Raw genomic sequence first — 461,373 nt, 5'->3', positions numbered from 1 at the left:
GGTATTGGTAGAGATGATGATTCCGGACTTTCTCAGAAGCAGTCTCAATCATCAAACAGCGGAATACAACCCATTATTGGAAATGTAAATATCACCGCTACCAATCTTTCAAACCCTAACAGCTTAAACATAGACAAGAGCTTTATGATGTGGGGATCAGATACGGGCAACACCAGCTTTACAACGGCTTTTGCTTTTGGCGGATTGAATAACCGTATGGCAAGGATATGGAGAGTACAGGAAACCGGTACGGTGGGAACAGTAAAAGTTGCCCTGAAAGTAAGTGATCTGCCAGGCAGTGTTACCAATCCAACCTTACTGATAAGTTCAGATGCCGTATTTGATGGCACTGATACCAGACAAACCATGGTTCTGGAAACGATTGGCGGGGTACAGTATTACACTACTACGTTAGATCTTACTTCCGGGCAGTTTTTCAGCTTTGCTGGATTTGTTACAGCTCCGGGTGGGGTATTGGGATCGTCCTTATGGCTTAAGGCAGATTCCGGGACAAGTACTGTTACCAATGGTAGCTCTGTTTCACAATGGAATGATCAAAGCCCTAACTTGAATAACTTTGTTCAGAGTACAGTGAGTAGCCAGCCTCTTTTTGCAACAAACAATACGGATAATTTAAACTATAATCCGGTAGTTAAAATTGGGGGGGCTTACAGGCTCAACTCTTCACTCAATTTATCCGCGAGGGATATTATATCAGTCAGTTATCCTGTAGGAGGTGATGGTATTGGTGGGGTAACAACCACTATTACATGTAATTCAGGCTATATAAATAGACTGGAGCTTGCAGGAACTACCAGTTATTCCGGAGGGAATACGGCTAATTCTTATATACAAGCCACATCTCCATCATTTGTTGTATCTGGTAAGCCAGTTATTTCTCATACCGCTTTAACCGGCACTGCCGGTACTGGGAAATGGTTCATGAATGGTCTTTCTCTAGCTACTTCAGATTTAAATAATACTCCTGTGCCATTTAACAGGCTCATTAGTATAGGAGGATATGTTTGTAACAATAGTGCAAGTCAAAATCTTCCTGAGGTTATCGCATATAATACAAACCTTACAATCAGTGAGCGTTTAAGGATAAATTCATATTTGGCGATTAAATATGGGATCACATTAGATCAAAGTACTGCTCAGAATTATCTTGCATCGGATGGATCCACTATTTTTTGGGATGCAACGGCTAATAGTACTTATAAAAATAATATTGCCGGTATCGGTAGAGATGACGCTTCTGCGTTGTCACAAAAACAGTCTCAATCCATAAACAGCGGTATTGAGCCGGTAATTGGTAACGGAAATATTTTCGATACTAATGCTAATAATACCAACAGCTTCAGCACGGATAAAAGCTTCCTGGTTTGGGGTTCAGATACAGGCAGTACCAATTTTGCAACGGCTTTTGCTTTTGGCGGGTTGAATAACCGTATGGCAAGGATATGGAGAGTACAGGAAACCGGAACGGTGGGAACAGTAAAAGTTGCCCTGAAAGCAAGTGATTTACTAAGGAATATAACTAATCCTACCTTACTCGTAAGTTCAGATGCCGTATTTGATGGCACTGATATCAGACAGGCCATGGCTTTGGAAACGATTGGCGGCGTACAGTATTACACCACTACGGTAGATCTTACTTCCGGGCAGTTTTTCAGCTTTGCGGCTTTTGTTACAGCGCCGGGTGGGGTCGTAGGAGCATCATTATGGCTAAAAGCCGATGTAAATACTGACACAACAGTTAATAATGCTACAATCGCGAGCTGGGCAAATGTTATAAATAATGATACTTACGATGCTTCTGTTTCTCCAAAATATTTGGCGTCAGGAGTAAATTTTAATCCATCTATTTCATTTGATGGTTCTAACTGGATAAGATATGATGGTGTATCAGAGTGGGGACTTGCTGGAACTAATAATTTCAATGTTTATACAATGTTTAAACCTAGTGTATCATCAATTAATCATACACTTATTGCAAGCAATACTTTAAATAACACTTTTCAATATGTTTTAACCGATACCAATAATCTTCAAAGAATAGCAAGACAGAATACGTCATTTGTATATTCTGGAAGTCAAGGACCGGGAACGTTACCAGGAGTATTTCAGATTAAACGTAATGGATCCACTTTTTCAGCATCTTTTAACGGTATTGCTGACTTGTCATCTACATCAAGTTACAGCTTTCCAACAGATACGAATACATTAATAGGTACAAGACCTGGTGGTAGTCAGTACCTGAATGGGTATTTATCTGAAATTATTGTATATGCGCCAAACTCACATACTGCTCTTGAAGAACAGCGCATTCAATCATATTTAGGAATTAAATATGGAGTAACACTTGGTTCTAATTCCAGCCCTGTAAATTACTTAGCTTCAGATGGTACTACAATTGCTTGGAATGCAACAACGAATACAGGTTACAATAACAACATCGCTGGTATCGGTAGAGATGACGCTTCTGCATTATCACAAAAGCAGTCCCAATCTGTAAACAGCGGCATTCAGCCGGTGATCGGTAATAACAATATTTTCGATACCAATGCCAATAATCCAAACAGTTTTGGGACAGATAAAACGTTTATGATGTGGGGGTCCGATACAGGAACGGAATCATTTGCAACATCTTTTGCATTTGGCAACTCCAACTTTAGAATGACACGCATATGGAAAGTACAGGAAACCGGAACAGTAGGAACTGTTAAAGTAGCTATCCCGGCATCTCAGCTGCCTGTATCTATTGCACAACCGACATTATTGAGAAGTACGGATGCTGTATTTGATGGAACAGATACAAGTATTTCAATGAACCTGGAAACCATTAGCGGTGTGCAGTACTATACAGCGACTATAGATTTTGCTTCAGGACAGTATTTTACCTTTGCTGCATTTTTAACAGCTCCGGGTGGTGTGTCAGGAGCTAGTGTATGGCTAAAAGCTGACATGGGCGTAACTGCTGCCATTAATACTGATAGTGGAGTTTGGGATGATAGTAGTGGAAATAATAATGATGCATTATCATCTTCAGTGTCAGGAAGAAATCCAAGCTTGAATTCAACATCTAATTTATTGAACTTTAATCCTAACCTTTCCTTTAGTGGTAATGCGGAATTAAGAATCAATAAAAATATTAATCCACCAGCGGTAGGAACTATTGATTTTTTCACTGTTACTAAAGGTTCGGGAGGAATTCTTGGTAATGATAATGGTTTTACAGACAGATTTATAGATGCATTTACGGTATCTTCTGGCCAAAATGATGGTGGAGGTAATCCTATAAATTCAAGCTCTTTTGTAGGTGTTAATACCTCATTGCCTGAAATAAGATTTGTAGGATGGAGAGCTACTTCAAATAGTGCGACAACTTCTTTTCAAAGTTTAAACTCAGGAAGTGTCGTATCTTTTACAGAAGCCAATTCTGATGGAGGATATGGTTTCTTCGATATCGGAGATACCGGTGACTTTAGCCCTCTTAATGGAAATATTGGAGAGGTTATTGCGTATGATGATCCTATATCTACTCAGGATCGCCTTCGGGTACACTCTTATTTAGCAATAAAGTATGGAATAACATTAAATCAATCTACTGCCACAAATTATGTAAGCTCTTCTAACAATATAATTTGGGACGCATCTGCAAACAGTACTTATAATAAAAACATAGCAGGTATAGGAAGGGATGGCGCTTCCGCATTGATGCAAAAACAATCCCAGTCAGCAAATACAGGAAATCAGATTATTATGGGGCTAGCATCAATTGCAGCTACCAATACGGCAAATACGGGAAGCTTTGCAGTAGATAACCAGTTCCTGGTTTGGGGGGATAATGATCAGAGCAGCAGTTCTGCATTTACGGGTATTCCTGGTTATAACAGCCGTTTGAACAGGGTATGGAAAGTTCAGAATACCAATAGCCTTAACCAAAATGTGCAGGTATTGGTACCTCTTACTTTGGTACCGGCTACAAGCAGCCTTCTTGCGGGTACGGATGCTACTTTTGCAGGAAGCTACCAGGTGTATAATCCTACAGGTACGGTTACGGTTAATTCCGTAAGCTACAGGGCTTTCACTTTGCCTGCTGTAATGGTAAACCAGCCTTCATTCTATATGACATTTGCTTTCTATGAGCAGTCTCCGGGTGGGGTAAGAAGCGAAGCATTATGGCTTCGTGGTGATGCAGGCCTTGCCGGTGTTACCAGCTGGCTGGATCAGAGTGGAAACAACAGAAACCTGCGTTGGGATATTACCAATTGCCAGGGCCATACCTCAAGGGGACAAATGGTTCTTGGAAAAACACTCAATTTCAACAGTGTGGCAAGTTTTAGCGACGCAGATTGGACGTGGGGCTTTACCCAAACGGATATTTCACGTACAACGACACCAAATGCAGATGTTGCTATAGTATATAAAGCTGTTTCACCTTCTGTACAGGATGTATGGAGTACAGATTGGGGTGGTGCTTTGGACGAACGTGCGCTGACAACCACACAGGTTTCCAATGATAATACCGCTATTGCTTATAGCGGAGGAAACTCAGGTTTCGCGACCATTAATGTGGCCTCATTTAAAAATACAACAGCCAACGGATCCAATGTACTGATCAACGGAAACAATATCCTTAACTTCACAGGAAATACAAAATACGTTGGATGTTCTCAGATTACTATCGGAGACGTATGGGGAGCTCAGAATCCGTTCAAGGGACTTATCGGAGAATTCGTGGTATACAGAAGTAATATCACGGCAATAGAGCGTATTCAGCTGAACAGTTACCTTGCATTAAAATACGGTATCACATTAGGCCGAAATAATAATGGTAATGCTACTTCAGGAGAAGTTGTATCAGGTGTGGTCCTTGAAGGGGACTATCTTGCAAGTGACGGGATCACCCGTACCTGGAATTCTGATGCGGTGTACCAGAACAACATAGTAGGTCTTGGAAGAGATGATATTTCCGCTTTCCATCAGCGTATTACCACGAGCCAGTCGGCTTCGGCGGATATTATCACGCTGAGTACGGACGCCAACTTTACGAATAATAACCAAAGCGGCGGAAGTGGCCACACGGATATTGCTAATGACAAATCTTTCTTTATCACGGGCAATAATAATGCGGCAACATCATATACATTGAAATCAGGATTAAGCAATGGAATGAATGCTCTTATGAAACGCGTGTGGAAGACACAAAATACCGGTACTTCATTTGATGTATACATAAAATCTTCAAATGCCAAAGCTTCTTATTTAGTGTATAGCGCAGATGCTACGTTTTCTTCAGGAGTTACGTATGTGCTGCTTACGGCAGGTGCTACACCGGGAATTCAGATCCCGAATGGAAATTATTTTACATTCGCAGCATTCCTGGAAGCTCCAGGAGGAGTTTTTGATGAATCGTTATGGTTGAAAGCTGATGCAGGAACTTCCAGTACCACAAATGGAACGGGTCTTTCTCAATGGGATGACCAGAGTGATGTGGGTAATAATGCAACACAGTCGAATGCAGGTAATCGTCCGGTATACAGTAACTTGGCTTCATCGATGATGAATTATAATCCGGTTGTAAGCTTTAACGGTTCAAATTATTTGGCATTGAAAAGACAGCTGCTTCCTATAGGGACAACTGGCAGAACTGAATTTGCAGTCTATGCTGCTAATTCGGGCTATCTTCTATCTTATGGTGCTAACGCGAATAGTGCATCGTATTATGGACTTGTTGGAAGACCATTAGGGTTAGACTCTGGTCAGTCTAATTTTCAAAGCGGTGGAGGGACTAGTGATTCTAATCCTTTAATGATAAGTCATTTATTTGCAGGATCGGGTGGAGCAAGCGCTTTTTACCGATTTGGACGTGCCTTTAATAGTGCTAACAGAAACTTAAATACATCATCTTCTGGTATAGCTGCAGTTGGAGCAAACGTTTGGAATGGTGGTTACAATACATTATTTAATGGTCGTATGCCTGAACTTATTGTTTATCCTAAAGCATTAAATGGTACGCAACGTTCTCAGGTAGATTCCTATCTGGCGATCAAATATGGTTTAACACTGGATCAGACAACACCTCAGAACTATCTTGCTTCAGATGGAGTTACAGTTGTCTGGACAGCTGCTTCGGGATACAACAATAATATCATAGGTCTGGCTAAAGACAGAACGGCTACCTTGCATCAGCGTATCAGTACCTCACAGATGCCGGTAAAAGATATTATTACCTTAAGCACGGATAATAACTTTACCAATCCTAACCAGAGTGGTGCAGGTGGTCATACGGATATTGTCAATGACAGATATTTCTTTATGACCGGAAACAACGGACAGGCAGCTGTTTTCACCCAAAAGACAGGGCTTGCCAATAATTTACGTGTTGTGATGAGCCGTGTATGGAGAGTTCAGCAGACGGGAACGGCACAGAACATTTATATTAACGTGAATAATAGCAGGGCTACGTACCTTATCTACAGTACGGATCCTTCTTTCTCATCGGGTATTACTTATGTGCCGCTTACATCAGGAACAACATCTGCATTGCAGATTCCTACTGGAAATTACTTTACTTTTGCAGCTCCTGCAACGGGTCCTGGCGGAGTTACGGATAATCTGGTGAGATGGTACCGTGCAGACCGCGATGTAACTACGGGAAGCACATTGAGATGGGCAGACCAGATGCAAAATTCAGATGCTGTACAGAGTGTTGCCGGCAATCAGCCGACATACAATACTACAGGTTCAGCACTGCTGAATTTTAACTCCTCATTCACATTTAATTCTGCTAATGCGAATTATCTTTCATTTAGTGATACAGGAATGGCGTCCGGTAGTACATCAAGATCTGTTTTTGGTGTAGGAAGGACTTCTGTAACAGGTGGTACTTTCGAATGGATCAGTAGCTATGGAACAAGTGGTAGTGGTCAGAACTTTGGATTGATGAGATCCGGAAACAATGTATTGGTAACTACGTTTGGAAGTGATCTTTTAGCTTCAACCTCTAATCCATATGCATCAAATACACCTGTTCTTTCTTATGGTGCCGCTTCTGGAGGTACTTTATTTGGTACATTTAATGCGCGACCGCTTACTAGCATCGGCGGTTCAGTGAGTACTTCATTGAATGTCGGAAGAATAGGAACCAGACAATCTCTCGGAGAATACTGGAACGGTATTATTAGTGAAGTAGTGTATTACAATAAAATTCCTACTACCAATGAGAAACAAAGGGTTGATTCCTACATGGGACTGAAATATGGAGTAAGTTTAGGAACTTCTTCCAACCTGTTTACTTATTTGGCATCAGACAGTACACCATTCTGGACAGGAGATGCTACATACCAGAACAATATAGCAGCGATCGGAAGGGATGATTTCAGTGATCTGCAACAGAAGCAGAGTCAGAGCGTGAACAGTGGTAATCAGGTAATTCTTGGTCTTGATACGATCACAGGAAGCAATGATACCAATACAGGAAGCTTTGATAATGATCTTCAGTTCCTGGCATGGGGAGATAATAATACCGCAGGTACTACGCCATTTACAGCTGTTTATCCGAACAGGAATAGGCTGAGCCGTGTATGGAAAGCACAGAATACGGGAAGCTTCGGCAAAGATGTACAGGTACTGATCCCGGCATCTTTGATCGGAAATCTTGATGTTCCATCGCTTCTGTACAGTACGAGTGCTACGTTTGCATCAGGTAATCTTACTTATGCAAGCACAGGTACGGTAAATGTGAATTCTGTAAACTATTACAGCTTTACACTTCCTGCTTCACAGGTCAATACACCGGTATTTTACTTTACCATAGCGTATTATACAAAAGCTCCTGGAGGGGTGGAAGGTGAAAATCTATGGCTTCGTGCGGATGATGGTGTTTCGGCAACAACAGACAACACACCGGTATCACAATGGAATGACCAGAGTGGCAGCCATGGAACGCAGGCTACAGGCAGCAAGCAACCTGTTTACCGTAATGATATTTCTGTGAATATGAACTTCAACCCAGTGATGAACTTCAGCAGCGCATCATCTCAGAACTTCGATATCACAGGAGATTTGGCAATCGGTGGACAGCAGTCGGTAGCAACTTTTGCCGTGGCGGATGCATCCGCAGGGGCTCGCTACTTCTTGGAACCGAAAGCAACGGGCAATAACCTTCTTCAGTTCCGTTCTACAACTCAGGGTAACTCTACATTAACACTAAGCAACGGAACTTCTGTAACCAATACATTAGCAGGAACCGGAGCTTCAGTATTGTACTCAGGATGGCGTGCTACAGGAACCCTCTTTGCAGGAGTAAACGGCAATGCAGGAACTTCAGTGGCTAGTGCTACCAACTGGGTTAATGGCCCTCTTTCATTAGGAGCGGCTTACAACCAGACAGCATTCACCAATGGTAAAATACCTGAAGTGGTAGAATACTCAAAAAGCCTTACTGCTATTGAGAGACAGCGCGTAAACAGTTATCTTTCATTAAAGTATGGTATCACGATGGATCAGTCCACCATCCAGGATTACCTGGCATCTGATGGTACAATAAGCTGGGCGAAAGATGCTGTGTATAAGTTCAACATCGCAGGTATCGGAAGAGATGATATCACAGCACTGAATCAGAAACAGAGCCAAAGTGTAAATACGGGAAGCCAGGTTGCAGTTTCCTTAGGAGAGGCTGCAGCAACTAATAGTGCTAATATTAATACGTTTAATACAGATATGCAGTATCTGGTATGGGGTGATGACAATGGTTCATTAAGTACAACCACAACAACGGGTAATGTATTAGCATCTAATGGAAATACCTATACCAAGCGTATGACCAGAGTATGGAGGATGCAGAACAAAGGCAGTTTTGCTCAGGATGTCACCGTATATTTCCCTGCTTCTGCATTCCCATCGGCTAGTGCAGCAGGACTGATTTATGCTACGACAGCAGCTAAGCTGAGTGATGGTACTGCAACAGTAATTCCGGCTATAGGTACAGCTACCGTAAACGGAACGGATTACTATGCCTTCCCGGTGTCTGCTGCTAGTTTAGCAGGTTTAAGCTATATGTCATTTACTACCGCTACAGCGGTATGTTATAAACCGGCAGTTACAGCAGGTACGGCACTTAACACCAAAGCAGGTATCACCTCACTTGCGAGAGCCGGTTCTGCTGGTGATAACTGGCCGATGGTAAGGAATGGCGGCTGGCTGGCACTGGAAGCCAAGACGAAAGGAATGGTAATCAACAGGGTAAGGTTTAATGCTTCTAATCAACCTGTTGCAGACGATGGAACGACCCTTATCCTTACCTCTCCGATAGAAGGAATGCTGGTAATGGATGTTACGAACAGGATCTTTAAGATCTATACAAGTAAAGATGGCGGGGCTACCTATGCATGGTATGCATTCGGTGAACAATCCTGTCCTGATTAATAAATGATTTGTCAGCTCTTCTTCATAATTTGCATTATGGAAAGGGCTGGCTTTTAATTCAAAAAAAATAATAATGAAAATATTATTAATTTTATGTATAACGGTTTCCACAGCATGTTTCTCGCAAGTTGCTGTAGGTAAATCTTCAGTAACCAATTCTAATGTATCATTGGAGTTTGGGAATTCAGAAAACAGGGGTTTGATATTACCATGGGTAACTTCGGAAAACGATATCATTAATCCGGTAGACGGAACAGTGATATTTGACACAAGCGATACTAAAGTAAAGTATCTGGCAGCAGGAGCCTGGATAGGTCTAAATGCCGATCCTAATTTAGTTACTCCTGTAACAATAGATACATCCTTGCAGGATACCAAGACTGAAAACACAAATGCCATGGTAAGAATAGGAACAAATGTAGATCCTGATGTTGATGGTATCCTTGTGCTTTCGGATACTAACAAAGCGATGGTGCTTCCTAAAGTAGCAAGCCCTCATCTTAATGTTGTAAACCCTGCGCCGGGAATGATAGTCTATGATACGACGTCTCGTTTGGTAGCGGTTTTCACTGGGGATGCTTGGAGTTTTTGGGGACCTCGATAGTGCATTGTTGATTTATTATATTTGGCTGGATAAGAGATTATCCGGCCTTTTTTGATAATATGCTTCTGTTCAGCTAATTAAATTACAGCCCTACAAATAATGTATCATGTTTAAAGTATTAATTACTCTTCTATTTCAGTTGCTAAAAGTTAAGCCAAATTATTCTTTCCAACCTTTTCTCGATTTTATGCATCTGTATAAATAGAAACAGTTGTAATCAATAAATTATGAAAAGGTTATATACACAATTACTATTATTTTTTCCGCTTTTATTTCTGGCTCAGATACCGGTTGTTGAAAGTCCGGACGGGAAAGGGAAATATAAAAAAGACAATCAGGTAATTCTTCAGAAACTGGAGATTGAAACAAAAATTGCCGGGAAAATTTCTACCAATATCATTACAATGGTTCTTAGGAATAATTCGGGACGTTTGAGAGAAGGCAGAATTACCTTTCCTCTTCCTGAAGGTGTTAATGCGAGCGGCTATGCTTTAGACATCAATGGAAAACTTCGAAACGCTGTTCCCGTTGAAAAAGAAAAAGCAAAAGAAGTATATCAAACCATCAGGAAAAGAAATATAGATCCCGGGCTCCTGGAAAAAGTGAGTGGGAATAATTTCCGGACAACAGTATATCCTATCGCCCCAAACGGAGGGGAAAGGACTGTTCGCATTACCTATCAGTATGAATTAAAAAAGTCGGGGGATTTTCTCCAATATTTTTTACCCCTGAATCAAACCGCTGAGATTCCCGAATTTGACATAAAAACAACCGTTTTTCAGAATTTGGATGCTCCTATGCTTGAAGAAAAGCCAGATGGTAGCTATAATTTTGTTAGTACGGGAAACGTCTGGACTGCCGAAATGCACAAGAAAAATTACAGACCAGGCAATAATCTAAAAATCAATTTTCCTGTACAGGATAAGAGCCAGCGGATTGTCGTTCAAAAAGAAGCGGATAACTTTTCCTATTTTCTGGCTGATATCTCCGTATATTCAAATGAAAGAATGAAAAAACTTCCGAATAATCTGGCCGTGGTCTGGGATAATTCGTTGAGCGGAAAGAATCGGGATCATGTAAAGGAAATGGCCTTGCTGGAGGAATATTTTAAATCGAATAAAAATCTTACGGTAAACATTTATTTCATTAACAATACCTTCGAACAAGGACAAAGTTTCAAAATTAACAATGGAAACTGGAGTGAGTTAAAAGCTTATCTTTTAAAAACAACTTATGACGGCGGAACAGATTTCGGAAAGCTAAAGCTGCTGAGCGAAGACGAAGTATTGTTTTTTACGGACGGTTTGTCATCTTTCGGGGAACTGAACATGCCTTGGAAACAGCCTGTCTACATTATTGCTGCATCCAATAATATAGATTTTAACCAGCTGAAATTCATAAGCAGTACCACAGGAGGAGAATTTTTAAATCTAAATGAAAATAATCCTGAAAAAGAAGTACGGAAATTAGTTTTTCAACCTTTGAGATTTTTAGGTATTGAAAATAATATTCAGCTTTCAGAAGTCTATCCTTCATTGCCTCAGACTATAGCAGAAGATTTTGTATTAACAGGAATTGTTAAAGGTGATCACACAACAGCTACTCTTAAATTTGGGTACGGTAATGAAGTGACAGAAACCAAAACCATTGATGTCAATATCAATGAACAGACCGTAGAGAATTGGGAAATTTCAAAGTTCTGGGCTCAGAAAAAACTTAACGAATTGGAAATTTTTGAAAAGAAGAATAAAAACGAAATTAAAAATGTCAGCAGGCAATTTGGCTTGGTAAGCAATAATATGAGTTTAATGGTGCTGGAAAATGTGGAGGATTATGTCCGTTATGATATTGCTCCACCTGCAGAATTAAAAAAGCAGTTTGATGAGATTGTTAAAAATGACAAGGCAAAAAAAGATGAACGAGTAAAAGATCTCATGGAAAATGCCGAAAAAATGACTGAAAATCTTAAGACCTGGTGGGAAAAAGAGTACGATCAAAAGAAAAAATTAAGACAATATCCTAAACCTGAATCCCGGCGTGCTGCAAGTGATAGTACATCAAGACAAGCTGAAATTGAAGAAGTTGTATTAATTGGATATAATAACAGCAGAACTGATGATGAATCAAAAGTTTCAGAACCAAGACGGGAACAACTTCAGATGAGTGTCAGGGGAATGTCATCCATTGCATCGAATACAGTGCCTAATGCGCTGTCAGGATCTGTCCGTGGGGTTGAGGTGAGAACTGTAACTCCTGCAGAAAGGCCGTCAGATATCATTAATTCCGGAAGAATTCTTACCGTTGATATTGTTTCTAAAGCAAAATACATGAAGCTTTTCAGAGACATGAATAACCCGGAAAATATATATAAAACTTACCTTCAGAACCGTAAAGAATATGAGGAAATACCACAGTATTACTTTGACGTTGCACAGCTTTTGTTAAAAAATAATGATAAAAAGCGTGGCTTAAAAGTGTTGAGCGCAATTGCCGATCTTGAGTTTGAAAATGAAGAATTGTACAAATTACTGGCTTATAAATTGAAGCAGGCTGAAGCCTATGATAAAGAGCTTTTTGCTGCAGAAAAAGTGTTGGAATGGCGGCCTTTTGATCCGCAAAGTTATAGAGATCTCGCTCTTGCACTGGAAGATAACGGCCAGTATCAGGCTGCCTTGGACAATTTGTACAAAATTCTCACACAGTCTTACACAAAGGAACTTGCTGACCGGGATGATGGTATTGAAGAAACGGTTATTATGGAGATCAATCAGCTGATTGCAAATCACGGATCCCAATTAAACCTTAGCAATATCAATCCTAAAATCATAGCAGATCTTCCGGTAAATATCCGCGTAGTCATTAGCTGGAATAAGGATGATACGGATATTGATCTCTGGGTGACCGATCCTAATAATGAACGATGTTATTATTCGCATAAGGAAACAGAAATAGGAGGAAGACTGAGCGACGATTTTACAGGAGGCTTTGGCCCTGAACAGTTCTTACTCAAAAAAGCGATGAAAGGAAAGTATAAGATTCAGACCAATTTTTTTGGAGAGCAGCAGACAGGAATTGCAGGTCCTACAGCCATTATGGCGGAAATTTATATCAATTATGCTACCGGCAAGCAGGAAAGAAAGATCGTGGTATTCCAGAATCAGAAAGAAAATGGAAACAAAGAAGATGGTATTCTTATTGGAGAGTTTGAATTTTAGAACTGATGATCTGTGATAAAGCATCCATGTTAAAAAATAAAATAAACACAATAAATTTAATATGATAATGTTAATATAATGATCAATGTGTAGTGAAGAAGTTTGAGTTTGAGTGCCTGCAGTAATGCAGGTACTTTTGTTTTAAATCAATATCTGAATTAAAAATTATGAAAAAAGAAAATGGTAAATTGAATAAAAATTTAAGCAGTTTTAATTGTTTTATTTTTATTACTTTTGAAAACTGACTCAACTGATATAATTATGACTACAGTTAAAAATTCTTTTGTCGGATTGACGTGTGCAATCGGTTGCATAAATTCAAGTAGCATACATGCTCAAAAAATTATTGAGTTAAATAATACACTTGATTTTCCCAGAAAAGAAGTTGTCGCTGTCCCTGTTTCTCAATTAAAATCATTTTTGGATAAAAGTAAAGCAACTGATCTAAGGATTAGAGATGCAAAAGGCCAACTTGTTCTGATCCAATGGATTGATAATAACGGAGACGGAAATAATGATGAATTGCTTTTTCAGGCAACTGTTGAAGGACATCAAAAAGCAGTGTATACGATCTCAGCTGAACCGGCAATACCCATCCTCAAAACTGAAATTTCAACGTACTCCCGGCTGGTTCAGGAACGGGTAGATGATTATGCATGGGAAAATGACAAAATAGCATTCAGAATGTATGGCCCGAAAGGTCAGCAGGAAGCATTGCAGGGGGTAAAAAGCAGTACGCTCTCAAGCGGTGTGGACATCTGGCTGAAAAGAACGGAGTTTCCGGTCATTAATAAATGGTACAAAGGCTATCTTACGGATCCTATGTATTATCATAAAGATACAAGAGGGGAGGGCTATGATCCTTACCATGTCGGAAACAGCCGCGGAACAGGTGGAATCGGAATATGGATAAATGACAAGCTTCAGGTTTCGCAAAATTTTGTTGCCTCCAGAACCATTGCAGAAGGTCCTTTGCGTACGGTTTTTGAATTGACTTATGATCCGTGGAGTGAATTTGCAGTTAAAGAAATTAAAAGAGTTTCATTGGATCTTGGATCAAATTTTTCAAAATTTGAATCGTATTTTAGAGCAGAAAAACCGGCTCTCAACTATACCATTGGAATAACTTTACATAAAAACGAAGGTGAAGCAAAACTAAATGACCAAAAAGGATACTATCTTCACTGGGAAAAAATTGATGACGCTTTTGTAGGTGAAGGTATTGTTGTGGATCCGAGTATTGTTGAAAAATCAATTGTTTTCCGATCTGATGCTCCGGATGAAAGTAATCTGTATGTCGTTACAAAACCTCATGATAAACTGGTTTATTATGCAGGATTTGCGTGGCAGAAAAGCGGTGATATCCAGACTCGGCAGGACTGGGAAAATAGGCTTCAAAAACAATCTGAAATCATCAGAAATCCTTTAATCATTACAATTAAATAAATCATGAAATTCAACATCTGTACTCTTGCTCTGGGATTAGTTAGCTTAAATATATCCGCTCAGGTAAAAAAAGATACGCTGGCAGAAAAAATGATGCTGTATCAGCTTCCTGTGGGAGGCTGGGGAAAGCAGCTGGAAGATAAATCAGTAGTTGATTACAGTCTTCCGGTTGACAAAAATCTTTTAAGAAAAATAAAATCCACGGGTGATGATCACGCGACCATTGATAACAACGCTACCTCAAGGGAAATTAACGCTTTAATGAAAGCATATTCCGAAACGAAAAATCCGGATTATCTGAAGGCAGCGGAAAAAGGAATCCGTTATCTGCTTACCATGCAGTACGAAAATGGTGGTTTTCCTCAATATTATCCTAACAAAGGATTATACCGAAAGCAGATTACCTTTAATGACAATGCCATGATTAATGCGTTAACGGTTCTCTACAATACCGCAGAAGGGAAAAACGATTTTATCGCGGTAGATCAAAAACTGAAAGAACAATCTAAAAAGGCTGTAAAAAATGGAATTGAATGCATCTTAAAAGCACAGGTTCTTCAAAACGGAAAGCCAACGATTTGGGCAGATCAGTACAATGAAATTACCCTGCAGCCGGATAAGGCAAGGGCTTTTGAACCTGTTTCCCTGGCAACCGCAGAATCCGTAGGAATTGTACGGTTTCTCATGTGGCAGCCCGTAACGCCTGATATTGAAAAATCCGTAAAATCTGCCGTAAAATGGTTTACAGAAAATGATATTGAAGGATACAGCTATAATGTCGTAAAACAAAACGGAAAGACAGTAAGAGTTCTTGCAGAGGATAAAAATTCCGTTGTCTGGGCAAGATTTTATGATATTCATGATAACCGTCCTCTGTTTGGTGACCGCGACGGAAGTGTAAAATACAATTACAACGAAGTTTCCGAGGAGAGAAGAAACGGCTACAGCTGGTTTGGCGATTTTGCAAAAAAGCTGATTGATAAAGAATATCCTAAATGGCTGAACAGCAATAAACTTTCTCAATAAGAAATTTACTTAAAAACAACTGCGCGGGCTGAGAATCAGCCCGCGCAGTTTATAATCAGCGTTTAAATTCCTAAAAAGTATCGCAGATATTTCCGCTTAATGTGGCTCCTGCTTTTGCCGTTACATCAGATTTTACATCAGAAGCATTAAGTTTATTGACGGAATAGGGTGGGGTAAATGCAGTCCCGCTTCCGGATGTATTTCCGGTTACGTTCACAAAACTGTTTCCTGTTTGTGTTACGGCGGTATAACCCGTCATGAGATTGATCGGTTCTTTTACGTTTTCAAATACGTTTCTTTCCACCAGGATATTCGCCTGAACACCCGCAGCAATACATTTATTGCTTACCGAACTGTTGAAGTAGCTGTTAAGGATATGGATCTTTCCGTATCTTACCCTCGGCATACGTTCTCTGCATCCGGGTCCCCACCAGCATCTTACAAAGGTTACGTTCAGTTTGCCCGCATCTGCAGTAGCACCGTCACTTGAGCCGATCAGATTGGAAAAACGGTGATCGTCTGTCCCTCCGGATCCTCCGGGTTTAGGGGCTTTCAGATAATGAAATTTGGTGTAGGATACAGTGACGAAATCCGATTTGTTTTTAATATCGAAGTTTCCGTCTACGCCGTCCCGGAATTCACAGTGGTCGATCCATACATTTCGGCAGTCATCGAGAATCGCATTGTCCCAACCGTCGGTATCATAAGCTCCCGGACCTTCAAAAATAAGGTTTCGGATGATGATATTGTTACATCTTTTAATGTTGATGATCCCTGACCCGTCTTTGGTCTGGTTGGTGGAAACCAGTTTTGCGCCGCTGGCTCCATAGATGGTTTTGCCGCTCTGATCCTGAAAAGATAATCTGGCAGTAATCGTTATGGTTCCGGTAACTTTAATGACTTTTACAGCCGTATTTTCAATTGCCGATTTTAACTGAGCATAAGTTGACACCGTTGTTTCCGCAGCGGTTCCACCACCGGTTGTTCCGCCGTTTTGGGAAGCCCATCCCGGAGCAACACAGTTTGCCAATGGGACAATGGCGTTTACGGACATTTCATTTTTTATTTCATTCGGATTATTCGCCAGGTCGGATTTTGGATCTTCCTGTCCGCAGCCTGTTAAAGCAAAAATTGAGCTCAGGGCTGCCGTGAGAATGGCAGCTTTTGTTTTTGTTTTCATAGTAATAATTATTTGTTGTTGATTCAAATCAAAATTATTAATTTAATATTTAATTGTTTTATATTTTAAACTATCAATATTTATATAATTATAATGTTGATTATTTATATTGTTCAATCGGTTGCATATTATGTATTTAAAAATAATATTTGTTGCGGTTTGAAACGATATAAAAATAGTGTTGAATTAACAGATGAACTACTCTGTAAACGATAGCAGTGCCCGGTAATTTTTATTTAATAAAATCTTCTCTGAAAGGCGCGAAAGCATCAATCAATTGTCCTTTTTCAAGACATCTTACCCCATGAAAAATATTGGGTTGGGCAAAGAATCCGTCACCAGCTTTCAGTATTTTTGTTTCACCGTCTACTTCAACTTCAAATATTCCCGAAGCAACATAGGTGATTTGCGAGTGAAAATGCTGATGTAAAGCGCCTACTGCCTCTTTTTCAAATTTTACAATCACCATCATGATCTGTGAATTGTAGCCCACAAATTGTCTTGAAACGCCGGCTCCCAGGTTTTCCCATTCGGAATTGCCATCGAAAAAAGGCTCTTTTTTAAAATTCATTTCAGATATTTTTATTGATATTATTTGATAAATTTTTCCAGTCCGGTTTTCAATTTTTTCAAAGAGTCAGCGGCAAGTTTCGCTTCAAGATCTGCGCCCAGCTTAGACAAATGGGTATCGTCGTCTTTTCCTTTGGGATAATACGGCTCTTCACCTTCCTTAAAATGGAGATGTAGTTTTTTTGAATTTTCGGGACCATAGGTAATTTCAAGCTGTTCTGTAAGCAGCTGCATATCTACGAAAGGAACATTCAGATCATTGGCAACCATTCTTACCACCAAAGGATATTCTTTGTGGGTATCTATCAATACGCCGTTTTCGTTAAAATTTCTTCGTACAATAGAAGTCATTAAAATAGGAATGGCTCCTTTTGCTCTTGTTTCCTTTACGTATCTCTCCAGGTTGGCCCTGTATTGCGTGTACGGATTGGTAAATTTTGTAGAGTCTTTCACCTTCTGATCATTATGCCCGAACTGGATAATGACAAAATCTCCCTTTTTCAGCTGTTTTTCAATGGCAGCCCATCGTCCTTCCGTCCAGAAACTTTTAGAACTTCTTCCGTTCATCGCATGGTTCTGGATTTCGATACCTGTTGTAAAAAATTGGTTTAAAACCTGTCCCCATCCATGTTCGGGATTTTTATCCGGATTTTCTTTATTAGCCATGGTAGAATCACCGATAAGGAATAAAGTCGGCTTTTTCTGAGCCAGGATGAATGTTGAAATTACTATGCTAAACAGTAAAAATATTTTTTTCATTTTAAGATAAATTTAATTGGTTAAGGCAATTAAGAATTATATTTTATTACTCATTACTCATGATGGGGTTCCAACCACTAAAAATCTTTTCCAGGGTATAATTTTTCATATCTTTTTTAGTCAGCTGATGCGACCAGTTTACCCGATTTGAGGTATTACCGCCTGCGCCTTTGCTTCCGAACTCTGCGTAATAAGCCGTTTTTTCTTTATCGGGAAACATCTGGTCTCCTTTCCACGGGTTCCAGCCTTCAGAAACAATATGACCTCCCATTTCGGTATTGATGAAAACCGTTTTGGCGTAAGGTCTCCAGGGTCTTCCAAGAAAAACTTTTGTAACACCTTCTTTTGCGATAAGCCTGCAATCAAAGAAAACAAAACCATATTTCCTGTCTTTTTCCGTTGCAGCAGCTGTGATATAAGAGTCAGCTAAACTTTTAATGGTACAGTTTTTAAAAACCGCTGTTGCCTGCCCGAAAATAAAATCGGTAGTACCTTCTATAAAACAGTTTTCAAAATACTGCCTGCTGTGATTTGTTGCACAATATACCGTATCCTGACACCCTAGAATATTTGAATTTTTGATGATAAAACGGTCGCCTTCCACATGGAGTGCAACTGCCTGTCCTTCATTGCATGAAGAATTCTGAATCGTTAGATTGCTTATTTGTATGTCATCACCCATCACCAGCAACGTATAAGAATTGAATGTCGTCATTTTTTCATTGAACGAATCCTGTTTTCCTGAGAAATCATTGTTGGTGATCATTGTATTGTCTTTATTTTCACCTTCTAACGTGATTTTATGTTTTGAAGATGAAATGACCACTTTTTCATTATATGTTCCTGATTTTATATAAATCAGTGCTTCTGCCGGACCAAGATCTCTTACGGAATTGATGGCTTTCTGAATGGATGTAAAATCGCCGCTTCCGTCTTTGGCAACGATGATTTTTATATAAGGACCATTTCCGGCAAAAAGAAAATTTGCCATTGAGACAAGGAGAATTAAAAATAATTTTTTCATAAACTGATTTATTATTTTCTGACGCAAGATTTGTTTTATATTACCTGATTTTTAGATAGCAAGGACAAATAAATTTGCTGCGCGAAGCGATGACGATAGCTTCATAAAATCAACTTATTGATTCGTTTTTGCTCACTAAAATATTTTTTTAATTAAATTAACTCCTTTGTGTTAAAATTATAATTTCAAAACTTTATCTAAAAAAGCAGCGGTAAGATTCAGGGTTTCCGTAAACCAGGGTTCTGCTGACCAGAAAGAGTGCGGCGAATCCTTAATCTCATGGAATTCTGTCTGAATATTATAATTTCTTAATTTATTCATCATATCGTCTCTGCCAGCATGAAACCGGGGTTGCGAACTGTTAATAAAAAGGGTAGGAGGTGTATTTTTATCAACATACTTTAGAGGTGAAGCGGTTGTCCAGTTTTTCAAATTAACATCTCGGTCGCCATCCAGCCAGTACGCTGCGTAGGTACTTTCTTCAGCTTCAGGATGAATAAATGAAACAATTCCGTCAACATTCACGATGGCCTGGATTTTATTCTTTGATTTTACACCTACCAAGGTGGCCATTTGTGCTCCCGCAGACTCTCCGTACACTGCTATTTTCTTTTTATCTAAAGCATATTTTTTATGATTTTTCTTCAGCCATTGAATTCCGGTTTCGATATCTTCCACACCGGCAGGAAATTTTGCGACATCTGCCAAACGGTAGCCAATCGCAATCACAACATATCCTTTTGAAGCGAGCTCCATGGCCATGTATTTTTCATTTTCCTTGCTTCCAGAAATCCATCCGCCGCCGTGAACCATTGCAATTCCGGGATATTTTTTAGATAGATCTTTGGGATAATAAATATCTGCTTTTAAAGAAATTCCGTTGATATTCTTGTATTCTACGTCTTTATCAATAATGACATTTTGAGGAACCGGTCTTTCAATCGGGGTTAAAAAAGAATATTTCTTTTTAAGTTTTTCAAACGTAATTTCGTTGGTATAAGGAGTGGCATTCGGCCGTTTTACCTGTCCGAATGCCATGGTCCCCATTAAAAAAATAGAAATATAAGTATGTTTTATGCTAAAAATCATCCGCTTGTGGAGTTTTTATACTATTTAATTAATTATTTAACTGCATTTTTCGCTACATCTGCACCCACAGAAAGTAAACTCCTGTCAGACCCAATTTCTTTCGGCAGCAGGACTGCTCCGGTTTTATTTCCTAAAACTTTTACGTAAGGTTTGTTTGCTGATTCAAATTTCACCGTTGAAAGGTTGATGTTTTTACTGTTGTAAATTGTTGCACCTGTTCCTTCGGTATATTTCAGCTTTACATTTTTAAGTTGAATTCCGTCTGCGTCTGCAATGGTTAATGCTTTCCGGGTATCAAACTGCGAATCTTCAATTACAATATTTTTAAGGTTCATTTCCGCAAGCCCGAATAAAGTTATGGCTTCATCAGAATTCACGGCATTGATATTTTTAAAGAAAATATTTCTGAATACCGGTGTTTTTTCCGTTACCGGAAAAACTTTTTCAGGGGTCTTGTTTTCTTCCTTTGTCTGCCCGTCTTCCAGCACAGGAGATGCGCCTTCGTAGAACATATTGAAGCCGATCGTCTGTGTCGGGATGTTGATCATATCGATATTTTTAATGTAAATATTCTCCACAATTCCGCCTCTTCCTCGGGTTGTTTTGAAACGCAGGCCGATATCGGTACCGATAAAAGTACAATCGGAAACATGAATATTTCTTGCGCCGCCGGACATCTCGCTTCCTATCACAAACCCTCCGTGACCATGATACACCACATTATTTTTAATAATGACATTTTCAGTAGGCATTCCTCTTTTTCTTCCGTCTTCATCTTTTCCGGATTTGATGCAGATCGCATCATCACCAACATCAAACGTATTATCGTAAATTAAAACATTTTTACATGATTCTAAATCTACACCGTCTCCGTTCTGGGAAAACCACGGATTCCTGACCGTAAGATTTCTTAGAATAACATTGGAGCACATCAGAGGATGGAGATTCCATGCCGGAGAATTCTGGAAAGTCGGCCCGTCCAGCAGGACTTTGTCGCAGCCAACTAAGCTTACCATTACCGGTCTGAGAAAATCTTTTACGGTAATTAATTCATCTTTGGAAATTTTATCCGGAACATTAAAATTAGAGCTGCTTTCCAGTCCTTTTTTATAGCTTTCCGAAGGATACCAGTTTTTGCCGTCCGCAGACAGAACGCCGCCGGATTTTACGATGTCTTTCCATTGAGATTCGGAAACTTTACTTTTTTTAATGGCTCTCCATGCGTCACCGCTTCCGTCGATCACGCCTTTTCCTGTAATGGCGATGTTCGTCGCATTGTTTGCTGAAATAGGAGACTGGCAGCGAATGGTGTTTAGCCCTTCAAAGCTTACGTCCACCAAAGGATAATCGTTTTTATCTTTACTGAAAATAATGAATGCGCCTTCTTCCACATGAAGGTTAATATTGCTTTTAAGCACAATCGGTCCTGTAAGCCACATTCCTCTCGGCACAACTAATTTACCGCCGCCTTTTTTGCTTAATTCATCAATAGCTTTTCTGAAAGCCTCCGTATTTTTTACAGTGCCTCCGGAAATTCCTCCGAACTGGGTAATAGAAACCGTATTGGCAGGAAATGAGGTTTCCTTTACCTGAGGCATTTTAAACTCAATATTTTTATAAATATCCAGGTTTTGGGCAGATATCTGGCCTGAAAATAGTAAGGCTGCCGCCAAACCGATCATTTTTAAAGACTTCTTCATTTTATTTTTTTTGAGTTGTAATTATTTTTTTAAATTCCTGATAAACGAGCGAAGCAACCGCTTTTGCACCTTCCGGCTGAAAATGGGTATTGTCTTTCTGCCCTTTCGGATAAGCTTCATAGGTATTTTCAGGTAAATTCATAAAGTAATGATTCGTGGTGAAATCCTCTCCCTTACGGGTAAAGTATTCCATAGATAATTTATTTAAATCGATGTACGGAACGTTCATTTCCATCGCTACATCAATCGGAGCCTGCCAGTATTCACCATGAACATTTTGGAGTTTTCCATCCTTCCACGGATAATTTCTGGCAACCGGTGTCAAAATAATGGGATTGGCCCCTTTTTGTTTTGTCTGAGTAACAAATAATCTTAAAAATTCTTTATATCCTTCAATATTTACATATCGCTCCGTATGCTTTTCCGAACTGTCGTTGTGACCAAACTGCATTAGGACATAATCTCCGGGTTTCAGGTGTTCATAGACATATCTCCATCTTCCTTCCTGAAAAAAAGTTCTTGTGCTTCTTCCGCCATGCGCCCTGTCGATCACTGCCACAGAATCTGCTGTAATACCGGGCTTCAAACTCACCAAGTTGTCTTTTACGAAGAAGGGCTGAAAAACCTGCCCCCAACCGGTAATCGGATAGCGTACTTTCATATAATCTTTTCCCGGTTCATAATCTCCCGTATAATCTGCCATGGTAGAATCGCCGATGAGGTAAATATGGGTAACTTTTTTATCGCGTTTTGCCGTTGTTTTCTGAACGCTGCTCTGTGAACTGCATCCTGACAACAGCAAAACGACTAATAAAAATGAAACTATATAAAAAATTTTGTTATTCATTTATTATAAAATATTTATATTGTAAATCCAAAGGCGCAAAATCAAAGATTTTTCGACAAATTTCCAGTGCGATTTAACAATTTTAATTTTTAGTTATTCTGAACCAGTCGAAATCGGCATAGCCGCCGCGTGGTGCCTTAGCGCTACTTAAGCTGTACAAACCGACTTTTGCACCGATCCATTTTCCGGGTTTTGCCTGAAAAACTTCTCCTATTTTTGTAAAGCTTTTTCCGTTTTCACTATAGCTGAACTGGCATAAACCATTCGGTTCGCTCACATGTACTTTTAAATAGGCTTCGTTTCCGTTTAACTTTGTTTCATCTAAAATTTTTTCCTCGCCGCCTTTCTCTGCTTTTTCAGCTTTTCTCAGTTGGATGTAAAATCCGTCCGGTTTATTGGTGATAACAAGGGAAGCATGATCGGTTCCCATAATCAATAATCCTGCAGTTTTTCCTTCTTTAGCTTCTTCAGGAATTAGTTTTACTTTCGTTGATGCTGTAAAATTTGGAGCCGGGAATTTCTGGGTTAATAAATTCGGGACATTCCAGAGATTTTTTTCTCCTTCGGGAACTTTTATGGAAAATAATCTTAAAAATTTCTGTCCCGGCAGTTTTGAAGACCACACAATGTTTTCATTGGCGCTCCATTGCCATTGCAGACCTAATTTTTCACCATCAAATTCATCTGTTTCCGAAGGAGTAACAATAGGATAAGATTGCCCTACATTTGGTTTTTTATAGGTTAAAACAGGTTCTCCGATTCCATTTTTATTGGTGTCTTTTCCGATTGCAGGCCAGTCTTTTTCCCATTTCATCGGCTGGAGATGAATAATTCTTCCATAGGTGTCCACATCCTGAAAATGATAAAACCAATCTTCTCCGGAAGGCGTATCTACCCAGGCTCCCTGATGAGGCCCGTTGATTTTTGAAGATCCCTGTTCAAGAACAATTTTTTCTTCGTAAGGACCATAAATATTTTTCGACCGTAGTACCAGCTGCCAACCTGTAGCCACCCCGCCGGCCGGAGCAAAAACATAGTAATAACCGTTTCTTTTGTACATTTTCGGACCTTCTACGGTTGGGTGCTTGTCGTGGCCGTCAAAGATATGAATGCCTTTGTCCAAAACTTTTGTTCCTTCCGGATTCATAGTATTTAAGGTTAATATGCTTTTCACTCCGGCACGGCTTCCCGCCCATCCGTGAACCAGATAAGCATTGCCATCTTCGTCCCAGAACGGACAGGCGTCAATCAGGCCTTTTCCTTCCATAACTAAAACAGGTTTTTCCCATTTTTTCAGCGGATCTTTGGTTTTAACCATGTAAATCCCGAAATCCGGGTCACCCCAGTAAATATAAAATTCACCTTTATGAAAACGCATGCTTGGTGCCCAGATTCCGTCGCCTCTTTTCGGAACGGAGAAATGTTTGGCGGGCAAAACATCTTCAACGGCATAATTGACCAGATTCCAGTTGACCATATCCTTGGAATGAAGAATGGGTAATCCTGGGGCTTCGTTAAAGCTTGAAGCGGTCATATAGTAATCGTTACCGACACGAATTACATCCGGATCTGAGTAATCTGCGTGGAGAATAGGGTTTTTATAGTTTTTTCCCAGATCAGCCGTCCACACTTCGGAAACATATTTTTTTTCCTGTGCATTCAGATAATTCGATGCTATCGAAAAAACAGTGACTGAAAGTATATTTAAAATTTTTTTTGTCTTCATAATCAGATTTAATCTGTCTTTATTTAACACAGGGAGCGCAAACTGTTTAACAAATTACTTTTCAAATTCCAGACTTGCCAGAATGAATGGTCCGGTTCCTTTCGGATCGTTGGACCGGATTTCTTCGTTAATATAATATTCGTAGGAACCGCTTCGGTATGGATTTCCTCCAAGACCGGCAACGGCGCAGCATCTGTTTAGATTTACCATTCCGTTTTCATCGACAGTAATTAAATTTTTAAGAATGCCTTCGTACCCTTTTTTAGCAAATTTTTTATAGGATTTCGGAAGATAATTTTTGTTAACGGATTTCATCATGGTGTAAACAAACATGGATGAACCGGTAGCTTCCAGATAATTTCCTTTTTCGCCGCCTTTATCCAAAACCTGATACCACAATCCTGTTTCGCGATCCTGAACTTTAATGACAGCGTCACAATATGATTTTAAATAAGAAAGCAATCTTACTCTTCCGGGATGATTTTGTGGAAGGTAATCTAATACATCAACGATTGCCATACCGTACCAACCCATTGCTCTGGACCAGAAGTTCGGGGAAAGTCCGGTTTTCTTATCGGCCCACTGTTGTTCTCTGCTTTCATCCCATGCATGATAGAGTAGCCCTGTTTTTTTGTCGAGCAGATGTTTCTGGATAAGATCAAACTGATTCACGATGTCGTTATACGCTTTTTCTGCATCCGCACCTTTGCTGAATATGTTGGTATAATGAGCATAGAATGGCTCACCCATGTACAATCCATCCAGCCACATCTGATTAGGGTAAATTTTTTTGTGCCAGAAGCCTCCTTCTGAAGTTCTCGGCTGTCCGTCAATCTGAGAACGGAGGGTCTGTAATGCTGTCAGATATTTCTCTTTCTTTTCTTTCTGGTATAAATACAAAAGAACGTTGCCGCAGTTCAGCATGTCGATATTGTATTTTGAAAGATCGTATGAAAGAATACTTCCGTCTTCTTTTATCATGGTTTCTCCAAACGTAGAAATGTATTGATAATATTCTTGATTGCCGGTTTTTTCAAATATTCTTTCGGCACCTTCCAGGACGATAGCGGTAGGATAGCTCCATTTCGGAGTTTTGTTATAATCAAGCATCCAGGCTTCGGGAAATCTTTTCATTTCGGAAAGAAGCATTCGCTGTGACCACGGAAGATCAACCGGGATTTTTTCTGTTGTGGTTACTGTTTTTGCTTCACCGGAATTGTGTAAGGCTTTTTGAGCGCATGAGAAGAAAATTCCTGAACATAAAGCGGTAATGGCGTAAATTTTAATATGATTCTGAATAAAATTCATTCTTTTTTAATATTTTAAATTGATTACACTTTAGTTTTTATGGACATTAATTTTGTGCTTCGGTTATGCTTTGTACAATATCATTAAAATACATTTCAATGTTATCGTAGTTTTTATCTAAATCTCTTCCGTTGGCATTGTATGTTTTGGGATCCAGTTTGTTTCTGATTTCCCATTCATCGGGCATTCCGTCCATATCTGAATCAATAATCGGCTGTCCGGTTTTCAGATCCGGAAATCCGCCTGCATCTTTCTGGGAATCTATAATTCCGTTTGTACTTCCTTTTGAACCCTGATGTGTAAAACTTCCGTTTTTAATATCTTTTAAAATCTGAAGATCAATGATATCTCTTACAAGACTCGATCCTCCAATTTTCAAGATCCTGTCATAAGCTTCTTTTGAAGAGTGGGTTTTTACATTATTCGATATATTATGTGGACGGATTATTCTGATTGTATTTTTGTCTTCGTCTGTTAAGTTGTAACGGTTCATCTGGCTGAATACGCCTTCTGTCCAGTTGTCTTCGGTGACTTCCGGAATGCCTTCCATCACATTTCCATTTATATAGTATTTTCCCCAGATATTATACACTTCTGCTTCCGGCTTTTCATTTTTATCGATGGCAGCAATTCTTTTTCTCGTCATTGTGGCCGGACCTGGCTTATAATAATTATTGACGATATTCACATTCATTCCTTCGCCGCCATACAGGCTGTTGTGTCCCCAGTTGTAAATGACATTATTTCTGAAGTCGGTAAGGTCTGTTAAAGCAAATTTGCTTCCTGCGTATTCTCCCAGTCTGGGATTTCTGCTGTCATGATGGGCATAAACATTATGATGAAAAGACGCAAATTTCCCGCCTGCAATACCACCATATCCGTGAGCACCTTTCTGATGTACTGAATTTCTGAGGCTTTCCGCAACGATACACCATTGAAGCGTTGTGTTTTCATTGGCATAGATCGAAACTGTTTCGTCGGTAGACCAGCTCATGGAACAGTGGTCAACGATTAAGTTTTTAATAAACCTTGCTCCTAAAGCATCACCTTCATAGTTTTTCAGATCGCCCATTCTGAAACGAATATACCGGATAATGACGTTGTCTGCTGCTACAAAAGTTTCGTAGTTGGCTACTGTGATGCCGTCTCCCGGAGCGGTTTGTCCGGCAATGGTTACATTTCCTTCCCGTATTTTTAACGGAGATTCCAGGTAAATGGTTCCTCCGGTTTTGAAAATAATATATCTCGGACCTTTTTGATTCAGGGCATATCTTAAAGTTCCTTCGGAGCCGTCGTCGGTTAATTTTGTTACGAAATAAACTTTACCGCTGCGTCCTCCGGTGGTGTATCTTCCGAAACCTTCAGCGCCCGGAAAGCTAATGACATTCTGGGCTTCAGCAACATTTGAAATGCCACAAAAAATAGCTGTTAGTAAAAGTATGCAGAAGTTTTTTGTCATAACTGAGCATATTTGCTGATGAGCGGCTGGATTATTTTAAATTTTTTTTGAAATTCCAGTTATCTTTTCCTTTTAGGATATTGCCTGGGGTATATTCTTTTGCTTCGGTCTGGGTGAGCTGATGTGACCAGCTGACTCTTGAGACATGATTAGCTCCTGGACCTTTTGAATCATATTCTGCGTAAAAAGCCGTTTTTTCGGCATCCGGTTTATTCCAGTTGTGCCATCCTTCAGGTTTTATCGTTGAATTGAGCATACAGTTGATATAAACCGTTTTGGCGAAAGGTCTCCATGGTCTTCCGAGGTATACGGAATGTTCTTTTGCATTGCCTGCAATGTTACAATTAATAAATACGAACCCGAAGCTGTTTTCCTTTGGGGTAGACGCTGCAGTTATATAGCTTGCGGTTTCTTTGGAATAGATCATGCAGGTTTCAAAAACAGCGGTCCCTGCTCCGAAGATATAGTCAGTTGTTCCTTCGATATAGCAATTTTTAAAATAATTTCTTGAAGGTTGGGTTTTATCTTCAAGATCCTGTGCTCCTTTTAAATATAAGGTGTCCTGATTTCCGAGGAACCTGCAGTTTTCAAAAGCAATTCTGTCACCTGCTGTTAAAACTGCTACAGCTTGTCCCACTTTTCCGGAACTGTTTTCAAACGAGATATTTTTGGCTGTGAAATCGTCGGCATATATAAAAAGGGTAGCAGAACCTGTGGTTCCGATATCTTTTCCTTCCTGATTTTTTTTAGAGGCAAAATCATTAAAGGTTATTAAAGTATTTTTAGGATTTTCTCCTTCTAAAATAATTTCTCCTTTCGTTTCAGGAATGATGATTTTTTCTTCATAAATTCCTTTTTTAATAATGATTTTTGTTCTCCGGGAAGAATTGTTTTCAATGGCATCCACAGCTTTTTGAATGGTAGTAAAATTACCTTTTCCGTCTTTTGAAACCACGATCAGTCGGTCGGCAGTTTTAAAAGAAAGAAAATTAAATATTGCTGTGAGAATCATTAAAAATACTTTCAGATTTTTAAAAAATGGGGAGTTTTTCATTAAATCATTTTTAGTTAAAATACAGACTTCCGCTTTTGGCAGAAGCCTGTATTTCTGATATGAATGTGAAACTTTTTCTAATATCCGTAATCCTGTGTAAGATTATAATTGGAGTTGATTACATCTGCTGCAATGGGCAGAAGTTCCTTCCTGTTCGGCTGGAAATAATAAGCATAACTTTTCACGGGATCTCCGCTGATGTAGGATTGTGTCATGGCCAGCCTCCAGTTTACTTTTGTATATCCTGATGGTGTTGCAACACTTTGGTTAGGACTGTAGAATACATCGGCTTTTGCAATTCCGTTGAGATAGAAATCAATATCCAGAACATTCTGCTGTGCTGTTTTTGCAGGTGCATAATTGGCAACGCCGCTAGCAGGTTTTTTATAGAAAATATATTCCGGTACGTTGGTGTAAGCTCCCGTTCCGTTCATAAACTGGGTAAGTTTCTGTCTGGTTTCATTGATTTTTGTTTCCAGAAGATTCCAACGGATGAGATCGTATTTTCTTAATCCTTCACCTCCGAATTCCAGCATTCTTTCTTTTACGATATAATTAAAAAATCCGGGCTTGTCTGTAGGAATGGTTCCAACCTGGCCTAAATTTCCTGCATAAGCTCTTTGTCTTACGGCCATCACAGCATTGATAGCTTCCTGGGACGGACCGTTATGCAGCTCATTATCGGCTTCCGCAAACATGAGAAGAATATCGGAATATCGTAACAGAGGCCAGTCGATTCCCAGGTTTTGGGAAGTTCCCGTGATGGAAGTCCACGATTTTCTGAATTTACCGTCGTTCCAGTTGATTGATGTCTGGAGTTCTTCCTGTTTTGAAGTACTTACCCTGAAAATAGCAATATTAACATCTCTTCTTACATCATATTTGGTAAACTCATAAAAATAAACCGGAATGGCATTGATCCCTCCTGAAGATTTCCAGTCTGTGTCATCATGTCTTAAACCATTATAATATCCGATTTTACTGTCTGTTCTTGAGTTCCCTCCGAAAGCTCCGATTGCATAAATGATTTCATTGGTGGTATCCGGACTGTTGGTATGCAGTGATCTGAATAATCCTTCATAGCTTGGATTAAGCTGGTGCTGCCCGGAATTGATGATGTCTTTACATTCGTCATAAGCAATCTGATAATATTTTTGAGGATTAGATCCCTGCATCATCATCTGTGGATTTCTTCTCAACGAATATCCCGCTCTTGCTAATGCGATTCTCGCTCTTAAACCTTTTACGGCAGCCTTCGAAATTCTTTGTGGAGTAGTACCTCCTTCTGATCTCCATGGCACGAGGCTTTCCGCTTTTAATAAGTCATCCAGAATTTTATCATAAATGATATCTCTGTCTGTTTTAGCCAGATAAAGATCGGGAAGATCTGCAGAAGGAACATCCTGAAAAGGAACGTCACCCCAGTTTTTAATAAGATCATGATAAAAGTGTGCTCTTAAAGTAAGGGCTTCCCCCAGATACCTGTTCATCATTTTTTTATCCGCTTCAGAACCTGTCTGGAAAACCGGAGAAAGCGGAATATTTTTGATGACGAGATTCGCTCTTTCAATACCGGCATAGGTATCCAGAAAAGGTCTAAGAAGTTCAGTATTGGTAGGAATGGCACCGAAGCAGCTAACGCCTCTCCTGTCATTGGCATTGTAATCTCCTGAAGTTCTCATATCATCTCCCGATTGCGAAAGGATAAGATTCATTCTCTGTCCGTATGTATTGTCACCCATTGTGCTGTTATACACTCCTACCAATGCAGAGAAGGTGTCAGAAACTGAATCAAACTGTTGTTTTTCAGCAGTATTGGATAAGCTTTCTACGTCCAGATATTCTTCGCAGGAATTAAAAGATAAAAGTCCTGCAATGGAAAAAACGATTATTAAAAATGTATTTTTTTTCATAATAGTAAGATTAAAAAGTGATATCAACTCCCGATAAAATGAATCTGCTTCGCGGATAAGCGGCATAATCTACACCAGGTGTTAAAGGATTTCTTCTTGTATTGGCTTCCGGATCATATCCTGAATATCCTGTAATGGTAAATACATTATTCATGGTGAAATATAATCTGAAATTGGAAAGTCCGAGTTGTTTGGTAAAGTCTTTTCCAAGAGAATACCCTATGGTCAGGTTATTCAGACGAAGGAAAGAGCCGTCTTCGATAGCATACGAATGAAGGAAATAAGCACCTGCCGGCGGAGTCCACATAGTCGTATTGGCGTTCAGTGCAGCTAAAGCATTAGGATCATTTACTTTTACCCCGTTATCATCAAACCATCTCCAGCGGTCAGCAACTTCAGCAAGCATATTGTTGTCCCTGTAAAGGTATTGGGTAGAATATTCGATTTTGTTGGCATTGTAAACTTTGTTTCCAACTGAGAAATTGAACATTACACTCATATCCCAGTTTTTGTAACGGAACGTCTGGTTAAATCCGCCATAGAATTTTGGCTGTGCACTTCCGAGGTCGGTCATGTCATTGTTATCAATTACACCATCTCCGTTGAGGTCTTCCAGTTTCAGGTCTCCTGGCTGTACAGGTCTTGCTCCGTTGGCGGCTGCTGCAGAACTTGCGATTCCTGCTTTCAGGGTATAAGCCTGGGTTGTCGGGTTATAATCAAAATCATTTATTTCATACCTTCCGGCGGTTACATATCCCCAGTAAGTACCAACGGGCTTGCCCACCTGTACTAAGAAATCGTTGAGGTTATTCTGCCATCCGGAAGGAAACAGGTAATAGTTGGAACTTGCAGAAGCACTGTTTCCTAAGCTTTTGATGGTATTTCTGTTGGATGAAATGTTAGCATCAATTTTCCAGGTAAAGTTATCATTGCTGATGATGGTACTTCCTACTGAAACTTCAATTCCTTTGTTGGTTGTGCTGCCGGAATTCTGGTATTGGTATTCGTAACCTGTTGTCTGCGGAATTTTCGCCAGTAAAAGAAGATCTTTCGTATCGGTTTGGTAAACATCAACGGAACCATAAACTTTTCCTTTAAACAAGCCAAAATCCAATCCTGCATTTTTTGAAGTCGCGGATTCCCATTTAACATTTTTATTAGCCATGATATTACCTGTGGTTGCTCCAGGGGTTACATTTGTTCCGAAAGCATAACCGTAATCAGATGACGTGGTAAAAAAAGTATCATACAGGAAAGCTTTAATTCTGTTGTTTCCGGAAAGACCATATCCCGCTCTCAGCTTCAGTTCGCTGATAACACGGCTTTCTTTCAGGAAATTTTCTTCATTGATCTTCCATGCAACGGAAGCTGCGGGGAAATATCCCCATCTGTTTCCGGGACCGAATACACTTGATCCGTCTGCTCTCATAGAAGCTGTTACAATATATTTGTTCTTGAAGATATAATTGGCTCTTCCGAAAAACGATACGATTCTGTCCGGCAGCAATTCTGTTCGTGGATTATCCTGAACCAACCCTGAAGGCGGACTGGCCGACTGGATGTTGGCAAATGCTTCCTGAGGACTGATTGATTTCGGAAGCCATTTGATATTCATTGATAACGATTCAGCATCGGTTTTTACAGTTTCCTGTCCTAAAAGGAAATCTACTTTATGACTGCCGTATGTTTTCCTGAAATTTAAAGTATTGGTATTGGTAATTCTTCTTGATTGAGCTTTGCTTAAAAATACGACAGGCTGATCATTATTCTGTCTTGCGAGACTGGTAACCACACCCGAAAACTGATTTACAGATTCATCTCGCTGCACGTATCCTATAACACTCCGGAAGGTGAAATTTTTATTGATCCTGTATTCAATGACACCATTCAATAAGAGATCATTTCTGCCGTTTTCTTTCACTTCATTATCAGCAAGAATGAGAGGGTTTACAAGGTTGGTTTCATTCGCAAATAAAGGATCAAACTCATCAATGTTTTGAGCGGGCCCTCCCTCAAAAGGTTGATATCTTACTGCATTTCTCAATCGGTTGGTACTTTGTGATCCTGTTGCGGAAGTTCCGGCACCGTAGATGGTCTGTCTGCTGTATCTTGCATTGAGCGTCATGCTCAGCTTTTTGGAGAGATCATAATCATATTTGAAATTGGCCATATTTCTCTTAAATCCCGATCCAATCATGATTCCGTCTTCCTGAACATTATTTAATGACAATGAAAAAGAAGAATTTTCAGACCCTCCCGTAACAGCAATATTATGCGTGAAGTTGAAAGCTTCTCTTCCAAAAACCTCATCCTGCCAGTCTATTTTCTTAATATTTCCATAGTTTTTTCCGATGTCCTGAAAATTTCCGTATCTCGTATTAAAGGCATCAATGTCCGTTTGTACACCCCCTTTATTGTAGATTTCATACTGATACAATACATACTGATACGGATCCAGCACATTAATTGTATTCTGGATCGATCGTACTCCTAAAAATCCGTTGTAATTGATAGATGTTTTTGCCCTTTTACGACCGCCTTTTGTGGTGATCAGGACAACCCCATTTGCTCCTCTGGCTCCATAAATACTGGTAGAAGAAGCATCTTTCAGAACTTCAATAGACTCAATTTCTTTCGGAGATAATATTGTCAAAGCATTGTCCATCTGAACTCCGTCAACAATATACAGGGGAGCATTGCTGCCGGTAATGGAGTTTCCTCCTCTGATCACGATATCAACGTCTGCTCCCGGAGATCCTTCGCTCAGGGAAACCTGCACACCGGCAAGTCTTCCCTGGATGGCTTCTGCAGCATTGTTGGATGGCATATCCTTTATAGCTTCCGCTTTTACTGAAGAAACGGCATTGGTAACATCCTTTTTAGAAACCTTGGTGTATCCTACCAGGACTACTTCATCAATATTGGTTTCTTTATCCTTTTTGGTTTCTTTTTCTTGAGCCATAGCAAGGACAGGAAGTAGAAAGGCAGTTAGGTATAACCACTTTACTGATTGTACTTTTTTATCCATTTTGTATCCTTATAGTTTTAATTTTGGTTGAAAGTTTTTTTCAATTTTTGTTTTGTGGTGGATTTTTAAGTATTCTATTTTTTAGTGGAAAATATTTTTCAAAAAATTAACGCTTATCATTGTGCAATCGATTGCGTAATTTTTCATGACAAATATCTTGGCTTCTAAACTAATATTATTTTCCAATATGCAAAGAAAAAAATATTATTTTTTCCTTAATTCAGGTTTGAAGGTTATTCATTTTAAAGTAACAGTAATTAAAATAAGTTATTTAAAATGCTGTAATATAGTGTTTTATATAATGTGTTTCAAAAAATGACGTTGATAAAAAAATAATAAAAAAAATTATTGCTGATTAATTTTTAGCTTAAAATTTAATTAAAATCGCTGAGTTTTTGAACTAAAATATTTACCAAAATTGAATGTAAGAAATGAGATTTAAGATTTTTTACTGATTTTTATCATCTTTCATGTGCTGTAATTCAATAAGATTATTTACAATTTAATCAAACTTAAATATTGAATTGTATGAATTTTGTTTTTTTAATATTAATTCATAAAAACTCATTACATATGTTCAGTTTTTTTAAATTATAAATGTTACTGTTTAATATTTTGGGTGATTATCTCAATTCTAAAAAAGTGTTTTTATTCTAGAATTGCTTACTTTAATTATACTTTATTGACTTATAATCAACTTTTTATAAATTTAAATTAAATTTTTGTTAAGGATTTAAAGAATAGTTATATATTTATCCCCATAAGTATTTCTAAAGATTTTTAGTGTAATTTATGCAATCGATTACGCAATGTTTAACTGGTTTTGATAAAACCGCAAAAAATAAGAAGTATGCAAAAATCAGAATTTCGCTACGCCCATCACCCTGAAGATGTAAAAAAATATACAACAGAAGATCTCAGGAGGGAGTTTCTGATCGATGATCTATTTAATGAAGACGAGATAAAATTAGTCTATTCTATGTATGACAGACTGATTGTAGGAGGCGTGATGCCCTCAACAAAAGCTTTAAAACTGGAGCCTACTGACGATCTGAAAGCGCAGCATTTTCTTGACAGAAGAGAATTGGGGATTATCAACGTTGGCGGAGCCGGAAGAATAACAGTAGATGGTGAAGTATATGAACTTAACAACAAAGAAGCTTTATACATAGGAAAAGGCGCGAAAGAAGTGATTTTTGAAAAAGCGGGTGATGCACAATCCTACTTTTACATCAATTCCGCTCCGGCACATCACAGTTACCCGAATAAAAAGATCACGAAAAATGAAGCTGAAATCGTAGAATTAGGTGAAGAAAAGTATGCTAACAAGCGCACCATAAATAAACTCATTGTAAATTCTGTGTTGGAAACCTGTCAGCTGCAAATGGGAATGACGGAACTTCATCCGGGAAGCGTTTGGAACACAATGCCTGCACATACTCATGCTAGAAGAATGGAAGCTTATTTCTACTTTGATCTTGAAGAAGGGCAGACGGTAAGCCACTTTATGGGGCAGCCCCACGAAACCCGTCATATCTTTATGACCAACAGACAGGCTGTTTTGTCCCCGGAATGGTCTATCCATTCAGGAGTGGGAACCTCCAATTATACTTTTATATGGGGAATGGCCGGAGAAAATATGGATTACGGTGATATGGATGGTATCAAAACAAACGAACTAAAGTAATTTTTCAAATGAATTTATTTGATTTATCCGGAAAAGTAGCAGTTGTTACCGGCGGAACTCACGGATTAGGAATGGCAATGGCAGAAGGTCTTGCAGCCGCAGGTGCCGAACTGGCAATTACAAGTACAACTCCGTCCAAATTAGAAGAAGCTTTAGACTATTATCATTCAAAAGGATACAAAGCAACCGGTTATATTTTTGATGTAACGGACGAACTGGAAGCTGCACAGAAAGTAGCTCTGATGGAAGCCACCCATGGAAAAATAGACATCCTTGTCAATAATGCAGGAATCATCAAACGTATTCCGGCAATTGATATGGAAGTAGAAGACTTTAGAAAAGTAATCGACGTAGATCTTACAGGTCCTTTTATCATGTCCAAACTGGTTGGGAGATACATGATCAAAAGAAGATCAGGAAAGATCATCAATATCTGCTCAATGATGAGTGAGCTGGGCCGGGACAATGTAGTAGCATACGCTTCTGCAAAAGGAGGCCTGAAAATGCTGACCAAAAATTTAGCAACAGAATGGGCAAAACATAATATTCAGGTGAACGGTATTGGTCCCGGATATTTTGCCACTTCACAAACTGAACCTATCAGGGTGGATGGAAATCCGTTCAACGATTTTATCATCAGCAGAACTCCGGAAGGAAGATGGGGAAATCCTGAAGATCTTGCAGGGACAGCTATTTTCCTGGCATCCGAAGCAAGCAGATTCATCAACGGACAGATCATTTATGTTGATGGAGGAATTCTCGCCACTATCGGGAAACCTGCTAATGAATAACAAAAGAATTACACGAGAATGAAACCTTTTATAACAGATCAATTTTTATTACAAAGTAAATACGCTGAAGAATTATATTTCAGATTTGCAGAAAAACAACCGATCATTGATTATCACAATCACCTGATCCCTAAAGATATTGCAGAAGATACTGTTTTCGAAAATATTTCTAAAGTATGGATTGCCGGCGATCATTACAAGTGGAGAGCCATGCGTACTTTAGGCGTAAACGAAAAATTTATTACAGGGGATTCTTCAGACAAAGAAAAATTTCAGGCATGGGCAAATACGGTTCCTTACACCCTGAGAAATCCTTTATATCACTGGACGCACCTGGAATTAAAAAGATATTTCGGAATTGATGAATTGCTGAATGAAAACAATGCTTCGGAAATTTACGATAACATCACCGCACAGCTTCAGACTCCTGAAAAATCCACCAGAGGATTATTAAAAATGATGAATGTGGAATCTCTGTGTACAACAGAAGATCCTACCGATACTCTCAATTATCATCAGGATCTGGCGAAAAGTGATTTCTCCATCAAAGTCAGTACTGCCTTCCGCCCGGATAAAGCCATTTTAATAGAAAATCACAACTTTGCAGATTACATTTCAAAATTGGGCGAAGCTGCCGGAATTGAAATCAATTCATACCAGACATTATGTGACGCTTTATTAAAAAGAATTGAATACTTCCACGAAAACGGATGCCGGCTTTGCGACCACGGGTTAAATAATATCTCTTACGAGGAAGCTACAGAAGCGGAAGTGAACGCAATCTTTAATGATAAACTGAATGGAAAAGTTATCGCTGAAAAACAGGTGAACCAATTCAAGACAGCGATTTTATTATTCTTAGGTGAAACCTATCATCAATTCGGCTGGGTTCAGCAGTTTCACTTGGGAGCATTAAGAAACAATAATGAAAGAATGCACAGAATCCTTGGTCCGGATACAGGATGGGATTCTATTGGAGATTTCGTGCAGGCGGAAAATCTATCTAAATTTTTAAATGCGTTAGACGGAAAAGATAAATTAACGAAAACCATTTTATATAATTTAAATCCTGCCGACAACGAGATTTTCGCAACCATGATCGGAAACTTTAATGACGGTAGCATTAAAGGAAAAGTACAGTTCGGGTCTGGATGGTGGTTTCTGGATCAGAAGGACGGAATGATCAAACAGATGAATGCGCTTTCCAACATGGGATTAATCAGCTGCTTCGTGGGAATGCTTACGGATTCCAGAAGTTTCCTTTCTTACCCGAGACACGAATATTTTAGAAGAGTATTGTGTAATCTTTTCGGGGAAGAAATGAAAAATGGAGAATTGCCGGACGATATAGAACATGTCGGTAAAATAATTTCCGATATTTGTTACCATAATGCCAAAAATTATTTCGATTTTTAAATTTAAATAAGAATTCTCGCAGATTAAGCAAATCTAACAGATGATTGTATTAGAAAAATCTACGTAATGTGCTCAATCCGCGAGAAACAAAAAAATAGTAAAACTTTGAGATCTTAGTTAAGTGAAATTGAAGATTCGACGTAGTCAAACGTCTTTGCCTCAATTTATAATAATTTATAATAATCGGCGAAACTTTGTTTTGTGAACTTAAAAATATGCATTAAGTTTTAAAAGAAAATCTTTGAGCACTTTGCATTTAAACCAAAAACAGATATTCAAAAATCAAGGTTAGTAAAACTTATGGGTAAAATACTTACTTTCGGTGAAATCATCATGCGGCTTTCGCCACCCGGAAACAGAACCATGAAGCAAAGTCACGAAATGGAATTCTTTTTTGGCGGAACGGAGCTTAATGTAGCGTCATCACTGGCGATAATGGGTTGTGAGGTTAAACATGTCAGCAGTGTTTCCGATGATTTTGTAGGGGAGTCAGCACTTTCTTTTGTAAAAAGCGTTGGAATTGATACCAATTTTATTTCTAAAAACGAACATCCTTTAGGTTTATATTTTTTAGAAGTAGGATCGGCGGTTCGAGCAAGCAGAATTGCATACAACAGGTTAAACGGTTCTTTTGCGAATATTGAAGCCGGGAATATCAACTGGAAGAAAGCTTTGGAAGGTTGTGATTATTTTCACTGGACAGGAATCAGCCCCGGAATTTCAGAAGCAGCGTATGAGGCACTGAAAGAAGGTCTTGAAACTGCCCGTGAAATGGGAATCGAGATTACAACGGATCCTGCTTATCGTTCCAATCTTTGGAAATATGGTAAAAAAGGAAATGAAGTGTTGAAAGAACTGGTTTCCCTGTCAACAATTTTCATCGGAGGAACCAATGAAATCAACGAAATTCTGGGAACTCAGTTTTCATCAGATCAAAACGGATTTCTGGAAGCATGTGAAGAATTAAAAAAACAGTGTCCTTCCATTCATAAAATTTTCGATAAAATAAGAATTGGTGTTACAGCGAGTTCTCAGCAAACGCAGGGAAGAGCTCTGGTTAACGGAAATTATTTTGAAACAGAATTACTGGAAGTAAATCCTGTAGTCGACAGGATTGGAACAGGTGACGCTTTTGCAGCAGGCTTAATTTATGGCTTACAAAATTTCGATGACGAAAAAGCACTGAATTTTGCCAACGCCGCGTGTGCCATCAAACACACCATTTTAGGAGATATCAATTACAGCAGTGCAGAAGATATCCTTGAAGTAATGGGCGGAAATTCAGGAGGAAGAATAAAAAGGTAAGAACCTCAGCCGTGTTAGAGCTTTAAGCTCTAACACGGCTCCCAACTTTGCACTTTTGCATTAAAAATAAAAAATAGAATGACAAAAATACAAACCGTTACCAACGCCATCATTAATCAGGGAATTTTACCGCTGTATTATAATGCTGATGAAACGGTGACTTTAGATATACTGAGATCACTTTATAAAGCGGGAATCCGTGCAGTAGAATATACAAGCCGTGGTGAAGATGCATTGAGAAATTTCACTAAAATGATTGAAATCCGTAATGCAGAAATGCCGGAGATGCTTTTAGGAATCGGAACCATAAAAAATTTGCAACAAGCCGAAGAATACTATAAGGCAGGTGCAGATTTTTTCATTAGTCCAGGATTTGTAGCGGAAGTTGCAGAATTTCTAATTCCAAAAGATATCTTGTATAGTCCAGGCTGTATGACGCCAACTGAGATTATTGAAGCTGAAAATTCGGGGGTAACTTTCATTAAATTATTTCCAGGAAACGCTTTAGGAGCAGGGTTTATGAGTGCCATTAGAGATGTTTTTCCAAATCTGAAATTTATGCCGACCGGTGGAGTTGATACTACGAAGGAAAACATTGAAAGCTGGTTCAAAGCCGGTGTTTCTGCAGTGGGAATGGGAAGCAAGCTGGTAAGCAAAGAACTTATGGCTGCTAAAGATTACGCAACCATTGAAAATGAAACAAAGAAAGTTCTGGATATTATTCAGGCTTTAAAATAATGATAATGATTAATAAGCTAAACACTTTGCGATCTTAGCTGAGCAGAGCGCCTTTGCGAACTTAAAATAGTTAGTAGTCAAAAAAAACTTCGCGGACTTTGCGTTAAAACAAATACCATCATTAATAAAAAACAAAAAATAACTAATTCAAAAAACTAATATGAGTTCAGTTAAATTACTTAAACCAACGAATTTCAGGTGGACAATTTGTGTCCTGCTGTTTATTGCCACAACAATCAACTATCTGGATCGTCAGGTTTTATCTTTAACGTGGAAAGATTTTATTGCTCCGGAATTTCACTGGAATAATAATGATTATGGAAATATAACCGCCTTATTTTCCATTTTTTACGCAGTGGGAATGTTATTCGCAGGTAAATTTGTTGATTGGATGGATACGAAAAAAGGATTCCTCTGGGCAATTGGTATTTGGTCTGTAGGAGCCGTATTACATGCATTCTGTGGTGTTGCCACATCAGGAATCCTCACAGGAAACTGGACGGCAGGTTTTCATGGATCAAAAGAACTGATCGCAACGGTTTCCAATACATCTGCGATTATCAGTACCAGCGTTTCGCTGTTTATCTTTGCCCGTTTTGTCTTGGCTATCGGTGAAGCTGGTAATTTCCCGGCAGCTATTAAAACTACGGCAGAATATTTTCCCAAAAAAGACAGAGCTTTATCCACAAGTATCTGGAATGCAGGTGCAACGGTGGGTGCCTTGGCTGCGCCAATTACTATTCCGTTTATTGCAAAATCAATGGGATGGGAATGGGCATTCATCATTATTGGTGCGTTAGGATTTGTATGGATGGGGCTTTGGGTGTTTCATTATAAAAAACCTCACGAGCATCATAAAGTAAACGAACATGAGCTTACCTATATCAATCAGGATCATCAGGAAATAAGTGTTGAAGAAAATCAGCTTGCAGAAGAAAGAAAATTCACCTTCAAAGAATGCTTCAGCTACAGACAGACCTGGGCATTTGCTTTCGGAAAATTCATGACAGATGGAGTTTGGTGGTTCTTTTTATTCTGGACTCCTGCCTATTTAAGTTCGGTATACCAAATGGATTCCACGCAAAGTGCATTCCCTTTATTTATACTGTACATGATTACGTTATTCTCTATTATAGGAGGATGGCTTCCCAAGTATTTTGTAGAAAAAAAAGGGATGAATGCCTACAATGGAAGAATGAAAGCTATGCTGATCTTTGCATTTTTCCCATTGCTGGCTTTACTGGCTCAGCCATTAGGTTCTATAACGTATTGGATTCCGGTTTTAATTATCGGCGTAGCAGGCGCAGCACATCAGGCGTGGTCGGCCAATATATTTTCTACTGTTGGAGATATGTTCCCGAAAAAAGCCATCGCAACCATCACCGGCATTGGCGGAATGGCAGGCGGAATCGGTTCATTTTTAATCAATAAATCTTCAGGAGTTTTGTTTGATCACGCGCATAAAGCATGGACAACCGTTGACGGAGTTCCTTTATTAGATAAATACCCGCAGTATATCAACGAAAGGCTGCCGGACGGCTTCTTCGAGCAACTGGAAAAATCAGGAGCAGTTGTAGTCGACGGAATTGATAAAGGCTACATGATCATTTTCTCAGTCTGTGCGGTTGCTTACTTAATCGCCTGGGCAGTAATGAAAACACTAGTCCCAAAATATAAAGTGATTAGTAATAAAAACTAAATCTATAAGATTTTAAAACCTTATAGGTTTGGCAAAAGTAGTATTTAAACAAATTCTTAATTCAAAATAAAAACTTTGAGTTCTTTGCTAAGTAACGCCTTTGCCTCAATTTATAATTGATTCAGTAGAATCGGCGAAACTTTGTTTTGTGAACTTAAAATATATATCAAGCATTAAAAAAAATCTTTGCGGTAAAAAACATCCTGCATCAAGATTTAACAGAATTAAAAACACAATTTAATTCAAATTGGAAAAATGGAAAATCAGATAAAACAAATATTAAACCGTCAGAATAGCGGATTAGATACAAAACTTCCCATTAAAATCGTTCAGTTCGGTGGTGGGAATTTCATGAGAGGATTCACGGATTATATCATTGATAAATTAAATAAGGAAACCGAATGGAAAGGTGGAATTGTCAATTTGCAGGCAACGCCCAACGGCTCCATTCAGAAAATGGAAGAGCAGGATAATGTATATACGCTTTTCACAAGAGGAATTAAAAAAGGAGAAATTCATGATGAAAAGCAAGTGATTTCTGCCATTCAAAAATCGGTTAATCCTTATTCAGACTATGATGAATTCTTAGCGCTGGCAAAAGAAGAAGAGCTGGAATTTGTATTTTCAAACACAACAGAAACAGGAATCGCTTACGACGAAACGGAAACCTCTTACGAAGGTCCGCACAGAAATTTTCCTGCAAAATTAACGGTTTTACTACACGAAAGATTTAAGCATTTCAACGGAGCGGCAGATAAAGGATTGAGAATTATCCCTTGCGAATTAATTGAAGACAATGCATTTGCTTTAAGAGAGATCATCCTGAAATATGCACAGCTTTGGAATTTGGAAGATCGTTTTGTGCAATGGATTAACCAATATAATTATTTTCATAATACGTTGGTTGACAGGATTGTTCCTGGCTACCCTAAGAATGATGCAGGATCTTATGAAGACCAGCTGGATTATGAAGACCAGATGATGGTCGTTTCTGAATGTTTCCTGCTTTTTGTAATTCAGGAAGCCGGAAATTTAAATGAAAGAATTCCATTCAACAAAATCAACGAGCAGATTTTGGTGGTTGATGATATTCAGCCGTACCGTTTAAGAAAAGTAAGAATCCTGAATGGTGGACATACTTTGATGCTGGCTCCTGCGATTTTATCGGGACAGGAAACGGTAAAAGAATCCATCGACAATCCGTTTATCGGGAAGTTTTTAAGCAATGCCATTTTTAATGAAGTTAACCCGACTTTAGGTTTGGATGAAGCAGAATTGAAAAATTTCGCGGAAGAAGTTTTTGACCGTTTCAGAAATCCGTTTATCAAACATTATCTGGCGAGTATTGCGCTGTATTTTGTTTCCAAATTTAAAGTAAGAGTATTGCCCAGCTTATTAGCTTACGTTGAAACCAAAGGAAAATTACCGGTCAATCTTACCTTTTCTTTAGCTAGCTTAATACGGTTCTACCAGGGAAGTTTTGGTGAAAAGGCCCTTCCCCTGAATGATGAAGCCGGAATTATCGCTAAATTCAAAGAAATCTGGACAAATGAAGATTACGAAAAAGTAGCTGAACTGGCACTTTCCGAAGCGTTGTTTTGGGACACAGACCTTACTCAGGTTGAAGGATTGAACACAGCGGTTGCCAAAGCATTATACGAAATCGATCACCATGATATGGAAACGGCGTATAACAATTTTGTAGAATTTAATTCTTAAAATCATGCAAAAGAAAGTACTGAAAGTAAATCCCAAAGACAACGTTATTGTGGCGCTGCTGGATTTGCCTGCCGGAGAATCGGTACATCTTGACGGAGCAGATTATACCGTAGTAAAAGATATTAAGGCTAAACATAAATTTGCGGCCACCGATTTTGAAGACGGAGATCACATCATCATGTACGGAGTTATCGTTGGAAAGGCAAATCAATCCATCAAAAAAGGAGAAGTTATTACGACGGAAAACGTAAAACACCAAAGTGCAAAAGTACAAGGTAAAACCGAAACTTTAGGCTGGATTCCGCCGAATATAGATAAATGGAAAAACCGCACCTTCATGGGCTATCACCGCGAAGACGGACAGGTGGGAACGGAAAATGTATGGCTGTTCTTTCCTTTGGTTTTTTGCGAGAATAAGAATATCGAAACACTAAAAGATATTTTTGAAAAAGAACTGCTGCATGAAAAAGCAAGTAAGCATCAGCTGTTATTAAGGTCTTTGTTAAATGACGGCGAAACTTCTGATATTGCGGTAGAGGACGAAGAAGATACGAGAGTATTTAAAAATATAGACGTACGGTTCATCACGCACCAGGGTGGTTGTGGCGGAATCCGTCAGGATGCCGAAGCATTGGGAAGATTATTTGCAGGATATGTTAACAATCCTAATGTTGCAGGAGCAACAGTCTTGAGTTTGGGATGTCAGAATCTCCAGGTGCAGATTTTTATGGATGCCCTTCACACATTGGCTCCAAATAATAAAAAACCGATTGTCGTGTACGAACAGCAAAAATCAGGAACCATCGACGAAATGCTGACCGGCGTGATTAAAGATTCTTACGAAGGAATAAAAAAAGCCAATGATATTGAAAGAAAACCGGCACCCATTACCAAACTGAATATCGGTTTGGAATGTGGCGGATCAGATGGTTTCTCAGGAATTTCCGCAAACCCTGTTTTGGGAGAAGTTTCCGATATTATGGCAGCTGTTGGCGGAACCACCATGCTTGCAGAATTCCCTGAACTGTGTGGAGTAGAGCAGGAGCTAGTGAACCGTTGTATCAACGATGAAGACGGTGTGAAGTTCCTTCAGCTGATGAAAGATTTTGAAAAATCCGTTGTCGCTGCAGGATCAGGTTTTGATATGAACCCGTCACCCGGAAATATCAAAGACGGATTGATTACCGATGCCATGAAATCGGCAGGTGCAGCCAAAAAAGGCGGTGCCGCACCCATCGTAGAAGTGTTGGATTTTACGGAATACGCCACAAAGCCAGGTCTTAATCTCCTTTGTACGCCCGGAAATGATGCCGAATGTACAACTGCGTTAGTAGGATCAGGAGCAACAGTGGTTCTTTTTACCACAGGTCTCGGAACACCGATGGGAAATCCGATTGCCCCGGTGGTAAAGATTTCTTCCAACACGGCGTTGGCAGAAAAAATGCCGGATATTATCGATTTTAATGCCGGAACTGTCATCAGCGGGGACAAAACAATCCCGGAGGCGGCAGACGAGCTGTTAGAATACATCATCACAGTAGCCAGCGGCGAGGTCAAAACCAAAGCCGATCTTTTAAATCAGAATGATTTCATTCCATGGAGACGAGGGGTCTCTTTGTAATGGGTTAGTTATATTAAATATTAGGGTTGAAAATGCTTCCTGCTTCGGTGGGGAGCATTTTCTTTTTTTTGATAATAGCATGTGAACTTTGTCATTTTGTAAGAATCTCGACATGCCGAAATATTGGGTTGAGATTCCTGTGGAATAACAAAAAGATGCTAAAGTTTAAAAGAGCACTTTATTTCTCTGTCCAGTATTTCTTTTTTAAATGTTCCGTTTTCAGGATGTCACAGCCTAAAACAAATACTCTGTACACCGGCCTTTCGAGTCCGTAATACGGAATTTTATCTTCAAAGTATTCGATGTTCATGGAGGCTAATTTATTTTTCAGATCGGTAATTTTACCAATGTCCGCTGAAAAACCGATACAATGCGTCTTCGCCCATTTGTCGGATTTAATTTGGTTAAAAGCATACGCTGTGATTTCTGCTTCTGTGTTGAAGGTTTCCAGAACCTGCTTTTGTCCACGTTCCGTATAATACCAGGTAAAATGATTACCGGATTGTTCGATTCCCAACCCTTCATAAATAGGGTTTCCGTTGATCGAATAACTGTTGAAATTAAAACAGTGTTCTTTCATCCAATGTTCAAGTTCAGGTATTGTCTTTGGTGTATCGTTATCCATTTCTATATTTTTTAGTATCTGACATTAGCAAGATAATCATGCTTATGACAATAATAGCAGTTAGGCTATACCATCATCTCCCTCGGAGGGGTGGATTAATTTTCACGGAAAATTAAGAAGGGTGGTTAAATTGAATCATAAAAAGATTTCAGGCTAAAACAGATAGCGCGGATTTGAAGATTTCGGAATTGAAGCACTTACTTTCAATTAGAACTAAACTTCATTTGAAGACCAAATGTTCAATTTAGCACTTCAACTACCATATTACCAAACCGATTTGGCAGTAGTGCTTTTTCTGTTAGTCGCTATAGGGGTCCATAATTCCATTTGGTTTATATCCTTCTTTATTTTTTAATTGTCCTTTATTAATGCTTGTCAATATCTCGTTTGAATAAAGATATTTGTCTTTGTCCAATATGAGTTTGTACCGCAACATTGTCTTTATATTCCCTGTAAATTTAGGAATGTCAAACTCCCAATATTCGTCTTGTTTTAAGTAAACATTGTGATAGCTATTTCCACACGTACTACTCGGTAAATACTCAATTGGTTTCCATTTGCCTTTGTAAAATACTTCTGCTACAACATTAAGTCGGCTATCAGCGGCATCAAGTCGTACAATTGTGTCGGTTTTATTGGCAATGTAAAGTTTGTATCCATTGTACTTACCGTTGATTTTTGTAGTTTGAGCTGTATCAATTTTTAATATTAGTCCGTTCGTAGCAAGTGCTAAATTTCCCGTTATCTTTTTAGGTAAATTGTCTGAATCACCAAAACCTCCTAATGCTGTTGTGTCTTTTACGCTTGATTTCGCATAAATGTGTCCACGAAGCATAAAATCAATGTTTAAATCTTTTTTCTTTTGTCCAAATGCCTTTGAACAGAGTAGTAAAAAAATTGTTGTCGTCAATGTTATTTGTTTCATATCATGTCGTTATAGCATTACTGCCAACATTCGGCTTTACGCATTGCGTCAATCCAAACTTTAACTCCAATAAAATTAACAAAATAAAAAACATCACCCAATTTAATTCATCCAAAACAAAAAATCTCCCGCTAGCGCGAGCGTCTCGCTCGTGCTAATATTGGACACCAGCGAGACGCTCGCGCCAACAAAAAGAAGATCTGCACGCTACCATTCATAAATTCCACATCAAAAACCTTTCCCGACACATCCCACAATCCATCCAACACGTCCCACCACCTATCCCGACACGTCCATTAGAAGTCCGGCGCGGTTGTTCATGCCTCTGATGACGTCGTGAATGCCTCCGGATAGGTTATACAACCTGTCCGGAGACGTAAAAGACCTATCCGGACAGGTTGAAAGACCACTCCGAACCCGTCCGGAACCTATTGCGACTGCTTCCACCACCTCGCCCGACCATTAAACAACGTCTCCGGATGGGTAAAAGACACCACCGAACCTGTGATCAACGTATCGGGAACAGTAAACAACGTCTCCGGATGATGGCACAGCCTCTCTAGTGAAGTAAGAATTTAGGTGAAATCATAAAAATACCCCTCCGTGACTAGAAGGGGTGATTTTTGGTTGCTGTTTTATTTTTTTTCAGGTGGATCCGCAGGACCTGTACTTTTTACAAAGAACTGTTTCAGGTCTTTATACTTGTTCTCAAATCCCGCCGTTGAAGTTCCCGCTTTATACGTGGTGTATGAATAATCCATTAATGCCGACTGGTAATTGTCGAAATCATGCAGCGTTTTCGCATTGTTGAGTCTCGTGATAATGCTTTCGAGCCTGCTGATCATGGTTTCCATACTGTTGCGGGAACTGTGGTCTTTGTTGAACTCGTTCCAGTCGACTTCGGGAGAACTCAGACCTGGCTGGCTCTGGTTGTAATCGTGGACTTTGTTTACAAAAAGCTTGTTTTGCTCATTGATGCTGCCGTACCGTTTGCGGTCTTCCGGGGAAAGGTTGATTGTGATTTCAGCAAGCGCTGATTCCAATGCCGCGATGGCATCCTGGGCCGCAGTGATCTTGGCACTGCTCAAATGGGTGGAGTTTAAATTTGTTAATCCCATCATTTTGATTTTAAAGGTTAATATATTAAGAGTATTAAAATCGTGTGTTTTTTTATAGAAACGAAGGTAACAAAAAAATTTTAAAAGAGAAAACTAGCATGTGCCTATTAAAAGCGGGGCCACTGTAAAGAAAAAGTCGATGACGCGGATTTTCAATCCGTGCTGAAAGTAAATGTGTATATATAAGAGGTCACGGATTGAAAATCCGCGACATCTGGATGTTTCTTGTTATTCAATTGTTGGTAAAACTTTGTCAGACAAATATTGCTTCCACTGTGTTCCCGTAAATTCACAATTTCCGCAATGTATTTTGGCATTTGGAAAATTCGCTAGAATCAATGTTAAATTATTCCAAACGTTTTTCAATTCGTCATCCTTATTTTCAAAACTCAAATTTAATTTTCCATTAACTATTTGTAGATGCTTTAGAAAAATACCTTCTTGTGTGTGCTTAATTTTGTCTGTAAGTTGTATAAAGTATCCTTGATAGTCAGGGTAAGGGACTTGGTTCGGTAGTCTTTCATCACCTGCATAATAGCGAAACGATATGTGGTGCCCATATTTATTTAATTTCTGCTTCCAAAATTCAGGTTTAGGGATTTCATAAAGATCACTTGTCAAAAATATTTCTTTGTCACTAACCCAGGGTTTAAAAGTTGTTTTTATTAATTCCTGCTCTTCAATAACAAGATTTTCTGCGGTAAGTCGGATAATTGCAGGTGTAAAAAACTCCAGACAGATTCCATGTTCAACTTCAATAGATTCTATGGATTCAATGTAGTTGTCTTCTCCTAATAATGCAGATTTTTTATCAAAATTCCATTCTATAATATTAGAAGAAGTTATTTTAAAAGATAAAATATGTCTTTCAGAATTTGCCTTATAATTTGCTTTTGTGTTATAACCAACTATAATTTCTAAAGGATTTTCCTTTATTGATAATATGTGACCATCTTCAAAATAAAAGTTGTCAGACAACCACTTGTTAAGTTCATTGAAGGAAGTTATCGTAGTATTTAGCATAAAATACAGTATTTATCAATCTAGATTAGATTGTCATTAAAAGTAGTTAAAAAATCAATAGCGCGTATTTGCAATCCGCGCTACAAGTAAAGTCACGGATTGAAAATCCACAACATCTACTATATCAATAGTTACGGGCTTTAGCCTAAATCTACATTCGCTGACATCAATCATTCAAAATCACTTATTGTATAAATCATCCCCAAAATATTTTCTTGCTATCTTTGCCTCATTGAAAATAAAAGTATGAGTATTCACATCAGTGCAGAAAAAGGACAAATAGCCAAAGTCGTGTTACAGCCGGGAGATCCGCTTCGTGCGCAGTTTATCGCCGAAAAATATCTTGAAAATGCAGAATTGGTAAGCAAAACACGGGGCATATTTTATTATACGGGTTTATATAAAGGAAAGGAAATCACAGTAGGAGCCAGCGGAATGGGCTTTCCGAGCATCGGGATCTATTCTTTCGAGCTATTCACAGAATATGAAGTGGATACCATCATCCGGATCGGAACCTGCGGGGCATACAGCACCGATCTTCAGCTTTTCGATATTTTAAATGTAGATAATGCGGCCAGTGAAAGTACCTATGCGAAATATGCCTGGGAAATAGAAGACGAGATCCTTCCGCATCAAGGTAGCATTTACAATACCATTAACCAGACTGCAGAAGCACTTTCCCTGAAAACAAAATCCATCAACGTTCACAGCAGTGATATTTTCTACAGGAAAGATCCTGCAGTACCTGCGATTGCCACAAAATATAATTGTCCGGCAGTGGAAATGGAAGCTTTCGGATTATTTGCCAATGCAAAGCATCTAGGGAAAAACGCTGCAACCATCCTTACGGTAACAGATATTATCCCGACCCACGAAAAGATCTCTGCGGATGAAAGAGAGCGCGCTTTGAAACCGATGATGGAGCTTGCCCTGGAATCTGCGTTGAAAAGCCTTTGATGCTGCAAAAGATAATTATCCTTAAAAAATATTTCATCAAAAAAAGAGCTTTATTCAAGTCGGTAAAGCTCTTTTTTATGGGTTGAAGGATCCAACTTAAATTACTGAGAGTAAGTTCGGAGGAGTACTAGATCTAAATTTTTACAACAGTTTATATTATCAATGCTTAAAATCTGAGATAAATGCTTATATTTCCTTTCCAATAGTGAGAATTTGATTAAATTTACCTCAATAATATACATTCGTTTAGAGACATAACTAAAAACCTGTATGAATAAAAAAAGTGCCACCATCTATGATATTTCGAAGAAGCTTAACGTAAGTGTGGCAACTGTTTCGAGAGCGCTGAACAATCATCCCAGAATAAGCCAGGCCACAAAAGATCTGGTGACCAAAACGGCGAAGGAGATGAACTACAAACAGAACAATCTTGCCAAAGCTTTAAAGAGCGGGGAAACCAAAAATGTAGGGATCATCGTTCCGTTTGTCAATACCAATTTCTTTTCATCCGTGATCCGTGGAATTGAAGAAGAACTTTCTCCTTTCGGGTACCACGTCATCATCTGTCAGAGCCATGAGGATGTAAATATTGAAAAAAGACATCTCAATACCTTGCTGAATGCACAGGTAGACGGGATTTTTATGTCGGTTTCAAGAACAACCGTCGATACGTCCCATATTCAGAATATACTGGACACCAGCAATACGCCGATCATTTTTTTCGACCGTAAAAAAGATATTTCGGGAATCAGCACCGTAACCATCGATGATTACCGCGGAGGATATATGGCCACCGAACACCTAATCAAAGAAGGGTATAAAAATATCTGCCATTTTTCAGGAGATCTGAATCTTGAAATTTACCAGAACCGTTTAAACGGATATAAGCAGGCTTTAACGGATCATCATTTTCAGGTAAAAGAAGAAAATATCATCACAACAGGCAGCTCTATAGAAGCTGGCATTGAAGCAATTAAAACACTTTGGGACAGGAAGTCTGTTCCGGATGCGATTTTTTCCGCCAGTGATTTTGCAGCATTAGGTGCCTGTCAGGAACTGAAAAAGAAGAAAATAAAAATCCCGCATGAAGTGGCGGTTATCGGGTTTTCCAATGAACCTTTTACCCAGTTTATGGAGCTGCCGATAAGTTCTGTGGACCAGACACCGCTGATTATGGGTAAAATGGCGGGTCAGGTTTTTCTGGAAAGCGTAAAAGAAAGCGGATCCGGTATTTCCACGGAAAAGAAGGTTGTCCTGGCTCCTCAGTTGTACATCAGAAAATCTTCTAAAAGAAAATAATTCTCCTGCTGTTTATTTCTGCAAATTGTTATTGATATGATGCCATCCGGATTTTCTTTTTTAGATACTTTATTTCTTCTTCGGAAAGAAGAATGCATCACGATTTTCACAGATTTTTATGAAATATCAGGAAAAGAAATTCAGGATACGACAGAGTATTTAGAAGCAGAATTTGAAAAAGAAAGACTCGAATTTTTATCCCTGGAAATAAACTTTGATAAAGAAGCCGCGGTATGGGCCGCAAAAGTACTGTATCACAGTGCACAATTATATCTTATCAGGCAAGATACTGCCAAAGATATCCATAAGCTCATTCCTGCATATAAAGGAAAAAGAGATATTTCTTCCATATTATCAGCAGATTTATCCTTACGATTTTTACCACAGGTCATTTCTGTGTTACAAAATGCAGATCCCGAAGATCCATTGATTAAGATACTGGAAAATATCCTTCAGCAATTTCATTATTCAGGAATTGGTTATGATATAGAGTCGGGAAATATCAATTGGGAAGAAGAATTGAAAGACAGCACCTACCGAAAATTATATCTTGAAAGAATTGTAGAAAAAAGATCCTATCAGCTTGCTGAAATTCCTTATATCAACAACTTGCTGATTACTGAATTTGGCTTATATAAAGATATTTATTGGAAAGAATTAAAAATAACAGAAAATTAACTTCTGTATTTCTCTGTTAAAGGAAAAGGTTTATGCTGAGCCTGCCGAAGTAACTTTCTATTAAAAAACATTAAAAATATAGAATATCAATACAAATGTTTGTTATCATAAGAAAAAAAGCTTTGTTTTCTTTGCTAAGTAGAACGCCTTTGCGAACTTAAAAACAGTAGTAGTTCAAAGAAACTTTCTAATCTTTGCGTTTAAAAAAGAAGCCAAAAATTATAACACAAAAACAAATGACTCAAAATATAGAAAAATTAAACCGGGTTCTCACATACGTCAAAGATACTTTTGTCGGAAAAGATAACGTCATCGATTTATTGGGAATCTGCCTGCTCGCAAGGGAAAACGCCTTTTTATACGGTCCACCGGGAACAGCTAAATCGGCGATGGTAAGGACATTAGCAAAAACCGTAAAAGATGGAAAAAACTTCGAATATCTTTTGACCCGCTTTACCGAACCGAACGAGATCTTCGGTCCTTTCGATATCAGAAAACTAAAAGAAGGAGAGTTGCTTACCAATACCGAAGGTATGATGCCCGAAGCTTCCCTGGTTTTTCTTGACGAAATTTTCAACGCAAATTCTGCCATTCTGAATTCTTTATTAATGGCTTTAAATGAAAAGATCTTTAAAAGAGGAAAAGAAACAAGGCATCTTCCGGCGCTTATGTTCGTTGGTGCCAGCAATGTCCTTCCCGAAGACGAAGCATTGAACGCCTTGTTCGACCGTTTTCTCATCAGAATCAATGTCGATTATGTAAACCCGGAGCTTCTTCATCAGGTGCTTCTGGCCGGAAGAAAACTCGAAAACAATACCGAAACGGAACTGCCGGAAATCCTTTCGCAAGAGATCAGAGAACTGCAAAATCTTTGTAAAACGGTAGATCTGAAGCCGATTTATGAAGTGTACCTCAACACGATCATCAGCCTCCGCAATACAGGAATTGCCATATCTGACCGAAGAGCCGTAAAAATGCAGAATCTTATCGCCGCAAGCGCCCTGATCTGTGGAAGAAATGAGGCTGTTGTTTCAGACCTTTGGGTGCTGAAACACATCTGGGATACGGAAGAACAGATCGAAATCCTGGAAGGCATCATCAACAGGACCATCGAGAAAGATGAACATCCGAAAGCTCATCCACAGGCACTCCAGAATAAAACCCCCGATCCCGAAGAGGTCATGAAAGATGTACAAATTCTTGTAGAGAAGTGGAATAGCGCAGCACTGAGCTTTGAAGAACAGAATGTGATCAAAGATAAACTGAGGTATCTTCAGACCCGTTGTGACTGGATCAGAAACCCTGAACAGAAACAATATATTCAACAGGAAATTGAAAGTCTATGGCAAAAGATCCTTCAGAGCATATAAAAGAATTCTGGGCTGAAATTCCCCGCCCGCATGAAGAATATTTAGGTTCGATCCGCGATTGGAGAAATATCCAGGTCGCATTGGACGGTGAAATGATCTGGCTGAAAGGCTTTACGGCTGAGCAGGCCGTTTCACCAGATATCCAGCAGTTGCCCAGCTTTATATTGTACGAATTGCGGGACGGATTGCTGTTTCGCAAAAATGCTTTGGTTCCCAGTAAGAAAATAAGGTCAGCATTGCTTTGGACGCCTATCGATAAAGCCTTACGGCTTACATTCCCGGTTTCCAATAATAATTTTTTCGGAATTGATGAAAAAGTTGAGGTAAAACTAAAACCTAGCGAGGATGAGAAACCTGCTGTTGCTTTATTAAGTTCAATTAATGAAATAAAAGACAGTATGGTTGCTTTACCCAAATTTAAACTCGAAAAACTGGATTGGATTATCATTGATGATAAAGCGCTTTTTCTGGGAATGCCATTACTTAGCTTTCCGGGAAAAACATACTGGACAAAGGATGATCATCTTATTCCTGCAGGCTTTGATTTTGAATTTAAAAATCTGAGTTCTTTACTGCAAAGAAAATATAATGCGAACCGCGACCATTGGATTTTATGGAGTGAAAATGGCAGTTTTCTTCCTATCCTTAAAAGTGATTTCCGGAAGTTATCTGTAAGTTCGTTCCGTCTCACCGAAAAAGCAAAAGAATGGATGTAAGAGAATATTTCCGGTCTTACGAGAATTATTTCTGGGAGTGGACGACCGATGAAGATGTTCCCGATGATACAGGCTACCATGAAAACAACCTTATTTCTATTCCGAATGTAGGACCTCTTGCCTACAGAGCCTATGTCATGGGTATTCTCAAAGAATTAAAAGGACAGGGACTGCCGCCGTTCGGTTCATTATTGCTCGTGCTCTACGCGATTCAGGACGGGCATCTAAACATGGATGGGATATTTTTCTATATCAGAAAATACAAAAACGCATTTCCGGGAACAGATACGGAGAATGACGTCTATGATGCGCAAAGCTTTTTAAAAAATCTGATGCATCTCGGGAATTCGTTAAAAAGATCTTCCAACAAAATTATTCTGTTAAGGACTATTTTCAGTTATGCCCTCATCCGCATGTCCCCGGAATATTCCGAAGGAGTTATCCGGAAATTTGAACGGAAACCTCATGCTATTGCTGAATTTGCCAGAAAAGAAGAGCTGAATGTAACGGTCTTCAGGAACGATATCGAAACGCTCGCTTATCTTTATAACGAGTTTCCCACTACAGAGTCTATCATCAATGCCATGAAAGGCGTAGTTGATATTCCTGACGTAAAAGAAGAAGTACTAGAAGAGGAAACGACTATCGAAAGTGGAGCAGAATTCATTGAAGAACTGATTGAAGAACCGAAAACCTTCCAGGTCGGAAGCCTTATCAAAAGAATATGGAGCGGACTGAAAATCCCGATGCGTCACCTTTCGCCGGGAGATCAGCCCATCGGTGGGATTTCTGATATGACCAATAAAGGCGAACTTCACAGAATGCTGTTGTCGGAATTTGCCCATGATGATGAAATCTTTATGAACCGCGTTGCCAACAATGAAGCATTGTATATCCAGAGGGAAATTCCGCCGGAAGAAAATATCTTTGAAAGGATCATTCTGATCGATACTTCCCTGAAAAACTGGGGAACTCCGAAAGTCTTGGCCTTTGCTTCTGCCATTGCCGTCATCAAACATCCAAAAGCGCATTCTGAATGTAAAGTTTATGCACTAGGAGAGCACACTGTTCCCTTATCACTGAATAAAGTGGAGGGCGTCATTGACAACCTGAATTTCGTGAGCCCTGTTCTGGAAGTTTCAAAAGCACTTGAAAAGTTTTTTAATGAAGAACATACGGGTAAGGATCTGGAAGTCTTTTTCATTACCCATGAAGATAATATAAAAAATCAGAACCTCCAGAAAGTTATTAATGAGAATCGCGACCGGCTCAAGTTTCTGGTAACGACTTCGGCTAATGGTGAACTGAATTTTTTTAAGCATCAGAAAGGAATCAGGAAACATATTCAGAAAATCGTGCTTCCCCTGAAGGAATTATGGGCAAATCCCCCTTCAAAAAAGAGAAGAAGATCCAATAATGTTACAGAACAGGGAGCTAAAACGGATGTACCTAAGAATTATCCGTTACTCTTTCCTGCTCCCAAGCAACAGATTGCAACCTTTCTTTATGAGGGGGAATTCTTTATTTTGAGCAGTAAAAAGCAATTGTTGAGGACGCATCTCACCGATAATTATTACAATAAAGGATATTATGGAAGCTACTGGACACATCGGGGTTGCGAGGTGTTGTATGAAAATATTTCCGTTAAAGATCAGGGACAATTTGCCCTGGCAAAAAATAAGCAGCAACAATTTATCCTGTGCCAGTATCAGCCTGCTAAGAATTTGCTCTCAAAACTCAACATTGAAACGAAAGAATATTCGGAGCTGAATGTCTCCGGATTTGATATTCCTGCCAATGTGCAGCTGGTCTACTTCGATAAACATTTTTATCTGCATGAAGAAAAGCTGGATGAGATTTTTAGTATTACTGTAGAAGGAGAAGTTTCCATGCAAATGGTTCGAAATGATGCTGAAATTGCTAAAAACATCGGGAAAGTCTATATTGAACTGGACAAGCTGAAGTTTAATAAATTTAAAATATTAAGCAATTTTACTCTAGTCGGAATCAACAGTGAGCATAATCTCGTTTTCTCTAAAAGTGAGCTGAAAAATTATGGAAGTACGCTTTATCTCATGAAAAATAAATTGCCGATTATCATTAAGGCAAATCAGATTAAAAATAAATTTACTTTTTCTGAAGGAAGTGAGATTATTACAGATTCACGAGGGATCATTACATTCAGAAGTATTAATGCCAATATTCCGGTATTTTATATGCCTGCTTTGGAACATCGTGCTGCTGCGTTGGCTTCGGATACCGAATTTACCGGTGCAGAATATTATCTGCCACAGCATACGTTGCTTAAAGTAAAAGAAATGCAGGAAATGTATGAAGCTTACCTGAAAAGATTTATCGACCAAATACTGGAATATGGAACTGAAGATTAAGCCTTTTCCGAAAAATAATTACCCAAAAACTGGAGTGCTGATCAGAAGCTCCTCACCACAGGTATGGCTACAGGAAATGGAATTGCTGGGTATTGATCTTAATGCAGTTCAGTCATTTGCGATCCCTTCGCAGGAACCGAATGTTTTGTACGGATGTTTTTTTGTCTTTACTCATAATGCTCCCGCTGATATCGGGCAGCACAGTTATTTTCAATGTTTCGACAATCGATTATTTATTCCTGAAAATACCGATTTCTATCCTAAGCTTATTGCTGAAGACTGGAAATATCAGGACGCCCGATATATCATTATGCACCCGGACTTTGGGCTTGTCCGACTGAAAGAAGAGATTGACTGGCTAACCGTTTTGCAGGACTCCGTGAGGACAGAATCGGGCATTAGAAAGCCACTAAACGGAATATATGTTCCACAAAAGATCCGGAGCTTTCAGGTACATATGAATGATGACGATCTGCTGGAACAGCTGATGAATCCTCAAACGGACGAAGAATGGATGAAAAATCTTCCTTTTGATCTGAAAAAGGTAATGGAAGGAAATCTGGAAGAAATAGAAAAATATATCGCTTACATTATTAAGTATCCGGAACGGGCAGTTTATTTTGGCGTTCCGTTGGATATTCACGGGACTTCAAGAGGGGGGTGGGGAGATTTTAATTTTGATTTCGGAATGTTCGGGATGGGCGGCGACCCTATTGGTGCGGATAAGCAGTCTCAAAATTCATCTGAAAAATCGAAAGATTCGTGGAAAGTATTAATCGGATTTATAGTGCTTGTTGTTATTATCATTTTTGTGATAGATTCTAAGAAAAACAATCAGGAAGAAATCCCGGTTTCTCAGGTCTCAACAGATCTTTACAATGATCACAATGTTGAGACGGCACCTGAAAACAAGCTTGCTTTTGAATCCGGAGTTACCAAAATTGATATGGTTATCGATTCTCTGTACGGAAAAGAAAGAAGACAGCTGATACAGGAATATGAACAGGTGAATGGAACCGGAGACGTGATTTTGTGGAAGATTGAAGAGTACAGACTGAAAGAGAAAAAATCCAGAGATTCATTAAAGAATGTTTATCTTAAAAAGACAGAAGATCTGGTAAAACTTAAAACAGAAGGCTATCACACAAAAATCCTTGATTCCATCAGAAAAGATCCTTCCAATACGATGACAAAAATTTCTCAGAAACTTCTTGCTGATGATCTGTTGGAAATGAGAAAAAGAGTTGTATCTGATTCGTTGTCAAGAATCTATGGGACTTTGCATACTACAGATCCAACGGTGGTCTTCCATAAAGAAACAGGAAAGAAGATTTTTAATACATCTGGAGATGTCGAAAAAGGGAAAACTTCCGTTTCAGAAATTACCTGGATGATCCTGGCAATGATGGGTTTGGTGGCCGGGTATTCCTATTTTGTAAGGAAAAAGCCATTATATATGGGCGGTGAATATGTTTCTGAAGGAATCAAAATGATTCTCATTATGATACTTGCGGCCTCTTTGTTATATATTTTCTATCCGCTCATCAAAACATTCGGCTATAATTGGCTGGTATGGCTGCTGATTATCGGCGTTATTGTGCTTCTGTACAGATTATTCAGTAAGGATATGGACATTTTAAAATCAGGAAAGAATGAGAAATAGAAAATTTTTAGATAAATTCCTGGTTGCTTTTTTTGTACTGGTGCTTTTTAAAATAATTGCGATTATTGCACAGTGGTCACAGCAAGCGATACAGGATGCATTAGCAGGCGTATTTAAGTTTATATTTTTTGTCTGTATCGTTGTGGTATTGATTGTTTTGCTTCAAAGTAAAGAGAAAGATCCTCTGCCGCCCGTGCAGAAAAAATATGGTGGTAACGGAGTTCCTTTAGATTCATCGATATTCGATCGATTAAAAAGTATGTATGAAGATATTGCCGAAAAGCATATTCAGAATAATGAATACAAAAATGCAGCGGTCGTTTATATGAATTTGCTTAAAGATTATTACCGAGCTGCTAAAACACTGGAGAACGGCGAATTTTATAACGAAGCAGCAGCTGTCTATCTCAAAAAGCTTAATAATAAAGCGGATGCTGCAAACTGCTATGTGAACGCTAAACAGTACGACAAAGCAATTATTCTCTATAAAGAACTTCAGCAGAAAGAAAAAGTGGGCGACCTGTATAAAATGATTGATGATTTTGAAAATGCTTTTCTCTTTTATCAAATGGTTGTAGACGATTATCTAATGAGTTATCAGATGGTAAAAGCTTCCCTGATATATCGGAATAAAATGGATATGCATCAGGAAGCACAGAAAGTACTTCTCAGAGGTTGGGAAGAAAATCACGATCCGCTTAATTGCCTGCAACAGTATTTTGATAATATTGGTGATGTTAAAAAGCTTGAGCACGAAATTCTGCAAATCTTCGGACAGACGCCTTCTGATAAAAAGATCATTTACTTGGAAGCCATGAAGCAGGAATTTAAAAAATCTCCGGAGCTTCGGGTTCCTACAAGAAATATTGCGTACGAAATCATCGCTGAAAAAGTAACGACACGTTCGGAAATCGTGAATGAATTAAAACATTTCAATCCCGATGATGAGGTCATTTTAAAAGACATTTCAAGGTATAAAACAAGCAGGAATAAAATGTTCAGAAATTAAACTTTTCAAAAAAACATTTATCTTTGCGGCAACAAAATTATGACAATACAAAGAGCACATATCAGTTTAAATCTATGCGATCGCCCTGTAGTAAAGGGATCGTTTGGATATGAATGGATGTTGTTGAGTGGGGCAAAATGTGCTTTCTTTGAAAATTGTTTACTGTAAACCCGTAAAAATTTTATCAAATAGTACAGGAACGCCTCGATTTTCGAGGCGTTTTTTTGTGTTTTAGGAGAGAAATTATTTAGAATGAAAAAAAATAACCATAAAATTGAAAATTTTTTAATCAACAATGAACAATTAATAATAAAATAAGAAGTGATCAATAAACCGATGAGAGACAGTCATTTAGGTAGTAAAAGTATCTGCGAAGTATTGCGGACAGATATTTTCTATATTAAAAATATCGTTTAATGTGTTGATTTTCAGGTGATTGAATGAAAAATAAATTTGTGAATTAAAAAAAAACATATTTACTTTGCAACCGAAAATTGAAAGCAACAGGTTTTCAGCATTTCAAAAACTTTTTAAAATAATAAAATGAAACAATTTAGAAACATATTTCATCAACATTCAGAATTACACGGACAAAAACCAATGGATTTGGTGTGTGCATGTGTTCTTGATAATGGATTATTAAATAAAAGGTGCTTATATAAATGGGTCAGTTAGTACACTGACACGTCTGAAAATATAAAGCGCCTCCCCTAAAGAGGCGTTTTTTTATGCTTTATGGTTTCTCTAGCTTATTGGTAAAGCGTCGGTTTGTGGCACCGGAGAATAGGGTTCGATCCCCGGAGATACCCAAAAATGTGAATAGTGAATTTGTTTCACAAGTGAATTTAAAAAATTGACAAGCAAGTGAATTACAATTTACTATTCACAACATCAACAATCTCATAGCTCAATAGGTAAGAGCACCGGTCTTTTAAACCGGGGGTTGAAGGTTCGAATCCTTCTGGGATTACAAAAAGTGAATGGTCAATGGTGAATTTAAAAATTGACAAGCAAAGCGCATTGACATTGACTATTTACAAATCAAAGGTCTATTGAGGTAATGGTAACCTTCCCGACTGTCTCTCGGGCACTGCGAGTTCGATTCTCGCATAGACCGCAAGAATGATGGATGTAATTGTTTCAAAAAGAGAAGAGGAAAAGTCTGTCAGTGCAGACGATCTTTAGCAAAAAATCACAGGAATGTAGACAGGCTTCTTAACTCAGATTGATGCTTTAATAAAAATGGATGGTTTAACATAATATAAATTTTAGATAAATAAAGTCTGTCAAAGCGCAGAAGTTCTTATATCAAACAAAAAATTAAGACAGGCTTTATTTTTAAAGAAAATTTAAATAAAAGAGCAATCACAAATGTGGAATTATTATCCCATTACTCATCAAAACGATGGTTCGCCGAAGTGGAAGAGTCGGGGCGGTCTGCAAAACCGTTGCGTAAGCTGAGTGGGTTTGACTCCCACAACCATCTCAAATAACTAAAATGAGATTAGTTCCGAAGAAAAGAAAAGTCTGTCAAAGCGCAGACGTTCTTATATCAAACAAAAATTAAGACAGGCTTTGTTTCTTCAAAAATAATTGGAACAGTTGTGTAGATGGTCTGCACGTTAGTCTGAAAAACTAAAGGTACAGGTTCAATTCCTGTCTGTTCCGCAGAATAAGAACAAGCAATATATTAAAGTACTTATTAAATATGATTTAATTACTCATTACCTATTGCTTATAAAATTGATTCATAATTGGCAGCACACAAGACTTTGACTCTTGTTGTTCAGGTTCGAAATGCAAAGCATTCGTGAATACATAAAATGAATAAGAAAGGAAATGAACAATCCTCATGAATCAGCAAAAAACTACTCCGATGATGTAATGGCAGCATCTCAGTCTCCAAAACTGATGGTATTGGTTCAAGTCCGGTTCGGAGTGCAAGAATGTTAATGGTCAATGGTGAATTTGCTCCGCAAATGAATTTTAAATTGAGAGTACAATGGATTTACGATTGACATAATTATTAAAATTTAAACAAAACAAAAACATGTAGAAAAATGGAAACGCAACAACAAGTATGGCAAAATATGAACGGAAAAATTTTCCAAAACTCTATCACACAGCTGGTAGAAGAAGCCATCATCCGCGAACAAGGCAGTGGATACCGACTGAAAGTATGTGTGGGATCAGATTCCCATGTTTACGGAGACGTTATTAATTATGCTACGGCAGTAGTTTTTATTCGCGAGGGAAAAGGAGCGTTTACCTTTATCAGAAAAGAAAAAGAATTCCAGCGCATCAGTATCAAAGAACGTATGTTGAATGAGGTGAACAAATCCGTAGAAATTGCTTATGCAATCTGCGCAGTACTGGATGCTTACGGAGTAGAAATGGAGGTGCACGCAGACATTAACACCGATCCGGATTTCAAGTCCAATGTAGCGTTAAAAGATGCCATGGGATACATTCTCGGAATGGGTTACGTATTTAAAGCAAAACCTTACGCATTCGCGAGTTCTAACTGTGCGGATATGATGGTATAATAGCTAAAAGCAGCGCAAATAATTACAAATTTAAACTTGCGTTTTAGTACGGAAATCTCACAGGTTTTCAAAACCTGTGAGGTTTAAAAAAAAATAATTAAAATTTAAAACAATGAAACAAAATATATTTTTTACAGCAGACCATCATTTCGGTCATGCCAATATTATAAAATTCTCCGAAAGGCCTTTTGAGTCGTTGGAGCATATGAATGAAGAACTTATTAAACGATGGAATGAGAAAATAGGTAAAGATGATACCGTCTACCATTTAGGAGATTTTAGCTTAGGCAAACCGGATTTTACCAAAGAAATTCTGGATCGTTTGAATGGAAATATTCATTTGATAAAAGGAAATCATGAAGGAGCAGCATTAACGTATCCAAAACGATTTGCGTCCATCAGGGATTACCACGAATTAAGAATTGATGAAGCCGACAACAGCAACGGCAAACAAAAAATTATTCTTTTTCATTACTCCCTCAGAACATGGAACGGCTCACACCGTGGTGTCTGGCAATTATACGGCCATTCGCACGGAACATTGCCGGATGATGAAATGGCATTAAGTTTCGATGTAGGGGTAGACTGTCATAATTTTTATCCTGTTTCCTACGAAGAAGTAAAGGAAATCATGAATAAGAAAAAATGGACTCCGCCTTTTGCACCGAGAAATTAAAGCGATGGGGAAAGGATGATGGAAGCAGGAAGTAAATGCGTATGTTAAAACTTCTCTCCCTTAAGGTTAAAAAATAATTTTACTACGCAAAAACACTGCGTAATAGGAATTTTATTTTGCATCATCAAAAAGAACAATACTAAAATTTTGAAAGACAAATTTTAGTCAAAATATCAGGCAGGTCTTGTTGAGTGTTTCGGTATATCACCATTGCAGAATGATTTGTTGAGGAACATGATTTCGTTCTGTTCAGCTTGACCTGAAGGTTTGGAAGTCGCCAAAAACTTCTACCATACGCTATGGGTCGGAGGTTCGAATCCTCCTATTTCCTAAAAGGAAATATAACTCAGTCCGGTTAGAGTAATAGCATTATGATTTGTGGGTTCGAGTCCCACTGCCAATGATGATTGGTATGGCGGAAATGGTATACGCCTACATTTAGTTTGTAGATCAATTTTTAAATAGACTCAAAATCTATTTTTTCGCGAGTTTTGGGTATTCTCATCAAAAATATCCGCACTGGAAAATCCGGGATGTTTTCGGTTGTTAAATCAGCGTTCTGAAAAAGCCTGTAAGAAAAGAGGTTTTCTAAAATTGAAACGGTATGGAAGAGCTTATCATTTCAGACAAATGCTAAAAGGACGGTCTTTAGCGTGAGCGATGGTAACGGATATCCTTTTTTGTCAGCAAAAAAGATAGAAGTGAACGTAGCGACCCGGGTTGCAGGAAATGCTGTGGCGAGGGACACGCCCAAGATCTGATTTCAGTATAAATCTGAAAATTGAGTTTGAAGTCAGTGGATTTTTGTTAAACGCTTTGCTTCCGCATTTTTTGGAAGAAGAGATCACGGATTTCCTTTTATTAAATAATAACTGTTAAAAAATAAAAATCATGATAAAAAATGTACACATTAAAGCATACGAGAGAGGTCTTGTTTTCAGAAACGGAAACCTGATCGACATCCTGAAAGAAGGGAATTTCTGGATTTTTGGGAATAAAACGGTAGAAATCTACGATATGAAATATTCTTTTAAAAGCAATACTGATCTTACTCTTTTGCTGAAAAACGAAGGGCTGAAAGACATGCTTGATGTTGTTGAGGTAAAAGACGGTGAAATTGTGCTTGTTTACGAAAACGGGATTTTCAAAGAAGTACTGAACGTAGGACAATATGCTTTCTGGAAAGGTATTTTCAACAGAACATTTCAAAGAATCGATTTAGCGAAAGTGGAAATTACCGAAAATATTTCTAAGACAATTCTGGAAAATACAAAGCTCAAGGGTTTTGTTAGAAAATTTGTCATCACCAACCAGTATAAAGGTCTTTTGCTGATCGACGGAAAGCTGGACCGCGTTTTAGAAGCCGGAACATATTATTTCTGGAACAATGAAATTTCTGTAGAGGCAAAAGCCATCGATACCAGAATGCAGCAAATGGAAATTGCAGGCCAGGAGCTTCTGACGAAAGACAAAGCGATGCTCAGAATTAACTTTTATGTCCGTTTCCAGGTGGAAAATATTGTAAAAGCCTTAATGGAAAATAAAGAATATGATAAGCAATTGTATATTCTGATGCAGCTGGCTTTACGGGAATTTGTCGGAGCTTTAACTCTTGATGAGCTGCTTCTGAAGAAAGATTTCGTGGGAAAAGAAATTCTTCAGAACCTTGGAAATAAAGCCGAAGATCTCGGTCTGAAAGCTGCTGATGCCGGAATCCGGGATGTGATTTTAACGGGAGAAATGAAAGAGATCATGAACCAGGTTTTAATTGCTGAAAAGAAAGCTCAGGCCAACACCATTATGAGACGTGAGGAAACAGCTTCTACAAGAAGCCTGCTGAACACCGCCAAACTTATGGAAGAAAATGAAGTGCTCTGGAAGCTGAAAGAAATGGAATATATGGAGAAGATTGCTGATAAAATCGGAGATATTACCGTATCCGGAAATAATAATATTGTTTCTCAGCTTAAAGAGATTTTTGCAAGATAAACTAATACCTGTCTTTATAGATTCCGGCTTTGCGAATGCAAAGCCGGAATCGTTTTGTCACGAAGTCTTCTCCAGCCATTCTTCGTAAGAAAGAATTCCCAGTTCCGGTTTTTCCTTACCTTCAAGGATAGAGATGAATTCCAGCTGATTTCCGTCGGGATCATTAAAGTAAATCGCCAATGCCGGCATCCAGGCAAAAACCATAGGTTTTTCAGATCCGTTTTTCAGGAAGTTGTAGGGGATTAAATTTTTATTTTTGAGAAACTCAACAGATGTATTCAAAAGATCTTCCTTATCTACTCTGAAAGCAAAATGCCGCGTTTGCAGGTTTTCTTTCTGTTCCCAGAGACCCAGCATGAAATCTCGATCTTTTCCCACCCATAAAAAAGCAATCCGGCGGTTTTCATCCTGATGAGCTAATTTCAATCCTAAAACTTCTGTATAAAAATTGATGGCATTTTCAAGGTTACTCACCTGGATATGGGTTTCATATAATCCTTTGATCATAATTTTAGTTTTAACAGAACAAAGCTATAAAACAGATGTATCAAATATTAATATTATCCATTTCTTAAACTAAAACAGCTGATAGATAAATTTAATTTTTACTAAAGCCAATAATAGCATACTATTGGATGGTGGTTGTATAGTGACTACCTTTGCTGCAAAATGAAAAATACCACCGCTTTATTCGATTTCTCACAGAAAATAAATTTTAAAAATGAACTGCTAGCCGGCTTCACGGTTGCTATGACCATGATTCCTGAGTCACTTTCTTTTGCGATTCTGGCCGGGCTTTCACCACTTACGGGTCTCTATGCAGCATTTATGATGGGATTGGTGACCGCAGTTTTCGGCGGCCGTCCCGGAATGGTTTCCGGCGGAGCTGGCGCTACCATTGTTGTTCTTATTGCCTTAATTAAAAGCCACGGCATAGAATATCTTTTTGCCACCGTAGTTTTGGCCGGGATATTTCAGTTGATGGTAGGTATTTTTAAATGGGGTAAATTTGTAAGACTAATTCCGCAGCCTGTAATGTATGGTTTTCTGAACGGTTTGGCTGTTATTATTTTTATGGCACAGGTTGAGCAGTTTAAAACTGTAAATGAAAACGGAATCACCGGCTGGCTTCAGGGAACAGCACTGTACGTAATGCTGGGCCTCACTTTGCTTACTGTTACCATCGTTTACTTTTTTCCGAAAATCACGAAGGTGGTGCCGGCTTCTCTTGTGGCTATTCTCATTGTGTTTGGAATTGTTAACGGTTTTGGAATTCACACGAAGACTGTTGCCGATATTGCAAGCATCAGCGGAACGTTGCCACATTTTCATATTCCGGATCTTCCTTTTTCACTTGAAACATTGCAAATTATTTTTCCTTATGCACTCGTTATGGCAGGAGTCGGACTGATAGAATCACTTCTTACTTTATCAATGGTGGATGAAATTACCAATACAAAAGGAAATGCGAATAAAGAATCGGTCGCACAGGGACTTGCCAATATGACCAATGGATTTTTCGGTGGAATGGGAGGCTGTGCCATGGTTGCACAAACCCTGGTAAATCTTAATGCTGGTTCCCGGGCAAGGCTTTCCGGGATTATTGCATCCGTCACAATCTTAATTATCATCTTAGTTGGGGCTCCTTTCATAGAAAAGATTCCGATGGCGGCACTCGTTGGTGTTATGATGATGGTGGCCATCAGTACTTTTCAGTGGGTTTCTATCCGAATTGTCAATAAAATGCCGAAATCTGATATTTTTGTTGGGATTACAGTCGCTTTAATTACAATCATATTACATAATCTTGCACTTGCCGTATTGGTAGGTGTTGTTATTTCAGCATTGGTTTTTGCATGGGACAATGCCAGAAGAATCCGCGCAAGAAAATATACGGATGATAACGGAATTAAATATTATCAGATTTTCGGACCCCTGTTTTTCGGATCTGTTACTACTTTTATTGACAAATTTGATCCTGTAAACGATCCCGATCAGGTGGTAATTGATTTTAGAGAAAGCAGAATTGTGGACATGAGTGCCATTGATGCTTTAGACAAATTATCTAAAAAATACGCGGAACAACAAAAAACTTTACATTTAAAACATCTCAGCGAGGATTGTCGCAAAATGCTGAAAAACGCTGAAGCGGTAATTGAAGTCAATATTCAGGATGATCCTACGTACAAGGTAATGCCGGAGAAGTAGAGTAGTTGTGTTTGAGGGGTTTAGGTTTTGATAATGTTTGTGTGTTATCATCGCGTTAAATAAAATTCTCTTTCACTAATATTAAATTCAATTGCGGAAAATCATAAAAATTTCTTAAAACACCGCACAACATTTACCCATTAATTTAAAAATTTTATCTTTGGATTAAATTGACATCAGAAGAAAAATCGATGATAAGAATAAATGTAACTTATTGACATCTTTTTTCAGGAATTAAGCTAAATAAACTTTTAACTAAACCGTTTTGAAAACAGATATTGACATCCATAATCATTCACATTTTTCCTTTGATTTATGGCTTACCTTAATAAAATCTCACCCCGAATTTAAAACAAAAAGAGTTGAGCTCTTTTCTTCATTTTTTGAAGTGAAAAAGCCGATAAATGAAGTGGCAAAAATTGTAAAATATTACGATGATCTTTGCAATTCCATTAATGAGGTTATCGGAGGAAATGTAGATACTTTTGAAATTTATCTTCTTATTCTGAGTGCTTTACAAGTTGATATAAAACAGATTAATAAAGGTGAATTAAACGAATTCTATCAAAAAAGTGAAGAATTGTTTCTGGAATATAAACCTGTGGTGATTTTCGAAAACCTGCATGATTTTTTTGATGAAATTAAAAATCAGGGAAAAACAATTAATATACTAAGCAATACAGGTTTTATTAAAGGAAAAACAATGAGGAAATTTCTGATTAATGAAGATCTTGATCAGTACATTGATTTTCACATTTATTCTGACGAAGCCAACTGCTCCAAACCGGATCCGAAAATATTTCAGGGAGTAAAAAATCAGCTTAAAAATCAGGATTTAGATTCCGCACAGATATTACACATCGGAGACAATCCTATTGCAGACTACAAGGGGGCAAAAGATTTTGGTTTCAATGCACACTTACTTAGACCCAAAATATAAATTATGAACAAACGATACAGCTTACATCACATCCATTCTGCAGATGAATTTACTTTCTCACCCGCAGAATACAGCTATTTCAAGTATGGAGACAAATCGTATGCTGCAAAATTTGCCAAAGAATTATTCGAAGGATTTATTTCAGCACATGAGTACATCCTCGATACAGATAAAGATATTGTTGTTTTGCCAAGTCCGTACATGGCAATTCCTACTGCCTCCAATTTTTTATGCTTTTACTTTAAAAAGCATCTGGATTTTTATCTGTTTCAGAAAGGAAAGAAATCAAGCATTCTCTCAAAAATCAACAGAAATCATACATACACGACGGATTATGGAAATTTGAGCTTCGAAGATCGCAAAAATCTGATTGCCAATGATACTTATTATCTTGATAAAGATTTTCTTAGAGGAAAACTTTGTATTTTTATAGACGATATCAAAATAACCGGAAGTCATGAGTTTACCGTGAATAAAATTCTTGATGAATATGAGGTAGAGGCAGATTTTTTGTTCATGTATTACGCGGAACTGATGAATTTTGACCTTGATCCGAAAATTGAAAATTATTTTAATTATTATGCGGTAAAAAGTGTAGAGCACGTCGCAGAAGTAATGCTGAAACCAGGTTTTCAGTTCAATACAAGGATTGTAAAATATATTTTAGGCCTGGATTCAGGTAATTTTGATTATCTTTCGTCTAAAGTAAAGAAAGAACAGATGGATCAGCTGTTGGAACTGGCGATCAGCAACAATTATCATTTAATAAAAGAATACGAAAACAATATTAATACATTAACACAAACTGAACTATATTATGGCTATTAACTTACAGAAAGGACAAAGAGAAAACATAAACGCCCCAAAATTTACCGTAGGTTTAGGATGGGATATCAATAATACTTCTACGGGAACAGCTTTTGACCTCGATGCCTCTTTATTTTTATTGGGAGAAAATAAAAAATTGGTTTCCGATAATCACTTTATTTTTTACAATAACCTGGAATCTCCTGATAAAGCAGTGATTCATACGGGAGATAATTTAACAGGAGAAGGCGCAGGCGATGATGAGCAGATTAAAATCGACCTTACAAAAATTGATCCGGCTGTGAAAGAAATCACCGTTGTGGTAACGATTCACGAAGCAGATTCCAGAAGACAAAACTTCGGACAGGTAAGAAATTCTTTCATCAGAATTTTTAATACAGATACCAACGAAGAAATTTTAAAATACGAACTTGACGAAGATTTCTCCATTGAAACAGCAGTAGAATTCGGAAGAATCTATAACAGAAACGGCGAATGGAAATTTGAAGCCGTAGGAAGCGGTCAGAGAGAAGGTCTCGAAAAATTTGTAGAAATCTATCAATAATCTTATCATGGATAACCAACCTAATCAACCCATAGATCCGCTTGGATCAATTGAACCCTTAAAAACATTTGAACCGACTCCGATGGATCCTCCACCGGGACAGGTGCCAAATACACCTCCGGCCCCGGTGGTGGACAGGGAAGGAAATGTAAACCTTACCCAGTTACCATCTGAAGAACGCCAGAAATACGAAGTTCTTGCAGACTCTATTGATGAAACGAATCCGGGATCCATTGTGAATTTCGGGGCAGATCTTCAGAGAACATTATCAAACCAGAGTGACAGCTTCCTTGGGAATGTAAGACGGTCCAACTCGGGAGAAGTCGGAGAACTGATCAATAATTTATTGGTGGAGCTGAATTACGTTGATGTAGAAGAGCTTAATCAGAATAAATTCAAGAGCTTCTTAAGCAAATTGCCTTTCATGAAAAGCGTAATGACCCAGATTGAAAATCTATTTGCAAAATATGATAAGATCATCAACAATATCGATCAGATCTCATATAAAGTAAATGCAGGAATTATTACTTCTACAAAAGATAATGCTGTTTTACAGACCATATTTGAAAGTAATATCACTGCAATCAAGCAAATCGAAGAGCTGGTGATCGCCGGAAACCTAAGAATGGAAAAGGCGGGAACGGAACTTGCTGCAATGGAAGCTGCGCCGCAAAACTATCAGGATTACCAGATTGCTGACAAAAGAGATTTTATTGCGAGATTAGACAGAAGATTAGCCGATCTTAAAGTCGTTCGTCTGATCATGATGCAGTCGCTTCCGCAGATCAGACTGGTTCAGAACAATAACGTATCTATTGCTGAAAAAGCGCAGACTATTCTTACGACAACGCTTCCGCTTTGGAAAAATCAGCTTTCTTTGGCAGTGGCCATGTACAGACAGCAGCAGAATATTGAAATTCAGCAGAAAGTTTCTTCGACAACCGAAGAGATTTTAAGAAAAAATGCAGAACGTCTCGGCCAGAATTCAATCAATGTTGCAAGAGCCAACGAGCAAACTGTTGTATCAATTGAAACGCTGAGAGAAACAACGTCAAAACTTATCAATACATTGAACGAGGTAAAACAGATCCAGAAGCAGGGTGCGGAAGGAAGAAGAAAGCTGGATCAGGATCTGATGACTCTGGAACACGAACTTAAAGCAAACGTTAGAGGATAATAGCATTATACAAAGGTGAATGATGAAGCCGTAAACATACTGTCTCAAAGTAAAAGAAGATTAACAAAACTTAAACTTTTTGCCAATTTTTTTGAAAATGTGGATATCATTTCCATCTACATTAAGACGGATATCATCCATAATCTTTTTCAGGAAAATAAGGGACTTGATTACAGTAAACTGGAATTGTTTCACCTGCAGTACACCGACAGTCTTATTGAACTTCTTACGAAAATAAAAAAACAGAAGGAAAATGACATGCTGGCCGTGATCAATGAAATAGAAATTAACAGGAAATATATTTCCGGATTCGAGGAAAAGCAGGCAGACGGTTTTGAGACCGATCGGAAAATATACAGCGGAAATTTCTCGCGTCACATGAAGAATTTATATCATGACCTCACGGAAAACAAATTCACGGTCAATTGGGAAGAGGTTTTATATTTCTATAAAAAATATGCTGCTGAGTTTTACAGATCAGAAGTTGATGAAGAACTGCTGAAACCAGGTAATTTTCCGGCTTACCGGTATCAGGACTATCAAATTGAAAGAAAGCTTTTGGGGAGACTTAATATTCAGAGCTTTAAGGTTCGTTTTGTGTGCGGTTTTGCGGTTTCGGGAAATGAATATGAACTGTTTAAAATTTTCCAGTCAGAAGATTTTTTCATCTTTGATATTGAAGGGCATAAGATGTATTTAGCGGATCCTAAAAAAATGGAAAAGCTGAATACGGCTCCCAACGAATCAAATCGCGGGATCATCATCAATCAGCTCAAAAAAAAGAACGAGGATCTTGAAGAAACAATGACTGAAAGGAAAAGAACATTACCCGATCAGGTGACAGCAGTCCTGAAAGATTATATTAAAAACCTCGAAAATATGGATGTGATGAGCAAAATGTTCGATATTAATGAAGAAACAAATATTCTGCGCGCAATGCTGAATTTAAATTTAAATAATAATTAACGACTTTTACAACTCGTAAAATATAAACAAACTAAACATAAAAAGATGGCTATTAACTTACAAAAAGGTCAACGGATAAACCTTACCAAGGAAAACGGAACTACTCTGACACAGGCGTGTGTAGGAATAAACTGGGGTGCAATTGAGAAAAAAGGTTTCTTCGGAGGGATAACTCGCGAGGCAGTAGACCTGGACGGAAGCTGTATTTTGTACGATTCTAATAAAAATGCAACGGAAGTTATTTATTTCGGGAATCTTAAATCTAAAAACGGTGCGGTTAAACACAGCGGTGACGATCTTACAGGTGATGTGAACGGTGACGACGGGCTGGACAATGAGGTGATTACCATAGATTTCAGCAGTCTTGATGCAAATGTAGAGCATGTTGCCCTGGTTCTGAACAGTTACAAAGGGCAGGACTTCGGAACAATTCCTTTTGCTTCAATCAGAATTTATGAAGGAACGCCTACCAATGTACGAGAAGTTTTTGCAAAATACGATATTGCCAATGATGCCTCTTTCAAAGGTCACGTTTCGATGGTAATGGGCGTTTTCTACCGAAGAAACAACGAATGGAAATTCAACGCAATCGGAGATCCTACAAAAGACAGAAAATTGCAGGAAACCATTGAAACCGTAAAACAAAATTATTTATAAAGATTAAGGTTCAATAGGAGCGGGCTTTAGCCTGCTTATAAAACAGGATTTCGATTCGGCTTTAGCCAAGGCCTATTGAATTTAATCTGAAAATATAATAAACTAACAGCAATATTTGTATTCGTACAGCTATTGCTTTTATCATTTTAACAACAACACATTAAAAGTGGGACAAAATACTAGCATTTTAGATCTTCATCCCGGTCTGGTTTGGGGATTTGCGGTAACCGTAGTTATCATGTTGCTCCTGGATTTAGGAGTTTTCAACAAAAAAAGTCATGAAGTTTCTTCCAAAGAAGCCACCATCTGGTCAATTGTCTGGATCTCGCTGTCAATGGTGTTTTCGGGAGTGGTGTACTGGGTGTACAATTCAGACCTGGGTCCCGGAAGCCATGCGCTTGCTGTAGAAAAATTTACACAGTATCAGGCTGCTTACTGGATTGAGAAGGCACTTTCGGTAGATAATTTATTTGTATTCATTCTTGTTTTCGGATTCTTCAAAGTTCCGAAATACCTTCATCACAAAGTGCTGTTCTGGGGAATTATTGGTGCGCTTATCTTCAGGGCAATCTTCATTTTTGCCGGAGTAGGATTGATCAATCTTACCTATCTTCCTGAAATGAATATTTTCGGGCACCCTGTGAAAATTAATGTTGTAATGACTTTATTCGGGCTGTTCCTCGTATATGCGGGAATCAAGTCCTGGGGTGATGGAGATGACGACGATGAGGAAGATTACAGCAATACGGCTGGAGCAAGGCTAATCAAAAGATTCTGGAAAGTTTCTGACAATTATGTGGGCGATAAATTTTTTACCGTTCAGAACGGAATGAAAATGGCGACTCCGCTTTTGGTAGTGGTGGCGGTAATCGAATTTACGGATGTGCTTTTCGCTGTGGATTCCATTCCTGCAATATTTGCTATCTCCAATGATCCGTTTATCCTTTATACATCAAATATTTTTGCGATTTTAGGATTAAGATCACTGTATTTCCTGTTGGCAAATTTTATTCACATGTTCAGCAAATTACCTTATGGACTGGCAGTTATTCTGTCTTTCATTGGAGTCAAGATGCTGATTGCACCATGGATTCATATTCCTTCTCCGGTTTCTTTAGGAATTGTAGGAGGTGTATTGATAATCTCCGTTATTTTATCCCTCATTTTCCCGGATAAAAAAGAAGAGAAGGAAAAGATAGAAGAATAATCTGTTATTCTAATAATATAGAAAGGCTTTACATTATTATGTAGAGCCTTTTTTATTTGAACGATGCCTCAATAAAAATTTCCACAAACAATTTCACACTTTCACACGCTCCAACCTACCTCTTATTTTAGGAGCTTAATCCGGCTCTCGCTACTCGCTTTTCCTGTTGTATTGGTAGCGGCGGCAAAGCCGCCGCTACCAATACAACAGGAAAGAGCTCAGACATGCCGCTCGATCCGGGCTAGGGTGGGATGGGAGTTAGAAGTTAGAAGTAAGAAGTAAGAGGTGAAAGTTTAGAAATGGAATATTCATCTTTAAGTTTTGGTTTAGGATTTATGATTTACGTTCATCCTTTCAAATTTCCAAACCTTCATAATTCAAAACTGCGGTAGATAACTTAGAGAACATCCCCTTATATCCTGCCTATCCTTCATCCATCACTCCCACCTCTCACTTTTCACTTTTTACTTTTTCCAGTTTATAAGTTAGCTTATCTTCTCTTTGACCAACCCCTGCTCCTTTCACGGGCACCCAACATCCCACCCCCATATACATATATATAGACCCACCCACTCTCTCTCCTTCGCAGTCTCCCATCTCCCTTCTCCCTTCTCACTTTTCACTTCTTACTTCTTACTTCTTACTTTCTCCCCTTATAGGCTTAAAATTATTCATGCATACAACCAGAGAGTTAAGGACAAAAATTGCGTAAACTTAAATTTTATGTTAAATAGATTTGGAATATAGGATAAAGAGTTGTTATCTTTGCCCCACTGAAAACGGAAGGAAGTAGGTAGCGCAGGAGAGGCCTTTCGGGGTTTAAAAAATAGAAGCTCTGAAAAGGGATACGAAAAAAAACTTTTACAAAATTTAATTAAAAAAATCTTGTAGGAATAAAAAAGATTTGTATCTTTGCAGTCCGGTAAAACGGGGAGCAGGAGTTGAGTTGAGGGATTGTTTAAGAGGGCTTAAGGTTACTAAAAAAACTTTAAAATTTTCTTCAAAAACATTTGGTCAATTCAGAAATATTTTTTACTTTTGCACTCGCAAATACGAAACGAAAACTGACAGAAGAAGTAGTTTGTAGGAAGCGAAAGAAATGAAGATCATTGACATACAATATAACAACCAAGTAAGGAAAAACTAAAGCGTTAAAAAACTTTGAGTGAGTCAAGACAAACATACAATGGAGAGTTTGATCCTGGCTCAGGATGAACGCTAGCGGGAGGCCTAACACATGCAAGCTGAGCGGTAGAGTATCTTCGGAGACTTGAGAGCGGCGTACGGGTGCGGAACACGTGTGCAACCTGCCTTTATCAGGGGGATAGCCTTTCGAAAGGAAGATTAATACCCCATAATATATAGAGTGGCATCACTTTATATTGAAAACTGAGGTGGATAAAGATGGGCACGCGCAAGATTAGATAGTTGGTGAGGTAACGGCTCACCAAGTCGATGATCTTTAGGGGGCCTGAGAGGGTGATCCCCCACACTGGTACTGAGACACGGACCAGACTCCTACGGGAGGCAGCAGTGAGGAATATTGGACAATGGGTTAGCGCCTGATCCAGCCATCCCGCGTGAAGGACGACGGCCCTATGGGTTGTAAACTTCTTTTGTACAGGGATAAACCTATTTACGTGTAAATAGCTGAAGGTACTGTACGAATAAGCACCGGCTAACTCCGTGCCAGCAGCCGCGGTAATACGGAGGGTGCAAGCGTTATCCGGATTTATTGGGTTTAAAGGGTCCGTAGGCGGATCTGTAAGTCAGTGGTGAAATCTCACAGCTTAACTGTGAAACTGCCATTGATACTGCAGGTCTTGAGTAAGGTAGAAGTGGCTGGAATAAGTAGTGTAGCGGTGAAATGCATAGATATTACTTAGAACACCAATTGCGAAGGCAGGTCACTATGTCTTAACTGACGCTGATGGACGAAAGCGTGGGGAGCGAACAGGATTAGATACCCTGGTAGTCCACGCTGTAAACGATGCTAACTCGTTTTTGGGTTTTCGGATTCAGAGACTAAGCGAAAGTGATAAGTTAGCCACCTGGGGAGTACGAACGCAAGTTTGAAACTCAAAGGAATTGACGGGGGCCCGCACAAGCGGTGGATTATGTGGTTTAATTCGATGATACGCGAGGAACCTTACCAAGGCTTAAATGGGAATTGATCGGTTTAGAAATAGACCTTCCTTCGGGCAATTTTCAAGGTGCTGCATGGTTGTCGTCAGCTCGTGCCGTGAGGTGTTAGGTTAAGTCCTGCAACGAGCGCAACCCCTGTTACTAGTTGCTACCATTAAGTTGAGGACTCTAGTAAGACTGCCTACGCAAGTAGAGAGGAAGGTGGGGATGACGTCAAATCATCACGGCCCTTACGCCTTGGGCCACACACGTAATACAATGGCCGGTACAGAGGGCAGCTACACAGCGATGTGATGCAAATCTCGAAAGCCGGTCTCAGTTCGGATTGGAGTCTGCAACTCGACTCTATGAAGCTGGAATCGCTAGTAATCGCGCATCAGCCATGGCGCGGTGAATACGTTCCCGGGCCTTGTACACACCGCCCGTCAAGCCATGGAAGTCTGGGGTACCTGAAGTCGGTGACCGTAAAAGGAGCTGCCTAGGGTAAAACAGGTAACTAGGGCTAAGTCGTAACAAGGTAGCCGTACCGGAAGGTGCGGCTGGAACATCTCATTTTAGAGCGTCTTAAAGACGATAAACAAAATTAGTACCGTAAGGTACATGTACTTACTTCAAAGTAAAGCTTTAGTTTTTTTATTGGTTGATTTATAAGGAAGGTAAAAAGTTAAAAGTAAAAAGATCCAAGTGTAAAATCAAGGAAGATAAAAATTACTCATTACCGATTACTTATTACTTATAAATATATTAAAAATAAAACCCACTAGAAATTAGTAACGGGAAAGAGATTGAGAAATGAATGAAGGTAATGCAGTATGAAAATATTACTTATTACTGATCACTTATTACTCATAACAGAGTCTCGTAGCTCAGCTGGTTAGAGCGCTACACTGATAATGTAGAGGTCGGCAGTTCGAGCCTGCCCGAGACTACTAATTAAAGTTTAAGGTTTAGAGTTTAGTTTTAGAGTTAAAACTCGGAACAAAAAACATAAAACCCGGAACACCTAGAGGGGGAATTAGCTCAGCTGGCTAGAGCGCCTGCCTTGCACGCAGGAGGTCAAGGGTTCGACTCCCTTATTCTCCACAGTTTTGGAAGATTGATTTAAAAGTTACGGATGGAGCCAAAAACAACATCTGTTCATCAGTCGGAAAAGAAGACATTAAGATCATTGACATTAACGGTAAAGACATCACAAAGAGAAAACCGAGCACTTATAAGTGCTTGAGTAACCTAAAAATAGGAAAGAAATCGTTAAGGGCGTATGGCGGATGCCTAGGCTTTCAGAGGCGAAGAAGGACGTGGTAAGCTGCGAAAAGCTCGGGGGATTGGCACACACGAATTGATCCCGAGATGTCCGAATGGGGCAACCCAATACATTGAAGATGTATTACTCTAATTTATTAGAGAGCAAACCCGGAGAACTGAAACATCTAAGTACCCGGAGGAAAAGAAATCGAAGAGATTCCGTAAGTAGTGGCGAGCGAAAGCGGATTAGCCCAAAAGTCTTTATATATTTAGAAGAACGTACTGGAAAGTGCGGCCATAGACGGTGATAGCCCGGTATTCGAAAGGTATATTAAGATGATAAATGAGTAGGGCGGGACACGTGAAATCCTGTCTGAATATGGGGGGACCATCCTCCAAGGCTAAATACTCCTGAAAGACCGATAGTGAACAAGTACTGTGAAGGAAAGGTGAAAAGCACTTCGAATAGAAGGGTGAAATAGAACCTGAAACCGTACGCCTACAAGCGGTCGGAGCAGATTAATTCTGTGACGGCGTGCCTTTTGCATAATGAGCCTACGAGTTAATTTTACTAGCGAGGTTAAGGACTTAAGGTCCGGAGCCGGAGCGAAAGCGAGTCTGAATAGGGCGCATAGTTAGTAGGATTAGACGCGAAACCTTGTGATCTACCCATGGGCAGGTTGAAGCTTTGGTAACACAAAGTGGAGGACCGAACCGGTTGACGTTGAAAAGTCTTCGGATGACCTGTGGGTAGGGGTGAAAGGCCAATCAAACTGGGAGATAGCTCGTACTCTCCGAAATGCATTTAGGTGCAGCGTCGTATATAAGTTTATTAGAGGTAGAGCTACTGATTGGATGCGGGGGTTTCATCGCCTACCAATTCCTGACAAACTCCGAATGCTAATAAATGTTCTACGGCAGTGAGGGCATGGGTGCTAAGGTCCATGTCCGAGAGGGAAAGAACCCAGACCAACAGCTAAGGTCCCCAAATATATGTTAAGTTGAAGCAACGCGGTTGGACTGCATTGACAGCTAGGATGTTGGCTTGGAAGCAGCCATTCATTTAAAGAGTGCGTAACAGCTCACTAGTCGAGCGGTCCGGCATGGATAATAATCGGGCATAAACATATTACCGAAGCTATGGATTTATAATTTATTATATCTGGTAGGAGAGCATTCTGTTTGCGCCGAAGCAGTATCGTGAGGTATTGTGGAGCGGACAGAAAAGAAAATGTAGGCATAAGTAACGATAAAGGGGCGAGAAACCCCTCACCGAAAGACTAAGGTTTCCTCAGCCATGCTAATCAGCTGAGGGTTAGTCGGGACCTAACGCGAACCCGAAAGGGGTAGTGGATGGACAATGGGTTAATATTCCCATACTTGCTCACACTAAAAAGGGGACGGTTCGATGTAGCTACTAAAGACGGACGGAAGTGTCAAGGCCTAGCCTTCGGGCGAAGCTGCTGTAGTGTAATCGGATCCAAGAAAAGCCGAAGTGAAGCAACCCGTACCAAAACCGACACAGGTGGTCGAGGAGAGAATCCTAAGGTGCTCGAGTGAGTCGTGGCTAAGGAACTAGGCAAAATAGTCTCGTAACTTCGGAAGAAGAGACGCCATCAGCAATGGTGGCCGCAGTGAAGAGGCCCAGGCGACTGTTTATCAAAAACACAGGACTCTGCTAAATCGAAAGATGCTGTATAGGGTCTGACACCTGCCCGGTGCTGGAAGGTTAAGGAAGGGCGTTAGCGTAAGCGAAGCGTTTGACTGAAGCCCCAGTAAACGGCGGCCGTAACTATAACGGTCCTAAGGTAGCGAAATTCCTTGTCGGGTAAGTTCCGACCTGCACGAATGGTGTAACGATCTGGGCACTGTCTCAGCCACGAGCTCGGTGAAATTGTAGTATCGGTGAAGATGCCGATTACCCGCAATGGGACGAAAAGACCCTGTGAACCTTTACTATAACTTCGTATTGACTTTGAGTAAGTAATGTGTAGGATAGGTGGGAGGCTTTGAAGCAGGCACGCTAGTGTTTGTGGAGCCAACGTTGAAATACCACCCTTTACTTACTTGGAGCCTAACTTCTTTAAAGAAGGACATTGCGTGGTGGGTAGTTTGACTGGGGTGGTCGCCTCCAAAAGAGTAACGGAGGCTTTCAAAGGTACCCTCAGCACGCTTGGTAACCGTGCGTAGAGTGTAATGGCATAAGGGTGCTTGACTGTGAGACCAACAAGTCGATCAGGTGCGAAAGCAGGACATAGTGATCCGGTGGTTCCGTATGGAAGGGCCATCGCTCATAGGATAAAAGGTACTCCGGGGATAACAGGCTAGTCTCCCCAAGAGCTCACATCGACGGGGAGGTTCGGCACCTCGATGTCGGCTCGTCACATCCTGGGGCTGGAGAAGGTCCCAAGGGTTGGGCTGTTCGCCCATTAAAGTGGCACGCGAGCTGGGTTCAGAACGTCGTGAGACAGTTCGGTCTCTATCTATTGCGGGCGTTAGATGTTTGAGAGGGCTTGATTCTAGTACGAGAGGACCGAATTGAACAAACCTCTGGTGTATCAGTTGTACCGCCAGGTGCACCGCTGAGTAGCTATGTTTGGAAGAGATAAACACTGAAAGCATATAAGTGTGAAACTCGCCTCAAGATGAGACATCTTTTAAGGGTCGTGGGAGATGACCACGTTGATAGGCTACAGGTGTAAAGTTGGTAACAGCATAGCCGAGTAGTACTAATTACCCGTAGATTTATAGCCTATTCATAAGTAATGAGTAATAGGTAATGAGCAATCATGCTTATCATAACTTAGCTTAAGTATTTATAAGTGCAATACTGGTTTTGCCTTTGTGATGAAATTTACCGATAAAAACGGTTCAAGGTTCAATGTTTAAGATTCAAGGTTAAAAACTTTGAACATTAAAGAAAAAAAACCTTACACCTATATACAACCTTTAGGGTGGTTTTAGCGGTGGGGCTCACCTGTTCCCATTCCGAACACAGAAGTTAAGCCCACCAGCGCCGATGGTACTGCGAAAGCGGGAGAGTAGGTCGCCGCCAGTTTTTTTACAAACCTCATACAGCAATGTGTGAGGTTTTTTTGTTTTTATAGCCTAGGTTGATAGCTATAAACTCTCTTTTGAATAATAATTATTATCATTCAAAAAACTTGTTCATTATCCTTATCTATACTCCTTATTGTATTACTTAAATAAGCGTTTGAAGCTATATAGTAAAATAAGGCTAATATATAGTGGTCCTATCATATTTTAAGGCCTTAATTCATTTTCTACACAGCGATAATAGAAGATGTTTTAATAAAATTTTCTTTATCTTTTTCAAAATAAGCTCTATATAATCTACTTAAAAATTTATATCAATTGAGTTCCTCGACTTATTTTATTCTTTTTGTCTGATAATCTGCTCATATCCTTCCGGAACAATAAACTTTCTAAAAAGTCTGGAATAAGGAATTTGAAATTAATGATTGAAGATCCTATTGTTCTCATTAGTACTGCAGAGATTGATTAATGGTCTGGAAGCCTACTCGATTGTCTGTTTACTTCCGGGGCTCATTTATCTATCTGTTCTTGTATGTTTGACATCCTGAAAGGATTTAAATGGTAATGATAGAGTAATGATAGAGTAATAATTATGACATACTATTTTCCAATCAATATAGATATTACCATTATTTTACTTCTTATAACCATTAATTTAGAATAATAGAATAAGATAATTTTAATCTTTTTTTTAGCAGTAAATGTATCCTTATGTTTGCTAAATGCTAAATGCTAAATGCTAAATGCTAAATGCTAAATGCTAAATGCTTCCAGTTATTTTTCATGTAAAAAAATGCATCAAAAAATTAATTCCAGAATAATTGATCAATGTGGATAAATGCAAGTTCGGTTCTAAGTTAAATAATATCAATGTCTTAAATACCGAAATTTCCCACAATCAGTATTCAATATGAATTTTATGTTAAATAGATTTGGAATATAGGATAAAGAGTTGTTATCTTTGCCCCACTGAAAACGGAAGGAAGTAGGTAGCGCAGGAGAGGCCTTTCGGGGTTTAAAAAATAGAAGCTCTGAAAAGGGATACGAAAAAAAACTTTTACAAAATTTAATTAAAAAATCTTGTAGGAATAAAAAAGATTTGTATCTTTGCAGTCCGGTAAAACGGGGAGCAGGAGTTGAGTTGAGGGATTGTTTAAGAGGGCTTAAGGTTACTAAAAAAACTTTAAAATTTTCTTCAAAAACATTTGGTCAATTCAGAAATATTTTTTACTTTTGCACTCGCAAATACGAAACGAAAACTGACAGAAGAAGTAGTTTGTAGGAAGCGAAAGAAATGAAGATCATTGACATACAATATAACAACCAAGTAAGGAAAAACTAAAGCGTTAAAAAACTTTGAGTGAGTCAAGACAAACATACAATGGAGAGTTTGATCCTGGCTCAGGATGAACGCTAGCGGGAGGCCTAACACATGCAAGCTGAGCGGTAGAGTATCTTCGGAGACTTGAGAGCGGCGTACGGGTGCGGAACACGTGTGCAACCTGCCTTTATCAGGGGGATAGCCTTTCGAAAGGAAGATTAATACCCCATAATATATAGAGTGGCATCACTTTATATTGAAAACTGAGGTGGATAAAGATGGGCACGCGCAAGATTAGATAGTTGGTGAGGTAACGGCTCACCAAGTCGATGATCTTTAGGGGGCCTGAGAGGGTGATCCCCCACACTGGTACTGAGACACGGACCAGACTCCTACGGGAGGCAGCAGTGAGGAATATTGGACAATGGGTTAGCGCCTGATCCAGCCATCCCGCGTGAAGGACGACGGCCCTATGGGTTGTAAACTTCTTTTGTACAGGGATAAACCTATTTACGTGTAAATAGCTGAAGGTACTGTACGAATAAGCACCGGCTAACTCCGTGCCAGCAGCCGCGGTAATACGGAGGGTGCAAGCGTTATCCGGATTTATTGGGTTTAAAGGGTCCGTAGGCGGATCTGTAAGTCAGTGGTGAAATCTCACAGCTTAACTGTGAAACTGCCATTGATACTGCAGGTCTTGAGTAAGGTAGAAGTGGCTGGAATAAGTAGTGTAGCGGTGAAATGCATAGATATTACTTAGAACACCAATTGCGAAGGCAGGTCACTATGTCTTAACTGACGCTGATGGACGAAAGCGTGGGGAGCGAACAGGATTAGATACCCTGGTAGTCCACGCTGTAAACGATGCTAACTCGTTTTTGGGTTTTCGGATTCAGAGACTAAGCGAAAGTGATAAGTTAGCCACCTGGGGAGTACGAACGCAAGTTTGAAACTCAAAGGAATTGACGGGGGCCCGCACAAGCGGTGGATTATGTGGTTTAATTCGATGATACGCGAGGAACCTTACCAAGGCTTAAATGGGAATTGATCGGTTTAGAAATAGACCTTCCTTCGGGCAATTTTCAAGGTGCTGCATGGTTGTCGTCAGCTCGTGCCGTGAGGTGTTAGGTTAAGTCCTGCAACGAGCGCAACCCCTGTTACTAGTTGCTACCATTAAGTTGAGGACTCTAGTAAGACTGCCTACGCAAGTAGAGAGGAAGGTGGGGATGACGTCAAATCATCACGGCCCTTACGCCTTGGGCCACACACGTAATACAATGGCCGGTACAGAGGGCAGCTACACAGCGATGTGATGCAAATCTCGAAAGCCGGTCTCAGTTCGGATTGGAGTCTGCAACTCGACTCTATGAAGCTGGAATCGCTAGTAATCGCGCATCAGCCATGGCGCGGTGAATACGTTCCCGGGCCTTGTACACACCGCCCGTCAAGCCATGGAAGTCTGGGGTACCTGAAGTCGGTGACCGTAAAAGGAGCTGCCTAGGGTAAAACAGGTAACTAGGGCTAAGTCGTAACAAGGTAGCCGTACCGGAAGGTGCGGCTGGAACATCTCATTTTAGAGCGTCTTAAAGACGATAAACAAAATTAGTACCGTAAGGTACATGTACTTACTTCAAAGTAAAGCTTTAGTTTTTTTATTGGTTGATTTATAAGGAAGGTAAAAAGTTAAAAGTAAAAAGATCCAAGTGTAAAATCAAGGAAGATAAAAATTACTCATTACCGATTACTTATTACTTATAAATATATTAAAAATAAAACCCACTAGAAATTAGTAACGGGAAAGAGATTGAGAAATGAATGAAGGTAATGCAGTATGAAAATATTACTTATTACTGATCACTTATTACTCATAACAGAGTCTCGTAGCTCAGCTGGTTAGAGCGCTACACTGATAATGTAGAGGTCGGCAGTTCGAGCCTGCCCGAGACTACTAATTAAAGTTTAAGGTTTAGAGTTTAGTTTTAGAGTTAAAACTCGGAACAAAAAACATAAAACCCGGAACACCTAGAGGGGGAATTAGCTCAGCTGGCTAGAGCGCCTGCCTTGCACGCAGGAGGTCAAGGGTTCGACTCCCTTATTCTCCACAGTTTTGGAAGATTGATTTAAAAGTTACGGATGGAGCCAAAAACAACATCTGTTCATCAGTCGGAAAAGAAGACATTAAGATCATTGACATTAACGGTAAAGACATCACAAAGAGAAAACCGAGCACTTATAAGTGCTTGAGTAACCTAAAAATAGGAAAGAAATCGTTAAGGGCGTATGGCGGATGCCTAGGCTTTCAGAGGCGAAGAAGGACGTGGTAAGCTGCGAAAAGCTCGGGGATTGGCACACACGAATTGATCCCGAGATGTCCGAATGGGGCAACCCAATACATTGAAGATGTATTACTCTAATTTATTAGAGAGCAAACCCGGAGAACTGAAACATCTAAGTACCCGGAGGAAAAGAAATCGAAGAGATTCCGTAAGTAGTGGCGAGCGAAAGCGGATTAGCCCAAAAGTCTTTATATATTTAGAAGAACGTACTGGAAAGTGCGGCCATAGACGGTGATAGCCCGGTATTCGAAAGGTATATTAAGATGATAAATGAGTAGGGCGGGACACGTGAAATCCTGTCTGAATATGGGGGGACCATCCTCCAAGGCTAAATACTCCTGAAAGACCGATAGTGAACAAGTACTGTGAAGGAAAGGTGAAAAGCACTTCGAATAGAAGGGTGAAATAGAACCTGAAACCGTACGCCTACAAGCGGTCGGAGCAGATTAATTCTGTGACGGCGTGCCTTTTGCATAATGAGCCTACGAGTTAATTTTACTAGCGAGGTTAAGGACTTAAGGTCCGGAGCCGGAGCGAAAGCGAGTCTGAATAGGGCGCATAGTTAGTAGGATTAGACGCGAAACCTTGTGATCTACCCATGGGCAGGTTGAAGCTTTGGTAACACAAAGTGGAGGACCGAACCGGTTGACGTTGAAAAGTCTTCGGATGACCTGTGGGTAGGGGTGAAAGGCCAATCAAACTGGGAGATAGCTCGTACTCTCCGAAATGCATTTAGGTGCAGCGTCGTATATAAGTTTATTAGAGGTAGAGCTACTGATTGGATGCGGGGGTTTCATCGCCTACCAATTCCTGACAAACTCCGAATGCTAATAAATGTTCTACGGCAGTGAGGGCATGGGTGCTAAGGTCCATGTCCGAGAGGGAAAGAACCCAGACCAACAGCTAAGGTCCCCAAATATATGTTAAGTTGAAGCAACGCGGTTGGACTGCATTGACAGCTAGGATGTTGGCTTGGAAGCAGCCATTCATTTAAAGAGTGCGTAACAGCTCACTAGTCGAGCGGTCCGGCATGGATAATAATCGGGCATAAACATATTACCGAAGCTATGGATTTATAATTTATTATATCTGGTAGGAGAGCATTCTGTTTGCGCCGAAGCAGTATCGTGAGGTATTGTGGAGCGGACAGAAAAGAAAATGTAGGCATAAGTAACGATAAAGGGGCGAGAAACCCCCTCACCGAAAGACTAAGGTTTCCTCAGCCATGCTAATCAGCTGAGGGTTAGTCGGGACCTAACGCGAACCCGAAAGGGGTAGTGGATGGACAATGGGTTAATATTCCCATACTTGCTCACACTAAAAGGGGACGGTTCGATGTAGCTACTAAAGACGGACGGAAGTGTCAAGGCCTAGCCTTCGGGCGAAGCTGCTGTAGTGTAATCGGATCCAAGAAAAGCCGAAGTGAAGCAACCCGTACCAAAACCGACACAGGTGGTCGAGGAGAGAATCCTAAGGTGCTCGAGTGAGTCGTGGCTAAGGAACTAGGCAAAATAGTCTCGTAACTTCGGAAGAAGAGACGCCATCAGCAATGGTGGCCGCAGTGAAGAGGCCCAGGCGACTGTTTATCAAAAACACAGGACTCTGCTAAATCGAAAGATGCTGTATAGGGTCTGACACCTGCCCGGTGCTGGAAGGTTAAGGAAGGGCGTTAGCGTAAGCGAAGCGTTTGACTGAAGCCCCAGTAAACGGCGGCCGTAACTATAACGGTCCTAAGGTAGCGAAATTCCTTGTCGGGTAAGTTCCGACCTGCACGAATGGTGTAACGATCTGGGCACTGTCTCAGCCACGAGCTCGGTGAAATTGTAGTATCGGTGAAGATGCCGATTACCCGCAATGGGACGAAAAGACCCTGTGAACCTTTACTATAACTTCGTATTGACTTTGAGTAAGTAATGTGTAGGATAGGTGGGAGGCTTTGAAGCAGGCACGCTAGTGTTTGTGGAGCCAACGTTGAAATACCACCCTTTACTTACTTGGAGCCTAACTTCTTTAAAGAAGGACATTGCGTGGTGGGTAGTTTGACTGGGGTGGTCGCCTCCAAAAGAGTAACGGAGGCTTTCAAAGGTACCCTCAGCACGCTTGGTAACCGTGCGTAGAGTGTAATGGCATAAGGGTGCTTGACTGTGAGACCAACAAGTCGATCAGGTGCGAAAGCAGGACATAGTGATCCGGTGGTTCCGTATGGAAGGGCCATCGCTCATAGGATAAAAGGTACTCCGGGGATAACAGGCTAGTCTCCCCAAGAGCTCACATCGACGGGGAGGTTCGGCACCTCGATGTCGGCTCGTCACATCCTGGGGCTGGAGAAGGTCCCAAGGGTTGGGCTGTTCGCCCATTAAAGTGGCACGCGAGCTGGGTTCAGAACGTCGTGAGACAGTTCGGTCTCTATCTATTGCGGGCGTTAGATGTTTGAGAGGGCTTGATTCTAGTACGAGAGGACCGAATTGAACAAACCTCTGGTGTATCAGTTGTACCGCCAGGTGCACCGCTGAGTAGCTATGTTTGGAAGAGATAAACACTGAAAGCATATAAGTGTGAAACTCGCCTCAAGATGAGACATCTTTTAAGGGTCGTGGGAGATGACCACGTTGATAGGCTACAGGTGTAAAGTTGGTAACAGCATAGCCGAGTAGTACTAATTACCCGTAGATTTATAGCCTATTCATAAGTAATGAGTAATAGGTAATGAGCAATCATGCTTATCATAACTTAGCTTAAGTATTTATAAGTGCAATACTGGTTTTGCCTTTGTGATGAAATTTACCGATAAAAACGGTTCAAGGTTCAATGTTTAAGATTCAAGGTTAAAAACTTTGAACATTAAAGAAAAAAACCTTACACCTATATACAACCTTTAGGGTGGTTTTAGCGGTGGGGCTCACCTGTTCCCATTCCGAACACAGAAGTTAAGCCCACCAGCGCCGATGGTACTGCGAAAGCGGGAGAGTAGGTCGCCGCCAGTTTTTTTACAAACCTCATACAGCAATGTGTGAGGTTTTTTTGTTTTTATAGCCTAGGAGAAAGTGAGAAGTGGACAGTAAGAAGTGAGAAGTAAGAAGTGAGAAGTAAAATGTGAGAAGTGAGATTTGGATGTTCAGTGTTTAATGTTCAGCGTTCAGAATTTAAAGTTTAAAGTTTAAAGTTTAGGACTTGTTAAGGTTTAAGTTAAGATTCAGGTATCAAGTTTAAGCCGTACTTAAAGTACCAATCATGAATTTTATCCATACTTTATTACTCATTACCAATTACTCATTACTCATATAAAGATAGTACCACTGGCGGTCGTTATGGCAACTGCCCTAGCCTCGATAGCAGCGGCTACCCCACAGCAGGCATGGAAAGAAGGGCCTTACGCCCGGAAAGCTAAGGTGCGAGGAGTAATAGCGGATAGCGAGATCAAGCTCCTGAAAAAGATAGCAAAATTGTTTCTAATAAAGTTTTATATATAATAATCATACTATTATTATGTATCATATTTTAGCAACTTATTGATTTTAACCCGTGTTTTTAGAGAAACTTTATACGCTTCTTCTCTTAGTCTTTGTATTTTGCCTACAGGCTGAAATAAAGCTTTACTTTCATAAGGGTTAAATGACAAAAGCTCGTTTTCACAAGAAGCAGGATTAAGAAGGTTGTCTTTCCCGATCTTTAATTCTCCGATTTTAATAAATGGTGAATTTTTCCATTCAACATTCAGCTGGTTAATTGGTTGATCTTTTATATCATAGCAAAATTGAACATATACATTAGCTGTGAACGCTCTTGATTTCAGATATTCTTCAACTGCTTGTTTCATCTTTTTGTTTTTATTAAATTTTTTATCAACAAATTGCGGAGCCAATTTAATCTTAACCATATAGTCTCCGAGACGATAAGCACCAACCGAATGAAAGTCGAATGAAAGAATAAAGTCATTTCTTTTATGAAAAAGCTTAAAGAGATTCTTTATAAAGGAAGGTGTACATGTAGACGGGATTACTTTAGCAATTTGTGCAAGTAAAGAAAAGCTGCTCCATTTTTTAATATAAAACTGATTTATTGAAGTAAATAATTTCAGAAAAGTACAAACTGAATTGATGGGAAATAATGGGAAATTTACCAATGGATAATTGGCAATAAGATTACCTTGCTCATCTTTTATTTTTACTGCAAAACCGTAAGCCGGAATCTCTTTTTTACCTTTGATGATTTTCAGGTGTGCATTGGAAAGTCGGATGGTAAGATCGTACACTTTCTTATCAAAAATATGCTGAAGTTTTGGAGAAATATTTTCACTAATTATGAATTTTCCATTTGCAACGGCATAAGTTTTGGCATGGGCATTTCTGGTAGCGTAATTTACATCGCTTAATGAAGCGGACTGTTCCACAAAATCAGAAATACTTTTCTTATTGATTTCAAAAAGTATTTTTTCTTCGTCAGTCAGCTTATCATAGTCTCTATTATATTTCAATGGATCTGGCATCAGTTTTTAAATCCAATTATAGCGCCAACTTTCGGAAAAGCTGTTAACATAGTATTAAACATACTTGAATTTTCTGAAGAGTAACAATTCATCAATACCTCAATATTATTGACTTCTGTTTTTCAGATTTAAAAAACTTCACATATCTGATCTCCTGCTTCCGGTTCTAAAGTCTTATCTTTGTAAAAAATATCAATTATGGGCGTAGCAGATATGTTATTTAAAAGAAAGAAAGAACAGGCAGAGAAAAACCTGAAAGATGGTAAGGAATATATGGAAGAATATGGTAAGAGAGAAACAGTTGTTCAGTTACCAAGCGGCTTGCAGTATGAAATTATAAAAGATGGCGAGGGCGAAAAACCGGGTCCGAGGTCTACTGTAAAATGTCATTATCACGGAACAACTATTACAGGAAAAATCTTTGACAGTTCTGTAAAAAGAGGAACACCTGCATCCTTTCCGTTAAATAAGGTAATTGCCGGATGGACAGAAGCGCTTCAGCTGATGCCTGTAGGAAGTAAATGGAGACTGATTATCCCACCACATTTAGCGTATGGGGATCAGCAGATCAGCAAAGAAATCGGACCAAACAGTACTCTTATTTTTGAAGTGGAACTTCTTGAGATTAAATAAATATTATTTAAAATAAACTTAAAATTTACCTGTATCCCGGGTAAATTTTTTTATTTCCGTATATTAGTATTGGTATTGATTTGTATTTTTTTACTTATCTCAGTAATTGTAATGGAATGAGGAATTTATTTTATTTTTTATTTTTTTCATGCGTTTTGACATCATGTGTTTCAAAGAAGAATCAGGTAATCAGGCAAAATATCCTTACCCTTAAGGATAGTTATTGTAAAGCACCTTTTAAATACAATTATTCCAAGACAATTTCTTCCTATAATTCAGATTCTATTCTTGCAGCCAATAAAGATCTTAAAGAAAATTTTTCAGATCAGAGCATTTTAATTTTGAATGCTTTGGACAATCTTGATGAAGTTCATGAGATCATGAAACTTAAAAAGGATAATTCACTAGCTTCTCAGGTAAAAGTTTTACAACTCAAAACAAAGATCAACAGTAAAATAACCATTGCATTAACAGAGCTTGACGCGGTGGCTGCAGAATTTGATTGTGAAGGGGAAAGAGTAGCACAAATCGGCGCATACGTAGATAACCTTAATGATTCTCGAAATAATAAACTGATTCTTTATTCTATAGTTGCCGGAGCAGCAGCTTCCATTGCCGGAGGTATCGTTAAAGATAATGGTTGGAGTAATGCAATAGACATTGGTGGTGGTGCACTCGGAGCTGGTTTTGGTTTGGCAACTTTAAATCCAAAAGGTAGAAAAGTAGAATTTATCCACCAGCGAAATCTTTTACGGGATGTATGGAATGAAAAATTAGAATCACCGAACTTTCCGCCTTTTGTCTGGTATATGTATACGGAAAAGAAATTTTCTAATAAAGAAAAACATTCTATTATCAGCAGTATGAAAGAACGATGGCTGCATTATCAGTTTGACGATAATAAGCTTAAAGCAGACCAGTCGGTCATTTTTAGTGACGGCGGTTATTACAGATCCAATGATCTTCATAACCGTGCGGCAATGCTCAATCAAATGCAGTCTGCAACAAGAACGATTAATCAAAGTATCAACTACCTCCTTTTAGATTTAGATAAACTTATTCTTTAAGAAAAACTAAACTGTAATAAAATTTGTTACATTTAAAAAATTCTGTATATTTGTAATATAATTACGATGAACAACACAAGATTTGCCACGGCAATACATATTATGACTTTATTGGCGGAAAGTCCTCAGGAATGGCTCACTTCCGAATGGATGGCGGGAAGTATTAATATTAATCCTGTTATTGTTCGAAAAGAACTGAGTGTTCTGAAAGAAGCAGGACTGATTATCAGCAGACAGGGAAAGGAAGGGGGAAGCCGGATCGCAAAAAATGCCGATATCATAAAAATATCAGATATTTATCTGGCCGTGAAAAATACGGAAGTACTGGGAAAGAAAAACAACAATCCTAATCCTGCATGTTCCGTAGGGAAAGAAATTAATGAACATTTGCAGACATTGTTTTCTGAGACGGATCAGCTGGTTCTTACGTTTTTGGGTAATAAAACGCTTCAGGAATTTCTTGACCATTTCAAATAAAAAATTTTGAGCATAAATGTAACAAAATATATTACAATTAATTTAAAAATAAATATTATGAAAAAAGTAGCAGTAATTGGCGCTACAGGATTTGTAGGCACACAGGTCGTGAATGAATTGTCAAACAGAGGTTATGAAGTGGAGGCTATCGCAAGAGATGCTTCAAAAGTTCAGCAAAATGAAAAGGTAAAAGCAAAAAGTGTTGATGTAAATAATATCGACGAACTGGCAGAAGTATTGAAGGGTAATGATGCAGTAATCAATACTTTTAATGCAGGCTGGACAAATCCTAATCTGTATAATGATTTTCTTAACGGATCTATCAACATCGAAAAAGCTGTTGAACAATCAGGTGTTAAAAGATTTATTACCGTAGGTGGAGCAGGAAGTTTATATATTGATGGTAAACAATTGGTGGATGGACCGGATTTCCCTGCCGAAATTAAACCGGGCGCTACTGCCGCAAGAGATTATTTAAATAAAATTAAAGAAAATAGTACACTGGATTGGACTTTCTTCAGTCCTGCCATTGAAATGCATCAGGGAACAGCAGGTGTGAGAACCGGAAAGTACAGAACCGCCCTGGAAAATCCTGTATTTGATGAAAACGGAAGAAGTGTTCTTTCGGTAGAAGATGTAGCGGTAGTGCTTGTAGATGAACTTGAACAGAACAATCATATCAGAGAACGTTTTACGGCAGCTTATTAAATGATTTTCCATGAAAAAATTTCGGCGGCACCTTTGGTGCCGCCGAAATCCTGTCAATATAAATAATCATAAAATTATAAATTCATAAACAGCTTCGGATTCACCGGGCTGTTGTTTTTATGTACTTCATAATGAAGGTGGGGCCCTGTGGAGCGGCCGGAATTTCCGGACTTGGCAATCACCTGACCTACTTTTACCTTATCATTTACTTTCGCAACCAGTTGAGATAAATGGCCGTAAAGTGTTGCCAAACCATTGCCATGAGAAACAATAACACAGTTGCCATAACCACCTTTCTGACCTGAGAAAATGACCGTTCCTGCAGCAGTTGCTACAACATCAGAACCAAAAGCGACTGCAATATCCAGTCCTTTATGAAACTGCATCTGATCTGCTTCAGCGGGAGGATTATTTTTTTCTGCCGGTTTGGTATTTGCTGCAATAGCTGAAGATGTATTTGTGGCAGCAGCTGTAGAACTGGCTTTTGGCGTTACCATTACCTTTACCTGTCGTTTTTCGCCGTAGCTGTCGGTTACTTCAATAATCTTTTCCACAGGTTCCGCTTTCACTTCAGGAGCTGCAATGGCAACGGCCGATGTTGCGGTATTGTTTTTTACGGAAGCAAAAACGGTTTTAAAAGGAATAGGATTTTTTCTGATTCCGAAATTAGACGAAATATACCCTTCCGTAGGCATTCCTAAAGGAACCTGAAGAAGTTTTTTTTGAATGTCCATCAGATACTGGCTGTACCGGTTGGCTTGTTTCGCGAGATAAACGGAATTGGAAATACTGTCTTTTTTAAGAACCTCCAGCTTTACATTCGGCACATCCTTTGATTTCAGGAAAGAATTGAGCTGTGCTACAGTCTGATCTACCAAGGTAAGATCCGTCTTCATTTTTAAGTAATCTACACTGTCTTTTTCAGTGTTTATTTTTACAAGGTTCACCTCATAGTTTTTGTCGTCCTTTTCGGAGTACAACTTTGCAATGAAGATCCCCTGTGCAAAAACGATAAGTAAAAGAACTCCTAAAAGTACATTTACTTTCTTTTTGCTGCTCAGAAATTTTTTCATTTTTCTTCTCTTAGTATAATTACAAAACGATTTTAAGCCTGCAAATTTAATTAAAAATAAATTTTTGAACTTATGTTTAATAAAAAAATAAATATTTCTATAAATAACGGAGAATTAAACATTTCATTGTCCTGATATATTAATTTTGAAATAAAATGGGTTTTATCATACCCTGAAAAGGGCTCATCATTCTTTGTTTTAATATATTTGCAGTTCACATTTCTATTATGGCTAAAAAGAAAACGAATACAGAATCGAATCCGAAAAAAAGCAAAAATGATGTTGCCGTAGGAGTGGTAGGAAGCGGAAGTTTTGCAACGGCTATCGTAAAAATGCTGGTTGAAAACTGTAAAACAGTACATTGGTGCGTGAGAAACGAATATGTAAAAGGCGCCATTGAGCAAAGAGGGCACAATCCCACCTATCTTACTGCAGTTAATTTCAATCTGAAAAACTTAAAGCTTACTACCGATATCAACGAACTTGTCACTTCCTGTGAGACGATTGTATTGGCAACACCCTCTATCTATCTGTCTGATACACTGGATAAAATGACCTGTGACTATAAAAATAAAATTTTTGTTTCTGCGATTAAAGGGATTATTCCTAAAGTAAATGATGTGGTAGCCCATTATCTGAGAGATGAATTCAAAATAGGATTCCGAAACCAGGCAGTTATTGCAGGGCCTTGCCATGCAGAAGAAGTCGCGATGGAAAGACTTTCTTATCTCACCATAGCCACAGTGGAAGATGAAACTTCCGAAAAGCTTGTAAATATTTTCAATTCAGATTTTATCAAGGTACATTCCAGTAAAGATATTTTGGGAAATGAATACAGCGCAATCCTTAAAAATATTTTCGCTATCGGAGCAGGTATTGCAAGCGGTTTAGGTTATGGAGACAACTTCACCGCGGTTTTCGTATCAAATGCCATCCGTGAAATGGAAACTTTCCTGGAATCCATTTATGAAGCACCGAGAGATGTTAATGAAAGTGCATATTTAGGAGATTTATTGGTAACAGCGTACTCTTTATTTTCAAGAAACAGAAACTTAGGAAACCTTATCGGGAAGGGGTACACGGTAAAATCTGCAATCCAGTCGATGAATATGATCGCAGAAGGATATTATGCGGCAGATTCCATCTATAAAACATCAAAAGATAAAGGATTAAAGCTTCCTATTGTCGATACCATTTATGGTATTTTATACGAAGGTAAAAATGCCGAAAAACAGTTTAAAAAACTGACTACAAAACTGAATTAATTCTAATATATAAAAGTTAAGCATGATATTTTTGCCGATAATATTACATTATTAGCAACGATATCATGCTAATTTTTTTATTATAAAATGTGATATAATTTCTCAGCTTAAATTTAACCTGATCATCTAACCTAAAATCATGTTAAATTCCATAAACGAGTCAAGATTTTAATAACTTTTCCCGAACTTTGAGATAATAAAATTAAAATTATGTCACAAACGCTTACAGGTAGAACGCCGAAACCTAAATACGACGTTGTTCTCATAGGTGGCGGAATTATGAGTGCCACTTTAGCTACATTATTACATGAATTTGATCCTGACCTTGAAATCGCTATTTTCGAGAGGCTGGGAAGATTCGCCAAAGAAAGCACCGCTGCCTGGAATAATGCAGGAACAGGACATTCCGCGTTTTGTGAGCTCAACTATACCCCCGAAAAACCAGATGGAACTATCGATATCTCAAAAGCAGAAAGTATAGCAGAACAGTTTGAAATTTCCAAGCAATTCTGGTCTTATCTGATTACCAAAGGATATATACAGCAGCCGAAGGATTTTATCAATTCCTGTCCGCACATGAGCCTTGTTTTTGGAGAAAAAGACGCCGAATACCTCAAAAAACGTCATGAAAAAATGTCGGAATCAATTTTGTTTAAAGGAATGGAATTTACCACCGATCATGGAAAACTGAAAGAGTGGATTCCCCTTGTTATGAGTAAAAGAAACGGTTCTGAGATAATGGCTGCTACCAAAATGAATATGGGAACTGATGTTAATTTTGGTACTTTAACAAGAAAAATGGGAAGACATTTGCTGGAAGACTCCAATGTTGAAGTATTCTTATACCATGAAGTAAAGGATATTGATCCTAAAGAAGACGGAAGCTGGGACATGAAGGTGAAAGATAGAATTCACAATCATAAACAGGAAGTGGAAGCAAGTTTTGTATTCATCGGCGCTGGAGGATATGCTTTACCGCTATTGGACAGTTCAGATATTAAAGAAAGTGAAGGGTATGGAGGTTTTCCGGTTTCAGGAGAATGGCTGGTAAGTCATAATCAGGAATTGGTGGAAAAACATAATGCAAAAGTATATACACAGGCAACCGTTGATGCCCCGCCAATGTCCGTTCCACACCTGGATCTGAGAATTATAGATGGTGAGAAAGCTTTATTATTCGGTCCTTTCGCAGGATTTTCAACAAAGTTTCTGAAAGAGGGGAGTTATTTGGACCTTCCGGAAAGTGTGAACACAAAAAATATAAGGTCGCTTTTCGGAGCCTGGTGGCATAACATTCCCTTAACAAAATATCTTATTCAGCAGGTTGCCATGACGAAGGCGCAGAGAATTCAGCATTTGAGAGAATTTATCAAAGATGCCAAAGAAGAAGACTGGGAACTTAAAGTAGCCGGACAAAGAGTACAGATCATTAAAAAAGATGAAAAAGACGGTGGAAAACTGGAGTTCGGAACTGAAGTGGTTGTTAATAAAAGAGGGACTATCGCATCATTATTGGGGGCTTCACCCGGTGCGTCAACGGCAGTATACGCCATGCTGAATGTCCTTGAAAGATGCTTCCCTGAAAAGCTTAACGGAGAATGGAAAGACAAGCTGATGGAAATGATCCCGTCTTATGGACAGAAACTTGCTGCGAATCCGGAGCTCACCCAAAAAGTGAGAAATTATACAAAAGAAAAATTACAACTCAAATATTAAAAGTAGGACGTAAGAAGGAAGAAGTGAGAGGTAAGATGTTATTAGTTGATGCAATTCAATTTTTACTTTTATAAAATCAGCTTCTCACATTTTACTTTTCACGGCTTACTACATTAAAAATATGTCAGAAACTATAGCAAAACCTGTTATTGTTAAAGAATTACTGGAATCCCTGCAAACTGAAGTTCAGGAAGAACAGCAGGTGATTGTACATTGTTGTTTCCCGGCTTCCCCATTTTTGGGAAATCTGATCAGAATCTGGCATTCAACCTATCTTTTTGATAACCAGTCGGATCACAGAAGCAGACTGATTCATGCCGAAAATATCACCATTTATCCGAACTGGACACCGGTGCCGTTTATGAAAGACTTTTGGTTTACCCTGGTTTTTTCAGGACTTCCTAAAGGCTGTAAAAGTTTTGATCTGAAAGAAGTTATTCCCGAGGAAGGAGGATTTTTTGTAGAATCGATCAAAAGAAATTCCTCTGATATTTACCGGGTAAAAATTTTGGAATCTTACCTATAGTTAAACCTTTAAGAGGAAATTAAACATATGTAAAATTTAAGTCGTGCTGGAAATCTCTTTAATACAAGAAATTTATTGCTTTTAATTATAATTAACTTTTAATTGGTTCTTAGTGGTTAAAATATTTATCATGAAAAACTACATATTTCTATTCTTACTTTTGCCTGTGCTGATCTTTTCCCAAAAAGATTCACAAGAAATAGCTGTGGTGAAAAAATTTCAAAAAGAGCTGAATGCCGAATATCTCAACCCTAAAGAAACACCTTTGCGCGGAGAAAATTTCAAAAATTTCAAACAGCATCCTTTCTTCCCGATTGATGAAAAATACAGAGTGACCGCAAAATTTACCAGAACGGAAAATGCAGAACCTTTTGATCTTCCTACTTCTTCCGGGAAATCAAAGTCGTATAGAGAATATGGGAAAGCAACTTTTGAACTTGACGGAAAATCCTACACATTAAATCTTTATCAAAGCTTAGATTTACTCAAACAAAAGAAATACAAAGATTATCTTTTTCTGCCATTTCGTGATGCGACCAACGGAAAAGAAACCTATGGCGGCGGAAAATATATGGATCTAAAAACTCCTGAAGGCGACACTATTACTTTAGATTTCAATACATCATATCAACCTTATTGTGCGTACAATGCCTATGATTACAATTGTCCGATTGTTCCTGAAGAAAACAGGCTGCCCGTTGAAATCAAAGCGGGAGTAATGTACGAAGACATTTATCATCACTAATATTATGGTAAAGTTAAATTTTTTCGAACAAAAAGATTTTCCGGGAGTAAATTATGCTCTGGACGAAGATCAGATGCAATATACGGCTACTGCAGAGCAGGCATTAAAAAAAATCGAAGAACGAAAGGATACTCTTGCCTTTCCGATAACCATTTTCGAGGATGAAAATCCCTGCGGATTTCTGGTGCTGGATTTTGGGAGTGACAAATTAGAACTTACCGATAACAAACAAGCCATGCTGCTGCGTTCGTTTTCAGTGAATCCTGAACTGCAGGGGAAAGGCATCGGAAAGGCGGCGATGATTAAGGTTGATGAATTTGTCCGTGAGAATTTTAAAGACTGCGATGAAATCGTACTTGCCGTAAACCAGAACAACATTGCCGCTTATCAGCTATATCGCAATACAGGATATCACTACGAGGGAAAAACCAGAATCGGAAGAAGCGGACCGCAATATATTATGTACAAAAAACTTTAAGAATTTTTTAAGTGAAATTTTTATGTTTGGCGTGATCCTTTCAGCTAAATTTGAGTAACATCAAATAATAAAACATGGAAATTTCTCTCAAAAACCAGGTTGCCATTGTCACCGGGGCTTCCAGCGGAATAGGTTCGGGGATTGCAAAATCACTTGCTGCCGCCGGAGCTACCGTTATCGTAAATCATTCATCAGAACATTCAGCAGATGAAGCCGGTAAAATTTTAAAGGAAATAACGGACGCCGGCGGAAACGGAATGATTTATCAATGTGATGTTTCCAGTGAAGAGCAGGTCGTCAAAATGTTTCAGCAGGTCATTTTACAATTCGGAACTGTTGATATTCTTATCAACAATGCAGGGGTCCAGAAAGATGCTAAATTCACGGAAATGACCCTCGACCAATGGAATACTGTAATCAATATCAACCTTACAGGTCAGTTCTTATGTGCCCGTGAAGCGATAAAAGAATTTCTTCGCCGCGGTATCGATCCCTCACGATCCATTGCGTGCGGAAAAATTATTCATATCAGCTCGGTTCATGAAGTTATTCCCTGGGCCGGACACGCCAATTATGCAGCCAGCAAAGGAGCAATTCGCATGTTGATGCAGACGCTTGCCCAGGAATACGGGGCCGACAAAATTCGCGTCAATTCCATTTGCCCGGGTGCCATTCAGACACCGATTAATAAAAACGCATGGAGTACTCCGGAATCCATGAATGCTCTCATGAAACTTGTCCCTTACAACAGAATCGGTCAACCGGAAGATATCGGAAATCTCGCCGTATTTCTGGCCAGTGATCACGCAGACTATATTTCAGGGGCGAGTATATTTGTAGACGGGGGAATGACCACTTTTGAAAGCTTTTCTACAGGAGGATAAATTGGGGCGCACATTTCCGGCTTTCACTACTCGCTTTTTTCTGTTTTTCGGCGGCGGCTTTGCCGCCGAAAAACAGAAAAAGAGCTCAGACAGGCCGTTCAATCCGGGGCGCATCTTCGTCAAAGTAGAAGAGGCAGACTTTAAGGTGAAGCACGAACCCTTTGCGTTTGTCAAAAAAATAATAGTTAGCAAAATTGTTTTAAAAATAACCGAAACAGCTGTTATTCTGACGAAGGAAGCATCTGTCTTTATGTTCAAAAAGAACAGATATCATAAATCATCATAAATCAATCATAAACAGAAGCATGAAAGAAAAAGAACAGATATCATAAATCATCATAAATCAATCATAAACAGAAGCATGAAAGAAAAAGAAAGAGTCTCTGACATCACATGGAAAAAATGGGGGCCTTACGTCAGCAACCGGGAGTGGGGATTGGTTCGTGAAGACTATAGTCCCAACGGAGACGCCTGGAACTATACTACACACGATGCGGCAGAGGCAAAAGCATATCGTTGGGGAGAAGAAGGCATTTGTGGCATTTGCGATGACCTTCAGAAGCTCGTATTTTCTTTCGGCTTCTGGAATAAGAAAGATAAAATAGTAAAAGAGCGGTTCTTCGGGCTTACCAACGGACAGGGAAATCACGGAGAAGATGTAAAGGAATATTACTATTATCTGGATTCCACACCGACGCATTCTTATATGAAGATGCTTTACAAATATCCTCAAAGTACATTTCCTTATGAAGACCTCATCAAAACAAACGCAGAAAGGGGCAAACAGGACCCTGAATATGAGTTGATCGATACAGGAATTTTTGATAAAAATGAGTACTTTGATATTTTCATTGAATATGCAAAAGCCGATGATCAGGATATTCTGATTCGGCTTACCATTGTCAATAAATCAGAAAACACAGCTCCTCTGGTAATTCTTCCGGCTTTATGGTTCAGAAATACTTGGCGGTGGGGTTATGATGATTATATGCCCCAGCTAAATTCGGGCGAGGCAAATAATGTAAAAATTCAACATAAGGATTTAGAAATCAAAAACTTTTATGCAGAAAATGCAGAACTAAGTTTATTCTGTGATAATGAAACCAATAATGAAAAACTGTATCAGTGTCCCAACCAAAGCGATTACACCAAAGACGGAATCAATGATTTTATTATTAATGGAAATTCACAATCCGTAAACCATAAGAATATTGGTACGAAGGCGGCTTTTTTAATCAATGAGAGTTTTAATCCGAAAGAAGAAAAAATTTTTAAATTCAGGTTATCTGATAAGGATCTTAAGAAGCCTTTTTCCGGATTTGATGAAATTTTCAGTCAGCGAAAACAGGAAGCCGATGAATTTTACGAAGAAATTCAGGACGGAATTAAAACGGAAGATGAAAAACTGGTACAGCGGCAGGCTTTTGCGGGAATGCTTTGGAGTAAAATGTTTTACCATTATAATGTCGAAAAGTGGCTTAAAGGCGATCCTAACCAACCGCAACCTCCAAAATCCCGGGATAAGATCCGGAATTTCCAGTGGAAACATCTTAATAATGAACATATTATTTCAATGCCGGATAAATGGGAATATCCATGGTATGCAACGTGGGATCTGGCTTTTCATACGATCAGCTTTTCATTGATTGACCCTGATTTTGCCAAACATCAGCTGAAATTATTCCTTTTTGAATGGTATATGCACCCCAACGGGCAGCTTCCGGCTTACGAATGGGATTTTAATGATGTGAATCCGCCAGTTCACGCATGGGCCGTTTTCAGAGTTTTTAAAATTGATGAATATTTAAAAGGAAAACCGGATCTTCCGTTCCTGGAAAGTGCATTTCAAAAACTGCTGATGAATTTTACATGGTGGGTCAATAAAAAGGATAATAACGGAAACAATATTTTCGAAGGCGGCTTTTTAGGATTAGATAATATCGGGGTTTTTGATCGTAATACGCCGCTTCCCGATGGTGAACACCTGGAGCAGTCGGATGGTACGAGTTGGATGGCCATGTTTGCCCTTAATATGATGAGAATCGCTTTAGAACTCGCCTTGTACAATAAGGTTTACGAAGAAATGGCCATAAAGTTTTTTGAACATTTTCTGGCGATTGCCAATTCTCTTGCCAATATGGGGGATGAATGCTTCAGTCTTTGGGATGATGAAGATGAGTTCTTCTACGACGCGCTTTCATTCGGGGAAAAAGATCATATGTATTTAAGAATCAGAACAATTGTTGGCCTTATTCCGATGTTTGCAGTTGAAATTATTGATGATGAAATGATCGAAAATCTTCCGAATTTTAAAAAAAGAATGCAGTGGGTGCTGGAGAATAAACCGGAACTGGCTGCTTTAGTTTCTCATTGGGAGGTAAAGGGGGAAGATTCAAAACACCTGCTTTCCCTTCTCCGCGGGCATCGTTTAAAAAGATTGCTCCACAGAATGCTGAATTCTGAAGAATTTCTAAGCGATTTCGGAGTTCGTGCCCTTTCTAAAGAATATGAAAAGAATCCGTTTAGCCTGCATCTGAACGGTAAAGACTACACCGTAAAATATACACCTGCAGAAAGTGACAGCCGGCTTTTCGGGGGAAACAGCAACTGGCGTGGCCCGGTATGGTTTCCTATAAATTTCTTAATTATTGAAAGTCTGCAACGTTTTTTCTTTTATTATAGTCCGGATTTTCTGGTAGAATGCCCTACAGGAAGCGGAAATTATTTAAATCTTGATCAGATTGCAGATGAACTCAGCAAAAGGCTGTCCAATATATTTTTGAAAGATAAAGATGGAAACCGTCCTTTCAACGGGCAGTATCCAAGATTTCAGTCTGACCCGGATTTTAAGGATTATATTTTGTTTTATGAATATTTTCACGGAGATAATGGGCGTGGAGTAGGCGCTTCACACCAGACAGGCTGGACGGGGCTGGTTGCAAAAATCCTTATGCCTAGGTTTTCAAAGAAAAAAATTGCGGAATCCGAAACTGAGATGCCGACCAAAAAAAGTTGAGCACCTGAAGAATGATGTTTTATTCAAAAATTTGCTGAATGACTTCCAATGATGGCGGAATCCTGAAATCTGTAATATGATAATGATAATACACCAAAATGCTGTCAAGGAAATCTTTTCTATGAGACGAAAGGATTTTAATCCGGTATGGATCTCCCGAAGAAAGAATTGCCAGCCATATCGCAGAAATCTCCTCATTAAATATCTGATGCATCAATTCAGAAGAAAATGTACCGGTTTCAGGATCAAGAAATTTTCCATTGTTCAGTAGCGGGGCAACGCCCTGAATTTTCAGAATTTTGATCAGAAAGATCAAATGAGATTGATAGTTCTGGTTTTCAAGTTCATCAATAAATTCTTCCAGACAGAAAAATAGATGATGATTTTTATTTTCATGTTTTAAATTCTGATTCAGAAAGTCTGAAATAAAAAATACAACAGAATTGCAACGGACATCTGTATAAATATCGTTGCTTTTTATCATTTCAAACCGGGAAATAGTCTGTATTCCATTTCCTCTGAGTGGGAGCAGTGAAAAATTAAGTTTACTCAATGGCAGGAGCAGGGCTTTTTTCTTATTTTTTTTAGTATAAATACCTTTCAGAAAATAAGACTGAAACCCTTCCTCTTCCGTGAAACAATGCAGTACTGCATCATTTTCACCATATTTTATATAAGATAATAAAAAGCCGTTTTGTGAATTCATTAATTAACTACCGCAATCTTTGCCGTTGCTTTATCGGATCCGTCTTCATTTGTCATCAGTACAAAATATATTCCTGAAGCTACTCTTTTACCTCTTTGGTTATTAAGATCCCATTCATAATATCCGCCTCTTGCCACAGCAGAGTGCACCACATTTCCTGCTGCATCTGCAATCCTGATATTGGTAACTTCAGCAAGACCTTTTATGGTAACTTTTCCTTTAAAATTGGAATAAACTACAGGATTCGGATATACAAGTACGTTTCCGAAGCCGGAAGTTACATCGGCAACATCTCCCTGATACGTTACAATTCCGTCATAAGAAACAAAATATACTTTTCCTGTTTTTTTGTCAACCTTAATATCGGTAATACTGTTGGTAGGAAGAGGTGAATTTTCTTTAGTAAAATGCTTTATGGTTTGCTGTCCGTCTGAAGATAAATAATAGACACCCCCGCCATCCACGGAAACCCATTTGTGATCACCGGCATCCACTTCAATCTGCAAAATCTGAGAATCTCTGAAAAGCTCTTCGCCAAGGCCGTTCTGTTCAATAATAATTGGCTCTACGGTAGCGCTTGCAGGAGTTTTTACTTCTGAAACAGCATTCTGTAAAACCCTTAATCCCAAGTCTCCACCGATCCATGCATCTCCGGATTTATCCAAAGCTACAGAAATATTACCTCCGGAATTTGGATCGAAACCATTGGCCTGGTTCAGAATATAAGCGGTATCATCAGAAGTGTTTACTGTTTTTTTAGCATCATAAGCAACAAGTGCACTCAACCTCGGGATCGGGATCCATAGTAGTCCTTCATAGAATAATGGTTTTTGTGCAGCACCCAATGTGGTGGTATTTTTTATAAGAAAATCATCAGTCGCTCTGTCGTAAGCCCCGATTGCAGTAAGCTGCCCAACATCTGGTCCGTCACTGGAAAAAGCGATGCTTACAAAAAGATTGTTTGCATCATCGAAAGCCAATCCTACAGCCCGTCTTGCATACAGATTGGTTGTTCCTAGATTATAATTTTTGGTAAAAGTGAAATCCTTGCTGGCAGCATTATATTTCATCTTGTATACACCGCGTCCTTCCGCCGTGGTATAATTCGTGAAGAAAACATCATCCGGACTTGCAGGATCTGAAACAACGTCCAGGACATTAAATCCTGTAGTATTTCCTACGAAGTAAGAAGGATAGATCCATTCCATACCATTGAAGTAATAAAAGCCGGGATTTTTTGGGTTGTTAAGGGCAGTATTAAATCTGTTTTCTCTTCCTCCCGTAGATACAAGGAGTTGATTTTCACCATACAGACTCATTTTGTAGGCATAATTAAAATAAGGACCGTCGGGCTTAAAAGAATTGTTGCTTTCATTTTTTATTCCTGATAAAACTGTTCCGCCATACACACTGCTTCCTACGGTAGTTGCCGTATTACATTCTTCACCGAAACTTACGGTATTGTTAAAATTTCCATTGTTATTGAATGTGTAAACTCTGTTTAGATCTGTTACAACAATATTATTGCTGTTCACCACAACATCCTTCACATTGGTAAATGTTTGAGAAAGAGGAACAGAAGCGCCGTTGTTGTAAAGATATCCTGTGGTTGCTGATGAAAAACTTAAAATGCCTTCAGAATCAATATGTCTGAACGATCCTGCCATTTCAGTTATCCATGTGGTGAATACAGGAAATGTTGTATTCATTTCGTGGCTTTTCAGGCCTGTATTGGTTACCGAAAATACTTTATTACCGAAAATAGTCGCTTCATTACTCGCTTCATATACACCTCCTGATAAGAAAAAAGCAGAATCTTTAAACTCTTTCTTCCTGAGATCAAAAATAGAAACTCCGTAACCTACCGAAATAACTGCAAGGTCTCCTGTTATTGAGATATGATTGATTCTCTTGCTGCCGTTATATCCTGTAGCAATAGGAATATCCACAACATAGGTAATTCCGTCGGGAGAAATAACATCCAGCGAACCGTTCTGATATCCTATAAGCGCAATTTTATTCTGCGGATTGTAATCGAATGCTGAAATTTTAACCTCATGCAAGCCGTTTGCTTTAGACAGCTTGGTAATTTCACCTGATGAAATGGTATAATAAAAAATCCCGTTTTCTGCTGCTGCAACTATTTTTCCGTTATCTTCTTTCATGGCAATAACGTTGTTATAAGAAAACAGGTCTGCCCATTTTTTTGAAGAAATAGTCTGTGCATTTGCAACGTGCAGGGATGCTAAAATACCAAGAGAAATTAAAGAGAGTTTTTTCATGCTTATGCTATTATACTGCTGTCGATTACCTGATTGTTCCAGGCAATATGTTTTATGTTTTTATTTATATCAAAAAAGAAATCTATTCTTCCTAACAGAAGTCCTGCCCAGCCTACCTGGTTGACAAGGACGTTTTTACCGTGTCTGTTGACAAAAGTTTCGGGTTCCGGAAGGAAAGTATGTGTATGGCCACCCAAAATAAGGTCGATATTTTCAGTTTTAGCAGCCAGGATTTTATCACTTATTTTATCCGGATCTTCTTTATAATCGTAACCGATGTGCGAAAGGCAGATCACCAGATCACACTTCTCTTCATTCTTAAGGAAGTTAGAATAGTGTTGTGCTACATCTACAGGGTCGGAGTATATGGTTTCACCGTATTGCTTTTTGCCAACAAGCCCGTCCAGCTTAATTCCGACACCGAAAATCCCCACTTTGATCCCGTTTTTATTAAAGATTTTATAAGATGAAGTTTTTCCGTCCAGAACTGTATTCTTGAAGTCGTAATTAGAGCAGATAAAAGGAAATTTTGCATTTGGCAAAACCTTTAAAAATCCGTCCAGACCGTTATCAAAATCATGATTTCCCATGGTGGAAGCATCATATTTCATCATAGACATTAATCTGAATTCCAGCTCGCCTCCGAAAAAATTGAAGTAGGGAGTTCCCTGGAATATATCTCCTGAATCCAGTAATAATACATTGGATTCCTGGTTTCTGATTTGCTGTATAAGGCTTGCTCTCCTTGCAAAACCTCCCTGATTAGGGTTTTTAATATAACTTGAATCAAAAGGTTCAATTCTGCTGTGCTGATCGTTGGTATGAAGAATAGTAAGTTTATTTGTTGACTTCATATCAACAAAATTCAGTTCCTCGGCCATCATCATATTGGGAGCTAAAGCCATTGCCAGAGTCCCGCCGCCTATTGCTTTTAAAAAACTTTTTCTGTTCATTGCTTCTTACCGATAAAATTTAAACGAATATCTGAATTGGGATTTACCTCAGGGGTTTTCTTAAAATAATCAATAAAAAGATCTCTGAGTTTGATTCCGGTTGGAATCATTTCCCCCTTTGAAAAAAACTTCATGTTATCACCTCCCAGTGCCAGATAATCTGAAGTGGCAATATAATACTCCTGATCCGGATTTATTGTTTTGCCATTGATGAGGGATTTTGTAAGCTGCCCGTCATTGGTTTCAATGTACAGATGAGAAACAGGATTGTTGACCTGAGTTTTTGCATAGTAATCGAAAAGACCCTGCAAGTCTGATCCTTTCATTTTTACGATGATCACTTCATTTTCAAAAGGCATCACTTCAAATACACTTTTGAGCAGAATATCACCTTTCCCGATGCTTGTACGGATACCTCCGATATTGATCAGGGCGGCATCTACATCTTTACTAAGATTTTTTTTGGCCCATTCTTCTGCTCCGTCAAAAGTATAATCCGCTAAAAGATTTCCCAGATTGCTGTTGTCTCCCTGTTTGTTAAGATCTACTGCGGTATAAGAGATTTTTTGGTTCATCTCATTATCCAGCTTTTGTTTATAGGGCTCAATAACTTTTACAAACTCCTCATCATTTTTTAGCTCATTATTAATAGAAATATTTTTCCGGGTCTGCACTTCTGTTACCTGTAACGGAGAAGCCGTTTTGCAGGAGGAGAGTGCGGCCAGAGCAATTCCTAGTAACAAGAATTTATTTTTCATATGCAGCAATTTAATTTTATTTAAAAAGGTCTTTATGTCATCATAGCAATTATAGTGTTTTTTCTAAACAATTTTAAGCCAGCGATTTCATAATATCTTTTAGTATATGCAAATATAATTATATGTATAATAAAACATTATTATTTATGACAAATTCTTGGGGTAAATTATTAAATTTGAAAAAAATTATTCTAACAGATGAGCATTTTAAAAGGAGTAGGTGTTGCGCTGGTAACGCCCTTTAATGAAGATTTATCCGTAGATTTCGAAAGTCTTACCAGATTGGTAGATTTCAACATCGAAAACGGAACCAATTATTTAGTTGTTTTGGGAACTACAGCAGAGGCTGCAACACTTTCTGCAGAAGAGAAGAAACAGGTGATTGAGCATATCATTAAGGTTACTAATCAACGTGTTCCGCTTGTTCTTGGAATTGGTGGAAACAATACTCTTGAAGTTAAGAAACAGATTGAAGAAACGGATCTTTCCGCATTTGAAGCCGTGCTTTCCGTATCTCCTTACTATAATAAACCAAATCAGGAAGGACTTTATCAGCATTATAAAATGCTGGCTTCCACCGGAAAAAATATTATTATTTATAACGTTCCGTCACGTACAGGACAAAATATTGAAGCGGAAACGACTTTACGTCTTGCAAAGGAATTCCCGAATTTATTGATGATAAAAGAAGCGGCCCCGAATATTCTCCAGTATTTTGATATTTTAAGAAAAAAGCCTGAAGGTTTTAATCTTGTTTCCGGAGATGATGAATTTACACTGCCTGTTACACTTGCAGGAGGTAATGGTGTGATTTCTGTAATCGGCCAGGCTTATCCTAAAGAATTTTCTACAATGGTGCAGCTGGCATTTGACAGAAAAGTGGATGAAGCTTATGAAATCCACAATAAGCTCGTAGAAATTACCAGGCTGATCTTTGCTGAAGGAAATCCTTGCGGAATTAAAGTTGTTCTTGCCGAAAAAGGAATTATTAAAAATTATCTCAGACTTCCCCTTGTGGCCGCTTCAGAAGGACTTTACACAAAAATTAAGGCTGAAATGGCAAATATTTAGAGGTATAAAAGTTTGTAACAAGTGAAATGTAAGAAGAAAAAGTGAATCATACTTTTGATATACTGTCTCTTCAAAAATTTCTAATAATAAATATGGGTGAAAAGGTTATAGCTTTTCACCCTTTTTAATGAATTTAAAACAGTAATAATTTTAATTTCAATAACTTTTACATCAAATTTTATAAAAATTACAAAATGAAATTTATAGAAGCTAACGAAAAAGATATTCCGCTGATTCAGAGCCTTGCAGAAAAATCCTGGGAAGCAGCGTATAAAGACCTACTTTCGCAAGAACAGATAGATTATATGCTCGGAACAATGTATTCCCGAAATGAAATCATCCGGCAAATGCAAAATGCTGATTACCATTATTATATAATTTTTGATGAAAATAATAATTCATTTGAAGGCTTTTTGGGATATGAGCATGGCTATCAGGAATACACCACAAAACTTCATAGGATTTATCTTGTTCCTGAAAGTAAAGGTAAAGGAATTGGCAAAACTGCCATTGATTTTTTAAAGGAAAAAGCAGCCTCTGTGAACGACAGGAAAATAATCCTGAATGTTAATAAAAATAATCCAGCAAAGAAATTCTACGAATCTCAGGGATTTACCGTGTTTAATGAAGTGGTGATAGATATCGGGAACGGCTTTGTAATGGATGATTATGAAATGGAGTTTTATGTCACCCATGATTGACTTAAAATTATATAAAAATTGAATATAATTCTATAAAATGTGATGTATCTTTTTGTGTCATCTTTGTAAAAGAACCAAGTCACTTATAACAAATACATTCATTTGCCTGGTCTCAAGCATTATTTGCTTGATCAGTATATTTTTTTTCATCCTTAGTGTTTAAATTCCTGTGTTTATCAATACAGGAATTTTTTTTATAAGACATTTTTAACAGTATGTTAGTTATATCACTTATAATTGATATAAAATTATTATATTTACAAATACCATTAAATACATATAATAAGGATGAAAATGTATGTAAAATTTGATTTCAATACGCTCTGTATGAAGGTATTGGAAGAAAAACTAAAAGATCAGGGACTGAAATACAGGCTTCTTAACTTTGGAGAAGTAGAATTGTACGAAACCCTTACACAGGAACAAAGCAGAGTTTTCAGAGAAAATCTGGAAGATTACGGTATTGAAATTATTGAAAGTCAAAAAACGGCACTGGTTCAGAAAATAAAAGACACCATAGCGGAATTTGTAGGCTCGGACGAGGCCGTGCCGGTAAAAGCTTCCATTTTTATTGCGGAAAAACTGAATCATAGCTATGGATATCTGTCAAATGTATTTTCTGATGCAACAAATACTTCAATAGAGAACTTTATTATCATTCAGAAAATTGAATATGCCAAAGAACTCATCATCGGCAAAAGATATAACCTGACGGAAATCGCTCAACTCCTGAATTATTCCAGTGTTGCTCATCTGAGTACTCAGTTTAAGAATCTTACGGGAATTACCCCGTCGCATTTCCAGAAAATTATTGCGATGAGAAGAAAAGTTCAGCGCCACGATACCTATTATTCCAGAGCAATATGAAAAAAGAATATCTCAATGTGCTACTGACAGATGATGATGAAGGAAATCTCATTCTTTTCAAAAATATATTGCAGGAATTTAAAATTCAGGTTAAAGTAAAAACGTTCTGCAACGGGAAAGACCTGATGATTTATCTTAATGAAAACACTGTAGTGCCCGAAGTCGTTTTTATGAATTATTCTTTACCCTTGAAAAATTCTCTTGAATGCCTTAGTGAAATTAAATCCAATCAGAAATTTGATCCTATGACCATCATCGTATTTAATGACAACTTATCTTCTGAACAAGAAGAAGAGGCTTTTGTAACCGGTGCCAATGTTGTAATGAAAAAGCCTGATAATTACAGAGATATGAAAAAAAATATAACCGATATTATATCCATAACATGGCAATATCATACTTCAGGATTGAATAAAAATAATTTTATCATGAAGGTGTGAAAAAAACTTAAGAATTATTTTGGAATTAAAATTAAAGTTCTATATTTGTATCTCAAGATTCACACAAAGGTGATAATATCAGATGGGAAATTCTGGTTTTATTTATGGAAGCAATAACAGCCATTTAGTGAAAAATCATTTTAATAATGAACTAAATTATATAATCACAATGTAGTTAAACAAAATGAATTATAGTAATTTCCGACTATAAAGCGCAGGAGATCTTTAAACAAAACGGTACAATCATGAAAACTCGAAAGGTAAAGAAGAGTTGTTAATACTTTCTTTATCAAGCCAAGTTAGTTTTTATAAATAAGCAGGTTGGGAAGATAATTCATTTTGTTTTTACTTTATTATCAATAGAACATCACATCACACCACATATATCACACCACATCACAAAATATTATGATGATAAAGTAATTTCTTCAAATAACAGTTTTATAAGGGGAGCCGCGTAAGGATTTATTTCTTTTCGCGGTTTTTTTATGATATTTTACTCCATTTGTTTTTACCTTTATACTGCCTTAGATAATAGTTTTTCAGGATCTGATTATCAGGATTGGTTAATAAAGGATCTGTTTTCAGGATTTTTTCAATCGTATTTTTAGTAACTTTAATGATGGCCGAATCATTAATCAGGTCAAGTCTTTTAAAATCTACCACGCCGCTTTGTTGTGTACCAAGAATATCACCCGGACCCCGAAGTTGCATATCCACTTCGGAAATCTTAAATCCGTCATTTGTTTCTACCATGGTTTTAATACGTGTTCTGCTGTCACTGGATAATTTGTCTGAAGTCATCAGGATACAGTAGCTCTGTTCTGCACCACGTCCCACACGTCCACGCAACTGATGAAGCTGGGAAAGACCGAATCGCTCCGCACTTTCAATCACCATTACTGAGGCGTTCGGTACATTTACGCCCACTTCAATTACCGTAGTAGCCACCATAATTTCAGCTTTTCCGGAAGCAAAATAGCTCATTGCAGCATCTTTTTCTTCTGGTCGCATCTGTCCGTGAAGCATTGTTACGTTATATTTCGGGAAATTATCCATTACATTTTCCAGTCCGGTCATCAGGTTTTTGTAATCCAGTGTCTCCGATTCTTCAATCAGAGGATATACAAAATACACCTGTCGTCCTTTCTGAATTTCTTCGCGGCAGAAATTGTAGACATATGCCCGGTCTTTTTCACGTCTGTGAGCGGTTATGATTGGTTTTCTTCCTACAGGCATTTCATCAATTACAGAAACATCCAGATCAGAATAAAAACTCATGGCCAGTGTTCTCGGGATGGGAGTAGCGGTCATTACAAGAATATGAGGCGGAATTTTATTTTTTGCCCATAATTTTGCTCTCTGAGCAACCCCGAATCTATGCTGTTCATCAATAATAGCTAGTCCAAGATTTTTAAACTTTACTTTATCTTCCAGTACAGCGTGCGTTCCTACAAGAATGGAAAGTTCACCGTTTTCAAGTTCTTCATGGATAATTTTACGGTCAGATTTTTTTGTAGATCCCGTTAAAAGTTTAACATTCACTTCCGTGTTTTCAAGAAGTTCTTTAATACCGTTATAATGCTGTTGGGCAAGAATCTCGGTAGGAGCCATCATACAGCTTTGGAAACCATTATCTTTCGCAATCAACATCGTTAACAAAGCAACCATTGTTTTTCCTGAGCCTACATCACCCTGAAGGAGTCTGTTCATCTGGATCGGACGTTTCATATCCTGCCGGATTTCTTTCAATACTCTTTTTTGAGCACCTGTTAAATCAAACGGAAGATGATGCTGGTAAAAATTATTAAAATAATCACCTACGATCGGGAAAGGATTTCCTGCAGTATGACTTTTATGATGAATTTTTTTTAAGCCGTAACCCAGCTGAAAAAAGAAAGATTCTTCAAATCTCAGGCGGTAATCTGCCTTCTTAAAATGTTCAGCATCTTTAGGGAAATGGATGTTGAGGTACGTATGCTGTCTGGACATGAATTTGAAAGCTTTCATCAGGTAATCCGGGAAATTTTCCTGGATAAGATTCGGAATTTCCATACAGATATTCCTTAATACATTTTGAAAAAATTTTTGATTCAGTCCTCTTTTGGTTAATTTTTCAGAGCTTGGATAAATAGGCTTCAGGCGATTGTCGCCTTCTTTTTTTTCATCAGGCTCTATTTCCGGATGTGGCATTGAAAACTGGTTGTTGAATACATTGATTTTCCCGAAAATATAGATTTCCTTATTAATGGGAAGCTGTTCCTTCATCCACTTGGAGTACTGGAACCACACCAGATCCATTGTCCCCGTATCATCATTGAATTTTGCGGAAAGCCTTTTGGTTTTTCCGGTTTGTATTTCCTGAACACTTGTAATTTTTCCTTTCAGCTGAACATCTGTTGATACCTCATGAAGCTGTGCAATTTTATGGATTTTGCTTTTATCCAGATAACGCAGCGGAAAAAAGTTCAGGAAATCTTCCACGATGGAAATTCCCAGCACATTCCTGATGAGCTTGGCTTTTTCCGGACCGACGCCTTTTATGTATTCTATAGAAGTTTCTAATGTCATTAAGAATGCACGAATTTCGGGAAAAATTAGAAATTAAAAAAGACTTTCAAATCTGAAAGTCCTTTATTTATTATTCTTTTATTTTGGATTTAAATTTTGTCTGGTAATCTTCCCACTGTTGCCTGGAACGTATTTTTTTAAATAAATCCTTGGAAATAAATTCCAGATAAGGTTCCAGTTCCTTTGCAGATAATTCTCCCTGAAGAATAGTAATAGGACCTCCTTTCTCATCCAGGAATACTGTACTGGGAACAGCTCCTACGTTCATGTACTGGGTGAATTCGTGGAGGGAGTTTTTTCCTTTTTTATGTTCCGTATTTGGGTTTGAAAACTTTCTTCCGAAAATCTGGATCGTGCTTTTTTCCTCGGCATTAAATTTTACAGCGTAATAGTTTTCATTTATAATGTCAGCAATAATGGGATTTCCATACGTTTTTTTATCCATGATTTTACAGGGGCCGCACCAGTCTGCATAAAAGTCAATCAGGATTTTTTTCGGATTTTCTTTTTGCGCTTTCAGTGCTTCTTCAATGGTCATCCATTTTACCTGAGCGAAATTTAAAGTAATAACGAAAAAACAAATGATGCTTATTATTCTCTTCATGATTTGATATTTATGTAAAAATAAGCATAATATTATGCCTTATCGTACCTCCTGCATTAATTTCTTAACGAAAGGTGAAATCAAAATTAATATAACTCCGGCAATTACAGCATATAATCCCAATTGTTTATATCCATCGGTGTAAGTGATCAAAGCATCATAATTGGTAGAACCTTCTTTTGCCGTTGCCAGTCCGGCACCAATAATTCCTGCGACATACTGTCCGTATGCTGAAGCCAGAAACCACATTCCCATCATCATTCCCTGAAGATTTTTAGTTGAAAGCTTCGTCATAATCGATAATCCGATAGGAGAGAGGCATAATTCACCCAAAGTAATAACCAGCAATGCTATGGTAAAGAAATTCAGTGAAGTGATTCCCTGAAGGTTGGCGAAAAACCGTGTTGCAAATAAAACGTAATAACCTAAGCCTAAGAAAATAAAGCCTAACCCGAACTTAATAATGGTGTTCGGCTCAATTTTTCTTTTGCTCATCCAGATCCAAAGCAGTCCGATTAGAGGGGCAAGGAAAATGATGAAAAAGGCGCCTCCGGAATTATTGACGCCATTTGGATCAAGTCCCAATAAGTCGTTATTCAAATTTTTAGCGGCAAAAATACTTAGAGAACCTCCGCTTTGCTCATAAATTCCCCAGAATAAAATGGAAAATAAAATAAAGACTAGGGCAGCTAAGAGTTTATTTCGCTCAGCAGGTGTTACTTTGGTCATTTCGTAAAACAGGTAGATCAAAGTCAGCGGTCCGACAGTCCACATGAAATAATCCGTATACTCGGTTTTAGCGACCATGATCATGATAATCGGAACAAAAATCAGTGATAAAACATAGACACCGTATTCCTGCCATTTCGGGATGGGTGCGGATTTTACTTCATTCAACGGATGTCCCGGCTGAAGGCCTATTGTTCCTAAGCTTCTTTGTGTAAAAACAAAATTAATTAAACTGACGACCATTACGATGGCCGCCAACCCGAATGCAACATTCCATCTCATTTCTTCCGGAATTACTTTCGCCAGAATTTCCCCTTTTCCGAGTGTAATACAAAAATAACCTCCCAGCAAAGCTCCGAGATTAATTCCTGCATAAAAAAGTGAAAATCCGGCATCGGCTCTTGAATCATTCGGTTTGTAAAGCTGCCCGACCATTGATGAGATATTCGGTTTGAAAAAACCTGTTCCTACAACGGTAAAGGCAATACCTAAAAAGAAAAATTTATGGGGATCCGTTGCCAGGATGATACTTCCTATGATCATTAAAATTCCGCCCCAGAAGAGTGATTTTCGGAAGCCTAAAATTTTATCTGCAAATAATCCTCCGATAAAGGTAAAAGCATATACAAATGCCTGCGTTGCAGCATACTGAAGATTGGCTTCTTTTTCATGGAGATTAAGTTGGGAAATCATAAAGAAAACAAGCATTCCGCGCATTCCGTAGAAGCAGAATCGTTCCCACATTTCGGAGAAGAAGAGGCTCCAGATTTGTCTGGGATATTTTCCTTTGAAATTTTGTATTTCGTCTAAAGTTAAACTCATAATGATATGATTAAGTTTTAAATAAGGATTTTGTTTCAACTTAATTGTTGACGCATTGCGTCAACAATTGCAAGAACACACGAAAATAAAAAAAACCTCCGACTTAGCAGAGGTTTCATTTATTTTATTTGATGCAGATTAGTTTACACCATGCATCATTTTCTTTAAGATTGGTGAAATTAAGGCTAAGATTACTGCTGCAATACCACACAATACCACGAATACCATAAAGAATTCGAATAAATTGTGAATTTCAAATCCTGCAAAAGTAGGATTCTGTAAAGGCAACTGAGCTTTTTCAAACGCGGCAGCCTGCTCAGCTGTTAAGGTTACTTTTTTATCCAAAACATCCTGAAGATTTACTCCAATTTCCTGAGCTTTAGTGAATTTGTCTCCTGTAGCAGGAATTAGTGCTCCTAACGAACCCGCCAAAGCATACCCCGCAGCATTGGAAATAAAGAAAACACCGTATAGCAACGAAGCAAATCTTTTTGGGGCCAGTTTACCTACCAAAGATAACCCGATTGGAGAAAGACAAAGCTCACCACAAGTCTGGATGAAATATAAAAGCATCAGCCATTTTATCGCTAACAATCCTGAATTTCCAAGATCTTTTACGTTATGGGCAATGATGAAATAACTTAAAGCAATTAATGCAAGACCCATGGCCTGCTTCATTGGAGAAACCGGTTCTTTACCTCTTGCTCTTAATTTATCCCAGCATAAACTGAAAGGAACTGCAAGCAATACCACGAAAATCCCGTTGAAAATCTGTACCATTGAAGGCGGCATATTCCATCCGAAGATATTTCTGTCGGTCTGGTTATCTGCAATAAATGTTAATGAAGAACCTGCCTGCTCAAAAGCTGCCCAGAAGAAGATAATAAAGAAGGATACAATATAGATTACCCATATTCTCTGTCTTTCCACTTTGTTTTCTGCAGAACTCATAATTAAAAATGCCAAAGAAATCCCCGCTGCATAAATGAAAGGATAAATAATTCCTTTGATTAATTGTCCCATTTCAACTGCTTTAAAGCCGAATTCGCCGACAAGAAGATATCGGAAAACAAAGAATAAAACAATAAATAATGCTCCTGTAATTCCTAAAGCTGCACCCGAGAATTTTGCAGTCTGCGTTTCGCCTTCTTCAAAATCTGCACTGGTGTTATGTTTTGGTAATCCTCCGATTGGTCTTCCTTCCGGTGTTACCACATATTTGTTTTTAAGAATAAAGAAGGTTACCGTACCAATTACCATCGCGATGGAAGCGGCCAGGAAACCCCATTTGAATGCAAAAATATCTCTTACTCCTGTAGTAGCATCTTTTACATCCCCTAAATAAGGACAGATGAACTGACCCAAAAATGCCCCGATATTGATTCCCATATAGAAAATCGTGAAAGCAGAGTCTAGTTTTGATTTTTCCTGTTTCGGGTAAAGGCTTCCCACCATGGAGGAAATGTTCGGCTTAAAGAATCCGTTTCCGAAAATGATAATGAAAAGGGCAAGCCACATAAACATTTTTGCGCTGTCAACATTTCCTGAGAAAGTAGACGCACTGATGAACAGTAAAAACTGCCCGATGGCCATTAATGATCCACCGATTAAGATGGCATTTCTGTTACCGATATATTTATCTGCAATGAAACCACCCAAAAGAGGAGTAAGGTAACATAAAGCTAAAAATCCACCATAGATGATTGCTGCATCAGCTTCTTTTATTAATAAGGAATTTACCATGAAGAGCGTCAAAAGTGCTCTCATTCCATAAAAGTTGAAACGCTCCCACATTTCTGTTCCGAATAAAACCCACAATCCCTTCGGATGCCTGGATCCTTTATTCTCTACAAATTCATCCTGTTTCGGACTTAATGCTTCAGTATTATCCATTTTTTATTGTTAATTTTTGTTAAGACTGACAAATATAGTTTTTTTTGTGTTTTCAGCAAGGTTTTAATTTTATATTTAAATAAAAAAGCTGCAGAGGAACTCCACAGCTTTGTTTTCATTATTGTTGAATGCAATTAATGTCCTTTTTCCTTCATTATTTTGTTTAATCTTTTTAACATGGATAGTCCTAAAAGCGTGGCAAATATTAATAAAGCGAAATTGACCAGGAAATAATTCATTTTATTATCATAGCTGTACCAAGTACTTGCTAAAATCCCGGAAAGCTTGTTTCCTACAGAGTTTGCCAGGAAAAATCCACCCATCATTAAAGCCGTAATCCTTGCAGGAGATAATTTGGAAACGAAAGATAATCCCATTGGCGAAAGGCAGAGCTCACCAATAGTAATCACTCCATACCCAGCAACGAGCCACCATGGAGAAACTTTCACGGCACCGTTATCGCCCGCCCAGACTGCCAGAACCATTACAAGGCATGATAATGCTGAAATGAATAATCCCAAAACAATTTTGGTTGGAGTTAGAGGTTCTTTCCCCCGTCTTCTTAAAAAAGCCCAAAAGGCAACAATAACCGGTGTTAAGGCAATTACCCAAAATGGGTTGATGGATTGAAATAATTCCGTATTGTATAAATAAGTTTTTGTTTCAGGATTTTTTTCTAATTGTGCACGCTGATCAGGGGAAATATTTTTAAAATACACATCTTTTCCCTGTACTTTAATAGCTTTTCCGTCTTTATCTTTCTGTGACTGGAACTGATCATCATAAACAGGAACTTCCTTGTCTTCATAGCTTTTTCCCTCAACCATATAAATTTCTTCTAATGGCTTTTCCATAGCGGCAGGAACACTTCGGTCGGTGTAATAATTGGCCCATCTTGTTAGAGCTGTTCCGTTTTGCTTGAAAACTGCCCAGAAAAACATACTGATTAAGAAAACTGACAGTAAGGCTCCAATCGAAGATTTTTCTTCTGGTTTAGCTTTAAAATAGAGCGAAGCATAAAAATAAATAACCGGAACACATGCAAAGATAAAGGCGTCTGTACTGTCACTTCCGAAAATATTTCCGGGAATGACCCAACCGATTACTCCGGCAACAATTGCAGGTAAGAACACTTTAACCAAAATTTCAGAAAGTTTGGTGTCACCTTCCTGAACAGGTTTCATCTGGGCTGCATGAATATAATGTTTCCTGCCAATGGTAAAAATTACCATACCAATCAACATTCCGACTCCGGCTGTGATAAACGCTTCACCCCAACCGAATTTATTCCGCATAAATGCTGCAATGATATTACAGATAAACGCTCCGATGTTGATTCCCATGTAAAAAATATTGTAACCGGAATCCTTGTTGGCTTTGTAAGGTTCTTCAGAATATAAATTTCCAAGCAATGTTGAAATTGTTGGCTTAAAGAAGCCGTTTCCGATGATGATTAACGCTAATGAAGAATAAAAAAGAGTAAGATCTTTAAAAACACCCATCCCAATGTATCCGGCTGCCATTAAAATTCCTCCGAGATAAATCGATTTGATGTAGCCTAATACCCGGTCCGCAAGAAATCCGCCGATGAAAGGCGTTAAATAGGTAAGGGCAATATAAGTCCCGAAAATATCGTCTGCGGTTTTGTCAGGAAGTCCGAGACCGCCTTTTGCGCCGGTTGGTTCAATCACATACAATACAAAAATTCCGAGGATAAGATAATACCCGAAACGCTCCCACATTTCCGTAAAGAAGAGGAAAGGCAATCCCTTAGGATGTTTAGTCTTCATAGTTGATAAATTTCAAGTTTCACAAATATAGAATTTTAAAAATAATAATAAGATTTTATTAACTTTGGATAAAATAAGATGGAAAATGGAAATTACATTGAAAGATTTAGAAAATAATATCAGAACACTCCCTGAAAATTTTTACGAGGAAGTAAATGATTTTATTGATTTTTTAAAAACAAAATACACCAAAACTAATTCTCAGGATTGGGCAGAAAATTTATCAGAAATCCATAGAGATTCTATAAATAAAGGATTGGACGATATACAAAGTGGAAGAACGATAGGCCAAGAATCTGCCCAAAAGAATATAAAAGATTATATTAATTCAAAGAAATGATAATGGAAATTATTTGGTCTAATGAAGCTTTAAAGAATTATTTAAAGGTAATTGATTATTTGTTTGAAAACTGGACAATTAAAGAGATTAAAAGATTTGAATATAATTTTAACAGGTTAATTGCTAATTTGAAAGACCATGTTGGGATTTGTCCCAAATCTAAAATTCTGAACTTAAGAAAATGTGTTATTGATGAAAACAATTCATTAATTTATCAGGAAATCAATAATATAATTTTTCTTGTGACTATTATTGATAACAGAAGCTTTCATTCTTATTGAAAAAAACTCCGAATCTTACATTAAAGATTCGGAGTTTTTTATCATTAAATTTCAGATAAATTTTTACAAATTCTCCAAAATAAAATCAGTCATTTTCTGGTAAAGCTGAGGTCTTGTCTGCCCGCCATAAATTCCGTGGTTTTTGTCAGGATAAGCCATAAAATCGAATTGTTTTTTATTCTGAATCAGAGCTTCTGAGAATTGCATAGAGTTTTGGAAATGTACGTTATCGTCAGCCGTTCCGTGAATTAATAAGAATTTTCCTTTCAGTAAATTCGCGTATTCGGTAGGCGAGTTTTTATCATAACCGTCAGAATTTTCCTGCGGTGTTCTCAGGAACCTTTCCGTGTAAACGGAATCATAGAATCTCCAGTTGGTAACCGGTGCCACAGCAATTCCCATTTTGAAAACATCTGCACCTTTGGTCATGGCCAAGCTGGTCATATAACCTCCAAAGCTCCATCCGAACATTCCGATTCTTGATTTGTCGATATACGACTGATTACCGAACCATTTAGCTGCCGCAATCTGATCTTCAATCTCATATTTGCCCAAATTCATGTAAGTTACTTTTTTGAATTTCGCTCCTTTATAACCTGTACCCCGGCCGTCTACACAAGCAACAATATAACCTTTTTGTGCAAGCATTTCAAACCACAAAGCATTTCCATTATCCCAGGAATTGGCAACCTGCTGAGATCCCGGACCGGAATACTGGAACATAAACAACGGATATTTTTTATTTTTATCAAAATTTTTAGGCTTAATAATCCAGGCATTCATCTGATCTCCGGCTTCGTTGGGAATCGTCATGAATTCTTTTTCAACAAAGTTATCTGCTTTAAGCTTCTGAAGCTGGGCATCATTATTCTGAAGCTCTTTTACTACTTTCCCGGTTCCGTCCTTTAAGACAAAAGTGTAAGGTCTTGAAGCCGTAGAAGATGTTTCAATAAAATAATTGTAATTTTTACTGAAGCTTGCAGAATTATTACCTTCCGCATTGGAGATGAGCTGTGATTTCCCGTTTTCGATATTTACTTTGGAAACCACTTTATTAATGCTTCCCTTTTCTGTAGTCTGAACGTAAATTTCTTTTGATTTAGGATTATAGCCATAATAATCCGTTACTTCCCAGTTTCCTTTGGTCACCTGTTTTTTGAGCTTTCCGTCTTTGTCATACCAGTACAGATGGCGGTTGCCGTCTCTTTCGGAGCCCCAAAGGAAAGAATCATCCTCTAAAAATTCCAATGTCGGACTGTCGGTGTCAATCCATTTTTCATCTGTTTCAGTGAATAATTTCTGTACAGTTCCGGTTTTGGTATTTACTTTCAGAACATCAGATGCATTTTGAATTCTTTCAGAAGTAATCAAAACAATTTCATCCGGTTTTGCGGTCTGAATAACATTTGGAATATAATAATTTTTAAATGAACTTAAATTTAAAGGACTTGTTTTTCCATTGTCCATACGATACAGCTGCGCTGAAACTTTAGAATTGTTTTCTCCGGCTTTCGGATATTTATAACGCATTTCAGATGGGTAAAGCGTTTTACCGTAAATCGGGATAAAAATTTCAGGAACTTCACTTTCATCTGATTTTACAAAAACGATAGCATCTGAATTTTTCGTCCATTCATATTGTCTGGCATGCCCGAATTCCTCTTCATACACCCAGTCTGCAAGTCCGTTGATGATTGAATTTTTCTTACCGTCTGTTGTAATCTGTGTGATTTTTCCCGAATTTAAATCCTGATAGAATAAATTGTTATCAGCGATAAATGCAACTTTGGTAGCGTCCGGTGAAAATCTGGGCTCCTGAACAAATTTTCCATCATATAAAGCAACCGTTTTTCCTGATTTTAAATCTTTAACCTCAAATTTCCCGAGGAAAGAGTGTCTGTAAATGGGCTCGCTTTCTTTCAGCAAAAGAATTTTAGATTCATCTTCTGAAAATTCATAGCTTTCAAACTGGCCGTCAACAATATTTCCTTCCTTCTGAGAAGTTTTATAAGAATATTTTGCTATTCCTCCCTGTTCGATAACTAAGTAGTTTTCACCATTTTTCATGGATGTAATTCCGGCAATGCCTTTTCCACGGTAATATCCAGAATATATCTTATCTAAAGTGATTTCCTGTGCGGTTACGCTTTGAAATGCAGCAGCGATGGTAAGTGTTAATATGAATCTTTTCATTTTTTATTTTAAAGCTTTCAAATATAACAATTTTATGAATGTCAGAAAAAGCATTTGAAAATAGGCCTTTGGCAAAAAAATTGAATAGTTAAAGTATAATCAATATCATATAATAATTATGGAAACGAATGCTTTTGACCAGAAACTAAACCGGTACGAATTAGGAGACACCATTGTATATACAGGATTTTCAAGCTATAAAGACGCCGAAGAGTGCGCTCAGAAAAAAAATGGTGAGCTGGTGGAAGTGGGTTTTAAAGACGGTAACGACAACCCTGAAATAGGCAATGAGGCCAACCTGCTGGATAAAAAACTGCATTATTTCGTAGATGCCGGCGACGAATATAAATTCATTCACTCATCAGATCCGGGATTTAAAAAATATGCCGACGAACTGCAGAAAATAAAAGCAAAACTCCTGCAGTCTCCCCCTGATGAAAGATATCTGGCCAATTTCGAGATTGAAAACACAGAAGACCCGATCGTTGTGCTTAAAAATGATCATTTTGAATCGGTGACTTCACGAGAGCGTTCAAAATATCTGAAACATGCTAAAGTATATGAAATAGGTGTTTCTGTACCAAAATCTTAAAAATCATCATATTATGAGCAAGAACAAATATTCAGAAAAAGCTCAGGACAAAGTAGAGAAAGTAATGCACGAATTCAAGGAAGGAAAACTGAAGTCTTCTTCCGGAGATAAAGTGAAAAGCAGAAAGCAGGCGGTTGCCATAGGAATTTCTGAAGCAAGAGAAGAAGGCTTAAAAGTGCCTAAAGAAAAAAAGAAAAAAAATTAATTATAAAATAAACCCGGGTTGAAATTTTCAATCCGGGTTTATTTTGTAAGATGTATAATCGTTCGTCAGTTCGAGTGTTTTTCGTAATAAAATAAAGAAAAATGTATCGGAAACTGAGTACAATGAAAGCAGCCTGACAGTTGAAACTATCCTTTATAATTATAAAGAATCTGGTAGTACTCATCCGCCATTCGGTCGCTGTTAAACTGGTCTTTAACATCGTTCATCGAATTGTACTGTATCTTTCTCCATTGATTCGGATTGTCATAATATGCAGGAAGAATTTCGTTTTCCAGAAGTTCATACAGCTTGTTCATATCATAATTATCCTGTTCATAGATGCTCATATTCTCATAATCTCCTTTTGGTACAACGAAAGAATTTTCTCCATGCTTAGCAAATTCGGGAATCCAGCCGTCGTCGGTAGAAAGATTTACGGAACCGTTCATGGCAGCAGTCATTCCTGATGTTCCTGAAGCTTCTCTCGGAACTCTCGGGTTGTTTAGCCAAAGATCGGAACCCTGTTTCAGCAATTTGCTTAATGCAAGTTCATATCCCGTAAGAACGGCCATATTTTTATTGTTTTTGCTCTCTTCTACCAGTAAATTGAAAATAGAAATTGCAGAATAATCCATAGGATAAGGTTTTCCTGCAAAAATGATCTGTACCGGATGTTTCGGATTATTCAGAAGTTTATAAAATCTTTCTTTATCCTGCAAAAGAAGATCAGCTCTTTTGTAGCCGGCAAATCTTCTTGCCCATACAATGGTGAAGATATTCGGGTTAAAAAGATCGCCTGTCTGGTCTGCAACAACTTTAAAAAGTCTCTTTTTAAGATGTTTTTTACGGTAGTCAAAAACTGTTTCATCATTTTCATCCTTAGCATTATATAAAGGTTTGTCTGACCAGTACTTGAATTCCTGTGCATTGGTTATAGACTTAATTTCACAGATCCCTTCATATTTGCTCCACATGGCTCTTGAAACAACACCATGCAGCTGAGACACGCCATTGGCAATATGTGCCATTTTCAGGGCACACAAAGAATGGTTGAACCGGTCGTCGCCGGAACCTTCTATTCTCTTCACATCGTCCATGCTGAACCCGGAAAAATAAGACATTTCATAACAAAGTCTCAGACTATGTTTTTCATTACCGGCTTCTTCAGGAGTGTGGGTTGTAAACACCAGCTTTTCTTTTACCCTGTTCAGGTCTCCATTATATTTTTTTAGCAAGTGAAATGCAGCAGGAAGTCCGTGCGCTTCATTCAGGTGATAAATATCTCTTTCAAGATTCATCTCGTCAAGCAGTTTCGCACCACCTTTCCCTAGAAGAATATATTGGGCCAGTTTGGTAGACTCGTTCGCATCATAAAGCTTATGGCAAATGGTTTTTGAAATATGATCATTTTCCGGAACATCGGTAGAAAGAAAAAACATCGGTGCCGTCTGGAAAATATCCGGATCAAGATACCATACCTTTACCCAAACCGGTGCGCTGTGGATTTCAATCTGGAATTTTAAGCCTGTATCTTCAAGAAAACTGTACATTTTTTTTGTCCAGACCGGTTGTAAAGTCTGATCATGATTTCTCGCCTGGTCATAATATCCGAATTTCCACAAAATTCCGATTCCAATAAGATCCTGTTTCAGGTTATAAGCACTTCTCATATGAGACCCTGCTAAAAATCCGAGACCTCCGGAATATATTTTAAGAACCTGCTCTATGGCAAATTCCATTGAAAAATAAGCTACCTTTTTAGAGTATTTGGGATTGGTGCCAAAAGGCATTTTAAAGTTTCTAAAATCCATCACAGTTTTATATTTGAAAGCCAAAGGTATTAATTATGAAAGTAAACTAAATGTTAAATATCGAATAAATTATTTTAAAAGAAAATATAGCATTGAATTTTTACTTATCTTTAAATTGTAAATTTTTGATAATCAAAACTTCATGACATGAAACCGAAAGTTTTATGTGTTCCATAACAATAAACATAAGCACATGAAAAAGACTTTTTCTGATGAAGATTTAATTAAAAATCTAAGCCTTTATTATCTGAACCGGCATTTGAAAAAAAAGCCGATCGAAAAATATCACCGTACCATAGATCAGTCTCCTTTACATGACCGGGAAAAGTATAAGAAAAAAACAGAGATCTTACTGCTTAATTCTTTTATGCATCATTTCCCTGAAATAAAATTTGAAGATTTAACCTGCGAAAGCCCGGATTTTATCGCAAAATTCGACAATAAGAAGATTGGGATAGAACTCACCGAGGTGATCAATCATCTTGAAATGAAGAAGATTGAAAGCAGCTTAAACAAAATTTTCCGTCAGGCAGAAATATTATTGGAACAGGAAGACACTACGAGATTTCGTGGTGTTTATTTTTTAGAATTCCATTCAGATGTCCGGCCTGATACCCTGGAAAATCAACAGGAAATTATCCTCAATATCTACAAAAGCATAAAACGCGGAAAAGCATACGGTTGCGTAAAAAGCCTGAGAAAATCCTTTCACCGGAGAAATGTCTTCATCACCCATGAATACAACATGAACCTCTTTGATGAATTATGCTCTGAAAAAATTGTAGAACTTATTGAAAAAAAGAATGAAAAATTTCCATATTATGATACTTCCGTAGATGAATGCTGGCTCGTGATTGTTTCGGATATGAATTCTATCGCTTCCCGTTATACTTTTATTCAGGATAAGGAACATCTGCATCAGGTAAAAAGTCCTTTTCATAAAATTTTTCACATCGAAAATCTTTGCGGAAATATTACGAGTATAAAATGATTTATTGAGTATTCTACATTTTTTTTCAATTTATAATGAATTATGTTAAATTAAAATAGCGTAATCGATATGAAATGTTTATATTTGATATAAACAAAGAATCACTGAAATATAACCAAATTGAAAAAGCATGAAGAAATATTTACTTTTTTTTTTACTTCTATTATCCCGAACTCTTTTTTCCCAGGCCGACTGTTCCACAGCACTCACCGTCTGTGGAAATTCGAACATTACTTATTCTCCGTCGGGAATTGGCGCCGTCAATGAAAATCTTGGAGGATGTCTTACTACCGGTGAACATAATTCCATCTGGTACAAAATCACCATAGCAACGGGCGGAACGCTTACTTTCGATCTGGTGCCGAGTGATCCGGATGCCGATTACGACTGGGCGGTATACGGCCCGAATGTCAATTGCGGAAATCTGGGGGCGCCAATACGCTGTAACGCAGCAACCGTAATAGGCGTAGGAGCCTCTACCGGATTGAATATGACAAGTACGATTACTTCCGCGGCCGGCGGCTCTTTAACACCATACTGCAAATATCTGGATGTACTTCCGGGACAAACCTACTATCTTTACATTGACAATTGGGTAGATGTGTTTAATCCTACCATGGCTCCTTTCTCCCTGACATGGGGTGGAACGGCAACTCTTGCTTCACCATTTACCAATCCTAATATTCAGACGCAGCCTTTTACGCCGCCGGGAGCTCCAGCTGCAAATCCCGCAGATCCGAGGGAGATTATCATCTGCCAAAATCCGGCTGTTTTTGATTTCAGTACATTAACGGCAGGTATCCTGAACGGAAATTCAAATTTTCAGATCACGTATCATACTTCCCAAAATAATGCGCTTTCGGGAGCAAATCCTATTCTTACGCCACAAACAGTGAACATGGCGTTAACATATTATTACAGTATTCATTATCAGGATCCGGCAGATCCCAATAATCCGATCAATTCCTGCAGACAGACCGGAGCGTTTAAATTTAAACAGGGAAATATTACCGGAAATAATGTTACTCTTTACAGCTGTAATAACAATAATGCGGGGACTGCTACTTTTAACCTGACTTCTGCAGCGGTTTTCGGAGATCCTACCGCTACAAAAAAATATTACAATACCCTCAATGATCTTAATGCGGGAATTAATGAAATTGCAAACCCTGCCGCGTTTGTTTCCGCTGAAGGGGTGGTCTATGTAAAAATTACTTCTCAGTACGGTTGTGTGGCTGTAGCAGAGATTACTTTGAAATTTTACCCTGTCGTAATCGTAACAGAAGCAACACTGAGGTCATGTTTTATAAAATCAAATCCCTCTACGGCTTCATTTAATTTAACAACGGCTCCGGTAACCACTCAGACGGGAACCAAAACTTATTTTCCTTCGCTTGGAGATGCACAAAATAATACCAATGCCATCGCAAATCCTGCCAATTATATTGCATCAAACGGAGTTATCTTTATCAGGGTAACCAACGGAAACGGCTGTTATGCAATTGCAAAAGTTAATCTGGTAGTTCTTCCACCTGTATATTCTACTGTCCTTCAGGATAAAATCATCTGTATGGAAGATAAAACGACGCTTGATGCAGGATCCGGCTTTACAACATATGAATGGAATACAGGAGCGACAACACAAACAATATCCAATGTGGGAGTAGGAACATATTGGGTAAAACTGAAAACGGGAGATTGTACAACATTGCAGACTGTAAAAATCTATGCCTCAGAACAGCCGGTAATCTCTTCTGTGGATATTTCGAATACAACAGTGACGGTAAATGTTACAGGAGGAACAGGTCCGTACAGCTATTCCACAGATGGCATCAACTGGCAGGATTCTAATGTTTTAACAAATATTCCAAGAGGAGATCATCATATTTTTGTTAAAGATGCCTATGATTGTGATCCTATTGATATTAAGATTGTTGTACCGAATTTAGTAAATGTCATTACTCCAAATGGAGACGGCGTTAATGATATGATTGATTATTCTGCACTGGGAAATAAACAGAATCTTGTATTTAATATTTTCGACCGGTACGGAAATAAAATCTTCCAGGCAGATAAAATGAACGGTTACCGGTGGAACGGAACTACGGGTGGTAAAAAAGTCCCAACCGGCACTTATTGGTATTCCGTAACCTGGAATGAAAATGATAAAAAGAATACATTAATCAAATATTCAGGTTGGGTGATGGTAAAAAACAGAGATTGATCTATACAAATTAAAACTGCCTCGAGAGAGGTGGTTTTTGTTTTTCAATATTCAACATTTATGAAAAATTTTAAAATACAGAAAGATAAAGGAATCGTTTCTAGACAATTTTTAACGAAAAATGTTCATGACTTTGATTCCGCCTGTCATTATATCTCCATGTTGCCATACAAAAGAAATACTGATAAACGTGATATTCTTTGTGTTTTTAATGATTTGGGCGGGACCTGCAGCACTAAACATGCGGTATTGAGAAAGCTTGCTCTTGAAAATGATTATGCTGAAATAAAACTCATGTTGGGAATTTTTAAAATGGATGAAGAATATACGGGTAAAATTAAGAATACATTAGAAAAGTTTAATCTGAAATATATTCCTGAAGCACATAATTACCTGAAAATTGAGGGAACATATTATGATTTTACAAGGGCAAATTCCAATTATAATGATTTTAAAAATAAACTGTTACTTGAAAAGGAAATGGAATATGATCAAATTGTTGAAGAAAAAATGGTTTTTCATCAGGCCTTCCTTAAAAATTGGATTGATACTGAATGTCTTGACTATGACTTACATGAAATCTGGAAAATAAGAGAACAATGCATTAAAGATCTGCAGAAAAAAGATGATGCAGAACTTCATAATTTCTCTCCCGTATGTTATCAAAACAGTTCGGAAATAAGAGATGAATTTAAGCAATAGACTGAATCGATTTACAATTTGTATTAAATTGATTATCTTTGCAGCCACAAAATTCAGGATTAATAAATGTCTCAATTTCACAGAACTGCCGCATTTCATACCTTAGGCTGCAAATTAAATTTTGCGGAAACATCTACCATTGCCCGCCAGCTCACGGATGCGGGGTATGAAAAGGTGAGTTTCGATGATAAAGCGGATATTTATGTGATCAATACGTGTTCTGTTACGGAAAATGCTGATCGTGAGTGTAAACTCCACGTAAAAAGAGCAATGAAGGCCAATCCTGAAGGACTGGTTGTCATTGTGGGATGTTATGCACAGCTGAAACCTGAAGAAATTTCACAGATTGAAGGAGTGGATCTTGTATTGGGCGCCAAAGAAAAGTTCAATATCCTGAGCTATCTCGATGATCTTGAAAAATCTGAAAATGAGGGAATTGTGCACTCCTGTGAAATTGAAGAAACTGATTTTTTTATCGGAAGCTATTCTATCGGAGACAGAACCAGAGCTTTCCTGAAAGTGCAGGACGGCTGCGACTATAAATGTACATACTGTACAATTCCTCTGGCAAGAGGAATTTCCCGTTCCGACACCATTGAAAATGTACTGAAAAATGCCAGAGAAATTTCTCAAAGAGATATCAAAGAAATCGTTCTTACCGGGGTCAATATAGGAGATTATGGAAAAGGAGAATTCGGAAACAAAAAGCATGAGCACACATTTCTGGATTTGATTTCCGGGCTCGATAAAGTAGAAGGAATCGAAAGAATCCGCATCTCTTCCATTGAACCTAATCTTTTGAAAGATGAAAGTATAGAGCTGGTTTCAAGAAGCAGAAGTTTTGTTCCGCATTTTCACATTCCGCTGCAGTCCGGAAGTGATGATCTTCTGAAAAAAATGAAACGTCGTTATCTTACGAAATTATATAAAGACAGAGTTGCTAAAATCCGTGAAGTAATGCCTCACGCCGCGATTGGCGTTGATGTGATCGTTGGTTTTCCGGGAGAAACGGAAGAGTTGTTCATGGAAACCTATAACTTCCTGAATGAGCTGCCGATTACTTATCTGCACGTTTTCACCTATTCCGAAAGAGAAAATACCGAGGCTGCCGCAATGGATGGAATTGTACCGATTTCTGAAAGAAAGAAACGAAATAAAATGCTGAGAATTCTTTCCGAAAAGAAAAAGATGGCATTCTATCAGACCCAGCTTGGGAAGACACTTCCCGTACTTTGGGAACACGAAAATAAAGACGGAAAAATGTTCGGCTTCACGGAAAATTATGTGAGGGTACAGAAAGATTATGATGCAGCGTCCGTCAACCAGATTGAATTCCTGAAACTGGACAGAATAGAAGCTGATGGTACCGTTTCCGTACAATATTCCTTTGAGAAGTTCTTGGAGAAATTGTAAAACTTTTAGCTTTAGTATTTTTTTCGATCAATAAAATCATGTAACGGCAATAATAAAAGTGTGTTAAAAACGTATCTGACACTCTTATATTAAAGAAAAAAGGGGCAAATGCCCCCTGTTATTATTCTTGCCTTAGGCAATTATTTTGGTTTTACAGTTTTCTAGCCGGGCTTCCGATATAAACTCCTTCTTCACGGATATCTTTAACAACAATTGCACCCATCCCGATTGTTACATTATCACAAACTTTTATTCCCTGTCTTATGGATGAGCTTGTTCCGAAATAAACATTATCTCCAATTTCACAATTTCCACTGATATTCGTTGAAGGTGCTGTGGTAAAATAATCTCCGATTTTACAGTCGTGCCCGATGGTTGTAAGCAGATTTAAATGGGCATGCTTGCCGATCTTAATATCCGTGGTAACAATTGTTCCGGCTGTAATTATAGTTCCTTCGCCAATTTCAACATATTTAGAAATAGTAGCTGAAGGATGAATTAGCGTTGTATATTTTGTTTCCTTTGGAAGCCTTTCAACGACTGTCTTTCGAATTTTGGGATCTCCTATGGCAATCAGGACGTGGTAGTCAGCTGGATTAAATTGATCCTCGGTAATTACAGGAATCCCATGAACATTTTTTACATCCTTACAAAATTCATCCGTTTCCATGAAGCAGGCTATGTCTTCTAATTTTAAATCTGTATCGGCAATACAATCACTTAAACACATAAGTACTTCCTTACCAAACCCACTCGCGCCAACAATTAGAACTTTGTTGTCAAATTTTATCATATCTCTATTTTGATTTTTCTTCTGATGGTAACAAACGCTCAAATTTACGCAATTGTTTTTATGGATTAAAATTATTTTGTTTTAATTAATACAAAAAGTATTTTATTAATACATAATTATAATATTTAAAAAATTATATATTTATTAACGTATTGAATATTAAGCTTGTGTATTTGTTTGTTAGACAGGTCCAAGAAGGCTGTGGAATATCAGATTTTACTATATTCCAGCCATTAAAATCTTTTTAAATCTTTATCTTTATAGAAAAATAATAGAAATGAGAGATAAGTTTTTATCTTGGGGACTGGTATTGGTGATGGTTACCTGGGTTGTAGCATTACTCATCAGGGCGCATTACTGGATACCTATTCTTTTGACGGCCATTTATGCATTAGGGGTTTATAATGCCTATCAGACGAAACATGCAATTTTAAGAAACTTTCCTGTATTAGGCTATTTCAGGTATTTTTTCGAAAGTATTTCACCGGAGATGCAACAGTATTTTATTGAAAGGGAAACAGATGGAAAACCATTTCCGAGAAATCAGCGTTCTGCAGTGTATAGAAGAGCCAAAAACTTAGGGGATACTGTTGCTTTTGGGACGCAGCTGGAAATCAACCACCGGAAATACGAAGGAATCAAGCATTCTATTTATGCAAAGTCGCCTTCGGAAGAACTTCCGAGAGTATGGGTGGGAGGGGCACAGTGCACGCAGCCTTATCATGCTTCCTTATTGAATATTTCAGCCATGAGCTTCGGATCATTGAGTGACCGTGCTCAGCTATCATTGAACAGAGGTGCCAAAAAAGGTAATTTTTATCATAATACAGGGGAAGGAGGTATTTCACCCTATCATCTTGAAGGAGGGGATCTTTGCTGGCAGATCGGAACAGGGTATTTCGGATGCCGCGATGATGAAGGAAAGTTTAATGCTGAACTGTTTGCAAAATATTCCAATCTTCCTAATGTGAAAATGATTGAAATTAAGCTTTCGCAGGGAGCTAAACCGGGACATGGCGGTGTTTTACCAGGGGTAAAAAATACTCCGGAAATTGCCAAAATCCGTCACGTAACTCCGGGGATGACAATTATTTCTCCGCCATCACATTCCGCATTTTCTGATGCAGCAGGATTGCTGAGATTCGTACAGGAGCTGCGGGAGCTTTCCGGAGGGAAACCTGTTGGTTTTAAACTCTGTATAGGTGATACGAAGGAATTTGAAGACGTCTGTGTTCAGATGAATGTATTAAAAATTTATCCGGATTTCATTACCGTAGACGGTGCGGAAGGGGGAACCGGCGCAGCACCACCTGAATTTTCAGACGGTGTGGGAATGCCATTGGAACCTGCGTTGATTTTTGTAAACAGAACCCTTAAAAATTACAATCTGCGAAATAAACTTCGCGTCATTGCCAGCGGAAAGGTTTTAACAAGTCTGGATATTCTGAGAGCTGTTGCTATGGGAGCAGATATGTGTAACAATGCAAGAGGCTTTATGTTCTCCCTGGGCTGTATTCAGGCGTTAAGATGTAATTCTAATAATTGCCCTACAGGTGTTGCTACTCAGGATAAAATGCTGATCAAAGGACTGGATGTTACTGATAAAGCCGAAAGAGTATATCACTTTCATAAAAATACACTGCATACTTGTAATGAACTTATTGCTGCGGCAGGAAGAAGTTCTTATGAAGAAGTGGATGCAACAATGTTCATGAGAGGTGATGAATTTGATCATCTTTCCGATCATTATTTCCCTGATATTCTGGGAAATGTAAAACATAAATCAGGATTCTGATCATAAAAAAAACGCTTCATATTCTGAAGCGTTTTTAGTTTATTTTTCATTCGCTGGTCTTAAGTTGGCTTTGTAAATTTCGAAGTTAAACACAAAGCAATTGTTTTTAAGCGAAAATCCTGTATAGTTATAATGCAGATCTCTTGCAAATGCTGCTCTTGAAGGAACGATGATTACGCCCTGTAAGTTGTAAGAATCACCGTCATTTTTATTTTCGTACCCTTTAAAGTATTTCAATCCTTCCTGAAGTCCTTCGATTTCGTAATAGCTTCTCTTTTTCGCATCATCGCTGGTCGCACTCTCAAGAACATTGTTTTTTACATAATAGTAGGGCGGGTCTGTCGCTGGTGAACCTGAACCGTTAATAGTATTTAAAAGAACTCCTGCGCTTCCGAAAGATATGTTTCCATCACTTTCTGCTGCAAGATAATAATTGGCCCTCATCATTACTCTGATTTGTGTGGCGTTGTCTGCTGTAGAATTGGTTTCAAGGGTTACGCCGGGAGATGGCTGTGCCCCGTTTCTTATAATATAAACTACTCCTGAAGGAAGTTTTACCGGATTAAGCTCGGAAAGCTTTTTTTCATTGTCATCAGAAGCGTCTGTTGAACTGAAAGCTTTTATATTTCCCTGCGCATCAAGATAATTATTATCCATGAACTTTTGAATAGCCTGGTCGTCATATGAATTTCTTACCGATACATCTTCAGGTTCTATAAAAGTTTCAACCTCATCATCCTTTTTACATGCAGAAAAGCAGAGAGATCCCGCAAGGATATATAAAAATATTTTTTTCATTTCAAAAACTTTAATTACTTTACAAATAATATAACGGCAAAAGTATAAAAAATTATGAGAATAGATAAATTTTTATGGAGCATTCGTTTTTATAAGACCAGAACCATCGCTACAGAGGAAATCAAAAAGAACAGGGTTTCTATCGGCGAGTCGGTGGTAAAGTCTTCTAAAGAGGTAAAAGAAGGAGATGTGATTAAGATCCGTAAAAATCAGATTGACTATAAAATAAAGGTGATCCAGATTCCTAAAAGCAGGATAGGCGCAAAGCTGGTCCCGCTTCATATCAAAGATGTAACGGATAAAGAGCAGTATGAGCTTCTGAAAATGCGTAAAATGTCCCAGGATTATTACAGAATCAAGGGAGAGGGCAGGCCTACGAAAAAAGACAGAAGGGATATGGATGATTACGTGGAAAACGATATTGCTTCAGATTTTACCGACTGGGATGATTTTTTCGGTGAAAAGGATGGCGACAATTCAGAAGATGATTAATAAATAAAGCTCTAGAGATAGAGCTTTTCTATTATTTCAGCTACAATTTCTTCAGGTTGTCTGTTGTCTGTAACCACATGAAACTGTGCCTTACTGTAAAAAGCGTTTCTCTCAAACAAATGCTTGGCAATAAATTCGGGAAGATCTTCATCGGGTATATTGGCAATAAGCGGACGTTTTTCCTTTTGTTTGGATAGCCTTTCTGCTAAAGTTCCTACGGAAGCTCTCATAAAAACACTCTGGGAATTACTGTTGATAATTTCCATATTATTGTAATAAGCGGGCGTGCCTCCGCCCAGGCTTAGCACCAGATTTTCTTCAGTAGCCAGAATTTCTTCCAGTGCCTCCCGTTCCAGCTTCCTAAAATAGATTTCTCCTTTTTTTGCGAATATTTCCGGAATGGTTAATTTATTTCGCTTAGAAATCTCTTTATCGAGGTCAATAAGTCTAAAATTTAGTTTTTCGCTTAATATTTTGGAAATGTGAGATTTGCCACTTCCCATGTATCCGACCAGTGAAATTATCATGAATTTTTTTTAAACAAATTTGCAAAAAAGTTTTGAGAAATAAAAAAAAGCTATATCTTTGCACCACTTAAAACAAGGGACATTATTCAAATGAAAACTTGATAATAAAGTGGCCGACTCGGTAGCTCAGCTGGTAGAGCAATACACTTTTAATGTATGGGTCCTGGGTTCGAATCCCAGCCGGGTCACTAGCAAAAAATTACTAGATTTTTGTAATTTTATTTGCCTGCGTGGTGAAATTGGTAGACACGCCATCTTGAGGGGGTGGTTTCCTAAGGATGTGCTGGTTCGAGTCCAGTCGCAGGCACAATGCAGAAAATTGAAATAATTAATACTGAAAATAAAAATTTTATTTATATTTATCATTATTAATTGTGACCGACTCGGTAGCTCAGCTGGTAGAGCAATACACTTTTAATGTATGGGTCCTGGGTTCGAATCCCAGCCGGGTCACAAGTTTACTGAAAAGTAAATTTTTTTCATATTAATATTTTGTGATTTGGTGTTTCAAAGGCTTCCTCAAGAAGCCTTTGATTTTTTATATATATTCTATTTCTTTTATTTTAATCCTGATAGGAAAAGTTTTCCATCAGCCAGCTATTCTGAAGTAATTGAAAATTTTAAAGTGATCTTAATAGTATTTAAATCAAACAAAAGGCGCCGCTTAAGCAACGCCCGGATCTTTATTTTAAATGTGTAAATCTTAGTCTAAACTCAGCCTGATTTTAATCCAGATGCATATTGTCGATCAGCCGCACACCGTCTACAACAACTACGATAAAAGCCCTGAAGTTTCTGTCTTTATAGAAAAAATCTGTTTCTTTCAGAGTTTCTTCGTCGGCAATCAGAAAATATTCAAGCTGCATTCCTCTTTGATTATCAAAAATATCCTGTACCCGCTGTTTAATTTCAGGAACTGTTAACACACGGAACCATTCATTGACTTTTTTCAACGTTTCATAAATTATTTTTGAAGCTTCTCTGCGGTCTTTATCGAGTCTCTGGTTTCGGGAACTTAAGGCCAGTCCGTTTTCTGCCCTGAAAATAGGAACTCCAATTATTTTAATCGGAAGTTTTTTCTTTTCAGTCATCTTTCTGATAATGGCAAGCTGCTGAAAATCCTTTTCACCAAAATAAGCACTGTCTGGTTTCACCTGTAAAAAAAGTTCCTCTACTACCGTTCCCACACCATCGAAATGGCCCGGTCTGGATTTTCCTTCCATCTCATCTTCAAGTCTATCAAAATCATAATGCCTGCTTTCGGTCTTTTCAGGATAGATATCGGTGACTTCAGGAATGTAAACGGCGTCTACCAGTCCTGATTTTTCAAGGATCAAAATGTCGCGGTTAATATCTCTCGGATATTTTTCAAGATCTTCCGGGTTATTGAATTGGGTTGGATTAACAAAAATTGATGAAACCACCAGGTCATTTTCTTCTCTGGCCATTTTATAGAGCGAAAGATGGCCGTCATGCAGGGCTCCCATAGTGGGTGCAAAACCTATCTTTTTTCCCATTTCTTTCTGTCTTTCAATGAAATCCTGAAGGATCTTCTTGCTTTTTAAAACTTCCATAGTTTATTTTAATAGTAATTCAAAAATACTAAAAATATCATATAGTTATGATACAGTTACACGCGGTTTTAATAATTTCAGACCGCAAATTATCGTAAAAAAATGTTAATTAAATTAATGTTGAATGTTTTTTCGTAATTTTGCGCATTAAAGCATTTTTACAAAAATTAGATAGAAGTTTATGCCGAATCAAAAAATACTGTACATTACTACAGAGATGTATCCATATCAGGAAGATACAAATATGGCTGCATTGGTAAACAAAATGGCACTTAAGATGCACAATGAAGGCAATGATGTAAGAGTTTTTATGCCAAGATTTGGACAAATAAGTGAAAGGAAATTCCAGCTTCATGAAGTGATCCGCCTGTCGGGAATGAATATCATCATCAATGATCTGGATCAGCCTCTTATTATTAAAGTAGCGTCTCTTCCGGGGGAAAGACTTCAGGTATACTTTATCGATAACGAAGAATATTTCAAAAGAAAGCAATATTATTTTGATGATGAAGGAAATCCTTTTGATGATAATGATGAAAGAGCAATTTTCTTCGCCAGAGGTGTAATTGAAACTATTAAAAAGCTCAATTGGGTGCCTGATGTGATTCATCTTAACGGATGGATGTCATCTTTTGTTCCTATTTATCTTAAAACATACTACGAATCCGATACTTATTTTAAGGATGCAAAAATTGTTCTTTCGTTATACAATGAAAAAGATGCATCTTTAGCTTCCAATATTGACGAAAAGCTGAAGTTTGATAATATTTCAGGTCTTAAAGCGTTAAATAACCCAAGCGTTAAAACTTTCGTTGCCGAAAGTATGGGCTATGTGGATATGATCGTAAAGGGCGATGAGTTTCTTGATGAAGACCTTGATAAGGCATTCAACGAAACATCAACCCCGAAATCGGAATATCTGGACATAGATTCTATTAATCAACTTTATTAAGAAAACACATTTTTAATGATTCATACTGTTAAGAAGACAATCACCGCAATTTCTATGGTGGTTTTGGGAAGTATATTACTTTACAATTGTGAGCCGGATGCGGATACTTTGGGAGAACAGCTGTTTTTAGACGGCGCTGCACAAGGTAAAGAACAGGCTTTTCCTGTTGTTGCATATAATATTAATAATAACGATACCATTCGTACGGATGCATCAAAACTTACTTACGGAGTGCTGGGTGCTTTTAATGAAAGCCAGTTCGGAATGCAGAAAGCGTCTTATCTTACTCAGGTTAAACTATCCACTTATGATCCTGACTTTGGAACCAATGCCACTGTAGATTCTGTAGTTCTCGTGATAAAACCAAGATATGCCTCAGATTCTGTTACGACAAATACCGTAGACGACAATTATACTTATACTACGGCAGCGGATGGAGCGGTAAATGCTAAAAAGGTAGTTAATACATATCCTGTTTTAAAATTCGGGAGAGCAAAAAAGAGTTTAACCATAAAGGTAAATGAAGTACAGACTTTCCTTAAAGCAGCTTCAGATACGGTAAAGTCTAATGACGTTTTTGCGTTTGATTCTAATGAATTAGGTTCAAAAGTATTTAATGGAAACGCAAGCTCTATTGCCATTACAAAAGATGATGGAGGTACGGCATTATTTACTGCTTCAACACCGGGAATCAGAATTCCGCTGGATAAAAATTTCTTCCAGACTAAAATCATTGCCAAAAAAGATCAGCCTGAACTTCAGGATGCATCCAACTTTATCCGTTATTTTAAAGGATTAAGAGTTTCTGTTGCAGAGTCGGACGGATATTTGTTCCAGTTTGCGCCTAATGATATGGAAATGATCATGTATTATAAATATGATAAAACGGAAAACGGAACGACAACAAGACCGCAGACTTCTTATTCATTCGTACTAGGATCAGGAAATGCTCACATTGGTCAGTACCAGTATGCCAGAACTGGTTCTGCAGTTTCAGGTGCCGGATATAACAGCGTTACTGGTGATTCAAAACTTTATGCCCAGGCAATGGGAGGGAATTCTATCGGAATTAAAATCCCTGAGTCTACCATTAATGATCTTAAAAATCTGTATCAAAATAATAAAGCAGCTATAATAAGTGCTAAGATCAGAATTTATGTAGATCCTGCATGGAACAGTACAAAATTTAAAAAGCCTACAGAATTTACTTTATTGCGCAGATATGTTGATCCTGCAAATTCCTCTAATCCTACCAAGGTAAGAACGAGTTTTACCAATGATCTCTTAAAGCTGGCAGGAGTTACCGGATATACCATTTTTAAAGCGTACAATATGGATACAGATAAAACATATTACGACTTTATTGTTACACAGTCCATAAAAGAAATGATTGAGCCGGATAGCAAGGCGTCAACAGACAAAACCGAAACAAAATATTTTAAAATAAATTTAGGAAGTTTCGAAAAAAGTTCCGACGGAACTACTCTTGCCGGTTACAAATCTACAACTACTTCTTATAATACAAGCAGAGCAGTATTTATCGGAACAGATGCAACAAATGCTAACCGTGTACAACTTATGGTTACTTACGGGACAAAATAATATTTAAAAAACACACTTAAAACACTTAAACACTTGATATAATTATGTGCGGAATCGTTGGATACACAGGCTTTCAAGACGCTTACGATATAGTAATTAACGGTCTTAGAAGATTAGAATACAGAGGCTACGACAGTGCCGGAATCGTTTTAGAAGATGGGAATAACAAATTAGAGGTTGAAAAAACGAAAGGCAAAGTTGAGGATCTGGTGAATATTTCCGGCCAATTGAAAGGTAAAGCTAAAATCGGGATGGGACACACCCGCTGGGCAACTCACGGAGTACCAAGCGACAGAAACTCTCACCCTCATTTATCTAATAACGGGAAGCTAGCTATTATTCATAATGGAATCATTGAAAATTATGATACCATCAAAACAATGCTTACGGAAAAAGGATTCTCCTTCAAATCTGAAACAGATACCGAAGTTCTGGTTAATCTTATTCAGTATTTTATGGACCTTAACAATGAAACGGATTTTCCTACTGCTGTAAGATATGCATTAAATGAAGTTTACGGAGCATATGCTATTACCGTAATGCATGAAGATTATCCGGGAGTACTTGTTGTTGGAAGACTAGGGTCTCCGTTGGCAATAGGAATTGGCGATAAAGAATATTTTATAGCGTCTGACGCTTCTCCTTTTGTAGAATTTACAAAAGAAGCTATTTATCTTGAGGAAGGACACATGGCCACCATCTCATTGGAAAATGGTGTGGATATAAGAACAATTACTGAAAATTCTAAAATCATACCTGAAATCCAAAAACTTAAGTTAAGTCTCGAGCAGATTGAAAAAAGCGGATATGAGCATTTCATGTTAAAAGAAATCTTCGAACAGCCAAAATCCGTTCATGATACCATGAGAGGACGATTACTGGTGGATGAAGGTGTTATCAAAATGGCCGGAATCTGGGATCATATTGAGAAATTCAAAAATGCTAACAGAATTATTATCATTGCCTGCGGAACATCATGGCATGCAGGACTCATCGGAGAATATCTTATCGAAGAATATGCAAGAATTCCTGTTGAAGTAGAATACGCTTCTGAATTCAGATACAGAAACCCGATTATTACGGACAAAGACGTTGTTATCGCGATTTCCCAATCCGGAGAAACTGCAGACACCATGGCTGCCCTTAAACTCGCAAAAGAGAAAGGTGCATTTATTTACGGGATCTGTAATGTTGTAGATTCATCTATTGCAAGAATTACAGACGCAGGATCCTATACACACGCAGGCCCTGAAATCGGTGTAGCTTCTACAAAGGCATTTACGGCACAGCTTACAATTCTTAGCTTAATTGCATTAAAATTAGGTAAACACAATGGAAACTTAGGAAATGCTGATTTCATGAGCTTAACCGCTGAATTGGATGCTATCCCTAAAAAAATCGAAGATGTATTAAGTTCTACTCATGAGCTTGTGCAGAATATTGCTAAAGATTTTGTAAATGCAACAAACTTCCTTTATCTGGGAAGAGGATACAATTATCCGGCAGCCCTTGAGGGAGCTTTGAAGCTAAAAGAGATTTCCTATATTCATGCAGAAGGATACCCTGCAGCAGAAATGAAACACGGTCCTATTGCATTGATCGACGAAAATATGCCTATTGTAATTATCGCTCCTAAAAAAGGACATTATGACAAGATTGTAAGTAATGTTCAGGAAATTAAAGCAAGAAAAGGAAAGGTAATCGCTGTGGTAAATAATGGAGATACACAGGTAAGCGAAATGTCAGACTATGTTATTGAGATCCCTGAAACGTCAGAATGTTTCTCGCCAATCGTGGCATCAGTGCCTTTACAGCTGTTAGCGTACTATATTGCAGTGTATAGAGGAGCGAATGTAGACCAGCCGAGAAACCTCGCAAAATCTGTAACTGTGGAATAAAAAATACTTGTAAATAAAATAAATTTAGATTTCTTTCGTTATTTCAAAAAAAATCTTAAAAGTTTCTTAAAAAAATTATATATTTACGGCTTAATTATAAAAATTAACATGAAAAGGATATTTCTTTTATTATTGTCTGCGTCAGTAGCGTCGGTATCTTGTTCAGGTGGTGGTACTTCTTCTGTGGGGAAACCAGGAACAAAAGGAGAGTTGATACCAAGAGAAAAAACAAAATCATTTGTTGCGGAAAGACCATACGGCATGGTTGCAATTCCTGCAGGATCGTTTGTTGCGGGGCTAACTGATCAGGATTTTACAGACAGTCCTGAAAAAGCTCAGGCAAAAACAGTTACTGTTTCTTCTTTCTTCATGGATGAAGCAGAAACTACCAATGCTGAGTATAGAGTATTTATCAACTATGTAAGAGATTCTATCGCAAGAACACTACTTGCTGAAGCTGCCGGAGAAGGTGGTGAAGGTAAAGGAAGAGGAACAAGCATAGGAGATTATGCATACCTTGCTCAAAAAGAAGAAAATTTAACACCATATCAGGAATATTTAGAAGCACAGGGAGGCGGAGACGAAAGTACTTTTGATCCTACCAAAAAAATCGACTGGAAAGTTCCATTGCATTGGAATACGTCCAAATATCCGGACGTAGAATATGCAGAGGTTCTTGAATCAATGTATTTGCCTGCTTCTTCAAGAGTTGGTAATGAAAGAATCCTTGATGTTAGTAAACTTAAATATACTTACAGATGGGGGGACATGGATGTTGCTATGGCTGAAAAAGAAAGAGGTGTAAACTACCTTAGAAGTGAAAGCATCGCCATCTATCCTGATACAACCGTTTGGGTAAAAGATTTCCATTTTGCTTATAACGAACCATTGTTCGAACAGTATTTCTGGCACAAAGCTTACAAAGATTATCCTGTAGTTGGAGTTACCTGGGATCAGGCAAGAGCTTACTGTAACTTCAGATCCAAATTGAAATCCGATTATAACGAAAGTTTAAAAAGAAGAAAACAAAGACCATTGCAGTTCAGACTTCCAACGGAAATCGAATGGGAATATGCTGCAAGAGGCGGAATGCAAAATGCTACTTATCCTTGGGGTGGTCCTTACTTAATGGATGACAGAGGTTGCTACCTGGCAAACTTCAAACCTAAGAGAGGAGATTACATGGAAGACAACAAAAAAGGTACTTATACATATACTGCTCCTGTAAAGAAATTTAAGAAAAACGGTTATGGATTATATGATATGGCTGGAAACGTTTCTGAATGGACATTATCTGCTTACAACAACTCTTCATACGGGTTCTCATCTACTTTAAACCCTTCTACAAAAGATTTAACTGACACGAAAAAATCAGTAAGAGGTGGTTCTTGGAAAGATGTTGGATATATGTTGATGAACGGTACAAGAGACTGGGAGAGAAAAGATTCAGCAAGAAGCTATATCGGATTCAGAACCGTACAGGATATTCCTGAAGCTGCTGTTAAGCCAAGAAAAATTAACAGATAATTTTTCAAACCATTTTTATTTTCAATAACAATTTTTTATTTAACATTAAAAAAAACTAACTTATATGTTTAAGACTAAAGATGCTTGGATGAATTTCTTCTATTCATTCGGTGCTGCAATTGTAATTCTTGGAGCTTGGCTTAAAATTACTCACATCAACATTGGACCTATCACAGGTAACGTTGCTCTTACAGTGGGACTTATTACAGAAGCGATCATCTTCATTATCTTCGCTTTCGACCCGCCAAAAACTGAAGAATCTTATGCTTGGGAAAACGTATATCCGGAATTATTAGATAAACATGCAAATCCAAATCCTTTGCACTCTAATGTATCAGCTAAAAATACAATCGATCATTTTGCTGAACTTGAAAATTCTCTTTCAGGAAAATTAGATAAAATGCTTCAGGATGCTAAATTGGATGTTCAGCTATTCGAAAGATTAAGAACAGGAATCGATAAATTTTCAAGTTCTGTAGATCAGATCAATCAAACGGTAGATGTTTCTGCTTCTACACATAAATATAACGAACAATTAAATAAAGCTGCTCAGCACATGGAGAGCATGAATGCACTTTATGCAATGCAGTTGGAAAACGGACAAAGACAGTCTGATTTTGCTAAAAAATATGTAGAAGATATGCAGAAGTCTGCTGAGCACTCAGAAAAATTCAACCAAGAATTGCAAGGTTTAACAGCTAACTTAAATAACTTAAACAGAGTTTATGGTGGTATGCTAACTGCTATGAAGTCATAATCCTTAACCATTTCTAAATTTAACTACTTAACTAAAACAAAAAGAAAAGAATGGCACAAGGAAAACAGACACCTCGTCAGAAGATGATCAACCTGATGTATTTGGTGTTCATCGCGATGATGGCTCTAAATATTGATGCGGAAATCATTAGATCATATTATGACTCTACGGTTGCTTTAAAAGATACGCGTTTATTAACAGAAAGAAAAAACGAAGATATCTTTGAAAAGACGTTAGAAGCTAAAGCTCAGCAGGTACCGGATACCTATGCTCAGCCTTGGCAGCAATATCAGCAGCTGAAGCAGAAAATAAATGCGTTGGTACAGCATGCAGATCAGATCAAGGATAAACTTAAAAAAGAATCCGAATTTGTAGAAAAAGATCCTAAAACAGGAAAGTTGATTGATGTAAGTGAAAATTTCTCAGCACTGAACAACAATGAAGCAACTACAACCTATTTCTTTAAAGATGGAGATGAAAACTCTGCATCAAAAGGAGCTATGGAACTGAAAGCGAAAATTGATGATGTCAGAAACTATATCAATGCTACTTTCGGAGGAAATTCTCAGTTAAAAGATTTAATTGAAAGAGCTAACAAATCATTAATCGCAGAATATCCTAAAGGACAGTCACCAAACAATAAAACATGGTTACAGAATAAATTCTATCACCAGCCTCTTATTGCAGCATTGTCTAATCTTGAGATTATTCAGAATGATGCGAGAAATGTACAGTCTGATGCATTAGCATTATTATTACAGGAAAAAGTGGATGCAAGCATCAAGTTTACAAGCTATGAAGCAATCGTTTCTGCTCCTGTAGATGTTGTTGCAGGTAAGCCTGCCGAAGCAGTGGTAATGTTAGGTAATTATTCTAACAGTAACAAAATTAACATTTCCGGAGTTGGAAGACAGGAAAATGGTAAAGGATATGCTACACTAAATACCAGCGGAATCGGGCCACACACATTAAGTGGAAATATTACTTTAACGGATGCTACCGGAAAAGCACAAAGCTTCCCGTTCACGCATACATATAATGTAATTGCTGGTCCTCAGGAAGTGAAACTTCAGAAAGGTTTATTGCTTTCAGCTGATAAAATGAATGTAATGTACAGAAACCTTGATAACCCTGTTTCAGGTTCAATCTTAGGTGCCGATAATGCTAAGTTATCCTTATCTGCTCCTGGAGCTACTGTTAAGAGTACAGGTCCAGGTAAATGGGATGTTAGACCAGGTGCAGGAAATATTCTGAAAATAACATTATCTGGAACAGATCCTTACGGAAAATCAATTTCTCAGGTTTTTGAATACAGAATTAAAAATGTACCTCCTCCACAAGGACAGATCAGAGGGAAGAATATGTTGACATTACCAGCATCTTCAGTTGAAAATCAACAGCTTCAGGCAGTTATTCCTGACTTTGACTTCCCGGTATCCTTCAACGTGACTTCGTTCATGGTAAGAGTGCCTGGTAGAGCTTCAATGCAGGTTCAAGGGAATTCTCTACAAGGAGCAGCAGGAATGTTTAGAAATCTAAGACCTGGAGACGGAGTATATATCTTTGATATTAAAGCAACAGCTACTGGATTAGGAAATACTATTATTCCAAATATTTCACCTGTATTAATTAATGTTCAATAATAAAGAATTATGAAAAAATATATTAGCAGTTTTTTAGTATTAGTTTCGGGATTCGCTTTTTCCCAGACTATCCTGAACGCTTCTTCTCCTGAAGAATTCAGAAAAATGAGAGCTGAGAACAAAATGAAAGTTGGAGATACTGTTATCGACAAAAAAGTAAAACCTCTGGAATATGGGTTTGTTGATGAGAAGGATATCCTAAAAAGCATGTTTGTTTGGGAGGTAATTGATATGAATGATAAAATCAATCAGCCTTTCTATTATAACAATCCTGATGGATTACTGTCTTCAGAAACAAAATCTTTGTATAAGCTTTTACTTGATGGTGCTTTAAATGGTGACATCAAAGAAGTTTATGATGATGAAAACTTTGTACAAAGACTTACTCCTGAACAGATCAAGTCAAGACTTGTTGACGTAAGAGTAGATGATGAAGCTATTAATATCTTAAACAGTGGACGTCAGCTTACAGAACAGGAGAAAAAAGAACTTACTGATGTTTATGAAACAACAACAGAGAAAGTTAAAGTTTTAAAAGTATTCGGAATGTGGTTCATCGATAAGAGAGACGGACAATTAAAGTACAGACCTCTTGGAATTGCTGCAATGGGGCCAGATCCAAAATTGATAGGTAGAACTACGCCGGATGGACAGCCTTTGCCTGGAGCTGATGAATTAATCGATCTTTTCTGGGTATATTATCCTAATGCAAGAGAAATTTTGGCTAACAATTATGTTTATAACAGAAAAAATACTTCTGCAGATCTTTCTTTCGATGATTTGATCAATGCAAGAAGATTCTCTTCTGTGATCTTCAAATCTTCAACAGGACTTGGTGATGGAGTTATTAAAGACTATATCCCAAGAGATGCTGATGAGCAATTAGAAGAAAGTGACAGAATCAAGTCACAAATCCTGCAAATGGAAAATGATATGTGGAATTACTAAATTTCACTTGATAATTATAGAAAACCTGAGTATTTTTACTCAGGTTTTTTTATTATGGAAAATGTAGACTATATTATTGTGGGAGATGGTTATGCTTCGCTTTTCTTTGCCCATCAGCTTATAAAAAATAATAAATCATTTGTTGTATTCTCGGAAGAAAAAACGAGTGCCTCCCGTGTTTCCGCGGGTATCATCAATCCGGTAGTTTTAAAAAAGTTTACTACGTTTTGGAAAGCTCAGGAACAAATTGATTTTTTGAAGGAAACTTTAAACGAAATTGAAAAATATACCGGTCAGAATTATTTAATCGATGCACCAATTCACAGAATTTTTCATGATGAGAATGAGCAACAACTTTGGCTTAAAAAATCATCAAACGATAATCTTTTTCATTTTTTAGATAAAAATTTCACTCATTTAGAAGTGGTAAAAAATGATTTTAATTCAGGAAAGGTGAATCAGTCTGCCAGGTTGGATGTTAAAGGATTTTTCACGGGTTTATTTGATTTTTTACTAAAACGTGAGCAACTTATCAAAGAAAAGTTTATATACTCTGATCTTAACATTGCAGATCATACTTATAAAAATATCAGCTATAAACAGATCTTATTCTGCGAAGGCATGGCTGTAAAAGACAATCCTTTCTTTTCGGATATTCCTGTTGTTCCCAACAAAGGTCACCATATTAAAGTTAAACTTTCCAGGGCTTTACCTGAAAATAATACCATTAAGAAAAAGCATTTCCTTTTTCCAATTGATGATGAAAAGTATTTCTATGGCGGAACATATGACAGGGAACAGCTTCATCATGAGATAGATTCTTCTGCTGTTAAACAGCTTGAAAACGGGTTAAAGGAATTTTATCCTCACGATTTTAGTATTGAAGAAGTACATTTCGGATTCAGGCCCACCGTAAAAGACAGAAGACCGATTATCGGGAGACATCATCTACATTATGATATGTATGTTTTTAATGGTCTTGGCGCAAGAGGAATTCTTAATGGGTGCTATTTTTCCAGGAGTTTATATGATTATATTGAAAATAAAATCCCTCTTCATGAAGAAATTGCTTTTGAAAGATTTACATAACGATAGTTGTAATGATTCCATCACGGCACGAAATTTCTTATCTTAAATAAAAGATAAGTTATGAACGAAAATATTCTGGGGATTGTAGCGGGAATTTTAACATCAGTATCCATGATTCCGCAATTAGTGAAAGTATTAAAGCAGAAAAATGCTGAAGATCTGTCATGGACTATGATTTTAGTCCTGATTTCCGGACTTTCTTTATGGGTTTGGTACGGATTTATAAAAGATGAGCTCCCGATCATACTTTCCAATGCTTTCGCAGTCGTTGTCAACATTATTTTGCTAATATGCTGTATGATTTACAAGAAAAAAAAATAAAGCACTTTTGACAATCAAAAGTGCTTTTTCAGATATATTATTTATTGTAGGTGCAGTTTAATAAGATGCCATTTTGGTATTGGAATCCTGTTTATCTTTTTTATGATGAAACAAAACCATATTGTATCCTTTTCTTAAAAAAGTTATTTCTCCACGTATATCAGAGTACTGATAATCAGGGTTTGTAGCCGTATATTCAGGAAGCTCATCGCTTTTTTTCATCTCATACGTTTTTCCGTCAAAGCGAACAATTATCGTATTTTTAGTTTCATTAAGTGTTGCCTCAAGCTTATCACCATAGGAATCAGTAAAAACGTTTTTTGTAATTTTATCGTCAGTTACCGTTTCCGTATCAGTAAGATTCTGCAGATGAACTTCTTCATCTTTAGACTGATGCTTACATGCCGTTAAAGCAAAGACTAATGTTAATGTAATTATTCGTAATATATTTTTCATAGTATTTTGTTTTTATATAATGCATTATTTGGTGTTAATTACTTATAAATTTACGGCTTTATTAAAGATAATATGTTAATTTTTTATAAAATTTTATTAATAATTATACTGTTTACAATAACTCAAACTTTGTGAATTTAAATTTAGACGGATAACGATAAGCGAAGCTTCTGCAATATGCTTGTATAAAGAGATTACATTCTTAGATTAAAATATCATTATAAATAATTCACTATAGCTTATTGTTTTTATAAAAGAAAATTTAATCTGAGTTCCTGAATTTCAATCTATTTTTTTTATGATAAATTAACATTTTAACGAAATTTTTAATGACTCAACGTTAAGCAAATTGAGTGCCATGGTTCGTTATAATTCAAAATATTTTTTGCAATAAGCTGAAAATTAAAATTTTGGAATGTTTTTATGCGAGTCATAACTGATATTAAATCGCAATTCAGCTAATTTAAAGCAGTGTTAAATATTGTTAATGCAATGGATTATGTTAGGTTTTTATTTGAGAAATTGTCCATTGAACTCCTACATTTGTGCATTGAAAGTTATGAGAAATTATATCGTATATTTTTTGACTACTCTTTTTCTGCTTTTTGTAGTAGAGAGCAAAATTAATGTCAGAACATTACAGAATAATTATACTCATACTTCTCAGAATTTACCCAAAAAAGCGAACCGCTTAAATCAAACCTACGACAAACTTTCTATGCAACAGGCTGCCGATGATGTAAGCAGCGCTTATTCTCTGGAGCTTACGGAAGATAATTTTCAGTTGTCGGATACCTTCCAGGCAATAATGGTTTTTGCCAGTGTTTTTACATTGGTTTATATTTTCGGGTTAAAAAGCTTCAAAAAACTAAAGCCTTCTATTCACGGCTATTTATCAGGTTTTTCAACGGTTAAAAGATTCATTCTGATCCGTTCTATCAGAATCTAAAAAGACTTTGTCGATCTTTTTTCTGCCGATTCTTACGGCGGAAAATAAACTGCGTTGTGTTGTTGACAATCATCACATCGCTGTTATCCTTATTGCCATTTTCCTATTTAAAACATTAACGATTTATATAAACTCTAGAATTATGATCAAAAGAGTTGTCGCAAGCATTGCGCTAAGCAGTCTTTTATTGTTCAGCTGTAACAAGAAAAAAGAAGAAAAAGAAGAAGCTGCAGTTTATCCTGTAACCTCACCCATCGTAATGGATACGGTGATTGATAAAGAATATGTAGCTCAAATAAGATCTGTAAAGAACATTGAAGTTCGTGCACAGGAAAAAGGTTTCCTTGAGAGAATCTTTGTGGATGAAGGCCAATTTGTTCGTCAGGGACAGACATTATTCAGAATTATGCCGAAATTATACCAGGCAGAATTGCTGAAAGCTCAGGCAGAAGTTGCCCAGGCTACCATCGAACTGAAAAATGCAAGTACATTGGCCAGTAACAACATTGTTTCCAAAAACGAAAGAGCAATGGCTAAGGCTAAATTGGATGCAGCCAATGCAGAAGCAAAATTAGCACAGATTCACCTGTCATTTACCGACATTAAAGCGCCGTTTTCAGGGATTATCGACAGAATCCCGTTAAAATTGGGAAGTCTTGTGGATGAAGGAGATTTATTAACCTCACTTTCGGATAACAATGACATTTACACTTATTTTAATGTTTCCGAACCAGAGTACCTGAACTATCAGAGAAATATCGCATCACGCGGCAGCAACCAGGTAGATCTTGTTATGGCAAATGGCGATGTTTTCCCTCAGAAGGGTGAGATTCAGACTATTGAAGGCGAATTCGACAGTGAAACGGGAAATATTGCTTTTAGGGCAAAATTCCCCAATCCCGATAAATTATTACGGAACGGTGAAACGGGTAAAGTAAGAATGACTTTACCTTTAAAAAATGCTTTAATCATTCCGCAAAAAGCGACTTACGAAATCCAGGATCAGAAATATGTTTTTGTGGTGGATAAAAACGGGGTGGCAAAATCTAAAAATATAAAAGTTGCTTACGAACTTCCGGATGTTTATGTAGTGGCTTCGGGAATTTCTACCGGTGACAGAATCTTACTGGAAGGCGTTCAGAAAGTGAAAGACGATCAGAAGGTTCAGGTTAAAGCTCAGGATCCGAAAAAAGTTCTTCAATCATTAAAATTAAAAGCAGAGTAAGACTCTTTAATGAAGTAAGTAATTATGTTTAAGAAATTTATTCGCAGACCTGTTCTGTCTATCGTAATCTCTTTGATTATCGTATTTATGGGAGTTTTATCATTGTTAAAATTACCCATCACACAGTTTCCTTCGATTTCTCCGCCCAAAGTAAATATTACGGCAGATTATCCGGGAGCCAACAACGAATTGCTGATTAAATCGGTCGTTATTCCTTTAGAAAGAGGATTAAATGGAGTTCCGGGAATGAAATATATGACTTCCGATGCCGGAAACGACGGGGAAGCATCCATTCAGGTGGTTTTTGATCTGGGAACAGATCCGAATGTTGCTGCTGTAAACGTTCAGAACCGTGTATCTTCAGTAGTAAATAAACTTCCGCCTTTAGTAGTGCGTGAAGGGGTGAAAATTACCCGGGAGGAACCTAATATGTTGATGTACATAAACCTGTACAGTGATGACCCGAAAGCCGACCAGAAATTCCTTTTCAACTATGCAGACATCAATGTAATGTCTGAATTGAGAAGGGTAAGCGGAGTCGGTTTTGCAGATATCCTCGGAACCAGAGAATATGCAATGCGTATCTGGCTGAAACCGGACCGGTTAACGGCATACAGCATTTCAGCAGATGAAGTAATGGAATCCCTGAATCAGCAGAGTTTGGAAGCATCTCCGGGTAAAACTGGAGAAAGTTCCGGTAAAAGATCGCAGTCATTTGAATATATTTTAAAATATCCCGGCCGTTTTAATAATGAAAAGGATTACGGAAATATTATTCTTAAAGCGAAACCGGACGGAGAATTTATCCGGCTAAAAGACGTTGCCGATATAGAATTTGGTTCTTCCATGTACGATATTTATTCTACATTGAATGGTAAACCTTCTGCAGCGATTACGGTAAAGCAATCATACGGTTCCAACGCAAGCGACGTGATCAAAAACGTAAAATCTTTGATGGCGGAGTTAGAAAAAACCACTTTCCCGAAAGGAATGCATTATGACATCAGTTACGACGTATCAAAATTCCTTGATGCTTCTATTGAAAAAGTAGTTCATACATTATTTGAAGCTTTCATTTTAGTGGCAATCGTGGTATTTTTATTCCTCGGAGACTGGCGTTCTACATTAATTCCGGCGTTAGCGGTTCCGGTATCTTTGGTAGGAACTTTTGCAGTCATGTCGGCATTCGGAATTACCTTAAATATGATCTCGCTTTTTGCCCTTGTAATGGCGATCGGGGTAGTGGTAGATGACGCGATTGTGGTTATTGAAGCGGTTCACGCCAAGATGGAGGAGAAGCATTTATCTCCGCTAAAAGCAACAGAAGAAGCCATGCACGAAATCAGCGGAGCAATTATCGCGATTACTCTGGTAATGGCATCTGTATTTATTCCGATTGCATTCATGTCCGGTCCGGTTGGGGTATTTTACCGTCAGTTTTCCATCACGATGGCTTCTGCGATCATTCTTTCAGGAGTTGTTGCTTTAACATTAACTCCGGCTTTGTGTGCTTTAATCTTAAAAAATAACCACGGAAAAGCAAAAAGAAGAACTCCGATTACTATCTTCCTTGATAAATTTAACGGGCTATTCAACAAAGGAGCAGGGAAATATGAAAAGATGCTCAATAAAACGGTGAAGAAAAAAACGATCACTTTACCTTTATTATTAGCGTTCTGTGCTTGCACATTTTTCTTGAGCAACTCATTGCCTTCAGGATTTATACCGGCGGAAGATCAGGGAATGATCTATGCAATTATCCAGACGCCGCCGGGCTCTACATTGGAAAGAACCAATCAGATTGCCAAAGAATTATTAAGAGAATCTGAAGATATTGACGGGGTACAGTCTGTTTCTTCACTGGCCGGTTATGAGATCTTAACAGAAGGTACCGGTTCAAACTCAGGAACCTGTCTGATCAACCTTAAAAGCTGGGAAGACCGTAAAGAATCTGCCGCAGAAATTATAGAAAAGCTTGAAGAAAAAGCAAAAAATATTCCGGGTGCAAATATTGAATTCTTTCAGCCGCCGTCTATTCCCGGCTATGGTGCCGCAGGTGGTTTCGAGCTTCGTCTGCTGGATAAGGCGGGAAGTGGCGACTATCATAAAATGGAGCAGGTAAGTAATGATTTCGTAAGGGAATTGAAAAAACGTCCTGAATTGGGTTCCGCATTTACCTTCTACTCTGCAAGTTTCCCTCAGTATATGTTGAGAGTGGATAATGATCTTGCCGAACAAAAAGGAGTGACGATAGAAAATGCAATGGATAATTTATCAACATTAATCGGTTCCAATTATGAAACAAGTTTCATCCGTTTCGACAGGCCTTATAAAGTAATCGTTCAGGCTGGCCCTCAGTATAGGGCGTTGCCGAGTGATTTGTTAAAGCTTTATGTGAAAAACGATAAAGATCAGATGGTTCCGTATTCAGATTTTATGCATCTGGAAAAAGTATATGGTCTTTCGGAAATTACCAGACATAATATGTATAATTCTGCCGAGGTCAGTGGTACTCCTGCTCCGGGTTACAGTTCCGGACAGGCTATTGCAGCCATCAAGGAAGTAGCGGATAAAACGCTTCCGAGAGGATTTGGAATCGACTGGGCAGGGATTTCTAAAGACGAGGTAAGCCGCGGAAATGAGGCCATTTTCATTTTCTTAGTGTGTCTAGGATTCGTTTACCTGATTCTTTCTGCGCAGTATGAAAGTTTCATTCTTCCGTTACCGGTAATCCTATCGTTGCCTACAGGTATTTTCGGGGCTTTCCTATGTCTTAAATTATTAGGATTGGAAAATAACATTTATGCTCAGGTAGCAATGGTCATGCTGATTGGTCTTTTAGGTAAAAATGCCGTATTGATCGTAGAATTTGCTGTACAGAAAAAAGCCGAGGAAGGTATTCCTGTTGCCCAGGCTGCAATTGAAGGAGCTGCAATCCGTTTCCGTCCGATTTTGATGACATCATTTGCATTCATCGCAGGTTTAATTCCATTGGTTCTGGCAACAGGACCGGGAGCAATCGGAAACCGTACCATCGGTACAGCAGCAGCAGGAGGGATGCTCATCGGAACTGTTTTCGGATTGATGATTATTCCTGGATTATATTACATTTTCGGAACCATTGCCGATAAGTCGAGACTGGCAAGATATGAGGAGGAAAATCCTTTAACAGAACAAACAGAACCGTACCAACACGATGACAAACATGAAGATTTATAATAAATATATAATGGCCATAGTCTTATCGCTTGTTTTAGCAAGCTGTAAGGCGCCTTTGGCCACCGTCGTAAAAGACGAGGTGAAAGAAAATATTCCTCAGAATTTTAACCAGGAAGAGCAGGGCGATGCAAATGCCAACAGCGGAACAACTCCATGGAGACAGTTTTTTACTGATCCTAATTTAGTAGCGTTAATTGAAACTGCTTTAAAAAATAATCAGGAGCTGATGATCACTTTGCAGGAAATTGAAATTGCAAAGAGCGGCGTTTTAGCTAAAAAAGGAAGGTTAACACCAACGGTTTCTGCAGGTGTCGGAGCCGGGGTCAGTAAAGTAGGGCGTTATACCAGTGAAGGAGCAGGTGATGCTTCTACAGAAATAGAACCCGGAAAGGAAGTTCCGGACCCGCTTGGAAATTTTGAAGGTGGGTTAATGGCCAACTGGGAAGTCGATATCTGGAAGAAACTAAGAACGGAAAAGGAATCAGCGATAGCGCATTACCTTTCAACAGTAGAAGGAAAGAATTTTGTACTCTCTAATTTAATTGAAGAAATTGCCGACAATTATTATGAGCTTTTAGCATTAGACAATCAGCTTGAAATTATTCAGCAGTACACGAAGCTGCAGGAGAAAGCTCTGGAGATCTCAAAAATTCAGAAAGAAGCAGCAGCGGCTACAGAGCTGGCGGTTAAAAAGTTTGAAGCGGAACTGGCAAAATCCAAAGCTACGGAATATACAATTCGTCAGGAGATTACAGAAAAGGAAAATGAGATCAATGCTTTATGTGGTAGATATCCGCAGACTATTGTACGCTCAAAAAGTGATTTCATGTCTATGATTCCGCAGACTGTATATATGGGAATTCCATCTCAGCTTCTTGCCAACCGCCCTGATATTAAACAGGCTGAGCTGGAACTGAAAGCTGCAAAGCTGGATGTTGAAGCAGCAAGAAAGGAATTTTATCCTACTCTGGAAATTTCCGCAACATTGGGTCTGGAAGCTTTTAAACCTTCTTATCTGGTGAAATTACCGGAATCCATGGCAGCAAGTCTGGTGGGTGAGCTTGCAGGGCCGCTTATTAATAAAAGTGCGATCAAAGCAAATTTCCAGACCGCTGACGCACGACAGATCCAGTCTTTGTATGAATATGACAAAACTATTCTGAATGCATATTTAGATGTTGCCAATTTAATGTCTAAAGTAAAAAACATAGATCAGTATTATAAACTGAAGTCTGATGAAACGAAGGCTTTGGAACAATCGATAGATATTGCTAATCAGCTATTCAGAAATTCAAGGGCAGATTACCTGGAGGTTCTTCTCAATCAGAGAGATGCTCTGGATGCAAAAATGGAGCTGGTGGAAGCAAAACAAAAACAGCTGAGTACAGTTGTGGATATTTATAAGAGCTTAGGCGGAGGCTGGAAGTAATTATAAATCCTTAATGTTTTAAAAAGAAAAGAGACTGCCCGAAAGGGACCAGTCTCTTTTCGATTAAAACTGAAAACTTTAATAGAAAGGCTCATGTAATGAAGCCTTTACTAATTTATCTGCATCGTATGAACAGCTAAATTATCCGGTTAGTTTTTATAGAAAATGGTATTAGTTTTTTGAAATTAAATTTAAAAAAACCATCCTCCCTCAAAAGTAATTTCCCTGTTAAGGAAGGTGGTAAGATTATTGAATCATCATGTTTCCGGTTATTGACTTTTACCCTTAGTGGATATATTTAGTTTTATAATGTAATACGTTTAAATTTCTCTTCTTAACTCTGAGTCCAAAATTATCAGGTTAAATCCGGATATAAAAATAATTGTTGTCTTTATTCATAAATTATGACGTCTTTATTTGAAAATTTAAAATATTTAATGTGCTGATTTTCAATTTTTATATTTGTAAAATAGAAATAGTTCGATAGTAGATATTAATTCAAACTTGTTTGAGAAAAACCGTCCATTTTTTGTAATTTTGAGCGCTGTTTACATTGAATAATACTAAGGTGATCAAAAAACTACTGCTTTTATTTTGTACCATATGCTTTCATTTTTTCCTTTCGCAGGAATCAGAGACTGTGTATGATGAGTTGAGAAAGAAGTACGAAAACTTTGAAGAAAATGATTTCAGAGCATTTCAGTATATCCGTCCTTACATTGCTAAAGCAAAAAAAGAAAAGAACTATAGTAAATTGGTTCAGGGATATAAAGATGCGGTACTTTTTGCTTCCCTTGATGAAGAAAAGCTGAAATATAGCGACAGTCTGGTCCGGGCGGCAAATCTTTCGGGGGACAAAGACCTTATGATTGTTGCCCATATTGATAAAGGTGTTATTTATTACTATAACTATAAAAAATATCAGCTTGCCCTTAATGAATATCTCGAAGCCTACCAATATTCAAAAAATACAAAAAACGAATACCTGAAACATCAGAACCTCTATCATATAGGGGTAGTGAAAAGCTATTTGGGATATTATGACGAAGCTGCTGATTTATTCAGCAAATGCCTTTTGTATTACAGGGAAAAATCAAAAGCCGATATTCATCCTAATCTAATTTACAACAATAAAAAGGGTTATCTCAACAGCCTGCACCAGCTGATTATCTGTTACCGGCATCTGGGAAGGTATAAGGACATGGATGTTGCAATAAAAAAAGGACTTTCGGAGGCTGGCAATAATCGGGATTATGCCCAGGAGAAAGGGTATTTCCTTCTTTCAAAAGGAATTTCCGAATATAGGGAAAAGCAATATGAGACAGCCTTGACGGATCTTAACCTGTCTCTTCCGTCCATTCGTCACAGCCGCGATTTTGCAAGGCTTTCAGTTAATTATTTTTTTATAGGAAAAAGTTATCTCGGGATGAACGACACTCAAAAATCTGTTTTTTATTTCAGGAAAATTGATTCCATTTTTAACAAACATCAGTTTATCCTTCCTGAGCTCAGGGAAAATTATGAGATTCTTATCAATTACAGCAAGAAAAATAAAGACCAGGCGCAACAGCTTTACTATACTGGGCAATTGCTGAAAGCAGACAGTATCATGTCCAGAGATTTTAGTTATCTGTCTCCGAAGATTCACAAAGATTATGACACCAAAACATTACTGGAAGAGAAAAACAAGCTTCAGAAAATGAACTATCTGGTAACCGTAATCGTAATTCTCTTAATTATCTGGGCAATCGGTCTCATTATGCTTTTCACCAAAAGGCAAAAAAAGGCTAAAGAAATTAAGCAGAAATATATATTGCTTGAAGAAAAGTTTGTAAAAGACCAGGCTATTGGCGAGATATCCAGTACTATACTTGAAGAAAAAAAGATTCACCTGCATGAAAGTAAGGTTGAAGAACTTCTTCATAAACTCAAAAAGTTTGAAAACAAAAAAGGATTTACCCAAAAAGGGCTTACCCTCAACAGGCTGGCTCAGCAACTTGGGACAAATTCCAGCTATCTCTCCCAGGTTATCAATGAATATAAAGGCGGAAATTTTAATAAATATCTCAGTCAGCTCAGGATCAATTATATTACCAATCTTCTTTTTGAGGATAAAAAATATCTAAAATACAATATTGAAACACTCGCCAGAGAGTGCGGAATTGCTTCACGGCAAAATTTCTCCGATCTTTTTTATGAAATCAACGGAATACGGCCTACAGATTTTATTAAGAAAAGGATGCAGGAGATGGATAATGGAGGTGATTAATAATTAGATAAATCCAACGAAATCAATGAATAAAGGCTTAGGCCGAATTGTTTATGTGTAATTATATCATACAAAACAGTATTTTCCTAATCATTATTTTCCTATATATATACTTTATATTGGACTTTAGATTTAAGAAAGACAATTTTAATTTTAAAAATTATTTAAAGAAAAGGAAAAAGCAATCCACCTTATCAATGTTTATGGATATAAATGGTTGGCAAGCGGCGATCGCTTCTTTAATATTTACGATAATATATTTTTATATTAAACGTGGAGTGTTAACTGATATTTTAAGTATTTTTAAAATTAATCTATGCTAATCAGTTTATAACTTCACGAAAATAAAAACCAACCAAATCTACCATGAAAAAGCTCATCTTCATTATTATAAGCCTTCTTATTCTCCTGATCATTATTGTTTTAATTAAAACATTTACTTATTCTTTTAAAAAAGTAAGTGCCAATACTACTTCAGGCTGGAAAATGATAAAAGATGATTCCGCTATTCAAAGATTATCTGGCGGGCTAAAGATTCCGACTGTTTCATCGCGTGAGCTGGGCGATTTCAATTACTCAACATTTGATACCATCAAGGAATATATAAAAAATTCTTATCCCCTCATTTATCAGAATGCAGAGTTTGCTGAAGTCAATACCTATGGTCTGGTATTTAGGTTAAAGGGCAGCAATCCTTCTCTCGATCCCATTTTATTTCTTTCCCACACTGATGTCGTTCCTCCCGGAGATGCTGAAGTGAAAGATAAAACTGAAAATATTTTCAGACCGGATGATCAACCCTTACCTGCGGTATCGGAAGTTTCGGAAGAGTGGGATTTCGGTCCGTTTTCCGGAGCAGTAGCCAACGGAAGAATTTACGGAAGAGGTTCCATTGATATGAAGGGAATGCTGTTCTCCCTTCTGGAATCCATGAATAATGTAATTAAGACAAAATTTATTCCCCAGCGGGATATCTATCTTGCTTTTGGTTTTGATGAAGAAGTGGGCGGACAACAGGGCGCTGTAAAAATTGCAGAGCATTTCAGAAATAAAAATATGCAATTTGATGCAGTATATGATGAAGGCGGCTTAATTCTTGAAAAGGGTAGTGTTACAGGGATCAACTCAGATATTGCCGTAATCGGCTGTGCAGAAAAAGGTTTTCTCTCCGTTAAAATAAAAGTAAAAGGACTCGGCGGACATTCTTCTATGCCTCCTGCGGAAAGTGCCATTGGAAAAGCTGCTGTCATTATGCAGCGCCTTGAATCCGGCCAGATGAAGCCTGAAGTCACTCCGATTATCAATCAGTTTTTTACCAATGTCGGTGGATCCATGTCTTTTATTAGCAGAATGGCCATTGCCAATCAGTGGTTATTGAAACCCGTTCTTCTTTCACAGCTGACGAAAAATAATTCCACCAACGCCCTGGTTCGTACAACTACCGCTTTAACCATGATGAAGGGAAGTGACGCTCCCAATGTCCTTTCTCCCGAAGTGGAATTTATTGTTAATTTCAGACTTCTTCCCGGTAATACCGTAAAAGATGTGAAAGAACATATTGCAAATGCTACCAAAGGATTTGATGTGGAAATTGACGAAATCGACAGTGTAAAAGAAGCTTCTGCAGTTTCTTCATCGAATACAAGAGCATTTCAAATGATAGAAGCGGCGATTAAAGAAATTCATCCTACGGCAATCGCAACACCTTACCTCACGGTGGGCGCAACGGATGCTTATAAATACCAGGTCGTAAGTAAAAATATTTACCGCTTTATGCCGATAAAAATTAACAACGCCGAAAAGCAATCTATCCACAGCACGAATGAATATCTCAGCATAGAAAATTATATGAAAATGATTCATTACTTTGAATTCATCATGAGAAATTATGATAAATAAATAATGAGCAATAAGTAATGAATAATTAAATTTAGATTATCAGAATCACAAGAATATATAAATTGTTCATAAACTGTGATCTTGCTAAGTCAAACGTCTTTGTTTAATGAAATATGCGCAACTTTTTAATAAAAAAAACCGAAAATTTTAGCGTTAAAAAATCAATCATTCCAAAAAAATTAAAACAAAAAAATAACACGTCAAGTTTTGTCGCATCACCGGAATAGCTTTGTCATATCAAAACAACAAAGTTATGGAACTGCCATTATATTTAAGTTTTAATGAATTTGAAAACCGGTATTACGATCATCTTGAAACATGGTTCGAAGAATACCGTAACACATCAGAAACCGATTATCTGAAAATTTTAGCAGAACTGTATAGTCCTTATTTATATTACAATTTTGCCAATGACAGGCTGCAGGCTGATGCTACAATTCAGATTAAAGAATGCTCTTTTCCGTATCATGATAAAATAGGACTTTCTTTCTGTACAAGCTGCGAAAATGGAAAATCTCCCAAAAGCACCAAAAGCATGAGCCATATTTTCGAGTGGAAAACAATCAGCATGATGGAATATGCACAGCATGTTTTAGATAAGATCAACAAACATCTCCAAACCAATACCGGTAAAGTCGGTCAAAACATCCTGGATTACATTAATGATTATAATATCATCACTTCAAGAGACGGAGCGGGATATTGTGTTAACTATAATCAACATCAGACTACACTCCCTTTTTTGAAAGCCTACCTTCCTGTTTACGGACAAACGGTGAATATTGCAACTTACAGAGATTTCATTTTTTCAGTAGTTCAGATTGCGGAGTTTATTGATGAAAAATTAAAAGATGTGCATGCTTTTGAGAATACAATTTACACAAAGCTGAAATCTGATGCTAAATTCAAAGTTCAGATGAACCAGCAGTTTCTCACCATATGCAACTAAACTAATACCAAACATTCATATAGCTAAATTATAGTTTGAAATGGGTTGAGATTTTCAAACGCAACCGCCTGATCTTTTTTGTGATCAGGCGGTTTTTAATAAAGATGTATCAAAGATTTATTGTACTTCGAATAAATGCATCGTAATTATTTTTTTATTAATTTTTGTACAGATGTTTTATTGGCAGAATTGATTTTTAGCCAATAAATGCCTCCGCTGAGTGATGGAGCAGATAATAATAATCTGGGGTCTTTGCCGCAATTGAGATTTATTTTATTATAAACCAGTTTCCCGGTTGAATCAAACAAATTAATATCCAATGCCGTTTCTTTCTTACAGGTAATATTTACATAGTCTGAAAAAACAGTTGGAAAAACCTTATAATCATCTGCGATCTTTATTTCATTAATTCCTAAATTGGAATTGTAAATATACCGCGCAAGTGCAAAATTACTATCAGCCGGAAAGTTTGAATGGGATGCGAGTCCGGCAAGAGTGATGGTTGAATTTGTTATAATGGAAGCATAAGGTATATCCTGAAATCCATAAAAATCTGTAGTAACAATTCCAGAATTACCAAACTGGCTATCCAAATTACCAGCCTGATTGTACTTCATGATCGTGAAATTTTCATTTCCAGTCTGAACTGAATAGGTAAAACCAGATGCTATGATATTATTTGAGGGGTCCAGTTTAAGGGTTTTTATTTCTCCCCCGGTATTAGGGAGAAGTGTCTGCACCACACCGTTATTGCCAAATGAGTTGTCGAAAGAGCCATTGATATTTAGTTTTACAATGGTAAAATTGTCTAATACATTATTATTGTTTGAAGAATATGAATATCCTCCCATCAGCAGACTCCCGTCACTTAAAAGCATATGAGTCCGCGATAATGAATTGCCCTGATTCGTGACATTAAAATAAGTATAGCCTACACCTGCAAATGAAGTATCCAGATTTCCGTTAGGCAATAATCTTAAAGCAAACATTCTGGCTTGATTCGAGCCGGTTGATAAAATAAGATAGCCGGAACAGGTTATTTTTCCGTTTGGAGAGAGGCTTACAGAAAATAAGTAATGCCTGTGATTGATAGGAGCGATGGTAAATAATCCGGTATTATTAAACGAAGTATCAAATTGTCCGTTTGGTAATAACCGCAATACAAACCCTTCTGTTAATGATTGTAATGGAGTACCGCTTTTGTTTCCGACTAAAATTATTTTTCCGTCAGATTGAAGCTCACCGTTAAAGATATTGTCATCCGACTGATATGCAAAATTGATCTCAAGTGTACCATTATTTCCAAAAGTTGTTACGGAGTTGCCATTTTCGTCCATTTTAGAAACAATGATGTTATTATAGCCATCGGATCCAATTTTTGTTCCCAAAACAATAATCTCGTTGGTGCTTGTTTTTAAAATTTTTTCAATGGATTTGAAAGGAAACTGCTTAACTCCATTATTTTGAAAACTGGTGTCAATTGTGCCGTCGGAATTATGTTTTACGAGATAAGCATTGACATTATCGGAACCTCCTACCAATAGCTTGTCGTTGTTTAAGGCTATCATAGAGGAGATTTTTTCAATGGCTAGGTTACTGTTAATATCGTAAACTACCTTTCCATTGGTTCCAAAGGTATTATCCAGTACTTGTCCAAAAAAGCAGTGAATGGATAAAAAGAAAATAAAAACTAGTGTTCTGTATCTCATATTATAAATTTTACATGGGAATTATAGTTAATGTTTAAAATTTTTAAGAAAGACTAAAAAAATAAAGCGCTGGAATTCAGCGCTTTATTTTGCAGAGAGGAAGGGATTCGAACCCTCGATACAGTTACCCGTATACTACCTTTCCAGGGTAGCTCCTTCAACCACTCGGACACCTCTCTATTTGAGATTGCAAAAATAAGGGAATTTATTGAATATCCAAATTATTATTGCAATTGCTGCGAAATTTCTCCACAAAGGCTTTTTGAAAAATTGTCTCCGAAGCTTCCATTGTAATTCGGATTATCTATAAGGTGCATTGCTTTTGTAATAGCACTTTCTGCTGTTATATCCCTTCCGCTGATGGCTCCGATTCTGGAAAAAATATTGCTGTTCTCGTACTTTCCGAATGATATTCCTCCTGAAATACACTGGCTTACTACAACAATTTCAGTTCCGTTATTCCGGATCTGCTGTAAGGTTTCCACTGTTTTATCACTGCTGAAAATGGTTCCCGAACCAAAAACCTGAAGAATAAGAACTTTCATTTTCGGGATTTCTTTAAAATGATTAAGGTTCATGCCCGGAAAGATCCTCCAGAAAATAATATCTTCCGAAATATGATCATCCACATGGAACTCAGTTCCAGACTCACATCGGTGAAGATTTTCTTTAATAATATTGAGATGCACTCCCGATTGCCCTAAAATTGGATAATTTGGACTGGCATATGCATCAAAGTATTCTGCAGAATATTTCAGGGTACGGTTTCCTCTCAGCAATTTGTATTCAAAATAAATCGCTACTTCCTGGATTACCGCTTCATCATTCTCATATAAGCTAGCGTAATAAAGGCTGGTTAAAAGATTTTCCTTGGCATCTGTCCGCAAATCTCCGATAGGGAGCTGGGAGCCTGTAAGAATTACCGGCTTTTTGAGGCCTTTCAGCATAAAACTCAGCGCTGAAGCGGTATAAGACATCGTATCTGTTCCGTGAAGAATTAGAAAGCCGTCATAATTATGATAATTCTTATGGATATAATGAGCGATGATTTTCCACTCGTCCGGCCCCATATCGGATGAATCAAGGGGTTTTGAAAAAGGATGAACGAAAACTTCACATTCCATCAGCGTCATTTCCGGCATTTTTTCAAAAATATTTCCAAAATCAAATGCACGGAGGCTTCCGGTTTCATAATCTTTCTCCATACCGATGGTTCCGCCGGTATAGATCAAAAGGACTTTTCGTTTCATAGATGATTTTATTAGATTTTCAGGCCTCATTCGGGAGGATTCCTCAAAATTACGTTAATTTGCAAAGATTTGAAAATGAATGGAAGATTTAGCAAAAACTTTTGAATATTTAAAGCAGTTTTTAACGGAAGAAAGACTTTCCAAAATTGAGCATTTTTCCTTAGAAAGCTCGGATTTTGTTTTGCCGGTGGTGGAAGATATTTATCAGTTCCGCAATGCAGCTGCAATTGTACGTTCGGTAGAAGCCTGTGGTTTTCATAAAGTGGTGGCTTTGCAGGAAGAATATAGTTTTGAACCGAATCTTCGCGTCACCAAAGGGGCAGATACCTGGGTTGAGGTTGAGAAACTTCCCCGAAATATGGAATCTTTTCAGAAAATCAGGGATAGAGGCTATAAAATAGTCGCTGTTTCGCTGGAAAATAATGCGGTAATGCTGCCTGAATATCAGATTACAGAACCTGTTGCTTTGGTTTTCGGAACCGAAATGGAAGGTGTTTCACAGGAAATTCTTGATTTTGCAGATGAGACACTGGCTATCCCGATGTACGGTTTTACAAGAAGTTTTAATGTTTCGGTGGCAGCTTCTATCTGCCTGTATGAATTAAAGCAAAAGCTGATTAAATCGGGTATGAATTATAAACTAAATGAGGAAAAGCTGTTAAAAATGAAAATTCGATGGGCTGTCAATTCTATACGGAGCGGACAGGAGATTTTTAACAAATACTTGAAGGATCATCAGCTTCCTGAAATTTTTAAATAGCTTTTTTTATTTAAAATCTTATAAGAATCTATTTTATTATTCTAGCCATTTCTTTTCATTTTTAAAATTAACAAAACAAATGTAGAATGAGATCCCATCTTTAAATCACTTGTGAAAACTGTGAAGGGATTTGACCGGTTTCGAGGTGTTTTCTTCGGATCAGCTTCGGGTCAGCTTCGGAAAAATATACTTTTTTCCGAAGAGTTTCCGAACAACACCCGAAGGATTGTCGAAGAAATTCTGATTATTTCTTAAGAATTTTTGTATTTTTTCGTTGATCTGTTTTTTTATCGAAATAGCTTTTATTGGAGATTAAATTTTCTTAAAATTGAGTAGAATAAAATATCTGTTGATACTCACGTCGATTTGGAGGATATTTCCAGAATTGAAATAAAATGTTTCATCATTAAATAACACGACATCTTTTGTCGTATCTCCGCAATATCTTTGTACCATAATAATTATAATTAATTATTATGGTAATATTCACGTAAAATTTACACTGTATATCTTTTTAAGGAAAAATAAAAATAATATTTTTGCAGCGATTTAAATTAATAATCAACAACTCGAAATAAACATTAGGAATGAATAAAATATACTCAGGAGCACTGTTCTTGTGCTCTGTTCTGGGCATTTCTGCCCAGGAAGTGATCTGGCAGAAAGACATTAAATCCTCTACCCAGGACTTTCTTTCCCAGGTTACCACTACTATTGATCAGCAGTATTTGATAACCGGCAGTTCTATCCAGACAGGAAATAACATGTCCAAAGCTGGAGGCAAAAGCCATTTGCCAACAGCCAACAACCAGCAGCCTAATAACGGTTACGATTTTCATTTGGTTAAACTCAGCCAGCAGGGCGAAGAAGTCTGGGAAAAATATTTCTCGGGGCAAAACCATGATTTCCTTTCGACTACGGTGAACACTCAGGACGGTGGATTCGTTTTAGCAGGAACTTCATTCAGCGGGAAAGGCTTAGACAAAAAAGAAGAATCCAAAGGCGGATCTGATATGTGGCTGATCAGAATCAATGAATTCGGGGATGAATTGTGGCAGAAAACGATTGGAAGTATTTCGGATGAAGAAGCCAGAGCGGTAATTCAAACAACGGATTTGGGATTCTTTGTGGCAGGAAATGTCACCCTTCGAGAACCTCAGGGTACAATAAAAAGTTACGGATCCAAAGATGTTTTGATTGTACGACTGGATAAAAACGGAAAAGAATTATCACAATTGATTTTAGGCGGAAAAGGATTGGATGAAGTAGAGAAAATGATTCCAACGAAAGACGGAGGCGCTTTACTCGGAGTGTATTCCAGAAGCAATGCCGGAGGATCTAAGAAGACAGAAAATTTCGGGGAGGGTGATTACTGGATCATCAAGCTCAATAAAGACGGCAAAGTAGAATGGGAAAAGAATTTCGGAGGAAATGGAGATGACCATTTGAGAACTTTAGCCTTAACATCTACAGGCTACATCATTGGCGGAGAGTCAAGGTCGGAAAGATCAGGAAATAAGACGGTCGGAATTGAAGAAGGAACAGACCTCTGGTTGGTTGCTCTTGATATGAGTGGAAATGAGCAGTGGCAGAAATCTTACAACTTCAAGAACCGGGATGTATTGATGGGAATGAGCGTAATAGCCGGGAAGCAGGAAGATGGAAGCAGGAAGTCTAAAGGTGTTTTATTGGGAGGTTATACCCAGGCTGAAGGAAGAATTGAAACTGATGATGAAACGTTCTGGATGCTGTATCTGGATCAAAATGGTAATGAACAATGGAGAAAGCATGTGAAGGGAGAATCCCGGAAAAGGGAAGAAAGACTTTCGGATATTAAGCTGAACAGAGACGGTTCGATTATACTGGCCGGAACCAGCGCTGAAGAGCTTGGAAAAGAAAACTGGAAGATCGTAAAGCTGGGTGACAGGCAGATTGATCAGTTGATCGAAAAACAGGATATTAAGATCTACCCAAATCCTGTATCAGATTACGCGTATGTGGAGATTGGAATGGAAGATGGAAGCTGGAAGCTGGGTGATGGAAAGTTCGAGGCAGAAATTGTTGTATATGATATGGGCGGAAGACAGCTTCAGAGCCTGAAAACAAAAAATAAAGTCACAAAGATCAACACGCAGAATCTGATTCAGGGGGCGTATCTGGTGACCGTGAAAACGAATGATAATAAAACAGCGAGTGCTAAACTGATTAAGAAATAGATTAAGATGAAAAAGTTACAACTACTTCTATACTTTCTTTTGAGTATTGAAATTTTCTCACAAGCTCAGCAATTAAATTTTGGTGATCTTCCAAGACCGATTCCTTCCACGTCGTATAGTACTACTTATCAGGAAATGCCCACTTCGACGGCCACGGGAGTTCCAAATATTTCAATTCCAGTTGGGGGGATTTCAGCCCAAGGAGATAAAATAAGTGAAGATATTATACTGTCATATAACCCTTACAATGTGAATAATGAAGACTTTGTAAGTGAGGTAGGTCTGGGATGGACATTATTTTGCGGTGGAAATATATCAAGACAAATCATTGGAAACCTGGACGAGTTATATGATGATGTTGCTCATCCGGATTATAGTGTCAACTCTTTCAATGATGTGTATTATTATACGCTTCCAAACGGTGTATCAGGAAAATTTAAAATTATCAGGAATACTGCCGACAATACATTTAGGATTGGTGATTATGATAGAAACAATGTAAAGATTGAATTAACCAGAACAAGTAATACGGCAACCTTAATCGTAAATTCTTTTACCATAACGGATATTAACGGATATAAATTTGTATTTAGTGACTACAGTCAGTCAGTTTATTCATCTCAGAATAAAATGTACAGATCTGCTTTTTATCTATCGAGCATTAAAGATGCAAGCGGTATGGAATTACTGACCTATGAATATCAAAAAAATAATCAGTATGTACCAGGAACATCAACATTTCTTTATGAAAGCTGCAAATTAAAAAAGGTGACAAGTCCATCTTTAGGAAAGATTGATATTGAGTACAATTATGATTCATCTTTAAGTACTACTTATCATGATCCTTACAGTGTATCAAAGATAAAAGCGCAAAATTATTATGGAAAAGATTTGTTTGAGTTTACTTTTGAGTATTCGTTCAAGTATTTTTCAACATTAAATAATCAAAAACGAGTTTTAGAAAGAATTCTGAAGAAGAATTTCGAAAATCCCAATTCTCCTGAAATAACAAGGTTTGAGTATAATACCTTAGGCTTGGACGGCAGTATTAATATTCCCAATTTTACAGGTATAACATGTACCGGAACATCAGAGACTCATCCGTATCCTTCTAATAGTGTAATTGGACTATTGAAGAAAATATACTTACCAACTGGAGGGGTTACAGAGTATGAATTCGAGCCTAATGAATATTTTTTTGATAAAAATAAGGCTGAGTATATACAAAGCTTACAAGAAAATTATATTGATCCTACAATTCAGAGTATTGAGCATATAGCTGATATTACTTATTCAAATACGAATACAGCTACTTTAAAATTCTGGAATCTTCAGGGAGATCCTACCAAGCAGAAGAGAATATATTTTGTTTTTAGCGCACAGAGAAACTATGACAACCCTTTTTTACCTGAGAATCCGGGGAATTTTTTTGCAAGATTTAAAATAAACGGAACTTCTTCTAATGACCTTTTGTTATGCGGAAGTGCGTACTATGATGAAAGTAGTTTCAGTTCTACGTCAACTTTATTATTAAACCCGGGAAAACATAATATTGAATTTCCTGACATTTATGCTTCGGGTACCCTGTCAATTTATCAATTAAAAAATACAGACCCTCCTTATAAAAATATTGATTATACGCAAGGGGTAAGAATTAAAAAGATAAAGAACTTTAGTTCACCTTCAAGCACAGTGCCTGATAATACTTTTAATTACTCTTATAACCTGTTCGACAATAGCAATAGCTCTAGCGGATATAAATTTGCTAACGAAAATACATATACTTCTTCAGAATTTATACTCTATAAGAATGTAAAAATTGCTGAAGGAGAGAACATGGGATACATCAACAATTACTACAAACTGCCAAGTGATTATCCGGACACATTTATAAATATTGGTGGAACTACAGTTCCTGTGAAAGAATATTACAACCTGACTCAAAGAGGTCTACTGGATAAAAAATCTATTTTTGATAGTAGTAATAACAAGGTAAAAGAATATACCTATAATTATGATCTTCAGCAAAAAAGTGGAGGAGTAGTTGAAATTCCGGCAGGATACGGATATATGCGTTTGGGTATAATTAAAAAATTAACACAAACCGAAACCGACTTTCTTGTAAATCAGGCAACAGTTGTTAATAGAAAAGAGTATAATTATGAGAACTGGTTAAATTTATATAGTCTTTCAAGTATTAAAGAGATTAATGCCGATGGAAGTGTTGCTGAAAAAATATATTCGTATCCCGATCCTTTTACACTGATCGGACAAACCAACGAATATCAGCATCTGCTTGATAATAACATTATAGGTATACCGGTGAAAACTGTTGAGAAGGCAAATGGATCAGTAATTTCCATCATTGATGTGAAATATGCAAATAACAGTCTTTATCCCACATCAATTGTAAGCAATAATGCGTATGATGGAAGTTTAAAAACAGCGATTCGTTATGATAAGTATGACAGTAAAGGGAATTTATTACAATATACTACTAATATAGACGAAACAACAGGAGTTGGCTTTCCAACAACTTTAGTGTACGGATATAACCAATCATTGCCAATTGCTAAGATAGAGGGCGCTACAACACAGGATATAAGATTCGTGCTGCTTCCGGAGGGTTTTCAAGGAATTGTAGCTCGTTCTGATCAGGATGTTGATGAGGCCTCAGAAAAACTTTTACTGGAAGAACTCGATGCGTATCGTAATAGTACTCAGCTTAAAAATTTCATGATCACAACATATACTTATGATCCTTTGGTAGGAGTAACAAGTGTCACACCACCTGACGGTATCAGAGCGATTTACAAATACGATTCTAATGGAAAACTGAAGATGGTAGTAGATGTAAACGGAAATATTTTGAATGAGTATAAGTATAATATCAAACCACAACCATAGACCGATGAAGAAAATACTAATATTTATAAATGTTTTTATAGCAGCTTCACTTTTTGCACAGAGCTTAACGAATACGGAGAACTATCTTTACTCCCGGACCTATTTGGAGCCTGTTGCTTCAAGCCAGCCTTCTGCAAAGCAAATACAAAGTGTTCAATACTTAGACGGGCTGGGAAGAACTACTCAGGCTGTATCCATTAAAAATACTCCTTCAGGAAAGGATATAGTGTTACCTGTTTTATATGACGAGAACGGGAAAGTTTCAAAAAGCTATCTGCCATTACCGTCAAATACCTTGAATGGAGCAAAGCATTCAGGCATTACGGAAAATAGTGTGAACAGCTATTATGGGGTTACAAATGCATATTCACAAATTGATTATGAAAAATCCCCAGTAGCAAAAGTTTTTAAAAAGTCTTCCCCTGGTGAAGCCTGGAAGATCAACGGACCCAATACGCAAAATGTTACTTATTCAGCAAACACGGCATCTGAAGTTAAAAATTACAAAGCTATCTCAAGCTGGGATTCTGCATCAAAAATTAACAATGTTACATTGACTGAAGCTTCAGACAGCTTTACCACAAACGGATATTATAATGCCAATACACTTTATAAATTTGTTACCAAAGATGAAGACAACAATATAACAGAGATTTTTGTTAATAGCGCAGGTTTACAGGTGCTTGTCCGTAAAATAAACCCGGCAACCCTAAGTAAATTAGATACCTATTATGTCTACGACCAAGCGTATAATCTTACTTTTATTATCCCTCCCGCTGCATCAAAGGCGCAAAGCATTACAGAGCTTAACGGATTTTTAGACAGCTTGTGCTATCAGTATCGTTATGACAAATATAACAGATTGGCAGAAAGCCATCTTCCGGGTAGGAATTATTGGGAATATATTGTCTACGATAAACAGGGGAGAGTGGCTTTAACTCAAGATTCTAATCAGCATAATCATTCATGGTCTTTTGTGAAATATGATAAATTTGACAGACCGGTTTATACGGGAATTTATGCAAGCAGCGTTTCGAGAATACAACTTCAAAATAGCCTGGATAATGCCTCCTATACGTCTTCGAACGAGAGTCTCTCTACAACTCCTTTCGTATCGGACGGAAAAAATATCTACTATACGAAGACATCTTTCCCATCTACGGGAATAACCATACTTTCCGTTAATTATTATGATGAATATCCTACAGGAAGTCCGGCAAAGCCTGCAACAATATTAGGCTCAAATACATTAGGAGCTGCTCCTGTAGCTTTAATGAGCAATGGTTACAAATCCAGCAGGAGCACCAAAAGTTTGCCTACCGCAAGTTTGGTAAGAAATGTCGAAAATAATGAATGGACAAGTACCTATGTTTGGTATGATCAAAAAGGCCAGGCTATTGGCACTCATAATATAAATCATTTGGGAGGGTATACCAAAACAGAGATGAAATTGAACTTCGCCGGATTTCCTCTTGAAGATTATATATATCATAAAAGATTAAGCTCGGATAATGAAACGATCATTAAACAAAGATATACCTATGATGACCGGCAACGTATAAAGATACATTATCACCAAGTTAATAACAATCCTGAAGAAATTCTTTCACAGCGTGAATATGATGATATGTCCCGCGTGACACAAAAAAAGGTAGGTGGAACTTCACTTTCTGCTCCTGTAGAAACAATTGATTACAGTTATAATATACTGGGCTGGGAGACAGGAATTAATAAACAGGAATTTTTAACTCCTACAAATAAACTTTTTGCCTACGATATACGCTATGATAATCCTGTAGGAATAGCACCTGCAAAATATAACGGTAATATTTCTGAAGTCAGTTGGAAATCCTCCGATAATAGCATTCATAAGAGATATGATTATGCTTATGATGCTTTTGGAAATTTAACATCGGCAATATATTCAGAACCTTCTGCTGCGTTGCCGGTTAATAATCATTACAACGAAACGCTACAGTATGACGCCAATGGAAATATTACACGTCTTACAAGAAATGCGCCGTCCTTTTATGGAAATAACGCAGAGACAATCGATGACTTATTTTATGAATACAATGGCAACAAGCTTACTTCAGTAGAAGACAAAAGTGGTAATCCAACGGGCTACGAAGGTGGTAAAAATAAAATTTCTTACGACAGTAACGGCAATATGACCGCCATGCCGGATAAATCTATTGAGACCATATCTTACAATCACCTTAATCTTCCTAATTCAATAAAATCCAACGAAAACAGGAAAATTGTCAATTACATTTACAGCGCAGATGGAACCAAACTGCGTAAGCAATTTTCTGTCACAGGAGATACAGGTCAGATCGTTGGCGCATCAACAGATTATATTGATGGTTTTTATTATTCGTCATCCGATAAGAGTGAAGATATCTGGAATGCTTTTCAGGAGGCAGGAGGCCAGGCTTATGAATCTGAAGCCTTTATGGAATTTCTGAATGAATATAGCTATAATAACGTTTTGAAGTTTATACCGACTTCCGAAGGCTTTTACGATTTCGAAAATAATAAGTATATTTATCAGTATAAAGATCAGTTGGGTAATGTTCGGGTTAGTTTCTTTAAAGGCTCAAATGGTGTTGTCAATGTGGTAGATCGAAATGATTATTATCCTTTCGGAATGAATCACATAAGACCGGACGATCCGTCATATTTCGGATTTGGAAGATACACCAATTACAAGTACAATGGAAAGGAGCTGCAGGAAACCGGAATGTATGATTACGGCTGGAGGCAATATATGCCGGATCTGGGGAGATGGTATGGGATGGATCAGCTTTCTGAACTGTATCATGACAGCAGCCCGTATGGTTATGTAGGAAATAATCCGATAAGATTTAGAGATCCAAATGGAAAATGCAACTCAGATACAAATGGTAATTTCGCAAATAATAACTGTGCTTTTCCGATAGAAGAGGTTGTTCTTGGGAAGCCAAAAACTACTCAGACAGCGCCAGCTGTTTCCACGCCTTACAATAGCGCTACTTTCCCAGGTGAAGCCTTTTCGCATATCAGTATGGGATTAGGTGATGCTATCAGTGCAATCAGAGGCGGCGGTGGCGGCGGTGGCGGCGCAGGCACTCCTGTTGATCCTTGGGTGCAGTATAGAAAGGATTTGGCAGAATATAGACTGGATCAGTCAAGAAGTACGTTGTATGCAGCTATAGGAGACCCAATAGACGATGTTCAATTTGGTTTCGATCTTTTAGGGAATATTCCTGTTTTAGGGGAAGTGTTTGATGGTGCCAATGGCTTAATTTATCTAGGAAGAGGCCAAAACATTAATGCCATGGCTAGTTTTTCCGCGATGATTCCTCTGATAGGAACTGGTGCAAAATATGGGATCAAAGGTTTTGGAAAGATTACCGCTAAGGGTGGAAAAGAATTATATAAGTTCACAAATACAGCCGCTAAGCATATGGATGAAGCGGGTCGTATGATACCTATTCAGACTTTAGATGATATAATAAAAGCTCCGATGTCTGTAGTTAGCGACCCTCGGGGTACAAAAGCGCTAATGCATTATTCGCAAATGTGGAAGAATGACAAGCTATATAATGTAGAGGTTTTATACGATGAGGGAACTAATACAATAATGCACTTTAAATATACCCAAAAACCTTTGGGTTCTTTACCTGCAATAAAGTGATAATAAATTATGTTTGAAAAAAGTGATAAAAGAAGATTATATTGGCTTATTGACCAATATTTGTCCGGACAAATAAATGGTTGGACATTTTGTAATGAATATTACTACTCTTATAGTTTGGAGATTAAAAGTGATGATTTAACAGATATAGAACAATCTGCGTTTTCTGAATTGGATAAAATAAGCAGTAGATATACTGATGTTCAAGAGGATTTATTTAAATACCCAGATACTTATTATAATGAAGAACAATTAAAGCAGAAGCTAATCGAGACAAAAGAGAAATTACGAGAACAAAGCCCTATTTAATCGGGCTTTGCTACTTATCTAAAGATGAAAGAAGTATTTGTGAAAAAATATTGGGAGGAAGAAGATGTTTTATTTTACTTACATTTTCAAGATAATAAAGCAGTAAGACAACTAGAAATAACACCTACTTCTAAGTTGAAACTTACTTTAAATAGTCCAATAAATGGAGAATCAATTTTGTATGATCAAACACTTGATGAATTAGATTTACAAGAAAGTGATTTTATTACGGAAGAAGATTTTAATAAAATTTGGAATGAATACATACAATATTTAATAATCCTGAATTATTAAATAAAACTACTTTTTATAGAAAATCTGGTGATGGTTACGAGATATTGTCAAATTATTCTCCTTTTGGTTACTAAAATATGAAAGATTTTTATACGTCAGACAGGTGTTTTAAATTATGGGCTTATACACTAAGTCATTCTTCACTATTAATCCGTAGTGAGATGAAATATCCTGATCAAGATGACTACTCGGAAAATACTTCTTATAATATTGATCTTGAATTTTGGAGTGTACAATATATTGATATTCCGTCAAGCTTTAATGGGATAACCATTAAAGAAATTACAAGTAAGCAATTACCAAAAAGAATCAGCCTAGAATTCTTAAAATATAATATGAAAATCTTTGAATTACAGTCTAAAGGACTTCAATATTATATAATTGCCGGTGGTTTATTAGTAGGTAAAAATAGGTGGGAAAATCAAGATAGAGTTTTTAATTATAATTCTAATTTAGAGCATGAAGAGATAATTTATATAATGAAGAAATAATTTAAGCATGAAAATTGATAGAATTGGTAAGTTATTTTAAAAATGGTGGATCATTTGAACAATTTTTGTGAAACTCATTCATTAGATCAGAAATCTGAAGTTATTGAAATTTATATGGAAAAGCCAGTAAGTTTTGATCAGAATATTGCTTTTTTTGAAATCGAAAAAACAGAAGGCAATATAGAATATACATACGATGATATCGACTATTCAAATCTGTTTGATTTTTATTATTTCTTAGATGCTATAGAAGAATCCAACAGTAAGAAACTTAGTACAGAACAAACCTCCAAAATTCTTTATGATTATGCAATTCACGATGCTTAATAATTTACGCTTCCGATTTTGCTGATTTTAATCTGTAATAGATGATACAAATCCGTCTCAAAATTGAGGCGGAATTTTTATTGCCTATTTTTTAATATCTTGTATGATGGTAGAGGAATTAGATTTCAAGAAAACTGGCAGTTTAAAGGATTTTTAGATTAATTAAGATTATGTTAATAGAAGTAATATTTAGAGGTCTATTTTCAATTGTAGATTTCAGCTTTGTAAAAAAATTACTAATAGATGCACGAGAAGTTTATTTTACCTCACCTGAGGTTAATTCGCCTGTTACTTTTAGTAGCGCAATGAGAATCATTAACTCTAAGAAATATGTCGATTTAGTAATTAATACTGATTGCTTACAGATAAAAGATAAAATTGTACCTAAAGTATTTATTAATATAGGACGCACTAATGAAGAAATTGAGATTTTATTATTTTTTGATTCAAAGGATTTGAAAGAGACTAATGAAAAAATGAATATTGATTATGTGAAAATTTGGACTAAGGAATTTCAAAAGAAATATAATTTTGAATATTACATATGTCAAATGGATAATGCAAATGAAGAAGAATATTATTTCGATAGTAATGGAACTGGTCAGATATACGATAAACTACAGTTATTATGATACTTATTGTAATTCTTGTTGGTAACGTTTTAGCGATCAATTAAATAATATATATACTAGTGCTTAAAAAGAGTAACCATTTGGTTACTCTTTTTATTTTAAAAATTAATCACCGTTTAAATGCAGTCTTCTCTATATATACATATTAGCACATAGATTACATGCTTCTGAAAATAAATATTTATTATCAATACAACCTATTCCTTAAAAGCATAATCAAATAAAAACAAATTTATTTTTATATATATTTACAATTATATTAATCAGCACTAATGCCAAGAAGCAGAAGGCGTAACAACTACTATACTTTCGGGATGATTACAACAGTGAGGAGCATAGCTTTGAAAATCTTTCCTCCATAAGTGTTTTTATTCGTGACGGCTGGGTGAAAACTGCATTTCCTTTTTAATATTAAAAATATATAAATGATAACCATTACAGATTTTATAGCAGAAGAAGTCAATAACACTATCAGGAATACAATATTGACGGCTATAAAACAAGGAAAAGCGCTAAATAAATACAAAGATGAACTGGTATTTAACAGATATTCTTTAGAATTTTTTTTTCAGCATGAACTTGGTAGTAATCTATGATGATATTTTTACAGAGGATGATCCTTTAAAAATTACATTGGATGAGTTTTTAAAAGCTATAACTAATTGTTAATAATTAGTTATTTCACCGAAAAAAATTAAATTGCTCTGAAACAAAATGATATTATAGTTCCCAATTTAATTAATGTAGCATGAAATTTAATGTTTTACTTTTTTTGCCTCTTTTGGTTTTCTATTCGTGTTTTGATCCTAAAGCAGAGAAGAAGAAACTTGATTATATGTTATCAAAGGAAGAGTGTAATTTAGTGATCGAGTCCTCGCCAAAAAATAATTCGGTATGGTTTGAAGTTAAAGGCTATGATCCGATATCACATGAGAAAGAAGTTTGTAAAACAAGTAATAGATGGTGGAATTTATTTGCCGATGAAATGGATTATGGTGATACAATCGTAAAAAAGAGAGGTGAATTAATTTTTGCTATTCATAAAAAAGATACCATAATCTATCATGACTGGAATACAGTAACAACAAAATTATAGACTATATTTTGTGGATTTTAATCCGTTAAAGATAACAATGGTTATATTCCATTTGAAAACAATAAGGCATAACAAGTAGATTATAATGAATACCTAAGAAAAATTTATTCAGTTTGTCGTTTGAATATTTAAATGAAATTTAAAAGATGATGAATTACAAAAAGAATTAAAACAAATAAGGGCAAATATGAATATTGAGTATATTAAAAGTCAATTAATTATATATATTATAATAAAGATAAAAGATTCATTAACTGTTACAACATAAAAATTGATATCGAAATAGATGGAAAACGCATTGGGTATTATGATTTGTATTTAGATAATGATAGAAATTTTATTGATGAGTTTTTCATTATTCATTAAAAAATCTTGCTGCTGCAATCATTGGCTCATGCCGGTATAAACAAACCCACTACGAAAGCAGTGGGTTTGCATTATATTAGTGTAAAAGTAATGATTCTTGTAGGACAACTTGTCTAAAGATTACGGAATTGGTAGAGATGATGGTCTCAAATACCGGTTCCATATTTAGTCAGAATCTTTATTCTATATTAAGCCATTATAATTCCACGCCGCCACAAAAATTCCCGCTGTTTCAGTCCTTAGCCGCTGATTGCCTAAAGAAACAGCTTTCACATCATGATCAGCTAATAATTTGATCTCCTTTTCAGAAAAATCACCTTCAGGGCCGATGAGGAAAGTCATCTGGTCAAGTTTAGGGATCTCATTTAAGGCAATCCGGTGAAGGTTTTCGTGACAATGAGCTACAAATGTATTTTCGGAACTGACCGTTTTTAAAAAATCCTGAAGTTTAATGCTGTCATTAATAACCGGAAAATGAAATCTCAGGCTTTGCTTGGATGCGGCAATTGCCTGTTTTCTCAGTTTGTCGATATTCAGGTTTTTACGTTCCGTTTTTTCAGTTTGTAAAATAGTAATTTCAGAAATTCCCATTTCTACGGCTTTCTCTGTAAAAAACTCAATACGGTCAATGTTTTTCGTGGGAGCAATGGCAATGTGCAGTTGAGGATGAAAATCCGGCAGTCCGGTTTTAATTTCATCAATCGAGATCGCTGCCTTCTTCCCTTCAATCATCAGTCTTCCGGAAGCGAGATTCCCTTTCCCGTCGGTTATATGAATCTCTTCGCCTTCCTTCATCCGCAGCACCTTTACAATGTGCTGCTGTTCTTCATCGTTGATTGTTACTCGATTTCCTTCAATTTCTCCGTAAAATAGTTTCATAGATCTTGCGTTAAAAAAGCCACTCCTGTTTTTATGGTCGTGTAAATATCTGTATCACAATTTCGGTAAGAACAGATGTATATTTCTTCGATCCAATGGTCATTAAGGTAAATCAGATTTAAATATTCCTGTTTTCTTAAATTATTTTTAATGGACAAATAATCTCCTTCTTTGGGCTCATAGGGAAAGCTGAAAATATTTTCGGCATTTATTTTTTGTATAATTTCATCTTTTACGTCCTGGATATACCCTGTTTCGGAGCTGGATGGAAAGTAATCCATATAAAGCTCGGAGGCATCATTTTTTCCCGTAACGGTTTCTAAGATCCAATAATATTTTGAATTTTTCTTAGATTGTGTCCCCAATATTTTTTCTTCTAAAAGAATTTTCATAGATCGTATTTTGCTGTTGCACTGGTTCTTAAATCCGCAAATTCTCCTCTTTCAAATTTCAGCTGTGCTACCATCGCAATCATCGCTGCATTGTCGGTGGTATACTCGAATTTCGGGATATAAATATTCCAGCCCAGTTTTTCCTGATTATCCTGCATGGCTTTTCTCAAAGCTGAATTCGCGGAAACACCGCCGGCAATGGCAACTTCGTTAATATTTAATTCTTTCGCGGCCTTTTCAAGCTTGTTCATCAGGATTTCTATGATGGATTTCTGCACCGAAGCACAAAGGTCATTGATATTATTTTTAATAAAATCCGGATCTTTTCTCACTTCTTTCTGAATAAAATACAGTACGGAAGTCTTTATTCCGCTGAAAGAATAATCATACTGTTCCAGTTTAGGTTTGTTAAATTTAAATGCTTCAGAATTACCTTCTTTGGCAAGCTTGTCAATGATGGGTCCGGCAGGATAATCCAGGTCGAAAATTTTTCCGATTTTATCGAAAGCTTCACCTGCTGCGTCATCAGTTGTTTTCCCGATAATTTCCATATCAAAATAGTCCTTTACCAGGACGATCATGGTATGTCCGCCACTTACGGTAAGGCATAAAAAAGGGAATGTAGGCGGCATAGGATTTGCATCCTCAATGAAATGCGCTAAAATATGTGCCTGAAGATGGTTTACTTCGATCAGCGGAACGTCTAAGCTCATTGCCAAAGACTTAGCAAAGGAAGTTCCCACAAGAAGAGATCCTAAAAGGCCGGGACCCCGGGTAAATCCTATCGCGGAAATTGCATTTTGTTGTATATTTGCTTTAGTTAGAGATTTTTCAACAACCGGAATGATATTTTGCTGGTGAGCACGTGATGCAAGCTCAGGAACAACACCGCCATATTCTTTATGGATTGCCTGATTTGCAGCAATGTTCGACAGAATAGAATTTCCCTTGATGATAGCTGCTGATGTATCGTCGCAAGACGATTCAATACCTAAAATTATAGAGTCGCTCATAATAATGGCAAAGTTAGAGAATAATAACGAGAATGAGAACAAAAAATCAGTAGCTGAAAACCTCGGTAATCAGGTACAAAAAGCCGTGGAAAACGCCGGGGAAAAAGTGAAGGAGACCGTAAAAGAAGCTTCTGAGCTGGCTTCCGACGCCATCAAGCACCCGGTAGAAACGGCTGAAGAATTCGGAAAACAGGCTGTAAAAGATGTTACCAGTTACTCATGGTGGGCACGTCTGCTTTTGATTCTCTTCTGGCTCGGACTCGGACTTGTTGTTTCTATTTTTATCGCGATTAATCTTCCGGTTACCAAGCAATGGGCTGCCGATCAGGCGCTGCAGGTCGTAAACAGGGATTTCAAAGCCCAGATGTCAACGGAAAGCGTGGAGGTAAATTTCTTCGGGAATGTAAAGGTTAAAGGGCTGAAAATCAAAGATTATAAAGGCTATGATTTTATTCAGTCTAAAGAGTTTATTGCCAATTCAAACTGGCTTTCTTTATTTGGCAACATTACAAAAAACAATTCGTTAAGCTTTAACTCGCTTACGCTAAAAAATGCCGATGTAAAAGTAATTACTTATAAAGGCGACAGTATTTCAAACTTTATCCGTTTCACCCAATTGTTTGACAGCGGAAAAAAAAGAGATCCCAATAAACCTCCTTTTCAGTTGGATTCAAGACTTCAGATCCTTGATTCTAAAGTTTCTATTGTGAATTTAAATTCTCCTGGAGAAAAAGGAAAATGGTTAACTGCCACCAATTTTAACCTGAAAGCACCTAATGTAAAAATCAACGGAAGAAATATTTCGGCACTCATCAATAACATGTCCTTTACGACAAAGCGATGGGGCAAATCTCACTTTGTAGATACTTTTTCTACAGAGCTTTCAATGACGCCGGATTATCTTTCTTTAAAAGATCTGACGTTAAATACAGATCATTCGCTTTTGCAGGGAGATATAAAATTCAATCTTCATGATGACGGTTCATGGGCAGATTTTGCTGATAAAGTAAAGTGGGAAATGAATCTACGGCAGGGAAGCCAGCTGAGCGGCTATGATATCAGCTATTTTGTAACGAATTGGGACAATTTCAAGCCGTTTAATATTTCCGGTAAAATGGCTGGTCCGTTAAATAATTTCCGGCTGGATAATTTCCTGATCAGAAATCCGGATGTGAATATAGCAACCAAAACCATGAAGGTCGACAGATTATTAAAGGGTAACTTTTTAATCGAAACCCCGGATCTTTCTGCAGATTTTACCTATAAAGATCTTAAGGCCATGATGCCTTCATTCATTGCTACAAAGATGAAAAACTTTGCAGATGATTTCGGCAAACTAAAATATAATGGAACAGCAAGTGTTAATCCGAATAAGGTATATGTAGCCAACGGAAACCTCATTACCGGAATCGGACAGGCGAAAATTACCAGGTTTTCATTAACAGAGTACAGCTCATCAATGCCAAAATATGTAGGAATTGCTGAAGTTAAAGATTTAAATACTTCCGTAATTACCAAAAATAAAGCAGTAGGCTTAATTTCAGGAAGATTTGATATCAACGGTCAGAGTTTCGATGTCAACACCATGAGACTGACAACGAAATCAAGAATTACCAGTGTTGAAATCATGAATAAGGAGATCAACAACATTTATCTGGAGGGCATTCTTGATCATAAAAAATACAACGGGCTCATCACCGTAAACGATGAACAGGCAAAAGCCAATATCAAAGGATTAATCGATTTCAGCACTTCAAGAATTTCTATGAATGTAAATGCTGATGTGAATTATCTGAACATGAATTATTTTACCAATACTCCCGGAACTCAGATTGTAAGCGGAAAGGTAAATGGTAAGATGGCCATGTCTTCAATCAATGACCTTACCCTTGATGTTGAAGCAAACGGGATTAATTTCGCTACAGCCAGCCAGAAATATTATATTCCGACAGCAAAACTGAAAACGTTTATGGAAAACGGAGGCCGCGTAATTGATGTGGACGCGCCGGGAGCCGTTAATGGGAAAATATCAGGCAGATATAACCTTGGTGATCTTACAGGAATGATAGAAAACGGATTGAACAGAATTCTCGTAGGACCAGCTCCAAGAAAGATGTACAGAGGACAGAGTTTTGCCATGAATTTTGATGTTCAACAGGGCCTGGTAAGCTATTTTCTTCCGGATCTTAAATTACCGCAAGGTGCAAAGGTAGAAGGGCAGTACGATGGAAATTCCAATAATCTAATCTTGAATCTTGATGTTGCTTCTTTAAAATATATCATGACCAAAACCCGTGAAATCACGGACGCAGACCGGGCTCTTGCAGCAGCCAATCCTGCCTATACCATTAATGAAAGGGATAATGTTACCAGGGACAGCGCTATGGTGGACAGTGTAATGGTGAGGATCAATACAGCGAATCTTGATGAACAGATTTTTGCAAGAATCAGCAGGTTACAGTATAACAAAAATATTCTCAAAGATGTTACCCTAAGCGGAAGAAATGAAGATAATACACTTCTTCATTTAGCGGCAAAATTTAAACACGGAAGTCCTGAAGATGAGCTTGATGATACGATGAAGGAATATGCCATTAATGTGAATCAGTCTACCAATGCGGGAGGAGATTTTATATTCAGATTCGAGCCTACGGAGGTTAAATTTAATGAAGTAACATGGGCTGTTGATACAAGTCCTGAACTTAATCATTCTATTACCTATCGTAAAAAAGAAAAGGATTTTGACATCAGGAATCTGAGAATTTATTCCGATAACAGTTCATTACTTGTTAAAGAAGCGCAATTCAAATCAGCTAAAGATTTTTATCTGGATGCGGAAGTCAATGATTTTTCCATAGAAAAGCTCCTGGAAATGCAGCCGGGAGGAAATACAATGAATATTAAAGGACTTGCCAACGGCAGTGTACAGATTCGCATGGATAAAAGCACGCTTCAGCCTTTAGTGGATATGACCATTGATGATATCATGATGAACGGAAACGATATGGGAGACATTACAATTTCTGCAACCAACGGATTCTCCCTGAATGTTTATGATGTTGATATCAGGGTAAACTCTGCGGGAGTGATAGGAAATAACAGTCTTCATGTAACGGGAACCGTAAATAATAATACCTCTTCGCCTACGATAGATCTTACCGCTGAAATGAGGGATTTTGATATTGCTTTTGCACAGCAGTTTGTAACCACAGTTTTTGGAAATTTAAGGGGAAAAGCTACAGGAGATCTTAAGATCAGCGGAAAATTCAGTGATTTGGATTACAGTGGCGATATCGCTTTAAAAGGTTTCGGGCTTAAACTTTTATTTACCGGGGTAGATTATTCTTTTGACGATACGGTAATTCCGCTTACCAAAGGTCTGGCCATCCTGAATAATATCGGGGTTCACGACGGAAGAACAAATTCGAGCGGAAATATTTCGGGAGCAATTCAGTTTGAAACGCTCTCTTCAATGGGTGTCAACCTGGTAATGCGGGCGGACAATCTATTGGTTCTGAATACCACTCAAAAGGATTACGATTTGTTCTGGGGAAGGGTCTACGGACAGGGGGATCTTTATGTGGATGGCCCGGTTTCAGGTCTCAGTCTTTCCACTCCTAATATGAAAGCCCTGAGCGGAAGTACTTTTACATTCAATTCGGGATCTACTTCCAATGTTGAAGAGTTCAAAATGCTGAGGTTCCTTAAGGAAGGAAAAGACGGCCTGGTAACATTAGAAGATAAGAAAAAATCCGGAGCCAATATGAATATCGATTTTGCACTCGATGTGGATAAAGGAACTACAGTAAATGTTCTGATTGGTGACGAAGTAGGAAATATTACAGTGAAAGGTGCTGCTGAAAAACTGCGTTTCCAGATGAGCAGACAGGGAAATATTGCTATGAACGGAACGTATAAAGTGGAAAACGGAACTTTTGTTTCAAAAGCAATTCTGAATAAAACCTTCCAGATTGAAAAAGGCAGCAGCATCCGGTGGGATGGAGATGCCATGAAACCCGCGCTTAACATTACAGCAAATTATGTAAGAATGGTTTCCAATTCCGGAGAATATCTTAACATGGGAAGTCTTCAGCCAATCAGTATTTTACTGCAGGCTAATATTACACAGTCTCTAGTAGATCCCCAGGTTGATCTTGATGTTACTGCGTTGGATGTTTCCAGTCAGGTTAAAGAAACACTTGCTGCAAAAATGAGCCAGGAAGGGGAGAAGGTATTGCAGTTCGGATCTGTATTGCTTTTAAATAGCTTTAATGTTTCTAAAACCGGAGGAGTTGATGTGGATGTCGCAGGCGTCGCAGAATCATCAGGATACAACCTTCTTTTAAAGCAGCTGGGATCTGTACTTAATACAATGAGTAATGAATTCCAGATTGACCTTAATTATGTGAAAGGAGACCAATATTCCAATACGGGCGACCGTGCGAATGCAGGGGTGAGTTTCGCTCTTTCACCAAGAATAAAAGTGAAAACCGGTTTGGGAATTCCTCTTACCAAAACTGAAAATACGGAAGCCAATTATCTTTCCGGAGAAGGAACAATTGAATATGATATTTCTAAAAAGAATGATGGAAGTCTGGTACTGAGAGGGTATTCAAAACCTTCCAATATTGGTGTCATTAATGGTGCGGGCTCAAACGGTACTGCCAATCAGGCTTATGGAGGAGGTATCGTATGGAGCAAGAGCTTCAATTCTTTATTCAAAAAGAAGAAAAAAGTAAAAAATACACCTGAAGATCAAACAGGAATAAAAACAGATTCTATAAAATCAAATACAAAATAATTCTAAATTTATAATGATTTTTCTCATATGTGTTAATTATTGTTAATGTTTAATATAATTTTTTTAGTTAAATTATTTTTTATAAATTTGCAAAAAATACATTGTTTTTTTAAGAAAATTGTAATTTAACTAATATGAACTATCAACTGGACGAAATAGACAAGAAAATTCTTGATTTCTTAGTAGAAAACACAAGAATGCCTTTTACAGAAATTGCTAAACAGATGGATGTTTCCGCTGGTACAATTCACGTAAGAGTGAAAAAGATGGAGGATGCAGGTATTATTTTGGGATCATCTCTTAACATCGATTATGGAAAATTAGACTATCATTTTACAGCTTTCATAGGAATTCTTCTTACGAAATCTAACAGAACACAAGAGGTTTTGAAAGAGTTGTCAACCATTCCAAATGTAATCGAAGCAAGCGTTATTTCCGGAAAATACAATATTTTCTGTAAAGTAAGAGCTAAAAATACGGACGATGCAAAAAGAATTATTTATCAGATCGATGATATTCAGGATGTAATGAGAACGGAGAGTATGATTTCCATGGAAGAATATCTAAGTGACAAAAACAGACTGATCAACGCGATTTCCGTATAATCGTTTTTCAAAACAAATTATATAAAAGAACTTATGAAATCTCTCATAAGTTCTTTATTTTTGTACTTATGGAAGAATACAGCTACTTTGACGAAAATCCTAAAAAAGGATGGGGTTTTATCCTCGCATTCGCAGCCCTGATGCTATTTACCCTGATGGGGTTTGGGATTGATCTTGATGAGTATTTACAGCATGAAACCCTGAATATTCCTGCCTGGTATGCTTACACTGTTTTCGCAATTGATGCATTGATGGTGGTTAGTCTTATACTCATGTTTTTTTACAGAAAAATAGGCATTTTTGCCTTTCCTGCACTGCTTGTTTTACATTTCTTTATGCATAATTATTACCTGTCTACATTCCTGTATACGGATGTAACCAATCTTTTCCTTTTCACCGGTTTTGGAATGCTGGCCATTATTCCTAAGTGGAAGTTTTTCAGGTGATTAATAAATGCAATATAATAAATCATTAGGAGCGGGCTTTTGCCCGCTTTTATTTTTTTTTAGATACAACATTATGAATATCTGTGATAGATAAAAATGCATAACAAATATAGACAGAACGATCTGTCTGTTTTGAAAATTAATGTATACATTTGTCTTATCAAATAAAACAGTATGTCATCACCAAAAGAAAGAATTGTAAAAACAACATTTGAACTTTTTGCAAAACAAGGATATCATTCAACAGGAATTAATCAGATCATTTCAGAAGCAAATGTAGCTAAAGCGAGTTTTTATCAGTATTTTAAATCTAAAGAAGATCTCTGTGTTGAGTTTTTAAACGTAAGACATGATTATTGGTTTAATGAATTACATCAATTTACCATACAGGAAAAAGAAACGAAGTCTAAAATCCTTTCGTCTTTCGATTTCCTGATTTATATGAATGAAAAAGAAAATTTCAGAGGCTGCAGTTTCCTTAATATTTTGTCTGAAATTCCTACAGATAATGTGAAAATATTAAATGTCATTCAACATCATAAAACAGATTTGAGAAATTTTTTTTCTGAAATAATAGAAGATAAAGATCTTTCAGATCATATTTATTTATTGTTTGAAAGCAGCATAATTGAAAGTCAGCTTTTCAGAAAAAATGAGCTTATAGAAAAATCAAAAAAAATTATCAACCAACTAATTAATTAAATTATGGAACAAAAACATCCGCTTCCGCCTTTTACGCTTGAAACAGCATTGGAAAAGATTCAGTTAGCAGAAGATGCCTGGAACAGCCAGGACCCTGAAAAAGTTTCCAAAGCTTACACCACTGATAGTGAGTGGAGAAACAGGGACCAATTTGTCAATGGGAGGGAAGAAATTGTAAGGTTTCTCAGCAGCAAATGGCAAAAAGAGTTTAATTATAAGCTGAAAAAAGAATATTGGGCGCATACAGACAACCGTATTGCTGTACGTTTCGAGTATGAATATCAGAATAAAGAAGGAAACTGGTTTCGGGCGTACGGAAATGAAAACTGGGAATTTGATGAAAATGGCCTTATGAAAAAAAGATTCGCAAGCATCAACGATTTAGCTATCAAAGAAGAAGACCGAAAGTTCATCTAAATAATAAAAGCATCCAAAAGGATGCTTTTATGTATAATTCGAAAAAAAATTATTTATCTAAAATTCTTTTCACCGCTTCTTTCACGGCAGCCGAATCAATCTTATATTTTTTCATCAGTTCAGCAGGTGTCGCAGACTCTCCGAAAGTGTCATTCACCGCTACGAATTCCTGTCTTGTAGGTCTTCTTCTGGCAAGCATTCCGGCAATAGATTCTCCCATTCCTCCAAGATAATTATGTTCCTCAGCCGTTACGATTTTTCCTGTTTTTTCAACCGATTTTAAGATGATTTCTTCATCAAGAGGCTTGATCGTGTGAATATTGATCACCTCACAAGAAATGCCTTCTTTTTCAAGCTCATCTGCAGCAACAAGAGATTCCCAAACCAGGTGACCTGTTGCAACAATTGTCACATCAGTTCCTTCCTGAAGCATAATTCCTTTTCCAATTTCGAAAGGCATATCTTCAGGAATAAAAACCGGAACAGTTGGTCTTCCGAATCTTAAATAAACAGGACCTTCATGCTCAGCAATAGCAATGGTAGCCGCTTTGGTCTGGTTGTAATCACAAGGATTGATTACCGTCATTCCGGGAAGCATTTTCATCATTCCGATGTCTTCCAAAACCTGGTGCGTAGCGCCGTCTTCTCCTAAAGTAAGACCTGCGTGGGAAGCACAGATTTTTACATTTTTATTGGAATACGCGATAGACTGACGAATCTGGTCATACACTCTCGAAGTTGAAAAGTTGGCGAAAGTTCCCGTAAAAGGAATTTTTCCAGTGATGCTCAATCCTGCGGCAAGGCCCATCATATTCGCTTCCGCGATACCTACCTGGAAAAATCTTTCAGGGGCTTTTTCAATGAATTTCTCCATTTTTAAAGATCCGATAAGGTCTGCGCAAAGTGCAACAACATTTGGGTTTTTATCTGCAAGCTCAGCCAATCCGGCTCCGAATCCTGAACGTGTATCTTTTTTTTCTGTATATGTAAATTTCATTTTTTCTAATTATTAATTAAGATTACTTATTATCAATTACTTATTACTTGTAATTAATAATCAGCCGGAGCTTCTAAATATAATTGTTTGAAAGCCGTGTCCAATTGCTCGTCATTTGGTGCTTTTCCATGCCAGGCGTGAGTTCCCATCATGTAATCTACTCCATTCCCCATGATTGTATGAAGAATAATAGCAATAGGTTTACCCTTTCCGGTTTCGGTTTTTGCTTTTTCAAGAATGGCAATTACCGCTTCAAGATCGTTACCGTTTTTCTCTTCAAGAACCATCCACCCGAAAGCTTCCAGCTTGGCATGAAGATTTCCTAATGAAAGCACATTCTCTGTACTTCCATCAATTTGCTGTCCGTTATAATCAATAGTAGAAATGATATTGTCTACTTTTTTGGAAGCTGCATACATAAAAGCCTCCCAGTTTTGGCCTTCCTGCAATTCTCCGTCTCCCTGTAAAGTATATACTAAAGAGTTATCCCCATCCAATTTCTTACCCTGAGCTACACCGAGAGCAACGGAAAGTCCCTGTCCCAAAGAACCGGAAGCTACTCTGATCCCCGGAAGCCCTTCATGAGTCGTAGGGTGTCCCTGTAATCTGGAATCTAATTTTCTGAAAGTTTTTAATTCGTCCACCGGGAAAAATCCGAACCTTGCCAAAGTAGAATAGAATACCGGAGAAATATGTCCGTTCGAAAGATAGAAATGGTCTTCATTCTTACCTTTCATCGTGAAAGGAAGTTTATAGTTCATCACTTTTCCGTAAAGGGCTGTGAAAAATTCGGTACAACCTAAGCTTCCACCTGGATGACCGGAATTCACAGCGTGAACCATTCTTAAAATGTCTCTTCTGATTTGTGTAGTAAGAGATTTCAACTCTTCGATGCTTTTACTCATTGCTTAGAATTTATATGCACACAAATCTACAATTTTTAAATGGCTTACGGAAATGTAAAAACCCGGATCTGTGTCCGGATTTTAATCTTTTAGCGTATTTTTAATGATAAGTATTTTTAAGTAAAGGTAAGCCGGTTTTATAATTAATGATCTGATAAAGTATAATTTTAAATTTTTATCACGGACTTTATTTTCATTTGAAAATGATAAGTAAATACCAATTAATTTGAATAAATAATATTATTTTCTTCTGATCAGCCAAAGTCCTATGAAAGTAAGCAGGCCATTAATGATTAAAAGTTCAAGCCCGATTTTAAACTCTCCGAAGAGTTTTTCCTGATACTTGTCGATAAGAAAAGAAATCACCGGCGCGGCGATACAGACAAATGGAACCAGCTTGTCCTTCACTTTATATTTTGTGAAAATTCCGAACGCAAATAAACCTAAAAGTGGTCCGTACGTAAATCCGGCAAGCTTAAGGATTAATCCGATCATCGAATTATCATTAATGACTTTAAAAATAATAACCATTATTAAAAAAGACAAAGCAACCAAAAGGTGAATGTTTTTTCTGAATTTCTCCTTCTTGCTGTCGTCCCACTGCGTTTTTTCCCGAATTCCGAAAATATCAATGCAAAGTGATGAGGTAAGTGCCGTCATCGCACCGTCCGCACTTGGAAATAAAGCCGAAATAAGAGCAATAATAAAGATGATTGATATAAATGGTGGCATATGATTTAGGGCAATATCCGGAAACAGCTGGTCGCCTGCGCTGGAAACACTTTCCTGTGCACCGTAAAGATGAAGAAGGCCTCCCATATAAAGAAACAATGAAATAACTCCTAACAAGATGAAACCTAAAGTAACCATATTTTTCTGAGAATCTTTCAGTCTGGTTACAGAAAGGCTTTTCTGCATCATTTCCTGATCAATTCCTGTCATGGTAATTGTAATAAAAGCTCCGGCCAGAATTTGTTTAATAAAGAAACTTTTCTGATTCGGATCAAAATCAAAAATTTTCGTGTAGCCTTTTTCATTCATTGCCGTAAAACTGTCACCAATGCTTAATCCGAGATGGTTCAGCATATAAACCGTACAGATTATCAGTCCTAAAAGCATGCAGGAAGTCTGCAGGGTATCTGTCCAGACGATGGTTTTCACGCCCCCTTCATACGTGTAAAGAATAATCATTCCTAAGATAATAAGGGTAGTAACGATAAAAGGAACACCCAGACTGTCCAGAATAGAAACCTGAAGAATATTTACAACAAGGTATAACCTCGCCGTTGCACCAACCAGTCTTGAAACAATAAAGATCCAAGCACCGGATTTATAAGAAAGCTGTCCCATTCTCTGCTGAAGATAGCCATAAATGGAGGTCAGTTTCAGCCTGTAATACAAGGGTAGAAGAACATAGGCAACAACAATGTAACCAATGAGATAGCCTAATGTAATCTGTAAATAAGAAAACTTGTCATTCCCCACGGCTCCGGGAACACTCACAAAGGTAACTCCCGATAAAGAAGTTCCGATCATTCCGAAGGCAACCAGCATCCAGTTACTTTTACGGTTTCCTATAAAGAAACTCTCATTATCACTTCCTTTTCCTGTTTTGTATGCTACCCAGAGCAGCAATGCGAAGTAGATGATGATAATGGATAATAAAATAATCGGAGACATGTTCTGTTTAAATTAAAATTTTAGCAAATATAGTTTTTTTATATTCTGCTTAAAAAAATAAAAAACCTTCCGGATTTACTCTGGAAGGTAGTTTTTAAATTAAGGTTGAATAAGTCTCAGCCTTAATCATCCTATGCCTGTGCCTGATTTACCAGAACATCCTGAAGCTCCTCATGTTTCTGGAAAGTAGCTTTTGCAAAAGGACAGAGTGGAATAATGGTTTTTCCGTTTTTTCTTGCAAAGTCTACCGCAGCCAGAAGCATTTCTTTGCCAACGCCTTTTCCGTTATAGGCTTCTTCCACTTCAGTATGATCAATAATGAATCTTTCTTCTCCTGCCCAGGTATAGGTCATTAAACCTGCACGTTTACCATCTATAAACGCTTCAAAATTTCCGTTTTTTTCGTTGTTGCTTTGTTTTACTTCAATCATACTATGAAAATTTGGTTAATATTTCAATATCGTTGGTTAATATTTTATGAATAGGACATGCATCAGCAATGGCCCTGAGTCTTTTAATCTGTTCTTCATCGGGGATTATTCCTTCAAAAGTAATATCTCTTTTGAAAATTGCTCTTTTGGTTAAAGGGAAATTTTCAAGCTCCACTTCTACGTTAATGGTATCAATATTCCATTCTTTCCTGTCGATATACATTCTGAGGGTTGCTGCAGTACAGCTTGCGAGCGAAGTAGCCAGGATTTCAAAAGGATTGAAACCTTTGTTTCCGCCACCTTTATCCAACGGCTCGTCGGTAATCAGGGTGTTTTCACCGGCGATAACTTCGGTGTAGTACTTTTCTTTGCCTAAACTAGCTTTTACGGTTATAGCCATTGTCTGTTTAATTATTTATCTGTGCTTTAAAGCTACTGATTTTATCTTTTAGATCTTTTCGCATTAAAGGATCAATAACACCGCTTTCCATATCAAAATTCTCGTAAAATTTCGGCAGTGAAAAAGTTTCTTTTACATCGGCGCCGAACTGTGGAAAAAATGTTTTTGCCGTATTCATAACATTTCCGCCACCATACCCTCCGGGCGAGGTAGACATCAGAAGCATTGGCTTATTCTGGAAAACTTTTACATTAATTCTTGAAGCCCAGTCGAATACATTTTTAAATGCAGCGCTGTATGATCTGTTGTGTTCCGCCAGGGAACAGATAATGGCATCACATTCTTCAATAACCTTTAAAAAATGATGCGCTTCATCCGGAAACCCCTTTTTTTCTCGGTCTACGGAAAACACGGGCATGTCGAAGTCATTTAAATCAATTAAATTAATCTCGTCATCCTGAAAATCTTTCAACACAAACTTTACAAGCTCTCTGTTGATGGAGGTGGAAGAAGTGCTTCCTGCAAATGCTAATATTTTCATAGTTTATTTTCGTCCTATGGTTTTCTGTTTAAAATGGCTTTCGGAAGCGGTACATAATCTTCTTCGTCTCCCGGAACCAAAGGAAAAGCTTCATGGTTTTGGTCATTCCAGTTTACTTTTGCCTGCTCAATGAGTTCTCTGTCTGAATTTACAAAATTCCAGAATATAAAACGTTCCTCGTCGAAAGGTTCACCTCCGAAAAGATATACTGTTCCGTTTTCACTCATATCAAACTCGCAGAGTTTGGTATCTTTCGCAATCATGAGCTGCTTGGAACCATACGAATTTCCGTCGGTAGAAACTGTTCCGTCCAATACATACATGGCTGCTTCTCCGTAAAGATCTTTTCCGATGCTTATTTTTTTTGCATCTTTTGTTTTAATTTCAATAAAAAACAGCTTACTGTGAACGGGAACCGGAGATTTTCTTCCGAATGCTTCACCTGCGATCAGTTTATATTGTATACCATCTTCTTCCCAAGCCGGAATTTCATCTGCTTCAATATGATGGAAGGTAGGTTCTGATTGTTCAAGATGTTTCGGTAGGCCTACCCAGATCTGGAAACCGTGAAGTCTCTTGTCAGAATGTCTCAGATACTCGGGAGTTCTTTCAGAATGCACAACGCCTTTTCCGGCGGTCATCCAGTTGACGGCTCCCGGTTGTATTTCAATGGCGCTACCCACGCTGTCTCTGTGGAAAATAGAACCTTCCAGAAGATAGGTTAATGTTGAAAGCCCGATATGCGGATGTGGCGGAACATCTAAATTTTGATAATCTTTCAATTCGGCAGGTCCCATGTGGTCTATAAAAACAAAAGGCCCGACTGCTCTTTTTTCACGAAAAGGTAAAAGCCTGCCCACCAGAAAATTTCCTATGTCTGCAGATTTTTCTTCTATAATAAGTCCGATATTTGACATGATATATTAATTTTTAATAAGCTGATAGTACTGAAATCAGTAAACATTTTCCATAAAAATAGGAAAAATAATAAACGGATTTGAATTTTAAGTTAAATTAATGCCACAGACAACCGAATCTTCCTAGGTTATAATCTTCTAAAACATGCATAATTTTTCCTCTTGCATTTATTATAAAAGAGTCTTAATCATAGATCGGTTCAGCAGCCATAATATTGATATTATAAAGCAAAGGTAAGGGAAACGCAGGCTGAGTATATTGATGTGTGGTAATATTTAAGTAAGTGAATGCTATACCTTATGTATTTAAACAGCTCTTAATGCCCGCCTTGCATTATTCTTGTTATGATGTATCACTAAAATATTAAAGTATGTCGAGCAAGAATCGACCTCCGGATGTTAGCAACCGGAGTTTTTTATAACGTCTGTTTAAGCTTTTATACTGAAGAAATTTAGAAATTAATTAATGAGAATAGGAGCTCAACTACAAGCTGAAATTTCCATCTAATTATAAATTTTTTTAGTCTTCCTTCGATTTCATGTTTTTTCCATCCGAAATATGAAGTCTTCTGAAAACAAAACCGGAAATAATCGTAAGAATGCCTATGGTAAGAAATGTATACCGGAAGGCATTATGCGGCTCACCATGAATAAGATCGGTACTTTCAAAAATCTTTAAAACAATCAGTCCGAAAGCGATTCCAAATCCGATAGCCAGCTGCTGATTGACGGATAAAAGCGAATTTCCGCTGCTGGTCTGGAAGTTTCGGAGATCTGCAATGGAAATGGTATTCATTGAAGTAAACTGAATCGAGTTGAAGAATCCCAATACCGCAATAATAGGCACAAACCAGTACAGGGAAGTATTGATGTCCGGAATAGCGAGTAAGCAGATCAGTGTGCCGATAATGAAAGTGTTGATCATAAGTGTCTGCCGGTACCCGAATTTGTCTAATATTTTAATGACATATGATTTTCCGAAGATCGCGGTAAGGGCCATCGGAGCAATGATCCATCCTGAGGTGACGGCAGATTGTCCGTACGCAATCTGAATCATTAATGGTAATAATAATGGAACAGAACTGATTCCCAGTCTGGTAGCAAGATTTCCAACAATTCCTACCCTGAAAGTTCTTACTTGGAATAAATTTAACGGGAAAATAGGACTGTTATCTCTTTTCGCATGACGGTAATAGTAATACATGAAAAGAAACCCCAATATGAAAACAATAAGAACGGGCGTCGTATTCTGAAGGTCTCCGAAGAGCTCAAGAGAAATGGAAAGAAGGAGAGAAGCTGCTGCAAAAATCAGGAAGCCTTTTAAATCGAAATCCACATCTGCGGATTTATAATTGGGCATGAATTTTAATCCTAATGTTACCCCAAGAATGCCAATCGGTATGTTAATGAGAAAAATCCAGTGCCAGGAAAGGTAATCTACCATATAACCTCCAACGAGCGGGCCAAGAACCGGACCGATAAGAGCGGGGATAATAGCAAAGTTCATGGCTTTAAGCAATTCATTTTTGTCGAATGTTTTAATAAGCGCCAGTTTTCCAACCGGTGTCATGAGACTCCCGCCGATTCCTTGTATCACCCTCGAAATAACCAAATGGGTAAGGTTTTGTGAAAGGGCACAGAAAAGGGAACCGAGACTGAATAATATGATGGATGTGATGAAAATCTTTTTGGTCCCGAACCTGTCTGCCAGAAATCCGCTTGCCGGCATGAATACGGCCAGCGTTAAAACATAGCTGATAATGGCATTCTGCATATTCAGGGGGGATTCCTTCAGATCCCTTGCAATAGCCGGAAGTGAAGTGTTGAGAACAGTGGAATCCAGCATCTGCATAAAGATTGCGGTTGCTAAGATCAGCGGTAATATTTTCTTTATCGAATTAGGTTGCGAAACGGCTTCTGACATTGTTTCTGATACTGGAATTATCCAGATTTGTTTGGTTCAAAGAATTAAAATGGTAGTGTTTACAGCAATATTTATTCCTTTGGATTTATTTATTTTAAAAAATTAGTATCAGGAGACTTTTTATAATTTTTAAACCACTAAAAAAGTCCTGCAGATTTCCGCAGGACTTTGATTTTATTTTCTTGGTTTTTCAACCCCTTTCCACTCTTCGCCGGCTTTTCTGTACTGGCTCAGTTCAAAGGTTTTGAAATCTTTTGTTTTGTACTCGATGTTGTCGGTATTTTGCTCAAATGGCATAATGTAATAATATTCTGCATCCGTTCTGTCTGTTTTGGTACCTTTTTTTACGGAAGGAACATATTTCGAGAATTTGTAACTTGGAAGATACTGCTTTAATCTTGCATAGAAAGCTTTATTCTCTTTTTCATCCGGAATGATGCTCACGATGTTGAAATCGTCTTTCTTTTTATCAATCCACAGATAATACGTTGTATCTTCTCCTGTATTTCTGTTGTTGGAATTGAAAGCAAAAAGCTCTTTCGGTACCAGCTCCTTGATTTTTTCGGCATCAATCTTTGTATAATATTGTCCTTTTGAAGGATCTACATACGTTTCAAGATTGTACATCAAAACAGAGTTGTTCTCAAGGTTCTTGTTTTTGAAATATTGATTCAAAGACAGTTCTGCAGTTTCTCTTAGCTCTTTTCCTCTGTCATCAAGCTTTTTGGTAGGATTCTGAGGGTTAACTTTCTTTACAAATTCATATAAAACTTTTGGCTTTATTTCTTTCAGGTGAGGATATGTTTTCAGCTGCTCAGCTTTTACCAGCCAATAGTATTGTTGATAAAAGTCTTCTTTATCAGCATCCTTCACACTTTTATACACCATTGCAAGTTTTTTGGAGCTAAGATATTTGCCGTATTTTCCCTGTCCGAAAGCCAAAGTCATGGATAATAAAGCAAATAAGATAGTAATGTTTCTTCTCATTTTTTTATAATTGATATTTTCGTTTTCCAAATATAATTATTTATTAGATAATATTTTTCATAAACGGTTAAATTGTAACAATATTATTATCGTTACTGCAAAAGAAAATCCTGTATTGCTACAGGATTGATAAATTTATATTTATGTTGCAGGTTTTTAAGGTTAAAGGTTTAGCTTCAAAATTGATAATATGCATTGATCAATCAGGAATATTTAAAAATTGAAAGTAATTTCACAAACACAAAAAACTTTCATGCACTCTAATCCTCAACCTTATTCTCCGTAAGAAGTTTCATGGACTTTTACAGCCCTTCCGCTGGGATCATTCATGTTTTTGAAAGCTTCATCCCATTCCAAAGCAATAGGAGTGGAGCAGGCAACTGAAGGAACAGAAGGTACGGTAGCGGCAGCTGTTTCACTTGGAAAATGTTCTTCAAAAATAGATCGGTAGCGGTATTCTTCTTTATTCTGAGGCGTATTCACAGGAAATCTGAATCGTGCGTTCGTCATCATTTCATCGGTAACTTCTTTCTCGGCAACGGCTTTCAATGTATCAATCCATGAATAGCCCACACCATCCGAAAACTGTTCTTTTTGTCTCCAGACGATGGATTCCGGAAGAATGTCTTCAAATGCTTTTCTCAATACCCATTTTTCAATCTTTCCTTCAGCGGCATTTACCATTTTATCTTTAGGGTTAACGGTCATTGCAGTATCCATAAATTCTTTATCTAAAAAAGGAACGCGGCCTTCAATACCCCAACTCATTAGCGCTTTGTTGGCACGCAGACAATCGTAAAGGTGAAGTTTTCCCAACTTTCTAACGGTTTCATCGTGGAATTCTTTCGCATCAGGTGCTTTATGAAAATATAAATATCCTCCGAACAATTCATCAGAACCTTCTCCCGAAAGTACCATTTTAATTCCCATTGATTTAATTACTCTTGCCAGAAGATACATCGGGGTAGACGCTCTGATAGTGGTAACATCGTATGTTTCCAGGTGATAAATTACATCACGGATCGCATCAAGACCTTCCCGAACGGTAAAATTTACTTCATGGTGAACCGACCCGATGTGTTCCGCTGCTTTTTGCGCAGCTGCCAGATCGGGAGAGCCTACAAGACCAACTGCAAAGCTGTGTAATCGCGGGTACCATGCTTCCTGCGTGTCCCCGCTTTCTACTCTCTGTCTTGCAAATTTTGCCGTTATGGCAGAAATCACGGAAGAGTCTAAACCGCCGGAAAGAAGCACTCCGTAAGGAACATCACTCATGAGTTGTCGGTGTACGGCATCTTCCAGGCCTTTTCTTAATACATCAATATCAGTTTCATTGTCTTTAACAGCGTCATAATTTTCCCAGTCTCTTTTATACCATTGCTGGAGTTCGCTTCCATCCTTGCTGTACACAAAATGTCCGGGTAAAAAGGTTTCGATTTTTTTACAGATTCCTTCCAGTGCTTTCAGTTCGGAAGCTACATAATAATTTCCGTTCTTATCCCATCCCTGATAGAGCGGGCAGATTCCCATATGATCGCGGGCAATAAGGTAAATGTCGTTTTCGGTATCGTACAGTGAAAAAGCAAAAATACCGTTTAGTTTTTCTATAAAATCTTTACCGTATCTTCTATAAAGTGCCAGGATAACTTCACAGTCAGACTGGGTCTGAAATTCATAATCCGGAAACTCTTCTTTTAATTCTCGATGGTTGTAAATTTCCCCGTTTACGGCAAGAACTACTTTCCCGTCTTTGGAAAAAAGTGGTTGCTTTCCGGAAGTAGGATCTACAATAGCGAGCCTTTCGTGGGAGAAAACTACTTTTTCATCCTGGAAGACCCCGCTCCAGTCCGGACCGCGGTGACGGATTTTTTTAGACATTTCGAGAACCTGAGGTCTTAATATTTCAGTTTTTTGTTTAGCGTCAAAAAGACATACAATTCCACACATTGTTTTATCATTTAATTAAAACAAAAGTATTGTTGTGGTTTATAATAAACAATAAAAAAAATCATTAAGCGTATATTTTTAACTTAATGATTTATTATTTAGTAAAATTTTAATTATATGTAAAATTTTATATGATTTTAGTTAAATTTTTTAACTGCCCGTATGGTGTTAAACATATACAAAATTAAAATTGAATATTTATTAATGTATGATAATTAATTACGGAAATTTTTCCCATTACTTTGTGGCTCGAAATAATTTTTTTTCATCATTTGTGTTTTTACCTTCTTGCAGATCCAATTTGCGAGAAGGTTTTTTTTATTCATTTCCCAGCAGGACACCTGAAACATTCCAGGAGCTGAAACTGTTTCCTTCGGTTGGTCCCTGAGGGATTTTTACCTGAATGGTATGTTTTCCGGCTTTAAGATCTCCAAGAGAAATAAAATCAGGATTCGTAATAGTTCCGGGGCACCAGTTTGAGCGGCTTAGGTCTGATGAAGACAGTCCGTCGCCAAAATTTCCGGATGCCGGATTATAAAGACGGTAAGAACCGCAGTCTGATCTCCAGGGGATAAAAGAAAATACCTTATTTCCGTCTAATAAGACCGTATTGGTTTTCGGAACAAATTCATCACCATTTTCCCAGCCTCCGTGTCCGGTGGTAATATATCTCAACTGCGCATTTTTAAGATCTTTTGTTAAGGTAAATTCCACCATTAAGCCTTTGTCCTGGCTGAACATTGTAGAATAGTCCTGTCCTGCCATTTCCATAATATTAAGCGTATTGAATAAGGGAATCACCGTATTGTTTTTATGGATAGTCTGGTCGCTTTTATGGATGGTGATTTCCAGGCTGATTTTGTGGCCACCTTTATCATAATTTCCTATAAAAGTTCCGATCCACAATTCTTTGTCATTTAAAGCAGGTTTCAGTTCAGTAATGTCCTGTCGGTATGGACTGGTTGTCTGCCAGGTTTTATCTTTAATCTGAAGATTATTGAATTTATTAATCCCGAAAGCGGTAAAGAAACGCATCATTTCCACCGCCGGATTATAATTTTCTGTTGCGGTAACGCCGAAATACTGCTTTCCGTTTCCGTTGTCGTACGCCGGAAGAGTTTTTACACCGTTTTCCAATCCGTCCAGAAAAGATTCTTTTTTATCCTGCGGAATAAAAAATACGGTCCCCGTTCTGTCGTAGGCATCCCCGTTGGACTGCTGTTTTAGCTCAACGAAGATATTGTCGCCTTCCTTTATTTTCGGGAATTTAATTTTTTTAAGGATAATAGTTCCGTTGGCAAATCTTTTAACCTCACCATCGGATTTCGAATCTCCGGAAAAGTTGATCGTTTCGTTTTCAAAAACTTTTAATGTGGTAAACCTGCTTTTCCAGAGCATGTCCTTGTAGCCCAGCTGATCCGTGGAAGTAACCTGGCTGCTGAGAATTTTATCAATATCCGTTTTCTTGATTTTTTTAATCGAACTGGCGGATAAAAGTGAATTTTTATTTCTTTCAATTTCCAGCACAAAACCTAAACTTTGTCCCAGTACAGAGGGGCCACCGTTAATCTTAAGATCAGTGGTATACCAGATTTCGATGGTATTGGAATTAATTTTGGTTACTGCTTTTTTGCAATTGTAGCCTAAAATTTTCTTTGTTTCATTCGTGAATTCAAAGTTTTGTTTATTTACAGATTCTGCATCGGATGTAGAAATAATTTCGTCCGGTTTTAAAAATGCATAGGAAATTACGGTATTGGAAGGTTTTTCAATTTTGGTGATTTCAAACGGGAATTCCGCTTTTTGTTCTCTGATTTTGGTATTCAGAATAAAATTTTCCTTTTCGTTGGCCCAAACCAGCGTGGCAGACTGATTGGGAATTACTTTTCCATTATATGAATTGATGTACTGGACCTCATAGGTTTGTGAAAAAGATAGTAATGATAATACAATGAAAAAACTGAGTGAAATTTTTTGAAACATATTGGATTGATCGTTTTTACAAAGATAAATTTTATATCTGTTGCGGATGTGCTCAAATAAAAAAACTACCCTGATTTCAGAGTAGTTATATTTTGTATGTTATTAATCCTAAGAAACTCTTTCGATCAGAGCCATGTAAAAGCCGTCGTAGCCTTCGCTGGGCATTACCTTTTCATCCTTGATCATTTTGAAATTCGGATTATGTTTCAGGAACTCTTTTACCTGCTCATTATTTTCGGAAGGTAAAATAGAACATGTTGCATACACCATTTTTCCTCCTTTTTTCAGCATTTTAGAATAATCCTGAATAATCTGCTGCTGTTCTTTTTTGATGCGGTCTATAAAATCCTGATCGATTTTCCATTTGCTGTCCGGATTTCTTTTTAAAACACCAAGTCCTGAACAAGGTGCATCAATCAATAAACGGTCAGCTTTGTCGTGAAGTCTTTTAATTACTTTATTATCTGTAATCAGACGGGTTTCAATATTATGGGCTCCGGCTCTTTTTGCGCGTCGTTTCAGCTCTGCAAGCTTCCAGTCGAAGATATCTAATGCGATGATTTGCCCTTTATTGCCCATTAATGCGGCAAGATGGAGTGTTTTTCCGCCGGCTCCGGCACACGCGTCCACTACACGCTGGCCTTCTTTTACATCAAGGAAATACCCGATTTTTTGTGAAGAAGCATCCTGAACTTCAAACAAACCTTCTTTAAAGGCAGTAGTAAGAAAAACATTTTTTTTCTCCTCCAGCTGTACTGCATCGGGATAATTTCTTACCGCATAAGAGGTGATATTTTCGTCCGCAAGATCAGAAATAAGTTCTTTAGTGGTAGTTCTTAAAGAGTTAGCTCTCAAAACAGTCGGCGCCTGTTCATTTAAGGCATACATTTCTTTTTCCCATTTTTCGCCCAGTTCTTTTTCAAGAGTTTCGGCAAGCCATTCCGGAATTGAATGTTCAATCGCTTTTGTGGGAACGGTTCCTTTTTTCAGTTTTGTAAGAATGTCGGCAATTTTTATTCCGTCAAATTCTTCAAATTTTTTATAATTGGTTTTGCTCCACAGAAGGTAGGCAATCATCAATTTATAGACATTGTTGGGTTTCACGCCTTCTCCCATGTAATATTCAAGGCGCTTTTTCCAACGGATGATATTGTAGAAAATCTCAGAAACAACGGCTCTGTCCTGGCTTCCCCATTTTTTGTTTGCTTTTAAAAGTCTTTCGATTACTTTATCGGCATATTTATTTTTCTCAAAAAATGTTTCCTGTAAGGCATCGTGGATTCCGATGGCTAAGTTTCTGTGAATAAGTTCCATAATTGGTTCTGCTATTTTGAATCTGCAAAAATACGAATTAAAGTTGAGAATGTCAGGCTGAAAGTTTTAAGGTCGCGGAATAAGAATTAAACAAAATTTTATTATTAGGTATTTGCAGCCTAAATCTAATGTTCCGGATATATCTCATGTTTTTAGATTTTAATTAAAAACATTAAAAAATTACCTTTGCAAAAAAATTAATACAATGAGTGATTCTGTACTTTGTCCGAAATGCGGCTCCGAATTTACCTATCCTAGCGATAATGTAATGGTTTGTTCACAGTGTTTTTACGAATGGAATCCTGAAGAAACAACTGCAGGGGCATCAGATTCGGGAAAAATTTTAGATTCAAATGGTAACGAACTTCAGGACGGAGATTCGGTGGTTGTTATCAAAGATCTTCCGGTAAAAGGAGCACCGAAGCCGGTGAAAGCAGGGACGAAAGTAAAAAACATCCGTCTGAGACCGGACAGCGATCATAATATTGACTGTAAAATAGATGGTTTTGGTGCCATGGCCCTGAAGTCTGAATTTGTGAAAAAGGCATAAAAAAAGGAAAGAATTGGACAGTGTAATCTTTCAAAAAACTAGATTGCAGGAATGCTAATTTTCGTTTTAGGAGGCAGAAAGAGAATTAACCAAAAATTTCCTTATGCTGTGGAAGTACAAATGTAATGAAAACTTTTAAACGAGGTTCTTACATTTGTATTTTTTTTATGCACAATTCCACAATAAGTATTGGGAAATGTGTTGTTTATAGTTGTAAAGCGTAAAATTTAAAGTGTTTAATAAATGATTTTCAGAAGCTTTTAACTATATTTTTTATTATTTTTTAGGAGCTTTTGATCACATCGAAAAGTAATATTATTTTCTATTTTAAGCCTTTTGACTTCGTCGAATTGTATTTTAATTTTTTTAAGGAGCAATTTGATTACATCGAAAAGCAATATATATTTTATTGGAAGCTTTTTCCCGCTCTCCGCACTCGCTATTTTCTTGATTTTGGCTGCGGCGGCGAAGCCGCCGCAGCCAAAATCAAGAAAATGAGCTCAAACAGATGCTTCGATCGGGGCTAGGGTATCAGTCATTTTTCAGTTTTAGTCGGAAAAGGAAAAATAGATTAATCAAATGTAATATTCACTGACTTTTCGATTTGCCGATCGGTGTACATAATCAGTTCTTTATTCTTTGTCATTATTTTATTCCAGTAATGATTTCCGGCAAAACGGCTTTCCAAGACTTCCGCTTCAATGCCATTTTCAGAAACTTTTATTTCTTTGGGATAATAAGAAAATTTCGGAAGCTGAAAAACGGCCATTTCATCTGTATTGAAAATATTGACTTCACCGAAAAGCTTTGCAACATAAGAGTTGTAAGGATTTTTGAAGGTCTTTTCGGGACTTGCTTTCTGAATGACCTCTCCGTTTTGCAATACGACAATCTCATCCAGCCATGGAATGATATCCTGGAGCTCATGTGTAGAAATAATCAGTGAAATATTTTGTTGCTTAACATACCGGAATAACTTTTCACGAAGTTCGATTTTTCTCGGAAAATCAAGATTACTGAAAGGCTCATCAAGGATCAGCAGTTTCGGAAGAACGGAAAGAGCCCGTGCTATGGCCACCCGCTGCTGCTGTCCGCCACTCAGGTATTTCGGGAGAACATTAGCGAATTCTTGCAGGCCTACAACTTCCAGCAATTCTGAAACAGTTTCTTTTTTCTTTGTTAAATTGATATTAGAAATAAATTTGCCTACGTTTTCAGCTACGGTTGCATAAGGCATCAGGTCAAAATTCTGGGCAACAAACTTCATTTTAGCTTCTCCGGGAACCAGGTTTCCTTTAGGGCCGTGCAATTTTTCGCCATCAAAAACAATCGTACCGCTCTGCCAGTCGAGAAGTCCGTAAATCAGGCTTAACAAAGTCGATTTTCCGCAGCCGCTTTCCCCTGCAAGCGCGATGATTTTCCCTTCGTCAAAATGCAGGTTAAGGTTCTGAAACAAAGGTTTTTCTATAGAATATGAAAAGAATAGATTATTTATTTCTAATAGCATAATACAAATGTAATGAATTGAAATCTTTCTAGGAAAGAACAATTTTTTTTATTATTTTAGCAGGAGTAACAAAATTTAAAAAATTATGAAAAGAAAGCTATTTTCGGTAGTTTTTTCTGCTTTTCTGGCTTCATTTATCATCGTTTCCTGCAAAAAGGAAAAACCTGTAACCGGTGAAAGTAATGAGGTGGTAACTGCTAAAGATGGTGCCCAGTTTGCAGTCGATACTTTAAACAGCAAAGTAGAGTGGAAGGGATATAAAATATTTAAATCTGAAAATACAAGCCATTTCGGAATCATTAAGTTTGAAAGCGGAGATGTAACCGCAAAAGACGGTAAACTGCAAAGCGGAAAATTTGTAGCGGATATGACTTCTCTCACTTCCGAAGATCTTAAAAAAGATGCCGCACAAATGGAAAAACTTAACGGTCATCTCAAAAACGGAGACTTTTTTGAAACAGAAAAATTTCCTACAGCATCTTATGAAATTACAAAGGTTTCTCCTTTGGCAGAAGGTGATTATAATACTGTACTGGATGGAAATTTAACCATTAAAGGCATCACAAAACAAATGCAGTTCAAAGCAAACGTATCCGTTAAAGACGGTGTGGTAAGTATTGCTACGGAACCTAAAGACATCAGCAGAAAAGAGTTTGGTGTTGAGTTTCAGAGTCCTGTCGAAAACGGAGTGATTAAAGATGAGATTACACTTCAGATCAATGTAAAGGCATTGGAAAAAAAATAAGGATGATCCAGTCTTTCTTTTTAAAAGAAAAAGATATTTTTTATTTACTTGAAAATTGATTGAAATCTGCTCTTAACAGGAGCGGATTTTTTTAACAATTTAAGGAAAAATATTTCGCCGAAAAACCGTATTTTTGCAAAACATTCTGAAAGGGTAAAACAATGATAGAAAAGATAGAAGAGTTACTGGTTGAAGTAAACAGTTTCAATGCTACATCAAAAGAGGAGATTGAAAACTTCCGTATCAAATACAATGGAAAGAAAGGAATTCTGAATGATTTTTTTGAAAAATTCAAGGAAGTTCCGAATGACCAGAAGAAAGATTTCGGGCAAAAGATCAATACTCTGAAACAGGCAGTTAATGTAAAACTGGAGGATTTGAAAAATGCTTCAGCATCTTCTGTTATAGTTGAAAAGGAAGATCTTACGAGACCTGCCTTCCCTCTGGATCTGGGTTCAAGACATCCTATTAATCTGGTGAAGAACAGAATCATCGAGATTTTTAAATCTATTGGTTTTGCCGTAGCAGACGGACCCGAGATTGAAGACGACTGGCACAACTTCACCGCATTAAATCTTCCGGAATACCATCCGGCCAGAGATATGCAGGATACCTTTTTTATTGAGCAGAATCCTGATATTCTCTTGAGAACTCATACTTCATCGGTACAGATTCGTTATATGGAGGAAAATCAACCGCCTATCAGAATTCTTTCTCCGGGAAGAGTTTTCAGAAATGAGGCTGTGTCTTCACGTTCACACTGTATTTTCCACCAGATCGAAGGTTTGTATATTGACGAAAATGTGAGTTTTGCAGATCTTAAACAAACGATTCAGTTTTTCACTACAGAGCTTTTTGGAAAATCAAAAATCAGATTGCGACCTTCTTATTTCCCTTTCACGGAACCAAGTGCAGAAATCGATGTATACTGGGGATTAAATTCTGAAACCGATTACAGAATTACAAAAGGAACCGGATGGCTTGAAATTATGGGCTGCGGAATGGTAGATCCTGCTGTTCTGAAAAATGTAAATATAGACCCTGAAAAATATTCCGGTTATGCCTTCGGAATGGGAATTGAAAGAATTGTGATGCTGCTCTATCAGATGAGTGATATCAGAATGTTTTTTGAAAATGACATCAGAACACTGGAACAGTTCAAGAGTCTTTAATGAAATTAAATAAAATATATAAAATCCTGTAAATTATTTTATGGGATTTTTTATTATTTTTACATTTAAATTACGCAGATGGTTGAAAAGATAAGTTTTAGATTAAGGAAATTCATTCACTACTCTTTGATTTTATGTATATTACTTATACAGTTTCTGATTGCGGGCTTTTTCTACAATGAGTTCATTACAAAGAAAAATTTAAAGTTTATTGAAAGTCAGCTAAAAGAGATTCATTCCCTGGAAAAGCTCACAAATAATTCTAAAAAAGAATTGTTAAACGCACAGGTTGACTTTCAGAAATATGTCTCTAATAATGATAAAAAATATCTGGACTTATATTTTAAATCTTTACATAAACTTGATAAGAATCTGGACAGTATCGACAGTTATAAAAATAAATATCCTAGATTAAAAAACATACTGATTTTAGAAAATAAAAATTCTCCAAAGGTTCAAAGGCTGAAAAACCTTATTGATTCCGTGCATGAATATTCTACCAATACAAGCCTTAAAAGACCCTATGTTTTTCCCGAAATCAGAAAGTATGATCTTGATTATAATTTTGATAAGTTTAATATAGAAAGGAAAACCTATTCTGATACGATAAAGAAAAAAAAATTTTTCGGGCGTTTAAGAGATGCAATATCCGGAAAAGAAAATGTGCGCAAAGACAGTATTGTTGTAACCATGAAACAAGGAATTAATCCCAATACAGCACTCATAAAAGCTGAATTTGACAGTATTTTGGATGTAGTTAATAATCATTATAAAGTACAGGTTAAATATATGCAGACCAATGTTTTACGGAAAGAAAGCAATAGTACTGCTTTTTATAAAATATTCGGTAATCTGCTAATGTATGGAAATAGTGTCATGAATATTTATGACTATGCCATCAAGAACTCTAGGGCAGATCTGGAAAAAGAATATTATCGGCAAAACTCTGCAAATAACCGCATCAGGACGAATCTTATTTTCGCAGCAATGATTCTTATGCTTATAATCTCTGTTCTTATTATGATGCTTACAGGTGTCGCTTTTTCTTATGAAAAGAAATTAAAAGCAGCTAATCTTCAGATCAAAGCTAATCTTGAATTTAAAAACCGGGTTTTGGGAATGTTAAGCCATGAGTTAAGGGCTCCGTTGAAAATTATCGGTATTCTTATTAATAGAATCAGTGAGAAAACGGATGATAAAGAAATCAAAGAGTATCTTAAATCTATTGGTTTTACCAGTAATACATTATTGCTCCAGGCAAATCAGATTCTGGAATATACTAAAAACCAGCATGTAAAAAATAAACTCATTCCGGTTACTTTTAATCTCAATAGCCAGATCACATCTATATTAAGCTCCATTGAAAATTATATAGAAACAAGAAACAATACATTTGTGGTGAATAAAGCGATCAATCCGGACCTGATGGTGTATTCGGACAATGCTAAAATCGCCCAGATTTTTATGAATATTCTAGGCAATGCCAATAAATTTACAGAGAACGGGCAGATAACTGTTACTGTAAAAACTGAAATTACAGAAGAATCTGTAGTCACTTTAACAACAGAAATTATTGATACCGGAGTTGGAATCGCAGAGTCTGATCTTAAAAAAATATTTGAACCTTATTATCAGGGTGTTTTATCAGATGATATCGAAAATATTGGTGCAGGTCTGGGTCTGAACTTATGCAAGGAACTGATAGAACTCTACGATGGGCAGATTTCGGTTCAAAGCGAACCGGGAAAAGGTACAAAGGTTTATTTTTCTCTTAATTTAAAAGTCAGTTATGATAAATAAGGATGAAGAAAAACTATTTTTTCTGCTGGCAGATGATCATATGCTCATTCGGCAGGGAATGATATTTATACTGGATGCTGCGGGAATCAATTATGAAGCCTTTCATGCATCAAATTTCCGGCAGATCAGAGAATGTATCAATGATAATCCCATTCATATCGCGATAATCGATGCTCATTTTCCCGAAGGAAACAGCCTTCAGATAATAACAGAAATCAAAGAAAAAAAACCGGAAATTAAAATTCTCATTTTTTCCGGAATTGATGAGAATATACATGCTCTTAAATATCTGAATGCAGGAGCAGACGGATTCCTGAGTAAACTTAGTGAGGAAAAAGAGATAGAGGAGGCAATATTCTCAATAATTGAGAAAGGTGAATATATTTCCCCCGTAACGCAGGCCCTGCTGATGAATTCACTTAATAATCGCAATCTGGTTAATCCACTGCTGTCTTTAACAGAAAGAGAACTTGAAATCGCACGCATGTACGCTGCCGGTTACGGCAATCTCGAAATTGCAAACATGCTGGACGTGAAGCAAAATACCATCAGTACAATTAAAAAAAGAATGTTTAAAAAGCTTAAAATTGAAAATATCGTTAAGTTGATTGAGCTAGTTAAAAATCATTCCTAATAGAGTTGTAGAAAAATATCTACAATTGTGTCGATATATATCTAATGTTTTTTTAGTGATTCTATATCCATGGTGCAATATCTTTGTACCATAATAATCAGCTGTTATTACCCTGTAAAACAATCTTTGATTCTGAAAACACAAATGATGAAATAAAAAAAGAATCAAGGATTAAAAAAACGCAAATGATGATTTAAGTATATCTTCGGGGAAGTGGATCTGCTTATTATCAAATGCAAAAAAAGACCTCCGGAATTTTCGGAGGTTTTTCTTTTATTACTGATTTTTGTTCAGAGTTTTATTTTGTAAATTTTAACGGATATTTTACATTGCTGTATCCGTCAATACTGGCCTTTAGAGAACCTACGGCGAGCTCTGCTTTTAGAAGTATCGGGAGGTGATTTGCATCGTTGGAAACCCACATCACCACACCTTCTTTTTCTTTAAAAACCCTTCCGCTTTTTACAGATGGAATAATTTTTAAACAATTAATAGTACCAAACTTAGTCTTAAGATTTTCTGTTCCGGTTACCTTAAGCTGAAAAGGAAACATTTCATCATCAATCCAGACATTCATATTAATTACCGTTCCCACTTTCAGTTCAGAGGGGCTTTTACTTCTTAAATAATAGAAACAGGAAAGCATATCCTGTACTCCTTTCACAGATTTTATAACCTTGGAGCCGTTGGCAGGCGTTTTTTTATCTGTAAGAACCAAAGTATTATTATCATGATTAAAGGTTGTTTCAAGATGCTGACGATAGCTTCCTTCTTTTACATTTCTTACATAAAAACTCGGAAGTTCGGTATTCATATTAATATAACTTTCATAAAGGTCATCAACCTTAAAAAACGCTCGTACCGCTCCTGTTGTCTGCCCCGTTCCCTTTACGTACAAATGCGGAACTCCTCTGTAGGCACTTTTTTTTGCTGTTAAATTAGCAGTTCCCGCATTAAGAAAACCGTAATGGATTCGCAGGCTGATAGACTCACCATCTGCAATATTGGTGATCTGACTAAAACTTAATGTAAACAGAAACACCAAAATAATACTCAAAAATTTTTTCATACTCAAAATTTTACAAAAACACTGCCAAATAAAACAACTCCGGATTTCAAAATCTATTTGATAAATCTCAGTTTTTTATTTAGACTGAATTAAATATGCTTCGCATTAAAATTAGTAAATTTGCAGCCACAAGTATAATTAAATTATCTTATTATTATGATAACGACCGATATATTGATCATAGGAGCCGGACCTACCGGGCTATTTGCCGTATTTGAAGCAGGTTTACTAAAAATGAAGTGCCATATCATTGATGCACTTCCACAGCCGGGAGGACAGTTGGCCGAGCTTTATCCAAAAAAACCTATTTTCGATATTCCGGGTTATCCATCTGTAAATGCAGGAGAACTTATTGATAATCTGATGGAACAGATTAAGCAATTTCAGCCCGGCTTTACCTTAGGGGAGACCGCTGTTTCCTACACAAAAGTTGATGACGAATGGTTTGAAGTAATTACCAATAAGGGAACTGTTCACCGCGCAAAAGCAATTGCTATTGCAGGAGGTTTGGGAACTTTTGAACCCAGAAAACCAACCATCGAAAATATTGCCGATTACGAAGAAAACGGACTTGAATATTTTGTAAAAGAACCTGAACATTTCAGAAATAAAAAAGTAGTGATTGCCGGAGGTGGAGATTCTGCACTGGACTGGAGTATTTTCCTTTCCAATGTGGCAAGCGAAGTAACGCTGATTCACAGAAGAAACGAGTTCCGTGGTGCTTTGGATTCCGTGGAAAAAGTTCAGGATCTTAAAAACCAGGGGAAAATAAAATTAATTACACCTGCTGAAGTTACCGCCATTAAAGGTGATGGAAAAGTGGAGGCTATTACCGTAGCCGTTGACGGACAGGATCCTTATGATATCGAAACAGATTATTTTATTCCGCTATTCGGATTGACGCCAAAATTGGGTGAGATCGGAAACTGGGGATTGAATATTGAGAAAAATGCAATCGTGGTAAACAATGCTTTAGATTACCAGACGAATATCGACGGAATTTACGCCATCGGAGATATCAACACCTATCCTGGAAAACTTAAACTGATTCTTTGCGGCTTTCATGAAGCTACGTTAATGTGTCAGAGTGTATACAACAGGTTGAATCCGGGCAAGAAATTCGTTTTAAAGTACACAACGGTAAGCGGAGTAGACGGATTCGACGGAAGCCGAAAAGAAGCGGAGAAAGCAGTTGTGAAAAAAATTGACTAAATTTGTTGTCTGTTGACGGTTAATGTTGAAAAATGACCGCCATCAACCATTAACAAAGAATTATCAACTAAAATGAGTGATATAAATATAAAAATCACCGACCGGGAAGGTGTTACCCACGATGTGGTAGCTCCCACCGATATGTCGATGAATTTGATGGAGATTATCCGTTCTTATGAACTTGCAGAAGAAGGAACCATCGGCGTATGCGGAGGAATGGCAATGTGTGCTTCTTGCCAGGTCTATGTGATCAGCGATCCGGGACTGGAAGAAATGGGAGCAGAAGAAGACGCCATGTTAGGTGAAGCTTTTCATGTGCAGGACAACAGCAGATTGGGCTGCCAGTTGCATATTGTTCCGGAAATGGAAGGACTGGAAGTGGAAATTGCTCCTTATCCTTAGAAAATTTTATTTAAATTATAAAAGCAACACCCGAAGAAAGTCTTCGGGTGTTGCTTTATAATAGATTTATGTTTCATCCTTTGAAATCCATTTTCCCACCGTCGGAGCCTTATAATTCCTCATCATTTCCAGCAATTCATCAATATTATTACTGATCAGCAGCATATCGCGGTTAATTTGCTTTAAAAAGCCTTTCTCCACCATATTTTGAACAAGGTTTATTAGATCATCATAAAATCCGTCAATATTAAGAATGCCAATCGGTTTTTGATGAAGCCCGAGCTGTGCCCAGGTAATCATTTCGAAGAATTCTTCCAGCGTACCGTAACCTCCGGGAAGTACGATGACGCCATCACACAATTCATTCATTTTGGTCTTTCTTTCATGCATGGTTTCAACCAGAATCAGTTCGGTAAGCTGTTTGTGGGCAATTTCTTTGGATTGTAGAAAATAGGGAAGAACGCCCATCACTTTTCCTCCGGACTGTAAAGCTCCATCAGCAACAGCGCCCATCAGACCGACATTTGCGCCGCCGTAGATCAGTTGTATATTGTTTTTTGCCAGTGTTTTTCCCAGCAAAAATGCCTGTTCTTTATAAATATCTTCCGAACCAAAACTTGATCCGCAGAATACGGTGATGCTTTTCATGGTTAAATTAGAATTAAATTTTTCTTTTTTGAGGAGATTGTCTGTTTGAGAAGAAAGATAAAATTTCAACATCGCTATCATTTACACGATAATACATAGTGTTAAATTGCAGAATAATTGCCTTGTAAACATCTTTGGTTTCGGATACAGGAAATATAAAAGGATTTTGAGATATAATTTCTATCGAACTTTCAATTTTATGAGAAAGTTTTCTGATTTCTTTATCTGTAAAATTATTTTGAAGATAATCTATGGTTTGTTCTAATTCCTTTAAAGCATTTGGAGTCCAGAAAATTTTATAACCACTTTCCATATAACTTTCTGGCTTCGGAATGAGGTTTTAATTCTTCATTATCAGCTTCGGATATTCCCTTTTCAATAGATTTTTTCTCTTCTTCCGAAATCGCATTCCACCAGTCTTTAGTTTCCTCTTTTCTAAATTGGATCAATTTTTTTATAATAGAAGTATCCTCCAATGTAGACAACCATTGAATTAATTCAAGTTTTTCATTGAGAGTCTGTGTGTTCATAATTGGTATTATTTATTCAAATTTAAAAATTTAAAATAAAAATCTATAAAGATTTAGAAACAAAAATATCCAAAATCAAAATAATTTTGGATATTCAATATAGCAATTTTACAATTCTATTTTAAAGGAATATTGGCTAGAATATCTTTCGTAAAACTCCAGAATTTCTGTGCAGAAGGAATATTCGCTTTCTCATCAGGCGAATGTGCCCCTCTGATTGTAGGTCCAAAACTCACCATTTCCATTTCCGGATAATTAGCTCCGATAATTCCGCATTCAAGGCCGGCATGACAGGCAACAACATGAGGCTTTTCTCCGAACTTTTCAGCATAAATGTTTTCCATCAGCTTTACAATTTCCGAACCGGGCTTCGGTTTCCATCCTGGATAAGAACCGCTGAATACGGTTTTCATTCCTGCAAGCTCAGCAACGGATTTTAGCTGCTCTGCTACAGAATCTTTTGAAGATTCTACGGAAGATCTTGAAAGGTTTAAAATTTTCAATGCACCCTCTTTCAATTCTACTCTTGCCACATTGTTGGAAGATTCCACAAGATCTTTTACATCAGGGCTCATTCTGTAAACACCGTTGTGAAGTGACTTGAGCGTAAGGATGATTTTTCTTGAATCTTCTTCGGAAAGGGCTTTTTCTGAAGTGGTTGAACTTTCAATGTTGATATGAAGATTAGGCTCTACGGTTGCAAACTCTTCAATAATTTCTTTTTTCAGTCCGTTGGTTACCTCATCGATGAATTCCTGGGCATTTCTTACGGAAACAATGGCCACCGCTTCTCTTGGAATAGCATTTCTCAATCCGCCACCATCGATGGAAATCAGCTGAATATTTTCTTTTTCGAGTGCTTTATAAAGAACTCTGCCCAGAATTATATTGGCATTACCGAAACCTTTGTGGATATCCATTCCGGAATGACCACCCTGAAGGCCTTTTACCTCAATTCTGATGATTTGTCCTTTTGCTACTTCCGTATTATAGTCCTGTGAAATAGTAACGTCAATTCCGCCGGCACAGCCGATATCAATTTCGTCGTCTTCTTCCGTATCAAGGTTTAGGAGAATCTGCCCGGTCAGCTGTCCGGGTTTTAAACCTAAAGCTCCTGTCATTCCGGTTTCTTCATCGATCGTAAAAAGAGCTTCAAGATCAGGATGCGGAATATCCGTGCTTTCCAGGATTGACATAATAGTAGCGACTCCCAGTCCGTTATCGGCTCCCAGGGTGGTCCCTTTCGCCTTTACCCAGTCTCCATCCACTTCCATTTTGATGCCTTCCGTTTCAAAATCGAAATTAACATCGTTGTTTTTCTGGCATACCATATCCAGGTGTGATTGAAGAACTACAGATTTGCGGTTTTCCATTCCCGGTGTTGCCGGTTTTTTGATAATTACATTACCCGTTTCATCAACCGTAGTTTGCAATCCTAAGTTTTCACCGAATTCTTTAATGAATGCAATTACTTTTTCTTCTTTTTTTGAGGGTCTTGGAACAGCATTCAGCCTGGAAAAATTCTTCCAGATAATCTGCGGTTCTATATTAGATAGCTCCATTGAAATTTATTTTTCTCAAAATTACAAAATAAAAAATGCTTCCGGATATCGGAAGCAGTATTTTTACCGGCAGCAGGAAGCTTTAGCATCCGCATTCACCATAGATTGGGATGTTTACAACAGTTCCGTCCGGTTTTTCAATGGTGAGCGTTCCTTCAAAGAGCAATGCCTCTTCACCTTTTATTTTTTTACCTTTTACGGAAATTTTATAATCATCATTTTCAATTTCCTTGCTCAGTACTTCATCAGCTTCCATATCACTTGAAGCGATAAGGTTTAAAGCGATTCTTTTGCCGTCAAGTTTCATGTATGCGGTTTTCCCGGCATCATCAGCGTAAATATATTTTTCGGCCAGAAAATCTGCTTTGCTTTTGGCAAAATAACATGAACATTCCTTGATTTCAGGAGGAAAAGGAAAGGTTTCGACAGCGATTTTCTTTGATGAAAGATCGGTAGCTACACTATCTTTAACTATGTTAGAAGAATCTACTGAAGCGGAATTCTGGGATCCCTGCTGTTCTTTTTTACAGGCAACCAACAGAAAAGCTGAAAAGAAAATGATAAAATATTTCATTGTTTGCGGTATATAAGTTTATCCTCTTGCTCTTTCAAGAAGTGTCATCATTAATAAGGAAAGGATCACAAGGCTTTCTTCTTCATCATCAATATCGATGAGGCGATCAAGCTGAAATCTTCTTCCGAAAAATGACGGCATTTTTTTTAGTTTAAAATATTCTTTTCCGTCAATGCCGGTAACGGTGTAAGAAGGGTTCAGGAAGTATCCTGTAAATGCTCCGACAAGCGGAATTTCGCCTACCAGGTGGTCAAAAAAACGTACCCATGCACTATCTTCCTGGATTTTGAATTTCGGCTGATCGTTGGCATCCAGAACATCATAGCTGGCTTTCCAAAAAGAACGCATTCCTTTTCTTGCCATTCTTCCGAAGTTTCTTCCGGTGGCAATTTCCGATAAAGAATAGGAAGCATTAAAATCAATCCACTGGTTGGCTCTGATCCTGAAAAGCTCTTTGGATTTGCTTTCATCATTAAAAACAATAACATCCTCCTTCAGCTTAAACATTTTCTGACGCACATACGCCACGTAGTTACCGTTTCTGTCCGTGATGTTAAAATCACTGGCCAATGTTGTAATCTTAAATTTAAAATCCAGCGGATAATTTAAATTGTTAAGTACCATTTCGTTTATTTTTCAAGTTAATATTTAGTGGATCAAAGATAATATTAATTGCTTTAAAACAGAGGGTATCTTAACTTCATTTAATTTAAAAAGTAATGATTTTATGAACATTTAAGATTAATTTAGAATAAAACCTCGAAAGCTTCTTTCACCCCTGCACCAGGTTTTCCGGTAACCTTGAAAGTCTCCTGGACCCCTGCGGCAACCTTTCCGGAAAGAGAATTGCTTCGGAGCATTCTGAAAATATTCTGAATCTTTTTACTTATTTTTGTGTTATGGATTACCCTAGTAAAGTTTTGGCAAAAGCAGTGGACGAAATTTCCGGTCTCCCGGGAATAGGCAGAAAAACGGCATTGCGTTTAGCGCTGCATTTATTGAAGCAGCCGGCCTCCCGATCAGTAAGTCTGGGAAATTCTCTCATCAGTCTGGTGAATGATATCAAATACTGCAAAGAATGTCATAATTTTTCAGATTTTGAGGTGTGCGAGATCTGCAGCAACCCGAAAAGACATGACGAACTGATCTGTATCGTGGAAGATGTGCGGGATGTGATTGCTATTGAAAATACAGGGAAATATACAGGGAAATATCTGATTTTAGGTGGTAAAATTTCTCCTATGGAAGGTATAGGACCAGGTCAGCTGAATATTCAGAGTATCGAAAAAAAGCTCAGTGAAGGTAGGGTAAAAGAATTTATTTTTGCTCTAAGCGCAACCATGGAAGGCGATACCACAGCGTATTATATTTACAAAAAATTTAAAAATTTTGATATCAACTTTTCCAGTATTGCAAGAGGTATTTCCGTAGGCGATGAACTGGAATATGCCGATGAGATATCACTGGGAAGATCAATCATCAACAGGCTTCCGTATAATGAAGAGAAGTCATAATCTTATATAAAAGTATTTAGAATATGATCTCTGTAATAATTCCTATGTTTAATGCTGAAAAAACGATAATCAGAGCTCTTGATTCCGTGAAAAATCAGGATTACGATCTGCATCAGTTTGAAGTGATCATCATTAATGACGGATCCACGGACAGCAGTGCAAAACTGGCGGAAAACTACAGAGATAGTCATCCTGAATTGAATATGAAGATCATCAGCCAGGAAAACGCCGGGGTTTCTAAAGCCAGGAATGAAGGTTTGAAAGCCGCAACAGGCCACTATATCGCCCTTTTGGATTCGGATGATGAATGGCTTCCTGCAAAAACTCAAAAGCAGATGAAATTTCTGGAAGATGAAAATCTGAATGTGGATTTTGTTACCAGCCTCAGAAACGGCGAAAAAATATGGTTTCCCTACAAAAAAAATGCAATCAATCTTGCCCGGATTACCCTGAGAAAATTATTGTTAAGAGTAGACGGGCAGACTTCCACAGCAATATTTAAAAGGAAAGTTCTGGAAAACACCGGTTTTTTTGATGAAAATCAGCAGTACTCTGAAGATGCCAATTACTGGATGAGAGTTTCCAAAAACAATTCCATGTATATTCTCGGGGAAGAACTGGTATTTACGGGAGGGGGAAAAAGATCTTTCGGAGTGTCGGGCCTTTCTGCAAATTTACCGGAAATGGAAAAAGGCATACAAAAAAACCTTAGGGAAATGTACCTCTCCGGCAGAATTCATTATTTTGAATATATTTTATTTTTTATATTCTCAAAATTGAAATATATTGTACGGATTTTTAAAACCAGCATATGATCTATAAAATCTTCTGGGCATTGAGGGCTGTTATCTATGCTCCCTTTTTCGGAAAATTCGGCTTTCCTTCATATTTGGGGAAACCGTTATTTTTGATGGGTACCCAAAAAGTTTTTATAGGCAAAAAAGTACGTATCTTTCCGCATCTCAGATTGGAAGTGCACCGTAATGGCAATATTCATATAGAGGATGATGTGGTGATTTCCCAGAATGTGCATATTACTTCTGCGGGTGATCTTACTATCGGAAAAAGCTCACTGATACTGGCCAATGTTTTTATTACGAATATTGACCATGATTATCAGGAACTGAATAAACATATAGTGAAGCAGGAATACCTTGTAAGTGAAACGGTAATCGGGGAAAATTGCTATATTGGTATGGGAGCAGCCATCATGGCAGGTACCAGATTGGGTAAACAGTGTATTGTGGGAGCAAACTCCGTTGTGAAGGGAGCGTTTCCGGATTATTGTGTCATTGTGGGAGCGCCGGCTAAAATTGTTAAAAAATATAATTTCGAAACCCAAAAATGGGAAAAAGTAATATAAAAGTATGGAGAAGATTCTGATCACGGGAGGTGCCGGATTTATAGGAAGCAAGCTGTCTCTGGAACTTAAGAAAAAAGGATATGAGGTTACGGTTCTGGATAATCTTTCTTCTCAGATTCACGGAAAAAATCCGGAAGAAGATTCTCCCTTGTACAGGAGCATTTCAGGGAAAGTGAATTTTATCAAAGGGGATGTGGTAAATCCTGAAGACTGGGAAAAAGCAATTGACGGGCAGGAAGTAATTGTTCATCTTGCTGCAGAAACAGGAACAGGACAATCAATGTACCAGATAGAGAAATATACGGAAGTCAATGTTTCGGGAACGGCAATAATGCTTGATCTTCTGGTCAATAAACCTCACCGCGTAAAAAAAGTAGTGATTGCTTCTTCAAGAGCAGTATATGGCGAAGGGAAATATCTTCATCCGGAATTGGGATTAATTTATCCCAAACCAAGAAATATAGAAGAAATGCGCAATGGTATTTTTGAGATTATTTATCCAGATGGGCAGATGCTTCGTGCCTTGCCTACCGATGAAGAATCAAAAATACATCCTACTTCCATTTACGGAATCACAAAATATACCCAGGAGCAAATGGTGATGACAGCCTGCTCATCAATGGGTGTGGCACCGGTAGCAGTAAGATTCCAGAATGTGTATGGTGAAGGACAGTCTTTGCTGAATCCTTACACCGGTATTTTATCAATATTTTCATCACAGATCCTTAACGGTAATGATATCAACGTTTTTGAAGACGGAAACGAATCACGGGATTTCATTCATGTGGATGATGCTGTGAAGGCTACTATAAAATGTATTGAAAATGATGCAGCTAATGGTGAGATTTTCAATGTTGGTACAGGGGTTTCAACTTCCGTGACTACCGTAGCGGAAAATCTCAGGAAATTTTACAATATCGATTTTCATATCAATGTATCAGGACAGTTTCGTTTAGGAGATATAAGGCATAATTTTGCAGACATCAGCAAAATAAAATCAAAGCTTAATTTCCAACCGGAAATTTCTTTTGAAGAGGGAATGTCGAAATTTGCGAATTGGGTACTGCGGCAGAATATCCAGGATGTAAAATTCAAGGAATCTCTGGATGAAATGAAAGTAAAAGGACTTTTAAAATGATACATCTACATGGCAAAAAAATACTCTTTTTATCAGTCAGTTTTTTTAATTACGAAAAAGCCATAGTACGAAGGCTTTCTGAGTTGGGAGCTGAGGTGGATTTTTATGACGAGCGGCCTTCCAATTCAAACTTTTCAAAAGGAATTATTCGCTTTAATAAAAAGTTTTATCAGTTAAAAATAAAAGAATATTATAACCGGATTTTAAATGAAATTCAGGGAAATACCTATGATTTTTTCTTTCTGATTAAAGGAGAAGCTATTCCTTCCTTTTTTCTTGAAAAAATAAAGGAGCGTAATCCTGAAATGGAAATGATCTATTATAATTTTGACCCATTGAAGGAATATCCTGATCTCATTTCAAATCTTATTTATTTTGATAAAAAATTTACTTTTGAATATAACGATTCAGTAAAATATAACCTGAATTTCAGGCCATTGTTTTATCTGGATGAATATGAAAACCTGAATCTGAACCCTCAACCGCCACATTATGATGTAGTGTTTATCGGTAGTGCTCATACAGACCGGTATATAGTGGGGGAGAAAGTGAGGACTATTGCGGATAGTCTTAATTTAAGATCTTATTTCTATTACTATGCAATGGGCAGATTTGCTTTTCGATTGAAAAAGATTGTTGATAAACATTTAAAGGAGTTTGATATTTCAAAAGTAAGTTTTGAAAAATTAAATCATCATCAGATTATTGATTTTTATAAGAAATCAAAAGCTGTTCTTGATATTAATAAACCTTTTCAGCATGGTTTAACGATCAGGACGTTTGAAGTTCTCGCTTCGGGAAGGAAATTGATCACGACCAATTCGGATATCAGGAATTACCCTTTTTACAATTCTGATAATATTCTGGTCATCGACAGGGAGGATATTCGGCTTGACCCTGAATTTTTCAAAACAGACTTCAAAAAAATAGATCCTGATGTTTTATATAAAATGTCCCTTGATTCCTTTATTGAATGCCTTTTCGGAGATTCGCAGGATGATTATTGGAATGCTTTCAGGAATAAAGCATAAGTTTTTAAACAGATCATATCCATATTATAAAAATAAAAAGCAACCCATAAGAGTTGCTTTTATTATATGAGAAAATTATTTGCTTATTTGGTTGGCGCAGGAGTCTGAGCCGGTGTTGTTGTCGTTGTAGTGGCAGCCGGAGCAGAAGATTGCTTAGCCGGAGCTTCTTTTGATACCGGAACCTGTGCAGGCACGGCAGCGGAAGGTTTACCTGTAATCACAACGCTTAAAAGGATAAGAACGATAATCGTTGCTCCTAAAGTCCATGTTGCTTTTTCCATAAAGTCATTGGTTCTCTGTACACCAAACTGTGCAGAAGATGCTCCCCCGAAAGTACTGGAAAGACCTCCTCCTTTTGGATTTTGAGCCATAACAATGATTACCAGAAGAATACTGGCGATCATAATAAGAACCATCAATAGTATAAATATAGAATCCATTAATTTGATATCTTTTTGAATGGGCAAATTTAATCTTTTTTTACCGAATGACAAAGAAAGATAGCGCCAAATTTGATAAAAATAAAAAACGGCAACAATTGTTGCCGTTTTTCTATAAAAATAAGAAGCCTTATTTAAAATCAGAATCTTTTGCCTGATTTATTTCATAAGATTTCACTTTCATGGTCATATCCATTCCCATTTGATTTACAGAGATCGTGTAAGGCATTTTTACTCCTGCAACATCTTTGTAGTCAGAGAACGTAGTGGGAACACTTACTTCCTGTCCCTGTGCTTTAACGGTTCTTGTTTCTCCTGTTTTCAAACCTGTTTTTACACTGTAATAATAAGTTGTTTCAGGCCCTTTGATTGCATAAGAATCTTCTCCTCCTACTTTTTCAATCCCGGCTAATTTATATTCAGGAGATTTTGCGAAAGCCATTTCTTCAAAAAGCTCGGTATTTTTTTGCTTTTCGGCAATCTGTTCAGGCTTCATAGGAACTTTTTGTCCCATTTGCTCAGAATATCCTGTTTTTCCGTCAAATACCTGCTTCTGAACAACCTGTCCCATAGCGGTTACCTGTGTCATCTCTTTTCCACCCTGTGCCTTCATCATTTTCATGTCGATATTCTGACCCTGGATAGACATAGAAGCATTTACGGTATAAGAAGAAATTTTAGAAAGGTTTGCTGTTCCTCCAATTGCAGTAAGATATTTATCTGCAACAGAAGCTACCGTTACGCTGGCGTCAACTTTCTGTGCCGTTGGTTTTGCTACAGGATTTGCATCTTTATCATAATATTTTACAGGATAACCCAGTTTTTCCAGTCCTTCAGAAATATCCGATGCTTTTCCGGCAATGAAAATTCTGCTCTTGGTTGGGTAAATCGTAGAATTCACCGCACTGGAAACATCAGCAGCACTTACTTTATCGATTGATTTCAGATAATTGGTATAGAAATCGTCCGGAAGATCATAAATTTTCTGATTCAGGGCAAATCTTGCAATAGTTGCCGGCTGTTCAAGAGACATGATAAATGATCCTTTCAGTTTTGCTTTTGCGTTTTCAAGTTCTTCAGGCTTTACACTGGAAATACCGTTAAGCTCATTCATGAATTCCTTCACTGCTTTATCTGTAACCTCATTTCTTACGCTTGCGCTTGCGGAGAATTGTGGAGAATACTTACTTGCACTCATGTTGGAATAGGCTCCGTAAGTAAATCCGTTTTTCTCACGAAGGTTCATGAAAAGTCTTGCTTCACCGCCACCGCCAAGAATATAGTTGGCAATGGTAGCCGGGAAGTAATTCGGGTCCTTCATCTTTAAATTGTTGATGTTGTTTACGGAAACCACAGACTGTACAGCGGTAGGTACGTCAACAACATCAATTTCTGTAGTGGCTACGTTGGATGCAGGTTCTACTGCATTAAGTGGAGTATTTGCTTTTTTCCAGCCGCTGAATGCTTTCTCGATCATCGGTTTTACCTTCTCGAATTTTACATCACCTACAATTACAAGATAAGCATTATCCGGAGCGTAATATTTTTTGTAAATATTCTGTACGTCTGCAAGCTGTATTTTCCCGATTGTTTCAACCGTTTCAAATTCTCCTCTTGAAGTATTCTTACCGTACATTAATGCATTGGATACTTTTGAAGCAATTGCAGATGCGTTTTTTTCTGAAGATTTTAATCCTTCAATCGCTCTTTCTTTAGAATCTTCAATTTCTTTTGCGGAAAATTTAGGATTAATGATCGCATCAGCCATTAAGCTTAATACCTGCGGAAAATATTTTGAAAGTGAATTTGCTGCAGCTCCGTTTGAAGAGAAGGAAAGATTGGCTCCAAGATAATCAACTTTCTTGTTGAAATCATCTTTACTCATTGTGGTCGTTCCGTTTTCAAACTGTTCTGCCATGATTTCGCTTACTCCGGCTACACTTCCTTCATAATAAGGAGGTCTGTCCATGGTAAGACTTGCGTTTACTCTTGGCAGTTTGTTGTTTTCCACAACCATTACCGTAAGACCATTGCTCAGTTGGAAAGTTTTTGGCTTTGCAATATTGATAGCGGGAGTTGGTCCCGGTTTCGGCATTGCATTAAGATCTATTTTTTGTGCTGAAATCGTTCCTGCGAATAAAAACGCTGCAGCTATATATGTTAATTGCTTTTTCATTTGTAAAAATTTAATTTTAATAATCAATAGTAACCGGATTAGTGTTTACTTTTTTTCAGGTACGTAATTAATGATTATTCTTTGGTTTGAATTAAGATACTTTTTAGCAGCATTCTGAAGATCCTGTCTGGTGATAGATCTGTAAATGTCGATTTCTTTGTTGATAAGATTTGTATCGCCCATCAAAACATGATTTGTTGCCAATGAAGCGGCAATTCCCTGAATGCTTGAGTTAGCATTTACAAACTGATTTTCGTATTGGTTCTGAAGTTTTTGATAATCTTCTTCGGAAATCAGAGTCGTCTGAAGTTTTTTAATTTCAGCATCAATATCAGCCTGTAAAGTTGCCTTTGTTGTTTGTCCCATTGGAATTGCGAAGAAAGCGAAGATTCCGTAATCTTCAAGACCCTGATTGAAAGCAGCTACCTGTAATGCTTTTTTGTCCTGATCTACTAATTTTTTATATAGAACAGAAGATTTACCACTGCTCAGATAAGATGAAAGCATGTCTAAAATATAAGCGTCTTTCTCTTTGTTACCCGGTGTTCTGTAAGCAAATACATAAGCCGGAAGCTGGATGTTTGGATCTGTAGCCGTTACCTCTTTTTCCTGAGTAATTGGAGTGTCTTTAGGGAAGTTTTTAGGATAAACCGTTCCTTTAGGAATTCCTCCGTAATATTCCTGAATCCATTTTTTTGTCTGTTCAGGTTTGATATCTCCCGCAACAACTAAAGTAGCGTTGTTCGGAATATAGTATTTCTTATAAAATGCCTGGAACTCTTCAAGTTTTGCAGAGTTCAGGTCTTCCATAGAACCAATCGTAGGCCAGTTGTACGGGTGATTGGTAAATAAATTCTTCTGAATGGTTGTGAAAAGATTTCCATAAGGCTGGTTGTCCATTCTTAATCTTTTCTCTTCTTTTACAACTTCTCTCTGAGTATCAACACCCACCTGGTTGATTACGGCATGACGCATTCTTTCAGCCTCCATCCAAAGACCCAGTTGCTCGTTGTTGGAAGGGAAAGTTTCGTAATAATACGTTCTGTCGTTTGTTGTATTAGCGTTGTTTTGTCCTCCGTTTGAAGAAACTATCTTAAACCAGTCACCTCTTTTAATATTAGGTGTTCCTTCAAATAAAAGGTGCTCGAAGAAGTGAGCAAAACCGGTTCTTCCTTTTACTTCATCCTTTGCACCAACATGGTACATTACACCTGTAGTTACAACCGGTGCCGAATTGTCCTGGTGAAGGATTACATGAAGACCGTTTGGTAAGTCATACTCTTCAAATTTAATTTGTTGCGCATTCAGAGCCATTCCGAAAAATGCCGCTGCTGCAACAGAAAGAAGTCGCTTTTTCATAAAATAGAAATTGTTTTGTCAATTAGTGCCAAATTTACTTTAATTGTTACAATTTTTCCAAGATAATTTTTCAGACCTTAGAATCTGTTTAAATTAAAGGTTTTTATAAACTAAATTTGTGAATTTATCTTTATTATAATTCAAAAATTCGTATTTGGGATTTTAATTGTAACTGTGTGAATATAATTATTTTATAGAATTATATTTTGATGAATTTAATAATTGAGAAATATCTTTTATCAATAAAAAATATTTATATGAAATTTTAAAACATGCGTTCCAAAGTCGTATATTTATTCAAAATACCGCCACTGCGTGGTATTGTTTTATTTTATAGTGTTAGGAATATGAATTATTTTTACAACAAACAATCCTAAATAATGAAAAGCTTTTTAGAGCAAAATGTTTCACAGGAGTCGCTCATTACGCTCTTTAGCCAGGCGCCTGTAGCCATGTGTCTGCTAACCGGTGATAATTTCAGTATCAACAGTGCCAATCCGCAGATGTTGGAAATTTGGGGCAAAGAAGCTTCTGTTATTGGCAGATCTTTATTTGAGATACTTCCTGAAATAATTGAGCAGGGTTTCAAGGAAATTTTAGAAAATGTTTACCGTACAGGAGAAATTTTTAAAGGAAACAAATGGCCTGTATTCTTAGAAAAATATGGTAAATATGAAGAATATTTCTTTACTTTTATTTTTGCTCCGGTTTATAATGACGATAAAAAAATCATCGGAATAAGCATTGTTGCCACGGAAGTTACCGATCAGATCTTTTCAGAAAGAAAACTTAAGGAAAGTGAATACCGCTTTGAACATCTCATTAAAAAATCTGATTATCCCATAGCGATCTACCGTACTGAAGAATTATATATAGAGTTTGCCAATGAACAAATGCTTAAAACCTGGGGTAAAAGTGCTTCTGTAATAGGAATGAAGCTGGAAGATGCACTTCCGGAACTTGAGGGGCAGCCATTTATCGGTCTCCTGAAAAACATTTTCAAAACCGGAGAAACATATGCATCTAAAGAAGCCAGTGCGGATCTTATGGTAAACGGAAAACTTCAGACATTTTATTATGACTTTTCTTATAAACCCCTGAAAAGTCCTACCGGTGAAGTATATGCCATCCTGAACATGGCCGTAGACATTACAGATCTGGTAATGGCAAAAAAAGAAATTCAGGAAAGGGAAAAGAAATTCCGGGATCTTGCAGATTCTATGCCTCAGTTTGTCTGGACCTGCGATACGAAAGGAGAAATTACCTACATGAATAAAAGCTGGTACCGATATACCGGCTCAACGGAAAACGAAAACCAGACCAGTCTTGTGAAAAGGATGATGCGGCCGGAAACCATAGCAAAAGTTGATCAGGTATGGGAAGACTGCATAAAAACAAATACCCCTTTCGTAATGGAATATGAGCTTGAAGATCCTGTGCAGAAAGGAAATTACAGATGGTTCCTCGGAAGAGCAGTTCCTAATTTTGCCGAAAACGGGGAAGTCAATCAATGGACGGGGACTTTTACGGATATTGACGAATTCAAGCAACTCGAAACCCAGAAAGATAATTTTCTGGGAATAGCAAGCCATGAGCTTAAGACACCGCTTACCAGCCTGAAATTATATACTCAGTTCATTAAGAACAATCTTGAAAAAGCAGGTGATCCTAAAAATGCAAATGTTGCCAGAAGAATGGATTATCAGATTGATTTGTTAACGGGACTTATCAACGAATTGCTTGATGTAACCAAAATACAGAAAGGGCAGATGCAGCTTAATGAATCTCTATTTGATTTTGATAAACTGGTGGATGAAGTGGTAGAAGAGCAGCAAATGACTTCAAGACATAAACTTTTTGTAAGCAGATCCGTCGCAATCGGGGATGTTTTTGCAGACCGGCACAGAATATCTCAGGTAATAGCCAACCTTATCAGCAACGCCATCAAATATTCACCGGATGCTGATGAAGTACATATTTCCACAAGCTTACACGGAGATCGGGCGCAATTTAATGTTAAAGATTTCGGGATCGGTATTCCTAAGGATAAACAGTCAAAAGTTTTTGAACAGTATTACCGGATCAGCGGATCAAAAGATTATACATTTTCAGGGCTCGGACTGGGACTTTTTATCTCAGCTGAAATTATAAGAAGGACAGGCGGAGAAATTTTTGTTTCCTCTTCAGAAGGAGAAGGGTCTGATTTTTGCTTCAGAATCCCCAAGTATAAAAATTAATTTAAGTTTATCATGTCTAATGCTGCAAAAATTATGGTAGTGGATGACAGTCCCGCGATTGTTGATTCTATTGAAATGATGCTCGATTTTGAGGGGTTTGAAGTTGCCAAGTTTTATAAAGGTTCGGAAATGTTCAGTGCACTGGATCCTCATATGAAACCTGATGTTATTTTAATGGATATGTGGCTTTCCGGTGAAGATGGCAGAGATTTTTGCAAGCTTATCAAAGCTCATGAACATTTTCAGGACATTCCCGTACTCATCATGTCGGCAAGCCGCGGATTGGAACAGTCTGCGCTGGATGCAGGTGCAGATGAATTTATTGCCAAACCTTTCGATCTGGGAAATATGGTGGAAAGAATCAGGCATTACATAAAATTACCTTAGATAAATTATCATATTTCTTACAACTTCTCTGAAAATTTATAGTTTTAAAGAATTAATTTAACACTATTTACAGTATCATCGAATTTGAATTCTCCATATAATACACTAATTTTGTGTTCCCAAATTTTTTGCAAGCATGGAGGATTATCTGAAAGGACTGAATGAATCACAATTTGAAGCTGTTACCACGTTACAGGGACCGTTAATGGTTCTTGCGGGAGCAGGTTCAGGGAAGACGCGTGTGCTTACCATGCGTATCGCACATCTCATTACAAACGGCGTAGATCCTTTTAATATTTTAGCATTAACCTTTACCAACAAGGCAGCAAAAGAAATGAAGGAACGTATTGCCAAAGTGGTGGGGCAGAGCAATGCAAGAAGTCTCTGGATGGGAACTTTTCACTCGGTTTTTGCAAGGATTCTGAGAAATGAAGCGCACTATCTGGGATATCCTTCCAATTTTACCATTTATGATCAGCAGGATGCCCTGAATGTCATCAAAAAAGTATTGAAAGATATGAATATTGATGCCGATTTGTATAAACCTAAAAAAGTTCAGGCAAGAATTTCTACCTATAAAAATAATCTGATTACCGTAAAGGCTTATTATGCCAATCCCGAACTTATTGAGGCCGACGAAAAGGCCAATATGAAGTTTATTGGGCAGATCTATCAGCGATATGTTGAGCAGTGCTTCAAAAACGGGTCTATGGATTTTGACGACCTTTTGCTTAAAACCAATGAGCTGCTTACCCGCTTTCCGGAAGTACTGGCTAAGTATCAGGACAGATTCAGGTATATTCTCGTGGATGAGTATCAAGATACCAACCATTCCCAGTACCTTATTGTAAAAGCGTTGGCTTCAAAATTTGAAAATATCTGCGTCGTGGGAGATGATGCACAGTCTATTTACTCATTCCGTGGTGCCAATATCTATAATATTTTAAACTTTAAAAAAGACTATCCGGAAGCAGTAACAGTTTCCCTGGAGCAGAATTACCGTTCTACCCAGAACATTGTAAATGCGGCCAATGTGGTTATTGCTAAAAACCTTCAGCAGTTCAAGAAGAATGTTTTCAGTGAAAATGAAGAAGGAGACAAAATCAAGATTTACCGCTCTCTTTCAGATGCCGATGAAGCGAATTTTGTGGCCGGAAATATCTGGGAAACCAGAAACCGTGAACAGAGGAAATACAGTGATTTTGCAATCTTATACCGCACCAACTCCCAGACACGGGCTTTTGAAGATGCATTAAGGCGTAAGAATATTCCGTATAAAGTATATGGAGGTCTGTCTTTCTATCAAAGGAAAGAGGTAAAAGACCTGATTGCCTACCTTCGGCTTTTGGTGAACGAAAATGATTCTGAAGCATTGATGCGGATTATTAATTATCCTGCAAGAGGAATCGGTGAAACTACTCAGAACAAGTTGGTTGTATTTGCTGATGCACAAAATGTTTCGGTATCGAAAGTATTAGATAATCTTACGATGTATTCACCGCATTTAGGCTTTAACAATGGCGTTTTGAATAAGCTCAGTGATTTCTGGTCGATGATTAAAGCATTTCAGGTATTGCTTAAAACAGAAACGGCTTACAGTGTGGCCATGGAAGTTGCCAAAAGAAGCGGACTGATTAAATTCCTAAAAGACGATCAGACACCGGAAGGAATTTCCCGTGTAGAAAACGTTCAGGAATTAATGAACTCTATGCAGGGGTTTATCGAAGAGCAGATGCAGCTGGAAGACGGTGATCCAAGCTTACCGAATTTCCTTGAAAATATTGCCCTTTCCGCAGATACCCAAGATAAAAATAATGAAGAAGATATGGTTTCTTTAATGACCATTCACCTTTCAAAAGGGCTGGAATTCCCGGTTGTACATCTGGTGGGTCTGGAAGAAAACCTGTTCCCGAGCTTTATGAGTTCATCTACCAGGGAAGATCTCGAAGAAGAAAGACGTTTGTTCTATGTTGCTCTCACGAGAGCTGAAAAGCAGGCTTTTTTCTCATATGCCATTTCACGATTTCAGTGGGGGAAAATTACTGATGCGGAACCGTCAAGATTCCTTAGTGAAATTGATGATATCTATCTGGAATTCGTAAATCCGGCTATTGAAAAACGTTTCATCAATAATTCAGGGGTAAGATCCAATATTTTCGACGAGCATCCGTCTGAAATGAGAAGTTTCAAAAAAGTTGAAAAGAAAACCATCGAAAGAAGCGGAGATTCTAAACCTATTGCAGAACCGAGAAAGCTTAAACCGGTGAGCACTGCAAAAATCATCAATCCGAGCGGCGCATCTTCTCAGGATATAGAAGTAGGCGATAAAGTAAGACACGACCGTTTCGGAATCGGTGAAGTGACTTTCCTGGATGGTACCGATCCTCAGAATATCAAAGCAAAGGTTATTTTCCAGCATGAAGGAGAAAAAAATCTTATTCTGAAATATGCTAAACTAACTAAGATTTAAAAAACAAAAACAGAGGTTTAAAATTTCTGTATTTAATTAGTCTATAAATTTTGTGGACTAATAAATATGCTTTACATTTGCTGCTTCAAATAGTAAAAGAGCAATGTATGAAAAATAAAAAAGCTATACTTTCGGCTTCCGTATTATTTTTCCTGGGAACATTTACCTATGCACAGGAAAAGGATACACTCAAAACAAATAATGTAGAAGAAGTTGTGATCCTGGGTTCCAGAAGTGGAGCGAGGTCCAAAACAGACAGTCCTGTTCCGGTGGATGTGTTTAATATTAAAGAGTCTTCGGTTATTTTACCGCAAACTAATATAGGACAAATTCTTAACGCCATTGCGCCATCATTTACATCAACCATACAGACTAATGCAGACGGTACCGATCATTTGGACCCTGCACAGCTGAGAGGCCTTGGGCCGGATCAGGTTTTGGTTTTGGTAAACGGAAAAAGAAGGCATACTTCGGCACTTGTAAATGTAAACGGATCACCGGGAAGAGGAACGGTAGGAACAGACCTGAATGCCATTCCGTCTTTTGCCATCAACAGGATTGAAGTTTTAAGAGATGGTGCTTCTGCGCAGTATGGTTCCGATGCGATTGCCGGAGTTATTAATTTAGGCTTAAAAAAAGATACCGGAAAACTCACGGGACAGTTAAGCTATGGCGGAAATCTTACGCCTGCAGCAAATGATCATACCGGAGATTTTGACGGTCAGAATATTCAGGTTGACCTTAATTACGGGAATAAAATCGGGAAAAAAGGAGGTTTCTACAATATTACCTGGACTTCACAGTTCAGGAATCCTACTTTCAGAGCGGGAACGGAAAGCGGAAATATTTTCAATGCCTACAATGCGATTGAACAGCGTGCTTTAAATAACGGTGTCAATCTTTCTTCACTTTTCAGCAACATCAACAATACGGCAAACTCACAGCAGATTATTAATACGATTCACCAGTATGCGCAGGATGTAAACTATTTTTCCCAGGCTTATCAGAATCAGATCCAGTCGGCAACTACAATTTCTGCATTACAAGGACTTTTGGGCGCCAATGTAACCGATCAGGAGCTGGCTTACCGTGGATTGAACAGAAAAGATTTTAATATGCAGGTGGGACAGTCGAAATTGAATAATCATCAGCTTTTCGCCAATATTGAAGTGCCGTTGAATGACAACTGGAAAGTTTATACTTTTGGCGGTTACAGCTTCAGGCACGGTACTTCCGGAGGTTTTTACAGAAGACCCAACCAAAGCAGAACCTTTACGGGATTATACCCGAATGGATATTTGCCGCAGATCGGAACCGATATTCAGGATCTTTCTCTTTCTGCAGGAATTAAAGGAAACTGGAAAGGCTGGAATATTGATTTCAGCAATACATTTGGGCAGAATTCTTTTAGCTATGATATAAAAAACACAGGGAACACCTCTTTACGATTTAATTCTCCAAATGAATTTGATGCAGGAGGGCTGAGGTTTTCCCAAAACACCATTAATCTGGATTTTTCAAAAAAATATGATGTTTGGAGCGGGATCAACATCGCATTCGGTGCAGAACATCGTTATGAAAACTTTAAAATAACACCAGGAGAAGAAGCCTCCTATTCAGCGTATGATATCAATGGTAATTTACAGACGGCCGCTACTCCGAATAATTTGAAGCCTACTGACTTCTTTGGGAATCTCCTTCCGGGCGGATCGCAGGTTTTCGGAGGTTTCAGGGCTGCAAATGCGGTCAATAAAAACCGACAGGCCGTGGCAGGATATGCCGATTTTGAATTCAACTTTACCGACTGGCTTTTGGCTGATGCCGCAGTGCGCTATGAAAATTATTCAGATTTCGGATCTACATTTAATTATAAATTGGCTTCAAGAATTAAGCTTGATGATAATCTCAACTTCAGGTTTGCAGGTTCTACAGGTTTCAGGGCGCCTTCTATTCATCAGATTTATTATAATGTAACTTCCACATTATTTACCAACGGACAGCTTCTGGAAGTGGGAACTTTCAGCAATGACTCCAGAATTGCCAATTTATTGGGAATTCCAAGCCTGAAACAGGAAACCTCAAAATCAGCGAGTGTGGGATTTACTTATAAAATTCCTTCTGCGAACCTGAGTTTTACAGCAGACGGATATTTTACCAGAATTGATGACCGAATTGTTCTTACAGGACAGTTCACAAGAGCTGCTGTTTCTCCGCAGGCTCAGGCTGCTTTTGATGCTGCAGGTGTAAATGCAGCCCAGCTTTTTGCCAATGCAATAGATACCGAAACGAAAGGATTGGATGTGGTAATCAGCCATAATATTAGATTCTCAGGTTTAAAACTTGATAATAATTTTGCAGTCAACCTCAACAAAACCAAAAAAGTGGGAGATATCCATTCCTCAGGTTCTTTACAGTCCCCGAGCTTAGAAAATATCTATTTTTCCGAAGCTTCAAGAATTTACCTGGAAGAAGCCGTACCGAGAGTAAAAGCAAGTTTATCCAATCAGCTTAGTTTTGGAAAGGCCATTTTCTATCTTAGAAATACCTATTTCGGTAAAGTGACCAGCCCGGATATTATCGACGCCAATGGAGACGGGATTGTTTCTCCTAATGAACACCAGGAAATTACCGACAAAATCATTACCGATGTGTCTTTAGCATACCAGTTTACTAAGAATATCGGTCTTACAGCAGGGGTGAACAATCTGTTTGATATTTATCCCACTAAAAATCTCCCTGCGTCCAGTAATAATGACCAGTTTATCTATTCCCGGTCAACCTCACAGTTCGGGCAAAACGGAAGGTTTGTGTTTACAAGACTTAATTTTAATTTTTAAGCCTGCTTTTATACTGAATTTACAATGAATCCGGATATTCCGGGTTCATTTTTTATATAACTGGACTTCAATTTGTATCTTTAAACCATCAAATAAAGTTGACAATGAAAAGGATTCTGATATTTTTAATTTTTACACTGTTTTCAGTACCGTTTTTTTCACAGGAATACCGTACCGAAAACAATATTCATTATTATGATGAAAAAACGAATGCATCTGATGTTTACATCGACGAAAGATGCGTTCTGGATCTATATGTTCCTAAAAATACTAAAAACTTTTCCACGGTAATCTGGTTTCATGGCGGAGGAATCACAGGTGGAGAAAAAGAAATTCCCGAAGCTTTAAAAAATAAAGGTATTGCCGTGATTGGTGTTAATTACAGGCTTTCGCCAAAAGTAAATGCTCCCAAATATATTGAAGATGCAGCAGCGGCTACCGCCTGGGTTTTTAATAATATTAAAAGATACGGAGGTGATGAAAGCAAAATTTTTATTTCCGGACATTCAGCAGGAGGCTATCTTGCGATTATGGTAGGATTAAATAAAATGTACCTCAATACCTATGGAATTGATGCCAATAAGCTTGCCGCAATCGTTCCTTTCAGCGGACAAATGATATCCCATTTTACCATAAGAAAAGAGAAAGGGATTGATGAACTGGATGCCAGAATTGATGAATATGCACCGCTTCATTTCATTAGGGCAGATGCACCGCCGTTGCTTCTCATAACCGGTGACCGTGAAAAAGAACTGTTGGGAAGGTATGAAGAAAATGCGTACATGGCCCGTATGATGAAACTGAAAGGCCATAAGGAAACCACATTGTACGAACTTCAGGGATTCGATCACGGAGGAATGGCCTTGCCTGCTTTTCCTTTATTGCTTAATGAAATCAAAAAAGTTGAAAAACTGAAAAAATAAACATTTAATAAATAGTTGAACAGTAGCTTTGCAAATTATTTGCAAAGTTTTTTTGTCCTTTCAAATGGGATTAAAATTTATTTCGGTATGGGAATTTTCTACAACAATGCACTTTGTGATATTTATATTGGAAAAAATGCGGGTGCAAAGATGCTGCAGGACATCAGGAATGCTCAGAAAAATGTGAAAATTGTTTCTCCTTATCTTTCACCTTTTTTAATTAAAGAGCTTATTTACCTTCATTCTAAAGGAATTAAGATCCGGTTGATTACCAGTGATGAAATCGAGGACTTTTACGGGTATGACAAAAATATTCACAAGCTTATTATCCAGCATAGACATGTTGATGAAAAAGCACAGCAAAAAAGGAATGATCTTATAAGCCTTTCAGGAACGCTGCTTTTTGCGATGATCGGATTAGGCCTTATTTTGCTTGCATTAATGTATTTTTTAAATAATGTAACCTTTGCCTACGGTTTTATTATGATTGTTCTGATGTTTTTGGTAAGAGATTCGGTCGTTAAGAAAATAAAAAAAACCAAGATTTATCATTATACTTATAAACAGCTGTTTCCGTTTAAAGTATATGTTTCCCCCACTCATGGAAACGCTACTAATAAAACCTTTATTCATAGTAAAATTTACATTATTGATGATGAGATTGCTTATTTAGGTTCTCTTAATTTTACGGGAAGCGGCGTGAAAGACAACCACGAAACCAGAATCAGAACTACTGATCCGAACGCTGTTGCAAAAATAATAGAAGAAATGAAAGAAATCTTTTATCATTCTAATCTGCCTGAAAGAGATATCCAGTTTTGGGGAAGCCAGCTGTATGATGAACCGGATAATTAAGGCGAGCTGTGAATTTGCTGCACAGGTAATTGTGAATTAATATAAGATGAAATTATTATCGAACTTTTAAATTCACTGCAAAGCAGATTGACCATTCACCTTTAATCAACCACTGCATTAATTTTCTGCCACAGAATGTCATCAAAATCAGATAAAGCAAGATTTACATTATCCGCGGCATCGCCCATTCTTATGATGACTATTTTTTTACCGGGAACCACATAGATTTTCTGGTCATTTTTTCCTAACGCACAAAACATATCATCCGGCGCGCTGGGAATCAGTTTTCCATTAAACTGAAATTGGGTCTGCGGAAGATGGTAACTCGATTTGCCGTTGAGCCACCAAAGATATCCGTAAGCTAAATTGATATTCTGGGAAGTATTGGTTGCGTTTTGAAAATAGGCGGAGTTAATGATCTGGTTTCCGTCCCAGTTTCCGTTATTTAATGCCAATAATCCGAATCGTGCCATGCTTCTTGTATTGCTCCAGTACACACTATTTTCACCGCTTTGGATCCAGTTTCCCGTCATCCCGATTTTATCCCTCAGTTTGGTGTTGAAATATTGGGTCCAGGTTTGTCCTGTGGCAGCTGCCACCACATCCTGAAGTTTAACATATACATTATGATACGCCCAACGAGTTCCGGCGTCTGTTTTGTATTGCAAATTTGCAGGGCTTACATCATCACCCAGGCTGTCATCCAGTCCGGAAGTCATGGAGAGGAGATTTTTGCAGGTAATTAAATTCTCTTTGGCTAAAGGAGCGCTCGTCCAGCCGGTTCCGATATAAGCTGAAACTTTGTTGTTAATATTTAAAAAACCTTCCTGCTCTGCAATTCCGGTAAGGGTGGATGTTAAGGTTTTTCCGGCACTCGCCCAATACCAGGGGGTAGTAGCAGTATGTCCGGAAAAATAATTTTCCATTACAATTCTGCCGTTCTGCAGAATGATAAAGCTTTTAGAATTTTTGGTCTGAAGATAATTCAGCAGATCCTGAACTTTATCCTGATGCCAACCTAATGAAGAAAGGGATTTTGTTTCCCATACATCACTTCCGGACGGTGGGAAATACATGGCTTCTGTGGATGCAGGATTTTCAGTTTGTGTATTTTCGGTTTCCGAATTATTCGGGCTACAGGCGATTAAGGAGAAGCATGTGTAAATAAAGAGTACAGGTTTTAATTTCATCTCAAATGGTTTTACATTCAGACTTTTGATGAATGAATACCACATTAGTTAAAATTAAATCTTAAATTTACTTTTGATGCATCATGATAAAACTTACCATTTCGTCGGTAAGTTGATCCAGATAAGCTTTATCTGTTGTTCCAAAGCCATGAATTCCGTCTTCTACAACAATTAACTGGTTCTCAATATTATTTTTTTTGAGCTTTTTCACCAGTTTCTTAGAATGTTTTAAAGGAGCCACTTTGTCTTTGTTTCCGTGAAGGATAAATGTGGGGATACCATGCTCAGTATCATTTATTGGAGAAACGGTCTCTAGATAATCGATCGCCTTTCTTTTTTCCTTATTGATATTGTAACCGGAAATTCCATAAACGAGTTTTTCCCGGATTTCTACAATCGGTTTAAAAAAGAGCCCGACAATGGATACCGGAACTTTTCCTAATCTGGTGTGCAGAAGCTTATTCAAATCAGTCGGACCGAAATTATCGACCACATAATTTACTTTCGCGGAATATCCTGAAAGTTCAGGGCTTCCGGTATATTGGGTGTCATCAGTATATGCCGCAAGCAGCGACAGGTGCGCACCGGATGAAACTCCAAAATATCCTATATTTTCCGGATCAAAATCATACTTTTCTGCATTTTTTCTTACCCAGCGCACAGCATCTTTGGTATCTTCAATAGGTAAAGGAAAATGTATCTTATCGCTTACCAGTGTATATTCGATGCTGATGACAGCGAAGTTTTTTTCAACCAATTTTGCTATGAAATTTTCAATATAATTGTTAGCCCTTACGATCTTGTCGCCTTTTGCCCAGGCTCCACCATGTACATAAATTACTACTGGCAATTTTCCGGATCTTGGAGTTTTAGGTCTGTATATATCTAATGAAACCGGTGTTCCCACACTGTTTGTCTTGTATATAATATTTTGAGAGAAAAGTGTTTTTTCCGGGAGCAATGTACTGGTAGGAATTTTTGTTTCCGGCAGATCCTGGGCATAACTGATTTGATAGAAACTTAAGAAGAAAACAAAAAGCAGGTTTATCATAAACCTGCTGAATAATGTATGGTTCGTGGAAAAGTTCATAGAATATATTATTGCTTAGTTATTCATTTTCAAACCCCTCAAAAACTTTACCAAAACTTTAACCAGAGCCTAAAGAACGAGTTCTTCAAAGAGCTTTTCAAACGTCTTCTCAAGATCTTTTGATTTTCCCGGATGAGGTCTCGAAGTCTGTACAACAGAACTTCGTACTGCTGTCAGCCAGCGAAAACGTTCCGGGATATCCAGCTTTGCAATAGGTCCACCTTCCTGATCTCCGTCTGCTATTTTCTGGAAACTTTTAAGATTTTGAATAATATCATCATAATCAAGCTTGCTTCGCATTAACCTGAATTTATCCGGACACAGATAATAACCCACCCTGATATATTTTTCTTTTTTAGAGAACATGATCAGCCCGATGTTGAAAAACTCTTCTCTTTCAACTTTTGGAACCAAACGTATTACAGCGTATTCGTAAATTTTATCCTCTTGCATTTTTGGCTTCGTTTAAAAAGATTTCAGAATGTTCCAGTCTTGTTTTCAGGAAATTAAAATAAATTTCACGGATTTCTTCCGGGCTTTCATCAGCATCTTCCCAATGCAGCCAGTTTTCCGGGATAAGGTTTACAATTTCCCTGAAAATATTTTCGTTCAGATGCTCTTTTGCAAACCGGTCTGCTTCATCCAGCTGTGTAGCCTGAGGCAGAAGAACGTGATCCTTAACGTATTTAAATGGTGTTTTTGCAGCAGTATCAAAATTCTGCCAGGAATGATGGAAGTAAAAGGATGCACCATTATCAATCACCCATAATTCTTTATGCCACATCAAAAGATTGGTATTTTTGAAAGTACGGTCGATATTGGTGATGAAAGCATCCAGCCATACAATTTTTGATGCCAGCAGCGGATCGATTTTTACACTCGGATCGTAAGCAATAGATTCGGAAAGGTAATGAAGGCCAAGATTAAGACCTTCTGAGAATTTTAATAAATCCTGAATTTCTTCATCTGCTTCAGTCCTTCCGAAATCGACGTCGAGGTTTACAAAAACCAGTTCGGGAATTTTTAATCCTAAAGCTTCTGTGATTTTTCCGCCTAAAAGTTCAGAAATCAGCATTTTAACACCGTGACCCGCGCCACGGAATTTTAAAACATATTTAAAATCATCATCCGCTTCTGCAAGGGCAGGGAGAGAACCTCCTTCCCGAAGGGGCAGAATATAACGCATGACCGTAACTGTTCTTAAATCCAACATACCGCAAAAATAAGATTTTTACTTTGTGTTTATTTCTATTTATACTATTTTTAGGTAAAATAATCTCACTGTTAAATTTATCTATATATGTCTTTTTAAAAAAGTCGGGAAATTTTTCGAGTTTGAGATATTTAAAGTTTAAAAAAGTAAAAAATGGAGGTCACAAAAAAGCAGAATATTATTATTTCAAACCCTGAAACCAAAGATTTTCTTGCGGATGCATTTTATCCCGAAGAAGAAAAACAATTACCACTTGTTATTTTTGTACACGGCTATAAAGGCTATAAAGACTGGGGTGCGTGGGATTTAATGGCGGATAAATTTTCTGAAGCAGGATTTTTCTTTGTTAAATTTAATTTTTCGCATAACGGAACTACTATTGAAGATCCCCATAATTTTGCTGATCTTGAGTCATTTGGGAACAATAATTATTCAAAAGAACTTTCTGATCTTGGCGTGGTCATAGATTATTTTAGTAAACATGAGAAAGTTGATGATCATAAAATTATTCTAATAGGCCATAGCAGGGGAGGAGGAATTTCTATCATTAAAACTTATGAAGATGAGAGAATTAATGGATTGATCACGCTTGCCAGTGTCGATACACTGGATCGCTTTCCCAAAAATGAAGCCTTTGAGCAATGGAAAAATGAAGGCGTTTATTATGTTGTCAACGGAAGAACCAAACAGGAGATGCCACACTACTATCAATTTTATGAAGATTATGAAAAAGATATTCATCGTTTTGATGTTGAAAGAGCAACTGAAATGGCTAAGGCACATTTTCTGATTATTCATGGAACTAATGATGAAAGCGTAAGCGTGAAAAATGCTGAGCATCTTCATCTTCTGCATCCGAATTCCGAACTTTATTTAATAGAAAATGCTGACCATACGTTTGGCGCAAAAGAACCGTGGGAAGAAATCTCGCTGCCTGTATATTTAAATAATGCAGTTGAAAGATGTATTGACTTCATTAATGAAAAAATAGTCAATGAATAACAATAACATAAAAAGCCAGAAGTAAAGAGAAAGGTTACTATTCTTTTAAGGCTGTGAAATTTCTGGCTTTTGCTATATTTATTTTATTAAAATTTTCCAGGCTTCATCAATTTTGCTTTCCAAAAGAAGCAGCTGTGCACTCTTATGGATGGTTTCGTCGGAATGAAAATTCCCTTCTGGTAAAACTTCTATATTAGCCAACATTCCCAAATCGTTTCCTGTAAATACTTTACTGAATTTAATTTCATCAGGAAGAAGATCAAAGCCAATTCCTTTTGTTACAAGAGGTTTTGGAACTTCAAAAAGATTACTTTCGTTATTTCTTGAGTACCAGTTGCTTCCTAAGCGTGCAACCATATCGAGTTTTGCCTGATCTAGATTTCCTTCTTCATTAAGGTATTCTTCCCTGATATGAATTTTCTGCACTTCACAAATCACTAGATTTCCTGCACCGCCTTTGTCTCCTAATGGTTTTACTTCTAAAACCTTACATTCAAAATTGACAGGGCACTCTTCAACCAGTTTTGGGGTAACCAGATCAGCATCTTTCATGGTCAGCCCGGATTTAATGAATTCATTTACACCGTCCCCATATTCGGTAGAGGCTAATGAAATTTGCTGTACAATCGGAAAATTTACAGTTCCTATAACGACTTCAGGAACCTTAAGGATATTTTCCAGGGTATGTTTTGTTGTATTGTCGCGCACTCTTCTCGATGGTGAAAAGATCAAAATCGGAGGAACCGTACTGAACATATTAAAGAAACTGAACGGCGATAGATTGCTGTTACCATTTTCATCTACCGTGGAAGCCAGGGCAATCGGCCTCGGTGAGATAGCAGTCTGCATTACGGTCTGCAGCTGTACTGGAGTTATTTCGGATGGGATGAGTGTTTTCATTTTTTTATTAACCACAAAAGTCACAAAAGTTTTATGAAAATAATTTTAAATCTTTTCAAGATCACAAAAGCATATCGTAATATTTATTTACAAAAGTTTCATGTCCCTCATGATATAAATTTTTTACATTAAAATTTACCAATATGCCTTTGGGTTTTTTCATTAAGTTAATATAATTTAAAACTTGTGCACGGTGAATTTCTTTCAGTTCTGAAACTGCTTTTAATTCAAGTACAATTAAATCTTCAATTAAAAAATCACAAAAGAAGTCACATTCAAGATTTTTACCTTTATAAATAATAGGAATTTTAAACTCTGACTTAAATTCAAGCTGTCTTAATTTAAGTTCTTCTTCTAGACATTTATGATATACACTTTCCAATAATCCGGCTCCTAAAATTTTGTGAACTTCTATGCAAGCGCCATTAATCTTGTAAGTTTAAATCAGTTAAATCAGCTTGTGTGATCATTAAAGCTTTTGTGACTTTTGTGGTTAAACTATTTTGCTGGAATAATTTTACCCGAAACTTCACCGAAACCAACACGAATCCCGTCTTTTTCAGCCCATGCTTTCATGGTAACGGTATCATTGTCATTGATAAATTTTCTTTCTTCTCCATTGCTTAAAGTGATAGGATTTTGGCCTCTCCAAGTCAATTCAAGCATAGAACCGAAAGATTTAGGATCGCTTCCTGAGATAGTTCCGCTGGCATACATGTCACCAACTTCAACGTTGCATCCGTTTATGGTATGATGTGCCAGCTGCTGGGTCATATTCCAGTACATGTGTTTGTAATTGCTCTCGCAGATCAGATTTTGTTCGCCGTTTTCAGGCTGAATGTATACTTCAAGATTGATGTCGTAGTTTTTATCGCCTTCAAATTGTAAATATTCTAATACTTCAGGATCCTGTTCTGGAGAAGCAGTTCTGAACGGTTCCAGTGCTTCCAGAGTAACTACCCACGGAGAAACCGAAGACCCGAAATTTTTAGCCAAAAATGGTCCTAATGGAACATATTCCCAAGATTGAATATCTCTAGCCGACCAGTCGTTGAAAATTACCATTCCGAAAATAGCGTCCTCTGCTTCCCGGGTTGAAATACTTTCTCCCATTTCTGTATTTTTGTTGATGATGAATGCCATTTCAAGCTCAAAATCAAGCTGTTTAGAAGGTCCGAAAACAGGTTTTTCAACATCGGCAGGTTTCGTCTGCCCTTTGGGACGGTTGATCTCAGTTCCGGATACAACAATTGATGAAGCTCTTCCATGATATCCTACAGGAAGATGTTTCCAGTTGGGCAATAAAGCATTCGCAGGATCTCTGAACATTTTACCAACGTTCGTTGCATGCTCAATGCTGCTGTAAAAATCCGTGTAATTCGGGATGTGTACAGGCATCATCATTTTTACTTTATCCAAGTCGTAGAACGCTTCTTCAATCGTTTTTTCATCTTTAGATAAAATGGAATCTTCCAGCAGCAACTCCTGGATCTTCTGACGAATCGCATTGGTTATTGGTTTTCCCAGTTCAATAAATTCGTTTAAAGTATATGCTTCAAATATATTGTCAATCAGACCTTCAATTTCTTCAAAATATCCGTAATCATAAAGCGTTGCCAAGTCAACAACCTGATCTCCGATTCTTGTGCAGCATCCGATGTATTCTTTGTTGAAAACCGCTACTCCGAACGGAATATTATGTATGGAAAAATCTGAATCTGATGAATATTCTACAAATGATTTCATAATTTAGAGTTTAGGTGGATTTATATCAAAATCCGTTACGATTTTTAATTAAAATAATTTTGAATTGATTCTGAGTTTTGCTTACTCAAAAGTTTCAAAGTATTTATTTTTTTGATTTAGATTTGTTAACAGAAAGGGACGCTTCATCAATCCATCTGGCTTTTGTATTGACATCGATAAGATAGAGAATATTGTCCTGTTTTGTTAAAAGTAATGTTTTGGTAAGCGGGATAGGTACTTTCTTATTCTCGAGCATGTCGGCCCTAAGAGAAATAATGTTTTTCTTTCTAATAATATCTCCCGAGAAAACATTGGAAGTACTCTTTCCGGTTGCTTTGTCGTCAAATACTTCTACGTAAGTGGCTTTATTTCCCTTGATAATAATGAAATCCCTTTCCATATGGTCTGCCTCATCTTTGATGAAAACAAATTTTTTATCGTCAATATTTACGGATTCCAGATTCTGGTTAACGCCTGATCTTTCTTCAAGCCGGGTAAGAATCTGATCCATTGTTCCGTACTGTGCTTTTGCAGTACATATTGTTCCGGCAAATAAAATTGCTAATAATGTTTTCCTCATAATGATGTGCTTATAAAAAAGTTTTGTCAAGACTTTCGATCCTGACAAAACTTTATATTGTTATTAAAATTAAAGATTTCCTCTTCTTTCCTGTTCTCTTTCCAGCGCTTCGAACAATGCTTTGAAGTTTCCTGCTCCGAAGCTTTGTGCACCGTGTCTTTCAATGATTTCAAAGAAAAGAGTAGGGCGGTCTTCCACAGGTTTTGTAAAGATCTGTAATAAATACCCTTCTTCATCATGATCAATAAGGATGCCTAACTCCTGAAGTTTCTTAAGATCCTCATCAATATGTCCCACTCTTTCCGGAACCATATCATAATAAGCTTCTGGCGGAGCGGAAAGGAATTCCACACCACGTCTCTTCAGTTCTGTTACTGTATGGATAATATCTTTTGTTGCTACCGCAATATGCTGTACGCCTTCTCCCTCATAGAAATCAAGATATTCTTCTACCTGAGATTTTTTTTTCCCTTCTGCCGGTTCGTTGATCGGGAATTTTGCGTATCCGTTCCCGTTTGACATTACTTTAGACATCAGTGCAGAATATTCTGTGTTGATCTGCTTGTCGTCGAAAGAAAGAATATTTACAAATCCCATTACTTTTTCGTACCATTCAACGGTTGGGATCATTCTGTTCCAGTCTACATTTCCTACACAGTGATCTACATATAATAGGCCTGCTTCTTCAGGTTTGTAGTCACTTTCCCATTTTTCGTAACCTGGCATAAAAGGACCTGTATAGTTTTTTCTTTCGATGAACATGTGTACGGTTTCTCCATATGTATAGATTCCGGACATTCTTACTTCGCCGTTTTCATCGGTAATTGTCATCGGTTCCAGATACGGTTTACCTCCTCTTTTGGTTGTTTCTTCGAATGCTTTATAAGCGTCATCCACCCAAAGTGCCAAAATTTTAACTCCGTCACCATGCTTTTTTACGTGTTCGTTTATCGGGGAATCAGATTTTAATCCAGTGGTAAGCACCAATCTGATTTTTCCCTGCTGAAGAACGTATGAAGCACGATCTCTCACGCCGGTTTCAGGACCGGCATATGCTACAGACTGGAAACCGAAAGCGGTTTTATAATAATGCGCAGCCTGTTTTGCATTTCCTACATAGAACTCAATGTAATCTGTACCGTTAATCGGTAAAAAATTCTCTGCTTGAGCAATTTTTTCGGCAAATGTAAGTGTTGACATATTTCTATTTTTACTTTTATATATTGTTTGCAAATTACAAAATTTTGCGAAACTTTTAAAATTGAAAACAAACAGTTGTTAGTTAAATTTTAATAAAAACAAAATGCGAGAATTTTATTTTTAAACCGCAAAAGAAATAAAAAATTATTACGCTTAAAAAGATTGTCAAAAGTTTACAAAATCAGTAGTAAGTGTTAATGTTTAAATCTTTCGTAAGCCGCTCTTTCCAGCATTTCCCGGTCATCAGGATGCGCGATGCTGATGAGCTCCTGCGCTCTTTGCTTTAAATTTTTACCATACAAATACGCAGTTCCGTACTCTGTAACCACCCAGTGAATATGTCCTCTTGTCGTTACAACTCCCGCACCCGGCTTTAAATAAGGTACAATCCTGGAAACGCCTTTTTTTGTTCTTGAGGTGATAGCAATGATCGGTTTTCCGTCTTCACTTAATGCGGCCCCTCTCATAAAATCCATCTGTCCGCCGATCCCGCTGTATTGCATGGTTCCGATGGAATCTGCACAGACCTGCCCGGTAAGATCGATCTCAATAGCTGAGTTAATGGCTACCATTTTTTTATTTCTCATGATATTGATCGGGAAATTTACCGTACTTACATCATCAAATGAAAAAACCGTATTGTCATCTACATAATCATAAAGCTTCCTGGTCCCGAAACAAAAACTGGTAATGGTTTTATTGTCGTTATAACCTTTATATTTATTGTTGATGACATCATTTTGAATCAAATCAACCACCCCGTCGCTCAGCATTTCGGTATGTACACCAAGGTCTTTGTGATTTCCCAGACATTTTAAAACTGCATCAGGAATCGTCCCGATACCCATTTGCAAAGTAGAACGGTCTTCGATAAGTTCGGCTACATTTTTTCCGACCTCCATTTCTTCAGGGCCTACTTTTGATCCGTAATCAACGGTTGGAAGCTCTTCTTCATGCCATACGAGTTTGTTTATTCTGCTGATATGAATCATTCCGTCACCGTGGGTTCTCGGCATTAGAGGATTAACAATTGCTACAATAATTTTTGCTGTGTCTACAGCTGCTCTGGCAACATCTACGGAAGTTCCCAAAGTACAGAATCCATGCTTATCGGGTGGTGAAACGGTAATTAAAGCAACATCCAGCGGAAGAATGTTTTTTCTGAAAAGAATCGGAATTTCACTTAAAAAAACAGGAACAAAATCTCCTCTGTCTGAATTGACAGCGTCTCTTACCGGTGAAGAAACAAACAGGGAATTAACAAAAAATTTATCTTTATACTGAGGTTTGGCAATTTCAACATTTCCTTGCTGGGTTATGGAAACCATTTCAACATTTTCCAACCGGTGGGATTGTCTTGCCAGTTCATCAATAAGATGGTTGGGTGTACATGCACTTCCGTGGAAAAATACGCGGTTTCCGCTTTTAATGGTATAAATGGCTTCCTCTGCACTGATATAATTGTACATATTGATTTTTTTATAAATTTTTCTCTGACTTAAAGATAGGTTTAATTGTTTTTATTAAGACCAAATATGTAAAGATTTTTGTCATGTTTAGGCCGGATTAAATCAATAAAAAAGACCGATGAAGGTGCATCGGTCTTATATAGGTTTAAATTATGTGCTTCTTATTTTTTTAAATTACTCCTGAGAACGGTCTTCCATCGTTTTGTCATGTTCTTCCAGCCATGAGGTTTTATAAGACGGATCTTCCACTTTTAAAGCTTCTTCCGTGATTTTAAGTGGTTTGAAAGGATCGACCATCACCGCGTATTCTTCGGTGAATTTTTTCCCGATGCTTCTTTCCATCGCTCCGGGATGTGGCCCGTGAACAATTCCTCCCGGATGGAGCGTGAAATCCATCAGGTCAATATGATTCCTGCTCATGAAATCGCCTTCTGTATAGAATAAAACTTCATCAGAATCGATATTGGAATGGTTATAAGGAGCAGGAATGGCAAGCGGATGGTAATCGTACATTCTTGCACAGAATGAACACACCACAAAGTTATGGCCTTCAAAATTCTGGTGAACCGGAGGTGGCTGGTGAATTCTTCCCGTAATCGGTTCAAAATTTTTGATGTTGAATTTATAAGGATAAAAATAACCGTCCCAGCCTACAACATCGAAAGGATGCGTGGCATAAATAAAATCGGTAATCTGGTTTTCCTTTTTTACTTTAATTAAAAATTCTCCTTTTTCATCTTTCGGTTCCACGAAAGTTGGTGCAACGATATCTCTTTCACAAAACGGAGAATGCTCCAGCAGCTGGCCAAACTCATTTCTGTATCTTTTCGGAGTGTAAATCGGAGAGTGGCTTTCCAGGACGAAGAAAACAGTATCTTCAGAATTAAGTTCTACCTGGTAAATCGTTCCTCTCGGGATAATTAAATAATCACCTACAGAAAATTCAAGGTTGCCGACAAATGTTTTGAGGATGCCGCTTCCATTATGCACAAATAGAAGTTCGTCACATTCTGCATTTTTATAAAAATAATCCGTGGATTTCCTCGGTTTGGAAAGCCCCATTTTAAGGTCATTATTGACCATAAGAAATTTTCTGCTGTCTAAAAAATCATCTTCAGGCATTACATTCATCCCCTTAAACATTCTTGGTGTTACATTTTTGGCAACAGCAATTTTGGGCGTTACATCTTTGGCTTCACCAATGGATTTGATCTGAGTAGGCCGATGAATGTGATACAATAAAGAAGAAATTCCATGAAAACCTTCCGTTCCGAAAAGCTGTTCATAGTAAAATTTATCTTCCGGAGATTTGAAAATCGTATGTCTTTTTTGGGGAATATTTCCCGACTGATGATATCTCATTTTACTTTTATATGTCGTTTTTCAAATGTAATACTTTTTCATGAATTGAATTTAAACAATATTCGGAGAAGAGTTTTGTAATTGAAAAATAATTGTTAGTTTTGTCTAACAATTTTAATTTCATGAGACGAATACTGTATTTTTTGTTTTTTTTACCGATCTGGTGCTTTTCCCAAAATACTGACAGTCTGGAAATGAAATCTTCAGGTGAGCAGGATGTGATAAAAGTTTTACCTGAAACCGTAAAAACACAGAATATTGATGATGTCATTATTACAGGAACAATAAAGCCGGTAAGCAGATCAAAAAGTCCGGTAGCCGTAGAGATTTACAGCCAGAAGTTTTTCCAGAAAAACCCTACACCGAACATTTTTGAAGCTATTTCTATGGTGAACGGTGTTAAACCCCAGCTTAACTGTTCAGTCTGTAATACGGGAGATATTCATATTAACGGTCTTGAAGGTCCTTATACCATGATTTTAATTGATGGAATGCCGATCGTAAGTTCACTTTCCACCGTGTACGGACTGAGCGGAATACCAAACAGCCTGGTGGATAGGCTTGAAGTGGTAAAAGGTCCGGCTTCTTCTATTTATGGTTCTGAAGCAATGGGAGGTGTCATTAATATCATTACCAAAAATGCGCTGACTGCACCGAAATTGAGCGTTGATCTTATGACAACCACATGGAGCGAAAATAATGTAGATCTTTCCACAAAATTTAATTTCGGTAAGAATATCGCTTCTTTATTAAGTCTGAATTATTTTAATTTCGAGAAAAGATTTGACGAAAATAAAGACAACTTTACGGATGGGGCATTGCAGAACCGAGTTTCAATTTTTAATAAATGGAATTTTGTACGTAAGGAAAACCGTCAGGCCAGCTTTGCATTGCGGTATTTATATGAAGACCGCTTCGGGGGAGAAATGCAGTGGAACCGCAGCTACCGGGGAAGTGATGTAATTTACGGTGAAAGTATTTACACCAGCCGGGTAGAAGCATTTGGGATCTATCAGTGGCCTGTAAAAGAAAATATTATCACTCAATTTTCATATAATTTTCATGATCAGAATTCATTTTACGGGAATAATCCCTTTACAGCAAAACAGAAGGTACTATTTGTGCAGACTTTCTGGGATAAAAAATTCGGAAATCATGATCTTACTGCAGGATTTACCTTCAAAAGAACATTTTATGACGACAATACACCGGGAACTTTATCTTCTGACGGTTTTACGAATGTGCCCATGAAATCACCTATACTCGGAATTTTTGTGCAGGATCAATGGGAGGTTAATGATAAAAATACGATATTGATAGGATATCGGTTTGATTATGATAAAGTTCATCATGCGGTACACTCGCCCCGTTTTGCGTGGAAATTCTCTCCCAATCCTTATCATGCGCTGCGGTTTAATTTCGGGACTGGATTTCGTGTCGTGAATCTTTTTACTGAAGATCATGCCGCACTTACCGCTTCGCGAGAAGTGTTTATTCAGTCTGATTTAAAACCGGAAAAATCGGTTAACGGAAACCTGAATTACATCTGGAAAATTCCCGCAGGAAAAAGTCTGATCAATCTCGATGCTTCCGCTTTTTATACCTATTTCAGCAATAAGATTGTAGGAGATTTTGATACTGATCCTGAAAAGATTATTTATGATAATCTGAATGGCTACGGAATTTCAAGAGGTGCATCACTGAATGTAGATTACAGTTTCAATTTTCCTTTGAGTGTTGGTTTAGGAATTACATACCTTGATGTTTACCAGAAATTTGATGATGAGAAAGAGAAATCGCAGCAACTTCACGCTCCGAAATGGAGTGGCACCTATAATATAACGTATAAATTTGCAGGTAATTTTGTTATAGACTTTACAGGACAGTTTTACGGACCGATGAGGTTGCCTGTTTTACCGAATGACTATCGCCCGGAATATTCACCGTTTTATACGCTGGCAAATATTCAGGTTTCGAGGGCTTTTAAATCCGGATTTGAAGTGTATTGCGGAGTCAAGAATCTGTTTAATTTTACCCCGAAAGATCCTTTGATGAGACCGTTTGACCCTTTCGACAGGTATGTGGATGATCCCGTAACCAATCCTAATCGTTATACTTTTGATACCACATACGGATATGCTCCGATGCAGAAAATAAGAGGCTTTTTGGGAATTAAATATATTTTGAAATAACAATTATAATTGAATATTAAAAGTTTTGACGCAAAGATTATATTAAAACTGATCATTTTTTAGAAGGCAAAGGCAAATAAATTTGCTACGCGAAGCTTGGACCGGTCACTTAATTAAATTAATTCTTTGTTTCATTTAATGAGAAAGGAAATTGGATGTTTCAAGTTTAAAATAAGATTAACCGCAAAAGAAGCAAAAGAATTATTTTAAAAATCTAAAAAAAGGTTCAAATCTTTTGTCTCTTTTGCGGTAGAAAAAATAATGTAATGAAAAGTTTAACAATATTTTTATTTTTAATGCTAGTGCCTTCTTTTTGTCTTTCACAGATAAAAACAGGCACTTTTTCGGATTTGGAAGTTCCGCAGAAAGAAAATTCCAAACCCGTTATTATTCATATATATACAAGTTGGTGCCAGGTTTGTAAGATTGAATTTTTTGAATTGAATAAAGATAAAGATCTGGTAAAATTAATCAATGAAAATTTTCATTTCATCAATTTTGAGGCGGAAAAAATGAAAGAGCCCATTCGTTTTCAGGGAGAAGAATTTAATTATGTATCCAATGGAAATTCCGGAATCCATGAGTTAGTTTTGGCATTATCTAAAAATAAAAGTCAGCCTGTTTATCCGCTGTGGATTATTTTGGATGTCAATGGAAATTTGGCTGAATACCATGAGGGATTATTTACCCCTGAAAAGATGAAGAAAAAGCTTGATGAGATTTTGGATTTCTAAATTCCCGCAGATTTCGCTGATCACTCGGATTTGGTTTAATCTTATCTCATAGCTGTCATCCTGAAAGGATCTAAACAATATTTTTAAGAGTAAAAAGATGTTTGGAGACTATTATGTTAATATAATTCCGGCAGATCTCCCGGGTTTCGCAGATTTTTTCATTTAAATTATTATTTCATGGTTGTCATCCTGAAAGGATCTAACAATATATTTAAACACTGTGGTTTTGTATGGTAAAATCAAGGTCCTTGCACAACAAAAATAGCTCCCGCAGATTTTAAGATTTATCTTCCAAAATTGATTGCTAAATTTATAGTATGCTATATTTGGATCCTTTCAGGATGACAAATTTAGTGGATATTTGAAGCGGGTATGATGCAGTTAACAAACTTAGCCCCGATTGAAGCTTTGTCTGAGCTCATTTTTTTGTTTCGGCGCGGCGGCGAAGCCGCCGCCGAAAAATGAAAAAGCGAGTAGCGAAAGCAGGAAAAAGCTCCTCAATTATTTTAAAAGTACAGCAACAATCGCCAGAATCGCCGGTAATGCCTGAACAAAAAAGATCTTTTTGGTGGCTGAAACAGCTCCGTAAATTCCGGCTATCGCAACACATCCCAGGAAAAATAGAGCAATATTAGTCTGCCATTCGGGATCTTTGATAAGGAAAGTCCAGAGTAATCCTGCTGCAAGAAAACCATTGTACAGTCCCTGGTTGGCTGCTAATCCTTTGGTAGGTTTAAACATTTCCGGAGGTAAGGCGGATTTGAACACTTCTTTACCTTTGGTTTCCCAGGCGAACATTTCCATCCAGAGAATATAAAGATGTTCAAGAGCTACCGCTGCAATTAAGATTTTGGCTACAATTTCCATGATAACGTGTTTTGTGATTGTAAAACTAAAAAAATAAAGTTAAGTTTGATTATATAATTTAAAGAATGGAAACTTTTAAACAACATCTGGATAAATTTATCGGGATTGATGATGAAGAATTTTCTTCCGTGATTTCTTACTTTCAGGTTTTGGAGGTAAAGAAAAAGCAGGATCTGATGTCTGAAGGAGAAATCTGCCGGTCTATGTTTTTTGTTGTTAAAGGCTGTTTGAGAAAGTTTTTTATTAACGAAAAAGGAATTGAACAAACGACAGAATTTGCCATAGAAAACTGGTGGATCACTGATACCTTTGCATACGAGAGACAGATAAAATCCGATTTCAGTATTCAGGCAGTTGAAAAATCAGTAATCCTGAAGATCGATTTCCAATCCCAGGAAGCGCTGCTGACAAAACATCCGGTGATGGAACGTTATTTCAGGATGATTTATCAAAGGGCTTATGCCGCGGCAGAAAGGAGGATACGGTATCTTTATGAATTTTCCAGGGAAGAGTTGTATGTGCATTTCAGTACCCAGTATCCGTGGTTTATACAGAGAATTCCACAGTACTTAATTGCTTCTTTTCTTGGCTTCACTCCGGAATATTTAAGTGAAATCAGAGCCAAATTACGTTCTTAAACTGGTTTAAGATTTTTAGCATTTCTAAATCGGAACTTTGTCTCAGAGATTTAAAACAAAATATTATGAGCGTAAGATTCAACTGGACAACAGTTCACCCGGCTGCTTACAAAGCAGGAATAGGAATGGAAGAATCTCTTCAGAACAGTTTTTTAACACCTATTCAGAAAGAATTAATCAAAATCAGAGCTTCACAGATTAATGGCTGTGCATTTTGCCTGAATATGCACACCAAAGATGCCATAAAGTATGGTGAAACACCACAAAGGATTTTCCTGCTGAATGCATGGAGGGATGCAAAAGAATTATTCACAGAAGAAGAGCAGATCATTTTACAGATTACGGAAGAAGTTACGCTGATCAATAAGAAAGGGCTTTCGGAAGAAACCTATCAAAAAGCAAAAACTATTTTTGACGAAAGTCAGCTTGCTGATATCATCATGGCGGCTATTGTAATTAATATGTGGAACAGAATTGCAATTTCAACCCATATGCCGATCGGGAAATAATCCTTATTTAATAAAAAAAGAGCTTTTCAATGAAGGAAAGCTCTTTTTAATTATGGACAGTTAAGCTGCAGGACATTGGCATTCAAAGGCTGCTCGACTTTTCGTTCCAGTTTTTTATCATTAACAGTGATGTAAATTTCCATTGATCCTGTTCCTACATGAAGTGACAGAATGTGTCCTCCAAATGCATTGAATTTCTCGTCAGTAGCAATTCCATGTAGATGAATAGACGGATCTTTTTCATTCCATGCGATAGAACCAGTCAGGCTTCCCATTTCCACTTTTTTAAATGTTTTAGGGTTAAATTTTTTGGCTTTGAAATCATAGAACCCGAAAGTAACTTCAGCAGCAAATCCGATACCCGTAAAGCTGGCCGAGGGAGTATTTTCGGCTTTTGCGAGGTTTTCAATATGGGCAAGTACATCGTCGCCCTGTCTGAGTACCATCAGGTAACCGGACGGTGTTTTAATATATCTGCACGGATCTTTTTGTTGCGCAAAAATGGTGTTCATTGTTATGATTGTTACTAAAAGAATTAAATTTTTAAGTGTATTCATAATCAGATAATTTAATAATACCATGAAACTTTTACACCAAACAGAATAATATCACATTGCCATACTATTCTTTAACTAAATAATTTGTGACTTATAGATCTGCGGCTTTTCCAGAAGCTTTTCATCAACTAAATTTCCAAATGCCTTAATATAAGGTTGCTGATTATGCTTTTCCAGGCCTTCTGCACTTTTCCAGACTTCATAGAAGATAAAATGGTTTTTGTCCTCGATACTCTGATGAAGTGTGTAAAGCTCGTTGGCTTCTTCTTGCACTGTTTCTTTCACCATATTCTGAAGAACTTCCAGAACTTCTGCTCTGTATTCTTCTTTTGCTTTAATAATAGCGGTTAAATATATTTTCATTATGCTAATTGTGGTTTTAATTCTTTATTAAAAACTGAGGTAAGATGTTCCCTGTAAAGTTTCATATCGCGCGCCACATCTGCATTTTTCTCTACATCATGAAAATGGAAGCTCTCCATTTTTTCTAATGATACGAAAGCATTCATTCTATGGAAACCAAATAACGGCCCGTTATCTACACTTGTTTCGTTGAAAAATTCTCCAGGAAGGGTAAAAGCTGTTTCAGGGGCGTTCCAGCTTGTGGTTACCATGTATTTTCTTCCACCCAGCATTCCTCCGGTTCCGTAATTGATTTTCGGATTTTCAGAAGTTCTTCCGTCATTCATATAAATTCCTTTGGCGTGTCCGGCTGTGAAAACTTCATCAATATATTTTTTAAATCCGTTCGGAAGCTGAAACCACCAGATCGGGGTATGGTAAATAATGTAGTCTGCCCATACAAATTTCTCAACTTCTTCATTTTTGTCGTAACCTTTACTGATATTTGTAATCTTAACTTCCACATTATCAAAATTTTTCAGTACTTCCAGGGTATTTTCTGCAATGGTCTGATTATATTTTCCTCCGGAATGTCCGAAATTCTGTCCTCCGTTAATAATTAGTACTTTTTTCATTGTCTTATGATTGTTAAATTTTACGGTACAAAGGTATTATGAGTTTTACTATAAATAAAATAATAAAAATTATAGCTAAATATCATTTAAATAATAATTAAAATAAATAATTGAAAATGAGTGTTTTAAGTTAGGTATAGACACGATTTATCATGTTCATTGATTATTGAAATATCATAATGGTAATTATTTGAATAACTTTGCATCATAAAAGTAATACCTATGGTTAATTTAGAATGGTACAGAACTTTTAAAGCAATCTATAAAACAGGAACACTCACGGAAGCTGCGGATACTTTATTTATTTCTCAACCCGGAGTAAGTCTGCATCTCAGTTCGTTGGAAGCATATGTGGGCTATAAACTCTTTGACAGGACCGGAAGGAGAATGATTCCTACGGAAAGAGGAAAAGTATTATTTAATGCTGTTGCTGAACCGTTGTCGAAACTTGAGGAAGTAGAAAAAAACTTTCAGAAATCTACAGAAAAGCTTACGCCTACCATTAGTGTCGGCATGTGTTTTGAGACTTTCCAGACTACTTTGGAGCAGTATGTTTCCAGTTTGCCGTTCAATCTTATCATCAGTTTCGGGGAATACCGGGAAATGCTCGATCAGTTGGACAAAGGAATTTTAGATTTGATTATTACTCCGAAAAAAGGTGTTTCTCCGAATATCGAACACGAAGCATTTTCCTCAGAACAGATCATTCTTGTTGGTGGAAAGGATGTTGACATCCGGGAGTTTGAATATATTTTAAATAATGAGGGAACAGAACATGCGGAAGAATGGCTGAAAAATGAGAAATGGTATGGAACGGCCGGAGATATGGAGCATCTTTTTCAGTTCTGGATTCTTAATTTTGGTCATAAGCCAAATTTCCGTCCCAATTACATCGTTCCGAATCTTAATTCTATTGTACGCTGCCTGAAAGGCGGATCCGGATTAGCCGTAGTTCCGGATTTCCTCTGTAAAAAGGAAATTGAAGATGGCGAGATACAGTTAATCTGGGAAGGGAAAAAACCGCTGAAAAACACACTGTATTTCGGCTGTCGTAAGAAGACAAATTATCAGAATGAGATTGCTCATATTAAAGGATTGTTCAGAAAAGTGATGGAAAAGGAAAATTAGTATATAATAAATCATAAATAGATAATTAACAATTATGGAAAAGAAAACATATGCAGGGCAGCCTGTAATTACCTTAAATAACGGAGTGGATATTCCGGCTTTAGGTTTCGGAGTATGGCAGATGGAAGATCTGAAAGAGTGTGAAAATGCAGTTATCAAAGCCATCCAAACAGGATACAGAATGATTGATACTGCTGCTATTTATCAAAATGAAACGGCTGTTGGAGATGCTATTAAAAACAGTGGAGTAGATCGTGAGCAGCTATTTATTACGTCAAAACTATGGGTTCAGGATACTTCGTATGAGAAGGCTAAAAGCGCTTTCCAGAGAACGTTGGACAGGCTGCAACTGGATTATCTTGATATGTATTTGATCCACTGGCCGTACGCAGATTTCCTGGGAGCATGGAAAGCAATGGAAGAATTGTATGATGAAGGAAAGATCAAAGCTATAGGTGTGTGCAATTTTACAGTGGAGAAATTAGAAGAATTAAAAGCGAATGCCAAAATCCTTCCGGTAATCAATCAGATTGAGCTGCACCCGATTTTCCAACAGAAGGAACTTCAGGCCTATAATAAGCAGAATAATATTATTACGCAGCCTTGGAGCCCACTTGGGAACGGAAACGCAGGATTGCTCGAAAACGACAAGTTGAAAGCTATTGGTGAAAAATATAAAAAAACCGTAGCACAGGTTATTTTGAGATGGCATCTTCAGGAAGGGTTCTGTGTAATTCCGAAATCGGTTACGCCTTCAAGAATCGAAGAAAATTTTAATGTTTTTGATTTTGAATTAACAGAAGATGAAATGAATACTGTCCGTACTTTAGATACCGGAAAAAGACTATTCTTTGATCCGAAAGATCCGGATTGGGAGGAAAAAATGCTGAATGCAATTGCAGATATTTAAGCAATATATCAATTAATATAAAGAAGTAATAAATGTTTATTGCTTCTTTTTTTTGTTAAAAATATCATTTAACTTTACAATACACTAAAAAACTAAAATTATGGATACAAAAGTAAACGAACAAATTACAGATTCTGTGACACAGGCAAATGTAAAAGTTGTGGGAGAATCTCCTGCGATGGCACTGGGAAATGTTTATCAGACAGCTGCGCATTCTACCGGACTAATGTTTCAAAATGCAGTTAACGCTCAGAATCAACAGAATATATTGGCACAGGCTGCCGGTAACCAGGGGGTTATGCAGATTTATAGTCTTGATACTATTTCAGATGCAATTGCTATTGCAAAAATATTAAATAACAGTGGCACTAATCGTTAAGTTCAGAAACGATGAATAAGGCTGAGAATCTCACCGGATCGCATTAAATAAGCTTAAATTCATTGTATTTTTGCTGACTTAAAGTATAATCATGAAAAGAATAATTTTATCGTTTGTCCTGTTATCATTCATTTCCTGCAATGGGAATGATGAAGATCAGGAACCCGGCAATAAAGCTTCAATTATCGGAGAATGGTATATTGAAAAAGCTGAAATATACAGGTCTTTAAATCAGCAGATCCAAACTTCTTTCTCCACAGATTGTGAGAAAAAAAGTAATTATGAGTTTACTTCTGATCATCTTCTTTCGATTATTTATGCTCAGAACAATAATACCTGTATAAAAACGGATGCTGGAACAAAGAAGTATACGTTCGATAAAGGAAATGGTAAATTCTGGTTTGAAAATGAGGAAAATTATCCATATTTCGTGACGCAGCTTAATGAAACCGATATGGTTGTTGAAGACCGGACCCAGGATTTTGACGGCGACGGTACCAAAGATGTACTAAGACGTTTCTATAAAAGAATCAATTAAAATAAGAACTCCTTTCGGTCTGAAAGGAGTTCTTATTTTATATTCAATATATTTATTTTGTAAGATCAAGACCCCCGAAATTTCCGGAACTCATCATCAGATATACACCATGGGTCTTATCCAGAGTTTCCCAATATGCGTGAAGTTCTTCAGCATTGGTGAAAACTCTCAGGTTTTGATTTTTGAATTTTTCTTTGATCAGATCCGGGGAAATAGGTTCCATTCTTTTGATTTTCAAAGCATCTTCAGAATAGAAAACGAAAGCTTCCTCAAGACCATCCATTGCATGATCGTACTGTTCCAGGAAAACAGGATTCAAACTCGAATAGGTATGAAGCTCCAGAAAACCGTATTTTGTTTCATTTTTAAATTGCTCGCAGAATGCTTTTACCGCCGCTTTTACTTTGCTTGGCGCGTGAGCAAAATCTTTGTACAATATTCCTTGATCTTCCCTTTCTACTTTCTCAAGACGTTTTGAAGCCCCTTTGAAACTCATAATCGCCTCATAAAAATCTTCATCCATAATGCCCAATGTATGGCAGATATGTCTTGCTCCCTCAAGGTTTAATAAATTATGTGCTCCGAAAACAGAAAGCGGAACATCTCCCATTTCTGTTTTCAGATGAACTTTTCCATTGCTGATTTCGTATTCAGGTGTTTTGTAAGGGATTTTTCTGAAATAATTTTCTGCATTTTCCACCACTTTTACCACTTCAGGATCCTCTTCGTTATATACAAGAATTCCACCCGGTGTAATGCTTGCCACAAATTTCCGGAACTGATCTACATAATCATCAAAAGTTTTGAATACATTAATATGATCCCAGGCAATTCCGCTCATTAAGGCAATATTCGGCTGATAGAGAAGAAATTTAGAACGCAGATCGATGGGTGAGGAGAGGTATTCGTCGCCTTCAAATACCATGAAATCATTTTCACGGGTTAATTTCACCATACAATCGAATCCTTCCAACTGAGCTCCTACCATATAATCTACATCTTTCTGATGGAAATTCAGAACATGAAGAATCATCGAGGTGATGGTTGTTTTTCCGTGAGAGCCTGCAATGACAACTCTTGTTTTGTTTTTTGACTGCTCATAAAGAAATTCGGGATAAGAATATATTTTTAACCCTAATTCTTTGGCTTTTGCAAGTTCAGGATTATCCTGATGAGCATGCATGCCGAGAATAACTGCATCCAGGTCAGACGTTATTTTTTCAGGAAACCAGCCCAATTCTTCGGGCAGAATGCCTCTTTTTTCAAGTCTTGTACGGGAAGGTTCAAAAATAGCGTCATCAGAACCTGTAATCTGATATCCTTTATCCTTTAATGCAATAGCAAGATTGTGCATGGCACTTCCGCCGATAGCGATGAAATGAGTCTTCAAAATTTGTTACTGTTTTTTAACATTAGCATTAATAATCTCCTGGAAAACACGGGTGATGTTGGTCCAGTTGGTTGTATAATTCGGCATTATTGCACTGGCGTCTGTCTTGCTGCCGGAATTAGGACCTTTTTTTATGTTAATAGAAGTTGATATAAAATCATAAATCTTTTTATGATCTTCTTCTATTCGTCTGAAATTGTTTTGTGAAAGCGTTTTTTCCAGCCTGTATAAATCTTCGTTGGAAATTTTAAAATTCTGTTTTATTTTTTTACCCTGCCCTTCAAAAGAATAGAAGGCATTATTTCCTTTAATCAGAAGATTTTCGTAAATCGGCGCAAAGCCTCCGCTTTTGGAATAGCTGATGTCGAAATCCGAATACATTTTCTGACTGTTGCATGAAACCAATACCAAGATTGCGAATAAGATTCCCAATATCCTTTTCATAATGTTCTTACTTTAATGTTATGAATCTTTTTGTTCAGATTTTTTAGCTTTTAATTCTTCATCATAATTGTGCAGCAAATTGAAATCTTCTGTCTGCTCAATGGCGGTCATGATTTTATGTAAAATTTCATGGGCGTTTTCTTTGTCGTAATCAATATCCAATGGCGGCTTAAATTCCATGGTAGGTTTTACACCTGTTACCTTTACACGAAGTCCTTTTTTATCAAAAGCCCTGCGGAAACCGTTTATTTTGATAGGAATAACAATCGGGCGCTGATTTTTTACCAGCTTTGCCGTTCCTCTTCTTCCTTGTGCGAAAGCAGAAGTCGTTCCCTGAGGAAAAGTGGCAACCCAACCGTTATCAAGGGCTTTCATAATATTATCCACTTCGCTCATGTCAACCATTCGGTTTACATTCTTTCCTTCAGCCCTCCAGGTTCTTTTTACTGTTACCGCACCGGCGATTTTAAATATTTTCGGAAGAATCCCTTTATTCATGGTTTCTTCAGCAGCAACATAATAGAAGTCAATTTTAGGATTCAGAAGATAAATCGGATTTTTTATGGTATTCAGGTAACCGTTGTTTACAGAGCAGAATGCATGGTACATGGCTGCAACATCCGCAAAATACGTCTGATGGTTAGACACAAACAAAACATTAGAATCCGGTAAATCCACAAGATTTTCGGTCCCCGTAATTTTAAGCTTATTAAATCCGTTGAATCTTCTGTACGATATGATTCCTAATATGAAAATAATTAACCTTTTTAAAAAATAAGGAGTTCCGAACGCATCGGTGAAAATATTTTTCTTCGCCATCTTTCAATTATACACAGTGGTGCAAAGTTACATTTTTTTCAGCAACTGGCTGAATTCGCTTAATATCATCGCTGTTGCGCCCCAAATGATATACCCGTTGAAATTAATCACGGGCACTTCACTTCCTCCTGCTGTAGGAAGAGCCATGATTTCCGGTTCATCAGGGAGACCCAGAAAGCAGGTAATCGGAAATTCTATGACCTCCACTGCCTCGCTCTGCTGTAAGATAAATTCAGGATTTTTCTTCGTGTATGATATATAAGGATACACATAAAAATTACTTGGCGGAATATAGATGGGTGACATTTCGCGGATGATCCGTACATAATGTTTTTCGATGCCTATTTCCTCTGATGTTTCACGAATAGCGGTCTCGGCAAAATCCCTGTCCATTTCCTCACGTTTACCGCCAGGTAAGGAAATTTGTCCGCTGTGCCTGTCGTGCTCATTTACGGTTCTTTGAATCAGGGGAAAATGCCATTCATCATTTTTAAGATACAAAATGATATTTACGGCAGCAAACCTGGGGTTTTTCGTTAAAACTTCTTCATAGGTGAAAACCGGGCGGTAGGGTGGCGAGAAGACTCCGTGTGCATTCTCTCCAGGCAATTCTGTGATTTTGATTTTCCTTAATAAATCTTTTCCAAAACTCATATCCAAATTTAATAATATATTTTGAAGAAAGGAAGCGGTACAACATTTTTAATAATGATCGACATAAATATCATAAATAATATGGTACTTATATATAATAGTATTGTATAACAAAATACATTCATGTTTCAATTTCACTCTCAGACTCACCAACTCTCATTTTCAGGAGCTTGATCCGGCTATCCGCTGCTACTCCTCGCGCCTTTACTTCTCTTGCTTGGTCCTGAGCTTTCCGAAGCTTGCTGTGGGGTATCCGCTACTATCCGGGCTAGGATGGTTGACGTGGTAATACTGGAAATCCTTTTATTTCAAAATATTCGTTCCTTATCCTCAGCTGTTGCGTTTACCAAGACCGCAAACCTGATTTTTTCCGAGCCCTGAAGGGGCGATATATAACAGAGCCGGACTCAGCCCTTCGATAAATTCATATAATATAATAAACACAAAGCCTTAAACGGGTGCTTCAACGCCTGATACTCTCCAACGCTCATACTCTAAACCTCAGAAACCAAACATAAGTTTAAAATTATTCTGATTAAGACTCAGTGGTTTAAGGTTTACTATGAACAGAATGTTAAACTTTATGCTTTAATAATTAGGATTGTATTAAGATAAGTCTCTATCTTTGCCCCACTGAAAACGGAAGGAAGTAGGTAGCGCAGGAGATGCCTTTCGGGGTTTAAAAAATAGAAGCTCTGAAAAGGGGATATGAAAAAAAAACTTTTACAAAATTTAATTAAAAAAAATCTTGTAGGAATAAAAAAGATTTGTATCTTTGCAGTCCGGTAAAACGGGGAGCAGGAGTTGAGTTGAGGGATTGTTTAAGAGGGCTTAAGGTTACTAAAAAAACTTTAAAATTTTCTTCAAAAACATTTGGTCAATTCAGAAATATTTTTTACTTTTGCACTCGCAAATACGAAACGAAAACTGACAAAAGAAGTAGTTTTGTAGGAAGTGAAAGAAATGAAGATCATTGACATACAATATAACAACCAAGTAAGGAAAAACTAAAGCGTTAAAAAACTTTGAGTGAGTCAAGACAAACATACAATGGAGAGTTTGATCCTGGCTCAGGATGAACGCTAGCGGGAGGCCTAACACATGCAAGCTGAGCGGTAGAGTATCTTCGGAGACTTGAGAGCGGCGTACGGGTGCGGAACACGTGTGCAACCTGCCTTTATCAGGGGGATAGCCTTTCGAAAGGAAGATTAATACCCCATAATATATAGAGTGGCATCACTTTATATTGAAAACTGAGGTGGATAAAGATGGGCACGCGCAAGATTAGATAGTTGGTGAGGTAACGGCTCACCAAGTCGATGATCTTTAGGGGGCCTGAGAGGGTGATCCCCCACACTGGTACTGAGACACGGACCAGACTCCTACGGGAGGCAGCAGTGAGGAATATTGGACAATGGGTTAGCGCCTGATCCAGCCATCCCGCGTGAAGGACGACGGCCCTATGGGTTGTAAACTTCTTTTGTACAGGGATAAACCTATTTACGTGTAAATAGCTGAAGGTACTGTACGAATAAGCACCGGCTAACTCCGTGCCAGCAGCCGCGGTAATACGGAGGGTGCAAGCGTTATCCGGATTTATTGGGTTTAAAGGGTCCGTAGGCGGATCTGTAAGTCAGTGGTGAAATCTCACAGCTTAACTGTGAAACTGCCATTGATACTGCAGGTCTTGAGTAAGGTAGAAGTGGCTGGAATAAGTAGTGTAGCGGTGAAATGCATAGATATTACTTAGAACACCAATTGCGAAGGCAGGTCACTATGTCTTAACTGACGCTGATGGACGAAAGCGTGGGGAGCGAACAGGATTAGATACCCTGGTAGTCCACGCTGTAAACGATGCTAACTCGTTTTTGGGTTTTCGGATTCAGAGACTAAGCGAAAGTGATAAGTTAGCCACCTGGGGAGTACGAACGCAAGTTTGAAACTCAAAGGAATTGACGGGGGCCCGCACAAGCGGTGGATTATGTGGTTTAATTCGATGATACGCGAGGAACCTTACCAAGGCTTAAATGGGAATTGATCGGTTTAGAAATAGACCTTCCTTCGGGCAATTTTCAAGGTGCTGCATGGTTGTCGTCAGCTCGTGCCGTGAGGTGTTAGGTTAAGTCCTGCAACGAGCGCAACCCCTGTTACTAGTTGCTACCATTAAGTTGAGGACTCTAGTAAGACTGCCTACGCAAGTAGAGAGGAAGGTGGGGATGACGTCAAATCATCACGGCCCTTACGCCTTGGGCCACACACGTAATACAATGGCCGGTACAGAGGGCAGCTACACAGCGATGTGATGCAAATCTCGAAAGCCGGTCTCAGTTCGGATTGGAGTCTGCAACTCGACTCTATGAAGCTGGAATCGCTAGTAATCGCGCATCAGCCATGGCGCGGTGAATACGTTCCCGGGCCTTGTACACACCGCCCGTCAAGCCATGGAAGTCTGGGGTACCTGAAGTCGGTGACCGTAAAAGGAGCTGCCTAGGGTAAAACAGGTAACTAGGGCTAAGTCGTAACAAGGTAGCCGTACCGGAAGGTGCGGCTGGAACATCTCATTTTAGAGCGTCTTAAAGACGATAAACAAAATTAGTACCGTAAGGTACATGTACTTACTTCAAAGTAAAGCTTTAGTTTTTTTATTGGTTGATTTATAAGGAAGGTAAAAAGTTAAAAGTAAAAAGATCCAAGTGTAAAATCAAGGAAGATAAAAATTACTCATTACCGATTACTTATTACTTATAAATATATTAAAAATAAAACCCACTAGAAATTAGTAACGGGAAAGAGATTGAGAAATGAATGAAGGTAATGCAGTATGAAAATATTACTTATTACTGATCACTTATTACTCATAACAGAGTCTCGTAGCTCAGCTGGTTAGAGCGCTACACTGATAATGTAGAGGTCGGCAGTTCGAGCCTGCCCGAGACTACTAATTAAAGTTTAAGGTTTAGAGTTTAGTTTTAGAGTTAAAACTCGGAACAAAAAACATAAAACCCGGAACACCTAGAGGGGGAATTAGCTCAGCTGGCTAGAGCGCCTGCCTTGCACGCAGGAGGTCAAGGGTTCGACTCCCTTATTCTCCACAGTTTTGGAAGATTGATTTAAAAGTTACGGATGGAGCCAAAAACAACATCTGTTCATCAGTCGGAAAAGAAGACATTAAGATCATTGACATTAACGGTAAAGACATCACAAAGAGAAAACCGAGCACTTATAAGTGCTTGAGTAACCTAAAAATAGGAAAGAAATCGTTAAGGGCGTATGGCGGATGCCTAGGCTTTCAGAGGCGAAGAAGGACGTGGTAAGCTGCGAAAAGCTCGGGGATTGGCACACACGAATTGATCCCGAGATGTCCGAATGGGGCAACCCAATACATTGAAGATGTATTACTCTAATTTATTAGAGAGCAAACCCGGAGAACTGAAACATCTAAGTACCCGGAGGAAAAGAAATCGAAGAGATTCCGTAAGTAGTGGCGAGCGAAAGCGGATTAGCCCAAAAGTCTTTATATATTTAGAAGAACGTACTGGAAAGTGCGGCCATAGACGGTGATAGCCCGGTATTCGAAAGGTATATTAAGATGATAAATGAGTAGGGCGGGACACGTGAAATCCTGTCTGAATATGGGGGGACCATCCTCCAAGGCTAAATACTCCTGAAAGACCGATAGTGAACAAGTACTGTGAAGGAAAGGTGAAAAGCACTTCGAATAGAAGGGTGAAATAGAACCTGAAACCGTACGCCTACAAGCGGTCGGAGCAGATTAATTCTGTGACGGCGTGCCTTTTGCATAATGAGCCTACGAGTTAATTTTACTAGCGAGGTTAAGGACTTAAGGTCCGGAGCCGGAGCGAAAGCGAGTCTGAATAGGGCGCATAGTTAGTAGGATTAGACGCGAAACCTTGTGATCTACCCATGGGCAGGTTGAAGCTTTGGTAACACAAAGTGGAGGACCGAACCGGTTGACGTTGAAAAGTCTTCGGATGACCTGTGGGTAGGGGTGAAAGGCCAATCAAACTGGGAGATAGCTCGTACTCTCCGAAATGCATTTAGGTGCAGCGTCGTATATAAGTTTATTAGAGGTAGAGCTACTGATTGGATGCGGGGGTTTCATCGCCTACCAATTCCTGACAAACTCCGAATGCTAATAAATGTTCTACGGCAGTGAGGGCATGGGTGCTAAGGTCCATGTCCGAGAGGGAAAGAACCCAGACCAACAGCTAAGGTCCCCAAATATATGTTAAGTTGAAGCAACGCGGTTGGACTGCATTGACAGCTAGGATGTTGGCTTGGAAGCAGCCATTCATTTAAAGAGTGCGTAACAGCTCACTAGTCGAGCGGTCCGGCATGGATAATAATCGGGCATAAACATATTACCGAAGCTATGGATTTATAATTTATTATATCTGGTAGGAGAGCATTCTGTTTGCGCCGAAGCAGTATCGTGAGGTATTGTGGAGCGGACAGAAAAGAAAATGTAGGCATAAGTAACGATAAAGGGGCGAGAAACCCCCTCACCGAAAGACTAAGGTTTCCTCAGCCATGCTAATCAGCTGAGGGTTAGTCGGGACCTAACGCGAACCCGAAAGGGGTAGTGGATGGACAATGGGTTAATATTCCCATACTTGCTCACACTAAAAAGGGGACGGTTCGATGTAGCTACTAAAGACGGACGGAAGTGTCAAGGCCTAGCCTTCGGGCGAAGCTGCTGTAGTGTAATCGGATCCAAGAAAAGCCGAAGTGAAGCAACCCGTACCAAAACCGACACAGGTGGTCGAGGAGAGAATCCTAAGGTGCTCGAGTGAGTCGTGGCTAAGGAACTAGGCAAAATAGTCTCGTAACTTCGGAAGAAGAGACGCCATCAGCAATGGTGGCCGCAGTGAAGAGGCCCAGGCGACTGTTTATCAAAAACACAGGACTCTGCTAAATCGAAAGATGCTGTATAGGGTCTGACACCTGCCCGGTGCTGGAAGGTTAAGGAAGGGCGTTAGCGTAAGCGAAGCGTTTGACTGAAGCCCCAGTAAACGGCGGCCGTAACTATAACGGTCCTAAGGTAGCGAAATTCCTTGTCGGGTAAGTTCCGACCTGCACGAATGGTGTAACGATCTGGGCACTGTCTCAGCCACGAGCTCGGTGAAATTGTAGTATCGGTGAAGATGCCGATTACCCGCAATGGGACGAAAAGACCCTGTGAACCTTTACTATAACTTCGTATTGACTTTGAGTAAGTAATGTGTAGGATAGGTGGGAGGCTTTGAAGCAGGCACGCTAGTGTTTGTGGAGCCAACGTTGAAATACCACCCTTTACTTACTTGGAGCCTAACTTCTTTAAAGAAGGACATTGCGTGGTGGGTAGTTTGACTGGGGTGGTCGCCTCCAAAAGAGTAACGGAGGCTTTCAAAGGTACCCTCAGCACGCTTGGTAACCGTGCGTAGAGTGTAATGGCATAAGGGTGCTTGACTGTGAGACCAACAAGTCGATCAGGTGCGAAAGCAGGACATAGTGATCCGGTGGTTCCGTATGGAAGGGCCATCGCTCATAGGATAAAAGGTACTCCGGGGATAACAGGCTAGTCTCCCCAAGAGCTCACATCGACGGGGAGGTTCGGCACCTCGATGTCGGCTCGTCACATCCTGGGGCTGGAGAAGGTCCCAAGGGTTGGGCTGTTCGCCCATTAAAGTGGCACGCGAGCTGGGTTCAGAACGTCGTGAGACAGTTCGGTCTCTATCTATTGCGGGCGTTAGATGTTTGAGAGGGCTTGATTCTAGTACGAGAGGACCGAATTGAACAAACCTCTGGTGTATCAGTTGTACCGCCAGGTGCACCGCTGAGTAGCTATGTTTGGAAGAGATAAACACTGAAAGCATATAAGTGTGAAACTCGCCTCAAGATGAGACATCTTTTAAGGGTCGTGGGAGATGACCACGTTGATAGGCTACAGGTGTAAAGTTGGTAACAGCATAGCCGAGTAGTACTAATTACCCGTAGATTTATAGCCTATTCATAAGTAATGAGTAATAGGTAATGAGCAATCATGCTTATCATAACTTAGCTTAAGTATTTATAAGTGCAATACTGGTTTTGCCTTTGTGATGAAATTTACCGATAAAAACGGTTCAAGGTTCAATGTTTAAGATTCAAGGTTAAAAACTTTGAACATTAAAGAAAAAAAACCTTACACCTATATACAACCTTTAGGGTGGTTTTAGCGGTGGGGCTCACCTGTTCCCATTCCGAACACAGAAGTTAAGCCCACCAGCGCCGATGGTACTGCGAAAGCGGGAGAGTAGGTCGCCGCCAGTTTTTTTACAAACCTCATACAGCAATGTGTGAGGTTTTTTTGTTTTTTATCCTAAGAGACAGAGTGAGAAGTGGACAGTAAGATGTAAGAAGTGAGATGTAAGATGTGGATGTTCAGGGTTTAATGTTCAGCGTTTAGAATTTAAAGTTTAAAGTTTAGGACTTGTTAAGGTTTAAGTTAAGATTCAGGTATCAAGCTTAAGCCGTACTTAAAATACCAATCATGAATTTTATCCATACTTTTATTACTCATTACCAATTATTCATTACCAATTGCTCATTGCTCATTACTCATTACTCATTACTCATTACTCATATAAAGATAGGCAACTGCCCTAGCCTCGATAGCAGCGGCTACCCCACAGCGGGATGGAAGGAAGGGCTTTAAGCCCGGAAAGCTAAGGTGCGAGGAGTAAGAGCGGAGAGCGAGAGATAGCTCCTGAAAATATTTTGTTTTACCGTCAATGTACGCCTGATCATTAGAAAGTGTTTATTTATGTATTAGAGGCTTATATTTTGAAGTTTTTATGGACTTATAATATGATACCTTAATGCAATAAAAAACTCCGGCATAAGGCCGGAGAATGTAGTTTTGTTAATTAGAATATCCTATCAATTCTTCTTTTTTTGAATTGTAAATCCTGTATTCTAAATATTTAAAAGAGTCTCTTGGAACGACGATTACCCACTTTTTGTATTTCATAAACCATTTCATTTGAATGCTGTTAAAGCCTTTGGTAAGATATGCTTCAACGAAAGGGTGTACATGCAGATAGAGCTTGCCTTTTTCCTTTTGCATTATGGTTCTGAGGGTTTCGCCCATTCGTTCAACAATAACGATCGGAGCAACGATTTCTCCGTCTTTATTGGGGTTTTCTTCTTTGGTCTCGATCTGTTTTTCCGGACGGTTTCTTTGTCGGGTAATCTGGATCAGTCCGAATTTGCTTGGTGGAAGTATTTTGTGTCGTGCTTTATCACGCTTCATTTCTTCCTTGAGATGTTCATAAAGATCTCTTCTGTGTTCAGGGTTTGTCATGTCGATGAAATCGATTACGATGATTCCTCCCATATCACGAAGACGGAGCTGCCGTGCAATTTCGGTGGCAGCCATTTTGTTGACTTTCAGCGCATGTTCTTTGTTGACGGCTGTTCCGGTGGTAATGTTGTTTCCGGAGTTTACATCAACCACATGAAGGGCTTCTGTGTGTTCTATGACCAGATAGGCACCTTTTGAGCTTGGAATGTTAACGTGTTTTCCAAAACTTTGCTTGAGCTGTTTTTCAACGTTGTAATATTCCAGAAGAGGAATATGAGAATCATAGAAATGGACAATGTTTTTTCTTTCAGGAGCTATAACTTCGAGATAGTTTTTCATTTCACCCACCATTTGTTCGTCATCACAGGTGATGCTTACAAAATCCTGGTTAAAATTGTCTCTTAATATTGCTGAAGCTTTATCATCTTCGCTCAGGACTCTTGACGGAACTTTGTTTTTCTGGATATTTTTAAAAGCAGTTTCCCATTTCTGGATCAGCTGATTCATATCATTATGCAGATCAGCAACTTTTTTCCCTTCGGCAACGGTTCTGATGATTACCCCAAATCCTTCAGGTTTAATACTTTCGATAAGGGTTCTCAGCCTTTCTTTTTCTTCAGAGCTTTTAACTTTTTTTGAAATAGATACTTTATTATCGAAAGGAATAAGTACCAGAAAGCGGCCTGTAAGCGAAATCTGGGTGGATATTCTCGGTCCCTTTGTAGAAATGGGCTCTTTGGTAATCTGAAGCAAAACAACGTCATCTTTGGCTATGACTTTGTCTACGGTTCCGTTTTTATCTATTTCGGGTTGTATCTCGAAATTTTTTAAGCTCGATGTGCTTTGTTTTTTGGAAACGGTATCCCTTAGAAATTTTCTGTAAGTAAGATATTGCGGGCCCAAATCCTGGTAATGAAGAAAAGCATCCTTTTCATAGCCGATATTTACAAAGGCAGCGTTCAGGTTGGGAGCCAGCTTTTTTACTTTCCCGATAAACAAATCTCCAACTATAAAGTCACTTTTGTCCTCTTGCTCATGAAGTTCACATAGTCTTCCGTCTTCCAGCAGTGCAATCTTCGTTAGATCATCTTCATGCGAAACGATTAGTTCTTTCTTCATTTTATTGTAAAATAAAAATTGTTAAGAAGGTAGAAAACAGGTGTATATTTCATCATATAAATTTATCCTTAAATTAAGAATTAGTATTGAATGATCGTTATTTTTTTTAATAAAATATCTATTCCTGTTTTATCGGCATCTTAATAGTTGCAAAAACAAAATATAGTCGGTGAACCTTTAAAAATTTAAAATCACCAACTATATTATATATTTTAAATCTCAGGAAATGAGATTATTTTTTCTTATGTCTGTTTGCTCTTCTTCTCTTTTTTCTTTTGTGAGTTGCAACCTTGTGTCTTTTTCTTTTCTTTCCGCTTGGCATAATTATAATTTTTTAGTAACTAGTTAATATTCAGTTAATTCTTTATTTTACGGTAACTTTCGTTTTTACTTTCTCCACAAAAGATTTTGATGGCTTGAAAGCAGGAATGTTATGTGCAGGGATTTCAATCGCAGTATTCTTGGAGATGTTTCTTCCCGTTTTAGCTGCTCTTGTTTTAATGATAAAAGATCCAAAACCTCTCAAATAAACATTATCTCCATTATACATAGAAGTTCTGATTTCTTGCATAAAAGCTTCTACAACTTTCTGTGTTTCATTCTTTTCGGTTCCCAACTTATTTGAGATGGTGTTTACCAATTCTGCCTTTGTCATTTCCTTATTTTAATTTTAAATTTTAGGTGTGCAAATTTAGTTAAAAAAATTGAATATTAGCAAATTAGTGGCAAAATATTTTTCGGTAAGCGATTGAAAACTGACTGTTTACTTATTATGAATACACTCATAAATCACCATTACATACTGGAATTATAGTATCCGTTCTCCACACAGAAGCGGATAAGGTGAAGTTTTGTCTTCAGTCCCAGTTTTTCTGTAAGGCGGTTGATGTAAGTATCAATTGTTCTGGTACTGAGGTTCAGCTTTTCAGCAATTTCTTTATTACTGAAGCCTTCATAGCAGAATTTCATAAGCTGGATTTCCGTTGGTGAGAGTTCTTCCTGACTTTTTTTCTGTCGTTCCATATATTCCATTACGGCCAACGGCTGCTGTTCCCATTGTTGGCTATATATTTCGTAATCAAAGGTGTCGCCTGCTATTTTCCCTTTGATAATATCTTTAATGACATTGCTTTTTTTCTGACAGTAATATACATTAGGAATTTTAGAAAGAATCTCGGCCATATCTTCCTGGTACGTTCCGGAATAAGTGATGATAGGTGTTTCTGTATTGCTTTTACGGATGTATTTTATCGCTTCAAGACCGCTTAATACCGGCATAAAAAGCTCTACAATAAATACGTCTTCCTGCCTTCTGTAATTCCTGCTGATCAATTCATGGCCATTGTTGCAGTCATTAAGAAGTATATAGAACGGATTTTCGGCAAGCATTTTAATCAGGATCTTTTTAAAATAAAAATCACTGTCTGCTATGGAAAACCGCACAGTTTTGGTCAATAATTTGCTCACGTTAATATCGATTTGGTGAATGATGATATAATCAGATCACTAAATTATGAAAATTAGCTGAAAGTTAAAATTAAACTTAATTTAATTGAAATTAAATTATTATTTCATTAAAATTAGTAAATTTTGTGAATAAATTATTTTTTTATAATTTCACGAAACCAAACAAATCACAAACATATGTCTTCGAACCGGGAGCAAAAATTAAACAAAGCAGACGTCAGGATAGGCATTTGGAAATTTATTCTATCGTTTATCGTTCTATCGGGTGTATCCTTCACCTGCATATTTTTCTTTTTTAAAAGTTATGACATCCAAAGACAGGGTGTCAAAAAAGAAGCGGACGACTACCGCTATCTTCTTACCAGAAGCAATCTTCTGAAAGATCATGTAGACAGTATATTTTACCGGATGGATCAACTGGATATTAACCGGGTGCAAAATGATATTTTCCTCAGAAACGCAATCATGGAAGATGTGAGAAATGCAAGAAATGCAATGGATAAGGACAGTGCTGATAATTTTAAGCATTATTCCATTCTTATGAAGCAGATCGAACCTATGCTGGCCTTAAAGAAACAGATCATTGATGTTTCCTACAAAGAACAGGTGGCTTTAAGGAATCTCAACGAATGTAAAGGAAAAATCGGAATAATCAACAGTGAACTGAAAGTAGACCCTACCAGAAAATTTTCAGGAATGAGAAGAAGAAGATAAAAACGAAAACTATGCAAGGACAAATCACATTATCAAAAAAAGAAAGGCATTATCAGTTTTTATATTTAATCTTAATGCTTTTTGCAGCGCTTATTTTTATGGGAATCATTTTCTTACGGGCTTTTCAGTCTCCGTTTTCGGATAACGATATAGTTTCCATACAGATGCTTGAAGAAAAGGCCAAATTCGATCAGAAGCAGAAGTCATCTTTCAAAGTGATGGACAGTACCTTTTCTATGATCAATAAACTTACGGACGAAGCTCCACAGCCTTTTGTGGAAAATAATATCATGTACGGAATCAACGATGTGGCCGGATATTATCAGAACGGAGACAATATCAACGATATCAGAAAAGAAGCATATCCGCAGATCGCAAAATTTTACAAAATGTATTTCAACGATAAAAAAATAATTTCCAGTAAAACGGAAAATATCAAAAACTTTGAAAAGCAGTTTGATGAATGCTCCATCGGGTTTAAAGAAAAGAAAAGCCAGCTCTTTCAGCGTGAGACCGCTTTACAGTCGAGATCCCAGTAAACCCACACATCCAAAATTACACTAAAGCACAATACACATCACAATCATTAACTATGAATTACTTTCAGAAAAACAAGAAAAACATTATTATCGGTGTTATAGCAACATTGTTAATAGCTGCGCTGGTTGCATTATGGCTGCAGAAGAAAGTGATACACTCCTCAGACGATATTGTCGGGGTTGTATACCCATCTACCTTAAAAGTAGGAGATACACTTTCATTCGAAGACAAAACACAGTTTGCCAAAAACAAAATATGGAATTTCGGAGATGGAACCACCAGCGATAAAAATAAAGGGATCCACTTTTACAACAAACCGGGGTATTATCAGGTGACCTTGATTGTCGATAATAAATATTCCAAATCTTTTCCCATCATCGTCTCTGCAAGGACAGTACCTAAAAAAGACAGTGTAAAAACGGTAACGCTCATTGATGCACCGTCGCAGGCCATGCAGTTTGAAAATGTGCAGTTTCGTGCTATTTCAGACGGAAAACAATTTACCTGGAAATTCGGAGAAACCGGAAGAATTGATTCTAAAGATAAATTGGCGATCTATTCTTATCAAAAACCGGGCAATTATGTGGTGAGCCTGATCACGGATGAAACAGTAGAGCCCGTGCTTCACCAGATTAAAATTTTACCTGCTTACGATGCCTTAGAAGAAGAAGTAAGCGTGGAAGACAGCTATGCTAAAATTGATAACGATTTTAAATATCATCTTCAGCAGATAGCGTACGGAAACAGTTTCAACATGCATTATAATTATCTGTTGAGAACCTACCTGTGTAACAATGAAAATACAGTAGTAAAGGTAAATGACAGCAAAGTCAATAATTTCTATATGTATTGTGCAGGGCTTCAGTTTGATAAAAATAATATCATACAGACCGTTAAAGTAAATTTTGACGATGCACAGAACTGCGTTACGAAAGTAGACATTAACCAAAGCAAATAACCACGTCCTTCCGGGACATCACACCAATCGTAAAATATATAAAAGGATGAAAAATAAACTTCCTCTAGCAGCATATTATATCGGATTATCGGTATTGCTGACAGCCTGTCAGGTAAAACTACCGTCAAAAAGAACACCTGAACCTTCACAATACGGGCAGATAGATAACGCTACGGTAATTAACGGTTTTCCTAAAAAGGCCGTTCCGTGGATTGCTATTTCAGACCGCTCCAGAAACACGGCATATCTGGACAAAAATGATGAAAAATCATACAAAGAAGTTAAGTTTCTGGAACCTCTAATGGTGCTTAAACATAGGGATGGTATGGTAAAAGTAGCAGAATATATTCCTGATGCTTTAATGAAAAAAGTATCATCCAAACAAGTAAAAACCTATGGCTGGATTCCGGAATCTGATCTTCTTTTATGGAGCAGTTCGCTGAAAAGCGAAAAAACAGGTTTTCCGGTAAAGGTTGCAGTAGTACCCAATAACACTGAAGTTATCAAAAATTCTGAAAGATATTATAAAAATGACTCCATTATGGTGTTCAGTTCGCCAAGCCTTATCGAGCAGGCAAATGTGAAAATTCCAAATGGACAGATGGTATATGTCTACAAACAGGCAGAAAATAATAAACGATTTCTGGTAGGAAAAAAGCCGAGTATTGATATCGACAGTATTGGGAAAAGTCTCTACGGATGGGTAAGTTCGAACGTTATTTCCAGCTGGGGTGAGCGCTCTGCCGTTAAAATGAAAAATACAACCGGAATTACAGAGACTACCTTAGGGATTCATGAAGGATCTCCTGGAGGAAATGATTCGGAAAACAGAGTGGCTGTTCTGCTGACCGATGTTAATAAAAGAACGCCTCTTGAGAATATTTTTCCGGTAACTTTACCGCTTAATGAACCGCCGGCTCCGGATTCCAAAACTAAATATTTTACGAATATTCTGGATTATAGCAAAAATTATGTATTCAATGTATTAGGAGAACCCATTTATTTCGACCGGTATAGAGAAATCACAGAGAAAAATAAAAAAATAAATATTGTATTTACCCTTGATATCAGTGCTCCGAACGCGCCATATGCTCCAATTGTAAAATCTCTTTTACAGGATTTACAGTTGAGATTTGAAAAACCTTCTTATTTTAATCAGGTGCGTTATGGTGTGGTTTTGTATAAAAATAATTCTTGCGGAGATAATGTAGCGGTGTCTCCATTAAACACGGATTACAGTAAGATCACAACATTCATTGATCAGAAAAGCAATGAAATGAACTGTATCAGCAACAGCGGATACCAGCCGGTAAATGAAGGATTAATGGCAGCGGGAGATCTTCTTTCAAATTTCCCGGACGAAACCAATATTGTTGTTACCGTAGGAACCTCAGCCGCGCAAAGCGGAAACATGTACGGAGTGATTAATTCTCTTACGCAGGCCCAGGCAAGACTGATCATGTTCCAGACAAGCGCACGATCATCAGATACGTACAATGATTTTGTTTTAATGTCAGAGAATGTAGTCACGAATACGGCCAAAAATATTGCGGAACTGAAGAAGCAGAAAATTATTAATCAGAATGATGTTTTAACAAAAAATAATTTTAATCTGGTAGAAGGAGATGAGGGTTTCTTTTCTTTAGATTATCCTAAACAAAGTATGGCTCAGGGATTTGTGATCTTTCCTAAAAAGGGAGACATCGCAACGCCGGGATATCTGAAAAAATCCGTAGACAGCCTTATTGCTCAGGTTACTTTGGATAATGCAACGTTGGATAAATCTTTAAATGATTATTTTCATTCATCAGTTGGCGCAGGAAGAACAGATGTAGATCTGAAATATAAATATCTCTATCCGGGACTTACAAATCCGGTTCCTGCAGGTATTGCAGCACAGCTTATTAATTACGGAAACCCGTTCCTGGTAAAAGGATATATTCCGAAAGAACTTAAAGATTTTAAGCCCGGCCTTGAAAAGGGAATTCTTATTTCTGAAGCGGAATACGATAATTTAAAATCATTCTATACCGAAGTATATCAGAAAACAGGAGCAGAGAGAGCGGATTTCAGTCAGGCAAGAGCTGTAAGGGAATATATAAAACTGTTAAAAAAGTATAATCCTACATCAAAATTCCTTGATAAAGGCGATCTTTATAAACAGCCCATGTCATATTCTGTAGGGGTAAGTACAGGTTTTGATAATTCCGAGGAAGAGTTAATGACAAAATACATGCTGAAAGGCTGGAAAAAATCTAAAATTGTCACTAACGAAACGGCCCGAAACTATTTCCGCCATTATAAAGATCTGGCAGAAAGAATGCTTTCGCACAGAAACGACCCGGCTGTGAAGATCCAGCAAAACGGACAGACTTTTTATTGGCTTAATGAATATTTTATGCCGACTATGCAGCCCACCGAACAGCCTGAATATACTAAACATTAATAACTTATAATATTAAAAAACGGAATTTAATTCTGCTTTTTTATTTTTTTAATGTAAATTTTTTTATCTTTGATGCTACCCAAATCATAAATATTATGTCACAGCAATCATCTCCTCATGACGGAAAGCATTTCGTCATTCAGAAAGGTAAAGCCCAGTGCAATCAGGGTGATCAGTTTCCACAGCATAAAGTAACTTCTCATCAGAAACATTTCTGGAATGACTCTGATGGTAATAATGATTTTCTGGCCGTTACAGAAGATGATCTCCAGTTTAATCCTTCCGGTCCAAGTTTTGGAAAATGCAAGCTGAAACCCAGCTCCGGCGGAAATCTGCCTTGTTCTTATGCTCCGGCCGGAAAATGGCAGAAAACCTATGGCAAAGTAAAGATTATGGATAAAAAAATCGTTACGGAAGTATCGGAACTGCAATGTGTAGTGGGAGGAAAAATCACCATTAAAGATCATGGCCAGAGAGGGCAGATGAGCAAAAAGAATGTAAAGAATGCCGATAATAAAACGGTACAGCATATTAATCCGCTTGTAAATATGCAGGACTATAAAGAAACGGTCCTGGAAAGTGAAATTGACGCTTATTAATTCATCCTTACAAAAACATTTTCTATGTCTAAAAAAGGAGTTTCAAAAATTTCAGGAAATCCAACGCCGACCATTGGGGAAAAAACCACCTATATCGTTACAGACTGGTATCCTTCAACACCTGCCGGGGAAAGAAATCCTGCCGCAATAACCTGGGAGCTTTTTAAAAAAAGAGCTAACGGAAGTTTTACTTCAACCAATATCAAGAAAAAGGGAGACGGAAGCTTTACGTTTGGCGAAGTTGCGGCAAAAAATACCTATCGTCTGGAAGCTTATCTCCATGAACCGGAAGGCAGCGGCCCAACAACCATCGATATTACTCCACAGCCTGCAGGAACGCCGGAAATTACCAAAGTAGAGCTCCGGTACGCCGATGATACGCCGGGAACTGTTTTCAGCTATACCGATAAACTTATTGCTAAAGCGCTCTGCGTAAATCTTACGGGGAAAAAACTGGTATTTACGCTTTGGGAAGATGATGCAGCAGGAAACGGCCATAATTCCGGAAATCTCTTTGTAGACAGCCGCGAAGCTATTGTAGACAGAACCGGAACTGCCGCTGCTGAATTTGTTTTAACAAAAGCTTTAATGCAGAAAGCAGCTCAGGGTGAAACAGATCCACAGAAACTTGAATTTTATGTTACCGTAGAATATTACAGCAACAGAAAACATGCTACCAATAATGTTGCAGTTCAGAATCCGGAATATAAAGAACCGGCACAGCAGACGCAGCAATCGGGTTCGTCGCAGCAAAATTCCGGAAATCCGCAGCCTTCTCAGCAACAGCCGGTTTCAAAAACACAACAAAGTGAAGAAGCAGATCAGCCAACCCAACCTGACGCCTCCAATCAAACCAATGGAACCATAGAGCCGGAACAGCAGCCAACTCCTCAACAAACGGAAGGAAAAACGACAAGTGTTGTACAGGAACCCAAAGCTGAAAGTCTGCTCGATGCCTATTTTGCAAAGGAAGAATTTACAAAGGAAACCGATGAAACAGATGGCAATTACACTTACACATTTGCATCAAACAACAATAATATCAATAAAGATACTGTTGCGCAGATTATTAAAGGCAAAGTAGACCCTGCCATAAAAAAGGATAAAAAATACGCGAAATTTGAGACTATAAAGAACGCACTCACAAAAACTTCTTATGCGAAAGGGGAAACTATTTCTTTTGCTTTACATAAACTGGGTCCTGTATTTGTAAAAATAAATAATGCACCGCTGGAAGAAGAAGTATATGTAGTGGCAACTACCATGCTTCTTGACGGTAAGGAAGTAAGCATAAATATTAAAGAAAAAGAACCTGTATTAATCGAAAAGGACGCCAGTCTTCCCGTATTGGAAGCCAAAGAGAACGGTGCCGAAATAACAACTCTTAAAGCGGTCGCACAAAACGGAATTGCTAAAGTTAAAATAAAACTCCGTCCAAAATCCGATGATACGCTGAAAGAATGGAAGGAAAAATTAACGGGAATAAAAGATGGAACCCACACCTATACATTCGGGGGGAACGGCAATGCTACAGCAACGACACAGCAAAAGAAAAAAATTGCAGGAATTATTATTAACAAAATAAAAGCCGAACTGGCAGAACAGAAAAAATTTGCGAAGAGTGAGGCTATTGAACAGGCATTTACCAAAGAAGTTTACAATAAAGACGAGCAAATTACTTTTGATGTTTATAAAAACGTAACCGAATATTTGTGGCTAAAAGCCGAATGCACAGGAAATTTACAGAAACATGAAGGCGAATTTCTGAAAAAAGACGGAGCCTATTTCGAGATCGGGAAAAAATGCCCGAGATGTACGGAGAAAATTACCATTGAGCAAATTGAAGAGCTGTATGGCGCTTTACCGGCGCATAAAGCTTTCAGACAGGAAGTGGTAGATAATCTGAACAAATATATTTTTGATTCAGGCAAAGAAATTCATATCAATACCTGTCTCAGAAAAGCTCATTTCTTTGCGCAGGTAGGTGCTGAAACATTAGGAATCAACCCGGACTGGATGGTAGAAACAGATAAATTCCGCTATTCTAAATCAAGAAGTTTGAGTATTTTCGGGCAAAGAGCAGCCAACCTCAACGCCGCAGGCCTTCTGGAAACCTATTGCAGCGAAAATCCGCAGAAAAGACTGATGAATTATATGTATGCTGCAGAAAACGGCTTTGGAAACGGAAACGGAAACGAAGCCAGTGGCGACGGTTACCTGTTCAGAGGTAGAGGGCTAAAACAGCTTACAGGCCGCGGAAATTACAGAAGTGCAGCCAACTATATCAAGGAAATTTTTCCTGATGAATACACAGATCTCGAAGCAGATCCTGATAAGGTAAAAGAAGCCAAGTATGCAGTTTTAACGGCAATTGCTTTCTGGGAAAAACACGAAATCTGGAAAACGGCAGACACCGTAAAAGTTTCTACGCTGGATAATGTGAAGAAGGTGAGAAAACTTGTTAATCCGGGATTGGCAGGATTAGGAGATGCCAAATCATATTTCGACAAAGGAATCAATGTATTTAAAGTAAATTCATGTTCTCCTGTTGAAGGAGGTGATTCTGCATGGCATGACCCGATAGACAATCCGCAAAGGACGTATTATAATTCCAGCGGTGCCCATAAAGAGCAAAACGGAGCTTTCGGACCGGTGAGAACAAAAATAGTGAACGGACAGGCTGTTCCGAAAAATCATCAGGGGCTTGACATCTTTGCAGATATAGATACGCCGTGCAAAGCCTGTCTGGACGGAACCATTGTGAGCTACATGAATGAAGGAAGTGCAGGCTATGGAAATGTGCTCGTTCTGGAAGTCAGCGGGGAAGATTTAAGAAAAGCCAAAAGAAATTATACGCACGAATTTACCGCAGAGGTAGAAAGTGGATCAGGTTTTGATATTAATGCTGATAAATTTTATCTTCGTTATGCCCATTTAAAATCGGCAGTTAAAACAAGTGGAGAAGTAACGGCTGGTGAAACTATCTGTTATTCAGGTGATTCCGGGAATGCAAGCGGGGTTCCGAATCCGCATCTGCACTTTGAAGTTGCCATGAATGCTACCGGGAACGGAACAGGCCTTCAGAACCGGTACAACCCTGCTTATTTTGTAAGGCTTACAGCAATCGATCAGCCGGCGCAACAGACTGTAAAGGAAGCAAGATCTTAATGTAAAGAAAAAATGTATGTACAAATCGCTTTTTAAAATATCACTTTTACTGTTCGGGTTTACCCTGTTCAGCTGTAAAGAAAACAGACAAACCACAGCAGAGCAGAAACAGGTAGCAGCAACATCTGTTGTTCAGGCTGCTAATCTCAATGTTGCGGAAAGCAGCAAAAAAGTAAAGGAAAATGCAGATCGCGAAATTTCTTTCGATATTGTAGATCCCTTCAGGAAAGATGATTATGAAAACTGTTACGTTCATGGAGCTACAAGGCTTATCCATAAAACTGACAACAGCTTTATGCTTACAAAAAAAGATTTTGCGATTACGGATATAGACTTTTCAGATATTAATTACGAAGGACCGGGTTACACCATCTATTCTTATCAATCTTCAGCCAATAAAAATATGGAGGTTATTATCATTGAAGGACAGGCAGATATCGGTACAGCATGGTATTATGTAGTAGTTCTGGATGGTGAAGATCTCGTAGACAAATTTTATGTAAAAGAGCCGAGAGCCAATTCAGAAAATACGGATATGAAAGATTTTATCAACGTTGCACTGAAAGATAAAGATCTTGTGCTGAAATTTAAAAAAGATAAAATTGCAGGATATTCCAAGGCATTGCCAAATTTAAGAACAGAAGGAAGTTATTTATGTTTAGACAAAAAAATTAAATAATTTTTATATTAAAGAAAGTAAAAGAGGTCTGCATTATGTAAGGCCTTTTTTTATTTTGGAAAGCTTTGAAGAATAAATTAAGTGTTACCTATTACAAAATATCCTGATATTTTACTTAATGATTTTAAATATTATATAATCTAATGTTCGAATAATTGTAATTAAAAAGCTTTTATTCAGATTGTTAGAATGATGCTGATTAGGATTAATTAAAGAAATTTGCGTTCAAATTCAAATAAAATATTTTCATACAGAAAAATATGTATTTTTGATTTATCAATCACATAAAATAAAACTTTTATGATCAGTAAAAACTTTTCCGTTATATGTCTTGTTGCTGGGTTTTCTTTGGTTTCATGTAATAAAAATGAGAACCGGCACACAAAGAACACTAAAGATTCTTCAGTTGTTTCCGAGGTGATGAAAGAAGATCAAAAGCCGGTTCAGGATCAGAAAACGGAAAAGACAGATTCTTCTGCAGGAGAAGATGAGCATAAGGACGATGCAACAATAGCGGTGTCTAAAAAAACTGTAGATGGAACTTTCGTAGCCAGTAACTGTGACGGCGGAAGATTTTCAATAGAATTTAAAAATACAGGCGGACAATCCACATTCAAAATATTTGATAAAAAGAAAATCATTGCAGCAGGAAATGTATCGGCGGAAACCGATGAAAAAACGGGAGAAATAACCAATCTTGAAATGGGCGAAATCGGCGGTCTTTATCAGGGCGATAAGATTATTATCCAGAACTATGGCAACTCTATGAATGAATTTGATCATTTTACGCAGTGTGGTGACAAATATCTTGAATTCAACAGGATAAAATAACACTTCCATTACTCTTATTACAGCAATTATTACAGCAATCACCTCAAAAAAATATTTGTAAAATAAAAATTTTACACTAAATTGTGGTAAGTCAAAAACAGAATATATGATCGTTCATTTTATACTTTCCGGGGAAACGCTGGAAAGCATATCTGAAGAAATTCATCTTGAAAATCCGAAATACCTGAAAGAATTTCACAATACCCATTGTGCAAGGGAAGATATTATACAGGATACACTCATTCCCGGAAAAAAACTGATTATTCCCGGCATAAATAAAGTACGAGAATACAACAGCCTTAATGATGCTCCCTTTAAAAATCCCAAACTCAACCCTGAAATTCCCTTCAGTCCGGAAAATTTCAGCAGAATATATGCTGTGGTTAATAAAGAACTATATGAAAATGAGCTTGAAAAACGACATGCTGTTCTTACCTATACGGTTTCTTTAAAATGGATGCGAAACGAAAACGGCTTTCATATTTTTCATCTTTTTAAAAATAATTTTTCAGACGGACAGGGAAATATGATGACAGATCTGGCTTCAGAATCCATCCGCTCGCTTAATCCACTGGAAATTAAAACAGATCTCAAAGGAAATCTGGTGAGCATACAGCTTACCCAGCAGACGATGGATCATTTTGAAAAGATCATGAAACGTTTGTCGGATCTTTTCCCTGATAAATACGCGGAAATTTATCTCGATGAATTTGAAAGAGCTGTTCGGAAAAGGAGTATTTTTAATTCAAGAATGAAAAATGATGTCTTTATTAAAAACTATTTTGCATCATTAAGGAATCCGTTTGCAAATGGAAAATCTTTTTTTCAGCAGTCTGTGGGGGAAGAGAATACGGACATTACGCTTCAGCAGAAAATTGAAAATCCGGAATACAATAATGAAATTGTAATACTTCAGAATCCTCAATACTCCGAAAGTGATATAGAATTTTCCGGAAAATATACATTGTATACAAAAACAGGATTGATTAAAAATATAGACCTGCATTATACTGTCTTTCAATTTGGGTTTAAAAACTCCAGTTTCTTTACTGTGTCAGAATTGTCCTAAGCCTCATAAACAGGGATATGTTAAATGTATGTTAAATCATTTGTCGTAGAATTACGACATCAAATCGTAGTATTACTACAAAATATCAGATAGTGGTGAAAAAACTTTTCTAAGAAATTTTGCCCTCCTATCTTTGTTACACAATCACCGAATCACAAAATATTATTAACGATTAAAATTTACCATCATGGCAGCAAATTCAAGAGGAATTCTTAAATTCAATGGAGGAGAAGGTCAAAAACTATTAAAGCTGAACTACAGTGTGTCAAGATCAACAGATGTATCGGGCAGAGTAGCTTCAGATCCTTCCAACGCAATCATCAAAGTAACTGTAGAAGCAACTGAAAAATCAGATATTCTGGAAAGTTTACTCAACGGAAAATACAAGCCTACAACAGGTGAAATCACTTTCAACAAATCCCACGAAGAAGGCACATTGATCACATTAAACTGGGAAAACGGATATGTAATCCAGCACGAAGTAGATTTTGATGCCGTAGACGAAAACAGCATGCTGATCAGCTTTATCATCAGTGCAGAAACAATTGATTACGGAAATTCTAAGTATGAAGGACTTTGGCCTTCAAGCTAAAACCAGACGTAATTTAATATTCATAAGGGAAAGACTGTCATCACGAGGCGGTCTTTTTTTACCATTATCAGCAGCTGTTTATTATATTTAAATTATTACTGCTGCTGTTTCAAAAAAAACATATGTTTTCTACTCTCAAAAAAAACTGATATATTAGTAGAAAGGTAAAATTTTCAGGAGGTTATGGATTAATTTTTGCTGCTGTTTAGCGAAATATGACCGGTGAAAATTACCACACCACAAAAAATATTAATCTGAGAAAAAAATCGCAATGGGAGTACTAGTAACCAATGATACAGTAAAACAGCTATTTCATATCGCACAGTCTATCGCGAAAGAGAATTATAACGGAACGTTCGGCGGACCGCATATTCTTCAGGCATTAATGCATAAAGACATCGGCATTTCGGATTTTCTGAAAAGCATCGATAAAGATCCCGGATATTTCTATGAATGGGCAGATGTACGAATCGAAGATTATCCCAAGACAACTCATCTTCCTGATGAGGTAAAAGAAGATGAATCAGTAGATACGATCGTAGAAGAAGCTGATGATATTCGTTTAAAGCTTGGTTTGGATGAGATCACTCCGATTTGCATTCTGACAGCAATTGTAAAACCGCAGGTGGCTTTTTCACTGCAGCAGCTGAAATCACTGCCGCTTCGCGAACACGAAATTTTCAACCTGTACAGGAAAGATACGCCATATGAAAATTCAGGAAATCAGGAATTCTCTTCTTTGTTTTCAAACGGATCAGATTATTCCGATAATTCATTTCCTTCTATTAAAAATTATTGTGTCGACCGCACAGCGCAGGCCAGAAAAGGAGAAATTGAAAATATCATCGGAAGAGATAAGGAACTTAGAATGCTGGTGGAAATTCTCTGCAGGAGAAGCAAGCCGAATGTTATTATCATTGGTGAACCCGGAGTAGGAAAAACCGCACTTGTAGAAGGATTTGCCATCGAAATTATCAAAGGAAATGTTCCGGAAATGCTTAAAAATGGAACTTTGCTTGAACTGGATACCGGGGCTTTATTAGCAGGGACTTCATACAAAGGCGAAATTGAAGACCGCCTTAAAAAAGTAATCAATGAATGCAAAAAGATAGAGAAAGCCATTCTTTTCATCGATGAAATTCATACACTTCTTGATCCTAAAGGCAGTATCGGAAATGTAGCCAATTTACTGAAACCGGAACTCGCAAGAGGTGAAATCACCGTAATCGGAGCGACGACACAGGAAGAATACAGGAAAATTATAGAACCTGAACAGGCTTTTAACAGAAGGTTCGAAGTACTTACTGTACATGAACCGGACGAGAAAACCTGTGTTAAAATGATCGACGTTCTTCTCGAAGGTTATAAAAAACATCATGGTATAGAGGTGGAAAAAACGGCTCTGCCCGAATGTGTGCGCCTTGCTAAACGTTATGCTAAAGGTAAAAAATTACCGGATGCTGCTATTGATTTGTTAGACAGGACAATGGCCGCGATCAAAATGTTGGACGAACTTTCTGAAAAAGAACTGGAAAGCTGGAAAAACAGCTATGATGAAATTCTAAAAGAAGAATATTTCGATGAAAAAGATAAAGCTGATGAGCTGATCTGGACCTATAATTTGCTGAGGGATAAAATCAGTCCGATTTTATGGGGATCGCTCAGCGAACAGCCGCAGATAGACAACTCAATGCCGGTAGAGCAGATCCGGAAAACCATTGAAGACACCTATGCGGAACTCTTGCAGCACGCCGCCAGGAAAAGAGAAAAAGTAGATCGTCTTGAGCTTGCAGCAGTAATGGCAGCGAAAACCAATATTCCGATCGGAAAAATTCAGGCACAGGAAAAAGAAAAGCTTCTGAATATGGAATCGTTGCTGATGAACAGGGTTGTGGGACAGGATCATGCACTGAAAATCCTTTCTGATGCTATTGTGGAAAACCGAAGCGGATTGAATAAACCGGGACAACCGATTGGATCTTTCTTCCTTCTCGGACCTACAGGAACCGGAAAGACAGAGCTGGCAAAATCCATGGCCGAATTGCTTTTCAACGACGAAAAAGCGATGGTTCGTTTTGATATGTCAGAATTTAAAGAAGAACATTCTGCAGCGCTTCTTTACGGTGCGCCTCCGGGATATGTGGGCTACGAAGAAGGCGGTATGTTGGTTAATAAAATCAGACAACAGCCTTACACCGTGGTTTTGTTTGATGAAATTGAAAAAGCGCATCATTCGGTATTTGATGTGTTTTTACAAATTATGGATGAAGGAAAAGTGCATGATAAGCTTGGAAAAGAAGGGGATTTTAGCAATGCTTTGATATTATTTACATCAAATATCGGAAGTGAAGAAATTGTAAAGCAGTTTGAAGAAGGCAAAGTTCCGGAATCATCTTCTCTAATGCAGATTATGTCTAATTCGGGACGTTTCAGACCGGAGTTTCTGGCAAGAATTACAGAAATTATTCCTTTTGCACCAATTACCGAATCGATTGCTGAACGAATTTTTAATATTCAATTAAAATCACTTCATGCATCATTAACAAGATTGGGAATGACCTTGAAAATTTCAGATGAAGCCGTGAAAAATCTTGCATTAGGCGGATTCAGCAGCAAATATGGAGCAAGACAAATCTCGGGAGTTATAAGATCTCAGCTTGCAAGGCCTATTTCTAAAATGATCGTTCGGGAAGAAGTAAAAGCGGGGCAGACAATTCACTTAGACTGGAATACAGAAGAGGAAAAATTAACCTGGAAAGTAGATTAACAAAAAAATATACGTTAAATTCCTTATTTGCGTTAAATAAGTATATGAAACCAAATCTCAAAAATATTATCCTCACAGGAATACTACTGTTGTGTTCAAACATCATGAATGCACAGTTTCTTGCTGCTTCAGATACCTCTGAGAACAGCGTGAGAAAATATAAGAGTATTATCAGTTCCAATAAGGAAATCGTTGAATTTATAGAATATTCTCTTGTTCAGAAAGGTCTCCCGAAACACCTCAGGAATCTTGCTTTAATTGAATCCCATTTCAATAGGAATATTACCTCTGGAGCAGGGGCGGTAGGCGTATGGCAGTTTATGACTTCTCATGCCAACCAATATGGTCTTACCCAGCAAAACAGGAATGATCTTTACAAAAGCACGAAAACCGCAGTCGTTTCTCTTACCAATTTATATAAAAAATACAACAACTGGATAACGGTAGTTGCTGCATATAATTGTGGTGAGGGAAATATTGCAAAGGCGATGACTGCAGCCAACTCATCACAATATCATGTATTTTATAAATTTTTACCGGAAGAAACCATCAACCACGTAAAAAAATACCTCAATGCGTGCTACGCTACCGGCGAACTACAAAGTGTATTGAGTAATTATAATTCTTCCAGAATGAATACGGTATTTTTTGTGAATGGTGGAAGCAGAAAAAATAATGAGCAGATGGCAGAGACAGATATTAATGCCGGATTTAATTTAAATGTTATAGCAGATGAACTGGATCTGGACGTTAACAGGCTTCTCACCTGGAATCCCGGGATTTCCGAAGATCTTCAGAATAAAGGAGAAGGAACTCTTTATCTGCCGAAAGATATCATGCCGGATTTTTTATTAAAGAAAACTAAAATTCTCTCGAGATCAATAAAAGAAACTTATACACCCCACACCAAACAGTAAGAACACACACGATAATGTTTAACCTTACAAATCACAGGTACTATGAAAACAGAATCTGAAAATATACTTAAAAGCCCTTCGTTCCGGCCATCTCAGAATGCCGACGGAATTTCGGAGAATCATCATGCAGGGATCAACAGACTGGTGAAACTTTCTCTTGTTATCGAAGGAAAAGTTATTAAATATTACAAACATTTTAAACTTACACAAAGTACGAGAAGGCACCATGAGTTTAGTCTTACGCTTGCTCATGACGCACTCGGCGACCGACAGACACATACGCTTGAAGAAGCCAACAAATTTCTGGGTAAACGGCTTACCGTCGTTATTTCTTACAAAGACATTGATAAAAGCCCCGAAAGAACATTTGTGGGAGTTATTACCGGTGTCGGCTTTAGCCAGGAAAGAATGAGCCTTGGAAATATTGTTTTAACAGGTTACAGTCCTACGATTTTATTGGACGGTGCACCGCATGTTCAAAGTTTTGGAGGAGCGTCTCCAGTGAATATGGGAATTATTGCGAATGAGGTCATCAAACAGGGAATTGATTCCAGCCGTTTTGATGTGAGAGTTGATACCAACGACTATTCCCAGATTATTTACAGCAGCCAGTACGACGAAACGCATTACAATTATCTGGCGAGAATGGCTGAAGCCTACGGCGAACAGTTTTATTATGACGGCGAAGTACTTCATTTCGGCAAACTGCCGCCTCAGAATAAACCGATCAAATTAACGTATGGGAGCAGCGCCAATGACATTCGCGTTGAATTAAAAGCAGTTCATACAAAACCTCAGTTTTACGGCTATAACAGCAGTAAGAATGAAAAGCTGAAATCGGGGGATACGCCTGTTCAGCATGTAGGAGATTTGGCTAAAACAGCGTATGCCCATAATGAAAAAATATATAAAACTCCTGCTCTTCAGGTTGCTCCTATTAAAGCAGCAACACATCTTGATGTGGAATATTCACAGAAAAGCACATCCGGAAGTCAGGCGGTTAATGTATTTTCTTTATCAGGAAATACAACCGTTCCTTTTTTACACCCGGGCTGTGTGGTTGATGTTCAGATGCGTAAAATAGATACCAATGAATCTGCCTATTTTACAAGAATCATGGTCACGGAAGTTTCTCATGAAGTGGATACAAGAGGACATTATACCGGAAGCTTTGAAGGGATTGCTTCTGATACCGGCTTTTTACCCAAACCTGAATTTAAAACTCCAAAAGCAGAGCCACAGATTGCAACCGTAATTTCAAATGCGGATCCGGAAGGGCAAGGACGGGTGCAGGTGAGATTCGACTGGCAGGCTAATGATACTACCCATTTTATCCGGATGATGAGTCCGGATGCAGGAGGAACAGATAAAATTACCCAGAACAGAGGCTATGTGGCTATTCCGGAAGTTGGGGATCAGGTTATGGTGAACTTTGTACACAGTCATCCTGACAGACCTTTCGTGATGGGAGGAATGTTTCACGGCGGTGTCGGACTTGGTGGAGGTGCAGACAACAGGGTAAAATCCATTCAGACCAGAAGCGGGCACAGAATTGTTTTCACGGAAGATGAAAGCATTGTTATCACCGATAAATCAGGAAATGAAATTCATCTGGATACAACGGGAAGCAATATCACCATCACGGCTCCGGAAACGATGACCCTGAACTGTAAGAATATGAATATTAATGTCGGAATGAATATGACCACCAACGTCGGAATGAATAAATCTGATACGATTATGGTGAATCATACCGAAAGTGTGGGATCCATGAAATATCTTTCTACCGGTGCGGATTTCATGACGAATGTCGTTGGGAAAATGAGCCATTACGTAAAAGGAGACATGGAAGTTTACGGAGAGAAAGAACATAAGCTTACTTCGATGAAAGGTATTCAGGTTAGCAGCGAAGGGAAAGTAGAACATCATTCGGAAAAAGAAGTTCAGAATAATAGCGGAGAGAAATCTAAAAATTATTAATCATGAGCATCGAATATTTTGTAGAAGGCAAAACAGTTACCCAGACAGGCGGTAATTACAGAGCCTACGCTAAAGAAGGCATCAGCCACAGCAGCGCAGTTTCGGTGGAACAGAAAGGAAATCAGACCGGTGTAACCTACAATCCAGCCCAGAAGATTAATCCTCATGACAAGCCTGTTAATACCATTGATGTAACGTTAAATCTTTTTTTTGACGGAACACTTAACAACAAAACAAATACACAGGCCGGCGCAAAACAGAATAAGCCAAAAGGAAGCTATGCCAATGACTTCAGTAACGTGGCAAGAGGCTATGATTGCATTGATCCGAATGCACAAAATCAGGTTGCCTATTATGTTGAAGGAATCGGTACGGTAGATAATAAATCTGATAACGATACCTTATGGCTGTTCCCGGCTAAAGGTGCAGGGATGGGAATAAGTGCAAGAGGAGTACAAGCTAAGGCGACAAAAGGCTGTGTAAAAGGTGCAGAAGCAGTTCAGAAAAAATTCCAGGGGAAAAAGATTGATGTCCTCACAGTGAATGTTTACGGATTCAGCAGGGGTGCTGCCGCAGCGCGTCATTTTTTGCATATTGCCGGTACAGCCGTCAATTCACAGAAGATTTCAGATAAACAAATCCTTGTATATCCGCCCGAAGATTATGAAAAATCGGATGCCGAACCGAAACCCAATCAATATGTTATTGTTAACGAACCCGATTTTCCACTGCTTAAATATGGATATTTCGGAGCCTGTCTTATTCAACAGAAACTTAAGGTTAAGACGGTACGATTTAATTTTGTTGGGCTTTATGACACCGTTGCTTCATTTGGAGTTAATCATAAGGGTACTTCATTATTCGGATTCAGCATTATTGATGATGATTCCAAACAGCTTGGGCTAAATGCAGTGAGAAACGCATCATTTGTGTTGCAGCTAGCCTCATCAGACGAGTATCGTGACAATTTCAGCCTTACCAATATAGACAGCGCAGGAATCAGGGGATTGCAGCTTACTTTGCCGGGAGTACACTCAGATATCGGCGGTGGTTATGTAAATAATGATAAAGAAGATGTTTTGCTGCATGAGGAAATAAATTCCAGCAGAGAATGTGAAAGATTCAGGAATATACTGATTGAGGAAGGATGGTACAATCCGCAAGAGATCACTATTGAATCGAGCATAGTTCCCTCGCGAACAGCGGCCATAAAATATAAGCTTTGGGGAAGAAGAAAAAAAGTATCGAATGAATACGACAAGGTATCACTGCATAACATGTTTTACTACTCAAAACAGTTTGAGGTAAAATATAATGAAGGCCTGGTGGCGGATCATCAGATTAAAGATGGTTTTATCGCAGATGTCAGCAACAAGCTCACTGCAAAATATATCGCTTCCTGTAATAATCTGAGGAATCAGTATGTGAAAGAATATAATGCAGGAAAGCATCCTTCGGCAGGTGAATATATAAGCCGTGCAGGAAGTTATTCTTACCTTAATTCCGGAATAGATATTAAAAAACTGAGGAATGTGTATTTACATTGGTCTGCCAATAAAGATTCATTCGGTATGGGACCTAGATTTTCGGGACCGAAAACAGCAGCAGAACGCAAAAGATATATATTAAATGGATAAATGGAAAACTCTTATTATTGCTCTGGGAATGCTCCAGCTTATGAACTGTCAGGATATGAAGAAAAAAGATGATATGCCTATGCCAACATATGACGTACAGATTTCACACCCGTGGAACAACTATCTTATCACTCCTGTGGAAGACAAGATTATAACATTGGAAGGGGTTCCTGCCGGTTTGCCGTACGGAAGCTCATCGGGAACATGGGGAGATTCGGGGAAAGGTTTTACAGAGCAGTCGGGAACGCCTGTTGGAGCAGATATTGTGTACTTTTCCAGATATGAAGACACTTTTTATCATCTTAAAGCAGATTTCCCGAAAGATAAGGTAACGGAACTTCTTGATCGCGCTTATGCCAACAATGAATCAGACTCTTCAGATGAACCGATGAAAGAGTTTATCAATATTAAACAGGAATCCGATTATTACGAAAAATATAATAAAGCAGGAATGGCTTACTATAAATTCGGAACACTTGTATTTGGATTTGCTCCGAAAGGTATGGTTGTTGTCTGGCTTAAATTCGGATATGTTTCCGTGCAGCTGGGTGAATTTCAGGCTGAGGTGGTAAAAGACGATAAAAAATACGCTGATAAGCTGTTTTCAAAAATTTCGCAGACACGGGAAGAGATCAAAAAAAATATGTTTATCCCCGACGCATCACCCAAAGAATGGAAAAATTATCAGAAAAGATATTTATGGACTCCTTATATCACCTCAGAAAATAAAGGGTTTCGTTTATTTAAAATACAATCGGAATATTATAATGGAGAAAGAGAAATTATGCTCCGTCCGTGGGTAATGAAACCACCAATGAAAGAAAGGGCTGTTCCGAAAGAAATCACTTTCTTTTGGGAAACCGGGAAAGGACAGGCTTATGAAGGCCGTGTTTTTTTAAACTGGGAAAACGCAAACGAGTTGCTGGAGAAAGCAGGAAAAGATTTTAAACTTAACATTAAAGTAGCGCCGGACAACAGCAATATGGAAATCATGGTCAACGAACAGAAGATTCCTGTAGACAGCACAAGAATTTATCAAAGTGATCTTACTTTTAAAGAATCATATTGATAATTCGAAGCTCCAAAATCTCAAAATAAACTAACATATCATAAAATCCGGCAGGCTAATTCACTGCCGGATCTTTATTTTTATACGTTAAAACAATTTTAAAATCACCTTAAATAAATCTTAATATTTCCCTTTATTGTGTAATGATATTTATCAGTATTAATTTTATTTAAATTTTAAATATATGATTTGTAGATTATTATGTAATTTTTTATTTCATTTGTAGTAGAATTACGACATCAAATCGTAGAATTACGACAAAAAATAAAATTAATATTACAAAATTTTCGGAATTAAAATTTGTGATCTATCTTTGAATCAACAAATCAACGAAACCAACCAAATCACAAAATATTATTAACGATTAAAATTTACAAATCATGGCAACAAATTCAAGAGGAATTTTAAAATTCAACGGAGGAGAAGGTCAAAAATTATTAAAGCTGAATTACAGTGTGTCAAGATCAACGGACGTATCTGGGAGAGTAGCTTCAGACCCATCAAACGCATTAATTAAAGTTACAGTAGAAGCCACTGAAAAATCAGATATCCTGGAAAGTTTACTGAACGGAAAATACAAACCTACAACAGGTGAAATTACATTTAACAAATCCCACGAAGAAGGCACATTGATCACATTAAACTGGGAAAACGGATATGTAATTCAGCATGAAGTAGATTTTGACGCTGTAGACGAAAACAGCATGCTGATCAGTTTCATTGTAAGTGCCGAAACAATCGACTACGGAAATTCTAAATACGAGGGTCTTTGGCCAAGCAGCGGTAACTAATACCTACAATCATCTTAGTAAAAATAAAATTGGTTACAGAATAGCTCAGCTCGTAGGAGTAGCTATTCTGTTTTTTCTTTTCTGAAGAAGATAAAAATGGTCCCAAAAGTTAATAAATGTTATAAAATAGCATCCATGTTCAAAATTTATTATCTTTAATATCATTTAAAAATAATAAAGTATGGAAGCGTACAATTTTGAAACGGCAATCAAACCCTTTTTTTGGGTAGCCTCAGAAAAGACTTTTTCAGTATGTTTAAATGCAGGAACCTACAAACCCGAAATTTTCGAGTGGCGCAAAGATGAAGGTTTCGAAGGCAATGGATACGATTGGGCTTCACTTGCGAAAGTTTTTGTAGAAGAAAAAAGGCCCGATCTTGCAGATGAAATTAAATTTGATCCGGAAGCCGACATGTTTTGTGCCTATTCCAACAATCCGGAACGCTTAAAAGAATTTGTAACAGACTTTAAAAAAACCTGTGAAGATGAAATACAGATTCAGGATCTTTTCCTGAAAGCAGAAATAGATTAAAAAACAAAGACCTCGATGAGGTCTTTTGTATTATATATAAAAAATTAAATGATAGAGGATTTCGGGGGCGGGAGCAAAGCTCCCGCCCCCGAAATCCTTCAAGACCTTGTAAAGAAAAATAAGTATTTTAGACGAAAGTTTGAAACCATGAAACCAACCTTTTTTTCTACACCGCAGAAATTCAGAAAATGGCTTGAAGAAAACCATCAGTCAGAAAAAGAACTGCTGGTCGGATTTTACAAAGTCGGAACCGGGAAACCTTCCATAACTTGGCCGGAATCTGTAGATCAGGCTTTATGTTTCGGATGGATAGACGGCGTGCGGAGATCTGTTGATGAAGAAAGTTACAGCATCCGTTTTACACCGAGAAAACCGACAAGCATCTGGAGTGCCGTTAATATCAGGAAAATGGAAGAACTTACAAATGCAGGTCTCATGACAGAGGCCGGAGAAAAGGCTTTTCAGCTTAGAAAGGAAGAGAAATCAGCAATATACTCTCACGAAAATGAAACCGCTGCATTGAGTCCGGACTTTGAAAAACAATTTAAGGACAACAAAAAAGCCTGGGCATTTTTCAACAATCAGGCGCCTTCTTATAAAAAAGTAATGCTGCACTGGATCATGCGGGCGAAACAGGAAAAAACCAGATTGTCAAGATTGGAAAAGACGATTCAGGAAAGTGAAGCGGGAAAGAGAATTTTATAAGATGCAGGAATTTTTAATTTTTATAACAATTTTATTGGGAATATCAAATTTCCATTATTTTCTGTTTTTTAGGAGGGAAAATAAGCAATTGAAGTTAAAGATATATGTAACCATAATTTTTGCTGTTTCAATTATTTCAAGTCTGTACATCATTGCAATAACTCCCGGATTTTTCTACGATGAAGTATTACAAAACTGCTTCTTTTTGGTATTGATGAATTTTTTAATTCCAGGATATTTTTTAATGCTTTACGGAATCAATTCCATATTGGAAAATATCCCTATTATACGTGGATATTTTAGCTTTAATGTAATATTCTGTACTTTATTTCTCAGTGCTTCAATGCTGTATTATTTTTTAAGTATGTTTATTTTATCATTTAAATTGTATTAAGACTAATCATTATTTTAACATGAATAACGAGTTTCAGGAAGAATTAAATTTACATTCAGCAGGAGCAATAATAAGGCATGCTTCTGTTTTTAACCAGTTAGAAAGTCATCAGAATAATTTTCAGTTAAGTAAAGAGTTTACCGATAAATGGGTTCTTCCATTATATATGAAAATAAGAAATACCCATGACCTTTCGTGGGTAGATTATCTTCTGGAATTGAAAAATGAATTGACCGAAGATGTAACTTTAGCGCTCTTAGGAGATTTTAATTGGAGAACCAGAACAGTTGGAGCTTATCTGTCTGTATTGAAAAATTATGAAAGTCAAATACCCATCATTGGTGTTCATTTACTCAAAAGTGAAGTGTGCTATGCGGGAGATTTATATGCTCTGGTTCTTGCTTATCATAATACTCCTGAAACAATAGAATATCTTCATCAATATTTAGAATATTATTTGCAAAAACCTGAGCTTGACTTTGATCAGCAAGCTGTATTGGAAGCTGTAGCTTATCTTGACATTATCAATAAAACAAATAACCTTTCTAAATACTTGAAACTATGGAACAAGATGCTGATTGAACAAGGTGAAATTTCCAAAGTAAGAAATATTCAGATTGCTAAAATAATTGAACAGCAAGAAGGCAAAGGAAGTTCTGAAAAATATTTAAAAAGCTTGGATCAGGTCATTATAAATCCTGAATTGAGCGTTAAGCACATTACCGAACAAATCAAATTTTTACAGGAATTGAAACCTTATTTTGACTAAATATATCCTAACTTTGAAGCCATAAACAAGAAAATTAACAATGCATACAGATACATTAGATTTTTGGGTAGGAAATTTTAACAGTGAAGAAGATTTTTATGATTTTGTGGAAGAAGATGAAAACTATTATCTCCTTGAAGAATCTGATGACATCCATATTTCAAAATTTGCCGCTTCACAGAATGTGGTGTGGCTTGATCATGATTTTGTAGAGTACGGCTATGAAGATGGAAACAAAACCATCTATGAAAAATTCGCCGCGTATTCTTTTGCCGAACAGTGGCTCCCGATATTGGTGAACAGGCTTAATGAGATCAATCTGAAATTTGAAGTGAATGCCATCATCTTCCTTAATAAAGGACAGGTTCCGAAGCCCGTTTCCGTTGAGAACGATTTTTTCTCTCTGACGTATGTTGGCGGCATTGAATTTAGTGCATAAGGCATTTAAACTTATAATTTTTTATACCGAACCATGAAGATATATTCCGTTCTGCAGATCGGTGAATACCATATCAATCATTGCGAAGATTTTTTGATTACAAAGAAAATAGGAAGCAATAAAATCTTGTGTGCTGTGATGGACGGATGCTCAACAGCCATGGAAAGTCAGTTTGCATCTGCCTTATTTGGCAAAATTTTGCGGAAAATAAGTATTGAAAAAGGATATGAAGAATTATACGAAACCAGCCATGTAGATAGTCTTGAAGACGAGTTGAAAGCTGTATTAAAAGAGCTCTTTAAAGAAATCATTGTTCTCAAAAATCATCTCATGCTCGATGAAAAAGAGCTGCTTACGACGGTAATTCTTCTTCTTTATGATATGAAAACGGATAAAGGAATCATTCTAAGCATCGGTGATGGTTTGATTTGTATCGATGGAAAAATCACTGAATTTGAAAGAGATAATAAACCTGATTATCTTGCTTATCATCTGAAGGAAAATTTTGATGACTGGTACAACAATCAGACTCAGAAAATATTTTTCAATCAGATGAAAAACGTTTCCATTGCGACAGATGGAATTTCTTCTTTTACAGCTGTTAAAAAGACCAGTCACAATGAGAAAATTGATCCGATTAATTATCTCCTGATAGATACAGATAATATTGATTCCGAAGAAATGCTTTCCCAAAAATTAAAAAAACTAGAACATTATTACGGATTGAAGCCTACTGACGATCTCGCTGTTATCAGGATTAATAAGTATATCATTGGCACTATAACGGCTCGAACAGTCGGTAAATAGATAAGTGGAATTAAATTCAGAAATAGGATTTTCATGGCAGAGAATATAAAAAGTTACAAAAATTTATTAAAAGTTTTTGCCGAATTAAGAAAGTACGGTATCATTACAAATGATTTTATAACAGGTTGGTCGGATGAAATTCTGTCCTCAGAAAAAACATCCGAATATGAGTTTATTGAAATCTCCACAACAAATTCTACTCATGATTTAATTACCTTATTAGACAGGAATTCTCAAAATGCTGATATGGAAATTGTTTGCAGGGCAATACTCGGAATTCTTTATCATTTGTTAAATACAAAATCTTTGGAATTTAAAAAAGCGCTTAAGATAATCTGTGAAATTTCTTATGAAGAAAGACTTACGAAAGATGAGCAGTATCTGCTTTACGGATTTTCAGAATATTCAATGTATGATCTTGATGGTCCCTATGAAGGTTTTCGCCTGTTTAAGGAAGATTTAATTAAACTTTTAAAAATATATCAAAGCTTCACACTATCAAATTATAATGAGTGGCAGATAAAAAATGAAATTCTGCGACATGAGCTTGACAAAGAACTCGATAGGATCAAATGGAACTATCCTTATTAGTTATGAATTAAACCTACCAATGATCTGGCCATTACCAGAATGACAAAATAAACTAAACCATGAAACAATTTAAACTTACAGGCGGTGCGAGAATTGGAAGAGTAAATGCAAGTTATCCTTTTGCCAACCTTTATGCTGACGAAAATACGCTCAAAATAGATGCCTCACTTGCCGGAAATGTTATTTTCCAGCCGCAGGATATTATTTCGATTAAACCTTATATGGCTATTCCTCTTATCGGACAGGGAATTAAAATTTTACACAGAGTAGAAAATTATAATCAGAACGTGATTTTCTGGACCATGAAAGATCCTGAATTTGTGATCAGCCAGATTAAACAGACCGGATTTTTGGAGAAAGCCAATTTTCCTCTTACCGAAAAAGATCAGCAGATCATCCGTCAGCAGAGACAGGGCGGATTTCCATTGAAGCCGTTTTTTCCGGTGGTATTTATTCTCCTTTGGAATATTCTTCTTTTGTATGATATTCTGCCTTTTTTCTTACAGAAAAGATCCGGCGGACCCTTTGGATTTGGAATCTGCACCGCACTGGGTTTGCTTTTCCTTACTGCTTTAATGACGCTCATTTCCGGAGGATTCAGAAAGCTTATTCTGAAATATGGCAGAGAACTGGAAGATATTAAGAAGTTTGCCATTTTTATTTTGCTGATTAGCGGGATCATGTTTGCCGCATTTTTTACCTTAGCTTTATCATAAATTAAATCATGGTTTCCAGAAAGCTGCTCACAATTAATATTGTTGTTGTACTGTTGTTTATTGCAGTACATACTTTAGGTGGCTATCTTCTTATATATCCGGGAAAATCTGATGTTCGGACAATTATATCGGAAAGCAGGCCGCAATATCTTTTGATCGCTTTGGCTATATTTGCTTTGATTGCCTGGCTGATTAGTCATTTGAGAATTAAAAATTTAAATCCGAAAAATAAATTTCTTTTAGTATTTACCGTATTCTGTGGTATATTGTTAAGCTATGTTATATATTTTGATGCAGCTACTTACATATCAACCCGAAAAGCCATTAAAGAATCTGAAAATGAATATATTCAGCAGGCAAAAGAAGATATCAAAAAAGATAAAATTATGTACCGGTTTGCATGTGGACTTCCTATTCCGGAATATGATACCAAAACGCAGAATAAAATAGACAGTATCCGGAAAAAATTCGGGATAAGCTATTTCAATACAGGTTGTATTGTTGATATAATTGATGGTGAAGGACAACAAAAATATGAAGAAACAGTAAAGCCTTATCTTGATAAAAGAAACGGAAAAGGTTGGGAAGAAAAAATGAATAAGGAAATTGAAAATTTGAACAAATAAACCTGCCGAATTCTTACAACAGATAATGAAAAATGCTTCGACTGGCTCAATATAACATTACTAAAAATTCACCGTTTAAACAGTTAGTTAATATTAGCATTGTCATGCTGAACCTGTCGAAGCATCTATATGGTTAATCAATGCGCTTCCAGCCAATTATTCCCAACACCTACTTCCACCAGCAATGGAACCTGTGTTTCAATAGCATTTTCCATTTCCATTTTAATGATGTTGGTGGCTACATCGATTTCATCAGCCGGAGCTTCAAAAACCAATTCGTCATGTACCTGCAGCAGCATTTTGGTTTTTAATTTTTCTTTTTCAAGTTCTTTCTGAATTTTAATCATCGCCATCTTCACCACATCGGCGGCACTTCCCTGAATCGGGGCATTTACGGCATTTCTCTCGGCGTGTCCGCGAACCACAAAATTATTGGAATTGATATCTTTCAAATGACGCTTTCTTCCCAGAATGGTTTCCACATAACCGATTTCACGGGCTCTTTTCACCTGCTCTGCCATATACTCTTTCAGTTTCGGATAAGTAGCATAATACGCATCGATCATCTGTTTCGCCTCACTTCTGGACAATCCGGTCTGCTCTGCAAGAGCGAAAGCGCCCTGTCCGTACAAAATCCCGAAGTTGACGGTCTTCGCCTGGCTTCTCTGGATTTTTGAAACCTCCTCAAGCGGAATATTAAACAGCCTTGCCGCTGTGGAAGCGTGAATATCTTCTCCGTTCTGGAAAGCCTTAATCATATTATCTTCTCCGGAAATTTCAGCAATAAGACGAAGCTCGATCTGTGAATAATCGGCAGAAATAATTTTTTTACCTTCTCCCGCCACAAAAGCACCACGGATCTGCTGGCCTCTCAACGTTCTGATCGGAATGTTCTGAAGATTCGGATTGACACTCGCCAGACGGCCCGTTGCGGCAGTAGTCTGTGAGAAATTCGTATGAACGCGGTTGTCCGATTTTTCAATCTGTGACGGTAATGCATCAACGTAAGTTGATTTTAATTTCTGATACGTTCTGTATTCAAGGATATGCTGAATAATCTCATGTTTGGACGCAAGCTTCTGCAGGATATCTTCCGAAGTCGCGTATTGTCCGGTTTTCGTTTTCTTGGCTTTCGGGTCCAGCTGCAGCTTTTCGAAAAGGATATCTCCCAGCTGTTTCGGAGAGTTGACGTTGAATTCTTCTCCTGAAAGTTCAAAAATTTTGGCTTCCAGCTGCTTCAGATCGTTTTCCAGATCTACACTTTCCTGGGCAAGCCATTTTTCATCAAGGGAAATTCCGGCCAGCTCCATTTTAGCCAAAACCTCCATCAGCGGCATTTCTATCTTGAAAAAAAGATCTTCTAAATTTTCCTTTTTAAGCTGTGGGGCGAAAAGTTCGTAAAGCTGGAAAGTGACATCGGCATCTTCTGCCGCATAATCGGTCTGTGTCCTGAGATCTGCATCCCTGAAATTTCCCTGTTTTTTTCCCTTTTTACCGATAATGGTTTCAATGGAAACAGGTTTATACCCCAGGTATATTTCAGAAAGATAATCCATTCCGTGTCTTCCGTCAGGATTCAGGAGATAATGTGCGATCATCGTGTCGAACATTGCGCCCTTCACGGTGATATTATATCTTTTCAGGATTTTATAATCGAATTTTAAATTATGTGCTACTTTAATCAGATCTTCCTTTTCGAAAAACGGCCTGAAAATCTCAAGCGTCTGCAATACTTCACCCTGATCTTCAGAAAGAGGAATATAATAGGCCAAACCTTTTTTGTAGCTGAAACTCATCCCCACCAGCTCGGCTTCAAGTTCGTTAAGAGAAGTGGTTTCGGTATCAAAGCAGACTACCCGTTGTTTTAGTAAATTGTCGACAAGGATTTTCTGTGCTTTCGGATTATCGATAAACTGATACAGATGATCGTTCTGTTCGATGGTAGACTTGGTAGATGTGGCCTGATCCAGCTCTTCATACGTGGCAAACAGATCAAGCTGTCCCACTGCCTGTGCCACTTTTTGCTGCGGAGTTTCGGCAATGGTAACGTCTATTTCTGCAACCACAACAGTTCCTGTGGCGGCCGGAGAAAAGGCTCGGTAAAGATTTTCATACAGCCTTCTGAATTCTATTTCGTCAAAAACTTCTTTTACCTTTTCAAAATCCGGAGTCTCCAGATCATATTGTTCCTGATGGAATTCCACAGGGGCATCGCAGATAATGGTGGCCAGTTTTTTAGACAAAATTCCACGCTCGGCGGAAGCCTCTACTTTTTCTTTTAATTTACCTTTTAATTTGTCGGTGTTGGCTAAAAGAGTTTCAATATTTCCGAACTCTTTCAGGAATTTCATCGCAGTTTTTTCACCCACACCATCAAGTCCCGGAATATTATCGACTGAATCTCCCATCATCGCCAGGAAATCTATGACTTGTTTAGGATCTTCAATTTCATATTTGGCTTTCACTTCGTCTACGCCTAAAATTTCGATATCTCCGCCCTTTAATCCGGGTTTGTAAATTTTAATTTTATCGGTAACCAGCTGTGCAAAATCTTTGTCCGGAGTTACCATAAATGTTGTATAGCCTTCTTTTTCAGCTTTACATGCAATGGTTCCGATCACATCATCCGCTTCATAACCGGGAACACCCAGGATAGGAATATGCATGGCCTGCAGAATTCTGTGGATGTATGGAATCGCATTTTGGATGGCTTCCGGTGTTTCACTCCTGTTGGCTTTATATTCTGAAAAATCTCCCGTTCTAATGCTGGCTTCACCCACATCAAAAACCACCGCAAGATGAGTAGGCTTTTCCCTTCTGATCAATTCAATCAGGGAATTGGTAAATCCGAAAATGGCTGAAGTATCCAGGCCTTTGCTGGTGAGTCTCGGATTTCTGATCAGAGCATAATATCCTCTGAAAATCATTGCATAAGCATCGATCAGGAATAATCTTTTATCTTGTGTTGCGTCCATATTGTCCATAAAAAACAAATATAAGAAAAAGAGTTCTTTTAATAGGGAAATGTGGAAAGGATTAACCGGAGGTGTTATGGGTAATTTTTTAACATGATCGTTTTAAAACCACCCTTTTTGCTTCAATTTTGAACCTCCAAGGCTGGTTGTTGAACCTTTTAGGCTCGCCGTTGAGTGTTTTTGCCTCGTCATTGAGCCTTTTAGGCTGGTTTTTGATCCTTTTAGGCTCATCGTTGAGTCTTTTTGCTTCGTCGATGAGCCTTTTAGACTGGTTTTTCAGTCTTTTAGATTCGTGGGCGAGCTTTTTTGCTCATCATGGAGTCTTTTTAGTCTCGAAGATGAAATAAAATCTTCAGATCAGACTTAATTTATTTTTATTTTAAATCTCCTAGGCATTTAATTTAATCAAATGAACAAACAGTATTCAGGAATTTACAATTTTAGTAAGGTACGCTAATCCTGACAAAACATACACAGTTCATTTTCTATTCCTTACATTTGTATGGCATTCTGATGTAAGAATGAAAATGATTGATATGACAGATAAAAAATACAGTGAAACGATTCATAAAGATGGAAATTACGAATATATTACCGTTTCCAATGATGAAAATAACGTAAGAATTTATACTTTAAAAAACGGACTGAAGGTATTTATTGCCCAGAATTTTGACGCTCCGAGAATCCAGACTTATATTCCGGTACGCACGGGAAGCAATAATGATCCGGCCGATAATACCGGGCTTGCCCATTATCTTGAGCATATGATGTTTAAAGGGACTTCAAAACTCGGTACACAGGATTGGGAAAAAGAAAATGAGTTGCTGAGCCGGATTTCGGATTTGTTTGAAGAACATAAGGCAACGGCTGATCCGGAAAAGAAGAAAACCATTTACCGGAAGATAGATGAACTTTCTCAGGAAGCAAGCCAATATGCTATTGCAAATGAATATGACAAGGCAATTTCTTCATTAGGCGCTACGGGAACCAATGCTCACACCTGGTTTGATGAAACCGTTTATAAAAATAATATTCCCAATAATGAACTGGAAAAGTGGCTGAAAATTGAAAAAGAAAGATTTTCGGAGCTGGTGTTGAGACTTTTCCATACTGAGCTTGAATCGGTGTATGAAGAATTCAACAGGGCACAGGATAATGACTCCAGGCTGGTTCAATACGAACTGATGGACGCACTTTTTCCCAATCATCCCAACGGGCAGCAAACCACCCTGGGAAAGGCGGAACATCTGAAAAATCCTTCCATGAAAGCGATTCATAAATATTTTGATGAATATTACGTCCCGAATAATTATGCAATGGTTTTGGTAGGAGATCTTGATTTTGATGATACTATTAAACTTGTAGATCAGTATTTCGGAACAATTCCTTACCGGGAATTGCCTAAAAAAACTGCTGTTACAGAAAAGCCTATCACGGAAATTATAGAAAGAACCGTGAAAAGTCCTACCACACCAAGAGTTCAGCTCGCCTGGAGAACCGAAAGCTACGGAACAAAGGAAGCCATGCTTGCTGATATTGTAGCCAATATTTTGAGCAACAGGGGAGAGGCGGGATTGATAGACCTGAATATCAATCAGACCCAGAAACTGCTTTGGGGACAGGCATTTTCAGTAGGGTTAAAACAGTACGGATATTTCTCCATTGTTGCGGTTCCTAAAGAAACACAGACATTGGATGAAGCAAAAAATCTTGTGCTGGAACAGGTTGAACTGGTAAAAAAAGGAAACTTCCCGGACTGGACGCTAAAGGCCATCATTAATGATTTTAAAGTGCAGAGAATGAAGGGGCTGGAAACAGCAGACGGCTTGGCTACCAACCTTTACGATACCTACATCAAAGGCAGAACCTGGGAACAGGAACTGAATGAAATGGATGAATATGCAGCAATTACAAAGGATGAGGTAGTAAATTTTGCCAACCAATTTTTCAAAGACAACTACGTCATTGTTAAAAAAGAAAAAGGAACCAATGATAAGCTGATTCGTGTGGAAAATCCCGGAATCACACCGGTAAAGATCAACCGTGAAGCTCAATCTGAATTCCTCCGGGAGATTTTAGCTGAAAAAACGGAAGATATTCAGCCTGAGTTTATCGATTATCAGAAAGAGATTCTCACGGATAGTATTAAAGATAAAAAACTGAGTTTTGTAAAAAATAAAAGCAATGATATTGCCCAGGTGCATTTTATTTTTCCTTTTGGGAGCGATCATGACCGGGATCTTGGTATTTCCACTCAGGTTCTTCAATATTTAGGTACGGAAAAGTTTTCACCGGATGATCTTAAGAAGGAATTTTTTAAGATCGGAATTACCAATGATTTTAAAACGGCTAATGATCAGCTTACGATTTCACTGGCGGGACTTGAAGAAAATATTCCTAAAGGGATCGAGCTTCTCCAGCACTGGATGAAAGAAGTACAGCCGGATCAGGAAATTTATAACCAGTTTGTAGAAACAGTGCTTGAAAACCGTGCAGCAGTAAAAAAAGACAAAGCCCGTATCATGACGGCTTTAACGAATTATACCAAACTCGGCTCGTTTTCAAGGTTTACGGATATTATTTCAAAAGAAGAGCTTGAAAACACCAATGTTGAAGTTTTTACGGAAAGAATGAAGAATTTATTCAGGTTTCCATATCAGATCTTTTTTTACGGAAGAAACTTTGAAGGTTTTAAAGAATATATCGGAAAATATATCGAAACGGAAAGCCTGGCTATTCCCGAACCTAAAAAATATCCGGAGCCGGAAACTACGGGAAATGTTTATTTCACAAACTACGACATGGTACAGATGGAAATGAGCAGAATCGGAAAAGGACAAATGGTGGATACAGGAAATTTCGGAAAAATTAATGTATTCAATGAATATTTCGGAAGAGGTTTATCTTCGATTGTTTTCCAGGAAATCCGTGAAAGTAAAAGTCTTGCTTATTCTGCGTATGTTTCTTACGCTGCCAATTCGGAACTCCATCATCCTGATTATATCACAACGTATATCGGAACACAGCCGGATAAACTGCAGATTGCCGTAGATACTCTTACCGAACTGATGAATGAACTTCCTGAAGTTCCGGCACAGTTTGAAAACGCCAGAAATGCAGCCTTAAAGCAGATTGCTTCCGCGAGAGTTACCAGAACGAATATTTTCTTTAATACGTTACGACTCAAAAAACTTAATATTTATCATGATTTCAGAAAAGATATTTATCAGCAGATTGAAAAACTGACTTTTGAAGATGTTAAGGAATTTTATAATAATTACATTAAATCGGTCCATTTTAATACAGCTATTATCGGGAAAAAAGAAAACCTGAATATGAACGCTGTTTCTCAGATGGGAACTTTTAAAGAAGTAACATTAAAAGATATTTTTGGACATTAAAATTTAATAAAATAATCATAAGCTGCCGCGCGATTCCATCGCGTGGCTTTTTGTTTTTATTTATCTTTTATAAATTTTTATCTTTATCAAAACATACATTGATGAGTAGAAATTACAAATTCCATAATCCCGAAGGGCTGTATTTCGTAAGCTTTGCTGTTGTCGGCTGGCTGAATGTCTTTATAAAAGATGAATATATAGAGCTGCTGTTGAAGAGTTTAAGATTCTGTCAGAAAAATAAAGGAATGGAAATACATGCCTGGTGTATTATGCCCAATCATGTACATTTGGTTTTCCGAAGTGTGAATGGTCAAAAACCGGAGCTTTTATTAGGCGATTTCAAAAGGTTTACCAGCAAGGCCGTTGTTTCAGCAATAAAAGAAAACGCAAAAGAACCCAGAAACAAATTCTTATTAAACTTTTTCCTGAAAGAAGGTTTAAAAACATCTAACGTCAATCAGTATCAATTTTGGAGACATGATAATCATCCAATTGAGTTATGGAGCAACAGAGTAATCTGGCAAAAGATTAATTATACCCATAAAAATCCTGTAAAAGCAGGACTTGTAACAAATGCGGAAGAGTACCGATACAGTAGTGCTATAGATTATGCCGACGAGAAAGGGCTTTTGGAGGATATAGTTGTTTTCAGAATGTTTAATATTTAGGTTTATTTATTTCGCGCGATACAATCGCGCGGCAGCGGTGTGTTATTTGACTAAAGTGCAGGATTGTAATATTTTACGCTTTTTGATTTATATAAAATTCTTGATATATGTTTATAATTTATTTCAAACAAAAAATCCCGAAAAAACTTTCGGGACTTTGATTACTTTATTAAAAACTATTTTACAACTTTCATTTCATTAATCAGCCATTTGGAATCGGCAAATTTATCAATGATGAAAAGAATATATTTCGTATCCACCATGATGTTTCTGCTGAAACGCGGATCATAGTTAATATCACTCATTGTTCCTTCCCACTGTCGGTCGAAGTTTAATCCTACAAGATTTCCGTAGGCATCAAGTGCCGGGCTTCCTGAGTTTCCTCCTGTTGTGTGGTTGGTTGCAGTAAATCCTACGGGAACATCTCCTGTTTTATCTTTATATTGTCCAAAATCTTTTTTATCATAAAGATCGATTAGTTTTTTAGGCACATCAAACTCATAATCTCCCGGAACATATTTTTCCATTACGCCGGCTAAGTGGGTCTGATAATTATAAGAAACGGCATCTCTTGGCGAAGAACCTTTTACTTTTCCATAGGTTACCCGAAGGGTAGAGTTGGCATCCGGGAAGAATTTTCGGTCTTTATCCGTTGCCATCTGCTGAGCCATATAGGTTTTCTGCAGCGCATCAATCTTTGTCTGAAGTGCCATAAACTGAGGATCCGCTTTGGTCATATAAGTGTCTCTAAGTGCTAAATAAATCTGGAAAACAGGGTCTTTTTTAAGGGTTTTGATTAATTTATCCTGATTGGAAAATGCTTTATCAATATCCTTGCTTAAAGAAGCACCGTTCACATCACTTCTTCCTGTAATGATAGAATTTTTAGAGGCATCTTCAATAACCTGAATGTTTTGAGTTTCATTTTTATACTTCTCGAATCCGGCAGGTAAAAACTGAGCATCTGTTTTATTGGCATACAAAGCAAGCAGTTTTGCTGTAACTTTTGCATCAAGTTCGGCATTGTAATCCTTATAAAAAGAAGTTAATCTGTTTTTTAAAGCTGCGGTACCTTTTTCATCCATTCTTCCTGCTTCCACGGCAGAGATATAACTGTAATAAAGGTTAGCAAGCATCAGCGTTTCTGCATTTCTGATGGTTTCAGAATAATAAGCATTGTTTAGCGCAAAAGGAGCCTGATCGTTATAGAGCTTGGTGAGTTGATCCAGGGTTGTTTTAATTTCAGGATTTTTAGCAGCCAACGAAGCCTCATACTTCATTTTTTTCTCTACGGCATTCGATTTTTTCAAACCTTCTACTTCGCCGATCCATTTTTTCCAGTAATTGGCTACCGAAGCATATTTTGAAGCATACTGAATACGAGTGGCATCATCGGTACGCATTTTTTCATCTAATGTTTTCAATGCGATATCTCTCACCGCAATTCTTGCCGGGTCGATCTCCTTCATGATTTTTTCAACGGCAATGGCCGGAAGATACTCCGTGGTTCTTCCCGGGAATCCGAAAACGAAGGTGAAATCATTTTCATTTTTGTCTTTAATGGAAACCGGAAGGTAATGTTTGGGAACATAAGGAACATTATCTTTGGAATATTCCGCAGGTTTATTGTTTTTATCAGCATAAATCCTGAACATTGAAAAATCTCCCGTATGTCTCGGCCAAACCCAGTTATCAGTATCGGAACCGAATTTCCCAATGCTTTGCGGCGGTGCGCCTACCAAACGGATATCCTTATACGTTTCAATAGTATAGGCATAAAATTTATTTCCGTAATACATTGATTTTACGGAAATAGACTGGTAAGGTTCGGTTTTCTGAGAGTTTTTGTAAATCTCAATATTTTTGGCAATCTGTTTAGAGAGTTCAGGTTCTGTAAGGTGGTCTGTACCCTGTAAAATCTGACCGGTAACTTCTTTGATATCAACTATAAAATCAACGGTTACACCGGGATTCGGAAGTTCACCTTCAGTATTTTTAGCCCAGAACCCGTTTGATAATAAATCATTCTGAACCGTTGAATGTGCCTGAATCTGTCCGTAACCGCAGTGATGATTGGTAAGCAGAAGGCCTTTTGGAGAAATTATTTCTGCGGTACACCCGCCGTTGAACTGCACTACCGCATCCTTAATGCTTGCTTTCTGCGGGTTGAAGATGTCTTTTGCAGAGATTTTCATTCCCAGATCTTTCATTTCCTTTTCATTCAGCTCTGTCGGAATCCACATTCCTCCGTATTGCTGTGCAAATGTCATTACAGCCGGCAAAAGAAATACGGATAAAACTATCTTTTTCGTCATAATCAAAATTTTGCTCCAATTTACGAAGAAATTATGAGTTTGAAATTTTGCGGTATGTTGTCTGTTTTTATTTTGAAAATGAGTGATTTATAGATTTTTGCTAATAGCTATTCCGTACAATGTTGATGATGTTGAGATAAAAATTTTCACTGAAAAATTTAAAATTGAGAAAAAAATACACTACTTTTTTTAAGCAATCTAATTTAGCCACAAAAGAGTCAAAAGATATACTATTAGATTTTTCATGAAGTAATTAAAGCTTTCGAAAGAATAAAAAATCAAAGATTTTGAAGAACTAATATCTTCTAAAATAATCGTGAGGCTTTATCCTTTATCTAATGTGTCTCATGTGTCAAAATGCTATTGTTCCTTTGTGGTTAAATAAAAAAGTTTGAAACAGTTTATTGCTAAAACTGATAGGCGATAATGTGATCATCCTCCATCAGGCTTTTCATTAAAGCTTCATGATTAATATTTTTTCCGGTAATAATCCATGAGGTAGAAAGATTTCCCTGCGTATACTGCTGCTTTGAAACGGAATATTTCAGGTTATGTTTTCTGAAAAGCTCTTCACAATACGGTATGTCATGATAGTTATTGACGGCAATTTTGTATTCCCTGATCTTATGTTCTTTGTCGATCAGCTTTTCTAAACTGGTGAGCGAACTGAGTATCAGAAGTATTAAAACGGTTCCTAAAACTGCGAGATAAACGTATCCTGATCCAACGGCCATCCCGATGGAAGCAGTTGCCCATATTGTAGTGGCTGTTGTAATTCCGTCTATTTTATTATCCCCTTTGAAAATAACCCCGGCTCCAAGGAAGCCGATTCCTGTAATGATATTGGCAGCAATACGGTCAGGATCATCCACCCCGATTTTTATGGAAAGAATGGTAAAGAGACAGGACCCGAAGCAAATCAGAATGAAAGTGCGCAGTCCGGCAGATTTATTACGGTATTCGCGTTCTGCACCAATCATTATTCCAAGGACCACTGAAATAAAAATCAGCAGCAATTCATTCTGGATAGAGTGATCTTTTAGAAATTCCATGCGTAATAATTTAATAGCCAGAATAAAATTAGATAAAATATTTTTTACAGAATATGAATGAAATCATTTTATAAAAAAAAGCTGTCCGAAGACAGCCATGGTAATTTACTTTTTCTCTATAAGATCCAGAAACTGCTGTTCATCAAGAATTTCAATGGTTCCGATATCCTGGGCTTTTTTCAGCTTGCTGCCGGCTTTCTCACCTACCACCAGATAATTCAGGTTTTTAGAGACTGCTGAAATATTCTTTCCGCCGTGTTTTTCCACCATTTCTTCCGCTGCTTCTCTTGTGAATAAGGATAATTTTCCGGTGAAAAGGAAGGTTTTTCCGTCCAGGACATTCGATAAAACTTCATTGGTACTTTCTCCTTTTTCAAGCTGAACACCATACGATTTCAGTCTTTCAATCATCAGGATATTTTCCGGATTGGCAAAAAAATCGGCAATACTTACTGCGATTTTGGTTCCGATATCTTCTACCTGGCAAAGCTCTTCCACTGTGGCATTTTTGAGCTCTTCTATGGAAGGGAAATTCTTAACCAGCTTCTTGGCAACCGTTTCTCCCACGTGTTTTATCCCGATTCCATACAATACTTTTTCAAAAGGAATTTCCTTGGATTTTTCGATTCCGGAGATGATATTCTGTGCAGATTTTTCCGCCATTCTTTCCAATGGCAGCAGCTGTTCTTTTTTCAAAACATAAAAATCAGCAGGGTTTTCAATGAGTCTTTCTCTGTATAGCTGTTCAATGGTTTCGCTGCCGAGATTATCAATATTTAAAGCTTTCCTAGAAACATAATGGATCATTCTTCCTACCACCTGTGGCGGACAGTGCAGTTCATTCGGGCAGAAATGAATGGCCTGATCTTCAATTTTCACCAGCTCCGTTCCGCATTCCGGGCAATGTCTGATATATTCTATTTCTTTGCTTTCGGCAGTTCTTTTTTCTTTATTTACACCTACGATTTTAGGAATAATTTCACCTCCTTTTTCTACATACACGAAATCATGTTCATGCAGATCCAGCTTTTTAATGATATCTTCATTGTGGAGAGAAGCTCTTTTAACAATTGTCCCTGCCAACAATACGGGCTTAAGATTGGCAACGGGAGTAATGGCGCCGGTTCTTCCCACCTGATACGTAACGGTCTGGAGTTCGGTTTCCACTTTTTCGGCCTTGAATTTATAAGCCATCGCCCAACGTGGGGATTTTGCCGTATAGCCAAGCTGTCGTTGTTGTTTTAAGGAATTGACTTTTAAAACGATCCCGTCAATTTCAAAAGGAAGATTATGTCTTTCGATGTCCCAGTATGTAATAAATTCTTTTACTTCAGCAAGTGTTTTGCAAAGCTTTGCCTGTTGAGATGTTTTGAAACCCCAGGATTTTGCTTTTTCTAAAAGTTCCCAATGAGACTCTGCAGGAATTTCTTCGGAAATATATTGATATAAAACTGATGATAGTCCGCGTTTTCTTACTTCGCCGCTGTCCTGCATTTTAAGGCTTCCGCTGGCGGTATTTCTAGGGTTCATGAATGGATCCAGGCCATCTTCTTCACGCTGTTTGTTTATTTTATCGAAATTTTTTCGGGTTAAATAAATTTCGCCGCGCATAAAAAAATGAGCAGGAAAATCACCTTTCAGCTTTAGCGGAACATCGGAAATAGTGCGCACATTCGCTGTGATTTCATCTCCCTGAAAGCCGTCGCCCCGTGTTACAGCCTGAACAAGCTTTCCATTTTCATACAAAATAGAAATAGAGGCTCCATCATATTTCAGCTCGGCTACAAATTCTACAGGTTCATCTATCGCTTTAATGATCCTTTTTTCCCAGTCTTCCAAATCGTCGAAATCATAAGAATTATCAAGGGAATACATTCTGTATTTATGCTGAACGGTTGGAAATACTTTTGTAATTCCACCTCCTACTCTCATCGTAGGAGAGTTTTCATCATAGAATTCAGGATATTTTGCTTCCAGATCCCTGAGCTCTTCAAGAAGCATATCGAAATTATAATCTGTGATCGTAGGCGTGTCAAGAAGATAATAGTTTTCGTTGTGCTGGTGAAGTTCTTTTCTAAGATCTTCTATTCTTTGCTGTATGGTTTCGATATTGTCGGGCATGAGATTCTGTCTTTCCAGCAAAAATAATAAGTATTGGGGAGATTTTGATGATTAGAATTAATATTAATTTTATATTCGATGTAAAGCATTATCACAAATGTCTTTCTAAATTTGTTCATTCATTTATCCGCTTTTTCTTAGAATGATAGGATTGGCGGAATTTCAATAAAGAATAATTATTTGTATTATGAAAAAAGTTATCTTAGGGTTAGCAGTTGTAAGCACCGTTTTCATGAAGGCACAAACCCGGATTATCGCACACAGAGGATATTGGCAGACACAGCCGCCAACCACGGAAAATTCTCTGAAATCACTTGAAAATGCCCAGAACCTAAAAATTTATGGTTCCGAATTCGATGTACGCATGACGAAAGACGGTGTGCTGGTGGTAAATCATGATGAGCATCATGCAAAAATGGAAATTTCCGAAACGGATTTTAAAGAGCTCAAAAAAATAAAGCTTTCCAACGGTGAGCCTTTTCCTACATTAAAAGATTATCTGAAGCAGGGAAAAAAAGATAAAGCCTTGAAGCTTGTCGTTGAAATAAAACCGGATAAAACAAAAGAAAAGGAAGATGAGCTCACGGCAAAGACTATTAAAATGATCAAAGATATGAAGCTGGATACACAGTGTGAATTTATCTCCTTCAGCCTGAATATCTGCAAAGAAATCAAAAAGCTGGAATCGAAATTTAAAGTTCAGTATCTGAAAGGAGAGCTTTCTCCACAGCAGATCAAAGAAGAAGGACTGGACGGGCTGGACTATCATTACAGTGTTTTCCAGAAAAATCCAACATGGATCTCCGAAGCAAAAACATTGGGTTTAATAACCAATGCCTGGACGGTAAATGATATTGCCGTTTCAGACGAACTGAAAAAACAAGGTATTGGATTTATTACGACCAATATTCCGGATCAGCTGAAATAAATAGCTTAAAATTTAATGATAAGTCTGTCTCCTGAGGCAGACTTTTTTATTTTCTGCTGAGGGGACTATTTCGCAATAATTTATTATTTGTGGTACCTGTGTGGTGTGTTTTGTTTTCACCGAAAAAGCCAATAAAGGTAGGGATATGTCTTCTAAAAAAGGTATTAAAAATCCTTAATGAATTTAAACAGTTGTGAACCATACTGGTATAGATATTCGTTAAACATAAATTAATATAGAGTTTAATAATTCTTTAATAAATGTTAAAATGAAGTTAAAACCTTAACCATATTGTAGGACTAATTTTGCGCAAACAAAAAGGATATGCGTAAAGAGACACAAAAAGTACTGCTATTATCATTATTAGGTTTGGTCAGTGTAAATGTGATGGCCCAGGAAAATGCAAAAAGGGATACGATTAAAAGTATTGATGAAGTTGTCGTAACAGCATTGGGAATCAAAAGACAGGACAGATCTTTAGGATATGTTGCGGAGACTATTAAATCTGAAGAAATATTAAAAACTCAGAACAACAACTGGTCGCAGGCACTTGAAGGTAAAGTGGCAGGTCTTAAAATACAGACAGCCGGAGCCGGACCGCTGGGAAGTTCCATTATCAAATTAAGAGGAGATATTTCTATGAACCCTGATCAGAACAATGCCCTGATCGTAGTAGACGGTGTTCCTCTGAACAATAATACTACAGGAACAGGATTCTCGGCATACGGTGCGGGAGCCAAGGCAGATTTACCTATTGATTACGGAAACGGGATCAATACCATTAATCCTGATGATATCGAGTCTATTACTGTTCTCAAAGGATCTACAGCATCTGCTTTATACGGCTCAAGAGGTGCCGGTGGTGCCATCATGATCACTACAAAATCCGGGAAAAGCAAAAAAGGAAAAGTTCAGGTAAGTTTAAATTCATATTCTAGTTACGATACGGTTCTGAAATGGCCGGATTACCAGTACGAATATGGACAGGGAACGCTTCAGAAAGATACGCAGGGAAATTTTTTCTATTCTTACGGAGCATCTGCAGACGGAATCAACACCGGTTCTACCAGCAGCGCGTTCGGGCCAAAGTTTGCAGGACAGTATTACTTCCAGTATGATCCTGATCTGGAAGGACAAAGTACCGAAAGAAAACTCTGGCAGCCTTACAAAGATAATATCAAAGGGTTTTGGGAAACAGGAACTACCTTTTCAAATAACATTTCGGTAGAAGCATCCAATGAGAATACATCATTCAGATCATCTTTAACCTATTTAAAAAATGAATGGATGATGCCGAACACCGGTTTCGACAGGTTCAACGCCGCTTTTTCGGTTGACCATAAACTGAGTGAAAAATTAAAAATCGGAATCAAAGTAAATTACAATAAAACAAAAAGTGACAATCTTCCGGCTACCGGTTACAGCAATCAGTCGATTTCTTATTTCATGATTTTCCAGAATCCAAATGTTGATCTTTCCTGGTACAGACCAATATGGAAAAGTGGAAAAGAGCAGGTTGACCAGATCCATCCGTTCAGCTCATTTATTGATAATCCGTACCTCATCGCTTATGAAATGCTGAATGGGGTCGATAAAAATTTCCTTACCGGAAATGTAAATCTTAACTATAAAATCACCAAAAACTTAGACGTAATGGTGAGGTCGGGAATGGAGTTGAACAACGAGCTTCGTACCCAAAAAAGACCTTGGAGTTCTGCCAACTATCTTCAGGGAATGTATAGGGAACAGCATATAAGATTGATGGATTTGAATAATGATATTTTATTCACCTACAGAAATTCATTCGGTGAATTCGATTTTAGTGCATCTGCCGGTGGGAATATCCGTTATACGGAATACACAATGAATGATTATATCGCGGAAGGTCTTCTGAAGCCTGGAGTGTATACGCTGCCGAATGGTATTTCAAACATATCAAAATTCGCAAGACCGAATGATAAGCAGGTCAATAGTGCCTACGCTTTGGCAACACTAAGCTACAAAAACAAAATATTTTTGGATCTTACCGCGAGAAATGACTGGAGCAGTACGCTGCCGAAAGAAAACCGTTCTTATTTCTATCCGTCGGCCGCAACATCGTTTATTCTTTCAGATATTTTTAATCTGTCTTCAGATCATTTTAATTACTGGAAATTAAGAGCATCCTGGTCTAAAGTGGGTAATGATACGGATCCTTATCAGCTTATCAAATACTACAACAACAGTGATTTCGTAGGATCTGTGGAGTCTCCGTCCTTATACCCTAATCCAAACCTTAGACCGAATATGATCACCAATATTGAAGGCGGGATGGATTTTACAATTCTTAAAAACAGAATTAATTATACCATTACAGCGTATCAGAACAATTCTAAAGACCAGATTATCAGGATTCCTACTTTATGGGAAACAGGATACAGCACTAAAGTAATCAACGCCGGTGAAGTAAGAAACAGAGGTCTTGAAATGACACTGAATGCTTTTGCTGTAAAAAATAAAAAATTCTCATGGAGCATTAATGCCAACTGGTCTATGAACAGGAACAAAATTCTTTCGCTGCCTGAAGAGTTCAATGGGGAACCTTATACCATGGGAAGCGTTGGCGGAGTAGTTTACTTTAATGCTTTCGTAGGCGGCTCACTGGGAGATATGTATGGTTACGGACTCATGTATGCTCCGGACGGACAGGTTATTTATAATGCAACGGATGGTCTTACCGCGAAACCTACACAGATGAAGAAAATTGGAAATGCTTATCCGAAATGGAGGGCAGGAATCCAGAATGAATTCAGATATAAAGGAATTACCGTAAGTTTCTCATTTGACGGACAGTATAAAGGAATGGCTTATTCTCAGTCGCACCACAAAATGACAGAACAAGGGAAGTTGGAACACACTTTATTCGGAAGGGAAAATCCGGGAGGAATGATTGTGGGTGAAGGTGTAGTGCAGAACGCAGACGGATCATTCTCTCCGAATACAAAACCAATTTTATTGTCGTCTTATTACGCCGATTATTACAGAAGAGCCAATGTTGAGACGAATACTTTCGATACTTCTTTCATCAAACTTAGAGACGCAAGAATTGCTTACACCTTCTCTAAAAATGTTACCGATCAGCTCAAAATAACCGAGCTTACCCTCGCGGTTTTCGGAAGAAACCTGTGGATGTGGACGAAATTCCCACTGTTTGATCCTGAAGCCGCAACATTGAATGATAATCAGATCACTCCGGGTGTAGAAATGGGACAATTGCCGACAGCAAGAACGGTAGGTGTTCAGCTTAATGTTAAATTTTAAAATCTGAAAACATGAAAAAATTACTTGTAAATACATTATTAATTGCAGCCATCGGTTCTGTTCCGGTAGCGTGCAGCAGAAGCCTTGATGAAGTAAACACAGACAACAGCAGGATCAGCGAACCTGCAGCCTCAAAATTACTCGTTCCTGTTGAATATAATATGGCAGCTGTTAATTATATGAGAGCTAATGATTTTACATTCGATCTGATGCAGGTCTCCCTGGACTTTCCGAATGAAGGAAATACGCTCAGCAGATATAATATTACCGAAAATACGGGAGCAGGCTTCTGGAACAATAGCTATAAATGGCTTAAACAGGTAAAAGACATGAGAATGGCTGCTGAAAAAGATAATGATCCGAATTACGTTGCCATTGCAATGGTTCTTAATGCCTGGATCTATTCTAATCTTACGGATACGTATGGTGATGTTCCGTTTTCCGAAGCTTCCAACCAGGATGAAGGCAATTCACAGCCAAAGTTTGATAAGCAGAAAGATATTTATGTAAAACTGCTGGACGAGCTAAAAACGGCAAATTCACTTTTCGTTACCACAAAACCGCTTACCGGTCCTGATATTTTCTACAAGGCGGAAAGCGATGCCAACGGAATTGTAAACTGGAAGAAATTCTGTAATTCTCTTTCATTGCGTCTGTTAACAAGGATTTTAAGCAAAAATGGTGAGGTAAATGTCAATGAGAGGATTCAGGAAATTATCAGTGATCCTGTTAAATATCCCGTTTTTCAAAATAATAATGAAACGGCAAAAATAAATGTGACAGGTGTTGCGCCGGTTCTTCCTCCGATTACCAGACCGCAGGATTTTACCACCGGTAGAGCAGCTTCAGCATTTTTTGTTGAAACCCTGAAAGCAAACAATGACCCCAGAATGGCCATGTTTTTCGGACAGGCTAAAAGTATTCCCGGAAATGCAAACATCGGGTATAAAGGTGCGCCGTCAGGATATGCTTACGGGACAGCTTTCGATTATCAGCCTTCCAATATGAACCAGAACCTTGCGAAAGCACCGCTGAATATTTTGATATATCCGTATGCCGAGTTGCAGTTTACTCTTGCCGAACTGGCTTTTAAAGGAGTTATTCCCGGAAATGCACAAACCTATTACGAGAATGGAGTAAAAGCAGCGATTGAACAGTGGGGAGCAACTGTGCCTGCCAATTATTTTGCTAATACAAATGTAGCTTACAATGGGACTTTAGAAAGAATCATGCTGCAGAAATATGTTGCCCTGTTCTTTGTAGATCAGCAACAGTGGTTTGAAAAAAGAAGAACAGGCTTCCCTGTACTTCCGAACAACGGAGGGTTGCTTAATAACGGCGTTATGCCTTCAAGGTTGATGTACCCGCCAAATCCGAGAATATTAAATACTACAAATTACCAGTCGGCGGTTCAGCAGATGGGCGGTGATAATATCAATGTAAAAGTATGGTGGAATAAACCTTAACACTCATCAATAAAGATCGGGATTTAGCTTACTTACTAGAAAAATAGTCAAATTGGCTTAAGCCAAAACTTAATTAAATATTAATACAATGAATATAAAATTTTTAATGCCGTGTCTGCTTATTTCAGCAATGGCTTTTTCACAGGCTTCTGTTTCGGGGTATGTATATGAAGACAGCAACAGAAATCAGAAAAAAGAAAACAGAGAAAAAGGGATTGAAGGAGTAGCTGTTTCAAACGGAATCCAAGTAATTCTTACAGATAAAAACGGAAGATACAGTCTTCCCATCCAGGAAGGGCAGTCGGTTTTTGTAATCAAGCCTTCAGGATATATGACGCCGGTAAACGGGAATAACTTACCCCAATATTATTATCAGTACAAACCGAAAGGTTCACCTGCAGATTTTAAATACAAAGGATCTGCGCCAACAGGAGAACTTCCGAAAGAGATCAATTTTGCACTGAACAAACAAAACGAAAGCAAAAATTTTGATATCCTGGTTTTCGGAGATCCGCAGCCTTACACTGAAAAGCAATTGGATTATTTTAAAAGAGCCATTGTAAACGAAGTGAAAAATACCAAGAAGAATGCAGTTCTGGGAATCAGTCTCGGAGATTTGGTAGGAGATAACCTCAGTCTGCAGAAACCTTATGCCGATGTAATGAAGGAGGTAGGATTACCTTGGTATAATGTGATGGGGAACCATGATATGAATTATGAAGCCAAAGAAGATTTGCTTTCTGATGAAACTTTCGAATCTAATTTCGGACCGGCGAATTACTCATTTAACTACGGAAATGTTCACTTCATTATCCTGGATGATATCCTGTATCCGGATCCTAGAGATGGAAAAGGATACTGGGGTGGCTTCCGTGAAGATCAGATGAAATTCATCGAAAATGATCTTAAACTTGTGGATAAAAACAAACTTATCGTTGTTTCTTTCCATATTCCGTTAGAACACAAAAATGAAGATAACTTCAGGAATTCTGATCGTCAGAAATTGTTTGACTTTTTAGCACCATTTAAAAATGCGTTGATTTTATCGGCTCATACTCATATTCAGCAGCAGCTTTTCTATGGAAAAGAAGCAGGATGGAATGGTTCTAAAGACCTCCACGAATATAATGTAGGAACTACCTGCGGCGACTGGTGGTCCGGTACATCAGACGATCTCGGACTGCCGACTTCTACCATGAGAGACGGAACGGCGAAAGGCTATTCTTTCATCAGCTTTAACGATAATGAATACAAGGTTAAATATAAAACTGCAGGTAAGCCGGAAGATTATCAGATCAATTTATATGTTCCTAAAGTCATTCCTTTTCCTTCAAAAACATCCGCAAAAGTATTGGCCAATTTCTTTATGGGAAGCAAAAAAGATAAAGTGGAATACAGAATAGACGGAGAAAGGTGGGAAGAAATGCAGTACGACGAAACGGTGGATCCAAGTTTTGCGATGTCGGTTTTCAAATGGGATACTACGAAGAATCTTTTCCCGGGAAGAAGGCCTTCAAACCCCGAAATATCAAAACATATCTGGACGGGAGATTTTTCTAAAAAACTCTCGCTGGGAAAACATAAGGTTGAGGTAAGAGCTACGGATATGTATGGAAATCAGTTCTCAGCTTCAGAAGAATTTGAAGTTCAAAATCAGATTCTTATACCTTAATTTTCATTTATTACTATACTTTCAAAGAAACCGGCCCGCTTTGGGTCGGTTTTATTTTTTTAAATAATCTTAACCTTAATCTAATCTTCAAAGTTTATAATCTTATAAAATTTAATATGAAACATTCATTATATCAATGATCACAATAACACTTTATAGTTCTCTTTCCAAATCATCTTTCGTAAATTTGCATCAGCGAATAAAATAAATTCTAAAAAAAATGAATATCAACGGAAAAAATGCCATCATTACCGGTGGAGGAAGAGGTCTGGGTAAAGCAGTTGCACTTGCTTTGGCCGCAGAAGGAGTACATATCGGAATTACAGGAAGAAACGAAGAAAACCTGAAAATGACGGTCGATGAAATCCGTAAATTTGGAGTAAACGCGGGATATGCTGTCTTCAGCATCGACAACGAAATTCATTTAAAAGCAGGTATCGAATCATTGGCAGAACAGTTGGGAGGAATCGATATCCTGATCAACAATGCAGGAATCGGTGACTTCGGTTCCATTGAGGATATGCCTTCCGAAACCTGGGAACAGGTTATTAAAACCAATCTTTTCGGAGTGTATTATGCAGCAAAAGCAGTACATCCTTTTATGAAGTTGAAAGGAGAGGGCGATATTATTAACGTCGCATCAACTGCGGGTTTAAAAGGCGGACCGAATATGTCAGCTTATGCAGCTTCAAAAGCAGCGGTTGTTTCCCTTTCACAGTCCATGATGGCAGAATGGAGAAAACAGAATATCAGAGTAATCACCCTTACGCCAAGTACGATTGCTTCGGATATGTCGATTCAGGGAGGTCTTACGGACGGAAACCCTGAAAAAGTACTTCAGCCGGAAGATTTTGCAGAATGGGTAAGAGATATTTTAAAAATGAACAGAAGAGCATTGATTGCAAATGCCTCAATTTTCTCTACAAATCCTTAAACGGTTTAAGTTTAATGTTCAGAGTCTAATGTTTTTAGACATGAAACATAATCAACAAGAGCGGACTTAGGTTCGTTTTTTTTATGCATAATTGTCATTGTGAGGAGAGAAACAACGAAGCAATCTCAAAAAAAATGGCTTCTCCTCGCAATGACAAATGATCAATCTTTGCTGAGTGAAACGTCTTTGCGAACGAAAAATATGTTCAATAATTTTAAAGAAAACTTTGTGCTCTTTGCGTTAAAAACACTTCGAAAGGCTCAGTGTGACATTGCTAATACTAACAGCGAAGATTTTACTGTTAATTCTTTATTTTTGCAACAAATTATTCACATGCAAAATTATTTAGAATTTAATTTCAAAATTTCTCCGCTTCAGCCCTGGAATGAAATATTAATGGCAGAGCTTATTGAAATCGGTTTCGACAGCTTCACAGAAGAAATAGACGGTATTTTGGGATATATTCAAAAAGATTTATTTAAAGAAGAAGATTTAAAAACGCTTCCGCTTTTTCAGAATGAGGAGGTAAAAATCGAGTATACCTTCAAAGAAATGCCGAATATCAACTGGAATGAAGAATGGGAGAAAAACTTTGAGCCTATCAATATTGATGATAAAGTGCTGATCCGTGCAGAATTTCACAAATCAGTCGCGGGAATGCATGAAATTGTTATCCAGCCGAAAATGTCTTTCGGAACGGGGCATCATCCAACAACACATCTCATGATTCAGCAGATGATGGATATGGATTTCAAGGATAAGAAAGTTCTGGATATGGGATGCGGAACTTCGGTTCTGGCTATTTATGCAAAACAGATCGGAGCGGGAGATACAAAAGCTATTGATATCGACGAATGGTCCGTTGAAAACTCCAAAGAAAATGCATTAAGAAATAATGTGGAACTGGATATAGAACTGGGAACGGCTGAAAATTTAGGTAAAGAACATTACGATATTATTTTGGCGAATATTAACAGGAATATCCTAATTTCAGATATCCCGACGTATGTTTCGGTATTGAATGAAGGCGGAAAACTGCTGCTTTCCGGATTGTGTTTCTTTGATGTGGATGACATTCTGGAGGTTTGCAGAGAAAACGGTTTAGAGCTTAAAAAACAGCTTCAGCGCGAAGAATGGGTAAGTTTATTGCTTGAAAAATAAACACCGCAAAATATTAATATGAAAACCTTACTCCCAATTTTATTTCTATTCACTGTTCAGATTTTTTCTGCGCAGGAAGGTGATTATGATTATGCAAACGGAGTTTTTCAGTTTGAAGAAAACAAAACACAGAAAATATTTACCGATGGGACGAGAATCCGGCAATCTCCCAACGTTAATGCTCAGATTTTAGATTCTTTACAGACGAACTGGCAGGTTTTAATCCTTAAAAAAGATGAAACGATCCTGAAATTGGGCGAAAGAAGAGCCAATTGGTACAAAATATCATATCAGAAAAGTGGTAAAACTGCGGAAGGTTACGTTTGGGGCGGAAATTTAGCAGTGGGATATCGGAATAAAAACGGCTATGATTTTCTTTTTGGCTTAACGAAAACGATCAATAAAAAAGATAAGCAATATCCTGAAATTACTGTTCAACAAAATATTGCAGCCGTAAAGGTTGTAGAAGGAAATGCTTTAATTGATGAGGTTTCTTTTGAAACGGGTTCCGGTGAAAGTTTAAGTTACGGAACGTTTACGATTGAAAGTAACCACAAACTTCAAAACGTGGAATTAACCTTAAAAGCAACCGTTTCTGGCGAGGCTTGCGGAATTGCAGGTTATGATCAGTATGTTTTATTTAAAGATAAAAAACTGATTGCTCTTCCACAATTAATGAATGTAGGAGATGCTGATGTTTATTATCATTCCGAAGAATTTATTTTCCCGAACGATAAAGGTGGAATTCCCAATGCGTTTATTTTAAAAATGGAAGAAATGGAAAAGGACGACAAAGATCGCGAAAAGAAGAAAAAAGCTTTAAAAACTTATCTGTGGAATAGAAGTTCTTATAAGTTGAAATAAAAATTTTTAATAATAAATATGAAAACCACTGTATATTTACGGTGGTTTTAATTTTATAATGATGACAAAAGCAGAGCTTTATGATTTGAAATATACACTTTCAGATTTTATTTATCCAAGATTGAAAGAGTTTAAAGATAAAGTGGATGGTAAAAATGCACCATCAATACCGGATTTTTCCAATATTGAACACTTTTCTAAAGATACTCCTTTTGAGGAAAAAGAGAAATATTGGAATGAGTTACTGAGCGAGATGATCATTCCTTTTGAATATCATGTTTATCCCGAAAATTTTGAACATTTAGAGCTTAAAGAAGTTAATGAAAAAGTAGAATGGGGATTAAAAATTTTTGCTGAGTATTTTATCAATTTGTGGTTTTAAATGAAATTAGAATTATTGAAAAAGAATTTCGTGGAAAATAGTGTAAATGTTACTCCTTCTAATATTGAGGAAATCAAAATATTTCAAAAGAAATATAATGTTGAAGTTCCAAAGGATTTACAGGATTACTATTTAGATATAAACGGTAGCGGAAATGAAACCCTGAATAATCTGTACGAATTTTACAGCATTCATCGTACCAAGAAAATTCATGAGGAATTAATTAATTGGAAAGGAATTCCGGATTATAGCAAATTAAATTTTACCGGAATGGAAAATGTTTTCGTTTTTGGAGCATATGAATTTAATCTTTACGCTTTTGGAATTAAATTGCATCAAAATCTTTCGTCTGAAACCAGCGTTTTTATTCTTTGTGGAGAGAATTTTAGACTTATAGCTAATAATTTTACAGAGTTTGTGGATTTATATTTAAACAGACCGGAAGAAATTTATATTTAAACTAATATGGACTATTTTGTTTATGCTCTTGAGCATATTTATACAGACGAATCTCACCGTGATAGTAAGTTTTTAGGATATTTTGACGATCCTGACGAAGCGGAAAAGGAAAAGCAGAGATTGTTGCTTTTTAATGGGTTTTCAGATTACCCGAATGATTTCTATTTGAAAAAAGTTGGATTAAATAAAATACATTGGCAAAACGGCTTTACAGAAGTTGTAGGTGAAATAGGAAGAGATTATTTGCCGGAAGATGATTATATTCCTGATTATGGCCAAATAATTAAAAAACTGAAGTTAAAGACGGTTTTTAAGGTAAGTCATATTTATACAATTCATACATTTTTGGATGATGAAAGAGAAATAGAGGTATTTTCTGATGAAAAAATGGCAAAGAATGTTGTTGAGTTTCTTAAACAAAAAGATGGATTTAATAATTATCCAGATGATTTTATTATTAATGAAATCATGTTGAACGATTGGCAATGGAGTTCCGGGTTTGGGTGATGTCATTTTAGGTATAAACAAAAAACCTCACAACAAAGTTGTAAGGTTCTGTGAGCGCGAAAGGATTCGAACCTTTGACCGTCTGCTTAGAAGGCAGATGCTCTATCCAGCTGAGCTACGCACCCTAAAAATAAAATTTAAGTCGGGGCGGCAGGATTCGAACCTGCGACCTCCTGGTCCCAAACCAGGCGCGATGACCGGACTACGCTACGCCCCGAAGAGGTCATCTTTAACAAGAATTACCTTGTTTTTTGTGGGTGCAAATATAGATACTTTTTTTGAATTATAAAAATAAAACGCTAATAATTTTTTAACAATAATATTTAATTAAATTTACCCGATTAATAATCATTGTTTTATAAAAACTTATGATCAAAAAAATTTTACTTTTATTATTTTCATTAATAATAATTTCAGTCGCTTTTAATTATTATATCGAGAAAAAGCTTAGCACTGCATTTTCGGAAATAGAACCAGAAAACTTGCAATATTTAGAACATCATTCTAATATCAATTTTTATACACACGGACTTGAAAATATCGGCGAAAATCTGCAGCATGAATTACTTAAAATGGGTATGCATAATTGCAAATTAGAGGTAAGGAGAGATTATGTATATTTCTTTCAGAATAAAGCTGTTAACATCAGTAATGATAAAAAATGCCTGAGAATAGATGTAGATTATAATTTTGTTACATCAGTATTCAGCATTACAGGATTTCAAACTTGCAACTAATTAAATAAAGATCAAGAATTTATAACAAAAAACCTCATAACAAAAGCTATGAGGTTTCTGTGAGCGCGAAAGGATTCGAACCTTTGAACGTCTCGATAATCGGGATGCTCTATCCGGCTGAGCTTTCAATAAGTTTTTTAATTTTAAATTTGCTTTTCCATGATTTTATTTCTCGTTCTCTTTGATACGCTTGTATTTTAGAATCATAATTTTCAATGTAAACAATAATCTAGTCTTTTACTTTAGAAGTAAATCCTCTATGATTGGAAAGATGTTTTCGTAATCTTTCTTGTAAGTCTCCACAAGAATGCCCTATATAATATTTATTTAGCGATTGAAAAAAGAGTATGTAGCAATAACAAATGGAGCTAATATAACAAAAAACCTCATAACAAAAGCTATGAGGTTTCTGTGAGCGCGAAAGGATTCGAACCTTTGACCGTCTGCTTAGAAGGCAGATGCTCTATCCAGCTGAGCTACGCACCCATTAAAAGTTGATTCTTGCTTAATGATCCTTAAGCATTTAAAAAAGTCGGGGCGGCAGGATTCGAACCTGCGACCTCCTGGTCCCAAACCAGGCGCGATGACCGGACTACGCTACGCCCCGAAAAAGATATATAGAAAAGCGGAGGGTAAGGGATTCGAACCCTTGCGACACTTTCGCGTCGACAGTTTAGCAAACTGCTCCGTTAACCACTCCGGCAACCCTCCTGTTTATCTTCGTTTTTTAATGATCGTTGTTCCTTTATTGCGAGTGCAAATATAGAATAGATTTCTTTATTTACCAAATATTTTTCAAGAAATATTTGCGTATTTTTGAGGTAATAAACTGGTAAAAAAAATAAACAAATGCGTAAAACATTATATATCATCGGATTAAGCGTTGCTGTTTTTTCCTGTACTTCACAACGAAATGCAAAAAAAAGGCAGTATATCCCGAAAACCCCGTCAGTACAGCCGAAAACGACTGCTAAAACAACGGATGAGAAGCCAAAACCAAAGGTTTCCACAGAGCATGGTGTCGATTTTTTCACAACCAATATCGCCGATGCAACAAAAAATGATAATACCGCAAGTTACGGATCCATTGTTTCTGCAAAACCTGTCGGCTATAAAGTGGTAAAAGACTATTTTCCGGCCATTGCACAGAATTTCAGACAAAGATATCTTATCCTTCACTACACGGCATTGCCGGATGATAAATCTATTACTGTCCTTACACAGCAGGCCGTGAGTGCACATTATCTTGTAAACAATACAGGAGATAATGAAATTTACCAGTTGGTAGACGAAAATAAACGTGCTTATCACGCCGGAATAAGTGCATGGAGAACGGATAAAAACCTTAACGATACTTCAATCGGGATTGAAATCGTAAATACAGGATATATAACCGACGCTTCCGGAAAAAGAGTTTTTGCTCCTTTTGATGAAGCACAGATAAAAAAAGTAGCCGCTTTGGTAAAAGATATTGCAACCCGATATCAGATTCCGGCAACAAATATTCTTGCGCACTCCGATATTGCACCTACAAGAAAACAGGATCCGGGACCTTTGTTTCCGTGGAAAAGATTGTATGATGAATATCAGATCGGGATGTGGTATGATGATGCTGCTAAACAAAATTACTATGACCTTGCCGTTTCTACGGATTTCCCATCGAAATATAATGATTCAACATTTATTTTTAATGTTCAGACACAGTTACAGAAATTCGGGTACGCGCTGGATCTGAGCGGAAAATGGGATGATGCTACCAAGAAAACAATAGAAGCTTTCCAGTATCACTTCAGACCGCAGAATTATGACGGAATCATGGATCCTGAAACATATGCAATATTACAGGCTTTAGTATTAAAATATCCGTTAAAATAAATGTACAATGTAGCAATTTATCAAAATAACAATGTCTAAATTCTATTACTATATTGGTACACTGTTACATTGATAAATTGTTATATCAATTATAAATTATGGAAAATTTCAGAAAAGAAAGCGATCTATTGGGGGAATTAAACGTCCCGATCAATGCTTATTATGGAGTACAGACGCAGAGAGCCATTAATAATTTTAAAATTTCAGGACAGCTGCTGTCTTCTTATCCTCAGTTCATCAGAGGTTTGGCTTACGTAAAGAAAGCAGCTGCAAAAACGAATTATGAGCTTGGGCTTCTTGATGAAAAATTGTACTTCAGTATCGCTGAAGTTTGTGATGAAATTATCAATGGGGAGCTCCACGAACAGTTTCCTGTGGATATGATCCAGGGTGGGGCAGGCACGTCCATCAATATGAACGCCAATGAAGTTATTGCCAACCGGGTTTTAGAAAAATTAGGAAAAAATAAAGGAGAGTATCAGTTTTGTTCGCCGAATGATCATGTTAATCTTTCGCAGTCAACCAACGATGCTTATCCAACCGCTATCAAAATGGGATTGCTGCAGATGAATGCAATTCTTGTTGAAAAGCTTGGAAAAATTGTTGAGGCATTCAGGGAAAAAGGGAAAGAATTCCATGATGTTATTAAAATGGGACGTACACAGCTTCAGGATGCTGTTCCAATGACACTGGGACAGGAATTTGAAGCATTTGCCGCAACTCTGGAAGAAGATATTTCAAAATTAAATAACAATGCCGACCTTTTCGTGGAGGTGAATATGGGAGCTACTGCTATCGGAACAGGATTAAATGCTCCGGTCGGTTATGCCACATTATGTGCAAAAAACCTCGCTCAAATTACGGGTTTCCCGGTAGTTTCAGCGCCCGATTTGGTAGAAGCAACACCGGATACAGGATCGTACGTTATTTATTCGTCTGCAATGAAGCGGCTTGCCGTAAAGCTTTCAAAAATCTGTAATGATTTGAGGCTGCTTTCTTCAGGGCCAAGGGCCGGACTTTTTGAGATTAATCTTCCGCCGATGCAACCCGGATCTTCTATTATGCCCGGCAAAGTAAATCCGGTAATTCCGGAAGTTGTGAATCAGGTGTGCTTTAAAGTGTTCGGAAATGATCTTACCGTAACGTTTGCTGCGGAAGCAGGACAGCTACAGCTTAATGTAATGGAACCGGTACTTTCACACGCTATTATGGAAAATATTCATTTTCTTTGTAATGCCTTGGATACGCTTCGTGAAAAATGTGTCGTAGGAATTACGGCAAACCGTGAAGTGTGCCTCAATATGGTAAAACACAGCATCGGAATTGTAACCGCACTGAATCCATACATAGGCTACAAACATTCTACGGAAATTGCAAAAGAAGCGCTGGAAACCGGAAAAAGTGTTTATAATCTCGTATTGGAGAAAGGCATTCTTTCCCAGGAAAAGTTGGATGAAATCCTTGATCCGAGAAACATGCTGAAGCCGCATAACAAATAATAAACAACAATTGATAAGTGATAAAGCGTATTGAAGATAGTCTGTCTTATTGGTTTCCTTATCACTTATCATTCATCATTTATACATTAACGTGAGGTTTTTAATTATAATTCCTGCGCATAACGAAGAGAATAATCTTTCTTTCACACTGGATTCTTTACAGCGGCAAAGCTTTAAGGACTTTAAAACAGTAATCGTAAACGACGGTTCTACGGATAATACGGCGGAAGTAATCAGGAAATACACTGATCTGGATGTCAGGTTTGAAACCGTGGATCTGCAGAAATCTTTACATCAGCCCGGATCAAAGGTGGTTTATGCTTTTAAAAAAGGACTTGAAACTCAGGACGTAGATGCTTTTGACGTCATTTGTAAATTTGATTCTGATGTCATATTTCCTGAAAATTACCTTGAAAAAATCGGAGCAACGTTTAAGAAACATCCTGATTACGGACTTGTTGGCGGCCTTTTATATATTGAGAAAAACGGAGATTGGGTATATGAAGGAAATTCTAATAAACATCATGTACGGGGACCAGTAAAAGCCTACCGAAAAGAAAGTTTTATGCAGATGAATGGCATCAGGGAAACTTTAGGTTGGGATAATATTGATGCAATCCTTCTTCAGAATCTAGGATGGAAAGAAGTCGTTATTCCGGAGCTGCACGTTCGTTTAATTAAAGTAAAAGGAGCAGATTATACCATTAAACCAGCCGAATATTACGGTAAATATTTCTATTTTTTAGGATTAAACAGATTTCTGGCATATGTGGCATCTTGTAAAGAAGCGGTGAAAAGCAGATCAATATCTTTCTTTTTTAAAATTATCGGCTCTTATGAAAACTGTCGTAATCGTAAACTGGAATTAAAAATATCTGAGAATGAGCGGGAAATCATCAACCGGCAACGTTGGGAAATGCTTAAAAGAAAATGGCTGAAAATGTAATTTGCATTCACATAATATCTTTACCTTTAACAAATAAACAAGAAATACTCTTAGTTTAAATTTAAAACTTGAAAAGAATTGCTTACATAGAAATTGATACCCACGCTGAAATTGCCCAGTCTTTCATGGATATTATGAATGAAACGGGTTCTTTTTCAGTGGACTATTATTTTTCAAAAAGGGTTAAAGATCACGTTGCTGAAAATGGGGAAAACATATTTCTCTCAGACAGTTCCATGATCTTGGATCAGTTGACGTTAAAAAAGTATGACCTTGTTCTTATCGGAACTGTTCATCGGTATTTCAATACATTTTTCACGATTGCCGAAAAATATAATACGGCAGTTATTGTTCACAATATCAACTTTATCAGGACTTCAAATTTCAGTCTTCTTAAAAGTATATTCAAAAAAGATAGAATTTACCGGTTAAAACTTTTATGGAAAGAAGGATTACTGGGTTCTTCAAAAATTTACCGGAAAGCCAGAAAACTTTTGGTTCTGGATGAAGCATTGATTTCAGAATGCTTTAGTTTTTTACCTATTTTTTATACAAAATATTCAGAAAAAGCTCAGAATGAAATTCTTACAGTTGTTATTCCGGGCGGTGTTTCTCAAAAAAGAAGGGATTATAAAAAAGTATTTTCAGAAATAAAAAAAATTGAAGACTTATATCATCATCCCGATTTTAAGAAAGTACTGATAGAATTTGTTTTTCTAGGTAAGGCTGATCATGCTGTACTGAAGCAGCTTACTGATCTGCAACATTCTTTACAGCATGTTAACATTACTTATTTTTCGGAGAGGGTTCCGCCGGAAAATTTTGAGAATTGGATGCGGAAAGCAGATGTTTTGTGGTGTCCGATTCAGGAGGAAACAGAGTTTTTCAGCCAGAAAGAAATATATGGAAAAACAAAGATGACCGGAAATATTGGGGATTCCATAAAATTCGGGAAGCTTGCTGTATTCCCAAAGAATTATCAATCGTCGCTGGATTTTATTCTTCCGGAACAATCTGATCTCACCCAGCAGTTTGAAGAGCTTAAAGATCTGAAATTCGATTTTCAGAAGGAATACAACAAAAAAGCAGTCAGACAAAAGCTCGAAAATCTTTTGAACAGTTTAATGGCTACTTGAATTTAAAGATACTTTTAATAAAGTTTTTGTTTAAATAATCTTCAATCGGAAAAACCTTCGTGAAATAATTTCCGATGAAAATCAAAAGCAGGACCACAGCAGGTTTGTAAACCAGATTGATGAAATTGTTGCTGAAATTCGGAAGGACAATTGCCACGGTTATGGCCAGTGTGCAGATAATTGAGACGAAAATCATTTCAATAGTAAGTGGGGAAACTTTAAATACAAAATAATTAAATACGATCTTCACTACATTGTAGGTAATCAGCGAGATGGCTGTTGATAACGCAATACCGATCAGTTTCAAATCCGTATTTTTCAGGAAATATAAATTCAGGAAAATAGTGAGGCCTGCAAGCAGCAGCATTACGAGAATATTGAATTTGTAGTATTTTGAAAGTGAAATAATATTTCCGTTAAAACCTGTGGCAAGGTCAATTAACACTGCTGATCCCCAGATCCAGACTACCGGTTCGTATTCTCTCAGCAAAACCCCGTTTTTAGGCATAAAATAAGTCAGATAAGGGAATCCTACCATAATGCAGGAAAACAAAACGGCACCTAAAAAATAGAGGGTGAGCGAAGTTTTCTTATGAAACTTATCCAGTCCTTCCATATCTCCGTCTGCAAGATTTTTACTGATTATCGGGGCTGAAATATTAAATAATCCCAGCTGCGGAATCGAAATGAGGGAAATCAATGCATACAATGTAGAATAAATCCCGTTTTCCTCCATTCCCATATATTCGCCGATCATAAAACTGTTGATCGCAAGATAATTCCCGAAAGTCCCCAGAAAACCGAAAAAACTATAATTCATAAACTCCTTCCAGAACCCGTCTTTTTTAAAATAATCGGTACTGAAGTCGAAGTTGATTTTATCCAGTTTGTTCGTATAGTAAATATAACCGAACAGCATCAGCGCAAAAATTCCGAAGAAAAATGCCAATGCCGTCTTCTGCGAAAATGCAAAGTAAAAAAAAAGACAGAATGCACCGAGGTTGGCAATTTTAGGAAAAAGATTGTCAAAAATATTGGAAACAACAATTCTTTTATAGTTGGATGTGTATTTATTGAATAGGGCACACAGCGACAAAACCAAAATCAAAGGAAGAATAATTCCTTTGATGTTCCACGCCTGAGTCTTTAAAAACTGAGGATAAAAATAGGGAAGTATAAAAAATACTCCGCAGAAAATCAGGAAATTGATGAAGATGATAAGCAGTGACAGGGAAAGCATATTCTGGTTTTTTCCGTCTTGCTGCACGCTGTGAAAAAATTTCACATTCGCATATGAAATCCCGAAAACTACGAAAGGAACCAGCATCTCTGCGGTCTGCATGCTGTATCTCAGTTTTCCGTAAAATTCAAAATCATTTGGGAAAATGAAAATCGCGGAAACGGTACCCAGGAGAAAACCTACATAGCCAATAATAGAATACTTAAACCCTTGTCTCGCAACTACACTCATTTTTATTGACTTTTAGGAATAAAGATAATGTTGTTGATGTATTCTTTTTTATTTTTTTCGTCGCTTATATTTTTCAGTAGAATGTCTTCCGATAATTTTTCCAGCCCGAAAGTATTTCTGTTAAGATAATGGGCATCATAACCCCAGGATTCTACTTCAGAGATTTCTTTCCAGATCGGGAGGTCATGGTGTCTTTGCTCCATTTCCACCATCAGTACCGGCAAAAACTTACAGATTACTTCACGGGCTCCGTAAAGTGTTTTCATTTCATTCCCCTCAACATCTATTTTGATAAAATCCAGCCTGTGAATACTTTCAATGGCAGCCCAGTCATCAAGACGTATAACCTTTACCTTTTCGGTATAGCTTCTTTCCTCACCTTTTTCTTTGTAAGAGGTGTTTAGGGTTCCCCTGGAAGCAATTGTTTTACCGTTGATTATGGGTACTTTAAATTCGGCTGTCGTGTTTTCATCCGAAAGAGCCAACGGAAAAATGCGCATTTGCGGAAATAGTCTTTTAAGCCTTCTGTACAATTTTTTATTGGGTTCAAAAGCATAGATCTGTTCATGATCCAGCTTATTTTCCAGCTGGTATAAAAATGTGCCTACATTGGCACCTATATCAAAAATAACGGCTTTTTTAGGGAGAAATTCTTTAATCCATACCAATTCGGGTTCTACGTTTCTTGCAGAGAAATTATCTTTACTGAGATTGTTTAAATTTTTAAAAAATCTTTTCTTGTAAAAACCGGGACTTATATATTGCAGATTTTCAGCAATTCTTTGGTATATAGACATGCTTTTGCTTTTGACACGAGCAAATATACGCAAAAATGTTAAATTAATGTTAAAACAGTCAAATTATAAGTCTCTGGCTATCAACGAATATAATTTAAAACTATAAAAAGGGTGCATTCAGAAAATCATTCAGGGGCTTCATCACTTTAAAGATTTTTGCCAGGTTTTTTGAAGCGCTTTTATCCGAAATTTCCTTATCCGAAAGATTATATACTACGATGAAGCTTTTCAGTTTCAGGTACTCAGCCATAGGATCTTCTTTTTCAAATCCCTGCGGCACTTTTTTCAGTTTGTCATCCTGATCCAGCTCCGGAAAATATTTTTTAAATTCTTTATTGTTTAAAATGTTTAAAAATTCCTTTCCATACAGTGAAATTTCTTTTCTCAAGGTTTTCAGAACTGAAGATTCCGGCATGTAGATTCCTCCGGCAATAAAAGATTTTCCCGGCTCCAGGTGCAGATAATATCCGCCTTTCTGGCTGCCTTTCCCCATTCCAAGAGATGCGCCGATGTTGGTTTTATAAGGTGTTTTATCTTTTGAAAAACGAGTGTCCCTGTAAATTCTGAACAGGGATTTTTTAGCATCAATTTTTCCCAACTCAGAATCAAATTCAGACATCTCTGCAATCAGGTCTTCAAGAAATGCTACAATATTTTCCTGAGATTCGGTATAGAGATTTTTATTCTCTGTAAACCATTCACGGTTGTTATTTTCGGCAAGTTGTCTTAAAAAATCAAAAACTTTTGGTGAAACTGCTGCTGGCATATTTTTTTATTTTCAACCAAAATTAATCAAATTCGGGCAATACCGGAAATACATTTTTCCTGCCTACGACAGAGTCCATATCATAAATGTTATTTAAATTAAAATTAAAAATATGGCAGTTTTTCTGCGGAAATTATAAAAGCATTATCACTTTTAAATATTAAATTATTGTTTCTGTAATAATAGTTAAAATGTAATTCAAATAATAATTGTATCTTTGCAAAAATTTTAAAATATTTAATGAATTTATTTACGGAAACCAATTTAAGTCCTGATATTCTTAAGGCTATTGGCGAACTGGGTTACGAAAGCCCGACAGAAATCCAAAAACAGACTATCCCTTTTATTCTTTCAGATATTCGCGACTTGATCGCACTTGCGCAGACAGGGACAGGCAAAACAGCAGCGTTTTCGCTTCCGATTTTGGATATGATTGACGATACGAGTCGCAAAATCCAATTATTGGTCCTTTGTCCGACACGGGAATTATGTCTTCAGATTACGAAAGACATTAAAAACTACTCCAAATACATGAAAGACATCAAAACGACAGCCGTTTATGGTGGAAGCAGTATTATGGATCAGATCAGATCTCTTAAGGACAAACCGCAGATTATTGTGGGAACTCCGGGAAGAGTAATTGACCTTATTAACAGAAAAGCACTGGATTTTTCTGCGATTCACTGGCTTGTGCTGGATGAAGCAGATGAGATGCTTTCAATGGGTTTCAAAGATGAGTTGGAAACAATTTTGAGTGAAACTCCTGAGACGAAACAAACTTTCCTTTTCTCGGCAACAATGAGCAAGGAAGTGGAAAGAATTTCTAAAAGCTACCTCACAAAACCGCACAGAATTTCTGTAGGTTCTATCAATGAGGTTAAGAAAAACATCAAGCATGAATATTATGTGATCGGTTATCGCCAGAAAAAAGAAGCTTTAAAGCGTCTTATCGATTCCAATCCGAATCAGTATTCTATTATTTTCTGCAGAACGAGAATGGAAACCCAGGAGGTTGCAGATTTCCTTATGCAGAACGGATACGCCGCAGATGCGCTTCACGGTGATCTTTCGCAGGCACAGAGAGATACGGTAATGAAGAAATTCAGGCTTAAAAATATCGATATTCTTGTGGCTACAGACGTTGCCGCAAGAGGATTAGACGTAAATTCCCTGACTCACGTTATCCATTATTCTCTTCCGGATGATCCTGAAGTTTTCGTTCACCGAAGCGGAAGAACGGGTAGAGCAGGAAAAGACGGTATTTCTATTGCCCTGATCAAGCCTGAAGAAAGCAGAAAGCTGAAGCAGATTAAATCGGTGACTAAAATTGAAATGCAAGAAGGTAAAATTCCTACCGGAGAAGATATTATCAAGGCTCAGGTGGGAGGTGTTTTTGAAAGTCTTTTTGAAATTCACGAAGATTTCTTTGAATTTGATGACTCCCTGATTCCCGATTTATCGGCATTCACAAAAGAAGAACTTGCTCACAAACTCCTTCAGTTTCAGCTGAAAGATCTTGCAATGTATTATAAAGACAGACATGATCTTATTGATCAGAAACTGAGCAGCAGAGATGATGACGGAGGCTCCAGAAGGGACAGAAGAGACCGCGACAGAGACAGAGGAAGAGATCGTGACAGAGGCGAAAGAAGCGAGCGTAGCGGAAAACCAAGAAGAAAAAATGAAGATATGGTAAGATTCTTCTTTAATCTGGGTAAAAAAGATCAGCTGAAGAAATTGGATGTATTGGATATTATCAACAAAGCGACTTCCGGAAAAAGCAAGAAAAGAGCTGAAATCGGGGATATCGAAATTCTTGAGAAATTCTCATTCTTCGAAGTTGAAAAATCATTCAAAGACAATGTTTTGAGCAACATCGGATCCATGAAATTCAAAGGAAAGGAAATGAGGGCTGAAGTAGCCAACTAAACTCCTTAAAACATACTGAAAACCGGCTGCATGGCCGGTTTTTTTATTTGATAATCAATCTGTAATGCAATGTTAACAAAACTTAATGTTGTATTGTTTCAGGTAAGGGCGTTTTTTAAGAAATTTGCACACGAATTATAAATACTTAAAAATGGGAATTGGTAATATTTTCCACGCTTTTCAACCAAAAGATAAAATCTTCTTCGTACTGTTCGAAAAAGTAACTGAAAACCTTGTAGCAATGTCTGAGGAATTCAATGCAGGAATTAAAGATTTTGATCTTAATGATGATTCCATGCTGAAAAAAATGAGCGACTTCGAACATAAAAATGATGAACTTACTCATGAGATCTTTGTAGAACTGGGAAAAAACTTCATTACACCTTTCGACAGAGAAGATATTCATACCCTTGCAACAGGGCTGGATGATATTGCAGATTATATTTATGCCTCAACAAAGTACATTTTCCTGTATAAATCTCCTGAGATGAAGGCATATTCCGATTTCTCATTATTGATTCACAAAGCATGTCTTGAAATCCAGAATGCTATGAAGAATCTTAAAGGCTTCAAAAATATGGAACAGGTAAAAGAAGCTTGTATTAAAGTGAACTCTATTGAAAATATAGCAGACGACCTTCTTTCCAATTCAATGGTGGAATTATTCGAAACGAATGATGCCATTAACATCATCAAAGTTTCATCTGTACTTAATTATCTTGAAGTCGTGACCGACAAAGCAGAAGATGTTGCCAATACCATTGAGAACATCATGATTAAATACGCTTAATTAATAATTATAATTAAACAATGGAATTTCCGATTTTACTTATAGTTATTATTGCTTTGGCTCTGATTTTCGATTACATTAATGGTTTTCATGATGCAGCCAACTCAATCGCGACTATTGTTTCTACAAAAGTTTTAACACCTTTCCAGGCTGTACTTTGGGCAGCTCTTTGGAATTTCGCGGCGTTCTTTATCGCTGCTTATATTATTGGCGAATTTAAAATCGGTAACACGATTGCCAAAACTGTTAATGAAAATTTTATCACCCTCGAAGTAATATTTTCCGGGCTTGTAGCCGCCATCGCATGGAATCTCCTTACATGGTGGTTCGGGATCCCATCTTCTTCTTCTCACACACTGATCGGAGGATTTCTGGGGGCAGCCTTAATGCATGCTTTCATGATGGATTATCATAGTGTTGTCGCAGCCCATCCGGAATTGGGGATGTGGGATACGATTAAAGAAGCGGCAAGCCAGGTAACGCAGCAGAGTGTTGTGAAATTTGATAAGGTAATTCCTATTTTCCTGTTCATTTTCATGGCTCCGATTATCGGGATGATTATCTCTATCATTATTACTTTAATTATCGTTCATCTTTATAAAAAATCAAATCCGCATAAAGCAGATCAGTCGTTCAAAAGATTACAGCTGGCTTCTTCAGCACTTTTCAGCTTAGGCCATGGCCTGAATGATGCGCAGAAAGTAATGGGAATCATCGGAGCCGCATTGATTTACTATCATGTGGAGATGCTTCAGGATCCGGTCTATCTCGCTATTCCTGCTGCCGGACGTTTTGATTATTTCGCTGAACATTATATCTGGGTTCCGTTGGTGTCATTCTTGGCAATTGGTTTGGGAACCATGAGTGGAGGCTGGAAGATCATCAAAACAATGGGAACCAAAATTACAAAAGTAACTTCCCTTGAAGGGGTGAGCGCAGAAACTGCAGGTGCGATTACTCTGTTTATTACGGATCACTTCGGAATTCCTGTTTCTACAACACACACCATAACAGGGTCCATCATCGGAGTTGGTCTTACAAAAAGAGTGTCTGCCGTACGCTGGGGGATCACCGTAAGCCTTCTTTGGGCATGGGTTCTTACCATCCCGATCTCTGCAATTGTTGCGGGAATTATGTATCTTGTGGTTACATTCTTGTCATAAAAAACAATTTTATATATTACAAAAAACTTTGCTCATACAGGCAAAGTTTTTTGTGTATAATGGGCTAAACATTTGGAGTTATGGCATCGAAAAGCAATATGTATATTTTAGTGGAAGCTTTTTGACTTCGTCGAATTGTAATTAATATTTTTTAAGGAGCAATTTCCTGCTTTCCGCACTCGCTATTTTCATGTTTCGGCGGCGCGGCGAAGCCGCGCCGCCGAAACATGAAAATGAGCTCAGACAGATGCTTCAATCAGGGCTAGGCGGCAGCCTCTTATTTAAATATCAGGAATTAGGCACACAAGGTTATTATTCCGGAAAATTAAATCTTCACCAGTAAACAGTAAGGATTTTTACTTTAAAAAGCCCCGGAAAAATTGTATTTTTGTTCAAACTATTAGAATTTATGGAATTTTTAGACAAATACCAGCAGATTGTTGCAGATGCTATTGCCAAATATACTTTTAAGGACAAGCCGACGGAGTTGTACGAACCGATGAACTATATCATTTCACACGGCGGGAAAAGACTTCGCCCCATTATGGTTCTTATGGCTTGCGACCTTTTTGGCGGTAATCTGACTGAAGCAATCAAACCTGCTCTTGCCATTGAATTTTTCCATAATTTCACCTTGATTCATGATGATATCATGGACGAAGCCCCGCTAAGAAGAAATAAACCAACGATTCACACATTACACGGAATCAATGTAGGTATTCTTTCAGGAGACGGACTCATGTTAAAGGCCTACAAATTCTTTGAAGACCTGGAACCTGAAACATTCAAAGCATGTATCAGAATATTCACACATACAGGGCTGCTTTTGTGCGAAGGTCAGCAATATGATATTAATTTTGAAACCCAGGAAAATGTAACTTTTGATGACTATATCAGAATGATTACCTATAAAACCGGTGTTTTGAGTGCTTCTTCTTTTGAGATCGGAGCATTGATTGCCAAGGCCAACTTTAAAGATGCCAAAGCAATTTTCAATTTCGGAAAACATATTGGGATTGCCTTCCAGATCATGGATGATTATCTCGATGTATTCGGAGACCAGGCACAATTCGGAAAAAAACATGCCGGAGATATTTACGAAAATAAAAAGACGGTTCTTTATCTGATGGCAAGAGAGCACGCAACAGAAGAAGAAAGAAAAGAACTGGATTACTGGTATTCTAAAAAAACGGACAATATCGATAAAGTCTACGGAGTAGAGAAAATTTTCAGAAGAACAAAAGTAGACGAAAAAGCGTTACGACTGATCGAAAAGCACAACGAAATCGGGCAGAGCTATCTCCAGAAAATTGATATTCCGGATGAAAAGAAAAAGCCATTCGCAGAATTGGCCAATTACTTATTAAGAAGAGAAAGTTAATGTGCTAATTTGAAAATGAGATAATTTTAAAATTCTAAATTGTTTCATTTTCAAATTTCCAAATTTCGAATGCAATGAAGTTCAGGACAGAAGTTGATATCATAGAATCGAAGAATAAGATCACGCTTGAAGATAGAATATTTTCAATCGGTTCTTGCTTTGCTTCTGAAATGTCGGATCTGTTTTCCCAGGGGCAGCTTCAGGCACTGAATAATCCTTTCGGAACTGTTTTTAACCCCTTTTCAATCAGCAATTCGGTAAAAAGGCTTCACGATGCGGAGTTTTATCATGAGGAAGAATTAATCACGTTTAATGACGAATTTATTTCTCTTGATCACCATACCGGTTTTGATACAAGATATATCCATCAGACACTAAATAAAATTAATGCTAAACTAGAAGAAGGAAATTCTTTTCTTCAGGAAACCGATTGGGTAATCATTACCTACGGAACGTCTTTCATCTACGAATTTCTTCCCAAACAGAAACTGGTCGCCAACTGTCACAAAATTCCGCAGAAATTCTTCGAAAAAAAATTGCTGAGCCATCACGAAATTACAGATGCCATTTATAACACGATATTAAATCTCAATGATATTTGTAAGGATGACGTTCAGATCCTTTTTACAGTGTCACCCGTTCGGCATACAAAAGACGGAATGATTGAAAATCAGCTGAGTAAATCAAAACTGGTTACGGCCGTTCATGAGGCTATTCAGCAGTTTGAAAACTGCCATTACCTTCCGGTCTATGAAATCCTGATGGACGATTTGAGGGATTACCGTTTTTACAAAGAAGACATGATACATCCGAATACTCAGGCGGTAAATTATATCTTTGAGAAATTCGGGAATGCTTATTTTGCTGATGAAACCAAAGAATTTATCAAAGAAAATTTTAAGATCAATAAAGCACTGGAACACAGAACCGGCGACGAAAAAGATCCTAAATATATCGAATTTAAAGAAAAATTAAATCAAAAAATTGAAGTACAACGACAAAAAGTAAAACATAAAATCTTTTCAGATGCCTGATTTTACCACAATTGAATATCTGAAATCAGGAAATGAAAGACAGCAAAAAGCCTATCAGCTTCTTTCAAAACATTGCTTCTTTGAGAAATTAAAAGCATATTCCCCAATTTTAGCCGGAACAATTCCTATTGAAATTGATATTGAAGGTAGTGATCTTGATATAATCTGTAAAGTTGATCTTAAATTTGAAGAAAATTTTTTGAATGATGTATTGAGCTGTATTCCTCACGATGCGGAAATTAAGGTGGAATATCCTGTTCTTAATGGTGAGAAATGTATTACTGTAAATTTTGGATTGGAAGAATTTCCTATCGAAATTTTCGGACAGAATAGACCTTCAACAATGCAGAATGCTTACCGGCATATGATTTCGGAATACAAAATACTTCAGGAAAAAGGAGAAGATTTTAAACAAAAAATAATACAGTTAAAACAGCAGGGAATGAAGACGGAACCGGCTTTTGGGATGCTTCTGGGACTTGAAAATCCTTATGAGGACCTGTTAAAATTATAAAGAAAAATGATTGATACCCATACCCATTTATACGCAGAAGAATTTGATGAAGACAGAAAAGAAACAATTCAAAGAGCGGTAGATAAAGGAATAACCGAATTCTATCTTCCTGCCATCGACTCAGAATCGCACGAAAAAATGCTTCAGCTGGAAACAGAATATCCGAACCGGATTTTTTCCATGATGGGCCTCCATCCATGTTATGTGAAACCTGAAACCTGGGAAAAAGAATTGGAAATCGTTAAAAATTATCTGGATAAAAGAAATTTTCCCGCTATCGGAGAAATTGGCATTGATCTGTACTGGGATAAAACAACGCTCGATATTCAAATTAAAGCTTTTGAACAGCAGATTGACTGGGCCATCGAAAAAGATCTGCCGATCGTAATTCATACACGCGAAAGCTTTGATGAAACATTTGAAGTTCTGGAAAGAAAAAAACACCCGAAACTGAGGGGAATTTTCCATTGTTTTTCAGGAAACCTGGAGCAGGCAAAACATGCCATAGATCTGAATTTTATCTTGGGAATTGGTGGAGTAGTGACCTTTAAAAACGGAAAAATAGATCAGTTCCTGAATGAAATTCCTTTAGATAAAATCGTTCTTGAAACAGATTCTCCCTACCTCGCACCCGTTCCGCACCGTGGGAAACGAAATGAAAGTTCGTATCTTGACCTTGTCGCCGGAAAACTGGTGGATATTTATAAATCTGATTTTTCGGAGATTGACAGGATTACGACGGAGAATGCAAAGATATTATTTAAACAAGTTTAATATCAGCAAGCCATAAAAAAGCCTTCCACTTCCGGAAGGCTTTCCTATTATTTTTTCCTTGTAAAATTCTTATTTTTTGGCTTTTTAAATCCCGTAGGAGCAGCTGGAGAATCAGGTTTATTCCTGTTTTTCGACCTTGGAGCACCGCTGCCGGATCTTGCAGGTTTTGGCTTGTCGGAACCGGGGTTAAAAGGTTTGTTGTTAGAATCCCTTTTCTGAACCACTAGATCATCGGTATGAAAAGGATGGTCTTTGATGACAGGGATCTTCTTTCCGATCAGCTTTTCTGTGTTTTTCAGGTTTAATAAATCCAGGCCGTCTACAAAAGATATGGAAGTTCCTTCTGCACCGGCTCTTCCCGTTCTTCCGATTCGGTGAACATACGTTTCAGAAACATCGGAAAGCTCGAAATTAATCACAAATTTAAGCTCATCAATATCAATTCCCCTCGCCGCAATATCAGTCGCCACTAAAACCCTTGTTTTACCGGATTTAAAATTATTTAATGCGTTCTGACGTGCATTCTGCGACTTATTACCATGAATTGCTTCTGTCGTGATCTGATCTTTCTGAAGTTTTCTTGCAATTTTATCGGCCCCGTGTTTTGTTCTCGAAAAAACAAGAACAGAATCGGAAATATCATTCTTCAGAATATGCGTTAAAAGATTCAGCTTATTGTCCTTTTCCACAAAATAAACCGACTGCTTTATGGTATCTGCAGTTGATGAAACAGGCGTTACCTCCACTTTTACAGGATTGTTCAGGATAGAATCTGCCAGTTTCTGTATCTCTGCAGGCATGGTGGCAGAAAAAAATAAGGTTTGCCTTTTTTGTGGTAATAGTTTAATGATTCTTTTTACATCGTGTACAAAGCCCATGTCCAGCATTCTGTCGGCTTCGTCCAATACAAAGATTTCAAGGTTTTTTAAGCTGATGATTCCCTGGGCAATAAAGTCCAGCAATCTTCCCGGAGTAGCAACAAGAATGTCAACTCCTTTTTTCAGAGCAGTTTCCTGGTTTCCCTGTTTTACACCTCCGAAAATAACAAGATGCTTCAGCGGTAAATATTTTCCGTAAGCCTTGATGTTTTCTTCAATCTGGATAGCCAGCTCTCTTGTGGGCGTTAAAATTAAAGCCTTGATATGTTTATTTGGAAATTTATTCTGAGAAAGATTCTGAAGAATAGGAATGGCAAAAGCAGCCGTTTTTCCTGTTCCTGTCTGTGCGCATCCTAAAAAATCCCTTCCTTTCGTAATTTCCGGAATTGATTTTTCCTGGATTGGGGTAGGGTTGGTATATCCTTGTTCCTGAATTGCTTTGGCAATAGGTTCTATTAAATTTAGATCTGTAAAATTCAAATGAATTGTTTTTTTTATAATTACAATAAAAATTCCTTCATTTTGAAGGAATTATATTTTGCAAAGGTAGTTTAAATATTTTTAATGGTATTAATTCACTTTCGTCCACTGTTGGTTCTTTCTCAGATCCTCAAAAAATTTGTACAGTTCAGATAGTTTTTCACTTCCGTGTTTACCATAATCTTCCACATGTTTTGAAGTTCCGTCCGCAAATTTTATTCTCAGATGGGAAGAGGGAAGATCCGTTACATTCTTTTCACCATAATTATCATTCAGGTTTTTTACATCCAATCCGTCAAGCATAGAGATAAGCTTATTGTAATCTTCCTGCTTAATCGTTCCTTTGAATGTTCCTTCGCGCGGTTTCGAGAATTCATCTTTTGAAGGCCTGTCGCTGAAATTAAAATGTTCCGCTTCAAAAACAGCCGTTCGGTCGGCATTGATGGTCATCTTAAAAACCGGGCAAAACCCAAAGCAGGGCGTTGCTTCATATTCAATAGTAGAATATTTTGAATTCATTTTCTGGGAATTGCATGAAAATAAAACGATAAAAGCAAAAAGACCGAATATATATTTCATAATTTTAAAATTTGGATTGAATTATTCAATAATTATTCCGAAAAACAAGTATTGAAAGGCGATAACATAAATTTAACAAAGAAAAATATTCAGAATTAAATTTATTTAAATATAACCCATCGAATAAGATTTAATTGGCACTTATATTCTAAAAAGCTGAACCTCGGGTTAATTCCCAAGGTTCTTTTATTCTGAAAATACCGATGAAGTATTAAAAAATTTCTTATCCATGAAGCTGTTTCCAGATCGCATCTTTCAGCTCTGTAAGGCCTTCTCCCGTAACACCGGAGAAAAATAATGGCTGTTTGTTTTCGGGGAATTCTGCCGAGATTTCCTTTTTCAGCTCATCATCCAGAAGGTCTGACTTTGAAATAGAAACAATAAAATCTTTATCCAGCAGTTCGGGATTATATTCCTTTAATTCATTTTCCAGTATTTTAAACTCCTGAAAATGATCTTCAGAATCGGCAGGAATTAAAAATAATAAGATTGAATTTCTTTCAATATGCCTTAAAAATCGGTGTCCCAAACCTTTACCTTCCGCAGCGCCTTCAATAATTCCCGGAATATCCGCCATTACAAAAGACTTGTAATTTCTGTAATCTACAATTCCCAGATTAGGAGTCAGGGTTGTGAAGGCATAATCTGCAATTTTTGGTTTGGCTGCAGAAACAGAAGCCAAAAGAGTAGATTTTCCGGCATTCGGGAATCCTACAAGCCCTACATCGGCAAGAATTTTAAGCTCAAAAGTTACATAGCCTTCCTGGCCGTCCATTCCCGGTTGAGCAAATCTTGGCGTCTGGTTGGTGGATGATTTGAAATGCTCGTTTCCTTTTCCGCCCATTCCGCCTTCCATCAGGATGATTTCCTGTCCGTCTTCCAGAATTTCCCCGATGATTTCGCCGTCTTCATTCTTCGCAATCGTCCCGATCGGAACTTCGATGTATACATCGGCTCCGTAAGCACCTGTAAGTTGATTTTTTCCTCCGTTTTCACCGCGTTCTGCTTTTACGTGACGGGTGTATCGAAGAGGCAGTAAAGTCCATTCGTTGGCATTTCCTTTCATGATAACGTGGCCTCCGCGACCTCCGTCACCTCCGTCAGGACCACCTTTTGGAATATATTTCTCACGGCGAAGATGCGCAGAACCTGCACCTCCGTGGCCGCTTTTACAATGAATCTTTACGTAATCTACAAAATTTGACATAATTTTAATTCAAGGTTTTATGTTGAAGGTTCAAAGTTTTAACCTTGAATTTGGAACTTTGAACCTTGAATCAAAAATTTTTATTTTTGAACCTTTTCTACTTCAGCAAAAAGTTTCTCAGAAATCTCGTCGATATCTCCGACACCGTTGATCTCCACATATTTGCCCTGCTGCTTGTACAGTTCGGCAACTTCTGCTGTTTTTGCGTAGTATTCTTTTATTCTGTTTTCGATGATTTCTACATTGCTATCGTCTGATCTTCCGCTGATTTCACCTCTCTTTAAAAGTCTTTCAACCAAAATTTTATCTTCAACTACCAATGAAAGACAAACATCGATCTCATCGTTTAATTCTTCTTTTACAATTTTTTCCAGGGCTTCCGTCTGCACGGCAGTTCTCGGATATCCGTCGAAAATGAATCCTGCCGCATCGGTAGGTTTTCTGATCTCGTCAATCAGCATATCTGTTGTTACCTGATCCGGAACCAGTTCTCCTTTGTCAATATAAGATTTTGCCAGTTTCCCAAGCTCGGTATCATTTTTCATATTGAATCTGAAAAGGTCACCTGTTGAGATCTGTTTTAAATTGAATTTCTTAATCAGGTTCTGAGCCTGAGTTCCTTTTCCACTTCCCGGAGGGCCGAACAGAACAATGTTTATCATAATGTGGTTTCGCTGTTGGCAATTGGCGTTGGCTTCTTGCTCTTAGCATTTTTAAATTAATAATTACTTTTTATTTAGATATAATTTTTAAAAGCTAATAGCCAAAAGCTAGAAGCTAATAGCAATTTAGTGGTTGATTTGTCCTTCTTCCAGTTGATACAGATTTGGTAAATTTCTTCCCAATTCATCGTAATCCAGTCCGTAGCCGAGAACAAATTTGTTTGGAATCTCTTTTCCGATATAATCCAGCTTGAAATCTTTTTTATACACTTCCGGTTTCAGAAGGAATGAGGCCAGCTTTACCGATTTCGGGCGTTGTGTTTCCTTGAAGTATTTGAAAAGGCTTTCCACTGTATTTCCGGTATCCACAATATCTTCCACCAAAATGATATGACGGTCTTTCACGTCTTTCGTCAATTCCATTTTCTGGTAAACGATTCCCGTAGATTCCGTTCCTACATAAGAGCTCATCTGGATAAAAGCAATTTCGCAAGGACCCGGGTAATGCTTCAGCAGATCCGAGAAGAACATGATCACCCCGTTCAATACTCCGATGAAAACAGGAACTTCATCCTTGTGATCTTCATAAATTTTTAAAGCGGTTGCTTTTACAATTTCCTGAATTTCGGCGTCCTCCAGATAAGGAACGAAAGTTTTGTCGTGAACTTTAATACTTTCCATAAAAATTTTAGTAGGCTGCAAAGTTAATGATTTTTGATGAAAGTTTTCAATGGGTGGAAGAGTGATTGGTTTTATGATGACATTGAACCTTCGTGGTTTTTAAAACCTTGAAAGCCTGGCGACGAAATATTTTCCTTATCTTTGCCACTCACAAAACCCATAATATCAGGATGTAGGATACAGTTTCTTTCAGATTTAATCGACAATAACAGATGCGTTATTGCATTTTCAACTTTAATAAAGAAAGAAATCATGATTTTTTTACACGATATAACTTTTGGGTTTCCCGCAGGAGATCTGCTGTTTAATTCTATTACTTTAACGATACCATCTCAATCAAAATCCGCTTTGGTGGGAAGCAACGGCATGGGGAAATCCACACTTCTGAAGATTATGGCAAAAGAAATGGAACCTTTGCAGGGAAATATCAATGCAGAAGGAGAACTGTTTTATGTTCCGCAAATGTTCGGAAACTTTAATAAACTAACCATTGCGCAATGTCTTAAAATTGATAAAAAACTTAAGGCCCTTCAAAAAATTACAAATGGGGAAATAGATGAAATTTATTTTGAAACGTTGAACGACGATTGGGATATCGAAGAACGTTGTCAACAGGCTTTGCATTCTTGGAAGCTTGAAAATTTAGATCTCAATCAAAAACTGGAAAACTTGAGCGGCGGACAAAAAACAAAAGTTTTCCTGGCGGGAATTCAGATTAATCAACCCGAAATTATCTTGCTGGACGAACCGACCAATCATCTTGATCTGGAAGGCAGGAATCTGCTGTATGATTTTATTGAGAAATCAAATGCAACAATTGTTATGGTCAGTCACGACCGAACTTTGCTGAATCTCGCAGATACAATTTTTGAACTCAGCAACCAGGGGATTTCCAGCTATGGCGGCAATTATGACTTTTATGCTGAACAGAAAGCGATTGAAAATGAGGCTCTGCAGAATGATATTCATGCTAAAGAAAGAGCGTTGAAAAAGGCCAAAGAAAAGGAACGCGAAACGCTGGAACGAAAGCAGAAGCTTGATACGAGAGGAAGAGGAAAGCAGGAAAAATCAGGTGTTGCCAGGATTATGATGAATACGCTGCGAAATAATGCCGAGAAAAATTCTTCGAAGTTGAAAGCGGTTCATGCCGGGAAAATTAATGATATTTCCGGGGATTTGCGGGATTTGCGTTCGTCAGTGAGAAATTTGGATCAGATGAAGGTGAACTTTAATGATTCGGATTTGCATTCCGGGAAAATTCTGATTTCAGTTGAGGATATGAATTTTAGATATCATGATAAAAATCTTTGGAAAGAAAATCTCCATCTTGAAATCCGAAGCGGTGACCGGATCGCCATTAAAGGTTCGAACGGTTCCGGAAAAACGACTTTGATTAAATTGCTATTGGGAGATCTGCTGCCTGCTTCCGGGAGTGTTTCGAGGTCGGATTTCAATACGATTTATATTGATCAGGAATATTCTTTACTCAATAAAACGACGACCGTGTATGAATTTGCCCAACAGTTCAACGATCACGCGATGCAGGAATCGGAAGTGAAAACCTTATTGTCAAGATTTTTATTCGGAAAGGAAACCTGGGATAAAAAATGTGATGTGTTAAGCGGCGGCGAACGTCTTCGGCTTTTGCTGTGCGGACTTTCCATCAGCAATAATGCTCCCGATATGATTATTCTTGATGAACCGACGAATAATTTAGACCTCCAAAATGTGGAAATTCTGACGAATTCTATTAAGGATTATCATGGAACGTTGGTGGTGATTTCGCATGATGGGGTGTTTTTGGAGGAGATTGGGATTGTGAGTGCGGTGTTGCTGGAGTTGTAATAATATTAATGTAGTTTGTCATTCTACAGAAGTCTTTCTGACAAAGTTTTTAATATCCACTAATCAATACTGTTTTTAAGAATTAGTAGAGTTATTAACCTCACAGGTTTTCAAAACCTGTGAGGTTTGAATAAATCTGTAGTTCATATGTAGGCTAAAACCTTCAAGGTCTTTTATTTAATATCTATTAACCAATACTGTTTTTTAAGATTATATTTTTTTAAAACATTTATATTAGGAATGGTCCAGCCAAAATCTTTTTTATATTGATCAGTAAAAGTCAATGTATATGTTTTATTCTTTTCAAAAAAGTTTTCTCCGAAAAATTTGGGACATCTTACAATAATCGGAATTTGCTTATTCTCATAATTCTTCAGAGATGTATCAATGATTTCAAACTCTAAAACAAAAGCATACGCAACATAACCACAATTACCCGGTAGCTTAAAATCATTGACAATCTTTCCTGTTAATTGATATTGATTTTTTTTGAGTTTATTATTTTGTGCAATTGCCGATACATTAATGAACAGCAATAAGAAAATGAGTTTAATAGTTGTTTTCATGGATTGGAATCTAATATCGATTTCCTGATGATTATTTTAATTTGATCTCAGGTAATTGGTAGTTTCCGACAACTTCAACCATCTTTGTAGAGTTTTCCTTAAGATTTTTGAAAAAGGCATCAATATCTTCTTGATAGCCCCTTTCACTTACGCCAAAAAGTAAAATCCCACTATTATTTTTATCGGAGATTAATTTATAGCGGTAAACATTTCTTTCAGCAATTAAGATTTCTTTTCCGTTAGCTGAATTTTTGCTGATAATGAAGTCCAGAATATACTCTCCCTTGTTTTCGTACGTCGTATAGTTGATAACAGGATTTGACTGCTTCATCTTCTCAAGTTCACTGATTTTTTGATTAATAGCATCTTCCAGTTTAAAATCTCCTTTTACAAAATCGATCATGATAAGCGTATTGTATTTTTCTATATTGTCATTGGGACCTAAATATTCCTGTTTGTAATAATTGCTATTCGGGTGTGAACTCCATGCTAAATGATATGTTTTGGAATCGATGGTGATGGGGCCCGGAATGTTTAGATATTCTGTTACCTTATTTTGTGCAGTTAACGAGAAGAAGGGTAGTAAAAGGAAAATTAGTGATTTTAATTGTTTATACATGATTAATTTTATTAGTTGAAATTTAGTCATTTGATCTTGAAGGAATATCCGTCTGATGAAGAAGTCTCATGATTTTAATTTCTTTATTGTTGAGATCGATTTTGTAAAATGGAATGAGGGTTTATTCTTAAAAGAAATATTGTTTATTTGGATATTTTTGGTGTAGCTTTTCCAGAAATTCTTTAAGATTAAAATTCTTAATAAATCCTGATTTTTCACCTTTTTTTAATTCGTTGATTATATTTATTTTCATATGAATGTAAAGATATAATTATTTGGAATGATAGCTTATTAAAAATATTTGTAAATATATCCTTACTAATGAGCCTATAAAGATTCCGCTTATTTAAGTAAGCAAATATAATTAATCTAATGCAACCACATGATTTCCACCCCACCCAAAAATAAATTCCCCTCAAATTTGCCCACCCAATTTTTTAAAAGTAATTTTGCATGAATCTAAAATAAAAGTAAAATATGTCAACTTACGTAGTTGTAGGTCTTCAGTACGGAGATGAAGGGAAAGGAAAAATCACGGATGTTTTATCGGCAAAATCGGATTATGTGGTGCGCTTCCAGGGGGGAGACAACGCAGGTCATACCGTATATGTAGGCGATGAAAAATTCGTATTGCACCTTCTTCCGTCGGGAGTTCTTCAGTGCAAAGGGAAATGTATCATTGCCAACGGAGTAGTGGTAAACCCTAAATCTTTCATTAAGGAGGTGAATCAGATCGAAAGCAAAGGCTTGAGAACGGATCATATTTTCATCAGCAGAAGAGCGCATGTCATCATGCCTTATCACATTCTTTTGGATACGTACCGTGAAGAAGAGCACGGAGGAACGCAGATCGGAACCACTAAAAAAGGGATCGGACCTTGCTACGAAGACAAAATTGCCAGAGTGGGAATCAGAATGATCGATCTTCTGAACCCTGAGATTTTAAGAGACAAAATCGAGAAAAACTTAAAAATCAAAAATTCTCTTTTTGAAAAATATTTCGATAAACCTACACTGGACGTTGAAGAAATTTACAACGAATATTTAGAAATCGGAAAACAACTTCAGGACAGAATCGTAGATACGGAACTGGAACTGAATGAAGCCATCAGAGACGGTAAAAATGTTTTATTCGAAGGAGCGCAGGCTTTAATGCTTGACATTGACTTCGGAACATATCCGTATGTAACATCCTCTTCTCCATCTACAGGAGGTGTTTGTTCGGGAGCGGGAGTTCCGCCAACTTCTCTTCAAAACTTAATCGGTGTTGCTAAGGCATACTGTACAAGAGTGGGTAATGGGCCTTTTCCATCAGAATTGGACAATGAATTAGGAGAAAGCATCAGACAGATTGGGGGTGAATTCGGAGCAACAACAGGTAGACCAAGAAGAACGGGTTGGTTAGACCTTGTTTCGTTGAAACATGCTTGTATGATCAATGGAATCAATAACTTAGTAATTACCAAACTGGATGTTCTTACGGGGATTGAAAATCTGAAAGTAGTAACGCATTATAAAACGGAAGACGGCAAAATCATCGATTATTTCACTTCTTCAACAGAGAAATTATACAACTACGAACCAATTTACCAGGACCTTCCGGGTTGGAAAGAAGATATCACGAAAGCAAGAAGCTATGATGAACTTCCGCAAACGGCTCAGGAATATATAGAGTTTATAGAAAAGTATTTAGGAATCAACGTTTATTTGGTTTCTGTAGGTCCTGAAAGAAGTCAGAACATTATCAGAAAAGAATTATTCTAAAATATTTATATTATCATAATGAAAAAGACTGTCGGAAGATGGTCTTTTTTTATTTATTCTAAATAACTGAAAATCAAAAAATTGTAATTGCAATTAGTAGGTGATTGTTATTTAAAGCATAGTTAAATTTTAAAAATGGCAGTTAATTTTTAAAAATGGTGTATTTTTAACAATAAAATGGCAGAAATTTTGATATTGAAATAATAACCATGGATTAAAGGTGACAACCTGATAATCTCAATTTAACAATTTAATATCAAAAAGGATGAAACACATGCATCAGAATCAGGAATTTCGTTTCAACGAAGTTCTTTTCGAGCACCGCAACAAGCAATACGGTGCCTATGTCTTAAGAAATGAATCAGACAGAATTTTAACGAAAGCACTTTTTATAGGAGTGAGCATTTTAGCGGCGATTTCTTTGACACCTTTAATTGCAAATGCTTTTAAATCCGAACCTATTAAGGAACCTATTTACGATGGAGGGCATATTTTTAAACCGGTTATAACCCCTGAAAAAGATCCGCCTGCACCAGTAAAACCTCAACCTGTTCCTGAGAAAATAAAAACGGTTGATAAAACTGTTCCTGAACCAAAAGCAATTGTTACTAATGAGAAAAAATTAATAACTCTTAAGGATGAGCAAAATGCAGCTGCAGGTATACAGACATCAGAAGGAAAAGAAGTTCCTACTATAAAATATGTGCCAATAGCACCTCCTATTACTAGTGGAGAAAATACACAACAGGTAGTGCAACCTAAAGTGCAGCCAAAGGAAGATAATTCTCCTAAAACAGTTGTCGACGTAGAAGCAAGTTTTGTAGGCGGTCTGGATTCTTTTAGAAATAAAGTAATGAATAACTTTGACGGATCAGGATTTGATTCCGGTGAAGTAATGAAGACGATGGTTACTTTTATTGTAGAGAAAGATGGTACTATTTCGGGAATCAAAGCTGATGGAAAAGATGTGGATTTTAATAGTGAAGCGATGAGAACTATTAAAAGCATTAAAGGGAAATGGGTGCCTGCGAAAGTAAACGGACAACCTGTAAGAAGCTACTTTAAATTCCCGATTTCCATGAAGTTCGATAATTAAAAATAACAACAGATCTTGAACAGTTATCCACAAATATTTTTTTTTGTGGATAATTTTTTTTAGGGTTAAAAGGCTTATTAACAATATTTTAACTCATTTTCCGTTTTATCGGTTCATTCAGAGCACGGAAAAATGTGTATTTTTGAAACTTAAAGTTCTAAGAATGGCAAAAATCATAGGTATCGCTAATCAGAAAGGAGGTGTTGGAAAAACAACAACAGCTGTTAATTTAGCCGCGGCATTAGGGGTATTGGAAAAGAAAATATTAATCATTGATGCTGATCCTCAGGCCAATGCAACTTCCGGTTTAGGAGTGGATGATGTTCAGTATTCTACATACAACTTATTGGAGCACAGTGTTGAAACAGAAAAATGCATCAAGCAGACGGCAACACCAAATCTCGACATCGTGCCTTCACACATCGATCTTGTAGCAGCAGAAATTGAGCTGGTAGACAAGGAAGACAGAGAATACATGCTGAAAAAAGCCCTGCAGAGTGTCAGAGACAATTATGACTATATCATCATTGACTGTGCACCAAGTTTGGGTCTGATCACCGTAAATGCTCTTACGGCTGCTGACTCTGTAATTATTCCGATCCAGTGTGAATATTTCGCATTGGAGGGTTTAGGGAAGCTCCTCAACACCATTAAAAATGTACAGAAAATTCACAATAAAGACCTTGATATCGAAGGTTTACTGCTTACGATGTATGACAGCAGATTGAGATTATCCAATCAGGTGGTGGAAGAAGTGAATGCACACTTCCCGGAAATGGTTTTTGAAACCATTATCAGCAGAAACGTACGTTTAAGCGAAGCGCCAAGTTTCGGGGAAAGTATCCTGAATTATGATGCCGAAAGTAAAGGAGCGGTTCAGTACATCCAGCTTGCAGAAGAAGTGCTGTTGAAAAATGAAAAATTAGTAAAGAATTAAAAGGCCAATAGCCAAAAAAGCTAAAAGCTAAGAACATATGAAGGATAAAAAAAGAGCGATGGGACGCGGATTGGGCGCTATTCTTAGTGCAGAATCCAAGGCAACGATCAATTCTGCAACCGATGAAGGAGCAGATAAGTTTGTAGGAAATATCGTTGAAATTTCAATAGAAGATATTTATCCGAACGCGACCCAACCAAGAACATATTTTGACGAAAAGGCATTAAACGAACTTGCCCAGTCTATCAAAAACTTAGGTGTAATCCAGCCGATTACGTTGAGAAAAGATGGAGAGAAGTTTGAAATCATATCGGGAGAAAGACGTTACAGAGCCAGTAAATTAGCCGGTCTGGAAACAATTCCTGCCTATATTCGTCTGGTAAATGATCAGGAACTCCTGGAAATGGCTCTTGTTGAAAACATCCAGAGGGAAGATCTTGATGCTATAGAAATTGCATTAACCTATCAAAGATTAATGGATGAGATCGGTCTTACGCAGGAGAATCTCAGCCAGAGAGTGGGGAAAGACAGAAGTACAATTACCAACTCCATCAGGTTATTAAGGTTAAATCCGGATATTCAGAATGCCATCAGAAGCGGAGAAATTTCTGCAGGGCACGGAAGGGCAATTATCAGTCTTGAAAATGAAGAACATCAGCAGATTCTTTTTGATCTTATTATTAAAGAAAAACTTAATGTTCGCCAGGCTGAACAGGCTGCTACAGCTTTAAAAAATCCAATATCTCCTGCCGCAAAAAGAGCAAAGGCAGAGCTTTCCAATAATTACAAGAGGGCTCAGAAAACGATCGCGGATATACTGGATGTAAAAGTGGAAATTAAAACCTCCGGAAACGGTAAAAAAGGTAAAATTGTTCTTGACTTCAAAAATGAAGATGAGCTTGAATATATTTTATCTCATATTAAATAATGAAAAAAATACTTTTCACCTTTTTTCTGTGTCTTTCCGTAATTGCCTTTTCTCAGGTTAATCCTAATGATACCATCAGGGTAGAATATCACCCGAAAGACAGTATCTCCATAGAAAACAACAATACCAAGACAGAAGAAAATGTTGTTTCGGATCTTGAAAAAGCAAACGGACCGACTAATAATACGCTTAAGCTTAATCCTACAAGAGCGGGGCTTTATTCTGCCGTTTTTCCCGGGTTAGGACAATTCTACAACAAAAAATACTGGAAAGTTCCCATCGTTTGGGGAGCTGTTGGCGCCGGGGTAGGAATTGCCGTCTGGAACGATAATCAATACCGGAAATACCGGGAATATTATATCGCAAAACTCAATGGTACACCCAATGAGTTTGTTGATTCTCATCCATGGCTGGATAAAGTAGCGTTGGGAAATGCACAGGATCGCGCCAAAAGACAGCGAGATTATGCTATTGCCGGAACAGCATTAATTTATATTCTGAATATTGTAGATGCCGTAGTAGATGCACATCTCTATGAAAGCCGAAAAGATCCGGATCTTTCATTTGCTCCTTCTGTAATCCAGGATCAGTACGGAATCGCACCTCCCAAAACAGGGATCAGTTTAAGTTATAAATTTTAACAAAAATATAAAACTGCTTTAATTAAATACGCCTTTGCTGAGTGAAACGCCTTTGCGAACGAAATATAAAGAACGATTTTTGAACAAAAACTTTGCGATCTTTGCGTTAAAAATACAAGCAGCAAAACAAATAAAATATGAAAATAGCACTTGTTGGATACGGCAAAATGGGTAAAATCATTGATGAAATAGCTACTAAAAGAGGTCATGAAGTTGTTGCCAGACTTAAAGAAACTCCAACTGCTGAAAATCTTAATAATCCGGATGTGGTTATTGAATTTTCTTTGCCTGAAGTAGCTTACGAAAATATCAAAGAATGTCTTAAGAATAAAATTCCCGTAATCTGCGGAACAACAGGATGGCTTGAGAAAAAGCCTGAAATTGAGCAGCTGGCTGTTGAGAATAATGCGGCGTTTTTATATGGTTCAAATTTTAGTCTGGGCGTGAATTTATTTTTTGCCTTAAATGAAAAACTGGCAGATTTAATGAAAAACGTTGATGAATATTCCTGTCAGCTGGAAGAAATTCATCATGTCCATAAAAAAGATGCACCCAGCGGAACAGCTATTTCCATTGCGGAAGGCATTTTCAAAAATAATCCGAAATTCAATTCCTGGAAGCTGGAAGAAACCCAGGGAAATCAGTTGGGAATCTTTGCAATTCGCGAAGACGAAGTTCCGGGAACACACAGCGTATTTTACAGAAGTGAGGTAGATGAAATTGAGATCAAGCATACCGCTTTTAATAGAGATGGTTTCGCTCTCGGAGCCGTGGTTGCTGCAGAATGGATTAAGGATAAAAAAGGAAATTTCACGATGAAAGATGTTTTGGGGCTTTAATTTGAGTGAATGTCCGTAATTTGTCATAATTGAAAAAGCTATTGTGGTCTTAGATGAGTGAAACGGCTTTGCGAACTTAAAAAAGATTAGCATTTAAAAAAATGCGAGCTTTTCGTTAAATAAAGTATGATGATTAATAACGGATAATCAAATTAATTTGTAACAAAATTCCTACATTGCAAACTAATTAGTAGTAATGATCAGCAATAAAAATTACTCATTGCGCATTACACATTACTTATATTATAGATTAGGCACAAAAATTTATGAATTATTTTTTAACTTATACAGTTTACGTTCTCATTTTATCTGTATTGATGGGGATTTCAACATGGAAACTGTTCAAAAAGCTCGGGTATAATCCACTCTTCGCTTTTATTCCTTTCTACAACTATTTTATTATTTTAAAGGAAACCAAACACCCGAAATGGTGGGCTATACTGTCGTATTTACCGATCGTAGGACCGATTATGATGTCAGTGTTTCATTTATACCTGATGAAAAAGTTCGGGAAAACGCTTTTCAAGGATCAGCTTCTTACGGTAATCCTTCCTTTTATATACATGGCAACCGTTAATTATGGTAAAGATGTAGAGTTGGAAGATGAAAATGAATTGTTTCTTACAGATGAAGAGAAAGAAGCAAAGAAGAAAGACTCTTTCCTGGGGTCGGTGACTTTTGCAGTGGTTTTTGCAACGATCATCCACGTTTTCGTTACCCAGCCTTTCGGGATTCCTACAGGATCTATGGAAAGAACTTTACTCGTGGGAGATTTCCTTTTCGTTAATAAATGGAGCTACGGATACAGACTTCCGATGCGTCCATTGGCCATACCTTTTCTTCAGGGAACAATTTTCGATGCCGGTGAAAAAGGGAATCCTAAAGACGATCCAAAGTCATACGTTGATGGAGTAAAGTTACCTTACGAAAGAATATTGCAGTTTAATAAACCGCAGAAACATGATGTGGTCGTTTTCAATTATCCTCAGGATTCAGTACACACGGCGATCGACAGAAAAGATCCTTACGTAAAAAGATGTGTAGCTGTTGCAGGCGATACTTTTGAAATGAGAGGCGGAAGATTATATGTCAACGGAAAACCGGAGACGATTTTAGGAGATCAGGAAATTCAGCATGCTTATACAGTAAACACAGGAACCCAGCTTGATATTCCGGGTATGTATAATACTTACGGATTTTTGCCTGTAAGAGAAATGCAGAATGAAAAAGGCGGATTTACCTACATGTTTCAGGGGCTTACGGATCAAACGGCTAAAGATATTAAAGCTTTGCCTAATGTGATTAGTATTGAAGAAAATATTAATCCTAAAGATTCGGCAACAATTTCTTATAAACTTAATGCTGATAAAAGCGCTTATACAAAAAGTATTGATACTACTCAATCTATTTTCCCGATCAATAAACCATGGAATCAGGATTGGTACGGTCCTTTGAGGATTCCTAAAAAAGGCGATGTGGTTACTTTAAATCAGGAAACACTGCCGGAATATCAGTGGATCATTTCCGAGTACGAACACAATAGTTTAGAAAATAAAAATGGTAAAATTTTTATCAACGGGAAAGAAACCAATCAGTACACCATCAAACAGGATTACTATATGATGGTGGGAGACAACAGAGATGCATCGTTAGATGCAAGGTTCTTCGGTTTTGTTCCTGAAGAAAATATTGTCGGAAAACCGATGTTTACATGGTTAAGTATAGAGGGAGCTTTCTCTGATGCGAGTTCTTCCTATCAGGCAAATAAAGGATGGTTCTTTGGAAAAACAATTCGTTGGGACAGAATGTTTAAAGCAACAAACACCGGAGAAGCTAACAAAACTTCTTACTGGTGGATCGCAGCAATGATTCTTATCTTATTCTTCGGATGGGAATATTTTGTGAAATTATTCAGAAAGAAAAAAACAGACGACGAATAAATCTGATGTTTAAAAATAAAATTTACAATATAGTTCTCCTTGCAGGAAGCTTTATTATTACGCTTTTAATTATTGCAAAACTCTCCGGAGTTTTGCAATATGCTTATGTACCCCAGGCTGGTTGTGAACCAAACATAAAAAAAGGTTCATTTGTGATTGTTACCAATATCCTTCCTTATGAAAAATTTAAATTATTGACGTATAATCAAAACTCAGAAAAATTTGGTAAAGGTGTCTATATTCAAAGACTAGTAGGTACAGAGGGAGATAAGATCCAGATTAAAAATGGTAATCTATTTGTAAATAACGGATTGGCTGATAAGGGAATTCGTTTAAAACATTTATATAAAATTGACAGAGCTTTTGTTAATGATTTAATGTTAAAAGGAGTTTCTGAAAATGAATTCTACCAGATCGATTATAACTACTTCCTGACTAATCTAAGCGAAAATCAACTTAGTGACCACTTCTTTTACGAAAGGTTCATAAATCCCAATCAAGATAAGGATATTGTGAAAATTTACCATAAAGATTGGACGGCAGATAATTTCGGACCGGTTACGATTCCTCCGGGAAAAGTGTTTTTTCTTGGAGATAATAGAAATGCAAGTCTGGATTCAAGGTTTATTGGATTTGTTGATGAAAGTGAAATAACGGGAAGCGTTATTTATCCTAAAAATTAAAATTATGAACACAATATTATTACCGGTATTTTATTTACCACCTATCTCATGGTTTTCAGCTTTTCTGAATTCTGAAAATGAAATTATATTTGAACAGTTTGAAAGCTTTCCGAAGCAGACCTACAGAAACAGAGCCAATATATACGGAGCAAATGGTAAACTATCTTTAATTATACCTATTTCCCATAACGGGAAAAGAGAATATAAAGATATTGAAATTTCGTACCGGGAAGATTGGCAAAACCTCCACTGGAAGTCTATTAAAACAGCGTATCAAAGTTCTCCGTATTTCGAGTTCTATGAAGATAAGCTTAGGAAAATTTTTGAAATTAAAGAAAAAAACCTGCTGGACTTTAATCTGAAAGCACTTGAAATCATTCAACAGATTCTTAAAACCGAAAAGGCATACTCTTTGAATGTAGAATACATCAAAAATCCTCAAGAACTAAATTTCAGGGAAAAATTTTCAGCAAAAAAAAATTCAGAATTTGAGATGGAAGAATATTATCAGACATTTTCCGATAAATCAGGATTCTTAAAAGATTTATCAATTTTAGATCTTATTTGTAACAAAGGACCCGAATCTCTTACTTATATTAAAAATATTAAACAATCATACTAACATGAAAAAGGTATTATTAGCCGCTATTTTTTTAGTGGGATTCGGTTTCTCGCACGCGCAGGAAGCCAAAGCGGACTCTGATCCGATGAAAGATAAGGATCTTATGACATGGTATCATAAAGATTTTGCTACTACAAAAATTTATGGAGTTAACACAGACAATGCTTATAAATATTTAGAATCCAAAGGGCTTAAACCTAAAACCGTTGTTGTAGGTGTTTTAGATAGCGGTGTCCAAGTAGACCATCCCGGGCTTGTTAAAAATGTATGGAGCAACCCGAATGAAGTTCCTGGTAACGGTAAAGATGATGACGGAAACGGATACATTGACGATGTTCACGGATGGAATTTCATCGGTGGAAAAAACGGAGATATTGATATCGACAATATGGAAGTAACACGCGTTGTTGCTAAATACAAACCTGTTTTCGAAGGTGAGGATTCTGCCAAAAACAAAGCAAACCAGGCAAAAATGCCGGAAGAATTTGCGATGTATATGAAATCGAAGGATATCTTCACCAAAAAAAGTATGGAGGCAAGACAAGGTTTCCAAACTTATACAATGATCAATGAAGCAATTCCTACAATGGTAAAGCTGTTGAATGGAAAACCTGTTACTCCTGAAAATGTGGCGACAATAAAACCTGCTGATCAAAAAGAAGCAATGGCTGCACAGGTCTTGGCTCAGGTAGCACAAAGCCCGGAATTTAAAGGCAAATCTGCCGCAGAATTCGAAAAGGCGATGAGCGGACAAATTAAAGAAGCATTAGATTATTTCGGTCCACAGGAAAAGCAGTATAATCTTGATTACGATCCGAGAAAAGAAATCGTAGGCGATAATTATGATGATTATTCCGAAAAAAAATATGGAAACAATCATTACGAAGGTCCTGATGCAGAACACGGAACACACGTTGCCGGAATTATTGCAGGATTGCCAAACGGAAATGAAACACAGTATGGAGTAGCTTCAAAAGTTGCCAAAATCATGTCTGTAAGAACCGTTCCTAATGGTGATGAGAGGGATAAAGATGTAGCCAATGCGATTCGGTATGCTGTAGACAACGGAGCGAAAGTATTAAATATGAGCTTCGGAAAACCGGTTTCTCCCGGTAAAAATGTAGTTTGGGATGCATTCAAATATGCTCAGGATAAAGGCGTTTTATTAGTGAAAGCAGCCGGTAATGAAAATGAAGACGTTGCAGAACATCTTGCTTATCCTACAAATTTCAAAAATGTAACAGATGATAAGCCGTTTGTAAATAACGTTTTGGTAGTAGGAGCAAGTACCAACGACAATAATGCGTTAAGAGCAAGTTTTTCCAATTACAATAAAAAAATGGTAAATGTATTTGCACCGGGGCAGGAAATTTATTCTACCGTTCCTCACAGCGAATATAAATATCTTCAGGGAACATCAATGGCTTCTCCGGTAGTAGCAGGTGCAGCAGCTGTTCTGTTAGCTTATATGCCTGGTCTTACACCGGCTCAGGTTATTGAATCTTTAGTTAAATCAAGCAATCCGAGCACGGCAAATGAGTTTGGTACCTATTCTGAAGCCGGTGGAGTTATCGACCTGAAAAAAGCTGCGGAATATGCATATACCAATTTCTATAACGGGAAATCCGGTTCATCTAAAAAGGCTACAAAATCCATAAAAAAGACTGTTAAAAAATAGTTTATCTGCTTATATTAAGCCTTAATTCATATAAAGTCCGAAATTTTCGGACTTTTTTTATTGCTATTTTATATTTTTGGCACGGTTTTTTGTAATTTTATTTTAACAAAAAATAATAAACTACAATATGAAAAAGTTACTATTTACAGCGATGCTGGGAGCTTCAGTTTTTGCAGTATCTTGTTCCGGGGTTAAAAATGCGAAAACGGCTCAAAACCAAAGATCAGAATTTCTTAAAATGAAAGGAGACTGGCAAATTGTCAGTGTAAATTATGATAAACAGTTCAAAGTAAAGCCGTTTGATGATGGAATTGATGCACAATGTTTTGTAGGAAGCCACTGGAGATTGATTCCTAACAATTGGACTGGTGCTTACACCGTTAATGGGGGCGGAACTTGTGGAGCAGGTTTTACACAGCCGATTAAAATTGATGTGGCAAACGGGAATACTTTTAGCTTTAAAAAAATTGCCGAAGGTACGAAAGCCAAACAAAATACGGCCGGATATACCCTTACACTTACAAGCCAAACCACAGATCAGTTTTCACTGGAACAGAATATTCCATCAGACGGAGAAAATGTAAGGATTGTATATAACTTCGAAAGAACAGGAATGAAATAATAGGTACTGCCGAATTAATATTAACATTAAAATAAAGAGAAATGAAATTTACAAAAACATATATAGGGGGCCTTTTTTTATCTTCAGCTTTATTGCTTACAAGTTGTGAAGCTGTAAAGAATTCTAACCATCAGCAGAGAGGTACTGCAGTAGGTGTAGCATCAGGAGCTGTAATCGGAGGTATTCTCGGTAACAATGTAGGAAGAGGAGGAAATGGAGCTATCGGTGCTGTTTTAGGAGGTGTTATTGGCGGTGTAGCCGGTAATGTAATCGGTTCTAAAATGGATAAGCAGGCAAGAGAAATTAAAGAAACTTTACCTGGAGCCGAGGTTGAACGAGTGGGAGACGGTATCAAAATTACTTTAAATGAAAGTATTGTTAATTTTGATTTTGACTCATCTGCCCTCACAACTACTGCTAAAACCAATCTTGATAAGCTGGCACAGGTCCTTGTTAATAACCCGGATACTAACATCAATATTTATGGACACACGGACAGCAAAGGATCGGATTCCTATAATATGTCACTTTCAGAAAGAAGAGCAGGCTCCGTAAAATCTTATTTGATGGGAAAAGGAATTGCTTCCAGCAGATTATTTGCTAAAGGAGAAGGTGAAGCAATGCCGGTAGCTTCTAATGATACGGATGCAGGAAGAGCAAAAAACAGAAGGGTTGAATTTGCGATCACAGCGAATGAAAAGATGATCAATGATGCACAGAACGGACAATAGTAATCACATATAAATATTTTCTTAAATAACCGCTTTTGCGGTTATTTTTGTATTTTTATGCTGGCTTTCTTTAAAATTATTATTTTTGTATTTGAAATAACATAAATGAAGAAATATTTTAAACTGCTCCGTGTAGAGCAATGGGTAAAAAACCTGTTTGTTTTTGTTCCGCTATTTTTTTCCGGTAATATTAAAAATATCGATCTGCTTTCCAAAAGTATTTTCGCTTTCATTATTTTCTCTCTGGCAGCAAGTGCCGTTTATATCCTGAATGATTATAATGATATCGAAGCAGATAAAAAACACCCCGAAAAGAGAAGAAGACCTTTGGCCAGCGGGGCCATTTCAAAATCTCAGGCAATAGCAATTTTTATTGGGCTTATTGCAGCAGATATTGCGTTGGTGTTTTTTTCGCAGGCTTATTTTCAACAAAATCTATGGAAATTTGCTACCATCATCGCTTCTTATTTTTTGATGAATCTTGCTTATACATTCAGGCTGAAGCACGTTCCTATTATTGATATTTCCATTATTGCTCTGGGATTTGTGCTTAGGGTTTTAGCAGGAGGATATATTACCGGGATCAGTATTTCTCAGTGGGCTATTTTACTGACTTTCGTACTTGCCCTTGTATTGGCTATAGGTAAAAGAAGAGGGGAACTCATCAATGCACAGATCTCGGGTAAAACAAGAAAAGCTTTGGACGGATATAATGTTCAGTTTGCAGATATTGCACTTTCTATTTCTGTAACGCTTGCTATAGTATGTTATCTGATGTTTACGCTTTCACCGGAAGTGCAGGCAAAATTTCATCAGCGCGTTTTTTTTACAGTAATTTTCGTTGTTTTTGCTTTTTTAAGATATTTACAGCAGACGCTGGTTTACAACAGAACAGAATCTCCCACCAAAATTGTGTATCGTGACAGATATATTCAGGTTACTTTATTATTGTGGGTAGCTGCATTTTTAATTCAAATATATTTTAAAAAATGAAGCCGGATTTTGTACAGAAAGTAACCAACTGGGGAAATTACCCCATTGTGGAAAAGGAAATGAGGTCTGAAGACACTTTCCAGAAAATAAAAGAGTTTGTGCTTACCCATAATGAAGTGATCGCAAGAGGCAACGGAAGATGCTACGGAGATGCTTCACTGGGAGAATATATATTTTCAACAAAAAAGCTCAATAAATTCATAAGCTTTGACCGGTTAAACGGAATTATCGAATGCGAATCCGGAGTTTTGCTTTCTGATGTCCTGGAAATTGCCGTACCACAGGGATATTTCCTCTATGTTACTCCGGGAACAAAATTCGTGTCGGTAGGAGGAGCCATTGCATCAGATGTTCATGGTAAAAATCATCATAGCGAAGGATGTTTTTCAGAATACGTCATTGAGTTTAAATTAATGATTGAAAATGGCGATATTATTACCTGTTCGAGAGAGGAAAACTCTGAAAAATTCTGGTCTACCATTGGAGGCATGGGACTTACTGGAATTATTCTTACTGCAAAATTCAGGCTTAAAAATATTCAGACGGCATATATTCGTCAGGAAAGTATTAAAGCGGAAAATCTTGATGAAATTTTCAGACTCTTCGAAGAAAGTGAAAGCTGGACCTATAATGTAGCATGGATCGACTGTCTTCAAAAAGGTAAAAATATTGGAAGAAGTATTTTGATGAGAGGAGAACACGCCTTTCAGCATGAACTGCCTCAAAAATTCAGAGATCAGCCTCTAAGGCTTAAAAAAAAGTTTGAACCCAAAGTCCCTTTTTATTTTCCGGGATTTGTTTTAAATGCTTTTACCGTAAAGATCTTTAATTATTTTTACTTTAAAAAGCAATCTAAAAAAGAAATAACAGACTTTATTGATTACGAAACATTTTTTTATCCTCTTGATTTTGTAAAAGACTGGAACAGGATCTATGGAAAATCGGGGTTTATTCAATACCAGATGATGATTCCCAAAGAAAAAGGTAAAGAGGGGATGAGGAAAATCCTTGAAACAATTGCCAATAGCGGAAACGGCTCATTTCTGGCAGTGTTAAAGCTGTACGGGAAAGAAAATCCACAGGCTTATAATTCCTTTCCTTTTGAAGGCTATTCATTAGCATTAGATTTTAAAGTAAATTCAAAACTAAGAAAGTTAATCGACAGGCTGGATGATATCGTGGAAGAATATCATGGAAAGATTTATCTTACGAAAGATAGCATGAGCAGATCATCGCTTACTAATTACCTTAAGAATGTTCAGAGTTCAAAATTTGTGTCTTTACAGCACAAAAGAATCATAAATAATAGTTAACACAGATGATCGTTTTAGGAAGTACATCGGAAGTAGCACAGGCATTTGTGGAAGAAGCCCTGAAACAGGGAGAAAAGTTTGAAAAAATTTATCTTATTACCTCAAATGTGGAAACCGCAGAAAGATTTGCAAGGCATATTGATGTGAAATTTCTTCAGCAGGCGGAAGTAATCGGGATGGATCTGATGAAAGAAGCAGATTACAATGCATTTGAACAGATCAATTCCAGTCTTTTGTTTTGTGCCGTAGGATATTTGGGCGAAGGAACCGAAGAGGGATTATACGATAATAAGAATACGGGAAAAATCATCGACATCAACTATGCGAAACTTGTTCCGGTACTTAATTATTTTGTACAGAAATTTGAAAGCAGAAGATCCGGAACAATTATCGGGCTTTCATCGGTGGCCGGTGATCGTGGAAGACAAAGCAACTTTATTTACGGCAGCGCAAAAGCAGCTTTTACAGCTTACCTGAGCGGTCTCAGGAATTATCTTTCAGATAAAAAAGTACACGTGATGACTGTGAAACCCGGATTTATGGCTACTAAAATGACCGAAGGGCTTCCCCTGAATCCCGCACTTACAGCAAGCCCTGATCAGGCCGCTGAATATATTTTCAAAGCCTATAAAAAAAGAAAAAATATAATGTACGTTTTGCCGGTGTGGGGAGTGATTATGCTCATCATCAGGAATATTCCGGAATTTATATTTAAAAAGCTTAAGCTCTAAATTATGTACAGTTAAAAATATCTTTCCGACATTTGCGTTAAGATACATTAAAGAAAATTCAATGAAGAAATTGTATTGTTTTGATTTCGACGGGACGCTTACCTACAAAGACACCATGTTTATGTACCTGCGGTTTTATGATCCTGTAAAATTCAGATTGCAGTTTCTGAAACATATTCCGCTATTTGTTTTACTTAAATTAAAACTTGCTGATACCGAAAAGGTGAAAAAAAGTTTTATAGGTTCTATTCTTAAAGGCCAGACGCAGGAAAAAATAGAAAAAAAATCCAACCAGTTTTTTGAGCATTACTACCCGAAAATTATTCGCGAAAATGCCTTGGATTTTATCAGCAATATTGATCGTGAGCATACACACAGTCTTTTGGTAACCGCTTCATTGGATATCTGGGCAAAACCCTTTGCAGATGCTTTCCAGATGGAGCTTGTAGCAACAAGAGCAGAATTTAAAAACGGAGTTTTCACGGGTAATTTTATAGGAAAAAACTGTAACGGGAAAGAAAAACTTATTCGCATACAGGCGGAAATTACCAACCGTAAATATGATAAAATCATTGCTTTCGGAGATACCTCAGGAGACAGGCAGATGCTTCAATGGGCAAATGAAGGACATTATCAATTTTTTCACTAATTTTGGGAAATGAAATTCAGCATGAGGATTAAGCTTTAAAGCTGAAAAATAAATCCTTAACCTGCTGTTTTCGGTAATAAACTGATTCCGTAGAAATAAAATCTTCAAAGTAAAATGAATAAAATATACTTAGATAACGCTGCTACAACACCTCTTGCAGAAGAAGTTATCGATGCAATGGTAGATACCATGAAAATGAATTTTGGAAACCCGTCTTCAACACACAGTTTCGGACAGGAAGCAAAAATTCTTATCGAAAACGTAAGAAGGCAGGTTGCAGATTATCTTCATGTTACTCCGGCCGAAATCATATTCACATCCTGCGGGACGGAATCAAATAATATGATTATCAAATCTGCCGTTGATCATCTTGGAGTACAGAGAATTATCAGTTCTCCTCTGGAACACAAATGTGTTTCCGAGAGTATCCTGGATATGAAAAACAGAAAAGGGGTAGAAGTAAACTACATCCGTCCTGATGAGAAAGGAGACATTGATCTTACAAAGCTGGAAGCATTACTGAAATCTTCAGATAAAAAAACATTGGTAAGCCTGATGCATGCCAACAACGAAATCGGAAATCTTACCGATATTAAAAAGGTGGCAGAACTTTGTAAAGCCAATAATGCACTTTTCCATTCGGATACGGTACAGACCATGGCACATATGCAGCTTGACTTTTCTGATATTCAGGTAGATTTTGCATCATGCAGTGCGCATAAATTTCATGGGCCGAAAGGAATAGGTTTTGCCTTTATCAGAAAATCAAGCGGATTAAAAGGAATTATTACCGGAGGTCCGCAGGAAAGAAGCCTGAGAGCCGGAACAGAAAACGTAGCCGGAATTGTAGGATTGGGAAAAGCATTGGAACTTTCTCTGAATCACTTGGAAGAATATGCAGCTCATATGGAGAATATTAAAGCATATGCTGTAGAAAAGCTTACACAAACCGTTCCCGGAATTAAATTTAATGGAAGAAGCGCAGAAAAAGATACCAGTCTTTATACTGTTTTAAGCGCATTATTACCATATAAAAATCCTTTAATCGGTCTTCAGCTGGATATGAAGGGAATAGCAATTTCTCAGGGAAGCGCATGTTCTTCAGGAGCATCCAAACCATCTATGGTAATGATGATGGTACTTTCTGAAGATGAAATGGACCACTGTACTCCTTTACGGATCTCATTTAGCCATATGACTACTACCGAAGATATTGATGCCTTAGCGGATGCTTTGCATGAAATTTCCAGAGATTTTGTTATAGAAAATACAAATGTTGAGCATAGATAACTCTATTACTCAAATGGCGTAATTTTGGTGATAGTTTATAAGTAAACAAGAATATAATATTAATTAAATAAAAGAAATTAAAAATGGCTTTAGAAATTACAGACAGCTCATTTCAGGAAACAGTTTTAAAATCAGATAAGCCTGTATTGGTAGACTTTTGGGCAGTATGGTGCGGACCTTGTAGAACGTTGGGACCAATTATCGAAGAGGTTGCAACAGATTTCGAAGGGAAAGCGGTAGTGGGAAAAGTAGATGTAGACAACAACCAGGAAATCTCAATGCAGTATGGGATTAGAAATATTCCAACAGTACTTATTTTTAAGAATGGTGAAGTTGTTGACAAATTAGTTGGTGTAGCTCCAAAGGATGTGATCGCTCAAAAATTAAGCGCACACTTGTAAAATAATAAGTTTGATAATGAATGCCTTCCACTTTTGGAAGGCTTTTTTTTCAAAAATAATTTGCAGGAAAGGAAAAAAGTTGTAGTTTTGCAATCACAAAAAAGAAACAACGTTCTTTAAAAAATGATCCGGTAGTTCAGCTGGTTAGAATGCCGCCCTGTCACGGCGGAGGTCGCGGGTTCGAGTCCCGTCCGGATCGCAGAAGTTTTATCAATTTCTTTAAAAAATTGATCCGGTAGTTCAGTTGGTTAGAATGCCGCCCTGTCACGGCGGAGGTCGCGGGTTCGAGTCCCGTCCGGATCGCAGAAGTTTTATCAGTTTCTTTAAAAAATTGATCCGGTAGTTCAGCTGGTTAGAATGCCGCCCTGTCACGGCGGAGGTCGCGGGTTCGAGTCCCGTCCGGATCGCAGCAATTATAAAGTCATCAATTAATTTTGATGACTTTTTTATTTTAAACTGGATTCCCACATAATGAAAATGTGAAGTGTTTTTAAAGCAAAATAGTTTATTACCTATATATCGGAACAGGTTGTTCTGCGATGCATCAAATTCCTTCTGAAGAAATATCTTTTTCTATTATATTTGTCATATCTAAACAGAACAGTGATGAAAAATAATGATTCAGGTTTAGCTCCCGAACAATGGGTAGATGCATTTGCTGATTTTCTATTCAGTTTCGCCATAACCAGAGTAAATTCTAGAGAAGATGCGGAAGATATAGTGCAGGATACCTTTTTGGCAGCTTTTAAAAATGCAGGTACATTTGAAGAAAGATCATCTGTAAAAACATGGCTTACCAGCATTCTCAAAAATAAAATCATTGATTATTACAGAAAGAAAAGTCAGAATAGCAAAAGCTATGAAGATTATCTTGATGAAACGGGAGCATCATTCGAAAATGCTTTTTTCAATCAGAATCACTTTGGCAGATGGAAAAATGATATCGACAAAAATTACCTTTCCGAGAGCACGGATGATTATATTCTAAGCAAAGAGTTTTATAAAATCATGGAATTCTGCCTTCAAAAATTACCTTCAAAACTAAAGCCTGTTTTCGTGGCAAAATATATGCTGGATGAAGATGCTGAAAAAATTTGTAAGGAATTTAATATTACTTCGTCTAATTACTGGGTGCTTCTTTTTCGGGCTAAAACACTCTTGAGAAGCTGTCTTGAAAAAAATGAAATCACACTGTAACGTATGAAATTTATTAACAACCTTTTACACAACTGCGAAGATACCTCTCTGAACATCATTAAATCCGAAGAAACGTCTTTGTCTGTTTCCGTATGGCTGAAGATGAAATTTCACATTGCTTTTTGCAAGTGCTGCAGGAATTTCAATAAGCAGACTAAAGCAATAGACAGAGTATTACAGCATCACTTTCATGAAAATTTTCCGGATCAGGAAACAAAAGCTTCTGATGCATTAAAGAAAAGGATAAAAGAAAATTTACAAAAAATGTAAAATTTTTGTAAGGAATAAAATTTTGTGTCGTCTAAGCTTAAAATTTAAAAAAGCAATGAAAACAAAATTCTTCATTCCCTTTCTGTTATTGATGAGCAGTATTCTCTTTTCGCAAAATTCAAATATTAACAAGGAAAATGGGGTCGCCAATTACGGCTATGATGTGGTGAGCTATTTTTCAGGAAAACCGCAGCCGGGTTCGGCAAAAAATACTGTTAAATATCAGGGAGCAGATTACTATTTTATAAATCCTGAAAATAAATCCAGATTCCAGAAAGAACCGGTAAAGTATCTTCCGCAATATGGTGGCTATTGTGCTTTTGCAATGGGAGATTATGGCAAGAAAGTACAGGTAGATCCCAAAACCTACAAAATAACGGACGGAAAACTGTATCTGTTTTACAATAAATTTTTAACCAACACCCTTACCAGTTGGAACAAAGATGAGCATAATCTCACCATTAAAGCAGATATGAACTGGAAAAAATTAACAGCAAATAAATAAATGATGAAAAACTTAATCCTAATTCTTGCAGCAGGTTTTTTTCTTCAAAGCTGCATAAGAGAAAACACTTCCACCGAAGATTTAATGGAAATGGCACCGGAAAACGCCAAGCTTATTTCCTTCGGCAATTTTATGAAGGGACCTTACGGAAACAATATTGGCGGTAAAGCAGAGATTTACGAAAAAAACGGTATTTATACACTTGCTTTTGATAAGGACTTTTCAGTAAGCAATGGGCCGGATCTTTATGTATATGTGAGTACGGAGCAGCAGCCGGACAATTTCATCTCATTGGGAAAATTAAAGTCCGTTAACGGAGGACAAATTTACACTTTTGCAACAAAACCGGATTTGGATACTTATAAATATGCTGTAGTACACTGTCAGCAATACAATCATTTATTCTCTTACGCATTACTCCAAAAAAAATAAATATGAAAAAAATTGTAAACTGGATTATCCGACTTGTTCCTGTAGTCATTATGTTGCAAACCCTGTATTTCAAATTTTCCGCCGCACCGGAATCTGTATATATTTTTTCAAAAATAGGTATGGAACCTTACGGGAGAATTGGAATCGGTATTCTGGAATTGATTGCCTCAATTCTTATTTTAATACCTAGAACAACTTTATACGGAGCCGTTTTAGGTTTAGGGCTTATGCTGGGTGCTATCCAATTTCATGTAACGGAACTGGGTGTTGATGTGCAGAATGACGGCGGAAAACTTTTTTATCTGGCGGTAACAGTAGCTGTATTTTGTATATTATTAATTGTTATAAACCGAAAACAGATTTTATCAGTATTCTCTAAAAATAAAAAGGCTGTCGCAAAATGATAAAAAGTGTTGAAAATAATCTTAGGGAATTATCACATACAGTAGGTTCCATTTCCGATGAGTTGTATACTAAGAAAAGTAAATATTTGTTCGGAAGTTCAATCGGGCAACATGTCAGGCATATTCTGGAAATCTATGATGTATTGCTGGCTGGTTATTCTTCCGGAAAATTTTCATTTGAAAACAGAAAAAGAAGCCGGATTCTTGAAGAGAATGTGAAAGAAATGTTATACACCATCGAAAGATTAGTGGCCGAAATCAATAAAAAAGATAGAGAGATGATCTGCGTTCTGCATGATCATTTAAACAATGAGCAGGAACTTAAAACAACCTATTTTCGGGAATTGCTGTATTGTTTTGAACACGGAATTCATCATCAGGCATTAATAAAAGTAGCACTTAAAGAATTTGAATGGAAAAATATCCCTGAGAATTTCGGAGTGGCCCCCTCAACTGTAAAATTTAGACTTGCATGTGCACGGTAAGTTATTTTAAAACAAACGATGCCGTTATCATTACGTCAAACCGGGATGAAAAAAGAAACAGAGAGAAAGCGGTTTTTCCAAATATTTTGGAGCTGAATGATCATAGATTGTATTTTCCTAAAGATAAAAAAGCATCCGGAACCTGGTTTGTGATTGATAACAAAGGTAATGCAGCGATTCTTTTGAATGGGGCTTTTCAAAAGCATACAAGCAATCCGCCTTATAAAAAAAGCAGAGGAATTGTGCTTTTGGATATTGTTAAAAACGGGAATTTTTTGCAGACTTTCCAGGGATATGACTTGTCGGGGATAGAACCCTTTCAGTTATTGGTTTTTTACGATGAAAAATTAATGAGACTGCTTTGGGACGGGAAAGACAAACATGAATTTTTTTTAGATGAAAATGAAAGCCATCTGCTTTCTTCTAAAACCTTATACAACGATCATATTGAAAATGAAAGGGAAAAAGATTTCAGAAGATTTCGGAGTAGTAAAGATACTGAAGCTCATGAAATACTCAATTTTCATAAAAAACACCAAATAGAAAAAGAACCGGCAATTGACTGGATAATAAAAGAGGAATATATTACGGTAAGCATTACCCAGCTTGTTATTGAAAAAAAGAATATTAGTTTTACGTATTACGATCTTACAGAAAACACAATACAAACAAAAAAAATTGAGAAAAGAATTCTTGTTTAAACTGCGATACCAATGGCACCGTTTAATCCATTGGGAGTTTTGGCCTATGTGGGCTGTTTATCTTCCATGTATTTTCTATTACTTTTGGATTAGCATGAAATCACGTTCTTTTGGCTTCTTTAGAGCGGTGAATCCGGCAATCGTTCATGGAGGAATGACGCTGGAGGATAAAAATTTCGTCAATCAGCTTTTACCACAAAGATACAGACCAAAATCTTTCCTTGTAAAGATCGAAACAAAGACTGAGGGAATTGAAAATATAATCCGGGAAAACGGACTGAAATATCCTGTTATTTTAAAGCCAAATAATGGTTGCAGAGGCAGGAATGTAGAATTGATAAGAAATCGGGAACATGTAAAAACATATCTTGAAAATCACGGAAATGAGGATTTACTTCTGGAAGAATATATTAATTACCCGAATGAAATAGGCGTATTCTATATCAGATTCCCGAATGAGGATAAGGGTTTCATCACTGGCATTGTAGAAAAGAAAGGCATTATAGTTACGGGAGATGGCAAACAGAGTTTAGGCGAACTTATACAATACGATCTTCGGTATCATTCGTTTTACTTAAAAATTTTTCATGATGACCACCACAAAATCAACTATATTCCCAATGAAAATGAACAAATACTCTTAAGTACTATTGGAAATCATGCACGGGGAGCAACATTTTATGATGTTTCATATAAAACTTCAGTAAAGCTCACTGACTTATTTAACGATATCTGTTCTTCAGTAAAAGGTTTTTATTATGGGCGGTTTGATGTAAAATTTAATACCTGGGAAGAGCTTGAAAACAGAGAAAACTTTAAAATTATAGAATTAAACGGCGCTGCATCAGAACCCACTTTTATCTATGATCCGCAACACTCTTATTTTTTTGCCGTTAAAGAAATCATGAGACACTGGAATTTCATGTATAAAATTGCAAAGTTTAATCAGAAAAAAGGCCATCGCTTTACAAGTAATGAAGAATGCTGGAAGATTCTTAAAGAATTCAATCCTTTCCTGGAATCATCAAGAATTTAAAAATGTCTTACAGCTGCCCCGTATTTTTACGGTATTTTAAATTCTGATTTTTAATATTCGGATTTAGGTCTGATATTTGTACTGAATTGCAAAACGATTTGGGTACTTATTTATGAAAAACATATTGAAAAAAAAATCATTTCTTTTCACATTACTTATAGCTTTAACGGTAGTTTCCTGTAAAAAGGAAATCGAAAAAATTAACGACAAAGTCAATGATGCATCTTCATCCATCAGTGGAGATTCTAAAAAAGAAGATTCATCGACAGCAAAAAAAGATTCTGTTGTACAGAAACAATCATTACCTCCTGCAATGCAGGAATATGGTTTTTATAATGCCTATATTTTTCCTAAAGATAAAAAAGTAAGAGACTCTCTTTTTGCTTTATTTAATAAAAAATTTACGGAAAAAGAACGTTACGCCATTCTCGCTTTAAACAGACTTGATTCAAAAAATAAGTGGAATGCAGATACATTGGTAGTCCCTGCTAAGGTTGATACTACGTTAATGGAATATTCTCCGTTTCCCATGCAGCTGGATGTTTTAAGTCCGGTGAAAAAATTTGTTGTCTTCTCGTACCCGATTCAGGCATACGGTGTTTATTCCAACGGAAGTCTGGTAAAATGGGGTCCGACAAGTATGGGAAAAAAGGCAGCTAAAACAAAAACGGGACTTACGTTTGCCAACTGGAAGAAAAAATTGGCTATTTCCACCGTAAGCAGCGAATGGAAACTTCCTTATAATTTTAATATCTTTAATTTGGACGGAATCGGGTGGCATCAGTATGATCTGCCAGGATATCCTGCGTCACACTCCTGTTTACGATTATTGATGAATGATGCAAAATGGCTGTACAATTATGCAGACACCTGGGTACTCAATCCGGGAGGAGCAACAACCAAAGCAAAAGGAACGGCAGTTCTTGTGTATGGAGATTACCCGTGGGGAAAACGTAAGCCATGGAGAAAATTGCTTAATGACCCAAATTCCAATAATATTTCTGTTGAAGAAATGACAAAAATGATCGAACCCAATATTGAAAAAATACTCAAAGAACAGGACAATAGGGAAAGGGTAGTAGATTCAATAAAAGCGGCAAAAGCGGTTTTGGAACAAATGCCACAAACCACAAAAACTGTTGAACCTTAGATAACTCGGATTAAATTTTTACTCAAATATTTTCAATACAAGAAGCTGATGCTTTGAAGTATTACAAAAGGTGCGCAGGTTTTACATTAAACCTGCGCACCTTTTAATCAAAAGCTAAGGACCTTTCACCTAAAACCTGCGCAGCTTTTTTAAAGGATGCCGGAAACAGTGTTTTTATAAGGTTTAACTTTATTTCTGATTTTCGGTTTTGCTTTTAATTTATTTTTTCAAATTGTAAAGTAGATTCTTCGGCAAATCTTCTGAGTTTCAGCATTTCATCTTTAGCTTTATGTTGCCCGAACCTTGCTGCGGCATACGTAATAGCAATAAATATCAGCATTACAAATGAAGCGTTAAGCGCCCACGGAAAATCATGGCTGTTAATTTGCTTTTCTACATAATACATGGAAAAAAAGACCATCCAAAGAATCGAAAAAGAAAAATAGAGGAACATAAAAAACGTCCAGACCGCCGAACTTGGGCCAAAGATACCACGTATTGTCGTTTCATCGTCCTCAATTTCTATCCGTAGCGATAATCTGGGTTTCCAATAGCCCTCATCTTCGGTTTTTACACAAATTGTCGCTACTTCTTTGTTGATATTCCCGGAAAATTCGTCTGTATGTTCTGCCAGATATTTTTTAAGATTTTCTGCATATTCCTCTTTAGTAAGATCAGTAAACATCTTAAAACGCGGTCTGGTTCTTATTTTGTCTATGGTTGTTTCTTCTGTTTTCATATTATTCTTGATAAGGTATAGGGTCTTCCAAAGTAAAACGAAGAGACATTTTTCTGCTTTTTCGTTCAATAACCATTTCTATGGTACGGCCTTCTTCGGACTTCAAGAGTTCTAAAATCTTTTGTAAAGTCATATCTGCAGTTTTCTTGCCATTTATGGTAATGACCCGGTCGTCTTTCTGTAATCCTGCTTTTGCTCCGGGAGAATCTTTTCGCACCCCCGCAATTGAGAAGATGGGTTTAAGAATGAAATTATACTGTAAAGTGCTGTTGAAAACTTCAGTGCCTGTTGAAATATCAACTTCTTTTTTAGTGGGTAGATTTACAACATCTTTTGTCCATTCCATTCCGTCTTGCCTGAAATCCAGACCGCTCATATTGAAATGAAAAGGATCATAAAAATTGCGGTTTTTTTTGAGGTATATTTTCTCATGGGGATAGTCCAGGGCTACGGTAAAACGTCTCATAATATCTCCACCTATAGAACCTTTCCTGTTTTCAACAAGGCTTACGTGTTGTATGGAATATTCGTCGGGCATTGCCGTAAGCGGTTTTTCAAATTTAAATTTGCCTAAATAGAGATTATGAATACGGCTTCTTTTTCCATAGATGTCACCATTAAAACCTCTTCCCAAAAAATCGTCAATATTGGGTCTGTTATACACAAAATCTTTTATGAGTTTGGGGAAAAGCCATATCGGATCACTGTTTCCCAGATCAATAAGAAGTTTTGAACTTTTCTTTTCCCTGGTCATTTCCACATCAGCAAAAATGTAAGGTTTATTTTTTTCAATACTTATATCTGATTCACTGAAGTTTTTTATTTTTTTTCTGAACAGATCTGTATCATTATAAATGGTAAGCTTTTTAGACATATAGTCAATAACCACCGGATGATTCTTAAAAAAATGATAACCGATGATTCCGTTCACAGGAATTCCTACATGGGAAGAAATATTGAAATCCTGATCTGTGATGATATATACGGTCATGGAATCATTCACGAAATTTTTTCCGATTTTCCCAAAGTTATTCTCCGACCGGAATCCGTCAATGCTTCTTTCACCCCCTAATCCCGAAAACTTTATTTTTTCAACGTTTATAAGTTTTAGCTCTTTATTTTCCAGACTGAAAATGGATGTTTCAGCGACTCCTGTATCAAGCAAAAATGTAAGCTCTGCACCGTTAATATTAACCGGGATGAATATAAGATTGTTGATAAATTTAAATGGAATAACTGTTTTTTTTGCATCCCTGAGTTCAAAAGAATTCTGGGCATTGATAAAAATACTTAAGAAAAAAATCCAGAAAAAGTAAATCAGTTTCATGTATTGAATTTAATCATTTTATCTGAATTTTAATAAAAAAAGCATTCTCAATAGAAGAGAACGCCTGAATATTTTTAAACAATTAAAAAAAAGGATGAATAATTGTAAAATTATTTCGAGAAAAAGTCCATAAGATCCATATAGTTTTTCTGGTTTACTCCGTGACCGCTCATATATTCCCTGAACGAAAAGTAGCATCCGAGGTCATACAGTAGATCGGCAGCCTTTCTTCCCCAATCCAGCGGAATGATAGCATCGTCTGTTCCATGAGAAATAAAGAAGCGAAGTTTTTCAAGTTTTTTCTTGTCTTTCACAATATTATCCAGCAGTTTTTCTTCAGGATAACTGCTTAAGCATGCAATCAGATTAAACATTTCAGGATATTTCAGGGCAAGTGCATAGCATAGAATCCCACCCTGACTAAAACCGCAGAGGTGTGTTTTTCCGTTCGTAATGCCGTAACGGTTGATGATATTCAGAATGCTTTCCAAAATACTGTTTAGGGATTCTGTTGCCTGTTGAACATCTACAAAGTGTTCAGGATTATTAAAATCGATATCATACCATGAATATCCCTCAAACTGTGTTGGTTTAGGAGCTCTGAAGCTTACGATAATCCAGTCTGCTGGAAGGGTTTCCCGAAAGCTGAAGAGATCCTGTTCATTGCTTCCGTATCCGTGAAGCATAAAAAGGATCGTTGTTTCTGAAGTGATATGTTCCGGCTCTCTTACAATATAATCTAAATTCATTGGGCAAAGATAATTAATAAAGGTTTAATGATCATTTCATAAAGTAAAAATGAGACCATCTTAAATGGAATGACAAACTGTCTTTATATTACAAATAAGATTTATTAAATCGATATTTTTTAGAAATTTTTATTGGAAAATTTTCACGAAACCTATTTTTATATTGATAAAAAACCTATATTTGAAACATTAAAAATCTATTTGGAAAAAATGAAGCAATTTTACAAATCAAAAAGTTTACTAAAGCTTTCTTTTTTATTCGCCGTACTATTTTCGGTAATTTCTGTTCTTAACTCTTGTAAAGATGATGACGAAGACGAGTTCACGGATCATATTATTCAGCTTGAGGCAAAAATAAATGTAAAAGGCCCAACTCCTCCGCCTACAACACCTCCTACTGTGAATTTTAAAGCGGTTGTTACCCAGATAGGAACAAGTCCTCAGACAACTTTTAACCCAACAGGATTAGTCTGGTCATCAGGAGACCAATTTGTAAGCTCAAGTCAGTCTCAGGTAAGCATTGCAGCTAATGCAGTTCTTCCTTATGCAGATTCAGAATTAATCGTGAATATCTACGTTGACGGAGAACTTGCAAAAACGAAAAAAGTAGTAGGATCTGGAGAGAAAAATGCTTCTACTTATTACAGCTTTTTAGAATTATAAGAATACAATATTAATAATATATAAGACTGCTTAGGCGGTCTTTTTTTGTGAGTAAATCTGAATATCAAGCTTGATATAAAAAAGATTCGGGCGCGGGATTGAAAATCCCGCGCCCGAATCTTTTTATAAGAAATAAATTAAATCGCTTTTACAATAAAATAATTTTTCTTTCCTTTTTGAAGCAAGAGGAATTTACCGTCGATAAGATCACTTTCATTTGCCATAAAAGTATCATTTACTTTTTGCTTGTTGACGGAAATTGCATTGCCCTTAATTTCTCTAGAGGCTTCACTTTTAGATTTCAGAAAACCCGATTTTTCCGAAAGAAGATCAATAATGTTAATTCCTAAAGCATCAGATTTTGCGATTTCTTTTTGTGGTACGCCGTCGAAAAGTTCAAGAAAAGTCGCTTCATCCAGACTTACCATGTCCTCGGCGGTGGAACGTCCGAAAAGAATTTCAGAAGCCTTTAATGCTTTTTCATATTCTTCTCTCCCGTGAACCCAAACCGTCACCTCTTCAGCCAGTTTTTTCTGAAGTTTTCTTTCATTAGGAGCTGTTTTATGTTCTTCAACTAAGTTTTCTATTTCCTCTTTTCCCAGGAATGTATAGAATTTAATGAATCGTTCAGCATCATCATCCGTCGCATTCAGCCAGAACTGGTAAAATTTGTAAGGAGAAGTCTTCTTTTTATCCAGCCAGTAGTTTTCTCCGCTTTCGGATTTACCGAATTTGGAACCGTCGGCTTTGGTGATCAAAGGAACTGTTAATGCAAACGCTTCGCCCTGTGCTTTTCTGCGGATCAGTTCCGTTCCGGTAGTGATATTTCCCCACTGGTCGGAACCTCCCATCTGAAGTTTCACATTATTATTCTGGTACAAATGCAGAAAATCATACCCCTGGATCAGCTGGTACGTAAATTCCGTAAAACTCATTCCTTCTGCTCCGGCTTCCCCCGAAAATCTTTTTTTCACGGAATCTTTGGCCATCATATAATTGACGGTAATATTTTTTCCCACATTTTTTGCAAAATCAAGGAAAGAAATATTCTTCATCCAGTCATAATTATTGACAAGCTCAGCTTTATTAGGCTCACTTCCTGAGAAGTCAAGAAATCTTGACAGCTGATTTTTCAGGCAGTCTACATAATGAAGAAGTGTTTCCTCATCCAAAAGATTTCTTTCTGAAGATTTTCCCGAAGGATCTCCAATCATTCCTGTAGCACCTCCTACCAAAGCAATGGGCTTATGACCGTGCTGTTGAAAGTGGGCAAGAATTTTTATCTGAATAAGACTTCCAATATGTAAAGAATCTGCAGTAGGATCAAAACCGATATAGGCTGTTGTCATTTCCTTATTCAGTTGTTCATCCGTTCCGGGCATCATGTCTGCAAAAAGACCGCGCCATTTCAATTCTTCAATAAAAGAGTTCATTATTTTTAACTTTAAAATTTAGGTGCAAAGATAATCATTTCAGGGAAATAAGGCGAAGGGAAGAATTTGTCATTTATAATTATCTAAACTTTTAATTTCTTTTTTAGGAGCTTTTTCCTGCTCTCCGCACTCGCTATTTTTTCTTTTGGCGCGGCAGCGAAGCTGCCGCGCCAAAAGAAAAAAATGAGCTCAGACAATTGCTGCGATCAGGGCTAGACTCCAGTCGGAAATACAATTACTGGAACGAAATTCATGGATGCCGTGCTTTGTATTTTTAGCCAAAATCGGTATATTTGTTTATAATGAACGAAGAACAATTATTCCAGCTTATTACAAAAGCAAAGGAAAAAGACCAGAAGGCGCAGACCAGGCTCATCAACATTTTCTGGGTTGATGTTTTTTCTTTTGTAATGAAAAAAGTTCATGATGAAAACGATGCAGACGAAATAACAGTTAATGTTTTTTCAAAAGTATTGTCAAAGCTTGATATGTATGATCCTCACTTTCAGTTTAAAACATGGGTGCTTACCATTGCCCAGAATACCATCATCGATTTCTGGAGAAGAAAAAGCAGGGAAAATCAGGATCCTACCGAAAATCTTGAAGAAGTAAAAAATCAATATGCAAAATCTCCGGAAGAGTTGATGATCTCTGAAGAAGAACAGAAAAAAATCATTAAGACTATTGAATCGCTGGATGCCAATTACCAGGATATCATCAAGCTGCGGTTTTTTGAGGAAAAAAGCATTAAAGAAATAGCAGAGGAACTCGGTATATCTGTTGCCAATACCAAGGTCCGGGTAATGCGCGCGAAAAAAGTATTGGCCGAATTGTTAAAAAACAATGAATTTGAAGATAATTAACGATATAAAATTATTCGTTCAGACTGTCATCTGTAGAATCTAAATAATGCTTAACCTCAAAATCTAATAATTCCATTTTCATAATCACAAATAAACTTTCTCTTTTGTCTTTGGAAGTAAAATTTCTCTTTGTTTTTCCTGATTCCTGTTTTGCAGATTAATTTTCATCCCTTTTTTAATGAAAACTTCTCTTTTAGAATTTCCGTATTCTTCTGTATTTTCAACTTCTTTTTCAAAAATAAGTTGTCCTGTGGACAGGTTAAAGTCAACGTCGATCCAGTATTCTTCAGGCTTTCCACTGTCGGATGAATATCCGATCAATTCAAAATGTCCGTTCTGAAATCTGTATTTATCCGTATAGCCCCATTTCCAGCTGCTTCCTCCGGCCTGGGTAATCATTAAAATTCCATTTTTAATTTCGGTGCTCTGATAGGGATCGCCCATCATACCGCCATCCTTACTTTTTAGAATAGCATTCCTTGACTTTTCTAGGATTGTCCATTTTTGATTTACTCTCTTTAATATCTGGATTTCACGGAAGTTGCCAAAATCAGTGGTATCTTTTGTATTGTAAACAATCACTTTTTCAGGAATATGGTCACCATCAAGGTCTCCGTCAACCGTTTCAATAACTGTAGCACCTTGCGGCTGAAATTCTTTCTGAGCAAAGCACAATATATTCAATGTAACGGTTAAAAAACATAAGATAGATTTCATGAGATGATAATTATATCTAAAAATACAAAATTATGTGTTTCATCAATCTCTGTCTTTGATTGTTTCGATAAAAAAATCACTAACTTTGACCCTCAATTTGAGATGTACATGGAGGATTTAATTCAAAATACAACCGTTCAGAAACCAAAATGGATCCGTGTAAAACTTCCTACCGGTAAGAATTACAGAGAACTGAGAACTTTGGTTGATAAATATAAATTAAATACAATCTGCCAAAGCGGAAGCTGCCCGAATATGGGCGAATGTTGGGGCGAAGGTACGGCAACCTTCATGATCCTTGGGAATATCTGCACCAGAAGCTGCGGATTTTGCGGAGTGAAAACCGGGAAACCGCTTGATGTAAACTGGGACGAACCTGAAAAAGTTGCCCGTTCTATCAAATTAATGAAGATAAAGCATGCCGTTCTTACTTCGGTAGACCGCGATGATCTGAAAGATATGGGATCAATTCTTTGGGCGGAAACTGTAAATGCCGTAAGAAGAATTTCTCCGGGAACTACTATGGAAACGCTGATTCCGGATTTTCAGGGGATCACGAAACATATTGACCGTTTGGTAGATGTGGCACCTGAAGTAATTTCTCATAATATGGAAACCGTAAAGCGTCTTACCAGAGAAGTGAGAATCCAGGCAAAATACGAAAGAAGCCTTGATGTGCTGAGATATCTTAAAGAAGCAGGGCAAAGAAGAACCAAAACAGGAGTAATGCTCGGTTTGGGAGAGACCAAAGATGAGGTTTTCCAGACGATTGAAGACATCAGAAATGCAAATGTAGATGTCATTACATTAGGACAATATCTGCAGCCGACCAAGAAACATCTTCCTGTAAAAAAATTCATTACTCCTGAAGAGTTTGATGAATTTGGAGATTTTGCAAGAAGCTTAGGATTCAGGCATGTGGAAAGTTCACCGTTGGTGAGAAGTTCTTATCACGCAGAAAAACACATTCATTAAACATATATCGCTTCAGTTTTGAAGCGATTTTTTTGACCATTTATTATTCCTGCTTATAATTCAATTTTTCAGCAATACATATATCTTCAATAACTAAGCTTAAACGGTGTACAATTAAAAAGGATTCCCCGGAATAATTAAGATTAATTCGGAATCAACTTTATTCTTATAAAAAAATCATATTTAGTATTTGATATCAATAGGTTAATATAGAAGAACTTTATGTCATTTTGGTTAATGCATAAATGATTATTTGTGCCGAATTTTGCACGCTTACAATAAATATAATGAAATTAGATAAAAAAATAATACCTCTCGCCATTGGAGGACTGGGAATCGGGACAACGGAGTTTACGATTATGGGACTGCTTCCGGATATGGCAAAAAGCTTACAGATCAGTATTCCTGAAGCAGGGCATCTCATTTCTGCTTATGCATTTGGAGTAGTGGTTGGTGCACCCATCCTGATCGGATATTCAGTAAAGTTTTCGCCTAAAAAAGTATTGATGGCATTAATGGTGATTTTTACTTTGTTTAATGCTCTTTCTGCTATGGCGCCCGACTATATGACGATGATGATCATCCGTTTTCTTTCAGGACTTCCTCACGGAGCGTTTTTCGGAGTGGGAACAGTAGTTGCAGCAAGAATGGCTGAAAAAGGGAAAGAGGCATTCAATATTTCATTGATGTTTACAGGACTCACCATTGCCAATCTTGCTATGGTGCCCCTTGTAACCTATATTGGCCATAGCTTTCACTGGAGATGGTATTTTGCCATTGTTTCGGTAATTGGTTTGCTGGCTCTTTTGTTTCTGAAACTATGGCTTCCGGACGTAAAGTCTGATAAGGAGACCCATTTTATGGAAGAATTAAAGTTCCTTAAAAAAAGACAAGCATGGCTGGTTTTAATGATTACGGCGATTGGTTTTGGCGGACTGTTTACATGGTTCAGCTATATTACGCCGCTTATGACGATTGTTTCAGGAATACCGGAAGGTTATATGGCTTACGTAATGATTTTGGCCGGAGCCGGGATGGTGGTCGGAAATCTGGCCGGAGGATATTTATCCGATAGGTTAAGTCCCGAAAAAACATGTTCTTTGCTGTTGTTTTTAATGATGATTTCTTTGGCCGGTGTATTTTTCTTATCGGAATACCGTAACATTTCGCTTACTCTTACTTTTATATGCGGAGCATTGTCTATGTCTGTAGCAGCACCGATTAATATCATGATGATGAAAGCCGCACCGAAAAGTGAAATGATGGCAGCCGCATTTATGCAGGCGGCCTTCAATATTGCCAATGCCATGGGAGCATTTCTTGGAGGGATTCCTTTGGAAAAAGGCTATGCATTCAATTATCCTTCATTGGTGGGAGTTGGGATGACGCTGATAGGACTTATCATTAGTGTACGGTACAAATATCTTTATGCATCAGAAGATCAGCAAACAGTAGCGGATTGTGTTTCGTGTGAAAAATAATAAATAAAAAGACCATCTTAAAAAGATGGTCTTTCTGTTGTTTTTATAATAAGCTTATTACGCTTCGACTTCATTACCGTTTTTACACCAGTAAAGGGCATTGTAAAGGTTTCCTTTAGGGAAAGATTTAAACTCTCCCGGCATCAATACACTGAAAATGTCCGTGAAATTCTGCACTCCTTCTTTGTCCGTAACAATAGCGGTTCTGTTCCACTTTGTTAAGTTTTTTAATCCTAAAAGCGCATCCTGCAGCCAGGCTCCCATGGTAAAATTATCCAGATCTGTATCCAGGTACAATAGGTAATTCAGTTCATTAAATTGATCGACCTTTTGCTTTACTCTTGGGATTACCAGGTTTTCAAAATCTTCTTTTGTTACTTCTCCCGTTGCATTGAAAGCCGCAACATTCTCCGGAGCTTCTGGAATAATCGTTATCATATTGTAATATTTATTGTGGTTTAGTTTTAGGTTGATAACAAAAAGTAAACCAATATTTAATATTGGGTTAATAAAGCATTTAATTGTTTAAAGTTTAATTTACATCTTAAGATGTTTTTCCGGCGGCTTCGCCGCCGGAAAAAACAAAAGGCCGCGGCCTCACACAAAATATACTGCGACTTTCATTCGTCACATCTTACGAACTATGATTCATATTGTTGATTATCACTTTGGATATTAAGATCTTTGGAATTTTACAGGAAAATAAAATTCATTAAATGCGATATCCGTTTTTCTTTGCCAGTGCTATAACGGAACTTTCAATTGCTTTCCCTAAATCGTCGGCATCAGCATTTCCACGTTTTTTCATTTCTTTGTCAATATATTCCTGACGTTTCTTTGAAAGTGCTTCAATCTCTTTCTGAATTTTTTCCCGTTCAGCAGACTTTTGAACAACTGCTTTTTTAACTTCTTCCTTACTTTTTCCTTTCAGTTCTGCCGGGAGCTCAGATTCTTTTACTTCTGATATAAAATCTTTGTCTTTTTCCACGCGGTCTACCAAATCCCAATGATCATTTTTGTAAGCGTTTTTCTTAGACTTGGCCACTGTTCTTTCTACTGCATTTGAAGCGGACTGTATTTCCGCATTTTTATCCTGAAGCATCTGTTTGCTCTTGAATTCTGAACCGTGGCTTCCGTAATAGATATAGGTATCATTCAGTTTTGCATTGCACTCAGAAATTCTTACGTCATAAGGAGTTTCAATATAAATGACCTTCTGATCGCTGTCGATATTGAAATATTTGCCGTCTCCCAGTGATGCTCCGTTTTGCCAGAAAGTACGGATTCCTTCATCTCGGTTTCCACAAAAAATAGTGTTGGTGTAAATATTTTTCCTTTTTGCATCCGGAATTACATTTTTATAGCTGACTTTTCCCTGATCGAACGGTTCGTTTCCGGCGATATAGATCAGCTTCATGCTTTTTTCATTGCTGTCCCATCTCAGATTCATCGAAGCATCCCGGATTACCGCTCCGCAAAATTCATTTCCGCCGTTGGTTCTCAAGGCAAAAAGCTTTTCAGAAACCAGATCCAGGTCCTGGGTGAGAGGAGTGACCTGACGGATGTAATTTTCATCAGTGATTCCGTCATTTCCATATTCGTACAATGCGATTTCCACTTCCGGCGCTTTTCCATTGTACTTTAAAGTCGTTAATGTATTCACGATATTCCAGAGCCTTGATTTTGCTTGGTCAATCAGTCCGTCCATACTGTTGGAAGTGTCCAGAAGAAGAGCTACCTGAATTTTATTTTCCTTAGCTGCAATTTTTGAAGGCTTAATTACAGCCAATCTTTTTTCAGTAGGAGCAACCCGTCTGCCTTTGCTGCACATTAAGTACTCCCCGGAATTCTGTGCACTCAAAAGAGTTAAAGTTCCTATCGTCAGTGTTAAAATTTTGAAAGTTGTCATGATTTTCTGTTTTTAAAGAATTTCGTATTTTGTTTTAATGCTGTATTTCAGCTTGATATTATCAATATTGTCGAATGAATAATCAACATTGGCATCGGCAGCTTCCAGCTGGATATTTGCCGTTTTCGCTCTGAAATTCATCGGCAATACCGTATCGCTGGTGTAGTCTTCGATTTCCACGATCTCAAGAGGATTTCCTGTTTTTTTTGCCATGCTCTCCAACAGGTAGTCTGCTTTTTCTTTCGCAGCTTTTAAAGCGTTTATTTTAACGGTTTTTCTGTAATCTGCAATTTTTGTATTCCTGATCTCGTCGATATTGATGCTGGTAATCCATTTTTGGTTGAGGTTTTCAAAAAGATTTGCCATATCGGTTTTCTTGGTTACTTTAAACTGAAGATTTTTGGTGAAAATTTTCGTTTTGGAATAGATATTCTGGTACATCGATTTGAATTTGATGTCTTCGTTTTTTACCCCATTGTTTTTAAGAATTTCAAACAGCTGTTTTTCATTGTCGGCAAGCTGGTTTTTGTTATCGCCTTTAATTCCTACATTGAAAATAATTTCATCCGGCTCCACTTCCATTTCTGCAATTCCGGTTACTTCAATGAAATTTTTCTTTGTTTCCTGTGCGTTGATCAGTCCTGCTATAAAGAATAACCCGATCAGTAAAAAATGTCTCAGTTTCATAATTTCTTTTTTTTAATTTTAAACTTCTGAAGTAAAATTACCCAGATTTAAAACCGAAAATCGCGAGACTTGGTGAAATGAAGGTTTGACTTGGTGAGTTGGGGAATTTGTTTAAAATGAATGACTGTAACTCTAGCCCCGATTGCAACGACATCCTTTTTGGTTGCGGCTGGAGCGAAGCGGAAGCCGTAACCAAAAAGGATGTCGTTGCAATCGGGATTAGCTTCAAATAAAAAACAGTCCTGAGAAGAACTGTTTATCTGTTGGTAAGAACAATTGATTTTCCGTTTCGGGTGACGAGTTTTTTTACTTCACAAAAAAGTTTGGTGCGGATAATGAGTTCATCGTCATTTTCTGAAATAGTATACGTTTCGGAAGTTGTAAACGCATCGTCGAGATCATGTTCAAAAAGTTTGGTAGAACCGGACTGATCCACCGAGTAAAAATCTACTTTGTAATCATGAAGCCCGGTCTGATAAAACTTGTACACAATTTTTTCATTGAGATCGCTGGAAATGATCTTGGTTTCAATGAAGTTGTTTTGTTCAAGAAACGAACAACTCTGCAGGAATAATACAGGCAAAAGAAAAATGTAAAGCTGTTTTTTCATAGTTATGTTTGGTTTTAACAAATGTAATAAATGCTAAATGGTTGACTGTTAACGGAATTTCAATTTTCATGTTACCATTTTTTCATATAAAATGTGATAAAGAATTGAAAAGTTTACTCATAAGACCTTGTATTTTGTCTTGGTGAATATTTTAAGGCAATATCATAAATTCTCCTCAAGTCTTCGTCTTTTTTATCGCAGAACGACTGATAATAATTGATGATGTCCTGCATGGATTTTCTGGTATTTCCGATATTCGTCTGTGAAAAATCCTTCGCTGCTTTTTTGAGTTCCGTAGCCATTTTAGCAATCTGAAAATTTTTCTTTAACTCCTGTTGCGTTGTTTCCGTCATTGCATCATATTCTTTTTTTGACGAAATATTTTTTATTTTATCATTCTTTTCATAAACCAATGAAGCTGAAATTGAAGAGCTTTCCAAGTCATTTTTTTCAACTTCCATCAGGAAAATTTGGGTTTGTCCGCAATCCAGATTTTCAAGTTCTACTTCAATCTGATGATTGGAAATATAAGTAGGCTGATATCCGTAAAATTTATTGATTCTCATGCCTTCAGGAAGGTTGATCGTTAGTTTCGGCTTTTTCCCAATATTATATAAAAGGCTTTCTAATTCGTCCTTAAATGTTTTTTGAATGTCTTTTTCAGCATCTCCTATAAAATAATTGGAACCTCTTCCGTACGTTGCAATTCTCCGTAATAAATCAAAATCCAGCTGCTGTCCGACTCCGATGGTGCTGATGTCAATTCCTTTATCGTTGAATTCTTTTGATTGTCTTAAAATCGTCTCAGGATCTGTAATTCCTGAATTCGTCATTCCGTCGGTAAGAAGAATTACCTTACTATTGTAGTCTTTGGTATTGTGTTTTTGTGCTTCCGAATATCCCATCATCATCCCCGAATGAATATTGGTGGAGCCTGCCGGATAAATACTTTCGATAATCGGGTCCAGATTTCCGGCAACATCTTTTATTTTTGATGATTTTAAAACCAGATTGGCCGTATCATCAAATTTTATAATTGAAATGATATCTTCAGGTTTTAATCCTTTTACAAAAACTTTAAGTGCATTTTTTACTTTATCAAGTTTACCGCCACCCATAGAGCCGCTATTGTCGATAACCAGAGAAACATTTACTTTGTTTGAATGTTGCCTGTCTGAAACATTCTGTGTTGCAAGACCGATTTGAAGTAAAAAACAGTCGTCTGAGTTAAGAATGGTATTGTCATAATCAATGCTCAATGCCACTTCATTTTTCTTTGGAATTTTAATCTGATGTTTGTGGTAGTTCATAAAATCTTCCACGATTATCGTGTTTTCATTAAGAAATCCACGCTCATTTGTACTCGAAAGTCCGTTGCTTACGGTGTGTGAAACAGAACCTGACGAAACTCCGAACTGCGCTTTTGAGATATTAAAGATAAATATCGAAGAGAAAAGGTAAATTAGGGTGCTTTTGTTGAAGATGGATAAATTTTTCATGATGTTTATATTTGAATTATACTGCAAACTTAATCCTGCAAACTCTGCAGAAAATACTAAACTTGGTGAATAGCGAATTTCACTTGGTGAATAGTTTTTGCCGGACTATATATATGTATATCTTTGTTTTATGAAAATGATAAAGCTTTTTGTGCTTTTTTTTGTAATGGCTTTCGGGAATACGGCATATTCCCAGAGCAGGGTTGTGGAAGATGTTCAGGTGCAGAGCAAAAGGCTAAAAAAAGCGGTGGATACAAAAGATGAATCCGCGCAGGCAGATTCTTATTACAATATCGGTGAGACTTTTTTTAATGACGGAAACTTCAGGAAAAGCGAAGAATATTACACCAAAGCAAAAAACATCTACGAAAAACTGAATGATAAACCGAATATTGAAAAAGCCAGCCGGAAACTGGCCCAGTCCCAGGAAAAGCAGAATAAAATAACTCCGGCAATCAGCAATTACAGCCGGGCTGCAGAAGTTGCTCCGTCAAAAAGCCGCGCGCTTAATACCAATGATGTCACCAGGCTATCGGTAAATTCTCCCGAAGCGAAGGAAGAGGCGATTCAGAACAATATTCAGCTTAATGAGAAGGATAAAGATAAAGGGGATCTGGCTGCAAGTTACAGCCAGATGGCAGATGTGAATATTCAACAGAATGATATTCCTAAAGCGGAAGCAAATCTTAAAAATGCTTATAAAATTTCTAAAAAGGAAGCGCCGCAACAGGCATTGGAAATTAATCAGAAATTAACGGACTTTTATGTTGAAAATAAAAACTACGATAAAGCCATCGAAGCTAAAAAGACCGTTTTAAAAGAGGATTTTGTTAAAGATAATTCTAAAAAGGAAGTGGAGCAGATTCAGGAGCTTGCCGATATTTATATTAAAAAAGATGATATCGGGGAAGCCATCAGTCTGTTAAAAAAATCGTACGGAATCGCTTTAGAAAAAGGGCATACGCTTGAAGCACAGAAAAGTGTGAAAAAACTCGACAGCCTCTACAATATGTCTGAAAATACCGATGCTTCTGTACGGCTCTACAGAGATTTTTTAGGAAAACTGCCGGATCTGGTGTCAAAAGATAAAAGCCTGGCTGATGAAAAAATCCTGGAAGACACAGAACAGCGGATTGCCCAGCTGGAAAAAGAAAAACAGCTGAAAGATGAACTTATTCGCAAGAAAAATGTGTTCAATTACAGTTTAATCGGAGTTTTACTGGTTTTATCCGCACTCATCATCTTTATTTTCAGGACCCTAAAAAAAGTTCAGATAAAAAATAAAAAAATTGCATTGCAATCGCTGCGCCGTGAGATGAATCCGCATTTTATTTTTAACAGCTTAAATTCGGTTAATCATTTCATTGCCACAAACAATGAACTGGAAGCCAATCAATATTTAACCAAATTCTCAAAACTGATGCGCGGCGTGATGGAAAATTCCACCGAAGATTTTATCCCGTTTCAGCAGGAACTGGATCTGCTTCAGAACTATCTTGCGTTGGAAAAAACACGTTTTTCAGATAAATTCGATTATGAAATTGAAGTGGATGAAAGCCTCAATACCCAAAGCCTGAAAGTTCCCGGAATGCTGGTGCAGCCGTTTCTTGAGAATGCCATCTGGCACGGACTTCGTTACAGAACCACAAAAGGATTTTTAAAGCTGTATTTTGAAAAAGACAATCAATATTTAAAAATTACTGTTGAAGACAATGGCATCGGGATCGAAGAAAGCAAAAAACAAAAAACAGAACATCAGAAAGCAAGAAAAGGCCGCGGAATGAAAAATACCCTGGAAAGAATTGCTCTGCTGAATGATCTCTATCATCAGGAAATTCAGTGCAATATTACAGATAAACAAAATACACAGGGCGTTCTTGTGGAAATAAGATATAAATTGGTGAACAAATGAAAATAAAAGCCGTCATCGTAGACGATGAAGTGATCGCAAGAGAAGTTTTGAGGAATTACCTCAACAAATATTGTCCGCAGGTAGAGATTTTGGGCGAGGCGGAGAATATTAAGGAAGCGGTTCCGCTGATTGCCGAAAAGCAGCCGCAACTTGTTTTCCTGGATGTGGAAATGCCTTTCGGAAATGCTTTTGATGTGTTGGAAGCAACGAAAGATTTTTCCTACGAGACAATTTTCATCACAGCTTTTTCACAATACTCGCTGCAGGCACTTAATAAATCGGCGAGTTATTATATTTTAAAACCGATCGATATTCAGGAGTTAATTCTGGCAGTCAACAAAGTGGCAGAAAGCATTGAGAAGAAAGAAGATTTCAACCGGAATAAAATTCTCCTTGAAAACTTAAAGTTAAAACCCGAAAAGCAACAGCTGATTCTCCCGACATTGCAGGGATTTGATGTGGTGAAAACGGAGGATATTCTAAGGCTTCAGGCAGATGGAAATTTTACGCAGGTGTTTCTTACGGATGGCTCCAAAAAAATGGTGTGCCGGTTTCTGAAGCATTTCGATGATCTATTGGAACATCCTTTTGTAAGGGTTCACCGTTCCCATATTATCAATATCAATTTCGTGAAATCTTATCACAAAAGCGGTACAGCAACACTTTCCGACAATACCGAAATTGAAATTTCCGGAAGTTTTAAAGATAATTTCCTGAAAGTCTTTTCTTAATTTTTGGGCAGCTTTTTCCGCCTTCCGCTCCCGCTTTTTTGTTTCACAAAAAGAGCTCCGCTCAAGTCGGGCTGCAACAATCTATGGCATAAGTACAATTTCCGGGAGGAATTAATCTCGTTCAGGCATCATTTTTGAAGAATTTAGGATACCACAAAAAAATCTATTATGAAGACTTTTCAGAAAATTGCAATCCCCTTTTCTTTAGGTGTTTTAGGACTTCTTGTTTTAAGTTCATGCTCTGTGGGAATTCCGAAAGGCGCCACAGCAGTTCAGAATTTCAATGCCGACAGATATCTTGGAACCTGGTACGAAATAGCCCGTTTCGATTATAAATTTGAGAAGGATATGGATAATGTTACTGCAACCTATTCCAAAAATCCGGACGGAACGATTAAAGTAGACAATAAAGGCTACAATTACGTGAAAAAAGAATGGAAACAGTCTGTGGGAGAAGCCCGATTCGTGAATAAAGAAACGGAAGCCCGTTTAAAAGTTTCTTTCTTTAAACCCATTTGGGCAGGTTACAACGTGGTAGATATTGATGATAATTACCAGTATGCTTTAGTCATGGGGAATAATTTAAAATATCTCTGGATTCTTTCCCGCACCAAAGAACTTCCGGAAAGTATAAGACAGCGATTCCTGGAAAAAGCAAAAAGAGTAGGCTATAAGACCGATGAATTAATCTGGGTTAAGCACAATTAATTATGATAAATTTAAAATATAAACCTCACAGGTTTCAAACCTGTGAGGTTTTTTATTAATTCAGATTTTTATACTCCTTCCATTCATCAAAGCGGTAATCAACAATCTGTTTCATCAGATCATAGTTTTCGTAAGTATCTTCAATATGATAGAATGTTTCATATTCATAATCATTTTCTTCTGCTTTGGTGTCAAAAAGATTAACGTAATCATCAGCAAATGAGCTGAAACGGTTGCCAAAATCAGTTTCATCTTTATAATAGTCCTGTGCAAAAGCATTTCCCATAGCATTCAGGTCATATTCTGAGAATTTTCCATCCATTACCTCCATAAGAAATTCTGCTCCCGTAATTTCTCGGCGTTTCAATTTTTTAATTTCTTCAGCAGCGCCTTCTTTCAGTTCATCAGAAATAAGATCCTTGTGAATACACCAGTTCAGGAACATTCCGGTGTGGGTGGCTCCGTTTTTCTCAGGAAGCCCTTCGGGGAAATCGCCGCCGTAATGCCATGAAGCATCGTCATATTTAGACATATTTATTAATTATAGTTTTAAACAATTTCAGTCAAAAATAGAAAAAATCAATTTATATTGCCCGGAAGAGAGAATTTTCCGTCATTTGCGTAGAAATTTTTTCGACAATTATTTTATGAAAAATGCCGTTCTGATTACCATTGGTGACGAAATCCTATCCGGAAACACCGTAGACACCAATTCTAATTTCATAGCAACCGAACTTAAAAATATAGGGATTAAAGTCTCTCAGATTCTTACCATTTCAGATGAGATTGAAACCATTAAAAAGGCCATTGATTCTGCTTTTCAAATCGGGGATCTTATCATTACCACAGGAGGTTTGGGACCAACCCGGGATGATAAAACCAAAAAGGCTATTGCAGAATTTTTTAATGACGAAATTGCGCTGGATGAGGTGACATTTAATCATCTGAAAGCATATATGGAAAGGCGGGGCCGACTGGAAATTCTTGAAAGAAATCGAGAGCAGGCATTTGTTCCCACCAAATCAAAAGTTTTTCAGAACCATTACGGAACTGCGCCCTGTATGATGATGGAAGAAAACGGCAAACTGCTTTTTAGTCTTCCCGGCGTTCCTTATGAAGTAAAACCATTGATCAAAGACCAGATTGTACCGTATCTGCATGAAAAATTCAGCCTGAATTATATCACCACAAGAATTGTTTCTGTAGTTGGAATTCCCGAAAGTATCTTAGCAGATATGATAGAAGACTGGGAACTGGCTTTACCTGGAAATTTAGCATTATCTTATCTCCCTGTCGGGACTAGGGTAAAGTTGAGGCTGACTGCAACCGGAGAAAATGAGACATTTCTTCAGCAGCAGTTGGAAGATGAAATACAGAAATTGTTGCCTTTGATTAAAGATCATGTTATTGCAACTTCCGAAGATAAAATTGAAAAAATTCTTGCGGAAATTTTAACGGAACGAAAACTGACAATTTCAACAGCAGAAAGCTGCACCGGTGGAGAATTGGCCAAAATGATTACTTCTGTTTCGGGAAGTTCAGCGTATTTTCCGGGTGGAATTGTTTCTTATGCAACGGAGAAAAAGATTGATATTTTGAAAGTTAAATCAGAAACGGTAGAAGAATTTACAGTGGTAAGCGAGCAGGTTGCCGGTGAAATGGCAGCAGGTTGTCAGAAATTATTCAATACGGATATTGCTTTATCAACAACCGGTGTGGCCGGGCCTGGAAAAGGCGAGGACGGAAAAGAAGTGGGAACAGTTTTTTACACCATTAGAGTAGGAAATCAGGCGGTTACTTCAAAATTATACATGCCGCATCTCGAAAGACTTGATTTTATGCATTTCGTTTCACAGAAAGTTATTCAGGATGTGGTAGCAATCTTAATTTCAGAAAAATAAGCTCTAAAAAATAAATCGGGACTATTAAAAATAGTAAATTTTTAAGTAACAAATTGTAAATAAAATATACCTATTGTATAAATTGTAATTATAATGAAAAAATTAACGCTTTCTCTGCTTTTATTAGGAGGAATATGTTCACAAATGGTGAACGCTCAGGCGACAGATAAAGGCTTAGACCTTAGCCTGATGGATAAATCAGTACGTCCTCAGGACGATTTTTACAGCTATGTGAGCGGAACATGGATGAAAACCGCTAAAATTCCTTCCGATAAGCCGACTTGGGGAAGTTTCAACAAGCTGGCGGAAGATACCGACAATAATTCAATGACTATTCTGAATTCTCTTTTGAAAGATAAATTTGCAGATGGAACAGAAGGTAGAAAAATCCAGGATCTGTATGCAACTTATATGAATATCCAGAAAAGAAATGCAGACGGAATCAAGCCAATCCAGGCTAATATTAACAAAATCGACGCGATTAAAAATCTTAAAGATCTTCAAAATTATTTAACTTCCGTAACGAAAGAAGGTGAAAATACTATGTACGGTTGGGGAGTGGATGCAGATCTGAAAGATTCTAAAATGAATGCCGTTTATTTAGGAAATGCATCACTTGGATTAGGTAGAGACTACTATCAGAAAGTGAATGACAAAAACACGGAAGCTCTTGCAGAATACACAAAATATGTAGCTTCTATGTTGAAAGAATTAGGATACAAAAATGCTGATGCAGCTGCAAAAGGTATTGTAGAATACGAAAAAAGCATTGCTAAAACCTATCTTACCAATGAGCAGAGCCGTGACAATACGCTACAGTACAACCCAAGAACAATGGCTGAATTGAAGACATTGGTAAAAGGGGTTGATCTTCCTGCTTATCTTAAAGCGGTGGGCGTAAATACGGATAAAGTAATCATCGGAGAAATCGGTTATTATAAAGATTTCGATAAATTGGTAAATGAGAAAAATCTTCCTCTAATAAAAGATTATCTTAAATTCCACATGATCAACGGAAGCGCTTCTTATTTAAGTGAAAAACTGGGAGACATGAGGTTTGCTTTCTATGGTAAATACTTAAGAGGTCAGCAGGAGCAGAGAGCTTTAAACAAAAGAGGATATGAGTTGATTAACGGAACTTTAGGAGAAGCTTTCGGGAAATTATATGTTGAAAAATATTTCCCTGCAGAAGCTAAAGCCCAGATGGTGGAACTGATCGATTATCTGAAGAAAAGTTTTGCCGTACACATCAATAATTTAGCATGGATGTCTTCTACTACAAAGGAAAAGGCAATGCAGAAATTAAACAAATTTACGGTAAAAGTTGCTTATCCGGATAAATGGAAAGACTATTCTAAGTTAACAATCATTCCGGAATCTAAAGGAGGAAATTTATATTCAAACCTTCAGAATATTACAGAATGGCAGTATAATAAAGATTTAGCTAAAATCGGAAAACCTGTTGACAAATCAGAATGGGGAATGACTCCACAGACGGTGAATGCTTATTACAACCCTGTAAACAACGAGATTGTATTCCCGGCAGCCATTCTTCAGCCACCTTTCTTTAATCCTAATGCAGATGCAGCTGTTAATTTTGGTGGAATTGGAGCTGTGATCGGTCACGAAATGAGCCACGGATTTGATGACTCGGGAGCACAGTTCGATGCAGACGGAAATCTTGTAGACTGGTGGACTCCGGAGGATAAAGCTAATTTTGAAAAAGCAACAAAAGCTCTTGCTGCACAATACGATAAATATGAGCCGGTAAAAGGAACGTTCGTAAACGGAACCTTTACCAATGGTGAAAACATCGCCGACTTAGGTGGGGTAAATATTGCTTATGATGCATTACAAATGTATCTGAAAGACAAAGGAAATCCTGGACCTATCAGTGGTTACACACAGGATCAGAGATTCTTCCTGAGCTGGGCAACCGTTTGGAGAACATTATCAAGCGAGAAATACATGATCAATCAGGTGAAAACAGACCCGCACTCTCCTGGATATTTCAGAAGTTTCGGACCTCTTACCAATGTTGATGCATTCTACAAAGCATTCGACGTGAAAGAAGGCGACAAGCTTTACAAAAAACCGGAAGAAAGAATCAAAATCTGGTAATAAATATTTTATTCAAATAGAAACCGCTCAGCAATGAGCGGTTTTTTTATTAAAGAACTCTCTTCTCACCTCTCACCTCTTACTTCTCACTTTTCACTTCTCACTTCTTACATTTTTACTTCTCACCAACTTTGCATTTCAAACCATAAACATTTATGAATAAATTATGTATATTTGGTAAGTTTGTGTACAATCAAAAAATATTTTTAATGAAAAAGCTAAATATCGGAATACTTGCCTTTTCTGGGTTTGTATTTTTAAATTCGTGTGGTACGGCTAAAACAGCAGATACTCAGAAACCCGAAACAGTGAGAGAGGTTGCTGCAGAACCGGTGAAAAAAGAGGAGATGAAAGAAGAAGGAATCAATTTAGCATACATGGACAAGTCGGTGCGTCCGCAGGATGATTTTTTTAGCTACGTAAACGGAAACTGGGTGAAAACCACTCAGATTCCTTCAGATAAAGCGAGCTGGGGATCTTTCAATGCACTGAGAGAAAATGTAGATGATGCTTCTTTAGATATTTTAAATAAAATCTTATCAGAATCATACTCTGCAGGTTCAGAAGGTGAAAAAATCCAGAATCTATATGCTTCTTTTATGGATACGGATAAAAAAAATGCAGAAGGGCTGGCTCCCATAAAAGGGGATCTGGCTAAAATTGATGCCATCAAAAACCTGAATGATCTTCAGAAATATCTTCTTGAAGCCACAAAGTTGGGTGATAACTCATTTTATGGCTGGAGAGTAGGTGCAGATCTGAAAAATTCTAAAATGAATGCCGTGTATCTTGGCGGTCCGGATCTTGGGCTGGGAAGAGATTATTATCAAAAAGTAAATGAGGCCAACACCAAAACACTGGCAGAATATCAATCTTATGTAGGTAAATTGTTCGGCGTTTTAGGTTATAAAAATTCTGAGGGAGCTGCAAAAAATGTAGTTGATTTTGAAAAACAGCTGGCTAATTATTTATTAACCCTGGAGCAGAACAGAGATGCCAATCTAAGATACAATCCGAAAAATGTTTCCGAGCTTCCGGCTCTTGTTAAAAACGTAAATCTTCAGAGCTATCTTAAGAATGCAGGTGTCAACACAGACAGAGTCATCATCGGAGAGCTGAAATATTATCAGAATATGGATTCTTTTCTTACCCAGAAAAATCTTCCACTGTTAAAAGATTATCTGAAATATCATCTGATTAATGGAAATGCAAGCAATTTGGATGAAAATCTGGAACAGATCAGATTTGATTTTTATTCAAAATATCTTCAGGGACAAAAAGAACAGCGCCCGATGAATAAGCGCGGCCTTTCCCTAGTGAATGGGGTTTTAGGCGAAGCCTTTGGAAAATTGTATGTTGAAAAATATTTCACCCCGGAATCCAAAGCTCAGATGGAAACATACATTGATTATATCCTGAAATCCTTCAAGCAACACATCAATGATATGGACTGGATGTCTCCGGCTACAAAAGTAAAAGCACAGGAAAAACTGTCTAAATTCACAGTGAAAATTGCTTATCCGGATAAATGGAAAGATTATTCTCAAATGAAAGTAGAATCTCCAAAAGCCGGTGCTACACTATATTCTAATCTTCAGAATGTTTCTGCATGGCAATATCAAAGAAGTCTTGATAAAATCGGGAAACCGGTTGATAAAACAGAATGGGGAATGACTCCGCAAACGGTAAATGCCTATTACAGCGGTTCTAATAACGAAATTGTTTTCCCGGCAGCAATTCTTCAGCCTCCTTTCTATAACCCGAAGGCCGATCCGGCAGTAAACTTCGGCGGAATCGGAGCCGTAATCGGTCATGAGATTTCCCACGGATTCGATGACAGCGGTTCAAGATTTGACGGTGACGGGAATCTTAACAACTGGTGGACAGATGAAGACCGTAAAAACTTTGATGCGAAAGTGGCACAGCTTGGTGCACAGTACAGTGCCTACGAACCGGTGAAAGGAAGTTTTGTAAACGGTAAATTTACAAGCGGCGAAAATATCGGAGATCTTGGAGGCGTGGCAGTTGCTTATGATGCGCTTCAGATGTACCTTAAAGATCATGGAAATCCGGGACTGATCAGCGGTTTCACACAGGATCAGCGGTTTTTTATGAGCTGGGCAACAGTATGGAGAACAAAATCTACTGATCAGTATATGATCAATCAGGTAAAAACGGATCCGCATTCTCCGGGTGTTTTCAGGGCTTTTGGTCCGTTGGTAAATCAGGATGCATTCATTAAAGCTTTTGATATCAAACCGGGCGACAAAATGTATAAAGCTCCGGAAGAAAGAATAAAAATTTGGTAAACAGCCAAAAATTGTTAGAAAAGAGAAACGCATCAGAAATGATGCGTTTTTTTATTTATTTTTTCATAGCTTAGTGATATCGTAAAATGTTGATTTTTGATTAATATTTAATTGTTTAAGTCAAATATTAAAGAAAATTCTTAACAAAATTTTGTATGTTACAGTTTTTTTTTAAATTTAAACATTGGATTGGTCAGCTATTTGATGCTGATAAATACGATTCACACCAAAATAAAAAATCTCAAAATAACAATAATATGGCAATGTTTAATTATGGCGTTGGCGGAAACGAAGTGAAAGTGGATGCCAATGAAGCTATCCAGAACATACAGGAGAATAAGTCATTGATTGTGAGCCAGCTTACTTCAGAAGAGTCTTATGTTCCTGAAATTGTAACAGGATTAAAAACAGTGGAAGACGTCTTCAGGCATTTCCAGCCTTCTGTAAACGTGCAGCACGAGACAGAAGATGGCACTGTAGTAGAAGAAGAATTCCGTTTTCAGAATCTTGCAGATTTTACCCCCAAAAACCTTACCCAGAAATCAGCATACCTCCAGCAACTAAGCATGGAGCAGGAGCAATACAACAAAATTGTACGCCAGCTGAAAACCAATAAAATTCTGCGCAATATGCTGGAAAACGATCAGACCAGAGCTGCGTTTATCGAGGTATTGAAGGAAGTGGCACAGGAACTTGAAAAATAATCTAAAGACTTTACACGTATCATGGATAGTAAATTACAGCCAGCTGAAAACCAACACCAGGGGCAGCAGCAACATGCAGGTCAGCCGAAAGGTAATCCGCTTGCCGAACTTAATAAAATAGGAGGTTTCGGTTTTGTAGAATCCGTTGTAGACGGTATTGCCAACATGAACCCTACAAGAAAAGCAAGGAAAGAAATATTCCTTAATGACAGCAACAAAGAAGAAGAACGAAAAGAGCTTCTTCAGAAAATAAACCTATGGGTGAATCTTCTTGAAAGCAACGATTCAGCTGATAAAATGGCTGAAACCTGCAAATCAAAAGCGCAGTCTGCGGATCAGAGTTTAAAATCAAACCTGAAAAATACACTTGATGCCGTACGCCAGCTGGAAACGAACTACAGAACAGTCGCTCAGTTTTATAAAAATACGGAACTTGATAAAGTAGACAATGTAAGTATTGTTAATGCCAGTTTAGACCAGGTTTCAGATCTTGATAATCCTTTATTCATCGATGCTATTGCAGAAGAGTTCAAGAATTATTATGACCGTCTGGATCTTCGCGACAACTATTCGATTTTGGCAATTCCAGGATATCTGGGATCCAATAAAGTAATCGAAAAATGGGCGAAAATATGTAATGAAAATAAAGTCATGATGGTTACCGATTTTGCCAACCTCGACAAGCCGGATGATGTGGTAGATCTTTTTCATTCCGCAAATCTTACCGGTGGAGAACTGCACAGAAGTAATGTCATTATGACGTGTAACTGGTTGGTTGGCCGTGGCAAAGCTGAAGAAGTAGGAGAGGAAGAAAATGTAGAACTTCCACCGTCCACTTCACTCGCAGGAAAGATCCACAAAACCCTCATGTCTCAGGTGGCAGCAGGAAAAAAACACGGAAATATCAACGAAGTGGATGCCGTAAAATTTGAATTGAAGAAAAGCGAGATTTCACAGCTTGAAAAAATGGGGCTTGTTCCGATGGTCAATGAATATGGAAAGATCATGGCATTCTCCGCAAAAACCCTTTTCACGGGAGATAATATCGGATTACAGACGTATTCTGTAGTTCGTGTATTCGACTATGTAACCAAAGTTTTATTGGACTTCCTCAACAGAAGAGCTTTTGAAAACTGGAATGCCAAGAATGAAGATGATCTGAGAAGACAAATTGTTCAGTTCCTGGATAATATCAAAGGCCCGGATAAGTTGATTGAAAAATTTAAAATCGTTCGTTTTGAACAGGACAGGGTTAATAAAGACCGGGTTTGGCTGGACATCCGCCTAACACCGTATTTCCCTACGAAAAGTTTTGTAATCAAATTGGACGGTCATAAAGGAGATGACGGAAATGAGTGGGATGCAGAATACGCCCAGGAGTAAAAATATTAAGATAAAACCGGTGCTTGTTCATCGGTTTTTTTTATCAAAATCAGTAAAATATTTATTATGAAAGGCAGATTATTATTTTTGCCATTGATTTTTTTGTTTTTAAGCTGTGAAGAAAAACAGATTAAGGGTAAGCAGGCAGTTGATCTTTTCGCAGATGAAAGACAGGAAGGAAAAGCGTATGTCATGAAGCCTCAGGAATGTTTTGATGAAAGTGATATGGTAGTTTCTTCCGGAAATGTGAAGCTGATAGATCAGTCGTCAGGACGCGGAAAATCTATTTTTATTTACAGGGTTACTTCGGGCGAAGTGCTGAAGACAACAAGAGATTCAATAGTGAATTTCCCTTTTCAGTTTCTTTCTGACCAACAGCTTGCATTTAAGAAAGATTCTTTGTCATATATTTATCTTAAAAAACTGGAAGGTTACCGTTTTATCGCAAAGGATATGAAGTTAAAATATCAATGGCTGAAAGCGGCGCCGGTTTATTCTGTAAAAGCGGATAAATAATTTTACCTTTGCCAAATATACAATCCTGAAGGTTTAATTAAAATAAATAATAAAAGTTTGAAAAATACGGTCACTCCAGACTTCAAACACATTGGTGGCAAACTTCTGATCTGGTACGGAAAAAACGCCAGAGATCTTCCTTTCCGACAGACAAAAGATCCGTATAAAATATGGATCTGCGAAATTGTTTTTCAGCAGACAAGAATCAGTCAGGGGCTCGGTCATTATACCAATTTTACTGAACGGTTTCCCGACGTAAAAACACTCGCAGAAGCCGATGAAAATGAAGTTTTACTTTACTGGAAAGGATTGGGGTATTATTCAAGAGCAATCAATGTTCACAAGGCGGCACAGCAGATCATGAACGATTATGATGGAATATTTCCTGGCGAATATGAGGAAATCCTAAAGCTGAAAGGAGTGGGGAAATATACGGCGGCGGCAGTTTCAAGCATCTGTTTCAATGGAAAGATTCCTGCAGTTGACGGTAATTTTTACCGGGTTTTAAGCCGTGTTTTTGCGGATGATTTTGATGTTTCCAGTTCCAGGGCGTTTAATTATTTCTCCGATCTAGCTCATTTAATCTTACCTGACAATGTGGGGGATTTTAATCAGGCCATGATGGATTTGGGTTCGGAAGTCTGTAAACCTAAAAATCCTCTTTGCGGAGAATGTCCTTTAAATCAGGATTGTATCGCTTTTTTAACCAATAAAATCTATAATTTTCCTGTTAAAACAAAAAAAGTAAAAGCAGAAGGTCTCGAGTTGAAATATTACTTCGTACACCGGAACGGAGAATTTTTAATTCAGCAGAGAAAAGACGATTTTATATGGAAAAAACTGTTTGAATTTCCTCCTCAGATTTCCGATGAACTATTACCTTTTATTAAAAGTGTAAAAACAGTGCATCATAAACTGACGCATAAAAACCTCAGCATTGAAATTTACAATGTCGAAGTGGATTCGGAAGAGGCCTGGAATAATTTTATCGCCGAAAATGATTATATGATCAGTGATTATGAAAGCTCTCACCAAAAATCTTTCCCGAAACCACTGGAAAATTATATCGGAAATTATCACACAGCTTACAGGATTTTATAAGTAAAATTAAATCCTGTATTCGTTACCCTTCCGTAACTATGGCATCTCTGTTTCCGTCTTCCTCTTTTCCTTCTTCAATCATTTCTTCGGCTTCTTCTTTTTCTTCTTTTGTAGCATGGTCGATGCGTTCTTCCTGCTTTTTATCCTGCTCGTGATCAATAAAAAATTCACAGTATACCGGAAGATGGTCGGAACCAAAATTTTCAAGGGTTTTCAGGTCTTCAATAAAGATTTCTTCACTGTGGAACATCAGGTCAATCGGGAATCTCAGCAGACGGTATTTTGCGTGAAAAGTTGAGACAAATGAGCGTCCGATCCTGGGATCGATGAGGTGACTGGTTTTTCTAAATAATATGGAGGATTTGGACCATGCTACATTATTAAAATCACCGACAACAATAAGAGGTTTTTTTATTTCTCTTACTCTTTTTGCGGTACTTAGCAGGTCGCCGTCACGTTCTTTCGAGGTTTCTTCTTCGGTTGGACTTGGCGGTGGAGGATGAACTCCGAAAAATACAAAAGAAAATCCGTCTTCGGTTTTTAAATGTGCTTCAATGCTGGGAATATCATCTGCCACAAAATAATGCGTTCTGGAACTTTCAATTTTAATTTTCGAATAAAAATGCATTCCGTAGGTGTTTTCCAGCGTTACTTTATGATGATACGGATAGTCTTTTTCCAAAGGTTTCAACGCCTGTTCCCAGTCGCCGTTACTTTCCATCGTAAGAAACATATCAGGCTTATATTTTTTAACCAATTGAATAAAGCGTTCATATTCTTTATTAAACTGATAAACATTGGCAGAGATAAAATGCAGTTTATTAGAAGACTGGTATTTTTGCGTGTACTTTTTAACAGGGTACAGCGGAGTATATTTAATGAGAATGATGCTGTGATGGATGAGCATAACTAATAAAAGTCCCTGATAATAACAGAAATATTCAGATTTACCGGGAGCGGCGAAGCCGAGAATAATAGTCAAAAGTATAAATACCGTGATCTGTATTTTACCAAATTCCGGAACCCGGAATATCCAGTGAGAATGTTGAATTTTTGGCAGTATGGTTACAATTAACAACAATACAGTCAGAATCAGATAAGCTGTCCACATATATTAAAATAATTCTATAAATTTAATTTATTTTTTATTATTGCTCAAATCAAATTATCTTTAAAGCATATTCTTAACAACAATTAAAGCTTTCGAAATACATTTTACCATGAACAAAATTTTTGCATTCCTCTTTCTTTCAGGAAGTTTATGTTTCGGGCAAAGTCAGGAAATTGAACAGCCTGTAAGGACTTTATTTACTGCGATGAAAAATGCAGATGCCGAGCTGCTGAAATCCGTTTTTTCTGAAACAGCTGTTCTGCAGACCATCACCAAAGACGGTGTGAAAAATGAAGACATCAATGATTTTATAGCCTCCGTTTCAAAGATGCAGAAAAATGATCTTGATGAAAGAATCATTATTGAAGCTATCCATACCGACGGAAACCTGGCGAGTGTTTTTACACCCTATTCTTTTTATTTTAAAGGCAAATTTTCCCATTGCGGAGCAAACAGCTTTCAACTGGTAAAACAACAGAGCGGGGAGTGGAAAATCCAGTATTTAATTGATACAAGAAGAAAAGACAACTGTAAGGAAATAAAATAAACTTTTAAATGAAAATCCACCATATCGCCATCATCTGTTCAGATTATGAAATTTCAAAAAAATTCTATACTGAAGTTTTAGGATTAAATATCATCCGTGAAGTATACCGTGAAGAAAGACAGTCTTTTAAGCTGGATCTTGCCATAGGAGACCATTATATGATTGAACTTTTTTCATTTCCCGACCCTCCGGCAAGGCCTTCCAGGCCTGAAGCATGTGGGCTGAGACATCTGGCTTTTTTGGTAGAAAATGTTAATGAAAAAAGGGAAGAATTAATTCAAAAAGGGCTAAATTGTGAAGAAATCAGGATTGATGAATTTACGGAGAAAGCATTCTTCTTTACCCAGGATCCGGACCAATTGCCATTAGAATTCTATGAAGTTTAAAAATTTACCATGAAAAAATATGTAATCATTTTAGGACTGCTAATGATAGTTCAGTATAGTGCACAGATTGTCCATGAACCCAAAAACCATCCTAAAGAATGGTCGCAATCTTATGAGCCCTTCCGGATTGCCGGAAATCTTTATTATGTAGGAACATATGATTTAGCCTCTTATCTCATTGTGACGGATAAAGGAAATATCCTTATTAACACAGGATTGGCAGATTCACTTCCGGTAATTAAGAACAATATTAAAAAGCTGGGTTTTACATATAATGATATCAAGGTATTGCTGCTTACACAGGCGCATTACGATCATTTAGGAGCAATGGCAGCTATTAAAAAAGAAACAGGAGCAAGATTATATGTTGATGCCGCAGATGCTGGAGTCTTAAAAAGCGGAGGGAAAACGGATTATGAAATGGGAAAATATGGCGTAACGTTTAAACCGGTTACCCCGGATTATATTTTAAAAGATAAAGACATTGTAAAGCTTGGAAACACCACCCTCACCATGCTTCATCATCCCGGACATACAAAAGGTTCCTGCAGTTTTATATTTGAAACTAAAGATAACAAAAGAAGTTATAAGGTTTTAATTGCCAATATGCCGACCATTATTATTGATAAAAAATTCTCGGAAGTTGCTGCTTATCCTTCTATTGAAAAAGATTATCAATACACTTTACAGCAAATGAGAAAGCTGAATTTCGATATTTGGGTAGCTTCCCACGCAAGCCAGTTTGACCTTCATGAAAAACGTAAGCCGAAAGATCCTTACAATCCGGGCGCATTTATGAACAAAAAAGAATATTTTGATCAGCTTGATGAGCTGGAGAAAGATTATCTTGAAAAAAAATCAGAAGAGCTTAATGGGCATAACCTGTAAAGAAGCTGATCGCCATGATAGCCAGAACGATGGAAGAAATGACTACATAAACGTAGTCTTTTTCTTTTAAATACCCGATCAGTGCAAAAATAATCCTCATTAAAGGGGTGAAGATCAGAAGCAAAATCCCCAGCTGAATGATGGCCATTCCTTCGCCTTTGCAAAGCGAATTCCAAAAATGTCCCCATACTTTTTCCGAGGAACTTCCCATATCGAGTGAAGTGTATTTTTTAGGCATTTTAAAACCCTCTGTAAAAAGCTTTACAAAACCGATCAATGATGTAATAACAGAAAGAATAACGCCTAATCTCAGCAAATTTCCCACCGAACGGTTCAGATCAACATCTGTGAAGTTCTTTTTCATTATCTGAAGCTTTTATTGATACCGTTATACATCATATATACAGAAAGGATTGTAATCACAATCGCAAAAAATACCTTTAACTTTTTTGTTTTTGAAACCATCAGTGTTTTAGAACCGATAAAGCTGCCTACCACAACCCCGATCAAAACCGGAGCTACAATCACAGGAACAATTTCTCCTCTCTGGAAATAAATCAGTGCACTTGCCACCGCAGTCACACCAATCATAAAATTACTTGTGGTGGTTGAAACTTTAAAAGGCAGTTTCATCATATTATCCATCGCCAGAACTTTCAAAGCACCGGATCCGATTCCTAAAAGTCCGGACATAGCACCGGCAAACATCATCATAAAAAATCCCGGAACCGTATTTCTTGCAGAATAGCTTTTCAAAATACCTTTATCAGGAAACGTTCCGTACAGTTTCAGTTTTTCTTCAAGGCTTCCCTTAATTACGGGTTCCTGATGGTCAGGCTTGCCTTTTAAATTTAAAATAACCGTTAAAAGAAGGATGCTTGCGAAAATGATTCCGATGGTATTGGGATTCAGCATTCCGGAAACCAGTGCTCCAACGATTGCTCCTGCAGTTGTGGCAATTTCCAGAAACATCCCGATCCGCATATTGGTGAAACCTTCTTTCACAAAAGCAACTGCAGCACCGGAGGAAGTTCCGATCACAGAAATAAGAGAAGCACCGATAGCATAATGCATAGGAACACCAAAACCCAGTGTTAACAAAGGAATAATAATAACTCCTCCTCCCAAGCCGGTCAGTGACCCAAGAAGTCCTGCCGAAATTGCTCCAAGGAAGAGAATAATGATTTCTGACATGCTACAAATATAAAACTATTGCGTTAGTCTGCCAAACGTTTAAAAAAGATAAATTTGATGTATTTTTGCCTAAACAAAAATTGAAATATGAAACTTTTTTATGTCATTCTCGGAGCGACACCACCCGGAAGAAATATTGAGCAGCACGATGTGTTTTTCGGAATCGCAGAGAACCTGAAAGATCTTGTGGAAGATATGAAAGCTTTCTGGAAAGAAGCAAAAGGGAAAATTCATATCGACTGTTATCAGGAAGTGAAATTTGTAGACGGATATGAAGTGAAGATTGTTGAAAGAGGGCAGGAAACTTCCGAAGAGCAGCTCTATTTCATCAATCTCGGAGGCTACAAAAGAGGATTTTTTGAAGAGTTTCATGAGCAGCATCTTGTAGTGGGAACGTCAATGGCAGAAGCTGTAAAAAGAGCAAAAGCAACGGAGTTTTACAAAACTATGGGTTTCAAAGGAGCAACCAGCCATATTGATGAAAAACTCGGGGTGGATATCGATGATATTTTCCCGGTAAAAGAAATTCTTCCTTCGGAAATGAAGCAGAAATATGCAATTTCCCTGGTAAGATCAGATGCTGAAAATCAGGAAAATTTCGTAAGTCTGGGCTATCTGAAGATCGATAAAGTCCAGTAAATAATATATTTTTAAATGAAAGTTTTCGGGCTTTATTTAAAATATTCAATAAAATAAAATATAACAGAAAAAATAAAAGGTAAAAATGAAAATAGGAATTTTAGGTGGCGGACAGCTTGGAAGAATGCTGATTCAGGAAGCGTTAAAATACGACGATGAATTTTATACACTTGATCCGGCTCCCGATGCGCCATGCCACAATATTTCTTACTTTACACAAGGGAATTTCAACGATTACGAAACGGTTCTGAATTTTGGTAAGGATAAAGACGTGGTGACTATTGAAATCGAGCATGTGAATGCAGATGCACTGTCCGAACTGGAAAACCAGGGAATAAAAGTAGTTCCAAATTCCAATATCATTAAAACCATTCAGCAGAAAATTCTTCAGAAACAATTCTATAAAGCCCACGATATTCCGAGCCCGGAATTTGAAGTGATGGACGGAAGTTCCGACGAAATAAAAATGCCGCTGCCTTTCGTACAGAAAATGAATACAGGCGGCTACGACGGGAAGGGAGTACAGGTAATCCGCACTGCAGAAGATATGAAAAATCTGTGGACACAGGATTCAGTAATTGAAAAGCTGGTGGATATCGATAAAGAACTTTCCGTTATTGTAGCCAGAAATGAAAACGGCGAAACCAAAACTTTTCCTGTAACGGAAATGGTGGCAGATCCCAAACTGAATCTTCTTGATTTCAATATTTGTCCTGTTGTTTTATCAGATGATATTGAAGAGCAGATCAATTTCATCACAGAAAAATTTTTAAATGCCATCAATTCTCCGGGGCTTTTCGCTATTGAGTTATTTTTGGATAAAGAAGGAAAAGTATGGGTAAATGAAACGGCTCCCAGATTACATAATTCGGGTCATCAAAGCCAGGAAGGAAATGCCAATTCGCAGTTTGAGCAAATGTATCGTGTTGTGAAAAATTTGCCTTTGGCAGATACCGACGCCATCATCTACAGCGGAATGCTGAATCTTGTTGGTGCGGAAGGTTATTCCGGAAAAGTAATCTATGAAGGAATGGAAGAAGTCTTGAGATTGCCTGAAACCTATATTCATCTGTACGGAAAAACCGAAACCAAACCCGGAAGAAAAATGGGACATATCAATGTTCTGGCAGAGTCCCGAGAAGAGCTGATGGAAAAGCTGGTAATGGTAAAAGGAATGGTAAGGGTGATTGCAGAATAATGCTATGTAGAGCCCTGACAGAGTTCCAAACTCTGTCAGGGCTTTGCAGCATCTACTTAAAAATCTTTTTAATAATATTCCCGATTTCCATAAAATCATCATGATTCCCTACCGATCTTTTTTCAGAGTTATTTTCATTAAATTCGGAATAAGGGAAAATCAGCAAATAATTTTTATCCGGCAGGTTTTTGTTCAGCAGCTCCGGAATTAATCTCATTCTCGGAATATAAGAATGCATTCCGCGTTTTGCCATAAAAAGTATTAATGCCTCATCTTCCTTCAGCTGTGAAGCGGTTTCTTCGCCGTCTTTCCAGGTTTTCATAATGATAAATTCGGCCTCAATATTAGCTTTTTTAAGAATTCTCTGGAGGATGTTCAGAATATTTTCGGCAGCATAAAAAACAACAGTTGCCCCTGAATTTCTGGCAATATTCCAGACTCTTAAAAGTGCATGGAAAAAGCCGGCTTCCTTGTGGGCATTTTCAGGAATCATTACGGCGTATTTCTTAATGGTTGACAAAGGTTGTGCCGCGTGGTAAACAAGCACATTGACATCGTCGTTTTGAAGATAGCCATTATAAAGGTTATACACAAAAGCAGGGGAGAAGCCTTTTTCATCCTCCAACCCGATAATAAGATCCGTGATATTCTGTTCCTTAATGACATTATTAATTCCGTTTACCACATCATTATCATATCTCTTTAGTGTCTGCATTTTCACGTCTGAAGCCGCTGCCGTATCTGCCGCCTGGTGAAGAAGCTTTTCTGCATTCTTTACCGAAGATTCATTTTTATCTTCATTAATGACATTTAAAGCAAATAAATCTTCTGTATTGGAGTGTGCTTTGATCATGATGCCCAAGTTTACCATTCTTTCCACCGTTGCTTCGTAATTTAAAGCCAAAAGAATATTTTCTTCTTCATGATTTTTACCGGAAACCGTATCCTCATTGTCTTGCTCGGCAATTTTTTGTGCACTCGACATAGAGATAAAGGAAGAGATCGTACAGGAAATAAGAATCAGCAGAATACTTCCGTTCAAAACATGTTCATTGAGTAAACGAACAGGTTCACCGGTTTCAGTTTCGGAGAGAATAATATTATATCCCACCATAACAGAAGCTAATGTTGCCGCTGCGGAGGCTGAGCTTAAACCAAAAATGAGTTTCCCTTCTTCACCGGAAAGTCTGAAAGTTTTTTGGGTAGCAACTGCCGAAAGATATTTTCCACCTATGGATGCAACGAGCATAATTCCTGCAACTTCCAGCGTTTCCCAACTTTTAAAAAAGACTTTAAAATCAATCAGCATACCTACACTTATCAAAAAGAAAGGAATAAAAATGGCATTTCCTACAAATTCTACTCGGTTCATAAGAGAAGAAGTGTGCGGGATTAATCTGTTTAAGGCTAGACCTGCAAAAAAAGCACCGATAATGGCTTCAACACCTGCTAATTCAGCAAGTAAGGCTGCAAGATATATCATAACCAGTACAAAAATATACTGTGAAATTTTATCATCAACCTTTTTGAAAAACCATCGTCCGATTATTGGGAAAACAAACAATACAATCAGTCCGAAAATAATAAATGAAACCGAAAGTTTTACCCAGAATTCAGTTCCTACCTCACCCTGCGACATGCCAACGATAACAGCAAGGACCAATAAGGCAAGAATATCTGTAATCATGGTCCCGCCAACGGTAATGTTTACAGCAGGATTTTTTGCAATTCCCAGTTTGCTCACTAGAGGATAGGCAATAAGTGTATGTGATGAAAACAAGCTGGCAAAAAGTATTGAGGTGAGCATGGAAAAACCAAGAATATAGAAAGCACCTAAATATCCTAATACAAAAGGAACCGTAAAGGTATAAATGCCGAATGTAAGGCTTTTCCACTTGTTTTTTTTGAAATCTCCCATATCAATTTCCAGGCCTGCCAGAAACATAATGTATAAAAGTCCGGTAGTTCCGGTAACCACAATGCTGCTGTCTCTTGCCAGAATATTGAAACCATTCGGGCCGATTACGGCGCCGGCAATAATGAGGCCCAGAAGATGCGGGACTTTTATTTTATTCAGAAGAAGGGGAGCTGCCAGAATGATAATCAGCACAAGAAGAAACTTCAGCACCGGATCTTCGATGGGGAAACTCAGATTATGTATGCTCAGTAAGTTCATAAGTGTTTATTTGGTTGAACGGATAAGTTCTACAGAGAATTTTGCCATACAGTTATCTACAGCTATTGTTCTTGTACCTCTGATTTTGTTTGGTGAAATTTCATTCAGCAAGACATTCATTTCCACCCGTTTTTTTGATGTGGAATCTGTTTTGTAATTGAGTTTGATCTCGTTGTTTTCAAATTTCCCGGAGTATACCCTCACCAGATTGTTATTATTGATAATTTTCGTTGAAAGCTGTAAAGAATCGCTGTCGAATTCCCAGGTATCGGTACGCTGATCTCCAACCACATAATCGTTACAGTTGGATTCTGTGCAAATTACTTTTCCTGTCCATGCGCCGGCAACCTCTTTTGGCCAGACTGTAATTTTTATGGAATCTTTCTTTGAGAAAATACTGTCTCTCATCTTTAAAAGAGATTGATATTCAGATTCTTTCTGAGCAAATATCTTCTCTTTTTCCAGCAGCTGTTTTTCTCTCATCATAAGATCAGTTTCCTTTTTTTTATCGTCACAGGCAACTAAAAGAAATGAAATCGTAATGATAATAAATAGTACGTTTTTAAGCATATTGTAATTTTGGATTAAACAATATAATAAAAAATGATGATAATAAGAAATTCTAAAGGTTCAAAATACTCGTCGGGATCTTTATCATTAGTCTTTATTTAACCAATTTGTGCCTTTTAAACATTTCCCGGTTGTAATTGATGACGAACACTCCAAGGATGATCAGACCTGCAGCAATGATAAATTTAGCAGAAATGTCTTCTTTAAGAAGCAACCAGCTTAAGAATATGGAAATAATAGTATTCACATATGCCAGAATGGAAACCTGAACCGGTGAAACTCTTGTTAAGGCATAATGATAAGCAAAAAAAGCTGCTACGGAACCGAACAGGGATAAATATAACATGGCCGAAACACTTTTCAGCGACCAGTTCCCGAAGTTATAATCTTTGGTGAATAAAAATGCGAAGATGATCTGAATAATTCCGGCAAAAGCAAACTGGTAGAAAAGGTTTAATGAAATATTTTTACTCTGAATATTCATCTTTTTTGTGAAAATAGTTCCGGAGGCCCAACCCAGAATACCACAAAACAGAAGGAAAATCCCAAATCTATACTCCGGAATCGCAAGATCATGGATGCCGTCCCAGAAAATAAATGTTATTCCTCCGAAACATAATGATACGCCGATAAGTGCTCTGAAAGTAAACTTCTGTAAACCTAGTGCCACGCTTCCAAGAAATACAATAATGGGTGATGTTGCACTGATTAAAGATGTAAGGCTGCTGGTAAGTGTTTCTTCTGCAACCGTTGTTAATCCGTTGGCAACAATCAGCATCAATGATGAAAAAACAAGCTGATAGCCCAGATTTTTCCAGCCGATCCACTGAAATTGTCTTCTGTATAAAATGATCATAAGCATGATGATGGAAGCCAGAAACTGACGGATTCCCGCTACAAACCAGGCAGGGATAGTTTCAACAGCAACCCGGATGGATAAAAAAGTAGTTCCCCAGACAATAGCAACAGTCAGGATTGCGAGCGTAAGTTTATAATCTTTCAAAATGTGGTTGTATGGTTAGCAAAAATACTTAATTTAAAATTGAATGTCGTCTAAAGACAGCGCATGCCGTTGATAGGAACAACTTTTGCGCCTTTTTGCACGGAGCTTATTAATTTTTTATCTTTGAGGATCTAATAAACAGAAGAATGGTAGGAATTATTATGGGAAGTCAGAGCGACTTGCCGATCATGGAACAGGCTGCAAATTTTTTAAAATCTTTGGATATTCCGTATGAGCTGACGGTAGTTTCCGCACACAGAACGCCGGAAAGGATGTTCGATTATGCTAAAACAGCCAGGGAAAGAGGCCTGAAAGTAATTGTAGCCGGAGCAGGCGGAGCAGCACATCTTCCGGGAATGGTTGCAAGCTGTACAACATTACCCGTGATTGGAGTTCCTATTTTATCAAGTAATTCTATCGATGGATGGGATTCTGTCTTGTCAATTCTTCAGATGCCCGGAGGAATTCCTGTGGCAACTGTTGCTTTGAATGGTGCTTTGAACGCAGGAATCTTAGCAGCAAAAATTATTGCGGCTTCAGACCATCTGGTGGCTGAAAATCTTCAGAAATATCAGGACGCACTTAAAGATAAAGTTTTGGGAACAGTTGATGATATTAAAGCAAAGCATCCTAATCATTTTGACCAGTAAAATACGGTAGATAAATCATTTGGGGCTCACGATTATCGTGAGCCCCAAATGATTATTGCTTGATAAATTTGAAATGATGCCTTTTATCTTTAGTGATAATTTGTATTGTGTAATTTCCTGTTGCTAAATATTTAACATCAATTTTATTGTCATTTAACTCTTGCCGGAGAACAATTCTTCCTGATGCATCGAAAATGATACACTTAATCCCTTTGATATTCTTAAGGTAAATAATATCTTTTGTCGGATTCGGATAAATAGAAAAAGTATTGTTAAGAGATGCTTCTGAAGTTGCCAGAATTCTGCATTCTCCGAGATTATCTCCGGTAATTTGCCATCCTTTGGCAATAAGAGCGCTTCTATAACTAATTATATCTGAAGAGTAGGACAGAGGTGCAACAGAGCCTATATTTACATTATTTGCCGTGTTGTTGTTCATTCCCCAGCCTTTTAATGTCTTGCTGTAATTGACACAGTTTAAACCGGAATTGTTAAGCATGGAAGATGCCATCACCAAAGCCTGAAGGTTCCAGTTTCCAAGATCCTGGTTAAAGCTGGTTGCATTTTGAAACATCGATTCCGTACGTATTATCTTGCCCATATCCCAGTTTCCGATGTCCTGATTAAAATTTATTGCACTAAAGAACATGAAATGACAGGTAATTACATTGGAAGTATCCCAGTTTCCGATAGGCTGGTTGAAGGAGTCAGCCATAAAAACATAAATTCCATATCCGTATTTTTTGACATATCCCAGTTTCCGATTGGCTGATTGAAGTTTGTTGCATGCTGAAACATGCTTGATGTGGTTGTTACTTTAGAGGTATCCCAGTTTGCAAGAGGCTGATTGAAAAGATTGCAAAACCCAAAAGTACCTTCCATTTTGGTGACATTGGAAGTATCCCAGTTTTCAACGCAGCGGTTGAATATATAACAGGCGAAAAATGCATTTGAAATATCTGTAACATGAGAGATATTCCAGTTATTGATGGTTGGATTTAACAGTAAATTAAAACATTGAGAAAACATTTTAGCCATACTGTTAACATTCGACAAATCCGGGATGTCAGTTGCCGGAACATCCAGGTTGCTGCATACAGTAAAGGCTTCCTTCATTGTTGTCCATTGATTATTTCCCCACTGTTCTACACTAATGATTTTTTGAGTGTCGCCTACAACTGCAGGTGTCTGAGGAAATAAATCTGTATCGGCAAATCTGATATTGCTGTAGCTTCCCGTTACCTTTAATCTGTAGGTTGCATTAGCCGGATTAGGATTTAATGGCATTCCGAAGTCGATCAGGATATCAAGATTCGAAGAAAGGCTGGTTAAGTTTCCATTATGAGACGGATATCCGATTTCTTCCCATGCAACATCGAAATTAGTTCCTCTCATTGGAAAGAAAATCTGAGTATCTGTAGAAACAACTCCGGTTTGTAAAGCAGAAGTCTGGATATTAGACGGCTTCCATACCGTAATAAATTCATTCTGAGCCTTTAGGAATTGGGCTAAACTTATCAAAAGAATTAAAAAAGATAGTTTTTTCAGCATCTTTATTTTTTAATGAATTTGAAATTCAAAAGTTGATTTTTTACCATGAATTGTAAAACATAATTTCCCTTTGTCAGAGAGCTGATATCTATTTTATGATCACGCAAAGTATTCTGAAGAACGATTCTTCCTGATGCATCCACAATGGTATATCCTGTAGCATTTTTTTCATTTTTAAGATAAATAAAATCTGTTGCAGGATTCGGATAAATACTGATCTGATTTTTTAAAGGATTTTCTGAAGCAGATAGCAAACCTTCGCATTCCATGATATAATTATCTCCTGATATTAACCAACCTTTATTATTTATTAAAAAATCCCTGGCGGCCAAAGATGCCGATGAACTGTACACAAGCGGCGCCACACTGTATAAATTAATTCCCGAAGGAGTAGCAGGGTTATTGGCCCATCCTTCCAGAGTATTTCCGTAGTTGGTACAATCTATTCCCGAACTGGCAATCATTCTTGCAGCCATGGAGAGTACGCTTAAATTCCATTTTCCCAAGCTATAGTTAAAGGCAAAGGCCTGTTCTAATATAGATCTCATATCCGTAACTTTTGAAGTATCCCAATCCGTAATATCCTGGTTGAATTCCAGACAAATATGAAGCATATGCGTCATGCTGGTAACCTTTGAAGTATTCCAGTTTCCGATAGGCTGATTAAATTTAGGGAGATAGTGGAACATCCAGTCCATATTGGTTACATTCGAAACATTCCAGTTTCCAATTGGCTGGTTGAAATTTCCTGCGCTGGCAAATAAGTGGCTCATATTGTTTACGGAAGAGGTGTTCCAAAGATTGAACGTAGGATTTCCGAGAAGGGATGAGCAATTGTAGAACATGGCTACCATGCTGTTTACAGAGGATAAATCCGGAATGTCGGTTGCTGTTACATCAAGATTTGTACACTCTGAAAATGCCCATTCCATATTGGCCCACTGGATATTTCCCCATTGCGAAACTTCTAATATTTTTTTTGTATCTCCATTGAAAGAAGTAATGGTGGGGATACGAAGGCTTGGAGAAATGAATGCCTCATTAGGGAATTTTACAGCCTGGAAATTTCCGTTGCCATTGCTTATTTTAACTTTATAAGTGGCACTACCCGGGTTTGGATTAAGAGGAGCTCCGAAATCGATGAGAAAATGATCTGCGGAAGTTACGGTAAAGCTACTGTTATGGTTAGGAAATCCTATTTCTTCCCAAGATACATTAAAATTATTTCCAGATCCGGGAAACCAGATCTGATTAACCGTAGAACCGGATCCCGAAAAAACAGTAGTACTTTGGTTGCTGGGTTTCCAGATGGTGATAAACTCATTCTGGGCTTCTAATGTTTGACAAAAAATCAGGCATAAAAAAGTTACGATATATCTTAACATGAGCAATATTTTCAATGTTCTTTATTCTTTAATGAATTTATGAGTTTGAACTTTATCTTTTGTTACGATCTGTAAAATGTAATTTCCTTTTGATAAAGTGCTGATGTTGATGATTTCATTTTCTATCTTTCCTTCCTTTAGTAGTCTTCCGGATGCATCAACAATTCTGTATTTTTCAGCGCCATGTAAGTGTTCTGTATGGATATTATCTTTCGCGGGATTAGGATAAATTGAAGCTGCTTTTGTGGTTTTAATTTCAGAAGTTGCAAGAAAACAGCTTCCAACTGAGTCTCCTGAAATAATCCAGTTTTTGTTATTAATGAGAAAGTCTCTTTCATTGACAATATTGGAGGCGTATTTTGCCGGCGTTGTAGACCCCAGATTGACATTGTTTGCCGTATTGGTATTGTTTGCCCAGGCTACAAGTGTTTTACTGTAATTGTTGCAATCAATAGCAGTATTTACAATCATACTTGAAGCATCGCTCACTGATGCTAAAGTCCAGTTTTCGAATGATTGATTATAGCTTGATGCCTCTGTTAAAAAAGTATTTATCGTTGTAACGTTACTTACATTCCAGGAGTTTAAGTTTTGATTGAATGAAGTACAGCCATGAAATACGTGTGCCATATTTGTAACATTGGATGTGTTCCACATATTTAAAGGCTGATTGAATACAGGAATCATATGAAACATGAAATGCATATCCTGAAGACTTGAAGTGTTCCAATTGTCCAATCGCTGATTGAAGCTTACACATTGACCAAACATCCAGGCCATATTGGTAACTTTTGAAACGTCCCAATTGTTTACACTTTGATTGAATGCTGTTCTTCCGGCCAGCATATAACTCATATCTGTAGCTGAAGAAGTATTCCAGTTTCCTATAAAAGGTGAATTGAACTGGTGAGGAATAGTAGAAGTGCTTGTAAGACAAGAAAACATAAAGCTGAAGTTCTTAACTTTAGAAGTATTCCAGTTTTGCATAGAAGGGGCTCCTGTAAATTGCGGAGTTCCAAAAAACATAAAAGATACATCTGTAACAGCGTTAAGGTTCGGGCTGTCCGTTGCAGTAAGCTGTAGGGATAGACAATTGGTAAAAGCAGAATTCATAGAGATCCATGAGATGTTTCCCCATTGCTCTATTTCTGTTATTTTATCAGCGCTGCCAAACATCTGCCAGATTGGTATAACCAATTCTGCAGCATTAAATAATTGTGCTGTTCCAAATTTTATTTGTCTGAAAACACCGTTTCCATTGGAGACTTTTACTCTGTAAGTGGCACCGGAAGAATCTCCGCTTGATGTTCCGAAATCAATTAAAACCTGATTGGCAGAGGTTACGTTCGTCATAATTCCGTTGTGAAGCGGATAACCAATTTCTTCCCACTCAATTGTATAATTTTCACCATTGCCGGGAAACCAGATTTGATTTGAATTTGCCTGAAAAGGAGCGTCTACAGTAACACTGGGATTTGAAACAAGGCCAGGCTGCCAAATAGTAATAAACTCATTCTGTGCTTTCGTAATCTGAAAGAAAAAAATACAAATTGTAATGAGTAATAGTTTTTTCATAGTTATATAGTTTGGAGTGAGAAATAACGAAGTATAATTTTATTAATCTAAATATTTGGATAAATATTGTTGATTTATTTTTAAAATTAATGTGTTATTATTGAATATTTCTTATTAAAAGCAAATATAGTGTTTTTCTATAAATATCTTTAATTTGTGAATTAAATACTGTAAAATAAAAATGCTCATCAAATTTGATGAGCATTGTATGATTGAATGGTTAAACTGATTAATCTGATTAATCTTCTATCATATTGTCCCGTGTATTTTTTTGTACGGCAATGGCACCGAACAGCGCCAATAAAAATGCAAATGCATAAAATCCTTTTTCACTCGGAAGAATGGTAGCGTTCCAAAGTCCGATAGCCAGTAAAACAAGCGAAGAAAGGGTGGCAAACCAGCAAATGCCGTAATAAAGATCTGTCACCCTGATGTTTTCCAATCGGTCTCTAACAGCTTTCTGTAAAGAAACTACAGCAAATAATCCGTACAAAAGAATGGTGAAATAATATCCTTTCTCATTAAGTTCCATTTCTGCTCTGACAAGCCCCGTAATAAATCCGATCATTCCTGCTCCCAAGGCGATCCACGACGCTGCTACAAATGCAGTCGATACTTTTTGTTTTTTCATGTTAATGTTTTAATAGAAGGCTAAAGATATTAATTTAAATTTAATGCAAACCATAACTTAATTTCTGAAATTTTATTGTTTAAAATGATAAAAAGAAGAACGGTCTGACTTATAGAGTTTTTTGTTTCAGCGGCGGCGAAGCCGCCGCTGAAACAAAAAACTCTCCTGAAAAGGAGAGTTTTATATCTAAAAGCGATGAGCTTATTAATATCTGTAATATTCCGGTTTGAAAGGTCCTTCAACATTTACCCCGATATAATCAGCCTGTTCCTGGGAAAGAGTTTCAAGCTCAACACTTAATTTCTTAAGGTGAAGGGCGGCTACTTTTTCATCAAGATGTTTTGGAAGCATGTATACTTCATTTTTGTATGCTGCAGAATTGTTCCAAAGCTCGATCTGAGCCAGTGTCTGGTTTGAGAAAGAATTGGACATTACAAAGCTTGGGTGTCCTGTAGCACATCCTAGATTTACAAGTCTTCCTTCCGCAAGAATGATTACTTCTTTACCTTCAATGGTATAAATATCCACCTGTGGTTTTACTTCAGATTTTGTGTGACCATAGTTTTCGTTCAGCCAAGCCATATCGATTTCGTTATCGAAGTGGCCGATGTTACAAACGATTGCTTTATCCTTTAATTTTAAGAAATGTTCTTTTCTTACAATGTTAAAGTTACCTGTAGTAGTGATTACGATATCTGCGTTATCCACTACCGTATCCAGTCTTTTAACTTCATATCCGTCCATTGCAGCCTGAAGCGCACAGATCGGGTCGATTTCAGTTACAGTAACGATAGATCCTGCTCCTCTGAAAGATGCGGCAGTACCTTTTCCAACGTCTCCGTATCCGCAAACTACAACTCTCTTACCAGCCAGCATAATATCTGTAGCTCTTCTTACAGCATCTACTGCAGATTCTTTACATCCGTATTTGTTGTCAAATTTAGATTTCGTTACAGAATCATTTACGTTGATCGCAGGCATTACTAATGTTCCGTTCTTCATTCTCTCGTAAAGTCTGTGAACACCTGTTGTGGTTTCTTCGGAAAGACCTTTGATTTCTTTGGTTAATTCAGGATATTTATCAAAAACCATATTTGTTAAATCTCCACCGTCATCAAGGATCATATTCAATGGCTTTCTGTCTTCGCCGAAGAATATAGTCTGCTCAATACACCAGTCGAATTCTTCTGCATTCATACCTTTCCATGCATATACAGGAATTCCGGCAGCAGCGATAGCCGCAGCAGCGTGATCCTGAGTAGAAAAAATATTACAAGAAGACCAGGTAACTTCAGCTCCTAAAGCAACCAGTGTCTCAATAAGCACAGCGGTCTGGATGGTCATGTGAAGACATCCTGCAATTCTTGCTCCTTTTAGCGGCTGAGAGGGTCCGTATTCTTCACGGATTGCCATAAGACCGGGCATTTCAGCTTCTGCAAGATTTATTTCTTTTCTTCCCCATTCTGCCAGGGAGATATCCTTAACTTTGTAAGGAAGATATTGTGTTGTAGTACTCATATGTAAATGAATAAGTTTTAATTCAATAATAATATGCAAAATTACAACTAATAATTAATATATAAAAACGGCATCTTCCGAACTTGAAATAAGTGCTAAATATCATATTTGTTTTGAAATTCATTATAGGGTATTTCAGCGTAGAAATTTTCATTAATTTTACACGAATAAATTAATCAATGCCACTTTACCGCGACTTTTCTGATGATAATGCTACAATTCTCGTATGGAAATATGATGAAACAGAGGATCTTGATATTCATAAACTTCTGGAACCTGAAAATGCAGAGAAAGTAAAAGACTATCATCCCAAAAAACTGCTAGAAGTTTTAATGGTCCGAAAACTCCTGAAAGGCCTTAAACCCAACTCTAAAATTTTATATAAGGAAAGAGAACCGTTTCTTTCTCCGAAGGATGCTGAAATCTCCATTACCCATTCTTTTCCGTTTGCAGCTATAGCCATTTCCAAAAATAAAATAGGAATTGATATTGAGAAATTCAATCCTAAAATTCTCAGGGTAATTGATAAATTCACCTATGAAAATGAAAGAGGGTTTATTCCTTTTGATAATGAAGTAACGTTTTATACCATTATCTGGAGCGTAAAGGAAAGCATGTATAAAATCCATCATTCCAAGCACTGGTCACTAAAAAAGCATTATGAAGTAAAACCTTTTGAACTGAAGCATCTCCATAATATCAAATGCAGAGTGCATGATGATACAATGTCTGATGAGTTGAAGGCCAGAGTAGAATTTTTCGATGAATATTGCTTTACGATTGTTGAGGAATAATCTTACGCGTTTCTTTATTTTCAGTCTCATTCTTATATTTCTCAATTACTTTTCGCTGTTCTTTGGCAACATCAAAAATCAGTTCAAGAATATCATGAATATTTTTAAGCTCTGTAAGATGCGAAATCTTATCAGGATCCCTCAGATCATAGGTTTCATTTTCTATGAGCTGTGTTTTTCTTTTCATAATAAGATCATCAAGAGAAGAATCTTCCGGTTCGATTCTACTCTCCATCTTCAGGATTTCCGTTATTGTATCGCCGTTTAAAAGGTTGCAGACTTTCTGCATTTCCGCTTCAATTTTACGGCTCCATCCTTCGGCATCGATTTCAGGATATTTTTCATCATCCTTTACATATTGAGAAAGGGAGGCTGTGTAGGCTGTGATAAGATGGGAAGTCGCAACAAACTGATGGACAACTTCCAGTTTTTTCTGCTGGTTTTTGGGTTCGGAAATCATTCTCTGGAAATTATCAGAGAGATTGGCGAGCGAAATAATCGCATTTTTTCGTTTTACTTTATAATCCTGAATATCAAAACCTTCTTCAAGGAATTTTGAAATTACGCTTTGGAAATAAATCAGATTACATTCTGCGGATTTTTTCATTAAATCCAGATTCTGGGTATGTTCCCATACCGGAAGTACGACATAAGCAACTAGTGAAGTAATGACCGCTGCAACAATGGTGTCAACAATCCTGTCCCTGAAAATAATATTAACATTGCCCGGGCTCAGGAAGTTGAAGCTCAGGAACACATAAATCGTCATAAATAAAACAGCCCAGAAATACTTACCTTTCAGGAAGCTGAAGCACATAATCATGCTCATTAAAAGAATGGCAAAAAGAAATTCGTTCACCTGGATATAATGCAGAATGGCATAAGCAATCACTGCGCCGGCAATAGTACCGTACAATCTCAGCAGGTTTCTTTTCTTGGTAATAGAGTAGGCCGGTTTTAAAATTGCCACAATAGTAATCAAAATCCAGTAGGTATGCCCGATTCCTAATAGCTGAAAGAGAGAAAACAGATATCCGATCAACAAAGCAATCGTAATCCTGAGGGCATGTCTGAAATGAGATGAAGAGAATGAAATATTATTTTTTAAAACTTTAATATTGAGTTTTTCCTCATTAGGCATAAACTTTTTGAGGTCTAATCCTGTAGAAAGACTCTTGGCCAGTTTAACGTTCTGGGAAAAAACTTTATAAATTTCATTGATTTCTTTGGTAATTTCATTAATGCGCATCAGGATCTGTCTGAGAACCATGAAGTTTTCAAAGTTTTCAGGGGAGATCCGCTTGTTTCTCAGTTCGAAATAGTCATTATTCAGATATTTTAATTCTTCTTCAAGATTGGAAATAGGTCTTGCCCTCGTGCCAATCTGAAGCGATATCCCTATATTGGTAATCTCCTCGGAAAGAAGGTTGAGGTAATCATGAATCTTTACTAAAATCGTAGTGTCTTCGAAACTTTGCTGCAATTTCTGATAGTTACTTTCCGAAGTCATCAGCTTTTCATGAAGATCCATGGAATTGAGGAACATCAGCATTAACAGCCGACTCGTCGTAGTAGATTCGTTAACAATAGTTCTTGTTTTAAAAACGGTTTCACGGGTTTCTTCCTGAAGATTTTTTATTTCAATCTGCTTGGCAATAACCTGTGTTGTCAGTTTATCGAAATCCGGGTTTTTCTGATAATAATTGGCCTTGATTTTTAAAAATTCTGCCAGCTGAAGATAATTTTCCCCGATCATCTGGCTGGCCAGCTTATACGGCTGAATGGTTGTTACAATTAAAAAAATCAGTAAAAACCAGATGCATCCTGATGCAAAAATCAAAAGGCTTTTAAGAATGTTGGCACCGGTTAAATGTCCGTCAATAAAGATGGCAAGAACAACCAGTGATAATGAACCGACTGCCGCAAGTCTCTGTCCGTATACGCCAATAAGTGAAAAGAATATTCCGAAAACTATAATTTCTGCAAAAACCAGAATTTTGATATTCATCACAAGACTTGCTATCAATGCTACAAATACAAAGCAAATGATGGCAAATGTTAAGGCGTTTCTTCTTCTTATAAAAGGGCCCGGCTGATCTGTAAGTGCTACAAAGCTTGTTCCTAAAGGGAAGAGAAAGTATTCTTTAAGAATGCCGAAATGGGCGAGAACAAGACACGGAAGCACAGTAGCCAGCGTAATCCTGATGGCAGAATATACATATTGACTGGTAACAAATTTTTTGAGTTCCGCAGAATAGTTCATACTACAAAAATAAGAGTTAAATGTGAATTGCAGGTTTTAGTTGGTAAGGTAAATATGAATTTTTTTAGATCTTATTCATCATACGGCTCAGATATTAATAGGTATAATGACTGTTCTTTTATATTGAGAAATTCATCAGCAAATTTTAAACCATCTAATAAATTTTTAAGAAGTGTAAACCTATGAAAAACCTATAGAATTTACAGCTTCAACATTTTAATGCTCATTGCTGACTAAGAAAGTCTGAATTTTCAATGGTGATTGAGGATCTCGAAGTCACCAGTCCTGCAATATAGCCCCGATCGCAGCAATTGTTTGAGCTCATTTTATGTTTCGGATTGCGGCGGCGAAGCCGCCGCAATCCGAAACATAAAATAGCGAGTGCGGAGAGCGGGAAAAAGCTTCCAATAAAATATATATTGCTTTTCGATGTAATCAAATTGCTCCTTGAAAATATTAATTACAATTCGACGAAGTCAAAAAGCTTCCAATGAGAAGTGTGTGCTTTTCGATGTAATCAATTGCTCCTTAAAAAATAATAAATTACCAAATTCGACGAAGTCAAAAGCTTCTGAAAATAAAAAAGTCCCATAAAAATATGAGACTTTTGTTTGATATATGGTATTTCTTAATAATCTACATTTGATGTTTCTTCACCGATGTTCCAGGTAAGTCCGAAACGCAGGGTGTTGTCCAATGCAGTATTAATTTTCGACATATTGATAAGGTAGGAAATATCAAGACCGAAAGAACGGTATTTTAATCCGATACCTGCAGTAGCAAATTGTCTTGCTCCCTGCTCTTCACTTTCGTGGAAATAACCTGTTCTTACTGAAAATGCATTGTCATAAGAATATTCCAAGGCTCCACTCATCATGATAGAATTCGGATTTTTAAAGGATTTTCCGATACCCGCCATTACGCCAACATTTGGAACTTCATAGATCGGCTGTCTTGTGTTAGGATCTGTTCCTACAAATTCTGAACCCGGAACCAGGATTTTAGAACCTTCAAAACTAATGCCCACTCTGTTCATATCATCAAGGTACATGTCGTAACCAAGTCCTAATCTTGCCATAGTAGGCAAATAAGATCTTGATTCTTCATTTCCGGTATAATCTAATTTAGGTCCAAGGTTCTGTACCGCGAAACCTGCATTCACTTTTCCATCCATACCTCCGAAACTTGAAAATCTTGGAGAAGTATAATATCCTGACACGTCTACTGCAAAGGAATTTGCAGGTTTTAGTGTTGTATCCGTATTAAATCCTCCGGCTAAGTCTGAACGGATGAATCTACCGGTAACGGCCATAGAGTAAGAATCTGAAAGTTTAAGGCCATACGCTACGTCAATGGAAAATTCGTTTGGCTTGGAAGTACCCAATGAAGTTACTTCATTTCCTACTAACTGAGTAAGATCCACTTCACCCATATTAAAGTAATAAATACTTGCTGAAATGGTAGATCGCTCTTCCTGCCCTAAAAATTTATGGAACGCTCCATACAATAAAAACACATCATTGGTAAGTTTTCCCATGTACGGAGTGTAATTTAGTCCCACAGAAGAACTTGTTCTGCTGAAAGGATATTTTGCAGCATTCCAGAATTGAGAAAAAGCATCCGGAGAGGTAACGACACCCTGATCCCCCATACCTCCAGCTCTTGCATCTGGCGCGATTCTTAAGAAAGGAGCTCCGGTTAATACAGGTCTTACAAGGCTTAAATCTTGAGAATAGCCTAAAAAGCCAGCACTTAACCCAATTCCTAAAAGCAGTTTAGTAGTTAAATTCATATGTTGTCTTTTATATATTATCAGTTTTTTATTGATATTATTATTGTTATTGTTTTAAAATTATTTCAAAAGTACCATTTTTTCTACAGCTGTAGCACTTCCTTTGCATTTTTCTTGATTTTGACTTTTTGCAAATATCTTAAAAATATACGTACCTTTTGCTACTGTGGCACCAAAATCATCTCTTCCGTCCCATTCTATAGCCTGACGCGGCGTTCTAAAGCCCTGTAGGAACGGTTCTGCAACTACCGGCTGAGATAAAGTTCTTACCAATTTTCCGGTAATGGTATATATCTGAACATTTACATCCAGCATATCATCACAGTTATGTTCAAACTGAATGTATGTCTTGTTGGTAAAAGGATTCGGCCAGTTTAACGGTCTGTTAATCACCAGATGCTGGTCTGCTTCATCCTTAACTTCAAAATTTAACGTTGCAGTTGTAGAATTATTGTTTATATCCCAAACTTTAAATGTCAATTGATGCTGCCCTGTGGAAAGATTCCTGAAAGGATAGGTAACATTCCCTTTCTGATAGTCTGCCAGACTTGGATTGAGGCATCCGTTTCCTTCGCCGGAAGCAAAAAAATCATTTAATACAACGGTATTGATAATTTGGCCGTCCAAATATACAGTAATATCGTGACCGATACCAGACCCTGTAGAATTAATTCCCTTGTCATCCGTAATACATGCAAGCAGCATTGGGTTTTGATCTGTAATACCACCATCGGCAAAGTTGGTGTTATTCATATAAAGTTTCACTTTCGGCGGCTCATTGTCATTAATCCCGTTTGGATTGATATCTCCTACCTGTACTGCCTGATTATTGAATACATCGCTTGCTTTATTATCTGCATACCCAAGAATTCTTCCTTGTCCCACAGCATAGTTAATATCTTTAGGTACATAAAATTCTACCGTGAATACTCCGTTTACGGCAGTTCCCGAAGCTTTTACAATAGCACTTCCTTCTTCTGTATATTGTAAAACAGGGGTTAGGCCGCCGTCGTTATTCAATGTGGTTTTATTTAATCTTTTGTCAAAAATATTAATGACCACACGTCCGTTGAAAGTTGTATTAATCGTTCCGTTCGGATTATTGATGTGTCCTGTTACTTTAACAAAATCCAAACCTCTGATAAGTCCCGGAACCGGAGTGTCAATATTATCAATGACAAGTAATCGTTGTGGTCTGCTCAGTTTCATCGCAGGATCTCCCAGAAAATTAACTTTCAGGTGGTCTGTTGCTGAACCTTTTTGCTTTTTGGCATTCAGGTGTGCAATTCCGAGTGTCTGAAAATCATCATTATTCAGTTTAAAAATATTCTGGGTGTACAGATTGGTAAAATCCACTCCGTATCCTACATCAATGGCACGGCTTGAAGTAATCATAGCGGCAGGACCGCCCTGTTTCATTTTAAGGAACTGTTCACCTGCCGAAGAGGTATCAGGCTCATCCCAAAGCGTAAACTCACAGGTAATGGTTGAGACAAAAGGAAATCTGCTGTACACATTAGAAAAATTGTTGGCATTCTGAATTTCAGATAAGGTTAAAACTCTTTCCTGTGCCCATCCGTTGATTCCTCCATGTCCGAAATAGAACATATACAGACTGTTTCCTATGTCATTTGAGATAGCCTGGTTTACCTGAGGATATCTTTGTCCTCCTGCGGTACTCTGTGCCTGAAAAGCATCAAGATATAATTTCCTTACATTGTATTCTTTGAGTACCTGCGTTGGCTGCTCAAAAACCGTGGCCAAAGAATTATTCATAACGGTATGGAAAGGTGTTCCGCCGTCATTATCATCATCTACGATAAAGTCGAGCTTCATTTTCCATTCTCCGAATGGAGTAGACTGTCCTGATAAATTGTTGTAATAAGCCAGGGTTTTATCCATCATATTGGCAGCCTCCGTCACATTAGCAGCAGGAAGTCTTCCAACAGGGAGATCTGGCAGACTGTTGGTAATAAATTCGGTTGTTTGTGGCTTCGTCATTACAATATAATCATCTGTAACGAAAGATCTTATCACATCGGAAGATTCTTCACTTTGATAACTTGTCACAACATTGGAATTATTGGAGACTCTGTTTTTAAAATCATATGAAGTGTCTCCTAAAATAAATACATATTTTAAGGTTCCTAAAGGCGTGTTCAGCTTTGTTACAAAGTCCCTGATTGCCGTAAGATCTCTGCTTCCACTCCCGAATTCATTATATATTTTGTCCGTATCAACAATCTGTACATTATAATTGTTTTTGGTCTGATGATAATTAGCAAGTCTCTGCGCCTGTCCCATCATTTCCGGAACGGTAATGATCAGATAATCTATATTCTGAAGTGCAGAAAGATTCTGGTTATTGATACGTCCTACAAATTGTGGAGAATAGGCAGCATCTGCTTTAAAAGCTACAAATTCATTATTAAAATTTTGGTCTGCCGCAGTATAAGCAAAATTAAATGTTGTATTTCCTGCTGCTTTATTCACTCTTCTGTTGGCATTGGTGATGTCTGTAACGTCCCATATCTGTTCTGCAGAAGAGGCATTGGATAAGCTGAAACCATAAGTGGTATTGCTGCCGCTTACCAAAGAGAAATCCCTGAAATTCATTTGTGTACCGTTGAAGCTAAGGTTATCCTTATATTGTACTTCAAGATAATCTACATAAAAATTTCCGTTGGGATTTACCGTAATGTTCGGTTTTAGGTTAAATGTGATCTGATTTCCGCTCAGTCCTGTTATTAGCCCGGAATATCTCAATGGGAAAAACTCATTGGTTCCTCCGGAGTTTGCAGATGGGATAACCGTGTTTAAAGGATTTTGCGTATTAATATCAAATGATATGCTGTTTTGCTGTGATTTATATCCGATTACCTGCACTCTGTATCGTATCTCATCACCACCCTGAATGGCTGAGGCTGTAGTAAAAGTTACTGCTTTATCGGTTGTAAACGGAGTGTCTTCAACCCATAATCTCCCTACTTTCATCAGATTTTTCTGGTCTTTATTTACTACCTGATAATTATCAAATCTTGTAATAAGTGGAGTAGCAGGAAGGTTAACGTCTACATTCTGAACCCTTTTTCCCGGACCTTTATCAAAATTGATATAATAATAAGAATAATCTTCATAAATGTTTTTCACATTCTCACTTCTGTCACTTCTGGTATCTGTTCTTTTAAATCCGTTTCCGTTGGAAGTATTGTAAAGATTATACCCATCCGGTCCTTGTGCATAGAACAATGCATAATCACTATCATGCCACACACCATCATCTTCTCCCACAACCTGGATGGCATTTTCCTGAAGCGCACTGTATTTCACATTCTGATTAAATTCGGGAAGCATGATGCCTCCGTTTCCGTAGATTCTGAAGTTTTTAGGATTTACAGAAGACGGATTGATGCCGTTGTCCTGCAGAAACTGTTTTGTAATTTTAAAAATCCCGGATTTGTCAACCTTAATCTTATAAAAATTTCCGGTTGATAAAGGGTTGGTAGTGGTTCCTACTTTTAAAGTGTTTCCGAGGCTGTTTGAGGCACTTGTTTCTGAAATTTCAAATGAAGACAAACGTTTTACCTGTCCTTTTTCTCTTTTAAATAATGCTACGTTAATATTTGCATAACGCTCTCCTTCAGAATTATAATAGGCAACGTCTTTAATTTCATAATCAGGAAGAAGATCTTTGCTTATCTCATATAAATCTTTTGCAGGGATATTTTCCCATACAGGATTGGAAACTTTTAACTGCTTTTCACCAACCTGTTGTCTGGTTGTTATAAAAATGTTATTTTGGCTGAATGAAAATCCCTGATTTTTAAAATTGGGAAGATTGAGTTTGGTATCACCATAATCCCGGATTTTAGAGCCATCCCATTCTATGGAGATTCTCTGAGCCCAGAATGTTGATACGAAGCCTAATAAAAATAAAAGCGAAATTTTTTGTTTCATGTTTATTGTTGAAATTTCTGAATTACAAAATAAATGAAAATTTTATAATTAAATTGTGATACAATAAAATTAATTTGTTAACGTTTTTCAAAAAAATCAACTCTTTACTTGATTTATTGAATAATTTATTTTTTCTTTGTACTTTGAAAATATTTATATCGACTATGAAAAAACTAAAGTTGTTTTCATTAATAGCATTAAGTTCTACACTTGCATTAACCAGTTGCGGAGGATCTAATAATGGCGGCGGTACTAAAAAATTTGTCAGCAAAACAGGTTGGAAACCAAACGAGAAACAAGGTTGGTTTTTTGCAGGAAAGCAACAAAAACAAAAGGGTTGGCCGGGAATGGTATATGTAGAAGGTGGAACTTTTACAATGGGATTAGTGAAAGATGATGTTATGCACGATTGGAATAACTCACCGCGCAGAATGCAGGTAAGTTCCTTCTTTATCGGGGAAACTGAAATTACTAACTACGAATACCGCGAATACCTTACATGGTTGAAGTATGTATTCCCTCCAAGCGATCCAAGCTTTAAGGAAATCTACAACGGTGCTTTGCCGGATACCTTATTGTGGGACAACAAATTATCTAGAAATGATTACAACGAGACGTATTTCCGTTCTCCGGAGTTTGATTACTATCCTGTAGTGGGAGTATCTTGGACTCAGGCAAACAGATATTGTGAATGGTTGTCAGACAGAGCTAATGAAAAAGCTTTGATGCAGGCAGGTATTATCGCAAAAGATTTGTATATCAACGAATCTAATAACCAAGGCGGAACTGCATTCAATATGGATAAATTCAAATCGAATGATCCTGAAATGCAGGGCTATATCAACGAAAAAAGAATGCAGCAGAAAACAGGTTTGAAAACAACAAACCAAAGATTGCTTGCTGCCAACAGAGCTCCGAACGCTGCGATGGTAACAAAATTCAGACTTCCTACAGAAGTAGAATGGGAATATGCAGCTTTGGGAATGGCTAAAAACAGAGAGTATAACCAATACATGGGTAAAACACCTCAGATTGAAAAACTAAGAGGTACCAAAGGAAGAGAAAGAGGTATGTTCCTTGAAAACTTCAAAATGGGTGCTGGTGATTACTCCGGTATCGCAGGTTGGAAAAACGACGGCTCTGCACAGACTTCTGATGTTAGACAATTCCCTTCCAATGATTTAGGGATCTATGGTATGTACGGAAACGTTGCAGAATGGACAGCAGATGTATACAGACCAATTATTGACGAAGACTTCAGCGACTTCAACTATTACAGAGGAAATATGCCTCAGGCTATTGTAAGAAACGGAGACGGTACTTACAAGATGGTAGATGAAAACAGCATCAAGTATGATACTTTGGCAGACGGAAGATTGGTTTACAAAAACCTTCCGGGTCATTTTGAAAGAGAAACGATTGCTGATTACAGAAACTACAGAGATGGCGACAGAATGTCTTCTTTAGACTACAGAAATGCTTCTGATTCTGCTTCAACATACGATATGTACAACTCTCCTAAATCAAGATTTATTGTAGATGGGAACGGTAGAGTAGTATTACAGAAAGACAGAAAAGAAAGAACTTCTGGAGTTTCAAATGATGTCAGAGTTGTAAAAGGTGGTTCTTGGCAGGATACAGCATACTGGTTGGATCCGGGACAAAGAAGATATAAAGATCAAAACAAAGCATACGGATGGATTGGATTCCGTGTTGCTCAGGATGCAAGAGCAAACGATAAGAGTAGAACAAGAAGATAATATTTATCAAAATAATTTTCAAAAAACCTTCCGGAATTCTGGAAGGTTTTTTATTTTTGAACCATGAATACAGAACAGTTTTATCCTTTGTTTTTAAAAGCTGCACATGTTGTAATCGACAGCAGAAAAATTGAAAAAAATGATATTTTCTTTGCCTTTTCGGGAGAAAATTTCAATGCAGCCACATTAGCCGAAGAGGCCGTCAACAAAGGGGCATTGGCTGTTATTGTAGAGCGGCAGGATTACGAAAACCCTGAAAAGAATATCTTTTATGTTCCTTCAACCTTAGAGTTTTTACAGGAGCTTGCAAGATACCATAGAAAAAAACTTCAGATTCCTGTAATCGGGTTAACGGGAAGCAATGGGAAGACCACAACAAAAGAAATTATCCATGCCGTACTTTCCGAAAAATTCAACGTGCAGTATACCCGTGGAAATTTAAACAATCATATTGGCGTTCCTTTAACCATTCTTTCAATTAAACCTGAGCATAAAATGGCGGTAGTAGAAATGGGAGCCAATCATCAGAAAGAGATTGATTTTTTATGTACAATCTCAATGCCTGATTTCGGGTATATTACCAATTTCGGGAAGGCACATCTGGAAGGATTCGGAGGAGTTGAGGGTGTAATTAAAGGGAAATCTGAACTATACGACTATCTTAAAAATAACTGCAAAACAATTCTTGTGAATGATAATGATCCCATCCAGGTTGAGAAAACAAAAGAGTATTCAGGAAAAATTACATTCGGAAATGCAGAATCGGATTATCAGTTTGAATTGGTTTCAGAACAGAATTTTGTAGGTTTAATATATAAAAACCAAAAAGCTGTTTCAAAACTTACGGGGGAATATAATTTTACCAATTTATGTGCAGCGGCAAGTCTGGGGCTTTATTTTGGAATTGACTTTGATAAAGTCATTCATGCTATTGAAAATTATACTCCTACCAATATGCGTTCTCAGGTTGTTGAAAAAGGAAATAAAACTCTGGTTTTAGATACTTATAATGCTAATCCGAGTTCGATGGCTGCTTCCCTTAAAAACTTTATTACTTTCGAAGGCTCAAAAACAATCATCATAGGGGATATGCTTGAGCTGGGAGACGAAAGTGAAAGAGAACATCTGGCAATTTTGAAACTTGCCCAGGATCTGGGATTTGATGAAATCATCACGGTAGGCAAAATTTTCAGAACGGTCAATCATTCGCCATTAAGTTTTGAAGAAACATCATCTTTAACGGAATACCTGAAAAAGAATATAATTACCTCGAAAAATATTTTACTGAAAGGCTCAAGAGGTATCGCTCTGGAAAAAGCAATAGAGTTTATTTAATCTTTGTATTCCAAAATTCTCTGATAATAAGTCTGATATTTTTAAATGTGCTTGGGAAAACTTCTTCTTCGATCTGGAGGGTATTTTTCCAGGCAACTTCAGTAATGCCTTCTTCAATCTGAGGTTTTGAAGTATCTTCACCATCAAAGTTCATTTCAAACCAATGCGTGCATTTCAGTACTTTATCACCGTTTCTTTCAATATAAATATGATAAGTAGTGTTGATGAAGCTTAGCAGTTCCACATTCTGCAATCCTGTTTCTTCTTCAATTTCCCTTACCGCAGATTCTTCACGGGATTCTCCCTTTTCCATTTTTCCCTTCGGCAGATCCCATTTTCCAAGTCTTTTGATAAAAAGGATATCTCCTTCAGGATTACTCACAATACCGCCTGCAGCTTCTATTATCCTGAAAAGTTTCTGAAATTCTGACCAGATCTCATCGATATTTTCCCCGAAAACGTTTAATTCCTTTACAGATGTATTTTCAAGAAGATCAAGAGCGATCTCCAGGCTTGTGACGTTTTCGTATCCAAGCGTTTTTTCTAAGTTTTCAGATTGCTTAGACAACAGTAATTTTTTTTCGTTCACAAAAACTTTATACATATATTTGTAAGAATTAAGAATTTAATACAAAAATAAAAAATGAATTTAGAAGGACGAAAGATTATTGTGAATAAATCATCTAAAGACCTGGTAGAAATCCTGAAATCTCCTGAAAATTACAAAGATTTCATGCCGGATGGTTTACAGAAGTTTGAAACGAGAGAAGACGGATTTAAATTCGGGCTGCAGGGCATGCCGGAAATTGCTCTTAAAATAGATGAAGTCACCAGTGATAAAGCAGTCTTGAAATCGGCAAGCTCCAGTCTTGATTTTTCACTGACAGCAGCTTTGAATCCTGTTAATGAAAACCAGACAGAAGTACAGATGTTGTTTGAAGGAAAGTTTAATCCGTTTATTAAAATGATGGTGGAAAAACCTCTTCAGAACTTTATCAACACCCTTACCGATAAGATCGAAGCTTATAAATAACAGTACCTCCGCAAACGGAGGTTTTTTTATGCAATAATTCCGGAACTGTGATCATTCGGGCTTCCCGTTGCGGAAGCAAGTACGTTAATTTCATTATTCAACCTTAAAATTCCCATCAAAGCAAAAATCAGGGCTTCTTTATAATCGATAATTTCTTTTTCAGGAATGATAATTTCAGCCTGTGTTTTATCCCGGATTTTTTCAATTAAATAGTGATTGTACGTTCCACCGCCTGTAAAAAGGACATTTTTAAGATGATTTTTATTAATCACCTTTGCAATCTGGTGAGCAGTATGTTCGGTAAATGTCGCTATAGCATCAATATGGTCCACGTTTTCAAATAATGGAAATATATTTTCATTACACCATTCAATTCCTAAAGATTTAGGATGGGGCTGATGGTAAAATTCTAATGAATTTAATGATGAAAGAAGGCTTGCATGAATAGTTCCTTTTTTTGCCAAATCTCCGTTTTCATCAAAATCTTTACCTAAATATTGAGCCAGTTTATTGAGAACAATATTTACTGGGGCAATATCAAAAGCAATTCTCCTGCCTTCAGACTGTAATGAAATATTGGAAAAACCTCCGAGATTAAGGCATGCATGATATTCAGAAAAAAGAAGTTTGTCACCAATTGGCACCAATGGAGCTCCGTTACCACCCATTAAAACATCCTGGCTCCGGAAATCATAAACAACAGGAATACCTGTTTCCAGCCTGATAGCACGGCCGTCACCGATCTGAAGGGTAAATTTTTTTTGAGGCTGATGGTAAACCGTGTGGCCGTGAGAAGCGATAAGATCTATGTTTTTAAGCCCATGCTTTTCAATAAAGCTTTTTACGGTTTTTCCTAAAAAAAATCCGTATGCAGAGTTCAATTCCAGCAGTTTTTCTGCGGAAAGATCTATCGCATGCTTTAAGTCATTGTAAAGATTTTCAGAATAAGAAACCGTTTCAGCTTTTATAATTTCGAAACTCCATGAATGAACTTTTTCAAATTTTACAAAACAAATATCCAGACCATCTAAACTCGTTCCGGACATCAGTCCTATCGCATGGAAAGTCATAATGCTATTTTTGTTTTTCAGATAGTTTGTCGGTAGTAAAATCTCCCGAATTCTGGTAAAAAACATATTCGGAAAAATCATCCTTAGCGGTCATTCCGTGTGCCCCGATCAGTGTTGATCCGTCTTTCATCGTTACATATACCGTATCACGGGTATAGATTCTTTTCTTTCGCTGATCCCAGAAAACGGTCTGCATGGCAAACCTTTCATTTTCATTCGTTGTAATTCTTACATCACCTCTGGCTTCGTAAAATTGCTTGTAATCGTAGAATTTTGCATATTTTGCTTTTATGGTTCCGGGTACTTTTGGCTTTTTTTTATCGAAAAAAAGAATATTCACTCCTTTTCTTGCCACGGTATAAGGACTGTCGATAAGCTCATATTTTTCAATAATGGGAGCTTTGGCCCGCATCGTTACAAAACCGGAATCCCGCTGAATAATATTGGCGTTATTGATAATCTGTGAAGCAAAGTTTTTATTGTTTTTACCTTTGTTATTGGTAAGGTCTTCCTCACAGGATGTTACCATAAAAAATATAGCACAACTAAAAAGGTATGCTATATTTTTTTTATATGATATGTTTCTGAAGAACTTCATTTTAGTTGTATAGAGTCTTTCTGAACCACTTATCTGCAAAATTAAAACCGACTCTCAGGTTAATATAGTTTTGGTTGATGAGATTATTTTTAAGTGTTCCTCTTTTTCCGACTTCAAGGCCCAGTTCAAGACCGCTCATCCTTGTAATGCTGCTGTTCTTAAATGGCAGAAGAACTCCTCCGGAAACCCCGAATTTATTGATATTTTGTCCAGCAATCTGTAAGCTTCCCTTTTCATAAAAAGCTCCGTAACGGTATACGATTCTGGAAAAATAACTTCTGAAGTTATTGTAATTCGGCAAATACCAACCTCCGGCAGAAATTCTGTAAGAATCCTGAAGATCCAAGGACTGTCCGAAATAAGCAATGCTTTCTCCCTTTTTATAATCTCCCTGAAGGGATAAGAACCATTTGTTTTCTTCTCCGTATCCTACTCCTAAAGAGGCTTGTAATGGCATAAGATTTTTAGAATCCGTACTTCTTTTCTCAATAATACTTTCATTGGCTTTTATAGTTTGCCCGGCATCAGAATAGAAATAAGTACTGTTTACATAATCAGTGGCCATGTTACTGGTATTACCAAAAGTAGTGGTTGCACCAATCGTAAGTTTTCTGTCGGTACTTGTATTTAGGTTCTGGTAGCTTGCTCCCAGCGTAAAGTTAAAATTTTTGATGCTGTTTTTTGTTTCATAACCGTTAATAAGCTCTGCGCTGGCATAAGTAAGCTCATTCAGGTCATAAAGGTTACCAAAATAGTAGTTGGCTCTCGCTCCAACGGCAAATTTATCATTAACTTTATAGCCTAATGCAATCTGAGCGGTATTTAATGTTCCGCTTCCTTTAAATCTGTTGGCTCTTTTATCGTATACTACACCATTTTCGTCTGTAATGTCATCGATATGAACAATTTCATAGCTCTTGGAACTGTAAGGCTGATAAGAAAGCCCCATTTTCAGTTTCGGAGATAATGGAAAAGCCAGGGAAATATTGGATAAATACGTAGAATGTTTGGTAGACTTCGTATTGTTATAATCTGTTTTAAAGTAATTATTTTCGTTGGTAGCTTCCAGCTTAATACTTGTAAGCTCGAAATTAGCATTGTTTGCAGGGTTTGCAAAGTTGAAATTACTGGTAAAATCGCTTATAAAAGCTGTAGATATACCTCCCATTGAGGAAGTTTCGATCGTATTATCATATTTAATATCACCGATTCCGTAGGTCGCATAAGGTGAATTACTCAGATTCTGCGCGTTTAGGAAGTATCCGACTGATATTAATGATAGTACAAAGATTTTTTTCATTCTTTATTTTTAAAACAATGCGCAAATATCTTAAATATTAATGAATTGTAAAAATTATAAGAGGTTAAAGTTTGTTAAGGACGATTAATAGACATAATTATGGTTAATGGTCAATCGTGAATTCGCTTTGCTTATGATTTTTGTACATTATTTATATATACATGATAAAAATTCACAATTGATTTGCGACGCAAAATTCGCTTACGAAGTAAAAATTCACATTCTACAAATTACAAATTTCTTTATCTTTGAGCCATGAATTGGGAGAACATTGCCGGACAGGAAAATCTGAAAAAACTTCTGAGAGAAAGTATTGCCGAAAACAGAGTGAGTCATGCCCAGCTTTTTGTAGGGAAAGAGGGGTACGGAACCTTGCCTATGGCTTTGGCATATGCAAAAGAAATTTTAAGCAGTGAAAATGAGCATGCTGCTTCAAAAGTAGAACATCTCAACCACCTTGATCTTCATTTCAGCTTTCCGGTTTTTACCGATAACAGAAATTCTTTAAGCAAAAACAAATTTGAAGAATTCCGGGAGATGATTATCAATTCTCCGTATTCGAGCTATGATGACTGGACTGCCTTTCTGGAATCAGAAAATAAGCAGCTTTTTATTTCTGCCGATGAAGTTGATGACCAAAACCAGAAATTTTCGTTAAAAAGTTTTGAAGGAGGAACCAAAATCCTCATCGTTTGGCGTGCCGATAAAATGAACATTGCAGCAGCCAACAAATTCCTGAAGTTTTTAGAAGAACCTCCTGCAAAAACCGTTATTATTCTTACCGCAGAAAGTACCAACGATATTCTTCCTACCATTCTTTCCAGAACCCAGATTGTGGAAGTTCCGAGAATCAACGATGAAGATCTCGAAGCATATCTGAAAAAGAATTTCAATATTTCTCAGGATAAAACAGGAGAGATTATCCATCAGGCACAAGGAGATCTTAATGCTGCTCTGAAGCTGATGCAATCGGGGAATAAAAGCGATGAATTTGAAAAGCTTTTTATTCAGTGGGTGAGGGACGCTTTTATGGTTAAGAAAAAACCGGAGTTCCTGAAAAGCATTATTTTGTGGGCAAGGGAAATTGCCGGCTGGAACCGGGAAAAGCAAAAAAACTTCCTCAATTACTGTTCAGAAATTTTCAGGCTTGCCCTGTTGCAGAATTACCAGTCGGAAGATCTGGTTTATAAAAAAATTGATGCCAATGGATTCAACTGGCTCGGGTTTTCAAAATTCATCAGCGGAGCCAATATCGAAAGCATTCTTGAAGAAATCAGTACTGCCGATCTCCATCTCACCAGAAACGGAAACCCGAAAATCGTGTGGACCGATCTGGGAATAAAATTATCACGCTATATTCATAAAGGTTAATAGGAAATTGTAAATAATTATCTCTCACAGCAACTATTACTACGGCGGTAAGATGTAAAAATGGAAAAATATTTAATATACTTACAAACAGTTTTAGCATTAATAACATTTTTATTATTATTCAGAAAAAAGAAAAAGCATAATGAAATAGATAAGAATAATAGATGGTTTAAGATGATCATGATAATTATTGTAGTTTTTTCTCTACTGTTAATTATATTTTTAATTTTAAATAATTCTATTGTTATCGATGAATCAACAAAATATATTGGCTATTTCAGATATTGCATATTAACAATATGGATAATAATATTGCTAATAATGCTCTTTAAAAAAGACAAATAAGAAGAATTGGCCTCAGATCTGAGGTCGGTAAAAGGATAAAATAGTCCGTTTCACTATTGTGAGACGGACTATTTATTTATCCTAAACAAGTCTAAATTCAACATGTTAGATTAACCAATATTAAAAATAAATTAAATTTAACATAAAAATCAATCAATCGTTTGATTTATTAAAAAACGGTCGTACATTTGCACCATCAAAATGAGAACATAAGAATGATTTCAAAAGAAGAAAATATACTGTTTGCTGCCGAGAAGCTTTTCGCTGAAAAAGGATTCGAGGGAACTTCCATCCGGGAGATTGCCAAAGCAGCCAATGTGAATATTTCGATGATCTCTTATTATTTCGGTTCAAAAGAAAAGCTGTACGAAAAACTTGTGGAATACAGGATGAATGAAGGACAGTTTTTTTCAAAAGATATTCTGGAAAGAACCGATATTAATGATTGGGAGAAAATAGAAAAGATTGTAGACCAGTTTGCAGGAAAAGTAAGACATCAGAAATGTTTCTATAGAATCATGCAGAGAGAGCAGTTGCATACGCAGAATCCTCATATTGTGGATTTCCTGAAACAGACAAAAATGGGATTTATTTCCATGTATTCAAAAATATTGGAAAGCGGGCTGAAGAAAGGAATTTTTACAAAGAATCCGCCAATTTATCTTCTCCATTCCACGGTGAGCGGGACTTTATTTTATGCATCCAATGCAAAGGAAATGTACAAAGAATTCCTGAATAATACGGATGAAGAAGAAATTTTTGACGATACATATTACACAGAGCTTAATACACATATAAAATACTTATTAAAAGACCTTCTAGGGTATGAAGAAAATAAATAACTCAGTTGTTGCACTGGCATTATTCATAGGAATTGCACAGGCAAATGCACAGGAGAAAAGAACACTCACTCTTGATGAAGCTGTGCAGTTGGGTATTCAGAACAGCAAAAATCTGAAGATTGATGCCGCTAAGATCGAAGAGGCCACGGCAGACCTTCTGGAAGCAAAAAACAGACAGTTACCGGAGCTGAAAGTTTCCGGAAGCTATATGTACCTTCCGCTAAAACCTAATATCAACATCAAACTTCCGGGAGTTTCCGGAGATGGCGGCCCTGAAGTACATCAGGTGGCTTACGGATCTGCCAACCTCAGCGTTCCTATCTACAGTGGCGGAAGAATAAAATATGGTATCGAATCTGCAAAATATCTGGTGGAAGCATCAAAATTAAGCACTGAAAATGATAAAGTAGCCATTGCCTACAATGTTGCACAGGCTTACAATAATCTTTTCAAGGCCAATCAGTCGATTAAAGTATTGGAAGAAAATCTTTCTGCTTCCCAAAAAAGGGATGAAACTTTCCTTAAAATGGAAAACAATGGCCTTATCGCAAGAAATGACAGGTTAAAAGCCAATCTTCAGACCTCAAACATAGAACTGCAGCTCCTTGAAGCCAAAAATAATTACAATATCGCCAATATCAACATGGATCTTTTGCTCGGTATTCCGGAAACAACGGAAATTGAAGTGGATGAAAACTATATTGAAGAAGGAGAGGACATAAGAACAGTAGATTATTATATCAACACGGCAAGAGAAAACCGTAAAGATCTTCAGGCGCTGGATAAGCAGAGACAGGCTGCAGCATTGGGAACGAAGGCGGCAAAAGCGGAAAACCTTCCTTCTATTGCTTTTACAGGCGGATATGTTGCTGCGGATATTCCTAAGTTTTTAACGATTTATAATGCAGTGAATGTCGGAGTCGGGATTTCCTATAATTTATCAAATCTCTGGAAAGAAAACTCTTCACTGAAACAGTCCAGAGCAAGAGAAATGCAGCTTACAGCCACCAATGAGTTATTGAATGATAACATCAAACTGGATGTCAACAGAGAATATCAGAACACAGATTATTCCAAAAAAAGAATCGCGGTATTTGAAAAATCTGCTGAACAGGCGAATGAAAACTACAGAATAACAAAAAATAAATACGACAACGGTCTTGCCACGATGACCGAACTTCTTGATGCTGATGCAGCCCAGATTGCAGCCAATGTAGGCGTTATCAATGCAAAGGCAGATGCGGCACTGGCTTACAGAAAACTATTACAAACTACAGGAACTTTAACAACAAAATAAATTAAGAGCGATACCGAAAATGGAAAATAATACTACACAAGTAACCGAAACTAAAAAGAAAAAAAGTTTAGTATTCCCTATTATCTTAGCAGTTGTTTTAATCGGCGGCGGAATCTATGGATACAGAACTTATTCATACGGACAGGTGCACGAAGAGACAGATGATGCACAGATTGCTTCCAACATGGCTCCCGTAATTTCAAAAATTTCTGGATATGTAGCGGATGTAAAAGTAAAGGATAACCAGTTCGTAAAAAAAGGGGATACTCTGGTTATTTTGGATAACAGAGATCAGAAAATGGCGCTTGAACAGGCAGAAGCAGCTTTGGCTACGGCAAAAAGTAATATTTCAAATGCGCAGGCATCCACTACAGCCACCTCTAAAAATATTGGCTCTTCTCAAGCAGCGGTTACTACAGCCAATGCACAGATTGAAGCTGCAAAAGTAAACGTCTGGAAAACTACCCAGGATCTAAAAAGATACGCGAATCTTGTAAAAGACCATTCTATTACAGAACAGCAATACGAGCAGGCTTTGGCAGCAAAACAAACTGCCGACAAACAGTTGCAGGTACTCATCGATCAGAGAAACCAGATTGCACAGCAAACCAATATCGCTTCTTCCCAGACAGCAGCAAGCTCCCAGCAGATCAGCGTGGCAGGTTCTGTTGCCAAACAAAGAGAAGTAGATGTGGAAAATGCCAGATTAAACCTCTCCTATACGGTAATTGTAGCTCCTGAAAACGGATATGTAGGTAAAGTTCCTATTCAGGCAGGGCAATATTTACAGGCCGGATCACAGTTGTTTGCTTTGGTTAAAAATGATCAGAAATGGGTAGTGGCTAACTTCAAAGAAACCCAGGTTGATAAAATGGTAGAAGGGCAGAAAGTGAAAATTGAAATTGATGCCTTCCCGGACAGGGAATTTGAAGGGGTAGTAAGCTCTTTCTCTCCAGCCACCGGTGCTACATTCTCTATCCTTCCTCCGGATAATGCAAGCGGTAACTTCGTAAAAGTAGTGCAGAGGCTTCCTGTAAAAATTGATTTTGTAAATCTTGATAAAGATGTTGCCAAAAGATTAAGAACGGGAATGAACGTAAAAGCAGAAGTTTCACTGAAATAAAAATATAAAGTGGATTGTCAATAATTGCAGAAGCAGCTTATATGCAGAGGAAATGAAGACGTTGCCGATCACAATGAAGAAAGTATATGTAGAGGTGATCGACTATGATGCAGAAATTAAGGCGAAGGCGATAATGACGACAGGCAATTGACAATTCACTTTTCAAAAAATAATATAAGAGAATTGTCAATGTATTCAGGAGCAGTTGGTGATGAGGAAGATAGGAAGAGGTTTGATCATCATGCTGGTGAAAGTTTGAAGATGAAAATCAGCCACCTTGTGGAAATGTAAATCAGGCTGATGATGAAGTGGCAATGTATGACGAAGATCAACATGAATGCTGAAATGAAGCTGTACACCAGACAACAATGAAGAAGATTATTGACAATTCACTTTTTAAATTAAGATTTTTTGGGATTCAGAATTATGTTTAATGAAGGATGATTTTTTTTCATTAAACCGGAAATTAATAATAAAGAATAAAGTTAGTTCGTTAAAACTTGTTCTGATTTCAATAAAGTTTCTGGATCTCATAATCTCTTTTTTAATACTATTAAAACAAACATGCAAGATTCATTAGTAGAATATGGAGCCCGAAGAGTAATCATCACGATTACAGCTATTCTTTGTGCTTTGCTTGAAATTGTGGACTCCACGATTGTAAATGTAGCCCTCAACGAGATGAAGGGTAACCTCGGAGCCACACTTTCTGAGGTAGGATGGGTCATTACGGCATATGCGATCGGGAACGTGATCATTGTACCGATGACGAGCTGGCTTTCGCAGCAGTTCGGACGAAGAAATTACTTTGCGGCATCCATTATTATATTTACCGTATTCTCATTCCTGTGCGGAAATGCCACCAACATTTGGGAACTGGTATTCTTCAGGCTGATGCAGGGAATCGGAGGAGGCGCTTTGCTGGTAACTTCACAAACCATCATCACGGAATCTTATCCCATCGAAAAAAGAAGTATGGCACAGGCAATTTACGGTCTGGGAGTCATCATCGGTCCTACACTGGGACCACCGCTTGGAGGATATATTGTAGATAACTTCAGCTGGCCTTATATTTTTTATATCAATATTCCAATCGGGATTGCAGCAACATTAATGACCCTGCAGTTTGTAAGAAGTCCGAAATATGCCGAAAAAAGAAAAGTTTCGGATGTTGACTGGATCGGGATCGCTTTACTGGCAATTACCGTAGGTTCTTTACAGTTTATCCTTGAAAGAGGTCATGAAGAAGACTGGTTTGAAAGTGGAATGATCGTTACATTCACCATCTCGGCCGTTCTCGGATTTATACTTTTCTTATGGAGAGAACTTACTTTTAAATATCCTATTGTAGAACTTCGGGTTCTGAAAAACGGAAATCTGAGGATTGGAACCATTATGTCTTTTGTTTTAGGATTCGGGTTATATGGCTCCACCTTTATTGTTCCACTGTATACACAAAGTATCCTGGGGTGGACAGCACTTCAGTCGGGGGCATTAATGATTCCTGCAGCATTGACTACCGCTTTCATGATGCCGATTATCGGAAGATTATTGTCTAAAGGGGCAAAACAGCAGATCTTGGTTTCTTTAGGATTGTTTATCTTTTTTATCTACAGCTTCTGGGGCTATAAAATATTAACACCGGATACCAGTAAAGACGCCTTTTTCTGGATGCTGATCGTAAGAGGAGCCGGTCTGGGATTATTATTTATCCCGATTACATCGCTCTCTCTAAGTACACTGAAAGGACAGGAAATCGGGCAGGGAGCAGCTTTTACCGGGATGATGAGGCAGCTCGGAGGATCATTCGGGATTGCAGCGATAACGACTTTCATTGCCAATGCCGGACAAAAATACAGACTGAACCTGATTTCGCATCTTGATGAAAATGATTTTGCTGTTCAGCAACGACTCCAGGCTCTGAAAGGAAGTTTCATGGCAAAAGGAATGACGCCTGATGCCGCCATGAATGCCGCCTACAAAATGCTTGATCTTTCAGTAACAAAACAGGCTACGGTTCTCTCCTATATGGATGTATTCCTCTATCTGGGTGTGATTTTCCTAATCTGTATTCCGTTTATTCTTTTCATTAAAGAAAGGAAAAGCAAACAGAAGATTGATCTGAGTGAAGCCATGCATTAAGTATATACCTTATAAAAACCTCCTTCGCGGAGGTTTTTTCATATCCGGCCGGGTTTTGCAGCGGTATATTGTCGGTTATAATGAGATCCTCTGCATTGTTTACAGTACTGAAGCTTATTTCACCCCGAAAGATCTCCGGCAGATAGCTCTGTTCACGTTCCGGATAGGTATTTATATATTTAAGACATATGATTTGACGTCTTATGTGTATAATTATATACCTTATATGTATATATATTAATCTAAAACACATCTCTATATATTTTATGCGTATATCTATAATATTAAAGCGTATAAATATAACAGTTAGGCGTATAAAAATATATCTTAAGCGTATTTCAATTTGTGTTGAAAGGTTTGAAGTAATAAATAACGTCTCCTGACACGCATCTGTCACAGTCAGGTTGTATATTTACAGAGTAAATAGAATTTTAACCAAACGAAATTATTTGTAAATGAGTTATTGCGCAGCCATAGACAGAATGCAGCCCGAAAGCAGGAAGGAACTGCATAAAAAATATCACGATAACCATTATGGTTTCCCGATTCATGATGACAATGAATTGTTCGGAAGACTGGTGATGGAAATTAACCAGGCAGGACTGAGCTGGGAAACGATCCTGAAAAAAGAAGAAGGCTTCAGGAAGGCGTATGATAATTTTAATATTCAAAAAGTAGCGGCATATACAGAAGAAGATCGTGAAAAACTCTTGAATGACCCCGGAATTATCCGAAATAAATTAAAGGTCAATGCCGCGATAGAAAACGCAAAAACCATTATCGAATTGCAAAAAGAATTTGGCTCATTTGAAAATTGGCTGGAACATCATCACCCGAAAACACTGCCGGAATGGATGAAGCTTTTCAAGAAAACCTTCAAATTTACAGGTGGTGAAATTGTGAATGAATTCTTGATGAGTATTGGGTATTTAAAAGGTTCTCACACGGAAGAATGTCCGGTTTATGAAAAAGTACTACAGCAAAATCCGAAGTGGCTGGAATGAGAATTTAACTTCTTCATAAAACCTTAATGGTTTAAATAAATGTTTGCGTAACGTCGTTTCGAGTAGCTTTTGAAAAAAGCATATCGAGAAATTAAAGAACCAATCCGAGGTTCTCGATACATTTTTCTCCGCTGCGCTGCGAAAAACACTCGAACTGACGTTACATCAATTTCATTTGACTTTTCAGCCGTTCGGTGAGCATCGTGATAATTCTTTTGTTAAAAACATTCTTGTCTGGAATATAGGTTTTCATCTCGTCAGCAGTAAACATTCCGATGGTCATTCCGATGAAAATATTTCTCAATGCGTGATCCTTCCGGAGACTCTGTTCAATGAAATTTATTTTCTTATCTGTTGTTAAAGAATTAAAATCTGGTATTTTGGACCCCGCATAATCCTGAAACAGCATAAGAAAAATTTCATTCTGTAATTTCAGGACAGGGCGTAAGATTTGATTCTGAAATACTTCAATTGGGCCTGTATCGTCTGATGCTGGAATTGATAAGTTTTCTCTAAGGTCTGTTTTATTAAGCATTATCGGGAATTTTATGAACACAAAATTACTTTAATTTTATCACTGATTTAATACAAAATCAATTCTCTTTTCAGCTTCTTCTTTTGAAATTCCAAGATAGAAATCATTTACAAAAGGATGATTATGACTTTCATGCGGGTATACAAACGGTCGTCCTATTTTATTATTTACAATAACATCTGTTGGAATGGGTTCCTCAAATGAATAATCCGGCAGATTATTGGAAAGCCAGCCAAAAAAGCCGCTTTCAAATTCTTCATTATGATAATTCTCAGCATATTCATTATAGCTTTTCTCACTTAAGGAAACCCATACTCCGTACTCAAGATCCTGGCAGTTTTCATTTACCTCCTGAACAAGTACTGCTCTTATAAAATAACAGGTCTCATCGGAATATCTGATGATACATAAATCTGCAGATAATTCTGAATTTGCTACTTCATCATCAGATAAATTAAAATAAGGATAAGGTACTGAATACGCTATGGCAGGCCAGTCCTCCTTTTCTTCGCCACAGCATTGACAAATGTATTTCATGATTTTTATTTTATTTGAGATTCCATTTTAGCGGTCTTTTAGATCAAACTAATAGCAACGGAATTCTTCTCAATTTATTTCTATTATTTTACCCCACCGTTTTTGTATCCTCTTCCTTCAGAATCTTTTTTTCTTTCATGGAAAGCATCATGCGTTCGCATTTGTAGGTGTTCCAGTCGAAATTGCTTAGAAAATCGAGGGCAGCCTGAAAACCGCGGTTAAAAAGCTCTTCTTTTTCCTCCTTTTTCATAAAGAAATTCAGCCAGCTGCTGCTTCCGCAGTTCACGGTCTGGATGCTGAACAGATGATAGAACGTATGTTTGGTAAGAAATGTTTTATCATTAAACCCTTTTAAAGTGCTGATGATATTTCCGGAATAGGTGAGGGGAGATTTCAGTACCTCTGCTGCCGTTTTTCCTTTTTCTGAAAGAAGATCAGAATCGCTGGTAAGCTGTACTCCGAATAAAGGCATTCTCGGATAAAAAATATCTGAGGAATGGAAAAGGTCAATCGGGAAATTGGAAATACTTCCGCCATCAATGAAAACACCGGCAGGATTAATATTTTCCGGGGTAGTATTCATCCAGAATTTCCAGGCATATTTTACAGAATCATCATTTTTATTGATTGCTTTCTGCATCGGCTCAAAAAAGAAAGGGACCGACATGGAAGCCCGTACAAACTCTGCCGGACTGATGTGCTTCAGTTCCTCTTCAGACCAGTATAGATTAGCCATTGTAGGAAGTTCCACCTTTATTTTAGCGTTAATGTCGGTAGTGATCACAATATATTCCGATTTCAGGAGATAAAAAGGATCTTTTTTATAGTATTCATTGTTTACCGTACTGTCATAGAAAATTTTATACCGGATCTTATCGATATGCTCCTGATTATTAATCCTGATCTCCTCAATGCTTTCCAGTGCTTTGTTATAATACTGCATTTCATTTCCGTAACGGTAGCTGAGGTTAAGATTTTTTCCTGTTTTGACAAACTTTTCATTAAGATCAGCCACTGTTTTAATATCAAATTTATTTAATGCGTCTTTCATGGCCGTTAAAAAAGTATTTCCGGGATTCAGTCCCGAATTCCTTTTTTTCAGATCAGAATAAAGTTTTAATAAAAATAAAACTCCCATAATTACTAAAAACATGGGAATTGAAAAAAGGATTTTTGTTTGCCATATTTTGTCTGTTGGAAATACAAATGCCAGTATCCCGAAAAAGAGAAGAGTTCCTATAGCAAGAAAGGCATTGATCTTCAGGAAATTTTTATTGTTCAGCATCGCATGAATCGTTTTTCTTACATAGGGTTTCCCATCCATAAAATCGGCAAAGTTCCAGTTGAACAGAATATTTTTAATGTCTTCGCTTTTGGCATCTTCCTTAGTTTTGCATGCGGCAATCAGTATTGTGTTGATGGCTCCTGCGCTTGTACCTGCAATTTTAAGAAAACGGATTCCGAAGATTTCAAGTCCATAAAGATAACCTACGAGAGCACTTCCCCAGACACCGCCTCCTTCCTGTACAAATTCTACATATTGATTTCCCCCGGCATCTAAAAGATCAGAGAATTCCTTAGCCGAAATACGGTCGTGCAATGCAGCCAGCTTTTTTTTGGATTCTTCTGAAAGAAGATCTTCTTCCAATATTTTTTTCAGGATTTCAGGTTTCATGGTGTTTGTGATTGGGTTGGTTTAAAGTATGCTACTTTCGCAGATGATGTTAAAATTAGTAATAATCGAAATATCTTCGCTCCGTATTTTCACGATAACTACAACTGTAAATTACCACTGCTTTCTTCTTGCATAGATGAAGGTACAGATCACCACCAAAGCCATCAGTCCGAGTGTGAAAAAATAGCCGTGCTTGGTGTGGAGTTCGGGCATATTGTCGAAGTTCATTCCGTAAACCCCTGCAATAAATGTGATGGGTAAAAAATAAACCGAATAAATGGCCAGTACTTTCATGACCTGGTTGGCTTTCTGGTCAGACAGAGCCAGAAACATAGAGATCAGGTTGGTAATCTGAATATTGAGATGCTCAAAATCTGCCACCACATCTTTATGTTTATCTTTCAAATCATATGTTTCCGAATCCTGAAGGTCTAAGAGCTTAAATTTATCAATAGCATCGGCTGAAATGGTGAGAACCCTGGAATTAAGACCCGATTTTCTTTTGAGTTTGTATAATCTTTTAATCTGATTCGTATGATTGGTATTTTTAAGGAAAATTTCACTTTCGATATTATCCATGGTTTCAAACAGGCTTACGGATTCATCATCAAAACTTTTCATGATAAGCAGTGCAATTTTCAGTGCAATCTGATCCGAAGTGGCTTCTGCCGTAAGTGCGGAAAGTTGTTTCCTGGTTTCGGAAAGGCTTTTGGTTTTCAGACGGTGAACCGTTATGATCGTCCTGCCGAGCAGGAAAATCCCGATTTTGGTGCTGATGTCACTGATGGTGTTGAGATTTTTACGTTCCAGTTCTGTACTTTCCCGCAACAGGAAAAATTTCACGTCGCCATCTTCTTCGTATTTTGGGAGGTGATTAGGGTCCTGTGTATCTTCAAGCAGGAGGTTGTTGATCTCATATCTTTCATGTAAAAATTTCAGGTCCTCCGCAGACGGAGCTTCCACATCTACCCATTCGCACTGGGAGTCTCTGTAAATAGTCTCAATTGGCATATAGTAAAAATAGTAATATTTTGAAAAACTATGTGTTAAATAAGTTTTATCTTTACCAAAATTAAAAAACTATATGATTAAAAGTACAATAAAGGGAATCGGATTCCATGTTCCGGATAACATTGTTACGAATGATGATCTAGCAAAATTAATGACGACCAATGATGAATGGATTACAGAAAGAACCGGCATAAAAGAAAGGAGACACAGAGAAAACAGAAATGATTCCCAGGAAACCACTGCTTATCTTGGTTTCAAAGCCTCTGAAAAGGCGATCGCTAATGCAGGGCTTACTTCAAAAGATATTGACTATATTGTTTTTGCAACGCTTTCTCCGGATTATTATTTTCCTGGATGTGGTGTTTTGCTGCAGGAAATGCTGGGGTGTGATACCATCGGAGCGTTGGATGTAAGAAATCAGTGTTCCGGATTTGTATATGCAATGAGTGTTGCCAATGCTTTTATTAAAGCGGGAAATTATAAAAATATTCTGGTGGTAGGGGCCGAAATACACTCTTTCGGACTTGATTTTTCGGATGAAGGAAGAGGAGTTTCCGTAATTTTCGGTGATGGAGCAGGAGCGGTTGTACTTTCTGCATCGGAAGATGAAAATGCTGGTGATATTTTAGCCGTGAATATGCATTCTGAAGGGAAATTTGCCGATGAACTCTGCACACAGTTTCCGGGATCGAAATTCGGGTGGAGCGACAGAATGAGAAAGGAACCGGAAAATGTTACCAATAAGGAAGTGTATCCGATCATGAACGGAAATTTTGTTTTTAAACATGCGGTTACAAGATTTCCTGAAACCATGCAGGAAGCACTTGACAAAGCCGGAAAGACAATTGATGATCTGGACATGTTTATTCCGCACCAGGCTAATCTGAGAATTGCTCAGTTTGTACAGCAGAAATTCGGACTTCCGGATGAGAAGATCCATAATAATATCCAGAAATACGGAAATACTACTGCGGCCTCAATTCCTATTGCTTTAAGCGAAGCGATTGAAGAAGGAAAGATCAAAAGAGGTGATTTGGTACTTCTTTCTGCTTTCGGAAGCGGCTTTACGTGGGGAAGTGTTTTGTTTGAATATTAAGAAGAAATGGAAGTATAAAAAACGGCGCGGAAAATTTATTTTCCGCGCCGTTTTTATATGTTTAAATTTATTAAAGACTGTTCAGTAATTTTTCAGTGTCAGTATAATCTTCACCTGATTTTTTTGCGAGCTCGATAGACTTTTCAGCCCAAAGCCTTGCATTTTTCTTGTCTCCGATCTTATTATAAAGATTGGCTAAGGTATCAGTATTGGCATAATTTTCATTTTTCTTTACGGATTCCTGCGCCCAAGTCACTGCTTTTGCAAGGGATGTCTTATTGGTTACATTTTCAAAGAAATTCCAGGCAATAGAATTCAGTTCTTCTGATGAAGAAGCTGATGGATCTTTGTACAGTTCAATAGTTGTTTTTTCGTAGGTGTCAATATCCTTATCTTTAAGAGCTCTGCTGGCTTTTGCTCTTTTCAGGATTCGTTCGGCTTCGTCTTTTGTTAAAAACTTCTGGGTTTCTGCCATGAATGAGTTGTCGTTCCATTTTTTTGTATCAGCGTTATACGCTTTTCTGATGGCGGTATTTACTTTTATATTTTTATCAAAAGCTTCATATCTTTCTGCAGGAAGAATTTTGGTAATCTCCGCTTTTTTAGCTACAAACGTTTTGTATAATGGACTTTCCGTACTTTGCGTTGCAGAAAGCAGCATTTGTACGTCATCTCTGTCAAACTCGGGCTTTTCGCTGAAATACCGGTCCAGTACTCTTGCTGCAAATTCAGCATCATTGTACATGGTAAGTCCGGCAAGATTTTTCAGGAATTCGGGATCTTTTTCTCCGTTTTCGAATTTCTGTTTTAAAGCAATCAGTCTTTTATTGGGATCTCCTGCATCTTTTGCAAACTGGATGAAATCATTCTCTTCAACATATCCCAGTGTTCTATGTACTACTTCACCGTTTCCGTCTACGAAAAGATAGGTAGGAAATGCTTTTACATTGTATTTTTTGGCAAGTTCTATTCCTTCCCCTTTTTCCATATCGATTTTTGCATTCACAAAATGGGAGTTGTAATAGTCGCCTACGCTTTTCTGTGGAAAAACATTTTTCACCATAAGCTTACAAGGGCCACACCATGAAGCATACGCATCGATAAATATCAGTTTATTTTCTTTTTTCGCTTTTGCTAGAATGGTGCTGAAGTTGGAGTCTTCAAATTTAATTCCCTGTGCAAAAGCCAGTGCTCCTATGAAAAGAGCTGAGAATATTGTTAATTTTTTCATAATACTTTTTATTGATTGCAAATGTAATAATTATGTTAAGAAATCAGTCTGTAATACATAAAAATTGTTACAGCATTTCTTGGATTATTTTCTTTGGTTAAGGTTAAGTTTTTTAAGTGATCTTACTATTAAAATAGGTTTATTACAGTAAGTTTTTTTTAATAAAAAATCCGCAGAATTTTCTGCGGAAATATTATTTTGTAGATGATGAATCCGATTTCGTTTTTACAGTGTTTGCAGAATCCATTTCGGAATTTGCAGCGGCACTTTCACCCATGCTGTTTCTCATATATTCTTTGTTTCTTTCTTCTTTGAACTCCTCTCGGTCTTCTTTTTTTTGTGCGCAGCTTCCTAAAAACAGTATTGCAAAAACTGCTGCTGTAAATAATTTTGTCATAGAAATATTTTTTAATGTTTAAGTATAATCAAATATAGTTATTAAAGATAAAAGATAAAAGATAAAAGATAATAAACCTTTGAAATTTCAAATTCGAATTCTTCTTAAATCTTAATGTTAAATTGAAAAAGGTGTCATAAAAATGGCTTTAAATTTAAACAAGAAATCCCCAGAATTATCTGAGGACTGTTCATTGCAAGTTAAACTATTATTATTTAACAGTAGTTGCTGAATCCATTTTCATTGCTGAGCTGTCAGGAGTGGTTGTCGTAGTAGACATCGTATCCGTTGTAGCAGGAGTCATACTCTGTGTGGTATTGTCTACTGCTGTTGAATCGGTACTGCTGTTTGACATTGAAGATTCCTTTGTTCCGCAACTTACTGCTATTACTCCTAGTGCTGCGATTAACATTAATTTTTTCATAATACTTTATTTTTTTGGTATTGGAATTAGAGCTAGCAATAATTATTCCGAAATCAGAATGAATTGTATTTTAATAAAAAAATTAATATTAATTAATAAAAAAGCTCCGGAATATATCCGAAGCTGTATCTATTAATGATGCATTACTCATAATTTATCCTAAATACGGATATTTGTAATCTTTTGGAGAAACGAAGGTTTCTTTTACTGATCTTACGGATGTCCATCTCAATAAGTTCATTTTCGAACCTGCTTTATCATTTGTTCCGGAAGCTCTGCCGCCACCAAAAGGCTGCTGGCCAACAACAGCACCGGTTGGTTTGTCGTTGATATAGAAGTTTCCGGAAGCATTTTCCAATGCTTTAAATGCTTCATTAATCGCATATCTGTCTTGTGCAAAAACAGAACCGGTTAATGAATAAGGAGATGAGGAGTCAACAAGTTCCAGTGTTTCAGCCCATTTGGCATCTTCATAAACAAACACGGATAAGATAGGTCCGAAGATTTCTTCCACCATACTTTCGTATTGAGGGTTTGTCGTTTCGATCACTGTGGGATGTACAAACCATCCTTTAGCATCATCACATGTTCCTCCGATCACTACGTTTGCTTCGTTTGAAGAATTGGCTCTGTCAATATATCCTTTACATTTTTCAAAAGAATTTTTATCAATTACCGCATTTACAAAGTTGGAAGGATCTTCAGGAGAACCAATTTTAATAGAATTGATTTGATTTTCCATTACTTTTTTCACATCAGCCCAAAGTGACTGAGGAATATACGCCCTGGATGCTGCGGAACATTTTTGTCCCTGATATTCGAAAGCTCCTCTCACCAAAGCCGTTGCCACAGCTTCAACATTAGCTGAAGGATGCGCAATGACAAAGTCTTTTCCTCCTGTTTCCCCTACGATTCTCGGGTATGTTCTGTAATTGTGAATATTATCCCCTATCATTTTCCACATTCCCTGGAAAACTTTGGTAGAACCTGTAAAGTGAAGTCCTGCAAAATCTCTGTGCGCCAATACTTTTTCTGCGGTTTCTTTTCCGTCTGTGAAAATCATGTTAATTACTCCGGCAGGAAGGCCTGCTTCAGTTAAAACATCCATGATTACTTTTGCAGAATAGATCTGTTTATCAGACGGTTTCCAAACCACTACGTTTCCAAGCATTGCCATACACGTTGGTAAATTTCCTGAAATAGCTGTAAAGTTAAAAGGAGTTACCGCAAAACAAAATCCTTCTAATGGTCTGTATTCTACTCTGTTCCAGATTCCTGCATCGGAAACCGGCTGTTCAGAATACATTTCTGTCATGAACTCTACGTTAAATCTTAAAAAGTCGATAAATTCGCAAGCAGCATCAATTTCAGCCTGGTGAACATTCTTAGACTGCCCGATCATGGTTGCAGCGTTGATAACGTCTCTGTAAGGTCCTGCTAAAAGATCAGCAGCTTTTAAGAAAATTGCTGCACGATGTTCCCAGCCCAGTTCGTTCCATTGCTTTTTTGCAGCCAGTGCTGCATTAATTGCATCGTCAACATGCTGCATGGTTCCTCTGTGATAAAATCCAAAGTCATGGGCATGATCCTGAGGTGACTGAAGCTGAACCTTATCGTCGGTTTTTACTTCTTTACCATTGATGATCATTGGGATTTCTATCTTTTCAGCCCACATTTTTTTATATTGAGCGATAAGGCTTTTTACTTCCGGAGTTCCCGGTGCATAAGAATTTACCGGTTCATTTACCGCAAATGGTACTTGCGAAATTGCTTTAGACATATAGTTGTATATTTTTTATTTGCTAATGATACAAATTTACAACATTTATTCGGGGGGATTATAATATGTGAATGGTCAATTTTACTTCGCAAGTGAATAGTAAATTTTTCAGGCATGATTAAATTGACAAGCGCTAAGGATTGACAATTCACCATTCCCCATCACATCTTTTCGTTTTCCAGAATTTTTAAAACCAGCTTTTCTTCATGGGTAAGTCCGGCTTTACCATCATTCTTTTCAATTTGTTCGAGTTCATCAAGGTATTTTTTGATGGTATTATTTTCGTATAAATTAATAACTAATGGATGAACATAATATTTCCGACATACAGTACTTGTATTTCCGAGATGTGAAGCAACCATTTCAAGTGCTTCTTTTACTTTTTTCTTATATTCCGTATGGGTTTCTGCGTATCCGATCTCTTTAAACGCGATTAATGCACTTACCGTTCCCGACCAAGTTCTGAAATCCTTTGCTGTAAAATCCTCACCGCTTATTTCTTTAATATAATCGTTGACCATACCGGAATCTACAGTATGGCGGTTGCCTTCATCATCAATATATTGGAATAATTCTTTACCGGGAATATCTTTGCATTTCTGAATTAATTTTGAAAGTCGTCTGCTTTTAAGATCAATGTCATGCATAACGCCTTTTTTTCCTTTAAAATGAAAGGAAATCTTCTGTCCCTGGACTTTTACATGTTTTCCTTTCAAGGTAGTGAGTCCAAAAGAACCGTACAGTTTTTCGTAAGCATTATTTCCGATCCTTATATTGGTTTTTTGCATCAGGCTCACAATTAATGCGAGAATCTTTCTTTTGTCGAAATTTCTTAATGCTAAATCTTTTTCTACCTGAAGCCGGATATCGGGCAATGCATACCCAAACTGCAGCATCCTGTAAAATTTTGTATGGTTTCGAAGGGCGCTCCATAAAGGATGATAGCGATACTGTTTTCTTTTCTTTACATCAAATCCTGTGGCCTGAAGATGACCGTTATCAAGCGCGCAGATCCATACGTTTTCCCAAGCCGGAGGGATTACCAGCTTGTTGATTCTTGAAATTTCATCTTTATCCCTGATTTTTTCGCCGTCTTTATAATAGGAATATTTTTTTCCGTTTTTTTTTCGTGTAATACCGGCTGTCTCTGCATCGGAGGTATAAATAAGATGTACCGCCTTTGCAGATGCCACCGGATCTTTCATAATTTTGACAATCTTTGCAGGCTTCAGATGGGAAATGATTTCTAAGTCTGAATTTTCCATAAAATCTGGTTAAGAGTTCCTACCCCTTGAAAATAGCCATAAGATAATAGCTATTACGCCAACTACTAATATGATTCCCCACCACATTCCTGCTTTGAAGATCGTTTCTACTGCTTCGCAGCTTGTAAGTGTCAGTAATGTTAATATTGCAAAACTGTAAAAGCTCCATTTTTTCATGATAATATTATTTTAGTGTTTATTATTTCAGACTCTTTGGTGATCAGGTCTCCATTTTGTTATGGATTTTTTAATCTCATCACCTTTTATTTTTTCTTTTAGTGCTTTCTCAAGAAATATCTTAAATTCATCATCGTAAGCAAAACGTAATGCAGCAATTTGCCCGAATGTAAGTTTTTCCTCAACGTCATCAGATCTCAATCCGAAAATTTCAAAGTATCTCTGCCTGAATTCAAGCCTCACAATCCGATTCTGAAGAACCAATGCATAATGCTGGCGGACCATAATGGCTAAATAAAAAATCAGAAAAATAATTACAGAAAACAAAATCCATGAAAGTTGATTTTGTTCATCACTGAAAATCTTATATATTCCGATTCCTTCTAAAATGATTAATAGCGGAAGAAAAACGAAATGATGAGGAGCATAAAATCGTACGTGATTTTTATAATTCTGACTTTCCATTTCTCGTATATTGCAATAATCTTTCCAAAATCTTTAATTTCTGATCTGAACTTAATTTTGAGACTAAGGGAATAGTGAATTAAGAGTTAATATGTTGTTCAATAAGTGCTTTAGTAAAATCTGAAATTAATTCTGATGTATATTACTATATTTAAGTATATTAACACTTTAAATATCTGTATAAAATGATCAGGAAAATAATATTTATATTCACTATTTTGATTTCATTGTTGAGTTTTAGTCAAAAATATAATTTTACTTATCAGTACACCTTTAAGCCCGACTCATTACATTTAGAGAAAACAGAAACCGAACTAATGGGGCTTTTTATCGATAAAAACGGTTCCACTTACTTCAGCCTGGCAAAAGTAAAAAGAGATTCTGCAATCGCGCAGAACATGAATTCAGATGGAATGCCCTCAAATAGGCCTGTTTCATTAAATACCTTTCCACAAGAAAAAGTTCGTGGCATAATTCAAAAAGAATGGCGATCCAATGAAGTAATATCTTACCTGTCTGTGAACACTGATCGATTTAAAATCATTCAGCAGATTACCTTCAATTGGCACATCGAAACAGAAACTGCCCTGATACAAGGTAAGAAATGCCAACTGGCAACGGTAGAATATAAAGGCAGAAAGTATAACGCTTGGTTTACTAACGAAATTCCTATTTCTGAAGGGCCATATAAATTTGGCGGACTTCCGGGATTAATCGTCAAGATCGAAGACACAAAAAAACAACATATCTGGGAATTAAAAGGAATTGAAAAGTTCAGACATATAAAACTTAATTTGTCTGCCTATATTCCTGTGACGGAAAGCCAATATAAAAAAGCCGTTGAAGATTACATCAGAGATCCGATGAACAGAATGAGAGAGCTTAAGCGAAGATACGGAATTACCAGTTTTACTTCAACTTCACCTGATGGGACTTCATACTCAGATGCTGAATATGAAAAAATGAAAACTAAGAAAATACAGGAGAGTTTTAAGGAAAACAATAATTCCATAGAGCTTTATTAAACATTTTAGAATTATGTCAGGATCTGATTAATTACGTTTTATTTAAAAAAAATCCGTACTTTAAAGAATATATTATTGCAATTATGGACAAACAATTAAAAAAATTTCTAATCAAATCTGTTGTTGTTTTAAGCGTAATACATTTGGGCTATTTTATCTATGGATATTTCAAGTTTGATGGGATCAATAAAATCGATATTTATACAGAGTTTTACAGATTCAAATTTTACGATGATGTTTCTATTTCCCACTTTTTTATTACCAGTCTATTTCTGTTTTGCTTTCTTGTTTTGTTATTGAGAAATCATTCCAAAAAGAAATATAGTGTCACTAATACTGTAAAAATTGGTGCTTCATTACTGATTATTTCCTTTCTCTCGCTGACTTTTTTCATAAGCTACAGTTTTGGGTTGAATGCCAAAATGAGACAGGAGCTTCCTGAAAAGGATTTTAATAAAGACAAAACTTTGCTGAATGTATTATACCCATTTTTATACAATTATACTTCCTATAGTTCTGAGAAATTATTTAATCCTGAAAATATTTTATATCCTAAACCTTATCCGGTGATAGCGGAAAAAGATACCATTTATTATGAGCCGGACAATCGAGAAAATTATTCCGTTGAAACAAGCTATTATAGTATAGATACGTTGAAAGTACTAAGTTCTGATTATAAAAATATAAGTTCTAAAGTAATTTCAGGAATGGTTGATCTGGGACTTGAACCTAAAGAGTTTTCAAAAAGAATTATTTCTAAAAAAGCGATCGGAGACAGTACGGAGATTGTATTCAAAGGTAATGAGGTCAACCCGGAGTATGATGAAGATATCTGTATCTTTTTGGAAAATAAGATTTTATATAGCCCAATCCATAACGTTTCTGAAACTACACAACAATATCAGAATGCCGTAACGAGATATAAATTGCTTTACAAATATAATCAGGATTCAATGCTTCATTCGTTCCAGCGTCTGGACACTTTGTTTAAGAAGTATAAGATAGAATCACAGATCGTTCCTAAAGATTTGAGTCATGATGTCTTTTATTTCCGTGATCACAACCGGGAACCTCTCAATGAGATTCGGAATACTTTTGATCGGGCTAGGTTGAAAGAAAGATTTATTACACTTGAACGCCTGTTTTATAAACCTAATTATCTTCATCCGTCAATACAGATTATTTTTATGATCGTCGTCCTGAGTGTTTGGATCGGTCTATTTATGCTGTATCTGATCTGGAATTATATGAAAACAAGAAATCATCAATTATCTACAGAAAATAAATAAAGCACAACAACAGCCTAACGAATTGTGCATCGCAATAAATTGTTGTGAATTAAATTTTATTGAAAAAAGCGTTGTTAAGTTTCATATCAAAGACCTAACAACGCAGAACGCAAAAGCGAAATAAATTTTAAAATATTATCTGCGGATCGTTACTCCTCCATCAACCGACAGGTATGAACCTGAAATATAAGAAGCCTCGTTTGAAGCAAGGAAAACAATAGCATTTGCTATTTCTTCCGCTTCCCCGATTCGTTTCAGCGGAACCGCTGCAGCGATAGCATTTTTAATATCTTCCGGCGTCTGTTGATTCATGGGAGTATCCGTTAATCCGGGAGCAACGGTATTTACCCGAATTTTTCGGTCTGCCAACTCTATTGCTGCCGTCCGTGCTATTGCATCAACTGCACTTTTTGTTGCAGCATAAGCTCCCATTTGTGCATATCCGCTCACTGAAACTCCGGACGAAATAAGGATAACAGAAGCTCCTTCTGCTAAATGAGGAATCAGTTTTTGCAATGTGAAGAACAGTCCTTTCACATTGATGTTGAACAGATCATCAAACACTTCTTCTGTGGTTTCTTCTATTGAAAATTGTTTTGCAATTCCTGCATTCAACACCAACACATCGACTTTTTTTCCACTTTCTGACACTTCTTTCTCCAATGCTGCAATGTCTGCCAATTTAGAAATATCAGAAGCTAAGGTTTTAAATTTCGGACTGTTAATTGTTACTGATGCTTTATCTAAACTGTCAGTATTTCTCCCTGTTACCAGAACGTTTGCTTCTTTGGCAATAAACTTTTTTGCGGTCGCTAATCCAATTCCTGCACTTCCGCCGGTAATGATTACATTTTTATCTGTGAAATTCATTTTTTAAATTTTAAATGATGAAAATTAATTTTTACTCCAAGAGCCTGTTTTTAAGTTTTTATAACGCAAAGTTTTAATTCAACTTTACCTATTTCTTTTAGAAAGCAAAGGCAAATAAAATTTGCTTTGCGAAGCTTGAAAAACAGCTTCATCAAATTAACTCGTTAATTCTTCTATGCTCACTTAAATGATTAAATCTTCAAATAAAATCTTTGAGTCAAAAAAATAAATGATGATTTTGTAGCATTTAATCAAATTTAAATAGGCTCTAAGACTTTTGAATTTATTTGTTTTGAAATCGATTTCTTTAACGATGCAAATTTAAAACGAATAAATTTATTTTAGTAACTTTGTAACTAAAAGTAACAGTAACTTTTGAGTAACAAGGTAACTTATGGAGGAAATAAAATGTTCGGATAACGACACCAACAAAAAACAGATTATGGCTGTTCATGATGCAATGGACGTGTTGAATGGCAAATGGAAAATCTCAATAATTTCGTCAGTGTGCTATTACAACAAACGGCGTTTTTCTGATATTTTGAACGATGTCAAAGGTATTTCCAATAAAATGCTCAGCAAAGAACTAAAAGAACTCGAAATGAACCAACTCGTAAAACGGACAGTACTTGATACGCAACCTGTAACCGTACAATATCAGCTGACAGAGTACGGTTTGACTTTAAAAAAAATTATCGATACATTGGCTGATTGGGGAACAGAACACAGGAAAGTAATCGTTGGAAAGTGAAAAAAGGTGATGACCTTACTTAAGGTTACCTAAATTATTAAGATGGTATTTATTTGAGAGTTAATCCTGCCAGATAACCTTTAAATTCGTAACTTCACATCTTTAAAAATTATTCAAAAAATGACTTCAAAGCAAAAAATAGCTGCACTTCGCGGAGAAATGCAGGAAAATAATGTTGATGCATTTATCGTATATTCTGCAGATCCGCATATGAGTGAATATTTACCTGAAGAATGGCAGGAAAGGGCCTGGCTATCAGGTTTTTTGGGATCTGCCGGTTTCGTGGTGGTTACCAAAGATAAAGCAGGATTGTGGACGGACGGAAGATATTTTACCCAAGCTGCAATAGAGTTGGAAGGATCAGGGATTGATCTTTTTAAAGAGGGATTGGAAGGAACACCGAACTATATCGACTGGATTATTTCTGAAATTCCTGCAGAAGGAAGGGTAGGGGTCAATGCATTGGCAACATCCCATGCCAATTGGGAACTGCTTACAGAAAAGTTGAATGCTAAAAATATTATGTTAGTGGATCTTCCGCTATTGGACAATGTCTGGAAAGAAAGGGGTACGCCTTCTAAAAACCCGATCTTTGTTCATCCTGTTGAAAGAGCCGGAAAATCGGTTGTTGAAAAAATTGCTGCAATCCGACAAAAAATGGAATCAATGGAAGCAACGGTACATGTTATTTCAAGTCTTGACGATGTGGCCTGGACTCTGAATCTAAGAGGAAGCGATGTACAAAGCAATCCGGTTTTCCTTGGATATATTGTTATTACGAAAAATGATGCAAAATTGTTCACCGATCTTGAAAAGCTTGAAGTGGAAGCCAGAAAACAGCTGGATGAAGCCTGGGTGAAAATGATGCCTTATGAAGAATTTTATAATTGTCTGAAAGAATTTAAAGATGAAAAAGTATTGGTTTCCCCAAACAGCAACCAGTCTATTTTTGAAGTATTAAAATCTGAAAATAACATGATCAAGGCTCCGGTTCCGGGGAATTTAATGAAAGCCCAGAAAAACGACACGGAACTTGAAGGCTTCAGAAAAGTAATGATAAGAGATGGTGTTGCCATGGTGAAATTTCTGTACTGGCTTACCCATAATGCAGGAAAAGAGCCGATGACGGAATATTCTATCGGGGAAAAGCTGCGTGGCTTCCGTGCTGAAGGAGAAAATTTTGTAGGAGAAAGTTTCGGAAGTATTGTAGGATATAAAGATAACGGCGCCATCATGCATTATTCTGCAAAGAGTGAGGGCAGCAAAGAGGTAACCAATGATGCGAGTATCCTGGTGGATTCCGGAGGCCAATATCTTGAAGGAACTACTGATATTACAAGAACTTTCGCATTGGGAGCTGTTTCCGATGAGTTTAAAAGAAACTCTACGTTGGTTTTACAGGGAATGATCCGCCTTTCTATGGTGAAATTTCCAAGAGGAACAAGAGGAGTACAGCTGGATGCGATTGCCAGGCTTCCGCTTTGGATGGATGGAAAAGATTTTAACCACGGAACGGGGCATGGAGTGGGAAGTTTTATGAACGTTCACGAAGGTCCCCAGAATATCCGAAAAGATATGAATCCGCAGGAACTGTTACCGGGAATGGTATGCTCTAATGAACCTGGCTACTATGTGGAAGGGGAGTACGGCATCCGTCACGAAAATCTGATCGCAGTACGGGATTCTGAAACAACAGATTCGGGAACTTTCTACGAGTTTGAAACGTTAACGTTCTGTCCGTTCTTTAAAAATACGATTGTAAAAGAAATTCTTTCTGAAGAGGAAATTACATGGTTTAATGCCTATCATCAAACCTGCGCTGAAAAATTAGGACCTCATCTGGAAGGAGAGGTGAAAGAGTGGTTCAATGAATTGGTAAGTCCGCTTTAATAGTAGTATTGATTTCAGAAGTATAAGAATATTAACCCCGCCCGGCAGTTCCTGCCGGGCGGGGTTAATTATATGCAACCGTATTTTTACGGTATTTTTTTTAGGGTTTATCCTGAGGATTCGGAAAATGATCTGCTTTATCTTTGTAACAGAAAATGAAACATCATTCATCTTCATATAACTTAGTAAATTCAAAGCAGTAATCACTTCAGTCCCTGAAGTGGTTTTTTATTGGTAAACTATTAAAAAGAGATGTTGAATTATCGTGCTGATTCAAGTAATGTCTTCCATCATAGCCCGGATTGCAGCAATTGTCTGAGCTCATTTTTTATTTTTCGGTTGCGGCGGCTCCGCCGCCCGAAAAATAAAAAATAGCGAGTGCGGAAAGCCGGAAAAGCTCCTGATTCGGTTTGAGGGATAGAGCGTGTGATAGTTATAGAATTTTAGGGTTTGAGTTTCGTGAATGATCTCAATAGATAAAGGATATTTTTGTTTGAGGCGAAAAAACGTAAATTTGCACCATGAATAACGATACCATTTGTGCACTGGCTACGGCCAACGGAGTAGGAGCTTTGGGAATCATCCGGGTTTCCGGAAATGATGCTATACCAGTCGTTCAGAAGAGTTTTCCGGGGAAAAATCTGTCAAAACAAAAATCGCATACGATCCATTACGGGTATTTTATGGAGGGTGAGGAAACGATTGATGAGGTGATGCTTTCTATTTTTCTGGCACCCAAAAGTTTTACAACGGAAAACTCAGTGGAAATCGCTTTCCACGGATCTCCGCACATTGGTAAACGTATTCTGGAAACGCTGATTAAAAATGGTGCAAGAATGGCCAAAGCCGGGGAATTTACCCTGCGTGCCTTTATGAATGGGAGAATTGACCTTTCTCAGGCCGAAGCTATTGCCGACGTTATTGCTTCTGAGAATGAAGCTTCGAGAAAAGTGGCAATCAGTCAGCTGAAAGGTGGAATAACGAATGAAATTTCTCTGTTGCGAACCGATCTTCTTAATTTCGTTTCCCTCATTGAACTGGAACTGGACTTCGCAGAAGAAGATGTTGAGTTTGCAGACCGGACAGCACTGACGCAGCTGCTGAATAAAATTGAAGTGAAACTTCATTCTCTGATTGAAAGCTTCCAGTACGGAAATGCCATTAAAAATGGAACTGCAGTTGCTATCATCGGGAAACCCAATGCAGGAAAATCTACGCTTCTGAATGCTTTATTGAAGGAAGAGCGCGCCATTGTCAGCAATATTGCCGGAACAACCCGGGATACGATTGAGGAAATCCTGCACATTAAAGGCCATGCATTCCGTCTTATTGATACTGCGGGACTTCGGGAAACGGTCGACGAAATTGAAGCCATCGGCGTTAAAAAAGCAAAAGAAAAGGTAGAAAACGCGAATATTCTTGTTTATCTTACAGACGCCGGAACAGAAGATTTCTCAGAAGATATTGAAATGATCAAGTCTTTGCTGAGAGACGACCTGAAGCTGATCATCTGCGCTACAAAAATTGATGAAGTCGTTCCGACTCAATATGAAAAAGCAGAAGATGTTTTCAGAAAAGAGATTGCTCACGAGTTCGATTTTATTACCATTTCTGCAGTAGAAAACCAGAACGTCCAGGATCTGAAAAACGAGCTGTCTTCATACGTTGAGCAGTTAAAGGCTTCTGAAAATAATGTGGTGATTACCAACCAGCGACACTTCGAAGCGTTGCAGAAATCCCTGAACGCCGTACATAAAGTCAACGAAGCCATCACTTTCAGGATCTCTACCGAGCTTCTTGCCTACGAGTTAAGAAACGCTCTGGAGCATCTCGGCGAAATTTCCGGTGAGGTAACGAATGATGAAGTGCTGGGGAATATTTTTTCTAAGTTTTGTATCGGAAAGTAGACGGTGTTTTAGATTGTATATAGATTGCAATCACAATAATACAAAAAACCCTTTAAATGTAGTATTTAAGGGGTTTTTATTTGCTTCCTGTCTTGTTTCAAAATTTAATATTGCAGAATATATACATTTTATCAGTTTCTATTTCGCTTCTATAAACTTAGTTTGAAATTAATTTTGTAATTTCATCGTTGAAAAATGTTACATTTTGAAACAATGGGAAACATGGAGAAACAATGTGAAACATTTTTGAGGAGAATTTAATTGTTATGGAAGTCAATAAAATTTGTCAATTCTGCGGAAATAGATTTGTAGCCAAAAGAACAACTACTCAATGTTGCTCTGATGACTGCGCTAAGAAATTCTACAAAAAGAGAAAGCGTGATGAAAAGATTCAAGCGAGTGATAAGGGCCTGGAAGTGCAAATTAAAGGTTATGATATTGAAGAAATTCAAAAGAAAGATTACTTATCAATCAAAGAAGTTATGCTTTTACTTAACATTAGTAGAACATCAATTTATCGAATGTTAAAGGATGGTCGATTAAGTAAATTAGAAGGCTTTAAATCGGTTAGAATTAGAAAGGTTGACTTAGATTTACTCTTTAAACAGAAAGTCGAAAATAACGAAGAAAAGCAATATAATTTACCATATTTCTGCGATGATAATTATTACACGATTAATGAAGTCTTAGACGTATTTAAAGTGAGTTCTGGTTCATTTTATCATTTGTGTAACAAACATAATGTGCCCAAAATCCCTAAAGGTAAAAATGTATATGTTCCCAAAAACTTAGTAAATACAATTTTCAATAATGAGTAAGAAAGTAACTGTACTGAAAAAACTTGTAAAAGGAAATAAAAGTAACCTTTCACTAAATTTCTATCCTCCTATTTATAATAGAAAAACTGGAAAAAAGACCCGTTACGAAAAAACGAGTTATTTTATTTATAATGAATTTCAAAGTGAGATTGTGTACTATACAGATGTAAATGGAAAGAAACAATCAAGAGTCGAAAAAGTTATGGATAAAAGTGGGAAGCCTAAGAAATTAACTCTTACACCCGCCCAAAAGCAACATAACAAGGAGACTAATGAAATGATTGAGCTATATAGAGCTAAAAGATTTAGAGAAGTAATAAATCCCGACCTATATACAGAAACTGAGTTAAATGCCTTACAATTAACTGAAAATAAAAAGAAAATATTTACAGAATATTTTAAAGATAAAGCAAGGAATGCAACAAAATCTTCAGGAGCATGGAATGCTAGTTACGGATATTTTTCCAAATATTATGGTAATATACTTTTTAGTGACATCGATAAAGCATTAATCGAAGATTATAAAAATAAGCTACTTAATTCTTTCCAATTGAGAAGTAAAAAACATAAGCTAAAAAGAAATTCAGCAGCAAGTTATTTTATCAGATTTATACAAGTCTTAGAAATGGCTTACGAAGAAAATTATCTATCTGAGAATTTCAAAGGAAAAATAGAATGGATCGATGAGGAAGAAGTGATGAAAAATTTTCTAACAATCGATGAATGTAAACTTCTATTTGCTACCGAATTTCCTGATAGAGTTTTGAGAAAATATTGTGTATTTGCACTTTTAACAGGTTTGCGCTATTCAGATATATCAAATCTGAAATGGGGTGATGTTGTCAAAAGACATGATACAGATTTTATAGATTTTAGAATGAAGAAAACTTCCGCATTTCAATATCATCCTATATCTCAAGAAGCAATAAACCTTATGGGAGATAAACAAAATAGGACTGACTTTGTTTTCGAAAGAATTGCTTATTATTCGCTAAATGATAATCTAAGAAAATGGCTTTTAAAAGCAGAAATTGAGAAGAAAGTTACGTTTCACAATTTCAGAACTTCCTATGCTGTAGCACAATTAGAAGCAGGTGCAGATATTTATCTAATTTCAAAAATGTTGGGACATAAAAATGTAAGTACGACTGAGATTTACGCAAAAATTGTTGATAAAAGAAAAGTAAGTACAATTAATAATATTATTTTAGGATTATGATAAATTTTTTACCTGTTATCTATGATGATTTTGACTTTTCACCATTATTTGTACATTATTCTACGGCAGATATGTATAGTGGTAATGATGTTAACTTTACACAATACCCGTTTTCTCGTTTTAGATATTTCTTTTGGGAGAAAAAAAGATTGCCAGCTTTTTTACAAATAGATGAAACTCAGATTGAAAGATTCGATATGTTCAAAAATATATTCACAAGAGGAGATTATTTCTACCTTATAGCTTATCAATATTTTAATCATGTTAAAGATTATGGTTTTGAGTATAAAGTTGAAGGAAGAATGAAAATTGAACTTAATGGTAGTTTAAAAACAATTTCCTTTTTTGAACCTTTATACAATGCTTTGATTGAGGAAAAAAATAGATGTCAAATATTATTAAGGCACGAGTATATCTTGTTAAAAAACAAACATTCTTACACAAATAAACTAACTCAGTTGTTGATAGATGATTATTATGATTTAGATGATGCGATAAGAAAAGAGAAAAATGTTTTTGCCAAGTATGGAATTGTTATAAAAGAAGTTTATTTACAAATTTTTAGGGATTTTTATTCAAACTTTGCGGATTATTTATCAAATGAAAATTTTGAGATTTTAAAAAAGCTTGTATATCCGTCCAAAAAAGAGGTTCAATCATTTAAATTGGCAACAAGGAATAACTATAGGAATCTCAAGGATATGGATGCAAGATTTCAGATTATATCATCAATTCAAAGGAGTCTAATTGACAGGGGATTTATTGCAGATACGACTACCTATGAACAAATTAATGACCTTTTTAATAATAAAAGAAGAGAATTGCATAAAATCATTTGGCTGAAGAATGTAACAGCTTTACATACATTTTACAAAGTGATGGAAGAAGACAAAATTATACAGGATTCGGAGGGGGAACACTGGAAAATTTTATCAGATTATTTCATTTTAACAAAGGATTCTGAAATAACCAAAGATGAACTTAAAGGTAAAAAAAGGTCGACGAATCTAAATATGGTAGATGAACTTAGAGATATTTTTAGTTTTTTAAAAAAGATTGTTGCATAAGCTTGATATTCGAATGAAATTAACAACTAAAACAAGACAGATATAAGACATATTATTATAATTTAAAATATAAATCTTCAAATTATTCATTATCTTTAAGGAGAAAATTTATCTAACAATTTGACTGAACTATTATTGTCACTTTGTCACGACTTAAAACTACACTCCACCTCTAAAAATTTTTCACACTTTTTTAAATTCTTACCATATCCTATAGCATAAATACATTATTTCTCGAGTAATGTATAATTCAAGTTATTGAAAATCAACAAATAAAAACTCTTACTGTGTGGTGGGAGTTTTTTTGTTTTTGGCACAGTCGCTAAGTTATTGATGTAACCGTTGCATGACAGATAAAATCATGACGGCGAAAACCAGCCATAACGAAAATTTCGACTCTATAATCGAAAAATTGGTACAGAGACAAGTAAGTGAATATTTCTCTGCTTATACAACAGAACTGGAAAGAATGATTGAAATAGCTGATTCAAAAGCTATTCTAACAGTCAAAGATGTTGCAGAACTTCTTGACATGAATGAACGAGTAATAGTTCAAAAGATTAATTCAGGATTAATTCCTGCTTATAAATGTAAGATTACTAATAAGTTTCTTGTATTAAAGCAAGAATTAATTAAAGAGATTACTTCAGGAACTCAATATAAATCAATTTCAATGATTAATGCTGAAGTCAATCGTGGATTTGATAATAGAAAATATGTTTAATCTTAATCCTTACGACATGATAGATTACATTAAAGCATATTTTCCTGACAAGAATAAAATTTTTGAAATTATGCAAGAAAATTACAATCTCGAAAAAATCAGTTATTCCCGATTTGATAAAAATAAAGACACAGATGTTTTATATGAGACTTATAAGAAAGATTTTGAAAATATGCAGCTTAAAATTACTAACCAAGGAGCATATATACATAATTCTTTACATCATTTTTACAATAAGATGTTACTTGGAGTTCATGGGAATTATAATGATTTCAGCCATTCTTCAATCATTAGTTCTATCGGTTTTTTAGAAGAACAAATTAAATTCCCCGCTAAAAAATTACAACTTTCACAAGGTTTGGAGTTTGGATTAAATCTAAAGATGCCTTTTGATTTAGATAATTTTATTTTAAATGAATGTGTACTGTACGATTTTTGTCAAGCATCAAAAGTGCCACCGCCAAATGATGAATTGGTTTATAAAGAATTTGAGAAAGGTAACTATAGGCTTAAAATATATCATAAAGGCAGGCAGCAATGTCACGGAGAAAACATTCTGAGAGTTGAAGTTAAGTTTTTAGACAAGCGAGATTTCAATAAAAATAATATTTATGTTTTGAGCGATTTAGATAATAAAGATAATCTCATCTTTTTCTATAATAAATTAAACACCCTCATGAACTTTAAATTAATGTGTATTGATAATATTGAACATAGACAGTTTTCCAACTACAAAAAAAATAAACTTTACAAATATAGTTCTCATAAATTCTGGGGAGAATTAGATAGAGATAAGTTCAAACTTGAATCAAAAAAAGTTTATCCTTATCTTGAAAAAAATAATTTGACGGAACATAAAAATACCCTCTTAAAGCTTATGGATAGTAAGTTTATAGAACTATTGGATAATTAGTTTACGGACATTGTATAAGTGAACGTAAAATAATATCTTATCTAATAATAAGTGTAAACTTAAAAACCCTTACCTAAAAATGATTGGTTTACCGCAAATTAAGGTAACCAATCATTCAATTAAAACTTTTTATTCTCTGTTAAAATTTATATACTCATTATATGCACAAACTATAATTTATCAATCACTGTTTAATAGTAATAAAATCCGAAGCTGGAAAATAAATACTTTATAAATAATTTTTAATTCTAAAAACAGTGATTAAAAGTTAAATTAGTTATTGTTGCTAGATTAATTTATCTTTGTGACGTTACTTTTATTTATTTTGTATATTATGGGCAAACTAAACTATATAGATTTATTTTCAGGCTGCGGTGGTTTATCTTTGGGACTACATAATGCAGGGTGGAATGGAGTTTTTGCTATTGAAAAAAATAAAGATGCTTTCAAAACATTACACTATAATTTAATTAAAAATAAAAATCATTTTAATTGGCCAGAGTGGTTGCCTGTTAATGAACATGATATAAATTCATTAATTGAAACCTATTCCGATGAATTAATTAGGCTTAGAGGAAAAATTAATTTAATTGCAGGGGGGCCTCCTTGTCAAGGTTTTTCTATGGCTGGTAGAAGAGATGAGTCTGATGAGAGAAATAATTTAATTAATTCATATATAAAGTTTGTAGAATTAGTTAAACCAGATTTGATTTTTTTTGAAAATGTAAGAGGATTTACGATTGAGTTTAAAAAGAATCAGGAAAAAGGTATTGCATATTCTAAATTAGTTTTAAATAGTTTAGATAATCTCGGATATTATGTTCAAGGTAAGCTAATTGATTTTGCTGACTTTGGAGTTCCACAAAAACGGACTAGATTTATTTTAGTGGGAGTAAAGAAAGAGCTAAAACAATCGTCTCAAGAATTTGTTAGTAGCTTTTTTTCTGAATTGGAAAACAATAAATTTAACTTTTTAAAATCAAAAAAAATTAATTTAAAGAATTCTGTAGAGGATGCGATTTCTGACTTACGTCAAATAAATGGTCAAATAGAATGTCCCGATTCTCCTGGATTTAAATCATCTCCATATATAGAAGCTGAATCGAAATATCAAAAATATCTTCGGAAATACAACAAATTTTTAATTCCTGATAGTCATAGATTTGCAAAGCATCAAAATACCACAATATCAAAATTTAAAAATATTCTAGAGCTTACAGAAAATAGACGTAATTATGATATTTCGAGTGATATTAGATTACATTATAATATTAAAAAGCATACCATAATTCCTTTATCTAAAGACGAAAGAAGTCCTACAATCACAACTCTTCCAGATGATTATATTCATTATTGCGAACCTAGAATATTAACAGTAAGAGAGTATGCTAGGCTCCAATCATTTCCAGATTGGTATACATTTCAAGGTAAATATACGACGGGAGGTAAATTACGTAAATATGAAGTACCTAGATATTCTCAAATCGGAAATGCTATTCCTCCCTTGTTTGCTGAACAAGCTGGTGAAATTTTAAAATCAATGTTATATGGATAAGGGATTACTTAGATTTGATATTAAAACTGGTATGAAAAATATCATTGGTAGAGACTTGATTACTGATGATTTCATTGCAATATATGAGTTAGTAAAAAATTCATATGATGCATATGCTGATTATGTTAAGATCACATTTGGCAAAAATGAAATAATTATTGCAGACAATGGTAAAGGTATGTCTAAAGATGATTTGGAGAATAAATGGTTCGCTGTTGCATATTCTGCCAAAAAGGACGGGACTGAAGATGATGATATTAAACGAAACTCTCACTTAAGCAATCTAAAATCAAGAAGATTTTATGCAGGGGCTAAAGGAGTAGGTAGATTTTCTTGTGATAGATTAGGGAATAGACTAGAGTTAATAACAGCTAAAATTAATGCAAACAATACTTATAAATTAAATATAGATTGGGAAGAATTTGATAAAGATTCGAAGGAAAGTTTTAATTCAATAAAAATTCCTTTTGAGGAGATTGAAAATAATGCTGATTTTCCTCAAAAATCTAAGCATGGGACTATTTTAAGAATAAAAAATTTAAATTCAACATGGGATGAAGAAAAGCTAATAGAATTAAGACGTTCACTAGAGAAATTAATTAACCCATTTTCAAAAGAAAATGACTTTTCTATTGAAATTGAGGCAAAAGAAATTTTGACTAAAAAATACTCTAAAGTAAACGGAGTAATAGATAATACTATTCTTAAAATATTAGATTTAAAGACTACCCAAATAGAATTAAAATTAAAAAATAATTTAATTTCTACAAAGATTTTAGATAGAGGAAATCTAATTTATCATATTGAAGAACCCAATGAATATAAATCTGTCATTGATGACCTAGAAATTAATTTATATTTTCTAAACAGAAGCGCAAAAATAAATTTTAGTAAATTAATGGATATTGAACCCATTAATTATGGGAACATATTTCTATTTAAAAATGGATTCCGAGTACAACCTTATGGTAATATTGGTGATGATAGTTGGAGACTTGATAATAGAAAGCAACAAGGATATAATAGGTTTTTAGGAACTCGTGATTTATTTGGAAAAGTAGATATAATTACTGAAAGATTTGATGAATTTAAAGAAGTTTCTAGTCGTGATGGAGGTTTAGTTGAATCACTAGGAAAAAAAATGCTCTTTGAAATTTTTTATGATAAGGCATTTAAGAGATTAGAGAGATATGTTGTAGGAGTGCTTTGGGGAGAAGCATTTAGTAGAAAGAATTATTTTCTTGATTCAAATACTGCACTAAAGTTTCGTCAAGAACTAGCGAATGATAAAGATAAAGATACCTATGAAGATGCTCTTGGCAATTTAGGAAGTAAAATCGACTTTGTAAATCTAATTAAAAGTCTAAGCGATGACACCGATATAAAAATAATTGATTATAATAAAGATTTTGTCAATCTAATTAATGAAAAGTTGGATATAGTTCAGCCTAAATTTATCTTAGATTTAGAAAAAATTGCTGAGAAAACTAATGATGAAAAATTATTGAATCAAGTTAAATTAACAGAAGCAAACGTTAATAAAATCATTCGGGAAAAAGAAGAAGCTCAAAAAAGAGAAGAAGAAGAAAGAAAAAGAAGGATTGTAGCCGAAAAAAAGCGGAAGAAGAGAGAGAGAAACGTGAAAATGCTGAAAGGAAACAACAAGAAGAGGAACTAAAAAGGAAAAATGCTGAATTGGCTGCTGAAAAAAAGGAAAAAGAAAGAGCTTTAGCAGAACTTGCAAAAATAAAGGCAGAACAAAAAGTTAAGGAAAAGGAAACTGAGAATATAGATTTATCAGATAAGCTTAGCATTGAAACTAAAAAAAATCAATATTTAAATGCTACTAGAAAAACTTTGAGTGATGATGCGGAACAATTGGTTCATACAATTGATTTATATGTAGGTAATGCATCGACGTATGTTACTGAACTTCTTGATTATGATTTAGGAAAAGAAGCTCATCTAAAAATTTATGCGATAAAAAACAATGTTGATAAGGCTCTTAAGGTTTCTAGTAATATTATTAAGTCTAATTTCGATTATAAGCATACAAAACAAAGAGTAAATCTTCCTGTTTATATAAATGAGTATTTGATGGATATGTATCCACTTACTCAAAAAAAGATAACGGTAGCAATCCAAAATATATTTGATAAATATCTACTTTTAAATCCTATTGATATAGATATAATTTTGGATAATTTAATATCAAACTCTATAAAAGCAAAAGCAAAAAATGTTCTTATAGAATTTGAGAAATCAGAAGAAAAGTTAGTAATATTCTTTTTTGATGATGGTCAAGGTGTGCCAGAAAAATTAGTAAAAAATCCTGAATCAATATTTCAATTAGGTGTTAGAGAATCAACGGAAAAAGGTTCTGGTATTGGCATGTATGATGTTTTTAATCGTGTTGCGAATTCAAATGGAAAAATAGAATTCATAGGTAATAACCAAAAGCTCAAAGGGGCTGCTTTTAAAATTATTATTTAATATGGCTTCAAGTAATAAAATTCCGTTGAACTACATTGTTTTTGATGATGAATCTGACGAATTACAACAGAACAAATCAAATGTCAGCGTTGCTGGGGTTGATTGTAATTTGATTTTTATTAATCCAACTGATTTTTTAGATGTTGCGACTAATAATTTTAAAATTACAGAATTTGAGAGCATGATTGATGAAAAAACAAGAGGATTACAAATTAATCTAATTGCATCAGATTGGAATATGTTGCCAAAAACTGATAATTACAATGAAATAAATGCTCTTGAAATAATTAAAATATTGGTTAATAAACATGAAAAGTTTAAAAAGATACAATATTTAATATATTCAGGAAAGTCAAAGGAAGTTAGTGAGGTATTAATTGGAGAAATTAAAAAGGAAATAGAAGAAAATCCACAAGACCCAATAAATTCAAAACAACTCTTGAGTATGTTGTTGGAAATGAAACTGAAGTTTTGTACAAGAGCAGCAAGATTTAGTGAAATCAATACTTTAATATATAATAACAAAACAATTTCATTAATTGTATTAAATACACTATCAAGCTTTGATAGTAATACTTTCCATAATACTGGAAATGATTTTTTTGACGGAAAAAAAATAGGAGAATTAATAGATTTAATTTCAGAGAATAATAATCTCGGATTAAAATTCATCAGAGAGTTTATTGAAATGTCAATTGCAAATTATACGGAATTAAATGGATGACTTTTATATAATTCATGCTTTAGATGAAACAACATCATTTTTGGAGGTTTTTAAATCCGAATTTCCTCAAAATTATCATGTGTTTCTTCCAGCGGAAATTTCTAAAAAGGAAATATTAGAGTTATTAAAATCTATACCAGATAATAGCTTGATATTATTTCTTGGACATGGTCATTCAACAGGCTTATATGGTCCAGAAGGTATTGATTTTCCTCAGAATATTTTCATTGATTCAGAATCTGGAAATGTCTTATTCAAAGAGAAAAAAGTAATTCTACTAAGCTGTAATTCAAATCAATTTGTCACGAGATTGAATACTCATAAAGAAATTTTAGGATTCGGAAATATATTGAGTTCGATGGAACAATTAAGAAATGAAGTTGAAAACGGGGCTAGGGATAATTATGGAACTCTGAGCAAAGAAGATATTGACTATTTTAATGCAATTTACTGTACTGCAATTATTAAAGCTATTAAAGAAACTATTCCTACAAGTATATACACTTTAAAAAGTATAAAAAAAATAATTGAGTTCTTTATCAATAAAGAACTCAATTTTCTGTTAAAGAATAAGCAAATAACAAAGGAGTTTGCATCATTGCTATTTAGTTTTCGAAATGACATGGTTCTAAAAATCGCATATTAGAAAACAGCAAAGTAATTAAACTTTTATTAATTTGTCTTCATTGACTTTTTTATCAGTCATATAATCCCAAAGTTTTGCATAATTGATTATTTTTCCTGAAAAATTCGCAGATTTAAGTACTAAGACAGAGATTAAAAATTGCACTCTTAATCCTACATAAAGAGCTTCTTTAAAAGCTGCATCATCATCAATAAATTTAACAAAACTTCCATGAAGGAAAGAATTACGTTGCTTTAATATTCTACTTTGTTCATCAGTTAAATTGTATCCTACTAATGCAAAAGGTTCTGATAGTTTGTCGGCATTAGGTGGTGAATTTAATGAATCTAATTTTCTTTTCAGAATCTCAATATTTATATCATCTGATGTTAAATTATTTTCATTGGTATATTTCTCTATGTGTCCTATTATATCTGAAATAAGAGTTTGAGCAATTTCGTTGTCTTTAATAGGATTTAATCTCTTGTTATCCTTCTTTTTAGTTTTTACAACATAACTTGTTATGGCTTCCAATGCAACAAAATAATTCGGTAATCTTACTTCAAGTGATGCTATATGAGCATATAAAAATAAAATGGCAGTTCTTTGAACTTTTTCTTCTTCACAGAGCAAATTAATAAGATTAGATAATATCCCTGAATCAAAATTATATACATCAGATTGGTACGATTTTTTAAAAGTTGTATCTTTTTCATCATCGTTCATAGCATTGAATTCTTCTCTATAGACATTGTACATGTTAGTTGTAAAAATTGGAATATTACTTTCAATTTCTACATTCATGGAATAATAAGAAATTTCTACAGCATTCTCTAGTTTATTTTCTTCATAACCGAATATATATGCTTCATTGTGATAAAGATTACCTTTAATAAATGCAATAGCTAATAAAATGTTAAAACATATTTTTTGAAATACCTTTTCTTCTATCTCTGCATCACAATCAATAAATATATAATTTGATAATTCTAGTTTTATCTCATAAACTTCAAAATTATAGTTTAAAGCACTAATTTTAATATAGTGCTTGTATAAAGTTTTTTCATTAATAGCTGCTGTGAAAGATGATTTTTCGAAATCATTTAATTGTAATTTTTTTTCCTCTAATGGAAGAATAAATCTTTTAAATAATTTTTTTTTCCGTTCAATATCCTTTACAGTTGACAGTGCATTGATTACTCCTTTGACTATTTTTTTATTGTCGTCAGTATAATCTATATTTGTTAAAAAAATATTACTCCCATCAAAATAATAATTTTCAGTCTCATTTGTTAAAGTATATTCTTTACCTTTTTCAAAATGTAATTCTTTGTGGTTTTGCACCCCTGGAATAACGTCTGATTTTGTAACAAATGTATATTTAGAATTATCTTTTTCTAGAAAAAAAGTATTATCGTTTAGATAGTGGGAATCAGAAACAAGTGTTAATGTTTTAGACTCTTTTAGATTTATTATTTTATTTCTTGCGTCTGTTAAGTTTTTCATGTTATTTTTATATAAATGTTTAAATACTAATAAATTTGAGGTAACAATATCGTTAAAATCTCTATTTTATAAATAGGTGTTTTCCCTGATTTTTTAATTTAATATTCTAAATAAGAAGAGTCATTGTCAAAACTAAATAATGTGGGAACTGGGAGAATCAACCGTGTAAAAATTATTCTCCGAAAGAAGGTCGAGAAAAGTCATAAAAAAGTCCGTCTTCACTAGTTGTGAGATGGACTCTATTGATAATATTGGTATTTTCTGTAAAAACTCAGCTCATAAGGTTTAATTACTACATTTTTACCAAGTCAAACCATGTTCCGTATTATTATCTTTCCACTGAATCTGAGTTGTTGAAACTTTTCTGAACTCGAAACTTTGTGTTGTGGTTGTAATGTTATATTTTATGATAAAGTTATATTGTGTACTGTTGTTAACAGTCTCGTCAACACTGCCACCGTTCGGACTTGATTTAATTGTTCCCGTCATACTCTGTTCGCTTACATTTGTCAGTAAGATAAAATCATCTGCTGTAGACTTATAAAGTTTGTTAGAAGTTGTTCCATTGGTGACGCCCCAAGTGCCTTGAATCCATGTTGGTGGGTGAAATATTGAGTTGTAAAAAGTTGTTGATTGGTTGGGATGTTATCATCGTCATTGTTGCCCGAGCAATTTGTAATTAATATTGTAGCTGTTAGCGATAATGCTATCGTTATAGCTTTGAAAAAAAGTCTTTTCATAATAATGTTATGGTTTTATGTTAATATATCTAGTTGCGTCTCAAACGGCTTCGTAATCTCTAGCCTGTCCCATATCATGCAACTTATAGACGCGTTGCAATATCACAATAGCTATCAATCTTAATACATACCGAATGGGAAATTCAGAATTGATCACGTTAATCGTATCTTTGATTATATTCATTGCGTCTATCTATTCCCCGATGGTGTAATGTAATAAGTGTAATTTTCTCCCTCTCCTAAATTATTAGTGAAAAATTCAATATATTTTAAATCATCATGTATAAATACAGCGCCTGTAGTTGATAAATATGTATAACCTTTTTTTTGCTCATTATAAACCTTATTATATAAATCTCTATAAGTGACAAATCCATCAGCCCTTTTAAAATCAATTCGATTTTCATTTATAATTACATAAGAATCACTAATAATTGTTTCGTCTTTTAGTCTGCGATTATTCTTATCAAAAATGGCAATATTATAGACAGGTAAGGTTCTACCATAATTAGCTTTTATCTTGCCGTCACTACTATAATCATTTGAAGGATTGTTTTGGTAATTAGTACTGTTATTAGAGCTGACAATGGAAGAAGCTGTTACATTTTTAATAATGGTATTTATAGAATCATACAGCCATTGTATAACACGGTTGGTTTCATTGGCTGATGAGTAATTAATTCTTGTTCGATTTACTTCATTAACACAGCTTTTTTGAAAAGTATCGTGTATAAGTTGCCTTTGTTCGTCCGTTACATTTAAATTATTGATTTGATTAGAGATTGAATTTACGGTACTTTGAACTTGCTGAACATTATTGTCATATCTATTTTGCTTTGCTGTCATTGCATTTCCTAATCCTGAAATGCTTAATTGTTGTGGGGCACGATATTGTGTGGGTTGTCTGGAATTACTTGAAATGTTTGAGCCGTCAACATTGTACATCTCCCATTGTTTAGCTAAGCTGTTATACTTTTCATAGCTAATCATATTCCCGTTTGGGTCAAAGTACTCATATCTATCATAAAATGAATTGTACTTTTTAGTAACTGATTGAGAAAAACAAAAAGTTCCGATTAATAAAGATGCGGAAAGAATAAACTTTTTCATATGCGATTTATTATATCACTCAGCCCCTAAAGTGAAAGGTTTGTAAATGCAAAAAGCGTGAAGGACTAAACTTAATTTGTAAATAGGAGGTTCTCGCGAAACCGTGTTACACAAACAAGAATAGCCTCCACGCCATAGGTGGAGGCATCAACTGTTTATCCTGTGTAACTTTAGTTAATTTGCGAGATTTCCTATTAACAGAATAAAAGCTAACGCTTTATATTTTTTCGATAAAATTCAAATACAAAAATAAAAAAAAATACGAATCATCTGAATTTAATTATTTTGTTTGTGGGGTAGTTGATTTTCTTATTGATATAAATTTTATATAAGCAGATAATTAGGTATTTCTTAATTTATGTTGAGTATCCATAGCTTATTAAATAGGGAGAAGGAAAAAATAATTCATTAATTAAAAAAAATCGTAAATTTAGAACAAACTAACTATGACAAACTTTAATTATGGACTCTGTTAATTTTTTCCAGAATAAGATAACATGTATCATTGAACTTAATTCTAATGTTAGTAGGTTATGCTTATTAATAAACAATAAAGAAAAACGATTTTCATTTAATAATAATTTAAATTTTTATTATTTACAATTTGAGTTTAATGCTCAATTAGAATTAAAACTTACAGGTATTGTTAAAAAAAATAAAGAAAATTTATCTGGAACTATTCGATTTTTATACCAGAATGAGAATATTGAAACATTAAAATTCAATAGTAAACTATCTTCCAGTACATTTGTATACGTTATAAATAATAGATTTAAAGAAAAACTTCAAACATCTCTATCTAAAATATTTTCTCAAAACAAACAATTACCAAACAATCTAGATAATATATTTGATAACTCGTTTTTTAATTACGATAATATGGAGAAGGAAGTTTTAGGTTCGGAACTAAATGGTGATTACATTCAAGAAAATATAGTAAAATCTGAAGAAAAAGTTCTTGAGCATACCGTAAATATATTCTATGGGACTAATAGAAAAAAAACTGGTAAAAATGATTTTAACGACTACTTTGGTAATAACATAGAAGAAGACGAATGTTTAAATCTTGGAAGATGCATTATTAGTATACCAAAAAGTCATAAAGTAGGAAGAATTGAAAGACCTGGAAAAATTTTATTTTGGTCTCTTAGAGAAAAAAAAAGTAAACATATATTATTAGATGCTATCCAAGAATTAGATGGAGATAAATTTTATAATGAAATGATCGACAATCTAAAGAAGAATGATGAAAATTCATTTTTACTTTTTGTGCATGGCTATAATAACACATTTGCCGAAACTGCATGGAGAACTGGACAAATTGCTTATGACCTAAACTTTAAAGGTGTTACAGGTTTTTTTAGCTGGCCATCTGCAGGTAAGACCTTGGGATATGTTAGAGATATGGATATGGCGAGTGCTAGCATAACTTCTCTTGCTGATTTCATTCACTCAATCGTTAAAAAAACAGATATAGATAAACTTCATATAATAGCACATAGCATGGGTAATATGCTTGTAACATCTACGCTAAAAGAGCTTGCTCGTAATGAAAAATATGATGAAGTAATAAGGAAAATAGACCAAATTATTCTTGCAGCACCTGATATTGACCAAAATGTTTTTAAAAAGGAAATTCTACCTGTTTTTAAAAGTGTCGGTAAAAACAGAACAATGTATGTATCTGACAAGGATTTTGCTTTAAAAACATCTGAAACACTAAGGGATTTAACTCGTTTAGGACAAGGTGGAAAGTATGCTTTCACAAGTACCGACTTATATACTATTGATGCATCAAATGTGATTAGTCCTGATACTCATAGTTATATCTTCGATACTAAGCTACTGCTAAATGACTTATTTCTAGTGCTTGATGGTGTAAATAATCCTGAAAAAAGAAATCTTAGGAAAAAGCCTTCTGAACTTTGGTATTTTCCAGAGTAAAAGAAACAATACGAATAAAATAATTATATATATTACTATGTATTAAACTCAAGTTAAAAAATTAAAAACAACTATTAACCTTAAAATTTGAATAAGAGTATGTCAAACATTTACTGGCCTGTTTATAAAAATCTAGAAAGAGGAGTTTTAGACCTCAGTTATTCTATTCATATTGATGATAACCAACTTAATGTATATTCTTCGCAAATCTCTGATCTTATATTACGTGCTTCGGCAGAGATTGAATCTATTTCAAAAGAATTGTATAAACAAAATGGTGGCACTAAAACAACGAATATTAAATATGACACTGATGCACTTGCTCATTTAATCCCTTTATGGAGATTAGAATCAAAAATAGTTCTAATTAGTTCTTCTAATTGCTTTCAGACCAATAAGGAGCTTACTCCATTTATTCAGAATGAAATTAGTACTATTCATGGAAAACAGACATACAGCTGGAATAATTCTTATCAAAATTTAAAACATGATAGGGCAAATTCATTAGGTTTTGGTAGTATTAAATATCTTTTTGACATCATGTCTGCTCTTTTTATATTAAATCTATACTATAAAAATGAAAATGTATTATTATATGATGATGCTGACGGATTAAATTTTCCTATCAATGTTGGTTCTGATTTATT

Annotated in this window: 386 protein-coding genes, 25 tRNA genes and 9 rRNA genes (2 of these 420 running past the window's edge); 269 read left to right on the top strand and 151 right to left on the bottom strand. The window is 37.1% G+C overall.

The window, feature by feature from the left end; all coding sequences use genetic code 11:
• The 5 genes from M0D58_RS07930 to pelA all read left to right on the top strand — a co-directional run.
• Positions 1-9,435, top strand: the 3' portion of a protein-coding gene (locus M0D58_RS07930) for a beta strand repeat-containing protein (RefSeq protein WP_248394785.1). 894 nt of this gene lie to the left of the window's left edge; the window shows 9,435 of its 10,329 coding nt (coding positions 895-10,329); the start codon falls outside the window, past its left edge; its stop codon occupies positions 9,433-9,435.
• 73 nt (positions 9,436-9,508) lie between these two features.
• Complete coding sequence (locus M0D58_RS07925) at positions 9,509-10,039, top strand: hypothetical protein (protein ID WP_248394783.1); 531 nt, start codon at positions 9,509-9,511, stop codon at positions 10,037-10,039.
• Between the two features lie 227 nt (positions 10,040-10,266).
• Complete coding sequence (locus tag M0D58_RS07920) at positions 10,267-13,254, top strand: VIT domain-containing protein (RefSeq protein ID WP_248394781.1); 2,988 nt, start codon at positions 10,267-10,269, stop codon at positions 13,252-13,254.
• Between the two features lie 261 nt (positions 13,255-13,515).
• Complete coding sequence (locus M0D58_RS07915; RefSeq protein WP_248394780.1) at positions 13,516-14,700, top strand: DUF4861 family protein; 1,185 nt, start codon at positions 13,516-13,518, stop codon at positions 14,698-14,700.
• Between the two features lie 3 nt (positions 14,701-14,703).
• Entirely contained in the window at positions 14,704-15,726 is a 1,023-nt protein-coding gene (pelA, locus tag M0D58_RS07910) for a pectate lyase (protein ID WP_248394778.1), read from the top strand.
• Between the two features lie 70 nt (positions 15,727-15,796).
• On the opposite strand, the gene M0D58_RS07905 is transcribed toward pelA, so the two are convergent.
• The 13 genes from M0D58_RS07905 to M0D58_RS07845 all read right to left on the bottom strand — a co-directional run bounded on the left by M0D58_RS07905 (position 15,797) and on the right by M0D58_RS07845 (position 33,383).
• On the bottom strand, positions 15,797-16,906 hold the full coding sequence (locus tag M0D58_RS07905; RefSeq protein ID WP_248394776.1) for a pectate lyase family protein: 1,110 nt from the start codon (positions 16,904-16,906) through the stop codon (positions 15,797-15,799).
• A 232-nt stretch (positions 16,907-17,138) separates the two neighbouring features.
• A complete protein-coding gene (locus tag M0D58_RS07900; protein WP_248394774.1) occupies positions 17,139-17,477 on the bottom strand; it encodes a cupin domain-containing protein in 339 nt (112 codons plus the stop codon).
• Between the two features lie 20 nt (positions 17,478-17,497).
• Entirely contained in the window at positions 17,498-18,235 is a 738-nt protein-coding gene (locus tag M0D58_RS07895; RefSeq protein ID WP_248394772.1) for a rhamnogalacturonan acetylesterase, read from the bottom strand.
• A gap of 46 nt (positions 18,236-18,281) precedes the next feature.
• Positions 18,282-19,259: a pectinesterase family protein gene (locus M0D58_RS07890; protein WP_248394770.1), complete on the bottom strand. Its 978-nt coding sequence runs from the start codon at positions 19,257-19,259 to the stop codon at positions 18,282-18,284.
• Between the two features lie 177 nt (positions 19,260-19,436).
• Positions 19,437-20,348 carry an alpha/beta hydrolase gene (locus M0D58_RS07885; protein ID WP_248394769.1) on the bottom strand — a complete coding sequence of 304 codons (912 nt, stop codon included), beginning with the start codon at positions 20,346-20,348 and terminating at the stop codon, positions 19,437-19,439.
• Positions 20,349-20,380: 32 nt separating this feature from the next.
• A complete protein-coding gene (locus M0D58_RS07880; protein ID WP_248394768.1) occupies positions 20,381-22,048 on the bottom strand; it encodes a glycoside hydrolase family 28 protein in 1,668 nt (555 codons plus the stop codon).
• Position 22,049: 1 nt separating this feature from the next.
• Positions 22,050-22,895 (bottom strand): rhamnogalacturonan acetylesterase, encoded by an 846-nt coding sequence (locus M0D58_RS07875; protein ID WP_248394767.1) that lies wholly within the window; start codon positions 22,893-22,895, stop codon positions 22,050-22,052.
• A gap of 82 nt (positions 22,896-22,977) precedes the next feature.
• Positions 22,978-24,621, bottom strand: coding sequence for a glycoside hydrolase family 43 protein (locus tag M0D58_RS07870; RefSeq protein WP_248394766.1), 1,644 nt, complete (start codon positions 24,619-24,621; stop codon positions 22,978-22,980).
• Positions 24,622-24,675: 54 nt separating this feature from the next.
• Positions 24,676-25,929, bottom strand: a complete 1,254-nt coding sequence (locus M0D58_RS07865; protein WP_248394765.1) for a glycoside hydrolase family 88/105 protein — start codon at positions 25,927-25,929, stop codon at positions 24,676-24,678.
• A 46-nt stretch (positions 25,930-25,975) separates the two neighbouring features.
• The gene (locus tag M0D58_RS07860) at positions 25,976-27,388 is read right to left on the bottom strand and encodes a pectate lyase family protein (RefSeq protein WP_248394764.1); all 1,413 of its coding nucleotides are present in this window, start codon (positions 27,386-27,388) and stop codon (positions 25,976-25,978) included.
• Between the two features lie 31 nt (positions 27,389-27,419).
• On the bottom strand, positions 27,420-28,442 hold the full coding sequence (locus M0D58_RS07855) for a pectinesterase family protein (protein ID WP_248394763.1): 1,023 nt from the start codon (positions 28,440-28,442) through the stop codon (positions 27,420-27,422).
• Between the two features lie 77 nt (positions 28,443-28,519).
• A complete protein-coding gene (locus M0D58_RS07850) occupies positions 28,520-30,355 on the bottom strand; it encodes a RagB/SusD family nutrient uptake outer membrane protein (protein WP_248394761.1) in 1,836 nt (611 codons plus the stop codon).
• Between the two features lie 10 nt (positions 30,356-30,365).
• Complete coding sequence (locus M0D58_RS07845; protein ID WP_248394759.1) at positions 30,366-33,383, bottom strand: SusC/RagA family TonB-linked outer membrane protein; 3,018 nt, start codon at positions 33,381-33,383, stop codon at positions 30,366-30,368.
• Between the two features lie 850 nt (positions 33,384-34,233).
• Between M0D58_RS07845 and kduI the strand changes: the two genes are divergently transcribed.
• From kduI to M0D58_RS07805, 8 genes are all read left to right on the top strand, one after another.
• Positions 34,234-35,070 carry a 5-dehydro-4-deoxy-D-glucuronate isomerase gene (gene kduI, locus M0D58_RS07840; RefSeq protein WP_248394757.1) on the top strand — a complete coding sequence of 279 codons (837 nt, stop codon included), beginning with the start codon at positions 34,234-34,236 and terminating at the stop codon, positions 35,068-35,070.
• 8 nt (positions 35,071-35,078) lie between these two features.
• Positions 35,079-35,861, top strand: a complete 783-nt coding sequence (locus M0D58_RS07835; RefSeq protein WP_248394755.1) for a gluconate 5-dehydrogenase — start codon at positions 35,079-35,081, stop codon at positions 35,859-35,861.
• Positions 35,862-35,879: 18 nt separating this feature from the next.
• Entirely contained in the window at positions 35,880-37,277 is a 1,398-nt protein-coding gene (uxaC, locus tag M0D58_RS07830; RefSeq protein ID WP_248394753.1) for a glucuronate isomerase, read from the top strand.
• A 300-nt stretch (positions 37,278-37,577) separates the two neighbouring features.
• Positions 37,578-38,582: a sugar kinase gene (locus tag M0D58_RS07825; protein ID WP_248394751.1), complete on the top strand. Its 1,005-nt coding sequence runs from the start codon at positions 37,578-37,580 to the stop codon at positions 38,580-38,582.
• A 78-nt stretch (positions 38,583-38,660) separates the two neighbouring features.
• Positions 38,661-39,320: a bifunctional 4-hydroxy-2-oxoglutarate aldolase/2-dehydro-3-deoxy-phosphogluconate aldolase gene (gene eda / locus M0D58_RS07820; RefSeq protein ID WP_248394749.1), complete on the top strand. Its 660-nt coding sequence runs from the start codon at positions 38,661-38,663 to the stop codon at positions 39,318-39,320.
• Between the two features lie 160 nt (positions 39,321-39,480).
• Entirely contained in the window at positions 39,481-41,019 is a 1,539-nt protein-coding gene (locus M0D58_RS07815) for an MFS transporter (RefSeq protein ID WP_248394747.1), read from the top strand.
• Positions 41,020-41,274: 255 nt separating this feature from the next.
• Entirely contained in the window at positions 41,275-42,738 is a 1,464-nt protein-coding gene (locus tag M0D58_RS07810) for a tagaturonate reductase (protein WP_248394745.1), read from the top strand.
• 4 nt (positions 42,739-42,742) lie between these two features.
• Positions 42,743-44,359, top strand: a complete 1,617-nt coding sequence (locus M0D58_RS07805) for a UxaA family hydrolase (RefSeq protein WP_248394744.1) — start codon at positions 42,743-42,745, stop codon at positions 44,357-44,359.
• A gap of 178 nt (positions 44,360-44,537) precedes the next feature.
• Here M0D58_RS07805 and M0D58_RS07800 read toward each other — a convergent pair whose 3' ends face one another.
• The 4 genes from M0D58_RS07800 to M0D58_RS07785 all read right to left on the bottom strand — a co-directional run bounded on the left by M0D58_RS07800 (position 44,538) and on the right by M0D58_RS07785 (position 48,050).
• Positions 44,538-44,984 carry a hypothetical protein gene (locus M0D58_RS07800; RefSeq protein WP_248394742.1) on the bottom strand — a complete coding sequence of 149 codons (447 nt, stop codon included), beginning with the start codon at positions 44,982-44,984 and terminating at the stop codon, positions 44,538-44,540.
• Positions 44,985-45,282: 298 nt separating this feature from the next.
• Positions 45,283-45,909, bottom strand: a complete 627-nt coding sequence (locus M0D58_RS07795; protein ID WP_248394741.1) for a hypothetical protein — start codon at positions 45,907-45,909, stop codon at positions 45,283-45,285.
• Positions 45,910-46,544: 635 nt separating this feature from the next.
• A complete protein-coding gene (locus M0D58_RS07790; protein WP_248394965.1) occupies positions 46,545-47,027 on the bottom strand; it encodes a hypothetical protein in 483 nt (160 codons plus the stop codon).
• A gap of 228 nt (positions 47,028-47,255) precedes the next feature.
• Positions 47,256-48,050 (bottom strand): metallophosphoesterase, encoded by a 795-nt coding sequence (locus M0D58_RS07785; RefSeq protein ID WP_248394740.1) that lies wholly within the window; start codon positions 48,048-48,050, stop codon positions 47,256-47,258.
• Positions 48,051-48,296: 246 nt separating this feature from the next.
• On the opposite strand from M0D58_RS07785, the gene deoD reads away from it, so the two are divergent.
• The 18 genes from deoD (at position 48,297) to M0D58_RS07695 (ending at position 63,343) form a co-directional block, all read left to right on the top strand.
• Positions 48,297-49,007 (top strand): purine-nucleoside phosphorylase, encoded by a 711-nt coding sequence (gene deoD / locus M0D58_RS07780; protein ID WP_248394739.1) that lies wholly within the window; start codon positions 48,297-48,299, stop codon positions 49,005-49,007.
• A 270-nt stretch (positions 49,008-49,277) separates the two neighbouring features.
• On the top strand, positions 49,278-50,306 hold the full coding sequence (locus M0D58_RS07775) for a LacI family DNA-binding transcriptional regulator (protein ID WP_248394738.1): 1,029 nt from the start codon (positions 49,278-49,280) through the stop codon (positions 50,304-50,306).
• A gap of 36 nt (positions 50,307-50,342) precedes the next feature.
• Complete coding sequence (locus tag M0D58_RS07770) at positions 50,343-50,984, top strand: hypothetical protein (RefSeq protein WP_248394736.1); 642 nt, start codon at positions 50,343-50,345, stop codon at positions 50,982-50,984.
• A gap of 236 nt (positions 50,985-51,220) precedes the next feature.
• A complete protein-coding gene (locus tag M0D58_RS07765) occupies positions 51,221-52,354 on the top strand; it encodes an AAA family ATPase (protein ID WP_248394735.1) in 1,134 nt (377 codons plus the stop codon).
• Positions 52,327-53,070: a hypothetical protein gene (locus tag M0D58_RS07760; protein ID WP_248394734.1), complete on the top strand. Its 744-nt coding sequence runs from the start codon at positions 52,327-52,329 to the stop codon at positions 53,068-53,070. The genes M0D58_RS07765 and M0D58_RS07760 overlap by 28 nt, the downstream gene beginning before the upstream one ends.
• A complete protein-coding gene (locus tag M0D58_RS07755; protein ID WP_248394732.1) occupies positions 53,061-55,460 on the top strand; it encodes a hypothetical protein in 2,400 nt (799 codons plus the stop codon). Before M0D58_RS07760 ends, M0D58_RS07755 begins: the two co-directional genes overlap by 10 nt.
• Positions 55,444-57,123, top strand: coding sequence for an APC family permease (locus M0D58_RS07750; RefSeq protein ID WP_248394731.1), 1,680 nt, complete (start codon positions 55,444-55,446; stop codon positions 57,121-57,123). Before M0D58_RS07755 ends, M0D58_RS07750 begins: the two co-directional genes overlap by 17 nt.
• Positions 57,113-58,132: a soluble NSF attachment family protein gene (locus M0D58_RS07745; protein ID WP_248394730.1), complete on the top strand. Its 1,020-nt coding sequence runs from the start codon at positions 57,113-57,115 to the stop codon at positions 58,130-58,132. The genes M0D58_RS07750 and M0D58_RS07745 overlap by 11 nt, the downstream gene beginning before the upstream one ends.
• Before the next feature lie 737 nt (positions 58,133-58,869).
• A tRNA-His gene (locus M0D58_RS07740) sits at positions 58,870-58,941 on the top strand.
• Positions 58,942-59,028: 87 nt separating this feature from the next.
• Positions 59,029-59,102: transfer RNA gene (locus tag M0D58_RS07735), tRNA-Lys, on the top strand.
• A 76-nt stretch (positions 59,103-59,178) separates the two neighbouring features.
• Positions 59,179-59,249, top strand: a tRNA-Asp gene (locus M0D58_RS07730).
• Positions 59,250-59,536: 287 nt separating this feature from the next.
• Positions 59,537-59,618 (top strand) — tRNA-Cys (locus tag M0D58_RS07725).
• Between the two features lie 109 nt (positions 59,619-59,727).
• A tRNA-Phe gene (locus M0D58_RS07720) sits at positions 59,728-59,800 on the top strand.
• Positions 59,801-60,002: 202 nt separating this feature from the next.
• A tRNA-Trp gene (locus M0D58_RS07715) sits at positions 60,003-60,073 on the top strand.
• A 119-nt stretch (positions 60,074-60,192) separates the two neighbouring features.
• Complete coding sequence (locus M0D58_RS07710; protein WP_248394728.1) at positions 60,193-60,678, top strand: ribonuclease H-like YkuK family protein; 486 nt, start codon at positions 60,193-60,195, stop codon at positions 60,676-60,678.
• A 112-nt stretch (positions 60,679-60,790) separates the two neighbouring features.
• Complete coding sequence (locus M0D58_RS07705; RefSeq protein WP_248394726.1) at positions 60,791-61,354, top strand: metallophosphoesterase family protein; 564 nt, start codon at positions 60,791-60,793, stop codon at positions 61,352-61,354.
• A gap of 335 nt (positions 61,355-61,689) precedes the next feature.
• Positions 61,690-61,754: transfer RNA gene (locus tag M0D58_RS07700), tRNA-OTHER, on the top strand.
• A gap of 491 nt (positions 61,755-62,245) precedes the next feature.
• Positions 62,246-63,343, top strand: a complete 1,098-nt coding sequence (locus M0D58_RS07695; protein ID WP_248394725.1) for a slipin family protein — start codon at positions 62,246-62,248, stop codon at positions 63,341-63,343.
• Between the two features lie 57 nt (positions 63,344-63,400).
• Here M0D58_RS07695 and M0D58_RS07690 read toward each other — a convergent pair whose 3' ends face one another.
• On the bottom strand, positions 63,401-63,850 hold the full coding sequence (locus tag M0D58_RS07690; protein ID WP_248394723.1) for a VOC family protein: 450 nt from the start codon (positions 63,848-63,850) through the stop codon (positions 63,401-63,403).
• A 162-nt stretch (positions 63,851-64,012) separates the two neighbouring features.
• On the opposite strand from M0D58_RS07690, the gene M0D58_RS07685 reads away from it, so the two are divergent.
• From M0D58_RS07685 to rrf (M0D58_RS07600), 18 genes are all read left to right on the top strand, one after another.
• Positions 64,013-65,551 carry a SulP family inorganic anion transporter gene (locus M0D58_RS07685; RefSeq protein WP_248394722.1) on the top strand — a complete coding sequence of 513 codons (1,539 nt, stop codon included), beginning with the start codon at positions 64,013-64,015 and terminating at the stop codon, positions 65,549-65,551.
• Between the two features lie 265 nt (positions 65,552-65,816).
• Positions 65,817-66,491 (top strand): HAD family hydrolase, encoded by a 675-nt coding sequence (locus M0D58_RS07680; RefSeq protein WP_248394720.1) that lies wholly within the window; start codon positions 65,817-65,819, stop codon positions 66,489-66,491.
• 3 nt (positions 66,492-66,494) lie between these two features.
• Positions 66,495-67,319 carry a phosphoribosyltransferase family protein gene (locus tag M0D58_RS07675; RefSeq protein WP_248394718.1) on the top strand — a complete coding sequence of 275 codons (825 nt, stop codon included), beginning with the start codon at positions 66,495-66,497 and terminating at the stop codon, positions 67,317-67,319.
• Positions 67,309-67,863, top strand: coding sequence for a TerD family protein (locus M0D58_RS07670; RefSeq protein WP_248394717.1), 555 nt, complete (start codon positions 67,309-67,311; stop codon positions 67,861-67,863). Before M0D58_RS07675 ends, M0D58_RS07670 begins: the two co-directional genes overlap by 11 nt.
• A 7-nt stretch (positions 67,864-67,870) precedes the next feature.
• Positions 67,871-69,040: a toxic anion resistance protein gene (locus M0D58_RS07665; protein ID WP_248394716.1), complete on the top strand. Its 1,170-nt coding sequence runs from the start codon at positions 67,871-67,873 to the stop codon at positions 69,038-69,040.
• A 15-nt stretch (positions 69,041-69,055) separates the two neighbouring features.
• Positions 69,056-70,006, top strand: coding sequence for a hypothetical protein (locus tag M0D58_RS07660; protein ID WP_248394714.1), 951 nt, complete (start codon positions 69,056-69,058; stop codon positions 70,004-70,006).
• A gap of 45 nt (positions 70,007-70,051) precedes the next feature.
• Entirely contained in the window at positions 70,052-70,663 is a 612-nt protein-coding gene (locus M0D58_RS07655) for a TerD family protein (protein WP_248394712.1), read from the top strand.
• A 238-nt stretch (positions 70,664-70,901) separates the two neighbouring features.
• A complete protein-coding gene (locus M0D58_RS07650; RefSeq protein WP_248394964.1) occupies positions 70,902-71,870 on the top strand; it encodes a TerC/Alx family metal homeostasis membrane protein in 969 nt (322 codons plus the stop codon).
• Between the two features lie 1,183 nt (positions 71,871-73,053).
• A 16S ribosomal RNA gene (locus M0D58_RS07645) occupies positions 73,054-74,570 on the top strand.
• A gap of 300 nt (positions 74,571-74,870) precedes the next feature.
• Positions 74,871-74,944 (top strand) — tRNA-Ile (locus tag M0D58_RS07640).
• An 80-nt stretch (positions 74,945-75,024) separates the two neighbouring features.
• Positions 75,025-75,098, top strand: a tRNA-Ala gene (locus M0D58_RS07635).
• Between the two features lie 158 nt (positions 75,099-75,256).
• Positions 75,257-78,013, top strand: a 23S ribosomal RNA gene (locus M0D58_RS07630).
• Between the two features lie 197 nt (positions 78,014-78,210).
• Positions 78,211-78,318: ribosomal RNA gene (gene rrf, locus M0D58_RS07625) — 5S ribosomal RNA — on the top strand.
• Between the two features lie 1,377 nt (positions 78,319-79,695).
• A 16S ribosomal RNA gene (locus M0D58_RS07620) occupies positions 79,696-81,212 on the top strand.
• Between the two features lie 300 nt (positions 81,213-81,512).
• Positions 81,513-81,586: transfer RNA gene (locus M0D58_RS07615), tRNA-Ile, on the top strand.
• Between the two features lie 80 nt (positions 81,587-81,666).
• Positions 81,667-81,740: transfer RNA gene (locus tag M0D58_RS07610), tRNA-Ala, on the top strand.
• A 158-nt stretch (positions 81,741-81,898) separates the two neighbouring features.
• Positions 81,899-84,654 (top strand): 23S ribosomal RNA (locus M0D58_RS07605).
• 196 nt (positions 84,655-84,850) lie between these two features.
• Positions 84,851-84,958, top strand: a 5S ribosomal RNA gene (gene rrf / locus M0D58_RS07600).
• The 16S, 23S and 5S rRNA genes sit together here with 4 tRNA genes alongside, the layout of an rRNA operon.
• 500 nt (positions 84,959-85,458) lie before the next feature.
• Here rrf (M0D58_RS07600) and M0D58_RS07595 read toward each other — a convergent pair.
• Positions 85,459-86,460 carry a catalase family protein gene (locus M0D58_RS07595; RefSeq protein ID WP_248394710.1) on the bottom strand — a complete coding sequence of 334 codons (1,002 nt, stop codon included), beginning with the start codon at positions 86,458-86,460 and terminating at the stop codon, positions 85,459-85,461.
• A gap of 198 nt (positions 86,461-86,658) precedes the next feature.
• Between M0D58_RS07595 and bamJ the strand changes: the two genes are divergently transcribed.
• The 4 genes from bamJ (at position 86,659) to M0D58_RS07575 (ending at position 89,345) form a co-directional block, all read left to right on the top strand.
• Entirely contained in the window at positions 86,659-87,093 is a 435-nt protein-coding gene (bamJ, locus tag M0D58_RS07590; protein ID WP_248394708.1) for a BamJ family beta-barrel-assembly machinery protein, read from the top strand.
• A gap of 116 nt (positions 87,094-87,209) precedes the next feature.
• On the top strand, positions 87,210-88,160 hold the full coding sequence (locus M0D58_RS07585) for a hypothetical protein (protein ID WP_248394706.1): 951 nt from the start codon (positions 87,210-87,212) through the stop codon (positions 88,158-88,160).
• 66 nt (positions 88,161-88,226) lie between these two features.
• Entirely contained in the window at positions 88,227-88,637 is a 411-nt protein-coding gene (locus tag M0D58_RS07580; protein ID WP_248394704.1) for an Rrf2 family transcriptional regulator, read from the top strand.
• Positions 88,638-88,694: 57 nt separating this feature from the next.
• The gene (locus M0D58_RS07575; protein WP_248394702.1) at positions 88,695-89,345 is read left to right on the top strand and encodes an NAD(P)-dependent oxidoreductase; all 651 of its coding nucleotides are present in this window, start codon (positions 88,695-88,697) and stop codon (positions 89,343-89,345) included.
• 74 nt (positions 89,346-89,419) lie between these two features.
• Here the strand turns inward: M0D58_RS07575 and M0D58_RS07570 are convergent, their stop codons facing one another.
• The gene (locus M0D58_RS07570; RefSeq protein WP_248394700.1) at positions 89,420-90,418 is read right to left on the bottom strand and encodes a M23 family metallopeptidase; all 999 of its coding nucleotides are present in this window, start codon (positions 90,416-90,418) and stop codon (positions 89,420-89,422) included.
• A 227-nt stretch (positions 90,419-90,645) separates the two neighbouring features.
• Here M0D58_RS07570 and M0D58_RS07565 point away from each other — a divergent pair, with 227 nt between their 5' ends.
• The 8 genes from M0D58_RS07565 to M0D58_RS07530 all read left to right on the top strand — a co-directional run bounded on the left by M0D58_RS07565 (position 90,646) and on the right by M0D58_RS07530 (position 99,048).
• Complete coding sequence (locus M0D58_RS07565; protein WP_248394698.1) at positions 90,646-91,683, top strand: NAD(P)H-dependent glycerol-3-phosphate dehydrogenase; 1,038 nt, start codon at positions 90,646-90,648, stop codon at positions 91,681-91,683.
• Positions 91,684-91,893: 210 nt separating this feature from the next.
• Positions 91,894-93,399 carry a malate dehydrogenase (quinone) gene (mqo, locus tag M0D58_RS07560; RefSeq protein WP_248394696.1) on the top strand — a complete coding sequence of 502 codons (1,506 nt, stop codon included), beginning with the start codon at positions 91,894-91,896 and terminating at the stop codon, positions 93,397-93,399.
• A 121-nt stretch (positions 93,400-93,520) separates the two neighbouring features.
• Complete coding sequence (locus tag M0D58_RS07555) at positions 93,521-93,925, top strand: hypothetical protein (protein WP_248394694.1); 405 nt, start codon at positions 93,521-93,523, stop codon at positions 93,923-93,925.
• Positions 93,926-94,055: 130 nt separating this feature from the next.
• Positions 94,056-94,670, top strand: a complete 615-nt coding sequence (locus M0D58_RS07550; protein ID WP_248394693.1) for a DUF1684 domain-containing protein — start codon at positions 94,056-94,058, stop codon at positions 94,668-94,670.
• A 4-nt stretch (positions 94,671-94,674) separates the two neighbouring features.
• Positions 94,675-95,148, top strand: coding sequence for a GNAT family N-acetyltransferase (locus M0D58_RS07545; protein ID WP_248394692.1), 474 nt, complete (start codon positions 94,675-94,677; stop codon positions 95,146-95,148).
• A 74-nt stretch (positions 95,149-95,222) separates the two neighbouring features.
• Positions 95,223-96,032, top strand: coding sequence for a glucose 1-dehydrogenase (locus tag M0D58_RS07540; RefSeq protein ID WP_248394691.1), 810 nt, complete (start codon positions 95,223-95,225; stop codon positions 96,030-96,032).
• On the top strand, positions 96,007-96,318 hold the full coding sequence (locus M0D58_RS07535) for a hypothetical protein (protein ID WP_248394690.1): 312 nt from the start codon (positions 96,007-96,009) through the stop codon (positions 96,316-96,318). The genes M0D58_RS07540 and M0D58_RS07535 overlap by 26 nt, the downstream gene beginning before the upstream one ends.
• A 75-nt stretch (positions 96,319-96,393) precedes the next feature.
• Positions 96,394-99,048 carry an MGH1-like glycoside hydrolase domain-containing protein gene (locus M0D58_RS07530; RefSeq protein WP_248394689.1) on the top strand — a complete coding sequence of 885 codons (2,655 nt, stop codon included), beginning with the start codon at positions 96,394-96,396 and terminating at the stop codon, positions 99,046-99,048.
• Positions 99,049-99,067: 19 nt separating this feature from the next.
• On the opposite strand, the gene recO is transcribed toward M0D58_RS07530, so the two are convergent.
• From recO to M0D58_RS07510, 4 genes are read right to left on the bottom strand one after another with little or no spacing between them, the layout of a single operon-like run.
• On the bottom strand, positions 99,068-99,754 hold the full coding sequence (recO, locus tag M0D58_RS07525; protein ID WP_248394688.1) for a DNA repair protein RecO: 687 nt from the start codon (positions 99,752-99,754) through the stop codon (positions 99,068-99,070).
• Positions 99,754-102,036, bottom strand: a complete 2,283-nt coding sequence (porZ, locus tag M0D58_RS07520) for a type IX secretion system anionic LPS delivery protein PorZ (protein ID WP_248394687.1) — start codon at positions 102,034-102,036, stop codon at positions 99,754-99,756. The genes recO and porZ overlap by 1 nt, the downstream gene beginning before the upstream one ends.
• Before the next feature lie 2 nt (positions 102,037-102,038).
• Positions 102,039-102,989 (bottom strand): bifunctional metallophosphatase/5'-nucleotidase, encoded by a 951-nt coding sequence (locus tag M0D58_RS07515; protein ID WP_248394686.1) that lies wholly within the window; start codon positions 102,987-102,989, stop codon positions 102,039-102,041.
• On the bottom strand, positions 102,986-103,747 hold the full coding sequence (locus tag M0D58_RS07510; RefSeq protein WP_248394685.1) for a 5'-nucleotidase C-terminal domain-containing protein: 762 nt from the start codon (positions 103,745-103,747) through the stop codon (positions 102,986-102,988). The genes M0D58_RS07515 and M0D58_RS07510 overlap by 4 nt, the downstream gene beginning before the upstream one ends.
• Before the next feature lie 198 nt (positions 103,748-103,945).
• On the opposite strand from M0D58_RS07510, the gene dapA reads away from it, so the two are divergent.
• The 4 genes from dapA to M0D58_RS07490 all read left to right on the top strand — a co-directional run bounded on the left by dapA (position 103,946) and on the right by M0D58_RS07490 (position 106,826).
• Positions 103,946-104,818: a 4-hydroxy-tetrahydrodipicolinate synthase gene (gene dapA / locus M0D58_RS07505; protein ID WP_248394683.1), complete on the top strand. Its 873-nt coding sequence runs from the start codon at positions 103,946-103,948 to the stop codon at positions 104,816-104,818.
• A gap of 194 nt (positions 104,819-105,012) precedes the next feature.
• Positions 105,013-105,519 carry a GNAT family N-acetyltransferase gene (locus M0D58_RS07500; RefSeq protein WP_248394682.1) on the top strand — a complete coding sequence of 169 codons (507 nt, stop codon included), beginning with the start codon at positions 105,013-105,015 and terminating at the stop codon, positions 105,517-105,519.
• A 288-nt stretch (positions 105,520-105,807) separates the two neighbouring features.
• Positions 105,808-106,386: a helix-turn-helix domain-containing protein gene (locus M0D58_RS07495; protein ID WP_248394681.1), complete on the top strand. Its 579-nt coding sequence runs from the start codon at positions 105,808-105,810 to the stop codon at positions 106,384-106,386.
• Positions 106,383-106,826, top strand: coding sequence for a response regulator (locus tag M0D58_RS07490; RefSeq protein ID WP_248394680.1), 444 nt, complete (start codon positions 106,383-106,385; stop codon positions 106,824-106,826). Before M0D58_RS07495 ends, M0D58_RS07490 begins: the two co-directional genes overlap by 4 nt.
• Before the next feature lie 486 nt (positions 106,827-107,312).
• On the opposite strand, the gene recG is transcribed toward M0D58_RS07490, so the two are convergent.
• The 5 genes from recG to M0D58_RS07465 all read right to left on the bottom strand — a co-directional run bounded on the left by recG (position 107,313) and on the right by M0D58_RS07465 (position 115,235).
• Positions 107,313-109,397: an ATP-dependent DNA helicase RecG gene (gene recG / locus M0D58_RS07485; RefSeq protein ID WP_248394678.1), complete on the bottom strand. Its 2,085-nt coding sequence runs from the start codon at positions 109,395-109,397 to the stop codon at positions 107,313-107,315.
• Positions 109,398-109,467: 70 nt separating this feature from the next.
• Positions 109,468-110,001, bottom strand: a complete 534-nt coding sequence (locus tag M0D58_RS07480; RefSeq protein ID WP_248394676.1) for a thioredoxin family protein — start codon at positions 109,999-110,001, stop codon at positions 109,468-109,470.
• 39 nt (positions 110,002-110,040) lie between these two features.
• Positions 110,041-111,552: a peptide MFS transporter gene (locus tag M0D58_RS07475; RefSeq protein WP_248394674.1), complete on the bottom strand. Its 1,512-nt coding sequence runs from the start codon at positions 111,550-111,552 to the stop codon at positions 110,041-110,043.
• Between the two features lie 138 nt (positions 111,553-111,690).
• On the bottom strand, positions 111,691-113,445 hold the full coding sequence (locus tag M0D58_RS07470; RefSeq protein WP_248394672.1) for a peptide MFS transporter: 1,755 nt from the start codon (positions 113,443-113,445) through the stop codon (positions 111,691-111,693).
• A gap of 134 nt (positions 113,446-113,579) precedes the next feature.
• A complete protein-coding gene (locus tag M0D58_RS07465) occupies positions 113,580-115,235 on the bottom strand; it encodes a peptide MFS transporter (protein WP_248394671.1) in 1,656 nt (551 codons plus the stop codon).
• 85 nt (positions 115,236-115,320) lie between these two features.
• Here M0D58_RS07465 and M0D58_RS07460 point away from each other — a divergent pair, with 85 nt between their 5' ends.
• Entirely contained in the window at positions 115,321-115,575 is a 255-nt protein-coding gene (locus M0D58_RS07460; protein ID WP_248394670.1) for a DUF2281 domain-containing protein, read from the top strand.
• Between the two features lie 2 nt (positions 115,576-115,577).
• Positions 115,578-115,856 (top strand): type II toxin-antitoxin system RelE/ParE family toxin, encoded by a 279-nt coding sequence (locus M0D58_RS07455; RefSeq protein ID WP_248394668.1) that lies wholly within the window; start codon positions 115,578-115,580, stop codon positions 115,854-115,856.
• 63 nt (positions 115,857-115,919) lie between these two features.
• Here the strand turns inward: M0D58_RS07455 and M0D58_RS07450 are convergent, their stop codons facing one another.
• The gene (locus tag M0D58_RS07450) at positions 115,920-118,049 is read right to left on the bottom strand and encodes a S9 family peptidase (protein WP_248394667.1); all 2,130 of its coding nucleotides are present in this window, start codon (positions 118,047-118,049) and stop codon (positions 115,920-115,922) included.
• 118 nt (positions 118,050-118,167) lie between these two features.
• Between M0D58_RS07450 and M0D58_RS07445 the strand changes: the two genes are divergently transcribed.
• Together M0D58_RS07445 and M0D58_RS07440 are read left to right on the top strand one after the other, a co-directional pair.
• Positions 118,168-118,641: a hypothetical protein gene (locus M0D58_RS07445; protein WP_248394665.1), complete on the top strand. Its 474-nt coding sequence runs from the start codon at positions 118,168-118,170 to the stop codon at positions 118,639-118,641.
• Between the two features lie 13 nt (positions 118,642-118,654).
• Entirely contained in the window at positions 118,655-118,846 is a 192-nt protein-coding gene (locus M0D58_RS07440) for a DUF6496 domain-containing protein (RefSeq protein ID WP_248394663.1), read from the top strand.
• 146 nt (positions 118,847-118,992) lie between these two features.
• Here the strand turns inward: M0D58_RS07440 and glgP are convergent, their stop codons facing one another.
• Positions 118,993-120,657, bottom strand: coding sequence for an alpha-glucan family phosphorylase (glgP, locus tag M0D58_RS07435; protein WP_248394661.1), 1,665 nt, complete (start codon positions 120,655-120,657; stop codon positions 118,993-118,995).
• A gap of 193 nt (positions 120,658-120,850) precedes the next feature.
• On the opposite strand from glgP, the gene M0D58_RS07430 reads away from it, so the two are divergent.
• The 4 genes from M0D58_RS07430 to mtaB all read left to right on the top strand — a co-directional run bounded on the left by M0D58_RS07430 (position 120,851) and on the right by mtaB (position 125,987).
• Positions 120,851-121,648: a hypothetical protein gene (locus M0D58_RS07430; RefSeq protein ID WP_248394660.1), complete on the top strand. Its 798-nt coding sequence runs from the start codon at positions 120,851-120,853 to the stop codon at positions 121,646-121,648.
• A 130-nt stretch (positions 121,649-121,778) separates the two neighbouring features.
• Positions 121,779-123,872: a T9SS type B sorting domain-containing protein gene (locus M0D58_RS07425; RefSeq protein WP_248394659.1), complete on the top strand. Its 2,094-nt coding sequence runs from the start codon at positions 121,779-121,781 to the stop codon at positions 123,870-123,872.
• Between the two features lie 60 nt (positions 123,873-123,932).
• Entirely contained in the window at positions 123,933-124,574 is a 642-nt protein-coding gene (locus M0D58_RS07420; protein WP_248394657.1) for a hypothetical protein, read from the top strand.
• 66 nt (positions 124,575-124,640) lie between these two features.
• Entirely contained in the window at positions 124,641-125,987 is a 1,347-nt protein-coding gene (gene mtaB / locus M0D58_RS07415; protein WP_248394655.1) for a tRNA (N(6)-L-threonylcarbamoyladenosine(37)-C(2))-methylthiotransferase MtaB, read from the top strand.
• Positions 125,988-126,138: 151 nt separating this feature from the next.
• Here mtaB and M0D58_RS07410 read toward each other — a convergent pair whose 3' ends face one another.
• Entirely contained in the window at positions 126,139-126,717 is a 579-nt protein-coding gene (locus M0D58_RS07410) for an acetyltransferase (RefSeq protein WP_248394963.1), read from the bottom strand.
• A 340-nt stretch (positions 126,718-127,057) separates the two neighbouring features.
• Here M0D58_RS07410 and M0D58_RS07405 point away from each other — a divergent pair, with 340 nt between their 5' ends.
• Entirely contained in the window at positions 127,058-128,575 is a 1,518-nt protein-coding gene (locus M0D58_RS07405) for an FMN-binding glutamate synthase family protein (protein ID WP_248394653.1), read from the top strand.
• A 39-nt stretch (positions 128,576-128,614) separates the two neighbouring features.
• On the opposite strand, the gene M0D58_RS07400 is transcribed toward M0D58_RS07405, so the two are convergent.
• Complete coding sequence (locus tag M0D58_RS07400) at positions 128,615-129,373, bottom strand: hypothetical protein (RefSeq protein ID WP_248394651.1); 759 nt, start codon at positions 129,371-129,373, stop codon at positions 128,615-128,617.
• A 54-nt stretch (positions 129,374-129,427) separates the two neighbouring features.
• On the opposite strand from M0D58_RS07400, the gene M0D58_RS07395 reads away from it, so the two are divergent.
• Positions 129,428-129,865 (top strand): RNA-binding S4 domain-containing protein, encoded by a 438-nt coding sequence (locus M0D58_RS07395; protein WP_248394649.1) that lies wholly within the window; start codon positions 129,428-129,430, stop codon positions 129,863-129,865.
• 11 nt (positions 129,866-129,876) lie between these two features.
• Here the strand turns inward: M0D58_RS07395 and M0D58_RS07390 are convergent, their stop codons facing one another.
• Entirely contained in the window at positions 129,877-130,392 is a 516-nt protein-coding gene (locus M0D58_RS07390; protein ID WP_248394647.1) for a shikimate kinase, read from the bottom strand.
• Between the two features lie 115 nt (positions 130,393-130,507).
• On the opposite strand from M0D58_RS07390, the gene M0D58_RS07385 reads away from it, so the two are divergent.
• The 3 genes from M0D58_RS07385 (at position 130,508) to M0D58_RS07375 (ending at position 130,845) form a co-directional block, all read left to right on the top strand.
• Positions 130,508-130,580: transfer RNA gene (locus M0D58_RS07385), tRNA-Lys, on the top strand.
• 36 nt (positions 130,581-130,616) lie between these two features.
• Positions 130,617-130,699 (top strand) — tRNA-Leu (locus tag M0D58_RS07380).
• Between the two features lie 73 nt (positions 130,700-130,772).
• Positions 130,773-130,845: transfer RNA gene (locus M0D58_RS07375), tRNA-Lys, on the top strand.
• 272 nt (positions 130,846-131,117) lie between these two features.
• On the opposite strand, the gene panC is transcribed toward M0D58_RS07375, so the two are convergent.
• Entirely contained in the window at positions 131,118-131,966 is an 849-nt protein-coding gene (panC, locus tag M0D58_RS07370; protein ID WP_248394645.1) for a pantoate--beta-alanine ligase, read from the bottom strand.
• Between the two features lie 181 nt (positions 131,967-132,147).
• On the opposite strand from panC, the gene M0D58_RS07365 reads away from it, so the two are divergent.
• The 9 genes from M0D58_RS07365 (at position 132,148) to M0D58_RS07325 (ending at position 142,703) form a co-directional block, all read left to right on the top strand.
• On the top strand, positions 132,148-132,918 hold the full coding sequence (locus M0D58_RS07365; RefSeq protein WP_248394643.1) for a glycogen/starch synthase: 771 nt from the start codon (positions 132,148-132,150) through the stop codon (positions 132,916-132,918).
• Positions 132,919-132,933: 15 nt separating this feature from the next.
• Complete coding sequence (locus tag M0D58_RS07360; protein WP_248394641.1) at positions 132,934-134,520, top strand: DUF4270 family protein; 1,587 nt, start codon at positions 132,934-132,936, stop codon at positions 134,518-134,520.
• Between the two features lie 44 nt (positions 134,521-134,564).
• Positions 134,565-136,418 carry a glutamine--fructose-6-phosphate transaminase (isomerizing) gene (gene glmS, locus M0D58_RS07355; protein ID WP_248394640.1) on the top strand — a complete coding sequence of 618 codons (1,854 nt, stop codon included), beginning with the start codon at positions 134,565-134,567 and terminating at the stop codon, positions 136,416-136,418.
• A 108-nt stretch (positions 136,419-136,526) separates the two neighbouring features.
• Positions 136,527-137,945, top strand: coding sequence for a T9SS ring complex lipoprotein PorK/GldK (gene porK, locus M0D58_RS07350; RefSeq protein WP_248394639.1), 1,419 nt, complete (start codon positions 136,527-136,529; stop codon positions 137,943-137,945).
• A gap of 64 nt (positions 137,946-138,009) precedes the next feature.
• Positions 138,010-138,702 (top strand): type IX secretion system motor protein PorL/GldL, encoded by a 693-nt coding sequence (gene porL, locus M0D58_RS07345; protein ID WP_072886096.1) that lies wholly within the window; start codon positions 138,010-138,012, stop codon positions 138,700-138,702.
• Between the two features lie 50 nt (positions 138,703-138,752).
• Positions 138,753-140,345: a type IX secretion system motor protein PorM/GldM gene (gene porM, locus M0D58_RS07340; protein WP_248394638.1), complete on the top strand. Its 1,593-nt coding sequence runs from the start codon at positions 138,753-138,755 to the stop codon at positions 140,343-140,345.
• 9 nt (positions 140,346-140,354) lie between these two features.
• Positions 140,355-141,293, top strand: a complete 939-nt coding sequence (porN, locus tag M0D58_RS07335) for a type IX secretion system ring subunit PorN/GldN (protein WP_248394637.1) — start codon at positions 140,355-140,357, stop codon at positions 141,291-141,293.
• 54 nt (positions 141,294-141,347) lie between these two features.
• Positions 141,348-142,382 (top strand): NAD(P)/FAD-dependent oxidoreductase, encoded by a 1,035-nt coding sequence (locus M0D58_RS07330; RefSeq protein WP_248394636.1) that lies wholly within the window; start codon positions 141,348-141,350, stop codon positions 142,380-142,382.
• 60 nt (positions 142,383-142,442) lie between these two features.
• Positions 142,443-142,703: a SemiSWEET transporter gene (locus M0D58_RS07325; protein WP_248394635.1), complete on the top strand. Its 261-nt coding sequence runs from the start codon at positions 142,443-142,445 to the stop codon at positions 142,701-142,703.
• 57 nt (positions 142,704-142,760) lie between these two features.
• On the opposite strand, the gene M0D58_RS07320 is transcribed toward M0D58_RS07325, so the two are convergent.
• Entirely contained in the window at positions 142,761-143,159 is a 399-nt protein-coding gene (locus tag M0D58_RS07320) for a hypothetical protein (protein ID WP_248394633.1), read from the bottom strand.
• 559 nt (positions 143,160-143,718) lie between these two features.
• Between M0D58_RS07320 and M0D58_RS07315 the strand changes: the two genes are divergently transcribed.
• From M0D58_RS07315 to M0D58_RS07285, 7 genes are all read left to right on the top strand, one after another.
• Positions 143,719-144,108, top strand: coding sequence for a hypothetical protein (locus M0D58_RS07315; protein ID WP_248394631.1), 390 nt, complete (start codon positions 143,719-143,721; stop codon positions 144,106-144,108).
• Positions 144,109-144,250: 142 nt separating this feature from the next.
• The gene (locus M0D58_RS07310) at positions 144,251-145,333 is read left to right on the top strand and encodes an efflux RND transporter periplasmic adaptor subunit (protein ID WP_248394962.1); all 1,083 of its coding nucleotides are present in this window, start codon (positions 144,251-144,253) and stop codon (positions 145,331-145,333) included.
• 24 nt (positions 145,334-145,357) lie between these two features.
• Complete coding sequence (locus tag M0D58_RS07305; protein ID WP_248394629.1) at positions 145,358-148,552, top strand: efflux RND transporter permease subunit; 3,195 nt, start codon at positions 145,358-145,360, stop codon at positions 148,550-148,552.
• Positions 148,539-149,981, top strand: a complete 1,443-nt coding sequence (locus M0D58_RS07300) for a TolC family protein (RefSeq protein WP_248394627.1) — start codon at positions 148,539-148,541, stop codon at positions 149,979-149,981. The genes M0D58_RS07305 and M0D58_RS07300 overlap by 14 nt, the downstream gene beginning before the upstream one ends.
• A 568-nt stretch (positions 149,982-150,549) precedes the next feature.
• Positions 150,550-152,250: a helix-turn-helix domain-containing protein gene (locus tag M0D58_RS07295; RefSeq protein WP_248394625.1), complete on the top strand. Its 1,701-nt coding sequence runs from the start codon at positions 150,550-150,552 to the stop codon at positions 152,248-152,250.
• A 366-nt stretch (positions 152,251-152,616) separates the two neighbouring features.
• Positions 152,617-154,149, top strand: a complete 1,533-nt coding sequence (locus M0D58_RS07290) for a M20/M25/M40 family metallo-hydrolase (protein ID WP_248394623.1) — start codon at positions 152,617-152,619, stop codon at positions 154,147-154,149.
• Positions 154,150-154,402: 253 nt separating this feature from the next.
• The gene (locus M0D58_RS07285) at positions 154,403-155,098 is read left to right on the top strand and encodes a hypothetical protein (RefSeq protein WP_248394622.1); all 696 of its coding nucleotides are present in this window, start codon (positions 154,403-154,405) and stop codon (positions 155,096-155,098) included.
• Positions 155,099-155,244: 146 nt separating this feature from the next.
• Here M0D58_RS07285 and M0D58_RS07280 read toward each other — a convergent pair whose 3' ends face one another.
• From M0D58_RS07280 to M0D58_RS07270, 3 genes are all read right to left on the bottom strand, one after another.
• Entirely contained in the window at positions 155,245-156,807 is a 1,563-nt protein-coding gene (locus M0D58_RS07280; protein ID WP_248394621.1) for a T9SS type A sorting domain-containing protein, read from the bottom strand.
• 92 nt (positions 156,808-156,899) lie between these two features.
• A tRNA-Ser gene (locus M0D58_RS07275) sits at positions 156,900-156,986 on the bottom strand.
• A gap of 45 nt (positions 156,987-157,031) precedes the next feature.
• Entirely contained in the window at positions 157,032-158,057 is a 1,026-nt protein-coding gene (locus tag M0D58_RS07270; RefSeq protein ID WP_248394620.1) for an asparaginase, read from the bottom strand.
• Between the two features lie 79 nt (positions 158,058-158,136).
• On the opposite strand from M0D58_RS07270, the gene M0D58_RS07265 reads away from it, so the two are divergent.
• From M0D58_RS07265 to M0D58_RS07220, 10 genes are all read left to right on the top strand, one after another.
• Positions 158,137-158,817, top strand: coding sequence for a TrmH family RNA methyltransferase (locus M0D58_RS07265; protein ID WP_248394618.1), 681 nt, complete (start codon positions 158,137-158,139; stop codon positions 158,815-158,817).
• 587 nt (positions 158,818-159,404) lie between these two features.
• Positions 159,405-161,033 carry a T9SS type A sorting domain-containing protein gene (locus M0D58_RS07260; protein WP_248394616.1) on the top strand — a complete coding sequence of 543 codons (1,629 nt, stop codon included), beginning with the start codon at positions 159,405-159,407 and terminating at the stop codon, positions 161,031-161,033.
• A 6-nt stretch (positions 161,034-161,039) separates the two neighbouring features.
• Positions 161,040-163,940 carry a hypothetical protein gene (locus tag M0D58_RS07255; RefSeq protein WP_248394615.1) on the top strand — a complete coding sequence of 967 codons (2,901 nt, stop codon included), beginning with the start codon at positions 161,040-161,042 and terminating at the stop codon, positions 163,938-163,940.
• A gap of 4 nt (positions 163,941-163,944) precedes the next feature.
• Positions 163,945-167,619 (top strand): DUF6443 domain-containing protein, encoded by a 3,675-nt coding sequence (locus M0D58_RS07250; RefSeq protein ID WP_248394614.1) that lies wholly within the window; start codon positions 163,945-163,947, stop codon positions 167,617-167,619.
• Between the two features lie 9 nt (positions 167,620-167,628).
• On the top strand, positions 167,629-167,928 hold the full coding sequence (locus tag M0D58_RS07245) for a hypothetical protein (RefSeq protein WP_248394613.1): 300 nt from the start codon (positions 167,629-167,631) through the stop codon (positions 167,926-167,928).
• 24 nt (positions 167,929-167,952) lie between these two features.
• A complete protein-coding gene (locus M0D58_RS07240) occupies positions 167,953-168,222 on the top strand; it encodes a hypothetical protein (RefSeq protein ID WP_248394612.1) in 270 nt (89 codons plus the stop codon).
• A gap of 77 nt (positions 168,223-168,299) precedes the next feature.
• On the top strand, positions 168,300-168,713 hold the full coding sequence (locus M0D58_RS07235) for a hypothetical protein (RefSeq protein WP_248394611.1): 414 nt from the start codon (positions 168,300-168,302) through the stop codon (positions 168,711-168,713).
• A 114-nt stretch (positions 168,714-168,827) separates the two neighbouring features.
• Positions 168,828-169,040, top strand: coding sequence for a hypothetical protein (locus M0D58_RS07230; RefSeq protein ID WP_248394609.1), 213 nt, complete (start codon positions 168,828-168,830; stop codon positions 169,038-169,040).
• 170 nt (positions 169,041-169,210) lie between these two features.
• Positions 169,211-169,672, top strand: a complete 462-nt coding sequence (locus tag M0D58_RS07225; RefSeq protein ID WP_248394607.1) for a hypothetical protein — start codon at positions 169,211-169,213, stop codon at positions 169,670-169,672.
• A 748-nt stretch (positions 169,673-170,420) separates the two neighbouring features.
• Positions 170,421-170,768, top strand: a complete 348-nt coding sequence (locus M0D58_RS07220; protein ID WP_248394605.1) for a hypothetical protein — start codon at positions 170,421-170,423, stop codon at positions 170,766-170,768.
• Positions 170,769-171,317: 549 nt separating this feature from the next.
• Here M0D58_RS07220 and M0D58_RS07215 read toward each other — a convergent pair.
• The 3 genes from M0D58_RS07215 to tsaD are packed head-to-tail and all read right to left on the bottom strand — an operon-like array spanning position 171,318 to position 173,418.
• Positions 171,318-172,013: an RsmE family RNA methyltransferase gene (locus M0D58_RS07215; RefSeq protein ID WP_248394604.1), complete on the bottom strand. Its 696-nt coding sequence runs from the start codon at positions 172,011-172,013 to the stop codon at positions 171,318-171,320.
• Positions 172,010-172,405 carry a hypothetical protein gene (locus tag M0D58_RS07210; protein WP_248394602.1) on the bottom strand — a complete coding sequence of 132 codons (396 nt, stop codon included), beginning with the start codon at positions 172,403-172,405 and terminating at the stop codon, positions 172,010-172,012. Before M0D58_RS07210 ends, M0D58_RS07215 begins: the two co-directional genes overlap by 4 nt.
• On the bottom strand, positions 172,402-173,418 hold the full coding sequence (tsaD, locus tag M0D58_RS07205; protein ID WP_248394601.1) for a tRNA (adenosine(37)-N6)-threonylcarbamoyltransferase complex transferase subunit TsaD: 1,017 nt from the start codon (positions 173,416-173,418) through the stop codon (positions 172,402-172,404). Before tsaD ends, M0D58_RS07210 begins: the two co-directional genes overlap by 4 nt.
• Positions 173,419-173,422: 4 nt before the next feature.
• Here tsaD and M0D58_RS07200 point away from each other — a divergent pair, with 4 nt between their 5' ends.
• From M0D58_RS07200 to M0D58_RS07180, 5 genes are all read left to right on the top strand, one after another.
• A complete protein-coding gene (locus M0D58_RS07200; RefSeq protein WP_248394600.1) occupies positions 173,423-178,219 on the top strand; it encodes a translocation/assembly module TamB domain-containing protein in 4,797 nt (1,598 codons plus the stop codon).
• 134 nt (positions 178,220-178,353) lie between these two features.
• The gene (locus M0D58_RS07195; RefSeq protein ID WP_029298841.1) at positions 178,354-178,824 is read left to right on the top strand and encodes an Lrp/AsnC family transcriptional regulator; all 471 of its coding nucleotides are present in this window, start codon (positions 178,354-178,356) and stop codon (positions 178,822-178,824) included.
• A 68-nt stretch (positions 178,825-178,892) separates the two neighbouring features.
• The gene (locus tag M0D58_RS07190) at positions 178,893-179,270 is read left to right on the top strand and encodes a hypothetical protein (RefSeq protein WP_248394599.1); all 378 of its coding nucleotides are present in this window, start codon (positions 178,893-178,895) and stop codon (positions 179,268-179,270) included.
• A 174-nt stretch (positions 179,271-179,444) separates the two neighbouring features.
• Positions 179,445-179,972, top strand: a complete 528-nt coding sequence (locus tag M0D58_RS07185; RefSeq protein WP_248394597.1) for a TetR/AcrR family transcriptional regulator — start codon at positions 179,445-179,447, stop codon at positions 179,970-179,972.
• A gap of 3 nt (positions 179,973-179,975) precedes the next feature.
• Positions 179,976-180,389: a nuclear transport factor 2 family protein gene (locus M0D58_RS07180; protein ID WP_248394596.1), complete on the top strand. Its 414-nt coding sequence runs from the start codon at positions 179,976-179,978 to the stop codon at positions 180,387-180,389.
• 49 nt (positions 180,390-180,438) lie between these two features.
• On the opposite strand, the gene M0D58_RS07175 is transcribed toward M0D58_RS07180, so the two are convergent.
• The 12 genes from M0D58_RS07175 to M0D58_RS07120 all read right to left on the bottom strand — a co-directional run bounded on the left by M0D58_RS07175 (position 180,439) and on the right by M0D58_RS07120 (position 194,415).
• Complete coding sequence (locus tag M0D58_RS07175; protein WP_248394595.1) at positions 180,439-181,386, bottom strand: transketolase family protein; 948 nt, start codon at positions 181,384-181,386, stop codon at positions 180,439-180,441.
• Positions 181,387-181,439: 53 nt separating this feature from the next.
• Positions 181,440-182,291: a transketolase gene (locus tag M0D58_RS07170; protein WP_248394593.1), complete on the bottom strand. Its 852-nt coding sequence runs from the start codon at positions 182,289-182,291 to the stop codon at positions 181,440-181,442.
• A 240-nt stretch (positions 182,292-182,531) separates the two neighbouring features.
• Positions 182,532-183,971 carry a sodium:solute symporter gene (locus M0D58_RS07165; protein ID WP_248394591.1) on the bottom strand — a complete coding sequence of 480 codons (1,440 nt, stop codon included), beginning with the start codon at positions 183,969-183,971 and terminating at the stop codon, positions 182,532-182,534.
• A gap of 131 nt (positions 183,972-184,102) precedes the next feature.
• On the bottom strand, positions 184,103-184,402 hold the full coding sequence (locus M0D58_RS07160; protein ID WP_248394589.1) for a GNAT family N-acetyltransferase: 300 nt from the start codon (positions 184,400-184,402) through the stop codon (positions 184,103-184,105).
• A 1-nt stretch (position 184,403) separates the two neighbouring features.
• On the bottom strand, positions 184,404-184,802 hold the full coding sequence (locus tag M0D58_RS07155) for an OsmC family protein (RefSeq protein ID WP_248394587.1): 399 nt from the start codon (positions 184,800-184,802) through the stop codon (positions 184,404-184,406).
• A gap of 7 nt (positions 184,803-184,809) precedes the next feature.
• On the bottom strand, positions 184,810-185,343 hold the full coding sequence (locus M0D58_RS07150) for an NADPH-dependent FMN reductase (RefSeq protein ID WP_248394586.1): 534 nt from the start codon (positions 185,341-185,343) through the stop codon (positions 184,810-184,812).
• A 14-nt stretch (positions 185,344-185,357) separates the two neighbouring features.
• Complete coding sequence (locus M0D58_RS07145) at positions 185,358-186,260, bottom strand: pirin family protein (protein ID WP_248394585.1); 903 nt, start codon at positions 186,258-186,260, stop codon at positions 185,358-185,360.
• 520 nt (positions 186,261-186,780) lie between these two features.
• Positions 186,781-188,184: an MFS transporter gene (locus M0D58_RS07140; protein ID WP_248394584.1), complete on the bottom strand. Its 1,404-nt coding sequence runs from the start codon at positions 188,182-188,184 to the stop codon at positions 186,781-186,783.
• Positions 188,185-188,358: 174 nt separating this feature from the next.
• A complete protein-coding gene (locus tag M0D58_RS07135; protein ID WP_248394583.1) occupies positions 188,359-189,171 on the bottom strand; it encodes a hypothetical protein in 813 nt (270 codons plus the stop codon).
• 273 nt (positions 189,172-189,444) lie between these two features.
• Positions 189,445-191,118: an asparagine synthase B gene (gene asnB, locus M0D58_RS07130; protein WP_248394582.1), complete on the bottom strand. Its 1,674-nt coding sequence runs from the start codon at positions 191,116-191,118 to the stop codon at positions 189,445-189,447.
• Between the two features lie 318 nt (positions 191,119-191,436).
• Complete coding sequence (locus tag M0D58_RS07125) at positions 191,437-193,101, bottom strand: GLPGLI family protein (protein WP_248394580.1); 1,665 nt, start codon at positions 193,099-193,101, stop codon at positions 191,437-191,439.
• A 108-nt stretch (positions 193,102-193,209) separates the two neighbouring features.
• Entirely contained in the window at positions 193,210-194,415 is a 1,206-nt protein-coding gene (locus M0D58_RS07120) for an RsmB/NOP family class I SAM-dependent RNA methyltransferase (RefSeq protein ID WP_248394578.1), read from the bottom strand.
• A gap of 205 nt (positions 194,416-194,620) precedes the next feature.
• On the opposite strand from M0D58_RS07120, the gene M0D58_RS07115 reads away from it, so the two are divergent.
• Positions 194,621-194,965, top strand: a complete 345-nt coding sequence (locus M0D58_RS07115; RefSeq protein WP_248394577.1) for a zinc ribbon domain-containing protein YjdM — start codon at positions 194,621-194,623, stop codon at positions 194,963-194,965.
• 571 nt (positions 194,966-195,536) lie between these two features.
• Here the strand turns inward: M0D58_RS07115 and M0D58_RS07110 are convergent.
• Entirely contained in the window at positions 195,537-196,472 is a 936-nt protein-coding gene (locus M0D58_RS07110) for a sulfate/molybdate ABC transporter ATP-binding protein (protein WP_248394575.1), read from the bottom strand.
• An 85-nt stretch (positions 196,473-196,557) separates the two neighbouring features.
• Here M0D58_RS07110 and M0D58_RS07105 point away from each other — a divergent pair, with 85 nt between their 5' ends.
• The 4 genes from M0D58_RS07105 to M0D58_RS07090 all read left to right on the top strand — a co-directional run bounded on the left by M0D58_RS07105 (position 196,558) and on the right by M0D58_RS07090 (position 200,823).
• Positions 196,558-197,217: a YceI family protein gene (locus M0D58_RS07105; RefSeq protein ID WP_248394573.1), complete on the top strand. Its 660-nt coding sequence runs from the start codon at positions 196,558-196,560 to the stop codon at positions 197,215-197,217.
• Between the two features lie 161 nt (positions 197,218-197,378).
• Positions 197,379-198,389, top strand: a complete 1,011-nt coding sequence (gene pheS, locus M0D58_RS07100) for a phenylalanine--tRNA ligase subunit alpha (RefSeq protein WP_248394571.1) — start codon at positions 197,379-197,381, stop codon at positions 198,387-198,389.
• A gap of 78 nt (positions 198,390-198,467) precedes the next feature.
• The gene (locus tag M0D58_RS07095; protein WP_248394569.1) at positions 198,468-200,189 is read left to right on the top strand and encodes a sensor histidine kinase; all 1,722 of its coding nucleotides are present in this window, start codon (positions 198,468-198,470) and stop codon (positions 200,187-200,189) included.
• On the top strand, positions 200,179-200,823 hold the full coding sequence (locus tag M0D58_RS07090; protein WP_248394567.1) for a response regulator: 645 nt from the start codon (positions 200,179-200,181) through the stop codon (positions 200,821-200,823). Before M0D58_RS07095 ends, M0D58_RS07090 begins: the two co-directional genes overlap by 11 nt.
• Positions 200,824-201,121: 298 nt before the next feature.
• Here M0D58_RS07090 and M0D58_RS07085 read toward each other — a convergent pair whose 3' ends face one another.
• The gene (locus tag M0D58_RS07085; protein ID WP_248394565.1) at positions 201,122-201,892 is read right to left on the bottom strand and encodes a DUF3108 domain-containing protein; all 771 of its coding nucleotides are present in this window, start codon (positions 201,890-201,892) and stop codon (positions 201,122-201,124) included.
• Positions 201,893-202,048: 156 nt separating this feature from the next.
• On the opposite strand from M0D58_RS07085, the gene M0D58_RS07080 reads away from it, so the two are divergent.
• Together M0D58_RS07080 and M0D58_RS07075 are read left to right on the top strand one after the other, a co-directional pair.
• Positions 202,049-203,104 (top strand): NAD(P)/FAD-dependent oxidoreductase, encoded by a 1,056-nt coding sequence (locus tag M0D58_RS07080; protein WP_248394564.1) that lies wholly within the window; start codon positions 202,049-202,051, stop codon positions 203,102-203,104.
• A gap of 72 nt (positions 203,105-203,176) precedes the next feature.
• Entirely contained in the window at positions 203,177-203,506 is a 330-nt protein-coding gene (locus tag M0D58_RS07075) for a 2Fe-2S iron-sulfur cluster-binding family protein (RefSeq protein WP_248394562.1), read from the top strand.
• 66 nt (positions 203,507-203,572) lie between these two features.
• Here the strand turns inward: M0D58_RS07075 and M0D58_RS07070 are convergent, their stop codons facing one another.
• The 6 genes from M0D58_RS07070 to M0D58_RS07045 all read right to left on the bottom strand — a co-directional run bounded on the left by M0D58_RS07070 (position 203,573) and on the right by M0D58_RS07045 (position 207,444).
• The gene (locus M0D58_RS07070) at positions 203,573-204,154 is read right to left on the bottom strand and encodes an LOG family protein (RefSeq protein ID WP_248394561.1); all 582 of its coding nucleotides are present in this window, start codon (positions 204,152-204,154) and stop codon (positions 203,573-203,575) included.
• Positions 204,155-204,167: 13 nt separating this feature from the next.
• Positions 204,168-204,467 carry a type II toxin-antitoxin system RelE/ParE family toxin gene (locus M0D58_RS07065; RefSeq protein ID WP_248394559.1) on the bottom strand — a complete coding sequence of 100 codons (300 nt, stop codon included), beginning with the start codon at positions 204,465-204,467 and terminating at the stop codon, positions 204,168-204,170.
• Entirely contained in the window at positions 204,451-204,684 is a 234-nt protein-coding gene (locus M0D58_RS07060; RefSeq protein WP_248394558.1) for a hypothetical protein, read from the bottom strand. Before M0D58_RS07060 ends, M0D58_RS07065 begins: the two co-directional genes overlap by 17 nt.
• 116 nt (positions 204,685-204,800) lie before the next feature.
• A complete protein-coding gene (locus M0D58_RS07055; RefSeq protein ID WP_248394557.1) occupies positions 204,801-206,246 on the bottom strand; it encodes an aminoacyl-histidine dipeptidase in 1,446 nt (481 codons plus the stop codon).
• A gap of 82 nt (positions 206,247-206,328) precedes the next feature.
• On the bottom strand, positions 206,329-206,820 hold the full coding sequence (locus M0D58_RS07050) for a hypothetical protein (protein WP_248394556.1): 492 nt from the start codon (positions 206,818-206,820) through the stop codon (positions 206,329-206,331).
• Positions 206,821-206,838: 18 nt separating this feature from the next.
• Positions 206,839-207,444: an LURP-one-related family protein gene (locus tag M0D58_RS07045; protein ID WP_248394555.1), complete on the bottom strand. Its 606-nt coding sequence runs from the start codon at positions 207,442-207,444 to the stop codon at positions 206,839-206,841.
• Between the two features lie 275 nt (positions 207,445-207,719).
• Here M0D58_RS07045 and recR point away from each other — a divergent pair, with 275 nt between their 5' ends.
• Genes recR through M0D58_RS07020 form a run of 5 tightly spaced genes read left to right on the top strand, consistent with a single transcriptional unit; the run spans position 207,720 to position 211,866 of the window.
• Positions 207,720-208,334, top strand: a complete 615-nt coding sequence (gene recR, locus M0D58_RS07040) for a recombination mediator RecR (RefSeq protein WP_248394554.1) — start codon at positions 207,720-207,722, stop codon at positions 208,332-208,334.
• 23 nt (positions 208,335-208,357) lie between these two features.
• On the top strand, positions 208,358-209,149 hold the full coding sequence (locus tag M0D58_RS07035; protein ID WP_248394553.1) for a glycosyltransferase family 2 protein: 792 nt from the start codon (positions 208,358-208,360) through the stop codon (positions 209,147-209,149).
• On the top strand, positions 209,146-209,697 hold the full coding sequence (locus M0D58_RS07030; protein ID WP_248394552.1) for an acyltransferase: 552 nt from the start codon (positions 209,146-209,148) through the stop codon (positions 209,695-209,697). The genes M0D58_RS07035 and M0D58_RS07030 overlap by 4 nt, the downstream gene beginning before the upstream one ends.
• A gap of 4 nt (positions 209,698-209,701) precedes the next feature.
• Positions 209,702-210,835, top strand: a complete 1,134-nt coding sequence (locus tag M0D58_RS07025; protein WP_248394551.1) for an NAD-dependent epimerase/dehydratase family protein — start codon at positions 209,702-209,704, stop codon at positions 210,833-210,835.
• Positions 210,832-211,866 carry a WaaS/CpsH family glycosyltransferase gene (locus tag M0D58_RS07020; protein ID WP_248394550.1) on the top strand — a complete coding sequence of 345 codons (1,035 nt, stop codon included), beginning with the start codon at positions 210,832-210,834 and terminating at the stop codon, positions 211,864-211,866. The genes M0D58_RS07025 and M0D58_RS07020 overlap by 4 nt, the downstream gene beginning before the upstream one ends.
• Before the next feature lie 83 nt (positions 211,867-211,949).
• Here M0D58_RS07020 and secG read toward each other — a convergent pair whose 3' ends face one another.
• The 3 genes from secG to M0D58_RS07005 all read right to left on the bottom strand — a co-directional run bounded on the left by secG (position 211,950) and on the right by M0D58_RS07005 (position 215,841).
• The gene (secG, locus tag M0D58_RS07015) at positions 211,950-212,306 is read right to left on the bottom strand and encodes a preprotein translocase subunit SecG (RefSeq protein ID WP_248394549.1); all 357 of its coding nucleotides are present in this window, start codon (positions 212,304-212,306) and stop codon (positions 211,950-211,952) included.
• 130 nt (positions 212,307-212,436) lie between these two features.
• Positions 212,437-214,482 (bottom strand): M16 family metallopeptidase, encoded by a 2,046-nt coding sequence (locus M0D58_RS07010; RefSeq protein ID WP_248394547.1) that lies wholly within the window; start codon positions 214,480-214,482, stop codon positions 212,437-212,439.
• Between the two features lie 45 nt (positions 214,483-214,527).
• Positions 214,528-215,841: a M16 family metallopeptidase gene (locus tag M0D58_RS07005; RefSeq protein WP_248394546.1), complete on the bottom strand. Its 1,314-nt coding sequence runs from the start codon at positions 215,839-215,841 to the stop codon at positions 214,528-214,530.
• 380 nt (positions 215,842-216,221) lie between these two features.
• Between M0D58_RS07005 and M0D58_RS07000 the strand changes: the two genes are divergently transcribed.
• From M0D58_RS07000 to M0D58_RS06975, 6 genes are all read left to right on the top strand, one after another.
• A complete protein-coding gene (locus tag M0D58_RS07000; RefSeq protein WP_248394545.1) occupies positions 216,222-218,078 on the top strand; it encodes a PAS domain S-box protein in 1,857 nt (618 codons plus the stop codon).
• A gap of 12 nt (positions 218,079-218,090) precedes the next feature.
• Entirely contained in the window at positions 218,091-218,465 is a 375-nt protein-coding gene (locus M0D58_RS06995) for a response regulator transcription factor (protein ID WP_248394544.1), read from the top strand.
• 136 nt (positions 218,466-218,601) lie between these two features.
• Complete coding sequence (locus M0D58_RS06990; RefSeq protein WP_248394543.1) at positions 218,602-220,935, top strand: ATP-dependent helicase; 2,334 nt, start codon at positions 218,602-218,604, stop codon at positions 220,933-220,935.
• Between the two features lie 107 nt (positions 220,936-221,042).
• Positions 221,043-223,772 (top strand): TonB-dependent receptor plug domain-containing protein, encoded by a 2,730-nt coding sequence (locus M0D58_RS06985; protein ID WP_248394542.1) that lies wholly within the window; start codon positions 221,043-221,045, stop codon positions 223,770-223,772.
• Positions 223,773-223,876: 104 nt separating this feature from the next.
• Positions 223,877-224,695 (top strand): alpha/beta hydrolase, encoded by an 819-nt coding sequence (locus tag M0D58_RS06980; RefSeq protein WP_248394541.1) that lies wholly within the window; start codon positions 223,877-223,879, stop codon positions 224,693-224,695.
• 87 nt (positions 224,696-224,782) lie between these two features.
• Complete coding sequence (locus M0D58_RS06975; protein ID WP_248394540.1) at positions 224,783-225,550, top strand: phospholipase D-like domain-containing protein; 768 nt, start codon at positions 224,783-224,785, stop codon at positions 225,548-225,550.
• 101 nt (positions 225,551-225,651) lie between these two features.
• Here the strand turns inward: M0D58_RS06975 and M0D58_RS06970 are convergent, their stop codons facing one another.
• The 4 genes from M0D58_RS06970 to M0D58_RS06955 form a co-directional block, all read right to left on the bottom strand.
• Positions 225,652-226,740 (bottom strand): serine hydrolase domain-containing protein, encoded by a 1,089-nt coding sequence (locus M0D58_RS06970; protein ID WP_248394539.1) that lies wholly within the window; start codon positions 226,738-226,740, stop codon positions 225,652-225,654.
• Positions 226,741-226,807: 67 nt separating this feature from the next.
• Positions 226,808-227,830 carry an alpha/beta hydrolase gene (locus M0D58_RS06965; protein WP_248394538.1) on the bottom strand — a complete coding sequence of 341 codons (1,023 nt, stop codon included), beginning with the start codon at positions 227,828-227,830 and terminating at the stop codon, positions 226,808-226,810.
• Positions 227,831-227,899: 69 nt separating this feature from the next.
• Positions 227,900-228,283 (bottom strand): DUF3037 domain-containing protein, encoded by a 384-nt coding sequence (locus tag M0D58_RS06960; RefSeq protein ID WP_248394537.1) that lies wholly within the window; start codon positions 228,281-228,283, stop codon positions 227,900-227,902.
• A complete protein-coding gene (locus tag M0D58_RS06955; RefSeq protein ID WP_248394536.1) occupies positions 228,270-229,043 on the bottom strand; it encodes a HipA family kinase in 774 nt (257 codons plus the stop codon). Before M0D58_RS06955 ends, M0D58_RS06960 begins: the two co-directional genes overlap by 14 nt.
• 153 nt (positions 229,044-229,196) lie before the next feature.
• On the opposite strand from M0D58_RS06955, the gene M0D58_RS06950 reads away from it, so the two are divergent.
• On the top strand, positions 229,197-230,045 hold the full coding sequence (locus M0D58_RS06950; RefSeq protein ID WP_248394535.1) for an alpha/beta hydrolase family protein: 849 nt from the start codon (positions 229,197-229,199) through the stop codon (positions 230,043-230,045).
• Between the two features lie 78 nt (positions 230,046-230,123).
• On the opposite strand, the gene M0D58_RS06945 is transcribed toward M0D58_RS06950, so the two are convergent.
• From M0D58_RS06945 to M0D58_RS06915, 7 genes are all read right to left on the bottom strand, one after another.
• Complete coding sequence (locus tag M0D58_RS06945) at positions 230,124-230,945, bottom strand: flavin reductase family protein (RefSeq protein WP_248394534.1); 822 nt, start codon at positions 230,943-230,945, stop codon at positions 230,124-230,126.
• A 61-nt stretch (positions 230,946-231,006) separates the two neighbouring features.
• The gene (locus tag M0D58_RS06940; protein ID WP_248394533.1) at positions 231,007-231,327 is read right to left on the bottom strand and encodes a GxxExxY protein; all 321 of its coding nucleotides are present in this window, start codon (positions 231,325-231,327) and stop codon (positions 231,007-231,009) included.
• A gap of 116 nt (positions 231,328-231,443) precedes the next feature.
• Complete coding sequence (fahA, locus tag M0D58_RS06935; RefSeq protein ID WP_248394532.1) at positions 231,444-232,691, bottom strand: fumarylacetoacetase; 1,248 nt, start codon at positions 232,689-232,691, stop codon at positions 231,444-231,446.
• A 103-nt stretch (positions 232,692-232,794) separates the two neighbouring features.
• A complete protein-coding gene (locus M0D58_RS06930) occupies positions 232,795-233,271 on the bottom strand; it encodes a hypothetical protein (protein WP_248394531.1) in 477 nt (158 codons plus the stop codon).
• A gap of 69 nt (positions 233,272-233,340) precedes the next feature.
• Entirely contained in the window at positions 233,341-234,471 is a 1,131-nt protein-coding gene (hppD, locus tag M0D58_RS06925) for a 4-hydroxyphenylpyruvate dioxygenase (RefSeq protein ID WP_248394530.1), read from the bottom strand.
• A gap of 194 nt (positions 234,472-234,665) precedes the next feature.
• Positions 234,666-235,940, bottom strand: coding sequence for an acetyl-CoA hydrolase/transferase family protein (locus tag M0D58_RS06920; protein ID WP_248394528.1), 1,275 nt, complete (start codon positions 235,938-235,940; stop codon positions 234,666-234,668).
• Positions 235,941-236,114: 174 nt separating this feature from the next.
• Positions 236,115-237,302 (bottom strand): homogentisate 1,2-dioxygenase, encoded by a 1,188-nt coding sequence (locus tag M0D58_RS06915; protein ID WP_248394527.1) that lies wholly within the window; start codon positions 237,300-237,302, stop codon positions 236,115-236,117.
• A gap of 122 nt (positions 237,303-237,424) precedes the next feature.
• On the opposite strand from M0D58_RS06915, the gene M0D58_RS06910 reads away from it, so the two are divergent.
• Both M0D58_RS06910 and M0D58_RS06905 read left to right on the top strand, forming a co-directional pair.
• The gene (locus tag M0D58_RS06910) at positions 237,425-239,494 is read left to right on the top strand and encodes a TonB-dependent receptor plug domain-containing protein (protein WP_248394526.1); all 2,070 of its coding nucleotides are present in this window, start codon (positions 237,425-237,427) and stop codon (positions 239,492-239,494) included.
• A 266-nt stretch (positions 239,495-239,760) separates the two neighbouring features.
• Positions 239,761-240,228, top strand: a complete 468-nt coding sequence (locus tag M0D58_RS06905) for a thioredoxin domain-containing protein (RefSeq protein WP_248394525.1) — start codon at positions 239,761-239,763, stop codon at positions 240,226-240,228.
• A 501-nt stretch (positions 240,229-240,729) separates the two neighbouring features.
• Here the strand turns inward: M0D58_RS06905 and M0D58_RS06900 are convergent.
• Complete coding sequence (locus M0D58_RS06900; RefSeq protein ID WP_248394524.1) at positions 240,730-241,095, bottom strand: DUF1304 domain-containing protein; 366 nt, start codon at positions 241,093-241,095, stop codon at positions 240,730-240,732.
• Positions 241,096-241,160: 65 nt separating this feature from the next.
• On the opposite strand from M0D58_RS06900, the gene M0D58_RS06895 reads away from it, so the two are divergent.
• On the top strand, positions 241,161-241,733 hold the full coding sequence (locus tag M0D58_RS06895; RefSeq protein WP_248394523.1) for a Crp/Fnr family transcriptional regulator: 573 nt from the start codon (positions 241,161-241,163) through the stop codon (positions 241,731-241,733).
• A 65-nt stretch (positions 241,734-241,798) separates the two neighbouring features.
• Positions 241,799-242,242 (top strand): carboxymuconolactone decarboxylase family protein, encoded by a 444-nt coding sequence (locus tag M0D58_RS06890; protein ID WP_248394522.1) that lies wholly within the window; start codon positions 241,799-241,801, stop codon positions 242,240-242,242.
• Positions 242,243-242,292: 50 nt separating this feature from the next.
• On the opposite strand, the gene M0D58_RS06885 is transcribed toward M0D58_RS06890, so the two are convergent.
• The 3 genes from M0D58_RS06885 to M0D58_RS06875 form a co-directional block, all read right to left on the bottom strand.
• Positions 242,293-242,799, bottom strand: a complete 507-nt coding sequence (locus tag M0D58_RS06885) for a PPC domain-containing DNA-binding protein (protein ID WP_248394521.1) — start codon at positions 242,797-242,799, stop codon at positions 242,293-242,295.
• Positions 242,800-242,874: 75 nt separating this feature from the next.
• The gene (locus tag M0D58_RS06880) at positions 242,875-243,162 is read right to left on the bottom strand and encodes a putative quinol monooxygenase (RefSeq protein ID WP_248394519.1); all 288 of its coding nucleotides are present in this window, start codon (positions 243,160-243,162) and stop codon (positions 242,875-242,877) included.
• Positions 243,162-243,776 (bottom strand): NAD(P)H-dependent oxidoreductase, encoded by a 615-nt coding sequence (locus M0D58_RS06875; protein ID WP_248394517.1) that lies wholly within the window; start codon positions 243,774-243,776, stop codon positions 243,162-243,164. Before M0D58_RS06875 ends, M0D58_RS06880 begins: the two co-directional genes overlap by 1 nt.
• A gap of 222 nt (positions 243,777-243,998) precedes the next feature.
• On the opposite strand from M0D58_RS06875, the gene M0D58_RS06870 reads away from it, so the two are divergent.
• The 4 genes from M0D58_RS06870 to M0D58_RS06855 all read left to right on the top strand — a co-directional run bounded on the left by M0D58_RS06870 (position 243,999) and on the right by M0D58_RS06855 (position 246,731).
• Positions 243,999-244,904, top strand: coding sequence for a LysR family transcriptional regulator (locus tag M0D58_RS06870; RefSeq protein ID WP_248394514.1), 906 nt, complete (start codon positions 243,999-244,001; stop codon positions 244,902-244,904).
• Between the two features lie 34 nt (positions 244,905-244,938).
• Positions 244,939-245,814, top strand: a complete 876-nt coding sequence (locus tag M0D58_RS06865; RefSeq protein ID WP_248394512.1) for an aldo/keto reductase — start codon at positions 244,939-244,941, stop codon at positions 245,812-245,814.
• A gap of 100 nt (positions 245,815-245,914) precedes the next feature.
• Positions 245,915-246,193, top strand: coding sequence for a RebB family R body protein (locus M0D58_RS06860; RefSeq protein WP_248394510.1), 279 nt, complete (start codon positions 245,915-245,917; stop codon positions 246,191-246,193).
• Positions 246,194-246,284: 91 nt separating this feature from the next.
• Positions 246,285-246,731, top strand: a complete 447-nt coding sequence (locus M0D58_RS06855) for a lipocalin-like domain-containing protein (RefSeq protein ID WP_248394508.1) — start codon at positions 246,285-246,287, stop codon at positions 246,729-246,731.
• Between the two features lie 52 nt (positions 246,732-246,783).
• Here M0D58_RS06855 and M0D58_RS06850 read toward each other — a convergent pair whose 3' ends face one another.
• The 4 genes from M0D58_RS06850 to M0D58_RS06835 are packed head-to-tail and all read right to left on the bottom strand — an operon-like array spanning position 246,784 to position 250,038.
• The gene (locus tag M0D58_RS06850; protein WP_248394507.1) at positions 246,784-248,121 is read right to left on the bottom strand and encodes a UDP-N-acetylmuramate--L-alanine ligase; all 1,338 of its coding nucleotides are present in this window, start codon (positions 248,119-248,121) and stop codon (positions 246,784-246,786) included.
• A 6-nt stretch (positions 248,122-248,127) separates the two neighbouring features.
• The gene (locus tag M0D58_RS06845) at positions 248,128-248,565 is read right to left on the bottom strand and encodes a hypothetical protein (protein ID WP_248394506.1); all 438 of its coding nucleotides are present in this window, start codon (positions 248,563-248,565) and stop codon (positions 248,128-248,130) included.
• 18 nt (positions 248,566-248,583) lie between these two features.
• Positions 248,584-249,384 (bottom strand): lysophospholipid acyltransferase family protein, encoded by an 801-nt coding sequence (locus M0D58_RS06840; RefSeq protein WP_248394505.1) that lies wholly within the window; start codon positions 249,382-249,384, stop codon positions 248,584-248,586.
• 27 nt (positions 249,385-249,411) lie between these two features.
• Positions 249,412-250,038, bottom strand: coding sequence for an NUDIX hydrolase (locus M0D58_RS06835; protein WP_248394504.1), 627 nt, complete (start codon positions 250,036-250,038; stop codon positions 249,412-249,414).
• Positions 250,039-251,085: 1,047 nt separating this feature from the next.
• On the opposite strand from M0D58_RS06835, the gene M0D58_RS06830 reads away from it, so the two are divergent.
• The 5 genes from M0D58_RS06830 to rrf (M0D58_RS06810) all read left to right on the top strand — a co-directional run bounded on the left by M0D58_RS06830 (position 251,086) and on the right by rrf (M0D58_RS06810) (position 256,350).
• Positions 251,086-252,602 (top strand): 16S ribosomal RNA (locus tag M0D58_RS06830).
• Positions 252,603-252,902: 300 nt separating this feature from the next.
• Positions 252,903-252,976, top strand: a tRNA-Ile gene (locus M0D58_RS06825).
• 80 nt (positions 252,977-253,056) lie between these two features.
• Positions 253,057-253,130, top strand: a tRNA-Ala gene (locus M0D58_RS06820).
• Positions 253,131-253,288: 158 nt separating this feature from the next.
• Positions 253,289-256,045, top strand: a 23S ribosomal RNA gene (locus M0D58_RS06815).
• A 197-nt stretch (positions 256,046-256,242) separates the two neighbouring features.
• A 5S ribosomal RNA gene (rrf, locus tag M0D58_RS06810) occupies positions 256,243-256,350 on the top strand.
• 592 nt (positions 256,351-256,942) lie between these two features.
• On the opposite strand, the gene M0D58_RS06805 is transcribed toward rrf (M0D58_RS06810), so the two are convergent.
• From M0D58_RS06805 to M0D58_RS06795, 3 genes are all read right to left on the bottom strand, one after another.
• Complete coding sequence (locus tag M0D58_RS06805) at positions 256,943-258,502, bottom strand: Rne/Rng family ribonuclease (RefSeq protein WP_248394503.1); 1,560 nt, start codon at positions 258,500-258,502, stop codon at positions 256,943-256,945.
• A 364-nt stretch (positions 258,503-258,866) separates the two neighbouring features.
• The gene (locus M0D58_RS06800; protein WP_027388329.1) at positions 258,867-259,157 is read right to left on the bottom strand and encodes an HU family DNA-binding protein; all 291 of its coding nucleotides are present in this window, start codon (positions 259,155-259,157) and stop codon (positions 258,867-258,869) included.
• Positions 259,158-259,297: 140 nt separating this feature from the next.
• Positions 259,298-259,969 (bottom strand): response regulator transcription factor, encoded by a 672-nt coding sequence (locus tag M0D58_RS06795; protein ID WP_248394502.1) that lies wholly within the window; start codon positions 259,967-259,969, stop codon positions 259,298-259,300.
• Between the two features lie 177 nt (positions 259,970-260,146).
• On the opposite strand from M0D58_RS06795, the gene tssO reads away from it, so the two are divergent.
• From tssO to M0D58_RS06675, 24 genes are all read left to right on the top strand, one after another.
• Positions 260,147-260,683, top strand: coding sequence for a type VI secretion system TssO (tssO, locus tag M0D58_RS06790; RefSeq protein WP_248394501.1), 537 nt, complete (start codon positions 260,147-260,149; stop codon positions 260,681-260,683).
• A gap of 11 nt (positions 260,684-260,694) precedes the next feature.
• Complete coding sequence (locus tag M0D58_RS06785; RefSeq protein WP_248394500.1) at positions 260,695-261,222, top strand: type VI secretion system transmembrane protein TssO; 528 nt, start codon at positions 260,695-260,697, stop codon at positions 261,220-261,222.
• A gap of 53 nt (positions 261,223-261,275) precedes the next feature.
• The gene (locus tag M0D58_RS06780) at positions 261,276-262,181 is read left to right on the top strand and encodes a PKD domain-containing protein (RefSeq protein WP_248394498.1); all 906 of its coding nucleotides are present in this window, start codon (positions 261,276-261,278) and stop codon (positions 262,179-262,181) included.
• A 46-nt stretch (positions 262,182-262,227) separates the two neighbouring features.
• Positions 262,228-264,627, top strand: coding sequence for a type VI secretion system protein TssR domain-containing protein (tssR, locus tag M0D58_RS06775; RefSeq protein WP_248394496.1), 2,400 nt, complete (start codon positions 262,228-262,230; stop codon positions 264,625-264,627).
• Between the two features lie 95 nt (positions 264,628-264,722).
• Positions 264,723-265,226: a DUF4280 domain-containing protein gene (locus tag M0D58_RS06770; protein ID WP_248394494.1), complete on the top strand. Its 504-nt coding sequence runs from the start codon at positions 264,723-264,725 to the stop codon at positions 265,224-265,226.
• 24 nt (positions 265,227-265,250) lie between these two features.
• On the top strand, positions 265,251-268,394 hold the full coding sequence (locus M0D58_RS06765; protein ID WP_248394493.1) for a peptidoglycan DD-metalloendopeptidase family protein: 3,144 nt from the start codon (positions 265,251-265,253) through the stop codon (positions 268,392-268,394).
• Positions 268,395-268,410: 16 nt separating this feature from the next.
• Positions 268,411-269,073: a hypothetical protein gene (locus M0D58_RS06760; protein ID WP_248394492.1), complete on the top strand. Its 663-nt coding sequence runs from the start codon at positions 268,411-268,413 to the stop codon at positions 269,071-269,073.
• Positions 269,074-269,373: 300 nt separating this feature from the next.
• Entirely contained in the window at positions 269,374-269,904 is a 531-nt protein-coding gene (locus tag M0D58_RS06755; protein ID WP_248394491.1) for a hypothetical protein, read from the top strand.
• Between the two features lie 106 nt (positions 269,905-270,010).
• On the top strand, positions 270,011-270,973 hold the full coding sequence (locus M0D58_RS06750; protein WP_248394490.1) for a hypothetical protein: 963 nt from the start codon (positions 270,011-270,013) through the stop codon (positions 270,971-270,973).
• A 187-nt stretch (positions 270,974-271,160) separates the two neighbouring features.
• The gene (gene tssD / locus M0D58_RS06745) at positions 271,161-271,565 is read left to right on the top strand and encodes a type VI secretion system tube protein TssD (protein ID WP_029296853.1); all 405 of its coding nucleotides are present in this window, start codon (positions 271,161-271,163) and stop codon (positions 271,563-271,565) included.
• Between the two features lie 271 nt (positions 271,566-271,836).
• The gene (locus M0D58_RS06740; protein ID WP_248394489.1) at positions 271,837-274,332 is read left to right on the top strand and encodes an ATP-dependent Clp protease ATP-binding subunit; all 2,496 of its coding nucleotides are present in this window, start codon (positions 271,837-271,839) and stop codon (positions 274,330-274,332) included.
• 44 nt (positions 274,333-274,376) lie between these two features.
• A complete protein-coding gene (locus M0D58_RS06735) occupies positions 274,377-275,249 on the top strand; it encodes a lytic transglycosylase domain-containing protein (protein ID WP_248394488.1) in 873 nt (290 codons plus the stop codon).
• A 42-nt stretch (positions 275,250-275,291) separates the two neighbouring features.
• Positions 275,292-277,229 carry a type VI secretion system Vgr family protein gene (locus M0D58_RS06730; protein WP_248394487.1) on the top strand — a complete coding sequence of 646 codons (1,938 nt, stop codon included), beginning with the start codon at positions 275,292-275,294 and terminating at the stop codon, positions 277,227-277,229.
• A 2-nt stretch (positions 277,230-277,231) separates the two neighbouring features.
• Positions 277,232-278,866 (top strand): T6SS phospholipase effector Tle1-like catalytic domain-containing protein, encoded by a 1,635-nt coding sequence (locus tag M0D58_RS06725; protein ID WP_248394485.1) that lies wholly within the window; start codon positions 277,232-277,234, stop codon positions 278,864-278,866.
• Positions 278,859-279,935, top strand: a complete 1,077-nt coding sequence (locus tag M0D58_RS06720) for a DUF2931 family protein (protein ID WP_248394483.1) — start codon at positions 278,859-278,861, stop codon at positions 279,933-279,935. Before M0D58_RS06725 ends, M0D58_RS06720 begins: the two co-directional genes overlap by 8 nt.
• A 380-nt stretch (positions 279,936-280,315) precedes the next feature.
• On the top strand, positions 280,316-280,726 hold the full coding sequence (tssD, locus tag M0D58_RS06715; protein WP_248394481.1) for a type VI secretion system tube protein TssD: 411 nt from the start codon (positions 280,316-280,318) through the stop codon (positions 280,724-280,726).
• Between the two features lie 181 nt (positions 280,727-280,907).
• On the top strand, positions 280,908-281,258 hold the full coding sequence (locus tag M0D58_RS06710; RefSeq protein WP_169232548.1) for an immunity 51 family protein: 351 nt from the start codon (positions 280,908-280,910) through the stop codon (positions 281,256-281,258).
• A 147-nt stretch (positions 281,259-281,405) separates the two neighbouring features.
• Complete coding sequence (locus M0D58_RS06705; RefSeq protein WP_248394961.1) at positions 281,406-281,963, top strand: YdeI/OmpD-associated family protein; 558 nt, start codon at positions 281,406-281,408, stop codon at positions 281,961-281,963.
• A gap of 413 nt (positions 281,964-282,376) precedes the next feature.
• Positions 282,377-283,126, top strand: coding sequence for a DUF6000 family protein (locus M0D58_RS06700; RefSeq protein ID WP_248394480.1), 750 nt, complete (start codon positions 282,377-282,379; stop codon positions 283,124-283,126).
• Positions 283,127-283,166: 40 nt separating this feature from the next.
• The gene (locus M0D58_RS06695) at positions 283,167-283,565 is read left to right on the top strand and encodes an immunity 22 family protein (protein WP_248394479.1); all 399 of its coding nucleotides are present in this window, start codon (positions 283,167-283,169) and stop codon (positions 283,563-283,565) included.
• Between the two features lie 33 nt (positions 283,566-283,598).
• Entirely contained in the window at positions 283,599-284,372 is a 774-nt protein-coding gene (locus M0D58_RS06690; RefSeq protein ID WP_248394478.1) for a protein phosphatase 2C domain-containing protein, read from the top strand.
• Positions 284,373-284,405: 33 nt separating this feature from the next.
• Positions 284,406-284,963 carry a hypothetical protein gene (locus tag M0D58_RS06685; protein ID WP_248394477.1) on the top strand — a complete coding sequence of 186 codons (558 nt, stop codon included), beginning with the start codon at positions 284,406-284,408 and terminating at the stop codon, positions 284,961-284,963.
• A 59-nt stretch (positions 284,964-285,022) separates the two neighbouring features.
• Positions 285,023-285,679: a hypothetical protein gene (locus M0D58_RS06680; RefSeq protein ID WP_248394476.1), complete on the top strand. Its 657-nt coding sequence runs from the start codon at positions 285,023-285,025 to the stop codon at positions 285,677-285,679.
• 8 nt (positions 285,680-285,687) lie between these two features.
• Complete coding sequence (locus tag M0D58_RS06675) at positions 285,688-286,305, top strand: FEKKY domain-containing protein (protein ID WP_248394475.1); 618 nt, start codon at positions 285,688-285,690, stop codon at positions 286,303-286,305.
• A gap of 137 nt (positions 286,306-286,442) precedes the next feature.
• Here the strand turns inward: M0D58_RS06675 and polA are convergent, their stop codons facing one another.
• Complete coding sequence (gene polA, locus M0D58_RS06670; protein WP_248394960.1) at positions 286,443-289,280, bottom strand: DNA polymerase I; 2,838 nt, start codon at positions 289,278-289,280, stop codon at positions 286,443-286,445.
• Between the two features lie 536 nt (positions 289,281-289,816).
• Between polA and M0D58_RS06665 the strand changes: the two genes are divergently transcribed.
• Positions 289,817-292,681, top strand: coding sequence for a M16 family metallopeptidase (locus M0D58_RS06665; protein ID WP_248394474.1), 2,865 nt, complete (start codon positions 289,817-289,819; stop codon positions 292,679-292,681).
• A 101-nt stretch (positions 292,682-292,782) separates the two neighbouring features.
• Positions 292,783-293,349 (top strand): REP-associated tyrosine transposase, encoded by a 567-nt coding sequence (locus M0D58_RS06660; RefSeq protein ID WP_248394473.1) that lies wholly within the window; start codon positions 292,783-292,785, stop codon positions 293,347-293,349.
• Between the two features lie 176 nt (positions 293,350-293,525).
• Here M0D58_RS06660 and M0D58_RS06655 read toward each other — a convergent pair whose 3' ends face one another.
• From M0D58_RS06655 to ligA, 3 genes are all read right to left on the bottom strand, one after another.
• Positions 293,526-295,664 carry a S46 family peptidase gene (locus M0D58_RS06655; RefSeq protein ID WP_248394471.1) on the bottom strand — a complete coding sequence of 713 codons (2,139 nt, stop codon included), beginning with the start codon at positions 295,662-295,664 and terminating at the stop codon, positions 293,526-293,528.
• A 407-nt stretch (positions 295,665-296,071) separates the two neighbouring features.
• Positions 296,072-296,716, bottom strand: a complete 645-nt coding sequence (locus tag M0D58_RS06650; protein ID WP_248394469.1) for an MgtC/SapB family protein — start codon at positions 296,714-296,716, stop codon at positions 296,072-296,074.
• A 105-nt stretch (positions 296,717-296,821) separates the two neighbouring features.
• Positions 296,822-298,837, bottom strand: coding sequence for an NAD-dependent DNA ligase LigA (ligA, locus tag M0D58_RS06645; protein ID WP_248394959.1), 2,016 nt, complete (start codon positions 298,835-298,837; stop codon positions 296,822-296,824).
• 187 nt (positions 298,838-299,024) lie between these two features.
• Here ligA and M0D58_RS06640 point away from each other — a divergent pair, with 187 nt between their 5' ends.
• The 10 genes from M0D58_RS06640 to M0D58_RS06595 all read left to right on the top strand — a co-directional run bounded on the left by M0D58_RS06640 (position 299,025) and on the right by M0D58_RS06595 (position 310,510).
• Positions 299,025-299,765, top strand: a complete 741-nt coding sequence (locus M0D58_RS06640) for a glycerophosphodiester phosphodiesterase family protein (RefSeq protein WP_248394467.1) — start codon at positions 299,025-299,027, stop codon at positions 299,763-299,765.
• 324 nt (positions 299,766-300,089) lie between these two features.
• Positions 300,090-303,065 (top strand): SusC/RagA family TonB-linked outer membrane protein, encoded by a 2,976-nt coding sequence (locus tag M0D58_RS06635; protein ID WP_248394464.1) that lies wholly within the window; start codon positions 300,090-300,092, stop codon positions 303,063-303,065.
• Positions 303,066-303,076: 11 nt separating this feature from the next.
• Positions 303,077-304,531 (top strand): SusD/RagB family nutrient-binding outer membrane lipoprotein, encoded by a 1,455-nt coding sequence (locus M0D58_RS06630; RefSeq protein WP_248394461.1) that lies wholly within the window; start codon positions 303,077-303,079, stop codon positions 304,529-304,531.
• Positions 304,532-304,619: 88 nt separating this feature from the next.
• A complete protein-coding gene (locus M0D58_RS06625) occupies positions 304,620-306,203 on the top strand; it encodes a calcineurin-like phosphoesterase C-terminal domain-containing protein (protein ID WP_248394458.1) in 1,584 nt (527 codons plus the stop codon).
• A 220-nt stretch (positions 306,204-306,423) separates the two neighbouring features.
• Positions 306,424-307,137, top strand: a complete 714-nt coding sequence (locus tag M0D58_RS06620) for a 3-ketoacyl-ACP reductase (protein WP_248394457.1) — start codon at positions 306,424-306,426, stop codon at positions 307,135-307,137.
• A gap of 333 nt (positions 307,138-307,470) precedes the next feature.
• Positions 307,471-308,298, top strand: a complete 828-nt coding sequence (prmA, locus tag M0D58_RS06615) for a 50S ribosomal protein L11 methyltransferase (RefSeq protein WP_248394455.1) — start codon at positions 307,471-307,473, stop codon at positions 308,296-308,298.
• Positions 308,299-308,316: 18 nt separating this feature from the next.
• The gene (locus tag M0D58_RS06610; RefSeq protein ID WP_248394452.1) at positions 308,317-309,162 is read left to right on the top strand and encodes an SH3 domain-containing protein; all 846 of its coding nucleotides are present in this window, start codon (positions 308,317-308,319) and stop codon (positions 309,160-309,162) included.
• A gap of 61 nt (positions 309,163-309,223) precedes the next feature.
• Entirely contained in the window at positions 309,224-309,544 is a 321-nt protein-coding gene (locus M0D58_RS06605) for a hypothetical protein (protein WP_248394449.1), read from the top strand.
• Entirely contained in the window at positions 309,545-310,003 is a 459-nt protein-coding gene (locus tag M0D58_RS06600) for an SMI1/KNR4 family protein (RefSeq protein WP_248394446.1), read from the top strand.
• Positions 310,004-310,009: 6 nt separating this feature from the next.
• Positions 310,010-310,510 (top strand): hypothetical protein, encoded by a 501-nt coding sequence (locus M0D58_RS06595; protein WP_248394444.1) that lies wholly within the window; start codon positions 310,010-310,012, stop codon positions 310,508-310,510.
• 51 nt (positions 310,511-310,561) lie between these two features.
• On the opposite strand, the gene M0D58_RS06590 is transcribed toward M0D58_RS06595, so the two are convergent.
• Together M0D58_RS06590 and M0D58_RS06585 are read right to left on the bottom strand one after the other, a co-directional pair.
• Positions 310,562-310,635, bottom strand: a tRNA-Arg gene (locus M0D58_RS06590).
• A 17-nt stretch (positions 310,636-310,652) separates the two neighbouring features.
• Positions 310,653-310,727: transfer RNA gene (locus M0D58_RS06585), tRNA-Pro, on the bottom strand.
• Positions 310,728-310,878: 151 nt separating this feature from the next.
• On the opposite strand from M0D58_RS06585, the gene M0D58_RS06580 reads away from it, so the two are divergent.
• A complete protein-coding gene (locus tag M0D58_RS06580; protein WP_248394441.1) occupies positions 310,879-311,247 on the top strand; it encodes a hypothetical protein in 369 nt (122 codons plus the stop codon).
• A 229-nt stretch (positions 311,248-311,476) separates the two neighbouring features.
• On the opposite strand, the gene M0D58_RS06575 is transcribed toward M0D58_RS06580, so the two are convergent.
• From M0D58_RS06575 to M0D58_RS06560, 4 genes are all read right to left on the bottom strand, one after another.
• The gene (locus M0D58_RS06575) at positions 311,477-311,563 is read right to left on the bottom strand and encodes a GIY-YIG nuclease family protein (protein ID WP_248394958.1); all 87 of its coding nucleotides are present in this window, start codon (positions 311,561-311,563) and stop codon (positions 311,477-311,479) included.
• 96 nt (positions 311,564-311,659) lie between these two features.
• A tRNA-Arg gene (locus tag M0D58_RS06570) sits at positions 311,660-311,733 on the bottom strand.
• 46 nt (positions 311,734-311,779) lie between these two features.
• Positions 311,780-311,854, bottom strand: a tRNA-Pro gene (locus M0D58_RS06565).
• A gap of 19 nt (positions 311,855-311,873) precedes the next feature.
• Positions 311,874-311,958 (bottom strand) — tRNA-Ser (locus tag M0D58_RS06560).
• A 138-nt stretch (positions 311,959-312,096) separates the two neighbouring features.
• On the opposite strand from M0D58_RS06560, the gene M0D58_RS06555 reads away from it, so the two are divergent.
• From M0D58_RS06555 to M0D58_RS06540, 4 genes are all read left to right on the top strand, one after another.
• Positions 312,097-313,122 (top strand): N-acetylmuramoyl-L-alanine amidase, encoded by a 1,026-nt coding sequence (locus M0D58_RS06555; protein WP_248394439.1) that lies wholly within the window; start codon positions 312,097-312,099, stop codon positions 313,120-313,122.
• A 98-nt stretch (positions 313,123-313,220) separates the two neighbouring features.
• The gene (aspA, locus tag M0D58_RS06550; protein ID WP_248394438.1) at positions 313,221-314,621 is read left to right on the top strand and encodes an aspartate ammonia-lyase; all 1,401 of its coding nucleotides are present in this window, start codon (positions 313,221-313,223) and stop codon (positions 314,619-314,621) included.
• Between the two features lie 91 nt (positions 314,622-314,712).
• Complete coding sequence (locus M0D58_RS06545) at positions 314,713-315,567, top strand: glycosyltransferase family 2 protein (RefSeq protein ID WP_248394436.1); 855 nt, start codon at positions 314,713-314,715, stop codon at positions 315,565-315,567.
• A 68-nt stretch (positions 315,568-315,635) separates the two neighbouring features.
• Positions 315,636-316,703, top strand: a complete 1,068-nt coding sequence (locus tag M0D58_RS06540; protein WP_248394434.1) for a hypothetical protein — start codon at positions 315,636-315,638, stop codon at positions 316,701-316,703.
• Here the strand turns inward: M0D58_RS06540 and M0D58_RS06535 are convergent.
• The 3 genes from M0D58_RS06535 to M0D58_RS06525 all read right to left on the bottom strand — a co-directional run bounded on the left by M0D58_RS06535 (position 316,696) and on the right by M0D58_RS06525 (position 319,737).
• A complete protein-coding gene (locus M0D58_RS06535) occupies positions 316,696-318,174 on the bottom strand; it encodes a lipopolysaccharide biosynthesis protein (RefSeq protein WP_248394433.1) in 1,479 nt (492 codons plus the stop codon). The genes M0D58_RS06540 and M0D58_RS06535 overlap by 8 nt on opposite strands.
• 2 nt (positions 318,175-318,176) lie before the next feature.
• On the bottom strand, positions 318,177-318,971 hold the full coding sequence (locus tag M0D58_RS06530; RefSeq protein ID WP_248394431.1) for an FkbM family methyltransferase: 795 nt from the start codon (positions 318,969-318,971) through the stop codon (positions 318,177-318,179).
• 100 nt (positions 318,972-319,071) lie between these two features.
• Positions 319,072-319,737, bottom strand: coding sequence for a DUF2461 domain-containing protein (locus M0D58_RS06525; protein ID WP_248394430.1), 666 nt, complete (start codon positions 319,735-319,737; stop codon positions 319,072-319,074).
• Positions 319,738-319,977: 240 nt separating this feature from the next.
• On the opposite strand from M0D58_RS06525, the gene M0D58_RS06520 reads away from it, so the two are divergent.
• The 7 genes from M0D58_RS06520 (at position 319,978) to M0D58_RS06490 (ending at position 327,322) form a co-directional block, all read left to right on the top strand.
• Positions 319,978-321,666 (top strand): DEAD/DEAH box helicase, encoded by a 1,689-nt coding sequence (locus M0D58_RS06520; protein ID WP_248394428.1) that lies wholly within the window; start codon positions 319,978-319,980, stop codon positions 321,664-321,666.
• Between the two features lie 151 nt (positions 321,667-321,817).
• Complete coding sequence (locus tag M0D58_RS06515) at positions 321,818-322,456, top strand: DUF47 domain-containing protein (protein WP_072884742.1); 639 nt, start codon at positions 321,818-321,820, stop codon at positions 322,454-322,456.
• A gap of 20 nt (positions 322,457-322,476) precedes the next feature.
• Entirely contained in the window at positions 322,477-323,619 is a 1,143-nt protein-coding gene (locus M0D58_RS06510) for an inorganic phosphate transporter (RefSeq protein WP_248394427.1), read from the top strand.
• Positions 323,620-324,028: 409 nt separating this feature from the next.
• Positions 324,029-325,000: a polyprenyl synthetase family protein gene (locus M0D58_RS06505; protein WP_248394426.1), complete on the top strand. Its 972-nt coding sequence runs from the start codon at positions 324,029-324,031 to the stop codon at positions 324,998-325,000.
• 74 nt (positions 325,001-325,074) lie between these two features.
• Positions 325,075-326,034, top strand: coding sequence for a GSCFA domain-containing protein (locus M0D58_RS06500; RefSeq protein ID WP_248394425.1), 960 nt, complete (start codon positions 325,075-325,077; stop codon positions 326,032-326,034).
• Positions 326,027-326,548, top strand: a complete 522-nt coding sequence (locus M0D58_RS06495) for a DUF4269 domain-containing protein (RefSeq protein ID WP_248394424.1) — start codon at positions 326,027-326,029, stop codon at positions 326,546-326,548. Before M0D58_RS06500 ends, M0D58_RS06495 begins: the two co-directional genes overlap by 8 nt.
• A 6-nt stretch (positions 326,549-326,554) precedes the next feature.
• Entirely contained in the window at positions 326,555-327,322 is a 768-nt protein-coding gene (locus tag M0D58_RS06490) for a TatD family hydrolase (protein WP_248394422.1), read from the top strand.
• 47 nt (positions 327,323-327,369) lie between these two features.
• Here the strand turns inward: M0D58_RS06490 and M0D58_RS06485 are convergent, their stop codons facing one another.
• The 5 genes from M0D58_RS06485 to M0D58_RS06465 form a co-directional block, all read right to left on the bottom strand.
• A complete protein-coding gene (locus tag M0D58_RS06485) occupies positions 327,370-328,680 on the bottom strand; it encodes a DEAD/DEAH box helicase (RefSeq protein ID WP_248394421.1) in 1,311 nt (436 codons plus the stop codon).
• A 90-nt stretch (positions 328,681-328,770) separates the two neighbouring features.
• Positions 328,771-329,259 (bottom strand): DUF6438 domain-containing protein, encoded by a 489-nt coding sequence (locus M0D58_RS06480; RefSeq protein WP_248394420.1) that lies wholly within the window; start codon positions 329,257-329,259, stop codon positions 328,771-328,773.
• A 223-nt stretch (positions 329,260-329,482) separates the two neighbouring features.
• Complete coding sequence (gene obgE / locus M0D58_RS06475; RefSeq protein WP_248394419.1) at positions 329,483-330,466, bottom strand: GTPase ObgE; 984 nt, start codon at positions 330,464-330,466, stop codon at positions 329,483-329,485.
• An 80-nt stretch (positions 330,467-330,546) separates the two neighbouring features.
• On the bottom strand, positions 330,547-331,128 hold the full coding sequence (locus tag M0D58_RS06470; protein ID WP_123851084.1) for an adenylate kinase: 582 nt from the start codon (positions 331,126-331,128) through the stop codon (positions 330,547-330,549).
• 126 nt (positions 331,129-331,254) lie between these two features.
• Positions 331,255-331,809, bottom strand: coding sequence for a phosphoribosyltransferase (locus M0D58_RS06465; protein ID WP_248394418.1), 555 nt, complete (start codon positions 331,807-331,809; stop codon positions 331,255-331,257).
• A gap of 252 nt (positions 331,810-332,061) precedes the next feature.
• Between M0D58_RS06465 and M0D58_RS06460 the strand changes: the two genes are divergently transcribed.
• On the top strand, positions 332,062-333,654 hold the full coding sequence (locus M0D58_RS06460; protein ID WP_248394416.1) for an ABC-F family ATP-binding cassette domain-containing protein: 1,593 nt from the start codon (positions 332,062-332,064) through the stop codon (positions 333,652-333,654).
• Positions 333,655-333,827: 173 nt separating this feature from the next.
• Here M0D58_RS06460 and M0D58_RS06455 read toward each other — a convergent pair whose 3' ends face one another.
• Both M0D58_RS06455 and M0D58_RS06450 read right to left on the bottom strand, forming a co-directional pair.
• Positions 333,828-334,220, bottom strand: a complete 393-nt coding sequence (locus M0D58_RS06455; protein WP_248394414.1) for a hypothetical protein — start codon at positions 334,218-334,220, stop codon at positions 333,828-333,830.
• 31 nt (positions 334,221-334,251) lie between these two features.
• A complete protein-coding gene (locus M0D58_RS06450; protein WP_248394412.1) occupies positions 334,252-334,839 on the bottom strand; it encodes a hypothetical protein in 588 nt (195 codons plus the stop codon).
• Positions 334,840-335,316: 477 nt separating this feature from the next.
• Here M0D58_RS06450 and M0D58_RS06445 point away from each other — a divergent pair, with 477 nt between their 5' ends.
• The 30 genes from M0D58_RS06445 (at position 335,317) to M0D58_RS06300 (ending at position 358,877) form a co-directional block, all read left to right on the top strand.
• A complete protein-coding gene (locus M0D58_RS06445) occupies positions 335,317-336,603 on the top strand; it encodes an adenylosuccinate synthase (protein WP_248394410.1) in 1,287 nt (428 codons plus the stop codon).
• A 265-nt stretch (positions 336,604-336,868) separates the two neighbouring features.
• On the top strand, positions 336,869-337,699 hold the full coding sequence (locus M0D58_RS06440) for an energy transducer TonB (protein ID WP_248394408.1): 831 nt from the start codon (positions 336,869-336,871) through the stop codon (positions 337,697-337,699).
• Positions 337,700-337,862: 163 nt separating this feature from the next.
• Positions 337,863-338,636, top strand: coding sequence for a ParA family protein (locus tag M0D58_RS06435; protein WP_169232622.1), 774 nt, complete (start codon positions 337,863-337,865; stop codon positions 338,634-338,636).
• 37 nt (positions 338,637-338,673) lie between these two features.
• A complete protein-coding gene (locus tag M0D58_RS06430; RefSeq protein ID WP_248394406.1) occupies positions 338,674-339,564 on the top strand; it encodes a ParB/RepB/Spo0J family partition protein in 891 nt (296 codons plus the stop codon).
• Complete coding sequence (locus M0D58_RS06425) at positions 339,564-340,205, top strand: DUF5683 domain-containing protein (RefSeq protein ID WP_248394403.1); 642 nt, start codon at positions 339,564-339,566, stop codon at positions 340,203-340,205. The genes M0D58_RS06430 and M0D58_RS06425 overlap by 1 nt, the downstream gene beginning before the upstream one ends.
• 137 nt (positions 340,206-340,342) lie before the next feature.
• Positions 340,343-341,044 (top strand): 4-hydroxy-tetrahydrodipicolinate reductase, encoded by a 702-nt coding sequence (gene dapB / locus M0D58_RS06420; protein ID WP_248394401.1) that lies wholly within the window; start codon positions 340,343-340,345, stop codon positions 341,042-341,044.
• A 266-nt stretch (positions 341,045-341,310) separates the two neighbouring features.
• Entirely contained in the window at positions 341,311-342,984 is a 1,674-nt protein-coding gene (gene lepB / locus M0D58_RS06415) for a signal peptidase I (RefSeq protein WP_248394399.1), read from the top strand.
• 5 nt (positions 342,985-342,989) lie between these two features.
• Positions 342,990-343,667, top strand: coding sequence for a signal peptidase I (gene lepB / locus M0D58_RS06410; RefSeq protein WP_248394397.1), 678 nt, complete (start codon positions 342,990-342,992; stop codon positions 343,665-343,667).
• A 4-nt stretch (positions 343,668-343,671) separates the two neighbouring features.
• Positions 343,672-344,289, top strand: coding sequence for a WbqC family protein (locus M0D58_RS06405; RefSeq protein WP_248394395.1), 618 nt, complete (start codon positions 343,672-343,674; stop codon positions 344,287-344,289).
• A gap of 1 nt (position 344,290) precedes the next feature.
• Positions 344,291-345,967 carry a S8 family serine peptidase gene (locus M0D58_RS06400; RefSeq protein WP_248394393.1) on the top strand — a complete coding sequence of 559 codons (1,677 nt, stop codon included), beginning with the start codon at positions 344,291-344,293 and terminating at the stop codon, positions 345,965-345,967.
• Between the two features lie 127 nt (positions 345,968-346,094).
• The gene (locus M0D58_RS06395; RefSeq protein WP_248394391.1) at positions 346,095-346,589 is read left to right on the top strand and encodes a hypothetical protein; all 495 of its coding nucleotides are present in this window, start codon (positions 346,095-346,097) and stop codon (positions 346,587-346,589) included.
• A 41-nt stretch (positions 346,590-346,630) separates the two neighbouring features.
• Positions 346,631-347,320: a YiaD family glycine zipper/OmpA-like lipoprotein gene (locus tag M0D58_RS06390; RefSeq protein ID WP_248394388.1), complete on the top strand. Its 690-nt coding sequence runs from the start codon at positions 346,631-346,633 to the stop codon at positions 347,318-347,320.
• Positions 347,321-347,425: 105 nt separating this feature from the next.
• A complete protein-coding gene (locus M0D58_RS06385) occupies positions 347,426-348,313 on the top strand; it encodes a decaprenyl-phosphate phosphoribosyltransferase (protein WP_248394386.1) in 888 nt (295 codons plus the stop codon).
• On the top strand, positions 348,310-349,626 hold the full coding sequence (locus M0D58_RS06380) for an FAD-binding oxidoreductase (RefSeq protein ID WP_248394384.1): 1,317 nt from the start codon (positions 348,310-348,312) through the stop codon (positions 349,624-349,626). Before M0D58_RS06385 ends, M0D58_RS06380 begins: the two co-directional genes overlap by 4 nt.
• A 5-nt stretch (positions 349,627-349,631) precedes the next feature.
• The gene (locus M0D58_RS06375) at positions 349,632-350,357 is read left to right on the top strand and encodes an SDR family NAD(P)-dependent oxidoreductase (protein WP_248394382.1); all 726 of its coding nucleotides are present in this window, start codon (positions 349,632-349,634) and stop codon (positions 350,355-350,357) included.
• Between the two features lie 61 nt (positions 350,358-350,418).
• Positions 350,419-351,006: an HAD family hydrolase gene (locus M0D58_RS06370; protein WP_248394380.1), complete on the top strand. Its 588-nt coding sequence runs from the start codon at positions 350,419-350,421 to the stop codon at positions 351,004-351,006.
• Positions 351,007-351,120: 114 nt separating this feature from the next.
• A complete protein-coding gene (locus M0D58_RS06365) occupies positions 351,121-352,296 on the top strand; it encodes a cysteine desulfurase family protein (protein ID WP_248394378.1) in 1,176 nt (391 codons plus the stop codon).
• An 83-nt stretch (positions 352,297-352,379) separates the two neighbouring features.
• Complete coding sequence (trxA, locus tag M0D58_RS06360; RefSeq protein ID WP_029296722.1) at positions 352,380-352,697, top strand: thioredoxin; 318 nt, start codon at positions 352,380-352,382, stop codon at positions 352,695-352,697.
• A 125-nt stretch (positions 352,698-352,822) separates the two neighbouring features.
• A tRNA-Asp gene (locus M0D58_RS06355) sits at positions 352,823-352,896 on the top strand.
• Between the two features lie 30 nt (positions 352,897-352,926).
• Positions 352,927-353,000 (top strand) — tRNA-Asp (locus tag M0D58_RS06350).
• 30 nt (positions 353,001-353,030) lie between these two features.
• A tRNA-Asp gene (locus M0D58_RS06345) sits at positions 353,031-353,104 on the top strand.
• A gap of 199 nt (positions 353,105-353,303) precedes the next feature.
• Entirely contained in the window at positions 353,304-353,894 is a 591-nt protein-coding gene (locus tag M0D58_RS06340) for a sigma-70 family RNA polymerase sigma factor (RefSeq protein ID WP_248394376.1), read from the top strand.
• A 3-nt stretch (positions 353,895-353,897) separates the two neighbouring features.
• A complete protein-coding gene (locus M0D58_RS06335) occupies positions 353,898-354,164 on the top strand; it encodes a hypothetical protein (RefSeq protein ID WP_248394374.1) in 267 nt (88 codons plus the stop codon).
• 55 nt (positions 354,165-354,219) lie between these two features.
• Entirely contained in the window at positions 354,220-354,669 is a 450-nt protein-coding gene (locus tag M0D58_RS06330; RefSeq protein WP_248394372.1) for a YHS domain-containing (seleno)protein, read from the top strand.
• Positions 354,670-355,101: a DM13 domain-containing protein gene (locus M0D58_RS06325; protein WP_248394370.1), complete on the top strand. Its 432-nt coding sequence runs from the start codon at positions 354,670-354,672 to the stop codon at positions 355,099-355,101.
• Between the two features lie 2 nt (positions 355,102-355,103).
• The gene (locus M0D58_RS06320; protein ID WP_248394368.1) at positions 355,104-355,505 is read left to right on the top strand and encodes a DoxX family protein; all 402 of its coding nucleotides are present in this window, start codon (positions 355,104-355,106) and stop codon (positions 355,503-355,505) included.
• Positions 355,502-355,990, top strand: coding sequence for a DinB family protein (locus tag M0D58_RS06315; protein WP_248394366.1), 489 nt, complete (start codon positions 355,502-355,504; stop codon positions 355,988-355,990). Before M0D58_RS06320 ends, M0D58_RS06315 begins: the two co-directional genes overlap by 4 nt.
• Positions 355,978-356,691: an NRDE family protein gene (locus M0D58_RS06310; RefSeq protein ID WP_248394364.1), complete on the top strand. Its 714-nt coding sequence runs from the start codon at positions 355,978-355,980 to the stop codon at positions 356,689-356,691. The genes M0D58_RS06315 and M0D58_RS06310 overlap by 13 nt, the downstream gene beginning before the upstream one ends.
• 94 nt (positions 356,692-356,785) lie before the next feature.
• Complete coding sequence (locus M0D58_RS06305) at positions 356,786-357,727, top strand: ATP-grasp domain-containing protein (RefSeq protein ID WP_248394362.1); 942 nt, start codon at positions 356,786-356,788, stop codon at positions 357,725-357,727.
• 124 nt (positions 357,728-357,851) lie between these two features.
• Entirely contained in the window at positions 357,852-358,877 is a 1,026-nt protein-coding gene (locus tag M0D58_RS06300) for a L,D-transpeptidase (protein WP_248394360.1), read from the top strand.
• 214 nt (positions 358,878-359,091) lie between these two features.
• On the opposite strand, the gene M0D58_RS06295 is transcribed toward M0D58_RS06300, so the two are convergent.
• From M0D58_RS06295 to M0D58_RS06285, 3 genes are all read right to left on the bottom strand, one after another.
• Positions 359,092-359,616: a hypothetical protein gene (locus M0D58_RS06295; RefSeq protein WP_248394358.1), complete on the bottom strand. Its 525-nt coding sequence runs from the start codon at positions 359,614-359,616 to the stop codon at positions 359,092-359,094.
• A 1-nt stretch (position 359,617) separates the two neighbouring features.
• Complete coding sequence (locus M0D58_RS06290) at positions 359,618-360,943, bottom strand: PDZ domain-containing protein (protein ID WP_248394356.1); 1,326 nt, start codon at positions 360,941-360,943, stop codon at positions 359,618-359,620.
• Positions 360,944-361,053: 110 nt separating this feature from the next.
• Positions 361,054-361,692 carry an alpha/beta hydrolase gene (locus M0D58_RS06285; RefSeq protein WP_248394354.1) on the bottom strand — a complete coding sequence of 213 codons (639 nt, stop codon included), beginning with the start codon at positions 361,690-361,692 and terminating at the stop codon, positions 361,054-361,056.
• A gap of 210 nt (positions 361,693-361,902) precedes the next feature.
• On the opposite strand from M0D58_RS06285, the gene M0D58_RS06280 reads away from it, so the two are divergent.
• Positions 361,903-362,355: a hypothetical protein gene (locus M0D58_RS06280; protein ID WP_248394352.1), complete on the top strand. Its 453-nt coding sequence runs from the start codon at positions 361,903-361,905 to the stop codon at positions 362,353-362,355.
• A gap of 137 nt (positions 362,356-362,492) precedes the next feature.
• Here M0D58_RS06280 and tyrS read toward each other — a convergent pair whose 3' ends face one another.
• The gene (gene tyrS, locus M0D58_RS06275) at positions 362,493-363,788 is read right to left on the bottom strand and encodes a tyrosine--tRNA ligase (protein ID WP_248394350.1); all 1,296 of its coding nucleotides are present in this window, start codon (positions 363,786-363,788) and stop codon (positions 362,493-362,495) included.
• A gap of 302 nt (positions 363,789-364,090) precedes the next feature.
• Between tyrS and M0D58_RS06270 the strand changes: the two genes are divergently transcribed.
• Positions 364,091-364,651: an RNA polymerase sigma factor gene (locus tag M0D58_RS06270; RefSeq protein WP_248394348.1), complete on the top strand. Its 561-nt coding sequence runs from the start codon at positions 364,091-364,093 to the stop codon at positions 364,649-364,651.
• An 84-nt stretch (positions 364,652-364,735) separates the two neighbouring features.
• Here M0D58_RS06270 and M0D58_RS06265 read toward each other — a convergent pair whose 3' ends face one another.
• A complete protein-coding gene (locus M0D58_RS06265) occupies positions 364,736-365,368 on the bottom strand; it encodes a hypothetical protein (RefSeq protein ID WP_248394346.1) in 633 nt (210 codons plus the stop codon).
• Between the two features lie 108 nt (positions 365,369-365,476).
• On the opposite strand from M0D58_RS06265, the gene lipA reads away from it, so the two are divergent.
• Together lipA and M0D58_RS06255 are read left to right on the top strand one after the other, a co-directional pair.
• Entirely contained in the window at positions 365,477-366,343 is an 867-nt protein-coding gene (gene lipA, locus M0D58_RS06260; protein ID WP_248394344.1) for a lipoyl synthase, read from the top strand.
• 287 nt (positions 366,344-366,630) lie between these two features.
• A complete protein-coding gene (locus M0D58_RS06255) occupies positions 366,631-367,824 on the top strand; it encodes an MFS transporter (protein ID WP_248394343.1) in 1,194 nt (397 codons plus the stop codon).
• A 57-nt stretch (positions 367,825-367,881) separates the two neighbouring features.
• On the opposite strand, the gene M0D58_RS06250 is transcribed toward M0D58_RS06255, so the two are convergent.
• From M0D58_RS06250 to M0D58_RS06230, 5 genes are all read right to left on the bottom strand, one after another.
• Entirely contained in the window at positions 367,882-368,262 is a 381-nt protein-coding gene (locus M0D58_RS06250; RefSeq protein WP_029296622.1) for a SpoIIAA family protein, read from the bottom strand.
• A gap of 274 nt (positions 368,263-368,536) precedes the next feature.
• Positions 368,537-369,733: a VWA domain-containing protein gene (locus M0D58_RS06245; protein WP_248394342.1), complete on the bottom strand. Its 1,197-nt coding sequence runs from the start codon at positions 369,731-369,733 to the stop codon at positions 368,537-368,539.
• Between the two features lie 12 nt (positions 369,734-369,745).
• Positions 369,746-370,420 carry an SIMPL domain-containing protein gene (locus M0D58_RS06240; RefSeq protein WP_248394341.1) on the bottom strand — a complete coding sequence of 225 codons (675 nt, stop codon included), beginning with the start codon at positions 370,418-370,420 and terminating at the stop codon, positions 369,746-369,748.
• Positions 370,421-370,676: 256 nt separating this feature from the next.
• A complete protein-coding gene (locus M0D58_RS06235; RefSeq protein ID WP_248394340.1) occupies positions 370,677-371,030 on the bottom strand; it encodes a hypothetical protein in 354 nt (117 codons plus the stop codon).
• Between the two features lie 113 nt (positions 371,031-371,143).
• Complete coding sequence (locus M0D58_RS06230) at positions 371,144-372,529, bottom strand: vWA domain-containing protein (protein WP_248394339.1); 1,386 nt, start codon at positions 372,527-372,529, stop codon at positions 371,144-371,146.
• Between the two features lie 130 nt (positions 372,530-372,659).
• On the opposite strand from M0D58_RS06230, the gene M0D58_RS06225 reads away from it, so the two are divergent.
• The 3 genes from M0D58_RS06225 (at position 372,660) to M0D58_RS06215 (ending at position 375,880) form a co-directional block, all read left to right on the top strand.
• Positions 372,660-374,441, top strand: a complete 1,782-nt coding sequence (locus M0D58_RS06225) for a tetratricopeptide repeat-containing sensor histidine kinase (RefSeq protein ID WP_248394338.1) — start codon at positions 372,660-372,662, stop codon at positions 374,439-374,441.
• Positions 374,438-375,172: a LytR/AlgR family response regulator transcription factor gene (locus M0D58_RS06220; protein ID WP_248394337.1), complete on the top strand. Its 735-nt coding sequence runs from the start codon at positions 374,438-374,440 to the stop codon at positions 375,170-375,172. The genes M0D58_RS06225 and M0D58_RS06220 overlap by 4 nt, the downstream gene beginning before the upstream one ends.
• A 168-nt stretch (positions 375,173-375,340) precedes the next feature.
• On the top strand, positions 375,341-375,880 hold the full coding sequence (locus tag M0D58_RS06215; protein WP_248394335.1) for a lipocalin family protein: 540 nt from the start codon (positions 375,341-375,343) through the stop codon (positions 375,878-375,880).
• Positions 375,881-375,935: 55 nt separating this feature from the next.
• On the opposite strand, the gene M0D58_RS06210 is transcribed toward M0D58_RS06215, so the two are convergent.
• Positions 375,936-376,412, bottom strand: a complete 477-nt coding sequence (locus M0D58_RS06210; RefSeq protein ID WP_248394333.1) for a DUF7832 domain-containing protein — start codon at positions 376,410-376,412, stop codon at positions 375,936-375,938.
• 115 nt (positions 376,413-376,527) lie between these two features.
• Here M0D58_RS06210 and M0D58_RS06205 point away from each other — a divergent pair, with 115 nt between their 5' ends.
• The 7 genes from M0D58_RS06205 (at position 376,528) to M0D58_RS06175 (ending at position 385,915) form a co-directional block, all read left to right on the top strand.
• Positions 376,528-377,781, top strand: a complete 1,254-nt coding sequence (locus M0D58_RS06205) for a CinA family nicotinamide mononucleotide deamidase-related protein (protein WP_248394331.1) — start codon at positions 376,528-376,530, stop codon at positions 377,779-377,781.
• 93 nt (positions 377,782-377,874) lie between these two features.
• Entirely contained in the window at positions 377,875-379,902 is a 2,028-nt protein-coding gene (locus tag M0D58_RS06200) for a M13 family metallopeptidase (protein WP_248394329.1), read from the top strand.
• A 209-nt stretch (positions 379,903-380,111) separates the two neighbouring features.
• Complete coding sequence (locus tag M0D58_RS06195) at positions 380,112-382,211, top strand: M13 family metallopeptidase (RefSeq protein WP_248394327.1); 2,100 nt, start codon at positions 380,112-380,114, stop codon at positions 382,209-382,211.
• Positions 382,212-382,468: 257 nt separating this feature from the next.
• Positions 382,469-382,915 (top strand): type VI secretion system contractile sheath small subunit, encoded by a 447-nt coding sequence (locus M0D58_RS06190; protein ID WP_072884871.1) that lies wholly within the window; start codon positions 382,469-382,471, stop codon positions 382,913-382,915.
• A 21-nt stretch (positions 382,916-382,936) separates the two neighbouring features.
• On the top strand, positions 382,937-384,298 hold the full coding sequence (locus M0D58_RS06185; protein WP_248394325.1) for a DUF5458 family protein: 1,362 nt from the start codon (positions 382,937-382,939) through the stop codon (positions 384,296-384,298).
• 66 nt (positions 384,299-384,364) lie between these two features.
• Positions 384,365-384,814, top strand: coding sequence for a hypothetical protein (locus M0D58_RS06180; RefSeq protein ID WP_248394323.1), 450 nt, complete (start codon positions 384,365-384,367; stop codon positions 384,812-384,814).
• A 57-nt stretch (positions 384,815-384,871) separates the two neighbouring features.
• Entirely contained in the window at positions 384,872-385,915 is a 1,044-nt protein-coding gene (locus M0D58_RS06175) for an A/G-specific adenine glycosylase (RefSeq protein WP_248394321.1), read from the top strand.
• 22 nt (positions 385,916-385,937) lie between these two features.
• Here the strand turns inward: M0D58_RS06175 and M0D58_RS06170 are convergent, their stop codons facing one another.
• Positions 385,938-387,026: an endonuclease/exonuclease/phosphatase family protein gene (locus M0D58_RS06170; RefSeq protein ID WP_248394319.1), complete on the bottom strand. Its 1,089-nt coding sequence runs from the start codon at positions 387,024-387,026 to the stop codon at positions 385,938-385,940.
• Positions 387,027-387,135: 109 nt separating this feature from the next.
• On the opposite strand from M0D58_RS06170, the gene M0D58_RS06165 reads away from it, so the two are divergent.
• Genes M0D58_RS06165 through bla form a run of 3 tightly spaced genes read left to right on the top strand, consistent with a single transcriptional unit; the run spans position 387,136 to position 388,847 of the window.
• Positions 387,136-387,573: a nuclear transport factor 2 family protein gene (locus M0D58_RS06165; protein ID WP_248394317.1), complete on the top strand. Its 438-nt coding sequence runs from the start codon at positions 387,136-387,138 to the stop codon at positions 387,571-387,573.
• A gap of 8 nt (positions 387,574-387,581) precedes the next feature.
• On the top strand, positions 387,582-387,959 hold the full coding sequence (gene gloA2 / locus M0D58_RS06160) for an SMU1112c/YaeR family gloxylase I-like metalloprotein (RefSeq protein WP_248394315.1): 378 nt from the start codon (positions 387,582-387,584) through the stop codon (positions 387,957-387,959).
• A 9-nt stretch (positions 387,960-387,968) separates the two neighbouring features.
• On the top strand, positions 387,969-388,847 hold the full coding sequence (bla, locus tag M0D58_RS06155; RefSeq protein WP_248394313.1) for a subclass B3 metallo-beta-lactamase: 879 nt from the start codon (positions 387,969-387,971) through the stop codon (positions 388,845-388,847).
• On the opposite strand, the gene M0D58_RS06150 is transcribed toward bla, so the two are convergent.
• Together M0D58_RS06150 and M0D58_RS06145 are read right to left on the bottom strand one after the other, a co-directional pair.
• The gene (locus M0D58_RS06150; protein ID WP_248394311.1) at positions 388,828-389,211 is read right to left on the bottom strand and encodes a DUF1634 domain-containing protein; all 384 of its coding nucleotides are present in this window, start codon (positions 389,209-389,211) and stop codon (positions 388,828-388,830) included. The genes bla and M0D58_RS06150 overlap by 20 nt on opposite strands.
• Complete coding sequence (locus tag M0D58_RS06145; RefSeq protein ID WP_248394309.1) at positions 389,211-390,041, bottom strand: sulfite exporter TauE/SafE family protein; 831 nt, start codon at positions 390,039-390,041, stop codon at positions 389,211-389,213. Before M0D58_RS06145 ends, M0D58_RS06150 begins: the two co-directional genes overlap by 1 nt.
• 87 nt (positions 390,042-390,128) lie before the next feature.
• On the opposite strand from M0D58_RS06145, the gene M0D58_RS06140 reads away from it, so the two are divergent.
• Complete coding sequence (locus tag M0D58_RS06140) at positions 390,129-390,680, top strand: DUF1543 domain-containing protein (RefSeq protein ID WP_248394307.1); 552 nt, start codon at positions 390,129-390,131, stop codon at positions 390,678-390,680.
• 85 nt (positions 390,681-390,765) lie between these two features.
• Positions 390,766-391,878: a 5-(carboxyamino)imidazole ribonucleotide synthase gene (locus tag M0D58_RS06135; protein WP_248394305.1), complete on the top strand. Its 1,113-nt coding sequence runs from the start codon at positions 390,766-390,768 to the stop codon at positions 391,876-391,878.
• A gap of 52 nt (positions 391,879-391,930) precedes the next feature.
• On the opposite strand, the gene M0D58_RS06130 is transcribed toward M0D58_RS06135, so the two are convergent.
• The 3 genes from M0D58_RS06130 to M0D58_RS06120 form a co-directional block, all read right to left on the bottom strand.
• Positions 391,931-394,054, bottom strand: coding sequence for a cation:proton antiporter (locus tag M0D58_RS06130; protein WP_248394303.1), 2,124 nt, complete (start codon positions 394,052-394,054; stop codon positions 391,931-391,933).
• Between the two features lie 6 nt (positions 394,055-394,060).
• Positions 394,061-394,624 carry a hypothetical protein gene (locus M0D58_RS06125; RefSeq protein WP_248394302.1) on the bottom strand — a complete coding sequence of 188 codons (564 nt, stop codon included), beginning with the start codon at positions 394,622-394,624 and terminating at the stop codon, positions 394,061-394,063.
• Positions 394,625-394,718: 94 nt separating this feature from the next.
• Entirely contained in the window at positions 394,719-395,627 is a 909-nt protein-coding gene (locus M0D58_RS06120; RefSeq protein WP_248394301.1) for a DMT family transporter, read from the bottom strand.
• A 146-nt stretch (positions 395,628-395,773) separates the two neighbouring features.
• Here M0D58_RS06120 and purE point away from each other — a divergent pair, with 146 nt between their 5' ends.
• A complete protein-coding gene (purE, locus tag M0D58_RS06115) occupies positions 395,774-396,277 on the top strand; it encodes a 5-(carboxyamino)imidazole ribonucleotide mutase (protein WP_248394300.1) in 504 nt (167 codons plus the stop codon).
• Between the two features lie 52 nt (positions 396,278-396,329).
• On the opposite strand, the gene M0D58_RS06110 is transcribed toward purE, so the two are convergent.
• The 6 genes from M0D58_RS06110 to ahcY form a co-directional block, all read right to left on the bottom strand.
• Positions 396,330-396,992: a BspA family leucine-rich repeat surface protein gene (locus tag M0D58_RS06110; RefSeq protein WP_248394299.1), complete on the bottom strand. Its 663-nt coding sequence runs from the start codon at positions 396,990-396,992 to the stop codon at positions 396,330-396,332.
• The gene (locus M0D58_RS06105) at positions 396,941-397,828 is read right to left on the bottom strand and encodes a BspA family leucine-rich repeat surface protein (protein ID WP_248394298.1); all 888 of its coding nucleotides are present in this window, start codon (positions 397,826-397,828) and stop codon (positions 396,941-396,943) included. Before M0D58_RS06105 ends, M0D58_RS06110 begins: the two co-directional genes overlap by 52 nt.
• 2 nt (positions 397,829-397,830) lie before the next feature.
• Entirely contained in the window at positions 397,831-399,213 is a 1,383-nt protein-coding gene (locus M0D58_RS06100) for a BspA family leucine-rich repeat surface protein (protein ID WP_248394297.1), read from the bottom strand.
• Between the two features lie 21 nt (positions 399,214-399,234).
• Positions 399,235-400,788: a BspA family leucine-rich repeat surface protein gene (locus tag M0D58_RS06095; protein WP_248394295.1), complete on the bottom strand. Its 1,554-nt coding sequence runs from the start codon at positions 400,786-400,788 to the stop codon at positions 399,235-399,237.
• Between the two features lie 238 nt (positions 400,789-401,026).
• Complete coding sequence (yiaA, locus tag M0D58_RS06090; RefSeq protein ID WP_248394293.1) at positions 401,027-401,419, bottom strand: inner membrane protein YiaA; 393 nt, start codon at positions 401,417-401,419, stop codon at positions 401,027-401,029.
• A 204-nt stretch (positions 401,420-401,623) separates the two neighbouring features.
• Positions 401,624-402,937 (bottom strand): adenosylhomocysteinase, encoded by a 1,314-nt coding sequence (gene ahcY, locus M0D58_RS06085; protein ID WP_248394291.1) that lies wholly within the window; start codon positions 402,935-402,937, stop codon positions 401,624-401,626.
• A 179-nt stretch (positions 402,938-403,116) separates the two neighbouring features.
• Here ahcY and M0D58_RS06080 point away from each other — a divergent pair, with 179 nt between their 5' ends.
• A complete protein-coding gene (locus M0D58_RS06080; RefSeq protein WP_248394289.1) occupies positions 403,117-403,731 on the top strand; it encodes a 4'-phosphopantetheinyl transferase family protein in 615 nt (204 codons plus the stop codon).
• Here the strand turns inward: M0D58_RS06080 and M0D58_RS06075 are convergent.
• The 3 genes from M0D58_RS06075 to porU all read right to left on the bottom strand — a co-directional run bounded on the left by M0D58_RS06075 (position 403,712) and on the right by porU (position 411,743).
• Positions 403,712-405,994 (bottom strand): FUSC family protein, encoded by a 2,283-nt coding sequence (locus M0D58_RS06075; RefSeq protein ID WP_248394287.1) that lies wholly within the window; start codon positions 405,992-405,994, stop codon positions 403,712-403,714. The two genes, M0D58_RS06080 and M0D58_RS06075, sit on opposite strands and share 20 nt — an antisense overlap.
• 628 nt (positions 405,995-406,622) lie before the next feature.
• Positions 406,623-407,786 (bottom strand): type IX secretion system outer membrane channel protein PorV, encoded by a 1,164-nt coding sequence (porV, locus tag M0D58_RS06070; RefSeq protein ID WP_248394285.1) that lies wholly within the window; start codon positions 407,784-407,786, stop codon positions 406,623-406,625.
• Between the two features lie 60 nt (positions 407,787-407,846).
• Positions 407,847-411,743 (bottom strand): type IX secretion system sortase PorU, encoded by a 3,897-nt coding sequence (gene porU, locus M0D58_RS06065; RefSeq protein ID WP_248394283.1) that lies wholly within the window; start codon positions 411,741-411,743, stop codon positions 407,847-407,849.
• Positions 411,744-411,907: 164 nt separating this feature from the next.
• On the opposite strand from porU, the gene gldJ reads away from it, so the two are divergent.
• Both gldJ and M0D58_RS06055 read left to right on the top strand, forming a co-directional pair.
• Positions 411,908-413,503: a gliding motility lipoprotein GldJ gene (gene gldJ, locus M0D58_RS06060; protein WP_248394281.1), complete on the top strand. Its 1,596-nt coding sequence runs from the start codon at positions 411,908-411,910 to the stop codon at positions 413,501-413,503.
• 63 nt (positions 413,504-413,566) lie between these two features.
• Positions 413,567-414,838 carry a UDP-N-acetylmuramoyl-tripeptide--D-alanyl-D-alanine ligase gene (locus M0D58_RS06055; protein ID WP_248394280.1) on the top strand — a complete coding sequence of 424 codons (1,272 nt, stop codon included), beginning with the start codon at positions 413,567-413,569 and terminating at the stop codon, positions 414,836-414,838.
• Here the strand turns inward: M0D58_RS06055 and M0D58_RS06050 are convergent.
• Positions 414,831-415,442, bottom strand: coding sequence for an NUDIX hydrolase (locus tag M0D58_RS06050; RefSeq protein ID WP_282569135.1), 612 nt, complete (start codon positions 415,440-415,442; stop codon positions 414,831-414,833). The genes M0D58_RS06055 and M0D58_RS06050 overlap by 8 nt on opposite strands.
• Positions 415,443-415,481: 39 nt before the next feature.
• On the opposite strand from M0D58_RS06050, the gene M0D58_RS06045 reads away from it, so the two are divergent.
• The gene (locus M0D58_RS06045) at positions 415,482-415,871 is read left to right on the top strand and encodes an SRPBCC family protein (RefSeq protein ID WP_248394279.1); all 390 of its coding nucleotides are present in this window, start codon (positions 415,482-415,484) and stop codon (positions 415,869-415,871) included.
• Between the two features lie 26 nt (positions 415,872-415,897).
• On the opposite strand, the gene M0D58_RS06040 is transcribed toward M0D58_RS06045, so the two are convergent.
• From M0D58_RS06040 to bamG, 3 genes are read right to left on the bottom strand one after another with little or no spacing between them, the layout of a single operon-like run.
• A complete protein-coding gene (locus M0D58_RS06040; RefSeq protein WP_248394278.1) occupies positions 415,898-416,941 on the bottom strand; it encodes an anhydro-N-acetylmuramic acid kinase in 1,044 nt (347 codons plus the stop codon).
• 4 nt (positions 416,942-416,945) lie between these two features.
• A complete protein-coding gene (locus M0D58_RS06035) occupies positions 416,946-417,539 on the bottom strand; it encodes an LPS export ABC transporter periplasmic protein LptC (protein WP_248394277.1) in 594 nt (197 codons plus the stop codon).
• A 1-nt stretch (position 417,540) separates the two neighbouring features.
• Entirely contained in the window at positions 417,541-418,839 is a 1,299-nt protein-coding gene (bamG, locus tag M0D58_RS06030; protein ID WP_248394276.1) for a BamG family beta-barrel-assembly machinery protein, read from the bottom strand.
• Positions 418,840-419,094: 255 nt separating this feature from the next.
• Here bamG and M0D58_RS06025 point away from each other — a divergent pair, with 255 nt between their 5' ends.
• The 7 genes from M0D58_RS06025 to M0D58_RS05995 all read left to right on the top strand — a co-directional run bounded on the left by M0D58_RS06025 (position 419,095) and on the right by M0D58_RS05995 (position 426,963).
• A complete protein-coding gene (locus M0D58_RS06025; RefSeq protein ID WP_248394275.1) occupies positions 419,095-420,210 on the top strand; it encodes a DNA polymerase III subunit in 1,116 nt (371 codons plus the stop codon).
• A gap of 60 nt (positions 420,211-420,270) precedes the next feature.
• Positions 420,271-420,555 (top strand): hypothetical protein, encoded by a 285-nt coding sequence (locus M0D58_RS06020; RefSeq protein ID WP_248394274.1) that lies wholly within the window; start codon positions 420,271-420,273, stop codon positions 420,553-420,555.
• Between the two features lie 215 nt (positions 420,556-420,770).
• Positions 420,771-421,397: a TetR/AcrR family transcriptional regulator gene (locus M0D58_RS06015; RefSeq protein ID WP_248394272.1), complete on the top strand. Its 627-nt coding sequence runs from the start codon at positions 420,771-420,773 to the stop codon at positions 421,395-421,397.
• Positions 421,381-422,694 (top strand): TolC family protein, encoded by a 1,314-nt coding sequence (locus tag M0D58_RS06010; protein ID WP_248394270.1) that lies wholly within the window; start codon positions 421,381-421,383, stop codon positions 422,692-422,694. Before M0D58_RS06015 ends, M0D58_RS06010 begins: the two co-directional genes overlap by 17 nt.
• A gap of 19 nt (positions 422,695-422,713) precedes the next feature.
• Positions 422,714-423,817 (top strand): HlyD family secretion protein, encoded by a 1,104-nt coding sequence (locus M0D58_RS06005; protein ID WP_248394268.1) that lies wholly within the window; start codon positions 422,714-422,716, stop codon positions 423,815-423,817.
• 564 nt (positions 423,818-424,381) lie between these two features.
• Positions 424,382-425,959 (top strand): DHA2 family efflux MFS transporter permease subunit, encoded by a 1,578-nt coding sequence (locus tag M0D58_RS06000; RefSeq protein ID WP_248394266.1) that lies wholly within the window; start codon positions 424,382-424,384, stop codon positions 425,957-425,959.
• Positions 425,960-426,414: 455 nt separating this feature from the next.
• A complete protein-coding gene (locus M0D58_RS05995; protein ID WP_248394264.1) occupies positions 426,415-426,963 on the top strand; it encodes a DNA-3-methyladenine glycosylase I in 549 nt (182 codons plus the stop codon).
• Positions 426,964-427,123: 160 nt separating this feature from the next.
• Here the strand turns inward: M0D58_RS05995 and M0D58_RS05990 are convergent, their stop codons facing one another.
• From M0D58_RS05990 to M0D58_RS05975, 4 genes are all read right to left on the bottom strand, one after another.
• Positions 427,124-427,498 carry a glyoxalase gene (locus tag M0D58_RS05990; protein WP_248394262.1) on the bottom strand — a complete coding sequence of 125 codons (375 nt, stop codon included), beginning with the start codon at positions 427,496-427,498 and terminating at the stop codon, positions 427,124-427,126.
• Between the two features lie 39 nt (positions 427,499-427,537).
• Complete coding sequence (locus tag M0D58_RS05985; protein WP_248394260.1) at positions 427,538-428,035, bottom strand: DUF2199 domain-containing protein; 498 nt, start codon at positions 428,033-428,035, stop codon at positions 427,538-427,540.
• 88 nt (positions 428,036-428,123) lie between these two features.
• Complete coding sequence (locus M0D58_RS05980) at positions 428,124-429,710, bottom strand: patatin-like phospholipase family protein (protein ID WP_248394258.1); 1,587 nt, start codon at positions 429,708-429,710, stop codon at positions 428,124-428,126.
• Positions 429,711-429,821: 111 nt separating this feature from the next.
• Positions 429,822-430,721 (bottom strand): magnesium transporter CorA family protein, encoded by a 900-nt coding sequence (locus M0D58_RS05975; RefSeq protein WP_248394256.1) that lies wholly within the window; start codon positions 430,719-430,721, stop codon positions 429,822-429,824.
• Between the two features lie 73 nt (positions 430,722-430,794).
• Between M0D58_RS05975 and M0D58_RS05970 the strand changes: the two genes are divergently transcribed.
• Positions 430,795-431,817, top strand: coding sequence for a 3-oxoacyl-ACP synthase III family protein (locus M0D58_RS05970; protein ID WP_248394254.1), 1,023 nt, complete (start codon positions 430,795-430,797; stop codon positions 431,815-431,817).
• A 70-nt stretch (positions 431,818-431,887) separates the two neighbouring features.
• Here M0D58_RS05970 and M0D58_RS05965 read toward each other — a convergent pair whose 3' ends face one another.
• The 6 genes from M0D58_RS05965 to M0D58_RS05940 form a co-directional block, all read right to left on the bottom strand.
• Positions 431,888-433,048 carry a thioredoxin family protein gene (locus M0D58_RS05965; RefSeq protein ID WP_248394252.1) on the bottom strand — a complete coding sequence of 387 codons (1,161 nt, stop codon included), beginning with the start codon at positions 433,046-433,048 and terminating at the stop codon, positions 431,888-431,890.
• A gap of 193 nt (positions 433,049-433,241) precedes the next feature.
• Positions 433,242-433,445, bottom strand: coding sequence for a hypothetical protein (locus M0D58_RS05960; protein WP_248394250.1), 204 nt, complete (start codon positions 433,443-433,445; stop codon positions 433,242-433,244).
• A gap of 211 nt (positions 433,446-433,656) precedes the next feature.
• On the bottom strand, positions 433,657-433,869 hold the full coding sequence (locus M0D58_RS05955; protein WP_248394248.1) for a cytochrome C551: 213 nt from the start codon (positions 433,867-433,869) through the stop codon (positions 433,657-433,659).
• A 154-nt stretch (positions 433,870-434,023) separates the two neighbouring features.
• Entirely contained in the window at positions 434,024-435,649 is a 1,626-nt protein-coding gene (pruA, locus tag M0D58_RS05950; protein WP_248394246.1) for an L-glutamate gamma-semialdehyde dehydrogenase, read from the bottom strand.
• A gap of 161 nt (positions 435,650-435,810) precedes the next feature.
• Positions 435,811-436,914, bottom strand: a complete 1,104-nt coding sequence (locus tag M0D58_RS05945) for a DNA topoisomerase IB (protein WP_248394244.1) — start codon at positions 436,912-436,914, stop codon at positions 435,811-435,813.
• A 204-nt stretch (positions 436,915-437,118) separates the two neighbouring features.
• On the bottom strand, positions 437,119-437,556 hold the full coding sequence (locus M0D58_RS05940; RefSeq protein ID WP_248394242.1) for a DUF6526 family protein: 438 nt from the start codon (positions 437,554-437,556) through the stop codon (positions 437,119-437,121).
• Positions 437,557-437,741: 185 nt separating this feature from the next.
• Between M0D58_RS05940 and M0D58_RS05935 the strand changes: the two genes are divergently transcribed.
• Positions 437,742-438,581, top strand: coding sequence for a GLPGLI family protein (locus M0D58_RS05935; protein ID WP_248394240.1), 840 nt, complete (start codon positions 437,742-437,744; stop codon positions 438,579-438,581).
• Positions 438,582-438,664: 83 nt separating this feature from the next.
• Complete coding sequence (locus tag M0D58_RS05930) at positions 438,665-439,870, top strand: hypothetical protein (protein ID WP_248394238.1); 1,206 nt, start codon at positions 438,665-438,667, stop codon at positions 439,868-439,870.
• 135 nt (positions 439,871-440,005) lie between these two features.
• On the opposite strand, the gene M0D58_RS05925 is transcribed toward M0D58_RS05930, so the two are convergent.
• A complete protein-coding gene (locus M0D58_RS05925) occupies positions 440,006-440,740 on the bottom strand; it encodes an SDR family NAD(P)-dependent oxidoreductase (protein ID WP_248394236.1) in 735 nt (244 codons plus the stop codon).
• Between the two features lie 394 nt (positions 440,741-441,134).
• On the opposite strand from M0D58_RS05925, the gene M0D58_RS05920 reads away from it, so the two are divergent.
• From M0D58_RS05920 to M0D58_RS05860, 13 genes are all read left to right on the top strand, one after another.
• Positions 441,135-441,491: a winged helix-turn-helix transcriptional regulator gene (locus M0D58_RS05920; RefSeq protein WP_248394234.1), complete on the top strand. Its 357-nt coding sequence runs from the start codon at positions 441,135-441,137 to the stop codon at positions 441,489-441,491.
• Between the two features lie 120 nt (positions 441,492-441,611).
• Complete coding sequence (locus M0D58_RS05915) at positions 441,612-443,381, top strand: aminopeptidase P family protein (protein ID WP_248394233.1); 1,770 nt, start codon at positions 441,612-441,614, stop codon at positions 443,379-443,381.
• 521 nt (positions 443,382-443,902) lie between these two features.
• Positions 443,903-445,288 carry a tRNA uridine-5-carboxymethylaminomethyl(34) synthesis GTPase MnmE gene (gene mnmE, locus M0D58_RS05910; RefSeq protein ID WP_248394232.1) on the top strand — a complete coding sequence of 462 codons (1,386 nt, stop codon included), beginning with the start codon at positions 443,903-443,905 and terminating at the stop codon, positions 445,286-445,288.
• A gap of 266 nt (positions 445,289-445,554) precedes the next feature.
• The gene (locus M0D58_RS05905) at positions 445,555-446,106 is read left to right on the top strand and encodes a helix-turn-helix domain-containing protein (protein WP_248394230.1); all 552 of its coding nucleotides are present in this window, start codon (positions 445,555-445,557) and stop codon (positions 446,104-446,106) included.
• The gene (locus M0D58_RS05900; protein ID WP_248394228.1) at positions 446,099-447,325 is read left to right on the top strand and encodes a tyrosine-type recombinase/integrase; all 1,227 of its coding nucleotides are present in this window, start codon (positions 446,099-446,101) and stop codon (positions 447,323-447,325) included. The genes M0D58_RS05905 and M0D58_RS05900 overlap by 8 nt, the downstream gene beginning before the upstream one ends.
• Complete coding sequence (locus tag M0D58_RS05895; protein ID WP_248394227.1) at positions 447,322-448,392, top strand: hypothetical protein; 1,071 nt, start codon at positions 447,322-447,324, stop codon at positions 448,390-448,392. Before M0D58_RS05900 ends, M0D58_RS05895 begins: the two co-directional genes overlap by 4 nt.
• Positions 448,393-448,738: 346 nt before the next feature.
• Positions 448,739-449,116 carry a helix-turn-helix domain-containing protein gene (locus M0D58_RS05890; RefSeq protein ID WP_248394225.1) on the top strand — a complete coding sequence of 126 codons (378 nt, stop codon included), beginning with the start codon at positions 448,739-448,741 and terminating at the stop codon, positions 449,114-449,116.
• Between the two features lie 16 nt (positions 449,117-449,132).
• The gene (locus tag M0D58_RS05885; RefSeq protein ID WP_248394223.1) at positions 449,133-450,029 is read left to right on the top strand and encodes a hypothetical protein; all 897 of its coding nucleotides are present in this window, start codon (positions 449,133-449,135) and stop codon (positions 450,027-450,029) included.
• Between the two features lie 334 nt (positions 450,030-450,363).
• Complete coding sequence (locus M0D58_RS05880) at positions 450,364-451,584, top strand: DNA cytosine methyltransferase (protein ID WP_248394221.1); 1,221 nt, start codon at positions 450,364-450,366, stop codon at positions 451,582-451,584.
• On the top strand, positions 451,577-453,262 hold the full coding sequence (locus M0D58_RS05875; protein WP_248394219.1) for an ATP-binding protein: 1,686 nt from the start codon (positions 451,577-451,579) through the stop codon (positions 453,260-453,262). Before M0D58_RS05880 ends, M0D58_RS05875 begins: the two co-directional genes overlap by 8 nt.
• A gap of 17 nt (positions 453,263-453,279) precedes the next feature.
• Complete coding sequence (locus M0D58_RS05870; RefSeq protein WP_248394218.1) at positions 453,280-454,077, top strand: sensor histidine kinase; 798 nt, start codon at positions 453,280-453,282, stop codon at positions 454,075-454,077.
• Between the two features lies 1 nt (position 454,078).
• A complete protein-coding gene (locus M0D58_RS05865) occupies positions 454,079-454,801 on the top strand; it encodes a hypothetical protein (protein WP_248394217.1) in 723 nt (240 codons plus the stop codon).
• Positions 454,794-455,447, top strand: a complete 654-nt coding sequence (locus M0D58_RS05860) for a hypothetical protein (RefSeq protein WP_248394215.1) — start codon at positions 454,794-454,796, stop codon at positions 455,445-455,447. Before M0D58_RS05865 ends, M0D58_RS05860 begins: the two co-directional genes overlap by 8 nt.
• A 15-nt stretch (positions 455,448-455,462) precedes the next feature.
• Here the strand turns inward: M0D58_RS05860 and M0D58_RS05855 are convergent, their stop codons facing one another.
• The 3 genes from M0D58_RS05855 to M0D58_RS05845 all read right to left on the bottom strand — a co-directional run bounded on the left by M0D58_RS05855 (position 455,463) and on the right by M0D58_RS05845 (position 458,782).
• Positions 455,463-456,932: a hypothetical protein gene (locus M0D58_RS05855; RefSeq protein WP_248394213.1), complete on the bottom strand. Its 1,470-nt coding sequence runs from the start codon at positions 456,930-456,932 to the stop codon at positions 455,463-455,465.
• Positions 456,933-457,232: 300 nt separating this feature from the next.
• A complete protein-coding gene (locus tag M0D58_RS05850) occupies positions 457,233-457,421 on the bottom strand; it encodes a hypothetical protein (protein WP_248394211.1) in 189 nt (62 codons plus the stop codon).
• Positions 457,422-457,861: 440 nt separating this feature from the next.
• Complete coding sequence (locus tag M0D58_RS05845; protein ID WP_248394209.1) at positions 457,862-458,782, bottom strand: hypothetical protein; 921 nt, start codon at positions 458,780-458,782, stop codon at positions 457,862-457,864.
• A gap of 462 nt (positions 458,783-459,244) precedes the next feature.
• Here M0D58_RS05845 and M0D58_RS05840 point away from each other — a divergent pair, with 462 nt between their 5' ends.
• A complete protein-coding gene (locus tag M0D58_RS05840; protein ID WP_248394208.1) occupies positions 459,245-460,726 on the top strand; it encodes an alpha/beta hydrolase in 1,482 nt (493 codons plus the stop codon).
• Between the two features lie 99 nt (positions 460,727-460,825).
• Positions 460,826-461,373, top strand: partial view of a hypothetical protein gene (locus M0D58_RS05835; RefSeq protein WP_248394206.1) — the 5' portion only. 352 nt of this gene lie beyond the right edge of the window; only the first 548 of its 900 coding nucleotides appear in the window; it begins with the start codon at positions 460,826-460,828; its stop codon lies beyond the right edge, outside the window.

It is taken from the genome of Chryseobacterium nepalense (assembly GCF_023195755.1).
Classification (GTDB): Bacteria; Bacteroidota; Bacteroidia; order Flavobacteriales; family Weeksellaceae; genus Chryseobacterium; species Chryseobacterium nepalense.
Note: the sequence above shows the minus strand (reverse complement) of the source record. Positions and strands in the feature narration are given on the sequence as shown.

Excerpts from the sequence above, each read along its gene's own strand:
- M0D58_RS07925 (WP_248394783.1), top strand. The coding sequence starts at position 9,509 with ATGAAAATATTATTAATTTTATGTATAACGGTTTCCACAGCATGTTTC.
- M0D58_RS07920 (WP_248394781.1), top strand. The coding sequence starts at position 10,267 with ATGAAAAGGTTATATACACAATTACTATTATTTTTTCCGCTTTTATTT.
- M0D58_RS07915 (WP_248394780.1), top strand. The coding sequence starts at position 13,516 with ATGACTACAGTTAAAAATTCTTTTGTCGGATTGACGTGTGCAATCGGT.
- pelA (WP_248394778.1), top strand. The coding sequence starts at position 14,704 with ATGAAATTCAACATCTGTACTCTTGCTCTGGGATTAGTTAGCTTAAAT.
- M0D58_RS07905 (WP_248394776.1), bottom strand. The coding sequence starts at position 16,906 with ATGAAAACAAAAACAAAAGCTGCCATTCTCACGGCAGCCCTGAGCTCA.
- M0D58_RS07900 (WP_248394774.1), bottom strand. The coding sequence starts at position 17,477 with ATGAATTTTAAAAAAGAGCCTTTTTTCGATGGCAATTCCGAATGGGAA.
- M0D58_RS07895 (WP_248394772.1), bottom strand. The coding sequence starts at position 18,235 with ATGAAAAAAATATTTTTACTGTTTAGCATAGTAATTTCAACATTCATC.
- M0D58_RS07890 (WP_248394770.1), bottom strand. The coding sequence starts at position 19,259 with ATGAAAAAATTATTTTTAATTCTCCTTGTCTCAATGGCAAATTTTCTT.
- M0D58_RS07885 (WP_248394769.1), bottom strand. The coding sequence starts at position 20,348 with ATGATTTTTAGCATAAAACATACTTATATTTCTATTTTTTTAATGGGG.
- M0D58_RS07880 (WP_248394768.1), bottom strand. The coding sequence starts at position 22,048 with ATGAAGAAGTCTTTAAAAATGATCGGTTTGGCGGCAGCCTTACTATTT.
- M0D58_RS07875 (WP_248394767.1), bottom strand. The coding sequence starts at position 22,895 with ATGAATAACAAAATTTTTTATATAGTTTCATTTTTATTAGTCGTTTTG.
- M0D58_RS07870 (WP_248394766.1), bottom strand. The coding sequence starts at position 24,621 with ATGAAGACAAAAAAAATTTTAAATATACTTTCAGTCACTGTTTTTTCG.
- M0D58_RS07865 (WP_248394765.1), bottom strand. The coding sequence starts at position 25,929 with ATGAATTTTATTCAGAATCATATTAAAATTTACGCCATTACCGCTTTA.
- M0D58_RS07860 (WP_248394764.1), bottom strand. The coding sequence starts at position 27,388 with ATGACAAAAAACTTCTGCATACTTTTACTAACAGCTATTTTTTGTGGC.
- M0D58_RS07855 (WP_248394763.1), bottom strand. The coding sequence starts at position 28,442 with ATGAAAAACTCCCCATTTTTTAAAAATCTGAAAGTATTTTTAATGATT.
- M0D58_RS07850 (WP_248394761.1), bottom strand. The coding sequence starts at position 30,355 with ATGAAAAAAAATACATTTTTAATAATCGTTTTTTCCATTGCAGGACTT.
- M0D58_RS07845 (WP_248394759.1), bottom strand. The coding sequence starts at position 33,383 with ATGGATAAAAAAGTACAATCAGTAAAGTGGTTATACCTAACTGCCTTT.
- kduI (WP_248394757.1), top strand. The coding sequence starts at position 34,234 with ATGCAAAAATCAGAATTTCGCTACGCCCATCACCCTGAAGATGTAAAA.
- M0D58_RS07835 (WP_248394755.1), top strand. The coding sequence starts at position 35,079 with ATGAATTTATTTGATTTATCCGGAAAAGTAGCAGTTGTTACCGGCGGA.
- uxaC (WP_248394753.1), top strand. The coding sequence starts at position 35,880 with ATGAAACCTTTTATAACAGATCAATTTTTATTACAAAGTAAATACGCT.
- M0D58_RS07825 (WP_248394751.1), top strand. The coding sequence starts at position 37,578 with ATGGGTAAAATACTTACTTTCGGTGAAATCATCATGCGGCTTTCGCCA.
- eda (WP_248394749.1), top strand. The coding sequence starts at position 38,661 with ATGACAAAAATACAAACCGTTACCAACGCCATCATTAATCAGGGAATT.
- M0D58_RS07815 (WP_248394747.1), top strand. The coding sequence starts at position 39,481 with ATGAGTTCAGTTAAATTACTTAAACCAACGAATTTCAGGTGGACAATT.
- M0D58_RS07810 (WP_248394745.1), top strand. The coding sequence starts at position 41,275 with ATGGAAAATCAGATAAAACAAATATTAAACCGTCAGAATAGCGGATTA.
- M0D58_RS07805 (WP_248394744.1), top strand. The coding sequence starts at position 42,743 with ATGCAAAAGAAAGTACTGAAAGTAAATCCCAAAGACAACGTTATTGTG.
- M0D58_RS07800 (WP_248394742.1), bottom strand. The coding sequence starts at position 44,984 with ATGGATAACGATACACCAAAGACAATACCTGAACTTGAACATTGGATG.
- M0D58_RS07795 (WP_248394741.1), bottom strand. The coding sequence starts at position 45,909 with ATGAAACAAATAACATTGACGACAACAATTTTTTTACTACTCTGTTCA.
- M0D58_RS07790 (WP_248394965.1), bottom strand. The coding sequence starts at position 47,027 with ATGGGATTAACAAATTTAAACTCCACCCATTTGAGCAGTGCCAAGATC.
- M0D58_RS07785 (WP_248394740.1), bottom strand. The coding sequence starts at position 48,050 with ATGCTAAATACTACGATAACTTCCTTCAATGAACTTAACAAGTGGTTG.
- deoD (WP_248394739.1), top strand. The coding sequence starts at position 48,297 with ATGAGTATTCACATCAGTGCAGAAAAAGGACAAATAGCCAAAGTCGTG.
- M0D58_RS07775 (WP_248394738.1), top strand. The coding sequence starts at position 49,278 with ATGAATAAAAAAAGTGCCACCATCTATGATATTTCGAAGAAGCTTAAC.
- M0D58_RS07770 (WP_248394736.1), top strand. The coding sequence starts at position 50,343 with ATGATGCCATCCGGATTTTCTTTTTTAGATACTTTATTTCTTCTTCGG.
- M0D58_RS07765 (WP_248394735.1), top strand. The coding sequence starts at position 51,221 with ATGACTCAAAATATAGAAAAATTAAACCGGGTTCTCACATACGTCAAA.
- M0D58_RS07760 (WP_248394734.1), top strand. The coding sequence starts at position 52,327 with ATGGCAAAAGATCCTTCAGAGCATATAAAAGAATTCTGGGCTGAAATT.
- M0D58_RS07755 (WP_248394732.1), top strand. The coding sequence starts at position 53,061 with ATGGATGTAAGAGAATATTTCCGGTCTTACGAGAATTATTTCTGGGAG.
- M0D58_RS07750 (WP_248394731.1), top strand. The coding sequence starts at position 55,444 with ATGGAACTGAAGATTAAGCCTTTTCCGAAAAATAATTACCCAAAAACT.
- M0D58_RS07745 (WP_248394730.1), top strand. The coding sequence starts at position 57,113 with ATGAGAAATAGAAAATTTTTAGATAAATTCCTGGTTGCTTTTTTTGTA.
- M0D58_RS07710 (WP_248394728.1), top strand. The coding sequence starts at position 60,193 with ATGGAAACGCAACAACAAGTATGGCAAAATATGAACGGAAAAATTTTC.
- M0D58_RS07705 (WP_248394726.1), top strand. The coding sequence starts at position 60,791 with ATGAAACAAAATATATTTTTTACAGCAGACCATCATTTCGGTCATGCC.
- M0D58_RS07695 (WP_248394725.1), top strand. The coding sequence starts at position 62,246 with ATGATAAAAAATGTACACATTAAAGCATACGAGAGAGGTCTTGTTTTC.
- M0D58_RS07690 (WP_248394723.1), bottom strand. The coding sequence starts at position 63,850 with ATGATCAAAGGATTATATGAAACCCATATCCAGGTGAGTAACCTTGAA.
- M0D58_RS07685 (WP_248394722.1), top strand. The coding sequence starts at position 64,013 with ATGAAAAATACCACCGCTTTATTCGATTTCTCACAGAAAATAAATTTT.
- M0D58_RS07675 (WP_248394718.1), top strand. The coding sequence starts at position 66,495 with ATGAACAAACGATACAGCTTACATCACATCCATTCTGCAGATGAATTT.
- M0D58_RS07670 (WP_248394717.1), top strand. The coding sequence starts at position 67,309 with ATGGCTATTAACTTACAGAAAGGACAAAGAGAAAACATAAACGCCCCA.
- M0D58_RS07665 (WP_248394716.1), top strand. The coding sequence starts at position 67,871 with ATGGATAACCAACCTAATCAACCCATAGATCCGCTTGGATCAATTGAA.
- M0D58_RS07655 (WP_248394712.1), top strand. The coding sequence starts at position 70,052 with ATGGCTATTAACTTACAAAAAGGTCAACGGATAAACCTTACCAAGGAA.
- M0D58_RS07650 (WP_248394964.1), top strand. The coding sequence starts at position 70,902 with ATGTTGCTCCTGGATTTAGGAGTTTTCAACAAAAAAAGTCATGAAGTT.
- M0D58_RS07595 (WP_248394710.1), bottom strand. The coding sequence starts at position 86,460 with ATGCCAGATCCATTGAAATATAATAGAGACTATGATAAGCTGACTGAC.
- bamJ (WP_248394708.1), top strand. The coding sequence starts at position 86,659 with ATGGGCGTAGCAGATATGTTATTTAAAAGAAAGAAAGAACAGGCAGAG.
- M0D58_RS07585 (WP_248394706.1), top strand. The coding sequence starts at position 87,210 with ATGAGGAATTTATTTTATTTTTTATTTTTTTCATGCGTTTTGACATCA.
- M0D58_RS07580 (WP_248394704.1), top strand. The coding sequence starts at position 88,227 with ATGAACAACACAAGATTTGCCACGGCAATACATATTATGACTTTATTG.
- M0D58_RS07575 (WP_248394702.1), top strand. The coding sequence starts at position 88,695 with ATGAAAAAAGTAGCAGTAATTGGCGCTACAGGATTTGTAGGCACACAG.
- M0D58_RS07570 (WP_248394700.1), bottom strand. The coding sequence starts at position 90,418 with ATGAAAAAATTTCTGAGCAGCAAAAAGAAAGTAAATGTACTTTTAGGA.
- M0D58_RS07565 (WP_248394698.1), top strand. The coding sequence starts at position 90,646 with ATGGCTAAAAAGAAAACGAATACAGAATCGAATCCGAAAAAAAGCAAA.
- mqo (WP_248394696.1), top strand. The coding sequence starts at position 91,894 with ATGTCACAAACGCTTACAGGTAGAACGCCGAAACCTAAATACGACGTT.
- M0D58_RS07555 (WP_248394694.1), top strand. The coding sequence starts at position 93,521 with ATGTCAGAAACTATAGCAAAACCTGTTATTGTTAAAGAATTACTGGAA.
- M0D58_RS07550 (WP_248394693.1), top strand. The coding sequence starts at position 94,056 with ATGAAAAACTACATATTTCTATTCTTACTTTTGCCTGTGCTGATCTTT.
- M0D58_RS07545 (WP_248394692.1), top strand. The coding sequence starts at position 94,675 with ATGGTAAAGTTAAATTTTTTCGAACAAAAAGATTTTCCGGGAGTAAAT.
- M0D58_RS07540 (WP_248394691.1), top strand. The coding sequence starts at position 95,223 with ATGGAAATTTCTCTCAAAAACCAGGTTGCCATTGTCACCGGGGCTTCC.
- M0D58_RS07530 (WP_248394689.1), top strand. The coding sequence starts at position 96,394 with ATGAAAGAAAAAGAAAGAGTCTCTGACATCACATGGAAAAAATGGGGG.
- recO (WP_248394688.1), bottom strand. The coding sequence starts at position 99,754 with ATGAATTCACAAAACGGCTTTTTATTATCTTATATAAAATATGGTGAA.
- porZ (WP_248394687.1), bottom strand. The coding sequence starts at position 102,036 with ATGAAAAAACTCTCTTTAATTTCTCTTGGTATTTTAGCATCCCTGCAC.
- M0D58_RS07515 (WP_248394686.1), bottom strand. The coding sequence starts at position 102,989 with ATGAACAGAAAAAGTTTTTTAAAAGCAATAGGCGGCGGGACTCTGGCA.
- M0D58_RS07510 (WP_248394685.1), bottom strand. The coding sequence starts at position 103,747 with ATGAAAAATAAATTCTTGTTACTAGGAATTGCTCTGGCCGCACTCTCC.
- dapA (WP_248394683.1), top strand. The coding sequence starts at position 103,946 with ATGAGCATTTTAAAAGGAGTAGGTGTTGCGCTGGTAACGCCCTTTAAT.
- M0D58_RS07500 (WP_248394682.1), top strand. The coding sequence starts at position 105,013 with ATGAAATTTATAGAAGCTAACGAAAAAGATATTCCGCTGATTCAGAGC.
- M0D58_RS07495 (WP_248394681.1), top strand. The coding sequence starts at position 105,808 with ATGAAAATGTATGTAAAATTTGATTTCAATACGCTCTGTATGAAGGTA.
- M0D58_RS07490 (WP_248394680.1), top strand. The coding sequence starts at position 106,383 with ATGAAAAAAGAATATCTCAATGTGCTACTGACAGATGATGATGAAGGA.
- recG (WP_248394678.1), bottom strand. The coding sequence starts at position 109,397 with ATGACATTAGAAACTTCTATAGAATACATAAAAGGCGTCGGTCCGGAA.
- M0D58_RS07480 (WP_248394676.1), bottom strand. The coding sequence starts at position 110,001 with ATGAAGAGAATAATAAGCATCATTTGTTTTTTCGTTATTACTTTAAAT.
- M0D58_RS07475 (WP_248394674.1), bottom strand. The coding sequence starts at position 111,552 with ATGAGTTTAACTTTAGACGAAATACAAAATTTCAAAGGAAAATATCCC.
- M0D58_RS07470 (WP_248394672.1), bottom strand. The coding sequence starts at position 113,445 with ATGGATAATACTGAAGCATTAAGTCCGAAACAGGATGAATTTGTAGAG.
- M0D58_RS07465 (WP_248394671.1), bottom strand. The coding sequence starts at position 115,235 with ATGAAGACTAAACATCCTAAGGGATTGCCTTTCCTCTTCTTTACGGAA.
- M0D58_RS07460 (WP_248394670.1), top strand. The coding sequence starts at position 115,321 with ATGGAAATTACATTGAAAGATTTAGAAAATAATATCAGAACACTCCCT.
- M0D58_RS07455 (WP_248394668.1), top strand. The coding sequence starts at position 115,578 with ATGGAAATTATTTGGTCTAATGAAGCTTTAAAGAATTATTTAAAGGTA.
- M0D58_RS07450 (WP_248394667.1), bottom strand. The coding sequence starts at position 118,049 with ATGAAAAGATTCATATTAACACTTACCATCGCTGCTGCATTTCAAAGC.
- M0D58_RS07445 (WP_248394665.1), top strand. The coding sequence starts at position 118,168 with ATGGAAACGAATGCTTTTGACCAGAAACTAAACCGGTACGAATTAGGA.
- M0D58_RS07440 (WP_248394663.1), top strand. The coding sequence starts at position 118,655 with ATGAGCAAGAACAAATATTCAGAAAAAGCTCAGGACAAAGTAGAGAAA.
- glgP (WP_248394661.1), bottom strand. The coding sequence starts at position 120,657 with ATGGATTTTAGAAACTTTAAAATGCCTTTTGGCACCAATCCCAAATAC.
- M0D58_RS07430 (WP_248394660.1), top strand. The coding sequence starts at position 120,851 with ATGAAAAAGACTTTTTCTGATGAAGATTTAATTAAAAATCTAAGCCTT.
- M0D58_RS07425 (WP_248394659.1), top strand. The coding sequence starts at position 121,779 with ATGAAGAAATATTTACTTTTTTTTTTACTTCTATTATCCCGAACTCTT.
- M0D58_RS07420 (WP_248394657.1), top strand. The coding sequence starts at position 123,933 with ATGAAAAATTTTAAAATACAGAAAGATAAAGGAATCGTTTCTAGACAA.
- mtaB (WP_248394655.1), top strand. The coding sequence starts at position 124,641 with ATGTCTCAATTTCACAGAACTGCCGCATTTCATACCTTAGGCTGCAAA.
- M0D58_RS07410 (WP_248394963.1), bottom strand. The coding sequence starts at position 126,717 with ATGTGTTTAAGTGATTGTATTGCCGATACAGATTTAAAATTAGAAGAC.
- M0D58_RS07405 (WP_248394653.1), top strand. The coding sequence starts at position 127,058 with ATGAGAGATAAGTTTTTATCTTGGGGACTGGTATTGGTGATGGTTACC.
- M0D58_RS07400 (WP_248394651.1), bottom strand. The coding sequence starts at position 129,373 with ATGAAAAAAATATTTTTATATATCCTTGCGGGATCTCTCTGCTTTTCT.
- M0D58_RS07395 (WP_248394649.1), top strand. The coding sequence starts at position 129,428 with ATGAGAATAGATAAATTTTTATGGAGCATTCGTTTTTATAAGACCAGA.
- M0D58_RS07390 (WP_248394647.1), bottom strand. The coding sequence starts at position 130,392 with ATGATAATTTCACTGGTCGGATACATGGGAAGTGGCAAATCTCACATT.
- panC (WP_248394645.1), bottom strand. The coding sequence starts at position 131,966 with ATGGAAGTTTTAAAAAGCAAGAAGATCCTTCAGGATTTCATTGAAAGA.
- M0D58_RS07365 (WP_248394643.1), top strand. The coding sequence starts at position 132,148 with ATGCCGAATCAAAAAATACTGTACATTACTACAGAGATGTATCCATAT.
- M0D58_RS07360 (WP_248394641.1), top strand. The coding sequence starts at position 132,934 with ATGATTCATACTGTTAAGAAGACAATCACCGCAATTTCTATGGTGGTT.
- glmS (WP_248394640.1), top strand. The coding sequence starts at position 134,565 with ATGTGCGGAATCGTTGGATACACAGGCTTTCAAGACGCTTACGATATA.
- porK (WP_248394639.1), top strand. The coding sequence starts at position 136,527 with ATGAAAAGGATATTTCTTTTATTATTGTCTGCGTCAGTAGCGTCGGTA.
- porL (WP_072886096.1), top strand. The coding sequence starts at position 138,010 with ATGTTTAAGACTAAAGATGCTTGGATGAATTTCTTCTATTCATTCGGT.
- porM (WP_248394638.1), top strand. The coding sequence starts at position 138,753 with ATGGCACAAGGAAAACAGACACCTCGTCAGAAGATGATCAACCTGATG.
- porN (WP_248394637.1), top strand. The coding sequence starts at position 140,355 with ATGAAAAAATATATTAGCAGTTTTTTAGTATTAGTTTCGGGATTCGCT.
- M0D58_RS07330 (WP_248394636.1), top strand. The coding sequence starts at position 141,348 with ATGGAAAATGTAGACTATATTATTGTGGGAGATGGTTATGCTTCGCTT.
- M0D58_RS07325 (WP_248394635.1), top strand. The coding sequence starts at position 142,443 with ATGAACGAAAATATTCTGGGGATTGTAGCGGGAATTTTAACATCAGTA.
- M0D58_RS07320 (WP_248394633.1), bottom strand. The coding sequence starts at position 143,159 with ATGAAAAATATATTACGAATAATTACATTAACATTAGTCTTTGCTTTA.
- M0D58_RS07315 (WP_248394631.1), top strand. The coding sequence starts at position 143,719 with ATGAGAAATTATATCGTATATTTTTTGACTACTCTTTTTCTGCTTTTT.
- M0D58_RS07310 (WP_248394962.1), top strand. The coding sequence starts at position 144,251 with ATGATCAAAAGAGTTGTCGCAAGCATTGCGCTAAGCAGTCTTTTATTG.
- M0D58_RS07305 (WP_248394629.1), top strand. The coding sequence starts at position 145,358 with ATGTTTAAGAAATTTATTCGCAGACCTGTTCTGTCTATCGTAATCTCT.
- M0D58_RS07300 (WP_248394627.1), top strand. The coding sequence starts at position 148,539 with ATGAAGATTTATAATAAATATATAATGGCCATAGTCTTATCGCTTGTT.
- M0D58_RS07290 (WP_248394623.1), top strand. The coding sequence starts at position 152,617 with ATGAAAAAGCTCATCTTCATTATTATAAGCCTTCTTATTCTCCTGATC.
- M0D58_RS07285 (WP_248394622.1), top strand. The coding sequence starts at position 154,403 with ATGGAACTGCCATTATATTTAAGTTTTAATGAATTTGAAAACCGGTAT.
- M0D58_RS07280 (WP_248394621.1), bottom strand. The coding sequence starts at position 156,807 with ATGAGATACAGAACACTAGTTTTTATTTTCTTTTTATCCATTCACTGC.
- M0D58_RS07270 (WP_248394620.1), bottom strand. The coding sequence starts at position 158,057 with ATGAAACGAAAAGTCCTTTTGATCTATACCGGCGGAACCATCGGTATG.
- M0D58_RS07265 (WP_248394618.1), top strand. The coding sequence starts at position 158,137 with ATGGAAGATTTAGCAAAAACTTTTGAATATTTAAAGCAGTTTTTAACG.
- M0D58_RS07260 (WP_248394616.1), top strand. The coding sequence starts at position 159,405 with ATGAATAAAATATACTCAGGAGCACTGTTCTTGTGCTCTGTTCTGGGC.
- M0D58_RS07255 (WP_248394615.1), top strand. The coding sequence starts at position 161,040 with ATGAAAAAGTTACAACTACTTCTATACTTTCTTTTGAGTATTGAAATT.
- M0D58_RS07250 (WP_248394614.1), top strand. The coding sequence starts at position 163,945 with ATGAAGAAAATACTAATATTTATAAATGTTTTTATAGCAGCTTCACTT.
- M0D58_RS07245 (WP_248394613.1), top strand. The coding sequence starts at position 167,629 with ATGTTTGAAAAAAGTGATAAAAGAAGATTATATTGGCTTATTGACCAA.
- M0D58_RS07240 (WP_248394612.1), top strand. The coding sequence starts at position 167,953 with ATGAAAGAAGTATTTGTGAAAAAATATTGGGAGGAAGAAGATGTTTTA.
- M0D58_RS07235 (WP_248394611.1), top strand. The coding sequence starts at position 168,300 with ATGAAAGATTTTTATACGTCAGACAGGTGTTTTAAATTATGGGCTTAT.
- M0D58_RS07230 (WP_248394609.1), top strand. The coding sequence starts at position 168,828 with ATGGAAAAGCCAGTAAGTTTTGATCAGAATATTGCTTTTTTTGAAATC.
- M0D58_RS07225 (WP_248394607.1), top strand. The coding sequence starts at position 169,211 with ATGTTAATAGAAGTAATATTTAGAGGTCTATTTTCAATTGTAGATTTC.
- M0D58_RS07220 (WP_248394605.1), top strand. The coding sequence starts at position 170,421 with ATGAAATTTAATGTTTTACTTTTTTTGCCTCTTTTGGTTTTCTATTCG.
- M0D58_RS07215 (WP_248394604.1), bottom strand. The coding sequence starts at position 172,013 with ATGAAACTATTTTACGGAGAAATTGAAGGAAATCGAGTAACAATCAAC.
- M0D58_RS07210 (WP_248394602.1), bottom strand. The coding sequence starts at position 172,405 with ATGAAAATTCTTTTAGAAGAAAAAATATTGGGGACACAATCTAAGAAA.
- tsaD (WP_248394601.1), bottom strand. The coding sequence starts at position 173,418 with ATGAGCGACTCTATAATTTTAGGTATTGAATCGTCTTGCGACGATACA.
- M0D58_RS07200 (WP_248394600.1), top strand. The coding sequence starts at position 173,423 with ATGGCAAAGTTAGAGAATAATAACGAGAATGAGAACAAAAAATCAGTA.
- M0D58_RS07195 (WP_029298841.1), top strand. The coding sequence starts at position 178,354 with ATGAACTATCAACTGGACGAAATAGACAAGAAAATTCTTGATTTCTTA.
- M0D58_RS07190 (WP_248394599.1), top strand. The coding sequence starts at position 178,893 with ATGGAAGAATACAGCTACTTTGACGAAAATCCTAAAAAAGGATGGGGT.
- M0D58_RS07185 (WP_248394597.1), top strand. The coding sequence starts at position 179,445 with ATGTCATCACCAAAAGAAAGAATTGTAAAAACAACATTTGAACTTTTT.
- M0D58_RS07180 (WP_248394596.1), top strand. The coding sequence starts at position 179,976 with ATGGAACAAAAACATCCGCTTCCGCCTTTTACGCTTGAAACAGCATTG.
- M0D58_RS07175 (WP_248394595.1), bottom strand. The coding sequence starts at position 181,386 with ATGAAATTTACATATACAGAAAAAAAAGATACACGTTCAGGATTCGGA.
- M0D58_RS07170 (WP_248394593.1), bottom strand. The coding sequence starts at position 182,291 with ATGAGTAAAAGCATCGAAGAGTTGAAATCTCTTACTACACAAATCAGA.
- M0D58_RS07165 (WP_248394591.1), bottom strand. The coding sequence starts at position 183,971 with ATGTCTCCGATTATTTTATTATCCATTATCATCATCTACTTCGCATTG.
- M0D58_RS07160 (WP_248394589.1), bottom strand. The coding sequence starts at position 184,402 with ATGATTGAAGTAAAACAAAGCAACAACGAAAAAAACGGAAATTTTGAA.
- M0D58_RS07155 (WP_248394587.1), bottom strand. The coding sequence starts at position 184,802 with ATGGCTATAACCGTAAAAGCTAGTTTAGGCAAAGAAAAGTACTACACC.
- M0D58_RS07150 (WP_248394586.1), bottom strand. The coding sequence starts at position 185,343 with ATGAAAATATTAGCATTTGCAGGAAGCACTTCTTCCACCTCCATCAAC.
- M0D58_RS07145 (WP_248394585.1), bottom strand. The coding sequence starts at position 186,260 with ATGTCAAATATCGGACTTATTATAGAAGAAAAATCTGCAGACATAGGA.
- M0D58_RS07140 (WP_248394584.1), bottom strand. The coding sequence starts at position 188,184 with ATGTCAGAAGCCGTTTCGCAACCTAATTCGATAAAGAAAATATTACCG.
- M0D58_RS07135 (WP_248394583.1), bottom strand. The coding sequence starts at position 189,171 with ATGAGAAGAAACATTACTATCTTATTTGCTTTATTATCCATGACTTTG.
- asnB (WP_248394582.1), bottom strand. The coding sequence starts at position 191,118 with ATGTGTGGAATTGTATGTCTTTTTGACGCTAAACAAAAAACTGAAATA.
- M0D58_RS07125 (WP_248394580.1), bottom strand. The coding sequence starts at position 193,101 with ATGTTTCAAAAAATTTCACTCAGTTTTTTCATTGTATTATCATTACTA.
- M0D58_RS07120 (WP_248394578.1), bottom strand. The coding sequence starts at position 194,415 with ATGGAACTTATTCACAGAAACTTAGCCATCGGAATCCACGATGCCTTA.
- M0D58_RS07115 (WP_248394577.1), top strand. The coding sequence starts at position 194,621 with ATGAGTGATTCTGTACTTTGTCCGAAATGCGGCTCCGAATTTACCTAT.
- M0D58_RS07110 (WP_248394575.1), bottom strand. The coding sequence starts at position 196,472 with ATGCTATTAGAAATAAATAATCTATTCTTTTCATATTCTATAGAAAAA.
- M0D58_RS07105 (WP_248394573.1), top strand. The coding sequence starts at position 196,558 with ATGAAAAGAAAGCTATTTTCGGTAGTTTTTTCTGCTTTTCTGGCTTCA.
- pheS (WP_248394571.1), top strand. The coding sequence starts at position 197,379 with ATGATAGAAAAGATAGAAGAGTTACTGGTTGAAGTAAACAGTTTCAAT.
- M0D58_RS07095 (WP_248394569.1), top strand. The coding sequence starts at position 198,468 with ATGGTTGAAAAGATAAGTTTTAGATTAAGGAAATTCATTCACTACTCT.
- M0D58_RS07090 (WP_248394567.1), top strand. The coding sequence starts at position 200,179 with ATGATAAATAAGGATGAAGAAAAACTATTTTTTCTGCTGGCAGATGAT.
- M0D58_RS07085 (WP_248394565.1), bottom strand. The coding sequence starts at position 201,892 with ATGAAAAAATTTTTGAGTATTATTTTGGTGTTTCTGTTTACATTAAGT.
- M0D58_RS07080 (WP_248394564.1), top strand. The coding sequence starts at position 202,049 with ATGATAACGACCGATATATTGATCATAGGAGCCGGACCTACCGGGCTA.
- M0D58_RS07075 (WP_248394562.1), top strand. The coding sequence starts at position 203,177 with ATGAGTGATATAAATATAAAAATCACCGACCGGGAAGGTGTTACCCAC.
- M0D58_RS07070 (WP_248394561.1), bottom strand. The coding sequence starts at position 204,154 with ATGAAAAGCATCACCGTATTCTGCGGATCAAGTTTTGGTTCGGAAGAT.
- M0D58_RS07065 (WP_248394559.1), bottom strand. The coding sequence starts at position 204,467 with ATGGAAAGTGGTTATAAAATTTTCTGGACTCCAAATGCTTTAAAGGAA.
- M0D58_RS07060 (WP_248394558.1), bottom strand. The coding sequence starts at position 204,684 with ATGAACACACAGACTCTCAATGAAAAACTTGAATTAATTCAATGGTTG.
- M0D58_RS07055 (WP_248394557.1), bottom strand. The coding sequence starts at position 206,246 with ATGGAGCTATCTAATATAGAACCGCAGATTATCTGGAAGAATTTTTCC.
- M0D58_RS07050 (WP_248394556.1), bottom strand. The coding sequence starts at position 206,820 with ATGAAATATTTTATCATTTTCTTTTCAGCTTTTCTGTTGGTTGCCTGT.
- M0D58_RS07045 (WP_248394555.1), bottom strand. The coding sequence starts at position 207,444 with ATGGTACTTAACAATTTAAATTATCCGCTGGATTTTAAATTTAAGATT.
- recR (WP_248394554.1), top strand. The coding sequence starts at position 207,720 with ATGGATTACCCTAGTAAAGTTTTGGCAAAAGCAGTGGACGAAATTTCC.
- M0D58_RS07035 (WP_248394553.1), top strand. The coding sequence starts at position 208,358 with ATGATCTCTGTAATAATTCCTATGTTTAATGCTGAAAAAACGATAATC.
- M0D58_RS07030 (WP_248394552.1), top strand. The coding sequence starts at position 209,146 with ATGATCTATAAAATCTTCTGGGCATTGAGGGCTGTTATCTATGCTCCC.
- M0D58_RS07025 (WP_248394551.1), top strand. The coding sequence starts at position 209,702 with ATGGAGAAGATTCTGATCACGGGAGGTGCCGGATTTATAGGAAGCAAG.
- M0D58_RS07020 (WP_248394550.1), top strand. The coding sequence starts at position 210,832 with ATGATACATCTACATGGCAAAAAAATACTCTTTTTATCAGTCAGTTTT.
- secG (WP_248394549.1), bottom strand. The coding sequence starts at position 212,306 with ATGGATTCTATATTTATACTATTGATGGTTCTTATTATGATCGCCAGT.
- M0D58_RS07010 (WP_248394547.1), bottom strand. The coding sequence starts at position 214,482 with ATGAAAAAGCAATTAACATATATAGCTGCAGCGTTTTTATTCGCAGGA.
- M0D58_RS07005 (WP_248394546.1), bottom strand. The coding sequence starts at position 215,841 with ATGAAAAAGCGACTTCTTTCTGTTGCAGCAGCGGCATTTTTCGGAATG.
- M0D58_RS07000 (WP_248394545.1), top strand. The coding sequence starts at position 216,222 with ATGAAAAGCTTTTTAGAGCAAAATGTTTCACAGGAGTCGCTCATTACG.
- M0D58_RS06995 (WP_248394544.1), top strand. The coding sequence starts at position 218,091 with ATGTCTAATGCTGCAAAAATTATGGTAGTGGATGACAGTCCCGCGATT.
- M0D58_RS06990 (WP_248394543.1), top strand. The coding sequence starts at position 218,602 with ATGGAGGATTATCTGAAAGGACTGAATGAATCACAATTTGAAGCTGTT.
- M0D58_RS06985 (WP_248394542.1), top strand. The coding sequence starts at position 221,043 with ATGAAAAATAAAAAAGCTATACTTTCGGCTTCCGTATTATTTTTCCTG.
- M0D58_RS06980 (WP_248394541.1), top strand. The coding sequence starts at position 223,877 with ATGAAAAGGATTCTGATATTTTTAATTTTTACACTGTTTTCAGTACCG.
- M0D58_RS06975 (WP_248394540.1), top strand. The coding sequence starts at position 224,783 with ATGGGAATTTTCTACAACAATGCACTTTGTGATATTTATATTGGAAAA.
- M0D58_RS06970 (WP_248394539.1), bottom strand. The coding sequence starts at position 226,740 with ATGAAATTAAAACCTGTACTCTTTATTTACACATGCTTCTCCTTAATC.
- M0D58_RS06965 (WP_248394538.1), bottom strand. The coding sequence starts at position 227,830 with ATGAACTTTTCCACGAACCATACATTATTCAGCAGGTTTATGATAAAC.
- M0D58_RS06960 (WP_248394537.1), bottom strand. The coding sequence starts at position 228,283 with ATGCAAGAGGATAAAATTTACGAATACGCTGTAATACGTTTGGTTCCA.
- M0D58_RS06955 (WP_248394536.1), bottom strand. The coding sequence starts at position 229,043 with ATGTTGGATTTAAGAACAGTTACGGTCATGCGTTATATTCTGCCCCTT.
- M0D58_RS06950 (WP_248394535.1), top strand. The coding sequence starts at position 229,197 with ATGGAGGTCACAAAAAAGCAGAATATTATTATTTCAAACCCTGAAACC.
- M0D58_RS06945 (WP_248394534.1), bottom strand. The coding sequence starts at position 230,945 with ATGAAAACACTCATCCCATCCGAAATAACTCCAGTACAGCTGCAGACC.
- fahA (WP_248394532.1), bottom strand. The coding sequence starts at position 232,691 with ATGAAATCATTTGTAGAATATTCATCAGATTCAGATTTTTCCATACAT.
- M0D58_RS06930 (WP_248394531.1), bottom strand. The coding sequence starts at position 233,271 with ATGAGGAAAACATTATTAGCAATTTTATTTGCCGGAACAATATGTACT.
- hppD (WP_248394530.1), bottom strand. The coding sequence starts at position 234,471 with ATGTCAACACTTACATTTGCCGAAAAAATTGCTCAAGCAGAGAATTTT.
- M0D58_RS06920 (WP_248394528.1), bottom strand. The coding sequence starts at position 235,940 with ATGTACAATTATATCAGTGCAGAGGAAGCCATTTATACCATTAAAAGC.
- M0D58_RS06915 (WP_248394527.1), bottom strand. The coding sequence starts at position 237,302 with ATGAGATATCATCAGTCGGGAAATATTCCCCAAAAAAGACATACGATT.
- M0D58_RS06910 (WP_248394526.1), top strand. The coding sequence starts at position 237,425 with ATGAGACGAATACTGTATTTTTTGTTTTTTTTACCGATCTGGTGCTTT.
- M0D58_RS06905 (WP_248394525.1), top strand. The coding sequence starts at position 239,761 with ATGAAAAGTTTAACAATATTTTTATTTTTAATGCTAGTGCCTTCTTTT.
- M0D58_RS06900 (WP_248394524.1), bottom strand. The coding sequence starts at position 241,095 with ATGGAAATTGTAGCCAAAATCTTAATTGCAGCGGTAGCTCTTGAACAT.
- M0D58_RS06895 (WP_248394523.1), top strand. The coding sequence starts at position 241,161 with ATGGAAACTTTTAAACAACATCTGGATAAATTTATCGGGATTGATGAT.
- M0D58_RS06890 (WP_248394522.1), top strand. The coding sequence starts at position 241,799 with ATGAGCGTAAGATTCAACTGGACAACAGTTCACCCGGCTGCTTACAAA.
- M0D58_RS06885 (WP_248394521.1), bottom strand. The coding sequence starts at position 242,799 with ATGAATACACTTAAAAATTTAATTCTTTTAGTAACAATCATAACAATG.
- M0D58_RS06880 (WP_248394519.1), bottom strand. The coding sequence starts at position 243,162 with ATGAAAATATATTTAACCGCTATTATTAAAGCAAAAGAAGAATACAGA.
- M0D58_RS06875 (WP_248394517.1), bottom strand. The coding sequence starts at position 243,776 with ATGAAAAAAGTACTAATTATTAACGGAGGACAGAATTTCGGACATTCC.
- M0D58_RS06870 (WP_248394514.1), top strand. The coding sequence starts at position 243,999 with ATGGTTAATTTAGAATGGTACAGAACTTTTAAAGCAATCTATAAAACA.
- M0D58_RS06865 (WP_248394512.1), top strand. The coding sequence starts at position 244,939 with ATGGAAAAGAAAACATATGCAGGGCAGCCTGTAATTACCTTAAATAAC.
- M0D58_RS06860 (WP_248394510.1), top strand. The coding sequence starts at position 245,915 with ATGGATACAAAAGTAAACGAACAAATTACAGATTCTGTGACACAGGCA.
- M0D58_RS06855 (WP_248394508.1), top strand. The coding sequence starts at position 246,285 with ATGAAAAGAATAATTTTATCGTTTGTCCTGTTATCATTCATTTCCTGC.
- M0D58_RS06845 (WP_248394506.1), bottom strand. The coding sequence starts at position 248,565 with ATGAAAAGGATATTGGGAATCTTATTCGCAATCTTGGTATTGGTTTCA.
- M0D58_RS06840 (WP_248394505.1), bottom strand. The coding sequence starts at position 249,384 with ATGGCGAAGAAAAATATTTTCACCGATGCGTTCGGAACTCCTTATTTT.
- M0D58_RS06835 (WP_248394504.1), bottom strand. The coding sequence starts at position 250,038 with ATGAGTTTTGGAAAAGATTTATTAAGGAAAATCAAAATCACAGAATTG.
- M0D58_RS06805 (WP_248394503.1), bottom strand. The coding sequence starts at position 258,502 with ATGAAGAAAGAACTAATCGTTTCGCATGAAGATGATCTAACGAAGATT.
- M0D58_RS06800 (WP_027388329.1), bottom strand. The coding sequence starts at position 259,157 with ATGACAAAGGCAGAATTGGTAAACACCATCTCAAATAAGTTGGGAACC.
- tssO (WP_248394501.1), top strand. The coding sequence starts at position 260,147 with ATGTCTTCGAACCGGGAGCAAAAATTAAACAAAGCAGACGTCAGGATA.
- M0D58_RS06785 (WP_248394500.1), top strand. The coding sequence starts at position 260,695 with ATGCAAGGACAAATCACATTATCAAAAAAAGAAAGGCATTATCAGTTT.
- M0D58_RS06780 (WP_248394498.1), top strand. The coding sequence starts at position 261,276 with ATGAATTACTTTCAGAAAAACAAGAAAAACATTATTATCGGTGTTATA.
- tssR (WP_248394496.1), top strand. The coding sequence starts at position 262,228 with ATGAAAAATAAACTTCCTCTAGCAGCATATTATATCGGATTATCGGTA.
- M0D58_RS06770 (WP_248394494.1), top strand. The coding sequence starts at position 264,723 with ATGTCACAGCAATCATCTCCTCATGACGGAAAGCATTTCGTCATTCAG.
- M0D58_RS06765 (WP_248394493.1), top strand. The coding sequence starts at position 265,251 with ATGTCTAAAAAAGGAGTTTCAAAAATTTCAGGAAATCCAACGCCGACC.
- M0D58_RS06760 (WP_248394492.1), top strand. The coding sequence starts at position 268,411 with ATGTACAAATCGCTTTTTAAAATATCACTTTTACTGTTCGGGTTTACC.
- M0D58_RS06755 (WP_248394491.1), top strand. The coding sequence starts at position 269,374 with ATGATCAGTAAAAACTTTTCCGTTATATGTCTTGTTGCTGGGTTTTCT.
- M0D58_RS06750 (WP_248394490.1), top strand. The coding sequence starts at position 270,011 with ATGATCGTTCATTTTATACTTTCCGGGGAAACGCTGGAAAGCATATCT.
- tssD (WP_029296853.1), top strand. The coding sequence starts at position 271,161 with ATGGCAGCAAATTCAAGAGGAATTCTTAAATTCAATGGAGGAGAAGGT.
- M0D58_RS06740 (WP_248394489.1), top strand. The coding sequence starts at position 271,837 with ATGGGAGTACTAGTAACCAATGATACAGTAAAACAGCTATTTCATATC.
- M0D58_RS06735 (WP_248394488.1), top strand. The coding sequence starts at position 274,377 with ATGAAACCAAATCTCAAAAATATTATCCTCACAGGAATACTACTGTTG.
- M0D58_RS06730 (WP_248394487.1), top strand. The coding sequence starts at position 275,292 with ATGAAAACAGAATCTGAAAATATACTTAAAAGCCCTTCGTTCCGGCCA.
- M0D58_RS06725 (WP_248394485.1), top strand. The coding sequence starts at position 277,232 with ATGAGCATCGAATATTTTGTAGAAGGCAAAACAGTTACCCAGACAGGC.
- M0D58_RS06720 (WP_248394483.1), top strand. The coding sequence starts at position 278,859 with ATGGATAAATGGAAAACTCTTATTATTGCTCTGGGAATGCTCCAGCTT.
- tssD (WP_248394481.1), top strand. The coding sequence starts at position 280,316 with ATGGCAACAAATTCAAGAGGAATTTTAAAATTCAACGGAGGAGAAGGT.
- M0D58_RS06710 (WP_169232548.1), top strand. The coding sequence starts at position 280,908 with ATGGAAGCGTACAATTTTGAAACGGCAATCAAACCCTTTTTTTGGGTA.
- M0D58_RS06705 (WP_248394961.1), top strand. The coding sequence starts at position 281,406 with ATGAAACCAACCTTTTTTTCTACACCGCAGAAATTCAGAAAATGGCTT.
- M0D58_RS06700 (WP_248394480.1), top strand. The coding sequence starts at position 282,377 with ATGAATAACGAGTTTCAGGAAGAATTAAATTTACATTCAGCAGGAGCA.
- M0D58_RS06695 (WP_248394479.1), top strand. The coding sequence starts at position 283,167 with ATGCATACAGATACATTAGATTTTTGGGTAGGAAATTTTAACAGTGAA.
- M0D58_RS06690 (WP_248394478.1), top strand. The coding sequence starts at position 283,599 with ATGAAGATATATTCCGTTCTGCAGATCGGTGAATACCATATCAATCAT.
- M0D58_RS06685 (WP_248394477.1), top strand. The coding sequence starts at position 284,406 with ATGGCAGAGAATATAAAAAGTTACAAAAATTTATTAAAAGTTTTTGCC.
- M0D58_RS06680 (WP_248394476.1), top strand. The coding sequence starts at position 285,023 with ATGAAACAATTTAAACTTACAGGCGGTGCGAGAATTGGAAGAGTAAAT.
- M0D58_RS06675 (WP_248394475.1), top strand. The coding sequence starts at position 285,688 with ATGGTTTCCAGAAAGCTGCTCACAATTAATATTGTTGTTGTACTGTTG.
- polA (WP_248394960.1), bottom strand. The coding sequence starts at position 289,280 with ATGGACGCAACACAAGATAAAAGATTATTCCTGATCGATGCTTATGCA.
- M0D58_RS06665 (WP_248394474.1), top strand. The coding sequence starts at position 289,817 with ATGACAGATAAAAAATACAGTGAAACGATTCATAAAGATGGAAATTAC.
- M0D58_RS06660 (WP_248394473.1), top strand. The coding sequence starts at position 292,783 with ATGAGTAGAAATTACAAATTCCATAATCCCGAAGGGCTGTATTTCGTA.
- M0D58_RS06655 (WP_248394471.1), bottom strand. The coding sequence starts at position 295,664 with ATGACGAAAAAGATAGTTTTATCCGTATTTCTTTTGCCGGCTGTAATG.
- M0D58_RS06650 (WP_248394469.1), bottom strand. The coding sequence starts at position 296,716 with ATGGAATTTCTAAAAGATCACTCTATCCAGAATGAATTGCTGCTGATT.
- ligA (WP_248394959.1), bottom strand. The coding sequence starts at position 298,837 with ATGCCCGACAATATCGAAACCATACAGCAAAGAATAGAAGATCTTAGA.
- M0D58_RS06640 (WP_248394467.1), top strand. The coding sequence starts at position 299,025 with ATGAAAAAAGTTATCTTAGGGTTAGCAGTTGTAAGCACCGTTTTCATG.
- M0D58_RS06635 (WP_248394464.1), top strand. The coding sequence starts at position 300,090 with ATGCGTAAAGAGACACAAAAAGTACTGCTATTATCATTATTAGGTTTG.
- M0D58_RS06630 (WP_248394461.1), top strand. The coding sequence starts at position 303,077 with ATGAAAAAATTACTTGTAAATACATTATTAATTGCAGCCATCGGTTCT.
- M0D58_RS06625 (WP_248394458.1), top strand. The coding sequence starts at position 304,620 with ATGAATATAAAATTTTTAATGCCGTGTCTGCTTATTTCAGCAATGGCT.
- M0D58_RS06620 (WP_248394457.1), top strand. The coding sequence starts at position 306,424 with ATGAATATCAACGGAAAAAATGCCATCATTACCGGTGGAGGAAGAGGT.
- prmA (WP_248394455.1), top strand. The coding sequence starts at position 307,471 with ATGCAAAATTATTTAGAATTTAATTTCAAAATTTCTCCGCTTCAGCCC.
- M0D58_RS06610 (WP_248394452.1), top strand. The coding sequence starts at position 308,317 with ATGAAAACCTTACTCCCAATTTTATTTCTATTCACTGTTCAGATTTTT.
- M0D58_RS06605 (WP_248394449.1), top strand. The coding sequence starts at position 309,224 with ATGACAAAAGCAGAGCTTTATGATTTGAAATATACACTTTCAGATTTT.
- M0D58_RS06600 (WP_248394446.1), top strand. The coding sequence starts at position 309,545 with ATGAAATTAGAATTATTGAAAAAGAATTTCGTGGAAAATAGTGTAAAT.
- M0D58_RS06595 (WP_248394444.1), top strand. The coding sequence starts at position 310,010 with ATGGACTATTTTGTTTATGCTCTTGAGCATATTTATACAGACGAATCT.
- M0D58_RS06580 (WP_248394441.1), top strand. The coding sequence starts at position 310,879 with ATGATCAAAAAAATTTTACTTTTATTATTTTCATTAATAATAATTTCA.
- M0D58_RS06555 (WP_248394439.1), top strand. The coding sequence starts at position 312,097 with ATGCGTAAAACATTATATATCATCGGATTAAGCGTTGCTGTTTTTTCC.
- aspA (WP_248394438.1), top strand. The coding sequence starts at position 313,221 with ATGGAAAATTTCAGAAAAGAAAGCGATCTATTGGGGGAATTAAACGTC.
- M0D58_RS06535 (WP_248394433.1), bottom strand. The coding sequence starts at position 318,174 with ATGAGTGTAGTTGCGAGACAAGGGTTTAAGTATTCTATTATTGGCTAT.
- M0D58_RS06530 (WP_248394431.1), bottom strand. The coding sequence starts at position 318,971 with ATGTCTATATACCAAAGAATTGCTGAAAATCTGCAATATATAAGTCCC.
- M0D58_RS06525 (WP_248394430.1), bottom strand. The coding sequence starts at position 319,737 with ATGCCAGCAGCAGTTTCACCAAAAGTTTTTGATTTTTTAAGACAACTT.
- M0D58_RS06520 (WP_248394428.1), top strand. The coding sequence starts at position 319,978 with ATGAATTTATTTACGGAAACCAATTTAAGTCCTGATATTCTTAAGGCT.
- M0D58_RS06515 (WP_072884742.1), top strand. The coding sequence starts at position 321,818 with ATGGGAATTGGTAATATTTTCCACGCTTTTCAACCAAAAGATAAAATC.
- M0D58_RS06510 (WP_248394427.1), top strand. The coding sequence starts at position 322,477 with ATGGAATTTCCGATTTTACTTATAGTTATTATTGCTTTGGCTCTGATT.
- M0D58_RS06505 (WP_248394426.1), top strand. The coding sequence starts at position 324,029 with ATGGAATTTTTAGACAAATACCAGCAGATTGTTGCAGATGCTATTGCC.
- M0D58_RS06500 (WP_248394425.1), top strand. The coding sequence starts at position 325,075 with ATGAAGTTCAGGACAGAAGTTGATATCATAGAATCGAAGAATAAGATC.
- M0D58_RS06495 (WP_248394424.1), top strand. The coding sequence starts at position 326,027 with ATGCCTGATTTTACCACAATTGAATATCTGAAATCAGGAAATGAAAGA.
- M0D58_RS06490 (WP_248394422.1), top strand. The coding sequence starts at position 326,555 with ATGATTGATACCCATACCCATTTATACGCAGAAGAATTTGATGAAGAC.
- M0D58_RS06480 (WP_248394420.1), bottom strand. The coding sequence starts at position 329,259 with ATGAAATATATATTCGGTCTTTTTGCTTTTATCGTTTTATTTTCATGC.
- obgE (WP_248394419.1), bottom strand. The coding sequence starts at position 330,466 with ATGTCAAATTTTGTAGATTACGTAAAGATTCATTGTAAAAGCGGCCAC.
- M0D58_RS06470 (WP_123851084.1), bottom strand. The coding sequence starts at position 331,128 with ATGATAAACATTGTTCTGTTCGGCCCTCCGGGAAGTGGAAAAGGAACT.
- M0D58_RS06465 (WP_248394418.1), bottom strand. The coding sequence starts at position 331,809 with ATGGAAAGTATTAAAGTTCACGACAAAACTTTCGTTCCTTATCTGGAG.
- M0D58_RS06460 (WP_248394416.1), top strand. The coding sequence starts at position 332,062 with ATGATTTTTTTACACGATATAACTTTTGGGTTTCCCGCAGGAGATCTG.
- M0D58_RS06455 (WP_248394414.1), bottom strand. The coding sequence starts at position 334,220 with ATGAAAACAACTATTAAACTCATTTTCTTATTGCTGTTCATTAATGTA.
- M0D58_RS06450 (WP_248394412.1), bottom strand. The coding sequence starts at position 334,839 with ATGTATAAACAATTAAAATCACTAATTTTCCTTTTACTACCCTTCTTC.
- M0D58_RS06445 (WP_248394410.1), top strand. The coding sequence starts at position 335,317 with ATGTCAACTTACGTAGTTGTAGGTCTTCAGTACGGAGATGAAGGGAAA.
- M0D58_RS06440 (WP_248394408.1), top strand. The coding sequence starts at position 336,869 with ATGAAACACATGCATCAGAATCAGGAATTTCGTTTCAACGAAGTTCTT.
- M0D58_RS06435 (WP_169232622.1), top strand. The coding sequence starts at position 337,863 with ATGGCAAAAATCATAGGTATCGCTAATCAGAAAGGAGGTGTTGGAAAA.
- M0D58_RS06430 (WP_248394406.1), top strand. The coding sequence starts at position 338,674 with ATGAAGGATAAAAAAAGAGCGATGGGACGCGGATTGGGCGCTATTCTT.
- M0D58_RS06425 (WP_248394403.1), top strand. The coding sequence starts at position 339,564 with ATGAAAAAAATACTTTTCACCTTTTTTCTGTGTCTTTCCGTAATTGCC.
- dapB (WP_248394401.1), top strand. The coding sequence starts at position 340,343 with ATGAAAATAGCACTTGTTGGATACGGCAAAATGGGTAAAATCATTGAT.
- lepB (WP_248394399.1), top strand. The coding sequence starts at position 341,311 with ATGAATTATTTTTTAACTTATACAGTTTACGTTCTCATTTTATCTGTA.
- lepB (WP_248394397.1), top strand. The coding sequence starts at position 342,990 with ATGTTTAAAAATAAAATTTACAATATAGTTCTCCTTGCAGGAAGCTTT.
- M0D58_RS06405 (WP_248394395.1), top strand. The coding sequence starts at position 343,672 with ATGAACACAATATTATTACCGGTATTTTATTTACCACCTATCTCATGG.
- M0D58_RS06400 (WP_248394393.1), top strand. The coding sequence starts at position 344,291 with ATGAAAAAGGTATTATTAGCCGCTATTTTTTTAGTGGGATTCGGTTTC.
- M0D58_RS06395 (WP_248394391.1), top strand. The coding sequence starts at position 346,095 with ATGAAAAAGTTACTATTTACAGCGATGCTGGGAGCTTCAGTTTTTGCA.
- M0D58_RS06390 (WP_248394388.1), top strand. The coding sequence starts at position 346,631 with ATGAAATTTACAAAAACATATATAGGGGGCCTTTTTTTATCTTCAGCT.
- M0D58_RS06385 (WP_248394386.1), top strand. The coding sequence starts at position 347,426 with ATGAAGAAATATTTTAAACTGCTCCGTGTAGAGCAATGGGTAAAAAAC.
- M0D58_RS06380 (WP_248394384.1), top strand. The coding sequence starts at position 348,310 with ATGAAGCCGGATTTTGTACAGAAAGTAACCAACTGGGGAAATTACCCC.
- M0D58_RS06375 (WP_248394382.1), top strand. The coding sequence starts at position 349,632 with ATGATCGTTTTAGGAAGTACATCGGAAGTAGCACAGGCATTTGTGGAA.
- M0D58_RS06370 (WP_248394380.1), top strand. The coding sequence starts at position 350,419 with ATGAAGAAATTGTATTGTTTTGATTTCGACGGGACGCTTACCTACAAA.
- M0D58_RS06365 (WP_248394378.1), top strand. The coding sequence starts at position 351,121 with ATGAATAAAATATACTTAGATAACGCTGCTACAACACCTCTTGCAGAA.
- trxA (WP_029296722.1), top strand. The coding sequence starts at position 352,380 with ATGGCTTTAGAAATTACAGACAGCTCATTTCAGGAAACAGTTTTAAAA.
- M0D58_RS06340 (WP_248394376.1), top strand. The coding sequence starts at position 353,304 with ATGAAAAATAATGATTCAGGTTTAGCTCCCGAACAATGGGTAGATGCA.
- M0D58_RS06335 (WP_248394374.1), top strand. The coding sequence starts at position 353,898 with ATGAAATTTATTAACAACCTTTTACACAACTGCGAAGATACCTCTCTG.
- M0D58_RS06330 (WP_248394372.1), top strand. The coding sequence starts at position 354,220 with ATGAAAACAAAATTCTTCATTCCCTTTCTGTTATTGATGAGCAGTATT.
- M0D58_RS06325 (WP_248394370.1), top strand. The coding sequence starts at position 354,670 with ATGATGAAAAACTTAATCCTAATTCTTGCAGCAGGTTTTTTTCTTCAA.
- M0D58_RS06320 (WP_248394368.1), top strand. The coding sequence starts at position 355,104 with ATGAAAAAAATTGTAAACTGGATTATCCGACTTGTTCCTGTAGTCATT.
- M0D58_RS06315 (WP_248394366.1), top strand. The coding sequence starts at position 355,502 with ATGATAAAAAGTGTTGAAAATAATCTTAGGGAATTATCACATACAGTA.
- M0D58_RS06310 (WP_248394364.1), top strand. The coding sequence starts at position 355,978 with ATGTGCACGGTAAGTTATTTTAAAACAAACGATGCCGTTATCATTACG.
- M0D58_RS06305 (WP_248394362.1), top strand. The coding sequence starts at position 356,786 with ATGAAATCACGTTCTTTTGGCTTCTTTAGAGCGGTGAATCCGGCAATC.
- M0D58_RS06295 (WP_248394358.1), bottom strand. The coding sequence starts at position 359,616 with ATGAAAACAGAAGAAACAACCATAGACAAAATAAGAACCAGACCGCGT.
- M0D58_RS06290 (WP_248394356.1), bottom strand. The coding sequence starts at position 360,943 with ATGAAACTGATTTACTTTTTCTGGATTTTTTTCTTAAGTATTTTTATC.
- M0D58_RS06285 (WP_248394354.1), bottom strand. The coding sequence starts at position 361,692 with ATGAATTTAGATTATATTGTAAGAGAGCCGGAACATATCACTTCAGAA.
- M0D58_RS06280 (WP_248394352.1), top strand. The coding sequence starts at position 361,903 with ATGAAGCAATTTTACAAATCAAAAAGTTTACTAAAGCTTTCTTTTTTA.
- tyrS (WP_248394350.1), bottom strand. The coding sequence starts at position 363,788 with ATGAACTCTTTTATTGAAGAATTGAAATGGCGCGGTCTTTTTGCAGAC.
- M0D58_RS06270 (WP_248394348.1), top strand. The coding sequence starts at position 364,091 with ATGAACGAAGAACAATTATTCCAGCTTATTACAAAAGCAAAGGAAAAA.
- M0D58_RS06265 (WP_248394346.1), bottom strand. The coding sequence starts at position 365,368 with ATGAAATCTATCTTATGTTTTTTAACCGTTACATTGAATATATTGTGC.
- lipA (WP_248394344.1), top strand. The coding sequence starts at position 365,477 with ATGGAGGATTTAATTCAAAATACAACCGTTCAGAAACCAAAATGGATC.
- M0D58_RS06255 (WP_248394343.1), top strand. The coding sequence starts at position 366,631 with ATGAAATTAGATAAAAAAATAATACCTCTCGCCATTGGAGGACTGGGA.
- M0D58_RS06250 (WP_029296622.1), bottom strand. The coding sequence starts at position 368,262 with ATGATAACGATTATTCCAGAAGCTCCGGAGAATGTTGCGGCTTTCAAT.
- M0D58_RS06245 (WP_248394342.1), bottom strand. The coding sequence starts at position 369,733 with ATGACAACTTTCAAAATTTTAACACTGACGATAGGAACTTTAACTCTT.
- M0D58_RS06240 (WP_248394341.1), bottom strand. The coding sequence starts at position 370,420 with ATGAAACTGAGACATTTTTTACTGATCGGGTTATTCTTTATAGCAGGA.
- M0D58_RS06235 (WP_248394340.1), bottom strand. The coding sequence starts at position 371,030 with ATGAAAAAACAGCTTTACATTTTTCTTTTGCCTGTATTATTCCTGCAG.
- M0D58_RS06230 (WP_248394339.1), bottom strand. The coding sequence starts at position 372,529 with ATGAAAAATTTATCCATCTTCAACAAAAGCACCCTAATTTACCTTTTC.
- M0D58_RS06225 (WP_248394338.1), top strand. The coding sequence starts at position 372,660 with ATGAAAATGATAAAGCTTTTTGTGCTTTTTTTTGTAATGGCTTTCGGG.
- M0D58_RS06220 (WP_248394337.1), top strand. The coding sequence starts at position 374,438 with ATGAAAATAAAAGCCGTCATCGTAGACGATGAAGTGATCGCAAGAGAA.
- M0D58_RS06215 (WP_248394335.1), top strand. The coding sequence starts at position 375,341 with ATGAAGACTTTTCAGAAAATTGCAATCCCCTTTTCTTTAGGTGTTTTA.
- M0D58_RS06210 (WP_248394333.1), bottom strand. The coding sequence starts at position 376,412 with ATGTCTAAATATGACGATGCTTCATGGCATTACGGCGGCGATTTCCCC.
- M0D58_RS06205 (WP_248394331.1), top strand. The coding sequence starts at position 376,528 with ATGAAAAATGCCGTTCTGATTACCATTGGTGACGAAATCCTATCCGGA.
- M0D58_RS06200 (WP_248394329.1), top strand. The coding sequence starts at position 377,875 with ATGAAAAAATTAACGCTTTCTCTGCTTTTATTAGGAGGAATATGTTCA.
- M0D58_RS06195 (WP_248394327.1), top strand. The coding sequence starts at position 380,112 with ATGAAAAAGCTAAATATCGGAATACTTGCCTTTTCTGGGTTTGTATTT.
- M0D58_RS06190 (WP_072884871.1), top strand. The coding sequence starts at position 382,469 with ATGGCAATGTTTAATTATGGCGTTGGCGGAAACGAAGTGAAAGTGGAT.
- M0D58_RS06185 (WP_248394325.1), top strand. The coding sequence starts at position 382,937 with ATGGATAGTAAATTACAGCCAGCTGAAAACCAACACCAGGGGCAGCAG.
- M0D58_RS06180 (WP_248394323.1), top strand. The coding sequence starts at position 384,365 with ATGAAAGGCAGATTATTATTTTTGCCATTGATTTTTTTGTTTTTAAGC.
- M0D58_RS06170 (WP_248394319.1), bottom strand. The coding sequence starts at position 387,026 with ATGTGGACAGCTTATCTGATTCTGACTGTATTGTTGTTAATTGTAACC.
- M0D58_RS06165 (WP_248394317.1), top strand. The coding sequence starts at position 387,136 with ATGAACAAAATTTTTGCATTCCTCTTTCTTTCAGGAAGTTTATGTTTC.
- gloA2 (WP_248394315.1), top strand. The coding sequence starts at position 387,582 with ATGAAAATCCACCATATCGCCATCATCTGTTCAGATTATGAAATTTCA.
- bla (WP_248394313.1), top strand. The coding sequence starts at position 387,969 with ATGAAAAAATATGTAATCATTTTAGGACTGCTAATGATAGTTCAGTAT.
- M0D58_RS06150 (WP_248394311.1), bottom strand. The coding sequence starts at position 389,211 with ATGAAAAAGAACTTCACAGATGTTGATCTGAACCGTTCGGTGGGAAAT.
- M0D58_RS06145 (WP_248394309.1), bottom strand. The coding sequence starts at position 390,041 with ATGTCAGAAATCATTATTCTCTTCCTTGGAGCAATTTCGGCAGGACTT.
- M0D58_RS06140 (WP_248394307.1), top strand. The coding sequence starts at position 390,129 with ATGAAACTTTTTTATGTCATTCTCGGAGCGACACCACCCGGAAGAAAT.
- M0D58_RS06135 (WP_248394305.1), top strand. The coding sequence starts at position 390,766 with ATGAAAATAGGAATTTTAGGTGGCGGACAGCTTGGAAGAATGCTGATT.
- M0D58_RS06130 (WP_248394303.1), bottom strand. The coding sequence starts at position 394,054 with ATGAACTTACTGAGCATACATAATCTGAGTTTCCCCATCGAAGATCCG.
- M0D58_RS06125 (WP_248394302.1), bottom strand. The coding sequence starts at position 394,624 with ATGCTTAAAAACGTACTATTTATTATCATTACGATTTCATTTCTTTTA.
- purE (WP_248394300.1), top strand. The coding sequence starts at position 395,774 with ATGGTAGGAATTATTATGGGAAGTCAGAGCGACTTGCCGATCATGGAA.
- M0D58_RS06110 (WP_248394299.1), bottom strand. The coding sequence starts at position 396,992 with ATGGCTGACTCCTTCAACCAGCCTATCGGAAACTGGGATACTTCCAAT.
- M0D58_RS06105 (WP_248394298.1), bottom strand. The coding sequence starts at position 397,828 with ATGCTGAAAAAACTATCTTTTTTAATTCTTTTGATAAGTTTAGCCCAA.
- M0D58_RS06100 (WP_248394297.1), bottom strand. The coding sequence starts at position 399,213 with ATGTTAAGATATATCGTAACTTTTTTATGCCTGATTTTTTGTCAAACA.
- M0D58_RS06095 (WP_248394295.1), bottom strand. The coding sequence starts at position 400,788 with ATGAAAAAACTATTACTCATTACAATTTGTATTTTTTTCTTTCAGATT.
- yiaA (WP_248394293.1), bottom strand. The coding sequence starts at position 401,419 with ATGAAAAAACAAAAAGTATCGACTGCATTTGTAGCAGCGTCGTGGATC.
- ahcY (WP_248394291.1), bottom strand. The coding sequence starts at position 402,937 with ATGAGTACTACAACACAATATCTTCCTTACAAAGTTAAGGATATCTCC.
- M0D58_RS06080 (WP_248394289.1), top strand. The coding sequence starts at position 403,117 with ATGCCACTTTACCGCGACTTTTCTGATGATAATGCTACAATTCTCGTA.
- M0D58_RS06075 (WP_248394287.1), bottom strand. The coding sequence starts at position 405,994 with ATGAACTATTCTGCGGAACTCAAAAAATTTGTTACCAGTCAATATGTA.
- porV (WP_248394285.1), bottom strand. The coding sequence starts at position 407,786 with ATGAATTTAACTACTAAACTGCTTTTAGGAATTGGGTTAAGTGCTGGC.
- porU (WP_248394283.1), bottom strand. The coding sequence starts at position 411,743 with ATGAAACAAAAAATTTCGCTTTTATTTTTATTAGGCTTCGTATCAACA.
- gldJ (WP_248394281.1), top strand. The coding sequence starts at position 411,908 with ATGAAAAAACTAAAGTTGTTTTCATTAATAGCATTAAGTTCTACACTT.
- M0D58_RS06055 (WP_248394280.1), top strand. The coding sequence starts at position 413,567 with ATGAATACAGAACAGTTTTATCCTTTGTTTTTAAAAGCTGCACATGTT.
- M0D58_RS06050 (WP_282569135.1), bottom strand. The coding sequence starts at position 415,442 with ATGTATAAAGTTTTTGTGAACGAAAAAAAATTACTGTTGTCTAAGCAA.
- M0D58_RS06045 (WP_248394279.1), top strand. The coding sequence starts at position 415,482 with ATGAATTTAGAAGGACGAAAGATTATTGTGAATAAATCATCTAAAGAC.
- M0D58_RS06040 (WP_248394278.1), bottom strand. The coding sequence starts at position 416,941 with ATGACTTTCCATGCGATAGGACTGATGTCCGGAACGAGTTTAGATGGT.
- M0D58_RS06035 (WP_248394277.1), bottom strand. The coding sequence starts at position 417,539 with ATGAAGTTCTTCAGAAACATATCATATAAAAAAAATATAGCATACCTT.
- bamG (WP_248394276.1), bottom strand. The coding sequence starts at position 418,839 with ATGAAAAAAATCTTTGTACTATCATTAATATCAGTCGGATACTTCCTA.
- M0D58_RS06025 (WP_248394275.1), top strand. The coding sequence starts at position 419,095 with ATGAATTGGGAGAACATTGCCGGACAGGAAAATCTGAAAAAACTTCTG.
- M0D58_RS06020 (WP_248394274.1), top strand. The coding sequence starts at position 420,271 with ATGGAAAAATATTTAATATACTTACAAACAGTTTTAGCATTAATAACA.
- M0D58_RS06015 (WP_248394272.1), top strand. The coding sequence starts at position 420,771 with ATGATTTCAAAAGAAGAAAATATACTGTTTGCTGCCGAGAAGCTTTTC.
- M0D58_RS06010 (WP_248394270.1), top strand. The coding sequence starts at position 421,381 with ATGAAGAAAATAAATAACTCAGTTGTTGCACTGGCATTATTCATAGGA.
- M0D58_RS06005 (WP_248394268.1), top strand. The coding sequence starts at position 422,714 with ATGGAAAATAATACTACACAAGTAACCGAAACTAAAAAGAAAAAAAGT.
- M0D58_RS06000 (WP_248394266.1), top strand. The coding sequence starts at position 424,382 with ATGCAAGATTCATTAGTAGAATATGGAGCCCGAAGAGTAATCATCACG.
- M0D58_RS05995 (WP_248394264.1), top strand. The coding sequence starts at position 426,415 with ATGAGTTATTGCGCAGCCATAGACAGAATGCAGCCCGAAAGCAGGAAG.
- M0D58_RS05990 (WP_248394262.1), bottom strand. The coding sequence starts at position 427,498 with ATGCTTAATAAAACAGACCTTAGAGAAAACTTATCAATTCCAGCATCA.
- M0D58_RS05985 (WP_248394260.1), bottom strand. The coding sequence starts at position 428,035 with ATGAAATACATTTGTCAATGCTGTGGCGAAGAAAAGGAGGACTGGCCT.
- M0D58_RS05980 (WP_248394258.1), bottom strand. The coding sequence starts at position 429,710 with ATGAAACCTGAAATCCTGAAAAAAATATTGGAAGAAGATCTTCTTTCA.
- M0D58_RS05975 (WP_248394256.1), bottom strand. The coding sequence starts at position 430,721 with ATGCCAATTGAGACTATTTACAGAGACTCCCAGTGCGAATGGGTAGAT.
- M0D58_RS05970 (WP_248394254.1), top strand. The coding sequence starts at position 430,795 with ATGATTAAAAGTACAATAAAGGGAATCGGATTCCATGTTCCGGATAAC.
- M0D58_RS05965 (WP_248394252.1), bottom strand. The coding sequence starts at position 433,048 with ATGAAAAAATTAACAATATTCTCAGCTCTTTTCATAGGAGCACTGGCT.
- M0D58_RS05960 (WP_248394250.1), bottom strand. The coding sequence starts at position 433,445 with ATGACAAAATTATTTACAGCAGCAGTTTTTGCAATACTGTTTTTAGGA.
- M0D58_RS05955 (WP_248394248.1), bottom strand. The coding sequence starts at position 433,869 with ATGAAAAAATTAATGTTAATCGCAGCACTAGGAGTAATAGCAGTAAGT.
- pruA (WP_248394246.1), bottom strand. The coding sequence starts at position 435,649 with ATGTCTAAAGCAATTTCGCAAGTACCATTTGCGGTAAATGAACCGGTA.
- M0D58_RS05945 (WP_248394244.1), bottom strand. The coding sequence starts at position 436,914 with ATGGAAAATTCAGACTTAGAAATCATTTCCCATCTGAAGCCTGCAAAG.
- M0D58_RS05940 (WP_248394242.1), bottom strand. The coding sequence starts at position 437,556 with ATGGAAAGTCAGAATTATAAAAATCACGTACGATTTTATGCTCCTCAT.
- M0D58_RS05935 (WP_248394240.1), top strand. The coding sequence starts at position 437,742 with ATGATCAGGAAAATAATATTTATATTCACTATTTTGATTTCATTGTTG.
- M0D58_RS05930 (WP_248394238.1), top strand. The coding sequence starts at position 438,665 with ATGGACAAACAATTAAAAAAATTTCTAATCAAATCTGTTGTTGTTTTA.
- M0D58_RS05925 (WP_248394236.1), bottom strand. The coding sequence starts at position 440,740 with ATGAATTTCACAGATAAAAATGTAATCATTACCGGCGGAAGTGCAGGA.
- M0D58_RS05920 (WP_248394234.1), top strand. The coding sequence starts at position 441,135 with ATGGAGGAAATAAAATGTTCGGATAACGACACCAACAAAAAACAGATT.
- M0D58_RS05915 (WP_248394233.1), top strand. The coding sequence starts at position 441,612 with ATGACTTCAAAGCAAAAAATAGCTGCACTTCGCGGAGAAATGCAGGAA.
- mnmE (WP_248394232.1), top strand. The coding sequence starts at position 443,903 with ATGAATAACGATACCATTTGTGCACTGGCTACGGCCAACGGAGTAGGA.
- M0D58_RS05905 (WP_248394230.1), top strand. The coding sequence starts at position 445,555 with ATGGAAGTCAATAAAATTTGTCAATTCTGCGGAAATAGATTTGTAGCC.
- M0D58_RS05900 (WP_248394228.1), top strand. The coding sequence starts at position 446,099 with ATGAGTAAGAAAGTAACTGTACTGAAAAAACTTGTAAAAGGAAATAAA.
- M0D58_RS05895 (WP_248394227.1), top strand. The coding sequence starts at position 447,322 with ATGATAAATTTTTTACCTGTTATCTATGATGATTTTGACTTTTCACCA.
- M0D58_RS05890 (WP_248394225.1), top strand. The coding sequence starts at position 448,739 with ATGACAGATAAAATCATGACGGCGAAAACCAGCCATAACGAAAATTTC.
- M0D58_RS05885 (WP_248394223.1), top strand. The coding sequence starts at position 449,133 with ATGATAGATTACATTAAAGCATATTTTCCTGACAAGAATAAAATTTTT.
- M0D58_RS05880 (WP_248394221.1), top strand. The coding sequence starts at position 450,364 with ATGGGCAAACTAAACTATATAGATTTATTTTCAGGCTGCGGTGGTTTA.
- M0D58_RS05875 (WP_248394219.1), top strand. The coding sequence starts at position 451,577 with ATGGATAAGGGATTACTTAGATTTGATATTAAAACTGGTATGAAAAAT.
- M0D58_RS05865 (WP_248394217.1), top strand. The coding sequence starts at position 454,079 with ATGGCTTCAAGTAATAAAATTCCGTTGAACTACATTGTTTTTGATGAT.
- M0D58_RS05860 (WP_248394215.1), top strand. The coding sequence starts at position 454,794 with ATGGATGACTTTTATATAATTCATGCTTTAGATGAAACAACATCATTT.
- M0D58_RS05855 (WP_248394213.1), bottom strand. The coding sequence starts at position 456,932 with ATGAAAAACTTAACAGACGCAAGAAATAAAATAATAAATCTAAAAGAG.
- M0D58_RS05850 (WP_248394211.1), bottom strand. The coding sequence starts at position 457,421 with ATGACGGGAACAATTAAATCAAGTCCGAACGGTGGCAGTGTTGACGAG.
- M0D58_RS05845 (WP_248394209.1), bottom strand. The coding sequence starts at position 458,782 with ATGAAAAAGTTTATTCTTTCCGCATCTTTATTAATCGGAACTTTTTGT.
- M0D58_RS05840 (WP_248394208.1), top strand. The coding sequence starts at position 459,245 with ATGGACTCTGTTAATTTTTTCCAGAATAAGATAACATGTATCATTGAA.